This is a genomic window from Rahnella sp. PCH160 (assembly GCF_047784855.1).
GTDB lineage: Bacteria > Pseudomonadota > Gammaproteobacteria > Enterobacterales > Enterobacteriaceae > Rahnella.
In genome coordinates this window covers 2,245,847-2,707,219 of sequence record NZ_JBLOGT010000001.1, presented here as the reverse complement: position 1 = coordinate 2,707,219, position 461,373 = coordinate 2,245,847, and the positions used below count along the sequence as shown (strand labels likewise).

At 52.9% G+C, this 461,373-nt stretch carries 369 protein-coding genes, 1 tRNA gene and 16 pseudogenes (2 of these 386 only partly in view); 154 read left to right on the top strand and 232 right to left on the bottom strand.

The window, feature by feature from the left end; all coding sequences use genetic code 11:
* On the top strand, window positions 1–265 hold the 3' portion of the coding sequence (locus ACM5QY_RS12455) for an MT-A70 family methyltransferase (protein ID WP_416120911.1). 419 nt of this gene lie to the left of the window's left edge; 265 of the gene's 684 nt are visible here — the last part of the coding sequence; the start codon falls outside the window, past its left edge; it ends in the stop codon at window positions 263–265.
* Window positions 262–903 (top strand): adenylosuccinate synthase, encoded by a 642-nt coding sequence (locus ACM5QY_RS12450; RefSeq protein ID WP_416120909.1) that lies wholly within the window; start codon window positions 262–264, stop codon window positions 901–903. The genes ACM5QY_RS12455 and ACM5QY_RS12450 overlap by 4 nt, the downstream gene beginning before the upstream one ends.
* Window positions 904–908: 5 nt before the next feature.
* Here ACM5QY_RS12450 and ACM5QY_RS12445 read toward each other — a convergent pair whose 3' ends face one another.
* Window positions 909–2,105: a tyrosine-type recombinase/integrase gene (locus tag ACM5QY_RS12445; protein WP_416120907.1), complete on the bottom strand. Its 1,197-nt coding sequence runs from the start codon at window positions 2,103–2,105 to the stop codon at window positions 909–911.
* A gap of 368 nt (window positions 2,106–2,473) precedes the next feature.
* Here ACM5QY_RS12445 and ACM5QY_RS12440 point away from each other — a divergent pair, with 368 nt between their 5' ends.
* Together ACM5QY_RS12440 and yccS are read left to right on the top strand one after the other, a co-directional pair.
* A complete protein-coding gene (locus tag ACM5QY_RS12440; RefSeq protein WP_416120905.1) occupies window positions 2,474–2,935 on the top strand; it encodes a YccF domain-containing protein in 462 nt (153 codons plus the stop codon).
* Between the two features lie 36 nt (window positions 2,936–2,971).
* Window positions 2,972–5,113 carry a YccS family putative transporter gene (gene yccS / locus ACM5QY_RS12435; RefSeq protein ID WP_416120903.1) on the top strand — a complete coding sequence of 714 codons (2,142 nt, stop codon included), beginning with the start codon at window positions 2,972–2,974 and terminating at the stop codon, window positions 5,111–5,113.
* 24 nt (window positions 5,114–5,137) lie between these two features.
* Here the strand turns inward: yccS and ACM5QY_RS12430 are convergent, their stop codons facing one another.
* The gene (locus ACM5QY_RS12430; RefSeq protein ID WP_416120901.1) at window positions 5,138–5,770 is read right to left on the bottom strand and encodes a TfoX/Sxy family protein; all 633 of its coding nucleotides are present in this window, start codon (window positions 5,768–5,770) and stop codon (window positions 5,138–5,140) included.
* A gap of 216 nt (window positions 5,771–5,986) precedes the next feature.
* On the opposite strand from ACM5QY_RS12430, the gene sulA reads away from it, so the two are divergent.
* Window positions 5,987–6,493 (top strand): SOS-induced cell division inhibitor SulA, encoded by a 507-nt coding sequence (gene sulA / locus ACM5QY_RS12425; RefSeq protein WP_416120899.1) that lies wholly within the window; start codon window positions 5,987–5,989, stop codon window positions 6,491–6,493.
* A 356-nt stretch (window positions 6,494–6,849) separates the two neighbouring features.
* A complete protein-coding gene (ompA, locus tag ACM5QY_RS12420; RefSeq protein ID WP_416120897.1) occupies window positions 6,850–7,926 on the top strand; it encodes a porin OmpA in 1,077 nt (358 codons plus the stop codon).
* Window positions 7,927–8,046: 120 nt separating this feature from the next.
* On the opposite strand, the gene matP is transcribed toward ompA, so the two are convergent.
* Window positions 8,047–8,505: a macrodomain Ter protein MatP gene (gene matP, locus ACM5QY_RS12415; protein ID WP_416122877.1), complete on the bottom strand. Its 459-nt coding sequence runs from the start codon at window positions 8,503–8,505 to the stop codon at window positions 8,047–8,049.
* A 210-nt stretch (window positions 8,506–8,715) separates the two neighbouring features.
* On the opposite strand from matP, the gene ACM5QY_RS12410 reads away from it, so the two are divergent.
* Both ACM5QY_RS12410 and fabA read left to right on the top strand, forming a co-directional pair.
* Entirely contained in the window at window positions 8,716–10,482 is a 1,767-nt protein-coding gene (locus ACM5QY_RS12410) for an AAA family ATPase (RefSeq protein ID WP_416120895.1), read from the top strand.
* A 68-nt stretch (window positions 10,483–10,550) separates the two neighbouring features.
* Window positions 10,551–11,069, top strand: a complete 519-nt coding sequence (fabA, locus tag ACM5QY_RS12405; RefSeq protein WP_119261438.1) for a bifunctional 3-hydroxydecanoyl-ACP dehydratase/trans-2-decenoyl-ACP isomerase — start codon at window positions 10,551–10,553, stop codon at window positions 11,067–11,069.
* Window positions 11,070–11,214: 145 nt separating this feature from the next.
* Here the strand turns inward: fabA and rmf are convergent, their stop codons facing one another.
* From rmf to rlmKL, 6 genes are all read right to left on the bottom strand, one after another.
* A complete protein-coding gene (rmf, locus tag ACM5QY_RS12400) occupies window positions 11,215–11,382 on the bottom strand; it encodes a ribosome modulation factor (protein WP_104921488.1) in 168 nt (55 codons plus the stop codon).
* 275 nt (window positions 11,383–11,657) lie between these two features.
* Window positions 11,658–12,227 (bottom strand): membrane integrity-associated transporter subunit PqiC, encoded by a 570-nt coding sequence (gene pqiC, locus ACM5QY_RS12395; protein ID WP_416120893.1) that lies wholly within the window; start codon window positions 12,225–12,227, stop codon window positions 11,658–11,660.
* Window positions 12,227–13,879 carry an intermembrane transport protein PqiB gene (gene pqiB / locus ACM5QY_RS12390; RefSeq protein WP_416120891.1) on the bottom strand — a complete coding sequence of 551 codons (1,653 nt, stop codon included), beginning with the start codon at window positions 13,877–13,879 and terminating at the stop codon, window positions 12,227–12,229. Before pqiB ends, pqiC begins: the two co-directional genes overlap by 1 nt.
* On the bottom strand, window positions 13,866–15,140 hold the full coding sequence (gene pqiA / locus ACM5QY_RS12385) for a membrane integrity-associated transporter subunit PqiA (protein WP_416122876.1): 1,275 nt from the start codon (window positions 15,138–15,140) through the stop codon (window positions 13,866–13,868). The genes pqiB and pqiA overlap by 14 nt, the downstream gene beginning before the upstream one ends.
* 78 nt (window positions 15,141–15,218) lie before the next feature.
* Window positions 15,219–17,123 (bottom strand): ABC transporter ATP-binding protein, encoded by a 1,905-nt coding sequence (locus ACM5QY_RS12380; RefSeq protein ID WP_416120889.1) that lies wholly within the window; start codon window positions 17,121–17,123, stop codon window positions 15,219–15,221.
* 5 nt (window positions 17,124–17,128) lie between these two features.
* Window positions 17,129–19,249, bottom strand: a complete 2,121-nt coding sequence (gene rlmKL / locus ACM5QY_RS12375) for a bifunctional 23S rRNA (guanine(2069)-N(7))-methyltransferase RlmK/23S rRNA (guanine(2445)-N(2))-methyltransferase RlmL (RefSeq protein ID WP_416120887.1) — start codon at window positions 19,247–19,249, stop codon at window positions 17,129–17,131.
* Between the two features lie 110 nt (window positions 19,250–19,359).
* On the opposite strand from rlmKL, the gene ACM5QY_RS12370 reads away from it, so the two are divergent.
* The gene (locus ACM5QY_RS12370; RefSeq protein WP_416120885.1) at window positions 19,360–20,463 is read left to right on the top strand and encodes a YcbX family protein; all 1,104 of its coding nucleotides are present in this window, start codon (window positions 19,360–19,362) and stop codon (window positions 20,461–20,463) included.
* Window positions 20,464–20,517: 54 nt separating this feature from the next.
* On the opposite strand, the gene ACM5QY_RS12365 is transcribed toward ACM5QY_RS12370, so the two are convergent.
* Window positions 20,518–21,063 (bottom strand): cell division protein ZapC, encoded by a 546-nt coding sequence (locus ACM5QY_RS12365; protein WP_416120883.1) that lies wholly within the window; start codon window positions 21,061–21,063, stop codon window positions 20,518–20,520.
* A 196-nt stretch (window positions 21,064–21,259) separates the two neighbouring features.
* Window positions 21,260–22,270, bottom strand: a complete 1,011-nt coding sequence (gene pyrD, locus ACM5QY_RS12360; RefSeq protein WP_416120881.1) for a quinone-dependent dihydroorotate dehydrogenase — start codon at window positions 22,268–22,270, stop codon at window positions 21,260–21,262.
* A gap of 297 nt (window positions 22,271–22,567) precedes the next feature.
* Between pyrD and ssuE the strand changes: the two genes are divergently transcribed.
* From ssuE to ssuB, 5 genes and pseudogenes are all read left to right on the top strand, one after another.
* Window positions 22,568–23,149 (top strand): NADPH-dependent FMN reductase, encoded by a 582-nt coding sequence (gene ssuE / locus ACM5QY_RS12355; protein ID WP_416120879.1) that lies wholly within the window; start codon window positions 22,568–22,570, stop codon window positions 23,147–23,149.
* Window positions 23,150–23,167: 18 nt separating this feature from the next.
* Entirely contained in the window at window positions 23,168–24,142 is a 975-nt protein-coding gene (locus ACM5QY_RS12350; protein ID WP_416120877.1) for a sulfonate ABC transporter substrate-binding protein, read from the top strand.
* Between the two features lie 58 nt (window positions 24,143–24,200).
* Window positions 24,201–25,355 carry an FMNH2-dependent alkanesulfonate monooxygenase gene (gene ssuD / locus ACM5QY_RS12345; protein ID WP_416120875.1) on the top strand — a complete coding sequence of 385 codons (1,155 nt, stop codon included), beginning with the start codon at window positions 24,201–24,203 and terminating at the stop codon, window positions 25,353–25,355.
* A gap of 11 nt (window positions 25,356–25,366) precedes the next feature.
* Entirely contained in the window at window positions 25,367–26,158 is a 792-nt protein-coding gene (ssuC, locus tag ACM5QY_RS12340; RefSeq protein WP_416120873.1) for an aliphatic sulfonate ABC transporter permease SsuC, read from the top strand.
* Window positions 26,155–26,936: pseudogene (gene ssuB, locus ACM5QY_RS12335) on the top strand (aliphatic sulfonates ABC transporter ATP-binding protein). The gene ssuC and the pseudogene ssuB overlap by 4 nt, the downstream one beginning before the upstream one ends.
* A gap of 92 nt (window positions 26,937–27,028) precedes the next feature.
* On the opposite strand, the gene pepN reads toward ssuB, so the two are convergent.
* Window positions 27,029–29,644 carry an aminopeptidase N gene (gene pepN, locus ACM5QY_RS12330; protein WP_416120871.1) on the bottom strand — a complete coding sequence of 872 codons (2,616 nt, stop codon included), beginning with the start codon at window positions 29,642–29,644 and terminating at the stop codon, window positions 27,029–27,031.
* 609 nt (window positions 29,645–30,253) lie between these two features.
* Here pepN and pncB point away from each other — a divergent pair.
* The 4 genes from pncB (at window position 30,254) to ACM5QY_RS12310 (ending at window position 35,992) form a co-directional block, all read left to right on the top strand.
* Window positions 30,254–31,459 (top strand): nicotinate phosphoribosyltransferase, encoded by a 1,206-nt coding sequence (gene pncB, locus ACM5QY_RS12325; RefSeq protein ID WP_416120870.1) that lies wholly within the window; start codon window positions 30,254–30,256, stop codon window positions 31,457–31,459.
* Between the two features lie 286 nt (window positions 31,460–31,745).
* Window positions 31,746–33,146 (top strand): asparagine--tRNA ligase, encoded by a 1,401-nt coding sequence (asnS, locus tag ACM5QY_RS12320; RefSeq protein WP_416120869.1) that lies wholly within the window; start codon window positions 31,746–31,748, stop codon window positions 33,144–33,146.
* A 300-nt stretch (window positions 33,147–33,446) separates the two neighbouring features.
* Entirely contained in the window at window positions 33,447–34,559 is a 1,113-nt protein-coding gene (ompC, locus tag ACM5QY_RS12315; RefSeq protein ID WP_416120868.1) for a porin OmpC, read from the top strand.
* A gap of 242 nt (window positions 34,560–34,801) precedes the next feature.
* Entirely contained in the window at window positions 34,802–35,992 is a 1,191-nt protein-coding gene (locus ACM5QY_RS12310; RefSeq protein WP_416120867.1) for an amino acid aminotransferase, read from the top strand.
* A 77-nt stretch (window positions 35,993–36,069) separates the two neighbouring features.
* Here ACM5QY_RS12310 and ACM5QY_RS12305 read toward each other — a convergent pair whose 3' ends face one another.
* From ACM5QY_RS12305 to cmoM, 7 genes are all read right to left on the bottom strand, one after another.
* Window positions 36,070–36,717, bottom strand: coding sequence for an MBL fold metallo-hydrolase (locus ACM5QY_RS12305; protein ID WP_416120866.1), 648 nt, complete (start codon window positions 36,715–36,717; stop codon window positions 36,070–36,072).
* A 51-nt stretch (window positions 36,718–36,768) separates the two neighbouring features.
* Window positions 36,769–37,320 (bottom strand): YcbK family protein, encoded by a 552-nt coding sequence (locus ACM5QY_RS12300; protein WP_104921469.1) that lies wholly within the window; start codon window positions 37,318–37,320, stop codon window positions 36,769–36,771.
* A gap of 178 nt (window positions 37,321–37,498) precedes the next feature.
* The gene (gene ldtD, locus ACM5QY_RS12295; RefSeq protein WP_416120865.1) at window positions 37,499–39,349 is read right to left on the bottom strand and encodes a L,D-transpeptidase; all 1,851 of its coding nucleotides are present in this window, start codon (window positions 39,347–39,349) and stop codon (window positions 37,499–37,501) included.
* Between the two features lie 408 nt (window positions 39,350–39,757).
* Window positions 39,758–44,206 carry a chromosome partition protein MukB gene (mukB, locus tag ACM5QY_RS12290; RefSeq protein ID WP_416120864.1) on the bottom strand — a complete coding sequence of 1,483 codons (4,449 nt, stop codon included), beginning with the start codon at window positions 44,204–44,206 and terminating at the stop codon, window positions 39,758–39,760.
* Window positions 44,203–44,934 (bottom strand): chromosome partition protein MukE, encoded by a 732-nt coding sequence (mukE, locus tag ACM5QY_RS12285; protein ID WP_416120863.1) that lies wholly within the window; start codon window positions 44,932–44,934, stop codon window positions 44,203–44,205. Before mukE ends, mukB begins: the two co-directional genes overlap by 4 nt.
* Window positions 44,915–46,237 (bottom strand): chromosome partition protein MukF, encoded by a 1,323-nt coding sequence (gene mukF, locus ACM5QY_RS12280; protein WP_416120862.1) that lies wholly within the window; start codon window positions 46,235–46,237, stop codon window positions 44,915–44,917. Before mukF ends, mukE begins: the two co-directional genes overlap by 20 nt.
* On the bottom strand, window positions 46,234–47,019 hold the full coding sequence (gene cmoM / locus ACM5QY_RS12275; protein ID WP_416120861.1) for a tRNA uridine 5-oxyacetic acid(34) methyltransferase CmoM: 786 nt from the start codon (window positions 47,017–47,019) through the stop codon (window positions 46,234–46,236). Before cmoM ends, mukF begins: the two co-directional genes overlap by 4 nt.
* Before the next feature lie 156 nt (window positions 47,020–47,175).
* Here cmoM and elyC point away from each other — a divergent pair, with 156 nt between their 5' ends.
* On the top strand, window positions 47,176–47,964 hold the full coding sequence (elyC, locus tag ACM5QY_RS12270) for an envelope biogenesis factor ElyC (RefSeq protein WP_416120859.1): 789 nt from the start codon (window positions 47,176–47,178) through the stop codon (window positions 47,962–47,964).
* Here elyC and ACM5QY_RS12265 read toward each other — a convergent pair.
* The 14 genes and pseudogenes from ACM5QY_RS12265 to serC all read right to left on the bottom strand — a co-directional run bounded on the left by ACM5QY_RS12265 (window position 47,957) and on the right by serC (window position 63,535).
* A complete protein-coding gene (locus ACM5QY_RS12265; RefSeq protein ID WP_416120858.1) occupies window positions 47,957–48,850 on the bottom strand; it encodes a YcbJ family phosphotransferase in 894 nt (297 codons plus the stop codon). The two genes, elyC and ACM5QY_RS12265, sit on opposite strands and share 8 nt — an antisense overlap.
* 182 nt (window positions 48,851–49,032) lie before the next feature.
* Window positions 49,033–49,791, bottom strand: a complete 759-nt coding sequence (gene kdsB / locus ACM5QY_RS12260) for a 3-deoxy-manno-octulosonate cytidylyltransferase (protein WP_416120857.1) — start codon at window positions 49,789–49,791, stop codon at window positions 49,033–49,035.
* The gene (locus ACM5QY_RS12255) at window positions 49,788–49,970 is read right to left on the bottom strand and encodes a Trm112 family protein (protein ID WP_104921460.1); all 183 of its coding nucleotides are present in this window, start codon (window positions 49,968–49,970) and stop codon (window positions 49,788–49,790) included. Before ACM5QY_RS12255 ends, kdsB begins: the two co-directional genes overlap by 4 nt.
* Before the next feature lie 381 nt (window positions 49,971–50,351).
* On the bottom strand, window positions 50,352–51,575 hold the full coding sequence (locus tag ACM5QY_RS12250; RefSeq protein WP_416120856.1) for a winged helix-turn-helix domain-containing protein: 1,224 nt from the start codon (window positions 51,573–51,575) through the stop codon (window positions 50,352–50,354).
* Between the two features lie 95 nt (window positions 51,576–51,670).
* The gene (locus tag ACM5QY_RS12245) at window positions 51,671–51,883 is read right to left on the bottom strand and encodes a cold-shock protein (RefSeq protein WP_104921458.1); all 213 of its coding nucleotides are present in this window, start codon (window positions 51,881–51,883) and stop codon (window positions 51,671–51,673) included.
* Between the two features lie 249 nt (window positions 51,884–52,132).
* Window positions 52,133–52,342, bottom strand: a complete 210-nt coding sequence (cspE, locus tag ACM5QY_RS12240) for a transcription antiterminator/RNA stability regulator CspE (RefSeq protein WP_104921457.1) — start codon at window positions 52,340–52,342, stop codon at window positions 52,133–52,135.
* A gap of 349 nt (window positions 52,343–52,691) precedes the next feature.
* Window positions 52,692–53,681 carry a tetraacyldisaccharide 4'-kinase gene (gene lpxK / locus ACM5QY_RS12235; RefSeq protein ID WP_416120855.1) on the bottom strand — a complete coding sequence of 330 codons (990 nt, stop codon included), beginning with the start codon at window positions 53,679–53,681 and terminating at the stop codon, window positions 52,692–52,694.
* Window positions 53,678–55,426 (bottom strand): lipid A ABC transporter ATP-binding protein/permease MsbA, encoded by a 1,749-nt coding sequence (gene msbA / locus ACM5QY_RS12230; protein ID WP_416120854.1) that lies wholly within the window; start codon window positions 55,424–55,426, stop codon window positions 53,678–53,680. The genes lpxK and msbA overlap by 4 nt, the downstream gene beginning before the upstream one ends.
* 38 nt (window positions 55,427–55,464) lie before the next feature.
* Window positions 55,465–57,738, bottom strand: a complete 2,274-nt coding sequence (locus ACM5QY_RS12225; protein ID WP_416120852.1) for a ComEC family protein — start codon at window positions 57,736–57,738, stop codon at window positions 55,465–55,467.
* A gap of 252 nt (window positions 57,739–57,990) precedes the next feature.
* Window positions 57,991–58,275: an integration host factor subunit beta gene (gene ihfB / locus ACM5QY_RS12220; protein ID WP_013574835.1), complete on the bottom strand. Its 285-nt coding sequence runs from the start codon at window positions 58,273–58,275 to the stop codon at window positions 57,991–57,993.
* A 60-nt stretch (window positions 58,276–58,335) separates the two neighbouring features.
* The gene (rpsA, locus tag ACM5QY_RS12215; protein ID WP_416120851.1) at window positions 58,336–60,012 is read right to left on the bottom strand and encodes a 30S ribosomal protein S1; all 1,677 of its coding nucleotides are present in this window, start codon (window positions 60,010–60,012) and stop codon (window positions 58,336–58,338) included.
* A gap of 156 nt (window positions 60,013–60,168) precedes the next feature.
* On the bottom strand, window positions 60,169–60,867 hold the full coding sequence (gene cmk / locus ACM5QY_RS12210; protein ID WP_416120850.1) for a (d)CMP kinase: 699 nt from the start codon (window positions 60,865–60,867) through the stop codon (window positions 60,169–60,171).
* Between the two features lie 195 nt (window positions 60,868–61,062).
* On the bottom strand, window positions 61,063–62,346 hold the full coding sequence (aroA, locus tag ACM5QY_RS12205; RefSeq protein ID WP_416120849.1) for a 3-phosphoshikimate 1-carboxyvinyltransferase: 1,284 nt from the start codon (window positions 62,344–62,346) through the stop codon (window positions 61,063–61,065).
* A 104-nt stretch (window positions 62,347–62,450) separates the two neighbouring features.
* Window positions 62,451–63,535: pseudogene (serC, locus tag ACM5QY_RS12200) on the bottom strand (3-phosphoserine/phosphohydroxythreonine transaminase).
* A gap of 351 nt (window positions 63,536–63,886) precedes the next feature.
* Here serC and ycaO point away from each other — a divergent pair.
* The 4 genes from ycaO (at window position 63,887) to pflA (ending at window position 70,353) form a co-directional block, all read left to right on the top strand.
* On the top strand, window positions 63,887–65,650 hold the full coding sequence (ycaO, locus tag ACM5QY_RS12195) for a 30S ribosomal protein S12 methylthiotransferase accessory factor YcaO (RefSeq protein ID WP_416120848.1): 1,764 nt from the start codon (window positions 63,887–63,889) through the stop codon (window positions 65,648–65,650).
* A 477-nt stretch (window positions 65,651–66,127) separates the two neighbouring features.
* Window positions 66,128–66,985, top strand: a complete 858-nt coding sequence (gene focA, locus ACM5QY_RS12190; protein WP_416120847.1) for a formate transporter FocA — start codon at window positions 66,128–66,130, stop codon at window positions 66,983–66,985.
* 75 nt (window positions 66,986–67,060) lie between these two features.
* Window positions 67,061–69,343: a formate C-acetyltransferase gene (pflB, locus tag ACM5QY_RS12185; RefSeq protein ID WP_416120846.1), complete on the top strand. Its 2,283-nt coding sequence runs from the start codon at window positions 67,061–67,063 to the stop codon at window positions 69,341–69,343.
* A gap of 269 nt (window positions 69,344–69,612) precedes the next feature.
* The gene (gene pflA, locus ACM5QY_RS12180; RefSeq protein WP_416120844.1) at window positions 69,613–70,353 is read left to right on the top strand and encodes a pyruvate formate lyase 1-activating protein; all 741 of its coding nucleotides are present in this window, start codon (window positions 69,613–69,615) and stop codon (window positions 70,351–70,353) included.
* Between the two features lie 92 nt (window positions 70,354–70,445).
* On the opposite strand, the gene ACM5QY_RS12175 is transcribed toward pflA, so the two are convergent.
* The 13 genes and pseudogenes from ACM5QY_RS12175 to lrp all read right to left on the bottom strand — a co-directional run bounded on the left by ACM5QY_RS12175 (window position 70,446) and on the right by lrp (window position 87,389).
* Window positions 70,446–71,591, bottom strand: a complete 1,146-nt coding sequence (locus ACM5QY_RS12175) for an MFS transporter (RefSeq protein WP_416120843.1) — start codon at window positions 71,589–71,591, stop codon at window positions 70,446–70,448.
* A gap of 133 nt (window positions 71,592–71,724) precedes the next feature.
* A complete protein-coding gene (locus ACM5QY_RS12170; protein WP_416122875.1) occupies window positions 71,725–72,126 on the bottom strand; it encodes a 4Fe-4S binding protein in 402 nt (133 codons plus the stop codon).
* 29 nt (window positions 72,127–72,155) lie between these two features.
* On the bottom strand, window positions 72,156–72,290 hold the full coding sequence (locus ACM5QY_RS12165; RefSeq protein WP_416120842.1) for a hypothetical protein: 135 nt from the start codon (window positions 72,288–72,290) through the stop codon (window positions 72,156–72,158).
* Window positions 72,290–72,901, bottom strand: a complete 612-nt coding sequence (gene dmsD, locus ACM5QY_RS12160; RefSeq protein ID WP_416120841.1) for a Tat proofreading chaperone DmsD — start codon at window positions 72,899–72,901, stop codon at window positions 72,290–72,292. Before dmsD ends, ACM5QY_RS12165 begins: the two co-directional genes overlap by 1 nt.
* 61 nt (window positions 72,902–72,962) lie before the next feature.
* Window positions 72,963–73,820 carry a dimethyl sulfoxide reductase anchor subunit family protein gene (locus ACM5QY_RS12155; RefSeq protein WP_416120840.1) on the bottom strand — a complete coding sequence of 286 codons (858 nt, stop codon included), beginning with the start codon at window positions 73,818–73,820 and terminating at the stop codon, window positions 72,963–72,965.
* A 1-nt stretch (window position 73,821) separates the two neighbouring features.
* Window positions 73,822–74,439, bottom strand: a complete 618-nt coding sequence (locus ACM5QY_RS12150; RefSeq protein ID WP_104921445.1) for a DMSO/selenate family reductase complex B subunit — start codon at window positions 74,437–74,439, stop codon at window positions 73,822–73,824.
* Window positions 74,440–74,450: 11 nt separating this feature from the next.
* Window positions 74,451–76,897: pseudogene (gene dmsA, locus ACM5QY_RS12145) on the bottom strand (dimethylsulfoxide reductase subunit A).
* 83 nt (window positions 76,898–76,980) lie between these two features.
* Window positions 76,981–79,437 carry a selenate/tellurate reductase subunit YnfE gene (ynfE, locus tag ACM5QY_RS12140; RefSeq protein ID WP_416120838.1) on the bottom strand — a complete coding sequence of 819 codons (2,457 nt, stop codon included), beginning with the start codon at window positions 79,435–79,437 and terminating at the stop codon, window positions 76,981–76,983.
* A 290-nt stretch (window positions 79,438–79,727) separates the two neighbouring features.
* A complete protein-coding gene (serS, locus tag ACM5QY_RS12135) occupies window positions 79,728–81,020 on the bottom strand; it encodes a serine--tRNA ligase (protein WP_195812807.1) in 1,293 nt (430 codons plus the stop codon).
* Between the two features lie 107 nt (window positions 81,021–81,127).
* Window positions 81,128–82,471: a replication-associated recombination protein A gene (locus tag ACM5QY_RS12130; RefSeq protein WP_416120837.1), complete on the bottom strand. Its 1,344-nt coding sequence runs from the start codon at window positions 82,469–82,471 to the stop codon at window positions 81,128–81,130.
* A 7-nt stretch (window positions 82,472–82,478) separates the two neighbouring features.
* Complete coding sequence (gene lolA / locus ACM5QY_RS12125; RefSeq protein WP_416120836.1) at window positions 82,479–83,090, bottom strand: outer membrane lipoprotein periplasmic chaperone LolA; 612 nt, start codon at window positions 83,088–83,090, stop codon at window positions 82,479–82,481.
* Window positions 83,091–83,285: 195 nt separating this feature from the next.
* Window positions 83,286–86,771, bottom strand: coding sequence for a DNA translocase FtsK 4TM domain-containing protein (locus ACM5QY_RS12120; protein WP_416120835.1), 3,486 nt, complete (start codon window positions 86,769–86,771; stop codon window positions 83,286–83,288).
* 123 nt (window positions 86,772–86,894) lie between these two features.
* The gene (gene lrp, locus ACM5QY_RS12115) at window positions 86,895–87,389 is read right to left on the bottom strand and encodes a leucine-responsive transcriptional regulator Lrp (RefSeq protein ID WP_013574775.1); all 495 of its coding nucleotides are present in this window, start codon (window positions 87,387–87,389) and stop codon (window positions 86,895–86,897) included.
* Window positions 87,390–88,109: 720 nt separating this feature from the next.
* Between lrp and trxB the strand changes: the two genes are divergently transcribed.
* The 5 genes from trxB (at window position 88,110) to infA (ending at window position 93,915) form a co-directional block, all read left to right on the top strand.
* Window positions 88,110–89,078: a thioredoxin-disulfide reductase gene (gene trxB / locus ACM5QY_RS12110; RefSeq protein WP_416120834.1), complete on the top strand. Its 969-nt coding sequence runs from the start codon at window positions 88,110–88,112 to the stop codon at window positions 89,076–89,078.
* Between the two features lie 246 nt (window positions 89,079–89,324).
* Window positions 89,325–91,091 (top strand): heme ABC transporter permease/ATP-binding protein CydD, encoded by a 1,767-nt coding sequence (gene cydD / locus ACM5QY_RS12105; RefSeq protein WP_416120833.1) that lies wholly within the window; start codon window positions 89,325–89,327, stop codon window positions 91,089–91,091.
* A 2-nt stretch (window positions 91,092–91,093) separates the two neighbouring features.
* Window positions 91,094–92,815: a heme ABC transporter ATP-binding protein/permease CydC gene (gene cydC / locus ACM5QY_RS12100; protein ID WP_416120832.1), complete on the top strand. Its 1,722-nt coding sequence runs from the start codon at window positions 91,094–91,096 to the stop codon at window positions 92,813–92,815.
* Between the two features lie 53 nt (window positions 92,816–92,868).
* Window positions 92,869–93,603 carry a leucyl/phenylalanyl-tRNA--protein transferase gene (aat, locus tag ACM5QY_RS12095; protein ID WP_416120831.1) on the top strand — a complete coding sequence of 245 codons (735 nt, stop codon included), beginning with the start codon at window positions 92,869–92,871 and terminating at the stop codon, window positions 93,601–93,603.
* Window positions 93,604–93,696: 93 nt separating this feature from the next.
* The gene (gene infA, locus ACM5QY_RS12090; RefSeq protein ID WP_002211347.1) at window positions 93,697–93,915 is read left to right on the top strand and encodes a translation initiation factor IF-1; all 219 of its coding nucleotides are present in this window, start codon (window positions 93,697–93,699) and stop codon (window positions 93,913–93,915) included.
* A gap of 219 nt (window positions 93,916–94,134) precedes the next feature.
* On the opposite strand, the gene clpA is transcribed toward infA, so the two are convergent.
* Together clpA and clpS are read right to left on the bottom strand one after the other, a co-directional pair.
* Entirely contained in the window at window positions 94,135–96,417 is a 2,283-nt protein-coding gene (gene clpA, locus ACM5QY_RS12085; protein WP_416120830.1) for an ATP-dependent Clp protease ATP-binding subunit ClpA, read from the bottom strand.
* Window positions 96,418–96,444: 27 nt separating this feature from the next.
* Window positions 96,445–96,765, bottom strand: a complete 321-nt coding sequence (clpS, locus tag ACM5QY_RS12080) for an ATP-dependent Clp protease adapter ClpS (RefSeq protein ID WP_416122874.1) — start codon at window positions 96,763–96,765, stop codon at window positions 96,445–96,447.
* 382 nt (window positions 96,766–97,147) lie between these two features.
* On the opposite strand from clpS, the gene cspD reads away from it, so the two are divergent.
* Entirely contained in the window at window positions 97,148–97,369 is a 222-nt protein-coding gene (cspD, locus tag ACM5QY_RS12075) for a cold shock-like protein CspD (RefSeq protein ID WP_416120829.1), read from the top strand.
* A gap of 320 nt (window positions 97,370–97,689) precedes the next feature.
* On the top strand, window positions 97,690–98,679 hold the full coding sequence (locus tag ACM5QY_RS12070; protein WP_416120828.1) for a VirK/YbjX family protein: 990 nt from the start codon (window positions 97,690–97,692) through the stop codon (window positions 98,677–98,679).
* On the opposite strand, the gene ACM5QY_RS12065 is transcribed toward ACM5QY_RS12070, so the two are convergent.
* Window positions 98,676–100,409, bottom strand: coding sequence for a DUF2813 domain-containing protein (locus tag ACM5QY_RS12065; RefSeq protein WP_416120827.1), 1,734 nt, complete (start codon window positions 100,407–100,409; stop codon window positions 98,676–98,678). The genes ACM5QY_RS12070 and ACM5QY_RS12065 overlap by 4 nt on opposite strands.
* Before the next feature lie 189 nt (window positions 100,410–100,598).
* On the opposite strand from ACM5QY_RS12065, the gene ACM5QY_RS12060 reads away from it, so the two are divergent.
* The 7 genes from ACM5QY_RS12060 (at window position 100,599) to ACM5QY_RS12030 (ending at window position 110,201) form a co-directional block, all read left to right on the top strand.
* Window positions 100,599–101,498, top strand: coding sequence for a LysO family transporter (locus ACM5QY_RS12060; RefSeq protein ID WP_416120826.1), 900 nt, complete (start codon window positions 100,599–100,601; stop codon window positions 101,496–101,498).
* A gap of 168 nt (window positions 101,499–101,666) precedes the next feature.
* Window positions 101,667–103,319 (top strand): hydroxylamine reductase, encoded by a 1,653-nt coding sequence (gene hcp / locus ACM5QY_RS12055; protein ID WP_416122873.1) that lies wholly within the window; start codon window positions 101,667–101,669, stop codon window positions 103,317–103,319.
* A 7-nt stretch (window positions 103,320–103,326) separates the two neighbouring features.
* Window positions 103,327–104,340 carry an NADH oxidoreductase gene (gene hcr / locus ACM5QY_RS12050; RefSeq protein ID WP_416120825.1) on the top strand — a complete coding sequence of 338 codons (1,014 nt, stop codon included), beginning with the start codon at window positions 103,327–103,329 and terminating at the stop codon, window positions 104,338–104,340.
* Between the two features lie 215 nt (window positions 104,341–104,555).
* Window positions 104,556–106,277 carry a ubiquinone-dependent pyruvate dehydrogenase gene (poxB, locus tag ACM5QY_RS12045; protein ID WP_416120824.1) on the top strand — a complete coding sequence of 574 codons (1,722 nt, stop codon included), beginning with the start codon at window positions 104,556–104,558 and terminating at the stop codon, window positions 106,275–106,277.
* A 90-nt stretch (window positions 106,278–106,367) separates the two neighbouring features.
* On the top strand, window positions 106,368–107,381 hold the full coding sequence (gene ltaE / locus ACM5QY_RS12040; protein ID WP_416120823.1) for a low-specificity L-threonine aldolase: 1,014 nt from the start codon (window positions 106,368–106,370) through the stop codon (window positions 107,379–107,381).
* 81 nt (window positions 107,382–107,462) lie between these two features.
* A complete protein-coding gene (locus tag ACM5QY_RS12035) occupies window positions 107,463–108,899 on the top strand; it encodes a DUF2867 domain-containing protein (RefSeq protein ID WP_416120822.1) in 1,437 nt (478 codons plus the stop codon).
* A 267-nt stretch (window positions 108,900–109,166) separates the two neighbouring features.
* Entirely contained in the window at window positions 109,167–110,201 is a 1,035-nt protein-coding gene (locus ACM5QY_RS12030; protein WP_416120821.1) for an NAD-dependent epimerase/dehydratase family protein, read from the top strand.
* Between the two features lie 20 nt (window positions 110,202–110,221).
* Here the strand turns inward: ACM5QY_RS12030 and ACM5QY_RS12025 are convergent.
* Together ACM5QY_RS12025 and ACM5QY_RS12020 are read right to left on the bottom strand one after the other, a co-directional pair.
* Window positions 110,222–111,066 (bottom strand): annotated as a pseudogene (locus ACM5QY_RS12025) (N-acetylmuramoyl-L-alanine amidase).
* A complete protein-coding gene (locus ACM5QY_RS12020; protein ID WP_013574757.1) occupies window positions 111,063–111,389 on the bottom strand; it encodes a heavy metal-binding domain-containing protein in 327 nt (108 codons plus the stop codon). The pseudogene ACM5QY_RS12025 and the gene ACM5QY_RS12020 overlap by 4 nt, the downstream one beginning before the upstream one ends.
* A gap of 176 nt (window positions 111,390–111,565) precedes the next feature.
* Between ACM5QY_RS12020 and ACM5QY_RS12015 the strand changes: the two genes are divergently transcribed.
* The 9 genes and pseudogenes from ACM5QY_RS12015 (at window position 111,566) to sanA (ending at window position 120,308) form a co-directional block, all read left to right on the top strand.
* Window positions 111,566–112,147, top strand: coding sequence for a lipoprotein (locus ACM5QY_RS12015; protein WP_416120820.1), 582 nt, complete (start codon window positions 111,566–111,568; stop codon window positions 112,145–112,147).
* Window positions 112,148–112,377: 230 nt separating this feature from the next.
* Window positions 112,378–113,106: an arginine ABC transporter ATP-binding protein ArtP gene (artP, locus tag ACM5QY_RS12010; protein ID WP_416122872.1), complete on the top strand. Its 729-nt coding sequence runs from the start codon at window positions 112,378–112,380 to the stop codon at window positions 113,104–113,106.
* Between the two features lie 47 nt (window positions 113,107–113,153).
* On the top strand, window positions 113,154–113,885 hold the full coding sequence (artJ, locus tag ACM5QY_RS12005; protein ID WP_416120819.1) for an arginine ABC transporter substrate-binding protein: 732 nt from the start codon (window positions 113,154–113,156) through the stop codon (window positions 113,883–113,885).
* A 12-nt stretch (window positions 113,886–113,897) separates the two neighbouring features.
* Window positions 113,898–114,614 (top strand): arginine ABC transporter permease ArtQ, encoded by a 717-nt coding sequence (artQ, locus tag ACM5QY_RS12000; RefSeq protein WP_104921423.1) that lies wholly within the window; start codon window positions 113,898–113,900, stop codon window positions 114,612–114,614.
* Complete coding sequence (gene artM / locus ACM5QY_RS11995) at window positions 114,614–115,282, top strand: arginine ABC transporter permease ArtM (protein WP_120506961.1); 669 nt, start codon at window positions 114,614–114,616, stop codon at window positions 115,280–115,282. Before artQ ends, artM begins: the two co-directional genes overlap by 1 nt.
* 223 nt (window positions 115,283–115,505) lie before the next feature.
* Window positions 115,506–116,240, top strand: coding sequence for an arginine ABC transporter substrate-binding protein (locus ACM5QY_RS11990; protein ID WP_416120818.1), 735 nt, complete (start codon window positions 115,506–115,508; stop codon window positions 116,238–116,240).
* 174 nt (window positions 116,241–116,414) lie between these two features.
* Window positions 116,415–117,299: a cytidine deaminase gene (cdd, locus tag ACM5QY_RS11985; protein WP_416120817.1), complete on the top strand. Its 885-nt coding sequence runs from the start codon at window positions 116,415–116,417 to the stop codon at window positions 117,297–117,299.
* A gap of 158 nt (window positions 117,300–117,457) precedes the next feature.
* A pseudogene (locus ACM5QY_RS11980) lies at window positions 117,458–119,154 on the top strand (NAD-dependent malic enzyme).
* Between the two features lie 230 nt (window positions 119,155–119,384).
* The gene (gene sanA, locus ACM5QY_RS11975) at window positions 119,385–120,308 is read left to right on the top strand and encodes an outer membrane permeability protein SanA (protein WP_416120816.1); all 924 of its coding nucleotides are present in this window, start codon (window positions 119,385–119,387) and stop codon (window positions 120,306–120,308) included.
* Window positions 120,309–120,375: 67 nt separating this feature from the next.
* Here sanA and mglC read toward each other — a convergent pair whose 3' ends face one another.
* From mglC to ACM5QY_RS11940, 7 genes are all read right to left on the bottom strand, one after another.
* On the bottom strand, window positions 120,376–121,386 hold the full coding sequence (gene mglC / locus ACM5QY_RS11970; RefSeq protein ID WP_416120815.1) for a galactose/methyl galactoside ABC transporter permease MglC: 1,011 nt from the start codon (window positions 121,384–121,386) through the stop codon (window positions 120,376–120,378).
* 18 nt (window positions 121,387–121,404) lie between these two features.
* Window positions 121,405–122,937 carry a galactose/methyl galactoside ABC transporter ATP-binding protein MglA gene (mglA, locus tag ACM5QY_RS11965; protein WP_416120814.1) on the bottom strand — a complete coding sequence of 511 codons (1,533 nt, stop codon included), beginning with the start codon at window positions 122,935–122,937 and terminating at the stop codon, window positions 121,405–121,407.
* A gap of 225 nt (window positions 122,938–123,162) precedes the next feature.
* Complete coding sequence (gene mglB, locus ACM5QY_RS11960; protein WP_416120813.1) at window positions 123,163–124,161, bottom strand: galactose/glucose ABC transporter substrate-binding protein MglB; 999 nt, start codon at window positions 124,159–124,161, stop codon at window positions 123,163–123,165.
* Window positions 124,162–124,410: 249 nt separating this feature from the next.
* Window positions 124,411–125,442 carry an HTH-type transcriptional regulator GalS gene (gene galS / locus ACM5QY_RS11955; RefSeq protein WP_416120812.1) on the bottom strand — a complete coding sequence of 344 codons (1,032 nt, stop codon included), beginning with the start codon at window positions 125,440–125,442 and terminating at the stop codon, window positions 124,411–124,413.
* Window positions 125,443–125,709: 267 nt separating this feature from the next.
* Complete coding sequence (gene yeiB, locus ACM5QY_RS11950; RefSeq protein ID WP_416120811.1) at window positions 125,710–126,867, bottom strand: DUF418 domain-containing protein YeiB; 1,158 nt, start codon at window positions 126,865–126,867, stop codon at window positions 125,710–125,712.
* A 162-nt stretch (window positions 126,868–127,029) separates the two neighbouring features.
* Window positions 127,030–127,701 carry a GTP cyclohydrolase I FolE gene (gene folE, locus ACM5QY_RS11945; RefSeq protein ID WP_416120810.1) on the bottom strand — a complete coding sequence of 224 codons (672 nt, stop codon included), beginning with the start codon at window positions 127,699–127,701 and terminating at the stop codon, window positions 127,030–127,032.
* A 142-nt stretch (window positions 127,702–127,843) separates the two neighbouring features.
* Window positions 127,844–128,971 carry a YbfB/YjiJ family MFS transporter gene (locus ACM5QY_RS11940; RefSeq protein WP_416120809.1) on the bottom strand — a complete coding sequence of 376 codons (1,128 nt, stop codon included), beginning with the start codon at window positions 128,969–128,971 and terminating at the stop codon, window positions 127,844–127,846.
* A gap of 200 nt (window positions 128,972–129,171) precedes the next feature.
* On the opposite strand from ACM5QY_RS11940, the gene ptrR reads away from it, so the two are divergent.
* The 3 genes from ptrR to fghA are packed head-to-tail and all read left to right on the top strand — an operon-like array spanning window position 129,172 to window position 132,140.
* Window positions 129,172–130,098: a putrescine utilization regulator PtrR gene (gene ptrR, locus ACM5QY_RS11935; protein ID WP_416120808.1), complete on the top strand. Its 927-nt coding sequence runs from the start codon at window positions 129,172–129,174 to the stop codon at window positions 130,096–130,098.
* Between the two features lie 47 nt (window positions 130,099–130,145).
* Window positions 130,146–131,270, top strand: a complete 1,125-nt coding sequence (locus ACM5QY_RS11930; RefSeq protein WP_416120807.1) for an S-(hydroxymethyl)glutathione dehydrogenase/class III alcohol dehydrogenase — start codon at window positions 130,146–130,148, stop codon at window positions 131,268–131,270.
* Between the two features lie 12 nt (window positions 131,271–131,282).
* Window positions 131,283–132,140 carry an S-formylglutathione hydrolase gene (gene fghA / locus ACM5QY_RS11925; RefSeq protein ID WP_416120806.1) on the top strand — a complete coding sequence of 286 codons (858 nt, stop codon included), beginning with the start codon at window positions 131,283–131,285 and terminating at the stop codon, window positions 132,138–132,140.
* A 483-nt stretch (window positions 132,141–132,623) separates the two neighbouring features.
* Here fghA and ACM5QY_RS11920 read toward each other — a convergent pair whose 3' ends face one another.
* The 6 genes and pseudogenes from ACM5QY_RS11920 to ACM5QY_RS11895 all read right to left on the bottom strand — a co-directional run bounded on the left by ACM5QY_RS11920 (window position 132,624) and on the right by ACM5QY_RS11895 (window position 140,006).
* Window positions 132,624–133,076, bottom strand: coding sequence for a type II toxin-antitoxin system PemK/MazF family toxin (locus ACM5QY_RS11920; RefSeq protein ID WP_416120805.1), 453 nt, complete (start codon window positions 133,074–133,076; stop codon window positions 132,624–132,626).
* Window positions 133,077–133,550: 474 nt separating this feature from the next.
* A pseudogene (gsiD, locus tag ACM5QY_RS11915) lies at window positions 133,551–134,464 on the bottom strand (glutathione ABC transporter permease GsiD).
* Between the two features lie 8 nt (window positions 134,465–134,472).
* On the bottom strand, window positions 134,473–135,393 hold the full coding sequence (gene gsiC, locus ACM5QY_RS11910; RefSeq protein ID WP_416120804.1) for a glutathione ABC transporter permease GsiC: 921 nt from the start codon (window positions 135,391–135,393) through the stop codon (window positions 134,473–134,475).
* Window positions 135,394–135,502: 109 nt separating this feature from the next.
* Window positions 135,503–137,059, bottom strand: a complete 1,557-nt coding sequence (gene gsiB, locus ACM5QY_RS11905) for a glutathione ABC transporter substrate-binding protein GsiB (protein ID WP_416120803.1) — start codon at window positions 137,057–137,059, stop codon at window positions 135,503–135,505.
* A gap of 83 nt (window positions 137,060–137,142) precedes the next feature.
* Entirely contained in the window at window positions 137,143–138,999 is a 1,857-nt protein-coding gene (gene gsiA / locus ACM5QY_RS11900; RefSeq protein ID WP_416120802.1) for a glutathione ABC transporter ATP-binding protein GsiA, read from the bottom strand.
* Window positions 138,996–140,006 carry an isoaspartyl peptidase/L-asparaginase family protein gene (locus tag ACM5QY_RS11895; RefSeq protein ID WP_416120801.1) on the bottom strand — a complete coding sequence of 337 codons (1,011 nt, stop codon included), beginning with the start codon at window positions 140,004–140,006 and terminating at the stop codon, window positions 138,996–138,998. The genes gsiA and ACM5QY_RS11895 overlap by 4 nt, the downstream gene beginning before the upstream one ends.
* Before the next feature lie 281 nt (window positions 140,007–140,287).
* Here ACM5QY_RS11895 and tsgA (ACM5QY_RS11890) point away from each other — a divergent pair, with 281 nt between their 5' ends.
* Complete coding sequence (gene tsgA, locus ACM5QY_RS11890) at window positions 140,288–141,487, top strand: MFS transporter TsgA (RefSeq protein WP_416120800.1); 1,200 nt, start codon at window positions 140,288–140,290, stop codon at window positions 141,485–141,487.
* Between the two features lie 81 nt (window positions 141,488–141,568).
* Here tsgA (ACM5QY_RS11890) and ACM5QY_RS11885 read toward each other — a convergent pair whose 3' ends face one another.
* Entirely contained in the window at window positions 141,569–142,477 is a 909-nt protein-coding gene (locus ACM5QY_RS11885) for a LysR family transcriptional regulator (protein ID WP_416120799.1), read from the bottom strand.
* Window positions 142,478–142,636: 159 nt separating this feature from the next.
* On the opposite strand from ACM5QY_RS11885, the gene xapA reads away from it, so the two are divergent.
* Window positions 142,637–143,470 carry a xanthosine phosphorylase gene (xapA, locus tag ACM5QY_RS11880; RefSeq protein ID WP_416120798.1) on the top strand — a complete coding sequence of 278 codons (834 nt, stop codon included), beginning with the start codon at window positions 142,637–142,639 and terminating at the stop codon, window positions 143,468–143,470.
* A 9-nt stretch (window positions 143,471–143,479) separates the two neighbouring features.
* Window positions 143,480–144,676 (top strand): MFS transporter TsgA, encoded by a 1,197-nt coding sequence (gene tsgA / locus ACM5QY_RS11875; RefSeq protein WP_416120797.1) that lies wholly within the window; start codon window positions 143,480–143,482, stop codon window positions 144,674–144,676.
* Window positions 144,677–144,749: 73 nt separating this feature from the next.
* On the opposite strand, the gene ACM5QY_RS11870 is transcribed toward tsgA (ACM5QY_RS11875), so the two are convergent.
* Window positions 144,750–144,983 (bottom strand): DeoR family transcriptional regulator, encoded by a 234-nt coding sequence (locus ACM5QY_RS11870; protein WP_101075987.1) that lies wholly within the window; start codon window positions 144,981–144,983, stop codon window positions 144,750–144,752.
* Between the two features lie 245 nt (window positions 144,984–145,228).
* On the opposite strand from ACM5QY_RS11870, the gene moeA reads away from it, so the two are divergent.
* From moeA to ACM5QY_RS11855, 3 genes and pseudogenes are all read left to right on the top strand, one after another.
* The gene (moeA, locus tag ACM5QY_RS11865) at window positions 145,229–146,470 is read left to right on the top strand and encodes a molybdopterin molybdotransferase MoeA (RefSeq protein ID WP_416120796.1); all 1,242 of its coding nucleotides are present in this window, start codon (window positions 145,229–145,231) and stop codon (window positions 146,468–146,470) included.
* A gap of 2 nt (window positions 146,471–146,472) precedes the next feature.
* Window positions 146,473–147,234, top strand: coding sequence for a molybdopterin-synthase adenylyltransferase MoeB (gene moeB / locus ACM5QY_RS11860; RefSeq protein ID WP_416120795.1), 762 nt, complete (start codon window positions 146,473–146,475; stop codon window positions 147,232–147,234).
* 123 nt (window positions 147,235–147,357) lie between these two features.
* A pseudogene (locus ACM5QY_RS11855) lies at window positions 147,358–148,685 on the top strand (IS4 family transposase).
* Window positions 148,686–148,851: 166 nt separating this feature from the next.
* Here ACM5QY_RS11855 and ACM5QY_RS11850 read toward each other — a convergent pair.
* Complete coding sequence (locus tag ACM5QY_RS11850; RefSeq protein ID WP_416120794.1) at window positions 148,852–150,444, bottom strand: ABC-F family ATPase; 1,593 nt, start codon at window positions 150,442–150,444, stop codon at window positions 148,852–148,854.
* 187 nt (window positions 150,445–150,631) lie between these two features.
* Window positions 150,632–151,519: a nucleoside-specific channel-forming protein Tsx gene (locus tag ACM5QY_RS11845; protein ID WP_416120793.1), complete on the bottom strand. Its 888-nt coding sequence runs from the start codon at window positions 151,517–151,519 to the stop codon at window positions 150,632–150,634.
* Window positions 151,520–151,870: 351 nt separating this feature from the next.
* Here ACM5QY_RS11845 and parS point away from each other — a divergent pair, with 351 nt between their 5' ends.
* Together parS and ACM5QY_RS11835 are read left to right on the top strand one after the other, a co-directional pair.
* Window positions 151,871–152,332 (top strand): type II RES/Xre toxin-antitoxin system antitoxin, encoded by a 462-nt coding sequence (gene parS / locus ACM5QY_RS11840; RefSeq protein WP_416120792.1) that lies wholly within the window; start codon window positions 151,871–151,873, stop codon window positions 152,330–152,332.
* Window positions 152,329–152,787 carry an RES family NAD+ phosphorylase gene (locus ACM5QY_RS11835; protein ID WP_416120791.1) on the top strand — a complete coding sequence of 153 codons (459 nt, stop codon included), beginning with the start codon at window positions 152,329–152,331 and terminating at the stop codon, window positions 152,785–152,787. Before parS ends, ACM5QY_RS11835 begins: the two co-directional genes overlap by 4 nt.
* 44 nt (window positions 152,788–152,831) lie before the next feature.
* On the opposite strand, the gene ACM5QY_RS11830 is transcribed toward ACM5QY_RS11835, so the two are convergent.
* Window positions 152,832–153,284, bottom strand: coding sequence for a DMT family transporter (locus ACM5QY_RS11830; protein WP_416120790.1), 453 nt, complete (start codon window positions 153,282–153,284; stop codon window positions 152,832–152,834).
* Between the two features lie 3 nt (window positions 153,285–153,287).
* Window positions 153,288–153,722, bottom strand: a complete 435-nt coding sequence (locus ACM5QY_RS11825) for a DMT family transporter (protein WP_416122871.1) — start codon at window positions 153,720–153,722, stop codon at window positions 153,288–153,290.
* A gap of 117 nt (window positions 153,723–153,839) precedes the next feature.
* On the opposite strand from ACM5QY_RS11825, the pseudogene ACM5QY_RS11820 reads away from it, so the two are divergent.
* Window positions 153,840–154,768, top strand: a pseudogene (locus ACM5QY_RS11820) (LysR family transcriptional regulator).
* A 64-nt stretch (window positions 154,769–154,832) separates the two neighbouring features.
* Here ACM5QY_RS11820 and ACM5QY_RS11815 read toward each other — a convergent pair.
* Window positions 154,833–155,291, bottom strand: a complete 459-nt coding sequence (locus ACM5QY_RS11815; RefSeq protein ID WP_416120789.1) for a GNAT family N-acetyltransferase — start codon at window positions 155,289–155,291, stop codon at window positions 154,833–154,835.
* Window positions 155,292–155,536: 245 nt separating this feature from the next.
* On the bottom strand, window positions 155,537–156,427 hold the full coding sequence (locus ACM5QY_RS11810; RefSeq protein WP_416120788.1) for an alpha/beta fold hydrolase: 891 nt from the start codon (window positions 156,425–156,427) through the stop codon (window positions 155,537–155,539).
* 171 nt (window positions 156,428–156,598) lie between these two features.
* Between ACM5QY_RS11810 and leuC the strand changes: the two genes are divergently transcribed.
* Both leuC and leuD read left to right on the top strand, forming a co-directional pair.
* Window positions 156,599–158,005: a 3-isopropylmalate dehydratase large subunit gene (gene leuC, locus ACM5QY_RS11805; protein WP_416120787.1), complete on the top strand. Its 1,407-nt coding sequence runs from the start codon at window positions 156,599–156,601 to the stop codon at window positions 158,003–158,005.
* Window positions 158,006–158,015: 10 nt separating this feature from the next.
* Window positions 158,016–158,623 (top strand): annotated as a pseudogene (leuD, locus tag ACM5QY_RS11800) (3-isopropylmalate dehydratase small subunit).
* Window positions 158,624–158,628: 5 nt separating this feature from the next.
* Here the strand turns inward: leuD and ACM5QY_RS11795 are convergent.
* From ACM5QY_RS11795 to ACM5QY_RS11775, 5 genes are all read right to left on the bottom strand, one after another.
* On the bottom strand, window positions 158,629–159,543 hold the full coding sequence (locus tag ACM5QY_RS11795) for a LysR substrate-binding domain-containing protein (protein WP_416120786.1): 915 nt from the start codon (window positions 159,541–159,543) through the stop codon (window positions 158,629–158,631).
* A gap of 24 nt (window positions 159,544–159,567) precedes the next feature.
* Entirely contained in the window at window positions 159,568–160,659 is a 1,092-nt protein-coding gene (locus ACM5QY_RS11790; RefSeq protein WP_416120785.1) for an endonuclease/exonuclease/phosphatase family protein, read from the bottom strand.
* 129 nt (window positions 160,660–160,788) lie between these two features.
* Complete coding sequence (gene eptB / locus ACM5QY_RS11785; RefSeq protein ID WP_416120784.1) at window positions 160,789–162,465, bottom strand: kdo(2)-lipid A phosphoethanolamine 7''-transferase; 1,677 nt, start codon at window positions 162,463–162,465, stop codon at window positions 160,789–160,791.
* Between the two features lie 235 nt (window positions 162,466–162,700).
* Window positions 162,701–164,158: a heavy metal sensor histidine kinase gene (locus ACM5QY_RS11780; RefSeq protein ID WP_416120783.1), complete on the bottom strand. Its 1,458-nt coding sequence runs from the start codon at window positions 164,156–164,158 to the stop codon at window positions 162,701–162,703.
* Entirely contained in the window at window positions 164,151–164,825 is a 675-nt protein-coding gene (locus ACM5QY_RS11775) for a heavy metal response regulator transcription factor (RefSeq protein ID WP_416120782.1), read from the bottom strand. The genes ACM5QY_RS11780 and ACM5QY_RS11775 overlap by 8 nt, the downstream gene beginning before the upstream one ends.
* 212 nt (window positions 164,826–165,037) lie before the next feature.
* Here ACM5QY_RS11775 and ACM5QY_RS11770 point away from each other — a divergent pair, with 212 nt between their 5' ends.
* From ACM5QY_RS11770 to ACM5QY_RS11760, 3 genes are read left to right on the top strand one after another with little or no spacing between them, the layout of a single operon-like run.
* Window positions 165,038–165,661 (top strand): hypothetical protein, encoded by a 624-nt coding sequence (locus ACM5QY_RS11770; RefSeq protein WP_416120781.1) that lies wholly within the window; start codon window positions 165,038–165,040, stop codon window positions 165,659–165,661.
* 26 nt (window positions 165,662–165,687) lie between these two features.
* On the top strand, window positions 165,688–166,329 hold the full coding sequence (locus tag ACM5QY_RS11765) for a cytochrome b/b6 domain-containing protein (protein WP_416120780.1): 642 nt from the start codon (window positions 165,688–165,690) through the stop codon (window positions 166,327–166,329).
* Window positions 166,322–167,086, top strand: coding sequence for a molybdopterin-dependent oxidoreductase (locus tag ACM5QY_RS11760; RefSeq protein ID WP_416120779.1), 765 nt, complete (start codon window positions 166,322–166,324; stop codon window positions 167,084–167,086). The genes ACM5QY_RS11765 and ACM5QY_RS11760 overlap by 8 nt, the downstream gene beginning before the upstream one ends.
* Window positions 167,087–167,193: 107 nt before the next feature.
* Here the strand turns inward: ACM5QY_RS11760 and ompX are convergent, their stop codons facing one another.
* Complete coding sequence (ompX, locus tag ACM5QY_RS11755; protein WP_195812882.1) at window positions 167,194–167,727, bottom strand: outer membrane protein OmpX; 534 nt, start codon at window positions 167,725–167,727, stop codon at window positions 167,194–167,196.
* A 398-nt stretch (window positions 167,728–168,125) separates the two neighbouring features.
* Between ompX and rhtA the strand changes: the two genes are divergently transcribed.
* The 9 genes from rhtA (at window position 168,126) to ACM5QY_RS11710 (ending at window position 176,707) form a co-directional block, all read left to right on the top strand.
* Window positions 168,126–169,112 carry a threonine/homoserine exporter RhtA gene (rhtA, locus tag ACM5QY_RS11750; protein WP_416120778.1) on the top strand — a complete coding sequence of 329 codons (987 nt, stop codon included), beginning with the start codon at window positions 168,126–168,128 and terminating at the stop codon, window positions 169,110–169,112.
* Window positions 169,113–169,301: 189 nt separating this feature from the next.
* Complete coding sequence (locus ACM5QY_RS11745) at window positions 169,302–169,865, top strand: fasciclin domain-containing protein (RefSeq protein WP_104921370.1); 564 nt, start codon at window positions 169,302–169,304, stop codon at window positions 169,863–169,865.
* Between the two features lie 64 nt (window positions 169,866–169,929).
* The gene (locus ACM5QY_RS11740) at window positions 169,930–170,511 is read left to right on the top strand and encodes a sigma-70 family RNA polymerase sigma factor (protein ID WP_416120777.1); all 582 of its coding nucleotides are present in this window, start codon (window positions 169,930–169,932) and stop codon (window positions 170,509–170,511) included.
* The gene (locus tag ACM5QY_RS11735; RefSeq protein WP_416120776.1) at window positions 170,508–171,185 is read left to right on the top strand and encodes an anti-sigma factor; all 678 of its coding nucleotides are present in this window, start codon (window positions 170,508–170,510) and stop codon (window positions 171,183–171,185) included. The genes ACM5QY_RS11740 and ACM5QY_RS11735 overlap by 4 nt, the downstream gene beginning before the upstream one ends.
* 417 nt (window positions 171,186–171,602) lie before the next feature.
* Complete coding sequence (gene dps / locus ACM5QY_RS11730; protein ID WP_416120775.1) at window positions 171,603–172,106, top strand: DNA starvation/stationary phase protection protein Dps; 504 nt, start codon at window positions 171,603–171,605, stop codon at window positions 172,104–172,106.
* 635 nt (window positions 172,107–172,741) lie between these two features.
* Window positions 172,742–173,518, top strand: a complete 777-nt coding sequence (locus ACM5QY_RS11725) for an ABC transporter permease (RefSeq protein ID WP_416122870.1) — start codon at window positions 172,742–172,744, stop codon at window positions 173,516–173,518.
* Window positions 173,515–174,180, top strand: a complete 666-nt coding sequence (locus tag ACM5QY_RS11720; RefSeq protein WP_416120774.1) for an ABC transporter ATP-binding protein — start codon at window positions 173,515–173,517, stop codon at window positions 174,178–174,180. Before ACM5QY_RS11725 ends, ACM5QY_RS11720 begins: the two co-directional genes overlap by 4 nt.
* 30 nt (window positions 174,181–174,210) lie before the next feature.
* Window positions 174,211–175,203 (top strand): galactosyltransferase-related protein, encoded by a 993-nt coding sequence (locus ACM5QY_RS11715; protein WP_416120773.1) that lies wholly within the window; start codon window positions 174,211–174,213, stop codon window positions 175,201–175,203.
* A complete protein-coding gene (locus tag ACM5QY_RS11710; protein WP_416120772.1) occupies window positions 175,196–176,707 on the top strand; it encodes a stealth conserved region 3 domain-containing protein in 1,512 nt (503 codons plus the stop codon). Before ACM5QY_RS11715 ends, ACM5QY_RS11710 begins: the two co-directional genes overlap by 8 nt.
* 52 nt (window positions 176,708–176,759) lie before the next feature.
* Here the strand turns inward: ACM5QY_RS11710 and ACM5QY_RS11705 are convergent, their stop codons facing one another.
* The 7 genes from ACM5QY_RS11705 to ACM5QY_RS11675 all read right to left on the bottom strand — a co-directional run bounded on the left by ACM5QY_RS11705 (window position 176,760) and on the right by ACM5QY_RS11675 (window position 186,192).
* Window positions 176,760–177,869, bottom strand: a complete 1,110-nt coding sequence (locus ACM5QY_RS11705; protein WP_416120771.1) for a glycosyltransferase family 61 protein — start codon at window positions 177,867–177,869, stop codon at window positions 176,760–176,762.
* Window positions 177,870–177,923: 54 nt separating this feature from the next.
* Window positions 177,924–178,820 (bottom strand): CatB-related O-acetyltransferase, encoded by an 897-nt coding sequence (locus tag ACM5QY_RS11700; RefSeq protein WP_416120770.1) that lies wholly within the window; start codon window positions 178,818–178,820, stop codon window positions 177,924–177,926.
* Window positions 178,821–178,860: 40 nt separating this feature from the next.
* Window positions 178,861–180,108, bottom strand: coding sequence for a capsule biosynthesis protein (locus tag ACM5QY_RS11695; RefSeq protein ID WP_416120769.1), 1,248 nt, complete (start codon window positions 180,106–180,108; stop codon window positions 178,861–178,863).
* A gap of 48 nt (window positions 180,109–180,156) precedes the next feature.
* On the bottom strand, window positions 180,157–182,196 hold the full coding sequence (locus tag ACM5QY_RS11690; RefSeq protein WP_416120768.1) for a capsular polysaccharide biosynthesis protein: 2,040 nt from the start codon (window positions 182,194–182,196) through the stop codon (window positions 180,157–180,159).
* A complete protein-coding gene (locus ACM5QY_RS11685) occupies window positions 182,196–183,872 on the bottom strand; it encodes a polysaccharide biosynthesis/export family protein (protein ID WP_416120767.1) in 1,677 nt (558 codons plus the stop codon). Before ACM5QY_RS11685 ends, ACM5QY_RS11690 begins: the two co-directional genes overlap by 1 nt.
* Window positions 183,873–183,925: 53 nt before the next feature.
* Complete coding sequence (locus tag ACM5QY_RS11680) at window positions 183,926–185,014, bottom strand: capsule biosynthesis protein (RefSeq protein WP_416120766.1); 1,089 nt, start codon at window positions 185,012–185,014, stop codon at window positions 183,926–183,928.
* A gap of 191 nt (window positions 185,015–185,205) precedes the next feature.
* Window positions 185,206–186,192: a KpsF/GutQ family sugar-phosphate isomerase gene (locus tag ACM5QY_RS11675; protein WP_416120765.1), complete on the bottom strand. Its 987-nt coding sequence runs from the start codon at window positions 186,190–186,192 to the stop codon at window positions 185,206–185,208.
* A 485-nt stretch (window positions 186,193–186,677) separates the two neighbouring features.
* Here ACM5QY_RS11675 and ACM5QY_RS11670 point away from each other — a divergent pair, with 485 nt between their 5' ends.
* The 4 genes from ACM5QY_RS11670 (at window position 186,678) to glnQ (ending at window position 189,581) form a co-directional block, all read left to right on the top strand.
* A complete protein-coding gene (locus tag ACM5QY_RS11670) occupies window positions 186,678–186,944 on the top strand; it encodes a DksA/TraR family C4-type zinc finger protein (RefSeq protein WP_416120764.1) in 267 nt (88 codons plus the stop codon).
* Between the two features lie 402 nt (window positions 186,945–187,346).
* Complete coding sequence (gene glnH, locus ACM5QY_RS11665) at window positions 187,347–188,090, top strand: glutamine ABC transporter substrate-binding protein GlnH (protein WP_416120763.1); 744 nt, start codon at window positions 187,347–187,349, stop codon at window positions 188,088–188,090.
* 112 nt (window positions 188,091–188,202) lie between these two features.
* The gene (gene glnP / locus ACM5QY_RS11660) at window positions 188,203–188,862 is read left to right on the top strand and encodes a glutamine ABC transporter permease GlnP (RefSeq protein ID WP_152324286.1); all 660 of its coding nucleotides are present in this window, start codon (window positions 188,203–188,205) and stop codon (window positions 188,860–188,862) included.
* On the top strand, window positions 188,859–189,581 hold the full coding sequence (gene glnQ, locus ACM5QY_RS11655) for a glutamine ABC transporter ATP-binding protein GlnQ (protein ID WP_416120762.1): 723 nt from the start codon (window positions 188,859–188,861) through the stop codon (window positions 189,579–189,581). Before glnP ends, glnQ begins: the two co-directional genes overlap by 4 nt.
* Window positions 189,582–190,343: 762 nt before the next feature.
* On the opposite strand, the gene ACM5QY_RS11650 is transcribed toward glnQ, so the two are convergent.
* Together ACM5QY_RS11650 and rlmF are read right to left on the bottom strand one after the other, a co-directional pair.
* Window positions 190,344–191,654, bottom strand: a complete 1,311-nt coding sequence (locus tag ACM5QY_RS11650) for a methyl-accepting chemotaxis protein (protein WP_416120761.1) — start codon at window positions 191,652–191,654, stop codon at window positions 190,344–190,346.
* Between the two features lie 342 nt (window positions 191,655–191,996).
* The gene (rlmF, locus tag ACM5QY_RS11645) at window positions 191,997–192,965 is read right to left on the bottom strand and encodes a 23S rRNA (adenine(1618)-N(6))-methyltransferase RlmF (protein ID WP_416120760.1); all 969 of its coding nucleotides are present in this window, start codon (window positions 192,963–192,965) and stop codon (window positions 191,997–191,999) included.
* 196 nt (window positions 192,966–193,161) lie between these two features.
* On the opposite strand from rlmF, the gene ACM5QY_RS11640 reads away from it, so the two are divergent.
* Window positions 193,162–193,794 carry a flavin reductase family protein gene (locus ACM5QY_RS11640; RefSeq protein ID WP_416120759.1) on the top strand — a complete coding sequence of 211 codons (633 nt, stop codon included), beginning with the start codon at window positions 193,162–193,164 and terminating at the stop codon, window positions 193,792–193,794.
* A gap of 73 nt (window positions 193,795–193,867) precedes the next feature.
* Here the strand turns inward: ACM5QY_RS11640 and ACM5QY_RS11635 are convergent, their stop codons facing one another.
* The 4 genes from ACM5QY_RS11635 to dinG all read right to left on the bottom strand — a co-directional run bounded on the left by ACM5QY_RS11635 (window position 193,868) and on the right by dinG (window position 200,231).
* Complete coding sequence (locus ACM5QY_RS11635) at window positions 193,868–195,730, bottom strand: M3 family metallopeptidase (protein ID WP_416120758.1); 1,863 nt, start codon at window positions 195,728–195,730, stop codon at window positions 193,868–193,870.
* Between the two features lie 111 nt (window positions 195,731–195,841).
* Window positions 195,842–196,183, bottom strand: coding sequence for a zinc ribbon domain-containing protein YjdM (locus ACM5QY_RS11630; RefSeq protein ID WP_104921359.1), 342 nt, complete (start codon window positions 196,181–196,183; stop codon window positions 195,842–195,844).
* A gap of 849 nt (window positions 196,184–197,032) precedes the next feature.
* Window positions 197,033–197,995 (bottom strand): DNA-binding protein YbiB, encoded by a 963-nt coding sequence (gene ybiB, locus ACM5QY_RS11625; RefSeq protein ID WP_416120757.1) that lies wholly within the window; start codon window positions 197,993–197,995, stop codon window positions 197,033–197,035.
* A 61-nt stretch (window positions 197,996–198,056) separates the two neighbouring features.
* Window positions 198,057–200,231, bottom strand: coding sequence for an ATP-dependent DNA helicase DinG (gene dinG, locus ACM5QY_RS11620; protein WP_416120756.1), 2,175 nt, complete (start codon window positions 200,229–200,231; stop codon window positions 198,057–198,059).
* 313 nt (window positions 200,232–200,544) lie between these two features.
* Here dinG and ACM5QY_RS11615 point away from each other — a divergent pair, with 313 nt between their 5' ends.
* Window positions 200,545–201,654 carry a porin gene (locus ACM5QY_RS11615; RefSeq protein WP_416120755.1) on the top strand — a complete coding sequence of 370 codons (1,110 nt, stop codon included), beginning with the start codon at window positions 200,545–200,547 and terminating at the stop codon, window positions 201,652–201,654.
* 205 nt (window positions 201,655–201,859) lie between these two features.
* Window positions 201,860–202,666: a 5'-nucleotidase, lipoprotein e(P4) family gene (locus tag ACM5QY_RS11610; protein WP_416120754.1), complete on the top strand. Its 807-nt coding sequence runs from the start codon at window positions 201,860–201,862 to the stop codon at window positions 202,664–202,666.
* A gap of 838 nt (window positions 202,667–203,504) precedes the next feature.
* On the opposite strand, the gene cirA is transcribed toward ACM5QY_RS11610, so the two are convergent.
* From cirA to yieE, 6 genes are all read right to left on the bottom strand, one after another.
* On the bottom strand, window positions 203,505–205,478 hold the full coding sequence (cirA, locus tag ACM5QY_RS11605) for a catecholate siderophore receptor CirA (protein ID WP_416120753.1): 1,974 nt from the start codon (window positions 205,476–205,478) through the stop codon (window positions 203,505–203,507).
* A 186-nt stretch (window positions 205,479–205,664) separates the two neighbouring features.
* The gene (locus ACM5QY_RS11600) at window positions 205,665–206,501 is read right to left on the bottom strand and encodes an ABC transporter ATP-binding protein (protein WP_416120752.1); all 837 of its coding nucleotides are present in this window, start codon (window positions 206,499–206,501) and stop codon (window positions 205,665–205,667) included.
* Entirely contained in the window at window positions 206,501–207,583 is a 1,083-nt protein-coding gene (locus ACM5QY_RS11595; RefSeq protein ID WP_416120751.1) for a FecCD family ABC transporter permease, read from the bottom strand. Before ACM5QY_RS11595 ends, ACM5QY_RS11600 begins: the two co-directional genes overlap by 1 nt.
* A gap of 41 nt (window positions 207,584–207,624) precedes the next feature.
* Window positions 207,625–208,800 (bottom strand): ABC transporter substrate-binding protein, encoded by a 1,176-nt coding sequence (locus tag ACM5QY_RS11590; RefSeq protein WP_416120750.1) that lies wholly within the window; start codon window positions 208,798–208,800, stop codon window positions 207,625–207,627.
* Window positions 208,801–209,011: 211 nt separating this feature from the next.
* A complete protein-coding gene (locus ACM5QY_RS11585) occupies window positions 209,012–210,487 on the bottom strand; it encodes an amino acid permease (RefSeq protein ID WP_416120749.1) in 1,476 nt (491 codons plus the stop codon).
* A gap of 134 nt (window positions 210,488–210,621) precedes the next feature.
* Window positions 210,622–211,491, bottom strand: coding sequence for a DNA-binding transcriptional regulator YeiE (yieE, locus tag ACM5QY_RS11580; protein ID WP_416120748.1), 870 nt, complete (start codon window positions 211,489–211,491; stop codon window positions 210,622–210,624).
* A gap of 243 nt (window positions 211,492–211,734) precedes the next feature.
* Between yieE and ACM5QY_RS11575 the strand changes: the two genes are divergently transcribed.
* Together ACM5QY_RS11575 and nfo are read left to right on the top strand one after the other, a co-directional pair.
* Window positions 211,735–212,835, top strand: a complete 1,101-nt coding sequence (locus tag ACM5QY_RS11575; RefSeq protein WP_416120747.1) for a YeiH family protein — start codon at window positions 211,735–211,737, stop codon at window positions 212,833–212,835.
* Window positions 212,836–212,923: 88 nt separating this feature from the next.
* Window positions 212,924–213,781, top strand: a complete 858-nt coding sequence (nfo, locus tag ACM5QY_RS11570) for a deoxyribonuclease IV (protein ID WP_416120746.1) — start codon at window positions 212,924–212,926, stop codon at window positions 213,779–213,781.
* A 770-nt stretch (window positions 213,782–214,551) separates the two neighbouring features.
* Here the strand turns inward: nfo and fruA are convergent.
* Genes fruA through fruB form a run of 3 tightly spaced genes read right to left on the bottom strand, consistent with a single transcriptional unit; the run spans window position 214,552 to window position 218,333 of the window.
* On the bottom strand, window positions 214,552–216,255 hold the full coding sequence (fruA, locus tag ACM5QY_RS11565) for a PTS fructose transporter subunit IIBC (RefSeq protein WP_416120745.1): 1,704 nt from the start codon (window positions 216,253–216,255) through the stop codon (window positions 214,552–214,554).
* 15 nt (window positions 216,256–216,270) lie between these two features.
* Window positions 216,271–217,206 carry a 1-phosphofructokinase gene (gene fruK, locus ACM5QY_RS11560; RefSeq protein WP_056778537.1) on the bottom strand — a complete coding sequence of 312 codons (936 nt, stop codon included), beginning with the start codon at window positions 217,204–217,206 and terminating at the stop codon, window positions 216,271–216,273.
* Window positions 217,203–218,333 (bottom strand): fused PTS fructose transporter subunit IIA/HPr protein, encoded by a 1,131-nt coding sequence (gene fruB / locus ACM5QY_RS11555; protein WP_416120744.1) that lies wholly within the window; start codon window positions 218,331–218,333, stop codon window positions 217,203–217,205. Before fruB ends, fruK begins: the two co-directional genes overlap by 4 nt.
* A gap of 472 nt (window positions 218,334–218,805) precedes the next feature.
* Between fruB and ACM5QY_RS11550 the strand changes: the two genes are divergently transcribed.
* The gene (locus ACM5QY_RS11550; protein ID WP_416120743.1) at window positions 218,806–220,020 is read left to right on the top strand and encodes a sugar efflux transporter; all 1,215 of its coding nucleotides are present in this window, start codon (window positions 218,806–218,808) and stop codon (window positions 220,018–220,020) included.
* Here the strand turns inward: ACM5QY_RS11550 and ACM5QY_RS11545 are convergent.
* Together ACM5QY_RS11545 and ACM5QY_RS11540 are read right to left on the bottom strand one after the other, a co-directional pair.
* Entirely contained in the window at window positions 220,017–220,271 is a 255-nt protein-coding gene (locus ACM5QY_RS11545; protein WP_416120742.1) for a YkgJ family cysteine cluster protein, read from the bottom strand. The two genes, ACM5QY_RS11550 and ACM5QY_RS11545, sit on opposite strands and share 4 nt — an antisense overlap.
* The gene (locus ACM5QY_RS11540) at window positions 220,255–220,485 is read right to left on the bottom strand and encodes a hypothetical protein (RefSeq protein WP_416120741.1); all 231 of its coding nucleotides are present in this window, start codon (window positions 220,483–220,485) and stop codon (window positions 220,255–220,257) included. Before ACM5QY_RS11540 ends, ACM5QY_RS11545 begins: the two co-directional genes overlap by 17 nt.
* A 30-nt stretch (window positions 220,486–220,515) precedes the next feature.
* Between ACM5QY_RS11540 and yeiP the strand changes: the two genes are divergently transcribed.
* Complete coding sequence (gene yeiP, locus ACM5QY_RS11535; protein ID WP_416120740.1) at window positions 220,516–221,088, top strand: elongation factor P-like protein YeiP; 573 nt, start codon at window positions 220,516–220,518, stop codon at window positions 221,086–221,088.
* A 271-nt stretch (window positions 221,089–221,359) separates the two neighbouring features.
* A complete protein-coding gene (locus ACM5QY_RS11530) occupies window positions 221,360–222,829 on the top strand; it encodes a mannitol dehydrogenase family protein (protein WP_416120739.1) in 1,470 nt (489 codons plus the stop codon).
* 59 nt (window positions 222,830–222,888) lie between these two features.
* On the opposite strand, the gene ACM5QY_RS11525 is transcribed toward ACM5QY_RS11530, so the two are convergent.
* Window positions 222,889–223,620 (bottom strand): FCD domain-containing protein, encoded by a 732-nt coding sequence (locus ACM5QY_RS11525; protein WP_416120738.1) that lies wholly within the window; start codon window positions 223,618–223,620, stop codon window positions 222,889–222,891.
* Between the two features lie 257 nt (window positions 223,621–223,877).
* Window positions 223,878–224,186 (bottom strand): hypothetical protein, encoded by a 309-nt coding sequence (locus tag ACM5QY_RS11520; protein WP_416120737.1) that lies wholly within the window; start codon window positions 224,184–224,186, stop codon window positions 223,878–223,880.
* Window positions 224,187–224,398: 212 nt separating this feature from the next.
* On the opposite strand from ACM5QY_RS11520, the gene ACM5QY_RS11515 reads away from it, so the two are divergent.
* The 8 genes from ACM5QY_RS11515 to yejF all read left to right on the top strand — a co-directional run bounded on the left by ACM5QY_RS11515 (window position 224,399) and on the right by yejF (window position 234,674).
* The gene (locus ACM5QY_RS11515; protein ID WP_416120736.1) at window positions 224,399–225,373 is read left to right on the top strand and encodes a CobW family GTP-binding protein; all 975 of its coding nucleotides are present in this window, start codon (window positions 224,399–224,401) and stop codon (window positions 225,371–225,373) included.
* 61 nt (window positions 225,374–225,434) lie between these two features.
* A complete protein-coding gene (locus ACM5QY_RS11510) occupies window positions 225,435–226,148 on the top strand; it encodes a phosphatase PAP2 family protein (RefSeq protein WP_416120735.1) in 714 nt (237 codons plus the stop codon).
* Between the two features lie 428 nt (window positions 226,149–226,576).
* Window positions 226,577–227,152 carry a bifunctional murein DD-endopeptidase/murein LD-carboxypeptidase gene (gene mepS, locus ACM5QY_RS11505; protein ID WP_416120734.1) on the top strand — a complete coding sequence of 192 codons (576 nt, stop codon included), beginning with the start codon at window positions 226,577–226,579 and terminating at the stop codon, window positions 227,150–227,152.
* Window positions 227,153–227,315: 163 nt separating this feature from the next.
* On the top strand, window positions 227,316–228,899 hold the full coding sequence (locus ACM5QY_RS11500; RefSeq protein ID WP_416120733.1) for a cyclic di-GMP phosphodiesterase: 1,584 nt from the start codon (window positions 227,316–227,318) through the stop codon (window positions 228,897–228,899).
* Window positions 228,900–229,099: 200 nt separating this feature from the next.
* A complete protein-coding gene (locus ACM5QY_RS11495) occupies window positions 229,100–230,905 on the top strand; it encodes an extracellular solute-binding protein (RefSeq protein WP_416120732.1) in 1,806 nt (601 codons plus the stop codon).
* 10 nt (window positions 230,906–230,915) lie between these two features.
* Window positions 230,916–232,010 (top strand): microcin C ABC transporter permease YejB, encoded by a 1,095-nt coding sequence (gene yejB, locus ACM5QY_RS11490; RefSeq protein ID WP_416120731.1) that lies wholly within the window; start codon window positions 230,916–230,918, stop codon window positions 232,008–232,010.
* A complete protein-coding gene (locus tag ACM5QY_RS11485; protein ID WP_416120730.1) occupies window positions 232,010–233,059 on the top strand; it encodes an ABC transporter permease in 1,050 nt (349 codons plus the stop codon). The genes yejB and ACM5QY_RS11485 overlap by 1 nt, the downstream gene beginning before the upstream one ends.
* Window position 233,060: 1 nt before the next feature.
* Window positions 233,061–234,674 (top strand): microcin C ABC transporter ATP-binding protein YejF, encoded by a 1,614-nt coding sequence (gene yejF / locus ACM5QY_RS11480; RefSeq protein ID WP_416120729.1) that lies wholly within the window; start codon window positions 233,061–233,063, stop codon window positions 234,672–234,674.
* Window positions 234,675–234,691: 17 nt separating this feature from the next.
* Here the strand turns inward: yejF and ACM5QY_RS11475 are convergent, their stop codons facing one another.
* The gene (locus ACM5QY_RS11475; RefSeq protein ID WP_104921332.1) at window positions 234,692–235,036 is read right to left on the bottom strand and encodes a YejG family protein; all 345 of its coding nucleotides are present in this window, start codon (window positions 235,034–235,036) and stop codon (window positions 234,692–234,694) included.
* Window positions 235,037–235,717: 681 nt separating this feature from the next.
* Between ACM5QY_RS11475 and ACM5QY_RS11470 the strand changes: the two genes are divergently transcribed.
* The 3 genes from ACM5QY_RS11470 to ACM5QY_RS11460 are packed head-to-tail and all read left to right on the top strand — an operon-like array spanning window position 235,718 to window position 239,387.
* A complete protein-coding gene (locus ACM5QY_RS11470) occupies window positions 235,718–236,332 on the top strand; it encodes a sorbitol dehydrogenase family protein (RefSeq protein ID WP_416120728.1) in 615 nt (204 codons plus the stop codon).
* Window positions 236,332–237,987 carry a GMC family oxidoreductase gene (locus ACM5QY_RS11465; protein ID WP_416120727.1) on the top strand — a complete coding sequence of 552 codons (1,656 nt, stop codon included), beginning with the start codon at window positions 236,332–236,334 and terminating at the stop codon, window positions 237,985–237,987. The genes ACM5QY_RS11470 and ACM5QY_RS11465 overlap by 1 nt, the downstream gene beginning before the upstream one ends.
* Entirely contained in the window at window positions 237,984–239,387 is a 1,404-nt protein-coding gene (locus tag ACM5QY_RS11460; protein ID WP_416120726.1) for a c-type cytochrome, read from the top strand. The genes ACM5QY_RS11465 and ACM5QY_RS11460 overlap by 4 nt, the downstream gene beginning before the upstream one ends.
* A gap of 26 nt (window positions 239,388–239,413) precedes the next feature.
* Here the strand turns inward: ACM5QY_RS11460 and ACM5QY_RS11455 are convergent, their stop codons facing one another.
* Complete coding sequence (locus ACM5QY_RS11455; protein ID WP_416120725.1) at window positions 239,414–240,157, bottom strand: SDR family oxidoreductase; 744 nt, start codon at window positions 240,155–240,157, stop codon at window positions 239,414–239,416.
* A 50-nt stretch (window positions 240,158–240,207) separates the two neighbouring features.
* Entirely contained in the window at window positions 240,208–240,972 is a 765-nt protein-coding gene (gene idnO / locus ACM5QY_RS11450) for a gluconate 5-dehydrogenase (protein ID WP_416120724.1), read from the bottom strand.
* Window positions 240,973–241,180: 208 nt separating this feature from the next.
* On the opposite strand from idnO, the gene ACM5QY_RS11445 reads away from it, so the two are divergent.
* Window positions 241,181–242,164, top strand: coding sequence for a LacI family DNA-binding transcriptional regulator (locus ACM5QY_RS11445; protein ID WP_416120723.1), 984 nt, complete (start codon window positions 241,181–241,183; stop codon window positions 242,162–242,164).
* A 175-nt stretch (window positions 242,165–242,339) separates the two neighbouring features.
* Window positions 242,340–243,694: pseudogene (locus ACM5QY_RS11440) on the top strand (MFS transporter).
* A gap of 33 nt (window positions 243,695–243,727) precedes the next feature.
* Here ACM5QY_RS11440 and ACM5QY_RS11435 read toward each other — a convergent pair.
* Window positions 243,728–244,933 (bottom strand): Bcr/CflA family multidrug efflux MFS transporter, encoded by a 1,206-nt coding sequence (locus tag ACM5QY_RS11435; protein WP_416120722.1) that lies wholly within the window; start codon window positions 244,931–244,933, stop codon window positions 243,728–243,730.
* A 28-nt stretch (window positions 244,934–244,961) separates the two neighbouring features.
* On the bottom strand, window positions 244,962–245,669 hold the full coding sequence (rsuA, locus tag ACM5QY_RS11430) for a 16S rRNA pseudouridine(516) synthase RsuA (RefSeq protein ID WP_416120721.1): 708 nt from the start codon (window positions 245,667–245,669) through the stop codon (window positions 244,962–244,964).
* A 361-nt stretch (window positions 245,670–246,030) separates the two neighbouring features.
* On the opposite strand from rsuA, the gene ACM5QY_RS11425 reads away from it, so the two are divergent.
* Together ACM5QY_RS11425 and rplY are read left to right on the top strand one after the other, a co-directional pair.
* Window positions 246,031–247,794 (top strand): DEAD/DEAH box helicase, encoded by a 1,764-nt coding sequence (locus tag ACM5QY_RS11425; protein WP_416120720.1) that lies wholly within the window; start codon window positions 246,031–246,033, stop codon window positions 247,792–247,794.
* Window positions 247,795–247,963: 169 nt separating this feature from the next.
* Window positions 247,964–248,254 (top strand): 50S ribosomal protein L25, encoded by a 291-nt coding sequence (gene rplY, locus ACM5QY_RS11420; RefSeq protein WP_101076066.1) that lies wholly within the window; start codon window positions 247,964–247,966, stop codon window positions 248,252–248,254.
* A 258-nt stretch (window positions 248,255–248,512) separates the two neighbouring features.
* On the opposite strand, the gene yejK is transcribed toward rplY, so the two are convergent.
* Window positions 248,513–249,514, bottom strand: a complete 1,002-nt coding sequence (gene yejK, locus ACM5QY_RS11415) for a nucleoid-associated protein YejK (RefSeq protein ID WP_416120719.1) — start codon at window positions 249,512–249,514, stop codon at window positions 248,513–248,515.
* Between the two features lie 222 nt (window positions 249,515–249,736).
* Between yejK and ACM5QY_RS11410 the strand changes: the two genes are divergently transcribed.
* The 6 genes from ACM5QY_RS11410 to ACM5QY_RS11385 all read left to right on the top strand — a co-directional run bounded on the left by ACM5QY_RS11410 (window position 249,737) and on the right by ACM5QY_RS11385 (window position 256,144).
* Window positions 249,737–249,964, top strand: a complete 228-nt coding sequence (locus tag ACM5QY_RS11410; RefSeq protein WP_104921319.1) for a YejL family protein — start codon at window positions 249,737–249,739, stop codon at window positions 249,962–249,964.
* A gap of 24 nt (window positions 249,965–249,988) precedes the next feature.
* Window positions 249,989–251,770: an LPS biosynthesis-modulating metalloenzyme YejM gene (yejM, locus tag ACM5QY_RS11405; RefSeq protein ID WP_416120718.1), complete on the top strand. Its 1,782-nt coding sequence runs from the start codon at window positions 249,989–249,991 to the stop codon at window positions 251,768–251,770.
* 205 nt (window positions 251,771–251,975) lie between these two features.
* Complete coding sequence (locus ACM5QY_RS11400; protein ID WP_416120717.1) at window positions 251,976–252,941, top strand: glutathione S-transferase family protein; 966 nt, start codon at window positions 251,976–251,978, stop codon at window positions 252,939–252,941.
* Window positions 252,942–253,018: 77 nt separating this feature from the next.
* Window positions 253,019–253,261 carry a DinI family protein gene (locus ACM5QY_RS11395; RefSeq protein WP_104921316.1) on the top strand — a complete coding sequence of 81 codons (243 nt, stop codon included), beginning with the start codon at window positions 253,019–253,021 and terminating at the stop codon, window positions 253,259–253,261.
* A 222-nt stretch (window positions 253,262–253,483) separates the two neighbouring features.
* Window positions 253,484–255,256 carry a penicillin-binding transpeptidase domain-containing protein gene (locus ACM5QY_RS11390; protein ID WP_416120716.1) on the top strand — a complete coding sequence of 591 codons (1,773 nt, stop codon included), beginning with the start codon at window positions 253,484–253,486 and terminating at the stop codon, window positions 255,254–255,256.
* A 501-nt stretch (window positions 255,257–255,757) separates the two neighbouring features.
* On the top strand, window positions 255,758–256,144 hold the full coding sequence (locus ACM5QY_RS11385; RefSeq protein ID WP_416120715.1) for a helix-turn-helix domain-containing protein: 387 nt from the start codon (window positions 255,758–255,760) through the stop codon (window positions 256,142–256,144).
* 119 nt (window positions 256,145–256,263) lie between these two features.
* Here the strand turns inward: ACM5QY_RS11385 and ompC (ACM5QY_RS11380) are convergent, their stop codons facing one another.
* A complete protein-coding gene (ompC, locus tag ACM5QY_RS11380) occupies window positions 256,264–257,385 on the bottom strand; it encodes a porin OmpC (protein WP_416120714.1) in 1,122 nt (373 codons plus the stop codon).
* A gap of 770 nt (window positions 257,386–258,155) precedes the next feature.
* On the opposite strand from ompC (ACM5QY_RS11380), the gene ACM5QY_RS11375 reads away from it, so the two are divergent.
* From ACM5QY_RS11375 to ACM5QY_RS11360, 4 genes are all read left to right on the top strand, one after another.
* On the top strand, window positions 258,156–260,186 hold the full coding sequence (locus tag ACM5QY_RS11375) for a DUF4034 domain-containing protein (RefSeq protein ID WP_416120713.1): 2,031 nt from the start codon (window positions 258,156–258,158) through the stop codon (window positions 260,184–260,186).
* Between the two features lie 97 nt (window positions 260,187–260,283).
* Window positions 260,284–260,595 (top strand): type II toxin-antitoxin system HigB family toxin, encoded by a 312-nt coding sequence (locus ACM5QY_RS11370; RefSeq protein ID WP_416120712.1) that lies wholly within the window; start codon window positions 260,284–260,286, stop codon window positions 260,593–260,595.
* A complete protein-coding gene (locus ACM5QY_RS11365; RefSeq protein WP_416120711.1) occupies window positions 260,592–261,005 on the top strand; it encodes a helix-turn-helix domain-containing protein in 414 nt (137 codons plus the stop codon). The genes ACM5QY_RS11370 and ACM5QY_RS11365 overlap by 4 nt, the downstream gene beginning before the upstream one ends.
* A gap of 193 nt (window positions 261,006–261,198) precedes the next feature.
* On the top strand, window positions 261,199–261,327 hold the full coding sequence (locus ACM5QY_RS11360) for a hypothetical protein (RefSeq protein WP_416120710.1): 129 nt from the start codon (window positions 261,199–261,201) through the stop codon (window positions 261,325–261,327).
* 387 nt (window positions 261,328–261,714) lie between these two features.
* On the opposite strand, the gene ACM5QY_RS11355 is transcribed toward ACM5QY_RS11360, so the two are convergent.
* The 6 genes and pseudogenes from ACM5QY_RS11355 to ACM5QY_RS11330 all read right to left on the bottom strand — a co-directional run.
* Window positions 261,715–262,884 carry an HlyD family efflux transporter periplasmic adaptor subunit gene (locus ACM5QY_RS11355; RefSeq protein WP_104921308.1) on the bottom strand — a complete coding sequence of 390 codons (1,170 nt, stop codon included), beginning with the start codon at window positions 262,882–262,884 and terminating at the stop codon, window positions 261,715–261,717.
* Between the two features lie 17 nt (window positions 262,885–262,901).
* Window positions 262,902–265,079, bottom strand: a complete 2,178-nt coding sequence (locus ACM5QY_RS11350) for a type I secretion system permease/ATPase (RefSeq protein ID WP_416120709.1) — start codon at window positions 265,077–265,079, stop codon at window positions 262,902–262,904.
* A gap of 69 nt (window positions 265,080–265,148) precedes the next feature.
* Window positions 265,149–266,525, bottom strand: a complete 1,377-nt coding sequence (locus ACM5QY_RS11345) for a TolC family outer membrane protein (protein WP_416120708.1) — start codon at window positions 266,523–266,525, stop codon at window positions 265,149–265,151.
* A gap of 163 nt (window positions 266,526–266,688) precedes the next feature.
* Window positions 266,689–266,847 carry a hypothetical protein gene (locus ACM5QY_RS11340; RefSeq protein WP_416120707.1) on the bottom strand — a complete coding sequence of 53 codons (159 nt, stop codon included), beginning with the start codon at window positions 266,845–266,847 and terminating at the stop codon, window positions 266,689–266,691.
* Window positions 266,844–269,513: a beta strand repeat-containing protein gene (locus ACM5QY_RS11335; protein WP_416120706.1), complete on the bottom strand. Its 2,670-nt coding sequence runs from the start codon at window positions 269,511–269,513 to the stop codon at window positions 266,844–266,846. The genes ACM5QY_RS11340 and ACM5QY_RS11335 overlap by 4 nt, the downstream gene beginning before the upstream one ends.
* Before the next feature lie 110 nt (window positions 269,514–269,623).
* A pseudogene (locus ACM5QY_RS11330) lies at window positions 269,624–280,549 on the bottom strand (Ig-like domain-containing protein); the annotation flags it as partial.
* A gap of 810 nt (window positions 280,550–281,359) precedes the next feature.
* On the opposite strand from ACM5QY_RS11330, the gene rcsD reads away from it, so the two are divergent.
* Both rcsD and rcsB read left to right on the top strand, forming a co-directional pair.
* Entirely contained in the window at window positions 281,360–284,050 is a 2,691-nt protein-coding gene (gene rcsD, locus ACM5QY_RS11325) for a phosphotransferase RcsD (protein WP_416120705.1), read from the top strand.
* 4 nt (window positions 284,051–284,054) lie between these two features.
* Window positions 284,055–284,705 (top strand): response regulator transcription factor RcsB, encoded by a 651-nt coding sequence (rcsB, locus tag ACM5QY_RS11320; RefSeq protein WP_416120704.1) that lies wholly within the window; start codon window positions 284,055–284,057, stop codon window positions 284,703–284,705.
* A gap of 72 nt (window positions 284,706–284,777) precedes the next feature.
* Here rcsB and rcsC read toward each other — a convergent pair whose 3' ends face one another.
* The 7 genes and pseudogenes from rcsC to gyrA form a co-directional block, all read right to left on the bottom strand.
* A complete protein-coding gene (gene rcsC, locus ACM5QY_RS11315) occupies window positions 284,778–287,648 on the bottom strand; it encodes a two-component system sensor histidine kinase RcsC (protein ID WP_416120703.1) in 2,871 nt (956 codons plus the stop codon).
* 458 nt (window positions 287,649–288,106) lie between these two features.
* Window positions 288,107–288,436 carry an Imm45 family immunity protein gene (gene imm45 / locus ACM5QY_RS11310; RefSeq protein WP_416120702.1) on the bottom strand — a complete coding sequence of 110 codons (330 nt, stop codon included), beginning with the start codon at window positions 288,434–288,436 and terminating at the stop codon, window positions 288,107–288,109.
* A gap of 320 nt (window positions 288,437–288,756) precedes the next feature.
* Window positions 288,757–289,587: pseudogene (locus ACM5QY_RS11305) on the bottom strand (RHS repeat domain-containing protein); the annotation flags it as partial.
* Window positions 289,588–289,835: 248 nt separating this feature from the next.
* The gene (locus ACM5QY_RS11300) at window positions 289,836–290,231 is read right to left on the bottom strand and encodes an Imm50 family immunity protein (RefSeq protein ID WP_416120701.1); all 396 of its coding nucleotides are present in this window, start codon (window positions 290,229–290,231) and stop codon (window positions 289,836–289,838) included.
* Between the two features lie 8 nt (window positions 290,232–290,239).
* Complete coding sequence (locus ACM5QY_RS11295; RefSeq protein WP_416120700.1) at window positions 290,240–294,541, bottom strand: PAAR-like domain-containing protein; 4,302 nt, start codon at window positions 294,539–294,541, stop codon at window positions 290,240–290,242.
* A complete protein-coding gene (locus ACM5QY_RS11290; RefSeq protein WP_416120699.1) occupies window positions 294,534–295,784 on the bottom strand; it encodes a DUF2169 family type VI secretion system accessory protein in 1,251 nt (416 codons plus the stop codon). The genes ACM5QY_RS11295 and ACM5QY_RS11290 overlap by 8 nt, the downstream gene beginning before the upstream one ends.
* Window positions 295,785–296,067: 283 nt before the next feature.
* Window positions 296,068–298,719 carry a DNA topoisomerase (ATP-hydrolyzing) subunit A gene (gyrA, locus tag ACM5QY_RS11285; protein WP_416120698.1) on the bottom strand — a complete coding sequence of 884 codons (2,652 nt, stop codon included), beginning with the start codon at window positions 298,717–298,719 and terminating at the stop codon, window positions 296,068–296,070.
* A 260-nt stretch (window positions 298,720–298,979) separates the two neighbouring features.
* Between gyrA and ubiG the strand changes: the two genes are divergently transcribed.
* From ubiG to yfaE, 4 genes are all read left to right on the top strand, one after another.
* Window positions 298,980–299,717, top strand: a complete 738-nt coding sequence (gene ubiG / locus ACM5QY_RS11280; RefSeq protein ID WP_416120697.1) for a bifunctional 2-polyprenyl-6-hydroxyphenol methylase/3-demethylubiquinol 3-O-methyltransferase UbiG — start codon at window positions 298,980–298,982, stop codon at window positions 299,715–299,717.
* 500 nt (window positions 299,718–300,217) lie between these two features.
* Window positions 300,218–302,500, top strand: a complete 2,283-nt coding sequence (gene nrdA / locus ACM5QY_RS11275; RefSeq protein WP_416120696.1) for a class 1a ribonucleoside-diphosphate reductase subunit alpha — start codon at window positions 300,218–300,220, stop codon at window positions 302,498–302,500.
* A 77-nt stretch (window positions 302,501–302,577) separates the two neighbouring features.
* Complete coding sequence (nrdB, locus tag ACM5QY_RS11270; protein WP_413529315.1) at window positions 302,578–303,708, top strand: class Ia ribonucleoside-diphosphate reductase subunit beta; 1,131 nt, start codon at window positions 302,578–302,580, stop codon at window positions 303,706–303,708.
* The gene (gene yfaE / locus ACM5QY_RS11265) at window positions 303,709–303,969 is read left to right on the top strand and encodes a class I ribonucleotide reductase maintenance protein YfaE (protein WP_416120695.1); all 261 of its coding nucleotides are present in this window, start codon (window positions 303,709–303,711) and stop codon (window positions 303,967–303,969) included.
* 226 nt (window positions 303,970–304,195) lie between these two features.
* On the opposite strand, the gene ACM5QY_RS11260 is transcribed toward yfaE, so the two are convergent.
* Together ACM5QY_RS11260 and ACM5QY_RS11255 are read right to left on the bottom strand one after the other, a co-directional pair.
* Complete coding sequence (locus ACM5QY_RS11260) at window positions 304,196–305,404, bottom strand: nicotinamide mononucleotide deamidase-related protein YfaY (protein ID WP_416120694.1); 1,209 nt, start codon at window positions 305,402–305,404, stop codon at window positions 304,196–304,198.
* A gap of 143 nt (window positions 305,405–305,547) precedes the next feature.
* A complete protein-coding gene (locus ACM5QY_RS11255) occupies window positions 305,548–306,102 on the bottom strand; it encodes a YfaZ family outer membrane protein (protein WP_416120693.1) in 555 nt (184 codons plus the stop codon).
* A 319-nt stretch (window positions 306,103–306,421) separates the two neighbouring features.
* Here ACM5QY_RS11255 and ACM5QY_RS11250 point away from each other — a divergent pair, with 319 nt between their 5' ends.
* Window positions 306,422–306,574: a catalase-related domain-containing protein gene (locus tag ACM5QY_RS11250; protein WP_416120692.1), complete on the top strand. Its 153-nt coding sequence runs from the start codon at window positions 306,422–306,424 to the stop codon at window positions 306,572–306,574.
* A 63-nt stretch (window positions 306,575–306,637) separates the two neighbouring features.
* On the opposite strand, the gene ACM5QY_RS11245 is transcribed toward ACM5QY_RS11250, so the two are convergent.
* The 12 genes from ACM5QY_RS11245 to ACM5QY_RS11190 form a co-directional block, all read right to left on the bottom strand.
* Window positions 306,638–307,804 carry a fimbrial protein gene (locus tag ACM5QY_RS11245; protein WP_416120691.1) on the bottom strand — a complete coding sequence of 389 codons (1,167 nt, stop codon included), beginning with the start codon at window positions 307,802–307,804 and terminating at the stop codon, window positions 306,638–306,640.
* A gap of 12 nt (window positions 307,805–307,816) precedes the next feature.
* A complete protein-coding gene (locus tag ACM5QY_RS11240; RefSeq protein ID WP_416120690.1) occupies window positions 307,817–308,551 on the bottom strand; it encodes a fimbrial biogenesis chaperone in 735 nt (244 codons plus the stop codon).
* 10 nt (window positions 308,552–308,561) lie between these two features.
* A complete protein-coding gene (locus ACM5QY_RS11235; RefSeq protein WP_416120689.1) occupies window positions 308,562–311,084 on the bottom strand; it encodes a fimbria/pilus outer membrane usher protein in 2,523 nt (840 codons plus the stop codon).
* A gap of 107 nt (window positions 311,085–311,191) precedes the next feature.
* Window positions 311,192–311,737 (bottom strand): fimbrial protein, encoded by a 546-nt coding sequence (locus ACM5QY_RS11230; protein WP_416120688.1) that lies wholly within the window; start codon window positions 311,735–311,737, stop codon window positions 311,192–311,194.
* Between the two features lie 245 nt (window positions 311,738–311,982).
* Complete coding sequence (gene menE, locus ACM5QY_RS11225; protein ID WP_416120687.1) at window positions 311,983–313,353, bottom strand: o-succinylbenzoate--CoA ligase; 1,371 nt, start codon at window positions 313,351–313,353, stop codon at window positions 311,983–311,985.
* A complete protein-coding gene (gene menC, locus ACM5QY_RS11220; RefSeq protein ID WP_416120686.1) occupies window positions 313,338–314,339 on the bottom strand; it encodes an o-succinylbenzoate synthase in 1,002 nt (333 codons plus the stop codon). Before menC ends, menE begins: the two co-directional genes overlap by 16 nt.
* Window positions 314,339–315,196: a 1,4-dihydroxy-2-naphthoyl-CoA synthase gene (menB, locus tag ACM5QY_RS11215; protein ID WP_416120685.1), complete on the bottom strand. Its 858-nt coding sequence runs from the start codon at window positions 315,194–315,196 to the stop codon at window positions 314,339–314,341. The genes menC and menB overlap by 1 nt, the downstream gene beginning before the upstream one ends.
* The gene (gene menH / locus ACM5QY_RS11210; RefSeq protein ID WP_416120684.1) at window positions 315,183–315,980 is read right to left on the bottom strand and encodes a 2-succinyl-6-hydroxy-2,4-cyclohexadiene-1-carboxylate synthase; all 798 of its coding nucleotides are present in this window, start codon (window positions 315,978–315,980) and stop codon (window positions 315,183–315,185) included. The genes menB and menH overlap by 14 nt, the downstream gene beginning before the upstream one ends.
* Window positions 315,977–317,650: a 2-succinyl-5-enolpyruvyl-6-hydroxy-3-cyclohexene-1-carboxylic-acid synthase gene (gene menD / locus ACM5QY_RS11205; RefSeq protein ID WP_416120683.1), complete on the bottom strand. Its 1,674-nt coding sequence runs from the start codon at window positions 317,648–317,650 to the stop codon at window positions 315,977–315,979. The genes menH and menD overlap by 4 nt, the downstream gene beginning before the upstream one ends.
* A gap of 23 nt (window positions 317,651–317,673) precedes the next feature.
* The gene (gene menF / locus ACM5QY_RS11200; protein ID WP_416120682.1) at window positions 317,674–319,014 is read right to left on the bottom strand and encodes an isochorismate synthase MenF; all 1,341 of its coding nucleotides are present in this window, start codon (window positions 319,012–319,014) and stop codon (window positions 317,674–317,676) included.
* Window positions 319,015–319,244: 230 nt separating this feature from the next.
* Window positions 319,245–319,553 carry a DUF883 family protein gene (locus ACM5QY_RS11195; RefSeq protein ID WP_416120681.1) on the bottom strand — a complete coding sequence of 103 codons (309 nt, stop codon included), beginning with the start codon at window positions 319,551–319,553 and terminating at the stop codon, window positions 319,245–319,247.
* A 103-nt stretch (window positions 319,554–319,656) separates the two neighbouring features.
* The gene (locus ACM5QY_RS11190) at window positions 319,657–320,172 is read right to left on the bottom strand and encodes a DUF1097 domain-containing protein (protein ID WP_416120680.1); all 516 of its coding nucleotides are present in this window, start codon (window positions 320,170–320,172) and stop codon (window positions 319,657–319,659) included.
* Window positions 320,173–320,580: 408 nt separating this feature from the next.
* On the opposite strand from ACM5QY_RS11190, the gene ACM5QY_RS11185 reads away from it, so the two are divergent.
* Window positions 320,581–322,968 carry a putative mucin/carbohydrate-binding domain-containing protein gene (locus tag ACM5QY_RS11185; protein ID WP_416120679.1) on the top strand — a complete coding sequence of 796 codons (2,388 nt, stop codon included), beginning with the start codon at window positions 320,581–320,583 and terminating at the stop codon, window positions 322,966–322,968.
* A gap of 82 nt (window positions 322,969–323,050) precedes the next feature.
* Here ACM5QY_RS11185 and nuoN read toward each other — a convergent pair whose 3' ends face one another.
* The 14 genes and pseudogenes from nuoN to lrhA form a co-directional block, all read right to left on the bottom strand.
* Window positions 323,051–324,511 (bottom strand): NADH-quinone oxidoreductase subunit NuoN, encoded by a 1,461-nt coding sequence (gene nuoN / locus ACM5QY_RS11180; protein ID WP_416120678.1) that lies wholly within the window; start codon window positions 324,509–324,511, stop codon window positions 323,051–323,053.
* A gap of 6 nt (window positions 324,512–324,517) precedes the next feature.
* Complete coding sequence (nuoM, locus tag ACM5QY_RS11175) at window positions 324,518–326,047, bottom strand: NADH-quinone oxidoreductase subunit M (RefSeq protein ID WP_416120677.1); 1,530 nt, start codon at window positions 326,045–326,047, stop codon at window positions 324,518–324,520.
* A 97-nt stretch (window positions 326,048–326,144) separates the two neighbouring features.
* Window positions 326,145–327,991: pseudogene (gene nuoL, locus ACM5QY_RS11170) on the bottom strand (NADH-quinone oxidoreductase subunit L).
* Window positions 327,988–328,290: an NADH-quinone oxidoreductase subunit NuoK gene (gene nuoK / locus ACM5QY_RS11165; RefSeq protein ID WP_004936014.1), complete on the bottom strand. Its 303-nt coding sequence runs from the start codon at window positions 328,288–328,290 to the stop codon at window positions 327,988–327,990. Before nuoK ends, nuoL begins: the two are co-directional and overlap by 4 nt.
* Window positions 328,287–328,844: an NADH-quinone oxidoreductase subunit J gene (gene nuoJ, locus ACM5QY_RS11160; protein WP_416120676.1), complete on the bottom strand. Its 558-nt coding sequence runs from the start codon at window positions 328,842–328,844 to the stop codon at window positions 328,287–328,289. Before nuoJ ends, nuoK begins: the two co-directional genes overlap by 4 nt.
* Before the next feature lie 12 nt (window positions 328,845–328,856).
* Window positions 328,857–329,399 (bottom strand): NADH-quinone oxidoreductase subunit NuoI, encoded by a 543-nt coding sequence (nuoI, locus tag ACM5QY_RS11155; RefSeq protein ID WP_104921276.1) that lies wholly within the window; start codon window positions 329,397–329,399, stop codon window positions 328,857–328,859.
* Window positions 329,400–329,413: 14 nt separating this feature from the next.
* Entirely contained in the window at window positions 329,414–330,391 is a 978-nt protein-coding gene (nuoH, locus tag ACM5QY_RS11150; protein WP_416120675.1) for an NADH-quinone oxidoreductase subunit NuoH, read from the bottom strand.
* On the bottom strand, window positions 330,388–333,114 hold the full coding sequence (gene nuoG, locus ACM5QY_RS11145) for an NADH-quinone oxidoreductase subunit NuoG (protein WP_416120674.1): 2,727 nt from the start codon (window positions 333,112–333,114) through the stop codon (window positions 330,388–330,390). The genes nuoH and nuoG overlap by 4 nt, the downstream gene beginning before the upstream one ends.
* A 144-nt stretch (window positions 333,115–333,258) precedes the next feature.
* Window positions 333,259–334,620 carry an NADH-quinone oxidoreductase subunit NuoF gene (gene nuoF / locus ACM5QY_RS11140; RefSeq protein ID WP_416120673.1) on the bottom strand — a complete coding sequence of 454 codons (1,362 nt, stop codon included), beginning with the start codon at window positions 334,618–334,620 and terminating at the stop codon, window positions 333,259–333,261.
* Window positions 334,617–335,153, bottom strand: a complete 537-nt coding sequence (gene nuoE, locus ACM5QY_RS11135) for an NADH-quinone oxidoreductase subunit NuoE (RefSeq protein ID WP_226790007.1) — start codon at window positions 335,151–335,153, stop codon at window positions 334,617–334,619. Before nuoE ends, nuoF begins: the two co-directional genes overlap by 4 nt.
* Before the next feature lie 2 nt (window positions 335,154–335,155).
* Window positions 335,156–336,955, bottom strand: coding sequence for an NADH-quinone oxidoreductase subunit C/D (gene nuoC / locus ACM5QY_RS11130; protein ID WP_104921272.1), 1,800 nt, complete (start codon window positions 336,953–336,955; stop codon window positions 335,156–335,158).
* Between the two features lie 81 nt (window positions 336,956–337,036).
* A complete protein-coding gene (locus tag ACM5QY_RS11125) occupies window positions 337,037–337,711 on the bottom strand; it encodes a NuoB/complex I 20 kDa subunit family protein (protein ID WP_013574590.1) in 675 nt (224 codons plus the stop codon).
* A 22-nt stretch (window positions 337,712–337,733) separates the two neighbouring features.
* Window positions 337,734–338,177: an NADH-quinone oxidoreductase subunit A gene (locus ACM5QY_RS11120; RefSeq protein ID WP_104921271.1), complete on the bottom strand. Its 444-nt coding sequence runs from the start codon at window positions 338,175–338,177 to the stop codon at window positions 337,734–337,736.
* A 702-nt stretch (window positions 338,178–338,879) separates the two neighbouring features.
* On the bottom strand, window positions 338,880–339,824 hold the full coding sequence (gene lrhA, locus ACM5QY_RS11115; protein WP_152324369.1) for a transcriptional regulator LrhA: 945 nt from the start codon (window positions 339,822–339,824) through the stop codon (window positions 338,880–338,882).
* A 984-nt stretch (window positions 339,825–340,808) separates the two neighbouring features.
* Between lrhA and ACM5QY_RS11110 the strand changes: the two genes are divergently transcribed.
* Window positions 340,809–342,023 carry a pyridoxal phosphate-dependent aminotransferase gene (locus ACM5QY_RS11110; protein WP_416120672.1) on the top strand — a complete coding sequence of 405 codons (1,215 nt, stop codon included), beginning with the start codon at window positions 340,809–340,811 and terminating at the stop codon, window positions 342,021–342,023.
* 114 nt (window positions 342,024–342,137) lie between these two features.
* Window positions 342,138–342,737, top strand: a complete 600-nt coding sequence (gene yfbR / locus ACM5QY_RS11105) for a 5'-deoxynucleotidase (protein WP_416120671.1) — start codon at window positions 342,138–342,140, stop codon at window positions 342,735–342,737.
* Window positions 342,738–342,751: 14 nt separating this feature from the next.
* Here the strand turns inward: yfbR and ACM5QY_RS11100 are convergent, their stop codons facing one another.
* From ACM5QY_RS11100 to ACM5QY_RS11080, 5 genes are all read right to left on the bottom strand, one after another.
* Window positions 342,752–344,584 (bottom strand): SLC13 family permease, encoded by a 1,833-nt coding sequence (locus ACM5QY_RS11100; protein WP_416120670.1) that lies wholly within the window; start codon window positions 344,582–344,584, stop codon window positions 342,752–342,754.
* A 243-nt stretch (window positions 344,585–344,827) separates the two neighbouring features.
* The gene (locus tag ACM5QY_RS11095) at window positions 344,828–345,481 is read right to left on the bottom strand and encodes a sugar phosphatase (protein WP_416120669.1); all 654 of its coding nucleotides are present in this window, start codon (window positions 345,479–345,481) and stop codon (window positions 344,828–344,830) included.
* A gap of 27 nt (window positions 345,482–345,508) precedes the next feature.
* Complete coding sequence (locus tag ACM5QY_RS11090) at window positions 345,509–346,003, bottom strand: YfbU family protein (RefSeq protein ID WP_416120668.1); 495 nt, start codon at window positions 346,001–346,003, stop codon at window positions 345,509–345,511.
* A 178-nt stretch (window positions 346,004–346,181) separates the two neighbouring features.
* A complete protein-coding gene (yfbV, locus tag ACM5QY_RS11085) occupies window positions 346,182–346,637 on the bottom strand; it encodes a terminus macrodomain insulation protein YfbV (RefSeq protein ID WP_104921265.1) in 456 nt (151 codons plus the stop codon).
* A 263-nt stretch (window positions 346,638–346,900) separates the two neighbouring features.
* Window positions 346,901–347,053 (bottom strand): hypothetical protein, encoded by a 153-nt coding sequence (locus ACM5QY_RS11080; protein WP_416120667.1) that lies wholly within the window; start codon window positions 347,051–347,053, stop codon window positions 346,901–346,903.
* Window positions 347,054–347,156: 103 nt separating this feature from the next.
* Here ACM5QY_RS11080 and ackA point away from each other — a divergent pair, with 103 nt between their 5' ends.
* Window positions 347,157–348,359 (top strand): acetate kinase, encoded by a 1,203-nt coding sequence (ackA, locus tag ACM5QY_RS11075; protein WP_416120666.1) that lies wholly within the window; start codon window positions 347,157–347,159, stop codon window positions 348,357–348,359.
* 189 nt (window positions 348,360–348,548) lie between these two features.
* Window positions 348,549–350,693, top strand: coding sequence for a phosphate acetyltransferase (gene pta / locus ACM5QY_RS11070; RefSeq protein WP_416122869.1), 2,145 nt, complete (start codon window positions 348,549–348,551; stop codon window positions 350,691–350,693).
* A 64-nt stretch (window positions 350,694–350,757) separates the two neighbouring features.
* On the opposite strand, the gene ACM5QY_RS11065 is transcribed toward pta, so the two are convergent.
* The 5 genes from ACM5QY_RS11065 to ACM5QY_RS11045 all read right to left on the bottom strand — a co-directional run bounded on the left by ACM5QY_RS11065 (window position 350,758) and on the right by ACM5QY_RS11045 (window position 355,059).
* Complete coding sequence (locus ACM5QY_RS11065) at window positions 350,758–351,711, bottom strand: transketolase family protein (protein WP_416120665.1); 954 nt, start codon at window positions 351,709–351,711, stop codon at window positions 350,758–350,760.
* Window positions 351,704–352,537, bottom strand: a complete 834-nt coding sequence (locus ACM5QY_RS11060) for a transketolase (RefSeq protein WP_416120664.1) — start codon at window positions 352,535–352,537, stop codon at window positions 351,704–351,706. The genes ACM5QY_RS11065 and ACM5QY_RS11060 overlap by 8 nt, the downstream gene beginning before the upstream one ends.
* 105 nt (window positions 352,538–352,642) lie before the next feature.
* Window positions 352,643–354,019 (bottom strand): PTS ascorbate transporter subunit IIC, encoded by a 1,377-nt coding sequence (locus tag ACM5QY_RS11055; protein ID WP_416122868.1) that lies wholly within the window; start codon window positions 354,017–354,019, stop codon window positions 352,643–352,645.
* 173 nt (window positions 354,020–354,192) lie between these two features.
* Window positions 354,193–354,474 carry a PTS sugar transporter subunit IIB gene (locus ACM5QY_RS11050; protein WP_104921260.1) on the bottom strand — a complete coding sequence of 94 codons (282 nt, stop codon included), beginning with the start codon at window positions 354,472–354,474 and terminating at the stop codon, window positions 354,193–354,195.
* 141 nt (window positions 354,475–354,615) lie between these two features.
* A complete protein-coding gene (locus ACM5QY_RS11045) occupies window positions 354,616–355,059 on the bottom strand; it encodes a PTS sugar transporter subunit IIA (RefSeq protein WP_416120663.1) in 444 nt (147 codons plus the stop codon).
* 351 nt (window positions 355,060–355,410) lie between these two features.
* Here ACM5QY_RS11045 and ACM5QY_RS11040 point away from each other — a divergent pair, with 351 nt between their 5' ends.
* Window positions 355,411–356,427, top strand: a complete 1,017-nt coding sequence (locus ACM5QY_RS11040; protein WP_416120662.1) for a LacI family DNA-binding transcriptional regulator — start codon at window positions 355,411–355,413, stop codon at window positions 356,425–356,427.
* Window positions 356,428–356,465: 38 nt separating this feature from the next.
* Here the strand turns inward: ACM5QY_RS11040 and yfcD are convergent, their stop codons facing one another.
* Window positions 356,466–357,083 (bottom strand): NUDIX hydrolase YfcD, encoded by a 618-nt coding sequence (yfcD, locus tag ACM5QY_RS11035; protein WP_416120661.1) that lies wholly within the window; start codon window positions 357,081–357,083, stop codon window positions 356,466–356,468.
* Between the two features lie 315 nt (window positions 357,084–357,398).
* On the opposite strand from yfcD, the gene yfcG reads away from it, so the two are divergent.
* Both yfcG and ACM5QY_RS11025 read left to right on the top strand, forming a co-directional pair.
* Entirely contained in the window at window positions 357,399–358,028 is a 630-nt protein-coding gene (yfcG, locus tag ACM5QY_RS11030; RefSeq protein ID WP_416120660.1) for a GSH-dependent disulfide bond oxidoreductase, read from the top strand.
* A 150-nt stretch (window positions 358,029–358,178) separates the two neighbouring features.
* A complete protein-coding gene (locus ACM5QY_RS11025) occupies window positions 358,179–359,075 on the top strand; it encodes a TIGR01777 family oxidoreductase (RefSeq protein ID WP_416120659.1) in 897 nt (298 codons plus the stop codon).
* 713 nt (window positions 359,076–359,788) lie between these two features.
* Here the strand turns inward: ACM5QY_RS11025 and ACM5QY_RS11020 are convergent.
* Window positions 359,789–361,384: an ABC transporter substrate-binding protein gene (locus ACM5QY_RS11020; RefSeq protein ID WP_416120658.1), complete on the bottom strand. Its 1,596-nt coding sequence runs from the start codon at window positions 361,382–361,384 to the stop codon at window positions 359,789–359,791.
* A gap of 159 nt (window positions 361,385–361,543) precedes the next feature.
* On the opposite strand from ACM5QY_RS11020, the gene pepT reads away from it, so the two are divergent.
* On the top strand, window positions 361,544–362,776 hold the full coding sequence (gene pepT / locus ACM5QY_RS11015) for a peptidase T (protein WP_416120657.1): 1,233 nt from the start codon (window positions 361,544–361,546) through the stop codon (window positions 362,774–362,776).
* Window positions 362,777–362,828: 52 nt separating this feature from the next.
* On the opposite strand, the gene hisP is transcribed toward pepT, so the two are convergent.
* The 15 genes from hisP to ACM5QY_RS10940 all read right to left on the bottom strand — a co-directional run bounded on the left by hisP (window position 362,829) and on the right by ACM5QY_RS10940 (window position 377,518).
* Window positions 362,829–363,602: a histidine ABC transporter ATP-binding protein HisP gene (hisP, locus tag ACM5QY_RS11010; protein WP_101076125.1), complete on the bottom strand. Its 774-nt coding sequence runs from the start codon at window positions 363,600–363,602 to the stop codon at window positions 362,829–362,831.
* A 29-nt stretch (window positions 363,603–363,631) separates the two neighbouring features.
* Window positions 363,632–364,348: an ABC transporter permease gene (locus ACM5QY_RS11005; protein ID WP_416120656.1), complete on the bottom strand. Its 717-nt coding sequence runs from the start codon at window positions 364,346–364,348 to the stop codon at window positions 363,632–363,634.
* The gene (locus ACM5QY_RS11000; RefSeq protein WP_416120655.1) at window positions 364,345–365,031 is read right to left on the bottom strand and encodes a histidine ABC transporter permease HisQ; all 687 of its coding nucleotides are present in this window, start codon (window positions 365,029–365,031) and stop codon (window positions 364,345–364,347) included. Before ACM5QY_RS11000 ends, ACM5QY_RS11005 begins: the two co-directional genes overlap by 4 nt.
* A gap of 106 nt (window positions 365,032–365,137) precedes the next feature.
* Window positions 365,138–365,920, bottom strand: coding sequence for a lysine/arginine/ornithine ABC transporter substrate-binding protein ArgT (gene argT, locus ACM5QY_RS10995; protein ID WP_416120654.1), 783 nt, complete (start codon window positions 365,918–365,920; stop codon window positions 365,138–365,140).
* Window positions 365,921–366,243: 323 nt separating this feature from the next.
* A complete protein-coding gene (locus tag ACM5QY_RS10990; RefSeq protein ID WP_416120653.1) occupies window positions 366,244–366,816 on the bottom strand; it encodes a UbiX family flavin prenyltransferase in 573 nt (190 codons plus the stop codon).
* A gap of 198 nt (window positions 366,817–367,014) precedes the next feature.
* The gene (gene purF / locus ACM5QY_RS10985) at window positions 367,015–368,532 is read right to left on the bottom strand and encodes an amidophosphoribosyltransferase (protein ID WP_104921250.1); all 1,518 of its coding nucleotides are present in this window, start codon (window positions 368,530–368,532) and stop codon (window positions 367,015–367,017) included.
* Between the two features lie 30 nt (window positions 368,533–368,562).
* Window positions 368,563–369,054: a colicin V production protein gene (cvpA, locus tag ACM5QY_RS10980; RefSeq protein ID WP_104921249.1), complete on the bottom strand. Its 492-nt coding sequence runs from the start codon at window positions 369,052–369,054 to the stop codon at window positions 368,563–368,565.
* A 305-nt stretch (window positions 369,055–369,359) separates the two neighbouring features.
* Window positions 369,360–370,166: a cell division protein DedD gene (gene dedD / locus ACM5QY_RS10975; protein ID WP_416120652.1), complete on the bottom strand. Its 807-nt coding sequence runs from the start codon at window positions 370,164–370,166 to the stop codon at window positions 369,360–369,362.
* Entirely contained in the window at window positions 370,159–371,442 is a 1,284-nt protein-coding gene (folC, locus tag ACM5QY_RS10970) for a bifunctional tetrahydrofolate synthase/dihydrofolate synthase (RefSeq protein WP_416120651.1), read from the bottom strand. Before folC ends, dedD begins: the two co-directional genes overlap by 8 nt.
* A 172-nt stretch (window positions 371,443–371,614) precedes the next feature.
* Window positions 371,615–372,532, bottom strand: a complete 918-nt coding sequence (accD, locus tag ACM5QY_RS10965; protein ID WP_416120650.1) for an acetyl-CoA carboxylase, carboxyltransferase subunit beta — start codon at window positions 372,530–372,532, stop codon at window positions 371,615–371,617.
* Between the two features lie 263 nt (window positions 372,533–372,795).
* Complete coding sequence (locus tag ACM5QY_RS10960; RefSeq protein WP_416120649.1) at window positions 372,796–373,464, bottom strand: DedA family protein; 669 nt, start codon at window positions 373,462–373,464, stop codon at window positions 372,796–372,798.
* Between the two features lie 59 nt (window positions 373,465–373,523).
* Entirely contained in the window at window positions 373,524–374,354 is an 831-nt protein-coding gene (truA, locus tag ACM5QY_RS10955; protein WP_416120648.1) for a tRNA pseudouridine(38-40) synthase TruA, read from the bottom strand.
* A gap of 2 nt (window positions 374,355–374,356) precedes the next feature.
* Window positions 374,357–375,367: an aspartate-semialdehyde dehydrogenase gene (locus ACM5QY_RS10950; RefSeq protein ID WP_416120647.1), complete on the bottom strand. Its 1,011-nt coding sequence runs from the start codon at window positions 375,365–375,367 to the stop codon at window positions 374,357–374,359.
* Window positions 375,368–375,494: 127 nt separating this feature from the next.
* A complete protein-coding gene (gene pdxB / locus ACM5QY_RS10945) occupies window positions 375,495–376,622 on the bottom strand; it encodes a 4-phosphoerythronate dehydrogenase PdxB (RefSeq protein ID WP_416120646.1) in 1,128 nt (375 codons plus the stop codon).
* A gap of 89 nt (window positions 376,623–376,711) precedes the next feature.
* Window positions 376,712–377,518: an AraC family transcriptional regulator gene (locus ACM5QY_RS10940; RefSeq protein WP_416120645.1), complete on the bottom strand. Its 807-nt coding sequence runs from the start codon at window positions 377,516–377,518 to the stop codon at window positions 376,712–376,714.
* A gap of 128 nt (window positions 377,519–377,646) precedes the next feature.
* Here ACM5QY_RS10940 and ACM5QY_RS10935 point away from each other — a divergent pair, with 128 nt between their 5' ends.
* Both ACM5QY_RS10935 and flk read left to right on the top strand, forming a co-directional pair.
* Window positions 377,647–378,552 (top strand): DMT family transporter, encoded by a 906-nt coding sequence (locus ACM5QY_RS10935; RefSeq protein ID WP_416120644.1) that lies wholly within the window; start codon window positions 377,647–377,649, stop codon window positions 378,550–378,552.
* Window positions 378,553–378,782: 230 nt separating this feature from the next.
* Window positions 378,783–379,832, top strand: a complete 1,050-nt coding sequence (gene flk, locus ACM5QY_RS10930) for a flagella biosynthesis regulator Flk (RefSeq protein WP_416120643.1) — start codon at window positions 378,783–378,785, stop codon at window positions 379,830–379,832.
* A gap of 7 nt (window positions 379,833–379,839) precedes the next feature.
* Here flk and ACM5QY_RS10925 read toward each other — a convergent pair whose 3' ends face one another.
* Window positions 379,840–380,295: a rhodanese-like domain-containing protein gene (locus tag ACM5QY_RS10925; RefSeq protein WP_416120642.1), complete on the bottom strand. Its 456-nt coding sequence runs from the start codon at window positions 380,293–380,295 to the stop codon at window positions 379,840–379,842.
* A gap of 100 nt (window positions 380,296–380,395) precedes the next feature.
* Here ACM5QY_RS10925 and pdxR point away from each other — a divergent pair, with 100 nt between their 5' ends.
* The gene (gene pdxR, locus ACM5QY_RS10920) at window positions 380,396–381,871 is read left to right on the top strand and encodes a MocR-like pyridoxine biosynthesis transcription factor PdxR (protein ID WP_416120641.1); all 1,476 of its coding nucleotides are present in this window, start codon (window positions 380,396–380,398) and stop codon (window positions 381,869–381,871) included.
* On the opposite strand, the gene ACM5QY_RS10915 is transcribed toward pdxR, so the two are convergent.
* From ACM5QY_RS10915 to fabB, 6 genes and pseudogenes are all read right to left on the bottom strand, one after another.
* Window positions 381,864–382,988 carry an SLC13 family permease gene (locus tag ACM5QY_RS10915; protein ID WP_416120640.1) on the bottom strand — a complete coding sequence of 375 codons (1,125 nt, stop codon included), beginning with the start codon at window positions 382,986–382,988 and terminating at the stop codon, window positions 381,864–381,866. The two genes, pdxR and ACM5QY_RS10915, sit on opposite strands and share 8 nt — an antisense overlap.
* 214 nt (window positions 382,989–383,202) lie before the next feature.
* Window positions 383,203–385,509, bottom strand: a pseudogene (locus ACM5QY_RS10910) (Orn/Lys/Arg family decarboxylase).
* Window positions 385,510–385,555: 46 nt separating this feature from the next.
* Window positions 385,556–386,893: an arginine/agmatine antiporter gene (gene adiC, locus ACM5QY_RS10905; protein ID WP_416120639.1), complete on the bottom strand. Its 1,338-nt coding sequence runs from the start codon at window positions 386,891–386,893 to the stop codon at window positions 385,556–385,558.
* 307 nt (window positions 386,894–387,200) lie between these two features.
* Window positions 387,201–388,658, bottom strand: a complete 1,458-nt coding sequence (locus ACM5QY_RS10900; RefSeq protein ID WP_416120638.1) for a PepSY-associated TM helix domain-containing protein — start codon at window positions 388,656–388,658, stop codon at window positions 387,201–387,203.
* Between the two features lie 88 nt (window positions 388,659–388,746).
* Window positions 388,747–389,220: a DUF2946 domain-containing protein gene (locus tag ACM5QY_RS10895; RefSeq protein WP_416120637.1), complete on the bottom strand. Its 474-nt coding sequence runs from the start codon at window positions 389,218–389,220 to the stop codon at window positions 388,747–388,749.
* Between the two features lie 132 nt (window positions 389,221–389,352).
* Window positions 389,353–390,573 (bottom strand): beta-ketoacyl-ACP synthase I, encoded by a 1,221-nt coding sequence (gene fabB, locus ACM5QY_RS10890; protein ID WP_104921231.1) that lies wholly within the window; start codon window positions 390,571–390,573, stop codon window positions 389,353–389,355.
* Window positions 390,574–390,743: 170 nt separating this feature from the next.
* Between fabB and mnmC the strand changes: the two genes are divergently transcribed.
* Window positions 390,744–392,774: a bifunctional tRNA (5-methylaminomethyl-2-thiouridine)(34)-methyltransferase MnmC2/FAD-dependent 5-carboxymethylaminomethyl-2-thiouridine(34) oxidoreductase MnmC1 gene (gene mnmC, locus ACM5QY_RS10885; RefSeq protein ID WP_416120636.1), complete on the top strand. Its 2,031-nt coding sequence runs from the start codon at window positions 390,744–390,746 to the stop codon at window positions 392,772–392,774.
* 71 nt (window positions 392,775–392,845) lie between these two features.
* On the opposite strand, the gene ACM5QY_RS10880 is transcribed toward mnmC, so the two are convergent.
* The 6 genes from ACM5QY_RS10880 to prmB all read right to left on the bottom strand — a co-directional run bounded on the left by ACM5QY_RS10880 (window position 392,846) and on the right by prmB (window position 397,606).
* Entirely contained in the window at window positions 392,846–393,124 is a 279-nt protein-coding gene (locus ACM5QY_RS10880) for a YfcL family protein (protein WP_416120635.1), read from the bottom strand.
* Window positions 393,125–393,154: 30 nt separating this feature from the next.
* Window positions 393,155–393,712, bottom strand: coding sequence for an elongation factor P hydroxylase (locus ACM5QY_RS10875; protein WP_416120634.1), 558 nt, complete (start codon window positions 393,710–393,712; stop codon window positions 393,155–393,157).
* Window positions 393,713–393,806: 94 nt separating this feature from the next.
* Window positions 393,807–394,607 (bottom strand): sulfite exporter TauE/SafE family protein, encoded by an 801-nt coding sequence (locus tag ACM5QY_RS10870; protein ID WP_416120633.1) that lies wholly within the window; start codon window positions 394,605–394,607, stop codon window positions 393,807–393,809.
* Window positions 394,608–394,654: 47 nt separating this feature from the next.
* Window positions 394,655–395,428, bottom strand: a complete 774-nt coding sequence (gene mepA, locus ACM5QY_RS10865) for a penicillin-insensitive murein endopeptidase (protein ID WP_416122867.1) — start codon at window positions 395,426–395,428, stop codon at window positions 394,655–394,657.
* Between the two features lie 85 nt (window positions 395,429–395,513).
* Window positions 395,514–396,599 carry a chorismate synthase gene (aroC, locus tag ACM5QY_RS10860; protein WP_416120632.1) on the bottom strand — a complete coding sequence of 362 codons (1,086 nt, stop codon included), beginning with the start codon at window positions 396,597–396,599 and terminating at the stop codon, window positions 395,514–395,516.
* Between the two features lie 74 nt (window positions 396,600–396,673).
* Window positions 396,674–397,606, bottom strand: a complete 933-nt coding sequence (gene prmB, locus ACM5QY_RS10855) for a 50S ribosomal protein L3 N(5)-glutamine methyltransferase (RefSeq protein WP_416120631.1) — start codon at window positions 397,604–397,606, stop codon at window positions 396,674–396,676.
* 201 nt (window positions 397,607–397,807) lie between these two features.
* On the opposite strand from prmB, the gene smrB reads away from it, so the two are divergent.
* Window positions 397,808–398,347, top strand: a complete 540-nt coding sequence (smrB, locus tag ACM5QY_RS10850; RefSeq protein ID WP_416120630.1) for an endonuclease SmrB — start codon at window positions 397,808–397,810, stop codon at window positions 398,345–398,347.
* Window positions 398,348–398,555: 208 nt separating this feature from the next.
* On the opposite strand, the gene sixA is transcribed toward smrB, so the two are convergent.
* The 4 genes from sixA to ACM5QY_RS10830 all read right to left on the bottom strand — a co-directional run bounded on the left by sixA (window position 398,556) and on the right by ACM5QY_RS10830 (window position 403,507).
* Window positions 398,556–399,044 carry a phosphohistidine phosphatase SixA gene (gene sixA / locus ACM5QY_RS10845; protein ID WP_416120629.1) on the bottom strand — a complete coding sequence of 163 codons (489 nt, stop codon included), beginning with the start codon at window positions 399,042–399,044 and terminating at the stop codon, window positions 398,556–398,558.
* A gap of 398 nt (window positions 399,045–399,442) precedes the next feature.
* Window positions 399,443–401,659, bottom strand: a complete 2,217-nt coding sequence (fadJ, locus tag ACM5QY_RS10840; RefSeq protein ID WP_416120628.1) for a fatty acid oxidation complex subunit alpha FadJ — start codon at window positions 401,657–401,659, stop codon at window positions 399,443–399,445.
* Complete coding sequence (gene fadI / locus ACM5QY_RS10835) at window positions 401,656–402,969, bottom strand: acetyl-CoA C-acyltransferase FadI (protein WP_416120627.1); 1,314 nt, start codon at window positions 402,967–402,969, stop codon at window positions 401,656–401,658. Before fadI ends, fadJ begins: the two co-directional genes overlap by 4 nt.
* Before the next feature lie 205 nt (window positions 402,970–403,174).
* Entirely contained in the window at window positions 403,175–403,507 is a 333-nt protein-coding gene (locus tag ACM5QY_RS10830; RefSeq protein WP_104921220.1) for a YfcZ/YiiS family protein, read from the bottom strand.
* A 416-nt stretch (window positions 403,508–403,923) separates the two neighbouring features.
* On the opposite strand from ACM5QY_RS10830, the gene fadL reads away from it, so the two are divergent.
* A complete protein-coding gene (gene fadL / locus ACM5QY_RS10825; RefSeq protein ID WP_416120626.1) occupies window positions 403,924–405,201 on the top strand; it encodes a long-chain fatty acid transporter FadL in 1,278 nt (425 codons plus the stop codon).
* Between the two features lie 76 nt (window positions 405,202–405,277).
* On the opposite strand, the gene mlaA is transcribed toward fadL, so the two are convergent.
* From mlaA to ccmA, 10 genes and pseudogenes are all read right to left on the bottom strand, one after another.
* The gene (gene mlaA / locus ACM5QY_RS10820) at window positions 405,278–406,045 is read right to left on the bottom strand and encodes a phospholipid-binding lipoprotein MlaA (RefSeq protein ID WP_416120625.1); all 768 of its coding nucleotides are present in this window, start codon (window positions 406,043–406,045) and stop codon (window positions 405,278–405,280) included.
* A gap of 34 nt (window positions 406,046–406,079) precedes the next feature.
* Window positions 406,080–407,294, bottom strand: a complete 1,215-nt coding sequence (gene ccmI, locus ACM5QY_RS10815) for a c-type cytochrome biogenesis protein CcmI (RefSeq protein WP_416120624.1) — start codon at window positions 407,292–407,294, stop codon at window positions 406,080–406,082.
* The gene (locus tag ACM5QY_RS10810; protein WP_416120623.1) at window positions 407,291–407,776 is read right to left on the bottom strand and encodes a cytochrome c-type biogenesis protein; all 486 of its coding nucleotides are present in this window, start codon (window positions 407,774–407,776) and stop codon (window positions 407,291–407,293) included. The genes ccmI and ACM5QY_RS10810 overlap by 4 nt, the downstream gene beginning before the upstream one ends.
* Window positions 407,773–408,324 (bottom strand): DsbE family thiol:disulfide interchange protein, encoded by a 552-nt coding sequence (locus ACM5QY_RS10805; RefSeq protein WP_416120622.1) that lies wholly within the window; start codon window positions 408,322–408,324, stop codon window positions 407,773–407,775. Before ACM5QY_RS10805 ends, ACM5QY_RS10810 begins: the two co-directional genes overlap by 4 nt.
* Window positions 408,321–410,290 (bottom strand): annotated as a pseudogene (locus ACM5QY_RS10800) (heme lyase CcmF/NrfE family subunit). The gene ACM5QY_RS10805 and the pseudogene ACM5QY_RS10800 overlap by 4 nt, the downstream one beginning before the upstream one ends.
* A complete protein-coding gene (gene ccmE / locus ACM5QY_RS10795; RefSeq protein WP_416120621.1) occupies window positions 410,287–410,781 on the bottom strand; it encodes a cytochrome c maturation protein CcmE in 495 nt (164 codons plus the stop codon). Before ccmE ends, ACM5QY_RS10800 begins: the two are co-directional and overlap by 4 nt.
* Complete coding sequence (gene ccmD, locus ACM5QY_RS10790) at window positions 410,778–411,038, bottom strand: heme exporter protein CcmD (RefSeq protein WP_416120620.1); 261 nt, start codon at window positions 411,036–411,038, stop codon at window positions 410,778–410,780. The genes ccmE and ccmD overlap by 4 nt, the downstream gene beginning before the upstream one ends.
* Window positions 411,035–411,772 carry a heme ABC transporter permease gene (locus ACM5QY_RS10785; protein ID WP_416120619.1) on the bottom strand — a complete coding sequence of 246 codons (738 nt, stop codon included), beginning with the start codon at window positions 411,770–411,772 and terminating at the stop codon, window positions 411,035–411,037. Before ACM5QY_RS10785 ends, ccmD begins: the two co-directional genes overlap by 4 nt.
* Window positions 411,773–411,988: 216 nt before the next feature.
* Window positions 411,989–412,648 carry a heme exporter protein CcmB gene (gene ccmB, locus ACM5QY_RS10780; protein WP_416120618.1) on the bottom strand — a complete coding sequence of 220 codons (660 nt, stop codon included), beginning with the start codon at window positions 412,646–412,648 and terminating at the stop codon, window positions 411,989–411,991.
* Between the two features lie 21 nt (window positions 412,649–412,669).
* On the bottom strand, window positions 412,670–413,311 hold the full coding sequence (gene ccmA, locus ACM5QY_RS10775; RefSeq protein ID WP_416120617.1) for a cytochrome c biogenesis heme-transporting ATPase CcmA: 642 nt from the start codon (window positions 413,309–413,311) through the stop codon (window positions 412,670–412,672).
* Window positions 413,312–413,571: 260 nt separating this feature from the next.
* Between ccmA and ACM5QY_RS10770 the strand changes: the two genes are divergently transcribed.
* From ACM5QY_RS10770 to ACM5QY_RS10760, 3 genes are all read left to right on the top strand, one after another.
* Window positions 413,572–414,489: a formate/nitrite transporter family protein gene (locus tag ACM5QY_RS10770; RefSeq protein WP_416120616.1), complete on the top strand. Its 918-nt coding sequence runs from the start codon at window positions 413,572–413,574 to the stop codon at window positions 414,487–414,489.
* 110 nt (window positions 414,490–414,599) lie between these two features.
* Window positions 414,600–414,674, top strand: a tRNA-Arg gene (locus ACM5QY_RS10765).
* Window positions 414,675–414,834: 160 nt separating this feature from the next.
* Window positions 414,835–416,007, top strand: coding sequence for a tyrosine-type recombinase/integrase (locus ACM5QY_RS10760; RefSeq protein WP_416120615.1), 1,173 nt, complete (start codon window positions 414,835–414,837; stop codon window positions 416,005–416,007).
* Here the strand turns inward: ACM5QY_RS10760 and ACM5QY_RS10755 are convergent.
* The 10 genes from ACM5QY_RS10755 to ACM5QY_RS10705 all read right to left on the bottom strand — a co-directional run bounded on the left by ACM5QY_RS10755 (window position 416,004) and on the right by ACM5QY_RS10705 (window position 425,865).
* On the bottom strand, window positions 416,004–416,720 hold the full coding sequence (locus tag ACM5QY_RS10755) for a retron Ec48 family effector membrane protein (protein WP_416120614.1): 717 nt from the start codon (window positions 416,718–416,720) through the stop codon (window positions 416,004–416,006). The two genes, ACM5QY_RS10760 and ACM5QY_RS10755, sit on opposite strands and share 4 nt — an antisense overlap.
* A complete protein-coding gene (locus ACM5QY_RS10750; RefSeq protein ID WP_416120613.1) occupies window positions 416,717–417,901 on the bottom strand; it encodes a reverse transcriptase family protein in 1,185 nt (394 codons plus the stop codon). Before ACM5QY_RS10750 ends, ACM5QY_RS10755 begins: the two co-directional genes overlap by 4 nt.
* A gap of 711 nt (window positions 417,902–418,612) precedes the next feature.
* Window positions 418,613–418,939 (bottom strand): Ogr/Delta-like zinc finger protein, encoded by a 327-nt coding sequence (locus ACM5QY_RS10745; protein WP_416120612.1) that lies wholly within the window; start codon window positions 418,937–418,939, stop codon window positions 418,613–418,615.
* Between the two features lie 297 nt (window positions 418,940–419,236).
* Complete coding sequence (locus ACM5QY_RS10740; RefSeq protein WP_416120611.1) at window positions 419,237–421,921, bottom strand: DUF927 domain-containing protein; 2,685 nt, start codon at window positions 421,919–421,921, stop codon at window positions 419,237–419,239.
* A complete protein-coding gene (locus ACM5QY_RS10735; RefSeq protein WP_416120610.1) occupies window positions 421,918–422,331 on the bottom strand; it encodes a hypothetical protein in 414 nt (137 codons plus the stop codon). The genes ACM5QY_RS10740 and ACM5QY_RS10735 overlap by 4 nt, the downstream gene beginning before the upstream one ends.
* On the bottom strand, window positions 422,318–423,166 hold the full coding sequence (locus ACM5QY_RS26500) for an ash family protein (protein ID WP_463366389.1): 849 nt from the start codon (window positions 423,164–423,166) through the stop codon (window positions 422,318–422,320). Before ACM5QY_RS26500 ends, ACM5QY_RS10735 begins: the two co-directional genes overlap by 14 nt.
* A gap of 70 nt (window positions 423,167–423,236) precedes the next feature.
* Window positions 423,237–423,758: a GPO family capsid scaffolding protein gene (locus ACM5QY_RS10720; protein ID WP_416120609.1), complete on the bottom strand. Its 522-nt coding sequence runs from the start codon at window positions 423,756–423,758 to the stop codon at window positions 423,237–423,239.
* 9 nt (window positions 423,759–423,767) lie between these two features.
* The gene (locus ACM5QY_RS10715; RefSeq protein WP_416120608.1) at window positions 423,768–424,769 is read right to left on the bottom strand and encodes a P2 family phage major capsid protein; all 1,002 of its coding nucleotides are present in this window, start codon (window positions 424,767–424,769) and stop codon (window positions 423,768–423,770) included.
* A 17-nt stretch (window positions 424,770–424,786) separates the two neighbouring features.
* Window positions 424,787–425,641: a hypothetical protein gene (locus ACM5QY_RS10710; RefSeq protein ID WP_416120607.1), complete on the bottom strand. Its 855-nt coding sequence runs from the start codon at window positions 425,639–425,641 to the stop codon at window positions 424,787–424,789.
* Window positions 425,642–425,646: 5 nt separating this feature from the next.
* The gene (locus ACM5QY_RS10705) at window positions 425,647–425,865 is read right to left on the bottom strand and encodes an AlpA family transcriptional regulator (protein WP_416120606.1); all 219 of its coding nucleotides are present in this window, start codon (window positions 425,863–425,865) and stop codon (window positions 425,647–425,649) included.
* An 830-nt stretch (window positions 425,866–426,695) separates the two neighbouring features.
* Between ACM5QY_RS10705 and ACM5QY_RS10700 the strand changes: the two genes are divergently transcribed.
* Entirely contained in the window at window positions 426,696–427,652 is a 957-nt protein-coding gene (locus ACM5QY_RS10700; protein WP_416120605.1) for a LysR family transcriptional regulator, read from the top strand.
* Between the two features lie 167 nt (window positions 427,653–427,819).
* Here ACM5QY_RS10700 and ACM5QY_RS10695 read toward each other — a convergent pair whose 3' ends face one another.
* The 7 genes from ACM5QY_RS10695 to ACM5QY_RS10665 form a co-directional block, all read right to left on the bottom strand.
* Window positions 427,820–428,365, bottom strand: coding sequence for a fimbrial protein (locus ACM5QY_RS10695; protein ID WP_416120604.1), 546 nt, complete (start codon window positions 428,363–428,365; stop codon window positions 427,820–427,822).
* A gap of 36 nt (window positions 428,366–428,401) precedes the next feature.
* On the bottom strand, window positions 428,402–428,947 hold the full coding sequence (locus ACM5QY_RS10690; RefSeq protein WP_416120603.1) for a fimbrial protein: 546 nt from the start codon (window positions 428,945–428,947) through the stop codon (window positions 428,402–428,404).
* Window positions 428,947–429,525: a fimbrial protein gene (locus tag ACM5QY_RS10685; RefSeq protein ID WP_416120602.1), complete on the bottom strand. Its 579-nt coding sequence runs from the start codon at window positions 429,523–429,525 to the stop codon at window positions 428,947–428,949. The genes ACM5QY_RS10690 and ACM5QY_RS10685 overlap by 1 nt, the downstream gene beginning before the upstream one ends.
* Entirely contained in the window at window positions 429,522–430,502 is a 981-nt protein-coding gene (locus ACM5QY_RS10680; protein ID WP_416120601.1) for a fimbrial protein, read from the bottom strand. The genes ACM5QY_RS10685 and ACM5QY_RS10680 overlap by 4 nt, the downstream gene beginning before the upstream one ends.
* 10 nt (window positions 430,503–430,512) lie before the next feature.
* Window positions 430,513–433,137, bottom strand: coding sequence for a fimbria/pilus outer membrane usher protein (locus ACM5QY_RS10675; protein ID WP_416120600.1), 2,625 nt, complete (start codon window positions 433,135–433,137; stop codon window positions 430,513–430,515).
* A gap of 73 nt (window positions 433,138–433,210) precedes the next feature.
* Window positions 433,211–433,900: a fimbrial biogenesis chaperone gene (locus ACM5QY_RS10670; RefSeq protein ID WP_416120599.1), complete on the bottom strand. Its 690-nt coding sequence runs from the start codon at window positions 433,898–433,900 to the stop codon at window positions 433,211–433,213.
* A gap of 106 nt (window positions 433,901–434,006) precedes the next feature.
* Window positions 434,007–434,570, bottom strand: a complete 564-nt coding sequence (locus ACM5QY_RS10665) for a fimbrial protein (RefSeq protein ID WP_416120598.1) — start codon at window positions 434,568–434,570, stop codon at window positions 434,007–434,009.
* Window positions 434,571–435,162: 592 nt separating this feature from the next.
* Between ACM5QY_RS10665 and phoC the strand changes: the two genes are divergently transcribed.
* Window positions 435,163–435,903 (top strand): acid phosphatase PhoC, encoded by a 741-nt coding sequence (gene phoC, locus ACM5QY_RS10660; protein WP_416120597.1) that lies wholly within the window; start codon window positions 435,163–435,165, stop codon window positions 435,901–435,903.
* Window positions 435,904–436,001: 98 nt separating this feature from the next.
* Here phoC and ACM5QY_RS10655 read toward each other — a convergent pair.
* A pseudogene (locus ACM5QY_RS10655) lies at window positions 436,002–436,346 on the bottom strand (MetQ/NlpA family ABC transporter substrate-binding protein); the annotation flags it as partial.
* 50 nt (window positions 436,347–436,396) lie between these two features.
* Between ACM5QY_RS10655 and ACM5QY_RS10650 the strand changes: the two are divergent.
* Window positions 436,397–436,915, top strand: coding sequence for a GNAT family N-acetyltransferase (locus tag ACM5QY_RS10650; protein WP_416120596.1), 519 nt, complete (start codon window positions 436,397–436,399; stop codon window positions 436,913–436,915).
* Window positions 436,916–437,123: 208 nt separating this feature from the next.
* Complete coding sequence (gene yghU / locus ACM5QY_RS10645) at window positions 437,124–437,975, top strand: glutathione-dependent disulfide-bond oxidoreductase (protein WP_416120595.1); 852 nt, start codon at window positions 437,124–437,126, stop codon at window positions 437,973–437,975.
* Between the two features lie 58 nt (window positions 437,976–438,033).
* On the opposite strand, the gene yghX is transcribed toward yghU, so the two are convergent.
* Complete coding sequence (gene yghX, locus ACM5QY_RS10640; RefSeq protein WP_416122865.1) at window positions 438,034–438,939, bottom strand: YghX family hydrolase; 906 nt, start codon at window positions 438,937–438,939, stop codon at window positions 438,034–438,036.
* A gap of 154 nt (window positions 438,940–439,093) precedes the next feature.
* Here yghX and ACM5QY_RS10635 point away from each other — a divergent pair, with 154 nt between their 5' ends.
* On the top strand, window positions 439,094–439,294 hold the full coding sequence (locus tag ACM5QY_RS10635) for a DNA polymerase III subunit theta (RefSeq protein WP_416120594.1): 201 nt from the start codon (window positions 439,094–439,096) through the stop codon (window positions 439,292–439,294).
* A 6-nt stretch (window positions 439,295–439,300) separates the two neighbouring features.
* Here the strand turns inward: ACM5QY_RS10635 and ACM5QY_RS10630 are convergent, their stop codons facing one another.
* Complete coding sequence (locus tag ACM5QY_RS10630) at window positions 439,301–440,182, bottom strand: LysR substrate-binding domain-containing protein (RefSeq protein WP_416120593.1); 882 nt, start codon at window positions 440,180–440,182, stop codon at window positions 439,301–439,303.
* 105 nt (window positions 440,183–440,287) lie between these two features.
* On the opposite strand from ACM5QY_RS10630, the gene ACM5QY_RS10625 reads away from it, so the two are divergent.
* The 3 genes from ACM5QY_RS10625 to ACM5QY_RS10615 are packed head-to-tail and all read left to right on the top strand — an operon-like array spanning window position 440,288 to window position 441,594.
* The gene (locus ACM5QY_RS10625; RefSeq protein ID WP_416120592.1) at window positions 440,288–440,614 is read left to right on the top strand and encodes a carboxymuconolactone decarboxylase family protein; all 327 of its coding nucleotides are present in this window, start codon (window positions 440,288–440,290) and stop codon (window positions 440,612–440,614) included.
* 15 nt (window positions 440,615–440,629) lie between these two features.
* Window positions 440,630–441,049: a tautomerase family protein gene (locus tag ACM5QY_RS10620; protein WP_416120591.1), complete on the top strand. Its 420-nt coding sequence runs from the start codon at window positions 440,630–440,632 to the stop codon at window positions 441,047–441,049.
* Window positions 441,046–441,594: a DUF4865 family protein gene (locus tag ACM5QY_RS10615; RefSeq protein ID WP_416120590.1), complete on the top strand. Its 549-nt coding sequence runs from the start codon at window positions 441,046–441,048 to the stop codon at window positions 441,592–441,594. The genes ACM5QY_RS10620 and ACM5QY_RS10615 overlap by 4 nt, the downstream gene beginning before the upstream one ends.
* Before the next feature lie 62 nt (window positions 441,595–441,656).
* On the opposite strand, the gene flhA is transcribed toward ACM5QY_RS10615, so the two are convergent.
* From flhA to hypA, 6 genes are all read right to left on the bottom strand, one after another.
* Window positions 441,657–443,735, bottom strand: a complete 2,079-nt coding sequence (flhA, locus tag ACM5QY_RS10610; protein WP_416120589.1) for a formate hydrogenlyase transcriptional activator FlhA — start codon at window positions 443,733–443,735, stop codon at window positions 441,657–441,659.
* 102 nt (window positions 443,736–443,837) lie between these two features.
* A complete protein-coding gene (hypE, locus tag ACM5QY_RS10605) occupies window positions 443,838–444,860 on the bottom strand; it encodes a hydrogenase expression/formation protein HypE (RefSeq protein ID WP_416120588.1) in 1,023 nt (340 codons plus the stop codon).
* Window positions 444,857–446,011, bottom strand: coding sequence for a hydrogenase formation protein HypD (hypD, locus tag ACM5QY_RS10600; protein ID WP_416120587.1), 1,155 nt, complete (start codon window positions 446,009–446,011; stop codon window positions 444,857–444,859). Before hypD ends, hypE begins: the two co-directional genes overlap by 4 nt.
* Complete coding sequence (locus tag ACM5QY_RS10595; protein ID WP_416120586.1) at window positions 445,998–446,300, bottom strand: HypC/HybG/HupF family hydrogenase formation chaperone; 303 nt, start codon at window positions 446,298–446,300, stop codon at window positions 445,998–446,000. The genes hypD and ACM5QY_RS10595 overlap by 14 nt, the downstream gene beginning before the upstream one ends.
* A complete protein-coding gene (gene hypB, locus ACM5QY_RS10590; RefSeq protein ID WP_416120585.1) occupies window positions 446,291–447,082 on the bottom strand; it encodes a hydrogenase nickel incorporation protein HypB in 792 nt (263 codons plus the stop codon). Before hypB ends, ACM5QY_RS10595 begins: the two co-directional genes overlap by 10 nt.
* A gap of 29 nt (window positions 447,083–447,111) precedes the next feature.
* Entirely contained in the window at window positions 447,112–447,456 is a 345-nt protein-coding gene (hypA, locus tag ACM5QY_RS10585; protein WP_416120584.1) for a hydrogenase maturation nickel metallochaperone HypA, read from the bottom strand.
* 326 nt (window positions 447,457–447,782) lie between these two features.
* On the opposite strand from hypA, the gene hycA reads away from it, so the two are divergent.
* The 12 genes from hycA to hypF form a co-directional block, all read left to right on the top strand.
* The gene (gene hycA / locus ACM5QY_RS10580) at window positions 447,783–448,250 is read left to right on the top strand and encodes a formate hydrogenlyase regulator HycA (protein ID WP_416120583.1); all 468 of its coding nucleotides are present in this window, start codon (window positions 447,783–447,785) and stop codon (window positions 448,248–448,250) included.
* Between the two features lie 175 nt (window positions 448,251–448,425).
* Window positions 448,426–449,037: a 4Fe-4S dicluster domain-containing protein gene (locus ACM5QY_RS10575; RefSeq protein WP_416122864.1), complete on the top strand. Its 612-nt coding sequence runs from the start codon at window positions 448,426–448,428 to the stop codon at window positions 449,035–449,037.
* Window positions 449,034–450,941, top strand: coding sequence for a proton-conducting transporter transmembrane domain-containing protein (locus tag ACM5QY_RS10570; protein ID WP_416120582.1), 1,908 nt, complete (start codon window positions 449,034–449,036; stop codon window positions 450,939–450,941). The genes ACM5QY_RS10575 and ACM5QY_RS10570 overlap by 4 nt, the downstream gene beginning before the upstream one ends.
* 10 nt (window positions 450,942–450,951) lie before the next feature.
* Window positions 450,952–451,905, top strand: coding sequence for a respiratory chain complex I subunit 1 family protein (locus tag ACM5QY_RS10565; RefSeq protein ID WP_416120581.1), 954 nt, complete (start codon window positions 450,952–450,954; stop codon window positions 451,903–451,905).
* Window positions 451,906–451,949: 44 nt separating this feature from the next.
* Entirely contained in the window at window positions 451,950–453,674 is a 1,725-nt protein-coding gene (locus ACM5QY_RS10560; RefSeq protein ID WP_416120580.1) for a hydrogenase large subunit, read from the top strand.
* 15 nt (window positions 453,675–453,689) lie between these two features.
* Window positions 453,690–454,247 carry a formate hydrogenlyase complex iron-sulfur subunit gene (locus ACM5QY_RS10555; protein ID WP_416120579.1) on the top strand — a complete coding sequence of 186 codons (558 nt, stop codon included), beginning with the start codon at window positions 453,690–453,692 and terminating at the stop codon, window positions 454,245–454,247.
* Window positions 454,244–455,041, top strand: coding sequence for an NADH-quinone oxidoreductase subunit B family protein (locus ACM5QY_RS10550; protein WP_416120578.1), 798 nt, complete (start codon window positions 454,244–454,246; stop codon window positions 455,039–455,041). Before ACM5QY_RS10555 ends, ACM5QY_RS10550 begins: the two co-directional genes overlap by 4 nt.
* Window positions 455,041–455,520, top strand: coding sequence for a formate hydrogenlyase maturation HycH family protein (locus tag ACM5QY_RS10545; protein ID WP_416122863.1), 480 nt, complete (start codon window positions 455,041–455,043; stop codon window positions 455,518–455,520). The genes ACM5QY_RS10550 and ACM5QY_RS10545 overlap by 1 nt, the downstream gene beginning before the upstream one ends.
* On the top strand, window positions 455,513–455,998 hold the full coding sequence (hycI, locus tag ACM5QY_RS10540) for a hydrogenase maturation peptidase HycI (RefSeq protein ID WP_416120577.1): 486 nt from the start codon (window positions 455,513–455,515) through the stop codon (window positions 455,996–455,998). The genes ACM5QY_RS10545 and hycI overlap by 8 nt, the downstream gene beginning before the upstream one ends.
* Before the next feature lie 211 nt (window positions 455,999–456,209).
* Entirely contained in the window at window positions 456,210–456,755 is a 546-nt protein-coding gene (gene hydN / locus ACM5QY_RS10535) for an electron transport protein HydN (RefSeq protein ID WP_416120576.1), read from the top strand.
* A gap of 23 nt (window positions 456,756–456,778) precedes the next feature.
* Complete coding sequence (gene fdhF, locus ACM5QY_RS10530; protein ID WP_416120575.1) at window positions 456,779–458,950, top strand: formate dehydrogenase subunit alpha; 2,172 nt, start codon at window positions 456,779–456,781, stop codon at window positions 458,948–458,950.
* Between the two features lie 185 nt (window positions 458,951–459,135).
* Window positions 459,136–461,373: the 5' portion of a carbamoyltransferase HypF gene (hypF, locus tag ACM5QY_RS10525; RefSeq protein ID WP_416120574.1), read on the top strand. 90 nt of this gene lie beyond the right edge of the window; the window shows 2,238 of its 2,328 coding nt (coding positions 1–2,238); the start codon lies at window positions 459,136–459,138; the stop codon falls past the right edge of the window.

Sequence of the window (461,373 nt, the reverse complement as noted above, 5' to 3'; positions counted from 1 at the left end):
ACGTCTCAGCGCCAGCGTGAAACAGGTGATCCACTCGCCGCTCGGTGAGCACAGTGCGAAGCCGTGGGAAGCGCGTCACCGCCTCGAGTTGCTATACGGTGACGTGCCACGCATTGAACTCTTTGCACGACAGGAAATACCAAACTGGGATACATGGGGGAATGAATCACCAGTCAGCAGCATTGAAATAGCACCTGCGCAGTTCCAGCAACAAAATCAACCGCAAAATATTCCGGAAATTATTCCACGGGAGGACGCAGCGTGACACATAACGAATTGAACGCGCTCGCGGTGAAGTGGCTTAAGCGGCCATCCAGCGGGAACGGCCCCGGCTGTCAGTTGGCCTTGACTGAGGTCGGTGGGCTGTACGGTGGAGAGCGTGCCGATGCTTTTGGTTACCGCTGGGGATTTGACGGCGGTTCAGTGGTTGTCGAATCAAAGGTTAGTCGGTCCGATTTTCTGGCAGACAGGGCGAAGCCACACCGTAACGGTGATAAAGCAGGCATGGGCACCTACCGGTATTACATCTGCCCCGAGGGCTTGATCAGCCTCGATGACCTTCCAGAACGCTGGGGCTTGCTGTGGGTGAACAAACGCGGGCACATCAAACTGAAAGCCGGTCACGTATGCGCCTACCTCGCTTGCGGCTATCGGGGCCACGAACTCGCGCCGTTCTGGCAGCATCCGGCAGACCAGCGTTTCGAGCTGGACATGCTGGCGCACGCTCTGGTGCGGTTTGGGGATCCAGAGGAAAGCAAGCAGCTGGTTCGCGGCGCTCATCGAGAGCGTTCCCGCCTGGCTGCCGAGGTTGACCGGCTCAACGCCGAGATAAAGCAGTACCAGCTCGACCGCTGGAAGTTGCATACCTACGAAATGAAATACGGCGAGTTAAGCCGGACTTGAAAAAATCACTTCTCCTTCTCGATCCACCCATCCACCATATCCGCCCACTGCTGCAACATGTCCCGGCGCTGCTCCGCGTATTCTGCTTTGTTGTAGACTGCGCGGACGCCGCGCTGCTCATGCGCCAGACACTTCTCAATCCAGTCAGTATTAAATCCCGCCTCATGAAGTAGCGTTGACGCCGTCCGGCGCAAGTCGTGGACGGTGAAATGCTCAAAACTCCCTCCCTGCTTTTCTATTCCATGTATCGTTTTATTGATCATCGTATTCAACGCTGGCGCTGACAGAGTTTTGTCATCGCCGAATCTGCCCGGATGAATATAAGCGGCGTTCCCGTATATAACATTCAACCCGACGAGGATGTCATATGCCTGATTGGATAGGTAAACGATGTGCGGCCGTGACATCTTCATTAGTGAAGCCGGAACGGTCAGAGTTCTTTTCTGGAAATCGACCATTCCCCATGTCGCAGACTGTAATTCATTTTTCCTGAGCATCGTGAGAAAGAGTAATTTCAATAGCATCCTCATCGACGGCGCGTTTGCTGTGTTGTTGAGGGCATTAAAAAACACACCTATCTCTTCTTCACTGAGTGACCGGTCACGTGGTTTGAAGGTTGCAATGCTGCTGGAAGGAACTTTTTCAGCTGGGTTATCACCTTCGTAACCGCGAGCCTGCGCGAACCTGAAAACTTTAGACACGATATCCCTCACCAGAACAGCTGTTGCCGGCGCACCATTGTCGCGGATCTTCTCGCAATGTTCGCGCAGCATTGTAGGGGTGATTTCATTCATTATCATCCGGCCATACTTCTGAGTGATGTGATTATCAATTGTGGCCTGCCTCATTGCCAAAGTTGACGGAGCACCCTCCCACATCGCCTTCCATAAAAGAACGAAATCAGTGAATCGACTGGCGTTCCTGACAACTGATTTTCCCTCTCTCTTTTTGGCAGCCGGAGACTGACCGGCATCCAGCATTTTTTTAGCAGTTCCAAGCCGGTCTCGGGCTTCGGCCAAAGTTATACCGCCGGAGCCGTACTTCCCGATCGTCAGTGTTTCGCGTCGCCCATTGATACGGTAGTCGTAACGGAAGCTGACGGTACCGCCTGGCGATACCGCGACGTACAACCCGTCTCTGTCTGAAACCTTATACAGCTTGGCCTGCGGCTTGAGGCTCTTTAATTTTGTGTCGGTCAGCATTGTGATTACTCGGAGGTGATACCGTCATTTGATACCAAAATGGTGACGGTAAAAGATGAATAAACCTACCTCGAAAATCTCATACCGTCAAAATAACCGACGGTAAAATCATGCTCTCTGAAATGGTGGTCAATCGTTAAAAAGAAAAGAGGCGTCAGAATCACTGAGCGCCTCTTATAGATTTGAATCGCAGCCAATCGTTAAAATGCCTTGGTTTATAATGGTTATTTTACATGCAAGTCGTTTTAAGAGTTTACCTTTGATATGCGCAGGCGATCCACATTCCAAAACAGGGTAGAATGAGACGGTGTTTCTTTTTAGTTAACCTGAAATTTTTCAACTCATTAATAGCTTCGGGAAGAGTCGATATGCGCACTGTACTCAATATTCTTAACTTTGTTTTGGGCGGCTTCTTCACGACACTGGCCTGGTTATTCGCCACTCTGGTCAGCATTGTGCTGATTTTCACCCTGCCGCTGACCCGCTCTTGCTGGGAGATTACCCGTCTTTCGCTGATGCCCTTTGGCAACGAAGCAGTGCATGTAGACGAACTATATCCGGAAAAACGTAACGCGCTGATGTCCGGTGGCGGAACCTTATTGAATATCTTCTGGTTTATTTTTTTCGGCTGGTGGTTATGCTTGTCACACATTCTGGCCGGCATCGCTCAATGTATCAGCATAATCGGTATACCGGTGGGTATCGCGAACTTTAAAATCGCTGCCATCGCACTCTGGCCAGTGGGACGCAGAGTTGTCTCTGTCGAACTGGCAAAACAAGTCCGTGAAGCCAATGCCAACCGTCAGTTAAAAAACGGACGCATTCGCTGATTTTTCATTTTTTGATATTAACCGTGGGGTTTTTCCGTGCTTTCTATTGCACCGGGTTTGAGGCGTTATGCCTATAACAGCAATGTGCTTTACCACATCCGGATTTTCATTGCGCTGGCGGGTGCCGCCGCGATGCCCTGGTGGCTGGGTCAGATAACGCTGACGATTCCTCTCACGCTCGGCGTCGTGGCCGCAGCGCTGGCCGATTTGGACGATCGTCTGGCAGGCCGGTTGCGCAATTTGCTCATCACGCTGGTGTGCTTCTTTATCGCGTCAGCGTCCATTGAGTTGCTGTTCCCCTACCCCTGGTTATTCGCGCCGGGGCTGATGATTTCTACCTGTGGTTTTATCCTGCTGGGCGCGCTGGGGCAACGCTACGCAACGATTGCGTTCGGAGCCTTGCTCATCGCAATTTACACGATGCTCGGCACCAGCATGTATCACATCTGGTATCAGCAGCCGCTGATCCTGCTGGCCGGCGCGATCTGGTATAACCTGCTGACGCTGGCCGGACATATTATTTTCCCAATCCGCCCGTTGCAGGATCAGATTTCCCGCTGTTTCAGTCAACTGGCGGCTTATCTGGAAGCCAAAGCGACGCTTTTTGACCCCGATCAGGAAGACAACAATCAGCAACTGGTGGAGCTGGCCATGGCCAACGGCCAGCTGGTTTCTACGCTGAATCTGACAAAAAACACGCTGCAAACCCGTCTGAAAGGAGACCGCGGGCAAAAAGGCACCCGGCGTACACTGCACTATTATTTTGTCGTGCAGGACATTCATGAGCGTGCCAGTTCATCGCATGTGAAATACCTCAAACTCAGCGAGCAGTTTCATCACAGCGATATCCTTTTCCGCTTCCAGCGACTGATGAGCATGCAGGCCCGCGCCTGTTTGCAGCTTTCTCAGTGCATTCTTTATCGCCAGCAATATACGCATAACAGCCAGTTTGAGCGGGCGTTTTCCCGTCTTGAGGAAGCGCTGAAACGGCTGGAAACGCAGGGTGAACATCGGGAAATGCTGCAGGCTTTACGCCATCTGCTGCGCAACCTGCACGCGATTGACGCGCAGCTGGCGAATCTCGAATCCGAACAATCATTGCCCGAAAATCAGACCGGTAAGAGCCCGTTTGTCGACGATAAACTCACCGGGCTGGATGATATCTGGTTGCGGATCTCGCGCCATTTCACCCCACAATCCGTGTTATTCCGCCATGCGGTGCGTATGTCTGTGGTGTTATTCGTCGGCTACGTTTTCATTCAGGTCAGCGGCCTGAGTCACGGCTACTGGATTTTGCTGACCAGTCTGTTTGTGTGTCAGCCTAACTACAGCGCAACCCGCCGACGGCTGGCCTTGAGAATTATTGGTACGCTTGCTGGCATTGCGATCGGTATTCCGATCTTGTACTTCGTGCCGTCGGTTGAAGGGCAAATGATCCTGATTGTGATCAGCGGATTATTGTTCTTTGCCTTCCGCACCGTGCAATACGCGCAGGCGACCATGTTCATCACCTTGCTGGTATTGCTGTGCTTCAACCTGCTGGGTGAAGGTTTTGAGATCGCCATACCTCGCATCATCGATACGCTGATTGGTTGTGCGATTGCCTGGGCCGCCGTGACGTTCATCTGGCCTGACTGGAAATTCAGGCAGATTGATAAAGTCGTCAGTAAGACGTTCGACGCCAACTGCCGGTATCTGGATGCCATTCTGGTGCAATACCATCAGGGTAAAGACAACAGCCTCGATTATCGTCTGGCACGCCGTGACGCGCATAACTGCGATGCGGAACTGGCATCCGTTGTGTCGAATATGAGCTCAGAAAAGAATAACAACCCCGCAACGCTGGAAGCGGCGTTTCGCTTACTGTGCCTGAACCACACGATGCTAAGTTATATTTCGGCGCTGGGCGCGCATCGTGAAAAACTCAGCGATGCCGAAACCCTGAGCCTGCTCGATGACACCGCTTGTTGTGTTGACGGAGCATTGCACCATCTGCCTTCAGAAGCCGGAAGGATACAAAAAGCCCTTGAGCACCTGACGGCAAGGATACAAATGCGCACAACGGATTCCGACAGTAAAGAACAGCTCGTTTTGCAGCAAATCGGATTGCTGGTGGCTCATCTTCCTGAGCTCACCAGTCTTAACAATAAAATTCTGCCCGCTCAGAGCCAGGACTGACAGCCTGTCCGGGTGCCGGTAAAATTAGTGCATCGTGTCTGTAAACTGCTCTTGCTGATGATTAAACCAGTGAGTCAATGTTTCTCTGGAAGCCATCGGCAAAGCAGCCTCATGAAATCCCAAAATGGCACCTTCCAATGCCATTAATAAGTTGAGGCCCAGGTTCTTCTTTTTCATCGCACAGAGCTTGAGGTAGGTCTTGCATGCCCCCTGCGTGCGAAGATCTCCCGAGTTTGCTATCCCCACCTGCCAGAGCAGCCTTTCCAGAGCCAGAGAGAGATTCGGTAAATCTTTGAGTCGCCCGGCTTCATTGTTTTTGCGCACTTCGATTTCTCGCAACATCCCTCTCAGTGAGTATTTACCCAGTTTTCGCACAACCTCAGGGTCTTCCCACTGCGTCAGGTTCACCTTGAAATAACGTAACTTCACATCCATTCCGCGCTTACGATAAATCAGTCTTTCCATTTTCTTGCGACAAAAATGTGCCTCCGTTTCAGCACTGGCGCGCAGATACAAATCTCCGTCGGAGACCAGTGCAAACATGGCCCCATCGGCAGATAAACTAAAGCCACCGAACTGGGTACGAGTACGGATTTTGCCCAAAGGAGCAAAAATTGCCATACACTCAAGCACTCTTTTTTTTGACTGATTTATCATTGCGTTATCCTTTTCATGTTCATTCCTTACATCCCATTTAAATTACCCGTACAGCTAAAAGCAAAATACTCAATGTCGGGATGTGCAACAAACATAAAATGCAGCCGGAGGTTATTCCCTTCAAAATTTGCGAGACGTCTTGGAAAAATTGGGTTGATCTTTGCTCACCGCCAGAGTACTGTACATTCATACAGTAACCTACTGGGGTATAACACTATGCGCACTCAACATCTTACAAATCATCATTTTAGTCAGCCCGCTTTGCCCGTCGCTCACACACAGGTAAATTCGTCTGCGTCCTTGAATAATGGTCTGATCACTGAGTTCGTTTATAGTGCGAGCCAGCCAGCATTTGCGCAGTTACTTCTGCCTTTACTGCAGCATTTGGGTATGCAATCGCGCTGGCTGTTATGGCTGACACCGCAGCAGAAACTGAGCCGCCACTGGTTATCCCAGTCGGGTTTACCGGTTGATAAAATGGTGCAGGTTAATCAGATCACCGCGATGTCGACAGCTGATGCCATGGAAAAAGCACTACTGACCGGTAACTACAGTGTCGTGCTTGGGTGGTTACCCGATTTAAATGATTCAGAAAGAGAAAGACTGCAAATTGCAGCGCGTCAGGGAGGGTCTTACGGGTTCATTATGAAGCCAACAAATGAGCAGAATTCAGTGAGTGGACACCACTCCACAGTAAAAATTCACTCCTCAATCTACCATTAGTTCAAAATAGGAATGTTCCTATGAAAATACTGCGGAACTTAGTGATTTGTGCTGAAACGAGCACTAAACCCAGTAAAAACGGGTATTCCGGCCTCTGATTTTCTGCAAGTTTTGTCAACAAATAGTCAAAGCCGTTAAAAAATGTGTACGTTTTTCCCTTTTTTTCCACGGTGTTAACACTTCAAGCTTGTAAGTTTCGCGCCACGTTGTAGACTTTACAACGCCAAGGTTGCTCTATAATGCCAACGTAAAGTGGCAAGTTCTTCACTGAAGCAAGAACCTTGGCGTAAGGATTTTAACCAAGGGCTTAAAGCTTAAAGCTCAATTGCCTATTTGGATGATAACGAGGCGCAAAAATGAAAAAGACAGCTATCGCATTAGCAGTGGCACTGGCAGGTTTCGCTACCGTAGCGCAAGCCGCCCCTAAAGATAACACCTGGTATACCGGTGGTAAATTGGGCTGGTCCCAATACCATGACACTGGTTTCGCAAACGCTTACAAAGGTATCGGCAACGGCCCTACCCACGACAGCCAACTGGGTGCAGGTGCGTTCTTGGGTTACCAAGCAAACCAATACCTGGGCTTTGAAATGGGATATGACTGGCTTGGCCGTATGCCTTACAAAGGCAGCGTGAGCAATGGCGCGTTCAAAGCACAAGGCGTTCAGCTGGCTGCTAAACTGAGCTACCCACTGACTGACGATCTGGACATCTACACCCGTCTGGGTGGTATGGTTTGGCGTGCAGATTCAAAAGGTTACCACGGTGACACCGGTCTGCGCGTAAGCGACCACGACACTGGTGTTTCTCCACTGGCAGCAGTGGGTGTTGAATACGCTGTAACCAAAAACTGGGCAACCCGTTTGGATTACCAGTGGGTTAACAACATCGGCGACGCTCAAACTGTTGGCGCGCGTCCAGACAACGGCATGCTGTCTGTAGGTGTTTCTTACCGTTTCGGTCAGGATGATGTTGCACCAGTTGTTGCTCCGGCACCAACTCCAGCACCAGCTCCAGTTGTGGAAACTAAGAAATTCACTCTGAAATCTGACGTTCTGTTCAACTTCAACAAAGCGACTCTGAAACCAGAAGGCCAACAGGCCCTGGATCAGCTGTACAGCCAGTTGAGTTCAATCGATCCTAAAGACGGTTCAGTTATCGTTCTGGGTTATACCGACCGTATCGGTTCAGAACAATACAACCAGAAACTGTCTGAGCAACGTGCACAGAGCGTAGTGGATTACCTGGTATCTAAAGGTATCCCTTCCAACAAGATCTCTGCACAAGGTCAAGGTAAATCTAACCCAGTTACTGGTTCTACCTGTAACTCCGTTAAAGGCCGTGCTGCTCTGATCGACTGCCTGGCACCAGACCGTCGTGTTGAAATCGAAGTTAAAGGCTACAAAGACACTGTTACTCAGCCACAGGCTTAATAACACTCTTTTGCTTTAACGACAGATATTAAAAACCCCGCTTCGGCGGGGTTTTTTTATGCTTTGGATTGAGCAATCGTAGATAAAAGGCGCGGATTTCAGCCGATGAAAGAAGAACGATCAGAGATCTTGGTTACCAAGGATTTGCTGCAGGTCTTCTTTCAATGAAGACATCTGATTGGCGTATTTTTCTTTTCGTTCTGCATCTTCGAGCAACTGAATGATGGTATCAGACAGGGTCACTTCCCGACGTTGTGCAAGCGCAGCCAGGCGCTGCCAGACAAGGAATTCTAAATCGATGGATTTCTTACGGGTGTGCTGATGTTCGGCATTGAAATGACGTTTTCTGCGTGCGCGAATGGTTTGTTTGAGACGATTTTCCAGCGCTGGATTCATGTTATTAACTATCCAGTCAGCAACCTTCACGGGCTCATTTTCCAAACTGAGAAGTTGATTCACGGATTCCTGTGCGGCACTGTTTTCGAGATGTCGGGTGATCCGCTCACCTTCCCGGTGTTTTTTCACCAGATACTTCCATTTCCAACCGCTTTCAAGATTTTCCAGTTGCTGATATTTCATCATGAACTCTTCGGTGACCCCGTAACTTTACTAAGCATAACAGCTTTATTTCAATTTTCACCCCAAAAAACTCTGCCTATACTGTCCATTTTTTGCGCACCTGTTCAGCAATGTGCACTCACACCTATTCAGTTGCGACTCTCATTGTATGCAGCCGGATTTATTCTTGTATAATCGCTCTTTCCCTTTTTATAGAAAACAGCTAACACATTGACCAATAACCGACTTGACTGGCAGCTTTTACTGCCTGACTCCGCGCCTTATGAGGCAATATTTGCAACGGCAGCCCAGTTAGCCCCTGTCGATTTCGCTGGAACACAGCCCCGGCTGGAAAATGGTTTAACGCTGTTTTGTCACCCTCGCTCGCGCCCTCGCTTTATGACACTAAAAGCGCAGGAAAACCGTGAGTACCTGTCGCGCATTGCCCAGGCCGTCAGCGATCTGTTACCTGAAGTCACTGAGGTAACCGGCAACCGCTACCATGTTGAAGGCAACAAGGTGACCCTGCTCGCGGCAAAATCAACAGAAGATGCCTTTGCCGCGAAGTACACCTGTCAGTATCGCGAATGGCTTGAGCCGGAGCAGCTGTTTGGCTGTGTCCGCGTGCATAAAGATGTCATCCAGCTTGAACCCGGCCTGGTTCATCAGGTCAACGGCGGTGTGCTGGTGCTCTCTATCCGTACACTCATCGCTCAACCGCTGATGTGGTTACGCCTGAAACAGATGATCACCGAAAGCATGTATCACTGGGTTTCCCCGGATGAGACGAAGCCGTTGCCAGTCACTATTCCGCCAATGCCGCTGGATATTCGTCTGATTCTTGTTGGTGACCGTCTCTCGTTGGGCGATTTGAATGACATGGAACCGGAGCTGATGGATTCGGCTATTTATGGCGAATTTGAAGCCGACCTGCCGCTGACAGAAGAAAGCGACATGGAAACCTGGTGTGGTTACGTCAATACGCTGGCCGATGAGCTGGAAATTCCCCGTCTGGCCGCAGATGCCTGGCCTGAATTTTTAAAGCTGGCAATTCGCCAGAGCACCGATCAGGGCAGCCTGACGCTCGATCCGGTCTGGCTGAATACGCAACTCAGTGAAGCGGCGCTCTATAATGAAGATGATCTGCTCAGCGCCAAAGCGCTTGATGCAGCATCCAGCGCACGTGCCTGGCGTGAGAGTTACCTGCAGGAACGCATGCAGGATGAAATCGAGCTGGGCCAGATTCGCATTGAAACGGAAGGCGAAGTGGTCGGGCAAATTAACGGGCTGTCAGTCCTGGAATACCCGGGGCACCCGCGCGCGCTGGGTGAACCTTCGCGCATTAGTTGTGTCGTACACACCGGCGACGGTGAATTTACTGACGTTGAGCGCAAAGCAGAATTAGGCGGCAATCTTCATGCTAAAGGCATGATGATTATGCAGGCCTTCCTGATATCCGAGTTAGAACTCGACCAGCCTCTGCCCTTCTCCGCGTCGATTGTTTTTGAGCAATCTTACGGTGAAGTGGACGGCGACAGCGCTTCCCTTGCTGAACTCTGCGCACTGATCAGCGCGCTGTCGATGCAGCCGATCAACCAGCAAATTGCGGTGACCGGTTCTGTCGATCAGTTTGGGAATGTGCAACCTATTGGTGGCGTGAACGAAAAAATCGAAGGATTCTTCGAGGTTTGTCAGCGTCGCGGTTTGACCGGTAAACAAGGGGTCATTCTGCCAACCAGCAACGTGCGTAATCTGTGTCTGCATCCGCAGGTTATTGACGCCGTTCGCGAAGGCCAGTTTCACTTATGGGCAGTAGATAGCGCAGACGAAGCGCTGCCTATCCTGACCGGACTGATTTACTCCAACGAAGGAGAAGCTGAAGAAGAGCGTCCGAGCCTGCTGGGATTAATTCAGCAGCGTATTGCGCTGGTGACGTCTCAGGGCGGCCCGCGTTATCCGTGGCCTCTTCGCTGGTTGAACTGGTTCAACCACAGCTGATCGGAGTTGTTCAGCTTACAGCTGTTCGCTAATCTTCGCCCTTCAATAAAATAAGGCTTACATAGAACATGGTAGATAAACGCGATTCCTATACGAAAGAAGACCTCATCGCTTCTGGCCGCAGTGAACTGTTTGGCGCTGGCGGTCCTCCATTACCATCAGGCAACATGCTGATGATGGATCGCATCGTTAAGATGCAGGAAGATGGTGGCACCCATGGCAAAGGCTATGTTGAAGCTGAATTAGATATCAATCCAGACCTGTGGTTCTTTGGCTGCCACTTTATCGGTGATCCGGTCATGCCTGGCTGTCTGGGTCTGGATGCAATGTGGCAACTGGTCGGTTTCTATCTGGGCTGGCTCGGTGGCGAAGGCAAAGGCCGCGCACTGGGTGTAGGTGAAGTGAAATTCACCGGTCAGGTATTACCGACCGCGAAGCTGGTTACTTACCGCCTGAACTTCAAACGCGTGATCAACCGTAAACTGATCATGGGCGTTGCAGACGGTGAAGTTCTGGTTGACGGTGTGGTTATCTATACCGCGACGGATCTGAAAGTCGGTCTGTTTAAAGACGCTGCGGCGTTCTAAAGAACTTTTAGTCCTTATCCAGACAAACGGTGAGCCTCATAGGCTCGCCGTTTTTTTATGGCTTTTATGATCTAAACAAAGAGAGCCATAAACAAAAACCTCCGCGCGCAGCGGAGGTCGTTCCTTATTCTGACAGGGGAGCCGCTTAAGCGGTAACGGCCCTGTCCTCCATGGCTTGTCGCCAACCCCCGAGCCAGTGTGATCGGGCATCTAATGATTGGTACGGACAAATCTCCTTAGAGCGTCCGCCAATACCTGCTTGATATCCACGTGATAGTGCCCGTTCCAGGCGATCGCGTTTTTGTCTCTTCATGCCATGTATCCCTCATTATTCAGGTCAGATGGAAAGAAAAAAGTGGTACGTTTGCGCGTCCACACCTAACAAATAGCTGTAATCGCGGGAGAGGTCAATGCGCAAAATTCACGCCAATGTCATATTCGTGAGCTAAATTATTGGATTGCGCACAAATTAATCGTGTCTGTGAAAATTTCATCTGGCTGATCGCCATAAAAAAATCCCGGTGTCTGGAAAGTCAGAAACCGGGATTTTTTGTCTTTAACTTAAAAAATATTAAGCTTAAAAAATTGTTATCTTATCTGCGACGCAATCTGGCCTGCTTCTTGCTGCCAACCTGTCGCCAGCGTTCTGACCAGCGCATCATAACCGTCTTCGTTCTGCTTCAGATTCAGCGCGAAATCACGCTGAACAGTCTGCCCGCCGTGAGTCAGCGTCCAGCTTCCGCTGACCACCACGATACCATCGTAGCGGCCATGGAAGCCGGTGACATTCACGCTCAGCACGTCCTGCTCGTCAGTGCTCGCAGCCTGTGAAGAGACCAGAAAGCCCGGTAAATCACGGCGCAAATATGTCACCAGTGATTGCTGAAGCTGCTGATCTAACGGGCTGGCCCAGAGATTATTCTGCGTCAGAGTGTACTGCACGTCGTTGGTCTGATAGACCAGCCCTGTACCCGCAAGATAATCGGCCACGCTCACCCGCTCAACCCACAAATGACGCTGTACCGTTGACCCCAATGCCATCGAACTGCCCGCTACAGGCGTGCTGCTGAGAACCGGCAACTGATAATACGTTTTGTGGTCACTGCTGCTGCACGCAGACAGGAATAATGCTAAGACGACAGGTATCCATTTCATCATTATTTGGCCTTCTTCGGCTGAGGATCATCTTGCCCTGGGGCGGCGAAAATCAATGCATTACTTTTCTGATTCAACGTTTTCAATACCGGCTGAAGCTCACGCAGCGTTTTATCCAGACTCTGCATATCGCCGACCAGATTGCCGTAAGCCGGTGAACCAGGCTGGAAGCCTTTCAGGCTACGGTTAAGCTGAATGAGCGTCTGCTGCATATCTGCTGGCAGATTTTTCATTTCTTTGCTCGAGACAATCGCGTTCAGAGATTCAATGGTTTTCTGCGTAGATTTCATTGTTCTCTGGCTTTCGGCCAGCGTGCTGGTGGCTTCGCGTATCATTGGCTCAATCGGAAGATTGTTGATTTTATCCAGAGTGGTCATCAGTTTCTGCTGGATTTGCGCGAATCCGCCACTCACTGTCGGCAGCAGTTTATGCCCGGCAATTTCCAGCGGCCCTTTCCACGGTTTCTCGTTCGGATAGAAATCCAGATCGATGTACATCGCCCCTGTGAGCAGGTTGGCTGATTTCATTGACGCGCGCAGACCATGTGCAATACCGTCACGAACGTGCTCTTCAATATTAAAATCTTTGCCCATCAGTTGAGCAAAACGGTCAGGCTCAATACGGATTAATACCGGTATACGATATTCTTCCGACATCTGCTGATTGAGCACATTCATCGGATAAGGCACTTCTGCCACGGTACCCAGACGGATGCCACGGAATTCCACTGGCGCACCCGGCTGGAGGCCGCGCACGGAATCAGAGAAGAACATCACGTAATCCATATGTCGGGTATACAGGGATTCCTGAATGCTTTTCTGATCGTCAAATAGCTGATAGTTATCGCCATTCTTCGCTTCCAGCCCCTGCGACCAGCCGTTCGGAATATCAAAGCTTACGCCGCCGCTAAACAGCGTGGTCAGGGATCCCATTTCGACGCGCATACCGGCGGCGGACATATCAAAGTTCACGCCGCTGTCTTTCCAGAAACGAACATTATCCGTTACCAGCGTGTCGTAAGGCGCGCGAATGAAGAGCTGATATTTGATATTGCGCGCCTGAGGATCAAAGTGGCTGGTTTCCACCGTCCCCACCTGATAGCCGCGGAACAGTACCGGGTCGCCCGGATTAAGCTGTCCGGACCGCTCGCTTTCCAGAATGACGCGCACACCTTTCGCATCCGGTGACGCCAGCGGTGGCGAATCATCCAGTTTATATTCCGCCTTCTCATCCCCTTTATTACCAGGTTGCAGCTGGATGTAGGCGCCGGACAATAAAGTACTCAGGCCGGAAACGCCTTCACGTCCGATTTGCGGTTTCACCACCCAGAATACTGAATCGCCCCGCAGCATTTTTTCCATGCCTGTATTAAGCCGGGCTTTGATAATAACCTGCTGGAGATCATCACTGAGCGTGACAGTTTCCACTTTGCCTACATCTACGTTACGGCTTTTGATGGTGGTTTTTCCGCCTTCAATACCTTCCGCTGTGGTCGTGATTAATGTGACTTCCGGGCCCTGATGGCTGTAGTGATAAAACAGGATCCAGGCTCCGATCAGTGCAGTGACAATCGGCACGATCCACACCGGGGACCAGCGTTTAATTTTTTCGACTTTGGCAGTTCCGTCGTGCTCTGCCATATTATTTCCTGCCATCTTGTGGCTCCTTTGCAGACTTCATTCCAGCGCGATCCCAAATGAGCCTTGGGTCAAACGTCATGGCGGCGAACATCGTGAGGATGACAACGCCCGCAAACAGCAGCGCGCCGATATCCGGATAAATACTCATCAGTTGCCCCATTCGGACCAGGGCAGACAGCACCGCAATGACAAACACGTCAATCATTGACCAGCGACCAACAAATTCAACAACTTCATAAATGACATGCAACCTTTCCCTGTCGATTTGCTTATTACTGTTGGCATCCCAGCACAACCAGGCAATGGCGATCATTTTTAATGTTGGCACCATAATACTGGCGATGAAAATCACCATAGCCACGGGATAAGAACCGTCGCTCCACAGCAGCACAACACCGGCCATGATTGTCGAAGGCATCGGATTTCCCAGTACCTGCGTGATCATAATCGGCAGCAGGTTGGCAGGAAGATATAACAGAATCGAGGTGATCAGTAACGCCATCGTCCATTGCAGGCTGTTTTTACGTCGGGCGTGGCCTTTGCTTTTGCAGCGTCCGCACACTTCCTGTTCCGCAGGCAAAATCGCCATGCAGCAATGGCAGGAACGTAGCCCCTGGCGTAAACCGCTCTCACCCACGCGTAACGGCTGAACCAATTCCGGCGCAGGCTCAATGTGTTCCCACATCCAGAAGCGGTCGGTGCACTGAAAAGCACGCAACTGCAACAGACAAAACAGGACATAAGGGATAAAGCTGGTGCCGATCCCGACATCACCATACGCCATCAGTTTGACGAAACTCACCAGCACGCCGGCAAGAAAAATCTCCACCATGCACCAGCTTTTCAGCCGAAATAGCGTACGCGCGATGCTGACTTTCCAGTGAAGCGGGATTTTGGTGCCATAGCAAAGAAGGATAATCGACAGCATGCAAATCGCCGGAAGCAACTGCACTACGATCATAAACAACGACGCCATGCTGGCGTAATCTTCAGAAACCAGAACCTGTGGGATCTGCACCAGTGTGACTTCACTGCTCAGCCCGGCAACATTCATATTGACGAAAGGGAAAAGGTTGGCCAGCAACAGCATGAACAATGCGCTGATTGCATAACCGACAGGACGTCTGCGTGGCTCATTCCAGCGGGTTGTCAGCGTCGAATGGCAACGGGGACAAACGGCTTTCTGCCCTATTTTCAGACCTGGTATGGCCACCAGAATGTCGCATTGGGGGCACAGGATGTGCGGGTCATTGTCATGGGCGTCAGAACACACTATCGACTCCTCAACAGCGGAAAGACTATGAATATTGGCAACCGGTCTTCCCTTAATCCGGTTGCCAATCATGGTGCAGTGTTAGCCGTTTTTCTGCGCTTCCAGCGCTTCCCAACGTTCAAACGCCTGCTCTAATTCCTGCTCTGCAGCAGCGAAAGCGGTGAGCACTTGCTGAGTTTCTTCATGAGGAAGCGTGAAGAAATTCGCATCGCTCATCTGCTGTTGCAGTGCTTCAATTTTTTCTTCCAGCGTGCTGATTTGCAGAGGCAATTGTTCCAGCTCGCGTTGTTGATTATAGCTGAGCTTATTCGCCGTGCGTTTGGCCTGTTCTGCTTTCGGTTCTGCAGCCGGTTTATTTTCTGCGACAACAGCCTGACGGATTGGCTTCTGGTTACGACGCTGATGCTGTGCGTCAAAGTAACCGCCCACATAGCTGTTGATCACGCCGTTACCTTCATAAATCCAGCATTCGGTTGCTGAGTTATCAACAAATTCACGGTCATGGCTTACCAGCATCACGGTGCCCTGATAGCTGTCGATCATCTCTTCCAGCAGCTCCAGCGTTTCCACATCCAGGTCGTTAGTCGGTTCATCGAGGATCAACAGGTTGCTTGGGCGCAGGAACAATTTTGCCAGGAGCAGGCGGTTACGTTCGCCGCCGGACAGCGCTTTGACTGGCGTCATCGCACGTTTAGGGTGGAACAGGAAGTCCTGCAAGTAACCCAGCACGTGACGTGCGCGACCGTTGACCATCACTTCCTGCTTACCTTCGGCGAGGTTGTCCATCACGGTACGTTCCGGGTCAAGCTCGGCGCGGTGCTGGTCAAAGTACGCGACTTCCAGCTTGGTGCCGCAGTGAACGCGTCCGCTGTCTGCCTGAATCTGGCTTAGCATCAGTTTAAGCAGCGTGGTTTTACCACAACCGTTCGGACCCACCAGCGCAATTTTATCGCCACGCATCACCTGCGCAGAGAAGTTGCTCACCAGTTGTTTACCAGCAATCGCATAGCTGACATCTTCCATTTCGAAGACAATTTTGCCTGAAGTCGAGGCTTCAACGACCTGCATCTTGGCGGTACCCATCACTTCGCGACGGTCAGAACGCTCTTTACGCAAGGCTTTCAGTGCGCGAACGCGGCCTTCGTTACGGGTACGACGTGCCTTGATGCCCTGACGGATCCAGACTTCTTCCTGTGCCAGTTTTTTGTCGAATTCTGCGTTCTGCAATTCTTCAACGCGCAGCGCTTCTTCTTTCGCCAGCAGATATGCTTCGTAGTTCCCCGGATAAGAAACCAGTTTGCCGCGATCAAGATCGACAATGCGGGTCGCCATGTTACGGATGAAAGAACGGTCATGGGAAATGAAGATAATGCTGCCCTGGAACTCTTTCAGGAAATCTTCCAGCCAGGCAATACTTTCGATATCCAGGTGGTTAGTCGGTTCGTCGAGCAGCAAAATATGCGGCGCGCTGACCAGCGCACGGCCCAGCGCGGCTTTACGCAACCAGCCGCCGGACAGGGATTTCAGTTCGGTATCAGCGTCCAGACCCAGTTTCAGCAGCACTTCATTAATGCGGCTGTCGAGCTGCCACAGGCCCTGGTGATCAAGAATTTCCATCACCTGCGCCAGTTTGTTCAGGTTCTTTTCGCTCGGGTCGGTTTCAACCAGATGCGAAATCGCGTGATACGCTTTGAGGTGTTCCGCCTGCTCGAAGACGCCTTCTGAGACGAAATCAAACACGGTGCCCGCCACGTTGCGCGGGGGATCCTGTTGCAGACGCGCCACAATCAGATCCTGCTCATAAACGATGCGCCCGTCATCGAGCGGCACTTCGCGGTTCAGAATTTTCATCAGCGTCGATTTACCGGCGCCATTACGGCCAACCAGACAGACGCGTTCGTTCGGCTCGATGTGTAATTCGGTGTTATCCAACAGCGGCGAGTCACTGAATGACAGCCAGGCACCTGACATACTAATTAACGACATAAACTTTATTTTTCCTCGCCAGCATGGGACAGCAGCCAGCAGTTATGAATCTGACGATTACGGGCGAAATCCTGTGACAGGGTTTGGCTGGTGATTTCTTTGGCGGTCAGCCCCAGTTTGCTCAGTCCGTCGAGATCCATCTGGAAGCCGCGCTTGTTATTGGAGAACATGATGGTGCCGTTGCGACGTAAAATGCGTTTCAGATCTTTCATTAAAGCCAGATGATCGCGCTGAACGTCAAAACTGTCAGCCATACGTTTCGAGTTGGAGAACGTCGGTGGATCGATAAAGATCACATCGAATTGTTCGTCACACATGCCCAGATAAGACAGGCAATCTGCCTGAATCAGGCGGTGCTGACGGCCCGTCAGGCCATTCGCACGCAAGTTTTTCTCTGCCCATTCCAGATAGGTACGGGACATATCTACCGTGGTCGTGCTGCGCGCACCGCCCAGACCGGCGTGAACGCTCGCTGTGCCGGTGTACGCAAACAGGTTCAGGAAGTCTTTTCCTTTACTCATTTCGCCCAGCATCTTGCGGGCAATACGGTGGTCCAGGAACAAACCGGTATCGAGATAATCCGTCAGGTTAACCCACAGTTTAGCGTCGAATTCTTCGACCAGCAGGAATTCGCCCTTCTGCGCCAGTTTCTCGTACTGGCTGGTGCCTTTCTGGCGTTCACGGGTTTTCAGGATCAATTGGTTGGAAGAAATATCCAGCACCGACATCGTGGCGTTGATCACGTCAAACAAGCGCTGACGCGCTTTCTGCGCATCAACGGTTTTCGGTGGCGCATATTCCTGCACCACGACTTTACTGCCGTAGCGGTCAACCGCCACGTTGTAGTCTGGCAAATCGGCGTCATACAGGCGATAGCATTCGATGCCCTGCTCTTTGGCCCATTTTTCCAGCTTTTTAACATTTTTACGCAGACGGTTGGCGTAGTCTTCCGCCATTTGCGTACCTGCCGCGCCAGTCGGGTTTTCCGCCAGCTGGTAGTTTTTTTGCACACATTCCAGCGGGCCGTTTTTCGCTTTAAATTGGCGTTCAGCGCGCAGTTGCAGGCAACTTAACAGCTCAGGCGAAGCACTGAACAGGGAGAGCTGCCAGCCGCCAAACTGGGTTTTCATGATGCGGCCCAGCATGTTATGCAGCGCAATCAGAGCCGGTTCGCTTTCCAGACGCTCGCCGTATGGCGGGTTGCTTATCACCGTACCCGCCGGGCCTTCCGGCAGCGGATTCACCAGTTTGCCGACTTCGGCGGCTTCAAAGCTGATCAGTTCTGCTACGCCCGCGCGACGGGCGTTGGCACGCGCCATCTCGATAACGCGACGGTCGATATCAGAACCGAAGAAACGGGATGTGGTTTCCTGCACACCACGGCGGGTACGAACCTGCGCTTCTGCGGTCAGTTCACGCCACAGTTCAGTGTCAAATTTGTTCCAGCCTGTAAAGCCCCAGTGCTGACGATGCAAGCCCGGTGCGCGATCGGCGGCAATCATGGCCGCTTCAATCAACAACGTCCCGGAACCGCACATCGGGTCAACCATCGGAGTACCGGCCTGCCAGCCGGAACGCATCACGATAGCCGCTGCAAGGTTTTCTTTCAGCGGAGCCTGACCGGCCAAATCACGGTAGCCGCGCTGATGCAGACCTTCGCCGCTGAGATCCAGCGCAACGCTGGCGGTATCACGTTGCAGGAACACGTTAACGCGGATGTCCGGCTGTTGCTTCGCGACGTTCGGACGCTCGTCCAATTTGCGGGTAAAGCTGTCGACGATGGCGTCTTTCACTTTCAGCGCGCCGTACTGGCTGTTACGGATTTCATCGTTCAGGCCGCTGAAATGCACTGCGAACGTTTTTTCCACACCAAACACGGACGGCCAGTCAATCGCCATCACGCCGAGATAAAGATCCAGATCGCTGTGAACTTTGAATTCGTTCAGCGGCAACAGGATGCGCGAAGCCAGACGGCTCCACAATAAGCTCCGATACATCAGGCGATCGTCACCTTCAAAATGCACCCCTCCCTGCACAATTTTGCAGGCTTGCGCACCCAGCGTTTCCAGTTCGCTTTTTAACAGTTCTTCCAGTCCACGCGCCGTGCTGGCAAACAAAGAGTTCATATCGACATATCACCAAAAATAAAATTGTTGCGCATTATAGCTAATCCCCACCGCTTGTCATAAAGTCTCTGGTTATCTTTAAGACTTTATATACAGAGAGGCGGCGTTCAGTGCCCATTCTTTCACGTTTATTCGTACACCCGGTCAAATCCATGCGTGGTTTACAGGTTTCACACGCACTGGTCACAGCAACAGGACTGGCATTCGACCGCCAGTTCATGATTACCGATACGCAAGGCACTTTTATTACTGCCCGCCAGTATCCCAACCTTGTCCTGTTCACACCGGTGCTCCTGCCCGATGGCCTGATGATTTCCGCGCCCGAAGGCGACAGCATCCGCGTAAAATTCCGTGAATTCGCCGGAGAAAACTCACCGACAGAAGTCTGGGGCAACCAGTTTACCTCACTCATCGCGCCGGAACCGGTAAATCGCTGGTTAAGTGCTTATTTAAAGCGTGACGTCCAGCTTCGCTGGGTGGGTGAAGAGCCGACCCGCCGTGTGAAACAGCATCCGGAAGTTCCGCTGTCGTTTGCCGACGGTTTCCCGTATCTGCTGATCAACGAAGCGTCGATGCAGGATTTACAGCGCCGCTGCCCGGGCGGTGTCCGTGTTGAGCAGTTCCGCCCGAATATTGTGGTCAGCGGTGCCGAAGCTTACGCCGAAGATACCTGGCAAACGATCCGCATCGGCGACGTCATTTTCGATCTGGTAAAACCGTGCAGCCGATGTATTTTCACCACCGTCAGTATTGAACGCGGGCGTAAACATCCGCGTGGCGAGCCGCTGAAAACCTTGCAGGGCTACCGCACAGCCAGCGATGGCGACGTTGATTTCGGCCAGAATATGATTGCACGAAATACCGGTGTTATCCGCGCAGGCGACAGTGTTCAGGTGCTGACCACCAAACCATCGCGGCCTTACGGCAAAGGTGAAGTGGTTGAAAACGTCGACGCGCCGGAAAGTACCGCGCAGGCCGTGACCATCAATTATCAGGGCACGCAGTTTACCGGGAATAATCAGCAGATTTTACTCGAACAGCTGGAATTGCAGGGATTACGTATTCCTTATTCGTGTCGTGCAGGAATATGTGGGGCTTGCAAAATGACATTACAAGAAGGAAAAGTTTCGCCGCTGAAAGAAAGTGCCGTGGGCAAAGACGGAATGATATTGTCGTGCAGCTGTATTCCGGCTTCAGATATTGTGATTGGCTAAAAAGCGTAGTTAACTGAAAACAGAGGGTCAGGCGGTTTTATTCGATATTAAATATCAAACCGCCTGATCGTAAACATCACTGTCAACTCTGAACGCCGCCGGCATCAGGCGGTCATGCATCACTTTAATTGCATCGCCTAACACCATACCGCGCCCTGCCACTGTGAGGCGTTCCTGCGCCAGCAAGCACAGGCTGGCATTATCGCCTGACTCCACAATCAGTAACGTCGCCTGTTCACCCGTTTCTATCACCTGCACCTGCGCAAGCTGGCCGTTTGCGGGCTGGAAAGGACGATGCTGTTGACTGAAATGCCAGCTTTTTGGCATCAGCGGTTTTAAAAAGCGAAACGCCACTAAGGCATTTAAGACTAATTCGGCGCGCTGCTCGGTGGTCAGACGAATATGTTTGCACTGTTCTTCGAAATCAAAATACAGCGCCGCATCATCGACACAAAATGACATATCCCCGAACGCATCCGGCGTTAACATTTTAGCAGGGAAACGGGAACGGAAAATCATGCCATTGGCGAGATCCAACATAAGCCGGTCGTGTTCAGTATCAAAGTACCAACGCCAATTATCATCTGGTTTGATTTTCATTTCATCATCCTGTTTGCGTGATGCCCTCTGTCTGTTTGTTCGTAATGTTCTATTGTTACCCGATCGGATAAGAGTAGATCTTTTTATTACGAACGTATATCAGACAAATCCTGAGCCAGAATAATGGCCGGTGGACAAAATATAGACGAGCCGGGTTAATAAATAAACCCCTGACCCGCCTTAAGGATGAAAAATATCAGAGGTGGGTAACAATATCTTTGATGAGTCCCGGACCCCGGAAGATAAATCCGGAATAGATTTGAATTAATGAGGCACCGGCTGCCATTTTTTCACGCGCTGCCGTCAGTGAATCAATGCCGCCTACGCCAATAATAGGCAGGCGTCCTTGTAATTCATTCGACAACATGCGGATAATTTCTGTGCTGCGCAGTTGCAGCGGACGGCCGCTCAGCCCGCCGACCTGATCACAATGATTCAGGCCCTGGATCAATTTACGATCCAGCGTGGTGTTAGTGGCAATCACACCATCCATATTATGACGCACTAAACTGTCGGCTATTTGGATCAATTCTTCTTCAGAAAGATCCGGCGCGATCTTCACAGCAACCGGCACATATTTCTGATGGCGCTGCTGAAGTTCAAGCTGCTTATTTTTAATCGCCGCCAGCAAATCATCCAGCGCGTCACCGTATTGCAGTGAACGTAATCCCGGCGTGTTCGGTGATGAAATATTCACCGCAATATACCCCGCGTACGGATATACCTTTTCCATACAGGTCAAATAATCATCTTTACCCTGCTCAACCGGCGTGTCTTTATTCTTGCCGATATTAATCCCCAGAATGCCGCCAAAATGGGATTTTTTGACGTTATTCACCAGATTATCCACGCCGTGGTTATTAAAACCCATGCGGTTAATCAGGCCTTCTGCTTCAACGATGCGGAATAAACGTGGCTTATCATTACCCGCCTGCGCGCGCGGCGTAACGGTTCCCACTTCCACAAAACCAAATCCCATTGCGCCGAGTGCATCGATACATTCCCCGTCTTTATCCAGGCCAGCGGCCAGCCCCAGCGGATTCTTAAAAGTTAATCCCATGCAGGTCACCGGTTTTTCCGGAACAGACTGACGAATAATAAACTCAAGAGGGGTGCCGGAGATACGGCTTAACTGACGGAAGGTTAACTCGTGGGCGCGCTCTGGATCGAGCTGAAACAGTGCTTTCCTGACAAAAGGATAATACATGGAGACTCCTGGATTCCCGGTGGCTAGACGGGGCGGTATTATCGACTAACCGCCAGGCAATTGGAAACGATAACCGGCGGATTGGCACAATAATTGTTTCTATACGCAAACGATTACTTTTTATTTACCTTAATTTCACTTTTATCCCCCCACGCCCGCTTCATCCCTGCTTTATCCGTTTTCAAACTATTTATAGCCAAAATTGAGATTTCCGGTACGTCGCGTCCGCCTGTTACGTTGACTTCACTTTGTTAAATAAAATAATGGTTCTATAATTTTTTGTTATAAGGAAGAGAGATGCGCGTTATAACCATCGCAGGCAGCCCGCGACAACCTTCACGTTCTTCCTCCCTGCTGGCGCTCAGCCATCAGTGGCTGGCAAGCCGTGGTGTCGAGGTTTTTACCTATACGATTCAGGATTTTTCCGCTGACGACCTGTTGTTCGCCAATTTCGCCAGCCCGCAGCTCAAACAGCTGAATGCAGAACTGGCAAGCGCCGATGGGTTGATTGTGGCGACGCCGGTCTATAAAGCCTCTTTTTCCGGTGCGCTGAAAACATTGCTGGATTTACTGCCGGAACGCGCACTCGACCATAAAGTCGTGCTGCCGCTGGCGACCGCGGGTTCGATCGGCCACATGCTCGCCGTGGATTACGCGCTCAAACCGGTGCTGGCTTCGCTCAAGGCGCAGGAAGTTTTACAGGGCGTTTTCGCCGATGACAGCCTGATCACTGATTACCAGACTTACCCGGCGAAGCTCGATCCTGCGCTGGAAGAGCGTCTGAACGAATCACTGGAAAACTTCTATCTGGCACTCAGCCGCCGTCGTCCGCTGGCGCCGTCTGTCGCGTCCCTTTCTGCTCAGGCACTGCGCGTTTAACTTTAAAAGGAATTAACCATGCACGCATCTTTCTCTCTATTACGTCGCCTGCCGGTTATCGCCGGTTTACTGGCCAGCCTGACGCTGAGCGGTACGGCCCTTGCGCAGGAAAAAGATCCCGCGCAGTTACGCATTGCCTACCAGAAAGGATCCGTCGGTCTGGTGCTGGCGAAATCCCATCAGTTGCTGGAAAAACGTTTTCCGGACACCAAAATCACCTGGGTAGAATTCCCTGCCGGGCCGCAAATTCTCGAAGCGCTGAACGTCGGCAGCATTGATCTGGGCGGTACCGGTGATTTGCCACCGCTGTTCGCGCAGGCAGCAGGCGCAGACCTGCTGTACATCGGTTCTGAACCGCCGAAGCCCAAAGCTGAAGTGATTCTGGTCGGCAGCAACAGCCCGATCAAAACCGTCGCTGACCTGAAAGGCCATAAAGTGGCTTTCCAGAAAGGCTCCAGTTCACACAATTTACTGCTTCGCGCGCTGCAACAGGCCGGGCTGAAATTCACGGATATTCAGCCGGTTTATCTGACCCCCGCCGACGCCCGAGCGGCTTTCCAGCAGCATGACGTCGATGCCTGGGCCATCTGGGATCCGTACTATTCCGCCGCGCTGGTTCAGGGTGATGTTCGCGTGCTGACCGACGGTTCGACCTTACACCAGACCGGTTCTTTCTACCTGGCACCGAAAAAATATACCGAAGCGAATCCGCAATTTATCAGCGCTGTTCTGGACGTGTTAACGCAGGCGAATGCGCTGACGAAAACCGACCGCGCGCAAAGCATCACACTGCTTTCGCAGTCGATGGGGCTGCCGGATAAAGTCGTGGCCTCTTATCTGGATCATCTGCCGGACCTGCCTATCACGCCGGTGAGCGCAGAAACAGAAAAGCGCCAGCAACAAACCGCCGATTTGTTTTATGAAAGCCATATTTTGCCCAAACCGGTTGAGATTAAAGATCGCATCTGGAAACCCGAAGTACAGGCCAACTAAACATTCATTGAGCCGCCCCCTGAGCGGCGCCTTATGACGATTTGAGAGGAGCAACAACATGAGTCTGAACGTATTCTGGTTCTTACCTACCCACGGCGATGGCCGTTATTTAGGCACGGAAGAAGGCGCACGCGTGGTCGATCACGGCTATCTTCAGCAGATCGCACAGGCAGCGGACCGGTTAGGTTTTGGCGGCGTCTTGCTGCCAACGGGCCGTTCGTGTGAAGACTCATGGCTGGTGGCTGCCTCGCTGATCTCGGTGACTCAGCGTCTGAAATTTCTGGTGGCACTGCGTCCGGGGATTATTTCTCCGACACTGGCTGCGCGTCAGGCCGCCACGCTTGACCGCCTTTCCGGCGGTCGCGCACTGTTTAATCTGGTGACAGGTGGTGATCCGACCGAACTGGCTGCCGAAGGTTTGCATCTCAATCACAAGGAACGCTACGAAGCGTCCGCAGAATTTACCCGCATCTGGCGTCGTGTGCTGGAAGGGGAAACGGTGGATTACGAAGGCAAACACATTCAGGTGAAAGGCGCGAGCCTGATGCATCCGCCGGTTCAGTACCCTCGCCCGCCGCTGTATTTTGGCGGTTCTTCTGACGAAGCGCAGGATCTGGCCGCTGAACAGGTTGAGCTTTATCTGACCTGGGGCGAACCGCCGGCGCTGGTGAAGGAAAAAATCGGGCAGGTTCGTGCGAAAGCCGCCGCGAAAGGACGCACCGTTCGTTTCGGTATCCGTCTGCACGTTATTGTCCGCGAAACCAACGAAGAAGCCTGGCGCGCCGCAGACAAGCTGATCGCCAACGTGGATGATGAAACTATTCAGCGCGCGCAGGCGGCGTTTGCGAAAACCGATTCCGTCGGTCAGCACCGCATGGCTGCCCTGCACGGCGGTGACCGCAACAAGCTGGAAATCTATCCGAACCTGTGGGCGGGCATTGGTCTGGTGCGCACGGGAGCCGGAACGGCGCTGGTCGGAGACGGCCCGACCGTTGCAGCCCGCATGCAGGAATACGCCGATCTGGGTATTGATACCTTTATTTTCTCCGGTTACCCCCATCTGGAAGAAGCCTATCGCGTCAGCGAACTGCTGTTCCCGCATCTGGATCTTGCAAAACCGGAAGACGACCAAACCGTAAAAAAAGCCATTTTGCCGCGCGGTGAACTGGTGGCTCACGATTTTGCGAATAAACGTGCCGCCAGCCAGCATTGAGGATAACAAAGATGACGAGATCACAACGCTGGCTTAACCGCGCCGCGCCCTGGGTCGTTCCTGTCGTCCTGATCGGCGGCTGGCAACTGGCCGTTGAAGCAGGCTGGATGTCAAACCGTATTCTTCCTGCGCCGAGCGCGGTGGTCGAAGCCTTCTGGACGCTGGCGAAAAGCGGCGATCTCTGGCAGAACCTGAAAATCAGTACCTTCCGTGCGCTGACGGGATTTGCCATTGGCGGCAGTCTCGGGTTACTGCTCGGCTTTATCACCGGGCTTTCACGCTGGGGCGAACGTCTGCTCGACAGCTCGCTCCAGATGTTGCGTAACATTCCGCATCTGGCGCTGATCCCGCTGGTGATCTTGTGGTTCGGCATCGATGAGTCCGCCAAGATTTTCCTGGTGGCGCTGGGCACACTGTTCCCGATTTATCTCAATACTTATCACGGTATTCGCAACATTGACCGAGGCCTGCTGGAGATGTCGCGCAGCTACGGTTTGTCCGGTTTCCCGCTGTTTATTCAGGTGGTGTTACCGGGTGCACTGCCATCCATTATGGTCGGCGTGCGTTTTGCGCTGGGCTTTATGTGGCTGACGCTGATCGTCGCGGAAACCATTTCTGCCAATTCCGGCATCGGGTATCTGGCGATGAACGCCCGCGAGTTTTTACAAACTGACGTCGTGGTCGTGGCTATCGTGCTGTACGCCATCCTCGGCAAACTGGCTGATGTGCTGGCCCGCCTGCTGGAAAGTGTCTGGCTGCGATGGCACCCGGCCTATCAGAAAAAACAAGGAGACGCTGCATGAGCGTACCTGCACGTATCGGGCAAGGCACGCCGGTGACGTTATCCGGCATCACAAAAAAATACGGCAACCGCATCGTCCTCAACGACATTAATTTACGCATTCCCCCTGGCCAGTTTGTGGCCGTTGTCGGCCGCAGTGGTTGCGGTAAAAGTACCTTGCTGCGCCTGCTCGCCGGGCTGGAAAAAACCACGCAAGGCGAGTTGCTCAGCGCCAGTGCCCCGCTCAGTCAGGTGCGCGAAGATACCCGCCTGATGTTTCAGGATGACCGCCTGCTGCCGTGGAAAAAGGTGATTGATAACGTCGGACTGGGTCTGAAAGGCCAGTGGCGTGAAGCCGCGCGGGCTGCGCTGGAAGAAGTCGGGCTGGCCGATCGCGCCGATGAATGGCCGTCGGCGTTATCTGGCGGACAAAAACAGCGTGTGGCGCTGGCACGGGCACTGATCCACCGCCCGCGTCTGCTGTTACTGGATGAACCGCTGGGGCACTCGATGCGCTGACGCGGATTGAAATGCAAAGCCTGATCGAGCGTGTGTGGCAGCAACATGATTTCACCGTTCTGCTGGTGACGCATGATGTCAGTGAAGCGGTGACGGTCGCGGATCGCGTGATCCTTATCGATCAGGGGCAAATTGGCATGGACTTAACCATCGATTTGCCGCGCCCGCGCCGTAAAGGATCCGCACGTCTGGCAGAACTGGAAGCCGAAGTGCTGGAGCGCGTTCTGACGCCACAGCCGTCGCAGACGGTTTCGCAGGAAGCAAAACGCGCGCAGAGTTAATTCAAAATACCGTCATCTCAACATGACAAAAGGGCGATGTTTCCATCGCCCTTTTGTCTGTCTGCGTTTCTGCGATGCGTTTCTGCGACTAATTACGCATCTAACGCTTTGGTGATTTTCTCGAACAAATCACCGGACAGATTTTCCAGCCCTTTAAGCTGCTCAAGCGCCTGGCGCATCAGCGCCTGACGGCCGGCATCGTAACGTTTCAGGCGGATCAGCGGCTCGATCATACGCGCGGCAACCTGCGGGTTACGCGTGTTCAGGTCAGTCAGCATTTCGGTCAGGAACTGATAACCACTGCCGTCTGCGGCGTGGAACGCAGAAGGGTTAGCCGAGGCGAACGCACCGACCAGTGAACGGACACGGTTCGGGTTGCCCATGCTGAATGAACGGTGATTGAGCAGTGAACGGACTTTCTGCAACACATCGGCCGCGGGGCTGGTCGCCTGCTGGATAAACCATTTATCCATGACCAGACCATCGTGATGCCAGCGCTCGTCGTAAGCCGCCAGCAACACTTCACGGCAAGGCAACTGCGCAGAAACGGCGGCGGCCATCGCAGCCAGCGAGTCAGTCATGTTATCCGCCTGCTCAAACTGGGTTTTAACCAACTGATCCGCCAGCGTGACATCTGCGAAGGCCAGATAATGCAGACAGGTATTGCGCAATGAACGTTTACCGATATCTTCGTGAAGCACACGGTATGACGGCAGACAGTTAGCGTTATAAACCGCCAGGAATTCATCTGCCATTTCGGTTGCGAGACAACGGGTAATCGCCTCATGTACGGCACCGATCGCATCCGGATCGATGATATCGAACAGTTCAGCAATTTCATTTTCTGACGGCAGCGTCAGGATCTGCGCCGCCAGCGCCGGATCAATATGTTCATCCAGCAGCACCGCCCGGAAGGCATCCGCCACATGCAACGGCAGTGACAGAGGCTGTTTCTGCTGATGACGTGCGACGTTCAGTTTGATGTAAATAGCCAGCAGGCTCTGCGCCGCATCCCAACGGGCGAAATCGTTACGTGCAAATTTCATCAGGAAAGTCAGCTGATGATCGCCCCACTTGTAATCGAGTTTCACCGGTGCGGAGAATTCACGTAATAAAGAAGGCACCGGCGGAGTTTCCACATCATCAAAGATGAAAGTCTGCACGGCTTCGGTCACATTCAGCACATGGCTGACAGTCTGGCCGTTTTGTTTCAGCGCAATCACGTTGCCCTGCGGATCGTAGAGTTCGATATCCAGCGGAATATGCAGCGGCAGCTTTTCAGTTTGATCAGGCGTCGGCGGCGTTTTCTGACTGACGGTCAGGGTGTACTGCTGTTTTTCCACGTCGTAGTCGTCGCGCACAGTCAGCACCGGCGTACCGGACTGGCTGTACCAGCGACGGAACAGCGACAGGTCAACATTTGAGGCATCTTCCATCGCCTGCACGAAATCATCGCAGGTTGCAGCGCTGCCGTCGTGACGTTCGAAATACAGTTGCATACCGGCCTGGAATTTCTCTTCGCCCAGCAGGGTGTGCAGCATACGAATAACTTCTGAGCCTTTCTCATACACCGTCAGGGTGTAGAAGTTATTCATTTCGATCACTTTTTCAGGACGAATCGGATGCGCCATCGGGCTGGCATCTTCAGAGAACTGAGCGCCACGCATAACGCGGACGTTATCGATACGGTTGACGGAACGGGAGCCCAGATCAGAGCTGAATTCCTGATCGCGGAAAACGGTCAGACCTTCTTTCAGGCTCAGCTGGAACCAGTCGCGACAGGTCACGCGGTTACCGGTCCAGTTATGGAAATATTCGTGGCCAATGACCGCTTCGATACCGAGGTAATCTTTGTCGGTGGCGGTTTCCGCTTTGGCCAGCACGTATTTGGAGTTAAAGACGTTCAGGCCTTTGTTTTCCATTGCGCCCATGTTGAAGAAATCAACGGCAACAATCATGAAGATGTCGAGATCATATTCCAGATTAAAACGGGTTTCGTCCCATTTCATCGACTGTTTCAGGGATTCCATTGCCCAGCCCGCACGATCCAGATTACCGCGGTCAACGAACAGTTCAAGCGCCACATCACGGCCTGAACGGGTTTTGAAAGAATCACGCAGAACGTCGAAATCACCGGCAACCAGCGCAAACAGGTAGCAAGGTTTCGGGAACGGATCCTGCCATTTGATCCAGTGCTTACCGCCTTCCAGTTCGCCAGAATCGACACGGTTACCGTTTGACAGCAGGTACGGATAGCGGGCTTTGTCCGCCACGATGCGGGTGGTAAAACGCGCCAGCACATCTGGACGATCCAGATAATAGGTAATATGACGGAAACCTTCCGCTTCACACTGGGTACACAGCGCTTCGCCGGACAGGTACAGCCCTTCCAGCGCGGTGTTTTTCGCCGGGTGAATTTCATTAACAATCGCCAGTTCGAACGCTTCGGGCACGCCGGTGATTTCCAGCACACCTTCTTTAAACTGATATTGCGGCCAGTCCTGACCATTAATTTTCAGGCTGACAAGGGTCAGATTTTCGCCGTTGAGCACCAGCGGAGCGCCTTCAGCGCCTTGTCGTTTGATCTGACTGACGGCGGTCACAAGGGTCTTCTGTGCATCAAGCTCGAAATTCAGGTCGATATCCGTGATGGTGTAGTCCGGCGCACGATAGTCGTGGCGGAACTTGGCTTGTGGCAGTTGAGTCATAAAAAACCTTTTGGCGTTTTCATTGTTTAGGGTGATGACGATTTATGGAAGATGAAGCCGACGCATGTCGCCAGCGATTGGCTGGGCAGCCCTGACAGCCTTCAATCTTTTTATCTCTAAACTCTACCACAGGCATCAGGAAATCCCAGATTGTTGCCATTTTGTGAGTGCGTTAGCCCACGATTTGTTCAAAACGGAATGTCCCGGCGCTGACGAAGAGTCACCGCGAAGAAAACACGCAAGAACCGGGGGATTAAACAGTCAGGCGGCAGAACGTTTATTATCATGAACAATTGCAGGGGATTACACCGCGGAAAATGCGTGCAGAAACGAGCCAGTGAGTCTTTTCAGAACGTCAGTTTGATTAAATTTATGTAATCAATTTGTGCTTTTTTTAATCTCAATAATCCCCTATTTGCCTGTAGTGCCTGCGTTTAAGCACATTTAAGCCTCGACCAATCACGGACAATTATGATGTGATGAGGGTTCTTTAGCGGGATAATACGGTATACTTCACAGACTTTGCTGTTTTATCCAGAACGTTTTTTTTACGGAACGGTTGTTTGTGTTCAAACACTCAGTTTCTGACGAGGATGCTGTAAGCGCGCTATGACTCCATACGCCTCCCCGATTTTGACTTCGCTGTTAGATACCGATGCCTACAAGCTTCACATGCAGCAAGCGGTTTACCATCGCTATCGCACTATTAACGTCGTGGCCGAATTCCGCTGCCGTGGTGATGAACTGTTGGGCGAATACGCCAGCGAAATTCGTCAGCAGATCCAGATGATGAGTCAGCTGGCGCTGAGCGACGACGAATTCACCTACCTTTCCGGGCTACCCTTCTTCACGCAGGATTATCTGAACTGGCTGAAAGCGTTCCGCTACAATCCTGAGCATGTCACCGTCTCCGATCGCAACGGGCATTTGCACGTTCGCATCGAAGGCCCGTGGCGTGAAGTGATCATGTGGGAAGTACCGCTGCTGGCAGTTATCAGTGAAGTTGTCCATCGCCAGCGCTCACCGGATGTTACCGCGCAAATGGCGGTGGATCAGCTGCGTAAAAACCTTGCCGGTTTCAAAGAACAGGCCGCTGATATCGATCTCTCCGCTTTCCGCCTGATGGATTTCGGCACACGTCGCCGTTTCTCCGGGGAAGTTCAGGAAGCGATTGTCACCACGCTCAAAAACGAATTCCCGTATCTGGTTGGCACCAGCAACTACGATTTAGCGCATAAATTGCAGCTGACGCCGGTCGGAACACAGGCGCACGAGTGGTTCCAGGCACATCAGCAGATCAGCCCGGTTCTGGCAAACAGCCAGCGCGCCGCCTTGCAGGCCTGGCTGGATGAATATCCCGATCAACTGGGCATTGCCCTCACCGATTGCATCACCATGGATGCTTTCCTGCGTGATTTCGGAACAAAATTCGCCAACGCTTATCAGGGCTTACGCCACGACTCGGGGGACCCGGTTGAATGGGGTGAAAAAGCCATCGCACATTATCAGGCGCTCGGTATCGACCCGATGGCTAAAACGCTGGTGTTTTCCGACAATCTGGATCTGGATAAAGCGCTGCATTTATACCGGCATTTCCATCAGCGGGTGAATCTGGTCTTTGGTATCGGCACGCGTCTCACCTGTAATATTCCGGACGTCAAACCGCTGAACATCGTGATTAAGCTGGTTCAGTGTAATGGCAAGCCGGTGGCAAAACTTTCGGATAGCCCCGGAAAAACAATATGCCAGGATAAAGCGTTCGTGAAAGCCTTGCGCAAAGCATTCGATCTGCCGCTGGTTAAAAAAGCATCCTGATGAATAAACACTGTGCCGGAAAATGAACTCCGGCACATGACTGTATTTCCCCCGAATTAACGCCTCCTCTTTTCTTCCTTTATATACATACGATTTAATTCGCTCGGCTTTCATTCGTTCAGCCAATAATTTCAGTCAATCCATCCTTCTGCCTGAGAATTCTTGGCTGCCGATGACGATTTCTGCTTGTGTCCTGAGAAAGGCTAAGTAACATAGCAAAATCCCTTTTTACAGGGTGTCCATTATTTCTTAGCCAACATCTGTATATAAAGAAAGAGAGAAATCTATGAGCGTTGTGCCTGTAGTCGACGTACTGCAAGGCCGTGCTGCGGTTGACAGTGAAGTCACCGTACGCGGTTGGGTACGTACCCGGAGAGATTCTAAAGCGGGTATCTCATTCGTCGCCGTTTATGACGGCTCCTGCTTTAATCCATTACAGGCCGTCGTCAATAATTCTCTGCCCAATTATCAGGAAGACGTATTGCGTCTGACGACAGGTTGCTCAGTCGAAGTGACGGGTACTGTTGTGGCTTCACCCGGCGAAGGCCAGAGTTTTGAACTGCAGGCGACCGCCGTTAAAGTGGTTGGCTGGGTGGATGATCCGGATACTTACCCGATGGCAGCGAAGCGCCACAGCATCGAATATTTACGCGAAGTGGCTCACCTGCGCCCGCGCACTAACCTGATTGGTGCGGTTGCTCGTGTACGCAACACCCTTTCTCAGGCGATTCACCGTTTCTATCACGAAAACGGCTACTTCTGGGTATCAACTCCGCTGATCACAGCGTCTGATACTGAAGGCGCAGGCGAGATGTTCCGCGTGTCCACGCTGGATCTGCAAAACCTGCCGCGTACGGATAAAGGCGAAATTGATTTCAGCGAAGACTTCTTTGGTAAAGAATCTTTCCTGACCGTTTCCGGCCAGCTAAACGGCGAAGCTTATGCGTGTGCGCTGTCCAAGGTATATACCTTCGGCCCGACTTTCCGCGCAGAAAACTCCAACACCAGCCGCCACCTCGCTGAGTTCTGGATGGTTGAACCGGAAGTCGCTTTTGCCACGCTTGACGATATCGCATCACTGGCTGAAAACATGTTGAAGTATGTTTTCCAGGCCGTTTTGAACGAACGTGCAGACGATATGGCCTTTTTCGCTGAACGCGTAGACAAAGATGCTGTTGCCCGCCTGGAGCGTTTTGTAACCTCCGATTTCGCGCAGGTGGATTACACCGATGCAGTAGAAATCTTAATGAATTGCGGTCAGAAATTTGAGAACCCAGTTTCATGGGGTGTGGATCTTTCGTCAGAACACGAACGTTATCTTGCAGAGCAGCACTTCAAAGCGCCGGTCGTTGTGAAAAATTATCCTAAAGATATCAAATCTTTCTATATGCGTCTGAACGATGACGGCAAAACAGTTGCTGCGATGGATGTTCTGGCACCGGGCATTGGCGAGATTATCGGGGGTTCTCAGCGTGAAGAACGTCTGGATGTACTGGACGCCCGTATGGCCGAAATGGGCCTGAAACAGGAAGATTATTGGTGGTATCGCGATCTTCGTCGTTACGGCACGGTGCCGCACTCTGGTTTCGGGTTAGGATTCGAACGTTTAGTGGCTTATGTCACCGGTGTTCAAAACGTACGTGACGTAATCCCGTTCCCTCGCACACCACGTAATGCAACCTTCTAATTAAATAACGTATTTGTATTTTACAAAATTGCCACAATTCGGAGGCCAGCTAAGCTGGCCTTCGCCATTTTTAAAGATAGATCCCCGTCACAAAGTTCCGCAAAATACACATTTTGAAATACATTCTTTCCCACTGAAACATATTTAGTAATTTAGTAGCATTTTCGCTATGGATTAAGCGAACCTCGGATGGAATAGTGCGTTCAGACACAGGAGACACCAAACTCTCACGAATAGTTCCGTAAAGAATTGTTTAGGGCAGTGGCAGGTGTCCGAATAAAACCAATGAGGGTAATAATAATGATGAAGCGCAACATTCTTGCAGTGGTAATCCCAGCTCTGTTAGTTGCTGGTGCAGCTAATGCAGCAGAAATCTATAACAAAGACGGCAACAAACTGGATCTGTACGGTAAAGTTGATGCACGCCACACCTTCTCTGACAATGCTAGCGATGACGGCGACCAGACTTATGTTCGTTTCGGCTTCAAAGGCGAAACTCAAATTACTGACCAACTGACCGGTTACGGCCAGTGGGAATACAACGTTCAGGCTAACCACGCAGAAAGCGCTGGCGACGAAGGCAACAAAACTCGTCTGGGCTTCGCAGGTCTGAAATTCGGTGATGCAGGTTCATTCGACTACGGTCGTAACTACGGCGTGATCTACGACGTAATGTCCTACACCGACCAATTGCCAATCTTTGGCGATGACACCATGTACCAGAATAACGACAACTTCATGGTTGGTCGTGCAAATGGTCTGGCAACTTACCGTAACAGCAACTTCTTCGGTCTGGTTGATGGCCTGAGCTTCGCTGTACAGTACCAGGGTAAAAACGACGAAGGTCGTGACAGCCGTGGTGCAGTTGATTCCAATGGCGACGGCTGGGGTACTTCTACCGCTTATGCTATCGGCAACTCAGGTGTTAGCCTGACAGGTGCTTACTTCTCTTCTAACCGTACTACTCTGCAAAAACAAGATGGTACTGGTGACAAAGCAGACGCATACGCATTCGGCGCTAAATACGATGCGAACAATTTATACCTGGCAACCTTCTACGGTGAATCACGCAACACCACCGATTACGGTAACCCGGCTGCGATTGCTAACAAAACTCAGAACTTTGAAGTTGTAGCTCAATACCAATTCGACTTCGGTCTGCGTCCATCTATCGCATACCTGCAGTCTAAAGGTAAGGACCTGGATGGCTTCACCAAAAACGGTTCAACCTACACTGGCGGCGATGCAGACTTGGTTAAATACATCGAAGTTGGTACTTACTACTACTTCAACAAAAACATGTCTACCTACGTTGACTACAAAATCAACCTGCTGGACGACAACGACTACACCAAAGCAGCGGGTCGCACCACAGACGACACCGTTGGTGTTGGCCTGCAATACCAGTTCTAATATCGCTTAACGATGCGCTTACGGGCACATCAAAGTGGATATCAAGGCAGGGCTTCGGCTCTGCCTTTTGCATTTATGCGTTTGCCGAAAAACCGCTTTGCCACCTCATCTCATAAATTATTTTAATCTCGCACGCTTTCTCACAACTCTGCTTTCTTTTTGCCGCAAACGGTTGGCAAAAAGGGGCTCCGGCGTTACCCTGATGCCCTCTTTCGAAATATCAGGCTATGGAAGTTTCCAACATGTTTGAAAAAATCACTGCAGCACCTGCCGACCCGATTCTGGGTCTTTCCGATCTTTTCCGCGCTGACGACCGCTCAAATAAAATCAATCTGGGGATTGGTGTTTATAAAGATGAAACCGGTAAAACGCCGGTTCTGACCAGTGTGAAGAAAGCCGAACAATTCCTGTTGGAAAATGAAACGACAAAAACCTATCTGAGCATCGACGGGTTACCTGATTTCGCACGTTGCACGCAGGAATTGCTGTTTGGTAAAGGCAACCCTGTTATTGCCGACAAACGTGCCCGCACTGCACAAACGCCTGGCGGGACCGGCGCGCTGCGTATTGCCGCTGATTTTATCGCCACGCAGACCAGTGCCAAACGCGTGTGGGTCAGCAACCCAAGCTGGCCGAACCATAAAGGCGTTTTCTCGGCCGCAGGTCTGGACGTTGCAGAATACAATTATTACGACGCTGCCAATCACAGCCTCGACTTTGACGGCATGCTTAAGAGCCTGAGTGAAGCACAGGCAGGTGACGTGGTGTTATTCCATGGTTGCTGCCACAACCCGACAGGTATCGATCCGACACAAGCGCAGTGGGCTCAGCTGGCTGAATTGTCTGTTGCCAAGGGCTGGTTGCCGTTGTTTGATTTCGCCTATCAGGGTTTCGCTAAAGGTCTGGAAGAAGACGCTGCCGGGCTGCGTTTGTTCGTGGCTAACCATAAAGAATTGCTGGTCGCGAGCTCTTACTCAAAAAATTTCGGCTTATACAATGAGCGCGTCGGTGCCTGTACGTTAGTGGCTGCCGATGCCGAAACCGCAGACCGCGCATTCAGCCAGGTGAAATCCGTTATCCGCGCAAACTACTCCAACCCGCCAGCACACGGCGCAGCGGTTGTTGCCACTATTCTGGGTAACGAAGCATTGCGCACGCTGTGGGAGCAGGAACTGAGTGATATGCGTCAGCGCATTCACCGTATGCGTCAGCTGTTTGTCAGCACGTTGCAGGAAAAAGGCGCGCAGCAGGATTTCAGCTTCATTATTAATCAGAACGGAATGTTCTCGTTCAGCGGCCTGACCAAAGATCAGGTACTGCGTCTGCGGGATGAATTCGGCGTTTACGCGGTAAACTCTGGTCGTATTAATGTCGCCGGTATTACGTTCGACAACATGGCACCGTTGTGTGAAGCCATCGTTGCCGTGCTGTAAGAAATTGAGGTTCTGAGTTCCATTAAAAAGCCCGTCAGGTAACTGACGGGCTTTTTGTATTCTGGCAACCGGAAAAATCACCAGACCGGCTGTTCATCCTGCAGGAACGGGTTATTTTTACGTTCGTACCCAAAATCGGACATTGGCCCGTGTCCTGGAATAAAGACGATATCATCCCCGAGCGGCAATAATTTTGCCTTGATCGAATGAATCAGCGCCTGATGATCCCCGTGCGGGAAATCACTGCGCCCTACTCCGCCTTTAAAAATTACATCACCGGAAACCGCCAGCCGCGCTTTATCATTGATGAAAACAATGTGTCCCGGCGTATGTCCCGGGCAATGCAATACCGAAAGGACTTCTTCGCCCACGTTCACGGTATCCCCTTCTTCCAGCCAGGTATCTGGCGTCAGCGGGTCACAATGGTCAAGGCCGAACATCTGGCTTTGCGTCGGCAAGGCATCGAGCAGGAACTGATCTTCTTTTTGTGGCCCGATAACCGGAACCTGATAATGCGCAGCCAGTTCTGCTGCGGCACCGACGTGATCAAGATGGCCGTGTGTCAGCAAAATTTGCGTGACCAGCACACCTTTGTCAGAAACTTCGCGAATTATTTTGGCTGCTTCACCGCCCGGATCGACAAGCGCGGCCTGATTGGTTTTCGTACACCAAATCAGTGAGCAATTCTGGCTGAACGCCGTGACTGTAATAAGATGGAATTTCATAGGGCTCCACAAAATGGCCTGTCCGTTTGGGCAGGCCATTAATTACGCACACTACCAGGTTCGTGCTGGCCCGGTATCAATGTGCACAAAGTTACTTCGTGGATAATATCCTACACCACCCATCCGCATTTTTAATGCTGCTTTGCGGATATTACTCAGTTCGATGCCCTGAATATGGAAATCCATGGCCTGCCCGAGCGTGTGGTAACTGTGTTTTGCTACGCCGCTTCCCGGTTCGCGCATGCTGTTATTGGTTGCCAGAGAGCGGTAGCCGGAAATCAGCTGAACCGGTTTATTCGCCCCACCGAGCATAACCTGCAAACGGTAAAGGTGATCGAAAAGCGCGGGATCGATACTTTTTACTTTTTCCGCACGATAGTCCCTGAACAGATGATTCAACCGGGCCAACTCATCCTTGTTATAACGCTTTCCATCAAAAAACTCAGTTTTGAGGGTTTCGCCGGTATTCAGATTGTTAACCACTAAAATACGCGGACGAGGTGTGGAAAGAGTGGCAAATGCACGACTCGGAAGCAATGCAATCCCCATAGCGGCACTGCCTAATGCCAGCCATTTACGGCGATGTTTGTCGATTTCATTCATGAACAGTTTACTATCCGGTAAGAGAGTCAAAAATAAGCCCCATTCGGAACCGTTTTGAACCTTAACCGCCAAATTTCTGCGAGTCAAGGGACCCCGTAAAGCAAAACGAGCGTGCCGGTGGCTCACGCTCGTTGTCAGGCCAAATACTCAGACCCTTATCAGATTAGTTTTACTGCATTTATTGGAGCAAAATTTCTGCCTGAGGCAAAATTTGTGCACCCGATCGCACTGTCGCATCGTAATTGTAAATATCTGTGCGGAATTGCGGCTTACCATCGTCAGCCACCCACGCCGTCAGATAGAACAGTTTTACCGGTATATGATGGCGGATCGCCACATAGGTCGTATTGCCGCCCTGAAGCGCTGAAGAAATTCGGGTATCGTTCCAGCCCGCATCCTGCAACAGCATATTGGCCAGCTCAGAAGCTTTATTCACCCTCACACACCCGGAGCTCAGCGCGCGAATATCTTTGCTGAACAGATTGTGGTTAGGCGTGTCATGCAGATAAATGGCATCGGAACTTGGCATGTTAAATTTATAGCGACCCAGGGAGTTGCTTGCCCCAGGCGCCTGACGGATGCGATACGGGAAATGGCTTGGTGAAACCATGGCCCAGTCAATCATCGACGGATCAATCACTTCCGCATCATTGCTCCAGCCTGACAAGACCTGATAACCGTGCTGCTGGAAGTACGTCGGATTGTTCATGGCTTTCGGCACAATATCTTCGCGTACTAACGTTGTCGGCACGTTCCACGGCGGGTTTACCACCACGTTATTGAGCGCACTGCTCATCAGCGGGGTTTTGCGGCTCGGACGACCGACAATGACCCGCGAGGACAACACTTCGCTACCGTTGAGATAATAGGTGAGCTGGTAGTTTGGAATATTCACCATAATGCCCGTATTCACATTACCCGGCAGAATACGTAAACGTTGAATATTGAGCGCCAGCAATGTGGCACGCAATTGCGGAGACGCATTCAGCCACTGGCGGGTACGTCCGCCAATAATGCCGTCCGCTTCCAGCGCCTGCCATTTCTGGAAGCGTTTAACCGCTTCGACCAGATCCGGCGTGTACTGATTGTTCGACACAGCGACCGGCACGGCAGGCGCAGGCGTTCCACCGGCCTGGACCGTTGGCAACACATCCTGAACCGACGTCGCCGAAGGGCTGACCGCTGGCGTCGCAGGTTGCGCTTTATCGGCGGCCTCATCGACCGATAAATCATCATTCGCCGCACTTCCCGGCACGTTAGGCGCAATGGTCTCATCGGTCGGCTTCGGCGATTTGGCCTCTTCCGGCGACGCAACCATCATTCCCGTACGGGTCAGAATTTCGCGCAACGCAGGCACATCATCACTGATTTGATCCGGACGCAAACTCGCCGCGCCACGCATCACTGGCCACGGACGATTGTCCGCAAGCATCAGCTTCAGTGCATCGTGCATTTTGGCATAGTAAGGGTGTTGTGGCGTCAGCGTTGACAGATAGCGCGTCGTATCGCCCTGACGGACGGCCAGTTGCCACTGGTTAATCACCGTCAGCGGCGGCGTTGTCATTTTGTACGGCACATTGCTGTAAAGCCAGGTGTCACCATTGGCTTCAATGCTGCTGGTAAATTGCAAATATCCCAGCATCGCATCGGACAGGACAACATCGCGCGCCATGCCTTTGACCTCAGGATCCGTCAGCCATCTTACCCATTGCGTGAATTGCGGCTGAATACCTGAAATCGCCAGTTCAGCTAACTGCTGCTGGAAAATCTGGATGGATTCTCTGTCCTTCCACATAGGCTGCATATGATTGGCAGCATACAGTGAGGACAAAGAGGATAAATACAGCGGACGAATGCCGCGTGGCGCCAGTTCTGCCTGCAACTGACTCATGCTCTGAACGCTTGAAAGCGTCGTCTTTCCTACCGGCATAGTGGGTACTGTGGCCCAGGCTGAAAACCAGGGTGACAGACCGCTTGCCAGCAGACAGCTGGCGACTAAAAACTTGAGAGACCTTTGATTCATTAACATTTTCCCTTGCCTCCCGATAAATTGCCCAATCTGATCCCCAAAAATTAAGCCAGCAGCTCTTGGATTAAGTATATAAACAGATTTCTTTTTTTGCGCAGGAACTCAATGCAATAGAGTCCGCCTCTCACGTAAAGACTCTAAGCCAGCCGTCAGCCGAAATAAAGACTTCATTGTGTACTTTCCATTGGCCTGCAAGGCATTAGCTCATTAATCACACAGTCGCTTATAAAAATCTTAATTGTTATTTATAGCTGAGAAGTATTTCTAAGAAAGCATTAGAGAAATGAATAAGTAATTATCTGAGGGTAAAAGAATATTTAAGAAAAGAAGTATGAAGAAAATAAGGAACTGCAAACAATAAAAAAACGCCCCGGTATAATACCAGGGCGTCAGGACTTCAGAAACGCATCAGGAAGCGTCGGCTTCCGTCGCGGCGAGTACCGGAAGTTCCGGCGCAAAGCCACGCAAACCCACCACATGTACGTGTTCATTATTGCCAAACACTTTACGCACCAGTTTGTAAGTCGTGCCTTTTTCCGGGCTGATATTTTCGGGTGCAGCGATAATAAGCTGCATTTCCAACCGGTCGCAAAGCTCAAACAGCGTGGCGATGGATTTAGCATCCAGACGCGCCGCTTCGTCGAGGAACAACAGTCGGCAAGGCGAAATATCTTTACCGCGCATACGGCTCGATTCGTCTTCCCAGCTCTGAACCACCATCACCAGAATCGACATACCGGTACCGATCGCTTCACCGGTAGACAACGCGCCACTTTCTGCACGCAGCCAGCCATCTGAACCACGGTTAACTTCTACCTCCATTTCGAGGTAATTACGGTAATCCAGAAGCTCTTCACCGATCGTTTGCGGCGTGCGTTGCCCCATATCAATTTGCGGATTGAGTCGCTGATACAGTTTTGCCAGCGCTTCGGAGAAGGTCAGACGGTTGCTGCTGAACAAATCCTGATGCTGTTCCTGTTGCTCAGAAAGCACATCCAGCAAACCGGCGTGGGCTTCGCGCACATTGACATTCAGACGCACACTTTTAACCTGTCCAAATGCCACGGCTTGCAGGCCCTGGTTAAGCTGGCGAATACGGTTTTGCTCACGCTGAATCGTTTTGCGAATAATGTTCGCCACACTCTTCGAGCTGATCGCCAGTTGCTGTTCACGCGCGGTCAGTTCTTCGGTCAGACGTCCCAGCTCGATTTCCATCTGTTCGATGGCTTCAACCGGATCGTCGGTGCGGATAATATCCTGACGGATACGCTCGCGCAGATGCTGATAAACCGCAATGTAGAACTGAATTTTACGCTCAGGACGTTTTGGATCTTCGGAAAGACGCAGCACATCACGCAGATGTTCGTTGTCAGACACCGCCAGACGCAGCGCACCGAGCGATTTATCCGACATGGAGCGCAGTTCGTCGCCGCCCATGTAGGCCAGCTCGCGGCGGTGAAGACGGCGCTCAACGCCATTATCCTTCACTAAACGCATGACTGCACACCATCCGGCTTTCGACGTCACTACCTGTTCACGGCTCTGATGGTAATCGCGTTCCAGCTTGCGTAGTTTCTTCTGCAAATTGTCCATCTCGGCTTCGCAGAATGTAATCTGTTTTTCGAGCTGGTTGCAGCGGGTGCGGTTTGTGCTCAGGGCGGTGTGCAGTTCATCGCGACGTGTTTTGGCGCGCGCTTCGGCGTTCGGATCGGCCTGAACCCCGATATCCTGTAATTCCTGACTCAGCTCTTTGAGCATGTCGCGTTTAGCATCAAACGAACTTTTCAGTGATGCCAGAACCTGACTGTACTGCGTATATTGTGTCTGATGCTGACGCATCTGCTCACGGGCGCGGGTACGTTCCGCCTCCGCATGTTCAAGACGCTGACGCAGTTTGTCATTCAGATCACTGTTTTCATTCAGCATACCGGCAGAGTCGGTATAGCCGAAGTGAGCGCGACGCTGAACCACCTCGGTCAGCGCAAACGCCTGTTGTTTTGCCAGACGTTGTGCGTGCTGAGCCTGCGCATAATCTTCTTTCAGTTGCTCATGCTGTTCCGGGTCACTTTGTAATACCGAGACCAGCGGTTCAAGTTTACCCAGTGAAACACCGTGCTGCTGGATGAAGCGGGCAGAATCCTGCGCTTCATCCATTTCTTCACGGATTTCTTCAACACGGTCGATGAGCGTTTCATCGCATAACAATCCGACGCGGGGTTGCAATTTATTCAGCATCGCGACAGCTTCTTTCGCCTGTTCGTATTGCTGACGTTGTTGCTGGTTCTGGCTTTCGTGTGCATTCAGTGCGCGCTCAAGCTCACCCCGACGTCCGCTCAGCGTGCGGATATCTGCTTCTGGGTCAGCATCAAAAGCAACGGCCAAATGGCTGCCGATGAAACGGCTGAATGCCTGATGCGCGCGCTGGATTTTCTGGACGTCAAAGGACAGTGTCGCGTAACGCTCGGATAAACTTTCGCGTTCTTTATGCAGCGTTTCAAGACGGTTTTCACGCGCGGCACGGCCAAACAGCGGCACCTGCGGGAAGTGGGAGTAACGCCACTGGCGGTCGCCGGTTTTGACCAGCACCGCGCCCTGCATCTCATCCACTTCAAAGACGTTATCGTCAAATGAATGCGGATCCCCTTCAATCAGATAGAGATCTTCCGGGCAATCGTCGAGACCATCGAGTTGATCTCGGATCAAAGACAAATCAGGCACGACGATCGCGTGGCGCGAAGGGCCATACAATGCGGAGAAGTACGGCGCATCATCGATGGTGACGTCATCATAAATTTCAGATAACAGTACGCCACCGAAACGCTCTGCCAGTGCAATCATGCGGGAGTCTTCTGCACCGCTTGGCTGGCTCAGACGGGTAATCTGGCCTTCAATGCGGCGTTTACGCGCAGCGACTTCGTCACGCTCGACCGTTGTTTCGCGTTCACTTTCCAGCAACTGCTGCATGTACTCAGTCACCTGCTGGCTGTTCTCCAGCGGTTCCTTACTTTGCTCGCTCAACTGACTCAGTGCTTCCTGAGCGGCGAGCCAGACAGGTGCGCGGGCAGTCAGTTCACGAATACGCGACTGAACCTGCTCCAGCTCCTGCCGCATTTCCATGCGGCGCTCACCGGCCTGCGAAACCACGCCCTGCAACTCTTCAATCTGCACTTCCAGCTCGCGCTGCATTTCGTCCAGATCTTCCGGCTGCACATCCTGGCCGGTGCGTTTACAGAATTCCTGCAACTGACGCTCAGCGTCCTGCTGCTCACGAAGGCGGTTTTCAAGCTCGGACAAACGCATGCGCAGCGGTTCGACGCGCTCCGCCTGATGTTGCTGAGAAGACCAGTCACGTAATAATTCGCGCGCCGTCTGCCAGGCCTGACTGCGGCTGACTTCACCGGCGATTTTCACCACCAGCTGATAGGCGGTTTCGAACTGATTGTGCGCCGCTGACGCCACACTCATTTTCTGTTCCAGCTGGAGCAGGATTTCAGTGGCTTCCTGTTCTTTGCTCTGGAACGTTTCCAGCCACGCTTCGCTGTTTTGGGTGCTCAGATCCGGGATCTGACACAGGTCGCGCGCACGTTCAATGGCCTGCAACGCCTGCTGGTATTGAATAGCACGGGTTTGCTGAACGTCCAGCGCCTGCTGGTAATCGGCAAGCTGGCTTTTCAGCTCATCGACTTCAAGCTCGGCGGCCTCGGCTCGCGCTTCATGTTCAGCATGCAGTTCGCTGGCTTCCGCCACGACTTCATTCTGTTCTTCCAAACGGTACGTAAGCTCTTCGAGATCACCTTCATAACGCTCGATTTTTTCCTGCTGACGCATCGCGGTCTGCACCAGACTGAGATGATCGCTGGCTGCCTGATAATCGGTTTCCAGATCACTTTGCGAACCGCTCTGCTCGGCCAGTTCACGCGCCATTTCGACATGACGGTATTGCTCGCCGGACAGCTGTTTGCGGCTGGTGAGCAAATCGTTCCGAAATACCAGCGCGCCATCGAGATGAATACGACGTTCATTGGCGTGGCGCATATAGTCGGCCGCCACGTAGGATGTCGCTTCAGAAATCAGATGCTTGAACAGGTCACGGTCAGATTGCGTTACGCGAATGGCTTCCAGCGTCATGCGGTTTTCACGCAGCGCGGCTTCCATATCCTGGAAGGCCTTACGCACACCGCTGTTTTCCGGCAACAGATAGTCGCGCAGGGAACGGGTGATGGCGCTGGAGATCCCGCCGTACAGCGAGGCTTCAATCAGACGATAGAACTTGCTGCGATCAGACGCTGAACGTAAACGACGCGGGATGACACCCAGATCGAACATCAGCGCATGGTAATCCGTGATCGAGTTAAACTGCTTAAACTGGACACCTTCCATGGCTTCGACGCGATCTTTCAGTTCCTGCAAAGACAGCACGCGAGCCTGACGTTCTCCCACCGTTTCGGTCAGCATTTCCGTCGGATTAACCGCAACCGGCAAGCCCTGAATGGTGAAAGGTTTGATGTCCACCTTGCGGTCACGGCCTGCGACCTGTTGAAGACGCACGCCAACCACAATGCGCTGATGGCGCGAGTTCACGACATCCAGCACCGAGTAACAGACGCCCGCACGCAATTTACCGTGCAGACCTTTGTCGCGGGAACCTGACGTCGCGCCAGCTTCCGTGGTATTACGGAAATGCAGCAGCGTCAGATCGGGGATCAGCGCCGTCACAAAGGCGGCCATCGTGGTGGATTTACCCGCACCGTTACCGCCGGAAAGTGTGGTGACCAGTGAATCGAGGTCAAAAGTCCGGGCAAAGAACCCGTTCCAGTTAACCAGCGTCAGTGAGCGAAATTTACCGCGTTCAATCATTCCTGTTCATCCTCTGCGCTCTCGTGCCCTTGCAGCCCGGCCTGCGATTCGCCCTCTTCGCTTTCATCGTTCAATGACAACGCACTGTCGACAGGCATCGCTTCGCCATCACGGATCATCCGTAACTGTGCTTCACGTACATCATCGCCGCTACGAACATCCGCGCCAAAACGGAACACCGCTTCGGTGATACGGAATTTGCTGCTGTCGGCACCCATGAAATACACCATGCCCAGACGGCGCAGACGGTTCAGTGAAGTACGGACTTTATCCTGTAATTTCTGGCGGTCTAAATCTGAGCCGGTAGAGCGCTGGTTGACGTATTTCAACAGCTTGTTTTCATCGGCCAGGCTCAGCAATTCGTCGTACAATTCCTGCTGGGTGAAAATCCCTTCATGCGCAAGGCGCTCCGGGCTGAGGTACAGATAGCAGAGAATTTTCCCGACCATCATATCGAGCTCGGAAAGCACCGAACGGGGGATCAGCGTCGTCGAGCGCGGGCGAAGATAGAAGAAACCTTCAGGTGCCCGGATCAGTTCTACGCTGTAGCGGCTGTAAAACAGCTCCATTTCTTCCTGATAATCCATCAGGAAAGCGTGGTTATCGAGTTCGTCGATGCCGATATGGCGGCCAGAACGCAGCTGGCTGTCGAGGGCAGGAAACACTGAATTTGCCAGTGCCTGCGCCAGCTTAGCTGGCATTATGTGTTCAATATTTGTCGATGACATGGGCCTGCACCTTGGCTCCGTAATCATTGATTGCCTGCCATTCGGCATGCAACCCTGAAAAATCTGCTTCAGCCACACCAAGGCGAACTGCCTGGTCGACCACAATTCGCGCGACATCAAAGTGTCGGGCACGCGGATACTGTTTGAGGTATTCGCGCATTACCATGCCCAGATTGAGCGGCGTTTTCTGTTCTTGATAAACCTGCAATGCCTGTTCAATCAATGCCGCAAGTTGTTCGCGGATTTCGTTAAATTCTTCAAATTCGAGGTCCGGCGGTAACTCACCGGTGACTTCTTCGCTGCGCAAGGCCAGTTCTTCATCTCGCATATCCAGTAAGCGGTCGGCATTGGCAAATGTCAGCGTCCAGGGTTGATCAAAATAGTTCTGAACCGACTGCAGCAGACGCTGCGCAAATACGCGGTTTTTATCCATGTCGATGGCCGTACGGATAAATTTATGCACGTGACGGTCGTAGCCAATCCACAGGTCGATAGCCTGCTGGCCCCAACTGGTGATACGGTCAAGTTTGTTCTGTAAATCGAACACCAGTTTGTCGACGAAGCTCAGATCCATTTCCACCATCGTGGCATCCTGAATACGCATAAGATGCGCCTGCAAGAGGTCGCCCGCGGCTTCCAGCGTATCCTGCAACTCACGTAGCGTGCCCGAGGTTTCTGACAAAAGCATTTCACAGCTGGAAATGGCCGCACGCCAGTCTTTATTGAGCAGCCCGGCGATATCATCTTTTACGCCCTGCTGCTGCTCATCCATGATCCGCTGGGTCATATCGATGCTGTCAAAAATTTCAGCGACGGAATATTTCAGCGGCGCATAGACGTTACGGTGCCAGTGAAAGTCATCGCCACCCTCTTCGGCGGCATCGGCCGCACGCTTGAGTTCCTGTGCAACAATCGACAACTGCATAGACAACCGCAGGGTAGAAAATTCACGCTGACGGATGTAGTAATCTGAAATACCGATGGCCAGCGGCGTCAGACGATAAATGGCATTGCCATCCGCCAGTTCACTGACAAAACGGTTGAGCAGGCGCTGACGCACCATATCATTGATGGCGTTATTAGCACGTACGGTGACTGTTTCGTTTGTCTGCTCGAAGCCTTTACTGACGTGGCGAAACGCGTCGACCAGCTCACCTTCACTCATTTCCCCATCAAGGCGCTCGCTGTTTAACGTGGCAATTGCCAGAAGAAAAGCCAGCCGCTCCGTTGGCAGCGAAATTGAGAAATCATTTTTCCGTGCCCAGGCGACCAGTTCGGGTACAGTCTGGGAAAATTCACTCATAATTCGTCCTTCAGAATGGGTTTGTGCGCCATCACATGGATGTAACGTCCCAAACTAACAAAAGGTTCCTGGCGGCAATAACGCTGTTCAAGCGCAAGAAGCGCGTCAAAATCCTGCTTATGTTGTTGTCTGTTTCGCAAATAATCGTGGAATACTCTAACACCGGTCTTGCCGCTTATCTGCATCCCAAGCTCTTCGAGCCACTGATAGACCTGCGCAGGTTCCAGCGGATGATCGGGCAACAGGGAGCTTTTTTTGATTTTTGGCACACCGGCTTCAACATGACCGAAATTGCCCAGGATCATGTGTCGCATAACCAGACCGTGGATATTGTAAAACATCAGCGAGATTGCGCCACCTGGCACCAGACAGTCGGTCAGTGCGGCCAGCGCCTGCCGGGGTTCCGCGAGCCATTCTATGACCGCGTGAAACAATATCAGATCAACCGGTTCTTCCAAATGTTCTGCAATGTGCTGAGCGGGACAATGTACAAATTGCATGTTGTCGCTCACACCTTTTTCAATCGCCGCAGCCTGCGCGCGACGGATCATCTCACCGGAGAGATCGCACAACAAGACCTGATGTCCTAAAGCGGCAAGTTCACAGGCCATTTGCCCTTCGCCGCCGCCCGCATCAAGAATGCGCAATGGCCGTTGGGGCAAAGTCTTCATCAACTCCTGCAGATCCTGACCCAGCACAGCCTGACGGATACGTCCTTTCGTTGTGCCGTAAATATTGCGCGAAAACTTCTCGGCCATATCGTCAAAATTTCGATCCTGCATGAATTGAGCCTTGTTCCTGAAAACGTTTTGCCGGGTTATCTCTGTGCGGCATCGCCGCGTGAAGTGCTATTTTGGCACAGGCTGACGTAGAATAAATCATCCTGACGCTGATTCACGCCCGGATGTCGTTTTTTCACCCAAAAGGACCGGTTTCTGATGCTATTTATCCTAAAAAAAACTGTCGGCGGTCTGTTATTGCCTCTGCCTTTTATCCTGCTGATGATGGCGATCGCGCTGGTGTTGTTGTGGATGACTCGCTGGCAAAAAACCGGAAAAGTGTTTTTTTCACTGAGTTGGCTGCTGTTGCTCTTACTGAGCCTTCAGCCGGTTGCTGATCATTTGCTTCGTCCCGTCGAATCCGGCTATCCGACTTATCAACCTCAGGCACATCCGCCGGTGAAATACGTCGTCGTTCTGGGCGGTGGCTATACCTATAATCCGGACTGGGCACCCAGCTCCAACTTAATCAGTAACAGCCTGCCCCGCGTGGCGGAAGGGATCCGTATTTATCGCGCAAATCCCGGGTCGAAAATCGTTTTTACCGGCGCGCAGGCTATGACCAATCCGGTGAGCAGTGCGGCGGTAGCGGGGAAAGTGGCGGAGAGTTTAGGTGTGCCGGAGAGCGATATCATTTTGCTCGATAAACCACGGGATACACATCAGGAAGCACAGCAGGTAAAAATTCTGGCCGGGGATCAGCCTTTCGTCCTGGTGACCTCTGCCAACCATCTGCCGCGCGCGTTAGTTTTCTTCCGGCAGGAGGGATTAAATCCGATCCCGGCACCGGCCAATCAGCTGGCGATTGATTCCCCACTCAATCCGTGGGAAAGAGCCCTTCCGCAGGCACTTTTCTTATCTCACAGTGAACGGGCGTGGTACGAAACGTTGGGGCGCATCTGGCAATGGATGACGTTGCCGTCATCCGAAACAAAACCCGTCAGTTAAGCCACGGCAACAGTTGCTGTCGCGCATAATCAAACTGGCGGCGATCGAGTTTTCCTGTGTGGATCAGGTGCGCGACAGATTCCCACAGCAAATAGAACCAACGGCGTTCGAGAAAGGTCTCTGAGACGGGCGCTTTTTGCAGGTAACTGAACAGCAGTTGCTCGCTCATGCCTTTTTCCCAAAGCCGGAATAAATCAAATTCACGCGGTGCCCATAATACGGTGCCCGGATTAATCATCGCCAGAAGCTGATCGCTGCGGGGATCTTTGAGCAGACTGCGCAATGAGAGATTACCGTGAACCAGAACCGGTGTGTCATCGAATTCCCGGAATAAGGTCGGAATGCTGGATCGGGAACGGAAAAGCACCGTGCGATCTTCCGGCGTGAGTTCCGGCGCCTGTAAATTTGATAAGGTTGACCACAGCACTTCAACCCGTTGCGGATACCAGTTTTCCCAGCGGTTTTCCTGGGTGCTGTCGACTGAACCGACGCAACCGTGGCTGTCAATACGGTGCCAGGCCAGCATCGCCTCAACAATTTGCTCCTGCAATATTTGCCAGCGTTCCGGCGTCCGGGTTGGGGCTTCCGCGGAGACACCGCGCAGGCGCTCAATCAGCAAAATTTCCTGATAAGGTTTTTGATGTGTTGTCACCATGCCGTAAACCGTCGGCACACGCACGACACCTTCTCTGGCCAGCATGGAGAGTTTGTACGCTTCCTGCCCGGCAATCCCCTCGCAGACAAAACTTTTCGCCATTAGCGGCATTGCGTAGCCCTGCTCATCATAAAGAGAAAAAAGATGGGCATAGGGCTGCTCACTGACACATTCAAGGCGGGATAAACGCTCGCCCAAAACAATACTTAACTCGGCTTTTAGCTGTTCCATAACGTATTCGCAGTGACGAAAAGACTAGCGTTTATGATGAAAGCTTCGATAAATGAATGCCCCGTTTCAGATCAAACAAAAACCGGATAATTACTTCAGGAGAGAAAGGATATTGAGGAAACGGGAAGTAACGTCAGATAAGAAGGGACGGAATGTGGCACATTCCGTCCGCTAAATGGGGATCAGGAATGCGGGTGGCCCAGAATCTTACGCACGCGTTCCAGATCTTCCGGAGTATCTACCCCTACTGAAGGAATAGCTTTCGCGACATCAACGTGGATTTTTTCACCATACCACAGCACCCGGAGTTGTTCGAGCAACTCGATGTGCTCCAGTTTGCTCGGCTCCCACTGAACGTACTGACGGATAAAACCGGCACGGTAAGCGTAAATACCGATATGGCGCAGGAAGACGTCCCCAATCGTGTCTTTAGAAACGGCAAAACGCTCACGTTCCCACGGAATGGCCGCTCGGGAGAAGTACATGGCGTAGCCATTGACATCGCGAACCACTTTTACCGCGTTAGGATTGAAAGCTTCTTCAGCCGATTCGATCGGTACCGCCAGCGTTGCCATGCCCGCAATACTGTTAGCCAGATTCTCAGCAACCTGACGGACAATCACCGGTGGGATCAGCGGCTCATCGCCCTGTACGTTAACGATAATTTCATCATCAGCAAACTGACAAATTTGGATAACTTCTGCCAGACGCTCGGTGCCTGACTGATGATCGGGGCGGGTCAGGCAGACTTCACCACCAGCGGCTTCTACCGCGGCGACAACGTCCGGATGGTCGGTTGCCACAATCACGCGCTTCGCACCGGATTCCAGCGCACGTTCCATCACATGCACGACCATTGGTTTACCGTTGATGTCGGCTAAAGGCTTACCCGGCAGGCGGCTGGACCCAAAACGAGCGGGGATAATTGCAATAAAACTCATGGATGTGTCTCATCAACAGAAAGCGGGCGGGCTTCGTTTTCTAATAATACTGGAATGCCATCCCGAACCGGATAAGCCAGACTGTCAGCTTTACACACTAATTCCTGCGCTTCTTTATTGAAGTACAGCTTCCCGTTACACACAGGGCACGCAACGATTTCAAGTAAACGATGGTCCATTAATTCCTCCCGGAGGCGACTACACCGCATTTCAGCTGGATGTAACGCAAAAATGCATTGAAAAACACAACACAACGGCTCCAGAGAATAGCATAACGCCCCTTCTCCGTTAATCCTCACGTCACCTTCTGTTGCGCCAGCAGAAAGTTAAATTATTGTGATTAAAAAATATCGTGTTTGAAGGATTGCGTTGAGGATTTCGTGGGAGTACAATTTTTTTTGTGATGAACATCACATTATCAACTTCAAATATGAGCAGAAATATGAAAACCATTAACAAAATCATCGCAATGTTCGCTAACTTCAGCCACTAATGCTGAGTAACACCTGCAATCATCGTGAATAAACGGCTGCCTGATGCAGCCGTTTTGCTTTAGAAAATCAGATCTGCCAGCCTGTCTTCCATAACTCGCCAAACTCTTCCGGCCCTTTCGTCAGCAGCACATTTTCTGCGCCCTGCCATGCAGCAAATCGCGTAATTGCACCATGAATGTCCTGCGTACGCCGGGATGTCACGCTAACATCAGGCTCGAGATGCAGACTTTTCACTTCCAGAATTTTTTCCTTCCGGTGCATTTTAGCGTCTACCCGCCCGATGAGCTCACCACGATGTAAAATCGGTAACGTGAAATACCCGTACTGCCGTTTTGCTTCCGGCGTATAGCATTCAATCCGGTAATCAAAATTAAAGAGCGTTGAGGCGCGCTTGCGATCCCACACCACCGGGTCGAACGGCGAAAGTAACGTCGTGACTGTTGAGGTAATTCGCGACTCAAGCGCTTTTTTCAGCAAAGGAAATTGTTGCCGGTGGACATAATAACTCCCCTCCAGCCCGGTGACCTCTACCCGTTTAATTTCTCCACTTGCCAGCAGAACTTCAATCACCTTCCGGGTATCCACACGTTTAAGGCGATAGTAATCCGCCAGCCATTCCGATTTGAATAACCCCAGATATAGCGCCGAACGTCGCATCATTTGGTATTCCGCCGCTTCCTGACTCAATGCCTGGGTGGCGTCATCCCATCCGGGCATCACGCGTTCAGCCAGGTCATAGACACGGTGAAAATTACGCCGTTCGGACACCATCAGCTTTCCGGAGGTGAACAGCGTTTCCAGATGTTTTTTATGCGGTTTCCAGTCCCACCAGCCGCTGTTTGATTTCTTCTCTGCGCTAAAATCGGCGGAGCGTACCGGGCCATTTTGGGCGATATGACTGAGCAAATCATGGATATCCTCATGGTGCTCATCAAACCAGTCCTGAGAAAACTTCCACCCCATTGCCTGCGGGTTCAGCATTTTGTGCCGCAACAGCCCATAATCCTCACGGGGAATAAAGCAGGCTTCGTGTGCCCAGTATTCAAAAACTTTCCCTGCAGATAATGCCTCTTCAAGCCATTGCGGTGAATAGTTGCCGAGGCGGCTGAACAACACGAGATAAGGGCTTCTGGCGACGACGCTGATCGTATCGATTTGCAGCAATCCCATTTTTTGAATGGAATCGACAACATCATCGGCAGACGGTTTTCGGGTCAGAGGTTTGAGAAGATTTTGTGCAGATAAATGCAGGGTGCGGGCCGAACTGAGAGATATAACCGGGTGAGACATATCGGTATCCGTGGCAGCGATAAACTGTGGATACCGATAGCATGTTTTTGCCGGGGCGTAAAATTCAGCTCAACGGCAGATAACAAAAACCAGACTCAGAACGCAATAACATCAGCCGCTGAAGGGCCATGTGCTACGCTGCGGTACGTGGTGAACTCCACACGTTGACCGGCGCTCAGTGATTTATTGCCTGTATTGGCAATGGAGGTACGCTGAACATAAATTTCAGAAGAACCATCGAGAGGGCAAATAAAACCGTAGCCTTTAGCCTGGTTATACCATTTAACTAAACCCATTTTTAACATCATAATTTCTATCCTTTCTTTTGGGCATCCATGAACACACTTTTTTATTATTGTTCGGATGCGTTTGCCCATATCTAAGTTATTTTTTTATAAAAAACCTCTAATGAGCGAATTTGTTTAACGATTATTTTTACTGCAGACTTCTTAAAGCCAATTTCTTTACTGACACTAAAAACCCGCCGTTGGGCGGGCTTTATTCTGCTGATATGAAAGACAATTCGCGTTGTTTCATATCATCACATTATTCTCTGATTACAGAGCGATAACGTTAGCAGCAGCCGGACCGCGCGGGCTGTCCTGAATGGTGTATTCTACACGCTGGCCTTCAGCCAGAGTTTTGAAACCATCCGTTGCGATTGCGGAGAAATGTACAAAGACATCTTTGCCGCCGTCAGCTTGCTCAATAAAACCAAAACCTTTGCTTTCATTGAACCACTTAACCTGACCCATTTTCTTAGACATATTTAAAACCTTTTCACTTAATAAAATCCTGCCATTCGGCAATGTTGGCCAATAGTTCACACAATTACTTATGGGAGGGACTTTAGAAGGTTCGTCTTGGAAGCGGAATCATCGGGAAAGAGATAACGTCTGGGAGGAACTGCTTTACTCTACACTCATACATAAATAGCGCTGCAACACAGGCTGCACACATTTACTCATAACCCGAAAAAAATAGCAAGTCACGTTGTGTAATAATCTTCAGAAGAAATAAAATTCATTTAAATACATCTTTAAAATCAGATGGTTAGTGATTTTAAATTTACGTAAATTTATAATAATTGCAATGAATTCCGGTGGTTCAGCCACCTTAAAGATGGGTTTTCAAAATAAGATCAGCTATTTTTTGCAGTAATTTTTCAGCCTGTAAGCCCTGAATTTTGGCTTCGACAGGCAAATACCACCAGGCCGCCTGAGCAAAAGAACGGCACTTCACGGCATCTTTTTCCGTCATCAGCAGTTGCTGATCGGGTTGTATCGCACCAGAAATCTGTTCAGGAGAATAAGCCTGATGATCAGCAAAGGCGATTTCCTTTTGCAGAACCAGCCCCAGTTGTTTGAGTGTCGCAAAAAAGCGTGGCGGATGACCAATACCCGCCATAGCTACCACATTCTTTAGCGTGGCCGCATCGCGCTGTTCACCGGTCACCAGGTTCACCGCTTTGCCCGGCTGTAAAACCATAGTCAGCTCACCGGCAAGCGCTGTGCCACCGTTGGTAATCACCGCATCCACAGTACGCAGACGAGCCTGACGTTCGCGCATCGGCCCGGCAGGCAGCCACTGACCATTACCAAAGCGCCGCACTCCATCGATAACCACAATCTCAACATCACGCTGGAGCGCGTAATGCTGCAAGCCATCATCCGTGATGATGACATCCAGCTCATGCGCGGCAAGTAACGCTTTTACCGCCTCTGATCGCACCGGGGACACCGCAACGGCGGCCCCGGTTCTTTGAAATATCAGTACCGGTTCATCACCCGCCTGTGCAGCAAGAGTCTCCTCCGTTAATACCAGCGGATAACTTTCAGCCTTGCCGCCGTAACCGCGTGATACGACACCCACGCGGAAACCATGCTGTTGCAACGTTTCGACCAGCCAGATAACCACCGGTGTTTTGCCATTGCCTCCGGCAGTGAGATTCCCCACGACCACCACGGGCACAGGTGCTCGCCAGCTTTTTCTAAGCCCGGATTTATAGCTGTAACGGATTAAATTCGAGATTAACCCGTACAGCCAGGATAAAGGCAAAAGCAACAGATAGAGCGGTGATTTACCTGACCAGATACGTTCAATCATTGGCCAAACTGCATCCGGTAAAGTTGCGAATAAACACCACGTTCTTCCAGCAGCTGAGCGTGTGAGCCGCGTTCGACAATGCAGCCATCCTCAATCACCAGAATTTCATCAGCTTTTTCGATTGTCGACAAACGGTGCGCAATCACCAGAGACGTACGGTTTTTCTGCAGCTCATCAAGAGCGGCCTGAATAGCGCGTTCGGACTCGGTATCCAGCGCAGAAGTCGCTTCATCGAGGATCAGAATGGGTGAGTCACGCAGCAATGCACGCGCAATCGCGATACGCTGGCGCTGGCCACCAGAAAGCAGAACGCCATTCTCACCGATCACCGTGTCCAGACCTTTTTCCATCTTACCGATGAAGTCCATCGCATACGCCATCCTCGCAGCTTTCTCGATTTCTTCACGGGAATAGAGATCGGTGCGGGCATACGCAATGTTGTTGGCGATTGTGTCGTTAAACAAATGAACGTTCTGCGATACCAGCGCCACCTGATCACGCAGTGATGACAGGGTATATTCCCGCAAATCATGACCATCCATCAGGATTTTGCCTTCCTGAATGTCATAGAAACGCGTCAGCAGGTTTGCAATAGTGGATTTACCGGAGCCGGAACGACCTACCAGCGCGACTGTTTTCCCTTCAGGCAGCGCGAAAGAAATATCGCGTAATGCTGGAATATCGCGGCCAGGATAGGAGAAGGTCACGTTCTTGAACTCAACCTCGCCCTTAACGCGTTTGACTTCCAGTTTCCCTTCGTCCTTTTCCTGTTCCATGTCCAGAATAGAGAACAGCGTCTGGCATGCTGCCATACCGCGCTGGAATTGAGAGTTGACGTTAGTCAGGGATTTCAGCGGGCGCATCAACGCAATCATCGAGGAGAAGACCACGGTAATCGTACCGGCGCTCAGCGTTTCCATAACAGACGGGAAGCTTGCCGCATACAGCACGAAAGCCAGTGCCAGAGAAGCAATCAGCTGAATGATCGGGTCAGATATTGAGGCAGCAGAAACCATGCGCATACCTTGCTGGCGCATACGGTTACTGACTTTGTCAAAACGCTCAGTTTCCACTTTCTGGCCACCAAAGATTAAGACTTCTTTGTGCCCTTTCAGCATCTGTTCTGCGCTTGTTGTCACTTGCCCCATCGTATTTTGCATCGTTTTACTGATGTTACGGAAACGTTTGGACACCACGCGGATAACAATAGAAACGATCGGTGCAATCACCAGCAGAATCACGGAAAGCTGCCAGCTGTAGTAAAACATCATGATAAACAGGCCAATGATCGAGGCCCCTTCACGCACAACGGTCACCAGAGCGCTGGAAGACGATGAAGCCACCTGTTCTGAATCATAGGTAATTCGGGAAAGCAACGTACCTGTGGATTGCTGGTCAAAAAATGCAACCGGCATTCTCATCATGTGGCCAAACAGACGGCGACGCATATGCATGACCACCTTGCCCGATACCCATGAGATGCAGTAACTCGAAATGTATCCACTCACACCACGGACAATCATCAGGCCGATGACGACCAATGGCATCCAAAGTAAAATTGAGCGGTCTGCTTTTCCAAATCCGTCATCTAAGAGCGGTTTCAGTAAAGACAGCATGAAGGTGTCACTGGCGGCGTTGGCAACCAGCGCAATAGCCGCAGCGACCAGCCCAGCTTTAAAAGGTGTGATCATCGGCCACAGGCGACGGAATGTCTGCCACGTGGAGAGATCTTTATCGTTCATCATGCAATATCAACCAGCATTGAAAGAAATAGCGGTCTATTCTACTCATTATCTGCTGATACTCCAAACCGGCGGTGATACCAACGTGGGTTTAATTGCTCTCGTAAGCCTTTAATTGCCCAATAATCACCGTAAATGAACAGACTGATCTGACCGGAATCCGAAGTGGAGTGCCAGTCATAGCGGGCTTTGTTGTATCTGCTAACAACTTTGTGCGCAGGCAAATGCCATTTATTGAAACGTGCTGCCGAAGCCAGTGCCGTTTCCGGCGCAACGGTGCGCAAAAACGGCGGTGAAGAAGACGTATTACTCCCATGATGAGGAACCTGAAGCACAGTTGAGTGCAATTTTTCCCGCCATTTTCTGATTAAGGCTTTTTCCGTGCCAGCTTCAATATCGCCGGTGAGTAGCACGCTGAACGAGCCATCATCGATTCGGATGACACAGCTGTCATCATTTCGGGCATCGGCAGTTTTTGCCTCCGGCCATAAAACGTTGAAATTCAGCCCCTGCCACTGCCAGTGCTCCCCTGCCACACAGGCAAGGTTATCATCCGACATTGAACTGTCCCGCAAACTTGCCTGAGGATATCGCGACTGCAGGAATGACAAACCACCACGGTGATCCATATCGTTGTGACTGATAATTATCTGTTCTAAATCGATATTTCGCCAATTTAAAAATGGCACAATATTCTGCTCAGCCGCAGAACCACCTTCCCATTTATTCCCTGTATCGTAGAGAATGCCTTTCCCATTGCGGCTAATCAGCACGGACAAACCATGCCCGACATCCAGCATATCAACGCGCCAGCGCTCGGCGGGAACTCGCCCGTACCACACAACGGATACCGCGCAAAACGACAGCAATATCGAAAGCCATTGTTTCACATGCCCGGTACGACAAAAGATAATGGTCAGCCATCCCAATAAACTGATTGCCAGACAATTTTCCCCGAGAGAATACCATGCGCCGGTAAACGGCCTGACACCCCACAGAGCCACACTCAGCGTGTAATCGGCTCCTTGCCAGAGTAATGACTGAATTCCTGTCAGCCAGCCTGCGGGAAAGAGATTTAAAAGAAGGACGACCAGGACGCAGGGAACCGTGAGCAGTGACACAACCGGCACAGCCCATATATTGGCGAGGAAAGACGCCATATTGATCCCGTGAAAAATCCCTATTTGCAGTGGCAGTAAAAGCAACGTGATCCCAGCCTGTAAATGTCCCCAGCGCACGAAATACCAGTACCCGCGGTGCTGAAACCTTGCCGGTAATGGCACCCATTGAAACCAGAAAACCAGCGAAGCCACCGCAAGGCATGACAGCCAAAAACTGTCCGACAGTAAATTCATCGGATCTGTCACCAGTAAAAGCGCCACGCCCCACAGCCATATCTGCCAGGGATGACAGCGAACCCGAAAGTAGCGCAGTAAAATCCATAATGAAAAAGCCATTGCGGTTCGTAAAGCAGGTGCGTTGCAACCGGCAAGCCAGGTATAAGTCAGCAGGAAAACTTCGCTGATCAGCAGTGGAAAGCGGTAATCGATAAATCTGACGGGCATAAACAATTGGCACATACGCGCCAGCCAGCCGCCAAACAGCGCGGCAATACCAATATGCAGGCCGGATATCGCGACCAGATGCGCAATTCCGGTACGCTGCAACACCTGCATTTCCGGCTTTTGTATCAGCCCTTTCTCACCAAATGCCAAAGCGATCAGCACCGGTGTATTCACAAGTTCTGGCATTGTTTGCCGGACGCGTTGAATAAATTGCTGGCGCCAGCTTGCTTTCGCGTCGAGAGGCTCCCCGCTGTAGATTGTACCGGTCAGCGGTGCGTGCTGAGACAACGCCCAGCGCTGTGCGTCAAAACCGCCTTCATTGAGCAGGCTATGAACAGGTCGCAAGCTGACAAGCATTTTCCATCGCTGTCCTGCCATTAACGGCTCATTCTCCCCTTCCCACTTAGCCCGGAATAAGGCTGGAGGAAAAACGCGCTTGCCGTCCACCTTTTCTATCTTGAAGAAGCGGGAAGAACCTTCTGTGCCCAGATTCACTGTCTGTACCTCAGCGATAACTTCACGTCTAGCACCTTTCAGAACAGAAATCTGCTGAAGCTGCATCTGCCCCTGAAACGCGGCCCAGCAAAAACTCAGTAATGCGATGGCAATCAGTCTGAGTGTTTTGCGGTCAGGAGAGAACAGCAGGCAGCCTGTCAGTAACAAAGCTACAAGCAGAGCAGTCGGGGGGATTGTGGCAAGAAAAATTAACGGCACCATTCCTGTGATTATGGCAATTGCGACCTCGTCCAATGAGATTTTGATGTTTTCACCCTCAGCGTTAAACGGTCTGAAATTCAGAGCAATGTCAGGGCCGGAGTATGGTTTTTGAGCTGGGAAGGGGCAAGTGTCAGAAGGAATGGATGCGAGGCGTTACGCAAATTATTTGCAGAACAGTCGAAATGAAGAGGGCCATCAGCCCGAAAAATGGCAAAAAAAACGGCGCCGTTAAAGGCACCGTTTTACATTCGCTATAGGCAGTCATTTATGTTTCAGGCATAAACCTTAGCCATAAATGTTCGCGCGATCACGCAACTCTTTACCTGGCTTGAAGTGCGGAACGTACTTGCCGTCCAGCTCAACTTTATCGCCCGTTTTAGGGTTGCGCCCCACACGCGGAGCACGGTAGTGAAGAGAAAAACTGCCAAACCCACGGATTTCGATGCGTTCACCATCAGCCAAGGTTGCAGCCATATGCTCAAGCATCTCTTTCACTGCATCCTCAACAGCTTTCGCCGGGATATGAGAGTGCTGGCCAGCAAGTCTTTCAATAAGTTCAGACTTGGTCATAGTACCTCCAAGCTTTGCAGCTAAACTACCGTTTCGGGGCGACAGAGCCGCCCCCCGTCATTACTCGCCTTTTGCCGCTTTGAATGCTTCAGCCATAGCGTTAGAGAAGTTGGTTTCTTCTGCTGGTTTGTTGTTAACAACAGCGATTGCATCTTTCTCGTCTGCTTCGTCCTTAGCACGGACTGACAGGCTGACTACACGGTTCTTACGATCAACACCGGTGAATTTAGCTTCAACTTCATCACCAACGCTCAGAACCAGAGTTGCATCTTCAATACGGTCGCGAGAAGCTTCTGAAGCGCGCAGGTAACCTTCTACGCCACCAGCTAATTCAACTGTAGCACCTTTGGCGTCAACTGCTGTGACTTTACCAGTAACAATAGTACCTTTCTTGTTAACAGACAGGTAGTTATTGAATGGATCTTCAGCCAGTTGCTTCACGCCCAGGGAGATACGTTCACGTTCTGCGTCAACTTGCAGAACCACAGCTGCGATTTCGTCGCCTTTCTTGTATTCACGAACTGCTTCTTCGCCTGCAACGTTCCAGGAGATGTCAGACAGGTGAACCAGACCGTCGATGCCGCCGTCCAGACCAATGAAGATACCGAAGTCAGTGATTGACTTGATTTTACCTTCAACACGGTCGTTCTTGTTGTGGGTTTCTGCGAATTGCTGCCATGGGTTGTTTTTGCATTGTTTCAGGCCCAGGGAAATACGACGACGTTCTTCATCGATATCCAGAACCATAACTTCAACAACATCGCCCACGTTAACAACTTTAGATGGGTGGATGTTTTTGTTAGTCCAATCCATTTCAGAAACGTGAACCAGACCTTCAACGCCTTCTTCGATTTCTACGAAGCAGCCGTAATCAGTCAGGTTGGTAACGCGACCCGTCAGTTTAGTACCTTCTGGGTAACGTTTAGCGATAGCGACCCAAGGATCTTCGCCCAGTTGTTTCAGACCCAGTGACACACGGGTACGTTCACGGTCAAATTTAAGAACTTTAACAGTGATTTCATCGCCAACATTGACGATTTCGCTTGGATGTTTAACACGTTTCCAAGCCATGTCAGTGATGTGCAGCAGGCCGTCAACGCCGCCCAGATCAACGAATGCACCGTAGTCAGTGAGGTTCTTAACGATACCTTTAACTTCCATGCCTTCCTGCAGGTTTTCCAGCAGTTGATCGCGCTCTGCGCTGTTCTCAGACTCAATTACTGCACGACGGGAAACAACAACGTTGTTGCGTTTCTGGTCCAGTTTGATGACTTTGAACTCAAGATCTTTGCCTTCGAGATGCAGCGTGTCGCGAACAGGACGAACGTCTACCAGTGAACCTGGCAGGAACGCACGAATACCGTTCAGCTCAACGGTGAAACCGCCTTTAACTTTACCGTTGATAACACCGGTAACAGTTGCAGATTCTTCGTAAGCTTTTTCCAGCGTGATCCAAGCTTCATGACGTTTAGCTTTTTCACGGGACAGCAGAGTTTCACCGAAGCCGTCTTCAACAGCGTCCAGCGCAACATCAACTTCGTCGCCAACCTGGATTTCCAGTTCGCCCTGTGCGTTTTTGAATTGTTCTGCCGGGATTGCAGACTCAGATTTCAGACCGGCGTCAACCAGTACGATATCTTTGTCGATAGACACAACAACACCACGAACGATGGAACCAGGACGGGTTTCGATTGTTTTTAAGGATTCTTCAAAGAGTTGAGCAAAAGATTCAGTCATGTTGATAATCTTTAGGTTCTTAAGTTTAACGTCCATCTGGCATCCTGCTGGATGGGGTTGTTTCAAATGCCCCGCTACAGATCCTTGCGGCGAGGTTAAAAAAAACTATAGCCAAAACTGGCACTGAATATTCTTCAGCGCCAGATTACGGCTCGATTACCGGGTTTGTTTTTGCGGCAATCCTAGAATTTCTGTGGCATAAGCCAATGCTTTTTCGATAACTTCCTCGATGGACATACTGGTTGAATCCAGCAATAACGCATCGGGAGCAGCCACTAAGGGCGCGATAGGCCTGTTGCGATCTCGGTCATCACGTTCTTTGATCTCGGCCAAAAGCCGTTCAAAGTTAACACTAAAGCCTTTTTCCTGCAACTGTAGCATTCTTCTGTTTGCGCGTTCTTCTGAACTCGCGTCCAGAAAAATCTTCACAGGTGCATCCGGGAAAACCACTGTACCCATATCGCGACCATCAGCAATCAGGCCAGGCGCTTCACGGAAAGCACGTTGGCGACGCAACAAGGCTTCACGAACGCGGGGGAATGCCGCTGCCTGAGAGGCAGTATTCCCGACTGTTTCGGTGCGGATTTCATTACTGACATCCTCACCTTCTAAAATCACTCGTAACTGCCCATCCTGAGCGACAAAACGAACGTCGAGATGTGCGGCCAGCGGCACTAACGCCTCTTCTGAGACAATATCAACCTGGTGATGCAAAGCCGCCAGCGCTAAAACGCGGTAAATGGCACCGGAATCCAGTAAGTGCCAGTTAAAGGCTTCGGCCAGAGCTTTACACAAAGTACCTTTACCTGCACCACTTGGCCCATCAACGGTGATTACCGGGGCTAAAGCCGTCATTTTTGTCTCCTTTCGGTGGGGAATACCCGCTTCATTAGCCTCAGAGGACTAATTCAGGAGCGGCATTATACGCTGCCTTTGCGGCAACTGTTACCCCGCAATTTTCAGTTGCCTAAAAAGCGGACGTTTCTGACACCTTTAAAGCAAAAAGCGGACATCACTGATGCCCGCCGTCTTTACCCGTACCGCATGAGTTTATGACAGAGTGCTGATCGCAGCCAGTTGATCAAAATAATCCGGGAAGGTTTTCGCCGTACATTTCGGATCAAGGATAGTCACCGGCGTATCAGACAACGCGACGAGCGAGAAACACATCGCCATACGATGATCATTATAAGTGCCGATTTCGGCAAACTTCAGCGCTTCAGGTGGCTCAACGCGGATATAATCTTCGCCCTCTTCAACCGTCGCGCCGACTTTACGCAGCTCGGTGGCCATCGCAGCCAGACGATCGGTTTCTTTTACGCGCCAGTTATAGATGTTGCGCAGCGTGGTCGGGCCTTCGGCAAACAGTGCCGCAGTGGCGATGGTCATCGCCGCATCCGGGATATGATTCATGTCCATATCGATGCCTTTCAGCTCACCACGCGTACATTCAATGTAATCATCAGCCCAATGGATGGTTGCGCCCATTTTTTCCAGCACGTCTGCAAAACGAATATCGCCCTGCATGCTGTTTTTACCGATGCCGGTCACTCGCACAGTGCCGCCTTTGATGGCCGCCGCTGCGAGGAAATAGGAAGCGGAAGACGCGTCACCTTCTACCAGATAAGCACCCGGTGAAACGTATTGCTGTTTCCCTTTGATGTGGAATTGCTGGTACTGGCTGTTCTCTACTTCAATGCCAAACGTTTTCATCAGGTTCAGCGTGATATCGATGTACGGCTTCGACACCAAATCACCTTTAATCTGAATCGTGGTATCGTTTTCGGCCAGCGGCGCGGTCATTAATAATGCCGTCAGAAACTGGCTGGAAACACTGCCATCCACGCTGACATCGCCGCCACGGAAACCCCCGCGAAGACGCAGAGGCGGATAATTCTCCTGTTCGAGATATTCTATCTGCGCGCCACCTTGACGCAGGGCATCGACCAGATGTCCGATCGGACGCTCTTTCATGCGCGGTTCACCCGTCAGCACGACATCCTGCTCACCCAGGCACAGCGCAGCCGCCAGCGGACGCATGGCCGTTCCCGCATTCCCGAGGAACAGTTCAATCCCTTTAGCATTGGAAAAAGCGTTGCCAAGACCGTCAATTTCGCACTCAGTGCGGGACGCCGATAAACGATGTGTTACGCCGAGTGCAGACAGCGCATTCAGCATGTGGCGCACATCGTCACTGTCGAGCAGATTAGTCAGGCGTGTAGTGCCCTGTGCAAAAGCAGCCAGTAAAAGTGCACGGTTAGAAACACTTTTTGAGCCGGGTAAGTTGATGCTGCCGTTAACCAATGCAACGGGTTGTAATGTCAGGGATTCCACACTTTCTCCAATTCTTCATTTCATAAAATGACCCCGGACAGTGAGCCGGGGTCATTTTTAAGGCTTCTTACTAAAGCACTGTACTGGCCCGAAAGCCAGCGCGCTTAACCATGACGTTTTTCGAATTCCGCCATAAAGTCAGTCAGCGCTTTCACACCTTCAATCGGCATTGCATTATAAATGGATGCGCGCATCCCACCGGCCACACGATGGCCTTTTAGCGCATGCAGGCCCGCTTCCTGAGCCTGATCCAGGAACAGTTTATCCAGTAACGCATCGGCCATCTGGAAAGGAACGTTCATCCACGAACGGTTCGCAGCGGCAACCGGGTTACGGTAGAAACCAGTGCGATCAATTGAGCCGTACAGCAGTTCAGCTTTGGCCTGATTGCGTTTTTCCATTTCACGCAACCCCCCTGCTCTTTCAGCCATTTGAAGACCATACCTGACAGATACCAGGCGAAAGTTGGCGGGGTGTTGAACATAGAATCGTTCTCGGCCAGCACGGTGTAATCAAGGATTGAAGGCAGTTCAGTGCGCGCTTTGCCCAATAAATCTTCACGTACGATAACCAGCGTCAGGCCAGCCGGGCCGATGTTTTTCTGCGCCCCGGCATAAATCACGCCAAAGCGGCTGACATCAATTGGGCGCGAAAGAATGCAGGATGAATAGTCAGCAACAACAATTTTGTCGCCGAAATCCGGCATTTCATCGATAGCAACTCCATCGATGGTTTCATTCGGACAATAATGTACGTAAGCAGAGTCTGCACTCAGTTTCCACTCGCTCATTGGCAGAATACCGCGTTTGCCATCAAGAGTCGTGGTGACGTCAATGACGTTTGGCGTGCAGTATTTTTGTGCTTCTTTGACCGCGCTGTGCGCCCAGTAACCGCCATCGATATAATCAGCAGACGCTTTCTCGCCCAGCAAATTCATCGGCACTGCGGCAAATTGCGCACGCGCGCCACCGTGACAGAACAGCACTTTGTAGTTCGGGGGAATATTGAGCAGGTCACGAATATCCTTTTCGGATTCTTCGGCTACCTGGATAAATTCCTTACTCCGGTGACTGATTTCCATCACCGATGTACCCAGTCCGTGCCAGTTACACAATTCCTGTTCTGCACGACGCAATACTTCAGCCGGGATCATTGCCGGACCTGCACTAAAATTATAAACCTGAGTCATTTCCCCTCACCACTTCTTCTGAGACAGCCACAAAGTAACAACTAATTTACCGGTTTTATCATCCCAGACAAGCAGTCTGCAACGGTTATTCATCACGACCTGATAAACAGCGATGAGAGGCTGAACGCAAGGTTCTTTCCTCCTTTTAATACTGATTTTACGAGATTATGTTTGCATGAACAGATAACGCACAAATTGTGATTATTCCCTGACATCATCGCTGCGCTTACACCCGTTTATCTGCAAACCTTTGAGTTCACAACGCGATTACATTGTTAACACGAATACATGGAGGTAATGTGCAAAACCCCGTATCATTGCGCGTTTTTAGCACGCTCAAAAGTGAACTCAATGACGCAAACTTTTATTCCTGGTAAAGACGCGGCGCTGGAAGACTCCATTTCCCGCTTCCAACAAAAACTCACCGATCTTGGCTTTAATATCGAAGAAGCTTCCTGGCTGAATCCGGTTCCCCACGTCTGGTCAGTGCATATTCGCGACCGCGACTGCCCGCTGTGCTTCACCAACGGTAAAGGCGCCAGCAAGAAAGCCGCTCTGGCTTCTGCTTTGGGTGAGTATTTTGAGCGTCTGTCGACTAACTATTTCTTCGCCGATTTCTATCTGGGTAAAGAAATTGCTAACAGCGATTTCGTGCATTATCCGAATGAAAAATGGTTCCCGCTGCCAGAAGACAACCTTCTGCCTGAAGGAATTCTGGATGAGCGCCTGCACGCATTTTACGATGCAGATAAAGAACTGGTCGCCAGCGATCTGATTGATCTGCAATCCGGCAACCCGGATCGCGGGATCTGCGCTTTGCCGTTTACCCGTCAGTCTGACCTGCAAACCGTCTATATTCCGATGAACATCATCGGTAACCTGTACGTGTCTAACGGCATGTCTGCAGGCAATACCGCAAATGAAGCGCGTGTTCAGGGTCTGTCAGAAGTCTTCGAGCGCTATGTCAAAAACCGTATCATCGCCGAATCTATCAGCCTGCCTGAAATCCCTGCGGACGTACTGACGCGCTATCCGGGTGTGGTTGAAGCCATCGCCAAACTCGAAGAAGAAGGTTTCCCGATCCTGTCTTACGATGCTTCCCTGGGCGGCAACTATCCGGTCATTTGTGTGGTGTTGTTCAACCCGGCAAACGGAACATGTTTCGCTTCCTTCGGCGCACACCCGGACTTCGGTGTTGCCCTGGAGCGTACGGTCACTGAATTACTGCAAGGCCGCAGCCTGAAAGATCTGGACGTTTTCACCGCACCCACCTTCGATGATGAAGAAGTGGCTGAGCACGCCAATCTGGAAACTCACTTCATCGATTCCAGCGGTCTGATTTCCTGGGATATGTTTAAACAGGATGCCGACTATCCGTTTGCAGACTGGAGCTTCAGCGGCACGACCGAAGAAGAGTTCGCCACGCTGATGGCCATCTTCAATAAAGAAGACGCCGAAGTTTACATCGCGGATTACGAGCATCTTGACGTGTACGCCTGCCGTATCATCGTTCCGGGTATGTCAGATATTTATCCTGCTGAAGATTTGCTGCTGGCCAATAACACCATGGGCGCACATCTTCGCGATCAGTTGCTGGCTCTGCCAGACAGCGATCTGCCAAAAGAAGCTTATCTGGAAATGATCACCCAGCTTGATGATGAAGGTCTGGATGACTTCACGCGTGTTCGTGAACTTTTAGGCATCGCGAGTGGCAAAGACAACGGCTGGTATACCCTGCGCGTGGGCGAGCTGAAATCTATGCTGGCACTGGCAGGCGGCGATTTGGATCAGGCTCTCACGTGGGCGGAATGGGCGCACGAATTTAATGCGTCGGTTTACAGCGATGAACGCAACAACTATTACCGTTGTCTGCAAACCCTACTGCAGCTTTCCCTGGAAGAAGATCGCGATCCGGCTCAGTACTACACGGCATTCGTGAAAATGTATGGTCAGAAAGCGGTGGATGATGCTTCAGCGACAATCAGTGGCGAAGTGCGTTTCCACGGTCTGTTTGCCGTAGACGCCGACCTCAAAGCGTTGCCTGCGCATCAGGCACTGCTGGGCGCTTACGAGAAACTTCAGGCGGCAAAACGCCGTTACTGGTCAAAAGCCTGATTTTCAGGCGTAAATAAAATTGTCAGACCGGCGGAATTTTCTGCCGGTTTTTTATTTCCCTGAGACATTCCTTGTAGAGGTTTATTCCCCGCCAAATGTTTGACTCTATCGTGAAAATGACGTGTAATTCGCCGCGAAATAAAGGCAAGCTGTCATTTTTTTGACATAAGCACGACGAACTTCTTAATAAGTTAATTATCTGTAAAAATGACAAAGTCAAATTGATGAAATCTATTAACAATGGGTTATTTTTATTTACGCGAAAATAAAAATAAATTGAGCATTCATCAACTTTATTTGTAAAAATTAAAATGTTTTTATTCTTTTATTTTCATTAAGTTAACATCAAATCCCCCTCTTCGGTAGTACATCAAAAAGCACCAAAAACCGCCTCGTATGATCCACGTCAATTTTTACGTTATACTGCTTTGCTAGTATCTCGTTGCGCAGTGCATAGCCTTGAATAAGAGAGTTAATGTGAAAGCTGACAACCCCTTCGATCTAATATTACCCGCCGCTACAGCGAAAGTTGCTGAAGATGCCGGCGTTTATAAAGCCACCAAACAGCCGTTAAAAACATTCTTTTTAGCCATTACTGCTGGCGTCTTTATTTCTATCGCCTTTGCTTTTTATATCACTGCCACTACAGGCACGGGTACCGTTCCTTTCGGCCTCGCAAAACTCGTTGGGGGCATCTGCTTCTCACTGGGTTTAATGCTGGTCGTTGTCTGCGGCGCTGACCTGTTTACGTCCACTGTACTTATCGTGATTGCGAAAGCCAGCGGGCGTATCACCTGGGGGCAATTGGCACGTAACTGGGTCAATGTCTATATTGGTAACCTGATCGGCTGTCTGTTCTTTGTCGCTCTGATTTGGTTCTCAGGTGAGTATATGGTCGATAATGGTTTGTGGGGACTTAACGTTCTGCAAACTGCTGACCACAAAATGCATCACACTTTTATTGAAGCCGTTTGTCTGGGGATTTTGGCTAACCTGATGGTTTGCCTGGCGGTATGGATGAGTTACTCCGGCCGCAGTCTGATGGATAAAATGTTCGCAATGATTCTCCCCGTCGGCATGTTTGTCGCCAGCGGTTTCGAGCACAGCATTGCTAACATGTTCATGATCCCTTTAGGCATCGTAGTGAAGAACTTTGCGACACCAGAATTCTGGCAGGCTGTCGGTACAACCCCGGCGCAATTCGCAGAACTGAACATCACTAACTTTATCATCGACAATCTCATTCCTGTGACCATCGGTAACATCATCGGGGGCGGTTTGCTGGTAGGGTTAACGTATTGGGTTATATATCTTCGCGATGAGAAGCACCACTGATAGAACGTGGCACTCTTGTTACGACAGTTTTACACGCGATTTTTAAAGAAATCCAAATTAGAAGGTAGGTGCAAAATGTCCAAGCTCAATGAAAAATTGATCAACGCATGGGAAGGTTTTAGTGCTGGTGAATGGCAGAACGGCGTAAACGTCCGTGACTTCATTCAGAAAAACTACACACCCTATGAAGGCGATGAATCCTTCCTGGCAGGCGCGACCCAAGCGACTACCACCTTGTGGGATAAAGTCATGGAAGGTATCAAACTGGAGAACCGTACTAAGGCTCCTGTTGATTTTGATACTGACGTTGCGGCTACCATCACTTCTCATGACGCTGGCTACATCAACAAATCTCTGGAAACTATCGTTGGTCTGCAAACTGACGCGCCATTGAAACGTGCCTTGATCCCATTCGGCGGCATTAAAATGGTCGAAGGTTCATGTAAAGTTTATGGCCGTGAACTGGATCCAGCGCTGAAAAAAGTTTTCACCGACTACCGCAAAACCCATAACCAGGGTGTTTTCGACGTTTACACCAAAGACATTCTGAACTGCCGTAAATCTGGCGTTCTGACCGGTCTGCCAGATGCTTATGGCCGTGGCCGTATCATTGGTGACTACCGTCGCGTTGCACTTTACGGGATTGACTTCCTGTTGGCGGATAAATTCGCGCAATTCCAGTCCTTGCAAAACGATCTGGAAAACGGCGTGAATCTGGAAATGACCATCCAGTTGCGTGAAGAAATCTCTGAACAACACCGTGCACTGGGTCAGATTAAAGAAATGGCAGCCAAATATGGTTGCGACATTTCTGGTCCTGCGACCAACGCACAAGAAGCTGTTCAGTGGACTTACTTCGGCTACCTGGCTGCGGTTAAATCCCAGAACGGTGCTGCAATGTCCTTCGGCCGCGTATCTACCTTCCTTGATGCCTTCATCGAACGTGATATTAAAGCAGGCAAACTGAACGAAGAACAAGCTCAGGAACTGATTGACCATCTGGTTATGAAACTGCGTATGGTGCGTTTCCTGCGTACTCCTGAGTATGATGAATTGTTCTCTGGTGACCCAATCTGGGCGACTGAATCCCTGGCAGGTATGGGTGTTGACGGTCGTACTCTGGTAACCAAAAACAGCTTCCGCTTCCTGAATACCCTTTACACCATGGGGCCTTCACCAGAGCCGAACATGACCATCCTGTGGTCTGAAAAGCTGCCAATGAACTTCAAAAAGTACGCAGCGAAAGTGTCTATCGATACCTCATCTGTACAGTATGAGAACGATGACCTGATGCGTCCTGACTTCAACAACGATGACTACGCTATCGCATGTTGTGTGAGCCCAATGGTTGTGGGTAAACAAATGCAGTTCTTCGGTGCTCGTGCAAACCTGGCGAAAACCATGCTGTATGCAATCAACGGCGGTGTTGATGAAAAAATGAAAATCCAGGTTGGCCCTAAAGAAGCGCCAATGATGGATACCGTGCTGGACTATGACAAAGTCATGGATCGCATGGATCACTTCATGGACTGGCTGGCAAAACAGTACGTCACAGCACTGAACATCATTCACTACATGCACGACAAATACAGCTACGAAGCTGCGTTGATGGCTCTGCATGACCGTGATGTTTATCGCACAATGGCATGTGGTATCGCAGGTCTGTCTGTTGCTGCTGACTCCCTGTCCGCTATCAAATATGCAAAAGTTAGCACCATCCGTGACGAAGACGGCCTGGCTGTAGACTTCAAAATTGAAGGCGAATACCCACAGTTCGGTAACAACGATTCTCGCGTAGATGACATCGCTTGTGACCTGGTAGAACGTTTCATGAAGAAAATTCAGAAACTGCGTACCTACCGTGGCGCTGTAGCAACTCAGTCTGTACTGACCATCACCTCTAACGTGGTTTATGGTAAGAAAACAGGTAACACCCCAGACGGTCGTCGTGCTGGTGCTCCATTTGGCCCGGGCGCTAACCCAATGCACGGTCGTGACCAGAAAGGTGCGGTTGCCTCTCTGACTTCTGTTGCTAAACTGCCGTTTGCTTACGCAAAAGATGGTATTTCTTATACCTTCTCTATCGTTCCAAACGCACTGGGTAAAGATGATGATGTTCGTAAAGCGAACCTCGCGGGTCTGATGGATGGTTACTTCCACCACGAAGCGTCCATTGAAGGTGGTCAACACCTGAACGTGAACGTCATGAACCGCGAAATGCTGTTAGACGCGATGGAACATCCTGAAAACTATCCTCAGCTGACCATCCGTGTTTCTGGTTATGCCGTACGCTTCAACTCACTGACTAAAGAACAGCAACAAGACGTTATTACCCGTACTTTCACTAAGTCCCTGTAATAATCTGCTGATGATTTAGCGTGATATAAAAAGGCTCCACAACGTGGAGCCTTTGTTTCATCCTTCCTGCCCGCACTGTCTTCGTGACAGTCTGTTTTGCCAGAGCGCTATACGATGTGGACCTCTGGCAAAGCAGTACCGCCATTGCTGACAATCAACCTTATTGATTGTCTGGTATCATAAACACGTGGTTTCCAGTTTATCTCTGCCAGGCCAGCATCCGCACACGTAGACTGCTATTCATTGGTCAATAAGGAGAATAACCCGCAATGTCAGTTCAAGGTCGCATCCACTCATATGAATCCTGTGGCACCGTTGATGGCCCAGGTATCCGTTTCATTGTATTTTTCCAGGGTTGCCTGATGCGTTGCATGTATTGCCACAATCGCGATACCTGGGACACTCATGGCGGGAAAGAGATCAATGTCGATGACTTAATGAAAGAAGTGGTGACATATCGCCATTTTATGAATGCTTCCGGCGGCGGCGTTACGGCTTCTGGCGGTGAGGCAATCCTTCAGGCTGAATTCGTGCGTGACTGGTTCCGCGCGTGTCAGAAAGAAGGCATTAATACCTGTCTGGACACCAACGGTTTTGTTCGTCGTTATGATCCGGTTATCGACGAATTGCTGGATGTCTCAGATCTGGTGATGCTCGATTTGAAACAGATGAACGACGATATCCACCAGAATCTGGTCGGCGTGTCTAATCACCGTACACTGGATTTCGCCCATTATCTGGCTAAACGCAATCAGCGTACCTGGATCCGTTATGTCGTTGTACCTGGCTGGTCAGATGATGATGATTCCGTGCACAAACTCGGTGAATTCACCAAAGACATGACGAACATCGAGAAGATCGAACTGTTGCCTTATCACGAACTGGGCAAACACAAATGGACGGCGATGGGTGAAAAATATGATCTCGATGGCGTGAATCCACCGACCAAAGAAATCATGGAACGTGTGAAAAACATTCTTGCCAGCTACGGGCATAAAGTTATTTATTAATGGTCTGATTGTTTCCCATTAAATTGTTGCTCATAAAAAAGACGCCAGATGGCGTCTTTTTGCTTTTAAAACATCGTGCTGAATAGTTCCAGTCAGGCAGTCGCCACCGGATTATGATGATGATCGGCTTTACGCATCAGCATCACCAGATAGACCAGTGAAACGACAGCAATCATCACAAACAGTAAACGGTCTGAATAACTTTGCATCAGTAGCGCGGTCATCGTTGGCCCCGCGAGGCTACCGATCGTGTAGCTCATCAGTAACGCCTGATTCATCGCAACCAGCTCTTCAGAATTTACTTTTTCACACGCCCAGGACATCGCGACCGGGTATAACGTAAAGCCCGCGCAGCCAAGAATGAACAACGTCGGTGCCATCGCATAACCGCTCAACATAGCGATACTGCCGAGAATAACCGCGAAAATCTGGATACGCAGCACCATGAGACGCCCGTAACGATCAGCCAGACGCCCAACCGGCCATTGCCCGATAATCCCGGCACTGACCAGAAGCGCCATCCAGTACCCGACATCCGCATCGCTCATGCCCTGATGCGAAAGGAACAGAGGCATCAGGCCATACAGAGACCCCAGCACAATACCGGAAATGATACAGCCATTAATTCCAAGGCGGGCATTGCGACGTCTGAACATCGGCATAACCGCGTGTCGCGGCTGATCGCTGTCCTGATTCTCAATATGCGTCAGCAAAAGCGGCAACATCGCGATAACGATCAACGTCGTCACCCACGGCAACACACTCATCAACGCCGTTGGAACCGTGCCAACCAGCAATTGTCCGACAACGGTTCCGATGTAATACATGATCATATAAGCCGCCAACAGCTGACCACGGTTATTTACCGTCCCGCTGCGCAGCAAGGCACTCTCCACCACAACCCAGACCAGCGCGCAACCCACACCGGCGACAAAACGAGCCGTAATCCAGCTCCAGAAGTCCATTGAAAGCGCCAGACCCGCAGTTGCGACAGCAAACATGATGCACGAAAGATAATAGCTGCGGTTAAAACCAATACGTTTGATCAGGCTACCGGCAACCAGCGTTCCCAGCAGATTCCCCGTAAAATACGATGAACTGACCAGCCCGACCTGCCAGGTTGGCAGTTGTTCGTGACTGAGCCACAGCGGTACCAGCGTGTTTAAAACGGCGATAGAAATCGTCAGCAGAAGAAGTCCGCACAGCAGCAGAGTGACGGGTCGGGAATAGGCGGACATAGGATGTTGATGACCAGCAAATCGGGGAAATTGCGCGCATCATGCCACCGGCCAACAAAAAGTCAATCTGGCAAAGGAAAGCCTGCGCACAAACTGCGGGGTGATGATTGAAATCGCTAATCAAGCCAGGAGATCAGGAATCATGACGCTTCAGTGACAATTGAATATCACCATGATAACAAACAAGTTTACATTTCCCGCAGCCATCACACTTCTGATTATCTACGGAAGGTTGATTCTGTTGATTAAAAAATATTGCCGTGCGCGGACACGCAATTTCGCACATCCTGCACAAATCCCCCATACGCCCCAAACACTGCGGCAGAATCACCGGACGCAGGCACGTATCCGGCGGAATACTCTGGTCGAGAGCACCGCGGTCGCAGGCCTGAGTACAGGCACCACAAAAATCGCATTCCGCGTAATCAATACGGAGTACGGCTTTCCCGGACTCAAGGCTGAGTAAACCCACCGGGCACGCGTCAGCGCAATGCCCGCACCCATTGCATTGCTGCTGGAAAAGCGGCTCTGCCACCGCCTGCGGTGGATGCGGAACAGGGCTCTTCAGCAAATTCCCGGCACTAATTTGTCCGGCAGCTTGCTTGCCTGACGCCAGTAAACCACGGAATAACCCCGGCGACTGACATCCCGGCGGCTCATCCAGGCATGGTAAAAGCGCGCATCCCGTGGGTCACTCATCAGAAATACAATTCCCTCGCCGCAGGCATTTCCAGCGCCAGCGCTTGTCTCCATCCGTTAAGCGTTGATTCTGCCAGAACGGCCACACCCTCATACCACGGATGTTCGGCTTTTATTCCCAGCAATTCGAAATAGCGCCCCGCCCACGGCAGTAAATGTGCCGTCAAAAATTCACCGAGCTGTTGCGGCGCATTTTCGGCCAGCCATGCGGACATCATCAGCATTAACCCGATATGATCTTCCGGTTCAGCCTGCGTCAGATGCGGTTCGATATGGTTCACACGCATCCACTGGCGTAATGCCAGTGTAGAATCGCCAAAGATGACTGATTCTTTATCGAGATATACCGAGCCCCACGGCGGGGCTGGTAAAGCGTAAGGCCCGACGAACAGGCGCTGCCATGCGTCATTTAAATCTTCCGCAGAAGCATCAAGCTGAGCGAACAATTCAGCGGCACGGGCTTTCGCCTCCGGCGTCGCACAGGGCCACATCGGCATCCAGTCGCTGTCTTGCAACAATGCAATTACAGGCTGAACTTGTTCTGAATGCGGGGGATAAAACAGCATCGCGCCTAATATCTTCCCGGTTAAACTTATTGATTCTGCTGACATAGTTAACTCTTTCTTTCGGGGACACATCGTTAAAGCCGATGTGTCCCCTGATAAACTGAAATTAGCCGCTGACGGCCATACCCACGGTCATGTGCAAACCATAGAAAATCGCACGTCCGATCAACTCACCGGAAAAGACCAGCACGAAAGCTATGACCATTGAAACGATCGCAGGACTTTTGCGCTGTATCAGTGGGCAAATCCAGCAGCCCAGCCCCAAAACAACCAATACCAAGCGCGAGACTGACAACATGCCATATTGCGGGATCAGCGCAGAAGCCGCCTGCACGGAGCTATTGATGGAAGCCAGACTGGCACTTTGCATCACGACTACGGACATACTGACGAGCAGCGCAGCGACGCTGATAACCGGCAACATGCGGAGTGCACAGCCTTTGATATCAGCACCACGCAGCAACAGATAACCCATAACCGGGCCACCCATCAGTACCGTCAGCCCGAAGTGGAACGCGGTGTAAGCATTATCCCAGGTCGGCACCGTATTAATTTCGTAAACACGGCACATGGCATAAACAAAACCCACACCGGCCAGCATGGTCGCGATCAACCAGACTTTACCCAATGCGCGGGGCATTTTGTTGAGCATCGCCAGCAGCCAGTAGATCCCACCTAAAGCAAAGAAGAGTGAGCCACTGCCAATTTCATTACTGAGCGGTGAAGCGCCCAGACGATTGAGAGAATTAAAGGCCCGCAGCGGGGAACCCAGATGCAGGACTGAAGCGATGAAGGCCACCGCCATCAGTACCCAGAGGAAAAACATCGACAGGTGGATACGGCGATATTCTTCTGCGCTACGCTGCGTCAGCAACGCAATCGCCAGCACGATAAATGCGCCCACCACACATTGCCCGAGAACCGTAAAGACCATTAAAGGCCATTCATGCCATCCGTTTCCCATCTCAAACCTCCTTCGGGTTAGCCAGGTAACCCGTGGTATCGCCTACAGGACGGCAATTCGCATTGGGTTTGATGACGATATTAGGGTGAGTAAAATGTGCAGCAGGCAATGGGGCAACTTCAGCCAGTTCGCCGTATTTCGCGCGCAGCTCTTCGATTGGTGCCATATCCAGCGCACGTAGCGGGCAGGATTCGACACAAATCGGTTTCTTGCCTTCGGCGATCCGCTCGTAACAGCCATCACATTTGGTCATATGACCTTTGGCTTCGTTGTACTGCGGCGCACCGTACGGACACGCCATATGGCAGTAACGGCAACCGATGCACACGTCTTCGTTGACCACCACAAAACCATCTTCCCGTTTATGCATAGCGCCGCTTGGGCAAACTTTGGTACAGGCCGGATCAGCACAATGGTTGCAGGAAATCGACAGATAATAGGCGAAGACGTTCTGATGCCAGCCATCCCCGTCCTGCTGCCAGTCGCCACCGGCATATTCATATACCCGGCGAAAACTGACGTCCGGCGTCAGATTTTTGAAATCCTTACAGGCCAGTTCGCAGGTTTTACAGCCTGTGCAGCGGCTTGAATCAATATAAAATCCATATTGAGTTGTCATGTTTTGCTCCATTAAACCTTAGCCACTTGCACAAGGTTGGTGTGAGAGGGGTTACCTTTCGCCAGCGGTGAAGGCCTTTGAGACGTCAGTACGTTGATGCTGCCCGCGCGGTCGATTTTTTTATTGTCGGGGGAATACCAGGCACCTTCGCTGAGTGCGACAACGCCCGGCATCATGCGTGGCGTCACTTTGGCAGCAATGCGAACTTCGCCGCGATCGTTATAAATGCGGATCATGTCGCCGTTCGCGATACCGCGCTGCGAGGCATCCATCGGGTTGATCCACATTTCCTGCCGACAGGCGGCTTTCAGCACGTCGACGTTGCCGTAGGTCGAATGGGTGCGCGCTTTATAATGGAAGCCGGTCAGTTGCAGGGGATACTTGCTGGCCAGCGGATCGTCATAATTCTCGAAACCTGCAGCATAAACGGGCAGCGGATCAATCACATCGTCTTTAGCGAGTTCCCATTCAGCAGCAATTTTTGCCAGTTCCGCCGAGTAGATTTCGATTTTGCCGGAAGGCGTATCCAGCGGGTTGGCTGCGGGATTTTCCCGGAAGGCTTTATACGCGACGTGATGCTGTTCAGGATCGCGTTTCTTGAACATGCCTTGTTTACGGAAAGTATCAAAATCAGGCAGTTCCGGCAGTGCTTCGCGGGATTGCTGATACAGATGACGTAGCCATTCTTCCTGGGTGCGCCCTTCCGTAAATTTCTGCTCAACGCCCATTCGGCGTGCCAGCTCGGAAGTCATCTCATAAATATTTTTGCACTGGAAGCGTGGCTTTATCGCCTGATCGGCAAAAATGATGTAATCCATGTTGCCGCTTGAAGCATCCAGACAAAAATCCATCTGCTCAGACGCCGTGCAGTCCGGCAAAATGATATCTGCATATTTCGCTGATGACGTCATGTGGTTATCAATCACCACAATCATTTCGCACTGCGTATCATCCTGGAGAATGTCATGCGTACGATTGATATCAGAATGCTGATTGATCAGGCAGTTACCGGCGTAGTTCCAGATAAACTTAATCGGCACATCCAGTTTAGCTTTTCCGCGAACGCCGTCTTTCGTGGCCGTCATTTCAGGACCGCGGACGATAGCGTCGGTCCAGAGGAACATGGAAATGCTGGTCTGAATTGGGTTTTCAAACGTCGGCATCCGCACAAAAGGGATTTCATACGACCCTTCGCGCGCGCCGGAATTCCCGCCGTGAACGCCCACGTTGCCGGTCAGAATCGCCAGCATCGCAATGGCGCGGGTTGCAATTTCGCCATTTGCATGGCGCTGCGGCCCCCAGCCCTGAGTAATAAACGCCGGTTTTGCCTGACCGATTTCACGTCCCAGCTTCACGATTTTATCGACAGAAACGCCGGTGATTTTTGCGGCCCAGGCAGGCGTTTTCGCGATCCCATCCGGGCCATCGCCGAGAATATAGGCTTTATAATGCGCATTCTGCGGGACACCGGCTGGTAAGGTTTTCTCATCGTAACCGACGCAGTATTTGTCCAGGAACGGCTGATCGACCAGATTTTCGGTAATCATTACGTGAGCCAGCGCTGCCGCCAGCGCCCCGTCGGTGCCCGGGCGAATCGGAACCCATTCGTCCTCACGACCCGCACCGGTATCGGTATACGCGGATCGACGATGATCATTCGGGCATTAGATTTCTGTCGGGCCTGCTCAAGGTAGTACGTCACACCACCGCCACTCATGCGGGTTTCGCCAGGATTATTCCCGAACAGCACCACCAGCTTACTGTTTTCAATATCTGAAGGGCTGTTGCCGTCCGCCCAGCCGCCGTAGGTATAATTCAGACCGGCGGCAATCTGTGCGGAACTGTAATCACCATAGTGATTGAGATAACCGCCGCAGCAGTTCATCAGACGCGCAATCAGAGTTTTACCCGGCGGCCACGAGCGGGTCATGGTACCGCCGAGCGTACCGGTGCCGTAGTTCAGGTAAATGGCTTCATTGCCAAAACGCTGAATAATGTCTTTCAGGCTGCCCGCCAGCGTGTCGAACGCTTCATCCCAGCTGATTGGCTTAAATTGGCCTTCACCACGTTTGCCGACTCGCTTCATCGGGTATTTCAGACGATCAGGATTGTAGACACGGCGGCGCATTGAACGCCCGCGCAAACAGGCGCGCACCTGATGCAACGCTTCATAATCATCGTCGCCGGTATTGTCGGTTTCGACGTAACGAATTTCGTCGTCCACAACGTGCATTCTGAGCGGACAACGGCTGCCGCAGTTTACAGTACATGCGCTCCAGACGACTTTCTCTTCGGTCACTTTTGCCGTCGCGGGGGCTGAATCTGCGCGCACAGATTTGAACGGCAGCGATATTCCCCCTACTGCGGCGGCCATTCCGGCCAGCGTGGTGCCTTTGACCAGTTCACGACGGCTGATCCCGCCGCCTGAACCGGATTTATTTCTGTTTTGATCCGACATTATATACTCCACATACGCCCCGGCTTACGGGGCGAAAAATGAACAACGGTGTCACTGCGCCAGGTTCTTTGTCCTGCGCTTCTTTAGACTTTTTCTATTTGAATCAGATTGGTATGTTGAGGATTACCCTTCGCCAGGGGCGATGGCCGCTGAGTCGTCAGCGTGTTCATGCAGGCACCATGGTCAATACGGTCACCACGCATATTGGCCTGATGCCATGCGCCCTGCCCCATGGCGACAACGCCAGGCATGATGCGGGGCGTGACTTTCGCCGCCACACGTACTTCTCCCCGATCATTGAAGACTTTCACTTTGTCACCGTTTTGGATGCCTCGGGTTTGGGCGTCCATCGGGTTGATCCAGACTTCCTGACGGCACGCGGCCTGCAAGACATCAATATTGCCGTAGGTTGAATGGGTACGCGCTTTGTAGTGGAAACCAAACATCTGCAACGGGAACTGGCTGCGTTTCGGGTCATCCCAGCCTTCGAAGGTTGAGGCATAAACCGGTAACGGGCTGATGGTTTCGTCTTTTTGCAGCTCCCATTCACCGGCAATTTTTGCCAGCGCAGAGGAGTAAATTTCGATTTTCCCGGAGGGCGTTTTCAGCGGATTGGCCTGAGGATCCTGACGGAATTTTTTGTAGGCAACGAAATGCCCGGCCGGGTCTTTGCGCTTATAAATCCCCATTTCGCGCAGCTCTTCATAGGCCGGTAATGCCGGGTCTTTTGCCAGCATTTTCGCGTAGAGCGCTTGCAGCCACTGCCGTTGTGTACGGCCTTCGGTAAATTTCTGATAAACATCCGGGCCAAGCCGCCGTGCGACTTCGCTCATCATTTCATAGATGCCTTTTCGTTCAAATTTGGCGGATGTTGCGGGCTGAATGAAAATCAGATACCCCATATTCCCCGCGTAATCGTTAGGAATAATGTCTTCCTGCTCAACAGTCATTAAGTCCGGAAGCAGGATATCGGCGTATTTCGCCGAGGAGGTCATGAAATTTTCGAGCACGACGATCATTTCGCACTTCGAGTCGTCCTGCAAAATATCGTGGGTTTTATTGATGTCTGAATGCTGATTGGTGATGGTGTTACCGGCATAGTTCCAGATGAACTTGATCGGCACGTCCAGCTTGTCCTTGCCGCGAACGCCGTCAGCTTTAGCCGTCATTTCAGGTCCACGCGAAATTGCATCGGTCCAGCTGAAACAGGAAATCTGGGTTTGAACCGGATTTTCCAGCACCGGCATACGTTCAATGGTGATGGTATACGTGGATTCCCTCGCCCCGCTGTTACCGCCGTTAATCCCGACATTACCGGTCAGGATCGGCAGCATGGCGATCGCGCGCGACGTCAGTTCGCCGTTGGCCTGACGTTGTGGCCCCCAGCCCTGAGAAATATAGGCGGGTTTCGCCTGGCCGATTTCCCGTGCAAGTTTCACGATTTTGTCTGCCGGAATACCGGTGATACGTGAAGCCCATTCCGGCGTTTTAGCCGTACTGTCCGCGCCTTGCCCGAGAATATAAGCTTTGTAATGACTGTTGGCGGGCGCATCAGCCGGTAAGGTTTTTTCGTCGTAACCTACACAATATTTATCGAGAAAAGCCTGATCGACCCTATTTTCTGTGATCAGTACATGCGCAAGTCCGGCCACCAACGCAGCGTCGGTGCCGGGGCGGATCGGGATCCATTCATCCTCACGCCCTGCGGCTGTGTCGGTATAACGCGGGTCGATCACGATCATTCTGGCGTTTGAGCGCTGACGTGCCTGTTCGAGGTAGTAGGTAATCCCGCCGCCGCTCATGCGTGTTTCAGCCGGATTGTTGCCGAACAGAACCATCAGTTTGCTGTTTTCGATGTCGGATGTGCTGTTGCCGTCATTGCTGCCGTAGGTGTAAGGCATGGCGCAGGCAATTTGCGCGGTGCTGTAAGTCCCATAATGGCTGAGGAAACCGCCGTAGCAGTTCATCAGACGGGCGACCAGCGAGGCGTAAGGTGATGACCGGGTAATGTTGCCGCCAACAACGCCGGAGGTGTAATTGATATACACCGCTTCATTGCCGTATCTGGCGACGATACGCTTCAGGTTATTGGCGATTTCGTCAAAGGCTTCTTCCCAGCTGATCCGTTTGAATTTACCTTCACCGCGCTCGCCGACGCGCTTCATCGGGTAATTCAGACGCTCCGGGTGATTCATGCGGCGGCGGATAGAACGCCCGCGCAGACAGGCACGAACCTGATGGTCACCGTAAATATCGTTGCCGGTATTGTCAGTTTCGACCCAGTACACTTCGTCATCGCGGACGTGCAGACGCAGCGCACACCGGCTGCCACAGTTAACGGAGCACGCACCCCATACCACTTTATCTTCGGGCGTTGAAACTGTTTTAGCACCGGTCACGTCGGCTAAAACCTTGCGGCTGAAAGGAAGTGAAACACCCCCTGCCGCGATAGCTAAACCGGCCAGCGTAGATGTTTTCATCAGCGTACGGCGGCTGATACCGTTCTTTTCTGTGATTCTATCTGATTTGACTACCGACATTTTCGCGCTCCGCTGAGTTGCCTCGCCATAGCGCACCGGTTATAAAATCCGGCGTCTAAAACCCTGGCAAGAAAATGAGCGGGTTGTGAAGTTTATATTCTCAGATTAGAAAGATACCCACTCAGATAGCGTGGATATTACTTATTAAGGGTTAGTAAACTTTGTCTGCTATCAAAAAAGGCCCGGTTGACCCAGACGAAATACGGGTTATTTAACGCAGCGCACGATTTTATCCATAAAAAAAGCGCCCTGAGGCGCTTTTTCGCTATATCATTCAGTACATAACGGGGTTAGCCGATATATTCTAAACCGCCCATGTAAGGACGTAATACTTCCGGCACTTCAATGCGGCCATCGGCTTGCTGGTAGTTTTCCAGCACAGCCACCAGCGTACGACCGACTGCCAGACCCGAACCGTTCAGGGTATGAACGAGACGTGGTTTTTTGTCGGTTTTGTTGCGGAAGCGAGCCTGCATACGACGCGCCTGGAAATCCCACATGTTTGAACATGAGGAGATTTCGCGGTAAGTGTCCTGCGCGGGCAGCCACACTTCCAGATCGTAAGTTTTGCTTGAACCGAAGCCCATGTCGCCGGTACACAGCAACATTTTACGGTAGGGCAGATTCAGTAACTGAAGCACTTTTTCCGCATGACCGGTCAGTTCTTCCAGCGCCTGCATGGAATCTTCCGGACGAACAATCTGAACCATTTCGACTTTATCGAACTGGTGCATACGGATCAGGCCACGGGTATCACGACCATAAGAACCGGCTTCTGAACGGAAGCACGGCGTATGGGCGGTCATTTTCAGTGGCAGAGATTCTTCTTCCAGAATTTCGTCACGAACCAGGTTCGTCAGCGGCACTTCTGCGGTTGGGATCAGTGCATAGTTGCTGCTGCCGGCTTCTTCATCCAGAGGCTTGGTGTGGAACAGGTCTTCGCCAAATTTCGGCAACTGGCCTGTACCGTACAGCGTCTCGTGGTTAACAAGATACGGCACGTAGGCTTCCAGATAACCGTGTTGCTCGGTGTGCAGATCCAGCATGAACTGGGACAGCGCGCGGTGCATGCGGGCGATTTGACCTTTCATGACCACAAAACGAGCGCCGGTCAGTTTCACTGCGGCAGCGAAATCCAGACCGCCTGCCATTTCACCCAGCGATACGTGATCACGGACGGCGAAATCGTACTGGCGCGGCGTGCCCCAGCGGCTGACTTCCTGGTTATCGTTCTCATCTTTACCGGCAGGTACGGAATCATCTGGCAGGTTTGGAATAGCGGAAGCGATATCACGGATATCGTTCTGCAATGCATCCAGCTCAGCTTTCGCAGCGTCCAGCTTCTCACCCAGCGTATTCACTTCCAGACGCAGGGGTTCGATGTCTTCGCCACGGGCTTTTGCCTGACCGATAGATTTCGATCGTGCGTTACGTTCAGCCTGGAGAGTTTCCGTTTCTACCTGCAAGACTTTGCGGCGCTCTTCCTGAGAACGCAGCTTTTCCACATCGAGTTTAAAACCTCTGCGAGCGAGTTTTTCTGCAACTGCGTCTAGCTCATTACGCAGCAGATTGGGATCCAGCATGCTAATCCTGTACGTGTCGTTATTGAATGTTAATTTGACGATGCACGCCGCCTGAAACAACAGCGTGTCAAAGAGTTATCACCGGTAACCTTACCGCAACGATAAAATTAGCGGTAGCGTTTTGTCGGGCTATTTTGATCTTGTTCAGCGAGCCATGCCAGCTTTTCACCGATCTTGCCTTCAAGCCCGCGTGAAGTCGGGTAATAATACTGCGTGCGGGCCATTTCTGGCGGGAAATAATCTTCCCCGGCGGCGTAAGCATTAGGCTCGTCATGTGCATAACGGTATTCCGCGCCCAGCCCCATCTCTTTCATTAGCTTGGTCGGTGCATTACGCAGATGTTCCGGCACATCATAATCAGCCATTTCACGCGCATCGCGCATCGCCGATTTGAAAGCGGTATAGACTGCGTTACTTTTCGGCGCGCACGCCAGATAAACAATCGCCTGCGCAATCGCGCGCTCACCTTCTGCCGGTCCAACGCGGGTAAAGCAATCCCAGGCGGAAATAGCCACCTGCATACCGCGCGGATCGGCATTGCCCACGTCTTCAGAAGCAATAGCCAGTAGGCGTCGCGCGACATACAGCGGATCACCGCCAGCCGTAATAATGCGGGCGTACCAGTAAAGCGCCGCATCCGGCGAAGAACCGCGCACAGATTTATGTAACGCAGAAATCAGATCGTAAAAACGGTCACCCTTGTTATCGAAACGCGCGCTGCGCTCACCGGCAATCTCGGTCAGCAGTTCCGGCGTCAGCGTGCGATAGCCTTTGGCGTCAATCTCCGCCATATCCGCCATCATCTCGATACTGTTCAGCGCACGACGTGCGTCACCATTAACCAGCTCAGAAAGCATGCGCCGTGTTTCCGGCGGGACACGAATTTTTTCGTTGGCATAACCGCGCTCAGCGTTCGTCAGCGCCTGATCGATAACTTTTTCGATATCTTCAGCCGTCAGCGATTTAAGGAGATACACACGGGCGCGCGATAATAAGGCGGAATTGAGTTCAAAAGACGGGTTTTCTGTCGTCGCACCGATAAACGTAATCGTACCGTCTTCGATATGCGGCAGAAAGGCATCCTGCTGACTTTTGTTGAAGCGGTGGACTTCGTCAACAAACAGAATGGTTCGACGCCCGGCATCGCGGTTTTGCCGGGCACGTTCGATAGCCTCACGGATATCTTTCACCCCTGAGGTGACAGCTGAAATGCGCTCAACATCGGCATTTGCATAGCGGCCAATGAGTTCTGCCAGCGTCGTTTTCCCGGTTCCCGGCGGCCCCCACAAAATCATCGAATGCAACTGACCCGCCTCAATCGCCCGCGGCAAAGGTTTACCCGGCGCGAGAAGATGCTGCTGACCCACGTATTCTGCAAGTGTTACTGGCCGCATTCTGGCGGCCAGTGGCTGGAATTCATTCTGGGAAAAATCGAGTGACAGATTACTCAAGCTTACCTCACTGACGCTGGTCGTCCACCGTCACACCTTTCGGCGGAGTAAATTTAAACTTCGCGTCATCAACGGACGCGTTTTGCTCACCCTTCAGGGTATAAGCGCTCTTTTGGCCATCCTGCTCAACCGCAGTAAAGCTTTTGATGGTGCCTGTTGGCGTAACGGTGATAGCAAATTCCTTCAGATTTCCGGTAGACGCTTTTGGCGTCAGCTTGAAGTCATCGCCCTGCTGTTTCACGTTATATTTCGACCAGTCACTGCTGTCGTTACGGGTAATCAGCATAAACGGCGTGTTGCCGGTGGCATTTTTCAGCCAGGTTGCTGTCACTTGCTCTACAAACGGGTTGTAGAACCAAAGTGTTTTGCCATCGGAAACCAGAATACTTTCATCCGGTGTCGTCATATGCCAGTTGAACAGGTTTGGACGTTTAACCCACAGTTCGCCTTCGCCCTGCTGAACGGCTGAACCATCATCGCTGGTGACCGTCTGGGTGAAGCTGGCGTGGAAAGTATTCAGTTTACCCAGTCGGGATTTGAGATCACTGCTGGCATCTGCCAAAACGGAAGCGGAGGTAAATGCAGTCAGTAAACACCCTACCAATAACAATTTTTTCATTCTTATAGTTACCTCAAAAATCCTTAAACTTCAGACGATGCCTTTCACAAAGACAAAAGACGTATGGTGCGAACTCTATCCGAGCCAACGCCCCGGTGATAGCTCAATCATCTGAAAAGCCGTCATTTTACGCATCTTTGCACAAGGGCCGCATTCGCGACCCTTCTTAACAAAAACCCGTTAAACCCAAATATTTTATTCGTGTGATGGCGGAGCCAGTACTTCACGGTTACCGTTATGGCCCGGCGCACTGACAATGCCCTGCGCTTCCATCTGTTCAACGATTCGCGCCGCACGGTTATAACCGATACGGAACTGACGCTGAACGCCTGAAATTGACGCACGGCGCTTGTCGACGACGAACGCAACGGCCTGATCAAACAGGGCATCGAGTTCTTCATCCCCGTCCAGCCCCAGACCTCCGCCTTCGCCATCGTCGCCACCGGAAACAATGTTTTCGATGTATTTGGGACGACCGCGCGCTTTCCAGTCCTGAACCACAGCATGAACTTCCTGATCACGGACAAATGCGCCGTGAACACGAACCGGAATCGACGAGTTGGGTGCCATATAAAGCATGTCGCCCATACCCAGCAGAGATTCTGCGCCGCCCTGATCAAGGATGGTGCGGGAGTCAATTTTGCTCGACACCGTGAAGGCAATACGCGTCGGGATGTTCGCCTTGATAAGACCGGTAATAACGTCGACGGAAGGACGCTGCGTTGCCAGCACCAGATGGATACCGGCCGCACGGGCTTTCTGTGCCAGACGCGCAATCAGTTCTTCCACTTTTTTACCGACGGTCATCATCAGGTCTGCAAATTCGTCGACCAACACCACGATAAACGGTTCTTTTTGCAGGTACGGCGGTTCTGCAGCCATACCGTCGCCCGGTTTCCAGAAAGGATCCGGAATCGGCCTGCCCATTGCTTCAGCTTCAAGAATACGTTCGTTGTAACCCGCCAGATTACGTACACCCAGCGCGGACATCAGTTTATAGCGACGTTCCATTTCACCGACACACCAGCGCAGCGCATTGGCCGCATCTTTCATGTCGGTAACCACTTCAGTCAGCAAATGCGGAATCCCTTCATACACGGATAACTCGAGCATTTTCGGGTCAATCATGATGAAACGCACATCTTCCGGTGTGGATTTGTAGAGCATGCTAAGGATCATGGCGTTAACACCCACAGACTTACCGGAACCGGTAGTACCGGCCACCAGCAAGTGCGGCATTTTCGCCAGATCGGCAATCACCGGCTCGCCTGAAATATCTTTACCCAGCACAATGGTCAGTGGAGACGTACTTTCTTTGAATTTCGCGCAGTCCAGCACTTCACGCAGATACACGGTCTGGCGCTTTTTATTCGGCAATTCCAGACCGACGTAAGGCTTGCCGGGGATCACTTCCACGACACGCACGGCGACGGCGGACAATGAACGCGCAAGGTCACGCGACAAGTTCGAAATACGCGCCGCTTTCACGCCCGGTGCCAGATCCAGTTCGAAACGGGTGATAACCGGCCCAGGCAACTTCCCGACGACGTCCGCTTTGATGCGGTAATCATTCAGGCGCGCTTCAATCAGATTCCCCATCTGCTCGAGTGCAAACTCGTCAACAGGTTCAGCTTCAGCCGGTGGCGACGTCAGCAAATCCAGAGACGGCAACGGCGTGGTTGGCTTGACCAGCGGCTGCTCATTGCGCATCAGGAACGGATGGATCAGGCTTTCCATATCCGGCTGAGGCGACGGAGATGACTGACGTGGCGCTTCATATTCCTGCGCATGTTGCACAGGCTCTGAAGTAGCCTGACGCTGATAAGGCGCTTGCTGTGCAAAGGTAGTGGGCTGCGGTTCTTCCTCTGCCTGAGCGGACAACGTGAATAATGGTTCTGACGGTGTGTCATCGACCAGATCCGCCATTGGCGAGAAGCTGAACGCATCGTGCTGGCTCAGTTTCATCGCAGCCGCAGCAAAATCATCCGCAACGGTGTTTGCAGCATCCGGTGGCAGATTCTGGGAGTGATGGTGCTGAACCACGCCACTTTGCGGTTCGACGTCCTGCTCATAACGGGCATTTTCACGCGCAGCAAAAGCATTACGTAGTTCTGCTTCCTGCAATGCCGCTTCGTCGTCAGGTGCAACTTCAGTGACTGAATCACCGTAGCGTTCCTGCTGTTGAGCAGCAAAAGCTTCCTGTAACACCGCTTCCTGCCGGGCTTGCTCATCGGCCTGAGCCAGTGGATCGTTATGCCAGTCAGGTTGATCGACATTTTTTTGCGCGGCCGCCTGTGCATGTTCCTGCTGTTCGGCCATGCGCTGCGACGGCAATTTAATGCCGTAAGAAGCCAGTTCGCGGCGCGTAGGGATACGCACCGGATTTGGACGCGGCAGTTCCGGTCCAAAACCTTTTTTCATCTGAGGATTTTCATCACTCACGGCGCTGAACGCTGGCATAAATGTATTGCCGACAGACGTTGCCGCAGACTGCCCTGCCTGCGCCAGGCCGGTAGCCAGCGCTGCGGTGGCCGCGACGCTGGCAATCTGGGCGGCATCAGGTGCTGCTGAGCTGAAATCAAACGGAGAGCGCGAGTGCTCAACCGCAGTCTGCCAGTTGCCCATGCTCGGGCCATCGTCATCGCGGCGCTGAACCGGTGCCGGAGAAGGTGACTGCTGTACCGGTTGCGGGTGACGCGGCACCGGTGTTTCTTCCGGAATTTCGAAATTATATAACGGCGGAGCGGCAGACTGAGGCGCTTGTGGTGGCGGAGCGATGTCTGCCACTGGCGGTTCTGCGGCGTAAGGGTTCACCGTTTCTGCCGCTGCAACCGGTTCGGGTGCAACCACAGGCGTAACCTGAGGCGCTTGCCCTGCCGGGTCTGTCACGGAAGGCGCAGAGAAAAGAACGTCATCTTCATCGACCTCAGAAGCGGCAGCAGTAGCAGGCACAGCGGCCGCTGTAGCAGCAACGGCGGCGGGCACCACTTTCGCTGCCGGCTTTTCATCGTTTTCTTCCAGTAACGCATCGTCCTGCTCGTCGTAATCATAATCATCATCACGACGTGAACGGTTTGTCACAATATTGGTCACGCCAAGAATAGCGCCGCCGATTTTTTCGGCGATCGTCAGCCATGACCAGCCGGTGAACAGCGTCAGCCCGGCAGCCCAGACGCAAAGCAGAACCAGCGTCGCCCCGACGTTATTGAAGTACGGTGTCATCGCCGTGCTTAGCAAACTGCCGATCACACCGCCCGAAGCGAAGTAGTAGAGGTCATCCACGTTGACGGATGCCAGACCACAAGACGTGACGATCAGCGCCAGCGTACCAATGAGACGCAGCGACAGAGCAAAATAATCGACGAAATCCTGATTATCGCGCTGACGGAAAGCCGCCCAGCAAAGACACAGGATAATAGGGGGGATCGCGTAACCAAATACGCCAAAGATGAAGAACAGCGTGTCGGCCATCCAGGCACCCACACCACCGCCCCAGTTATGAATAGGCCCATGCCACGCGGTCTGCGACCAGCTTGGATCAGAGGGGTTAAAACTCACCAGTGCTGCCATCAAGTAAGCAGCAAAAATCGCGACCACAACCAGCAAAGCCTCCAGAATGCGGCGGCCATTGCTCAGTTTTTTCAAGGTAACGTCTTTATCTTCTGTATATTCCTGGCTCAAGAAAGGCTCTCCAGGTTCCTGTGAACTGAGAAAAAGCAACAGCGCCGAGAGTTGACCCCGGCGCCATAGCTGTATAGATACACAGGAGTGTAGCTAAAAATGCAAGGTTTTGCACCTGAACAATTACCGGGTCTTAATGACCAGGCGATTTGTCTGCTTCACTTCTTCCATTACCACATAGGTACGGGTGTCGTTAACACCCGGCAGACGAAGCAAAGTCTCACCTAACAACTTACGGTAAGCCGACATATCAGGTACGCGGGTTTTCAACAGGTAGTCGAAATCCCCAGAAACCAGATGACACTCCTGAATATCTTCGAGTTTTTGCACTGCCGCATTGAACTGTTCAAACACATCTGGCGCGCCACGGTTGAGAGTGATCTCAACAAATACCAGCAACGAAGCATCCAGATAATGCGGGTTGAGCAGTGCGGTATAACCATTAATGAAGCCCTGACGTTCCAGACGACGAACGCGCTCCAGACATGGCGTTGGAGATAATCCCACACGTTTGGAAAGCTCGACGTTTGAAATCCGGCCATCCTTTTGCAGTTCGTTGAGGATGTTACGGTCAATACGGTCGAGATCTTTTCCCGGACGTTTTTTGTTGTCTACCATTATTATTGTCTCTCTGCTGTCCTTCCCTGTACCTGCCATACCCCAGCCAACTTCAATGTCTAAGGGTTGTCCCAAGCGAAGACCCGATTGTTAAGGTTTACGCATCCAAAAGCTGTGTTGATCCCCTGTCAAAAGGAACACGGCCATACAAGCGGATACTCAAAAGAAATAACCTTGCGAAATTAATAGGTTGTAAACAGCCAACCTGATTCACTAAACCCTGCTGTAACCAAAAGCCAAAAAGCAAGACCAGAACGGATCCGGTAGCAGCCAATCGCATAATTTCAAGTCACAGACAGGCAGTTAATTTCTTCTTACCCTGATGTTTTCGCAAATGCACAGCGGATTGTCAAAGTAAAAGAAGCAAAATCAGAAGAACGTGCCAGATTGAAAAGCCAGCGCCCCCTTTTTAGCTGTGTTTTATCTTTGAACAATAACAATTCAGTTCACACCTTATTTCTGTCAAATCCACATAAACTGCCGTGATTTGTATCCAAAAGGCCGCGTACTGGTAAACAACACACCAACGCGTTAATACTTTTACGCTGGTTTTTTACCCTACCCATCAAACAGTTACCGACGGCAAAATCCTTTCTACGCGGGTTGAGCAGTAAAAACTATCAGACAAATCGTTAACAACATCTGAGTTTACTTTTTTTAACGCGCTATTTTCCCTACAATCGGTTTATCGCTAGTCGCCATCGCGGAGATGAATTACGCATGAGTACGGTTAAACACAGTAAATTATTGATTCTGGGCTCCGGCCCGGCGGGTTATACCGCTGCGGTTTATGCAGCACGCGCTAACCTGAACCCGGTTTTAATCACCGGTGTGGAAAAAGGCGGTCAGCTAACCACTACCACGGAAGTGGAAAACTGGCCGGGTGATCCGGAAGGTCTGACAGGTCCGGGGTTAATGGAACGCATGCACGAGCACGCGACCAAATTTAATACCGAAATCATTTTTGACCACATCAACAACGTTGATTTGCAGAACCGTCCGTTCCGCCTGACCGGTGACAGCGGCGAATACACCTGTGACGCGCTGATTATCGCCACCGGCGCATCCGCACGTTATATTGGCCTGCCTTCTGAAGAAGCGTTTAAAGGGCGTGGCGTTTCTGCCTGTGCCACCTGCGACGGTTTCTTCTATCGTAATCAGAAAGTTGCGGTTGTCGGCGGCGGCAACACGGCGGTGGAAGAAGCCCTTTATCTGGCAAACATCGCCTCTGAAGTTCACCTCATCCACCGTCGTGACAATTTCCGCGCCGAAAAAATCCTGGTTGATCGCCTGAACGCTAAAGTGGCCAGCGGCAACATCATTCTGCACACGCACAAAACGCTGAACGAAGTGGTTGGCGATCAGATGGGCGTGACCGGCGCGAGTCTGCTTGATGTCCGCACTGATGAAAAAACGCAGGTTGACGTCGCGGGCGTGTTCATTGCTATCGGCCACAGCCCGAACACCGGCATTTTCGAAGGTCAGCTGGAACTGAAAGATGGCTACATCAAAGTGCAGTCGGGTTCACATGGCAACGCCACGCAGACCAGCATTCCGGGCGTTTTCGCCGCAGGCGACGTGATGGACCACATCTATCGTCAGGCGATTACCTCTGCGGGAACCGGTTGTATGGCGGCACTCGACGCCGAGCGTTATCTGGACGGTTTATCGCAAGCGTCAGATTTATAATTCACGCTGCTGAACTTTCTCTCAAATTACCCTAAATAATTCGGATTGCAGTAAGGCGGCAAGTAAACGAATCCCCGGCAGCATAGATAACGATATGACCGGGGTGAGTGAGCGAAGCCAACACATCTGCAATCTGAAGAATGACGGGTAAAGGCGGCTTAATTGCCGCCTTCTTGTTTTCAGTACTAACTCAAGCATGTAACATGAGCGGCCTCCCACCCGGATTGCTGCGCAGACTGATGCCTGATGAATAAAACACGACAACAAGAACTTATCCGCTGGTTAAAACAACAAAGCTCACGCGCAAAAGGCTGGATCCGTCTGTCCATGATGCTGGGTTTGTTATCTGGTTTACTGATCCTCGCACAGGCCTGGCTGATGGCAGGACTTTTACACGGTCTGATCATCGAACATGCGCCGCGTGAAACCCTTTTAAAAAGCTTCCTGCTGATGGCCCTGACTTTCATTCTGCGCGCCGTCGTGACCTGGCTGCGTGAACAGGTGGGTTTCATCTGCGGACGGATAATTCGTCATGAAATGCGCAAACTGGTTCTGGATCGTCTGGAAAAATTAGGCCCCGCGTGGATCCAGGGCAAACCGGCCGGTAGCTGGGCCAGCATCATTCTTGAACAAATCGAAGATATGCAGGATTACTATGCCCGCTACCTTCCGCAAATAGCGCTGGCAGGGATTATTCCCCTGCTGATACTGGTGAGCGTGTTCCCGATTAACTGGGCCGCCGGATTAATTCTGCTGTTCACCGCCCCGCTGATCCCGCTGTTTATGGCGCTGGTCGGCATGGGTGCTGCGGATGCAAACCGCCGTAACTTTGTCGCGCTGGCGCGTCTGAGCGGTAATTTCCTCGACAGCCTGCGCGGTCTGGATACCCTGCGCCTTTTCAACCGTGGCAACGCCGAAGTGGAGAAAATCAAACGCTCCACTGAAAACTTCCGCGCACGAACGATGGACGTTTTACGTCTGGCCTTTTTATCCTCCGCCGTGCTGGAGTTTTTTGCGTCGATATCCATCGCCGTGGTCGCCGTTTATTTTGGTTTCTCTTATCTTGGCGAGCTGAATTTTGGCAGCTACGGCACACCAGTGACGCTTTTCGCCGGTTTCCTCGTGCTCATCCTCGCCCCTGAATTCTTCCAGCCGCTGCGTGATTTAGGCGCGTTCTATCACGCCAAAGCGCAGGCAGTCGGTGCGGCAGAAAGCCTGCTGACGTTCCTGAGCGCCGAAGAAGCGGAGATGGGTGATGGCGACAAGATCTGGCCACAAGGTCAGAACGTTTCACTTGAGGCGTGTGACCTGCTTGTTCAGTCACCGCAGGGGAAAACGCTGGCGGGTCCGCTGACGTTTACCGTTCCGGCCGGACAACGTATTGCGATTGTCGGTCTGAGCGGCGCGGGCAAAAGCTCCCTGCTCAATGCGATCCTCGGTTTCCTGCCCTACCAGGGTTCCCTGAACGCCAGCGGCATAGAGCTGAAAACGTTACGTAATGATGAATGGCGTAAACAACTTAGCTGGGTCGGCCAAAATCCACATCTGCCGGAACAAACTCTTCGCGCAAATATTGTTCTGAATCAGCCGGATATTAGCGAAGCGCAGTTGCAAAGCGCCATTGACCGGGCGTATGTGAATGAATTTCTGCCGCTGCTGCCTGAGGGGCTGGAAACTGAGCTGGGCGACAGCGCGGCGCGACTTTCTGTGGGTCAGGCACAACGTGTTGCCGTCGCACGCGCCCTGCTTTCTCCCTGCCAGTTATTACTGCTCGATGAACCGACGGCTAGCCTTGACGCGCACAGTGAAAAACGCGTCATGAGTGCTTTAAACGGGGCGTCTAAATCGCAGACCGCATTACTGGTCACGCATCAGCTGGAAGACACGCGCGACTACGACGAAATCTGGGTCATGGATAAAGGACAAATCGCCGAGCGCGGCACATTCACGCAGTTGGTTGCTCAGGGCGGGCTGTTCGCCAGTCTGTTATCTCAGCGCAGTAAGGAGCTGTAATCATGAGAATTCTTCTGCCTTATCTCGCGTTATATCGCCGCCACGGGTTCCGCCTGTCGCTGGGTGTCATTCTTGCGATTGTCACGTTGATGGCCAGCATCGGGCTGCTGACGCTCTCCGGCTGGTTTCTGGCGGCATCTGCCGTTGCCGGTCTGGCCGGGCTTTACACGTTTAACTACATGCTGCCTGCGGCGGGTGTGCGCGGTGCGGCCATTGCCCGGACAGCGGGACGCTACGCCGAACGGCTGGTCAGCCATGATGCGACCTTCCGCGTGCTGGCTCACCTTCGCGTATTCACATTCACTAAAATCATGCCCCTGACGCCGGGCGGTATTGCGCGTTTTCGTCAGGGGGATCTGCTCAACCGCCTCGTTGCCGACGTTGATACGCTGGATCACCTTTATCTGCGCGTCATATCGCCGCTCCTCAGTGCGCTGGTGGTGATTGTTCTGGTAACTTTCGGGCTGAGTTTCCTCGATGTCACGCTGGCACTGATACTCGGTGCCATTATGCTGGCGCTGATGGTGCTTTTGCCGGTGATTTTCTACCGCGCCGGAAAACCTGCGGGACGCGAACTGACGGCGTTGCGCAGCGATTATCGTACGCAGCTGACTGCATGGTTGCAGGGGCAAGGCGAGCTGGTGGTTTTTGGCGCACAGTCGCAATTCCGCCAGCAACTGGATGATATTGAACGCCGCTGGATGTTGCGCCAGCAACAGCAGGCAAAGCTTACCGGTCTGTCGCAGGCGATGATTATTGCCGCCGCCGGGTTGACCGTCACGCTGATGTTGTGGCTGGCGGCGGGCGGGCTCAGTGCCTTCCCACAACCCGGCGCGCTGATTGCGCTGTTTGTCTTTACGCCGTTAGCGGCGTTTGAAGCGCTCGGGCCCGTTGCTGCGGCTTTCCAGCATCTCGGTCAGGTTATCGCGTCGGCACAGCGCGTAACCCAGATCATCAGCCAGCCTGCCGACGTGGCTTTTCCGCAGCAAGGCCCGTCAGCCGGTGTACAGATCAGCGTTTCGCTTAAAGACGTTAATTTCACCTATCCGGGCCAGCCGTTGCCGGTACTGAAAAATATCACTCTGGATATTCGCGCCGGTGAACATATCGCCCTGCTCGGCCAGACAGGTTGTGGTAAATCCACGCTCTTACAGTTGCTCACGCGTGGATGGAACATCAGCAGTGGTTCACTGATACTTAACGGCCATGACATCACGGAATACGATGAAACGACGTTGCGCCGGATGATCACTGTGGTCAGCCAGCGCGTACACGTATTCAATACCACGCTGCGTGATAACCTGCGGATGGCCTCACCGAAATGTTCAGATGAACAGATTACTGACGTACTGAAACAGGTTGATTTGCATGTACTTCTGGAAAACGAAGGGCTGAACGCGTGGCTGGGTGAAGGTGGCCGTCAGCTTTCCGGTGGCGAACAGCGTCGTTTAGGCCTCGCCCGCAGCCTATTGCACGATGCGCCGCTGTGGTTGCTCGACGAACCGACCGAAGGGCTGGACGCCGAGACGGAACAACATATTTTGGCACTGCTGCACAAGCATTGTCAGAATAAGACGCTACTCTTAGTGACGCACCGTCTCAACGGTCTGGAAACTCTCGACAGAATTTGTGTCATGGAAGAGGGTCAGATTGTGGAACAAGGTGATCATCAGACACTGGCCGCCGCACAGGGACGTTACGCACGCTTTCTGTCGCGAGGCTGATGTGAGGTTCCGGGTATTAGCGGCGGCCCGCAGGTCGCCGGATAAGGAGATCTATGCGGTTAGTTAAGCTTGAAGCCAATTCTGTTCATTTTCCGGATCCTGACACTGCCCTGGAGGAGCCGAACGGCCTGCTGGCTATCGGCGGCGATCTCACTGCGCCGCGCCTGCTTTCAGCTTATCAGCACGGGATTTTTCCCTGGTTCGAACCCGGCGAGATGATCCTCTGGTGGTCGCCCGACCCACGCGCCATTCTGGTTCCGGGAGAACGCCACGCCAGCCGCAGCCTGCAACGTTTTATGCGCAAAAAACCTTATCGCTATACGCTCAACCAGCGTTTTGAACAGGTGATCCACGCCTGCGCGCTGCAGCGTGAAGACGGCACCTGGATTGGCCCTCTGGTTCAGCGCGGTTATCAGGAATTGCATGAAGCAGGCCGCGCGCATTCAGTTGAGGTCTGGGAAGGTGACGAACTGGTGGGCGGTTTATACGGCGTATCCGTTGGCGGATTATTTTGCGGTGAGTCGATGTTTAGCCGCCGTGAAAATGCCTCCAAGTGCGCGTTGATGGTTTTTTGCCAACATTTTTCCCGCAATGGAGGAGAACTGATTGACTGTCAGGTGCTCAACCCTCACACTGCGTCGCTGGGTGCGAGAGAGATCCCCCGCCGCCAATTTTTGCAGCAGTTATCCGAACTTGCGCAACGTGCGTTAACACCGGATTGCTGGTTGCCACAAGACTTATCCCCACATGACGAAGACCTGCCGGTGTTCCCGAAGGATAGGGAATAGGTGCGGTCATGAACCATACTTCTTTACATAATGTGGGTTTTTCGGCATTATCTTGCCGGTTAAAAACTATGGTAGTTAGACCTAGAGGATTCGATGGCCAAAGAAGACAACATTGAAATGCAAGGCACCGTACTTGATACGCTGCCCAACACTATGTTCCGCGTAGAATTAGAAAACGGACACGTAGTTACCGCTCACATCTCCGGTAAAATGCGTAAGAACTACATCCGCATCCTGACGGGCGACAAAGTCACTGTAGAGCTGACCCCGTACGACCTGAGCAAAGGCCGCATTGTCTTCCGTAGCCGTTAATAAGCGGCTCACTCATCGCTGAGTTTCCGGCGATACCTGAGGATACCCTTTTCGCCCTTCCTGCTTTTGCAAGGGCGTTTTGTGGTATCCGCAATCCGGCATTTGTTTCATTAACCTTTCAGAAATCCCTCACTAATTCCTGCAATTAAATAAAGAATTTCGGAAAGAAAAAAGGCGATGTTTTCACATCGCCTTTTGTTTTTTTATCGCTGATGAAAATCAGTGCACCGCACCTTCCGGTTTTTTCTTCTGCGCACTCATGAAGTGATATGTCAGCTTGTCAGCCTCTTTATCCAGTGCCACAGAGACGGAACCGCCATCCACCAGTGAACCAAACAGCAGTTCGTTGGCGAGAGGTTTTTTCAGGTTTTCCTGAACGGTACGGGTCATCGGACGCGCGCCCATTGCACGGTCATAACCTTTCACCGTCAGCCAGTCGCGGGCTTCATCACTGACTTCCAGTGAGACACCTTTCGCATCCAGTTGCGCCTGCAACTCAACAATAAACTTATCAACAACCTGCTGGATAACATCCGTAGACAGATGGTTGAACCAGATTACGTTGTCCAGACGGTTACGGAATTCCGGCGTAAAGGTACGTTTGATCTCTTCCATGGCATCAGGGCTGTTATCCTGATGAACCAGACCAATCGATTTACGTTCCGTTTCACGCACACCGGCGTTGGTGGTCATCACCAGGATGATGTTACGGAAGTCCGCTTTACGACCGTTGTTGTCGGTCAGCGTCCCGTTGTCCATCACCTGCAACAGCAGATTGAAGACGTCCGGGTGGGCTTTCTCGATTTCATCGAGCAGCACCACGGCGTGAGGATGCTTAAGGACTGCATCCGTCAGCAAACCGCCCTGATCAAAACCTACATATCCCGGAGGCGCACCAATCAGACGACTGACCGTGTGGCGTTCCATGTATTCCGACATATCAAAGCGCAGCAGTTCGATATCCAGCGCTTTTGCCAGCTGAACCGTGACCTCTGTTTTACCGACACCCGTAGGCCCGGCGAAGAGGAATGAACCAACAGGCTTATGATCCTGACCCAAACCGGCGCGGCTCATTTTGATCGCTTCGGTCAGGGCTTCGATGGCAGGATCCTGCCCGAAGACTAACATCTTCAGGCGATCGCCCAGGTTCTTCAGCACATCGCGGTCTGTTGCCGAAACGGTTTTTTCCGGGATACGGGCAATACGTGCGACCACGCTTTCGATGTCGCTGACGTTAACGGTTTTCTTGCGTTTGCTGACCGGCATTAACCGGCTGCGTGCGCCCGCTTCGTCAATAACGTCGATGGCTTTGTCCGGCAGATGACGGTCATTGATGTATTTAACCGACAGCTCAACCGCTGCACGCACCGCTTTCGCCGTATAACGCACATCGTGATGCGCTTCGTATTTGGTTTTCAGGCCATTAATAATCTGAACGGTCTCTTCAACGGTGGGCTCAGTAATATCAATTTTCTGGAAACGACGCGCCAGAGCACGGTCTTTCTCGAAGATATTGCTGAATTCCTGATAGGTCGTTGAGCCGATCACTCTGATCTTGCCGCTCGACAGCAACGGTTTAATCAGGTTAGCCGCATCAACCTGGCCACCCGACGCCGCACCTGCACCGATGATCGTGTGGATTTCATCAATAAACAGAATACTGTTCTTATCCTGTTCGAGCTGTTTCAGCAGGGATTTGAAACGTTTTTCAAAATCACCGCGGTATTTGGTGCCCGCCAGCAGAGAACCGATATCCAGCGAATACAGGGTGCACTCGGCGATGACTTCCGGCACATCGCCCTGCTCAATTCTCCATGCCAGACCTTCAGCAATGGCGGTTTTACCGACACCAGACTCGCCCACCAGCAGCGGGTTGTTTTTACGGCGACGGCAGAGCACCTGAATAGCGCGCTCCAGTTCTTTCTCACGGCCAATCAGCGGATCAATGCCACCTACGCGCGCTAACTGGTTAAGATTAGTGGTGAAGTTCTCCATACGATCTTCCCCCGCCGACTGTTCTTCGTTAACTGGGTTTTCCGCATTGTTTTGCGCCTGGCCACCCGTTTCATCTTTACGGGTACCGTGCGAAATAAAGTTCACCACATCAAGGCGGCTGACATCATGTTTGCGCAGAAGGTAGGCGGCCTGTGATTCCTGTTCGCTGAAAATCGCGACCAGCACATTGGCGCCAGACACTTCGCTGCGACCGGAAGATTGAACGTGGAATACCGCACGTTGCAAAACGCGCTGGAAACTCAGCGTTGGCTGGGTATCACGTTCCTCTTCACTGGCAGGTAAGGTGGGTGTGGTTTGCTCGATGAAGGCTTCCAGTTCCTGGCGCAAGGCCACGAGATCTACTGTACAAGCTTCAAGCGCTTCACGGGCAGCAGGGTTGCTGAGCAACGCCAGCAACAGGTGCTCCACGGTCATAAACTCATGCCGGTGCTCACGGGCTCTAGCGAAAGCCATGTTGAGACTGAGTTCAAGTTCTTGATTGAGCATAGGCACCTCCCAAATAGATTGCCTTAATCAGGCTTTTTCCAGCGTACACAGCAACGGATGCTCGTTCTCCTTGGCGTACTCATTCACATGTGCGACTTTGGTTTCCGCGACTTCGGCGGTGTAAACACCGCAGATCGCTTTGCCTCTATAGTGCACCTGGAGCATCAGTTGCGTTGCACGTTCAATATCATAAGAAAAGAACTTTTGCAGAACGTCAATCACAAATTCCATTGGAGTGTAATCGTCGTTGTTTAATATAACTTTATACATAGATGGCGGTTTTACCTCATCCTTTTGTTTATTCGCCGTCAAATGTTCAAAGTTTAGCCAGTCTTGATTATTGCCCATTGCCTGTTCATCACCTGTGAAGATCGTATTGGAAGCCAAATACACCAACATGAACACTTTCTGCGGAGCCTCACGTTGTTATTCCGGTATTTTACCATCTCTGGCCTCACCTTGCCGCTGCACAAAATGTCTTCCCTGCGCCCGGCTTCGCTATCGATATTTTAACAAAATATGTCAATAGCGTTACCTGCCTCAAACTTTGGTTATCTGCTCCCTTAGGACAAATGCCCTTTCCTTGACGTCCAACTCTATTCCACTAGAGTGTAAATTCGTGAGCTGAACGGATCGAACAGATATTTTTCTGCTGCGTTCTGGCCTTCGTGCTCACTCAACTGGCTTTATCTATTTACTACCAGACTAGTCATGAGAGGGATGTAGCAGCATGCAGACGGGTACTGTTAAATGGTTCAATAATGCTAAAGGCTTTGGCTTCATTTGCCCGCAAAATGGCGGTGAAGACATCTTCGCTCACTACTCCACAATCCAGATGGAGGGTTACCGGACACTCAAGGCCGGACAGCCGGTCAATTTTGACGTTCATGAAGGCCCAAAGGGGAATCATGCCAGCCTCATTATCCCGGTGGAAAGCGAAGCGGTCGCCTGACCGGTTCAGTTCACAGACTCGAATCACGCTCAGCGTGAGGTTATTAACAAATCAAATTAACAAATCAAATGCCGGTCACTCACTGACTGGCATTTTTATTTATGGGGGAGAATGCTTCTGGCTTCAAGCCCCGAATGCAAAAAAAAGGTCATTTTTTAGACACCGATTGCTAAGACAGGACATAAAACAAATTAAGTCTAAACACAATCTCAACAAATCACGTTCAATTTCTCCATAATTTCCCCCGTTGCACACCTGTTTATTGTCCCCCTGTTGAAATAACGGCTACCGATATCCGGTTCACTTTGACAGGTAATTCCATGACCACTTTCAGCTACCCTTCCGCAGAAAAGGCTCCGCTTTCCGGCCTGCAGTTGATGACGGCATTACTCTCTTGCCGCACGGTACCGGGCCCGTCATGGAAATTACCGCGTTACCGGTTTAAATTTCTTTTCCGCGCGTTGATGCACCCGCGCCGGACATTCGGGATGCTGGATTATCTTGCCCGTCATCCGCAGCGTGATGAAATCCTGGCGGCGATGCCAAGCCTGCCGTGCAAACTGCACCGCGCTTATCAGGCGGCCAATATCACGCCGGAACAAGCCATGAAACGCATCACCGATCACTACGACATGATCGGCCATTGTCTGCCGGATGGGATTAATCACGGTTACCTGAGCAAAAAAAGTATGGCGATCGCCACACTGACCGGCAAAGAAGAGCAACATTACGCTATCACCTTTAACGCCATCGCCCGTCTGGATAAAGAAGGCGAAGCCACGCTGACCTTCCACAATACCGGAGGCGTTTCTATTGCCATCGTGACGTTCTCGTTTATTGAATATCAGGGAAAACCGACGCTGTTTATTGGCGCATTACAGGGGCCGAAGGCGAACGTAGATCATCAGGAAATTCAGCGGGCGACCAAAGCCTGCCACGGTTTATTTCCAAAACGTCTTGTGATTGAAGCACTGACAACTCTCGCGGATGTCACCGGCATGACGCAGATTGTGGCCGTCGGAAAACAGACGCACATCTATGAAAATCCGCGTTATAAAAAACGTAAAGGCAGGGTGTTTGCCGATTACGACAGCTTCTGGGAAACGATGGATGCCAGACAGGGCGAAGACGGATATTTCCATCTGCCCCGCCAGATTGCCCACCGGCCGCTGGAGGAAATCGCCAGCAAACGCCGCTCCGAATACCGCCGCCGTTATCAGTTGCTCGATGAACTGGAAAGCCAGATCCGCCAGACTTTCACCCGCGGACACGGCCATCCGGCCGTCCTGCAGGAAACAAGGGCAGCTTAATCCGCCCTGCCGCGCGCCAGCCAGGCAACGCGGGAAAACATTTGCCGCAGCAGCGGAGGAATCGACGCGGTTCCCCGCAGAGACGCCGCCATCGCCACATCGATGGCCAGATCGGGTTTTGAGCTGCGGTGAATCGCTTTATCAATAATTCTTCTCGGTGCCATCGGCACGTTCGCCGGTATCGCCGAATTTTTGCGATACACATCCTCAAAACCTTCGCGATACAGAAAATACTCAATGTCCTGTGCCGGTAAGGCCGTGAGCCGGTAACGCAGCGTATCGTCGTGAGCTTCCACGTTAGCAATCACCGTCGCTGCGTATTTGCGCCCGGCTTCGTCGCCGTCGACCAGCGCGTGCCATTCGATACCCATTTGCCGGGCAAAACGCAGCAACGGCTTCAGGCCGCACTGCGCAAACTCAATCACTTTGATGCCTTCAGACTCGAAATGGTAACCGCACTGGCGCGCCAGCTGATTGAGCAGCCACACTTCCGTTTCGCCTTCTACCAGCAACCAGCAGCGCGCGAATAACGACGAGGGCCGGTTAAAGCGGATATGGAAAGCTATGCGCCGGCTGTCTTCCATACTCAGCCCTTCCGGCCCGATGCCGTAAGCTGCGACGCGACCGGATTCGCGCACCAGCCGGCAAATCTGCTCGACCGGCACCAGAGAAAGTAGATCACCGGAATTGGTGGTGGTGATGCGCTGTAACGGCAACTGATCCAGCAATCCCCACGCAACCGACAGCATGATCGGATGCAGGCGGGTTTCGGGGTCTTCAATCAGCAGCAAAGGCCGTGCGTCCGGATGTAACACCACTGAACCTTTGGCCTGCAATAACGTGGAAAACATTCCCAGCAGCATCACCCGCATACTGCGGCTGTTTGGTTCGGCAATCATGCGGTTGATATTATCCAGCGATCGCCATGCCCTGCGGCTCTCGGCGCGGCCATGACGTTTTTGCTGCCACGGCGCACTGTTCGATGTGCCCTGCTCGGCAAAATAATGCTCCAGCAACTGCTGCATTGCCGACAACCCGCTGCGCAGTTCGCTGTTGGTGAGCGTTTGCGGATTATGCACCAGCCCGCGCGTCAGCTCGTCGAGCTGTTTCGCCAGTTCTTCGTTATTGACCGCCAGGCGCGGGGCCAGCGTTTCGCTGCGCAAACGCCGGATAAAGCGCGCATCGCGCAGGCGAAGCACCGGATTCAGGCGGATCAGTGCCTGCGCCAGCGGGTCTATCGTCGTCAGATTTAACATCTGGCCGTTGGATGACAGAAAACTGCGCAGCGTCATCACACTGCCGTCATCGTCCAGTTCCCCTTCCAGCCGGTAGTAAATACGGTTCAGCTTATCGGGACATTTTACCCACAGAGGGGATAGCGGATTAAATCGCGGTGACGTATGGTGCCCGGCCTGATTTTCACAAAACGTAAACACGACGTGCAGATACTGTGATTTAGATTCCTGTTCTCCGGCAGGAAAATAGAAATCCTCCTCTTTGAAACAGTAAAGTTTGGGTTCCGGCGAAAGCAGCAGTGTCAGGGCGTCCAGCAGGCTGGATTTACCCCAGGCATTTTCACCAATCAGTACCGTATTAGTCATGAAGGACTCGGCCTGCCCCTGATGCGCAAAGCCGGTAATTGAAGCGCCCCGCTGCGCGGGCTGGGTCAGTGTCAAAGACAGCCGGTTGATACCCCGAAAACCCACAATATCAATACGTTCCAGATACATCAGACGCCTCCTGTGCGCTCAGTGCTTGCCTGAGCATGGCGTTAAAAAAGGGTTCAGGTCAAGCCCGGAGAACACGCTCTGCGTGCCGAAGCTGCTTTACAGTCTGATTACTTTTCGTTAGCGTGTCGGGCGGCATTTTCTGTGTCCCGCTCCATTCATGGAACCTCACTTTTCAGGGATTTTTGCATTATGTATTCCGGGCTGTTAATTATTCTTTTGCCACTGATTGTCGGTTATCTCATTCCGCTCAAAAACCGGTCCCTGTTGCATCTGGTTAACCAACTACTGAGCTGGATGGTGTATGTCATTCTTTTCATTATGGGCATCAGTCTGGCTTTCCTCGACAATCTCAGTGAGAATTTATTGCTGATTTTCAAATATGCCGCCGTCTGTTTCCTGTGCATTTTCGTGATGAACTACGCCGCGCTGTGGCTGCTCGAACGCCGCCGTCCGTGGAAAACGCAGCATAAGCAGGAAACGCTGCCTTCACGCCTTCACATGGCGCTGGAATCCCTGAAGCTGTGCGGCGTTGTGATCGGCGGTTTTGTGCTCGGGCTGACGCAGTGGCACTGGCTGACCTTCGCCTCCCAGGCCAGTGAACTCGCCCTGTTATTCCTGCTGGCGCTGGTCGGTTTGCAACTGCGCAACAGCAGCATGACGCTGCGACAAATTATCCTGAACCGTCGCGGCATGATGGTGGCGATGGTGGTAGCATTCAGCGCGTTAATCGGAGGGGCGATTGCCGCATTACTGCTCGGCTTGCCGCTGAAAACCGGTCTGGCGCTGGCCTCGGGTTACGGCTGGTATTCCCTTTCCGGTATCGTTCTGACGGATTCATTCGGGCCGGTGATTGGCAGTGCGGCGTTCTTTAACGACCTGGCGCGTGAGCTTTGCGCCATCATGTTGATCCCGACGCTGGTGCGCAGCAGCCGTTCGACCGCACTCGGCCTGTGCGGCGCCACCTCCATGGACTTCACCCTGCCGGTTCTTCAACGCAGCGGCGGGCTGGATATGGTACCGCCGGCGGTGGTTCACGGTTTCGTGTTAAGCCTGATCGCCCCCGTGCTGATGGCCTTTTTCTCCGCATGACACCTGCCCTTCCCGCTGTTTTCTGACAGCGGGAACTCCCCTGCAAAAATTGCTTTAAATCAACTCAGCGTCACTTTGTCTCAAAAACTCCTTCATTTCTTTTCGCCCCGGTCTTAGGCTTGCATTAAAACAAGCATTTCAAATGCAACTTTAAAAAAGGACCGAATGATGTTTTGTGTGCAATGTGAACAAACAGTCCGTACCCCGGCGGGCAATGGCTGCGCTTATGCGCAGGGTATGTGCGGTAAAACGTCTGAAACGTCAGATTTACAGGACTTGCTGGTTGCCGTTTTGCAGGGCTTATCCGCCTGGGCTCTGGCGGCGCGCGGTTATGGTATTGTCGATGAAGACATTGACAGCTTCGCGCCACGGGCATTTTTCTCCACACTCACCAACGTTAACTTCGATTCCGACCGTATCGTCGGTTACGCGCGCGAAGCGATTATTCATCGTGAAGCGCTGGCGGTTCGCTGCCGTCTGATGGATCCGGAAATCACCGTCGATCACCCGCTGGCGGCGCTGGAACTGGTCAGCGATAACCTGAATGACCTGCAACAACAGGCGCAGCAATTTGCGCTTAACGGCGACAAAGCGCAGATCGGCGATGACATTCACGGGCTGCGCATGTTGTGCCTGTACGGCCTGAAAGGCGCAGCGGCTTATATGGAACACGCGCACGTTCTCGGCCAGTCGGATACCGCGATTTATGCCGAATATCACCGCCTGATGGCGTGGCTGGGCACGCAACCGTCCGACATGGGCGTACTGCTCGAAAACGCGATGGCGATCGGCAAAATGAACTTCGGCGTGATGGCGATTCTGGATAAAGGCGAAACAGACGCTTACGGCCATCCGCGCCCGACGTCCGTCAATGTGCGTCCGCTGGCAGGGAAAGCCATCCTGATTTCAGGGCATGATCTGAAAGATTTACAGATGCTGCTCGAACAGACCGCCGGCACCGGCATTAATATTTATACCCACGGCGAAATGCTGCCTGCGCACGGTTATCCGGAACTGAAAAAATTCCCGCATCTGGCCGGTAACTACGGCAGCGGCTGGCAGAATCAGCAGGTTGAGTTTGCCCGATTCCCCGGCCCGGTGGTGATGACCTCCAACTGCATTATTGACCCTAACGTCGGCAACTACGGCGACCGCATCTGGACCCGCAGCATTGTCGGCTGGCCGGGCGTACAGCATCTGGAAGGCGAAGATTTTGCGCCGGTGATCAGCCAGGCGCTGCAACTTTCCGGTTTCCCGTACAGTGAAATTGAACAGGAAATTACCGTCGGCTTTGGCCGTCAGACGCTGCTCAGCGCGGCCGATACTGTGATTGATTTAGTTGCCGCCAAAAAATTGCGTCATATCTTCCTGATCGGCGGGTGTGACGGCAGCCGCGGCGAGCGCAGCTACTTCACCGATCTGGCACGCAGCGTGCCACAGGATTGCGCGATCATGACGCTGGCCTGCGGGAAATACCGCTTCAACAAACTGGACTTCGGCAACATCGAAGGGCTGCCGCGCCTGCTGGACGTCGGCCAGTGCAACGATGCTTACGCCGCGATTATTCTGGCGGTCAATCTGGCCGAGAAACTCGGTTGTGGCGTGAATGATTTACCGCTGAGTCTGGTGCTTTCGTGGTTCGAGCAGAAAGCGATTGTGATCCTGCTGACGCTGTTGTCGCTGGGCGTGAAAAATATCGTCACCGGCCCGACGGCTCCGGCCTTCCTGACCGATAATCTGCTGGCGGTGCTCAACGAACAGTTCGGCCTGCGTTCGATTACGTCGGTTGAGCAGGATCTGAAAACCATGCTGGCGGAGTAAATCTGAGATGAACTTTCCTTTATTTCCTGACCAGCCGACGGCGCTGTGCCAGAACCGCATGCAGGTGTATTCCGTCACGCAGGAAACGCCCGATGTCTGGACGCTGTCGCTGATTAATCACGACGTTTATCCGTATCAGCCGGGCCAGTTTGCGGGGGTGAATATCGGCCAGAGCGGTGACATACAGCGCGTGTATACGCTCTCTTCCACGCCGGGCGTGAGCCGTTTTATCCAGCTGACGGTGCGCCGGATTGAGGGCGGTGAAGGCTCCGGCTGGCTGACGCAGCAGGTTAAACCGGGCGATTACCTGTGGCTTTCGGACGCTCAGGGCGAATTCACCTGTGCAACGCAGCAGCCTTTATTATTGCTGGCTGCCGGTTGCGGCGTAACGCCGGTGATGTCCATCGCACGCCGCGTTCTGGCGCATTCTCCGGCGCAAAGCGTACAGGTGTTTTACAGCGTCCGCAGCCCGCAGGACGTCATTTTTGCACAGGAATGGCAGCACATGGCCGCGCAATATCCGCAACTTCGTCTGACCATTCTGGCAGAAAATGACGCGGCGCCGGGCCAGATTGCAGGTCGTCTCAGTCAGGATTTGCTGCAAAGCCAGGTGGCGGATATCGCTACGCGCCGGGTGATGATTTGCGGGCCTGCGCCATATATGGCACTGGCCGGGAAATGGACGGCCGAACTGGGTGTTCCGCCACAAAATATCGTTAAGGAACAGTTTCAGGCCACCGAAGCAGTTGTTTCGGCAGATCAGCAACTGACGCTGACCCGCCTGACGCCGCTTGAAAACTACCGCGTGCCGGTAGGCTCAACGTTGCTGGCGGCCATGGAACAGCACAAACTGCCGGTCACAGCAGCCTGCCGCGCGGGCGTTTGCGGCAGTTGCAAAACCCGCGTTCTGTCCGGTGATTACACGACCACCAGCCGCATGACGCTCACCGACGAAGACGTCGCGCAGGGCTACGTTCTGGCGTGCAGCTGTCAGCTTCAGGGCGACGTCACGCTCGCTTGATCTCCGCCCCCTCCCACTGCCCGCTCATGACTTTTTACAGTCTGTGCGGGCAGATTTACAAAACTTCACCTCCCCTCCCCGCGTAATTTTGTATGGTTTAAGGCTGTGCATTCGTGGATGTAATCAGTGGACTATGCTTAATCCACTTATTTAAAACCCGCCCGAAGATTTCATGCATAACGAAAGATCACGGGCACACCGGAGGGAATCAGTTAATGAAACAGAGCGTAGCGTCATATCTGGCGAAAACTCTTGAAGCAGCAGGCGTAAAACGAATCTGGGGCGTGACCGGCGATTCGCTCAACGGGCTGAGCGACAGCCTGAACCGCATGGGCACCATCGAATGGCTCGGCACGCGTCATGAGGAAGTCGCCGCATTTGCCGCCGGTGCCGAAGCACAAATCACCGGTGAGCTGGCGGTCTGCGCCGGTTCCTGCGGTCCCGGTAACTTGCATCTGATCAACGGCCTGTTCGACTGCCATCGCAACCACGTTCCGGTGCTCGCCATCGCCGCGCATATTCCTTCCAGCGAAATCGGCAGCGGCTATTTTCAGGAAACCCATCCGACCGAATTATTCCGTGAATGCAGCCACTATTGCGAATTAGTCACCAACCCGGAGCAGCTCCCGCAGGTACTGGCTATTGCCATGCGCAAGGCGATCCTGAACCGTGGCGTTTCCGTGATTGTCCTGCCCGGTGACGTCGCGCTGAAACCGGCACCGGAAGACGCCAAAGTCAGCTGGTATCCGCCGCAGTTGCCGAAAGTGCAGCCTCAGCAGACTGAGCTGGATAAGCTGGCCGAACTGCTCAATGGCGCGACCAACATAACCCTGATGTGCGGCAGCGGTTGTGCCGGTGCGCACGATGAAGTGATTAAGCTGGCGGAAACCCTGAAAGCCCCGGTGGTTCACGCGCTGCGCGGCAAAGAACATATGGAATGGGATAACCCGTACAGCGTCGGAATGACCGGGCTGATCGGCTTCTCCTCAGGTTTCCACGCCATGATGAATGCCGACACGCTGATCCTGCTCGGCACGCAATTCCCGTACCGCGCGTTTTACCCGACGGACGCGAAAATCATTCAGATAGATATCAATCCGGGCAGTATCGGTGCGCACTGTCACGTCGATATGGCGCTGGTCGGCGACATCAAATCCACCCTGACCGCCGTTCTGCCGCAATTGCAGGTGAAAACTGAGCGTAAGTTCCTCGACAAAGCCCTGAAGCATTATGAAGAAGCGCGCAAAGATCTCGATGCGCTGGCAACGCCGAACGACAAACAGGCGATTCATCCGCAATATCTGGCGCAGCAAATCAGCCGTTTCGCCGCCGCAGACGCCATCTTTACGTGCGATGTCGGGACGCCAACGGTCTGGGCGTGCCGTTATCTGCAAATGAACGGCCAGCGCCGTCTGCTCGGTTCGTTTAACCACGGTTCGATGGCCAACGCCATGCCGCAGGCCATCGGTGCACAGGCCATTGACCGCTCGCGGCAAGTCGTGGCGCTGTGCGGCGACGGCGGTTTTGCCATGCTGATGGGGGATTTTCTGACGCTCGCGCAGCAAAAACTGCCGGTGAAAATCATCATTTTCAACAACAGCGTGCTGGGGTTTGTGGCGATGGAGATGAAAGCCGGTGGCTATCTGACCGACGGCACCGAGCTGAAAAATCCGGATTTCGCAGCCATTGCCGAAGCGGCAGGGATTAAAGGGATCCGCGTGGAAAAAGCCTCGGACATCGACGCCGCGTTGCAGGATGCGTTTGCCTATGAAGGTCCGGTGCTGGTGGATGTCATCACCGCCACCGAAGAACTGGCGATGCCGCCACAGATTAAATTTGAGCAGGCAAAAGGCTTCAGCCTTTACATGCTGCGTGCGGTGATCAGTGGCCGGGGTGACGAAGTCATCGAACTGGCAAAAACCAACTGGCTGCGGTAACCCCGACAGGGATATAGTGGAGGGTCAGGCGGGCACGCGTTGCCCGCGTTTTCCTCCCCTTAACATTCACCTGGTAGAAGGATTATTACGTTGATCGATTTACGCAGTGATACCGTAACCCGCCCCAGCGAAGCTATGCGTCAGGCGATGGCCAGCGCTGAAGTCGGCGATGATGTCTACGGCGATGACCCAACGGTAAATGCTCTGCAGGATATGGCCGCGAAACTGTGTGGCAAAGAAGCCGCGCTGTTTTTACCGACCGGTACACAGGCTAATCTGGTTGCGCTGCTGACACACTGTCAGCGCGGAGAAGAGTATATTGTCGGCCAGAAAGCCCACAACTATATGTACGAAGCCGGCGGTGCCGCAGTTCTCGGCAGCATTCAGCCGCAGCCGCTCGACATGGCCGCCGACGGTTCCATTCCGCTGGATAAAATCGCCGCCGCCATCAAACCCGATGACATTCACTTCGCCCGCACCCGTCTGCTGAGCCTGGAAAATACGCACAGCGGCAAAGTGCTTCCGCTCGATTATCTGCAAAAAGCGTTCGCGTTTACCCGTGAAAAAGGGCTGGCGCTGCACATCGACGGCGCGCGAATCATGAACGCCGCCGTCGCGCTGAATGTTGAGCTGAGCGAAATCACCCAATATTGCGACACCCTGACCATTTGCCTGTCAAAAGGTCTGGGCGCGCCGATTGGTTCCCTGCTGGTCGGCAGCAAAGAGTATATTCATCGCGCGAATCGCTGGCGCAAGATGACCGGCGGCGGCATGCGCCAGTCCGGCATTCTGGCCGCGGCGGCCATTTATGCGCTGGAAAACAACGTGGCGCGCCTCAAAGATGACCATGACAATGCGCAGTGGCTGGCTGAACAGCTGAGCAATATCGGCGTGGAAATCGCCGGGCCCGGCCCGCAGACCAATGTTCTGTACATCAAACAGAGCGCTGAGCTGGCCGAAAAAATGGGCCCGTGGATGCGTGAGCGCGGCGTCATCATCAGCGCCGGACCGCTGACCCGCGTGCTGACGCACATCAATATCAGCCGTGAAGACCTGCAAAAAGTCGTCGCCCTGTGGCAGGAATTCCTGCACCAGCACGCCTGACCGTCAGCCTTTCTGCGGCGGCACGCCCACAGGCTGTCGCCGCATGTTCATGATTTCCCCTACTCTCAGAGCAAACGGATTATGCCAAGAATTGTCGTCCTCGGTGCCAGTGGATATATCGGACAACATCTGACTGCACACCTGAGCCAGCATGGTTTTCAGGTCACTGCGGCCGCGCGGCGCATCGAATGGCTGCAACAACAAAAATGGCCTCACGTCCGTTACTGTTTTGCGGATGTCTACCAGAGTAAAACGCTGACCAGCGCCTTCGAAGGCGCCGACGTGCTGGTGTATCTGGTTCACGCGATGACCGAAGAGGATGACCTGCTGGAAAAAGAGCGTCAGGCCGCTCAACACACCCTGCTGGCGCTGCGCGATTCCTCCATCAGACACATTGTTTATCTCGGTTCCATGCAGCCGGAAGGCAACCATTCCCCCCATTTGCAGGCGCGCAAACTGACGGGCGATTTACTGCGGATGAGCAATATACCGGTGACAGAACTGCGCACCGGCATTGTGATCGGCGCGGGGTCAGCGGCGTTCGAAGTCATGCGCGATATGGTCTACAACCTGCCGGTCCTCACGCCGCCGCAGTGGGTTCGCTCGAAATCCTCGCCGGTAGCGCTGGAAAACCTGCTCAATTATTTGCAGGGTCTCGTGACCTTGCCCGCCAGCGGAAACCGTATTTTTGACGCCGCCGGGCCGGAGTACATCAGCTATCAGACGCTGTTCGAACGCTTTATTGCCCTGAGCGGGAAACGCCGCTGGCTGATCCCCGTTCCCCTGCCGACCTCTTTTGTTTCGGTGTATTTCCTCAGCCTGATTACCTCGGTGCCGACGTCGCTCGCCAAGGCGCTGATCCAGGGGCTCAATCACGATTTACCCGCCGACAGCGAAGCACTTCAGGCGATGATCCCGCAGGAGCTGATTTCTATTGATGAGGCGATTCGCCGCACGCTGGAAAGAGAACAACAGCAGGTCATGGATTCACCCGACTGGGGCTATGACCCGGACGCCCGTGCGCGCTGGCGGCCCGGCTACGGTTATTACCCGAAACAGGCGGGCTTCACGCTGGAAACGTCAGCGTCAAAAGCGTCGCTGTGGAAAGTGGTGCAGAAACTCGGTGGCGTGGAAGGTTATTTCTATGCCAACGGGTTGTGGAAGACGCGGGCACGCATCGACGATCTTCTCGGCGGCGGCGTAAAGTATGGCCGCCCTGACCGGGACTTCCTGAAAATCGGCGATAAAATTGACGGATGGAAAGTGATCAGCCTGAAACCGCAGCGTGAACTGGCGCTGTTATTCGGAATGAAAGCGCCGGGGCTCGGACGGCTGACGTTCACGATCACCGATCACGGCGAGAGCCGCAGTCTGGACGTTCGTGCATGGTGGCATCCGGCCGGGTTCAGCGGTTTGCTCTACTGGTTCAGTATGATGCCCGCTCATCAGTTTATTTTTCGAGGCATGGCGAAACGCATCGCCAGTCTGGCCCGTCAGAAAGACCGCTGCGGAAGCTGAAAGGGTTTATTTAAAGCGCAATCGCACAGTTTCAGACATTGCTGCCTCCCTTTTCCATTGCAACCCGCACAATTTCACGAAAGAATGGCGCGCTTATTGCTGAGAGGCGCCCCAGCCTCAGTAATTTCACTCATTGGGATGTACTCAAAATCATTCGGGTTGCAGCAAGGCAGCAAACGAATGAATCCCGATGAGCTGACTGGAGTCAGTGATTCGGGTGAATGAGAGCAGCGAACACCGCTGCAACGTGAAGGATGAAGAGTAGTTATGAGAGTTTTGGTTACCGGCGCTAGCAGCGGTTTAGGGCGCAATGCGGTCGAGTTTTTGCGAAATAAGGGGATTAAAGTCCGGGCGACGGGTCGCAATGCCGCCATGGGTTCACTTTTGCAAAAAATGGGCGCGGAATTTATTCATGCCGATCTCACCACACTGGTGTCGGCGCAGGCCAAAGCCTTGCTCGCCGATGTGGATACCGTCTGGCACTGCTCCGGGCTGATGTCGCCGTGGGGCAGCGAACAGGAATTCGAACTGGCGAACGTCCGCGCGACGCGCCGTCTGGGCGAATGGTCCACCGCGTATGGCGTGGAAAATTTTGTGCACATTTCCTCACCGGCAATTTATTTCGATTTTCATCATCACCGCGACATTCCGGAAGACTTCCGCCCTCACCGTTTCGCCAACTCCTTCGCCCGCAGCAAAGCCGCCGGTGAACAGGTGATCCACACCCTGGCGATGTCCAATCCGCAAACGCATTTCACGATTTTACGCCCGCAGGGTTTGTTCGGGCCGCACGATAACGTGCTACTGCCCCGTCTTATGCAAATGCTGAAATATGGCGGCACGCTGATGCTGCCACGCGGGGGCGAAGCGCTGGTCGACATGACCTACGTGGAGAACGCGGTTCACGCGATGTGGCTGGCAACGCAGTCTGAATCCACAGAATCCGGACGCGCGTTTAACATCACCAATCAGCAACCGCGTCCGCTGCGCACGCTGGTGAAGCAGTTGATGGAAAATCTGGACATCAAATACCGCATCCGCTCGGTGCCTTATCCGCTGCTGGACATGATGGCACGCGGCATGGAACGCATCAGCAAAAGCTCACACAAAGAGCCGGTGCTGACCCATTACAGTGTCGCGAAGCTGAATTTCGATCTCACGCTCGACACGCAGCGCGCACAGAAAGAGCTGGGATATGTGCCGGTGATTTCGCTGGATCAGGGGATTATCCGCACCGCCGCCTGGCTGCGCGACCACGGTAAACTTCAGGGCCTGCACGGCATTGGCCCGAAACGCGACTGACCGTAAGGTCAGCCGCTTTCTCAGTTATTCGAATCCGGGAACTGCTGTAACAGCGCCAGAACAATGGCTTCTGACTGCGCATCGGCATTCCCGCGATAATCACTCTGCCTGAAATGCATCTGGAACGCCGCAATCACACGGCGAGCCTGCTCCGGCGTCATGTTTTCTGTCACGGTATAACCGTACTGTTTCAGCAAGGTCAGCAGATGCGCCTGACCGACCGGTTGCTGCGGATTTCTGCCCGCCAGAAAATGGCTGACCCGCGCCGCATCGGGCCATGCGCCAATGCCCCGCGCCGCCATCTGCTGCCACGGGAATAATGGCCCGGATCGTCTTTACGCTGCGGCGCAATATCGCTGTGTGCGACCACGTTACGCGGATCAATCTGATAGCGCGCGACAATGCTCTTGCTCAGGTCAGCCAGCAAATCGATTTGCGCGGGTGGGAACGGATAGAATTTTTTGCCCAGCAGCGTCGTGCTGTAACCCTTATTTTCCAGCTCAATACCGATGGACGTATCATTCAGATTAGTGCGTCCGCGCCAGCCGCTGGCTCCCGCATGCCACGCGCGCATGTTTTCCGGCACCAGTTGCCACGCGACGGGTTTCCCGTTTTCGCGCGGCGGTTGCGCCGGGATCAGGTAATGCGCACTGACGTGCTCATCGGTAAGCGTATTTAATGCGTTGTGAAAATCTTCTGCGGTGTAGTGGATAACCAGAAAACGGATCCGCTGATCCATGCCCTGCGCCTGCCGCGTGGTTTCCAGCCGGTAAGGTAAATTTTTCGCCTGATCACTGCTCTGACACCCCGTCAGGGCCAGAAAAAGCGCGGCAATTACGCCGCTCCTGATGCCCAAACGCCTCATTTACGATGCACGATAACAGCGGTACCGGAGACGCTGACCATCAGCATGCTGCTGTCTTTGCCCACGGTTTCATAATCGATATCAATGCCGACAACGGCGTTAGCACCGCGTTCTTTCGCCTGTTCTTCCAGTTCGCGAAAAGCGATTTCACGCGCTTTGCGCAGTTCTTTTTCATACGCGCCTGAACGGCCGCCGACGATATCGCGCACGCCCGCAAAGAAATCACGAAAAATGTTCGCACCTAAAATCGCTTCGCCCGTGACCACACCGCAATATTCCGCGATGGTAAAACCTTCCAGGGTCGGAGTGGTTGAAATTTGCATGAGTATTCCTTATCAGTTGTCGTCCACATGTCGGAGAAATGCACCCGGATAGCATAAACGATGTATCCGGCCTGAACGTATCATTTCTCTGCGCCATGCATTAAGCCAAATCGGTTTTATACTGTAGGATTAAGAAAGTCATGGTGAAAACGTTCAATCTTTCAGTAAGGAATACGATGAAAAAGAAAATTCTAGTCGCCGCAATCCCTCTGGTATTGATGTTAAATGCCTGTACGACGGTAGACCCGGCTTATAAGGATATTGGTAGCCGCAGCGCGCCATGTATCGACGGTGGCCCCGACAGCGTCGCCCAGCAATTCTATGATTTTCGTATCAAGCAAGGCGGCAGCGGGATCCCGAACTCAGGCCAGCTCGCCGCTTACCGGCCTTATCTGAGCACCGCACTTTACGCGGCCCTGCTCAAAGCGCAGTCGCAGCCGAAAGTGGATATCGCGGCTTCGCCAAATGAGAAAACCGGTGCAGGTTCAGGCGATGGCGACATTTTCTCCAGCCTGTTTGATGGCCCGACGTCCGCCTCCGTGGACAGCGCCTCTACTATCCCTAACACCGACGCCCGCAACATTCCGCTGCGCGTCACGTTCACCCGCGAGAAAGACAAAGGCGCAACCACGCACTGGAAAGATGAAATCCTGATGGTGCGCGAAGGCAAATGCTGGACCGTAGATGACGTGCGTTATATGGCCAATCTGGACTTCGTCTCTAACGGAACGCTGCGCCAGGTATTGGAAAACCAGTAACCGCACTTTCTTAAAAAAGCCGCCTGACGTGACGCTGTTAAGTGACTGCATAACAGGGGTTAATACTGAATATCGTCATTAACCAACATTTGCATCACAGTGATGCAACAATATCTTGTGCTACACTTTGCCACCTGGGCGGCGACACATAATTTTTAAGCCGTGATCGTTGCATAACTATGCTGTGGAAGTTACCATCTGCGGCATCAATGGCTATTCACTATTTGCGCATGAGTATTCAACTTAATAGCATCAACTGCTTCTATGGCGTGCATCAGGCGCTTTTTGACATTCAGCTCGACTGCCCTGCCGGTGAAACCCTCGTTTTACTGGGTCCAAGTGGTGCAGGTAAAAGCTCTCTGTTACGTGTTCTGAACCTGCTGGAAATGCCCCGTTCAGGCACACTGCAAATCGCCGGTAATACCTTCGATTTCACCCGCAAACCTGATGAGAAAGCGGTCCGCGAACTGCGTCAGAACGTCGGGATGGTTTTCCAGCAATACAATCTGTGGCCGCACCGCACCGTGCTCGACAACTTACTGGAAGCCCCGATGCGTGTTCTGGGTCTGACAAAAGATGTCGCGATGCAACGTGCCCAGAAATTGCTGACCCGTCTGCGCCTGACCGATTACGCCGATCGTTTTCCGCTGCACCTTTCCGGTGGCCAGCAGCAGCGTGTGGCGATTGCCCGTGCGCTGATGATGGAACCGCAGGTTTTGCTGTTTGACGAACCGACCGCCGCGCTTGACCCGGAAATTACCGCCCAGATCGTCAGCATTATCCGCGAACTGGCAGGCACCGGAATTACTCAGGTAATTGTGACCCACGAAGTGGAAGTGGCACGTAAAACCGCCAGCCGCGTGGTGTACATGGAAAATGGTCGCATTGTCGAACAGGGTGACACGTCAATTTTCGCTCAGCCGAAAACCAAAGAGTTTGCGAGCTACCTTTCTCACTAAAACTTTTCCTATCAACATATTGATTGATGTTTTCTACGGAGTAAGCGATGAAAAAATTAGTAATTGCCGCGGTTCTGGCGACCGTCAGTTTGTCTGCCAGCGCTGCTGATACCATCCGTTTCGCGATGGAAGCGTCTTATCCTCCGTTTGAGTTTGTAGACGCCAGCAATCAGATTCAGGGCTTCGACGTCGATCTGGCCAACGCCATGTGTAAAGAGATGCAGGCCACCTGCACATTCACAAACCAGGCCTTCGACAGTCTGATCCCAAGCCTGAAATTCCGTCGTTTTGATGCGGTCATTTCCGGTATGGACATCACGCCTGAGCGTGAAAAACAAGTTTCCTTCACTAACGCTTACTACGATAACTCCGCCATTTTCATCGCTCACACTGGCCAGTTCGCTGACGTTTCGGCGCTGAAAGGCAAACGCGTTGGTATGCAAAACGGCACCACTCACCAGAAATTCCTGATGGATAAACATCCGGAAATCACCGCCGTGCCTTACGACAGCTATCAGAATGCCGTACTGGATCTGAAAAATGGTCGTCTGGACGCTGTTTTCGGTGACACCGCTGTGGTCAACGAATGGCTGAAGCAGAACAAAAATCTGGCGTCCGTGGGTGACAAAATCACTGATCCTACTTACTTCGGTACCGGTCTGGGTGTAGCCGTTCGTCAGAACAACACCGAACTGCTGACTAAACTGAACGATGCTCTGGCAAAAGTGAAAGCAGACGGTACCTACAAGACGCTGTATTCCAAATGGTTCCAGCAATAAGTTTGCCTATCAATGACTGAATTCCAACCTTTAGCAAGCGCCGCCGGGATGACCGTCGGCCTTGCCGTGTGTGCGCTGGTCCTCGGCCTGATTCTGGCGATGATCTTCGCAGTCTGGGAATCTGCGCCGTGGAAGCCACTCAGCTGGCTCGGTACGGCGTGGGTCACTGTGCTGCGCGGTCTGCCAGAAATTCTGGTCGTGCTTTTCATTTACTTCGGGTCATCACAGTTGCTGATGGTGCTGGCGGATGGCTTTAGCATTAATCTCGGGCTGTTCTCCGTGCCTATAAAGCTGCCCATCGAAAACTTCGAAGTCAGCCCGTTTGTCTGCGGTGTCATTGCGCTTTCGCTGCTGTATTCGGCCTACGCTTCGCAGACATTGCGTGGCGCTCTGAAAGCCGTTCCGCAAGGCCAGTGGGAATCGGGTCAGGTGCTGGGCATGAAAAAATCGGCGATTTTCTTTCGCCTGATCATGCCGCAAATGTGGCGTCACGCGCTGCCTGGCCTGAGCAATCAGTGGCTGGTGCTGCTGAAAGACACCGCGCTGGTGTCGCTGATCAGCGTGAATGATTTGATGCTGCAAACCAAAAGTATCGCCACGCGGACACAGGAACCTTTTACCTGGTACGTGATTGCGGCCTGCATTTATCTGATTGTCACCCTGTTCAGCCAGTTCGTGATTAAACGCATCGAACTGCGTACCACCCGCTTTGAACGGAGTGCTTCCTGATGTGGGAATATTTGCCTGAAGTCCTGAAAGGATTGCACACCAGCCTGACACTGACGGTCGCAGCGCTGATTGTTGCGCTGCTGCTGGCGATGATTTTCACCGTGATCCTGACGCTGAAAGTGCCCGTTGCAAGCCAGATCGTGAAAGGCTATATCACGCTGTTTACCGGTACGCCGCTGCTGGTGCAAATCTTCCTGATTTACTACGGTCCGGGCCAGTTTCCGTCTATTCGCGAAATCCCGTGGCTGTGGGAAGTGCTGTCGCAACCGTGGCTGTGCGCGATGTTTGCGCTGGCACTCAACAGCGCCGCCTACACCACACAACTGTTTACCGGTGCGGTACGTGCTATTCCGTCCGGCCAGTGGCAGTCCTGCGAGGCGCTGGGCATGTCGAAACCGCAAACCCTGCGAATTCTGCTGCCGTATGCGTTTAAACGCGCGCTGTCGTCCTACTCCAATGAAGTGGTGCTGGTCTTTAAAAGTACCTCTCTGGCGTACACCATTACGCTCATGGACGTCATGGGGCACAGCCAGCTCATGTATGGCCGCACCTACGACGTGATGGTATTTGGCGCCGCCGGTTTGGTTTATCTGTGCGTGAACGGGTTACTGACCCTGATGATGCGTCTGATAGAGCGCCGCGCGCTGGCGTTTGAACGCCGTAATTAATGGACACCGGACGCCTGAAGGGACGAGAAATCGTCCCTTTTTTTGCCTTCGAAATAGCCCGCCACTCTTCACTTTAATTTTTTAATCAAATTTATTGCATATAAATTCATTTAATGGCAACTTAATCGCAGGTTTCACTTCCTGCCAGTTACCCGATTATATTAATAAAATCAGTAAACTGAACCATGAAGGGAATGTCATTTTTTGAACAGGAATGTATTGCATGAAAAAGCTCATCCTCGCTGCTGTTTTGTCTGCCACTGCTTTCGCCGCTACCGCTGCTGAGACTATTCGTTTCGGGACTTCCGCGACCTATCCGCCGTTCGAATCCATAGACGCCAACAACCAGATCGTCGGGTTTGATATGGATCTGGCGAAGGCCGTTTGTCAGCAGATGCAGGAAACCTGCACGTTCACCAACCAGCCGTTTGACGGCCTGATCCCGGCGCTGAAATTCCGTCGTTTTGACGTCATTATTTCCGGTATGGACATTACCGAAGAGCGCAGCAAGCAGGTTACTTTTACCCAACCTTACTACGCCAATACCGCCATGATCATCGGGCCGAAGGGTAAATTCTCTTCTATCGCCGATCTCAAAGGTAAACGTGTTGGCCTCGAAAACGGCACCACGCATCAGAAATACCTGATGGAAAAACACCCTGAAATCACCACCGTCGGTTATGACAGCTATCAGAATGCGATTCTGGATCTGAAAAATGGTCGCCTGGACGGGCTGCTCGGCGATACCGCCGTGCTGAATGGCTGGCTGAAATCTAACCCGAATCTGGGTGAAGTGGGCGAACTGATTAAAGATCCGCAATACTTTGGTACCGGTGTCGGGATGGCCGTGCGTCCTGAGAATAAAGAATTGCTGGCGAAACTGAATGCGGCACTCGACGGCATTAAAGCCAACGGCGAATTCAAAAAGATTAATGACAAGTGGTTCCCGGCTCAGTAAACCCGCTCGTCCTTCAAACAGTAAGCCGCCTGTCATGGCGGTTTTCTGCGTAACATCTCTCAAAACTGCAACTTCATATCGTCCGTTTCATCAAAAAAGTGACTTCCGTCACACTTAGTTCACGTAATGACTTTTACACTGTTCAACCGTAATCACAGTCGAGATCGAATGTTTATGCACGCACGTTTTCACACCGCCTTTATGGCACTCCCTGAAAATTTATCCTCCGCGCTTGAGCCGTTTCTGCGACATGATGACTTCCCGGCAATGTTCACGGCAGCCGAAGTTGCGCAGGTAAAACAGGCAACCGGTCTGGACGACGACGCGCTGGCATTCGCCCTGTTACCGCTGGCAGCAGCCTGTTCTGTGACGCCAATTTCGCATTTCAACGTGGGCGCGATTGCCCGCGGAACCTCCGGTAATCTGTATTTCGGTGCCAACATGGAATTTGCCGGTGCGCCGATGCAGCAAACCGTTCATGCCGAACAATCTGCGGTCACACACGCCTGGCTGCGTGGCGAAACGCGTCTGGCCTCTATCACCGTCAATTACACGCCTTGCGGCCATTGCCGTCAGTTTATGAACGAACTGACCAGCGGTACGGCGCTGGATATCCATCTGCCGGATCGCGATGTCGCTACGCTCGGCGACTATCTGCCGCATTCCTTCGGGCCGAAGGATCTGGATATCACCACGCTGCTGATGGATAAAGTCGATCACAGTTACACACTGAAAACCACTGACGCACTGGCAACACTTGCGCTGGATGCCTGCAACCAAAGCCATGCGCCGTACAGCAAATCGCACAGCGGTGTGGCGCTGGAAACGCATAACGGCAAACAGTTTGCCGGGCGGTACGCGGAAAATGCCGCTTTCAATCCGAGCCTGCCTCCCTTACAGGCGGCATTAATTCTGCTGAACCTGTCCGGTGAAGACTGCCTGAAAGTCCGTCGCGCCGTGCTGGTCGAACAGGAAGGCGCGCTGATCACCCAAAATGACGCCACCCGCGCCACGCTGAAAGCCATCGGTTGCGAAGACGTCACCACGCTGAACTGCTGAAACCGCCGGGTTTCGTGATCCACCTAACACTAATGACTACGTTCCTGTAGTCATTAGTTACATAACATTGTCTGATTTGAATTCCCCGTTTCGTCTCTGTTACCCTTTCGTCTCTAAACTATAAAAATTAACATTCTGAGCACCGGAAGAGCATAACGATGGAACTTGAATACGAAAGCAAACGTCCCTGTACATCCCTCACGCTGGCCCAATCCTGTTAGAATTCCCTTTACTGAACAAAGGCAGTGCGTTTACCGAAGAAGAACGCAGCAATTTTAACCTTCACGGCCTGCTGCCTGAAGCCGTTGAAACAATCGAAGAACAGGCCGACCGCGCCTACCGCCAGTTCCAGAATTTCAAAACGGACATCGATAAACACATCTATCTGCGCAACATTCAGGACACCAATGAGACGCTGTTTTACCGTCTTCTGGACAGCCATCTCAGCGAAATGATGCCGGTAATTTATACCCCGACCGTCGGCGAAGCCTGCGAGCATTTCTCTGATATCTACCGCCGTGCCCGTGGCCTGTTTATCTCCTACCCTAACCGCGAGCACATCGACGACATGCTGCAAAACGCCACCAAACAACACGTCAAAGTGGTGGTGGTGACTGACGGCGAGCGCATTCTGGGTCTGGGCGATCAGGGCATCGGCGGCATGGGTATCCCTATCGGCAAATTGTCTTTGTATACTGCGTGCGGCGGCATCAGCCCGGCGTATACCCTGCCGGTGGTGCTGGATGCGGGCACCAATAATCCGCAACTGCTCAACGACCCGCTGTACATGGGCTGGCGTCATCCGCGTATCACCGGCGAAGAGTACGAAGCGTTTGTCGATCAGTTCATTCAGGCGGTAAAAATCCGCTGGCCGAACGTGCTGTTGCAGTTCGAAGATTTCGCGCAAAAGAACGCCATGCCGATCCTCGAACGTTACCGCGACGAGTTGTGCTGCTTTAACGATGATATTCAGGGCACCGCGTCCGTGGCGCTGGGCAGCCTGATTGCCGCCAGCAAAGCCGCCGGTGGCAAACTGAGTGACCAGACGGTTGCCTTCCTCGGTGCCGGTTCTGCGGGTTGCGGTATCGCAGAACAGATCGTCGCGCAGATGAAATCCGAAGGCCTGAGCGACGAAGAAGCGCGCGCGAAAGTCTTCATGGTTGACCGCTTTGGCCTGCTGACCGACAAACTGCCGAACCTGCTCGATTTCCAGAGCCGTCTGGTGCAGAAAAGCAGTGCGCTGACCGGCTGGGGCATGACCAGCGACAGCATTTCCCTGCTGGATGTGGTGCGCAACGCCAAACCAACGGTTCTGATCGGCGTTTCCGGCCAGCCGGGTCTGTTCACGGAAGAAATCATCCGTGAAATGCATAAACACTGCGCCCGTCCGGTGGTCTTGCCGCTGAGCAACCCGACATCCCGCGTGGAAGCGACACCGGCTGATATCCTGAACTGGACGGACGGCGCGGCGCTGGTCGCCACCGGCAGCCCGTTTGCACCGGTAAGCCATAAAGGCACGCTCTACCCTATCGCGCAATGCAACAACTCCTTTATCTTCCCGGGTATCGGGCTGGGTGTGATTGCCTCTGGCGCCACCCGCGTCACGGACGGTATGCTGATGGCCGCCAGCCGGACACTGGCTGAATGTTCGCCGCTGGCAACGGAAGGTAAAGGTTCGCTGCTGCCGGATGTGAATGACATTCAGGGCGTCTCGAAATGCATCGCGATGGAAGTGGGTAAAGCGGCTCAGTTGCAGGGCGTGGCGATGGTGACGTCTGAAGATTCGTTGTCCAAAGCGATTGAGCATAACTTCTGGGCACCGCAGTACCGTTCCTACAGACGCACATCATTCTGATCCTGCAATATTGAGAGAAATCAGACTGACCATGATCCAGACCAATGCCCGTGCATTGGTCTTTTTTTTCACTTAAATTGCAGCCCTTCGCGCAAATTCGGCAGTAATTCACTGAAAAGTGCTGAAAAAACCGGCGATATCGGTGGATACGGACTGCAACGTATTGCGTCCCCTAAACAGGTAAAGTAGCCTTGAATCCGATTTCAATTCGATCATAAACAGGGATACCTATGATTAAGCGACTTATAGCTGGCGTTACCGGCATCGTTATTCTGATGCTGGCAGTCGCTATCGGGCTTGATCAGTGGATCAGTCTGCGCACTCAGCCATACATCTATGACGAAGTGCAGACCCTGCCTCACCGTCAGGTTGGCGTCGTGTTGGGGACCTCCAAATATTACCGCACCGGCGTAATCAACCAGTATTACCTGTACCGCATTCAGGGCGCGATTAACGCCTATAACAGCGGCAAGGTGAAATACCTGCTGCTGAGCGGCGACAATGCGCAGCAAAGCTACAACGAACCGAGCACCATGCGTCGTGATCTTATCGCCGCCGGCATTCCGGCCAGTGATATCGTGCTCGATTATGCTGGTTTCCGTACGCTGGATTCCATCGTGCGAACCCGTAAGGTTTTCGACACCAACGATTTCATCATCATCACCCAGCGTTTCCACTGCGAACGCGCGCTGTTTATCGCGCTGCACATGGGCATTCAGGCGCAGTGTTTCGCGGTGCCATCACCGAAAAATATGCTCAGCGTGCGTGGCCGTGAGATCTTCGCCCGTCTCGGCGCACTGACGGATTTGTACCTGCTCAAACGCGAACCACGCTTTCTTGGCCCGCTGATCCCTATCCCGGCCATTCATAACATTCCTGATGATGCACAGGGTTATCCGGCTGTCACGCCTGAACAGCTTCTGGCATTACAACAACAGCTGGAAGCCGAGAAAAAAGCCGCTATTGCCAAAGCCGCCGCCGATAAAGCAGCCGCAGAAAAAGCCGCAGCGGATAAAGCGGCTGCCGACGAAACCGCCAGAATCAAAGCTGAGCAGGAAGCCAACGAAGCTGCTCAGGCCGAAACCGAAGATGCCGAACCGGCACCTAAACCTGAACCGGTGAAACCGGTGGGCCGAAATCCGTTCCAGCAGTGATTTTTACCTGAATAACAAATGCAAAAAAAGGGCGCCGAAGCGCCCTTTTCATTCACTGCTGCCGACATTACTTCTTCTTAGCGTATTTCAAAGAGTCCAGCGCCACCGCGAAGATGATGATGCTGCCTTTGATGATGTACTGCCAGTAAGGGTTCACGCCGATGTAGGTCAGGCCGTAGTTGATGACGGTGAAAATCAGTACACCGGTCACCACGCCTGCCACAGAACCCACGCCACCGGCGAATGACACGCCGCCGACCACGCAGGCCGCGATGGCATCAAGCTCGTACATAAAGCCAAGGTTGTTCGTCGCACTACCGATACGCCCTGCTTCCAGCAAACCACCGAATGCGTAGAACACACCGGACAACGCGTAAATCATGATCAGGTTTAACGGAACGTTTACGCCTGAAACTTTTGCCGCTTCCGGGTTACCACCGATAGCAAAGATGTTTTTGCCGAAACGGGTTTTATTCCACAGTACCCAGACAAAAGCGATAGCAATCAGCGCGTAGAAGGTGATGTAGGAGAGCTTCAGGCCGCCTAAATGGATAAAGCCTTGTGCAAACTGCGAGAATCCAGGATCAAAGCCCGCGACCGGTGATGAGCCGACATAGTCGTAATACAGGGAGTTAATCCCGTAAACAATAATCATCGTGCCCAGCGTGGTAATAAATGGCGTCACATTCAGGTACGCAATGATAATCCCGTTGAGCAAACCAATCAGCGCGCCAACAATACACACGGTCAGAATAACCAGTGGAATTGGCACCACATCCAGATGCGGGAAGACTTTGTTGACGTTATCCATCGCCTGCAACATGGTGGCCGCAACAACCGCCGCTAAGCCCACCTGACGCCCGGCTGACAGGTCGGTACCCTGCGTGACGATAAGCCCTGCGACGCCCAGTGCAATAATTACGCGCACAGAGGATTGCGTAAGAATATTACCTAAGTTAACCAGACTGAGGAAACTCGGATCCTGGATGATGATAATGGCCAGCAAGACCAGCAATACCACATAAATCCCGCCCTCTTTTAAATAAGTGAGCACACTTTTCTTATTTAATGCTTTCATAATAAGAACCCTTAAAAATTAAAGATGCAAGGAAGCCAGGCGTAAAATTTCGTTCTGCGAAGTATTTTTTGTTTCAACAATACCCGCAACCTGCCCATTACTCATAACCAAAATTCTGTCAGTAATACCCAGCAACTCAGGCATTTCAGAGGAGATAATGATGATCCCCTTCTCTTTTTTAGCCAACTCGGTGATTAACTGGTAAATCTCAAACTTAGCGCCAACGTCGATGCCGCGCGTCGGTTCATCCAGCATTAATATTTCAGGATTGGTTAATAACCAGCGCCCGATAATAACTTTTTGCTGATTCCCGCCGGACAAAGAACCAATACTGGTTTTATGCCCCGGCGTTTTCACCCGCATAGAATCGATAACCCACTGGGTATCACTTTTCATTCGGTTGGTATCGAGCAAACCGACTCTGTTTTTATATTGCCGGATATTTGAAATCAGCGAGTTAAAACCAATATCCAGATAAGCATAAATACCGGTTGAACGACGCTCTTCTGTCACCAGTGCAAAACCGTGGTTAATGGCTTCGTTTGCACTGTGATTATTAATTTTTTTGCCATGCAGCTTAATGGTTCCTGCGACTTTCTCGCGGATCCCAAACAGCGTTTCGACAATGTCGGTACGCTTCGCGCCGACCAGACCGGCGATCCCGAGGATTTCCCCTTTGTGCAAATCGAAGGAGATATCGCGGATAGAAGGCTGACGCAGCGAAGTCAGGTTACGCACTTCGAGGATGACTTCACCCGGTACGTTCTGGCGGTCAGGGAAACGCTGGCTCAGCGAACGGCCCACCATCATGGAGATAATTTTATCCATGTCGAGGCCTTCGAGCGGCTGCGTGATAATCCACTGGCCGTCACGCAGAATGGTTATCTCGTCGCACAGCTGGAAAATTTCTTCCATTTTATGAGAGATATACACAATTCCGCAGCCGCGATCTTTCAGCTTACGGATGATAGTGAACAGGTGGTTCACTTCCTTTTCCGTCAGGGAAGATGTCGGTTCGTCCATAATCACGATTTTGGCATTGTAGGAAAACGCCTTGGCGATTTCGATCATCTGCATCTGCGAAACCGACAATTTACCCACCTTGTCGCGCGGGTCAATATCAATGTCCAGCTCGTCAAAAATCGCTTTGGTGTCTTTGTACATTTTGTCCTGATCGACAAAAATGCCTTTGGTCGGATAACGCCCCAGCCACATGTTATCCATGACGGTACGTTGTAATACCAGGTTTAATTCCTGATGAACCATCGACACGCCCTTTTCGAGCGCTTCTTTAGAACTTTTAAAATTGACTTCCTGTCCCTGAAAAAGAATCGTACCGGAATCTTTACTGTATATCCCGAAAAGGCATTTTAATAATGTGGATTTACCGGCGCCATTTTCACCCATCAACGCGTGAATGGAATGAGGACGCACTTTTAAATTCACATTATCCAACGCCCTGACGCCAGGAAATGATTTATTGATACCACTCATTTCCAGCAGGAATTCGTCCGGCTTTGGTGTTGTGTCAGATAACAAATTATCGGCCATAGTTATACCTGGCTAAAGATAAAAATAAACGGGTGTATTAATACCTGATGTCAGCCCTGGCTGTAGTCAGTAAACTCACTACAGTCAGGGCGACATGACGTCCTGTCAGATAAGCATTAACGTCTAATCACACTTAATATTTGTTACGGCTTAACCGCAATTATTTTTGCCACTGCTTAGCTTTGTTTTGTATTGCTGTCTGTCTTGACTGCTTTTGCCGTACGCTTATTTCACGAAAGTAGACAGGTTGTCTTTATCGACCGCGACGTAAGGAATACGAACCACTTTATTTTCAATTTTCCAGCTGGTGCCATCGGCGGCTGGTTTACCCGCTGCCAGATTTCTTGCCAGATCAAAGGTCGCTTTAGCCTGGTTGTTGGCATCGTTCAGCACGGTACCGGCCATTGCGCCAGATTTCACCAGCGCCAGCGCCTCTGCCAGGGCATCCACACCAAATACCGGAATGCTGGTTTTGTTGTGAGATTTCAGTGCTTCTACCGCGCCCATTGCCATTGCATCGTTGTTGGCAATAACCACTTCGATTTTGTTCGCGTTAGGGCCGGACAGCCAGGCATCCATCTTGTCTTTCGCCTGTGCGGTATCCCACATAGCGGTATCAAGTTGCAGTTGCTCAGTTTTCAGGCCTTCTTTGCCATTCAGGGTGCTGATGACGTATTTAGTACGCGCTTCAGCATCCGGGTGGCCCGGTTCGCCTTTGATCAGCACGTACTGGATCACGCCGTCTTTATTCAGATCCCAGGCGGGTGTCGATTTCCAATGTTTAGCAATCAGCTCGCCCTGGATAATGCCAGATTCTTTAGAGTCAGTCCCGACGTAATAGGCTTTGTCGTAGCTGTCCAGATCTTTGCGGGAAGGCTCTTTGTTATAGAAAACGACAGGAATGCCAGCACCGCGGGCTTTCTCAATGATGACCGGAGCAGCAGCCGGGTCAACCAGGTTGATGGCCAGCGCTTTAACGCCCTTCGCCAGCATAACGTCTACCTGATCATTCTGGGTGGACTGGCTGTTTTGCGAGTCATTCATCAGCAGTTGCACGTCCGGCGTCGCTTTAGCATCTTTCTCGATGGCTTTGCGCACTTCAGACATGAAGTTATCGTCATATTTGTAGATGGTAACGCCGATTTTAGTGTCAGCAGCGTGCGCAGCAAAACCAAACATCATGCTTGCAGCCAGAGTAGCCAGTGTGAAGACCTTCTTATTCATTTGTATCTCCGGTTATGTAGGGTGTTACAGAATTTGGCACCGGTATCCATGTGGGTGCAGTACAGCGCCACATCATGTTCGTGGGTGCCTGCCATCCTTGACCTATAACGTCCTGTCTCGCTGTGAAACCAGTCCGGTAAGCCGGACACAAACTGAATCATGTTGAAAACGAATGCATCATAAAGGCGGCGATGTTAATAAACTGTGAAAGTTCTCACAGATTGAAAACGGTTACATCGCGTTATTTGATCAATAAGTGACGGGTGCCACATTTTGCCACGGTGCGACAGAATGGCGCCTGACCAGCGTCGGCATAAAGCAATGCGAAACGCCCATAGCTAACTGTTCTGCCGCGCCTTTTAATGCCAGCTCAGTGGCAAGCGTCGCCATTGAAACAATCGGGTAACGCACCGTCGTCATTTTCGGGCTGGTGTAGCGGGCAATCGGAATATCGTCAAAACCCACCAGAGAGAAATCGTCAGGAATGTTAATTCCGTTTTCTTTCAACACGGCCATCGCCCCGGCGGCCATCGAATCGTTGTACGTGAAGACCGCGCTGAGGTGCAGATTACGCCCCAGAAGCTCTACCATCGCCGCTTCACCGCCCTGCAAATCCGGAGAGCTTTGCGCACGCCAGGCGGCAGGTGGCGCACCGGCAGAATGATGTGCCTGCGTCATGGCCTGTAAATACCCCTGATAACGCTGCACATCATCCTCTATGCCATGGCTCGAGCCGATATAACCGATGCGCTGATGTCCCTGAGACAGCAGTAAACGCGTAGCCATTTCAGCGCCGCTGACGTTATTGAGCCATACACAGCGATGCTCGTAGCCCGGGATCACCCGGTTAATCAGCACCATGCCGGAAACCTGATCCATAAAGTGCGAAAGCTCGTCATCACCGAGGGCTTTGGAATGCACAATCAGGGCGTTACAGCGCTGGCGAATCAATACTTCAATAGCGTGCCTTTCTTTTTCGGCAATATGATAGCTGTTGCCTATCAATACGTATTTATGATGCTGCTGGGCGACGGTATCCACCGCTTTGACCAGCGCGCCGAAAAAGGGGTCTGAAACGTCCATCACCACCACGCCGATAGTGTCGCTGCTTTGTGTTGCCAGCGCCTGCGCGTTGGCATTGGGCCGATATCCCAGCGTCGCGACGGCCTGCAAGACCTGCTCGCGGGCGTCTTTACTGGCGATAGACGGATTGTTCAGAACGCGGGAAACCGTGGCGACAGACACGCCGGCCAGACGGGCGACATCACGAATTGTGACCATTTGTCGCCCCGTGATCAGCCAGAGAGTGGTACGGAGGAATACGGAAATGATTAACCCAGGACGTGAAAAATGCAGACAAAGAGAAGCGAGGTGAAGTGCTCATGGCGTTTCCTTTTTTAGTGTAGTGGTCGTCAGACTGGCACGACCGCTATCCTAAACATTTTGTGAAACCGCCTGCGTGAATCACGTCACAGGAAAGAAAACGTTTACATACAATTCTGCAACGTCCATCCCAAATCTATAATTTAGGGTGATGTATCAGTGCGCCTACGACGCCGTTTTCACCTCAACACCGGACGCTTTGATGGTCAGTTTTCGCCATAACCACTCCAGCGGCCCCTGACGGAAATAGCGCAGCCACAGCAGCGTCACCAGCAGGTTACACGCCCAAACCAGCGGCACCAGCGCCAGCAGTTGCAGCCGGTCGAAGTGCAGGAAGAAGCCGAAGAAGTTGAAGAACGTGGTGCAGATCAGCGTCTGTAGCAGGTAATTGGTCAGCGCCATCCGCCCGACCTGAGAAATCCAGTGAACCGGCCGCCAGCGGGAAATCACTGACCAGAAGCCATAACACATTGCCAGATAGCTGATTGCCTGCATCAGGGAGCCCATCTCACGCGGAACCTGCAACAAAAAACCGCTCCAGCGGTAGTCCCAGCCAGTCTTCCATTGCAGATAAATTGCCGGAATTTGTATCAGCAATGAAAGCGGTAACAGCACCGCCGCCACTTTGCGATAATGCCGCTCGCTGAATTCGCCTTTTAGCCAGCCGCTGCGCATCAGCCCCGAACCGATGAGCATTGCGCCCGCCAGTTCCCAGCCATATTGCGCGCCAATCGCCAGCAGACTGGACGACAAGAGATCCAGCCGGTTTTGAATGGCTTCCCAGCCACCTCTCAGCCGCCAGTATTGCTCATACTGAATTTCAGCCGGTCCCGGTAGCCAGAAACTGCCCGGTTCAGGCGAGGAAATCACGCCCAAAATCGCCAGCACCGCCACGCCGATGAGATACAAAATAATCCCCGTCGAGACCAGCGACTGACTGCTGCGCCCTTCCCTCACCATCCGCCAGCACACCAGACCAATCAGGCCGTAAGACAGCAGAATATCCCCATCCCAAAACAGCGTGGCGTGGATCAGGCCGCACAATAATAAAATCGAAAGACGCGACTGGATCCAGTGTTTGCCACGCGGCAGCAGTAAATACAAACCACCGCCAAACAGCATGGCGAACATCATCAGGAATTTACCCTGCGCCACGGCGTCGAGCACCGCCCAGGTCCAGGCATCAGAAAAAGAAGGAAGACCGGCGTAGGCCGGGTTCATATAGGCGGCTTTCGGTAAGCCGAACGCGCTGATGTTGAGCAGAAGAATGCCAAAAATGGCCAGGCCACGGGCAAAATCGAGTGTGGCAATACGTGAGCGCACCCGGAGATTCCTTTTGAGGATTATTTGGATTTTAAGAATAAGTGAAGAGAATGACAGAGGCCACTATTCAGGTAAATGAAGTTGTCGCGAGGAGAGCCCGATGAGCTGACACAAGTCAGTGATTCGGGTCTCCGGACGCGGTGAACGCACTTGCAGCTTTATTTACGAAGAATGGCGGACGGTGCGCAGGAATTCCTGACGTGTATTCTGGCTGGACTTGAACAAACCGCCCAGAGACGTGGTGGTCGTTGCGCTGGTCGCATCACGCACGCCGCGGGCTTTCACGCAGTAATGCACGGCATCAATCGACACCGCCACGTTTGGCGTGCCGAGCAGCGTTTGTAACGCCACCAGAATCTGCTGGGTCAGACGTTCCTGAACCTGCGGGCGCTGCGAGAAGAACTGCACGATGCGGTTGATTTTCGACAAACCGATCACGGTATCTTTTGGCAGATACGCCACGGTCGCTTTCCCGTCGATAGTGACAAAATGGTGTTCGCAGGTGCTGGTCAGGGTGATATCCCGCACCGTCACCATTTCATCCACTTTCATCTTGTTTTCGATGACGGTGATTTTCGGGAAGTTCGCGTAATCCAGCCCCGAGAAAATTTCATCAACGTACATCTTCGCGATTCGACGCGGCGTTTCCACCAGACTGTCATCGGAGAGATCCAGATTGAGCAATTGCATGATGCCAGTCATATGTTCCTGGATCCGCTGCTTGCGCGTTTCGTTGTCGATCGGCAGCGCTTCACGCAAAGGGGTTTCCAGACCACGGGTTAATAACGCCTCATGGACCAAAATGGCTTCTTTACTCAGGATTGGGTTTGGCATTCATTCTTCTCCGGCAGGTGTAATCACTTTGACGCAGATCACGCCAAAGTGAGGTGGCTTACTGTAGTGGAGAGCGGATTCAGAATCCAGTGATTGCTTTCCTGAAGGATGAAAAAGCCATGATGGATGAAATAGCGTTAAGTTATCGGTTATCCCGAACCACCAGCGCACCCGCAATCACAAAACCGGCCAGCGCGACATACAGCGCCGGTTCCAGATGATGCGTCAGCGCGGTCGATATCGCCGACAACACCGGCCCGAACAGTTGCCCCACCGCATACCCGGTGGTCAGCAACCCTGCCATATACCGGCTGTGGTTGGGTGCCAGCTCACGGCTGTACTGCAACGCCAGCTGAACTACGCTGAGAAAACCGCCGCCCGTGAGCAGCGCCCCGAGTACCAGGCCGGAGACGCCCGGCACCACTTCAGCACATAAAATACCGAGGCCCTGGATCCACAACGTCAGCGCCATACGTGTGTGCGTGGTCAGACAATGACGGGTCAGAATCCCAATAACGATACCGATGACTGCCGCGCCGCCGAACACCGGCCAGACAAACTGCGCGAACAGGCTGTCTGGAAAACGCGCCGTCGCCATCTGCGATAAAAACGTGGCAGGCAGAATGTAGCCGAAGCCCGCCAGACTGTAGCTCCACACCAGACGTTTCAGCGCAGGCGTCATCACCAGCGGTTCTGTCGCCACATGCGAGCGGTGCAAATCGCCTTTGCGCGGCAAATTCGGCGTGATAAGCGCCACGAAAATCAGCGCCAGCACGCCGTAAACGCTCCAGGCCTGCGCGGACGTGAGCTGTAAACTGTGGATCCCCACCGCCAGCATTCCGCTGAGGAAAATCCCGACGCCCGGCCCGGCAAACACCGCTGCGCTCAGCGCCGGACGGCCAAAATGCGCCAAACGTTCGTTACACCACGCCGACACCATCACCATCGCCCAGCCGCTGGTCCAGCCAATCATAAAGCGCACAATACTGTGCAACACTTCACCGGAAATCACCGCCGACAGCAGTGTCAGTACGACGCCGCCCCACACGCCCAGCCACAACCGGCGTTCCAGATGTTTCGTTGCACGCATACCATCAAACGCGCCACACAGATAACCGAGATAGTTGAAGGCGGCGACCAAACCCGCGCCGGTCAGCGTGAACTGATGTTCAGCTATCATTAAAGGAACCTGCGGCGTAAAAGCGAAGCGCCCGATCCCCATCGCGACGACAAATGCCAGAAAACCACTTAGCGCAATACGAAAAGCCATAACTGCTCCGCTGTAAGAAACCACAATGCAACATATTAGAAACAATGAGTAAACATACTCAAAGCCTGATACTGAAAACAGAGGATTTCTGAAAAGAAAATGAATTGAACGTTGTCAGCTAGGATGCCTTGCGGATACAATCACGAAAACTGAATAATACAAACGAAGTTGTTTACGATAAGAGAACACAGGAACCCATTATGGATCTCACTCAGTTACGGATGTTTTGCTGTGTGGCGGAAACCGGCTCGCTGGCGCGTGCAGCAGAACAGCTGCATCGTGTGCCGTCGAACCTCACAACCCGCCTGCGACAGCTCGAACTCGAACTGGGCACGGATTTGTTTATCCGCGAAAAGCAGCGCATTCGCCTTTCGGCGATGGGCCATAACTTTCTCAATTACGCCGAACGTATTCTGGCGCTGAGCGACGAAGCGATGAGCATTACCCACGCCGGTGAACCCGCCGGGAATTTCGCGCTGGGTTCGATGGAAAGCACCGCAGCCACACGCCTGCCCTCGCTGCTGGCGGCCTATCACCAGAAATTTCCGCAGGTGGCACTTTCGCTGGTCACGGCAACGTCCGGTGAAACCATCGACAACGTGCGGGCTGGCCGTCTGGCCGCCGCACTGGTGGACGGCCCGATTGATTTTGACGATCTGAACGGTTGCATCTCTTTCCGCGAGCGCATGGTGGTGATTTCTCCGCCTGGAGAATCGCCGCTTGAATTGCCCGCAGGCCGCAGCGGGCATACCGTTTTCGCGTTCCGCCCGAGCTGCTCCTACCGCCAGCGTTTACAGGCGTGGATCAAAGAGATGAATGTGCCGGTGGCGAACACCCTGGAAATCCAGTCCTATCATTCGATGATGGCCTGCGTCGCCAGCGGCGCGGGGATTGCGATGATCCCGCGTTCCGTACTGGAACAATTACCCGGCCATGAACGGGTACAAATTCACGAAATCCCCGATGAATTCGCCGATACCGCCACCTGGCTTATCTGGCGGCGGGATGCGTTCAGCCCCAATGTGCGGGCGCTGAAAGAACTGATCATTGAACAAAACGACGGGGTGATCCCGTTACTGAAACATCCTCTTGCCGGCGAAAATGACCCGGTGATGGATCCGGCGTAAGCCAGCCCTTTTAACTAAAAAACACCTGACGAGAATGGAGCAATACCATGGAAATGATTAAAACACGCGCCGCCGTAGCCTGGGGCCCGAATCAACCGCTGTCCATCGAAGAAGTGGATTTGATGCCACCACAAAAAGGCGAAGTGCTGGTGCGTATCGTCGCGACCGGTGTTTGCCATACCGATGCTTACACCTTGTCCGGCAAAGATCCGGAAGGCGTGTTCCCGGCAATCCTCGGCCATGAAGGCGGCGGCGTCGTGGAGGCCGTCGGCGAAGGCGTCACCAGCGTTGCCGTGGGCGACCATGTGATCCCGCTGTACACACCCGAGTGTGGCGAATGTAAGTTCTGTAAATCCGGCAAAACCAACCTGTGTCAGGCTATCCGCACCACGCAGGGTAAAGGCCTGATGCCGGACGGCACCACGCGTTTCTTCAAAGACGGCCAGCCGATTTTCCATTACATGGGCACCTCGACCTTCTCCGAATACACCGTGGTTCCTGAAATTTCACTGGCGAAAATCAACAAAGAAGCGCCGCTGGAAGAAGTGTGTCTGCTCGGTTGCGGCGTGACTACCGGGATGGGCGCGGTGATTAACACCGCCAAAGTGAAAAAAGGCGATACCGTGGCAATCTTCGGCCTCGGCGGCATTGGTCTTTCTGCCATTATCGGCGCCGTGATGGCCGGCGCTGGCCGTATCATCGGTATCGATCTGAACACCAGCAAGTTCGATCTGGCCCGTAAACTCGGCGCAACCGATCTGATTAACCCGAAAGATTTTGATAAGCCGATTCAGGATGTGATCGTCGAAATGACCGATGGCGGCGTGGATTTCTCCTTCGAATGTATCGGTAACGTGAACGTGATGCGTTCCGCGCTGGAATGCTGCCATAAAGGCTGGGGCGAATCCGTCATTATCGGCGTTGCCGGTGCTGGCGAAGAAATCTCCACCCGTCCGTTCCAGCTGGTGACAGGCCGCGTATGGCGTGGTTCCGCCTTCGGTGGCGTCAAAGGCCGCAGCCAGTTGCCAGGCATTGTGGAGCGTTATCTGGACGGCGAATTCGCACTGAACGATTTCATCACCCACACCATGCCGCTGGAACAAATCAACGAAGCCTTTGATTTGATGCACGAAGGTAAGTCTATCCGTACGGTTATTCATTTTAACAAGTAAGGAAAGTTTTCGATGAGCAGCTCGATTGAACTACTCGAAGAACACCGGATGTTTGGCGGCTGGCAGCAGCGCTACCGCCATACGTCGGCCAGCCTGAATTGCGCCATGACGTTCAGCATCTATCTGCCACCGGCGAAAGATGACACGCCGCCGCCGGTGCTGTACTGGCTGTCAGGCCTGACCTGTAATGACGAAAACTTCACGCTGAAAGCCGGGGCGCAGCGCGTCGCGGCAGAACTGGGCCTGATTCTGGTGATGCCGGATACCAGCCCGCGCGGTAAGGATGTCGCCAATGACGACGGTTACGATCTCGGTCAGGGCGCAGGGTTTTACCTGAACGCCACGCAGTCGCCGTGGGCAACGCATTACCGGATGTACGATTATCTGCTGGATGAGCTGCCTGCGTTAATCAGCGGACATTTCAGGGTCAGCGAACGTCAGTCGATCTTTGGTCACTCGATGGGCGGCCACGGCGCACTGATGCTGGCACTGCGCAATCCGCAGCGCTTCCACTCCGTTTCCGCGTTCGCACCGATTGTGAATCCGGCGCAGGTTCCGTGGGGACGTAAAGCGTTCAGCGCTTATCTGGGTGATGACGAAAGCCAGTGGTTGCAGTACGACAGCTGCCACCTGCTGAGTTCACTGCCTGCGGATCAGGTACCATTCCCGATTTTAGTCGATCAGGGTGATGGCGATCAGTTCCTCGCGGATCAGCTGCAACCCGCAAAACTGGCCGAAATCGCCCGTCAGCGCGGCTGGCCGTTACAGCTGCGCGTGCAGCCGGGGTACGATCACAGCTACTTTACGATTGCCTCGTTTGTAGAAGATCACCTGCGGTTTCATGCGGGGTATTTGCACCCGAAGGCATGAGTGCAGGAATGCCGTCTGCTCGAGACAGTTTCGGTTTTTCAATAGCGGTTATCGCTCTGGCATTTGCGCCGAAACCGACCAAAGGAGGGAAGTGCTTTCCCTCCTTTGGAATCCTCCCCGCTTTTTTACTGCGCGCTATCGCTGGGACGAGGGACATATTCTGTTGCTACAGCGTATGGCGCAAAAGCTTGCCGCTGCGCGGTACCTTCTCTCGGTGCTGGAGCCTCAGGTCTCCAGCCCGCTTCGTTCAGCAAACTTTCTGATTGCGCCTTACAGGCATTCTAAAATAAGCGTTTTCGTTTTATATCGCTTACAGATTAATAGATAAAATATATATTCTGGAATATTAAAAATGGCAGAAGCCTGAGTATTACTAATCAGGCTTCGCGGTCCCACGAAGGGAAAGGGTGAATCTTAAAGGCCTCAATGGGCAACACGAGGATATTATCAAAAATAATGCGTTAATCAAGCCAAGAATGATTATTAAACTAAAAAGTTTGTCGCATTGATAGAACGAATAATTGCAATCTGGATTAATGTAACTATTTGATTAGGAATTCGCTGAGTTAATCTTCCTCGTTCAACTAACAGAGGTCTGTTCAGCCGGTTATTACTGACCGTTTGCACCAGGTCGCATTTCGCCCAGCATGTTTTTGGGTGAAAGTGTTTGAGATCGGCAATCACGCCTGAGTCCAGCTGAATATGTATTCCCTTACTGATTTTCAATTCATTCTTCGTTGTTGATAAAGGAACAACGATTGAGGAATTATCGTTAAGCTTGCCATTAAGAACGATCACCAACCTGTGCTTAATCATTTCCGGCGGCATATGCGCATCCACTCTATCAGGAATAATACCTCCCTGAAGATCTCTTGGATAATGTCCGTAATTACAGTCAAGAACCTGCCCGACTTTGGGTTTAAAATTAATCGACATCACAGTTCCTTTGTTTACATTCACAAACAAAGAACATACTGCACACCGAAACGCATTCCAATTACGCGTTCTGTTTATTACGAGACGTATTCCAGTAAAAAAATTACATCGAATTTGCATTCAATAAAAAAACAATAGAGATAATGAAAATTCCGAAACTAAATATCTTTAAAAACCCAATGTGGCGCAATCAGAAAGTTTGCTGAACGGAGCGGCTTCGAGACCTAGGGCTCGAAGACCGAGTGAAGGTACCGCGCAGCGGCAAGCTTTTGCGCCATACGCTGTAGCAACAGAATATGTCCCTCGTCCCAGCGATAGCGCGCAGTAAAAAAGCGGGGAGGATTCCAAAGGAGGGAAAGCACTTCCCTCCTTTGGTCGGTTTCGGCGTAAATGCCAGAGCGATAACCGCTATTGAGAAACCGAAATATTCTCGATCAGCGAAAAGGGGCCTTTGGGGATACCCCCCAAAAAACACTAATTTTTCAATTTCGGATCCAGTGCATCTCTCAACCCATCTCCCAGCAGATTAAACGCCAGCACCGTCAGGAATATCGCCAGACTCGGGAATATCGCGACGTGCGGTGCCATCACCATATCGGCACGGGCTTCGTTGAGCATCGCGCCCCACTCAGGCGTCGGGGCTGCGCACCCATGCCGAGGAACGACAGACTTGCGGCGGTGATAATCGACGTGCCTATGCGCATGGTGAAATACACCACGATGGAAGACAGCGTGCCCGGCAGAATGTGGCGGAACAAAATGGTCGCGTCCGAAGCGCCGATGCTGCGCGCTGATTCAATGTAGGTCTGCTGTTTCAGCACCAGCGTGTTGCCGCGCACCAGACGGGCGAACGCCGGAATGCTGAATATCGCCACGGCAATAATGACATTCGACATGCCGTTGCCCATCACGGCGACCACCGCAATCGCCAGCAGAATGCCGGGGAAAGCGAAGAGCACGTCGCAAACGCGCATGGTGATGCTGTCCCACGCACCTTCGTAATAGCCGGCCAGCAAACCGAAAAAGGTGCCGATCGTCGCGCCCAGCACCACGGAAAGCACACCGGCGGCCAGTGAAATACGTGCGCCCATCAGAATACGGCTGAAAATATCCCGCCCCAGGGAATCCACGCCGAGCCAGTGCATCACCGACGGGCCTTCGTTCAGCCGGTCATAATCGAAGTAATTTTCCGGATCAAACGGCACCAGCCACGGCGCAAATATCGCAGCGGCAATCAGTAAAAGAATAAAAACGCCCGCAATCATCGCGATATGTTGCCGGCGAAAACGCCGCCAGAACGCTTTCCACGGCGTTCTTACCGCCTGCGGGGTTTCGGATGTGATTATCGGCAAGCTCGCCAGTACGGCATTTCTCCGCCAGTTTTTCATGCGCTTGCTCACTTGTATCGGATAGAAGGGTTAATCACGGCGTACAGCATGTCCACCAGCAGATTGATCAGGATGAATTCGAGCGAGAACAACAGCACTTCGGCCTGAATCACCGGATAATCACGCATCTCCACGGAATCCACCAGCAACCGCCCTAACCCCGGCCAGTTGAAAACTTTCTCGACCACAATCGAGCCGCCCAGCAGGAACCCAAACTGTAATCCCATCATGGTCACAACCGGGATCATGGCATTGCGTAGCCCGTGCTTCACCACCACGACCGCTTCATGAACGCCCTTCGCCCGCGCCGTGCGCATGTAATCTTCCTGCATCACGTCGACAAAAGACGCCCGGGTAAAGCGCGCCATGATGGCCGCCACCGCCGCGCCCAGCGTGATCGACGGCAGAATATAGTGCTGCCAGCCGTCAGCGCCGACGGTCGGCAACCAGCCCAGCTCAACGGAGAAAACCTGCATCAGTAACATGCCCAGCGCAAAGGCCGGGAAGGAGATACCGGAAACGGCGAGCGCCATGCCCAGACGGTCCGGCCAGCGGTTACGCCAGACGGCGGACACCACGCCAATGATCAGCCCGATAACCACCGACCACAGCATACTGGTCAGCGTGAGCCAGAACGTCGGCATAAAGCGGGAGCTGATTTCGTCGATGACCGGACGCTTCGACACCATCGAATGCCCGAAATCACCGGTCAGCGCGTTGCCGAAAAAGGTGAAGAATTGCTGATAGAGCGGCTTATCCAGCCCTAAATCCTGACGAACCAGCGCCACGACGCTGGCGTCTGCGTCCTGTCCGGCCATCAGCCGCGCCGGATCGCCCGGTAAAAGATGTACAAAGAGAAAGACCAGCACCGCCACAATCAGCAGTGTCGGTATCAGTCCCAGTAATCGTTTCAGAAAATAATTAAGCATGAGTCGCTGTCTGTGAATTCACGAAATGACATCCCTGTTCCGTCTGCGGAACACGTATGTTCAGGGCGCGGAGTCTTTGAACCCCGCGCCCTGAAAGCTTCACTGCCTATTATTTCACATCGGCATCATCAAAGCTGAATGCCGTATCCGGCATCACGTAGAAACCGGTCAGACGTTTGTTTTTGGCAGAAACCAGACGCTCAGTCACCAGGAATGCCCACGGTGCATCGGTCCAGATTTGTTTCTGGGCGTCGGCGTACAGTTTGGCTTTCTCGGCTTTGTCGGTGGTTTTCAGCGCGTCGGTCAGATCTTTATCCACCTGCGCATTGCTGTAAAAGGCCGTGCCGAACTGTTTCGGTGGCGCAGCCTGCGTGGAGAACAGCGGCGACAGCGCCCAGTCAGCTTCGCCCGTTGATGCCGACCAGCCGGTGTAGAACATGCGCACACCAGCTTCTTTCTGCCCGACGTTTTCGACCTGTGCCGCACGCTGCGCGGCATCCATCGCGGTCACAGTGACTTTAATGCCGACCTGCGCCAGTTGCTGTTGCGTGAACTGCAACACTTTCTGCGCGGTGCTGTTGTTGTGTGAAGACCACAGCGTGGTGGTGAAACCGTCCGGATAGCCCGCTTCTTTCAGCAGTTGTTTTGCTTTTGCCGGATCGTATGGCCACGGTTTGAATTTCGCGGCGTACTCAATTCCCTGCGGCAATGGCCCTTCGGAAGGGACGGCGTAACCGGCAAACGCGACTTTAATCAGCGCCTGCTTGTTGATGGCGTAGTTGATTGCCTCGCGCACTTTCACGTTATCGAACGGTTTTTGCGTCACGTTAAGGCTGATGTAACGATGCAAAATTGACGGTGCAGACACCAGATCCAGTTTCGGGTTTTTCTCCAGCAGCGCGGCCTGCTCATAAGGCACCGGGAACGCCAGATCGGCTTCACCGGTTTGCAGCATCGCGGCGCGGGTGTTGTTGTCTACCACCGGACGCCAGGTGATGGTGTCGAGTTTAGGCTCGCCTTTTTTCCAGTAACCGTCGAATTTCTTCACTTTCACGAAATCGGTCTGGTTCCACTGATCCAGCGTATACGGGCCGGTGCCCACCGGATGGAAACCGATATCTTTGCCGTATTTGGTCAGCGCCGCCGGGGAAATAATCACCGCCGACGGGTGCGCCAGAATATTGATGAACGCCGAGAACGGTTCTTTCAGCGTGATTTTCACGGTGGTGTCATCCACCGCTTCTGTGCTGGCGATATTTTTAAACAGGTTGTAGCGCTTCAGATGATTGTCAGGATTGCTGGCGCGGTCAAAGTTAACTTTTACCGCCGCCGCATTGAACTCGGTGCCGTCCTGGAATTTCACGCCCGGATGCAGCTTGATGGTATAAACCAGACCGTCTTTGCTGACCGTGTAGCTGTCCGCCAGCACATTTTCCAACTTCATATTTTTATCGAAGCCAAAGAGTCCCTGATAGAAGGATTTTGCCACCGCCTGCGACAGGGTGTCGTTCGCATCATACGGATCAAGCGAGGTGAAGTTAGAGCCTACGGCGATCACAACGTCTTTGGCAGCCCATGCTGAAGCTGAAGCCAGAGAACCGAAAATTGCGGCAGCGAGCACCGCCTGGCGGATCACGTTCTTACCTTTACGTTTCTGCTGATTCATGTCAGTTCCTTTTCCTGTCTTACCCGTTTGTCTTACAGAGAATTGGCGTCTTGCTCGTAGCCAAAAACAAGCCGCCACAAAAATCAGTAAAGCCCCGCGATAGCGTGCCGCGCGACAAAATGCCCTTCGCCCACCTGCACCAGCGGGGCGACCAGCGGCTCGTCGTTGAGCACGCGGATCGGGCTGGGGATTTCATCCACCAGCAAGGCCTGTTCTTTTCTTTTATGCGCCGGATCGGCCACCGGCACTGCTGCCATCAGTTTGCGGGTGTACGCATGCTGCGGATTTTCAAACACCGCGCGCCGCGTGCCGATTTCAACAATTTGCCCGAGATACATCACCGCCACGCGATGACTGATACGTTCGACGACCGCCATGTCATGGGAAATAAACAGAAACGCCAGCCCGAACTCTTTCTGTAAATCCATCAGCAAATTAATGATTTGCGCGCGGACAGACACATCGAGGGCGGAAACGGATTCATCCGCAATCACCACTTTCGGATTGAGTGCCAGCGCGCGCGCAATACAAATCCGCTGACGCTGTCCGCCGGAAAATTCGTGAGGATAGCGCTGCGCGTGTTCCGGCAGCAGCCCGACTTTATCCAGCAGCCAGGCGACGCGCGCCTCGGCCTCTGCGCCTTTCATCAGGTTGTGCACCAGCAGTGGTTCCATAATGGAATAGCCGACGGTGAGACGCGGATCGAGCGAGGCGTAAGGATCCTGAAAAATAAACTGAATATCGCGACGCAGATGTTGCAGCACACTGCCGCTCACATCGGTCAGCACCTGGCCGTTAAACGTAATCGTGCCGCCCTGACTTTTCACCAGTTTCAGCAGCGAGCGGCCAGTGGTGGATTTCCCGCAACCGGATTCGCCCACCAGCGCCAGCGTTTCGCCCGGATGCAAATCAAAACTGACTTTTTCCACGGCATGAACGCGGCGCGTCACGCGGTTGAAAATACCGCTGCGTATATCAAAACGGGTGACGAGATCGCGAACCTGTAAAACCGGCGGCGCGCCCGGCGTCAGGGTATCCTGCACCAGTTCGGGGTCACTTTCTTTTTGCTCAGGTACCGGAAAACGCGCGGGCAACGGCTTACCGGCCATTGACCCCAGTTTCGGCACCGCCGCCAGCAGCGAGCGGGTATAAGGCTGTTGCGGCGCACGGAAAATCGCGCCCACATCGCCGGTTTCCACGCTGTTGCCCTGATGCATCACCAGCACGCGGTCGGCAATCTCAGCCACTACACCCATATCATGCGTAATGAAAATCACGCCCATCTGCATCTCTTTTTGCAGCACGCGGATGAGCTGTAAAATCTGCGCCTGAATGGTGACATCCAGCGCAGTGGTCGGTTCGTCGGCAATCAGCAGCGCCGGTTTACACGACAGCGCCATCGCAATCATCACCCGCTGGCGCATTCCGCCGGAAAGCTGATGCGGATAACTGTCGAGAATATTTTTAGCTTCGGGAATGCGCACCAGATCCAGCATCCGCAGCGCTTCAGCGCGGGCAGCACGGCTGTCTTTATTCTGATGCAGGCGGATGGATTCCGCGATTTGCTCGCCGACCGGAAATACCGGATTGAGCGAGGTCATAGGTTCCTGAAATATCATCGCAATATCAGCACCGCGCAGGCTGCGCATGGACGATTGCGACGCCGCCATTAAATCCACCACTTCGGCGTTACGGCGGCGAAAAAGCATATCACCTTGCGAAATCTGTCCGCCGCCCTGCTCCACCAGACGCATCAGCGCCAGCGACGTCACCGACTTACCGGAACCGGATTCGCCGACAATCGCCAGCGTTTCGCCGCGCCTGACCTGAAAACTGAGATCGTTAACAGCCGGAATAATTTGCCCCTCATGCGAAAACTGCACGCTGAGCTGGCTGACGGCCAGAACGTGGTCAGGTGGCAAAACAATCGGGCTGCTCATCGGTAAATACTGACGACGGGCGCGTCACCCACGCGGGCAAATCCGCGGTACATGCCTTCGCTGTTAAACGGCAAAACCACGTTGCCAAAGCGGTCGATGGCGATCATTCCGCCGATCCCGCCCAGCGGCAGCAGCTTTTCCTGCACCACTTTGTGCGTGGCTTCTTCGAGCGTTAATCCGGCGTATTCGATCAGCGCCGCCACATCATAGGCCGCGACCGTGCGCATAAAGACTTCGCCGGTGCCGGTGCTGGAAATCGCCACAGTGTTATTGCTGGCGTAGCAGCCTGCGCCAATAATCGGGCTGTCGCCGACGCGTCCGGCCTGTTTGTTGGTCATGCCGCCGGTGGAGGTCGCCGCCGCCAGATTGCCCTGCGCGTCCATCGCCACCGCGCCGACGGTGCCAAATTTATGCTCCGGATCAATAGGGTCGTCCGATGTCGCAGCATTCAGGGACGCCCCGTCGTGATCGAGCATCACGCCGCCGTCAGCCGCAATGGCGCGCTGCAACTGTTCGAAACGTTCCTGCGTATAGAAGAATTCCGGCTCAACCATTTCCTGCCCATGATCGCGGGCAAACGCTTCCGCACCTGCGCCGGTAAACATGACGTGGGGGCTGTTTTCCAGCACCTTGCGCGCAGTCAGAATCGGGTTACGGATATGATTGACGCAGCTGATTGCGCCGGCATCCAGCGTTCGGCCATCCATGATGCAGGCATCCAGCTCATGCGTGCCCTGGTGCGTGAAAACGGCCCCGTTTCCGGCATTGAATAACGGGCATTCTTCCAGTAAACGTACCGCTTCAGTGACCGCATCCAGTGCGCTGCCGCCCGCAGCCAGAATGGCCTGCCCGCTGGCAACAATACGTTCCAGCTCGGCTAAATAATGGTGTTCTTTTTCACGACTCATTGCTGCGCGGGTAATCGCCCCGGCACCACCGTGAATGGCAATGACCGGACGCTTCTTGTCCGAAACGGAACTCGCTGAATTATCAGTAGAAGAACTCATTAGAACTGCACCCTGAGTTGTTGTATTTATGTATACAGAAAGTGATGTTGCCCTGTTTTTTGACTATATTTAGCCCGCTACAGTATGTAAAGCAGAAATGTAAAACTACAAAAACGCGCTAATTGCTTAGATTGTTTAAGAAAATCAAATACGAAGATTGAATAAACGACCAAGACAAACCGTCAAAGAACAGGAATAATAAACATCCTAACCGCAGATTAAAGCCCTCTGGCAACGCTTACTGTGGCCTTCTTATATTTTTAATTTTTAGGAAATCAGTTATGGAAACTGTTTATAACCGCCGTCGGATCAACGTGATCTCGTGGCTCAGTTACTTCTTTACCGGTGGGCTGGTTTCCACTTTAGGGATTGTTATCGGCCCGGTGGCCACCGCTTTTAATAAAGAGCCCGCCTTTATCGGCCTGATGTTCTCGCTGATGAACATCGGTTTGTTCCTGCCGATTATGATAAGCGGCATCCTGATGCGCAAATTCGATCTGGGTAAACAGCTGATTACCGGATCAGTTATCACTATTCTGACCTGTATCGCGCTGTTTATTATGCCGTCGATCACGCTGTTCGGCGTCGGGGTGTTCCTGATTGGCGCCACTGCAGGCCTGATGATGTCTATCGGCAGCTATCTGGTGGTGCGCATCAACGATGACCCGAAAAAGCGTTCTGCGAACCTGATCTTCACCGACTTCTTCTTTGCGCTTTCCGGCATGACGCTGTCGCTGGTACTCGGTTTCCTGTTCAAACACGGCGCAAGCTGGCTGGCGATGTACGGCATCATGGGCACCCTGAGCGTGCTGATGATTTTGCTGTGTGTGGGCCAGAAATTCCCGGTGGTTGCCAAGCCGGAAGCCGTGGCAAAACATGACCGTGAAGCGAAAGAACCCTGGGGTTTTGCCGCGTATGTGCTGTGTTTTGCGCTGTTTGCCTTCGTCTTCAGCGAACTGGTTTTCACCCTGTGGATGCCAAGCTGGCTGCATGAACACTTCGGTTTAGATACTGACCGCGCCGCGATTTACATCACCACGTACTGGATGGTGAAAGCGATTGGCCTGTTCCTCAACCAGTTCACCGTGCGTTTCGTCAAACTGCGCACGTTCCTGTTTGTCTCTGCGGTCGTCGGTTTGATCAGCCTGTGCGTAGTGACTCACAGCGAAAGTGCTGCGCTGGTGATGGTTGCGGTGGGCGTGTTCGGGTTCTGTAACTCCGGGATGTTCTCTGGCCTGATGAGCTACGGCAGTCTGCAGGTGAAAAACTCACCGCCAACGCTGACCTCTGCACTGCTGACCACCGCGTCAGTCGGCACCCTGATTTTCGCATCATTCTCTTCATTCATTTACCGCGAATTCGGCCTGTTCTGGGCGCTGAATATCGCCACCGTGGCTTACGTACTTCTGGTGCTCGCGGTGATCATTGCCGGTATTCGCAGTAAAGCAGAAAAAATTCATCACGAAATGTCTGTCGGCTGATCGCCAGATTTGTGAGTCCAAAGCCGCAGGTTAATTCCTGCGGCTTTTTTATTGAGGAACGTTTATCCGAATTGAAATGGATCAGAGCAAATCGAGGAAGCGTGCCGCAGCCGGTGTGACAGAGTCTGCCTGATAAACGGCGTACACATCGGCGGGCAGCATCTCCGCCAGTGCGCAAAATCGCACACCCGGCCAGTGGATCCGCGCATAGCTTTCCGGCAACAACGTAATTCCGTAACCGTTGGCCACCAGCGCCAGTGCGGTCTGCGGCTCATTCACCTGCTGTTTCACCTGCGGCAGAAAACCGTGCTGACGGCACATCGAATACACATAACTGCCCAGACTCGACGTGTTCATCGGCATCAGAATAAAATCTTCATTCGCCAGTTCGCTGAGCGCCACGCTGTTTTTGACCGCCAGCGGATGATTTTCTGACAACGCCACGGCCACATTCTCACGCCCCATCAGCTTGCTCGATAACCCCTGCGGCAGCGCGATCTTCGCCTCGCGCCAGATACCGATATCAATCCTTTGCAGTTGCAACGCGTCGATTTGCTGGACCGGCGTCAGTTCGGTCATCGTCCAGCTGATTTCCGGCGCATGTTTGCCAAAATTATTCAGCACCGGCATCAGCGGCCCCCAGGCGGCGGTACCCACCGTACCGAACTGAATATGCCCGATTTCTCCCCCGCCAATTTTGCGCACCTGATGCAAGGAACGGTTGATGCTGTCGAGCATCAGCCCCGCTTCACGCATCAGCGCCGCGCCCGCCGGTGTCAGCGACACCGAACGCGTAGTGCGCAGAAACAGCGGCGTACCCAGCATCACTTCCAGCTCTTTAATATGCAGGCTCAGCGGCGGCTGCGACATATTGAGGCGAACCGCCGCTTTGCTGAAACTCAGTTCCTCGGCCACGACGCGAAAATAATGCAACAGGCGGAGGTTAATCTGGCCGAGATCGAAAACCGAATCGGTGAATGGTCGGGTCACATTTTCTCCAGTAGCATTTATTTTTCCTTAAATATTAGCGTATTAGATTTATAGGTTTTGACTATAAATCCCCGCGGCGAACGGTATTAGACACCACAGGCAGCTCACCCTAGCATTGCCTTCAACTCAACCCTACTGTCAATAATGAGAGAAGTGATCATGCTCAATAACAACGCGTTTGACTGTGCAGCTATTATCCGCCAGCGTGCTCCGGGCTTTATCCCACGTGCCGCGCTCATCTTAGGTTCCGGCCTCGGCACGCTGTGTGACGATATGTCCGGTGCGATTACCATCCCTTATGCTGACCTGCCGGGTTTCCCGCAAAGCAGCGTCGTCGGCCACGCCGGTGAACTGGTTCTGGGTCATCTCGAAGGTGTACCGGTAATGTGCATGAAAGGCCGCGGCCACATGTACGAAGGCCACGGTATGTCAGTGATGACCAGCGCCGTGCGCACTTTCAAACTGCTCGGCTGTGAATTCCTGCTGGCGACCAACGCCGCCGGTTCCATGCGTAAAGAGGTCGCGCCGGGCCGTTTGGTGGCACTCACTGACCACGTCAGCTTTATGCCGGAATCCCCGCTGGCTGGCCCGAACGACGACCGTTTCGGCCCGCGCTTCTTCAGCCTGGCGAACGCCTATGACAAAGATCTGCGCGTACAGCTTCACGTTGTTGCGGGCAAACTGGGCATCGACGTGGCAGAAGGCGTATTCGCCGCCTACACCGGCCCGAACTTCGAAACGCAGGCTGAAATCCGCATGATGCAAACCCTCGGCTGCGACGTCGTCGGCATGTCCATCGTGCCGGAAGTAATTTCCGCGCGTCACTGCGGCCTCAAAGTGCTGGCGGTATCTGCCATGACTAACTTTGCCGAAGGGTTATCCGACACTCCACTTTCCCACGAACAAACCCTGAGCTGCGCAAAACTGGCGGTGGGCGATTTCACCCGACTGATCCGTGCCTTCTTCGCTGACCTTTCAGCGGTTGGGAAATAAGGAACGTCTATGGAACAGGCATTCAACCGCCAGCGGATCAATATGATTTCCTGGCTGAGTTACTTCTTCACCGGCGCGCTGGTTTCAACGCTGGGTATCGTGATCGGCCCGGTATCGCAGGCGTTTGGCAAAGATCCGGCATTTATCGGACAGATGTTTACGCTGATGAACATCGGCCTGTTCCTGCCGATCATGATAAGCGGCGTGCTGATGCGCAGGTTTAATCTGGGCAAACAGCTGATCACCGGCTCAACGGTGTCGGTGCTGACGTGCATCGCATTGTTCCTGATGCCGACGATCACGATGTTCGGCATCGGCGTTTTCCTGATTGGCGCGGCGTCCGGCATCATGATGTCCATCGGCAGCTATCTGGTGGTGCGCATCAATGAAGATCCGAAGAAACGCTCGGCGAATTTGATTCTTACCGATTTCTTCTTTGCGCTGGCGGGAGTGATTTTGTCCCTGCTGCTGGGATATTTATTCCAGCACGGCGCAAGCTGGCTGGCGATGTACGGCGTCATGGCGGTGCTGAGCCTGATGATGATCGTGCTGTGCGTCGGGCAGAAATTCCCGTCGATTCCACAAGCGGTTGAGAAAAAATCATCCGCCAGCCAGCAGCACGATCGCTGGGGCGTTTCGGTCTGGGTATTGTGCTTCGCGCTGTTTGCTTTCCTGCTGGCTGAACCGGTGTTCACCATGTGGTTGCCAAGCTGGTTGAAGGACCACTTCGGGATGGCGGCTGACCGCGCGGCGTTCTACATCACGACCTACTGGACGGTGAAATCTATCGGCCTGTTCGTGAACCAGTTCACCGTTCGCTTCGTGAAACTGCGCACGTATCTGCTAATTTCAGCGGGTGTCGGGCTGGTGAGCCTGGCCGTTGCGGCCAACAGCGCGAACCCGATGCTTATTCTGATTTGTGCCGGTCTGTTTGGCTTCTGCAATTCCGGCCTGTTCTCCGGCATCATGAGCTACGGCAGTTTGCAGGTCAGAAATTCTCCGCCAACGCTGACGTCTGCCCTGCTGACTATCGGCACCATCGGAACGCTGATCTTCTCCACGTTATCGTCGCTGGTGTACAGCCAGTACGGGTTATTCTGGGCGCTGAATACCGCGACCATCGCTTACGTCTTCCTGCTGGCGGCGCTGATTTTTGCCTCGTTCAACAGCAAAGCCGAAGCGCTGGAACAGCAACCGGCGCACTGATTCCTGTCAGTTTTAAGCATAAAAAAGGGAAGACTCTGCGGAGCCTTCCCTTTTCTTATTTCACTGCCAGTGATTAAAGCTGCGGGCAGCGCTGCAAACTGTTTAGCCAGGATGTTTCAGGCTGGGCAACCAGACGACGGGCTCGGCCGTGACGACGCAGAATCAACCCTTTATCCTGCATTTCACTCAGGTCCCGACGAATGGTTTCAAGACTCACATCCAGCGATTGTGCCAGTTCGCTAACCTGTAACACTTCATGCTGTTCTACCAACTGAAGGATGGCCTGATGGCGATTTTTTTTAAGCACCGGTTATTCCTGTATTTTTGACAGTTGTGTGACACGAGTCACAAATAACGGAAACTATAATACCTTCGTTACATTGTTAATTTTGGGATCGATCTCAATTTTTCAGGAATCCCCACGAAGTTTTTACGCCTTCGGCAATTTTTGGTTCACCGCATTTCTCTGTCATACTGTGCGTATGCTGCAATTCCCCGTCCGGTTCCGGTGAAAACACACGTTCGGCCGGGGTGAACCTCAAAGGAATTTTCATGGAATTCAATACTGCCGGTCTGATCTCGCTGGAAGAAGCGCTGGAAAAAATGCGCGCTTATGTTCCGTCCAAAAGTACGACAGATACCGAATCTCTCCCGCTGGCTTCCGCTGCTGGCCGAATTACCGCCACGCCGGTGAAATCTCCGATTTTCGTTCCACCTTTTGATAATTCCGCGATGGACGGTTACGCCGTGCGCTGTGCTGATTTGCACGCGGATGCCGTTCTGCCTGTAGCAGGAAAAGCCTTTGCCGGTGCGCCTTTCCACGGTGAATGGCCTGCCGGAACCTGCATCCGTATTATGACCGGCGCACCGGTTCCGCAGGGTGCTGACGCGGTGATCATGCAGGAACAGGCCGAAGTGTCAGAAGCGGGCGTGCGTTTTACCGCCGAAGTGAACAAAGGCCAGAATATCCGCCTGACCGGCGACGACATCAAACAAGGCGACAGCGTGCTGCCTGCCGGTGTGCGTCTCGGCGCAGCTGAATTGCCGCTGCTGGCTTCTCTGGGTGTGACGGAAGTTAACGTCTGGAAAGCGCTGAAAGTTGCGGTGTTTTCGACCGGCGACGAACTGCAACCCGTCGGCACGCCGTTAGAGGAAGGCCAGATTTACGACACCAACCGTTTCGCGGTGCGTCTGATGCTCGAACAACTCGGCTGCACGGTGCTGGATTTGGGGATTATCCGCGACGATCCCCTGGCGCTGCGCAAAGCCTTTGAAGAAGCCAACGCGTTTGCCGATCTGGTAATTTCGAGCGGCGGCGTTTCTGTTGGCGAAGCCGATTACACCAAACAAATGCTCGATGAACTGGGTGAAATTGGTTTCTGGAAACTGGCGATGAAACCGGGCAAACCTTTCGCCTTCGGCAAATTGCAGGACAGCTGGTTCTGCGGCCTGCCGGGCAATCCGGTTTCTGCTGCACTGACGTTTTATCAGCTCGTGCAGCCGTTTATTGCCCAACTTTCCGGTCACACCGCCTGGCAGTTCCCGCCGCGTCTGAAAGCTAAAACCGTGACACCGATGAAGAAATCCGCAGGGCGTCTTGATTTCCAGCGCGGTATTTTCAGCACGAACACCGAAGGGCAGCTTGAAGTACGCACCACGGGACATCAGGGCTCGCATGTCTTCAGCTCATTCAGCCTGGCGAACTGCTTTGTGGTGCTCGAACGTGATCGTGAAAACGTCGCTGCGGGCGAAATCGTGGAAATCGAACCTTTCAACGCCCTGCTTCGGAGCTGATCATGGCGACGTTGCCGGAACTGACGGACACTGAAACCCTGCGTTATAACCGCCAGATCGTACTGAAAGGGTTTGATTTTGATGCACAGGAAAAACTGAAAGCCAGCCATGCGCTGATTGTCGGTCTGGGCGGTCTGGGCTGTGCGGCGGCGCAATATCTGGCGGCTGCAGGAACGGGTACGCTGACACTGCTGGATTTCGACACCGTTTCGCTGTCCAATTTGCAGCGCCAGACACTGCATACCGACGCCAGAATCGGCATGTCAAAAGTGGAATCTGCCGCGCTGGCGCTGGCGGCAATTAATCCGCATATTCATCTGAATCAGATTGATGCGCAGGCGGATGACGAAATGCTGGGCGAACTGATTGCCGCCTGCGACATCGTCGTCGATTGCACCGACAACGTCACGACGAGAAATCAGCTCAATCAGCAATGTTTTACACAGAAAAAACCGCTGGTGTCCGGCGCTGCCATCCGCATGGAGGGACAGCTCAGCGTGTTTACCTTTCAGCCCGACGAGCCCTGCTACCGCTGCCTGAGCCGTCTGTTTGGCGAAAATGCGCTGACCTGCGTCGAAGCCGGCGTAATGTCCCCGCTGGTCGGCACCATCGGCAGCTTACAGGCCATGGAAACCATCAAGCTGCTGACTCAATTCGGTGAAACGCCGCGCGGAAAACTGCTGATGTACGACGCCATGACGCTGCAATTTCGCCAGATGAACCTGATGAAAGACCCGGGTTGCGAGGTATGCGGTAATCACTGATTCTCAGATTTAAGACACAAAAAAACCGCCGGATAATGGTAATGCCGATCAGTTAAGGATCAGTTGAACGATCCAGTGGCTGTGTAAAAATCCAGAAACGTTCTTCGTTTCTGGATTTTTTTTATGCGCATTGCTCAGGCTCTTGAGCTCGTTTCCTGCTACGACTCTACCCGTAACCCTCTGACTTCTCTCGGTGATGTTCTGGATCCCGACCTTGTCTCCCGCTGTCTGGCCGAGTCAGGTTCCGTCACGCTGCGTAAACGCCGTCTCCCGTTGGAAATGATGGTCTGGTGCATCATTGGCATGGCGCTCGAACGCGAAGAACCCCTCCACCAAATCGTGAACCGTCTGGATATTATGCTCCCCGGCAACCGGCCCTTCGTTGCCCCAAGCGCCGTTATCCAGGCCCGCCAGCGCCTGGGAAGTGATGCCGTTCGCCGCGTGTTTACCCAAACGGCACAGGTGTGGCACAACTCCGTCACCCATCCACACTGGTGTGGTCTGACATTACTGGCGGTGGACGGTGTCGTCTGGCGAACCCAGGATACACCAGAAAATGATGTGGCTTTCCCGCGACAGACCTATGCCGGGCAACCGGGGCTTTATCCGCAGGTGAAAATGGTCTGCCAGATGGAACTGACCAGCCACCTGCTTACGGCTGCCGCCTTCGGTACGATGAAAGAAAGCGAATATACGCTGGCAGAAAAACTGATAGAACAAACAGGCGATAACACACTGACTTTACTCGATAAAGGTTATTATTCTCTGGGGCTGCTGAATGCCTGGCATCAGGCGGGAGAGAGCCGTCACTGGATGATCCCGTTGAAAAAAGGAGCGCAGTACGAAGAGGTGCGAAAACTCGGTAAAGGCGATCATCTGATAAGGATGAAAACCAGTCCTCAGGCCCGGAAAAAGTGGCCTGATCTGGGGGAGGAAATGACGGCTCGCCTTCTGACGTTTACCCGTAAAGGCAAAGTCTGCCATCTGCTGACCTCAATGACAGATGCCATGCGGTACCCGGGGGGGAAATGGCCGATCTCTACGGCCACCGTTGGGAAATCGAACTGGGTTATCGTGAAATTAAGCAGACGATGTTACTGAGTCGGTTAACGCTGAGAAGTAAAAAACCAGAACTTGTCGAGCAGGAGTTATGGGGGGTATTACTAGCCTATAATCTTGTTCGTTATCAGATGATTAAGATGTCTAAAACCCTAAAGGGTTACTGGCCGAATCAGCTAAGCTTCTCAGACTCGTGCAGTCTGGTGATGAGGATGTTAATGACGCTTCAGGGCGCATCTCCGGGCCGGATCCCCGAACTGTTGCGTAATCTGGAGAGTATGGCGCAGATGGTGAAGCTGCCGATAAGAAGAGAAAGGGCCTTTCCGAGAGTGGTGAAGGAAAGACCCCGGAAGTATCCAAAAGCACAGGAAAAAAGCCAGTCAGTTGCTTAACTGACTGGCATTACCGGATAATGGCGGTTTTTTAATGATACCAACCTCTAAATCATTCGAGTTGCATCAAGGCGGCAACTGAGTGAATCCCCGGGAGCATACATCAGTATGTGACCGGGGTTCGCGAAGGCAGCCAACGCAGAGGCAGCTTGAAGGATGACGAGGTTTAGTTGATGCCCTGGCTACGCAGGTAGTCTTCGTAGTTACCGGAGAAGTCGATGATACGGGTCGGCGTCATTTCCAGAATACGCGTCGCCAGCGAGCTTACGAATTCACGGTCATGGGAAACGAAGATCAGCGTACCTTCGTACATTTCCAGCGCCATGTTCAGTGACTCGATGGATTCCATATCCAGGTGGTTAGTTGGTTCATCCATTATCAGGATGTTTGGACGCTGCATCATCAGTTTCCCGAATAACATACGACCTTTCTCACCACCGGAAAGCACTTTCACTTTCTTCTTGATGTCGTCCTGACCGAACAGCAGACGCCCAAGCACACCGCGAACGGCCTGCTCGTCGTCTTTTTCAGATTTCCACTGACTCATCCAGTCGAAAACGTTCAGGGTATCGTCGAATTCGTATTCGTGATCCTGCGCGTAGTAACCGATTTTTGAGTTTTCAGACCATTTAACTGAACCGCTTTCCGGCTCATGCTCGCCCACCAGCGTTTTCAGCAGGGTGGATTTACCGATACCGTTGGCGCCCAGAATCGCGACTTTCTCGCCGACTTCCAGCATCAGGCCCAGGTTTTTAAACAACGGACCGTTGTCGAAACCTTTGGTGATTTTTTCCACTTCCAGCGCATTACGGAACAATTTCTTGTCCTGTTCGAAACGCATGTAAGGGTTCTGGCGGCTGGACGCTTTGATTTCGTCGAGCTGAATTTTATCAATCTGACGGGCACGCGAGGTCGCCTGTTTAGATTTGGAGGCGTTGGCGCTGAAGCGGCTGACGAAGGATTGCAGTTCAGCAATTTGCGCTTTTTTCTTGGCGTTATTGGCACTCAGAAGTTCACGAGCCTGCGTTGCCGCCGTCATGTATTCGTCGTAGTTGCCCGGATAAACGCGCAGTTCGCCGTAGTCCAGATCCGCCATGTGCGTACACACCATGTTCAGGAAGTGACGGTCATGCGAAATGATGATCATTGTGCTGTTACGCTCGTTCAGCACCTGCTCCAGCCAGCGAATAGTATCGATGTCCAGGTTGTTCGTCGGTTCGTCGAGCAGCAGAATTTCCGGGTCAGAGAACAGCGCCTGCGCCAGTAATACGCGAAGTTTAAAGCCCGGTGCGATTTCGCTCATCGGGCCATAATGTTGCTCAACAGGAATACCCACGCCCAGCAGCAGTTCACCGGCGCGGGATTCGGCGCTGTAGCCGTCCATCTCGCCGTAAGCGACTTCCAGATCAGCCACTTTGTAGCCGTCTGCTTCGCTCATTTCTGCCATGGCATAAATGCGGTCGCGCTCTTCCTTCACTTCCCACAATTCGGTGTGGCCCATGATCACGGTGTCCAGCACGCTGAACTGTTCGAATGCGAACTGATCCTGGCGCAGTTTACCCAGACGCTCGTTCGGGTCGAGGACCACGTTACCGCCTGATGGCACTAAATCGCCACCGAGGATTTTCATGAAAGTGGATTTACCACAACCGTTCGCGCCAATCAGGCCATAGCGGTTACCGCCGCCAAATTTGACGTTAATGTTTTCAAATAACGGCTTGCTGCCGAATTGCATGGTGATGTTGTAAGTACTTAGCACAACGCTCGCTCTTCATTGGGAAATGTGATTTGGCGCGCATTATGCCACAACGGCGCGGCGGGATCGCCTGTAGTTGTGTTCATTTTTCACTCAATAGATAAAAAAATGTGTCATGCGCAGGATTATCAGAGGGTCAGAAACGCAAAAAACCCGGCCTCAGCCGGGTTTTCATGGTTAACAACTGAAATCAGAAGTTGTAACCAATCACGCCGTAGTAACCCCAGCCGGTCGATTTCACGTCGAAATTACCGTTACCGAAGTTCAGCTCAGCGCCGTCAGCCCACTGGCCACCGTTGTGGAAGTAACGCGCCACGAACGAGTAATGCCAGTGTGTGTAGTTCAGCGAGAGGATATGGCTGGACGCGATAGAGTTGTTAGAACGCGCTTTGTTGCCGTTCAGGTCACGGAAATCGTCATCGCCCAGTGTTGAGCCCCAGTCAAAGTTGGTGAACCCGATGTAGCTCAGGTTGCCGCCCCACAGCTGCGTCAGAGGAACGAAGTATTTCACTTTGAAACGGTAGCCGTCCCAGCTGTTTTCGTTCGCTGCGCTGTAGTTTTCCCACTGGTATTTCGCATACACGTTCAGAGACAGGCTCATCGGCAGATGGGTATCGATATCGGTACCCAGACCCATATACCAGGTGTTCTGACGGTTATTGCTGTCCGGGCCCATATCGTAGATATAGTTGTTCGCGAAGTACCACTCTTTGAACGGACCAAAGCTCAGGTCAGTGCCGGTCAGCTTATCGATAGAAAAACGCGGTTCGATTTCCATAAACAGCGGAGAACCGTTTTTGTCCCAGATACCGGTATCATTGCCGTTACCCGCACCGAAGGTTTTTGGAATATCGATATAGCCGTAGAAATCAAACCAGTCTTTGTGCGCAAACGCTTCATATTCAAGATAAACATCGTTACGCAGAGTCGGTCCGAAACGGGTGTCGGCGCTGCCTACAATGTTGACACTCTGGTGCCACCAGTCAGAAACAAATTCGCCCTTGCTATCATCAGCGAGCACGGTCGCGCTGTAGGACAAAGCCATCAAAGCGCCTGCTGCAATAATTTTATTTTTCATATTTTCACCAGAAGCGGGGGTGGGACAACGCCTTGCCACTTTCAGACGTTGCATAAATAAAACCCTAAAACTGTGATCCGCAACCGATTGCTGCACATAGTGCATAAAATCTGCAATATCCAGTTACTTCCTACAAGAGTTAACTTTTCTTAGCTAATAAATAGATTTGGTCAAGGTTTGTCAATTTCTGTTTCATTCTGATACATGATCAATGTGACATTGATCACACTTATGTTTCAGGGCGATTTCATTCAGGCGTCTTTGTTGAGAAACAAAGGGTGTTTACAAAACCTCCACACCGTTAATTGTCATGCTATAATTATGACAATTAACGGTGTGGAGACCGACATCATGAATTCAAAAATTACCGGGCTGTCTTCCAGCCAAATGAAAGAGCCTGTAACGCCGCTCTGGCAATCTGCGGGGCTTCCCGCAGGCAGCGGAGTCAATTTACTAAATGCCATACAGAAAGGTTTTCCTGTTGATAGTATCAATCGCCTGAACACTGAGCTGGGGTGGCCGAAAATGGTTTTGCTGGAAATAATGGGGATCAACGAGCGCAATTATGCGCGGCGTAAAGCCGGAAACGGCTTGCTGAAAAGCGATGAAAGCGAGCGTGTGGCTCGCCTTGTGCGCACGATTGATGCGGCTACGGATCTGTTTGAGGGTGATCGCGTTTCGGCGCTGGAATGGATAACCCGCCCGGCACCGGCGCTGGCAGGGTCAAGGCCGCTGGAGCTGTTATCGTCTGAAGCGGGCGCGGTTGAAGTGAACCGGTTGATTGGCCGTCTTCAGCACGGGGTATTCAGTTGAAGCTGTTTCGCATTGTTCAGACACAACATTTAGCCACTGCCTGGTCGGGGGCCGGAGCCCAGATTTACGGTGGGCGCTGGAACCCGCCCGGCAGGCCGGTAGTTTATCTGACAACGAGTATTTCGCTGGCGATTCTGGAAATTCTGGTGCACTTGCAAAACAGCATGATGCTTCGCTCATACCAGCTCCTCAGTATTGAGGTGCCGGATGCGCTGCTGGATACTCTCGCAGTGAATGAACTGGCGGCGGACTGGCGCAGCCCTTCCCCGCCGGACAGCACACAGCGTCAGGGCGAAGCGTGGCTGGCAGAAGGGGAACACGTCGGGCTGAGGGTTCCGTCGGTGATTGTCCCGACGGAATATAATGTGCTGCTCAATCCGCAGCATCCTGATTTCGCGCAGTTGCTCGATTCCGTAGAACGCGAGCCCATGATGTTTGACCCGCGTCTGCAATAGTTTGTCCGTAATCCGGCATGAGGCAAATCGCCCCACCCCCGCTCTTATGCTGCTTTCCGGTTACTGCGGTAAATCAGCGCCAGCGCGATAATCAGACAAGGGATCGCCGCCACACGGTGCCAGGACAGCGCGATTTGCGGGTTATCCAGCCAGCCGAAATTGTCGATGAGCATTCCCATCGCCAGTTGCCCCAAAATCACCGCCACCGTCGCCACCGCTGTACCGACGCGCGGCACCGCAGTGACCATCACAATGATATAAGGCACACCAAATAATGCGCCCATCAGTTGCCATTTGGGTACTGTCAACAACGTTGCCTGTTGCGGCGTTTGCAGAAACAGAATCAGCACTGCCGTAATAGCCGCCCCGACGCTGAAGGTCAGAAAAGCACTTTTCAGTACGCCAACCTTTTCGCCGAGTTGCCCGTTTACCGCCGCCTGCATACTCAGCGCCGCACCGGCCACGATAGCCAGAACAATCATAATCAGTTCAGTCATTGGTTAACCCCAGGCAATCAGTACAAGTGCAGCAACAATAAACAGCAGCGCCAGCAGGCGTTCGCCACCCACTTTTTTATGCGGCGTGCCAAACCAGCCGTAATGGTCGATCAGGACACTTTTCGCCACCTGCCCGGACAAAATCGCGATCATCGTCATCCCGATACCAATCACCGGCGTTGCAAGAGTCAGCACCACGACATACACCGGCCCCAGCACGCCGCCGAGCAGTTGCCAGCCGGGTTGCTGCGTAAAAGACGGTGCGTTACGCGGGCTGAAAAACAGCACCAGCAAACCGGTCAGCACCGCGCCGACGCCAAAAATACTCAGCGTCGCCCACAAATGCCCGACCTCCGTGCCCAGCGGGCCGATCAGCCCCGCCTCCAGTGAAAGCCCCATCCCCGCCAGAACGACCAGCGGAATTAACATCAGATTCATCATTGCCCTGTTCTCATTATTTTAACTGCCCGCTATTTCAGAAGCGGCGACTATAGCGTGACAACGTTATGCGAAAAACCGCACAATCAGGAAAATACCTATGCAGGAATCGCACAGATGAAAAGTTTCAATCAGATTAACATTCAGTCTTTGCGCCTGTTTGTGGCGGTGCTCGATCAGGGAAATTTCTCCGAAGTGGCGCGGCGTGAAGCGATGTCTCCTTCAACGGTTTCACGGGTCATTGCCCAGTTAGAGCAGGCATTACAGACGCAGTTGCTGTACCGCAACACGCGTGCGGTCAGCCCGACAGAATCCGGAAAATTGCTGGCGGAACACGCGCGTCAGGTGCTGACACAATTAGATCTCGCGGAGCAGGATTTGCAGGAACAAAGCAGCGAACCGGGCGGACTGGTACGCATTAATGCGCCAGTGGTTTTCGGCCAGCGCCATATTGCCCCTGGCTGCCGGAACTGAGCACGCGTTTTCCACGGCTGAACATTGAACTGATGCAGACGGATGATTTCATCGACCCGTTGCAGGACAGCGTGGATCTGCTGATCCGGATTGGCGTCATGGCCGATTCCACCCTTCAGGCACGAACGCTCGGCCATCAGAATTTTCGTCTCGCCGCCAGCCCGGCGTATTTGGCCCGCGCGGGTATTCCGGCCACACCGGATGATCTTTCAAACCACAGTTGCCTGGTTTTTAAAGGATTCGCCGGTGCCCAGCGGTGGTACTTCCGCCAGCCGGAAAAGGAATGGCGCTCCTGGAACCTGCGCGGCGTTCTGACCAGCAATAATGCTGAAACCCTGAGGCAGGCAGCCATCGGCGGAATGGGATTAGTGGTTTTCCCGACATGGCTGATTGGCGATGCGCTCCGCGCAGGAACGCTGGTGAGCGTGTTGCCTGAGTACCAGGTTTCAACGTCGCCGGAACCGCAGACTATCTCGGCATTGTACCCGAATGCCCGGCGGGCGTCGGTTAAGGTACGGGTGGTGATTGATTATCTGGTGGAGAAGTTTGGCGAGCCAGCTTATTGGGAGTGAGGCGGCTGCACCGGGTCTTTGGTCGGTGTGGGCCGACGCCCACGGTTTTGACCTTAAATTGAAACTAAACCTTCAATTCCATCCCTACATGCGCGATCCCATCTTCATCATAAACCTCCGTATACGCCACAAACCCCAGCCTGCCGTAAAACTGTTGTAAGTGCGCCTGCGCCGAAATCGCAATCCGCTCACCCGGCCAGTGTTTCTGACATGCGGCCAGCGCCTGTTCCATCAGCTGATAACCCAGTTTCAGGCCGCGTGCGGAAGGCGCGACGATCACCCGTCCGATGGCGACTTCGCCGGCATGGCGCAAAATACGCGCGTAGGCCGCAGGTTTCCCGTCAAGCCACGCGACGATATGACGGTTTTCACCAACCAGATCCTGTCCGTCGATATCCTGATAAACACAGGTTTGCTCGACCACAAACACTTCACTACGCAAGGCCAGAATGGCGTAAATCTGCGCCGCGTTAAGTTCGCTGTGGTGATAATCCTGCCAGTGGAGAGATGAAGATTCGCTCATGAATAGGTGCCCCGCCCTTACCTGAATTCGCCGTTTTCTGGCTGCAAAAAAAAAGAGATATCCCGAAGAATATCTCTTTGTATCATGCCTTAAAGACTATTTGTAACCGGCCTGTAAAAACATTCAGGCAGATTTTTACCGGTCCGGTGCGTACCGGTTTGGCAAACACAGATAACCGACGTGCGTCAGGAAACACAACGCTCTCACGCGTGAATTCCGTTGTAATGTGTCGTCAGCGGCATCCTTCATTTTTCCAAGACATCGCGTAAGAACGGCAACACCTTCTCCAGCAACAGTTCCGGTTGTTCTTCGGCAATATAATGGCCGCAAGGCAGCGCTTCGCCCTTCACGTCTTCGGCGACTTTTCGCCACTCTTCCAGCGGCGCAAAACACTGACCGACCGTGCCTTTTTCGCCCCAAAGCACCAGTAACGGACAGCTCAGTTTGCGGGATGCATTCAGATCTTCTTTGTCGTGTTGCAGGTCGATACTTGCCGATGCCCGATAGTCCTCGCAAATCCCGCGCGCGGTTCCATTTTGTTGCAGACAGCGTAAATAATCTGCGTAAGCTTCTTCGGTGAAAGGCTGCATCCCGGCGCTGCGGCTGCCCATGACGCTGCGCAGATACTGATCCGGATCGGTGGTGATCAGCGTTTCCGGTAGCGGAGCCGGGCGGATCAGGAAAAACCAGTGCCAGTAAGCACGGGCAAAAGCTTCATTGGTTTGCTGATACATCGAAAGTGTCGGCGCGATGTCCATCAGCACCAGGCGTTTAACGGCCTGCGGATGATCCAGCGCCAGCCGGTGTGCGACACGGGCACCCCGGTCATGGGCAATAACGCTGAACCGGTTGAAGCCGAGCGCGGCCATTAACTCCCGCTGGTCTTGCGCCATTTCGCGTTTGCTGTAGCGCAGATGTTCGTCATCAGGTTCGGGTTTACCACTGTCGCCGTAGCCACGCAAATCGGCCAGAACAACGGTGAACTTAGCAGTCAGAAACGGCGCGACCTTATGCCAGATGGCCTGTGTTTGCGGGTGTCCGTGCAGTAACAGCAGAGGCTCGCCCTGCCCGGCAATCCGGTAGGCGATCTCCGTGCCGCTGACCTGCATCCGACCTTGGGTAAAATGTTCAAACATGGGTTTTCTCCTTTTTAACCCATCTTAGTCGCTGGTTTTTCAGCAACAAGGTCACAAATGAAGATTGCCGCTTCACGATCTGTGTTTTGAGACACCACACTCAGGCCGTTGCCTGATAACGGGTAAGTTTGCGACGCTGGCATTATCCAATACGTTCATCAGGGCAATGCAATGAAGCCAAAAACGCTGTATGAAAAGCATATCGACAGCCACACCGTCCGCACGCTGGACGACAAAGGGCATGTGTTGCTGTACATCGACCGGCAGGTGATTAATGAGTACACCAGCCCGCAGGCTTTCAGCGGTTTGCGTGACGCCGGCCGTCGCGTATGGCGGCCGGAAACCTCACTGGCGGTGGTCGATCACGTCAACCCGACAACGCCTTTGCGCACACGCCAGATGCCCGATGCCGGTGGCGCGCGTCAGGTGTCATATCTGGCCGAGAACTGCACAGAATTTGGCATCGAGCTGTTTGATATTCTCGATTCCCGTCAGGGTATTGAACACGTTGTCGCACCGGAACAGGGCTTTATCTTGCCGGGTATGGTGATTGCCGCCGGTGACAGCCACACCACCACGTATGGCGCATTGGGCGCATTCGGGTTTGGTATCGGCACATCGGAAATTGAGCATTTGCTGGCGACCCAGACGCTGGTCTACAAACGCCTGAAAACCCTGCGCGTGACGGTGAATGGCACGCTGCATAACGGCATTACCGCCAAAGATGTGGTAATGGCGCTGGTGGCGAAAATCGGGGCTTCGGGAGCAACGGGTTACGCCATCGAATTCTGCGGTCAGGGTATCGACATGCTGAGCGTCGAAGGCCGCATGACCATCTGCAATATGGCAGTGGAAGCCGGTGCGCGCGGTGCGTTTATGGCGCCTGATGACAAAGTATTTACTTATCTGAAAAACAAACCGCGTGCGCCAAAAGGCCAGCAATGGCAGGAGGCGGTAGAAGTCTGGCGCACGCTGCGCAGCGACCCGGACGCCGTTTTCGACCGCGAAGTGGAACTGCGCGCCGGAGACATCGCCCCGATGGTCAGTTGGGGTACCAGCCCGGATCAGGCACTGGGGATTAGCGGGCGCGTTCCCGATCCGGAATCTGAACCGGATGCCTCACGGCGCAAAGACCTGCAACGTGCGCTCAGTTATATGGGGTTACGTGCCGGTCAGCCGCTGAACAGTATCGGCATCAGCCACGCCTTTATCGGCTCCTGCACCAATGCGCGCATTGAAGATTTGCGTGCCGCTGCCGACGTTGTGCGCGGCAAAAAAGTGGCCTACGCGGTGCGGGCGATGATCGTTCCCGGCTCCAGTCAGGTGCGTGCGCAGGCCGAAGCCGAAGGGCTGGCGGAGGTATTTATTCAGGCGGGGTTTGAATGGCGGCAGTCTGGCTGTTCGATGTGTCTGGCGATGAACGACGACGTGCTGTCGCCGGGCGACCGGTGTGCGTCGAGCACCAACCGTAACTTCGAAGGCCGTCAGGGTGCAGGTGCGCGAACCCATCTGATGAGCCCTGCGATGGTTGCCGCCGCCGCAATTTGCGGTCATCTGACCGATGTTCGCGACCTGTGAGGAGAAAATCATGCAAGCATTTAACGTCTTAACCGGCGCAGCCGCGCCTTTACCTGCGGCTAACGTCGATACCGATGTGATTATGCCGAAGCAATTTCTGAAAGGCATCGACCGCAACGGGCTGGATCAAGGCGTGTTTTTCGACCTGCGCTTTCTGGCTGACGGCTCGCCCGATCCGACGTTTATCCTCAATCAGTCTGCGTGGCAGGAAGCAAAATTCCTGCTGGTCGGCCCGAACTTTGGCTGTGGGTCAAGCCGTGAACACGCGGTGTGGGGGCTGAAACAGCTGGGAATACGGGCGCTGATCGGCACCACGTTTGCGGGGATCTTTTTTGATAACTGCCAGCGTAACGGCGTGCTCACCGTGCAGCTCTCCCGGAGCAGTGGGCGCAGCTGGCTGAACAGGTTACGCAGGCGGATAGCAACAAAATTACCGTCGATTTACCGGCGCAAACAATAAGTTTGCATGATGGCAAAGAGATCGCTTTCAACATCGACGAGCTGAGCAAAATGTCACTGCTCAACGGTCTGGATTCGGTGGGCAATACGCTGCGCCACAGCGATGAAATCCGTGAATTTCAGCAGGCGCATTTGCAGCGTAACCCGTGGCTGGCGTGAAAACGTTATTGCAGTAACTGGCTAAAGCGCTGATGCAGGAATTCAACGCAAACCCGCAGTTTTGCGGAATCTGCCAGCCGTGTGGGATAGACCGCCCAGACGCTGGCAGGCTGGGAAAACTGCGGTAATACCTGTACCAGTTCGCCCCGGTCGATATAAGGCCGGACATCCCACTCAGAGCGCAGAATAATCCCGTGGTGTTTGAGCGCCCATTGCAATACCACTTCGCCGCTGTTAGAGGACAGCACGCCTTTTACACGGATACGCTGCTCTTCACCCACGCCCGTCAGCGACCACACCCCAAACGGGTTATCGCGCTCTTTGAGAACCAGACACTGGTGTTGCGTCAGGGCGTCGGGTGAATCGGGTTCGCCGTGCGCGGCCAAATATTGCGGTGAGGCACAAAGAATGCGCTGGTGCTGCGCCAGCTTTTTACCGATGTGTTGTTCGGGAATGTCATCACCGACTAGAATTTCGAGATCAATGCCTTCAGCGACCAGATCAACCACACGGTCAAACAGATCGAGGCGCAGGTTTAAGTGCGGATAACGTTCTGCCAGTTCGGCGACGGCGGGCGCGACGTGACAGCGCCCGAAGCCGAACGAACTGCAAATATGCACGTTGCCGCGAACCTCACTGCGGGAGTCTGAAACATCACCGATGAACTGATCGAAGGTATCGAGAATTTGCAGCGCCCAGCGTTGCGCGCGTTCGCCGTCGTCTGTCAGGCGAACGCCACGGGTCGAGCGATGCAGTAAACGGGTGTTCAGCGCCTCTTCGAGGATCTGAATGCGCTTACTGATATAGGCCGGAGACTGCCCTAATTCGGTCGCCGCGGCGGCGAAACTTTGCTTGTTCACGACCGCCAGAAAAACCCGTAAATCTTCAGCCAGCGGCAAACGATCGCGTTCAGTGGTCATGGTTAGCGCCCGTTAATCCTCACGTTACTTTTTATTCGCCGGATAAATGTCCGTAATCTTTACGCCAGCAAGTTCAAGTTTTTCCTGCGCTTCCTGAAGGTCGTCGCTTTCGATTTCCAGCGGTTCCTGATCTTTACCCAGACAAGGCGTCAGTGCCAGTTCAACCAGGATCGGGAAGTGATCGGAGCCCATGAAATCGAGCCGTTTCAGGTCAATCAGCGTGAAATCTCTGCTGTGGAAAACATGGTCCAGTGGCCAGCGCAAAAACGGATAGCTGGCGTGAAAAGTATTGTACATACCCCGGCCACGGCGCGGGTCGAGCAATCCGCTGATTTTCATGAATAAACGGGTGGTACGCGACCACGCCACATCGTTAAGGTCGCCGGTCACAATGGTCGGGAAATGCGCTTTCGCGGCGGTATGCCCGACGGCGATCAGCTCGCCATCGCGTGCGGTCGATTCATCGGCTTCGGTCGGGCTTGGCGGCCTCGGATGCAGACAGTGCAGTACCACCTGTTCCCCCGATGGCAACTCAGCACGGAAATGCATCGAAGGGATGTCTTTCGCCACCAGAAACTGGATCTGCTCGCCGTGCATCGGCAAACGGGAATAGACATGCATGCCGTACAGATTATCCAGCGGACAACGCAGGCTGTGCGGGTAATCAGCCTCCAGCGGAGACATCTGGTCTTCCCACCACTGATCCGTTTCCAGCAGCACAATAATGTCTGGTTTGTGTTCCTGAATCTGACTGAGCAACTGCTTGGTCTGTCGGTTGGTGGTGAGTACATTACTGTTGAGAATTTTGATGCGTGAATGGCCGTCGGAAGCCGTTTTTTTCACCTGCACGCGGTATAAACGGGTATACGGCAAAATCCACCAACCCTGATATGCCATGCAGGCGACCGTCAGGATAATCACGACGCCGGTCAGCACGCCGTCAAACGGCAAGATCAGCAGTTCAGTCAGCAGAAAAAGCAGGCACAGGGAAACCATTTGCAGGCGCGGAAAATCCCACACTCGCACCCACCAGCGCTGATTTTTGGAAAGAGGAAGCAGCGTCAATAAGGTCATGATGACCGTCAGAACGCAGACGATAATTCGGAGTGCTTGCATCGGTTATCAGCCCTGATAAAAAACAAAATTTAAAATTACTCACCGATTGTGGCTTAAAAACGAGGCACCGACCAGAAGGATGTCGCCGCCTTTTTCATTCATCAGAAAAAGGCGGTGATTTTGAGGATTTTACTTCGCAGGTACTGCCGGATCAGGCTTATGGCACCAGTTGTGCTGCTCGACAATTCCACCGTTTGGCGAGGTGTAGCCGATACAGCCGAGAATGCTGTCGTACAGCTTTTCATGGAAAGCCGGTTTCTTTTCAGCCGCCATTTTTTGCAGCTGTTCAAAACTCGCCTTGTTCTGATCGTTAGACAGGAATTTGTCTGACGCCCACACCATGATCGGGACAGTCCGTTGCTCAACCGGCGCATGGTCACGCGGCGTACCGTGGAAATGCATACTTTTGGAAATAGATTCGCCGTGATCGGAGGCGTAGAAAACAATCGCATTTTTATCGCGCAACTGATCAAACACCTGCGACAGGAAGTAGTCGGTGTACAGCAGCGTGTTGTCGTAGGCGTTGATCATTTCCTGCGTTGAACAGGAATCATCGATGCCCATGCATTCCGGCTGATATTTGGCAAATGAGCGCGGATAACGGTCTGAATACAAGTAATGCGAGCCTTTAGTATGCAGAATAATCAGGTGCTTGCCCTGCGGATGATTGGCCATCGAATCTTTCATTTCATCGACCAGCAACATGTCATCAACCGGCTTGCCGGCATTGCGTTTTTCAGAGGCGATGTTTTCACGTAACGAATAATCATCGGCGCGGGTTTTATTGTAGAACCAGGCTTCACTTTGCATGGAATACAACTCCGCGCTCCAGCCGTTGCTTTTCAGCACGGAGAAGACGTTCATCTCTTTTAACGTGCGCTGTGGCGCTTCGGAGGCTCCGCCTTCGCGCACAAACATGCAGCGCAGGGAAAGCTTAGTGGCGGTATCACAGGAATAGCCCTGAAGCGCGACCAGATTTTTCTCTTTATCGAGATTTGGCGTGTTGTCACGGTCGTAACCGTAAATACCCATATGATCGCGACGCGCACTTTCACCAATAATGAATACCACATACATATCTTTGGCATCCGCCGGTGCGGTATAGGTGAAATGTTTCGCCGGGTCATAAAGATTTTTGGTGTCTTCCGCCTGGCTGTAGCTGCTGTAAGAGTAAAGCCCCAGCGCGGACAGCCAGTTGGACGGAGAGTAAGTGCCCGCCACAACGCCGCCGTAACTCGCCATCATGCGGTTGTTCACTTTGTCATGGCTGTCCTGCACTTTCCCCATCAGGCGAAGCGGCATGTAGCAAAGCAAGCCAGAAAGCACCAGCAGGCCGGTTTTCACCGCCACTTTTTTGAAGGTGGTATGCCTGAACGCCGCGCCAGGCATTGTGCTGAACCACAGCAACAAAACCGGTAACAGGCTGACCAGCGCAGTCCAGGCGACAAAATGCGTGCCGATGGACTCTTTGGATAAATCAATGGAGTCAGAAGCCAGCGCCGCAGCCAAAATCCCGTAACCGATATCAACGTTGAACAGGATCATGTAATAGCTGGCTGCAGCCGAGGAAATCACAATAGCGGTCATCAGCACACGGAAAACCGTTTTGCCGGTATAGGAGAGCAGCATACAAAGGAAGTAAACCAGAGCAAAACACGCCACCATTTCGACCGTTATCGACAACAGGTTGTCATAATGCAGCTGCTGATAACGACGGAGGAAAATCGGAAGGTTTAACAAGATCCCAAGATAGAGTGCTATGAACAAAGAAATGCTTTGCAGCGAAAGTGTACGTATTTTATGCATTAGTAATAAATGGCTCTTTTGTGAGTCTGTTTAGGTCGTACTGACCGTTCGAACCGGAGGATAAAACCCACTCCTTAGGACTATTCAGACCCCGGGACGAGCATTTTTGTTCAACTGCAAACCCTTCTGCTAATGTGATAATGTAACTAAATTAACGAAAGCCTTACTTTTCAATAAGTAAAAATTGTTTTCACACTTACCTTTTCTGAACATTTTTGGAGCCGTTGAAGGATTATTAAGAAAGCCTGTGATCCGGATCAGATACTGGCCCGGGGAATGACAGCGTGAATCTCGTCTCACCTTGCGCAGAACTCGTGACCCCGACACTTCCCTGATGCAGCGCCATAATGGCCTGAACGATCGATAATCCGAGACCGCTGGAACTGCCGCCTTCGCTGCGCGATGCGTCAGCCCGGTAGAAGCGGTCGAACAGTTTGCCCAGTTTTTCAGGTGAAATAGGATTGCCCTGACTGGTTACATGGATCTCCATCCCTTTCGCCAGCGGCTGTGCGCTTATCGTGATGGTGCTGCCTTCGTGCCCATAGCGCACGGCGTTGGCGACCAGATTGCTTATCGCGCGCTGAAACAAAATGGCATCGGCGTACAAAATTCCCTGCCCTTCGCCGACCAGCACCATTTCCCGTTCTTCTGCCAGACCTTCGAAATATTCCTGAATACGGATAATTTCGGATGAAACATCAATACTGGTGATTGTTAAAACGGACCGCGCATCGGTTGCACGGGCAAGAAACAGGATGTTTTCCACCATGCGGGAAATACGTTCCAGCGCTTCCATGTTGTTCGCCAGCAGCGTTTCGTACTCTTCCACAGAGCGCGGCTGATAAAGCGCAACCTGACAATGCCCCATCAGCGCGCCCACCGGTGTACGGATTTCATGCGCCAGATCGGCTGAAAACTGCGTCAGACGCTGATAGCCTTCTGCCAGCCTTTCCAGCATGTCGTTGAAAGAATGGATAAGTTGCTGCAATTCCTGCGGCGCGTTTCCCGTGCTCAGCCGGGTAGACAGGCTGGAGGGATGAATTTTCGTGGCCTCCTGCGCCATGTTTCGCAAAGGTTTTAACCCTTTGCGGATCACGACATAGCCGAAGGCGGCGACCAGCAAATATGCAAACAGCACAGCGCCAATGATTTCCCAGCGGAATGTTTCCAGCAGGCGGGACTCTTCCGTCATGAAATGCGCACCGGTAATTTCGACCGTTCTGCCATCCTCGATCCGCACGTCTGCGCGGGCAAAGCGCACCGGCGTACCGTCCGGTGCATTCAGGTGATGCACGGTTTCCAGGGTCAGCGGCTGGCACTCAGGCACAGGCGCAACCGGCGGTAATATCAATTGCGAAGGGTTGACGTTAATCAGCGGCGGCTGGCCTTCGAGACGAAAAGTCAGAATATCGCGCTCGTTACCAAGCATGTTTTCAAATAAACCGGGATTCCGGCTCAGTTGCGACAAAGGGAATTCATTTGCCAGCAGATGACGGAAATATTGAACACGCCCGCTGACCTGATAATCCGCGCGGCGTTCCAGTTCTTTATCAATCGAATAATAAAGATAAAAACCGACGGCACTGACCACCAGCGAAGCAATCAGCGCGAACAACAATGTGGCCCGCAAGGTCAGCGACATCGCCCGTTTTGACGCCGACGGGCGGGCAGTTTCTTTCATCACGTTAGTCATTGCGCACTTCACACACGTAGCCAATTCCACGCACGGTATGGATCAGTTTCGCCTCAAAGGCGCGATCCACTTTGGCGCGCAGACGTTTAATCGCGACATCCACGACGTTGGTATCGCTGTCAAAATTCATGTCCCAAACCTGCGAGGCGATCATGGTGCGCGACAACACTTCGCCTTCACGACGCATCAGCAACTCCAGCAACATGAACTCTTTATTGGTCAGCGCGATGGTCTGATCCTGACGGGTTACACGGCGGCGCAGCACGTCCAGATTCAGGTCCGCGACAGAAAACGTATCCGGCTCGCGTGCCGCCGGACGGCGCAGTAAGGTGCGGATGCGCAGCACCAGTTCGGTGAAGGAAAACGGTTTGATCAGATAATCATCGGCGCCAAGTTCCAGCCCGTGAATGCGATCCTGCACTTCGTCACGCGCGGTCAGGAACAATACCGGCACATCACTTTTTTTACGCAGGACTTCCATCACCTGCCAGCCATCAAGGCCGGGCAGCATGACGTCGAGGATCACGGTGTCATAGCCCTCTTCCAGCGCCAGAAACAGGCCGTCGGCACCGTTACGCGCCAGATCTACGCTGTAACCCGCCTCCGTCAGCCCTTTCTTCAGGTAGTCGCCTGTGCTGACATCATCTTCTATCACCAGTATCCGCATTCAGGCCCTCGGCGCCTCAAGACCATTCTCCCAAAGAATGATTCAGAGGAAGTTTATCAGTTTCATCAGACACCTTTGATGACAATTTTGTCATCAATTTGTCATCAACCGATCCCGGTTTATCGTCCACTCTTAAAGAAGTTACACATCACTGGCATGTTCAGTGATTCATCTAACAGAATGAAATCACGCTAGAAAATGGAGAGTTGATAATGAACACACCTACACGCCTTGCAGGTTTATTACTGGGTTCCCTGCTGATGTGCAGCGGAATGACGTCGGCTTTTGCGGCCGATAACGTGATTAAGCCTACACGCGGAACCATTGATTCAGTTAATGATTCATCTGTGCAAATCACCACCCGTCAGGGTGAAAAGCTCGACGTGAAACTGACCGATCAGACCAAGATCAACGCGGTCACCAAAGGGCAGATCAGCGACATCAAACCCGACAGTTTCATCGGTACGGCAGCGGTTCCACAGTCTGACGGCACGCTGAAAGCGCTGGAAGTGCATGTCTTTGCGCCAAGTCTGCGCGGCAGCGGTGAAGGCTTCAACCCGTTTGAATCCGCTGACGGCAAAATCAACACCATGACCAACGGCACCGTCGGCAAACTGGTCAACAGCAATGGCCGCACGCTCACCGTGAAATATCACGATGCAGAAAAAACCGTTGTCGTACCTGACGATGTACCGGTCGTTCTGCTGGCACCGGGCGATCGCAGCCTGCTGAAGCCGGGCACTAAAATCGTGCTGTTCGCCATGAAAGATGACAAAGGCGCGTTGGTTGCCCGTGGAATTGCTGCCGGTAAAGATGGCATCGCGCCACCGATGTAATCAGTCAAATCATCAGGATATTTATCGTGAAACCTCAGCCCTCTTCAGTTCGAAAACGCAGGATCCATTCCTGGCCGGTGCGCATCAGCCACTGGATTAATCTTCTGGCAATGATCGGCATGGTGATGAGCGGCTGGGGGATTTATAACGCAGACCCCCTGTTCACCTTTACATTTCCGCAAAGCACCACGCTCGGCGGCTGGCTGGGCGGTAATATCGCCTGGCATCTCGCCGTGATGTGGTTGCTGGCGGCTAATGCCCTGTTTTATCTGCTGTGGGGCGTTTTCAGCGGCCATTTCAAACGGGACTTTTTCCCGTTTTCACCCCGCACCGTCTGGCGCGATACCGTTAGCGCCCTGACCTTTCATCTGCCTCATAAACTGGGCCAGTACAACGCCGTGCAAAAACTCATGTACAGCGGTGTTCTGGTGCTCGGCCTTCTGCTGGTGTTATCCGGTTTATCCATCTGGAAACCGGTGCAGTTCAGCGGGCTGGTGTGGCTGTTCGGCGGTTTCGATATTGCCCGCTATGTACACTTTTTTGCAATGAGTGGCGTGATGCTGTTTGTGGTCATTCATGTCCTGATGGTGCTGCTGGTGCCCAAAACATTTGTGGCGATGATTACCGGTGGCAAGGCAATGAATAAAGAGGAAAGTGCCGATGAGTGAAAAATCACAACGGCCAAAAATCATTGTGGAGCCCGATCAGCGTAAGCAACTGGTGAATATCCAGCGCCGTTTACTGCTGCGCTCCGGATTAACGCTGGGTGCCGTTTCTATGCTGACCGGCTGTAATTTGCAGGACGGCGACGAAGTCGACAAAGTCCTGTGGGCGATGTCGCGCTGGAATGACCGCGTTCAGGGCTGGTTATTCGGCGGGCAAAAACTGGCGCAAACTTACCGCGCCGATCAGATTACGACACCCTTCCGTTTCAACGCGTATTACCCCGAATATAATGTCCCGGAAATCGACATCCCGAATTACCGGCTGGAAGTGTCTGGACGGGTGCAAAAGAAAGCGTCCTGGACGCTGGAACAACTGCAACGTCTGCCGCAGGAAAGCCAGATCACCCGGCTGATTTGTATTGAAGGCTGGAGCGCCATCGGGCAGTGGAAAGGCGTGCCGCTCAAGACGTTTCTTCAGCACGTCGGGGCCGACCTGACGGCGAAATATGTCGGATTCAAATGCGATGACCGGTATTACTCGGGCATTGATATGGCGACCGCGCTGCATCCGCAAACCATTCTGGCACTGGATTTCGGCGGCAAGCCGCTACCTCCGGATTTAGGGTATCCGCTGCGCCTGAGAATGCCCACAAAGTTAGGTTTCAAAAACGCCAAACATATCGGCGCGATTTTCGTCACCAACACCAATCCGGGCGGCTACTGGGAAGATCAGGGGTATAACTGGTTTAGCGGAATTTGATTACTGCCGTTGATACATCGCTGAAATACAGACATAAAAAAACCGCTCTTTCGAGCGGTTTTTGTTTTCGCATGAGGGTAGCGGCAAGCGCTACACAGGGCGAAGAATTAGAAGCTGTAACCCACGCCTGCGATCCAGGTACCCACATCAACACTGCGGATGCGAGACTGTTCGTAGGAAACGTCCAGAGCAACGTTCTGGATTGGGTTGAACTGCAGACCAGCACCGTAAGAGAAACCATAATCGCTGGTGTCTGATTTTTCACGGTTAGCGGTAGAAGCCACGTTCTCGTTGTACTGGAATTTACCGTAGCCCAGACCGATTACGCCGTAAGCAGAAACCCAGTCGTTGATACGGTAAGCAGGACCTGCAGTGATGCCGTAGTATTGTGCTTTACGGTAATCACCGGAAGTTGGGTTGCTGTCATCCTGAATGTAGGTGAAAGAGCCGATAACGCCCAGTGGGTTGTTATCTTGCTCGTAACGGTACTTCAGGTTGAAGCCGTTTGCTTTGTTTACAACGCCTTGTGCGTCACCCTGTGCGTAGCCAGCAGAAACGGTGCTGGTACCAGCGAATGCGCTAGAGGAAACACCCAGTGCTACGACGCAAGCTAATGCGGAAAGACATGCAATTTTTTTCATAAACCACCTCAAAAAGAGAAACCAAAGTAACCTTCACGTTCGAAAATATACCAAAAACCAGTGTGAAACTCTGCCCCAATTAAGATGTCCAAAGCATCATATGGTGTAACAGGAAGTTTCCAGCACTTGATATCTCTTTCATTTTATTGGGATTTTAGTCACTAAAACTATAAGATAAACTTATTGAACTTTTTGGAATTAGCAGATAATTCCTAAATTTTTGGGCAAAAAAACGACAGTTTTCGGCAATTTTTTAAGAAATGGATTCTGAAAAAACATTTTTTTGAGGATTTTTTATCGTGTGATTTCCCACTACACTGACTGCTCTTTACCTTTCTTTTCAAAACTATAAATCTGAAGATTCTGGATTAATGGGATCACCTCAAAAGGCGCTATGGATGACACAGTCAGAACAAAATCAGCCGCAGAAAACGCAGATCGCTCTGCAAGGTGCGGCGCAAAATAATGGCCCGCCACTTCCTGCCTTACACCGGAAATCTTCTCCGCTGGTCGCCATCCTGTTATTACTCGTCGCGATGCTCTCATTACAGGGCGGCGCGTCACTGGCCAAAACGCTGTTCCCGATCGTCGGTCCGCAGGGTGTGACTGCACTGCGTCTGGGCATCGGCTCCATTTTGTTACTTCTCTATTTCCGACCGTGGCGGCTGAAAATGCGCGGCGGTAATTTCCGTTCGCTGCTGATGTACGGCCTGGCGCTCGGTTGCATGAATTACACCTTTTATCTGGCACTTCGCACAGTACCGCTGGGGATCGCCGTTGCGCTGGAATTCACCGGGCCGCTGGCCGTTGCGATGTTTTCCTCGCGCCGCCCTGTCGATTTCATCTGGGTTGTGCTGGCCGTCGTCGGTTTATTGTTCCTGCTGCCGCTCGGGCAAAGCGCGGGGGGCGTGGATCTTAAAGGTGCCTGTTTTGCGTTAATCGCGGGTGCGTGCTGGGCCGTGTATATACTTGCCGGTCAGAAAGCGGGCAGCAGCTATGGCCCCGGCACGGCGGCAATGGGTTCACTGATTGCCGCACTGATTTTCTTCCCGATTGGCGCGATTCAGGCGCATAGCTCTATTTTTAGCTGGGAAATTTTGCCGTTAGGCCTGCTGATCGCCCTGCTGACTTCCGCTATTCCGTATTCGCTGGAAATGATGGCGCTGACCAAACTCCCGGCGAAAACGTTCGGCACGCTGATGAGTATGGAACCCGCCATGGCGGCGCTTTCCGGGATTATTTTCCTGGGCGAGTTCCTGACGGCCTCGCAATGGCTGGGGCTGGCCGCGATTATTGCGGCGTCTGCCGGTTCTACGTTAACGCTGCAACGTAAAGCTAAAATAGAAACGGTCGATATTCCGGGCAATAATCCTTCCGGGAAGTAAATCCGTGCGGAATCTGCAGAAAAGCCACATCATCGCGCTGTGTTTTTTTTATTGACTATCAATACATTAGAAATTACTTTCGCATTTTTCACTTTATTTCATCTTTTCCTGCATCCAAAAGCAGGGGGTCATTCGTATGTATAGATGTGAGGCAAGACCTTACCTACTCAACTTACGAAGGACACCATCATGAAAACATTACTCCGTACCGCTATCTGCGCTTCTATCCTGCTGAGCACTGCGTCAATGGCTGCAATGATGTCTCAAGACACCACCATGGTCGGTGGCGCTGAAATGTATCCGTCTAAAAATATCGTAGAAAATGCCCTGAATTCGAAAGATCACACCACGCTGGTGGCCGCGGTTAAAGCTGCCGGTCTGGTGGATACCCTGCAAACCAAAGGTCCGTTTACCGTGTTCGCACCGACTAACGCCGCGTTTGCCAAATTGCCTGCCGGCACTGTGGAAAATCTGGTGAAACCGGAAAACAAAGCCACCCTGACCAGCATCCTCACGTATCACGTGGTTGCAGGTAAATATGAAATGAAAGATCTCGAAAAACTGCTGAAAAAAGGCAACGGCACCGCAGAACTGAAAACCGTGAACGGCGAACCCCTGTGGATCCTCAATAACGGCCCGCACAATATTCAGCTGAAAGATGGCAAAGGTAATATCGCCAATATCAGCACTTATGACGTGCAGCAGAAGAACGGTGTGATCGACGTCATTGATACTGTGCTGTTGCCTAAATAATACCGACTATACTGAGAGCTGGATTCCCTTATGAAACAGTATCTCAGAGCATCGGGACGGACGAATGCATGACAATTTAGTCAGTAAGCCAACACCAGAGAAAGCGCCTGAAGTACAGCGCGAATTAATGAGCGCCATGGCTGTTGGCGATCGTCAGGCATTTGAGCAGTTATACCGACTGACGTCCCCCCGGCTGTTCGCCGTTGCATTACGCATGTTGCGGCGACACGCCTGGGCAGAAGAAGTTTTGCACGACAGCTATATCACCGCGTGGAACCGCGCCGCGTCTTACAACCCGGCGCTGAGTTCCCCGATGACCTGGCTTACGCACATTGTCCGAAACCGCGCTATCGACTGGATGCGCGGGAGCGACAACCAATTGGATGAGCTGGATGACGATGTCATACACAGCGACGCCAGCGACGATGATGAACCCTTGCAACGGCTGCAACAGGACAGCGATGCCAAAATACTGGCGGCCTGCCTGGCGCACCTTCCCGCAGAACAACGACAGAGCCTGATCCTTGCCTATTATCAGGGGCTGTCTCACGGCGAGGTTTCCTCACATTTACAACAACCCCTGGGGACGATAAAAAGCTGGATCCGTCGCGCCCTGGATCACCTTAAGAGCTGCGTCGGACTATGAAAAGCAGAAGCCATTATCAGGCTGCCCTCGCAGCCGAATATGCACTCGGCACTTTGCGCGGCGCGGCGCGGATTCAGTTCGAGCGGAAAATGCAAAATGACACGGCTTTAGCGGCTGAAGTGGCCCGCTGGCAGGAGGCGTTCACCCAGCTCGATAATCAGATTATCCCGGTGATCCCACCCGCGTCGGTCTGGAAACGCATTCAGCACAATCTGGCCTTACAACCCGAGAAACGCCCTGCTCCGGCTAAAAGACCGGTGCGTGGTTACATCGGCTGGGCGCTGGCCGCGGGGCTGGCGGCATTATTACTGATCCCTCATCTTCTGGTGCAGCCAGCCGCACCGACGCCGGTCGCCATTCTGGGCAGCAGCGCCGGGCCGCAAAACGGGGAATGGGTTGTGAGCGTGGACATGAGTACGCGCAGTTTATTGCTGACACCGCTCAGCGCGCCTGAGCTGGCCGCAGACCGTAGCCTGGAACTGTGGGCCATTCCACCGGGTGGCAAACCGCGTTCACTTGGGTTACTCAATACCCAGCAAACGACACAATTGACGCTGGCCGCCAAAATGCCAGACCCCGGTTATACACTGGCAATCAGCCTCGAACCTCACGGCGGTTCTCCCACCGGACAACCCACCGGCGCGGTGCTTTACAGCGGAACACTGGCGCTGTAATTCTCGCCAAACGCCTGTCTGAAGCGGCAGATATTTTTCTGCCGTTTTTCATTATTCCGTTCAAAATAAATAATTACCCGATCTGACCATTATTTTTCACAACAGGACATGAATAACCGGAATATATATTCACATCGTCAGTTACATTCTAAAATATTTATCGTACTTAAATGAAAATAATTATCACTATTAATGATTAATATGGTAGTGAAGAAGAATGCTATTACGGATGAATCCTATCCACCTGATAAATCAATGTGATAGGTTAGAGATGAAGCAGCGACAGGCTTTATTAGCCACACACTATCAGAACGATAGGAATGACTGCCCTGCAAAATTGTGATTTATAGCTATACTGTATGCAGTTACGAAATACATTATTTAGTGTTTAATTTAATGAAACAAGGAGATATGAATATGAGTACCGCTAAACTGGTCAAAACGAAATCTTCTGAACTTATCTACACACGCAACGATTTAGATGAAAGCGTCAAACTCAGTACGATCAAAGTGCTTAACCGTCTGGTGACTGAATATATCGATCTTTCGCTGATCACCAAACAAGCACACTGGAACATGCGTGGCGCAAACTTCATCGCTGTCCATGAAATGCTCGACGGTTTCCGCACTGCGATTATCGATCACCAGGACACCATCGCGGAACGTGTTGTACAGTTAGGCGGCGTAGCGCTGGGTACCGTGCAGGTTGTTAATGATAAAACTCCGCTGAAAAGCTACCCGACCAATATCCACACCGTTCAGGAACACCTGAAAGCGCTGGCGGAACGTTATGCTGTTGTGGCTAACGATACACGCAAAGCCATCAGTGAAGTGGAAGATGAAGATACCGCAGATATCTTCACCGCGGCATCCCGCGATCTGGATAAATTCCTGTGGTTTATCGAGTCCAATATCGAGTAATCATTATCGGATGCAGCAGAATACAGGCTGCGAGAATCTGAGTAATTAATGCTTAAAAGCCGGTGACGAGAGTCGCTGGCTTTTTTTTGTTCAATAACAAACGCCTGCCCCTCCCTTTGTAAAAAATTTCACTTAAAACACCCCATTCCTGTAACTTTTAATCAGAGTTAAATAATGACGCCAATGAATAGTTACAAATTAAACTATATTTGCAACTTTCGTCTATGGAACCGGTTTCACTATCATATTGATTAATCAGATCTTTAATTTCATCCTAAGAGAAATCTTAAACCAATAGGCGTGGTGAATGATTTAATGCAAATTAATAGTTCAAAGCAATTTTACATAGTTGTGATGACCCTTGAAACTTGATGAAATATTTTTTCGCAACCTTTACATTTTTGTGAAAAAGCTACACCACGCTAACTCATTAAAAAATGGAAGATAGTTATCAGGGAAGGTACCCGGCATTAACCCCCCGACACGAAACTTACGGAAAAGTGACTCCCCCCTGCGGCAGCATCACTGAAGTGTAATGCACTGCTGTTTCTCACCATCCGCCCAGCATTTAAGCGCATTGGCTGCTGTAAGCCAGGGGCGGTAGCGTGGAAAAACGTAAATACTGGAATAATCTGATGGCACGTAGTGGCTTGGAAGTACAAAAAGCGGCCGTTAAAGCGCTTTTTCTGCGGGAGATTAAAACCCGTTTTGGTAAATACCGGCTTGGATACTTGTGGGCAGCCTTAGAGCCGTCTGCGCATGTTTTGGTTATGCTTGCTATTTTTGGTTATATTATGCACCGAACAATGCCTGATATTTCATTTCCTGTGTTTCTCATTAATGGGATAATTCCATTTTTCATTTTTAGTAGTATAAGTAACAGATCTATTGGCGCTATTGAAGCAAATCAGGGACTATTTAATTACCGTCCTGTTAAACCAATTGATACAATCATTGCCCGAGCAATACTAGAGAGTATTATTTATGCGTTTGTTTATGCATTATTAATGAGTGCCGTAGGGTTAATGGGTGAGCATTTCAAAATAAACCAATTAATAACACTTGTGTGCGTATGGATTTTATTAGTCATTTTTTCATGCGGCATAGGTTTAATATTTATGGTAATTGGAAAAACCTTCCCTGAGACTGAAAAATTTTTACCCATTATAATCAAACCATTATATTTTATTTCTTGCATTATGTTTCCTCTTCATAATGTCCCAAAGGACTATTGGCATTATTTATTATGGAATCCCCTCGTCCATGTAGTCGAACTATGCCGTAGCTCAGTTTTTCCTGGCTATGTGAGTGAAGGTGTTAGCCTAAGCTATCTAGCATTTTGCAGCTTAATAACATTATTCATTGGTCTTGCAGTATATAGAACTCGTGAAAAGGCGATGTTGACATCATGATAAAAATTGAAGATCTGACAAAATCATATAAAACTCCTAAGGGGCGACATTATGTATTTAAAAATTTTAATGTTGAGCTGCCAGAGAATAAAAGTGTAGCTCTGATTGGCCGTAACGGTGCAGGAAAATCGACCCTCCTAAGAGTCATTGGTGGTATTGACCGACCAGATTCTGGAAAAGTTATCACACATAAAACTATATCCTGGCCAGTGGGGCTTTCAGGAGGATTCCAAGGAAGCCTGACAGGAAGAGAGAATGTAAAATTCGTTGCCAGATTATTTTCAAAACCAAATGAATTGCGTGACAAAGTAAGTTTTGTTGAAGATTTTGCAGAATTAGGAAAATACTTCGATATGCCAATAAAAACTTATTCATCAGGCATGAAATCACGATTAGGTTTTGGTCTAAGTATGGCATTTCCCTTCGACTATTACTTAGTTGATGAAGTAACAGCTGTCGGCGACGCAAGATTTAAATATAAATGCGCTGATTTATTTAAATCTCGTCACAAAGAGTCTAGTTTTCTTATGGTCTCCCACAGTCTGGGTTCTTTGAAAGAATTTTGCGATGTTGCACTTTTTATTGGGCGAGACAATAAAATACAGTTTTTCGACTCAATTGATGACGCTATAGCAACATATAAAGAAGACGAGAACCTTTGAAAATATAGTGAATGATTTGGATATTAATTTATGCTGACAATAATTATCCCGATAGATCTTCACTACAGAGCTAGTGATATTATAAAAAAATGTAAATTACTTTTTATCAATTCTGAAGGAAAAAACATTAATTTTGTTTTTGGCCATAATAATAGAAATACTAAGGCAGATAAAACATTTATAAAACTATTTAAAAACGTCTCGAATTCAAAATTAATTTCTTCGCAATTTTACTCCGGTGACGTCAACTCCTCATTACTAAGAAATCGTGCAGCTGAAGTAGTTGATACGGAGTATATTTGTCTACTGGATGTAGATATATGGTTTGATTTTTCTATTTTAGAAAAATACCATAATAGACTAGTCAATAATTGTGAGCCTTTCTATATCATCCCATGTCTTTATCTTACTAAACTTGGCTCAGATTTATTAACAAAGGAGAAGATATCCAGCAGTAAATTAATAGAAAGATACTTTTCCTACAGTAGAAAAGAGTTTCTTCATTTAGCTAGTCCATCTTCTATAACCTTAATGAGTATAAATGATTATAATTCATTAGGCGGTTTTGATGAAAAATACTCGGGTCATGGATATGAAGATTTTGACTTTTTGATACGTTTATTAAAATTGTACAATAAACTTGAAGATAAGAATGATTTTCTTTCTAATAATCAAGCTCGGTCTCCATTATTTGCCACCGGATTTCGCCGATATATTGGGGAATTTTGTCTAAAAATACTATTAGAAAAAGATATTGCACTTCATTTACATCATAAGAAGCCAACAATACTAAACTATACTAATGCACGAAAGTTAAACTATGATTTGTTCAGCAACAAACATTCTTCTCATTGCACAGATAAAGTAGATTATGATACTTCACTTATAACAACATTTATAAAGATATGTAATGAAAAAAGTTATGATCTAATTGATTATTCTATTTTATTTGATAATAAACCGGGTCATATTGACAGATTTGATACATTAAAAAGACGCATAAGGTTTCTCATAAATGGCTAATAGCACATACAAAAAAATATCTAAATTATTCCGTGACCCGAATATGTTCTTCTATGACATGTTCCGTAAAAGAGCATTCAAAGATGCTCCTCCGAAAACAAAAAAAATAACTTCGCAAAACAACGTATCAACCTTTCCAACTATCAATGCCTTAGAAGTGCAAAATCTAGGACTTGTGAACTACCTAAGGAAAAATCTTAAAGCAGGATTAGGTCCTAAAGATGGTTCCGACTGTAATAGCCTTTTGCTGTGGTCTGGTTATTTAGGTGCTTTGGTAAATTTTATTAGTGGATTAAAATCCGCGATGACTATGAATATTACTATTTATACGCTCGGGGGAGGATTCAGCTACACATCTAAAAACAGTGAGGTATTTGATAGTAACCAGATCTCTAAGAATCTAAATTCAAAACCGGATTTCGTTGTTGAGTTAAGTAATGATCTGGGTGACCTTTATATCCTTCACTTCTATCTTTTTGACTTGGATGTTACAGGACTTGCAACTGTACGCTCAAACAAATCTTGGGTCAGAAAATTTCCATTAGAAGAATTAGAAAACATATACTCACCTGAAAAAAATACAAAAGAAAGAAAAATTGATGCTGTATATACATGGGTAAATCACACAGATTTAGCTTGGCAAGAACAATGGAAGAATTCATTTCCTGATAGCGATTTTGATCCTGACAGATACACGAGTAATGATGAATTAAAATACTCTTTAAGATCATTAAATAAATATGCCCCTTGGTTGAATAATATTTATATAGTATCAAATTGTTCAAAACCAAGTTGGCTAACCAATCATCATAAAATTATTTGGGTTGACCATAATGAAATTTTCCCGGATAGTAAATCTTTACCAACATTCAACTCACACGCCATAGAAAGTTGCTTACATCATATAAAAGAATTATCTGAATATTTTATCTATTTGAATGATGACTTTATTTTAGGTCAACCCTGCTTGCCTTCAGACTTCTTTGACGAGGCAGGTAGATCCCTGGCCTATTTTGAACCATATGGCATGGTATATTCATCTATCGACAAAGAAGGTGTTCCAGATTATCTTTTAGCTGCTATGAACTCCAACAAGCTAATAAAAGAACAGCATCCTGAGTATGATTCTAAATATCTCCATCGTCATGTTCCATATGCTTTAAAAAAATCAGTACTTATGGAAATAGAGCGGACCTATCCTGAATCATTTTCTGTAACAAGAAATTCCAAACTTAGATCTCATCTCGATATAAATCTGACTTCATTTTTATATCATCATTATTCGTACATTAATGGTTCTAGTGTTAAGTCAGAATTATCAAGCTTAATAGTGCGCCCCAACAACATTAATTCAATACTATCGAAGGATTCTTATAAATATAAAATATTGTGTTTTAATGATGGAAACGGTAGTGCCGATGACATGACATATAAGAAAAATACTCAGCAATATCTTAATAAAAGATTATCTGAAAAAGCACCGTGGGAAATTACTGTAGCATGATAATTATTTGAATCCTAAAAATTGGAGAGAGACCTCTCCAATTTTTTTAATACTATAAACCGAAATGTTCCCTGATGGCATCTTTAACTTCAGATATGTTAACCGTCCAATCTTTTTGGGTTCGGTGCGTATTATCAGGCATTATATCCGGCGCACCAAAAACATATGCCAGTTGGTCTGGAACTTGGCAAATTAATGAGTCTGCAACTACTACCCAACCAATAGAAGATATAATTAGCACTTTACACTCTTCATTTGAAAAAAGTGTATTGTGCATTGCTGAGCCACCAGAACCTGCGATGAATTTTGCTTCTGAAAAAAGTTTTACTTGATCATAAATACTTAATTCTTGTGGATGAATAATCTCGAATCCTAAGGAATAAAACAAATCTTCCACAAGTTTTTCATTCAATAGTTTCCGTCCATTAACTTTTGACCTGGAGATATATATTCTCTCATAAGGAATCATTCTAGACTTATAAGAAAGATTGTTTTTTACACGATCAAAGATGTTGCGAGCTAACGGATTTATAAAACGACGCCGTTGTATTATTTTACTTGGTAAAAAAACAGTTGGGCTATACGTTGGGCCTACTATTCTTTCTATTCTTTCAGGCTTAACTCCTAGGGCATCAAACATTGCCAAATAACCAGGAGATAACTTTATAGACGTTGCGATTTTCATGCCTTTATTTGTAATAAGATCTTGAGCCCAGAGATTTGGAATTACTTCAAGTAAAACATGGCCATAAACATCAGGATGATCAGTGTCAGCGTGATATAACGGATAGTCAACTTTAACGATGTCTTTATCTTTCAAATGAAATTTACTTTCATAACTTCCATCTTTATTTAAAGCCAATCCGCCATGGTGATGTAATCTGTTACGCATGAAAGTATAGGGGAGAATAGAACTATCACTGCTATTTAATACTATGTGATTTGGTAAGATAACAATATTGTTTATTTTTTCCACAGTGAGTTCGGAATAAACAATATCACCAACAGGATATGCTGTATCGGCCAAAGGAAAAGCAATGCTGCCATATTTTTTCGGCGGAACAAATTTTGAAATTTCCGCAGATTCTATTTTAACCACCGATGTTGATTCAATAGTGTAATCACTAAAAAGTAGCTTTGAATAATTTTCTTCTAAATGCATGAAGACTCCAAAAAATTATAAGTTTGTTCTTATAGAAAATGTGTATGTTTATAATCAACTATATTTTTCTATAAATAACTGTATATCTTTCATCATATAGGGAAGTGCTTCATCTATCTTTTCATCTTCCCAATCCCACCATTCAATCAACATGAGTTGATTCACTACTTCCTCATTAAACCGATACCTAATAATCTTTGCAGGGGTTCCTCCCACCATACCGTAGTCAGGTATATTCTTTGTAACAACACTATTGGCAGCAATAACAACACCATTTCCAATAGTCACTCCTGACATTATCTTTACAGAATGACCAATCCAAACATCGTTCCCTATAGTAACGTCACCATTGCTATAATGATCATTTAGATTTAAAGACTTCATTGAAGGCCAGAATTTTTTTAAGGTTGCAAAAGGATATGTCGTAACCAAATCTACTTTATGATTTGCCAAAATAATAATAACATCATCTGCAATTGAGCAGAATTTTCCAATTGTTAAACTTGCATATTTAGCTTCAAGTATTTTCGGATTACCATATGTATGGTCGCCGATTTTCCAGTTTAATTTTTTTATTTGCTCTTTAAGGAGATTTTTAGTTAAATTTTTATGCCTCGGTCTTTTCTCCCAATCATAGGAAATTTCTTCTAATTTGTGGGTTATGTTCAAATGTGGTTTAATAAGAAAACTGCCACACATGATCAGTCGATTTTGTTCTAAAGATATCCTGTCAAACAACGTACTCACATCTCCCGATTTATTTAGAAAAGCGATAACCCCTTCAATAATTGTCCAACTTGCTTCATTATAATGACTGTAGCCATATATCGAGCCATCTTTATTAAGTTTAATTGGTTCATGGAGATAGGACCCATCCAGTCGGGAGAATTTGAAATACTTATCGCATAGGGACTCTGGATTTAAGTCTGTACAATTTGAAAAGTTAATCATTAATATCCTCAGATAATGTACTTATAAAAAGGAGCAGTCGTTAATCAAGTACTTTTACTAAACCATTTATATAAATAAATCTATCCGCATTAACTGTTTTTCTTGTCAATCTAACATTTGTGTAATACACCGCATTAATCTGTGTATTTTGCAGCAAGTATAGACGGAATTGTTTGAACAGTTTCATATCCGGGGTAAATCCGGATCGCCAGAACTGATTCAGATGTCCCTGATAGGTAATGCCTTTAATGTCATACAGCGCATTGCCCATGACCTTCAGCGGCTTGTTATGGATAAGCGCGGAGATCCCGGCCGTGCTGTTAATGGTCACCACCGCTTTAGAGTGCGTCAGCAATTCAGGCATCGGCAGGTCATGCACGTAAATGACACGGCTGGTGATGCCGTATTTTTTGCCCAACTGGCGTATCAGCGGCCCGTATAAACGATGACCGCGATCCATCGGGTGATGCTTAATCACCAGGAATTCTGATGGCGGCGCTTTTTTAGCAAAGGAATGCATCACTTCGTTCACGTAATCACGAACGTCATTATACGGGCTGTGATTACGGATCTGGCTGTCGTTATAGACCTGCAAAATCGCCAGGTAGTAACGTTGATCCAGCGTGGTTTGCAGCTGCTGTAACACATTACGCTGGTTGAAAGCGTAGAGTTTTTTACGCCATGCCGCACGTATCCAGCAACGGGCTTCGTACCACGGTGAGAAGGATTTGTGGTGGCGATATTTCGGGAATTCATGCCGGTGACGCCAGCCTGCCAGGTAATACGTCATCGCATGCCGGACGCGCGAACAGCCTGAAGGCTTAAGCTGTTCAATCTCCGGCATCGTCATTTTTGGCAGGCTGCGGTAGAACTCCGCATCGCGTGGCAGGTTGGAATACGCGTTTACGCCATCCTGTTCAAGGGTGATGTAATGAGGACGCAGGTAACCCTCCTCGAAGGCGAGGAATCTCACGCCCTTGGCCTGCGCCCAGCGTTTTGCCGCCTGATGCAACGGACGACAATCTCCGAAACACACGATGGTGTCGAAGTCGTATTCCTGCCAGGTCTCTTTCAGCCAGGTCGGAAATTCCTGAGGCGTCTGCTGGTACAAACGGTATTCACGCTTACGCGAATACAATCTGTCGCCGCCGTTGAAAACGACGTTCACCGCTTCACGCCCCAGTGACTCCAGCCACTGTGCTAAATCACTGAAGAAAGGTCCCATCGGCCCCTGCAACAGCAGATATTTTTTACCAGAAAGTAATGTCGTAAGCGCCTTACTGTCCATTTCTGTCCGTGTCCATTCATGCAAAAAAGTTTTAAGTAAGAGGCTGGTTCAGGTGGTCAACGTCACCCGGACCAGCATGAGCAGTTTCCTGTAATAGCGAACTATCCTGCCCGCCTTAATCTTTGAGAATTGCATTTGCGCCCGTGGCGTCGCAGCAAGAAGTTCTACCGCCTGCTCCGCTAAAATGGGCTCCCGGCTTTGCGGGTTGATATACGACGGGTAGGCAATCAGCGCCTGATAAACCACATCGTCTAACGTGAGGCTGCGCGTTCTGCGTGAGCAGGTATGTTCATCGTGCGTCAGTCCCCAACCGGCGTAAAACGGCATGCCGTAACACACCACTTTTTTGCCGTGTAACAACGCTTCAAATCCTGACAATGACGTCAGGGTGTGAAGTTCATCAGCCGCCTGAATGCACTGGATAATGTCTGCATCCAGCGCCTGACTGTCTGCCCACCGGCTGACATGTTCAGCAGGAATGTTTCCCTGCCGGTTCCCCACCAGAACATCCGGGTGCGGCTTATAAATAATGTAGGCGTCCGGGTGGCGTTCACGCACTGTGCGCAACAGCTCGCCGTTGGTGCGCAATCCTATCGTCCCGGTCAGGATCGACGCGTCGTCTTCCACCTGCCCCGGCACCAGAATCACGGTCTTTCCGCTGGCTTCGGCTGGTAGCGTAAACGCCGCGCCGAGGTTGTATTTACTGACTTTACTGGCCACCAGTTTCATACGTAGCTGTGCCGCGCGTTGTTGCTGGAAACCGGTCAGGCGGCTCGCGCTGAGCAATGTTTCGAGATCGCTTGGCCGCGTGGCGTCGTAGTAAATACCGGTTTTATCCAGCACCAGAGAAAGCGGCGGATGCAAATCAGAACCCAGCCCGGCCGAACGCAAAAAACCATCTTCCATTCGCCATTGCGGGAGTCTTTTTCTTTGCGCATCAGCGTGCCAGCGGCGTTCGCCTTTGGTGCCCCATACCACGCAGGCGGATTCACCGGCATGACGTTTACTGAAATTCACTTTGTTCGTTTTGGTCCGCAGGAATGGCGCCAGAATGCTGCGCTTCCAGAGCGTCAGGCCGGGCGACCACAAGCGCCCTGCCCGCTGCTGGTGATGCTGACGCTGCATCAGCAACCAGTTCAGCACGTCAAACAGTGTTCCCGCCTGACCGTTTACCGGGTTGAGGTATCTGCTGTAACGCAAACAGGCCGCCCCGAATAAATCCTCTATGCAGGCATTACCGCGTCGCGCGTGGAGTTCGGTCGCAAGCGCATGACGGTCATCCGTCAAACCCCAGCCTGCGTACCATGGCTGACCAAACACGCTGACCGGCTTACCGGCGATCAGCGCTTCAAAACCGTAATTCGACGTCACCACATACACTCGGCTGACGCGTTGCAATAACGACTGCGGGCTGACGTCCTGCGCAATCAGTTTTAAGCGCGGATCCTGTTTCGCCTGCTCCCCAAGCTGTGTGAAGTAACCGGCTTTTTTCCCGGATAACACGTCAGGATGCACCTTCACCCAAATCTCAGACTGCGGATTCTCAGCCAGCGCCGCGTGCAGCATGTTGCCGAACTGCTCTTTTCCGGCGTTGCCGTACACCACGGCCATATCGCCAAAGGTCTGATCGACCACCAGCACCGCGCCCTGTTCCGGTTGCGTCAGCGTACATACCGGTGCCTGGTTATATTTCGACAGGTCGCCGTCGACGATCATCTGCATCGCCTGACGGGCATCGTCGTGCAGCAAGCGGTTCTCTTCGTGCTGATGGATCAGCGTTTCCAGCGTGCCCGGCTTCGAGGCGTCGTAATACATGCTCTGCGTGTCCAGCACCATGGACAGCGGCGGACACCCTGAAACACCCAGTCCGAGAGAGCGGATAAAACCGTCCTCAAGGCGCAGTACCGGCAGGCCAGATTTTTCGGCCAGCGCGATGGCTTTTGCGCCCGTTGGCCGGTAGCCCCAAACGGCGATCCGCGTGATGTCTTCCGGCACCGGCCGCAGCAATGAAAGCTTGCGGCACGGTTCACCCAGAAACTGTTCAAGATGCGGGATGCGCTGAATGCCCGCAGAAAAGATCCCGATCATTAAATTGTCAGCACCACTTTCGCGGCAACGGCCAGCTGATACAGGATCGTCGAGATACCGCGCGTGACTTCGATGTTCTTCGATTCGTACTTCGGCAGAACCATCAGCTCGTCGCCCGGTTGCAGTGTTTTCACGTCTTCCGCGTTAATGGCTTCGCCGTTTTGTTTAATCAGGATGACTTTCGAGTTACCCGATTTCTGCGTGAAGCCACCGACTTTCCCGATGTAATCTTCCGGGCTCAGGCCTTTCTGCCAGCTCACCGCATTCGGGAACAGCACTTCGCCGTGGATCATGACCAGCGAGGTTTTTTCAGGAATGTTAATCACGTCGCCGTCTTCCAGAATCACCTGGTTCAGGTTGTCTTCGTTCAGCACCACTTCGCCTTTCGGCACCACCTGACGCGCTTTATTGACGAAGCGGCTGACCAGCTGCGCTTCCTGCGCACGCAGACGCCCTTCTTCCTGCGTGGAAGATTGGGCAGAAAGCGACGCCTCTTCGAGTTTCTGTAACGTCAGATCCAGCATCTCTTTCTGGCGGATCGCCACAGAACGGCGGTACAGCTGGATGGCATTAATCTGCGACATGGAGTTGGTGCGGATTTTCGGCAACAGCTGGCTCATGGTCGCGCCATACGGCAACACCACGGCGTGTTCACCAGAATGCGCGCCTTCGATGCGCACCTGAATGGTTCCGGCGTAACGGTCAGAGCTGATGATCAGCTTATCGCCATCCTGCAATGAACGGCCCGGCGCAGAGCTCAGCGGATAATATTCGCTGCGTTTCATGGTGCCCTGCTGGCGGATAATGGTCATGTGCGTCGCGCCCGGTTTCGGACGTGCCCAGCTCAGGGCTTCGCTGACAGGAATGGTGCTGTCGCGGAATTCAAAGTCGTAGCTGTTGAAGACGTCGCCTTCCACGCTGAACGTGTGCTGACGTGGTCCGACAACGATGGTGTCGCCGTCAGAGAATTGCGAAAGACGCAAATCGCCGTTCAGCAGGAAATCGTAGAGGTTGATCCGTGAACGCACGCGGTCGTTGTGTTTCACCACGATATCGACATAGCTGCCGCGTTCGGTGTCAACGCCGCCCGCTTTGCTCAGATAGGAGAGTAAAGAGTCAGACGCCACGCCGCCGTATAAACCGGGATTGGTCACGTAACCGGTCACGAATACTTTTACCGGCTGCGCCTGTAACAGCGAGGCGTAGACGTTCACGTTTGCCTGATAAACCTGTTTCACTTTGGTGGTGATCACGCTGTTGAGCTGGCTGTTAGAAATACCGGCGACTTTCAACGGGCCGACATTCGGCAGGAAGATATTCCCTTTCGGATCAACCGTCAGCGCGCCATCAAAGTTGAACGCGCCCCAGAGGCGGATCTGCACCTGATCACCTAACCCGACAATATAGTTCGGGTTAAAACCAATGCTCGCCGCGTTATCCGCCGCCGCACCGCCGGTAAATAACTGCGCACCAAACATGCGGCTCATCACCGATGGCGTTGCCGGCCGTGGCGTATCATCAAACCCGGTATCCGAAGATGTTTGCTGCGTCTGGCCGGTCAAAAATGTCGGCAACGGTGCCGCGCCGGTCATGTTCGGATCGGCATTAATCCCCACGGCATTTGCCTGGGTCAGCTGGCAGGCCAGCAAAATCAAAACGGACTTCAATAATTTCATAACAAGCTCTGTGTACGATTCTTCAGGCGAAAAGGGCAGCGGAACAAACTGCATTAATCTTTGTGGTCATCGATGACCGCCAGCAATAATTTGATGGTGCCGAACAGCAGGCAGCAGACCAGCAGCCAGCTGGCAATCATGTAAGGCACATTCGGGAAGCTGGATTCCTGCGGCAGTTGCGGCGAGCTGATCACCGAAAGCACTTTCAGTTTGCGGGCGGCTTCAACACGGGTCTTTTCAATCGACGTCAGCGTGAGCTTGTACAGGTCGGTGTCGAACTGAACTTTTGCCTTAATTTCTTCGAAATCAACAGCCATGCTGTTCAGCTGCCGGCCATCCGGTGCGGTGATTTTGCTTTTTTCCTGGTCAATCTGTTTGCCCAGCGACGTAATCGCATTTTGCGCACTGATGACCTGCGGCGCATCTTCGCGCAGGTAGGTCAGCAAGTTGCGTAACTCGGCTTCCATCTGGATTTTCTGCCCGACCATCGTATTCACCAGCGAGGTGGCGGCTACGGCCTGAGCTTCAGGATCAAGGATGTTGTTCTGGTTCTGATAGGCCAGTAATTGCGTTTTGCTGACGTTCAGACGCGCACGCGCGTCGATCATTTCCTTCTCGGCAAACGCCTGCTGGTCACGCGCAATCTTGTGGGAAATTTCGTTAATGAAACGTTCAGATTCTTTCAGCACCGCATTGTTAAACTGTTTGGCGAACTCAGGGGAGAAGCCCTGCGTGCCGATGGTTAACAGACCGGTTTTATCGTCATAGGTGACGGAAATACGGTCGCGGTAATAGTTGAGAAACCGCTCGCGGGTTGCGTCTTTTGGCAGGTGATAGAAGAAGTCCAGACCGCTTTTTGCAAAGGCAGAATGGAAGTCGAGTTGCTTATCGAGCGCCATCATCATGTCAGGCGAGTTAATGTATTCTTTTAAATACATGGCATCCTGAGCGGTGCTCGGATTTGCCGCGCCCAGCAATAAGCCGACATTCAGGCTTGAGCCACTGATGTCGTTTGAGCTTTTAATTGCGACCGTCGATTCGCTGAGATAGCGCGGGTGGCTGAAAATCACCAGATAGATAATCAGCAACGCCATCGGCAGACCAACAACAATTTTGCCCAAATTGCGGCTCAGCGTAGCCATACTAAAATGCGGAGATCGACGAACCCGGGCAATATGTTCCCCGGGCCAGGCAGACTTCATTTTTTCAATAAACATTTATTATCATCATGACAAATAGCACGTTTTTAGCCCCGTGCTTTATTAAAAGTCCCGTGAACCGGCCTTGTTTCCCCTGCGGAATATTCACGGTGCGTAATTATTTCAAATATTATTTAATCGAAAATACGGACCAGACCGGCCACGTTTTTCTCTTCATTCGTCACCAGCAATACGGAAACGCGGTGTTTCTGCATCAGCGTTTCAGCATCGGTAATCATCATGTCCGCCGGTAATGTCAGCGGCGAACGGGTCATCATATCTGCGGCGCAGGCGCTGTCGAGCTGGTCATTTTTTTCCATATAACGGCGTAAATCGCCGTCAGTAATAATGCCGACCAGTTGCTGCTGTGCATTATTAACGGCCACCATGCCCTGACACCCGCAGGTAATCGCCGAAATCACCTGACGGAACAACGTGTTTTCCTGAATGGTCGGCACATTCGTCTGCATGACATCCGAAACGCGGGTCAGCAACCGGCGGCCCAAAGAACCACCCGGGTGATAACGCGCAAAATCTGTCGGCAGGAATTTACGCTGGTGGATCAGCGCGACGGCCAGCGCATCGCCAATCGCCATCGTCAGCGTGGTGGATGTCGTCGGCGCCAGATTGTTCGGGCAGCTTTCGCTTTCCATCATCAGCTCAAGCGTGACGTCAGCATGTTTTGCCAGCGTCGAGGTGCTGTTATTGGTAATCGCAATAATGCGGTTACCAAACTGACGTAAAGAAGGAATGAGCTTGAGAATTTCGTCCGTTTCGCCGCTGGCGGAAATCAGGATCAGCAGGTCATACGGTGTGATCATCCCCAGATCGCCATGAAAGGCTTCTGCGGGGTGAATAAAGAAACTTGGGGTGCCTGTTGAGGCCAGAGTCGCAGAAATTTTGCGCCCGACATGGCCTGACTTACCCATGCCAGAAAGAATGACGTGACCTTTGCATTCCATAATCAGTTTTAATGCTTTCTGATACTGGACGCTGTCAAGCTGAGAAGAAAGGCGTTGCAACGCATCAGCATGCTCAGAAAGTGTGCTACGAACCGACTCGATCAGACCCGGCTGTAAAGATGCACCTGCCGCCCCGCCAATTACCTGATTATCTGCCACTTTAATACCCTGCCTGGGATTAAACTCACTCTCTGACTACAATAAAGAGTGGGTACTTATAATGGTTAGCCGATCAAGCAAATGTGTCCTGATGAATTCCATTTCTTAGTCTGGCCAGTTGCAGCTGCCGTGCAGCAGAAGGGAATTGAATGAGGAGTTAGCGCAAAACGGACTGAATAAGGTGCCCATTGAGAGAATACCCGTCACACGTGCGCACATATTCACACGAACAATTGATAACTGAAATGCATTCATTCAATTCATGCGTTTTTTTAACATATGACACGAAATAACACAAATCTTATCAGAAAACTCTTAGTCATTCTGGGACTATAATTGAGTCATGTTGTGCAAAACCTAATAAATTAACTTATTGTTAAATAAGAAATATAAATTAGTGCGCGAGGGTTTCATCTGAAAAAGACGTTTCAGATTATTACTGAGATTACTTTCCATTAAATCTGATAAACACTCCGGAGGTCACCATGGCAAGCGGATGGGCGAAAGACGGCGCCGTTCAGGATCAAATTGACTCGACAATTAATGATGCAGTTGACCGTGCGCGTCAGTCGCTCGGGCACGGTGAAAGCGCGCACTTTTGCCAGGAATGCGGAGAACCTATTCCGGAAGCTCGCCGGCAAGCGCTTCAGGGCGTTCAGTATTGCGTAAATTGTCAGGCTGAGCTGGATAAAAAGCAGCAGGATCACGCCGGATATAATCGTCGGGGAAGCAAAGACAGCCAGCTGCGCTAGATTTTTTTCGTATGACCCGTTGCACCAGATTGGTTCAACATATCTCATTTTTTCCTCTACTTTTCCCCTTCCCTGCTTTACATCTGCTTCAATATTGAGCACTCGTTTTACTGCCGTTTTGAAAAAGTTAGAGCGAGTTATCATTTACGCGGTGCAATTGTTAATTAATGATTGTTTAAAATACAACATCTGGTTAATGATGACGCGATGCACCATGAGAGAACATTGCAAGATGTAACAATGCACCACCATCGTGCATTTCCGGATTAATCCGCAGCTTGAACGGTTCAGCAAGACGATAAGCCATTGAATTTAAATACAGATGAATTGTGGCATGAATTTTGCAGTTAAGCGTCGTAACATAAGGTCGTCCCCATAATATGTACAAAGGAAATTCCATCGATGAAGTCACTCTTAAAAGTTTCCCTGGCCGCGCTGACCCTGGCCTTTGCCGTTAGCTCACACGCAGCAGAAAAAAAATTGATCGTAGCTACCGACACTGCGTTTGTACCGTTTGAATTCAAACAAGGCGACAAGTATGTCGGCTTCGATATCGACCTGTGGGACGCGGTCGCGAAAGAGATGAAAGTCTCTTATGAACTGAAACCAATGGATTTCGGCGGCATCATCCCGGCTCTGCAAACTCACAACATCGATCTGGCGCTGGCGGGTATCACCATCACGCCTGAGCGCAAAAAAGCGATCGACTTCTCTGACGGCTATTACAACAGCGGCCTGATGGTGATGGTCAAGAGCAACAATGACGCCGTCAAAAGTGTTAACGACCTGAAAGGCAAAGTGGTTGCTGTGAAAAGCGGCACCAGCTCCGTTGACTACATGAAAGCCAACGTGCAGACCAAAGATCTGCGTCAGTTCCCGAACATCGACAGCGCTTACATGGAACTGGGTACAGGCCGTGCTGATGCTGTGATGCACGACACCCCGAACATTCTGTACTTCATCAAAACTGCCGGTAAAGGCCAGTTCAAAGCCGTCGGTGATTCACTGGCCGGCCAGCAATACGGTATCGCCTTCCCGCAAGGCAGTGACCTGCGCGTGAAAGCCAACGCAGCGCTGAAAACCATCAAAGAGAATGGTACTTACGCGGCAATCTACAAAAAATGGTTCGACACTGAACCTAAATAAGTTTTTTGTTCATTTAAGTCGTTCCTCTTTGTAGAAATCTGACTTGATAAGAAGCGCCTGACGGAGAATCTTCCGGTCAGGCGCAGTTTGTTGTTTTACCAGGAGATTATCCATGCAGTTTGACTGGAGCGTAATTTGGCCCGCTCTGCCTATCCTGCTCGAAGGCGCCAAGATGACATTGTGGATTTCGGTCCTCGGTCTGGTTGGCGGTCTGATTATTGGTGTGATTGCGGGTTTTGCCCGCGCGTTTGGTGGCTGGTTTAGCAGCAACATCGCACTGGTCTTTATCGAGCTGATTCGCGGTACGCCTATTGTCGTACAGGTAATGTTCATTTATTTCGCACTGCCGATGATGGTTCCCGATCTGCGTATCGACCCTTTCAGCGCGGCGGTGGTGACGATCATGATCAACTCAGGTGCCTACATCGCTGAAATTACGCGCGGTGCCGTATTGTCTATCCATAACGGTTTCCGCGAAGCGGGCCTGGCGCTGGGTCTGTCGCGTCGTGCGACCCTGCGTTACATCATCATGCCGCTGGCGTTGCGCCGCATGCTGCCACCGCTGGGCAACCAGTGGATTGTGAGTATCAAAGATACCTCACTGTTTATCGTCATCGGTGTCGCCGAGCTGACCCGTCAGGGCCAGGAAATCATCGCCGGTAACTTCCGCGCCATGGAAATCTGGAGTGCGGTTGCCGTTATCTATCTGATCATCACGCTGGCTCTGAGCTTTGTTCTGCGCCGCTTAGAACGCAAACTGAAAATTATATGATTGAATTTAAGAACGTCTCAAAACACTTTGGTAAAACCCAGGTGCTCCACGACATCGATCTGAACATTTCTCAGGGTGAAGTCGTGGTGATTATCGGGCCATCCGGTTCCGGTAAATCCACTTTGCTGCGTTGCATCAACAAGCTGGAAGAAATCACGTCCGGCGAGCTGATTGTCGATGGCCTGAAAGTGAACGATCCGAAAGTGGACGAACGTCTGATCCGCCAGGAAGCCGGTATGGTGTTCCAGCAGTTCTATCTGTTCCCGCACATGACCGCACTGGAAAACGTGGCTTTTGGCCCGATCCGCGTTCGTGGTGCGTCGAAGGATGAAGCCAATAAGCTGGCGAAGGAGTTGCTGGCGAAAGTGGGCCTGTCGGAACGTGCGCATCACTATCCGTCTGAGCTTTCCGGCGGACAGCAGCAGCGCGTGGCGATTGCCCGTGCGCTGGCGGTAAAACCTAAACTGATGCTGTTTGATGAGCCGACCTCTGCGCTGGATCCGGAACTGCGTCATGAAGTGCTGACCGTCATGAAGCAGCTGGCCGAAGAAGGCATGACGATGGTTATCGTGACGCACGAAGTCGGCTTCGCCGAGAAAGTGGCATCACGTTTAATCTTCATCGATAAAGGGTGTATTGCGGAAGACGGTAAACCGGCGGATCTGGTGAATAACCCACCGAGTGAGCGTCTGCGCGAGTTCCTGCAACACGTTTCCTGATTTGCAGGGAGGCCGCCTGCAAATTGGCGGCTTTAAAGCCTTCAATCGAGAATATTTCGGTTTCTCAATAGCGGTGATCGCTTAACTCGCTGCGCCGAAACCGACCAAAGGAGGGAAGTGCTTTCCCTCCTTTGGATTCCTCCCCGCTTTTTCAACAAGCGCTTCGCTTGCTGGCTATGTTTCAGAAACTCTCCTTATTGCCGCGAAAACTTGCCGCTCCGCGGTACCTTCGTTTCGGTCTTCGAGCCTCACGTCTCGAAACACTCACTCAGCAAATTTTCTGAAAGCGGCCACTAGCTATGTAATTCGAAAGATTAATGCGGTTAATTCACTGAATTCGAATAAAAAAAAATTATCCGGTTTGCTCCTCCCCCGCGAAGGAGGCGGAGTAAAAGCACCTGTACGTATCTTCCGAAGTACAGAGTCATTGGCCGCTTTCAAAACGACGTCGAATGAACGGTGAGAAACGGCGAGAGTCTTTTTTCGAGCTGGTTTGAACCTGAAATGAGAGCACCGCGCAGCGGCGGCGTTTGCGGCACTAGCCGGAGTTCCTGAAACATAGCCTGCCAGCGATAGCGCGCAGTAAAAAAGCGAGGAGAGTGCAGAGAGGAAAAGCACTTTCCTCTCTGCTCGGTTTTGGCACCACCCGCTGAGCGATCACCGCCCTTGAAAAACCGAAACTTTCACCTGACGGGTATCGGCCGCTTTAGGTGCCACCCGAAGGTTTTAACACCGCCTGATGCCCCGTATGGCATCAAAAAATTAATGCCTCGTTTGCCCCTGTTCACCGGCGATAGTCGAAAACTCCGCCATCATCCGGACCAGATCCTGCATCCCCAGATTCACCTGGTTAATCACATCTCCCGCATTGCGGCTCAGCGCGACACCACCGCCTGCACGGTTAACGCAATTACCCATGCCATCTATTGCCGCCATCACGCCGTCGCGGATGTTTTGAGTCAGCTGGTCAATTTCCACGGCGGCTTTCCGGGACTGATCCGCCAGCGAACGCACTTCACCGGCGACCACGGCAAATCCCCTGCCCTGTTCGCCCGCGTGCGCGGCTTCGATGGTGGCGTTAATCGCCAGTAAATTTGTCTGCGACGAAATGCGTCGGATGGTATCCACCATCTCGCCAATCCGTTCAGAAGTTTGCCCGAGCTGGCCGATGATGTCAGAGGTGCGGCGTGCCAGCGCCTCAACCTCCTGCATATCTTCCACGGCTTTCTGGACGATGGTGACCCCTTCCGCCGCCGTTTTGTCCGTGGTCAGCGACAGCTCATGGACGTGCGTCATCATACTTTCCTGCTGACGCTGCTGAGCCATCTGGCTGGTAATGTCCTGTGCGATTTTGACGATTTTCAGCACGTTGCCATCATCGTCCATTACCGGGTTATAGCTGGCTTCCAGCCAGATTGCTTGCCCGCGGCCGTTCATCCGTTCGAAACGCCCGAGGATAAATTCGCCGTTACGCAGGCGCTGCCAGTGATTTCTGTATTCATGGGAATCGCCGAACTTTGGCAGACAAAACATGGCGTGGGGATGGCCTTTAATTTGTTGCAGAGAATAACCCATAACTTTCAAAAAGTTATTATTTGCAGAGATTACATGGCCGTCAGGCGTAAAGGTAATGAGTGCCATTGAACGTTCAAGCGCTTGTAAAACACCCTGATGCTCGTGCGATTCTGTAATTCTCTCAGAGACATCACTGGCAATTTTAATTATTTCAGTCACTTTACCTTGTTTATTTTTGACCGGGACATACGTGGCTTCGAGCCAGATTAAGTTTCCGTTTTTGTGCACACGTTTAATATTCCCGCTGACAGACTTTCCCTGCCGTAAACCTTCCCAATGCAAACGATAGGCGTCACTGGTCACGAACTCCGGCGTGCAGAAAATCCGGTGTGGCTGGCCGACGACTTCCTGCCTGCTGTAGCCCATGCCTTTAAGGAACAGGTCATTGACCTCAAGCACCACGCCATCTGGCGTGAAAACAATCATCGGAACAGCGTCCTGAAGCGCTGCAAATTTATCACGCCATGCCGTACTAAACTGATGAGAAAATAATTGCATAGGACAGACACCCTGTGGCTGATAACGTGAATTAATGCGTGGTCGCAATAATTTAAAAAAGACACACGTGCTAATACCTGTGGGTTATTCGTCAAACGACTTATAACTCTCAGAACATTAGTCTGACCCCTGGGCGGGTTTTAGGAAGGTTTGCTGAAACTGAACAAAACGCGATGAAAAATAAATCACGCGCTAAATCATTACTACGATAATTAATCAACTTTCTTATAGTGAATTAAGCATAATTTAATCCAATGAAAAAGAAAGGTCGGGCAGGAATATTTTTTTCCAGCCTGTATATCGTCAGAATAACAGGCTGGAATAACGTTATTTACAACGTAATCAAACTGACCAGCGTTTGATTGCCCAACTTTTTTGCTGGGATGGCGTCAGGAAAGTCCAGGCGACGAAGCGGCTGATTTTGTTCCCCTGCGTCATCTCGATGGTGCGGATATCTGTCACACCCTCTTCGTTGAGCGCGTCATACAGTAGCGGAAGTGTTGTTTTTTTAGACACCAGCACCGTGTACCAGAAACAGTTCTGTGCTTTACCGGCGCTTTCTTCCGCCATGCGCACGACGAAAGCCTCTTCGCCCCCTTCGCACCACAGTTCATTGTGCTGACCACCGAAGTTCAGTTCCGCGTTGCCTGTGCGGCGATCCAGCCCCAGATTCTGACGTTTACGCTGGCTGCCCGAAGCGGCATCGGCAGCCGACGCATGAAACGGCGGGTTGCACAGCACGGCATCGTAACGTTCATCGTTGCGAATAATGGTGTCGAGAATGCGCGGCGGTTTCGCCTGCAAACGGAAACGGACCTGATTGGTCAGCTGCGGGTTAGTCGCGACAATTTTCTTCGCAGCAGCCATCGAAACCGGGTCAATCTCACTGGCGGTAAAACGCCAGCCGTATTCACGCAGACCGATAATCGGATAAATACAGTTCGCGCCCACGCCAATATCCAGCACAGAAATGTCTTTACCCTGCGGGATATTGCCGTTGTTGCTGCTGGCCAGCAAATCGGCCAGATGGTGAACATAATCGGCACGTCCCGGAATGGGCGGGCAAAGATAATCCGCCGGAATATCCCAGTTTTCAATCTGATAGCAGTCACGCAGCAAAGCACGGTTCAGGGCTTTCACGGCCTGATGATTGGCGAAATCAACAGACAAATCGCCCCATTTATTCTCGGTGACAAACGGTGCCAGTTCCGGGCTGCTGGCAATCAGGGCCGGGAAATCATAGCGGGTGCGATGACGATTTCGCGGGTGAAGACCGCTTTTTTCCTGAGGGAAGACTTTCTTTTTTTCCACCTGATTGACTCTCCGAAAGGTGTGCGCGACGCATAAAACATGCGATGTGGCGTTGATATTCATGAATGGCGCACAAGATAACACAAACCGGAGCAGCCTGCCGCGCGCATCCGGGCACATAAAAACGTTCAGCACCAGATTAAAACGGGTAATGTACGAATCAGAGTTTTAATCAATCTTTTAACTGAGGAATATCATGAGCGTTGATGATCGTTATTACTACGAACCTGCAAGCGGTCACGGCCTGCCGCATGACCCGCTAAACGCCATTGTCGGCCCGCGTCCGATTGGCTGGATCTCCTCGCGCAATGCCGCCGGTCAGCGAAATCTGGCGCCTTACAGTTTCTTCAATTGTTTCAATTATCGTCCTCCGATCATTGGTTTCGCCAGCAGCGGCTGGAAAGACAGCGTGGCAAATATCGTCGAAACCGGTGAGTTTGTCTGGAATCTGACCACGCGCCCGCTGGCGGTCAGAATGAATGAAAGCTCCGCCACGCTGGAGCGCGGTGAAGACGAATTTGCGTTTGCCGGCCTGACGCCTCAGCCGGGCAGGATTGTGGCGGCGGATCGCGTCCTGGAAAGCCCGGTAAACTTTGAATGCAAACTGACGCAATGCATCCAGCTGGAAACCGCCGCAGGCGGCAAAATTGATACCTGGCTGGTGCTGGGCGAAGTGGTGGCCGTGCACATCGCGCCGCATCTGCTGGTTGACGGCGTTTATCAGACCGCCCTCGCCGAGCCGGTTTTGCGCGCCGGTGGCCCTTCTGCTTACTACGGTATTTCCGAAGATTTGCGTTTTGATCTTACGCGCCCCGACGCCCGCAAATAATCACTGATTAACGCCACAAAAAAACCGCCACCGGTTCAGCGCCGGATGGCGGTTTTTTTACGTTATGAGGAGGTTATTTCGACCCGTAATTCTGATCTACAAAATCCGCGAAATCCTGACACATTGCATCATCGCCGTCGGCGCTGTCCGCCAGAATACGTTTCCCGTCTACCACACGGATATGCACGTTGAGATCGAAATCCGCTTCCGGCTGTTCGCGCTCAGATGCACCTGCAATTGTGCGCTGCGCATCTTCCCACGCGGCATCCACCGTCTGATTACACGCCTGTGCCAGATAATCCGGGTTAAAGCCTTCACCGGTCAGGCTGCGCAAGGTATCGTCGTGGCTGACGCTGTTCCCCGGCGTCCAGTAATGCGTCGCCAGATCCGGGCCAATCGCTGGGTTATCGGTCAGATAGCCGTCACGTTTGAGGAAGAACGCGCGCGTTTGTTCAACGGCCATCAGCGCCAGCAGGTAGCCCTGATAAGAACAGGCGGATTCCATCGACAATAAATGCGGGATCGCCAGCGTCGGACGCGGGCTGCCGGTCACACCGAGAATATGCGTTTCGACGTCACGCGCCAGCGCAATCATGGCTTCCGGCGTGCGTTTTTCATCCGGCCACTGATAAAGCTGCCATTCGAAATACGGCACCAGAAGAATGTGCCGCTCATTGAAAGACCGCATCGGCTGGCGGGCTTCGATACTGGCGTGGATCAGTTCGTCCGGCACCGGCTCTCCGGCGGAGTTTTTCGCATAACGTTTCAGCCAGTCCGCATCTTCCAGCAGGCTGTCGCAGAACATCGACTGCGTTTCGGCGTAAGCCATCGACGTCGGCGGGAATTCCTGTGAGAAGCATGGCGCATTCTGGCGGATATTGGCAAAGTGCGCCGCGTGGCCGCCTTCGTGGAACAGCGTATTCAGCCCGCTCGCACCGCTGCCGATCTGATCCGGCTTTGCCAGACTGGTAAAGTTAATTACCGCAGGGATCCATATGCCGTTGTCATAAAAAGGCGGTACCGGCCCGTGCATAAAACCATTCTCGTATTTGCCTTCGCGTACCAGCAAATCCAGCTGCATTTCGGCGCCGTTGAAACCGATGTTCAGGCGCTTAAAGCTGTCAATCCAGCGACGCAGGGAATCGGCAAACGGGAAATACGGATCCAGCTGACGGGTCACGTCACCAGCGCTGGCGAAGCGGATGTTCCACGGCAGCAATGCGGCGTCACCTTCACGGGCAACCAGCTCATTCAGGCTGCGCGTGTTGCTCTCTCGCGTCTGCTCTTCGAACCGGTCGAGGATGGCGAATAACTGTTCCGGCGACATGCGCTCGGTTTTATTCACTTTGTAATCAAAGTAATTGCGATAGCCGAGCTGACGCGCAAAGCGGTTACGCAGGCTTACCAGTTGCGGCAAACCGTTATGCAGCAGCCACTCTTCCAGCTCACGCAAAGCGTTTTGCGAACTGCGGCGGTACGCTTCATTTTCGTTGTTCACCTGATTGGTCAGCAGCTCGCCCAGCGAAGCATTCACGCGCTCGCCTTTGCTGTTGATGTGCGTCATGCGGTACTGCTTACGTTTACCAAACAGAACGGATTCCGCCTGAATGATTTCATCGAGCAGCGCCAGCGCTTCAGGGTCTTCGATAACGTTGCAGTCAAAGAAACTCAGCCAGCCGCGCAGGCCATGCAGCAGCGCATCACGTTCTTCATCCGGCGTTTGTTTTTCGAGACGTGCGACGACCTCACGCAGCTGCGCAGGACGGGCTGGTTCGGAGATAAAGCGTTTATAAGCCGTTTCGGCAGCGGAGAAAGCACGGGAGACATTTTCATCGCCGGTGCCCATATAGTTTTGCCAGAACAGGTTTTCTTTGTTCCGGTGGACGTCGAGGTAGTCGTGATTGAGGGCGTTAAAATAGTCCTGAGCCTGTTTCATGTAATCTTCTCTGCTGAATGTTAACGAGATTTTACATTGAGTGTATGTTCACACAGCGATTCTGTCGATATGGCAAAACCGCTGAATGAAGGCAGGCTTCAGAATTTGAGATTAGTTTTTCTTAACGAACTCAGATTTGAGTTTCATCTGTCCAAAACCGTCAATTTTGCAGTCGATATTGTGGTCGCCTTCGACCAGACGGATGCCTTTCACTTTGGTGCCGATCTTCAGCATGGAAGAGCTGCCTTTCACTTTCAGGTCTTTGATTACCGTGACGGAATCCCCGTCCGCCAGCAGATTGCCGTTGGCATCGACGACCTTCAGCGTATCGTCATCACCCGCCGCATCACCGGCCAGCGCCCAGACATGTCCACATTCGGGGCAATTAAGCATTTCACCGTCCTGCCAGGTGAATTCAGATTTGCATGTCGGGCAACTTGGTAACGTTTCCATAACTAAAACCTCAGGTTATGCTTTTAAAAAAGCCATTAAAATCATGAAATAAATTTCACACATACCCTATTTTAGCTTTTAACCACACATTTGAACAGGGTAAGAGGAGTTTCCGGGTATTAAACCGAATACCCTGTTCGGTTTTTGGCGCTTACAGCGGAACGAGAAAATTTCGGTTTTCTTGCTTGCGGCACGCTTTCTAAGAACGAGTAAATTTCGGTTTCTCAATGGCGGTGATCACTTAACGTGCTGCGCCGAAACCGACCAAAGAGGCCCAGGACGGGGCCTCTTTGGAATCTCCGCGTCTTTCTAACTGCGCGCTACCGCTCGCTGGCTATGTTTCAGACACAATAGTGATTGCCGCGAAAACTTGCCGCTACGCGGTTCCCTTACTCGGTTTCGAGCCATTGGTCTCGAAACACTTCGCTCGGCAAGCGTTCTGAAAGCGGCCAAAAGATTTTAGGTCAAAAACTAAATAAGCATGGTTTTTAACCTTTTATTCTAAGGCGGTGAGGTTGTGAATTAGAAAGTTATTGGCCGCTTTCAAAAATCACGCTGAAAGGAGAGGTGGAAAACCGCGTATCTTTTCGCGCGGTTTGTAATCCGACTGGAAGGAACCGCGCAGCGGCGGGATTTTGCGGCAATAGCCGGTGTGGCTGGAACATAGCCAGCCAGCGATAGCGCGCAGTTTAAGAGTCCGGGATTCTCAAGGGGCGCGGCGACAGGCGCTCCTTGAGGCCGGTTTGGGTGGCAACCCAAGGTTTTGACCTGAGCTGAGCGATCACCGCGCATGAAAAACCCAAACTTTCTCGGTCAGTATGAACCGCATTGATGCCCGGTCTGGCATCATCAAAACACCTGTTCTATGATCATCAGCGCTTCCACTAAATCCCCCGACACGCCAGTGCCAACAAGGCAACACGCCAGCTGAGTCAGGATCGCCTGCGGGATATCACGCTCGCCGTTCAGGCATCCCTGAATAAACGCCACCGTCGCTGCGACGTCCTTTGAAGCCGGAATATCGGCATCCGTAAATTCCTGCTTTTCTGCCAGAACGCTTTGGTCGCCACCGGCGATAAAGTGCGTCTGCGGGAAGCGTTGCGGGTTAGCGTACACTTCGCCTTCGGTGCCTTGCGTCAGCAGACCACGGCCATCGATCTGGCGGAAAAATGAGGAAACACGCTGCACATATTCCGGGTGAGAAACGCTGGATAAGCGCAGTGAATCCTGCCCGATAAATGGCGTAATGAGTTTTGCCAGCGTATGGCTGCTGTTTCGCACGCCCATCTGCCAGCGCAGAGCCAGCTGTTTTTCAATGGGCGGACACAGAACGGAAACCGGCACAAACACCGGCGCATTGCCTGCGTCGAGTTGCTGCTGCGCCTGTTCCTGAGACCGGGCGGCTTCGATACCCAGCGCGCGGAAAATCTCGGCGCTGGTGATACGTGTCGGATCTTCGTCTACGCCGTGAACCAGCACCGGCAAACCTAGACGGCTGAGCAAAATCGCCAGCAGCGGCGTGAGATTCGCCTGTTTGCGTGCGCCGTTATAGGTCGGGACCACCACCGGAAGCGGACGATTCTCCGGTGCCTGAAGGCGCATCACGCACTCTTCCATCGCGCTATAAAAACCGAGCATTTCTTCCTCGGCTTCGCCTTTGATGCGGAACGCAATCAGCAACGCGCCAAGTTGTAAATCCGGTACGTCACCGGCGAGGATTTCACGATACAGCGCGTGCGACTGCTCCCGGTCCAGATCACGGGCATGGTTTTTACCGCGTCCGACTTCTTTGATGAGTTTGGTGTAATCCATCGTACCGTTACCTTATCAGTTCAACTGCTTATTCAGGGTAAACAAGACTCTGCGAGAAAAATCACCGGCGGCGCGTACGGCGACGAGCGGGCTCTTTTTTCGCAGTTTTAAGGAGATCCGGACGTTTCACCGACCCCGGCGCGGGCATTTCAGGTTGTTCAATCGGGAACACCGGTAATGCGGCCAGCAGGCGCGAACCGTAGCTTTTGGTCAGCAGACGCCGGTCATAAATCACGATTTCGCCAGTGCATTCATGGCTGCGGATCAAGCGTCCGACCTGCTGGATCAGGTTAAAAGACGCGCTCGGCAGACTTTGCACTTCAAACGGGTAGCGCTTCAGCGTTTTCAACCATTCGCCTTCCGTCAGGATCACCGGGCTGTCCACCGGCGGGAACGCAATTTTATGAATATGCACCTGCGTCAGCAATTCGCCTTTCAGATCCAGCCCTTCGGCAAAAGATTGCAGGCCAATCAGCACGCTGGGGGTGCCTGCGGTGACGCGTTTGCGGTGTTCCTCGACCAGACGATAGCGCGGCTGATCGCCCTGCACCAGCAGCATCAGGCGCAGATCCGGCAGCAGTGAGACGAATTGTTGCAAGGCGCGGTTGCTGGCGAACAACACAAGCTGACCGGTATGCTTCCCTTTCGCCAGTTCCGTGCGAAAGAAATCCGCCATTTCCTGCAAATGCGCCGCTTCGTTCGCCAGAATTGGCTCAAGCGTCATTTGCGGGATCACCAGTTTACCTTGCGTCACGTGGTTAAACGGCGAATCCAGGCTGACAAAACGGTCGCCCGCTTTTTCGCTCAGCCCGCTCATTTCCTGAATACGCGAGAAAGTGTTAAGCGAACGCAGCGTCGCGGAGGTAACGACGACGTGCGGCACTTTGCGCCACAGCATTTTCTCCAGCTGTTCGCTCACGCGGATACCCGCGCAGTGAAATACCAGATGCGTCTGGTTATCAAAATACTTGCGAGTCACCCATTTGCCGATCGGCGCATTCGACGCTTTATCCAGCGCCGCCAGCCGCCACAGCTTGCTCATGGTTTCGAGATAACCCTGCATGCGGCTCATGTGCAAGATTGCCCGATGCAGACGCATGATGTCATGCTTGCCCGTTTTTTCGCTCAGATCGTTCACCATGAATTCCGCCAGACTGCGCAGCCCGTCGGTCAGCTTAAACAGGCGGCTGCATTGTTCGGTCAGCTCCGGCGGCAACGTCCCCAGCTCAAAACGGTACTCCGCTTCCGGTTCGTCCGCCGGTAAATACTGGCTCACCGATTGTTCAATCAGCAGCAGCAGTTCACGCATCTCCGCGCAGTGGTTTTGCAGGCGCTCGGGATTGGTCAGCGGTGGCGGATTTTTCGGGGTGAACAGCGCCAGACATTGTTCAATCTGACGCACAAAATTGTCCAGTTGCAGGTGATTCCAGACGGCGGTGATTTCCGCCTCCACTTCCAGCGCATCGCGCGCCACTTCCGGCAGATGGTGGCCTTCATCGAGCACCAGCAGCAAATCTTTGGCGGGCGGAAGCACGGATTCAGATTCCAGCGCCGCCATCACCAGCGCGTGGTTGGTGACAACCACATCGGCGCTCTCAATCTCTTTACGCGCCACGAAATACGGGCATTCACGAAAATAATGACAGTTACGGCTCAGGCAGTTGGCTTTGTCGGTGCTGATTTTTATCCATAACGGATCGTCGATGGTTTTCTGGTAGTGATCGCGTAAACCGTCCCACTCGTAGCGCGAGAGCGCGGTTTCCAGCGTTTTACACAGTTTCTGTTCTTCACCGCTGGAAGGCGCCAGTTCGTCGCCGAGAAATAACCCCAGATCGCCCTGCGCATTTTCATTGCTCATCGCCGCCAGATTGCGCGGACACACATAACGCCCGCGCCCGAAAGCACCGGTAAATTTCAGGTCGGGAATGATTTTTTTCAGCAGCGGTAAATCTTTACTGAAAATCTGATCCTGCAACGCCACGTTAGCCGTACTGACAATCAGCGGTTTTTCTTCTTCACGACTGACGGCGATGCCGGGAATGAGATAAGACAGTGTTTTCCCGACGCCTGTGGGCGCCTCAATGGCCAGATGCCGTCCAGAATCCCCGGAAAACACTTTCGCCACCTCTGCAATCATCTCGCGTTGCGGAGCACGGGGAATGAAATCCGGGATTTGCTGTTGCAGGGCTTTATACCACTGGCTTATCTGATTTTTTACTGCGGGGGAAAGCGCCATGCATCTCTTTTTTTGTACGTCGGGACAGGAATGTTGGGGCCTATTGTCACACAGACCCGCGTCTGACGCAGCCCGAAATCGCGACGAAATCTACCTTCAAATTGGGCATAAAAAGTGGAGGACTTGTAAAAAAAAGAAAAGTTCATTTCAGATTGTCATAAATTGATCACAAATCTGCGGTAAAAAATCCTCGCTAAGAAAATTCCCCACCAGCACGGAATGAATAGCAAAAGTGATGATTAGCGTCTTTCCACAAGACTTCATATAAAGCTTTCACGAAAAGCTTTTAATAAAAAATGCAGGGTACAAATTCATGAAACGTAATATTCTGGCACTTTTAATTCCTGGTTTACTGATTGCATCAGGAGCTCACGCAGCAGAAGTTTATAATAAAGACGGCAATAAACTGGATCTGTACGGTAAAGTTAAAGGGCTGCATTATTTCTCTGACGCACCCGGCAGTGATGGTGACCAGAGTTACGTTCGTTTCGGTTTTAAAGGCCAGACACAAATTAATGATTTGATCACCGGTTACGGCCAGTGGGAATACAACGTGATGGCTAACCACGCGGAATCCGACAGCAAAACCCCAAGCACCACCGGCACTAAAACCCGTCTGGGCTTTGCCGGTTTGAAATTCGGCAAATACGGCTCTGTCGACTATGGCCGTAACTACGGCGCACTGTACGACGTTGAAGCCTGGACTGATATGTTCCCTGAATTCGGTGGCGACGGTTACACCAAAGCTGACCGCTTCATGACGGGCCGTACCAACGGCGTGGCAACCTACCGTAACCGTGGCTTCTTTGGTATGGTCGATGGTCTGAACGTTGCCGTTCAGTACCAGGGTAAAAACGAAAATGACAGCCGCAGCAGCAGCACCGCGAACGGTGACGGTTATGCCCTGTCGACCACTTACGCACTGGGTGATACCGGCGTGAGCTTCGGCGGTGCATTCGCCTCTTCTGACCGCACAACCGGCCAGAGCAATTCAACCTACGGTAAAGGCGATAAAGCTGACGCCTGGACTGGCGGCATGAAATACGATGCAAACGGTGTTTATTTAGCCGCTATGTATGCTGAAACCCGTAATATGATCGCCATTACCGTTCCTGGTGGTATTACCGGTGCGACGGCTGGCAGCGGTTTTGCGAATAAAACACAAACCTTCGAAGCCGTTGCACAATATCAGTTTGAAAATGGCCTGCGTCCGTCACTGGGTTATGTTCAGACCAAAGCGAAAGATATTGAAAACGTCGGTGATGCAGACCTGGTTAAATATGTTGACGTCGGAGCAACCTATTATTTCAACAAAAACATGTCTGCGTATGTTGATTATAAAATCAACCAACTGTCTGATGACAACAAATTGGCTCTGAATAACGACGACGTAACGGCTGTCGGCCTGGTTTATCAGTTCTGATTTAAGTCAAATACCCTCCCTCATTGTTATTTCTCTGTCTTTGATTTTTTTCGGCCGGACTCACCCTCCGGCTTTTTTCATTTCTGCAATTCCTCTGCATATCTCGCGTAATTCATCATTTATCCTTTCACACCCCGCTGAATCTGCTACAGTTTTAACGATTTTCATAAATGCGAATCTTTCTTAACAAGCATAGGGATGACAAATGAACAAAATTTCGCTTTGCACCACCAGTGCGTTGATCATGCTGGCACTCAGTGGCTGCGCGCAGCAAAAACCGGATGCCCAGCAGAAGCTGAATGATCAATCGGTGATGGCACTGAACTGGTTCCAGCAATCCGGTGAATATCAGGCACTGGCTTATCAGGCATTCAATACGGCCAAAATGGCGTTTGACAGTGCACAACCGCTGGCAGGACAGAAGAAAGCCGTTATCGTCGATCTTGATGAAACTATGCTTGATAACAGCGCTTACAGTGCGTGGCAGGTCAAAGCGAACAAACCGTTCGACAGTAAAACCTGGTCACAATGGACGGCAGCCCGTCAGGCCGCAGCGGTTCCGGGTGCTGTTGAATTCGCCAACTACGTGAATACCCACGGCGGCACGATGTTCTACGTGTCTAACCGTAAAACCAGCGAATACGCCGCGACCGTCGATAACATGAACCGCCTGGGGTTCTCCGGTGCGAATGACAAAACCGTGTTGCTGAGCTCCGACACCTCCAACAAACAAGTGCGTTTTGACGCTGTTAAAGCCGCCGGTTACCACGTTGTCTTGTACGTGGGCGATAATCTGAATGACTTCGGTTCCGCCACTTATCATCAGAATAACGAACAGCGCCGCGCCTTCGTAAACCAGAACCATCAGCAGTTCGGCACCCAATATATCGTTCTGCCGAACCCGCTGTACGGTGACTGGGAGAGCGGTCTGGCGAAGGATTACAATAAGTTGTCGCCGGAAGCGAAATTGTCAGTCAGAGAGCAGAATCTGAAGGCGTGGAGTGGGAAGTGATCGCTTTTAGAAAGCGGGCAAATATTTGCTTTGCTATCTGATCGAGAATATTTCGGTTTCTCACGTACGGTGATCACTTAATTCGCTGCGCCGAAACCGCCAAAGAGGGAGGAAAGCGCCTCCCTCTTTGATCTCCCACGCTTTTTTCACTACGCGCTATCGCTCGCTGGCTCTGTTTCAGCAACTCCGGCTAGTGCCGCAAACGCCGCCGCTGCGCGGTCCTTTCGCTTCGGGTTCGAACCTGCTCGGAAAAAGACTCTCGCTGTTTCTCACCTCTCACTCAACGTCGTTTTGAAAGCGGCCTATGGCTATGTCATTCAAAAGATTCATGCTGGCTGATTTTGATTTGCTCCTTCACCTCTCACGAGGGGAAGGTCGGGATGGGGTGTTGGTTTTCGCAACTCAGTTGCCTGCTAAACCCCCTCCCGGCCTCCCCCTTCGCAGGGGGAGGAGCAAACCAATCCACAGTTATATAGTGAAAAAGTTTCCAGCCGCTTTCAGAAATCTTGCCGAACGAAGCGTTTCGAGACCTATGGCTCGAAACCAAGTGAGGGAACCGCGCAGCGGCAAGTTTTCGCGGCAATAACTGTGGCACCTGAAACAGTGCCAGCCAGCGAAAGCGCTTGTTTTAAAAAGACGCGGAGAGTCCAGAGAGGGGCCGTCCTGGCCCTCTCTGGTCGGTTTCGGCGCGAGCCGCTGAGCGATCACTACAATTGAAAAACCGAAACCTTTTCGGTCAGAGCCTCAGAGTCTTCGCGGCCAGCGACAAACCGAAATTATCCCGATTAACCTTCGCTGCAAGCGAGAAAAAAGCCGCTTTTGCAGCGGCCTCCTGCCATCAGAAACTATAGTCGATAGCCGCGAAATACCGCCGTCCATCCTCGTTGTAACTGTAGTCATCCCGGTTCAGATCTTTATCCGTCAGATTCAGCACCCCTGCCCGCAGTTTCACGGCTTTATTCACCTGATACGAACCGCCGGTGTTCCAGACCGTGTATCCGCCCGGCGTGGCATTTCCGTCGGTGACGGTACGGCTTTTACCTTTGTAATTGGCAGAAACGTAAAAACTCCAGGCATCCCACGGTTTCCAGTCCAGCGTGGCGTTACTGGTGTGGAACGGCAGTTCGGACAACGGTTTGTTTCCGCCGTTGCTCAGGTCGCGAGCGTCGTTGTAGGTGTAGTTCAGTTTCAGATTCAGCACGTCGGTGACCGGCACGCTGACTTCTGTTTCCAGGCCACGGATGCGGGCTTTATTGACGTTGTAATAACGGAAGATCGGATTACCGCTGGCGTCAAAACCGACAAAGTTCGCGTAGGTCGGCGCCAGATTACGGTTGGCGGTGCGGATAACTGTGATCATGTCGTCGATGTCGTTCTGGAAGACCGTGGCGCTTGCGCTGACATCCTCCAGCCAGCCTTCCTGACCGGCATAGTACATGCCGAATTCCACGCTTTCGCTGGTTTCTGCTTTCAGGTCTTTACTGCCCACGACATTACAGCTGCCACGGCAGGAGGCACTTTGCCAGTCGGGGCTGAGCTGTAACAGGGATGGCGCTTTAAAGGCCGATGCCCAGCCGCCTTTCAGTGTAACGGTGTCGGTGGCGTTGTAGACCAGATACGCACGCGGGCTCCAGTTGACGCCGTAGTTTTCATGGTCGTCCATGCGCACGCCGCCGGTCAGCGCGAGGCTTTCGAAAATCCGCCATTCGTCTTCAAGGAACAGCGCGTACTGGTTGGCCTGCGTGCTGCCGCCGTTTTTCATGTTCACGCCATCTTCGAGCTTATCGTTACGGTATTCGCCGCCAAACGTCAGAAACTGGTTGTAATTCCCCAGCGGGATCACGACTTTGCCGTCGAGAGAATTGTTCTTCGAGGTGATGGTTTCGGCGTTTTTGTTCTCGATGTTCTCACCGTAGAAACGCAGTTCAGTATTCGCCAGCCCCCAGCGCCCGTTGTGGCCCAGCGAGTAGTTTTCGCGCTCGATACGGTTTTTATCCAGCGTGTCGGAATCCCTGTCCTGACGATCCATACCGTAACCGAACGTCATGTCCTGATCTTCGGTTGGCGTCAGTGAGAATTCCACATTGGCGTTGCGCGACGTGTAGCCTTCGATGCGTGGCTGGCCGGTGCTGCCGCTGGCGGCGCTGGCCTGATCTTTCTCACGTTTCCCCAGCGCGCCGTAGACTTTCACGCCGAGCAGGTCGTCAACCAGCGGGCCGCTGGCGAAGAAATTCCCGTTGCCACTGTCGCCGCGATCACGGTGTTCCTGAACCGTGGTGTCCGCGCTCACTGTGCCGTGCCACGCGGTGCCGACTTTGCGGGTGATGATATTCACCACGCCGCCCAGCGCATCGGAACCATAAAGTGAGGACATCGGCCCGCGTACCACTTCGATACGTTCAATTGATTCCGCCGGGATCCAGCTCAGGTCGAAATCGTTATGGCGGAATACGGCGTTGCGGGAATTCACGCGTTTGCCATCAACCAGAATCAGGGTGTAGCCGCTGCCCAGCCCGCGGATACTGACGCCCTGACGGTTGTCGCTTTCATTGGTGATTTGCACGCCCGGCACATCTTTCAGGACATCTTTCAGGTTCTGAACCGGTTTTTTTTGCAGGTCTTCGCGGGTGATGACGCTGATACTGGCTGGCGCATCTTTGAGGTTTTGCTGGATGGCGGAAGCCGTCACCACCATCTGGTCTTCTTTTTCTTTGACGTCTGAAACGTCTTCCGCCATCGCAGGACATGCGGCGGCGAACAGCTGAGCGAGCAACCCGGCTTTGATAGCCGGTGTAAATTTGACCTTAACCATTTCTTCTCTCCATGAGATAAAACAACCCCGGCGATACGGGACGTTGTCATTAAATTCCGTCAAACCGGTAAACGCGGCGCGAACAAACCCGCCCGGTTTATCAGGATGCTTTTCTTAGTTTCAGGCTCACAATGTGAAAGGCGGACGCCGCTGCTTTGGCGGCGTCCGTTTTTATTTCGTCAGAACTTAAATCGAAGGGTCGCTGACCAGTCCGTCGATGAGGATCTGCGGCGTTCCCTGCGAGCAGCGTTCAATTCTCCCGCGCACGCCGTAAACGCGCGCCAGGCTTTCCGGCGTGATCACCGCTTCCGGCTCGCCGTCAGCAATCAGATTACCGTCCTTGAGCATCAGCACGCGGTCGCCGTGGCGCAGCGCGATATTGATGTCATGCACCACCACCACAGTCACGATATGGCGTTTTTGCGTTTCCTTGCGCACCAGATCCATCACGTGGAACTGGTAGTTGAGATCGAGCGCGCTGAGCGGTTCGTCGAGCAGCAAAAGCGATGGCTGGCGGATCAGCGATTGCGCCAGCCCGACCAGCTGTTTCTGCCCGCCTGAAAGCTGATCCAGATAACTCAGCGCCAGATGTTCAATACCGAGCTGACGCAGCAACGCCATCACGCTGTCCGTGCCTTCGGCGGCTTTTCCTTTACCGCCGGACGCACGCTGCGCCACGATTATGGATTCCAGCACATGCAGATGCACGCCGGCTGGCAGCGTCTGCGGCAGATAAACCACCTGCTCAGCGCGACGGGCAAACGGCATCGGCATTAAATCGTGGCCGTCGAGCAGCAACTGCCCTTCCGCCCGGTTCAGCCCGGCCAGTGAACGTAGCAGTGTCGATTTCCCGCTGCCGTTCGGCCCGAGCAGCACGGTGATTTTCCCGCGCGGCAGCATCGGCACGTTCAGGTTGCGGATCACAGGTCGCTTCGGATAACCCGCGTTGAAATCGCGGATTTGCAGCCCCTGCGTGGCGGCATTGAGCCACGTTTGCGGATCAGTTTCGGGCATCGCAGACATCAGACGTTCCCCCTGTGACGAAGAATAATGCTGAGGAAGAACGGCACGCCGACCAGCGAGGTGACGATACCGACCGGAATGATAACGCCCGGCACCAGATTTTTAGACGCCACCGACGCCATCGACAGCACCAGCGCGCCAATCAGCGCACTCGCCGGCAGATAGAAACGGTGATCTTCACCAAACATCAGGCGCGCAATGTGCGGCGCGACCAGCCCGATAAAACCAATCGGCCCGACAAACGCCACCGCCAGCGCGGAGAGAATACTGATACGCAGCAGCGTGCCCAGGCGTAAACGGCGCACGTCGATACCAAAACTGACCGCGCGATCTTCACCCAGACGCAGCGCGGTCAGTTTCCACGCGCTCATCATCGACCACGGCAGTAATATCAGAAACGCCAGCAGCATCACCCCCAGTTTCACCCACGACGCACGCGCCAGGCTGCCCATCGTCCAGAAAACTAAGCCCTGCAAGGTGTCTTCGGTGGCGATGAACTGCATCAGGGAAACCAGTGCGTTGAAGGTAAAGACCAGCGCGATACCAAACAGCACCACGCCGGAGCTGGCGACGCGCGTCCAGCGGGTGATGCCGTCAAGCATCAGCGCGGCGAGCAGCGCAAAGATAAAGGCGTTCGCAGAGATAAACCATTGATCCGGGATCCCCGGAATGCCGATACCCAGCACGATAGCCAGTGCCGCGCCGAACGCCGCCGCAGAAGAAACCCCGAGCGTAAACGGGCTGGCCAGCGGGTTGTTCAGGATGGTTTGCATTTCTGCACCCGCCAGCCCGAGAGACATCCCCACCGCCACCGCCATCAGCGCGTAAGGCATGCGGATATCCCACACAATCACCCGCGTGCCCGCATCCGCCGACGCCGCGTCAAACAGCGTTTTCCACAGCGTACCGAGTGACAACCCCGACGGCCCCATAATGAAATCAATCACCAGTGAGACGATAATCGCCAGCACCAGGATCAGCATGATGAACAGACGGCGGCGGACGATATTCTGGTATCGCCCCATCACGCTGTCGTCGGTATTGCCTTTCACCGCCAGCGCGGGTTCGGTCGTTGTACTCATGATTCGCTTCTGTCTCTTTAACGTAAAAACTGACGGCGGAATTACTTCCCGCTTTCCGGTTTAGCCGCATCCGTCCAGTAAGTGCCGGTCGGTTCCACGGCAAGGAACTGCTTATAGAGTTGTTTCTGCGTTTCCTGCGGATCCAAATCCGCAAACTTCGCCGGATAAAATGCTTTGGCAAAGACCTGCACAGCCAGCACGTTATACGGCGAATTGTAATAATTGTGCCAGATGCCAAAACTGCGGCCATTTTCCACGGCTTTCAGCGTGCTGATGCCTTTACGCTGTAACAGTGGCGTCAGGCTGGCACGCGCTTCATCCGGCGTGGTCTGTGCGCCGAGCACTAAACCGGTTGGCGCCGGATCACCCGCTTTAGCCGGTTTCCCGCCGCCGCTGACCAGATAAACATCCGGCTGCGCCGCAATCACTTTTTCGAGATTGACCAGACCCAGCGGCCCCGGCAGCAACGGTTTGGCAATATTAACCCCGCCCGCCTGATCGATGAAATCACCCATGTTGCCTTTACCGGCAGAACGGCAACATTCATCCGCGGTTGAGGCGCGTAATTCGATAAAGACTTTCGGTTTATCCTGCTCAGGAATGTCTTTCGTCACATCCGTGACGCGTTTGATGTTGTCCTGATAAAACGTAATGTAGTCCTGCGCCTGTTTCTCGCGGTTCAGCACTTTGCCCAGCAATTCCATGCTCGGCAGGGTATTTTTCAGCGGTGACGTGCGGAAATCCACAAAGACCACCGGCACACCGGCTTTCTGCAACTGTGTTACCAGTGCGCTTTCTTTGCCCGGCCCGTGGCCCGACAAACCAAAAATCGCTAACTGCGGGTTCAGCGTCAGCACTTTCTCCGGGCTGATGCTGTCGGCGCTGGTGTTACCAATCAGCGGGATTTTGTCGATCTGCGGGAATTTAGCCTGATACGTCGCATACGTTTGCGGATCGAGCTTCCGGAAGTCGCCCTGCCAGCCCACAATGCGGTCGAACGGCTTCTGGCCTTCGAGCAGGGAAACGGCAAAGAACAACCGCCCTTCTCCCAGGACCACGCGCTGAACATCGTCCGGCACCGTGACCGTTCTTCCTGCAATATCCGTGACCGTCACCGCCTGAGCATTCAGGCTCAACATGCCAAGTGCGCATCCTGCTAATCCGCCAGCAATTCGTTTGCTGAGCAGCGTACTGATAAAATTCTGCTGATAATTCATCTTCTTCCGATTCCTTTACGTTTCCCTGAAGTGGGGCTAACAATAAAAGAAATGATAACGATTATCAATGCAGTTTACAGAACCTATCAAGGTTACAGAGAGATCGGGCGCGGGGAAACAGGGCTGAAGTAACAAAGCATTACGCAAAGGCAGGAATAAAAAAAGCGGAGCCTGCGCTCCGCCTTTGAAACAAAATGGCCGTTCCGGTCAGTTATTTATCAACGTGTTCCGGGAATTCCATTTCGCTGTATTTCACCACTTTGGTGCCTTTGGTCAGCTTGTAACCAAACCAGATAATCAGGAACAGCGGCAAACCGATGTACGTCGCCGCCACACCGCCCCAGTCAATGGTGTCTTTCAGGAACGCCTGATAGTTTTGGCCCAGCGTAATAACCAGACACAGCACAAACGCGAAGACCGGACCGAACGGGAAGAAACCGGACAGATACGGCAGCGCTTTCAGATCAAGACCTTGTGACACATAGCCGCGACGGAAACGGTAATGGCTCACCGCAATACCCAGCCAGGCGATAAAGCCCGTCATACCGGACGTGTTCAGCAGCCACAGGTAAACGGTCTTATTACCAAACATCGAGCTCAGGAAGCACAGCGCAGCCACAATGGTGGTGGCGTAGAGTGCGTTGCGCGGCACACCGCCTTTCGACAGTTTGGCGAACATGCGCGGCGCTTTGCCTTCGCTGGCCAGCGTAAAGAGCATACGGGTTGAGGCGTACATGCCGGAGTTACCGGCAGACAACACGGCGGTCAGGATCACGGCATTCATCACCGCAGCAGCAGACAGCAGACCGGCATTACGGAACACCAGCGTGAACGGGCTGACGGCGATATCGCCCACTTCGTTACGCAGCAAGCTTGGATCGGTGTAAGGAATGATCAGGCTGATCACCAGAATGGCCAGAATATAGAACAGCAGGATACGCCAGAATACCTGACGCACCGCGCGCGGGATGTTCTTGCCCGGATTTTCAGATTCACCGGCAGCCACGCCAATCAGTTCGGTTCCCTGGAAGGAGAAGCCGACGATCATCGCCACGCCTATCATCGAGGCGAATCCGCCTGCAAACGGCGCATCGCCGATCGTCCAGTTGTGCCAGCCCGCCGTTTCTGCACCGCGCATAATGCCGGTGATCATCAGGACGCCCACGGCGATAAAGATAATGACGGTAACCACTTTGATCAGCGAGAACCAGTATTCCGCTTCGCCGAAACCGCGTACGGAAATGTAGTTAAGCAGGAAGATCAGGCCAAGGAACAGGGCGCTCCAGATCCAGCCCGGCGTGTCCGGGAACCAGTAATTCATTACCAGCTGTGAAGCCACGAGGTCAACGGCGATGGTCACCGCCCAGTTGTACCAATAGTTCCAGCCCAGTGCGAAACCGAAACCTTCTTCTACATAGCGCGAACCGTAGGTTGAGAATGAACCGGAAACCGGCATGAACGCCGCGAGTTCACCGAGACTGGTCATCAGGAAGTAAACCATGATGCCGATCAGTGCGTAGGACAGCAGAGCGCCGCCCGGGCCCGCCTGTGAAACTGTCGCGCCGGAGGCGACGAATAAACCCGTACCAATTGAACCGCCAATGGCGATCATCGTTAAGTGACGTGCCTTGAGCTCGCGACGCAGTGTGGGGGCCACCTGCGTATTTTTTGTAGGTTGTTGAGCCATTTTTACCCTATATCCGCTCGTTATTATAAAATTTAAGCGCGGATTGTAGCAAAACCTGCCGCTCTGAATAGCAGGAACGACCTGTTATAAGACAGCTTCATAACAGGCCGTGGATCATTAGTGAAAGACCGTAATCAGGATTCGCGACAGTAGGTTAAAAACCGTGATAACGCATTGGAGATATGTTTCTGCCGGTGATGAATGAGGTAAAGCTTACGCACCAGGGGCGCAACCGGCAGCCGGATTTCGACCAAAGAACCGCTGCTCAGCTGCTCGGCAATCACCCGGCGGGACAGGCAGCTGATGCCAATTCCGTGACGCACCGCGTGCTTGATGGCCTCAGAATTTCCCAGTTCCATGATCAGGTTAAAATCGGGTAACTGCGGCAACAGCATATGATCCAGCACTTCACGCGTGCCCGAACCCCGTTCACGCAGGATCCACGGTTCGCGCGCCAGCGCCTCCAGCGAAACCGTCTGCCCTGCCAGCGGATTTTCCGGCGCGACAAACACCACCAGTTCGTCATCCAGCCACGGCTGTGTGATCAGCTCCGGCAGCTGGCATGGTCCTTCGATCAGCCCCAAATCCACACGAAAATCAGAGACGGCGTTAATCACGTCGTTGGTGTTGCCCACGTTGAGTTCCAGCGGCGTATGCGGGAAATCCAGCCGGTATTCCGCAATCATCGCCGGCAACATGTAGTTGCCGATGGTGCTGCTGGCACCGATGCGCAGCGAACCGTTATCATGGTTGAATAGCCGCTCGATTTCCCCCGCCTGTTCCAGCAACGCCAGCGCTTTGGGGTATAACAGACGCCCATGCTCATTAATTACCAGCCGCTTACCCACACGGTCGAATAACTGCACGCCAAGTTGCCCTTCGATATCGGCCAGTGCGGCACTCACAGCGGATTGTGATAATGAAAGCACAACCGACGCCTGCGTGGTCGACCCGCTTTTCAGCACCTCGGCGAAAACTTCAAGTTGTCGCAATGTTATGTGCATAAATGTCCCGCTATCCTCACGCGCCTTACGGCGTCAAGAAATTGGTTCAGAAGAAAAACCGCCGTTAACGCACGCTTTCTCTTTTTTAAGTATAGACACGGAGATCGGAGCGACCATTCTGGCCCCGCTTTTCAGCGCATTCTATACCAGTTTTTCAGATAGGTTATAAAGTTATAATCAATTTCATTTTTATATAAGCGCAGCGTAGCCTTATTGCATCACTCCTGAGATGAGGAAACGACAATGAATACATTGCCGCTCAATAAACGCGACGCGCTCAAAAATACCGTTCCGCAACCGCTGCGGATTAGCCGTGTCATTCCCGGCCTGGCGCTGACCGGCGTCATTACTGCTCTGGCTATCTGGCTGAGTGATTTTCCAACGCTGAGCCAGCTCGGGCTGAGCGCGCTGACGCTGGCGATTGTGATCGGCATGGTCATCGGCAATACGTTTTATCCTGCCGCCCGGCCGTGGTGTGAGGAAGGCGTCACGCTGGCCAAACAGCGACTGTTACGGCTCGGTATCATCCTTTACGGCCTGCGCCTGACGTTCGCGCAAATCGCCGATGTCGGCGCAACCGGTATTCTGATTGACGCCATGATGCTGTGTTCCACCTTTGCGCTGGCCTGCTGGCTCGGACAACGCGTGTTTAAATTAGACCGCGACACTTCGATGCTCATCGGCGCAGGCAGCAGCATTTGTGGCGCAGCCGCCGTGATGGCGACGGAACCGGTGCTCAACGCCAAAGCCGAAAAAGTGACCGTCGCCGTGGCTACGGTGGTGATTTTCGGCACGGCTGCCATCTTCCTGTATCCGTGGCTGTGGCAGCTTAATGCGCATTATCACTGGGTGAACTTCACGGCTGCACAGTTCGGTATTTATACCGGTTCGACGGTGCATGAAGTGGCGCAGGTGGTAGCCGCCGGTCAGGGTGTCAGCCCGGACGCCGAAAACGCGGCGGTAATCGCCAAGATGATCCGCGTCATGATGCTGGCGCCGTTCCTGCTGCTTTTATCCGGCTGGATTGCACGCGGTAAAGGTGTGAAAGAAGCCGGTGAGAAATCAGGTTTACGTAACATCACCATTCCGTGGTTCGCGCTGATGTTCATTCTGGTGGCAGCGTTTAACTCGCTGGATATTCTGCCGCACAGCTGGATCCCACCGCTCATCACGCTCGACACGGTACTGCTCGCCATGGCGATGGCGGCGCTTGGCCTGACAACGCACATCAGCGCGCTGCGTCAGGCCGGGCTGAAACCGATGCTGCTGGCGGCGATATTGTTTGTCTGGCTGATTGCCGGCGGCGCGGGCATCAACGAGCTGGTTCAGCATCTTTTTGGCTAATGTTGCGGGTTTTAACACTTCTCTGCTGCGCCTGCCCTGTGCAGGCGCTATCATTCCTCCTTAGATGAAGAATAAATGAGGAGCGGAAATGAAGTTTATAGGAGCACACGTGAGTGCTGCGGGCGGCGTCGATCAGGCCGTTTTGCGGGCACACGAGCTGGAAGCTACGGCTTTTGCGCTTTTCACCAAGAACCAGCGTCAGTGGAAAGCCGCACCGTTGCCGGAAGACGTCATCGAAAAATTCAAAATAGCCTGTGAAAAATATGGCTATCAGAGCAACCAGATTTTGCCGCATGACAGCTATCTGATTAACCTCGGCCACCCGGTCACTGAAGCGCTGGAAAAATCCCGCGAGGCCTTTCTTGATGAACTGCAACGTTGCGAGCAACTCGGCCTTTCGCTGCTGAATTTCCATCCGGGCAGCCATCTGATGCAAATCGACGAAGACAAATGTCTCGAACGAATTTCGGAATCCCTGAACATCGCGCTGGCACAGACGCAAGGCGTCACCGCCGTCATCGAAAATACCGCCGGTCAGGGCAGCAATCTGGGCTTCCGCTTCGAACATCTGGCGAAAATCATTGATGGCGTCGAAGACAAAAGCCGCGTCGGTGTCTGCATAGACACCTGCCACGCCTTCGCCGCCGGTTACGATCTGCGAACCGTTGAAGGGTGTGAGAATACCTTCAAACATTTTGGAGACGTTGTCGGGTTTAAATACCTGCGCGGTATGCATCTCAATGATGCAAAAAGCGAATTCAACAGCCGCGTCGACCGCCATCACAGCCTCGGTCAGGGGAACATTGGCAACACGGTGTTCAGCTGGATGATGCGCGACGTTAGGTTTGACGGTATCCCGATGATCCTTGAGACGGTCAATCCGGAGATCTGGAAAGATGAGATCGCGTGGTTAAAAGGGGAAGCGGCGGCTGAAGTCGCGGCCTGAATTTGCAGATAGCCGCTGCAATTTGCGGCCTTGACGGCTGACCGAGATGATTTCGGTTTCTCAATGTCGGTGATCACTTGGCGCGCTGCGCCGAAACCGACAAAGAGGGAGGAAAAGCGCCTCCCTCTTTGATCTCCCACGCTTTTTTAACTGCGCGCTACCGCTCGCTGGCTATGTTTCAGGTGCCACAGCTATTGCCGCGAAAACTTGCCGCTGCGCGGTGCCTTCATTTCGGCCTTCGAGCCTTTCGGTCTCGAAACACTCATTCAGCAAGCTTTCTGAAAGCGGCCAAGGCTATGTAATTCAGCATGCTTTCTGAAAGCGGCCAGAGGCTTATTTAAATTCAAAATCAGGCTGGTTCTAATCTTTTAGAAAAGGCAATTTGGCGCGCTCAGAAATTTTGCTGACCGAGGGTTCGAGACCGCAGGCTCGAAGCCCTCGAGGAAGGCACCGCGCAGCGGCAAGATTTCGCGCCACACGCCGGAGTAACAGAACACGTCCGTCGACCTAGCGATAGCGCGCAGTGAAAAAGCGAGGAGAGTGCAGAGAGGAAAAGCACTTTCCTCTCTGCTCGGTTTCGGCGCCAGCCGCTGACCGATCACCGCCATTGAGAAACCGAAATTTTCTCGATCCAGCCTTCACTGCAAGTGAAAAACCGAAACTTTCTCGATCCAAGCCTTCAAGGCCGTAACTTGCAGCGGCCATCTGCAAAAAAAAAGCGCGACTCATTTTTAAGTCGCGCTTCTGTCACCTGCTGAACAGCAATATTATCAGGCTACTTTAGCCGCCAGCTCTGCATCTGAACGTTTCAGAATCGCATAACCGCCACCGGCCAGAACCGTACCGGCAATAATCGCCACCAGGTAACCGAGTACCGGTGTGATTGCGCCAGGGATCAACAGAACAAACAGACCACCGTGTGGTGCCATCAGTTGTGCATGGAAGGCCATGGACAGTGCACCGGTCAGCGCACCACCGGCAATACAGCACGGCAGAACACGCATCGGGTCACGGGCGGCAAACGGAATCGCACCTTCGGAGATGAAGCACAGGCCCAGAACCAGCGCCGCTTTACCGCCTTCGCGTTCACTCTCCTCGAACTTGTTACGCGCCAGCAAGGTCGCCAGACCCATCGCCAGTGGTGGCACCATACCGGCAGCCATGATGGCAGCCATCGGTGCGTACACGGAAGAACTCAGCAACGCGACGCCGAAGGCGTAAGCCGCTTTGTTTACCGGGCCACCCATATCGGTACACATCATCGCACCGAGGATTGCGCCGAGCAGTACAGCGTTCGCAGTACCCAGAGATTGCAGCCATGCGGTCAGACCTGCCATGATTTTTGCCACTGGCGTACCGACAACATAAATCATCACCAGACCCGTAATCAGGCTCGCGACCAGCGGGATGATCAGGATAGGTTTCAGGGCTTCCATACTTTGCGGTAACTTCAGCTTGCCGCTGATGGCTTTCGCCACGTAACCCGCGAGGAAACCGGCGATGATACCGCCAAGGAAACCGGCACCGGTGCTCACGGCTAACATACCGCCGATAAGACCCGGCGTCAGGCCAGGACGGTCAGCGATGGAGAAGGCAATGAAGCCCGCCAGAACCGGAACCATCAGCGCGAAGGCGGAAGCCCCACCGATTTGCATCAGGGCAGCAGCCAGCGTGCCTTTCACTTCAAACGCTTTGATACCGAAGACGAAGGACAGCGCGATACACAACCCGCCCGCCACCACCATCGGCAACATGTAAGACACGCCGGTCAGCAGGTGACGGTATGGGCCTGTGCCGCCCGCTTCTTTTTTCTTCGTACCCGTTGCCGAACCCTGTGCATTAGGTGCAAAGACTTCCGCTTCAACCAATGCTTTATCCAGTTCCTGCTTGGTCTTTTTCAATGCCAGACCGGTAGAGGTGCGATACATCGGCTTACCGGCAAACTTCGCCAGATCCACTTCGATGTCAGCCGCAACGATCACCAGATCAGCCGCCGCCACTTCTTCAGGCGTGATGGCGTTACCGGCACCCACGGAACCGCGGGTTTCCACTTTCACCCACCAGCCACGTTTTTTCGCTTCACTTTCAATGGCTTCAGCCGCCATGAAAGTATGCGCAACACCCGTCGGACAGGCGGTGATGGCAACAATACGTTTTGGACCGGCCACAGCAGCAGGTGCAGACACCGCAACAGCCGGTGCCACGTAAGGTTTCGCTTCTGCCAGTGCGCGCTCCAGGAATGCCTGAGGATCGCGAACAGCATCCGCCACATCACCGGTATAAACGTTTTTACCTGTCAGCGTCGCGTCATTGGGTACGGTTTCACCGGCCACGATCACGACGTCAGCGTCAGCGTCAGCGGCCTGTCCGACCATCTGATGCCCTGCTTTCTCAGCAGCAGCAGCGAGCAAATTTTTCGCCAGATGGCTGCGAGCCTGTCCCAGCGAACTGTCTATCATCAGCAGCGTTTTCATTCTGCCTCCTGCGGATTAAAAGGGTTTCAGGTCAACACGGGCCATCATCGCCGCGAGCTGCGGACGATCGGTGACACCGACATTACTCTGGCTGACAGCCAGTGCGGCAACAGCCGTTGCCAGGCGTAGCGTATGTTCACTGGATTCACGCATCAGCAAGCCGTAGATCAGGCCACCGACCATGGAATCACCGGCACCGACGGTGCTGACGACTTCACAGGCTGGCGGTTTGGCGATCCACGCGCCGGAGGCGTTCACCCACAATGCGCCTTCTGCACCCAGAGAAATCACCACATGGGCAATCCCCTGATCACGCAAGGCGTGCGCGGCTTCTACCACGTCACTCAGTTCTGGCAATTTACGGCCAGCCCAGATTTCCAGTTCGCGGCGGTTAGGTTTAACCAGCCACGGTGCGGCTTTCAGACCCGCAACCAGTGCTTCACGGCTGCTGTCAAAGATGATGCACGGACACTGCGCGCGCAGGCGTTTCATCCAGTCGGTGAATGCGTCAGGGTCAACGCCTGCTGGCAGACTGCCGCTCACGGCGACCATATCGAACTGGCCCAGCCATGAAAGGGAATCTGTCACGAAACGTTCCCAGTCGGCCGGCGTCACATTGAAGCCAGAGAAGTTGAAGTCGCTGACTTCGCCATCTTTTTCGGTCAGTTTGACGTTAATACGGGTACGGCCATTCACGACCTGAAAACGGTTAGCGATGCCCAGATCGCTGAACAGCAACTGGAAGCCGTCCTGATTCTCTTTGCCCAGGAAACCACCCACAGTGACGTCGATGCCGAGATCTTTCAGCACTTTCGCAACGTTGATGCCTTTACCTGCGGCGTGAAGACCGGTGGTTTGCACCAGATTGACTTCACCGCGTTCGATTTCAGGCACATAGCCCACTAAATCGTACGCCGGGTTTAAGGTAATTGTGGCGACTCGACGGCTCATGCGCCCTCCCCAAGACCTTCGGCAATCGCTTCGCCGATGGTTTTTAATGCCAGTTCGGCATCTTCACCGCTGGCAGTAAAGCGCAGGTGGTGACCTTTTTTCACGCCCAGCGCCACGACTTTCATCAGGCTACGGCCGTTGGCAGGTTTACCGCTGCCATCAAGGTTGGTCACGGTGATTTCACTGCTGAACTGTTTGATCACGTTCACTAACGCCGTACCCGGACGTGCATGCAGACCATGCTCGTTACGGATGACGAATTCAGCGGTGAGCACGTTGGCTTGTTCTTCGACTTCACGGGTCAGCAAGGCCAGAACACCCACCGCATCTGCCGTCAGCAAGCGTTCAGCTTTATTGGCAATCAGCAGGTCACTCAGGTAGTTCAGCACGTCCAGCGGCTGGTCGTCTGCAACGGAAATCGTCAGCAGCATAGAGACCTTTTCGCCAGCCAGATCAAATGCCTGCTGCGCGCGGCTGACGGTGGCAGCACTTTTCAGGTTGCCCTCCGAGCTGTCGCTCAGCCAGATACCGTGGCCCAGATTCAGCGGTTTGCGGCTGATCACATCGCTGACGAAAGTGTTATCAACGGCACCAATCTGTTGTAAACGTCCTGCGTTCAGCGCCTGTAATGTGATCAGGTTTTCCGCCGCCACATCCACTGCAATCAGTTGAGTATCAAACAGGAATTCAGCGGCATTTTTCTCGCCCATCAGCACGCTGCGCAGTTCTTCAGCAGAATCTGTTTTTGCCAGACGCTCAGCTACGCTGTCGTCACTCAAGACATGCGTCAGCTGACGCAGCAAACCGAGGTGTTCATCAGAGCGCGCTGCAATGCCGATCACGACATACGCCGTCTGACCTTCACCCCAGGCAATGCCCTGCGGGAACTGGAAAACCTGTACGCCGGTGTCGAGCACCAGATCACGGGTATCGGTGGTGCCGTGCGGAATAGCAATGCCGTTGCCAAGGTAAGTCGACGTTTGCAGCTCACGCGCTAACATGCCGTCTACATAGCCTTCGCTGACGCGGCCTGCCTGAGTCAGTGCTGCCGCGACCTGGCGAATGGCTTCCTGCTTATCGCTGGCGGCCGCACCGAGATGAATATCTTGCTGTGACAGTTGGAACATAATTCTCCTCTCCTGCTGAAATTGAATCGTTTCAGCTTTACTGAGAAAAAAGGAGCGCCACCGAATTTCAGGAGAGAAACCGACAACGCTGAAACGTTTCAAGGAGTCTTAATCCGGCCTGTTTTTAAATCAAGCTTTCCCTGATTTGGCGTAACAATTTTTTGATGCCACGCACAGTTTCCTTTTTTAAGACCCTCTGAAGCCCATAACTTAACGCAAATGCTGAAGTCAGGCTGAAGCAGCCAGAAAGAGAATAGCTGAAGTCAGCTGACGTGTTTAGGCTGATGATCTCCTGTTACCAGACACAGGCCGCTTTGGGTTGTTTTTAACACAATGTGCGGTTTTATTACTCAGTATGGCAAATACACTCAGGTTTACCTTTTTGATGATCAAAACCTGTTTTTGTTTTTTTTAAACTGTCGTAACATTCGCGCAAATTTCGTCCCCCTCTTCACTCTGGTTCTGCTATCTCATGCGAATTTCTACAACGTCAGCCCGCCGCTTACCCGACATGACGTCGACTGCTTTTTTGATCATCGCCTTTCTCACGGGTATTGCCGGTGCCCTGCAGACACCAACGCTCAGCCTGTTTCTGACCTCTCAGGTACAGGTCAGCCCGTTGATGGTTGGCATCTTCTTTACCGGCAGCGCGGTGATTGGCATTTTCGTCAGCCAGTTGCTGGCGACCTGGTCAGACAAACGCGGTGACCGCAAAACGCTGATCCTGTATTGCTGCATTCTGGGCGCGCTGGCCTGTGTTCTTTTCGCCTTCAACCGCAACTACTTTATTTTGCTGTTTGTCGGCGTTTTATTGTCGAGTTTCGGTTCAACCGCCAACCCGCAAATGTTTGCCCTCGCGCGCGAGCATTCTGAAAAAACCGGGCGCGAAGCCGTGATGTTCAGCTCCATTTTACGCGCACAGGTTTCTCTGGCCTGGGTTGTCGGGCCGCCGCTGGCTTTCGCCCTGTCGATGGGATTCGGATTTACGTTTATGTATTGCGCCGCCACGCTGGCCTTTTTGCTGTGCGGCGTGATGGTCTGGATGTTCCTGCCTTCCATGCCGAAAGCGCGCATCAAAACGACTGCGACGCTGGAAGCCCCGCGCCGCAACCGCCGCGATACGCTGATGCTGTTTATCGCCTGTTCCCTGATGTGGGCGGCCAACAGTATTTATCTGATCAATATGCCGCTGTACGTGGTGCGCGAGCTGGGCTTGCCTGAGAAACTGGCGGGCGTGCTGATGGGCAGCGCCGCCTGTCTGGAAATCCCGACCATGCTGATTGCCGGGTATCTGGCTAAACAGTTAGGCAAGCGTTTCCTGATGCGGTTTGCCGTGCTGGCTGGGGTGATTTTCTACACCTGTATTTTGTTTACGACCGGCGCGGCTGCCATGATTGCTTTACAGCTGCTGAACGCCATTTTCATCGGCATTCTGGCCGGTATCGGCATGCTGTATTTTCAGGATTTAATGCCTGGTCAGGCGGGAGCCGCGACAACGCTCTTCACCAATTCCACACGTGCGGGCTGGATCCTCGCCGGTTCACTGGCCGGCGTGATTGCGCAGTTCTGGACGTATCACGCAGTGTTTTACGCAGCACTGTTGATGGTGGTGGGCGCGGTTGCCTGTATCTGGAATGTGAAAAACGTCGATAAACCGGCGGAAGAAACACCGGAAGCCGTGGCTTAAGGCGCAGTATCTGCTTCGAGTTTGATGAGATAAGTCAGTGCCTGGTCGCGGTGTGTGAAACACATTTCGCGACTGGCCTGCAGGCTGCCGCAGACTTTTGGGCGCAACGGCGAGGTGAAAATCTTGCACAGGAAGTTATCGGCCAGTTGAACGCAGCGGGTGTTCGCAGGTTTGCCGTTGGGCATTCCGGGGATCGGGCTGGAAATTGAAGGCGCTATGCAACAGGCTCCGCAATCAGTACGACAGTCCATCAACAGCCTCCTCAGGCCTCATTTTGAGGCGCGACAATAGCAGGCGCGCAACACCGCCACCAGCGAAATATTTACGACTCTTTAACACGGTATATTGAACATTTTTACGACCGGCGGACAGACCGCAAAAAATGCGGGATAAAGCGGGTTTTCGCCACTCTTTTTGCGCTATCTGCTTGCCTGAATTCAGCGGCGCGGGTAACGTGTCGCACATTATTACTCTCTCTGCTGACAGGTTATTTATATGGCACGTGCTAACGAAATTAAACGCGGCTTCGTCGTGAACTACGACGGCAAATTGCTGCTGGTAAAAGACATTGATGTTCAAAGCCCAAGCGCCCGTGGTGCCAGCACCTTGTACAAAATGCGTTTCGCCGATGTACGTACTGGCGGCAAAGTGGAAGAACGCTTCAAGGGTGACGACATTCTCGACACCGTGACCCTGACCCGCCGTAAGGTGAATTTCTCCTACGTTGACGGTGACGAGTACATTTTTATGGATGACGAAGACTTTACGCCTTACACCTTCAACAAAGCGCAGATTGAAGACGAACTGCTGTTCATCCCGGAAGAAGGTTTGCAAGGTATGCAGGTTCTGACGCTGGACAGCCAGCTGCTGGCGCTGGAAATGCCGCAGACGGTGGATCTGGAAATTGTTGAAACAGCACCAGGTATCAAAGGTGCGTCTGCCAGTTCACGGACTAAACCGGCTGTGATGGCTACCGGCCTGAATATTCAGGTGCCAGAATACCTGAGCGCCGGCGACAAAATCCGCATTCATGTTGCTGAACGTCGTTATATGGGCCGCGCTGACTAACGTCATCCGCCCTGCTTTATAAAGGAACGCCTCGGCGTTCTTTTTTTTTGCCCGGCATTTCTCATCACAAATATCTTCGACACTCGATCTGCATCACAAAATGAGTGGCTATCTGGACTTACCAATTCCCCTTTCTATCATATGACTTTACACTCTAAGGCCTGATTTCGGCTTAAATCGTCGCTTTATCCAGCATAATTTTCAGCTTACGGGTAAACAGCCCCAATTTGGCCTGACCAATTTCACTATTTCTGATTGCCTGGAGTATTGCATGAAAACTATTGCCACAGCGTCTCTGCCAGCAGCAGTGTCATTACCTGGTTATGATCGTGACGCATTGAAAAGCCGCATTGTTCATCTCGGATTTGGCGCTTTCCATCGCGCCCATCAGGCATTACTAACTAACCGGGTGCTAAACCAGCAAGGTGGCGACTGGGGTATTTGTGAAGTCAGCCTGTTTGGCAATGAGTCGTTAATCAAAAGTTTACGCGGGCAAGATCATCTTTTTACCGTGCTGGAAAAAGGTGCCGAAGGGAATCAGGCCATTATCGTCGGCTCAGCGCATGAATCAGTCCACGGCGGGATCGACGGGCTGGATGCCGTACTGGAAAAACTCACCGAGCCGCAGGTGGCGATCGTCTCGCTGACCATTACCGAAAAAGGGTATTGCATTGAACCCGGCTCCGGCGAGCTGGATCTGCAAAACCCGAAAATTCAGCAGGATCTGGCCGGTGGTCAGGCGCCTTGCACCGCACCCGGCGTATTAGTTGAAGCGCTGCGCCTGCGCCATGAACGCGGCCTGCCAGGCTTTACCGTGCTGTGTTGCGACAACATTCCTGAAAATGGTCTTGTGGTCAAAAATGCCGTTCTGGGCATGGCGAAAGCCCGTTCGGCCGACCTGGCAAAATGGATCACTGAGAACGTTTCTTTCCCAAGCACCATGGTTGACCGCATTGTTCCGGCAGCGACCGACACAACGCTGGAAGAAATATCTGAGGCGCTGGGCGGCGTTTCTGACCCGTGCGGCATCGCCTGCGAACCCTTCATCCAGTGGGTGGTGGAAGATCATTTTGTCGCAGGCCGTCCTGACTGGGAAAAAGCCGGTGCGCAGATGGTTTCTGACGTACTCCCTTTTGAACAAATGAAACTGCGGATGCTGAACGGCAGCCATTCATTCCTGGCGTATCTGGGTTATCTGGCCGGATATCAGCACATCAACGACTGCATGGAAGATGCGAATTATAAAACAGCGGCCCATCGTCTGATGTTACACGAACAGGCACCGACGCTGAGTGTTGAGGGCGTTGATCTGAGCGCTTACGCTGACAGCCTGGTTGCCCGTTACTGCAATCCGGCACTGAAGCACCGCACCTGGCAAATCGCCATGGACGGAACGATGAAGCTACCGCAGCGTATGCTCGATTCTATCCGCTGGCATGTGAAAAACGGCGGTTCGTATGCGCTTCTGGCGTTGGGTGTTGCAGGCTGGATGCGCTACGTTGGCGGCACTGATGATGCGGGTCAGCCTATCGAGATTAAAGATCCAATGGCTGAAACGGTGGCTGAAATTATCGCGTCTACCGAAGATGGCGAACCACGTGTCAGAGCGTTACTGGCGCTGACGGGTGTATTTGGCGACCAATTGCCGCAGGAAGAAAAAGTGGTGCAGGCTATTCTGAATGCTTATGCCGATCTGCAAAGAATTGGCGCGAAGAAAACCGTGGCGAAATACGTCGGGTAAGTTTGCATAATCAGCACAATGCGGCTGCCCTGGCAGCCGTTTTTATTTGCCCGGAAGGATCAGTCGTTCAGTTCCGACGGCACGGATGAAAACAGGAAGCCGTCAAAGGAAGGGTCATCAGCATCTGAGACTTTCAGCAGCATATCTTTTACGTTCTCCAGATGCTGCCACATCGCCTGTTTCGCGGCTTTAGCGTCGCGCCGCAATACCGCCTGCAAAATCGCCTGATGATCCAGAATCCATATCTGGCTGTAGTTTTTATCCCCAACGTGCTGATGAATACCCTCCCACATCGCGCTGCGCTGACGGATTTGCCACAAATCATCCACCAGTTTTACCAGTACGCTGTTCTGCGATGCTTGTGCCAGCAGGGCGTGAAAACGCTGATCTTCAACATCGTCCGAAACGCCGCGCGCAATACAGCTTCGCTGCGCTTCAATCGCATCACGCATTTGCAGAATATCGGTTTTGGTGGCCTGCATGGCCGCAAACGCCGCCACTTCACTTTCCAGCAACTGCCGCGCCTGCAACAGTTCAAACGGGCCATAACCACGGTCGGCGTCTTCCGGCGGCAAAACGTCAGGCTGATGCAAGACGTAAACGCCGGAACCTTTGCGGACTTCAACGACCTTTTCAAGCTCAAGCATGATCAGCGCTTCACGCACCACACTGCGGCTCACCGAGCAGGATTCAGCGATATCACGCTCCGGAGGCAGACGGTCGCCAGGAGCATATTTTCCGTCATGGATATCACGGCGCAGATAACCGCCGATCTCCTGATAAAGTCGCATAATGTCGCCCCGCTGGTGATGCTATAAAATTGGTCCTACACCTGAATCGGTTTTTTAACCGCTCAGAATGCCTGATACAGGAGAGAAAATTATAACATGTGGGCACAAAGAGGAAGAACCGGAGGGGAAAACTGACGACCCGATCAAAATTGGGTCAGCCAGTTTTCAAAGTTGTCGGGCCACTTTGACCTTGCTCAACACACAAGGGAGAATGTCCGGCAATGAACTAATAAGTAGTACTCATCATTTATTCGGTTTCAATTGTATGACACCGTCATAATTGCCAGATGAGGATTGTTGTTGACCTGCTGCGTCGTGACGTGTCCTAAAGACAGCGGAAGATTAAAAGAAAGCGGGTTCGTGGTACTGATTCGACGCGCCTCTGTGACCTGCGCACCGCCCCGCTCACATTTGCTGACCAGCTGGTTTCCGCCGGTTTTAAAGTTACAACCGCCTTCAACAATTGCGCCATAAAAATGGATAGTCCCGGTCGATCCTGCGCTGGCATACTGCATCATCCCTGAGGCCAAAACTCCCAAAAACAGCATCCATTTGATTCTGCTCATGGTGACACCTCATTTGAATTTACATTTTTAAAATTCACGAAACATCCATTTAACATTAATACATCTAAACAAATTCACACCTTTTGGCGCACAATAATTGGGTGCCGCGACGTCAAAACTAAGCAATCCATGTTATTCATCGGCAGAACGCTGGATTTTCTTAAATCGAAATTGCACATTGGCGTGTAAATTTATTTAAAGGACGCCTGAAAATGACCAAAACCAACCTGATCACCGGTTTTCTGGGCAGCGGGAAAACGACAACGCTGCGCCATTTGCTGGCTCAGAAGCCTGAGGGAGAAAAGTGGGCTGTATTGGTAAATGAATTTGGGGAAGTCGGGATTGACGGAGCGTTGCTTGCCGACAGCGGCGCGGTGCTCAAAGAAATTCCCGGCGGATGCATGTGTTGCGTGAACGGCCTGCCGATGCAGGTTGGCCTCAATATGTTATTGCTGCAGGCAAAACCGGATCGTCTGCTGATTGAACCCACCGGGCTGGGCCATCCGAAACAGATCCTTTCTTTATTAACGTCTGACGTTTACAAAAACTGGCTGACGCTCAACGCAACCTTATGCCTGATGGATCCCCGTCAGTTAAGCGATCAGCGCGTCATCGCTAATGAAAACTTCCGAGATCAGCTCGCCTCTGCGGATGTTATTGTCGCCAACAAATCCGATGTGGCGCAGGCGAAAGACAATCAGGCGCTGGAAGGCTGGTTCAGCCAGAATGGCGGCGGACGTCAGCTGGTGATTGCCTCTCAGGGAGAAATTGACCCCGCACTGCTCGATTTACCCCGTCTCAATCACGCCGAATTGCCCAATAGCAAGCATCATCATGCTCACGTCCCTGCGCGCGGGCTGGCGGCTTTGAGCCTGCCGGAAACCCAGCGCTGGCGGCGTGCGTTGAATGAAGCCGACGGTTATAGCAGTTGCGGGTGGATTTTCGACGCGGACACCGTATTTGATACCGCAGGAATTCTCGACTGGGCGCGTCTGGCACCGGTTGAACGCGTAAAAGGTATTCTGCGTATTAATGAGGGCACATTGCTGGTAAATCGTCAGGGAGAAGACCTGTGGATTGAAACCAAACCGGGGGCGCCGTCTGACAGCAGAATTGAGCTAATTACACGGGGGATAGCACAATGGAACACATTACAATCCACCTTGTTGAAGATTCGTTTAAGTTGATCGGATTAAGTTAACGCCGACAAAATTAATACTTATCCTGCTAACAATAGGTCTTCCTGATATGTGGCGCCGAAATATTCCCGCAATACTGATACTCAACGTACTGGGTATTGCTCTTTTCTTATCTTTCTATTTACCTGCAAACCACGGTGTCTGGTTCCCGATTGATAAGTCGATTTTTTTCTTCTTCAACCGTCACCTGGCGACAGACGACGGGTTTCTGCACCTGGTTGCGGTGACCAATAACCGTGCTTTCGACGTGATTTCCCTGCTGGCAATGGGGCTGCTCTATCTGAGCTATTTCCTGAAGCAAGACACCGCGGGTCGTCGTCGTTACATTATTATCGGTTTCGTTATGCTGTTTACTGCCGTTGTGCTCAACCAGCTTGGGCATTTGCTGCCGGTCAGCCATAAAAGCCCGTCGCTGAGTTTCGAAGGCGTCAACCGCGTCAGCCAGCTGACCGGGATCCCGACCAAAGATTCTTCCGCGGACAGTTTCCCTGGCGACCACGGCATGATGCTGATTATTTTTAGCTGCTTTATGCTGCGGTATCTGAGCAAAACGGCATTTGGGGTTGCGCTGGTGATCACAATCATCTTCTCACTGCCACGCGTGATGATTGGGGCGCACTGGTTTACGGATATCGCGGTAGGTTCGCTGTCTGTGGTGCTGGTCGGCGCAAGCTGGTGGCTAATGACGCCCGCCAGTGATGTATTAATTCACTGGCTGGAGAGAAAACTCCCCGTTAAAAAAAATCCTAATGCGTCGGCGTAATTCTCGAAGACATATAATTTAGTTATGGTCAGGCAAATCATTTTGATCTGCCTGATCTTTATGACAGACAAATTTCACCGTTACTTTGCTGAAATATTGCTTGAAAACCCGCTTTCGATGCGGATTTAACCCAAATTAGCATAAAAAAACACACATCATTTCTAACATCTTTACTTACATCATCTTACATCACAATTTCTTATAAAAAATCCCGTAAAACCTCTCGCAATCCCCTATTCATTACGGTAACCTCCAAAACGCTGCACAGAAATGTGGCAAAAACACCCTGTTTGAATGAAAAAGCGTGCTCTGACGCACATTTTCCCGGTTAGGTGTTTGTCCCATCTGATCGTGGCAGGTAGTCTCGCTTGGTTTGGTAATTTTAATAACGATTTCATCGTTAAGGACAGCAAGGGATAACAACAATAATGGTCAAGTCTCAACCGTTTCTGAGATATATCACGCGGCTGATACCCGCGATTGGCGCAGCAATTATTCTTTCTGCGTGTAGTGGTATGCATTCTTCGAACACAGAAAACGCACAAACTGATATGCGTGCAGTAAATGACAAAGACGGTCTTCTACTGCAAGCCTCTCAGGATGAATTCGAAGCAATGGTTCGTAACGTCAACGTTAAATCCAAAATCATGGATCAGTACGCTGGCTGGAAAGGCGTTCGTTATCGGTTAGGCGGTGACAGCAAGCGTGGTATCGATTGCTCAGCGTTCGTACAGGTAACATTCCGCGAACAATTTGGTATGGACCTTCCACGTTCAACGTATGAACAGGAAGAAAAAGGTAAGAAAATCCAGCGTTCTAAACTGCGCCCGGGTGATCTGGTATTGTTCGGCGCGGGCTCAACAGGGCGACACGTCGGGATTTATTTAGGTAATGATCAGTTCGTTCATGCATCCACCAGCGCGGGTGTAATGATTTCAAATCTGAACGAAACTTACTGGAATAAACGATACCGCGAAGCAAGAAGAGTTCTGGCTAACGGCTGATTCCGTTACCTCATGATTTAGTTCTTGTTGTCCTGTACCAAGCGAATAAAAAACGTCATCTTCGGATGGCGTTTTTTTATGCCTGTAATAAAGTGTATTTAGCCTCTGGTGATTTTTAACTACGTTATACTTTTACTTCCTCAGCGAGAAAAAGGACAAACACATGGGTTTAAAAACGGCGCTTACACACACCGTATTGCCCAAACGCCGTTATTTAATACGAAGCCTCCTTTTTTCAGTGCTGTTCTTCATTTTCTTCATTATTTTCACCCTGACGGTAATCAAAGCTAATAATGCCAGCGAGCAGGAGCAAATCGTTGAAAGAGCGTCAGAATACAGCACGCGCTATTTTCATCAGTTAACGGACACGATGCGCAGGATTGGTCTGCTGACATCCGAATCCTGCCCTTCCATTGCCAGTGAAATTAACCGCGATGCGGCGTTCAGTATTGGCGTGCGTGACTTTCAGCTGGTTCGCAATGGCATGGTTTTTTGTTCTTCCGCTTCCGGCAACCAGAACGTTCCAGCCACCCGCTCACTGCATGATATTGATTTCGATAAAATGATGAGTATTGATTTGCAAATGGGCACACCGGCGGTACCGAATCGCCCGGTGATCATTGTCTGGCAGCGTAACCCCGGCGCATCGAACGATGGCGTAATTGCTACCCTGGAACTGACCCTGTCACCCTATATGCTTTTTGCGCTGCCCGGTGACGGTTATCGCGGTTTTGCACTTCTGATCGGCGACAGCGCGCTCACTTCTTCTGAAGATGCACTTATCCCTGTCAGTAAATTGCCTGCAGACCACTTTACGGAAACCAAACCCGACAACCTGCCTTTTACGTTGCGACTTTATACCCCTTCCCTGACTACCGACAACATCCGTTTCACCCTGCTTGGCGGGTTGTTACTCAGCCTGTTGGTGTGTGCGCTGACCTATTTCAGCCTGCTCAGCTGGCATAGCGCCGAAAGGGAAATTCTGCGCGGCCTTAAAAACAAAGAGTTTTTTGTCGAATACCAGCCGGTGATTGATGCTAAGACCCTGAAAATCACCGGTCTGGAAGCCCTGCTGCGCTGGCAACATCCGATTGAAGGACGTATTTCGCCGGAAATTTTCATTGGTTACGCCGAAACGCAGGGCCTGATTGTTGAGCTGACGCAGCATATGATGTCGATGGTGGCCGCCGACGCGCATCAGCTGCAACATGCGTTCCCTGAGAAATCTAAACTGAGCATCAACATTTCCCCGCATCATATGAACCGGGTCAGCTTCCACGACGACGTTTTGAATTTTATCGAAGCACTGCCGGAAAACGCGTTTCAGGTCATTTTCGAAATTACAGAACGTGGAATGATTGATACCGAAGGCGCGCTGCGGGAATTCAACTGGCTGCGCCATCACAATATTGAGATTGCTATCGATGATTTCGGGACAGGCCACAGCGCACTGATTTATCTGGAAAAATTTACGCTCGATTATTTAAAAATTGACCGCGGATTCGTGATGTCGATTGACCAGAAAACGCTGATCGCCCCGGTGCTGGATACCGTCCTCAAACTCACCGAAGAGCTGAAACTTAAGACCGTGGCCGAAGGCGTGGAAACTGAGTTGCAGTCACAATATCTGCGCAATCACGGCGTGACTTATCTCCAGGGTTATCTGTACAGCAAGCCCCTGGGCATCAGCGAGCTGATGAATTTCATCCGCGATTTCAATGAGAAAGAAGCGACTTACCAGATTTAATCTGTATCAGCCTGGCACCATTTGTTCCATTTTTCTCTTCGCCGTCTGCCCCTGTGTGTGATAAAAAGGCCGGAATCACGGATGAAACCTGAGGCTGATGTGTTACAAGGTCTTAGCGATCAATTGATTACCACTGAACAATAGCCTGCGGCAATCGTGTCCGCACCATGCTGTCGTCATCACAGGAGTGCAGATCCAGGATGTTTTCTCGCGTGTTTGCCGTTGCGCTGTGCCTGCTGAGTCTCAGCGCACAGGCCGAGGTCATACAGGACAGCTACGCGTTCGCGATTTTAGGCGAACCGAAATATGTCTCAAACTTCACCAGTTTTGACTACGTGAATCCTGCCGCGCCGAAGGGAGGGCAGATCACGCTGGCGGCTATCGGCACCTATGACAATTTCAACCGTTTCGCCTCACGCGGTAATCCGGCCATGCGCAGCGGATCGCTGTACGACCCGCTTTTCACAACGTCGAGTGATGAAATCGGCAGCTACTATCCGCTGATTGCCGATTCCGCCCGTTATGACAGCCAGTACCGCTGGGTGGAAGTCGATATCAATCCCCGCGCCCGTTTCAATGACAACACGCCAATCACCGCCAGCGACGTCGAATTCACGTTTAAGAAATTCATGACCGAAGGCGTTCCACAATTTCGTGTGGTGTATAAAGGGGTGGAGGTCAAAGCCATCTCACGGCTGACAGTGCGCATGGTGCTGCCAAAAGCCGATAAAGACATGATGCTGGGGCTGCTCGGCCTGCCAATTCTGCCGAAAGTATTTTGGGAAAAACATAAGTTCAATGAGCCATTGAGTGCGCCGCCGCCGGGCAGCGGCCCCTACCGCATTAGCGATTACAAGCTCGGCCAGTTCATCACGTATTCGCGCGTGCCCGATTACTGGGCCGCCAATCTGCCGGTTAACCGTGGTCGCTATAATTTCGATACGATCCGCTACGATTACTATCTCGACGACAACGTCGCTCTCGAAGCTTTCAAATCCGGTGCCTTTGATTTCCGCATGGAAACCTCGCCAAAGCACTGGTCAACGCAATATCAGGGCGGCAATTTCAGCAAAAACTTTATCGTGAAGGCCGACGAGGAAAATCAGGCCGCGCAGGATACGCGCTGGCTGGCGTTCAATATTCACCGCCCACAGTTTGCCGACCGCAAGGTGCGCGAAGCCCTGACGCTGGCCTTTGATTTTGACTGGATGAACCGGGCGCTTTACTTCGATGCCTATCAGCGCGTTGACAGCTATTTCCAGAACACTGAATACGCCGCGAAAGATTATCCGAACGTGGCTGAACTGGCGTGGCTCGGGCCGCTGAAAAGTCAGGTTCCGCCTGAAGTGTTCAGCACGTTGTATAAACCGCCGCGCACGGACGGCACCGGCAATGACCGGGCAAATCTGCTGAAGGCGACTGCGCTGCTGAAAGAAGCCGGCTGGGAAGTCAGAAATCAGGTGCTGGTCAACAGCAAAACCGGCAAACCTTTTACCTTTGAGCTGCTGCTGCCCAGCGGCGGTAACTCGCAGTATGTGCTGCCGTTCCAGCATAATTTGCAGCGTCTGGGCATCAGCATGTCGATTCGTGAAGTCGACAATTCTCAGTTTGTCCGCCGAATGCGCCAGCGCGATTACGACATGATCCCGACGGTTTATCCGGCGATGTCTTACCCGAGCAGCGATTTACAGATTTACTGGAACAGCAAATATCTGGATTCCACTTACAACAAACCGGGCGTCAGCGATCCGGCCATCGATAAACTCACCGATGAAATCGCCGCCAATCAGGGTAAACCGGACGCGCTGCTCTCACTCGGCCATGCGCTGGATCGGGTGCTGACCTGGAATATGTACATGATCCCGATGTGGTACACCCATCACGAACGCTATGCCTATTGGGATAAATTCTCGATGCCTTCTGTCACTCCGGCTAACGGTATGGAGCTGGATACCTGGTGGTATGACATGAACCGCGCAGCACGTCTGCCTGAGCAACGCCGTTGAGGAGCACACTGTGGCCGCTTATCTTTTAAGACGACTGCTTCTGGTGATCCCGACGCTTTGGGCCATCATCACCATTAACTTTTTTATTGTGCAGATTGCGCCCGGTGGCCCGGTTGATCAGGCCATTGCAGCCATCGAAATGGGGCAATCCAGCGGCCTGCCGAATTCAGCCGGTAACAGCGGTAACGGAAAAGCCTCACCCGGCGTCGCGCAGTTTGGCGAAGGTCAGTATCGCGGCGCGCGGGGGCTGGATCCTGAAGTTATCGCAGAAATTACCCATCGCTTTGGTTTTGATAAACCGCTGCACGTTCGCTATTTCGAAATGCTTTCCAGCTATGTGCGCTTTGATTTCGGCGACAGCCTGTTTCGCGGCTCAACCGTCATGGGGCTGGTGAAAAGTGCGTTGCCGGTGTCGGTCAGCATCGGCCTGTGGAGCACGCTGATCATTTATCTGGTGTCCATACCGCTGGGTATCCGCAAAGCGGTGCGTAACGGCTCGCGGTTTGATACCTGGAGCAGTTCGGTCATTATCATCGGCTACGCCGTGCCTTCGTTTTTGTTTGCCATCCTGCTGATTGTTCTGTTTACCGGCGGCAGTTATCTCGACTGGTTCCCGCTGCGCGGCCTGACGTCGCCCAACTTCGACACGCTGCCGTGGTACGGGAAAATCACCGACTATCTCTGGCATGTCACATTACCGGTGCTGGCGACGGTGATTGGTGGCTTTGCGACGCTGACCATGCTGACCAAAAACTCCTTCATGGATGAAGTGAGCAAACAGTACGTCGTGACCGCGCGGGCGAAAGGGCTGAACGAAAAGCAGATCTTGTACCGCCATGTCTTTCGCAACGCCATGCTGCTGGTGATTGCCGGTTTCCCGGCCACGTTTATCAGCATGTTCTTCACCGGTTCCCTGCTGATTGAAGTCATGTTTTCCCTGCAAGGCTTAGGATTGCTGGGCTATGACGCCATCGTCCAGCGCGACTTCCCGGTGATTTTCGGCACGCTTTACGTTTTCACGCTGATTGGCTTACTGCTCAATATCGTCAGCGATATCACTTACACGCTGGTTGACCCGCGTATCGACTTCGAGGGCCGTCACTGATGACCGTGAGACGCCTTAAATTCAGCACTGTCACACAGGCGCGCTGGACGCGTTTTTGCCAAAACCGTCGGGGTTTCTGGTCGCTGTGGATCTTTATGGTTCTGCTGGTTCTGGTGCTGCTGTCCAACGTTCTTGCCAACGATAAGCCGCTGCTGGCACGTTATCAGGGGCACTGGTATGTGCCTTTTATGGTGAATTACAGCGAAACCACGTTCGGCGGTGAGCTGGAAACGCCCGCCGATTACCAGGATCCGTTTGTGCTCAAACAGCTGGAAGCCAACGGCTGGGCCATCTGGGCACCGGTGCGCAGCAGCTATAACTCGATTAATTTCTCAACCACACAGCCCTTCCCTTCGCCGCCCTCAGCGCAGAACTGGCTGGGTACCGACAGCAACGGGCACGACGTGCTGGCGCAGATCCTTTATGGTTTACGCATCTCGCTGTTCTTCGGCATTTTCCTCACCGTACTGACGTCGGTCATCGGCATTATTGCCGGTGCCACGCAGGGTTATTACGGTGGCCTTATCGATTTGCTCGGACAGCGTTTTATCGAAGTGTGGTCCAGCATTCCGACGCTGTTCCTGATCATTATTCTGGCCAGCGTGGTCCAACCCAACTTCTGGTGGCTGCTGCTGATTACCGTGCTTTCGGGCTGGATGACCCTGGTCAGCGTCGTGCGCGCCGAATTCCTGCGCACCCGCAATTTTGATTACATCCGCGCAGCGCAGGCGATGGGCGTCAGCGACCGGGCCATTATGTGGCGTCATATGCTGCCCAATGCGATGGTCGCCACGCTGACCTATCTGCCGTTTATTCTTTGCGGTTCGATTACCACGCTGACGTCGCTGGATTTCCTCGGTTTCGGGCTGCCGCTGGGTTCGCCTTCGCTGGGCACATTACTGATGGAAGGCAAAAACAATTTGCAGGCACCGTGGCTGGGTATCAGCGCATTCGTCGTGCTGGCGTCCCTGCTGTCGTTGCTGATTTTCATCGGTGAAGCAGTCCGCGACGCCTTTAACCCTTCAGCACACCACGATGAGGCGCTCTGAAATGACGGAACCCTTACTGCAAATCCGTAACCTGAGCGTGGCTTTCCGTCAGGGCAATCAGCAACGAGAAGTGGTCAGCGATGTGTCCCTGAATATTCACGCGGGCGAAACGCTGGCGCTGGTGGGGGAATCCGGTTCCGGCAAAAGTGTAACCGCGCTGTCCGTGTTGCGCCTGCTGCCTTCTGTCGCCGTGTATCCGCAAGGGGATATTCTCTTTGAAGGCCGGTCGCTGCTCAAAGCCGACGGCATCGCCCTGCGCCAGATCCGCGGTAACCAGATTTCGATGATTTTTCAGGAGCCGATGGTTTCGCTTAACCCGCTGCATAGTATTGAAAAACAACTGACTGAAGTGCTGACGCTGCACCGTGGCCTGCGGGGTGACGCGGCACGGAGCGAAATTCTGCGTTGTCTTGATCGCGTAGGTATCCGCCAGGCGGCTTCCCGCCTGCGGGATTTCCCACATCAGCTTTCCGGCGGCGAACGCCAGCGCGTCATGATCGCCATGGCGGTGCTGACTAAGCCAAAACTGCTGATTGCCGATGAACCGACAACCGCACTGGACGTGTCCGTTCAGGCGCAGATTCTGTCCCTGCTCGACGAGCTGAAGCAGGAAATGGGCATGGCGATGCTGTTTATCACGCATAACCTGCGTATTGTGCGGCGTCTGGCGGATAACGTGGCCGTGATGCAGCAAGGGCGTCTGGTCGAGCAGCAGCCGCGCGCCACGCTTTTCAGCCAGCCTCAGCATCCTTACACGCAACACTTGTTGCAGGCGGAACCTCAGGGGCGTCCGCAACCGCTGAAAGGCGAACCTGCCGTTTTGCTGGACGTGAAAAACCTTGATGTGGGTTTTCCCATCAGGCGCGGCCTGCTGCGGCGTACCGTCGGCGTCAAACACGCCGTGAATCAGGTGAGTTTTCAGTTGCGCCGTGGCGAAAGTCTGGGCGTAGTGGGCGAATCAGGATCCGGAAAAAGTACGACAGGGCTGGCCCTTTTACGACTGATGAAATCTCAGGGCGAAATCTGGTTTGACGGCCAGCCGCTGCACACCTTCTCGCGTAAGCAAATGCTGCCTTTTCGCAGCCGGATACAGGTGGTGTTTCAGGATCCTTTCTCGGCGCTGAATCCACGATTTACCGTGGAACAGATTATTGCCGAAGGGTTACTGGTTCACCGGAAAGTGAGTGCGCAGGAGCGCGAACAGGACGTGATCCGTGCGATGCAGGAAGTCGGGCTGGATCCGCAGAGCCGTCACCGTTATCCGGCTGAATTCTCCGGCGGTCAGCGCCAGCGTATTGCCATCGCCCGTGCGCTGATTTTACAGCCCGAAATGCTGATTCTGGATGAACCGACATCGTCTCTGGATAAATCCGTACAGGCGCAGATTCTGGCGATTCTGAGCGAACTTCAGCAACGCCACGGCCTGACCTATCTGTTTATCAGCCATGATTTGCATGTCGTCCGGTCTTTGTGTCATCAGTTGCTGGTGCTCAGAAACGGGGAAGTGGTCGAACAGGGAGATTGTGAGCAGATTTTTACCGCGCCGCAGCAGGCCTACACCCGCGAATTACTGAGCGCGTCAGATGCGTTTGATTCGCAGGAGCAAATCGCCTGACCGTGATATCAGGCGATTCAGAAAGGATAAAGTGCGGTGACCGATTCCGCGATCGCCGCGCCGATATTTTTCAGGCAGCAAAGGGTGGCGCTTTCATCTTCACGATGTACGAACAAGCAAGGCTCTCCGTCGATTTCAACAATCGCCGCTTTGACCTGAATATCTTCTAAGGCATCGGTTAACTGGTGCATCACCTGCCAGGCGAATTCGCCCTCATGGCTGAGCAGTTTCAGGCCGATCAGATTGTTATCTTCCTCGTTACCAGGCAGCGGAATCGGTTCAACTTTGATACCGGCAAAACCTGACAACCAGCGATAACTTTGCGGTAAACGATGTACTACCGAAAGTTGGGTATTATTCACGTGGTTCCCCAGACAATGATGCTAACCAATTATCTACACGATATTTTTACAAAAAAGCTACACCAGTACTGATTAAGTTATAGCCGACAGACGGTGCTTTGCCCACTTCTTGCTCAAATAATTAACATTAAATTAACGTCATTCAAGTGCAAGATCACAGGCCTGATTATTTTTTATGTCTGCTCCCGATGAATCTGAGAGACAGATCTCATTTTGGCCTATTTGTAACCTTTTCCGTCTTGATTCACAACCATTTTAATCAAATGACGCTACTTTTTATTGCATATTTATTTACATTTAATATACAAATTAAGGCTATTCACAACATCAGAAACAGCAGTAAAAATTGAAAAATCAAAAAGTTAAAACCCATCCTCGCTTTTTACACCGAGCGACATAGTGTTAATTTCATTTTGAAATGAACCAGCTGGTTACATATTTTGCGGCGTCGCATCATACGTTAAATTCTGGATCTGATGTTAATAAATCCGCACAATTTGTTTGCACAATTTATTCTTCTTTGGCTTATCATCCGCATCGTTATTACTGGTATACCCTATCGCAGAGACAACAGGCCATCATCAACCTGCTGATAAATATGCGCATTAGCGACACATAATAAGAATCAGATAAGCAAATCCTGAGTTATTTAGCTCACACCCAATCCCAGCGAGAAATGAGATGGAAAACGATCCTTCAATCATGGCAAGCAATAACAGCGAAAATGGAACCGGTTTCAGTCGTCGCGAACTGCTTAAAGGGCTGACCTCCGCAATGGTCGCCACGACCCTTCTCGGCTTTCCCTTCCTGAGCCAGGCGGAGAAAGAAACCGCCACGCAGTCACCGGTGATCTTCGGTCAGTTCTATCTGGTATCACAGGCCATCACAGGGCACAGGAATATCAGCGAAGGAACGTCGGCTCAGATTTTCAACGCCTTCTTTCGCTCACAGCCTGACTTCCCGGCTCAGGTCAGCAAACTCCACGCACTGGTTAAACCGGGGCAGGCCGCGAAAGATTTGCAGAAAGCCGCACAGCAAAACGGTCTGGGCGAACTGGTGACGAGCATCGTCACCGCCTGGTATACCGGCACGGTTGGACATGGAACCGATTCCATTTTGATCACCTATAAAGATGCGCTGATGTATCGCCCGGTGAGCGACGGCCTGATTGTGCCGACCTACTGCGGCAACGGCCCGCTGTACTTCACCGCCGCGCCGCCTGATGCCGCCATGCCTGAATCCATGAATGCCGATCGTTTTAACCGTTCTTCTGAATCTGATGTGAGCAAAGCCTGATGAAAAAACCCGAATTTACCGCAGACGGCGATGCGTCTGCTGATGTGATTGTTGTCGGTTCCGGCGTCGTCGGCGGCATGATTGCCGATCAACTGGTTAGCGAAGGCTATTCCGTTCTGGTGCTGGAAGCGGGTTTACGCATCGAGCGCGCGCAGGCCGTCGAAAACTGGCGCAACATGCCTTTTGATAACCGTGCGGGCTCTGATTTCCAGGGGCTGTATCCGCAGTCCGAAAAAGCCCCGGCGCCGCTGTACTTCCCGGAAAATAACTACGTGCATCTGACCGGGCCCAGCGCGGGCAGCTTCAAGCAAGGTTATCTTCGCACCGTCGGCGGTACCACCTGGCACTGGGCGGCGTCCTGCTGGCGGCACGTTCCTAACGATTTCAAAATGAAAACGCTGTACGGCGTGGGCCGCGATTGGCCGATTTCGTATGACGAACTGGAGCCCTATTACTGCCGCGCAGAAGAAGAGATCGGCGTAGCAGGCCCGAACGATCCTGAGCTGCAATCCCCTTCCGAACGCAGCAAGCCTTACCCGATGGAACAGGTTCCTTATGGTTATGGCGATATGCGTTTTGCCGAGATTGTGAACCCGCACGGTTACCGCTCAGTGCCAATCCCGCAAGGACGCAGCACCCGTCCGTGGAACGGCCGCCCGACCTGTTGCGGCAATAACAACTGCCAGCCTATCTGCCCGATTGGCGCGATGTATAACGGCATCGCACACGTCGAACGTGCCGAAAACAAAGGCGCCGTGGTGCTGGCCGAAGCCGTGGTATACAAGATTGATACCGACGAAAACAACAATGTGACGGCGGTTCACTGGCTGGATAACCAGAAAAAATCCCATAAAGCGACCGGCAAAGTGTTCGCGCTGGCCTGTAACGGCATCGAGACGCCGCGTCTGCTGCTGATGGCGGCCAACGATAAGAACCCGAACGGTATCGCCAACTCGTCTGATCACGTGGGACGTAACATGATGGACCACTCCGGTTTCCACTGTACGTTCATCGCCAAAGAGCCGTTGTGGATTGGCCGTGGTCCTGCGCAGAGCAGCTGTCTGGTTGGCCCGCGCGACGGTGATTTCCGTAAAGATTATTCTGCCAACAAGATGATCCTCAACAACATCAGCCGTGTGATCCCGGCGACGACCAAAGCGTTGCAGATGGGGCTGGTGGGTCAGGAGCTGGACGAAGAAATCCGTCGCCGTTCTATTTTCGGCGTGGACTTGTCCATCAGCCTGGAGCCGTTGCCGGATCCGGATAACCGCCTGACGCTGAGCAAAACCCGTAAAGATCCGCACGGTCTGCCGTGCCCGGACATTCATTACGACGTTGGTGATTACGTGCGTAAAGGTGCGGAAGCGGCGCATAAACAACTTGAGCACATCGGCTCGCTGTTTATGGCGGAAGAATTCAATATCACCACCAGCCTGAACGCCAATAACCACATCATGGGCGGCACGATTATGGGCAACGACCCGAAGGATTCCGTGGTGAACGGCGATTGCCGGACGCACGACCATGCCAACCTGTGGTTACCGGGCGGCGGCGCGATCCCGTCTTCCAGCGTGGTGAACAGTACGCTGACCATGGCCGCGCTGGCGCTGAAAGCCGCCGATGATATGTCAAAAAAACTGGCAGGTGCAGCATGAAAAAACTTCTCACCGCCTGCCTGTTAAGTGCGTCCCTGAGCGGTTTTGCCGCCGCGCAGGACAATCAGGCTGCACTTGTCCGTCAGGGCCAGGAAGTGGCCACCGCCGCAGACTGTCAGGCTTGCCATACGGCACCCGAAGGGGGAAAACCCTTTGCGGGCGGGTATGAAATCCATTCGCCGATGGGCACGATTTACACCACCAATATCACGCCATCAAAACAGTTTGGTATCGGGAATTACACCGAAGAACAGTTCACCCGCGCCGTGCGCGAGGGTGTGCGTCCGGACGGTGCGAATCTGTATCCGGCCATGCCGTACACCTCTTACAGTCATATGAGCGATGCCGATATGCACGCGCTGTATGCCTATTTCAAAGAGGGCGTGAAGCCGGTCGAACAGCCAAATACCGAAACTGCCCTGCCATTCCCGTTTAACATGCGTATTGCGATGGCCGGCTGGAACCTGATGTATCTCGACAGCACGCTGTTTAAGCCGGATCCGACCAAAAGCGAGCAATGGAACCGTGGCGCGTATCTGGTGAACGGTGCCGGACACTGCGATACGTGCCATACGCCGCGTAATCTGATGATGGGTTCGGTGACGGATAAACCGCTGGCGGGCGGCATGGTCGGCCCGTGGTATGCGCCGAACATCAGCTCGGATCCGGTCAGTGGCATCGGTAACTGGTCGCAGGCACAACTGGTGGAATACCTGAAAACAGGCCGGACAGCCGGGAAAAATCAGGCCGCAGGCGGCATGGCGGAAGCAGTGCAAAACAGCCTGCAATATATGTCTGACACCGATCTGAACGCGATTGCCTTCTACCTGAAAAACAGCACGCCAGTTCGCGATCCGCGCGATACTCAGGCGGCAGATACCTTCGGTAAGCCGGTGAATGTGGAAGATGGCCTGCGCGGCGCGCACCCGTTTAACGCGAACAAAACCATCGACAACGGCGCGGCATTGTTCAGCGGATATTGCGCCAGCTGCCACCAGCCGGACGGTTCAGGCAGCAAGAATCAGGCCTATCCGTCACTGTTTAACAACACCGCGACCGGTCTCGGGAATGCGTCGAACCTGATTTCCGCCATTCTTTACGGCGTCGATCGTCAGGTGGGCGACCATCACGTGCTGATGCCGAAATTTGGCGTGGGTTCGTATGTCGGTCAGCTCGACGATCAGCAGATTGCGGATATCTCCAACTACGTGTTGAAGAACTACGGCAACGCAGGCGTTCAGGTCAGCGCGCAGGATGTGGCGGTGTTACGCGCAGGCGGTCCGGTTACGCTTCTGGCGAAACTGCAACCGTTCATGGCACCGGCGATGGTCATCGGCGTGATCATTCTGCTGGTGCTGATTTTCTGGCTCGGCAGAAAGCGCAAAGTCAGAAAAGCATAATCACGGAAGATGAAATGCAAAAAGCGTTACCCCCGCCCGACCAGCGGCATGGCGCTGGCCATAACGGTCATGGTCAGAACGTTGGTGCCCGGCGGTAATCCGGCCATAAAAGCCACGGCTTCACCGACGCGTTCCACCGCAATCACCGGCTCTTCGGCGATATGTCCGTCGGCCTGCATCCTGCCTGCCAGCGCTTTGTTGCCCATATCCGTGGCGGCGTTGCCGACATCAATCTGCCCGCACGCGATGTTGAATGCGCGGCCATCGAGCGCCGTGGATTTAGTCAGGCCGGTAATCGCATGTTTGCTGGCGGTGTAAGGCGCGGAATTCGGACGCGGCGACTGCGCCGAAACCGAACCGTTATTGATAATGCGACCGCCCTGCGGAGATTGCTGTTTCATCAGTCTGACCGCCGCCTGCGTACACAAAAATGCGCCGGTCAGATTGGTGTTGATCACCGAAAGCCAGTCTTCCACCGCAAGCTCATCGATGGGCACATCCTTCACGTTATTTCCGGCGTTATTAAACAGTAAATCCAGCCGCCCGAAGGTTTCCTGAATATCCGCAAACAGCGCGGCGACCGACTGCGGGCGGGTCACATCCAGCTCACGCGCCACCGCTTGTCCCGGCGCAAACTGTGCCACGGCCTGCGCCAGTTTTTCTGTATTGCGCCCCGCCAGAATGACCGTAAATCCAATACCCGCCAGCGACTTCGCGGCGCTCAGCCCGATACCGCTGCCACCGCCGGTGACCAGTGCGATTTTGCTCATAGTTTTATTTCCCCTATCCGGAAGCGGCTTACTTAAAAGGATAACGGGGATCAAACTGCGGCCAGCATGCCGCCGTCTATAAATAACAGATGCCCGTTAACAAAGTCAGACGCCCTGGATGACAGATAAACCGCGCCGCCGACCAGCTCTTCCGGATTGCCCCAGCGCGCGGCGGGGGTGCGTTTGCACAGCCATTCGGAGAACTCTTTGTTATCGACCAGCGCCTGCGTCATGTCGGTTTTGAAATAGCCCGGCGCAATGCCGTTCACCTGAATATTGTAGCGCGCCAGTTCGACACACATACCGCGTGTCAGCATTTTCACCGCGCCTTTGGAGGCGGCGTACGGCGTGATGGTGTCACGGCCCAGTTCGCTTTGCATCGAACCGATATTGATAATTTTGCCGCGCTCGCGCGTGATCATGTAACGCGCAACGGCTTGTGACACCAGAAAAACGGATTTCTGATTCACCGCAATCACATCGTCCCAGTCTTTTTCCGGGAAATCGGTAAATTTGTGGCGGCGCTGGATCCCCGCGTTGTTCACCAGCACATCAATCGGGCCGAGGGTCTTTTCGATATGGTCAATCGCCTGATTCACCGCCTGGCTGTTTGTGACATCAAACGAGACGGCGTGTGCGATAAACCCTTCTGCGCGCAGCGCTTCAGCCGCCTTTTGGGTTGATTCCTGCTGCGTGCCGTTGACGATAATTTCCGCCCCGTGCTGCGCCAGCCCTTTCGCCAGCAGGAAACCCAGACCGCGCGTGGAACCGGTGACCAGAATCCTTTTGTTATCCAGTGAGAAGAGATTTGTCATGACGTTGGCCCTATTAAAAAGCTGCTTATGAAAAGTTAGCCCCACTACAACGGTTTACCCGCCGCCAAACTGTGATGCAGATCACTTTGAAGAATGTTAAAAAACCCTGTTACTCCCGATGTGATCATCATCATTTTGATAACAATCTCCGGCGCTTTCTGTTTCAATAATCAGGTATATTTTGGGGAAATGATCAGGGAAAACCCGCATGAGAAACCAGCGCGTGACATTACAGGACATCGCCCAACTGGCGGATGTGACCAAGATGACGGTCAGCCGTTTTCTGCGCACGCCGGAAAAGGTCTCTCCTGAAACCCGCGAGCGTATCACCAAGGTCATGGAAGAAGTCGGTTATCCGCTGGAAGAAGCCCGCGGACCGGCCAAAGCGCCGCGTATCGGCATTCTGGTGCCCTCTTTTAACAATCAGATTTTCTCCGATTTGCTGGCAGGTATTGAGTCCGTGACGTCCGCCCAGGGCTACCAGACGCTGGTGGTCAATTACGATTACAGCAAAGACCGCGAAGAAGAACACATTATCAACCTGCTCGGTTATCAGCTCGCCGGGCTGATTCTCACAGATTCCGTGCATACGCTGAAAGCAGATAAGTATCTGAATGCGGCTGAAATTCCGGTCGCACAAGTGATGGATCTCGACGATCAGAATGGCCGCATTGCAGTGGGTTTTGATAATCAGCAGGCCGGATATGATATGGCCACGACGCTGCTGGCCAGCGGCAAAGAGTATGTGGTGTATTTCGGTTCGATGTCTGACGCGCGTGACCAGAAACGTTATCAGGGTTACAGCCGGGCGATGACTGAACGCGGGCTGACGCCGGTGCATATCACGCCAAACAAAGTTTCATCGGTGTCCATCGGCGCCGGTATGCTGTCGATGGCGCGCCAGCTTTATCCGCACACCAATGCGATTTTGTGTACCAACGACGATATTGCCGTCGGTGTGTTACAGGAATGTCTGAAACTGGGCATCCGCGTACCGCAAGACATGGCGATTTCAGGTTTTCACGGACTGGATATCGGGCTGGCGACCACGCCGTTGCTGGCCAGCGTTATTACGCCGCGCTTTGAAATGGGCAAGGTTGTCGCCGAGATATTGCTGAAGAAAATCAAAAACCTGCCGACCATCGAGCGTGTCGATTTGCACTACCGGATTTCCCTCGGCGGCACGATTTAACGCACCCTTTTCCGCAATTCACCGCCTTTCATCCTGCACGCTAACTGCGGTGCAGGATCACGTTGCAGGTAACACCTTTTCTTAACATAATTCAACGTGACGCCTGTCACGAAATACTTTCCTCAAAATGCTTTTATTAGGTCATCGCCGGATTCAAGCACACAGAGGAAAGACTATGAATAATAAAATTCCTAAGGCCCGCTGGTTACGTGTCATCACCCCCATTCTTATCGCCTGTATTATTTCCTTCATGGACAGGGTCAATATTAGTTTTGCCATGCCTGGGGGAATGGACGCCGAATTAGGCATCACCGCATCAATGGCCGGACTGGCGGCCGGTATTTTCTTTATCGGTTATTTGTTTTTGCAGGTGCCCGGCGGAAGCCTGGCGGTTCACGGCAGCGGACGTAAATTCATCGCCTGCTCGCTGATTGCCTGGGCGGTGATTTCCATTCTGACCGGTTTTATCACGAACCAGTATCAGTTGCTTTTCCTGCGTTTTGCGCTCGGTGTGGCGGAAGGCGGGATGTTGCCGGTGGTGCTGACGATGGTCAGTAACTGGTTCCCGGATAAAGAACGAGGCCGCGCGAACGCCTATGTCCTGATGTTTGCCCCCTCGGCGGGATGATTACCGCACCGCTGTCCGGTCTGATCCTGGATACGCTCGACTGGCGCTGGTTATTCATCATCGAAGGGGCATTATCGTTCGTGGTGATGCTGTTCTGGTGGTTCACCATCAGCGACCGTCCGGAAGAAGCGAAATGGCTGTCTGAGCGCGAACGCGATTATCTGGTCACCGAATTAAACCGTGAACGCGAAGCCCTGCGGGCTCTGGCACCGGTGAATAACGCGCCGCTCAAAGAGGTTTTTCGCAATAAATCTATCGTCAAACTGATCGTCATTAACTTCTTCTACCAGACCGGGATTTACGGCTACACGCTGTGGCTGCCGACTATCCTGAAAAATCTCACCGGCGGCGACATGAGTTCAGTCGGTATGCTGGCGATTATCCCTTACGTGGGCACAATGCTGGGGATTCTGGCGATGTCCGTGCTGTCCGATAAAACCGGCAAACGCCGCCTGTTTATCGCCCTGCCGTTGTGTGGTTTCGCCGCCTGTCTGGCCGCATCGGTCACGTTTGGTCATAACATTATGGCGGCCTACGGGTTTCTGGTCGGTGCCGGGTTCTTCCTGCAAGCCGCGACCAGCGCCTTCTGGACCATTCCGGGCAAAGTGACCACGCCGGAAGTGGCAGGCAGCGCCCGCGGTGTGATTAACGGGCTGGGGAATCTGGGCGGCTTCTGCGGCCCGTATCTGGTCGGCGTGTTAGTCAGCCTGTACGGCCAGAGTACGGCGATTTATGCGCTGGTCGCGTCCCTGCTGATTGCCGCGCTGGTGACGACGCTGTTGCCGAAAGAGTGCGATATGGCGCTGATCCCCGGCGCAAAAGCCAAAGCGATGGCAGATGAATATGCCCGCGCCAAAGCGGCACGCCGGGTTCAGGGGATAAAAGCGGAGATCGTGGGATAGAAGAATAAACTCCCCTTCACCGGGGAGTTTACATCAGGTGGCTGATGCCGCCCCTTTCGCCGGACGGCTGGCGTAGAGATACAGCAATGTGGCAGCAATCACGCAAAACGCCATCGAACCGACCATCGGCCAGGCGCTTTTGGCGGTAAACAGTGAAAGCACTGAGCCAATCGCCGCGCCGGTGCCAAATCGAATCGTTCCCGCCAGAGAAGCCGCCGTGCCCGCCATATGCGGAAAGTCATCCATGATGACGGCCATCGCGTTGGAGGTGACCATCGCTATCACCCCGACATAACCCGCCACGCCGATCACCATTGCCCAGAACGGCAGCCCGAACGCGCACACCACCAGCAGCCAGATGCCCATTGCCAACTGAACAAACAAGCCGAAGCGGAACATCTTCACCGCGCCCGCACGGCGCACGTTGCGGCTGTTGATCAGCGTCAGGATCACCAGCGCCACAATGTTCAGCGCAAAGTAGAAACCGAAATGCTGCGGCGAAACGTGATTGAGTTCGATGTAAACGAACGGCCCGGCGCTGAGGAATGAGAACATGCCGGCAAACGAGAAACCGCTCGCCAGCATATAGCTCAGCACGCGCTTGTGGCGGAACAGGGAGACGAAATTGCCGACGGTGGTGCGCAGATGGAATTTTTGCCGCCGCTCTTTGGGCAGCGTTTCCTTGATGTAAACGCCCACCAACGTGGCAGCGATCAACGCGGCAATCGCCATCGCCCAGAAAATCGCGTGCCAGCTGAAAATCGCCATCAGCAGGCCGCCGAGCATCGGCGCGAGCAGCGGCGCAACGGTCATGACCAGCACCACAAAAGACATCATTCGCGAGAATTCGTCTTTGGTGAACATGTCGCGCATCAGCGCGTTAATGACCACGCTGGCCGCCGCCGCCGCTAAACCGTGCAAGAAACGCATCCACACCAGCTGTTCGACCGACTGCGCAAGCGCACAGGCTCCGGCCGCCACAGCAAAAACCAGTACGCCCCAAAATATCACCGGCTTACGCCCGAGACTGTCAGCCATCGGTCCGTAAAACAGCTGCCCTATCGCAAAACCCAGCACATAGGCGCTGAGGGTCATTTGCACGCTGCCCGCCGCCACACCATATTCCTCGGCGATAACGGGCATACTTGGCAGATACATATCGATAGCCAACGGCATCAGCATCGATATCAATCCCAGGATGAAAATCAGTCCGATGTGGGATACCGGTTTTTCTTGCACTTTCAGCTGCTCCAGTTAAGAGAAAAAACTAGCGCGAGGGAACGCCAACGCTGGCAATTTCCTGCTCAGTTAACGGCCGGTACTGGCCCGGTTCTAAATCTTCATCCATCACGATTTCGCCGATCCGCTCACGGTGCAGCGCGACCACGCGGTTACCGACCGCCGCAAACATGCGTTTCACCTGATGGTAGCGCCCTTCGCTGATGGTCAGACGCACCAGGTTCTCTTCGATTTGCTCGAGTGTCGCCGGTTTGGTCAGGGAATCTTCATTGTGCAACTGCACGCCCGCTTCAAACTGCGCGGCAGTATCGTCAGCCAGAGGGTTTTCGAGCGTGACCAGATAGGTTTTCTCGCAATGATGACGCGGTGAGGTGATGCGGTGCGACCACTGGCCGTCGTCGGTCATTAACACCAGACCGGTGGTGTCGATATCCAGACGCCCTGCGGCATGCAGCTTGTACGCCACCGGTTCTTCGAGGAAATACAGCACGGTCGGATGATCCGGATCATCGGTGGAACACACGTAACCCTGCGGTTTGTTAAGCATGAAATAACGCGGGCCGGTGATTTGATCCAGCACATTGCCGTCGAACTCGACGCGCTGTTCAGGGCTGATTTTCATCGAGCCGGTTTTGACGATTTCGCCGTCAACAGTGACACGTTTGTTGCGCAGCTCACGTAAAACGAGCGCGCGGCTTACACCTAATTGCTGAGATAGAAACTTGTCCAGACGCATTGGATAGTCTTGCCTTCGTGGCGATCTGAGTGATCGCGTTACTGATAAAACACAAGACCCCGCCGCTGCAACAAGGCAACTGACAGGGTTCAGGGTTGTTCGATTCGTAATACTTTCAGTTCGTCTGGCTGCAACGAGTGATGATTACTTCGAGGGGGCAGATTGACTGCCGCATTGAGCGAGAGAGTATAGCCGTGCTTGGCTCCGCATCCTAGGAGGAAGAGGAAAATAAGCAGGCTAAACATTAACAGCAGGTGATTTTATTGCTCATCGCCATTCGGCAGATTTCTTGGCATACTCCACCACTGTAGTTATTAACAGTAAAAGTTATTAACAGTAAACTGAAAGGTGATCTTCGCCCGTGACCGCTTTTACCCTTCGTCCCTATCAGCAGGATGCCGTTGACGCCACGCTGCGTCATTTCCGCCAGCACGATGAACCGGCGGTGATCGTGCTGCCCACCGGTGCCGGAAAAAGTCTGGTGATTGCCGAGCTGGCAAGGGTTGCGCGTGGGCGCGTGCTGGTTCTGGCACACGTCAAAGAGCTGGTGGCGCAGAATCACGGTAAATATCTCTCCTACGGGCTGGAAGCGGATATCTTTGCGGCGGGTCTGAATCTCAAACAAAGCAGCGGAAAAGTGGTGTTTGGCAGCGTGCAATCCGTCGCGCCCAATCTGGCGGCGTTCAGCGGTGAGTTTTCCCTGCTGATTGTCGACGAATGCCACCGCATTTCCGACGACGATAACAGTCAGTACCAGCAAATCATCAGCCATCTTAAAGCGCAAAACCCGCGTCTGCGGCTGCTCGGGCTGACGGCGACACCTTACCGTCTGGGCAAAGGCTGGATTTATCAGTATCACCATCAGGGCATTGTGCGCGGCGATTCCAATAGCCTGTTCCGCGATTGTATTTACGAACTGCCGCTGCGTTACATGATTAAAAACGGCTTTCTGGTGCCGCCGGAACGGCTCGATATGCCGGTGGTCAGCTATGATTTCAGCCGCCTACAACCCAACAGCAACGGGCTGTTCAGCGAGGCGGATCTTAACGATGAGCTGCGCCAGCAAAAACGTATTACCCCGCACATCATCAGTCAGATTATTGAGTTCGCGCAGGATCGCAAAGGCGTGATGATTTTTGCCTCGACGGTGGAACACGCCGGTGAAATTTTCGGTCTGCTGCCCAAAGGCGAAGCGGCGCTGATCAGCGCACAAACGCACGCCATCGAGCGTGACCGGCTGATCACGGCCTTTAAGCAACAGGAACTGCGCTATCTGGTGAACGTTTCGGTACTGACCACCGGCTTTGACGCGCCACATGTGGATCTCATTGCCATTTTGCGCCCCACCGAATCGGTCAGCCTTTATCAGCAAATTGTCGGGCGCGGGCTGCGCCTGTCACCGGGCAAAACGGATTGCCTGATCCTCGATTACGCCGGAAATCCGCATGACCTGTTTACGCCGGAAGTGGGCAGTCACAAACCGGCGGGCGACAACAAACCGGTGCAGGTCTTCTGCCCGGCCTGCGGTTTCGCCAATATCTTCTGGGGGAAGACCACCGAGGACGGCACGATCATCGAGCATTTTGGCCGCCGCTGTCAGGGCGTGCTGGAAGATGACGACGGCAACCGCGAGCAGTGTGATTTTCGTTTTCGCTTCAAAAGCTGCCCGCACTGCGGCGCGGAAAATGATATTGCCGCACGGCGCTGTCATCAGTGTCAGGAAATTCTGGTCGACCCGGACGATATGTTGAAAGCCGCATTACGCCTGAAAGATGCGCTGGTGTTGCGCTGCGGCGGCATGAACCTTGAACACGGGCGCGACGACAAAGGCGAATGGCTGAAAATCACCTATTACGATGAGGACGGCGCGGACGTTTCCGAGCGTTTCCGCCTGCAAACGCCTGCTCAGCGGATGGCGTTTTTGCATAACTTCCTACGTCCGCACCAGCGCGCGCCGGGCGTACCGCTGGAATGGAAGTCCGCCGCGGATATCGTGGCGCAGCAGGTTTTACTGCGTCATCCCGATTTTGTTGTCGCACGCATGAAAGGTCAGTTCTGGCAGGTGCGCGAGAAGATGTTCGATTATGAAGGACGTTACCGTCGCGCCAATGAGCTGCGCGGGTGAGAAAACAACCTGAACCCGGCTATTTATATTGCTGCAACTGCCCTGCTCCGGTATCATACCGCCCGCTTTCGCCTTGTGTGGAAGCGTGCAGTACTCAACTCGTCACTCGGTCGCAGGTGGCGGGGCTCTTGTTTTAAAACAAACAGTATTTATATATAGAGAAACATACATGTTCACTATCAATGTAGAAGTACGTCCACAGGACGAGCAGGGCAAGGGTGCGAGCCGCCGCCTGCGTTTAGAAAACAAATTCCCAGCTATCGTTTACGGTGGCTCAGCTGCTCCAGTTTCTATCAAACTGGACCATGATTCTGTTAAGAACATGGAAGTTAAAGCGGAGTTCTACTCTGAAGCTATTACTCTGGTTATCGACGGTAAAGAAACCAAAGTTAAAGTTCAGGCTGTACAGCGTCACCCGTTCAAGCCAAAACTGGCTCACATCGACTTCGTTCGCGTTTAATCGCTGACTGAGTTGTTGCGCATCGGGACGCCGTGCGGGAACAAATAAAAAACGCCGCCATAGCAATATAGGCGGCGTTTTTTATTGTCTGCGATTTACCGGTTTCCTGCTCCTCCCCCTGCGAAGGGGGAGGCTGGGAGGGGGTTTTAAGGGCAAACACTCCGTTAAAGTAAACTTAACGTAATGATTCTGCTTTAATACCCCACCCCAGCCCTCCCCTTCGCAGGGGAGGGAGCGGATCGCGCTATCTTCAGGTATTTATTTGCCCGCTTTGCGCTGTAACTGATCCCGCAAATTCGGCGGCGTGCCTTTAATGGTCAGCGTATCGGTCGCCGGATCCCAGAAAATACGCTCGCCCATCAGCATGGCATCAAAATTAATGCTGATGCCGCCGCCGCTGCCGGCAAATTTGGTCAACTGGCGCAACGTGCTGCGATCGGCCGGGAACGTTTCTTCCAGCTGATAACCTTGTTCCTGCGTGAATTCTTTGAATTTCTTGTCATTCCACGGCGGCAGTTCTTCGGATAAATCATCCAGCGCAATCTCTTCGCCGGCCTGCAACTGCTCGTTGCAGTAGGTATATACCTGCTGGCGATAGTTCTGACGCTCGTTTTTATCGAGCTGCGCTTCGGTACAGAAATCATCAACCGCCTGCAATAGGCCCCGGTTTTGCGCTTTGGTATCCAGACCGACGGCGGCGCCCAGGAAATCCATAAAGAAGTCAGAGACTTTGCGCCCCACGCGGCCTTTCAGGAATGTCAGGTAGCGGGTGGATTCCGGATTGGTTTCCCATTCGGTCAGGTCAATGCGTGCCACGATATCGGCGTGGTTGATGTCCAGATAATGAATGCTGCTGACGTCCAGTTGTTCGTTGACGCGCATACTGCTGCGGCTGCTAAGCACGGCCACCAGCAAATATTCCACGGCCAGGAAGCGGTAATGGCAAAACAGCACCACGCCGCCTTCTGCGAACGGGTATTTTGCCAGCTCATCACGAAGACGCCCGGTCGCGGCGCGGCTGAATGACAGGAAATCGTCGTCCCCTTTACGGCAACCGCGCAACGCAACGGCCAGTTCGCTGTCCTCGTTGAACAGACCGTACGCTTTGCTTTTCGCGCTGTAGACACGATGCAGCTCAGCCATCATTTCATCAACGGCGGCATTCGGGGTCAAAAGCGTATCGCGCAGCACAACATCCAGCGTTTGCTCATCACGTTTATTCAACTGGTGCAGAGCGATCTGCTCAATATCCAGACTCATGGGGACTTTCTCCTGTAAGAATTGCAGCCGTGTAAGAAGGGTTTGCCTGCGGGGCGTATTCAAACACCGAAGCGTCAAAGCCGCAACCTGTTCCAGCCCGTGAAATACTGATTCATAGATGCGATCACTACCCCGACACGACCCCCGTTATAAAAATGCGGAAAGTGACGCTGTGATCGGCTAAGATATTGGACTTTGTCAGATCAAGAAGCACATTACTCTATGGCACAATCATCCCGTTACAGTGACGAACACGTTGAACAGATCCTTTCCGAGCTGGCAACTGTTCTGGAAAAACACCGCGCCCCGACCGACCTTTCTTTGATGGTTTTGGGCAATATGGTGACGAACCTTATTAATACCAGCGTCGCTCCTGCACAGCGCAAAGCATTGTCCCAATCTTTTGCTAAAGCGTTGCAAGCGTCGATAAGAGAAGATAAAGCCCATTAATTCACTCATTGCCCAGACCCTCTCATGGTGACAAATAGTCAGCGCTATCGCGAAAAAGTTTCCCAGATGATCAGCTGGGGTCACTGGTTCGCCCTGTTTAATATCCTGTTGATCCTTGGGCTCGGCAGCCGCTACCTGTTTGTTTCTGACTGGCCTTCTTCTCTGGAAGGACGTATTTACGCGCTGGTCAGCTGGATTGGGCATTTCAGCTTTATCGGTTTTGCCGCGTATTTACTGATTATCTTCCCGCTGACGTTCGTGGTGATGTCGCAACGGCTGTTGCGTTTCTTATCTGCGATCCTCGCGACGGCGGGTCTGACACTGATTCTGGTCGACACCGAAGTGTTCACCCGTTTCCACCTGCACATTAACCCGGTGGTCTGGGAACTGGTCGTCAACCCAGGTCAGGGCGAAATGGCCCGCGACTGGCAACTGATGTTTATTGCCGTGCCGGTCATTTTCCTGCTCGAAATGCTGTTCGGCACCTGGGCGTGGCAGAAGCTGCGCAGCCTGAATCGCCGTAATTTCGCCAAGCCCATCGTCGTGCTGTTTATCGTGAGCTTCTTTGCGTCGCACCTGATGTACATCTGGGCGGATGCTAATTTCTACCGCCCGATTACCATGCAGCGCGCGAATCTCCCGCTGTCGTATCCGATGACGGCGCGTAAATTCCTCGAAAAACACGGCCTGTTGAATGCCGAGGAATACCAGAAACGGCTGATTGAACAGGGGAATCCGGAAGCGCTGGCGGTGGAATATCCGCTGAACAGCATCAGTTTCGCCAAAACCGGCTCGAAATATAATCTGCTGATGGTTGTGCTCGACGGCGTGCATGAAGCGACGCTGAATCAGGACATGCCTGCGCTGGCTGATTTTGCCAAACAGAATATCCGTTTTGACCAGCATTTCAGTTCCGGTAACCGTAACGATACCGGCCAGTTTGGCCTGTTTTACGGAATTTCACCGAGCTATATGCAGGGCATTCTCGCCGCACGCAAGCCTTCTGCGCTGGTGACATCACTGGAGCAGCAGGGATATGAATTTGGTCTGTTTGCCTCCGATGGCTTTGACAGCCCGCTGTACCGTCAGGCGCTGCTGACCGATTTCACGTTACCGCCGCCGGTAAAACAGTCTGATGCACAGACAGTTTCTCAGTGGCAGCAATGGCTGAATGTGCGGGGCAATGGCCCGTGGTTCTCGTACGTCAATCTGAATAGCATCAGTAATACATTGCGTCAGGACGGTGACAGCGTACCGGTCGGAAATACCTTTATTCATCGCTATCAGCGCGGTGCGCAAAGCGTTGATCAGCAAATTGCTGTCATGCTGCAATCGCTGAAAGAGCGCGGCGAGCTGGATAAAACCGTGGTGGTGATTACCGCGTCACACGGCATTGAGTTTAACGAGAACGGCACATGGGGTTCGGGGAATGCGATGAACCGACGTCAGTTGCAGGTTCCGCTGATTATTCACTGGCCCGGCACGCCGGCGCAGAGCATCAGCAAACTGACCGATCACGCGGATGTCATGACGACCCTCATGCAGCGCCTGTTGCACGTTACCACTTCACCGTCTGATTATTCGCAGGGCGAGGATTTGTTTGCGGCGAAACGTCGTCATAACTGGGTCACCACCAGCGACGACGGAACGCTGGTGATCACCACGCCAGACCAGACGCTGGAGCTGGAAAGCGACGGGGATTACCGCGCCTTCGACAATAACGGCAAACGGATTAAAGATCAGAAACCGGAGCTTGGTCTTCTGTTGCAGGTACTGACCGATGAAAAACGTTTCCTGGCAAACTAACCGTTGCTGCTGAATGCCTGAAAAACCAACCTTAACCGGTTGGTTTTTTTATGGATCAGCGTCTCCGCCTGCTCCCTCACGTCTGTCTCAAAATCCCCTTCAAATAATTTGACCTTCTTTTTGAAAATTATGTCGTTTATGAGCCGGTACAAAACCGCTACGGTAGGATCATCAACAATAATAACGTTATCGGAGTACAGCCATCGTGTCAGGACTGGTCAACGGAAAATGGGTCAGCGGCGACGTCGCAAAAGAAGAAATTAAAAACGGTGCGTTTCATCGTGAAGAAACCGCGTTTCGTGAAACACACATTGAGCCACAGGCGGGCCGCTACCAGCTTTTCGTTTCGTACCTGTGCCCGTGGGCCTCGCGTACGCTGATCTTTCGCCATCTGAAAGGGCTGGAAAAATTCATTTCTGTTTCTATTGCCCAGCCGGTCATTGGCGAAAATGGCTGGACGTTCGATGAACCGCAGGACGCCGGTGACAAAATTCCGGCCATCCGCCACGTTCATGAGCTGTATACCGCCAGCGATGCACATTACACAGGCAAAGTTTCCGTGCCCGTTTTGTGGGATCGCCAGGAAGGACGCATCGTGAATAACGAATCCGCCGATATCATCCGTATCCTTAACCACGCCTTCGATGCGCTGAACGGCAATCAGGATGACTTCTACCCTGCCCTGCTGCGTGAGGAGATCGACCGCTGGAACGAGGTTATCTATCACGACGTGAATAACGGCGTGTACAAAACAGGTTTTGCAAAAACGCAGGAAAGCTACAACGCCGCCGTCACCCAACTTTTCAGCACGCTTGATACGCTGGAAACCCATTTAGACAGCCACCGTTATATCGCCGGGGAGTATCTCACCGAGGCCGACTGGCGTTTATTCGTCACGCTGGTGCGGTTCGACAGCGCGTATCACGGCGCTTTCAAGTGCAATATCCGGCGTATTGAAGACTATCCAAATCTTTCAAATTATTTGCGTGAACTTTACCAATGGTCGGGGATCAGCGACACCGTCAATCTGACGCATATCAAGCAAGGCTATTACGGAATTTTGTGGCTGAATCCGACCGGAATTGTCCCGGCGGGCCCGGAACTGGATTTGCGACGCGCCCACGACCGTGAAAGGCTGAACGGCCTGGGGATCCTTCAGAACCTGCGCTAAAAATTGCTTGGACCCGCGAGGATAACACTGTATATTTCAACAGTTATTTTTCTCCCAGCCAGAAAACGAGGAAAGCTATGCGGGTCGAACTGATTTTTGACAAACGGAATGTCGCAAGGATCCCTAATGCCAGTGAAAAAATTGAAGCAGAACTGGTTAAGCGGGTACATCGCATGTTCCCTGACGCTGAAGTTAAAGTGAAACCGATGCAGGCCAACGGGCTGAATACGCACGGTGCCAGCAAGCAGGAACGTTCGCAATTAAACCAAATGCTGGAAGAAATGTTTGAAGAAGCGGATGAGTGGCTCTCTGTGGAGTAAAAAAGACATTTTTCCGTTGCACTTGGTTACAAAGGGCAATTGAAATAAACAATCCATTGGTATGGCTTAATATAAGATGTGCGTGTTATACAAAATTCATTATCTATCAGAGCGATGAACCGCCGTTTTATCGGGCACAGCCAGGATTAATTTCATCCAGACCATGGCCTGACGCGACATCGCTTTTCGCTTCACACGCGTCAACGACTTTGCGAAACTGCCATGCCACCGAGCCATAAAAAAAACAGCGCCCAACCTCATTTTTACGCCAAGCGCTTTGCGCTGATTTGTCTCGGGATTGTCTGCTGTCTGGGGCTGCTGCTTGGCCGCGTCGGCTATCTTCAGTTGCTCAACCAGCCCATGCTGGAGAAAGAAGCGGATTCGCGTTCACTGCGCTCCAGTATTATCCCCGCCGGGCGTGGCACCATTGCAGACCGCAACGGGCATCCTCTGGCACTGAGCGTGGCCTCGAAAGACATCATCGCCGACCCGTTCCGCATTCTGGAACTGCACAGTGATCTCAATAGCCCGAAATGGCAATATCTGGCCTCTGCGCTGAACGTTCCACTTTCACAGTTACAGCAAACCATTAACAGTGACCCGCAGCGTCGTTTCGTCTATCTCGGCCGCAAAATCGAAGAAGGTATTGCCGCCGACATCGGTCAGTTGCACCTCGGCGGCGTCTCCAGCCAGAACGATGACAGCCGCTATTACCCGATGAGTGAAGCCGCCGCCAATCTGGTCGGCGTGGTCGGGACAGATAACGAAGGCCTGAACGGCATCGAAAAAGGGTTTAATGCGCTGCTGCAGGGCAAACCCGGCATGCGCCAATACCGTCAGGATCGCCACGGCAACGTGATCGGGATTTTGAAAGAAGTCGCGCCGCAGCAACCGCCGACCATTAACCTGAGCATCGACAGTTTTATGCAGTACGTGTTGTATTCGCGGCTGCGCGAAGGCGTGTTAGTTAACCAGGCAGAATCCGGCGCGGCCGTGCTGGTCGACGTGAATACGGGTGAGATTCTGGGCATGGCTTCGTTCCCGTCTTACAACCCGAATAATTACGCGGGCGTTCAGCCCAAAGATATGCGTAACGTGGCCATCAGCGACAGTTTTGAACCCGGTTCGACGGTGAAACCTCTGGTGGTCATGGCCGGTCTGGCCCGCCGGATGATCCGCCCGGATTCCGTACTCGATACTCATCCGTACACCGTTAACGGTCACCTGATTAAAGACGTGGGCCACTGGCCCGCGCTGACCATCACCGGCATCTTGCAAAAATCCAGCGACATTGCGGTCTCCCATATCGCACTGGCGATGCCTGCCAACGTGCTGGTTCAGCTTTATCAGTCGTTCGGGCTGGGTAAAGCCACAGATCTGGGCATTGGCGGCGAAAGCAGCGGTTATTTCCCGGCGCACCGTGACCGCTGGGCAGATATCGAACGCGCCACATTCTCCTTCGGCTACGGCCTGCGCGTTACGCCGCTGCAAATTGCCCGTGAATACGCCACTATCGGCGCGGAAGGGATTTACCGTCCGCTGTCGATCACCAAAGTGACCCCTCCGGTGCTCGGCACCCGCGTGATGTCCGCCGATGTGGTCAGAACCGTCATTCATATGATGGAAAGTGACGCCCTGCCCGGCGGCTCCGGCCTCAGTGCGGCGGTGCCCGGCTATCGTTTAGCGATTAAAACCGGTACCGCCGAAAAAATGGGGGCCAGCGGCAAGTACGATGGCGGTTACATCAACTACACCGCGGGTGTGGCACCGGCCAGTAATCCGCGTGTCGCGCTGGTGGTTATGGTCAACAATCCGCAGGCCGGTAAACACTTCGGTGGCTCGGTAGCTGGCCCAATTTTCGGGCATATCATGGGTGAAGTACTTAATCATATGAACATTGCGCCGGATGCGCTGGTGCCGGAAACACCGCCAACCACGGTTATCAATGGCGGTCAGAAAACGGATCTGGTGCGTCGCCCGGCGACTGATGGTTAAACGAAGCGTAGAAAAATTGCGAAAAAAAGCTGACCCGCTGGATCTCACCGACATAAGGGGTTAACGTGCGGATGTTTTGTCAGTTGAAGTCCACGCGGAGGAAGAGCTACGCGCTCTGTCAGAAATAAATGAAACGGCTTCTTATCGTTTTTATCGTTTTTGTCGCGGTTTGTCTGGGCGTTATTGCGCTCAATATGCAGGGTAGCGGCCCCTGGTAAACAGCGTTCATGAGGGAGAAATCACTGTGCCAACCGGTAAGAACTTCGTCATTATGATCGTTCTTATTCTCGTCGGGATTGTTGTGGTTAACGATGGCATAGCACGGTTCATTCACTGGATCCTGCTACGATAACATGATGGCCCGCCAGACGACGCCCGTCGTTCTGCCCACCGGGCCATTTCTGCACATTGACCGCTACGCCATCAACTGAGCAACACCTGCCACGCCATCATGGCGAAGTCGTGTATAATAGCGATATTCAACCTTAATACAGACTGGTTATGGCTCAAGACATTCATATCGCTATCGTCTGCGCACTCAGCAAATGGATTGAAGGCCACCTGGGTCGCGTCATCCATCTTGAAGAACTGGCTGAGTATTCAGGCTATTCGCTTTGGCACATGCAAAAAATATTCAAAGAATCGACAGGCATTTCTCTGGGGAAGTACATCAGGGAACGCCGTCTGGCGAGTGCTGTCTATCAGCTGAGCAGCAGTGAAACACCGATTTTCGATATCGCGATGGATTTCGGATTTGGCTCGCAGTCGCATTTCACCTACATGTTCCGTAAGCGTTTCAACATCACACCGCATGAATTCCGCCAGAACCCGAACATCGAACTCGACGTTTCTCCCCCGCTTCATCTGATCCACCAGAAATCAGCCTGAGAATCGCAGTATTCGAACCACAAAAGCTTTAGCTACAAAAAACGCGGCCATCAGAGGCCGCGTTCTTTTACTGCTGATACTCAATATTGAGCGCTATTCTGTGTCTGAGAAAGGCACGCTTAGAACTGATACACCAGACCTACCGCAGTTACGTCATCGGTGTTGATACCGGCGTTTTCTGTGAAGGTACTGCTGTCGATCAGGTTGATTTTATAGTCAACGTAGGCCGACATATTTTTGTTGAAGTAGTAAGTCGCACCCAGATCGACGAATTTAACCAGATCCTGATCCTGGTAATCGTTGCCCAGACGGTCGGTACCCAAATCTTTACCACGGGTTTGGTTATATGCCACGAACGGGCGAAGCCCGAAGTCGAACTGGTAGCTTGCGTAAGCTTCAAAGGCCTGAGACTGGTTAGCATAGCCGTAAGCTTCTGAATCGGTAGAACCGAAGCGTGAAGCGTTATAAGCCTGAGTAAACATGGCTGCCAGATAGACATTGTTGGCGTCATATTTCAGACCACCGGTGTAACCTTCGGCTTTTTTACCGTCGCCCATAATGCCGGCTGCTGAGTTTTGCTCGTCGGTACGGTCAGAGTTGAAGAATGCACCCGCCACGCTGACGCCTGCACCAATATCGTAGCTCAGGGACATACCGTAACCGTCGCCGTTTTGCGTCAGCACATTTCGGGTGCCAGGCTCAGAACCGCCGCTGTCATTTTTGCCCTGATACTGCAGAGCGAAATGCAGGCCGTCGACCAGTCCGAAGAAGTTGTCGTTACGGTAAGTCGCCACGCCGTTGGTACGCTGATACAGGAACTGGTCAGCGCCGTAGGTGGAACCATCGAACTCAGGCTGCATGTCGGTCCATGCGGCAACGTCGTACATTACGCCGTTGTTACGACCATAGTCGAAAGAACCCATGTCACCGAATTTCAGACCCGCGAAGCCATAACGGGTAAATGCGGTGTTGTCGGAGCTTTCGGCCTGATTGGCCTGAACCTGATATTCCCACTGACCGTAACCGGTCAGCTGGTCGGTGATCTGCGTTTCACCTTTGAAGCCCAGACGGATGTAGCTCTGATCGCCGTCGTTGCCCGCGTTGTTTGAGAAGTAATGCAAGCCATCAACTAAACCGTACAGGTCCAGTTTATTACCATCTTTATTATAAACTTCTGCCGCACTTGCTGAACCTGCAACAATCAACGCAGGGATCATGAGTGAAAGAACACGGAGTTTCATTTTTCTGTCCTCGATAGGTGTCGGACCGTGCCACTGAATGTAAAGTACACGTTTTTTGACTGCTTTAGATATTGCATAACGCTTGTATGAATTTTGGCCCGACATGGCAAATCCATTCTCTGGATATAATTACTATTAATCCAGAAAGAAAATGATACGAGGTTAGTTAAGATATTTCCTATTCATTAGAATGTGTAACAATTTATTATTGTTGGTCATTTTCAGACCTTGTCACAGTTGTTAAAATAAAGCACGCAAAGCTAATTTAATAAACAAAGCAATTAAAAACAACAAGATAAAAAATATAGTTACCGCACTAAGTGATAAATCATTCCCCTGAGAATAATATATACTTCACCTCGCTATCATCATTATTTGTTATTCTATTACCCTCATTCCCCGTTTTGTGTAAACAACAGCCGACCCTTAGTGGTCGGTTTTTTTTTGATTTTTACAAGAAATAATAACTTCATGTGATATTCATCACTTAATTATATCGCGCTCAATAAGTACTTTTCTCCATAATTACCTCACAGTTTCTCCATTATTCCCAACACGATTTTCTTAATAGTTGATATCTAATCCTCGGAATTAATAAGGAATTTTTGGAATATTATTAATGAACATTGTGGAGAGGGTTTATTGGTCAGCGGAGGTTCAGATCCGTTACTATAGATAAAGTCAGACCAATCCCGCTGATCGCTTCAGTGGAGACAGGTAGACTACCGGTGCCACGCAAGACCTTATTTTTCAACTGTTCAGGGAACCCCATGCCACAACAGGACCAGCCAGATAACATTTCCAAAGCCAGAATGCTTCTGGCAACCCGCCGTTTTCTCAAACTCGACGAGTGGCTGTTGTCACATATGCGTAGCTGGCAGAATCAGGGCGAAAGCCACAGCGATTACGGATTATTAATGCATCCGTCCACGCTGTTTGGCGGCACGGAATCCCAGACGCTAAATCCGCTGGAAATCCTCAGCGACTGGGCGCAACAGTGCCCGCAGAGCTATCACGCGCATGTTTTGCTGGGCATGGTCTGGCACGAAAATGCCTGGATGATCCGTCAGGCACCCAATGAAGAAGACATCGAAGATCACCAGTGGCTCGGCGCTCAGTTGTGCTGCGATTACGCGGTGCTGGCCTTTCTGAAAGCCATTGAACTGCATCCCCGCCCGACGCACGCTTTCCGCCATATGATGAACCTGAGCGGGGGTTTTGGTGAACCTTACTGGCTTAAATCTCTGTTCGCCGGTGAAATCCCTAAACCGCTGCATGAAAAATTTTCGATTCAGGGCAGCGAAGTCTGGCAGGCGGGCATCGCGCATATTCATGCGCTGGGTTTTGAACCCGCGACGCACTGGCCGCAGTCTTTACCCGCCGCCCTGCAACAAACCCGCAAAGCGGACGAAGAGGCGCTCAATTACTGGCTGCGCATGGCGATGTCGGTACGCCATGCGGACGTCGGCACGATGGAATCCTATCTTTTATTCCATTCCGCATTCTGGGGCGGCAGCGACGAGCAGCAGATGCTGATTATCGACAGCCCGCTGTGTGCGGAATTCAGCGACGATGAACGCAATCAGTTCCGCGCAAATGCGCTGTGCGATGCGTTATCCGGCGAAATCGCGGACCGGGAATCCCCGCGCGCCGCGCAATTACAGCAGCATCTGGCAGATTTGCTCGCCCAACCGCTGGAGCCCGCTACCCGCATCCGTTTGCTGGATCTGGCCGGAATTTGCATGGCGTACTGGCAGGATGACGATCAGGCAGGTCTCGCGGTTTATCAGGATCTCTTCGCGGTTTCCCCGCAGGCGATGCCCGGCCATTTTGCCGCCCTGTTTATCTCCCGTGCCGTACTGGCAAACGGCCATCAGGAAGGCTTGCCCATTCTGACGCAGCTTCTGACCCGTGCGCTGAGCCAGGCCACCGATCCGGTGCTGGTCAGCTTTGCCGCCGCCGCGTTGCAATATGGCTTATACGGATTGCCCGCCAGACGGGAGCTGAGCAGCGGATTAATGGAACACGCCTGGTCTTTGATGCAGCAATCCGGCGACGAACAGCCGGTGAAGGATCTGGTCACGCTGGCGCACGACATGGCGATCAACGACGATCTGGACGCCGCGCATTTCCTGATGACCGAAATGGCGCGTCATGGCAGCGCCATTCATTGTTACGAGCTGTATTTTTTCTACCGCAACGGCTGGCATCAGGATGTGCCGGAGCAATATCATAACGACAGCAACGCGATGGATTGCGTGCTCAGCGCCGCACGCTCCGGGCTGGTTCCGGCCATGTTTACCTGCGCCAACGCCCTGCGCGAAGGCCTCGGCGCAGAGCCGGATTACGAACAAGCCATGCACTGGTATCAGCGCGCCGCCGACGCCGGACATCTTTCCGCCGCCTACTTCCGCGCCAGCTGTGCGCTGGATAACGGTACAGAAGCGGAAAAACGTCTCGCCACCGACCAGTGGTTGCCAGAAATTCTGCATAACGCCACGCATCCCGATCGCGCCGAAGCCGCCTACACGCTGGGCATGGCATGGCTGACGGGCACCGGCACGAAGAAAAACCGTTACACCGCCGGCAAGTTCATTGAGTTTGCTCTCGAACTGAATCCCGAATCCGAAGCCGCCAGACAGGTGCATCAGGATCTCAACGGCTCACTGCGGGCACGCATGAATTTATGGCAGGATAAACGGAAAGCTGAAGTGGAAGATCCGATCGCGCAATTCCGTCAAATCCATGAAAACTTCCCTGAAAATTCTTTGGAACCCGTCCCGCAATCTGACAACAGCTAAAGCGCTATTCCTCCTGAATAAGATTATTGTGGTTTACAACTTGTAAACCACAATATTACCCCTTATATTGTTCACAGGATGTGAACTCAGGAGCGCTATGCATGTTATTGCAAAGGAAGCATTCGACCAGGCTGTACGGCTGCATCCAAACGACAAAACGGCTTTACTGGCAACTTATCGCGGGCTTAAAGAGAGTGACTATCCCACGCCAGAGCATTTGAAATCCGTTTTCCCCAGTCTCGATAACTTCCGCTACAGGCCGAAATGGTGGGTCATTAACGTCGGCGGCAATAACCTTCGCCTCATTGCCTATATCAATTTCGTGAACAAGCGGGTGTATATCAAACACATCGTCACACACGGGGTTTACGATCAATTGGACAAACACTACAGGACTTACACACAATGATCGCTGAAGCCATTGAAGCCAGTAAAGCGCTGATGGAAGCAGTGCCGTTGCTTGGCGGAAGTACCAGCACGGCCGATTATAGAAGTGCGCTCGAGCTGATTGATTACCTGATTGAACACGATGATGAAAACCCGCTTATCGAATTTCTGAGCGCAAAAATTGAAAGTTATGAGCGCCTTCATGCCGATTTTGTGCCGTTCAATACCGCACTGGAAAATCTGCCCCGCGGCGTGGAAGCCTTGCGCCAGCTAATGAAGGACTACGGACTGAAGCAAAGTGATTTGCGTGAAGAAATCGGTGGTAAATCGCTGGTCAGTCAGATACTGAGCGGTAAACGCTCGCTGACCGTAGAGCATATCCGCGCGCTTGCGGTACGGTTTAATGTTCCGACAAGTGTGTTCATCGGGTAGAGGATTTGCATGGGCCGATGCATGTGATACCTTTTGGAAAGGTGCAAATTTAGGTTTTTCACTTGCAGTCATGCTTAAAACACAGGTCAAGACCTTGGGCTCGCCGCCCAAACTGGCCTCAAGGAGCGCCTATCGCCGCGCCCCTTGAGAATCCCGGGCTCTTAAACTGCGCGCTATCGCTGGGTCGATGGACATGTTCTGGAACATCGGCGTGTGGCGCGAAATCTTGCCGCTGCGCGGTGCCTTCCTCGAGGGCTTCGAGCCTTGCGGTCTCGAACCCTCGGTCAGCAAAATTTCTGAGTGCGCCAGATTGCCTTTGTAAAAGATTAAAACCAGCCTGATTTTGAATTTAGATAAGCCCCCAGCCGCTTTCAAAAAGCATGCTGAATTACATAGCCAGTGGCCGCTTTCAGAAAGCTTGCCGAGCGAAGTGTTTCGAGACCAATGGCTCGAAACCGAGTTAGGGAACCGCGCAGCGGCAAGTTTTCGCGGCAATAGCTGTAGCGCCTGAAACGTAGCCAGCCAGCGATAGCGCGCAGTTAAAAAGCGCGGGTGTCCAGAGGGCGCGCGCGTTAACGCGCCCTTTGGGCCAGTTTGGGCGGCGAGCCCAAGGTGTTGACCTTAAAGCACGTTTGGATGGCACCCCAAGGCTTTAATCTAAAATTTTAGGCTTTTAAAAGCCGAAAAAACAGGCGGCTTACCTGTTAACTTACCGCTCTCTGAGCGACTCCTTCACTTTATTCAGTGGTTTAATCAGATAATCCAGCACGCTTTTCTGCCCGGTTTTGATATCCACGTTCGCCACCATGCCGGGAACGATCGGGAACTGGCGTCCGGCTTTGTTGGTCAGGAACGCTTTGTCCGTCCGGACGTAAACCCGGTAGTAATACTGGTCGCGCTTCACTTCATCCTGCAAGGTGTCCGGCGATACACCTTCGACTTTGCCTTCGAGATCGCCATAAATCGACGAGTCATAGGCCGAGATTTTGACCGTTGCCGGCAATCCTGGCCGGATGTAGGCGATGTCACGCGGGTTGATGCGCGTTTCGATCAGCAACTGGTCTTCAATCGGGACGATTTCCATCAGCTTGCCGCCCGGCTGGAGCACGCCGCCGACGGTGGAAACCTGGATGTCTTTTACAATGCCGTGGACCGGCGAATACAGCTCGGAACGGGTGACCTGATCCTCTTTACCCGCCATCACCTGCAACTCCGCATCCAGATCGGCGTTGTTTTTCACCTGCTCTTCACGCGCACGCACCGCGTACTGGTTGGTCGCATCGTCGATTTTGCCGCGCAGTTCGCTGGCCTGACGTTTCAGGCGGATGACTTCCACCTGCCCCGCCGCGCCTTTGGCGACCAGCGGCTGGGTCATGTTGATTTCGTCGTTCACCAGTTTGAGGGACTGATTCAGGTTGGTGACCGTTTCGTCACGGTTCTGTTTCCGCGATAAATAAAGCTGACGTTCGCGCGCCACCAGCTCCGGGGATTTCATGGTTTCCGGACTGAATTTCAGCGGTGCGCCGGTCAGCTCTGCGCTCAGGCGCTCAGAAGAAGCGCGAAGGGTTCTGACGCGTGACGCGGCTTCACCGTAGTTCGATTGCGAACGGGTCGGGTCAAGCTGCGCCAGAAGCTGTCCGCGGCTGACCACCGAACCTTCCTGTACCATCAGCTTTAAAATCACGCCGCCGTCCAGAGAATCAATCTGCTGCGCTTTGCTCGACGGCGTCACTTTGCCGGTGCCGACCGTCACTTCGTCCAGCACGGCGAAACGCGCCCAGACGAAGAAGACCAGCAGGCTGCCGAGCGTCACCCAGATAATCCACGACACTTTCCGGCTTTCGGCTTCGAACTCATCATTCAATGTTACGTGTGCCATACGGATCCCTTAGCAGCTCAGGCTGCGCCCTGTTTGGTTTCAGCCACCACCGCCGCGGCCGGAGCCGGTGTGTTGGTGGCGGCAGTTGCCAGAATGTGATCCCGTGGCCCGTCGGCCACCACCCGTCCGTTATCCATCACCACAACTCTGTCGACCAGTTTGAGCAGCGCCGGACGGTGCGTGACCACAATCAGCGTGCGGCCAACCAGCCACGCGTGAAGCTGGCAGATCACGTAATCCTCAAGCTGTTCATCCATCGACGCGGTCGGTTCATCGAGCAACACCACCTGCGGATTGCGCAAAATCATGCGGCTGAGCATCACCATCTGGCGCTGACCGCCGGACAATCCGCGCCCGCCTTCGTTGATGATTTTGTCGAGGCTGGAGGCGTCGGCCTGCACCATCGACAACGCGCCGCTGATGCGCAGCGCCTGTAACATTTCCTGATCGGTGGCATGCGGATAACCGAGCATCAGGTTCTGGCGCAATGTGCCGAAGAACAGCCGCGAATCCTGCGACAGATAACCAATCTGACGGCGGATATCGGCCGGTTCGACTTTGGTCATGTCGACGCCATCAATCAGGATTTTGCCCTGCGACGGGCTAGCCTGGCCGGACAGCAATTTCAGCAGCGTCGATTTACCCGCCCCGACTTTGCCCAAAATCGCCACCCGTTCGCCGGGTTTGATTTCCAGCTGACCAATACCGAGCACGTTCGGCGAATTCTCTTTGTCGTAGGTGTATTGCAGATTGCGCACGTTGAAATGGCCGCTCAGCGTCGGGCAATGCGACAGCTCCGCATCGGCAGGCCGGTCGATGGGCTTTTTCAGCAATTCATCCAGCCCGCGCATGGCGCTTTTCGCATGCTGCCAGCGGGAAAAAACCATCGTCAGCTGCATTAACGGCGCGATGGTGCGCGAGGAAAGCATGCTGCTGGCGACCAGCGTACCGGTGGTGATATCGCCGTTCAGCACCAGATACACCCCGAACACCAGCATCCCGCCGTAGGTCAGTTGCTGAACCGTTGACGCCCAGCCGGTGAGGCGTGCGCCCCACAAGCGTTGTTTCATGCCGACGGCGGCGCTGACTTCATGGGTCTGTTCCCACTGACGCTGAAAATACGCTTCCGCCTGCAACGCTTTGATGTCTTCAATCCCTTCGATGGTTTCCACCAGCACGGCATTGCGCAGGGCACTTTCGCGCATGCCTTCTTTCGCCAGTTTTGCCATTGGCCACTGGATCAGAATACCGGGGATAACAATCAGCGGGATCGCCAGCATCGGGATGATCACCAGCGGGCCGCCGATGAAGAACATGATGCCGAGAAACAGCAGGACGAACGGCATGTCGGCAGCAGCACTGACGGTCGTTGACGTCAGAAGTTCGCGCACCTGATCGATTTCACGCAACTGGGAAATAAAGGAACCAGTTGATTTTGGCCGGTCGTCATTTTTGATGCTCATCGCCCGCACAAAAAACAGCGATGACACTTTGAGGTCAATCTTTTTGCCCATGAGATCGGAGACCAGCGTGCGCATCAGGCGGATGACGTATTCCATCCCCGCCGCCAGCACCACGCCGAAGAACAGCACCCACAGCGTCGGGAAAGATTGCGCGGGGATGACGCGGTCGTACACCTGCATGGAGAACAAGATCCCCGCCAGCGCCAGCACGTTCCCCAAAATGGAAGCCAGCGAGATTTCTGCGATTTTTCTTCCGGAACCGCGAAAGTTTTCCCAGAACCAGTGCTTTTTATGCGGCTGAACAAACTGGTCAATGCGCTCGTCGCGTCCGCGCGGTGCCACGCCAACCAGAAAGACCGGGCCGGTGCTTTGCTCAAGCAAGGTCACCAGTTCCGCCGAACGCAGTAAATCGCCGCCGTCACTCAGCCAGTAATCGACATTGCCGTCGTCATGCAGGTGCTCCAGAACCGCGATACCGCCCTGTTCGAGCGTGATCACTGCGGGCAAAACTTCCTGCCGCCAGCGCACCTGATTCCAGCTGACCATGCCGATTTGTAATCCCATCAGGCCGCTGAGGCGGTCAAGCTGACGGCGTAAAGGCTGATGCTCAAACCAGCGCATTTGCTGGCGAAGAAATAGCGGATCGGCTGGCTTACCGAATGTTTCGGCCACGCGCCCCATGGCGCTTATCCAGACGTCGATCGACAAAGGTGTTGCTGCTTCATTGCTCATTTCAACCTCGTTATCGAATGCTTCTGGCGGTTTCCTGTTCTACAGTTTTCTGTTCTACAGTTTTCCGTTCTACAGATTGGGGATAGTGTCACCGGTCTGTTTCTGGCGGTCGATGCCCAGCATGTCGACCAGATTGTCGACGGCGGCGGCGTAGCGCACCGTGGCGTCCCAGCCGTCATACAGCGCACCAATACGCATGGTGTCGGCCTGAAAAACGTCCTGCTCGACGCTGAGTAAATCATTCAGGCTGCGCTTGCTGAGTTTGTATTCGTCCTGATACACGCTGCGGGTGTGCGTGGCGCTGGAATATTGCTCCTCGCCCGCCACCTGCCGCTGCTGTCCGCCGATCATGTCGGCATAGGCGGTGGAGGCTTTCTGATTGATATCCAGCTTGGCTTTTTCAACATCCGCCTGCGCCGCCTGACGCTGACCTTCCGCCGCCCGGACTTTGGCGCTGACCGCGCCGCCCTGATACACCGGCGCATCGACCACCAGCTGGAGCTGATCGTCCCAGTACGCACCGCTGCCGCCGTTATTGTCATAACGCGTGCGACCCGCCTGGACTCTCACCGTCGGCCAGTGCTGGGCTTCGGCCTGATTGACCTGTTCGATCGCTGCCTGTTGCTTGGCCTGTGCCGCGCGAACCAGCGTACTGTTTTCATAAGGGATTTTGTCGAGGGTGACTTTCTGATTGAGCAGGCTCTCAGGCAGATCCGGCAGATCACTGGAGACCACGCCGGTCAGTACGATCAGTTGCGCCTGTGAGGACCGCGCCTGCGCGCGGTATTGTTCGACGGTCGCCCGCATACCCGCAATGCGGGTTTCTGCCTGCAAGACGTCAGACTGAGAACTCAGCCCGGCGTCGGCGCGCAGTTTGGCGGTATCCCTGACGCGGGTCAGCGATTCGATATTGTCCTGCGACGCCAGAACCAGCGCCTGATAACGTTTGACCGACAGATAGGCCTGCATGGTGCTGAGCGCCACGTCGGTCATCGTGCTGTAAAGTGAGAAACGATAAGAGTCAGAGAGATACTCCTGCTCGCTAATACTGCCGTTGGTTTTCCCGAAATCCCACAACAGCTGGCTGAGCTGAATGCCCGCCGACCCGTTGCTGCTCTGGTCTCCCGAGGCATACGTCTGACGGGATTTCCCGCCCGCCCCTTGTAATGAAACCTGCGGATACCACGCACTTTTCGCCGCATCCAGATTCCCGCCGCCCACGCGAATTTGCGCCGCGGCTTCTGCGATTTGTGGATTTCGCGCAAACGCCCGCAAGATGGCATCCCGTAATGTCAGGCTGGCACGCATCTCTTCCGTCGGTGCCGCCTGCCAGTTAAATTCCGGCTGTTTAACCGCCGCCAGTACCACGCTGTTCCCTGTTAACCCCGTCAGGCACAAAGTGCCCAAGATGACGGCCATCGACCGTATCACTTTCTTATTTTTCATTACCGACACCACTTAATTACGCCGATAGGTTTCGGCTTGCTCCTTCCCTCTCACGAGGGGAAAGTGGGGAGTGGGTTTGGCTGGCAACGCCTGAGTCGCCATTAATACCCCACCCCAACCCTCCCCTCGCAGGGGAGGGAGCAGACCGCGATCCGATTTACAACTAGTTTTGCTGAACGTGTAACCCGTGCTGCACCAGTACGTCTCCCAGCGTATTGGATGTATCGAGTGAGGCATTGTGGTAAACGTCGAAAGTCAGGCCATCCACCGTGCGTTGTCCGGTTTCCGCCCACGCGCCGTCGGTGCCCATTTGCAGATTCACCAGGCTGCCCTCGCCCCTTTGATGATCACTTCGTCCGTCGGGTTGTCCTTCACGCTCAGCGCCTCGTGCAGATTGAGCGAGATGCTGTTGGTGCCGGAAGTGCCCAAATCGAAGATGTCGATGTGTTCAACTTTCAGCCCGAGCAGGGTCAGATCAAGATGCTGATTGGTCCCCGCCAGCAGCAGGGTATCGACACCGGTTCCGCCGTCGATTTGCGAGAAATCGAGTGTGTGAACCGAGATGGTGTCGTTACCGGAGCCGCCGATCGCCACGCCGTCCGTGGCCGTCAGATCAATGGTGACGCCGCCAATTGAGAACGCCGTGTCCGCATGAGATGTGGTGTCCGACGTTGTACTGGTCGAGGTGCTGGTGCTGGACGAACTGGTGTCCGCCGTGACCAGCGGATCGGTCAGCGTGCTGGTGGTGTGCGTGGTGGTGTCTGTGGATGAGGTACTGGTATCGGTGGTGTGAACCGCCGCCAGCGTGTGGGTATCTTCCACCGCCAGAGACTGAACGGCGAGCGCGTTGGTGTCCGGCGGCAGCGTTGAACCGGCAGCCAGACCGACGTGGACGTCAAAGCCATTACCCGCCGCATCGACCGCTTTCAGTTCAACAATGTTGCCGGTCAGCGCGGCCAGCAGAGTGAAAATGCTGTAGGCACTGAACACGGAGCTACTGAATTTCACCTGCCATGAACCGTCGGCCTGCACCACGCCCTGCAAGGTGTTGCCCAGCAAGGTAACGCTGACTAACCCGCCCTGTGCAATGTTGCGGCTGGTGCCGGAGAGCGACAAGCCACCCGTGAGGATCCCACCCAGCAATCCGGTAAGGGATCCCACTGCGTTGAGTGCCGCCAGCGGCAGTTCGTGGGTCAGAACGGTCAGCGGATTCGAGGAAGTCGCAATGTTGCCCACGGAGTCCGTGACCACCACGGAAACCTGTGTCGAACCGTCGGCCAGCCCTTTCAGCTCTGCGGAGGTAAACGGCACACTCCAGACGCCGTTGGTGATGGTGCCGGTATGCGTCACCGTCCCCACGGTCACGCTCACCGTGCCGTTCGTCAGGTTGGACGTGCCGGTAATGTTGGTGTTTGCGCCCGCTTCTGCCGCGTTCAGATAATGGTCGCCGCCAAACAGCGTATTGACCACCAGCGTTGGCAGTGTATGAATGCCCACCGTTGCGGAGGCGTTGCCACTCACCGCATGACCTGCGGCGTTAGTGACGGAAGCCGCCACGTTCAGCGTGCCGTCGAGCAGGCTCGAGAGCGTGAGTTGCGGAATGGCAACGCTGAAGGTGCCGTCGGCTTTCACCAGCGCGGTCAGGATGTTACCGCCGACGTTGATGCTGACCGTCGAACCCTGCGCGTTGGTGGTGGTGCCGCTGATAGTCTGGGTAAGCAGCGCATCGGCGGCGTTGAGCAGGCCATCTCCAAACAGCGGATTGAGGGTGATGGTTGGCAGAGACTGCGCGACCACGCTCAGCGCACTGGTGACAGACGCCGGGTTACCGGTGACGTCCGTCAGGCTGGCGACCACGTTTGGCGTGCCGTTAAGAATGGCCTTCAGATCCACCACCGGAACGGTGACGCTGAATACGCCGCCGGTGCCGGTTGTCGCCACGTAGTTTTTACCGTTGAGGCTAATCTGTACCTGGGTTCCCACCGCCACGTTGCTGGCGACACCGCTGATGGTCTGGCCGGACAGCAGGTCAACGACATTCAGCACGCCATCACCAAAGATTGGGTTAAGAACAATCGATGGCAGGGTGTGGATACCGACGTTGATGCCGACAGTATTCGATGCGGTGTTGCCCACCGGATCGGTCACCGAAGTGACGATCGTCAGGCTGCCGTCAAGCAATCCGGCCAGTTGCAGCGGCGAAAGTGACGCGGAGAATTTGCCGTCACTGCCCACGGCCGCCGTCAGATTCAGCAAGCCGTTACCGATGTTGATGTTGACCGTTTCACCGACGCGTCCGTTGGTCACCGTACCGCTGAGGGTCTGGGTGAGCAGCGCTTCAGCGGCGTTGAGAATTCCGTCACCGCCGAAGATCGGATCCAGCACGATTTTCGGTACTGCGTTGACGATGGAGGTTAGCGAGCCGTTGACAGTGCTGGTATTGCCGCTGCTGTCTGTGACCGAAACGCCCACCACAAAGGTGCCATCGCCCAGCGCTTTCAGGTCACCCGGTTGCAGGGTGATGCTGAAGGCACCGGCGTTGTCGGTCACGCCGAGGAAGGTTTTGCCGCCGAGCGTCACCTGAACCTGCGTGCCCGTCGCCACACCACCGATCGTCCCGCCAATCACCTGCGTGGTCAGGGCATCAGCGGCGCTGAGCAGCCCGTCACCCAGCACGGAGGTCAGGTTAATCACCGGCCTGACGAGGTCGAGTACGGCATTGGCCGCCGCAGTGCCGACGTTACCCGCCGCATCCACCACGCTGACGCTCACCGCCGCCGTTGTACCGGCCAGCGTGCTGAGAATATCCGGCGTGACCGTGACCAGGAAATGCCCCGTCGCATCCACCACGCCATTAATCGTCTGCGTACCAACCTGCACCGCGATCGCCGTCCCCGCTGCCACGTTCGACACGGTTCCGCTGATGGTCTGATTAACCAGCAAATCGGCAATATTGAGCACGCCATCGCCAAACACCGTGTTGAGCACGACGGTTGGCAGGTTATGGATTGCAATCCCACCGGAATATTGGTGCTGGTGGAGTTGCCCGCAGGATCTGTCAGCGTAATGCCAATGTTCAGATTGCCGTCGAGCAGCGTCGCCAGATCGCCCGGCTGGATGCTGATATTCCAGGTTCCCGCCGTCACTGTGGTGTTATAGGTTTTACCGCCCAGCGTGACGGTTACCTGCGTGCCATTGACTGCCGTTGCCGCCCCGCCGATGGTTTGCGCGGTCAGCGCTTCGACCGCATTCAGCAGGCCATTGCCGCCAAAAATCGGATCCAGCGCGCCGAGTACCGGCAGCGTTTTCAAGACGTTGATGTTCAGCGGTTCAACTTTAACGTTACCGGCAGCATCGGTGATGGTCAGATTCAGAACCTGCGCGCCATCCCCTAATGCACCGAGCAACGTTGCCGGAATGGTGAAGGCCCACGCCCCGTTGGCCCCGACGATGGCAGAGAGCGGCGTCCCGTTAATGACGGTAGACACCACTGAGCCCACACCAGCGCCAATCGCCGTGCCGCTGAGGATTTGCGCAACCTGAGATTCCGCCAGATTGAGGTATCCGTCGGTCAGCCCTAACCCGCTGGCCACGCTGACATCGAGCAATTTGTTGAAGAAGATATCCAGACCGGCCGAGACGCTGGTGGTGTTGCCCGCCGCGTCCGTTACCGTCGCCGCGAGGGTCAGGGAACCGTCGTTGAGCAGCAACATTTGCGCCGGCGTCAGGTTCAGCGACCAGGCACCGCCCGGCTGGATGAGTGCCGTCCCGATGGTCGCGCCACCGAGTGTCACCGTCACCGTCTGACCATCCGCACCGGAGGACGTCCCGCCAAGCACGACGTTCACCAGCGATTCAGCCAGATTAATGACGTTGTTTCCGGCTACGACGTTAAGACCCAGCAACGGCGCGGAGGTATCGACAGTGATCGGATGTGGCGTCGCAGTACCGAGGTTACCGGCGGCATCAGTGACCGTGGCCGTGATGGTGTTCGCCGTCCCCTGTGGCAGCGCCTGCAAATCGGCCGCCGGTACGCTGACCGACCAGACACCGCCGGTCAATACGGCCGTGGTGTAGGTTTTTCCGTTCAGCGTGACGGTGACTATGCTACCCACGTCATTGTTGTTGTTATCAACCACCGTCCCCGAAATGGTTTGCGCCGATTTCGATTCAAGGTTGTTGATGGTGTTATCGGCGGTAAAGTCGTTAATGGTCACCACCGGCGCGCTGGTATCCACCAGCACGTTTTGTGTGGCGTTCGTCGGAGGAATAAGTGTGGTCGCAGTGACCGTCGTGGTCGCGCCGTTGGTAAATTCAGTCGCCGCCACAGAGACTGACCAGACACCGCCAACCACCACGGCGGCATGCGGGTTCAGACCTACCGTCACATTGACCAGTGTGCCGTCCGGCACATTGAGGACTTTACCGGACACCGTGATGTTGGTCGGGTTGCCATCCGCCACGTTGATGACGTTATCGCCGGTGACCGGATCAATCGTCAGCGTTGGCGTCACCGGAGCCGTCAGATCCACGGTAACCGGCAGGGAAATGCCGTTAGCCAGGTTACCGGCCAGATCCTGAACCTGTGCGGTGATAATTTCACCATCGGACAGCGTAGCCAGCTCTGCCGGTGTCAGCGTCAGGCTCCAGGAACCATTCGCCTGTACGGTCGCCTGATGCGTAATGCCACCCAGTGTCACGGTCACCTGTTGCCCGGCCTGCACATTCACGGTAGTCCCGGTAATGGTCTGCGGGTTCTGGCTTTCGGCGTAGGTCAGGTCGAAGCCCGTACCGGCGAACGACGTCACAGCAACCGTTGGCAACTGGGTCACCGCAATGCCGGCTTCCGTGGTCGCCGTGCCGCTGTTGCCGCCACCGTCAGTCACGGTTACAACAATCGCCTGCTCCCCTTGCGCCAGCAGCGACATTTCAGCAACGGTTAACGTGGCGGTCCAGTTGCCGTTGATATCAACCGTCACATTCGCCACGGCCTGGCCGCCGATGGTGACGGTCACCACCTGTCCGAGTTCAGCCGCGCCCGACAAACCGGTGGTTCCGGTCAGCGGTTGCGGTGTCAGCGCTTCGCTGGCGTTCAGGTAGCCATCGCCGAATGGTGTGTTAATGGTGACATCCGGTGGCGTCAGGTAACTGGTAAACGGATGCGCCACAGACGTGCTGTTACCGGCCGCATCGGTGACGGTGACATTAATGTTATGCGTGCCGTTGACCAGCGAGTTGAGTACGCCCGCAGGCAGCACCACCGACCAGTCACCGCTCGCCGGATCCACCGTGCCGGTGTATGTCGTGCCGCCAACATCAATGGTCAGTTTCACGTTCTGGTTATTGCCGGTGATACCGGTTGTCCCGGTGATCGTGTTGATGGCCGCCGCTTCGGCGATATTCAAAATGTCGTTACCAAACGCCAGGTCAATACCCGGCGCCGGAGCAGAAAGATGCGACGTAAAGCTCAGTGTGGCATCCGTATGGTTACCGACGGAATCCGTCGCGGTCACCGTGATGGCGTGCGTTGCCGTCGCCAGCCCGAGCGTTGCCAGCTGGGCAGGCGTCAGGTCCAGACTCCAGTGTCCGGTCGCAGGATCAACCGTTGCCGTAAACGGACTGCCCGAGATGCCCGCAATGGCGACGCTGACGGTTTGCCCTGCGCCGGTCACTCCGGTGGTGCCGGTAATCGTCTGTCCGCCAACGGCTGTGGATTCCGCAATGTTCAGCGTACCGTCACCAAATGGCAGGTCAATGGTCGGGGCTGGCAGATTATGAATCTGCACGCCTACAGAGACTGGCAGCACAGACGAGTTCCCGGCGCTGTCGGTCACGGTCACGACGACCGGCCAGGTGCCGTCCTGCAAAGCCAGCAGTTGGGTGGACGTCAGTGAAACACTCCAGGTTCCGTTCGCTGCATCAACCACAACCGGCACGGCGTTACCGTTGATGACCACGGTGACGGTCTGGCCCGGACTGGTGATCCCGGTGGTACCGGTGATGACCTGACCCAGAGGGTCAGACGCTTCGTCGAAGTTCAGAATGCCGTCGGTAAATGGCGTATTGATGCCAGCGACCGGCAGCGTGTGCGTGAGTGCGGTGAAATCAAGGGTTCCGGCAGTGCTGACGTTGCCCGCACTGTCGGTGGTGGTCACGCTGATGGTGTGCGTCGCATCCGTCAGCCCTTGCAACAGACCGGAAGGCACGGTGGCCGTCCAGACGCCGTTATTGCCGACCGTTGCCAGCACCGGTGTGCCGTCAATGGTCACCAGCACGGTCTGGCCTGCGCCGGTAATGCCGGAAGTGCCGGTAATCAGCTGAGTGGCTGCCGCTTCGGCGACATTCAGAATGCCGTCTGTAAATGGAATATTGATGGTCGGCACCGGCGGTGCGCTCAGTTCAATATCCAGACTGGCGCTGGAAGACGCCGGGTTACCGGCCACATCCTGCGCGGTCACGGTGACCTGTACCACGCCGCCTGGCAGCGCGCTGAGAACGCCTGCGCCAACAGTCGCGGTCCAGCCAAGTCCGTCCGGATTAACCGTCCCCGATACCGGCGTCACCAGCCCCGGAATGGTCACCAGAACAGTCGTGCCTGGTAACAACCCGCTGCTGGTGCCGGTGAGTGTGATCCCGGCAGCCGCTTCACTGATATTGAGCACGCCGTCACCGGCCACAACGCCCAGCGTCAGCACCGGCAGCGCATGAATTGCCAGCGTGAAATCAGCAGAGTTACTGGCGGTATTACCCGCCGCATCGCTGACGCTGACGCTGACCGTTTTGTTGCCGTCCGTGGTGATGGCCTGAAGATCCACGCCCGGTATATTCAGCGTCCACACGCCGGATCCGTTGGCCGTGCTGAAGTAATCCTTACCGTTAAGCGTGATTTTGACGACCAGATTCGGGTCAGTCAGACCGGTAAGCGGAAGCCCTGCGACGGCTTCAGCCAGATTGATGTAGCCATCAACGCCGGTATTGACCGTGACGCTCAGCGTCGGTGCAATCAGATCTACCGTGACGTTTTGCGTCGCGGTCGCCACGTTTTGCGCCACATCGTCCGCCGTGACGGTGAAGGTGTTATTGCCTGCTGGCAGTTCCTGAACCTGCGCCGCCGTCAGCGGAATGCTCCAGCTGCCATTGGCCTGCACGGTCGCGGTATAGGTGTGGGTGTAGCCTTCACCGGTGATAACCAGTGTGATAATCCCGCCCGCTGGAACACGGGCAGACGTCCCGGTAATGGTCGTCGCCTGATTGTGTTCGATGATATTGATGTTGCTGTCGCCGGACACCGCGTTAATGGTCACCGTTGGCAAATCACCCGGCTGGGCAATCACGGTGGCATTATGCGACGCCGTTGCCGGGTTCAGGGCAACGTCGGTGACGGACGCGGTGACCGTCAGCGGCCCGTCGGACAACCCGACCAGATCTGCCGCCGGTACGGTCGCCGTCCAGCTTCCGTTCGGCTGCACAATGGCGGTGTAGGTCTGGCCGTTAAACACAACCGTCACAACCTGATTTGCTTCTACATGCGTCGTGGTACCGGTAATCGGGACATCACTCCCTTTCTCGATGGCGTTGATGTAGTCATCGGTGGAAACCGCGGTAATGGTCAGCGTTGGCAAATCAGCCGCCGCGGCATCAACGCTGAAGGTGTGGCTTCCGGTGGTGACGTTCCCCGCCGCATCAGTGATGGTGGCTGTCAGCGTATAGGTAGTATCCGTCAGTGACTGCACCACATCACTTGGCAGCGCGAAGCTCCAGCTACCGTCCGGTTGTACAACCGCGTTGTAAGTCACGCCGTTGAAGCTCAGCACCACAGACACCGTCTGACCGGCATCCGGCAGATCAGACGTTCCGCTGATCACCACCGTTTGCAGCGTTTCAGCGGCATTGATGATGTCGTCGGACGCCACCGGATTAAAGCTCAGCGTTGGCGGCGTGAAATCGACGGTGATCGCGCTGCTGGTGCTGCCTGCGTTACCGGCGCTGTCTGTGGCGGTGACCAGAATAGTCTGCCCGCCTTCCCCCAGCCCCTGCAAGGTCAGCGCGTCAAGACTGACGCTCCAGTTGCCGTTCGCATCAACAATCGCCGGGTGATCGACACCCTGAATATTCACTACCACCGTCTGACCTGCGCCCAGAACGCCCGTTGTGCCGCTCAGGGTTTGCGCAGAATCCGCTTCATTCTGGTTGAGGAAGGTATTGCCAAACGGCGTGTTGATGCTCGGGATCGGCGGATGCGCGGCAACCACGGTGTACGTTTCCGTCGTCGTCGTGGTATTCCCGGCCAGATCTTTGAGCGTGGCGGTTAAGGTGTAGCTGCCATCCGCCGTCCCGGTCAGTGCGCCCGCCGGAACGTCGAAACTCCACGCACCGCCAGATTGCACGACGGCCTGATAAGTCTGACCACCAAATTGCAATGTCACCGTCTGTCCGGCATCGGCTGCATCTGCCTGCCCGGACAGGGTAATCACACCGGCCAGTTCCAGCGCATTAATGACGTTATCGCCCGCAACGTTGCCGAGCGTCAGCGTTGGTGGCGTGAAGTCGATATTCACCGAACCGGTCGTGGTGCCGGTGTTGCCAGCGGCATCCGTCACATTGACCTGAACCGGCGTTGACCCTTCGGTCGCGCCGGTCAGGGTGCCCGCTGGCACGGTGACCGTCCAGGTGCCATTGCTGGCAACGGTGCCGGTCAGGGTATGTCCGTCGATAACCACCTGGACCGTCTGCCCGTCGCCGGTCAGACCGGTGGTGCCGGTTAATGTCTGTGCGGCAGCCGCTTCGGTGGCGCCCAGCTGGCCATCACCGAACGGTACATTAATCGTTGGAACCGGCGGATGCGTATAAATGCCGATATCGACCGTGCTGGTCACGGTAAGTGCATCGATGGTAACGGTGGTCGCAATCACATGGCTGGTGCCATCCGCCAGCCCCGCAAAGGCGGTTGACGGAATATTCACTGACCAGTGACCGGCGGCATCAATGACTATTGTCGGGTAATTCTGCCCGCCCAGCGATACGGTGACGACGGTGCCAATCGGTACATTGCTGGTGGTTCCGCTGACGGTAACCCCGGCCGCGGCCTCTGCCACGTTGACGTTATTGTCACCGGCGATGGTGTCGATGGAAATGCCGCCCAGCGTGGAATTCACAGTGATCGGATCACTGCCGGTCGCCGGGTTACCCACTTTATCGCTGACGGTCACATTGATAGACGCCGGGCCGTTGTCCAGTTCCTGCAAGTCGGTAGCCGGAACAGAAACGCTCCACGCGCCGCTGGCCAGCACGGTGGCGTTATACGTATGTGCGCCCAGCGTGACGAGCACGGTCTGACCGGCTTCCACATGCGTCGTTGTCCCGCTGATGACCTGCGCGGTCTGGCGTTCTGCGCCGTCGAGCGTATTGTCACCGGCAAAGGTGTTAATGGTAATGGCAGGAAGCAACGCAGGATCCGCCACGAGACTCACCGGCGTACTGCTGCTTCCGGTATTGCCTGCCGCATCGGTAATGCTTGCGGTCAGGGTGTACTGACCGTTGGCAACGCTGTCCAGGGCGTCAGCCGGAATATTCACCGTCCACGCGCCACCCGCAGCCACTACACCGGTATAAGTGTGCCCGCCGATGGAAACCGTCACCGTGCGCCCGACTTCGGCCACGCCGGTGGTGCCGGTGACCGCAATCACCGCGCCCGCTTCTGCCGCATTAATGATGCCGTCACCGGCGACCGGGTTGATCGACACGGTCGGCGCGACGGTATCGACCGTGACCGGAACCGTGATATTGCTGGTATTGCCTGCGGCATCGGAGGCGGCGACCTGAACGGCCGTCGAACCCTGCCCCAGCGCGGAAAGTGCCGCTGACGGAACGGTGACGGCAAATGAGCCGTCTCCGGCAACCGTCGCAGTGTAAGTTTCGCCGCCCAGCGTGACGGTGACCGTCTGGCCATTGCCGGACGCGCCGGTGTTCCCGGTGAGGGTCTGGCTGGTGGCGGTTTCAGCCGCATTCAGAATGCCATCGCCAAATGGCGGATTGAGGGTCACGGCAGGCAGGTTATGAATGATGACGTTCAGCACATCGGTGCTGGTGACCGGATTACCGGTCGCATCGGTCGCACTGACGCGGATTGTGTTCGGGCCATCGCTGAGTGTTGCCAGATCGCTGGCGGAAACCACTGCACTCCAGGCACCGCCCGCGCCAACAGTGGCGGTGTACGTTTTACCATTGAGCGTAATAGTGACCACGCCGTTCACCGGCACGTTGACCGAGGTTCCGCTTATTGAAATACCGGCCGCCGCTTCAGACGCATTGAGCTGGTTATCGCCGGTCACCGGATTGACGGACAGACCGCTTTGCAGATTATTAACGGTGATCTCTTCGGTACCGTTGGCCAGATTCCCGGCTTTGTCGAGCACGGTCGCGCTGATTTGCAGCGTTCCGTTAGTCAGTGCCGTCAGTGCTGAAGAAGGGATGCTGGTGCTCCAGCTGCCATTGGCCTGCACGGTCGCGGTGTAAACAATACCGTTGAGTAAAAGAGAAACCACCTGACCGGCTTCCACATGTGTGGTTGTACCGCTCAGGGTCTGCGCTGCTCTTTGCTCTGCGCCATCAACAATGTTGTCACCGGCAAAAGCATTGAGGGTAATAGTCGGTGCATTGGCCGGATCAGCCACCAGTTGAACATTCGAGGCGACAGTCGTGCTGTTACCGGCGGCGTCTGAAAGCTGCGCGGTCAGCGGATATTGCCCGTCAGCAACGCCCGCCAGCGCCCCGGCTGGCACCGTCACGCTCCACTGCCCGTTGACGCCGACAACGCCGGTGTATGACTGGCCGTTAAGCGTCACCGTGATCGTGCGACCCGCATCCGCAATCGAAGCTGTCCCGGTGATTGCAACATCGGCCGCCGCTTCACTGATATTGACGTAACCGTCGCCGGAAACCGGATTAATCGTCAGCGTAGGTGCGGTCAGGTCAACCGTCGCGATGCCGTTCAGCGTCGCGGTATTTCCCGCAACATCCGTGGCAAGAACCACAATCGCGTTCGCGCCTGCTGGCAGCGCCTGCAAATCAGCGGAAGGCACGTTAACGGTCCATACCCCCGTGTTACCGTCCACAGTTGCCGTATACGTATGCCCGCCCAGCGTGACGGTCACCGTCTGACCATCACCGGCTTTGCCAGTCGTACCGTGCAGGCTGCCAGCGGCTGAGGCTTCGGCAATATTGAGATATCCGTCGCCAAACGGCGTATCCAGTGTCGGAACCGGCGCGACATTATCAACACCCACGGCAACGCTGTTGCTCAGCGTAGTGCCGTTGATCGCCAGAACGCTCGCCGTAAAAATCAGCGTGGTCGGATCCAACGATTGTAAATCGGTGTGTGACAGCGCCATCGACCAGCGGCCATCAGGCTCAACGATAGCCAGACGGATCAGGCCGCCGAAAGTCACGGTCACCAGTGCAAACGGTGCGACACCCAGCGTCGTCCCCGTCACAAAAATACCGTCGGCAGTTTCCACGGCGTTGATCACGTTATCGCCGCCGACAGGATCGATGGCAATCCCGCTCTGGCCGGAATCCACCGTGAAGGTGTCAGAGCCCGGTGTCGCGACGTTGCCCGCTTTATCAGAAACAGTGGCGGTAATGGTTTGCTGACCATTTGCCAGTACAACCACGTCCGCCGCCGGGATGATCACATTCCAGTTGCCGCTGGCACCCACTGCTGCGGTGTACGTGTGGCCATTCAGGGTAATCGTGACGATCTGCCCTTCTTCAACGCGTGTCGTTGTACCGCTGATCGTTTGCGCGGTCTGGCGCTCTGCCCCGTCAACAATGTTGTCAGACGCGAACACATTTACGCTGATTTCAGGTGGCTGGAGCGGGTCGGAAGCAACGTGAATCGTACTGGTATTGGTGGTGGAGTTACCGGCGGCATCCGTCAGCGTCGCCGTAACGGTGACATCCTGATTGAGATTACTCAGAGAACCTGCCGGAATATTCAGGCTCCAGGTGCCGTTCGGCTGGACCACTGCGCCGTCGTAATTCACGCCATTAATCGTGATAACCACCGGACGACCGGCTTCAGTCACCGACGCCGTCCCGGTCAGGGTCATGACGCCTTCTGCTTCTGCCACGCTGATGTAACCGTCGCCTTCCAGCGGGTTAACCGTCAGTGTCGGTGCAAGGGTATCGACGTTAAACGGCGTGGTGATGGCATTATGGTTGCCCGCCGTGTCCGTCACGGTCACCGTAATGTTGTTCGTGCCTTGCGGCAGATTGCCGAGCAACGAAGGCGGCACGCTGACCGTGAAACCGCCATTGCTGTCCACTGTGCCGGTCAGTTGCTGCCCGCCAATCGTGATGGTGACTGTTTGTCCGTCGCCTTTCAGACCGGTGTTACCGGTCAGTGTCTGCGTCGTGGTGGATTCGGTAGCATCGAGGGTATTGTCATCACCAAACGGAGAGTTCAGCGTCGGCGGCACACCGTGAATAGCCACATTCAGATCTGCGGTCTGGCTGATGGTATTGCCCTGGGCATCCACCAGGCTGATGGTCAGGCTGGTTTCACCGTCGGTCAGTGCCTGTAACGCTGAGGAAGGGACATTCAGGCTCCAGCCGCCGTCGGCGTTGGTGGTGGTGTGATACGTCACGCCGCCGAGGACAACGGTAATTTGTGTACCGGCCGCGACATGCAATGTTGTCCCGGTGATCACCAGCGTCGACTGCGCTTCGGTGGCATTGAGCTGACCGTCGCCGGAGATCGGGTTGACGGTCAGAATGCCCGCGTTGTCATTGATGACAAAGCTTTCCGGCGTAGTGGTGGCGTTACCGGCGGCATCGGTCAGCGAAGTCGTCAGGGTATAATTCCCTTCCGCCAGCGCGGACACCACGTTGGCCGGAATGGTCACCGACCAGGTGCCTTCTGCGGTCACGGTCGCGCTGTAATGGACGCCATTAAGAACGACATCTACGGTGCGCCCGGCTTCAGAAGCCGAGGCGGTTCCGCTCAGCACCAGAGGCTGCTGGTGTTCAACGGCGTCAATGACGTTATCACCATCCACCGGATTCACCGTCAGCACCGGTGGCGTCGTGTCGACCACCACGGTGACGCTTTTGGTCACGCTTTCGCCGGTGGTGTTGGTCACGGTCACGCTGACCACGTAGGTACCGTCAGCCAGCGTATGCAATTGTTCCGCCGTCAGCGGAACGCTCCAGTTACCACTGCCGTCAACGGTCGTCGTATACGTTTTTCCATTGATGGTCAGCACGATGGTGCTGCCTGCGGCGGCGTGGGTGGTGGTGCCTGTGAAATTCTGTGTACTTTCTGCTGCAACTTTATTGAGTACGTTGCCATTGGCAAAGGTCGCCAGCGTCAGCGTCGGGGGCTCATTGGTATTTCCGCCCGTATTCCCGCCGGTGTTGCCGCCAGTATTTCCGCCGGTGTTCCCTCCGGTGTTCCCACCTGTATTTCCACCTGTATTTCCGCCGGTATTCCCACCTGTATTTCCGCCGGTATTTCCTCCGGTGCTCCCACCGTTATTACTGCTGCTGCCCCCGCCGCCACCGCCGCCACCGGCGGCAATCGCGATGCCCGCACCGAGCGCAACAACGCCCAGAACCGCGGCTAACACACCAGGGCTAAAGTTGGAGGAATCTTCGAGTAAAACACCGATATCCGGGATGGTTTGATAAGCGGGAACAATCGGAACGGCACCGGCTGTGGCACCGGTATCAACGAACGCGGCGTGTTCTATTGGGTGAACGCCGTCATCAAACACCAGTACGCTGTCTTCGGCACCTTCTGTGTTGAAGAAGCTGTGGTAGCGGACGGTGCTGCCGTCTTTCATGTGGATAACGAGATCATTGCCCACGCGCTCATAGCTGGAAACGGCATCACGGGTGGCGTGAACGCGGATTATGCTGGCCTGATTGAGGGTAACATCCTGACTGGCGCTGGAAACCTGAGAGATCACTGCACCATTTTTACGAGAGAGAACATCAATAACAACGCTACCGTTCTGAGCCATGTTGTACCCCTATAACATCCAGTTGAGACTCACACGCGCATGGCCCACGCTTTCCGGTTCCGGAGAAGGGAGGTTCAGCAGGTATGAAGACCATTACGAAAATGGGTTAACTTCCAACTGGTGTTTAGGAATGCCATAGACTACAAATCGAGCAATTAACAACTGACTGAAGGCTAAAATGTTCTTTTTATGTAAACGTTACGGTAACTTTTTGTCCGAAACTCCATAAGTTATATGCATGATTTAAGTTAAATGCATAAAAAAAAGATAATCTTTAAGATAAAAAATATTAATCGTTTGGAGCGGAAATATAAGTTTGACGAGGCGTATTTCCTGTTCTAGCTCAAAGCGTGAAAAATCAACACCCTGAAAAAAAACAAGTTTGTGACAATCACTTAATGAATGAGGGGGATCATTATTAATAAAATCAAGTGTCAGGCGCTCAAAAAACCCATCATAATGACTTACCAATTGTGTGATCCTCCCTTAGATTTTCTGGCACTAATGTATTACCCCGGTAAATAATTAAGACTATGCGCAATCACAGTGGCTTATGCTTTCTGATAAAATGCCCGGCGAGTACGTCTGTATGTCAGCGATGCCTCCCAGCATGGCTATCGCCTCCGTGACAACGCCGGGTTATACAGGTATTTTGGCGGGTTCCGCGCGGATGGGTTTGATCGCGTAACTGAGCAGTTTATCCGTCGCATTGGGCTTCGTGAACGCCATGATGTTATGTGTCACGGCCTGCGCAAAAGCCGTGCTCCGATCACAGAGTAATAACAAGAATGAAGGAAAATACTCATCATCATGGCTGGTAAATTTTTATCGCTGACATCAACCAACATCACGCGTTTCTTCTGGTTGTTCATTCTGCTGCTGGTGGTGGGGCTGGGTCTTTACGGTTACAACTACACCAATGCGTACATGAACGACAAGCTGCACACAACGCAGACCCTCGCCGATCAGTTGCAAAAGCGTATCGATAAATACCGATACATGACCTATCAGATTTACGACAACTTCACCGGCCAGCCGCTCACGCCCGATGCGGTGAATGCGCAGGAAATCCGACTGCGCCAGGATATGTTCTTCGTTTCCAAGCCGCACAAGAAAACCGATGCCCTGATCTTCGGGACGCACGACAGCTCAACGCTGGATCTCACCCTGAAAGTGTCGGCATTTCTCGACGACCAGTGGGGCTCAGCCACCCTGCCTTACTCGCTGTATTACCTGAACGGTCAGGATAACAGCATGATGCTGATCACCACCGTGCCGCTTCAGCAGCAGGATGCACGTCTGAAAGAAAATTATTTCACCAGCACGCTGCAATCGCGCCGCGCTGAAATGCTCCAGCAGGCCAATACGCTGGACGAACGTGAAAGTTATTCCCCGCTGCGCAAATCCCGTCAGAGCAATGATTATTCATTCTCACTGCGCACAACGTTCAATAATCCGGGCCATCTGGCGACGGTGATCGCCTTCGATTTGCCGATGAGCGACCTGATCCCGATCAGCATGGCGCGGGACAATTTCCAGCTCAACGGCAACACCACTGACGTTAACGAGGGTGATCCAAACGACGACAGCGCTGCGAGTACCATTACGCTGCAAGGCTGGTCGCTGGTCTTCACCGTGCCGCTGAATAACTCCCCGCTGTCGCTGACCTATCGTGTGCCGCTGTTGAGTCTGGTGGTCGATCTCTCGCGCAATAACTTCTGGCTGATCCTCATCAATCTGTTCCTGATGGGGCTGGCGATGGCGAGCATCTATTTCATCCGCCATCTGTACATCCGCCCGAGCGAAAATATGGCGGCGCAGTTGCAGATGCAGCAGGCGCTGAATCAGGAAATTATCTCCGGCCTGCCGCTCGGTTTGCTGGTCTATAATTTCAGTAACCACAGCGTGATCCTGAGCAACAAGATTGCCGATCAGCTGTTGCCGCACCTGAGTCTGAATAAAATCGCCAATATGGCTGAGCAGCATCACGGCACTATTCAGGCCACCGTCAATAATGAAGTGTATGAAATTCGCATGATCCGCAGCCAGATTTCCCCGGAAACTTACCTGTTTATGCTGCACGATCAGGATAAAGAAGTGATGGTGAACCGGACGCTGCAACAGGCCAAACGCGAATTCGAAAAGAATCTGCAGGCACGCAAACTGATGCTGCATAATCTGGGTATTGAGCTTAATCAGCCGCTACAGGAGCTGAACGGGCTGGCGCTGGCACTGGCCGAAGAACCGCAGCCAGAAGAGCGCCAGATGCTGGAAGCCAAACTGCTGAATGAATCGCGTAACGCGCTGACGCTGGTGGATAACATTACCCTGCTGACGCGACTGGAAACGCAGGACTGGCAGCCTTCCAGCGAGAGCTATGTTTTGTCGGCGTTGGTCGATGAACTGTTGCTCGACGCCCTGCCCCGCCTCAGCCAGAAAGGGCTCGGGTTGCTCAATCATTTCCAGATTGCGCCGGAAACCACGTTCGTGGGGGACATACAGGCGGTGAAGAAAATTCTGTCGCTGCTGCTTGATTACGCCATCGTCACAACGTCGTTGGGTAAAATCACGCTGACCAGCGAACAGGACGAAGATCGTCCGGATCAGCTGATCTTCCACATTAACGACACCGGCAGCGGAATATCGAAGGAAGAGTTGAGCAATCTGAATTATCCTTTCCTGAGCCAGACGTTAGTCGATCGCTTTAATCACGGGTCAGGACTGACGTTCTTCCTGTGCAATCAGTTGTGTAAAAAACTCGGCGGTCAGCTCGAAATCCGCAGCAAGCTGAATATCGGTACCCGTTACACCGTCCGCGTAAAACAACGCCCGCAAGCGCAGGAAGTGGAAGCCGGACACGAGAAGCTGCTCAATGATGTCACCGTTTTACTCGACATCACCTCTGAGGAAGTTCGCGGAATTGTCACACGGACCATGAATGCCTATGGCGCGGTGTGCATCGTGGCCGATGAGCGCCAGGTGGCGCGTGATTACGATGTTTTGCTGACCGATAATGCGCAAAACAGCGACAAATATACGCTGCTGCTGACCGACGATGAAGCCGGTTTCCAGCCGCTTGAAAAGCATTATATCCGCGTCAATTACAACATCAGCAGTGCGCTGATCGACGCAACCTTACTGTTAATCGAACAGCAATTTTCTGTTTCTGATGACAGTGTTTCACCCGAAGAACCCGGAGAAGACTCTCCCGACCATTATGAAAAGCAGTTAAAATCAAGCGATTACTATCAGCTTTTTGTCGAGACAGTACCGGAAGATCTTGAGAAACTGTATAATGAAAACCAACGTCGTGATTTCACATCACTGTCCCAAACAGCACATCGCCTCAAGGGGGTATTCGCTATGCTGAACCTGACTCCCGGCAAGCAAATGTGCGAAGCGTTAGAGCAATGCATCGCAGATGGCGATGCATTACAGATTACTGAAACCATCAATCACATTGATTCTTTTGTCTCCAGACTGCTCCAGCAAGGTAGCTAATCACATGAATACTATGAACGTAATTATTGCTGATGACCATCCTATCGTCCTGTTTGGTATTCGTAAGTCCCTTGAACAAATTGAATGGGTGAACGTTGTCGGTGAGTTCGAAGACTCAACAGCACTGGTTAACAGCTTAAGTAAACTTGACGCCCATGTTCTGATTACCGACCTTTCTATGCCGGGCGACAAATTCGGCGATGGCATTACGCTGATCAAGTACATCAAACGTCACTATCCGCAGTTGTCCATTATTGTTCTGACCATGAACAATAATCCGGCAATCCTGAGCTCTGTTTTGGATCTGGATATTGAAGGGATTGTCCTGAAACAAGGCGCGCCAACCGATTTACCTAAAGCGCTGGCCGCGTTGCAGAAAGGCAAGAAGTTCACGCCTGACAGCGTCGCCAAACTGCTGGAAAAAATCAGCGCTAACGGTTATGGCGACAAGCGTCTGTCTCCGAAAGAAAGCGAAGTTCTGCGTCTCTTTGCAGAAGGTTTCCTGGTGACTGAGATTGCGAAAAAGCTGAACCGCAGCATCAAAACTATCAGCAGCCAGAAGAAATCTGCGATGCTGAAACTGGGGGTGGAAAATGACATCGCCCTGCTTAACTATCTGTCTTCCGTCAGCTCTCAGCCGGTAGATAGAGACTAACATTTCAACAGGTTAACCTGGTTGTTAAACGTTAAGATATGAAAAAGGCACCCTCGGGTGCCTTTTGTTTTTCTAATCCTGCTCACTTTCCCGCGTCTTGCGGACCAGCGCGCTGTAGTAACTCAGCGTACCGCGTAGCGTATCCAGCGTAACCGGTTTCGACAAACAGTTATCCATGCCTGCCTCCAGACAGCGCTGACGCTGTTCCGCCAGCGCGTTAGCGGTCACGCCAATGACCGGCAGCGTATGGCCCAGCTCGCGCAGTTTTTGCGTCAGACCATAACCATCCAGACGCGGCATGTTAACGTCACTGAGAACGATATCAATATCATGGGAACGCATGGCGTCCAGCGCGTCCATCCCGTCATTTGCAGTCACCACGATGTAACCCATCGTGCCCAACTGATCGGCCAGCAGACGCCGGTTGATCGGATGGTCATCCACCACCAGCAACGTGATATCGCTGTAATCGTGCACCACAGCCACTTCAGGTGCCGGCAAGCCGCCCTCTTCCGCTGATGATTCCAGCTGATAAATCCGGTTAAGGAGCGCAGTGATTTCCAGCGGCGTCGAGGTGCTGTGAACCCAGTATCCCGGACGCGTCTCGACCGGCAGCCCGATGTGCGCGATAGAAAACTCAATTTGCGCCGCCAGATCACCTTTGTGGATGAGCGGCGTGTCAGTGATCAGCACATCTTCACGCTGACTTTGCAATCCCGCCTCACAGCGCTGGATCTTCGCACCATGGTAGCGCAGGAGCTGCATCAGATAGCTTTCCAGATAGGCGTTCCGCACATCCAGCCAGACCGTTTTGTCCTGCCAGTTATCCAGCGGCTCTTCTGACGGGAACGTAGCGTTATACAGCGGAATACGCACGGTAAACGAACTGCCCAGCCCCGGCTCGGATTCGACGTCAATATCGCCATCCATCAGGTTGATCAGCTTTTCACAAATCGCCAGCCCCAGCCCGGTGCCCTGGAAGTGCCGCTGCACGCCAGTTCCGACCTGGAAGAACGGATCAAACAGGCGCGTAATTTCCCGCTCAGGGATCCCCACGCCGGTATCGCGCACCTGGAATTCGAGATAATTGCCGCACGTTCTGACGTTCAGGACGATACAGCCGGTATCGGTGAATTTGATCGCATTATTCAGGATGTTGGAAATGACTTGCTGCAAACGCACCGGATCACCGTTAAACGACAGCGGGACGTTGTGCTCAATAAAGCAGTACAGCCCAAGACGTTTCTTCACCACCAGCGGCAGATAGTTGCCCGCAATGTGGGTAATCACTTCGCGGCATGAGAATTCCTGCGGCTCGATTTTCAGCTGCTCAGATTCAATCTTTGAGAAGTCGAGAATATCGCTGATAATTTTCAGCAAAAGCGCGGAGGAGTTATTCATCGCCGTCACCAGACGGTCAACGCCCTGCGGCAAGCCCTGCGTTTGCAGCAGATCCAGGTTACCGATAATCCCGTAGAGCGGCGTTCGCAATTCATGGCTGACCGTTGCCAGGAACATGGATTTCGACTGGCTGGCCTGTTCCGCCGCATTGGCCATTTCCTGAAGCGATTCTTCCATTTTTACCCGCGAGCTGACGTCAATCAGCACGCAAATCGCCACGTCTTCGTTACGGTAGCGTGAGTGAACGAAACTCAGCTGAATGTTATTGTTATTCTTGGTAATCACATCGACGAAATTGACCTGCTGATCGCAGATTATCCGCGTAATACGCTGGCGGTCTTCCTGCGTCAGCATACTGATATAGTTATGAGCCAGTTCGTTGCTCAGAATATTCACGCCATCGCTGATACGCAGTATCGAGATCCCCACCGGCGCGGAGGCGACAATTTTATGATTGAACTGCTCATGCTCTTCCAGACGGAAAGCGTTTTCTTCCGCCGGTAAAAACATCTTGCGCTCAAATACCCAGGCGAGGATAAACAAGAGCAGGCCGGAGAATATGTTCAGCAATATGGCGTTGAAAATCAGTATCTTGAACCGTTCCAGCAGCATATTGAATGGCATAGAATAGACCACGCTCAGCGTGGAAGGTGCCAGAGGCTTTTTATAGATGAGATCTTTATAGCCATTCGTGTAGCCAAAATAAGAGCTTTCCTGCGGATAATTCCCCAGTGTCGCAGTGTAACCCTCATCTTCAGAGATACTCAGCAACGGCTGATCGTCTTCGTCCAGCAGCGTCACGCCGGTATGCTGCGCGTTCGGGTTAAGCAAATCTTCCAGACGCAGATTTTGCTGGATCCCCATCAGGGCTTCCAGTTTGTTACCGACATAAATAGGCGTTAATACATACAGATAGCCGGAATCTTTATTGGCGGATTGCGACACCCAGTACAGGCTGTTGGCTTTGTCCTGATTTTTGCCGTTGCGATATTGCAGAATTTTTTCGTGCAGGGATTTCAGCTGTTCCTGACTTTCACGCTCCAGCGGTTCGCTGCTGATCCCAAAATCCACCAGACACAGATTCTCGCCGCTGATAAAGAACACGCGGTTCAGATCGTAGGCATCCGAGAAATTATCTTTCCAGTAATGGATCGTGTTACCGAGCGAGGCCAGCGAATTGCGGTAACTGTCACTTATCTGGGTACAGTCGGACTCAGGAAACAGCGAAAGATACGTCGGCGGCGTAGTTTTGGTGCTGATCATGCCATTGATGATATCCAGCCCGTTCATGGAATCGCTGAGCCGTTTTTCGGCCATAAACTTTATGCTGTGCATGACGTCATTGGAATTTTTGACATAGCTCTGCGCCAGATCGTAGTTGAGGTTATCCTCATCGCGGATCTCGGATTCTTTGTTGTGGAAGATATTCAGCACATAAAAGGTGGTCAGTAACACACCCAGTGTCCACAGCATAAGCGCCAGTACCCGGAAAAGGTAACGGGAGATTCTCAGCGTTGTACGAAACGAAGCAAGATATTTCAAGGATTAACCATTGGTGTAACGGCTCGGTGAGCGGAATGTGGATCAGAATACACTATTGATCGGCTTTCTAAAAAGCGTTGGGAGAATCGCTTTGTGTAAACAGAAGGTTACCCATGTGATCGCTGACCACATAAAGCAGCTGACCTTTTTCACGGCGTGCGAGAGGCGTTAATGCACCCGTTTCATACAGCCAGTGAATGCTTTCTTCATAAGCTGCGGTGCCGTCGGCGCAGACCGGCGTTTCTTCGGCAGTGCCAGCACTAATTAAAAACTATTTAATATTTTACAAAATAAAAGGTTGTACGGCCGTCCAGTACTACTACTGGATAAGGATGATGTGCGCGGCCTGAAAAATGGACAGGCCAATCTGAATATTCAAAGTGAATTTCAGGGATTGCTGAATTAAACAACAGTATAAACAAACAGCCGGAATTATTTCTGGCTGTTCGTTTAACGATTTATTTTGCAGGATACCGTGGCTCTTCGTAATGTTGAAGAATAAAAACATCCTCAACATTACAATCTGGATATATCCATTTCCCCCAGTTTTCTAAAACCCATTGATATCTAATAGATCTGCTACTTGTCGATTCACATTCTCTAGGTAACCTGACTAAAATAAGTCCTGCTTTATGCCCAGTTGATACAACTAAAGCATGTTCGGAGTCCTCATCAGGCATGCTCACCACAAGCAAATCTACAAATTTCTCGTAAGGCCAAACCGACGGGAATCTGAACACACTGCCTCTCGATATGACTTTTGATTTATAATTAGTAAGTCTGATCATTATTTAATCACCACATCATGCCCACCACTTTTGTCAATGCTATCTTGAATAGGATTCTGCCCCATATCAATTTCGCCCATATGCTTGCCAGTCTTTTTACCTAATTTTTCAAATCTTGCATGTTGCGTATCAACAGAATAATAATATTTATCATCCTGATAAATTGTACGGCCTCTATTTTTATTTTCTATATTCCTAGCACGCGTCCAATCATTATTTTTAGCCACGTTTTCAGCCATATTTCTAACAACTGGTACTCTTTCATTTGCAGGTAATTTGACGAGGCTCTGTTCAAAACTCTCAACACTTTGGCCATTAGGTAATGAACAACAAGCCAGCCCCAGCGGATCAACCCAACTCAGCGGATTATGCACATATCCGTAAGGATTAAACCCACCCGCTAACCCTATCGGATCCGGACTCAGATATTGCCCCGTTTCACTATCATAGTAACGGTGCCGGTTGTAATGCAACCCGGATTCTTCATCGGCGTACTGCCCGGCGAAGCGCAGGTTGCAGGTCGGGCCGTCATCATTTGCTGCCAGGCGGTAGCGGGTTTCTTTACCCCACGTACTTAACCGGTTTGCCCATGCGACATCGCCTTTTTCGGTCAACAGCTCGCGTGGCGTGCCCAGGTGATCGCTGACCACATAATGCAGCTGACCTTTTTCACGGCGTGCAAGAGGCGTTAATGCACCCGTTTCATACAGCCAGTGAATGCTTTCTTCATAAGCCGGGGTGCCGTCGGCGCAGACCGGCGTTTCTTCAATAAGCTGGTCGCCGCTCCACAAATAGTCGTAACCCGCAGGTTTGTTGTGGCTGCCACCTTCACGACGTTTACTGATCCGGCGGCCGAAAGCATCATAGGCGTACTGCCACCGTTCGCCATTGGGAGTGTTCAGTCCGCACATCTGGTTCTGAGCGTCCCACCGGTAGCGCCAGAGCTGCGGGCGGAAGCCGGGTATTTCTATCTTTTTCTCTTCCAGCCGTCCGGCGGTATCGTAACGGTATTCACAATTTCCCCGCCGTACCACTCGCCCGGCGTGCTGCATCTGACTGACCCGTTCAGGGATACCGTCATTTTCTCCTGTACGCCACCCGTTGCTGGCAAGGTTCAGGTTGTTGTCGTAACTGAAAAGCTCCAGCAGCGGCTGCGTGAGTCGAGATTTGAGGCGGGCGCATACCTCACCGTGAAAATATCAGACTGCTGTATTGTACTTATTCGTGACAGCGATGAAGTGAACGACCTGAAGTATGAGCAGGAGTTGCTTCGCCAGCAGTTGCGCGATATTAAGCATGCTAATCAGAATGTTAAGAATATGCTGTATGGCATGACTAATTAAGTAATTACCAGATATAAAATAGCCGGAAAGATCTGATGACCATTCCGGCTATTTTATTATTTCCGCGTATAAGCTGCTACAGATTCAATATCCATAAAACTTGATTTTATTACTAATTTAAGGCTGGCATTACTCACATTCATGCATATCTTTCCATTTACTTGTTCAATGGTAATGTTCGCAATGTAGTTAGTATCAACCCACCCTGACATGCTTACATCTCCGATATCAACAAGGGTCAATATAATCTGAACTGTATTGAATTTTTGTGCAACCCACTTTGGGGGCGGGCTGGTTGGGAATTCATTCAGATTCATTCGAATAGAAATCTTTGGGCCATCTCTATGAAAAATAACCTCATGAATATCTACATTATTTAAACTCGGTTTATCTTTATGATAAATAGAATCAATATGTCTCGCGTTAACAAGATAATCAGTCCATGGTTTCATGGCTTCTCCTAAAATGGGTAGTGTTCAAGCGTATCATCTATTTGACCATTTCTAGTGTCGCTCTTCGGCCTTACATTAATATGAGGGCCTTGATTACCAGGTGTACCATCCTGGCCATAAGTATGGCCAGAGGAATGATCCTGAATGACAATATCTTCTTTCCCTGGTCTCGTGAATGTATATTCTCTGGTTTTAATTGGTTTATAATCTTTACCAAGAATATTGTGCCCATTACGATCGGTTAAATTAACCATTTCAACCTTTGAAGGTTGTTGCCCCATAGGTATTCCCGCATCTCTTTTCGCCGCTCTGAACGCCTCATTTCTTGATCCATATTTGGGAGGACAACAAGCCAGCCCCAGCGGATCAACCCAACTAAGCGGGTTATGCACATATCCGTAAGGGTTCAACCCGCCCGCCAACCCTATCGGATCCGGACTCAGGTATTGCCCCGTTTCACTATCATAGTAACGGTGCCGGTTGTAATGCAACCCGGATTCTTCATCGGCGTACTGCCCGGTAAACCGCAGGTTGCAGGTCGGGCGGTCATCATTGGCGGCCAGGCGGTAGCGGGTTTCTTTACCCCACGTACTTAACCGGTTTGCCCATGCGACATCGCCTTTTTCGGTCAACAGCTCGCGTGGCGTGCCCATGTGGTCGCTGACCACATAATGCAGCTGACCTTTTTCGCTGCGTGCGAGAGGCGTGAATGCACCCGTTTCATACAGCCAGTGAATGCTTTCTTCATAAGCTGCGGTGCCGTCGGCATAGACCGGCGTTTCTTCGATAAGCTGGTCGCCGCTCCACAAATAGTCGTAGCCTGCGGGTTTGTTGCGGTTACCACCTTCACGCCGTTTACTGATCCGCCGTCCGAAGGCATCGTAGGCGTACTGCCAGCGTTCACCTTCGGGCGTAATAAGTCCGCGTATCTGGTTCTGAGCGTCCCACCGGTAGCGCCAGAGCTGCGGGCGGAAACCGGGTATTTCTGTCTTTTTCTCTTCCAGCCGTCCGGCCGTATCGTAACGGTATTCACAATTTCCCCGCCGTACCACTCGCCCGGCGTGTTGCACCTGACTGACCCGTTCAGGGATACCGTCGTTGCCTCCTGTACGCCATCCGGTGCCGGTAATGTTCAGGTTGCTGTCGTAACTGAACAGCTCCAGCAGCGGCTGCACACCGGTTTGCTCCGCGTGGATTATCTGGTCGTTGCTGTTGTAGTGATAATGCGACGTTCCCCAGCGGGCGTCGTCGATGCGCCGCACGTTGTACGCGCCGTCGTACGCCCAGCGGCGGTTCACGGCCGACTCACGCCCTGCGGTCTGCTCCAGCAGCATCCCCGTCGGTGAAAAACCTTGCGCCTGCGCAAATCCGGCGGCGCTGTGCCGCTGGTTTTCACGCCCCAGCCTGTCGTATTCCATTCTCAGCGGGCTGAAATCATCTGCCTGCATTTGTGCCAGTCTGCCGCAGACGTCGTAATTAAACGACAACGTCTGCGTGCCGTTTTTGCGGGACATTGCCCTGCGAGACTGTTCATCCCACCCGTAAACCACGTCGCGGCCATTGATACGTTCGCGCACCAGATGCCCGCTGGCGTCGTATTCAAACTCCACCACGGCGTCGTCGTTTTGCGCCCGCGTCATCCTTCCCTGAGCGTCGTATTCATAGACCGTTGCGGCAAGCAGCGTGCACTGCGTCGCGTCTTTCTGCCAGACCTTCTCACGCAGCAACTCATCACGAACCGACCAGTGCCAGCGGACTTCACGGTGGTCAGCATACCGCGCCAGAATCCGCCTTCCGGCGGCGTCGTAGTCGTACTGCGTGACGCGGCCGGTGAAATCCGTTTCACTGATCACCTGCCCGGCAGCATCACGCGCGTACTGATAGGTTTCGCCACCGGCATTCGTGACCTGATTCAGCCGGGTCAGCGAATCGTAGCCGAAATGAAGTGTCTGACCATCGGGCCGTGTTTGCGCCTTTAGCAGGTCGAACGCACCGTAGGTGTAACCGGTGGTTTTCCCCTCGCCGTCGGTCAGGGTCGCCGGGCGTTTTTCACTGTCGTAGCGCATCTTTTGCGTGATGCCGTCGGGCCGATGGATGGCCGTGACGCTGCCTTGTTGCCCGGCGTGCTGTTCACTTTGCGTATAACGGGTTGTCTGCCCCAGCGGATCGGTCACGCTTTGCAGGCGACCAAAGCGGTCCTGGGTGAAGTGTGTCGCGGCCTCATCCGGCGCAATCATCTGACTCAGCCGGTAATACGCATTCCAGACGTAGCGATGCTCAGCGCCATCCGGCCGGATATCGGCGGTCAGCTGCCCCTGCGGGCTGTATTCAAACCGCTGAACCCGCCCCTGCGGATCGGTCTGGCTGAGCATTTTCCCCTGGCCGTTGCGGGTAAACAGCCATTCGCCGCCGTCGGGTTGGATCAGTTTAACGACCTGTCCGTGCTCATCGTACTGATAGCGCGTCGCGTCGCCGCCCGCGCTTTCCACGCGGGTGACTTGCCCGTGAGGGTTATAGCCGTAGCGGGTTTCCCGCCCGAGGGGATCGGTGTGTGACACTTTGTTGCCACGGTCCCAGCGCGTCAGCGTGATGCGGCCAAGCGGATCCGTTTCCCGTGTCACCAGCCCGAAAACGTTGTATTCGCAAACCGTCCGGCCGCCTTCGCCATCGATACAGGTCGTCACGCGGTTAACATCGTCATAGGCAAAACTGTCGCGATAGTAACCGCCTGCGGCCCGCGTGCCCGTCACGCGACCTTTGGCGTCATAGCGGATGCTGACGTCCGTTTTATCCGTGTCCTTCCAGCGGGTCATGAAGCCGCTGGCGTCGTATTCGTGATAAAGATGTGTGAACTGGAAGGTTTTACACTCAGCTAATCTGCCGTTGTCGTTGTAAGTGCATTGCGCTAACTCCTGACGTTGTTGCGCATCGGTACGCGCAATAGCAATCAGTTGCCCCTCCTGCCAGCCAAGCTCAACGCGGTAACCGTCGCTGTGTTTCAGCGCAATCAGACGGTCGTTCTGATAAACAAAGTCGATATGGTTACCGGCACGGTCGCGCAGGGAACTCAGCCGGCGGTGTGAGCCGGATTGCGCGTCAAAGCACAGCGTTTGCTGGGTATGATGATTGAAGATATAAAGCGTGCCGCGGCGGCTGCCGTGTAAATGAAGGTGTGCCTGATGCAGGTTAATCCCGTCCACGTTGTCTTTATCAGCGGCGGAATAGTAGCTGAGGGTGGAACCTTCCTCTGTGGTGAAATGGATTTCATGGTCATCAAGCCGTAAAGACTGCGACCAGTTATCGGCCCATTTATGGCCGAAAATACCTGATGCCGTGGAACGGGAACGGTAGGTGCGGTTGAGCGTCAGCGGCAGCGTACCGGGCAGGTCGATGACTTGCAGGTTTTGCAGGAAATCGCCGGTCGCGATGTCAACGGGATCACCTTTTACGCTGCAGGTGCCGCCGAAGTTGCCTTCTTTATTATCGGAAACAGTTGGCTCGCCATGCTTGCGGGTGGACGCTTTACCGTTGCCTTCGCTGCGGAATTTGACTTTTCCGCCGCCTCCCAAATTAGCAGGCCGTGGAGGATAGGAGTTGGCGGAAGGCATTGAATCTTCCCTGGGTATGATTGAACCTTTTCCCTGCTGCTTCTTTTGCTTTTCAGTGATTGCACCACCGATAACGATGCCAGCAGCCATGAAAACATACTGGTTCTCCATCGCCGTACGAAATCCACGCAACGCATCCGGGCCCGCTGATCCGGCAATGACTTCGTACGATTCAGGGCTACCATTTCGCATAGCACCTGCAGCCAGAAATGCGCCATACCACGCACTGTCGGGCAGTTTCCCGTCAGGTTCATTCTCTTCACCGGTTTCAGGGCTGGCCGCTGAGCTGATTTCCGTCAAAGAAATATTCATCTCCGGCGGCTGCCCGACAATGACCCCGGTGGTATTTTTTTCGTTCATCCAGAACTTGTCGCCGTGGCGCAATATGGGTTTCCCGCCCACACGCACGGTTTTACTGTGTTCCATCGGCTCGCATTTCGCGCCGACCGTCCCGCTTTGCACGCCTTTGGCAACGCCAGGCTCATCGCCTTGGGTATTCGGGATAAAACTTTGATTGAGCACCACCACCGGGCAACCGTTCACTTTCACCTTTTTAACTTCCTGCACCGCATTACCGAGGTTTGCCGTCACCTGATAGGGCACCGGCGGCGTGGCAGGCCCCATCGGGGTTTTACAGACGTCGGGCGACAGACAAACGACTGTCCACAGACCGTCTTTGCGTGCCATGTAGTTCTCAGCCATGAGCGTGTTCCTCCGTTTTTGTTAAGGATTCAGGCATAGAAAAACCGAACAGTTTTTCCAGCAGTTTCTCTGGCTCCGTTTCATAGCGGGCTTCGACCACCCGAACCGGCACGGTGGCGGGAAGAAGAAAACGCCAGCAGGCGGTAACGTCAAGGCTGTCGGCATCAATATGCAACGTATCGAGGTTCATTTCGCGGGGCATAATCAGGCCGTCGTCCATACGCAACAGCACGAACGCTTCATGGGCAGGCAGTGAAAACCGTATCTGACCATCCGGGGAAAAACCTTGCAACGCCACGGAGAGGGGAAGCTTTGGAAAGGGGATTTGCTGGTCTTCGGGGGCGGCATTCCAGTAGTTAAAATCAAAATCTTCAGGTAAGCCGGGATGCCGGGTGTTCAGCCATGCCTCATCATAGGTTCCTGCCTTCAGACGTCGCGGCAGCCAGGCGCGCCCGATAAAACCGAATCCGGCAGGCTGAAACTGTTTCGCCGTTAAGTCAGCGCTACCGGCGATCTGCGAGTCAAAATCCTCAACCGTAAAGGGATAACGCGGATCGGTAATCTGCGGTGCAGGATAACGGTCAGCGTGTGTAGCGCGTGCGTACCACGACGTGATAAATCCTTTACCCAGCGGGTTGTTCTCACAAACGGTGTGAGCGAGTGGTAAATTTTCTGAATCGGGATGACTGGCTTTCTGAATATCGGTCAGACGATCGGCTTTCGGGATAGAATCAGCCCCGTCATCCGGTTTATTTATCCGGCACTCACCGCCGAATGCCGCTTCCCAAATAACAGGCTGGCTAATAAAAGGTTCGGATTCTGTCAGTGACCATTGCTGTGTAATTTTATTTTTTAAGAAAAACTGTTTTCCATTAACAGTTAATTTCTTTTCTAAAATAGCCTCACCGGCTGCATTATTAATTACGGCACTGATGTTTTGTTTTAATACAGGGGAACAGTTTTCTGCACAGGCGCTCCCGGAAATAATGATATCGCAGGAGGGTTTAAACGGAGCAAGATCGCTTTCCTGAATAACCGATGACGTGTTTACCGAAGCCAGATACTCATCCCGGACGTTGAGTGCCACGGCATCATCGTCCCTGACCCTGACGCGGTAGCCTCCGCTTTCATCGGGTTCCAGCCGGTATCCCACTTTCATTACGATCACATAATTTTCATTATCTTCCCGATCGAGCATCTTGAACTGCATCGCCGCAAAGGGCGTAAGATTTCGGAATTCCATTTTAAAAACATCCTTATGTTCGCCTTGTTTTAAATGAGGCGTCATTAGCCTCATATTTGAGGGAGTTAATAATAAAAGGAATTAATATCTTTCACGAGTTTGATTATGCCGATTTTTTAATTAACAGCATTAATGATGAAAATTAAAAAAACGATGACAAAAGCGAGATATATACTTTGGGTTAGAGTTATTAATTAGGTAAATATAAAACCATGTTTATGAGCAATCCAATAAAAAAGGGCATAACCAAAGTTATGCCCTTCATTCAACCGACTAAGAAAACTTATTCTTCTTCGTCGTCACCTGGCTGATTGTCTTCACTTTCAGCTTCGTCTGGCAGATCGGCTGCTTGTGCCGCTTCCAGTTCGCCTTCTTCGGTGGCAACGCCATCCAGTTCTTCGTCTTCTACTGGTTCTGCAACACGTTGCAAGCCGACGACGTGTTCTTCTTCCGCTGTACGGATAAGCGTCACACCCTGGGTGTTACGGCCTACGGTACTCACTTCGGAAACACGGGTACGCACCAGCGTACCGGCGTCGGTGATCATCATGATCTGATCCGCTTCATCTACCTGAATCGCGCCAACAACCGGTCCGTTACGCTCGCTCACTTTGATCGAGATAACGCCCTGCGTTGCACGGGATTTGGTTGGATATTCGGTAGATTCAGTACGTTTACCGAAGCCGTTTTGCGTCACAGTCAGGATACAACCGTCGCCGCGTGGGATAATCAGGGACACCACGCTATCGCCTTCGCCCAGACGGATACCGCGAACACCTGTCGCTGTACGGCCCATTGAACGGACGGCTTCTTCGGAGAAGCGCACCACTTTACCGGCCGCAGAGAACAGCATGACTTCATCTTTACCGTCGGTCAGGTCAACACCAATCAGTTCATCACCCTCGTTGAGGTTGATGGCGATGATGCCGGCGCTGCGTGGGCGGCTGAAATCGGTCAGAGCGGTTTTCTTCACGGTACCGCTGGCGGTTGCCATGAACACATGACGGCCTTCTTCGTACTCGCGTACAGGCAGAATGGCGGTAATACGTTCGTTCGGTTCAAGCGGCAGTAAGTTGACGATCGGACGGCCACGAGCACCGCGACTGGCTTCCGGCAACTGATAAACTTTCATCCAGTACAGACGTCCGCGACTTGAGAACATCAGAATGGTGTCGTGGGTGTTGGCCACCAGCAGACGATCGATGAAATCTTCTTCTTTAATACGGGCGGCTGACTTGCCTTTACCACCACGACGCTGCGCTTCATAGTCAGTCAGAGGCTGATATTTCACATAACCCTGATGCGACAATGTCACCACAACGTCTTCCTGATTGATCAGGTCTTCGATGTTGATGTCAGAAGTGTTCGCGGTAATAACGGTACGACGCGGATCGTTATACTGATCGCGAATCGCTTCCAGCTCTTCACGGATGACTTCCATCAGACGATCAGGGTTGGAGAGGATGAACAGCAACTCGGCGATTTGCACCAACAGCTCTTTGTACTCATCCAGCAGCTTTTCATGCTCAAGGCCAGTCAGTTTCTGCAGACGCAGATCCAAAATCGCCTGTGCCTGCTGCTCAGTCAGGAAATATTTCCCGTCGTGAATACCAAACTCGGGCTCCAGCCATTCAGGACGTGCCGCATCATCACCGGCGCTTTCCAGCATCGCGGCTACGTTGCCCAGATCCCATGAACGCGCAATCAGGCCCGCTTTCGCTTCAGCCGGAGACTGTGCAGCACGGATCAGTTCGATGATAGGATCGATGTTTGCCAGGGCGATAGCCAGAGCTTCGAGGATATGCGCACGGTCACGGGCTTTACGGAGTTCAAAGATAGTACGACGGGTCACCACCTCACGACGGTGACGTACAAACGCGGACAGAATGTCTTTCAGTCCCAGTATCTTTGGCTGGCCCTGATGCAGAGCCACCATGTTGATACCGAACGTGGTCTGCAACTGGGTGAGGGAGTAGAGGTTGTTGAGAACCACTTCACCGACCGAATCGCGTTTGATTTCAATGACGATACGCATACCGTCTTTGTCAGACTCATCGCGCAGTGCGCTGATGCCTTCAACACGTTTCTCTTTGACCAGTTCGGCAATTTTTTCGATCAGACGGGCTTTGTTTACCTGATACGGGATCTCGTGAACGATGATAGTTTCACGACCGGTTTTGGCATCGGCTTCGACTTCAGCACGGGCGCGGATCAAAATCTTGCCACGGCCAGTACGGTAAGCTTCTTCAATCCCACGGCGGCCATTGATGATCGCGGCAGTCGGGAAATCAGGCCCCGGAATGTGTTCCATCAGCCCTTCAATGCTGATGTTTTCATCTTCGATGTACGCAAGACAGCCGTTAATCACCTCGGTGAGGTTATGCGGCGGAATGTTGGTCGCCATACCGACCGCAATACCTGACGAACCGTTAACCAGCAGGTTAGGAATTCGGGTAGGCATGACAGAAGGAATTTGTTCGGTGCCGTCGTAGTTAGGCACGAAATCGACAGTGTCTTTTTCTAAGTCTGCCAGCAATTCGTGTGCAATTTTTGACATACGGATTTCGGTATAACGCATGGCGGCGGCGGAGTCGCCATCCACCGAACCGAAGTTACCCTGCCCGTCCACCAGCATATAGCGAAGTGAGAAAGGCTGAGCCATACGAACGATAGTGTCATAAACTGCGGTATCACCGTGTGGGTGATATTTACCGATAACGTCACCGACCACACGGGCCGATTTTTTGTAGGCTTTATTCCAGTCGTTACCGAGGACATTCATTGCGAAAAGTACGCGGCGGTGCACCGGTTTCAAACCATCGCGCACATCGGGCAACGCACGTCCGACAATAACGGACATCGCATAATCCAAATAAGAGTTTTTTAGCTCTTCTTCGATGTTAATCGGTGTGATTTCTCTGGCAAGGTCGCTCATGGAGCTGCTATCCCTCTACTGATTATTCATGGCCGCTGCCCACGTAGGCATATATAGCGCAAAGGTGTAAAACTATACCACAAACCAGCCAGACGTGGAAAACAACCGCCCCCTTTTGCGCAGTATTATCCAACATGTTTCAAACCTTTGCGCAAACTGCGTCATTTCGTACAAACATTAACCAGGCGCGACAAAACTGAACCAAAGCAGGCGGAATATGTATAATCCGATCATCAGGACTTAAGGAGTTCATCACGCTTATGACAACCACACCGGCCCCTAAAGCACAGAATATTGACCACGAAGAGATCGCCAAATTCGAGGCCGTCGCCTCACGCTGGTGGGATCTGGAAGGCGAATTCAAACCGCTTCATCGTATTAATCCGCTGCGTCTGAATTACATTCTTGAGCGCGCCGATGGCCTGTTCGGGAAGAAGGTTCTCGACGTCGGTTGCGGCGGCGGAATTTTAAGTGAAAGCATGGCCGTGGCGGGCGCGGAAGTGACCGGTCTGGACATGGGCGGTGAGCCGTTGCAGGTTGCGCGTTTACACGCACTGGAAAGCGGCGTGAAAGTCGGTTATGTGCAGGAAACGGTTGAAGCGCACGCCGAAGCCCATCCGCTGCAATACGATGTCGTCACCTGTATGGAGATGCTGGAACACGTACCAGACCCGGCGTCTGTGGTGGCAGCCTGCGCCCGTCTGGTGAAGCCCGGTGGCCACGTCTTCTTCTCTACCATCAACCGCAACAACAAAGCGTGGCTGATGGCGATATTCGGCGCGGAATATGTGCTCAAGATGGTGCCGAAGGGGACGCATGACATCAAAAAGTTCATCAAGCCGTCAGAGCTGCTGAGCATGGTTGACCGAACGTCGCTGTTTGAACGTCACATTATGGGTCTGCATTACAATCCGCTCACCGACCATTTTAAGCTTGGGCCGAACGTGGACGTCAATTACATGATCCACACGCAGGCAGAAAATAACGCTTCGGCCTGATTGCAAATTTAAGCCTGCGTCAAGCCCGGAAAATGCGCTCCGGGCTGAAATACTCAGACTTTACGCAGGCTGCCCTCTTCTGAATTTTACTTAAACCTTAGTTTTTAGGGCGTTGGTGTTCCCGGCGGCGGCAACATGTTTTTTTAGAATAGTTATCCAGATCAATATAGCGTTTTTTTCTAACGTTTAATAAACCGGCAGTCGATCACCTTTAGCAAAAATATAAGAAAATCGTATCTGAGATATTGACAGGTTTGTCGCGCCAGCAATGACGGACTCCTCAGGCTTGGCGTAAAAATTTCTCCCCAACTTATCCACAAAACTGGCCATTTTGTTCACTTGCCAAAGGGCCATTCAGTCACTATCTTGTCATCAGAAAATAACAAACCCACAATATATTGTGTTTATATCCTGACCAGCACACAAGGGGCCCTTTGTGCTGCCGTGCGTGTTTTCACGGCCCGGTCAGTCCCTTATAAACCTTTGAGGTATCGCCCCGAATGAACCAAAGTCTACTTGTTACTAAACGTGATGGCCGCACAGAACGCATCAACCTTGATAAAATCCACCGTGTCATTGACTGGGCAGCGGAAGGTCTTCAAAACGTATCAGTTTCTCAAGTAGAACTTCGTTCACACATCCAGTTCTATGACGGGATCAAAACCGCTGATATTCATGAAACCATTATTAAAGCGGCCGCCGATCTGATCTCCAAAGACGCCCCGGATTACCAATATCTGGCTGCACGTCTGGCGATCTTCCACCTGCGCAAAAAAGCCTACGGCCAGTTTGAACCACCCAAACTGATCGACCAGGTGACCCGCATGGTTGATATGGGTAAATACGACAAACATCTGCTGGAAGACTACACGGCTGAAGAGTTCGAGCAGATGGACAGTTATATTGACCACTGGCGCGATATGAATTTCTCCTACGCCGCGGTAAAACAGCTGGAAGGGAAATACCTGGCGCAGAACCGTGTGACCGGCGATATCTACGAGAGTGCGCAGTTCCTGTACATTCTGGTCGCCGCCTGCCTGTTCTCCGGCTATCCGCGTGAAACCCGTCTGGACTACATCAAACGTTTCTACGACGCGATTTCTACGTTCAAAATTTCTCTGCCTACGCCGATCATGTCTGGCGTGCGTACCCCAACGCGTCAGTTCAGTTCCTGCGTTCTTATTGAATGTGGCGACAGCCTGGATTCCATTAACGCGACGTCCAGCGCCATTGTGAAATACGTTTCCCAACGTGCCGGTATCGGCATCAACGCCGGCCGCATCCGTGCGCTGGGCAGCCCGATCCGTGGCGGCGAAGCGTTCCACACCGGGTGTATCCCGTTCTACAAGCACTTCCAGACCGCAGTGAAATCCTGCTCTCAGGGCGGCGTTCGTGGCGGCGCAGCCACGCTGTTCTACCCGATGTGGCACCTGGAAGTGGAAAGCCTGCTGGTGCTGAAAAACAACCGTGGGGTTGAAGGCAACCGCGTCCGTCATATGGACTACGGCGTGCAGATCAACAAACTGATGTATCAGCGTCTGGTTAAGGGTGGCGATATCACGCTGTTCAGCCCGTCCGACGTGCCTGGCCTGTACGATGCGTTCTTCGCCGATCAGGACGAGTTCGAGCGTCTGTATGAAAAATACGAGCAAGATCCGGCAATCCGTAAGCAGAAAGTGAAAGCGGTCGAACTGTTCTCACTGATGATGCAGGAACGCGCATCCACTGGCCGTATCTACATTCAGCACGTTGACCACTGCAACACCCACAGCCCGTTTGATCCGGCTATCGCGCCCGTTCGCCAGTCCAACCTGTGTCTGGAAATCGCGCTGCCAACCAAGCCGCTGGATGACGTTAACGACGAAAACGGCGAGATTGCGCTGTGTACGCTGTCTGCCTTTAACCTTGGCGCGATTGAAAGCCTTGATGATCTGGAAGAGCTGGCCGTTCTGGCCGTTCGTGCGCTCGACGCCCTGCTCGATTATCAGGATTACCCGATCAAGGCCGCAAAACGCGGTGCGATGGGCCGTCGTACTCTGGGTATTGGCGTCATTAACTACGCTTATTATCTGGCGAAAAACGGCGTGCGTTATTCCGACGGCAGCGCTAACAACCTGACGCACAGGACGTTCGAAGCCATTCAGTATTACCTGCTGAAAGCCTCCAACGAACTGGCGAAAGAACAAGGCGCGTGTCAGTGGTTCAACGAAACCACGTATTCACAAGGCATCATGCCGGTCGACACATACAAGAAAGATCTGGATGCGATTTGCAACGAACCGCTGCATCTGGACTGGAATTCCCTGCGTGAAAGCATCAAAACCCACGGCCTGCGTAACTCCACGCTGTCCGCGCTGATGCCTTCCGAAACGTCTTCGCAGATCTCCAATGCCACCAACGGCATCGAGCCACCACGCGGCCACATCAGCATCAAAGCATCAAAAGACGGGATCCTGCGTCAGGTAGTGCCAGAATATGAGCGTCTGAAAGATCAGTACGAACTGCTGTGGGACATGCCGAACAACGACGGTTACCTGCAACTGGTTGGCGTGATGCAAAAATTCATCGATCAGGCGATTTCGTCGAACACCAACTACGACCCGTCGCGCTTCCCGAACAGCAAAGTGCCGATGAAACAGTTGTTGAAAGACCTGCTGACGGCCTACAAATTCGGCGTGAAAACCTTGTACTATCAGAACACCCGAGACGGTGCTGACGATGTGCAAGAAGACATGAAAGCAGAAGTGGCTGACGACTGCGAAAGCGGTGCCTGCAAAATCTAATCGTCTGTTTTAATTAAAAAAATTACATAAAACCCCCGTCAGGGGGTTTTTGCCGAGTATTCAGAGGAAAAGCAGTTATGGCTTACAGTACTTTTTCGCAAAACAAAAATAATCAGCTCCTCGAGCCAATGTTCTTTGGTCAGTCAGTCAACGTTGCCCGTTTCGACCAGCAGAAACATGAGATCTTTGAGAAGCTGATCGAAAAGCAGCTGTCCTTCTTCTGGCGTCCTGAAGAGATTGATGTTTCCCGCGACCGTATCGATTTCCAGGCCCTGCCGGATCACGAAAAACACATCTTCCTGAGCAACCTGAAATACCAGACGCTGCTCGATTCCATTCAGGGCCGCAGCCCGAACGTGGCGCTGTTACCGCTGATCTCCATTCCTGAGCTGGAAACCTGGGTCGAAACCTGGGCGTTTTCAGAAACGATTCACTCCCGCTCTTACACGCACATTATCCGCAACATCGTGAACGATCCGGCGATTGTGTTTGACGATATCGTGACCAACGAAGAAATCCTCAAGCGCGCGAAAGACATTTCCGGCTATTACGACACGCTGATCGAAATGACCAGCTATTACCACCTGCTGGGCGAAGGCACGCACACCGTCAACGGTAAAACTGTCGTGGTAAACCTGCGTGAACTGAAGAAAAAACTCTACATCTGCCTGATGAGCGTGAATGCACTGGAAGCCGTGCGTTTCTACGTCAGCTTCGCCTGCTCATTCGCCTTTGCTGAACGCGAACTGATGGAAGGGAATGCGAAAATCATCAAGATGATTGCCCGCGACGAAGCACTGCATCTGACCGGCACTCAGCACGCGCTGAACTTGTTGCGTTCAGGTCAGGACGACCCGGAAATGGTGGAAATCGCCAAAGAGTGTGAGCAGGAATGCCACGACCTGTTCGTACTGGCAGCACAACAGGAAAAAGACTGGGCAGAATACCTGTTCAAAGACGGTTCCATGATTGGCCTGAACAAAGATATTCTGTGCCAGTACGTGGAATACATCACCAACATCCGTATGCAAGCCGTGGGCCTGACCGCACCCTTCAAAACCCGCTCGAATCCGATCCCGTGGATCAACGCATGGCTGGTTTCTGACAACGTGCAGGTTGCGCCGCAGGAAGTGGAAGTCAGCTCTTATCTGGTCGGTCAGATTGACTCTGAAGTTCACGCCGACGATTTGAGTGATTTCGAGCTTTAAATGACGGACAGAACGATCACACTTTCAGCAAGCGGCCAGCAACTGGCCTGCAAATCCGGACACCGTAATTTGCTGGAAGTGTTTGAACATCATCAGGTTGAAGTAGAATACCAGTGCCGGGAAGGTTATTGCGGATCATGTCGCATGAAGCTGGTCAGCGGTGAGGTCAGATATAGTGAGAAACCCCTTGCGTTTGTGGCGGAAGGAGAGATTTTACCGTGTTGTTGCATGCCAGTGGCACACATAGAAATTTCATTCTGATGGTGAGCAGGGTGTGGCAAAAAACCTAATCAGGTGCACCCTTCCCCACCTTGAGTTTGCTTTGATACCCCACCCCAACCCTCCCCTTCGCAGGGGAGGGAGCCGATCGAGTCTTTGCTCCTCCCCCTGCGAAGGGGGAGGCCGGGAGGGGGTTTAGCAGGCAAAAACTTTGCCTATTCTGATCCAGTTAAAGCTAATCTCTCTTCTCTGTGCAAGAAACCTGAAATCATTGCACCTTCGCAACCCGATCCAACCACGGATAATCCGCCACCACTTCCCACCCGTTCAGATAGCGCCTCAGCATATCCATCGCGACCATCGCTATTGTCTCCTGCCGTAACGTCAGGCCGTGCCGCGTGGCGGTATAACGAATCGTTAATCCGCAGGTGCCGGATGGCGTATGCAGTGTCAGGCTGAGCCGATCGCCCGATAACGCCCCGACGGCCAGCGCGAGTTGTGCGCCGGTTTTTTCCGCCAGATCCTGTGCACGCGCCAGCAGGCATTCGAGGGTTTTCTCCGGCGACGCTTCTTCGGTGTGCGCCAGTAATTCGCCTCCGGCCAGCGGGACGCCTGCGCTTTGCAGCCGCCAGTTCAGCAGACCGCCGGTAAAACTTTCACTCACCGCGAGACGCAGGTTTTGTGCCAGCAGACGCTCCGCCAGACGATCCGGTAAACTCCCCAGACCTTCGAAAATAGTACTCTCGCCCGCCACTTCACGGACGCGTTCGAAAGCTTTTTGCATCGCCGCTTCCTGCGAACGCGGGCCGGTCACTTTCAGCTCGATAATCGGCGACGAAGAACGGTAACCCATCACCACGCCTTCAGGCAGTTCGAGTTTATCCAGTTCGGTGGCGAGATCACTTTCGCCACGTCCGAACGTGGTCAGACGCAAACACAATGGTGCTTCGAGTGCGGGGAATTGTTTGTGAAGACGCGGAACAATTTGCTGTTCAACCATCACTTTGAATTCGGAAGGTACGCCCGGCGTGAAGAAAATCTGGCAGCGGTTGAGCTTCACGCTGAATCCGCAGGCGGTGCCGACCGGATTATCCAGCAGCTCGGCATTGGCCGGGATCTGCGCCTGTTTACGGTTGGATTCGGCCATCGGGCGGCCACGTTCGTTAAAGAATGCCTGCATGGTTTTAATCCATCCGGCATCCTCCACCAGTTCAACGCCACAGGCCAGGGCAGCAGCTTGCGCGCTCAGGTCATCTGTCGTCGGCCCTAAACCACCGTTGACGATTAACACATCTGCGATATGACTGCGCTCTTTCATAACGCTAACCAGTTCGTCCAGACTGTCGCCCACCGTTTCACGACTGGTCATCGGAAGGCCTTGATCGAACAGATAGCTGGCCAACCAGGCGGCATTTGAATCCACTATTTGACCGTGAAGAACTTCCTCGCCGGTACTGAGCATCTCAACCCTAAGCATCACTTTCTCCTCTCGTTTTGTCCTTCTACTGTAGAAAGGCTGACGCCGAAACACAATCGCACAGGCACAAAGTGAAAGTACAGATGAAAAAAAAGCCTGCTGAGCAGGCCTGAACACATTATTCCTCTAAAGATGATGAGGAATTAGAAATTAACAGCGCCGCCGAGATATGCGCCATCGGCTACGATGTTGTCGCGGTTGCCGTCTTTGCCGTCTTTGCCGTCCAGCGCCATGTAGCGGTAACCTACGCTCACGGTCACTAACGGAATCGCCGTCAGACGCACGCCTGCGTTGGCTTCTTTATAATTACCAATGCCGCTGGACAGTGAATCCGGAGAATAATAATAATCACCGTACAAGGTGAACAGTTTAGCGATTGGCAATTGCAGGCCGCCGCCGACTGCCGCTGCGTAACCTTCGTCGCCGTCTTTTGGATTGGTGTAAAGCCCTTTACCGCCAACGGTTGCCATGAACGGACCCAACGGGATGTTGTAGCCCAGACCCAGACCCGCGACATCACCGTCGTCGTCGTTATGCGTCCAGTCACCGCTCAACGCCAGGCCCGGAGAAGTGGTGCCCATGCCCACGCCTAAGTGAGTGTAATGCTCGCCAACTTCACCATTCACGCTGATTGCATTGGCAGAAGCCGCCGTGAACATCAGGCTGGCAGCAATACCAGCGACAAGAAACTTTTTCATTATTTATCCTAAATAATTGCTAAACGACAATGATTCTTCCGCCTGAAGTCTAAAGCAATTCACTCTGCTGTAACAACTTTTTGGAACTTTAAAACATTCGCGGAGAGGCAGTAAATTGTAAGAAACATCGATTTCATTGATGAAACGAAGATTTCTAATCGGAATGATAACTCCAGCCTATTTTCCCCTGATCAATATAGGGTTTATTCCTTGTGGGTGAGTGAATTTTGCTTAGGAAAGCAACCCTCAGATAAGGAATGTAAAAAGGCTACCCCAGACCCTTTTACCCCCCACCCGCTTCAAACTGGAAGGAAATGTCATGACCAAGAAAGGATTAACAACAGCCGCTGGCGCGCCCGTTGCCGGGGAGTTGAAACATGCGTCGCCTGAAACGCAAAAACGCCAGCTCGACCTTTTCTATAGAGTCGATCCGGCGTATGGAGCAGGTGTTGAGCAAGCACTGAAAGCCTGATTTTGAGTGCATAACAAACATGAAGGGCCGCATTGCGCGACCCTGAGTGTTCATCTGTCAGTATCAATAGTAGGTAATAGTCAGATTGGTTTTTGCCGTGAATGCACCGGTAAAGCTATCAGATTTCGAGTCCGTAATTTTTGCGGCAGTCTGAATAATCGCCGCCTGAAAATGCGCAGTATTTTTGCCTTTTTGCGCAATCCCCAGACTTTGCTTCACTCCCATTCTCACCGCCTTCCCTTCGCTGTCATAAACGCCGACCGCCAGTCCGGTCAGTGCTTTACCATCTGCGACACTGTGCGTAACCAATGTGTCACGGCCAATCAGCGAGGAGTTTGCATCAGTAAACGTCAGCTCGACATTGTTGGTGTAGGTGCTACAGGTAAAATCAACGCCAAAACGGGTCAGTGGTCCTTCAACAGGAAAAGTACCTGTGCTTTGTTTGTTAATAGTACCGATATCCACCACCTGATGCTGAGTATCCAGTTTGCATGATGGCGCAGCGATGAAAACGCCGGAACCCAGTGGCACATTGATCGTAGTGATTCCGGCAAAACCATCAATGCTGAACGTTAAGTGCGTACCTGCCGGAACAACCTGTTGCGTGTCGTATTCCATCCAGCCGTATTTAACCAGCTCAACCCGCATAGCTTCGATGGCGTAGTTGTGCACGGCGTCGTATTTATACAGTGACTTGGTCGCATTATGCTGCGCACCAAGCTCGATCAGCGAAGTGTCCGCGCTGCCATCCATGATCTTGTATTCGGCACCAAGCTGCTTTCCTGGTGCCATTCTGGCAGGCGAATAACTGTCCGCTAAAGTCTCCTGGTTGTAAGACACGGCCTTGATGTAAAACTTCATCTTGATACCGTTATTCGCGGTTTGCGCTTCACCATCCCAGTTCAGGGCAGCGTCATTCACCGTACTCAGGCTCACCGTGACATAACCATCGAATGCAGCCGGTGCAGAAAAGTCCTGCCCGTCGGAGCTGCACGTCAGGCGCATATTTGGCAGAAACTGAGCGTAATCCAGCGATAAAATCACTGTATAGTCGGGCGTGTCCTGATCCACCGCTATCGGGTTTTCGCGGGTATAAGGCGCAAAAGGTAAAACCCCGCCGGTATCAATATCGCAGTGTAAAGCCGCCGCCCGGCTGAGGCTGGGAAACAGGCAGGCCAGTAGCAATGCTGTGCAGCAAAATCCCGTTCTGACCACCGAGTGTCGTCTCATTTCGGTTTCCCGTTAAAAGGTCATCGACTGATGTTGCACCGGCGTATCGCCACCAAAATCATTAATGACTGAGTAATTAAGAGTACCGGATTGACCGGAAACAGCCGCAGGCAGGGCGTAACGGGTTTCACTTTTCGCTGGCACCATCGCGTTTTTGCCTTGTATTGGTAAGGATTTCCCCGCCACTGTTACAGCTAACTCAGAGAAACTGGCGTAATACGGCGTTGGGTTTTTCGCTATCAGCCAATTGTTACCTCCTTCATGACTCACCTGCCAGGTGAGTTTCCCGACAGTTTCAGCAGATTGTTCTTTCAGCGTAGACGGACGGACAAATACTTTCAGCCGCGTGCGGACGGCTAACTGCAACTGATTGCCCGTCACTTTACTGACCGGTGGAATTTCCTGAATCCACAACCAATATACCGATTCGCGATCCTGAGGCATTTTCCCCGGCAGGATCACCATGCGCAGCTTCCCTTCGCGTCCGGCACCGATTTTAAAGAGCGGGGGCGTCAGAATAAGCGGCATATTTTTATCATTGCCTCTGAGATCTTCGATCCAGGACTGCACCAGGTAATCATGATTTTTATCGTCATTCAGCAATTTGATTGACGTTTCTTTATCACTTTCCAGCGCAATCACGCGTGTCAGTGCTGGACGAACTGCGGCCTGAGCCACAGAGCTAACAATGTTAGTTAACAGCACCACGCTCATCAAAACAGCAACGGCTAATTTGTTAAATTTCATTTCTCTCTACTCAGCGACATACCGCATTAATTTGTTGGTACCAGGGCTCAGATGATCCCCTGGGAACCGGTAAAATAAACTGGCACGTGGCGTTATTTTCCAGCGTCACATGCAACGCTGTATCTCCGTCGGCCAGTACGCCGTTGAGATACAACAATCCGTTATCAGCGACCATGCCGACCTGCTCCTGTCCCTGCATTACGGTTGCACCAAAAGGTGCGGGTTTGCCGTCGGGAAGCGACAACATCACAATGGCCCGACGTCCGACTTTGGTCTGGAAACGACGCACGACAACCGCGCCATGCGTCGGGATGACGTTATTTCCGCTCTCGGCAAGTTCGACATTATCGTCTGCATGTCGCGTGTCTAAAGAGAGTGCGTTATCGCGATAAGGCGATATCGAAGGCACCACGGCGCGCCCCCAGCGGTTAGTCGATACGCCTGGCTGCCCCTCTACGCTGATACCTTTCGCATCCGGCGTTTCGATGATGGCGATGGTGTCACCCAATTGTTGAGAGAGCACCACACCTTGACTATAGGCCACGACGCCACCGGCAATCCCCGCAGAGTACTGGCGACTACTTTGCCCCGCGCTGACGCTGGCGTTCATATTCGCCATGCTGTTGCGATACCCCATTGAGGCCGAAGGTGAATATCCCTGATTGTCATGCTGCGCGGAGAGCGAATAATTTAAGGCACTTTCAAGCCCGGTTCCCGTCACCGTCGCCACTTGCGAGTCGCCAGAACGGCTGCTGCTGTTGTTACTCAATGAAACGTTCCCGCTACGCTTCTCACCCATATTCAGTGGCACGGAGAAATTGAGCGACAGCTGACGGTCAGGGGCATTATCCTCGTCTGAATCTGAGCTGGAATTGGCCTGATAACTATAGCTAATACCCACGTTTACAGAGTGAATCATGAAGGTATAGCCCATCGTCAAAGACGTGTCTGTGGTGTCAGAATCGTAGTAGTTATCCCGCTCAAGCGTCAGATAACCGTTTCCAAACTCCCCCAGCCCCTGATTCACCGTGGCCTGGAACTGGTTCTTACGGTGATTACGTGTGTCATCACTGCCCCACCGCCAGCCTGCATACTCGGGGAAATCCATAAAATCTCGCGTCTGATAACGGTAGCCCATGACCTGAAGCGACGTGTCACTGCTGTCAAAACGGCGTGCATATAACAGACGTACCGCGCGCCCGGCGTCGCTGGTTTCATCAGCGACGCCCAGATTATCACGATGAGAATTGAGATCATCCGCAGACACTTGCTGATGGTGCTCCAGTGCCCAGTCGAGGGAAATGCTGCCAAGAGATCCAAGATTGAACGCACTGCTCAGCGCCATCGACTGATAGCCTTCACCCGCCACCACCAGGTCGCTCAGCGTCAATTTATCGAAACCATATTGCAAACTGCCCTGCCCCACGACCGGCTGATAAAAAAGAGAATTATCACGGTAGCGGCCACCGCTGACGCTGTAACGCCAGGTGCCCGGACGCAGCATGTTTGGCAACGCAGTATAAGGCACGATGAACTGCTGCTGGCTGCCGTCACTTTCTTCGACAGTCACGTCCAGATCTGCGCCAATTTGGCCGTTGGTGAAATCAGTGATAGCAAAACTGCCCGGCGCGACGGTCGTGCTATAAATAATATTTCCGCGTTGGCGAATCACTACTCGCGCATTCATGCGCGCCACGCCACGAATAACGGGTGCATAACTGAACGTGTCTGCGGGCAACATCTGCCCGTTAGTTTCAAGCGTCATCCCCCGAACCGGCAAAATTCCCAGCACGTCGCTTGAGGTACTGGCATAAACATCACCGACGGTCATGCGGGACACCAGTGAGGCGATGTCACGCTCGGCATAGGCGCGGTCATGATTGGTTTCCCATCCCAACTGCGATTTATTGAACGTATCAAAACTGTAGAAACGCCAGCTACCCAGATTCACGCCAGAGTTCAGGCTCATGTAGGCGGTGTCGCTGGTATCGGCGTCGGAACCACTGTCGTGATTTTCAGTGTGATAAACGTAGCCAGAATAACTTAAACGCAGCGCATTGACGCCACTGTCCCAGAGGGACGGGTCGATCATCTCACTCTGTGAAGCCATATTGGTGGCAGCCTGTGGCGCGGTGACAATAAGCTGCTGCATGGATTCATCGTATTTGATACTGGCATCAGGCCATTTCGCCAGCAGGTCATAGCAAATTTCATTGCCACTTTTACCCACTTCGTTCAGATGATGATCCAGCCCCATCTGGTGAAGTAACGGCTGCGTCAGACATGGCATGGCGTTTGGAGAGCCTTTAACATTAATAAACTCTATTTTTGTTTTAAAAAGCGTGCGGCTATTTAAAACAACATCTGCCGTTTTTATGCCTGCTGAAACCTGGTCAGGATGATAAAATTGCTGAGGGATTTCCTGCGTATCTTTGCGCAAAAAATCCGCATCAAAAGCGGAATCATTATTATTAGTACCTGAGGGCGTTTCCTCTGCGGCTAATAAAGGTAAAGAGCAAAAAGCAGACGCCATGATGAAAACTCTCATTAATAATGAAAATTTTAAATTATCCACAACGACCTGCTTTAATTATAGGATGAAAACTTGCTAAGAATTATATTTAATAAAATATATATCGGTTATTGGTAGGTAATATCAATAAAGGATTTAGCACTGACATCACCGGCAGTCACATTGGGTGTTGAGGTATTCGCTTTATATGCAACTTTAAATTTCAACGAAGTATCGCCTACAGATAAAAGTTGCTTCTGAGACGGTGTACCACCGTTAATGCTTACTGGAGTACTGCCGTCATTTTCTAAAATGGCAATACCGACACCGAGTGCTGGCGCAGTAGCTACATTATTTTTTAGAATACTGCCATCAGCAGTATCCGGTGTACCGCTGAAAGACACGCTCGCATTTTTAACCGTTGTGATTTCACAATCTTTAAGATCGATACTGAAATCTTTCATACCCGCGTAACCGCCAGCGCCTGTGAATGAATTTGGGGTCACATCAGCTAAAGTCACAATTGCGCCGGTGGTTTGGGTTCCGCCATCAATGCCTTTTAAAGTACAGGCAGAGGCAACAACTTTACCATTGAAAGTAATATCACCATCAGATGCCATTACTGAAATTGGCATAGAGATTAATACGGACAATGCTAACAATTTACCTTTCATTTATTCCCACATCCTTATCAATTTAAATTAAACAGCATCCACACTGTGTGTGTAATTCATAAAACAATTCCAATGAATTATAAATGCAGCAGCTTTTTAGTAAAGACATCAGAATTACATGAATACTTAAGCATGAGTAAACTCACTAAAAAGGATCATTCATTCAGTGAGATACAAAACCCACCCCGCTGAATGAATCCATTTTTGGACATTTATATTGGAAGGAACACTTCACAGAATGTGATTCAGAGTCTGCTTATCCAAACAGCTAAGTCTTTGCGTGAGATTTTTATTCCACCATTTGACAGACTTTCAGGTAAAGCCAAATAATTTACAGGCTGTTGAAAACGCGTAAGTTTCCCCATAACCCAATCCTGTAACGTCGAAAAATCCAGTGATTTGGCAGCCGCAATGATGGCGACAGGACGCTGACCGTACTCAATGTCATTCACAGGAAGAATAAATGCCTGATGAATGCCGGGGTGTTGCAGCAAAATACGTTCAACCGCTTCGGGTTGAACATTCTCACCCCCGCAGAAAAAAACATTGTCCAGACGCCCCTGGATATACAGTTCGTCCTCATGCCAGCTACCACCGTCGCGCGTAGAGAACCAGCCATCAGCATCGGTAAGCGGCGTCAGACCGCCGTTTTTCCAGTAACCGGCCGCCAGACTGTCAGCGTGGATCAGGATTTCGTCGCCTGAAATACGGACTTTTTTACCCGCCAGTGGCTGGCCGACACCCGCCGACGCATCTGCGCGCTTCGCCGTTACGGTTGACGCGGTTTCCGTCATTCCGTAACCGCACCAGCACTGAACGCCTGCCAGTTCGGCCTGCGTAGTAAGTTCCAGCGGGATCTGCGCGCCGCCGAGCAAAACATGCCGTAAGGATGTCGGGAATGTCTGCTGTTTCAGCAATCGCCAGAGCTGCGTGGGCACCAGCGACGCATGGCTGCATTCTGCCAGCGCGGCCTCAATATTTTTATCTCCGGCCAGCACCAGCGTGGCACCGGCGGTAAGCCACCGCCAGATAATCCCCTGCCCCGAAACATGAAACTGCGGCAATGAATGCAGCCAGCTGTCGTTGTGTGCGAACGGAATCAAACCCAGAACGCCGCGTGCGCTGGCAAGATGAGCGGAAAGGGTATGCGCAGCGGCTTTCGGCAGCCCGCTGGAGCCGGAAGTGAGCGTCATTGTGGCAATGCGCTCCGGCTGCCATGAAACACAGTTGACGGAAAACGCGTTACGCAAATGCAGCGGCGTCTGGCTCAGGGAAAGCGGTTGTCCTGTCAGATCCAGAACAAAACTGATATCCAGCTGTGGCAATAATTCTTCGCAAAGACTCTGCGGCAACTGCGGATTCAGCGGCAGTAAACGCGCGCCAGCCTGCAACAGCGCCAGATAGCTGAGCAGCGCATCCAGACTGTTTTTACTGCGCAGCACAACACCCGCGCCTTCACTGACGCCCTGCTGAATAAATCCGGCGGCCAGCGAATCGACACGATGCTGCAAATCTCGCCAGCACCAGGTGATATCACCGGCTTTCAGCGCCACAGCAAACGGCGAGCGGTTTGCCCGTTCACGCCACGGCCAGTCATTGATCATTTGCTCTGCCATGCGATTTCCAGTTGAGAAACATCCGTCAGCGGCAATGTGGAACCCGGCCATTGCCGGACCAGCTGTGCCTGCATCAAATCCAGCGTATCGAGCCCCGGCACGGCGTCGGGCGTCAGCCATTGCGCGATACGCGACAGTTGCGTCAGCCCGAGACTGGATTCTATAGACGAACTGATCACCGCTTCCAGCCCCGCCGAATGTGCCTGTGCGATCAGCTGGCGGCAGCGCAACAGGCTTCCCGTCAGCGTAGGTTTGATGATGATCGCCGCCAGACCCGGTTCGGCCTGAACGGTAAAACCGGGCTCGCGCACGCTTTCGTCCCAGGCAATCCTGATGCCGGTGGTGCGGGAAAAATCGCGGGATTGTTCACGCGTCAGGCAGGGTTCTTCGATGAAAGCGATCCGCGAACGCAGTTCTGGCGCAACGTGACGGGCAAACCCTTCGGCTTTAACCGGCGTCCAGCTGCGGTTGGCGTCGAGGCGTAAACGCAGTTCCGGCAACGCTTCCAGCAACATGCTGACATTGAGCCCGTCGCCTACCGATTCGTACAAACCGACTTTTACTTTGGCGACTTTTTTGCCAAACAAATCACCCGGCAGTTCGCCCAGACGCGCATACAGTTCGTTCGGATCGCCATGACACAGCGGCGCACAGCGCAAGCTCATCACTTCTGGCAATTCACCGCGCAATTCCGCATCGGCGCAGCTCAGGCCGAACGCCACGGAAGGTAAACTGCTAAAGGCCGAGGCGACGGCCGTCAGCGATGCGCCCTGCACCCACTGACTCAGCCCGTGCCGGGCGGCATCCTGCGCCTGCGGCAATGCTTCCTGACTAAAACCGGGCAGCGGCGCGATTTCACCCCAGCCGGTTTTATCGTCCTGCCACAGTGATACCAGCAATCCGTCGCGCGTTTTCAGACGCTGATTGCGCAGCACCACGCCCGCCTCCATCGGCAGGCTATACCGGTACACCGTGGCGCGGCGCATTATGGATTCCGCTTAAATTTGCTGAAGTCCGGCTGGCGTTTTTCATTAAACGCGTTGCGGCCTTCCTGACCTTCGTCGGTCATGTAGAACAGCATGGTGGCGTTACCCGCCAGTTCCTGCAATCCGGCCTGACCGTCGCAGTCCGCATTCAGTGCGGCTTTCAGGCAACGCAGCGCCATCGGGCTGTTTTCCAGCATTTCACGACACCAGCGCACGGTTTCTTTTTCCAGATCGGCCAGCGGAACCACGGTGTTGACCAGGCCCATTTCCAGCGCGGCTTTCGCGTCGTACTGGCGGCACAGGAACCAGATTTCGCGGGCTTTTTTCTGGCCGACGATGCGCGCCATGTAAGAAGCACCCCAGCCGCCGTCGAAGGAACCCACTTTCGGGCCGGTCTGGCCGAAGATGGCGTTATCGGCAGCAATCGTCAGGTCGCACATCATATGCAGAACGTGTCCACCGCCGATGGAATAACCGGCCACCATCGCCACAACCGGTTTCGGGCAGGTACGGATCTGACGCTGGAAATCCAGCACGTTCAGATGGTGAACGCCGCTGGCATCCTGATAGCCGCCGTAATCGCCGCGGACTTTCTGGTCGCCGCCTGCGCAGAAAGCTTTTTCGCCTTCGCCGGTCAGCACAATCACGCCAATGCCTTCGTCGTTACGGGCATCGTCGAGCGCACGGATCATTTCTTTGACGGTCAGCGGGCGAAACGCATTGCGCACCTGCGGGCGGTTGATGGTGATTTTAGCGATGCCATCGAGAGATTTGTGATAACGGATATCTTCGAATTCGCCGGTACAGTCACGCCATTCAACCGGCGCATACAGCTCTTTTTCATCAGGATAAATCATGCTCAACTTCCTTTAAGACAGGTGAATTAATGAACGCCAGCGCCTGGCGGGCAAATTCCGCCGGATTGTCACGATGGGCGTTATGCCCGGCACTGGCGACGGTGCGCAGTTCGAAACCGGACTGCTGCGCGAGATGGATAAATTTGGTGTCGGCGCTGCCACACAACCATGCCAGCGGGCAGGAAAGCAGGTGCAATTCCGGACGTAAATCCGGCTGCACCGACAGCGATGTGGAGGCCAGCATCGCGGCAACGGCGCGGGGGTTATTGCCCTCACGCAATAAAACCAGTTCCGCGCGCTGTTCGTCCGTCAGGCTGGAAAACACCGGCTGCTGATACCAGTTGGCGAGCGTTTGCGGCCAGGACTGCTGCGTGAAACGGGCGGCCCATTGCTGATCGTGATGACGGCGCTGCGCACGTTCGGCCTGACAGGTCAGCCCCGGATGTGCGCCTTCCACCAGCACGCCCTGTAAGCCGGACGTGTCGCCGTGACAGGCGTGATACAGGCTGATGCGCCCGCCCAGCGAGTAGCCAATCAGCCAGTATGACGTAATGCCCTGCCCGTTCAGCGTGTCAGTCAGCAACTGGCTGACGTCGGCAAAACCGGCGGCGGTAATATCAGAGGAACGTCCGTGCCCCGGCAAATCCACCCGCAAACACGGCCAGCCGGTCAGTGAAGGCAACAGCGGTTGCCAGTCTTCAGCGCTGCCTAACAGGCCGTGGAGAAAGACCAGCCATGGACGCCCTTCGGCTCCGCCGCTGAGCCGCGTGCAAGCCAGCGTCATGAAGCGCTGACCTCGCTGACTAAATCACGCAGACACTCTGCGCCTTCCGTTTCACTGACTTTCAGCTCGATAAGTTTTACGCTACCGTGCTGCCAGCATTCTCTGACGGCTTCACGCAACGCGCTCATGGAATCCGGGCAGGCGTAATCCAGACCAAACATCGCGGCCGCATGGCTGAATTCAACGTTCTGTGGCATGCAGTAAAAACGCTGACGCTCGGCCTCCGGCGTCGGCAACAGTGAGAAAATCTGCCCGCCATTGTTGTTCACCACGATGATGACCGTCGGGGCGGAACACTGACGCATCAGCGCCAGCGCGTTTAAGTCGTAAAGGGCCGAAATATCGCCGAGAAGTACCAGCGTGGGTTTGCAGGTTGCGCGCTGTACACCGGCGGCGGTCGAGAGCAGGCCGTCAATTCCGCTGGCGCCACGGTTGGCGAACACCGGGTAACCGGCGGGCAACTGCGCGAAAGCGTCCACAAGGCGGACAATCAGGCTGTTGCCGAGGAAAAGCTGGCCGTGCTCCGGCAGTAATGCCGGCAGCAGCCACGCCGCAGCGGCTTCGCCAAAGGTGCCTGTAAGACGATTTTCCACGGCGTTTAACGCACGCTGGGAACACTGTTCCAGCTCTTCTGCCCAGTCAGGCTGAGTCTGCGCAGGGTGCACCCGGAGCCAGTCAGACACATCGGCCTGAATACGGCGGCCACGGTGCTGCGCCGGATCCTGCCTGCCCGGCAAGGTGTCGACCAGCCAGTATTCCTCCGGCTGGCACGCGGCCTGCCATTGCAGTAACCGTTTCCCCGTCAGCCCGCCGCCAAACTGAATCACCAGTTGCGCCCGCGCCAGCACAGACTGCGCCTGCGGTGACGCCAGCCACAAGTCTGCGCACGGCAGCGGATTGCCGGTTGAAGCCTGCACGTCGCTGATCAGCGGCCAGCCGAGTTGTTCCGCCCATTGCGCCAGCAGCTCGCTTTCGCGGGCAGAAATGCGCCCGGCGATAATCACGCCACGCTTTTGCCGCCATGAAAACCAGTCGGTCTGCGCCGCCGTATGCTGCACCGGCGAATACGTCAGCCACGGCTGATTTCCCTGCCACCAGTCCCCCAGCGTTTGCAGCCAGTCCTGATGCTCACCGTTATCTTCGCCGTAAAGCGGTTCGGCAAACGGGCAATTTACATGTACGGCGCCGTGCGTCTGCTGCGCCAGCGCGTTATCGAGCGCCGAGACCAGCCAGCGGGCGCTGATTTCCGGCGTCGGGCGCGGTAAATCCAGCGTTTCGACGGGATGGCTGGCAAACATGCCGGTCTGGCGGATTGCCTGATTCGCACCGCAATCGATGAGTTCTGCCGGACGATCGGCGGTGAGCAACACCAGTTTTTCACCGGTCAGCCCGGCTTCAATCAGCGCCGGATAGAGATTTGCGACGGCGGTGCCGGACGTCACAATCACCGCCACACGTTGCCCGCTGGCTTTTGCCAGACCGAGCGCCAGATGGCCGAGACCGCGTTCATCAAAATGGGTGTGGCAGATCAGGTGAGGATGCGCGGCGGCCGCAAGGGTCAGCGGCGTGGAACGGGAGCCGGGAGCGATACAGACATGCTGCACCTGATGGCGGGTCAGTGCTTCAAGGATCAGCGTCGCCCAGCGACGGTTAAAGACGGCAACAGACATGGTCAACTCACTCCGGCAAAAGATTATCCGGCCTGAACGGCAGGCGTGTAATGCTCTTCCAACAAAGTACGCAAACCTGCGGCTTTGTTTTCGATTTCCTGCCATTCCTGTGCAGCGTCTGAACCGGCGACAATCCCCGCCCCGGCGTAAAGTTCCAGATGATGCCCTTTCACCGCCGCAGAGCGCAGCGCTACGGTAAATTCACTTTGTTCGGTACTGAGATATCCGGCTGAACCGGCATACCACCCGCGGTCAAAAGGCTCATAACCGGCGATAAATTCACGCGCCGCCTGACGCGGTAATCCGGCCACTGCCGCCGTGGGTTGCAGACGTTGCAGGCATCCGGCGTCATCAGCTTCGGCGAGTTCGCCGTGAATGCTGCGGCGCAGATGCTGCACTTTACGCAACCGCAAAATTTCCGCGGGCATGACATCCAGAGAATGCGCCCCGCCCTGTAAACGCTGGCAAATGTCATCAACCACCAGCAAATTTTCGCGCTGATTTTTGCCATCATTGAGCAGCCATTCCCCCAGCGTCTGCGCTTCATCATCATCGGGATGATTGGCGACAGTGCCCGCCAGCGCTTCGGTGAATAATTCGGTATGGTCGCGCAGAAACAGACGTTCCGGGCTGGAGCCCAGAAAAGCCTGCTGCGGCGTAAACGCCAGCATGAAGTGATAGCAGTGATGATTCACTTCGCGGCTGGCGGCAAGAAAAGCGCAGGCATTCAGCGGCTGGCTGAGCGTTAAGGTGGTTTTGCGGGCGAGAACAACTTTGTCGAATTGCTGCTGTTCAATGCAGGTCAGCGCCTGTGAAATCAGTTCGTTCCACTGCGGCTGAGCGGGCAGATGCTGGTGCTGTATGACGCGGGAAGTGATCGGCGGCAGATCGCGACTGGCGACCAGCGAACGCAGGAACAGACGGGTGCGGCGCGCTTCATCACGCAATGAACGGATACTGAAAACGGTACAACGCAGCCAGTAGGTCGTCCCTTTACGGCAGAGTTCAATGCGTGGCAGGAAGAGTGCGTTGGCGGAAAAGTCGGCGTCATCGTTGTCGGCGTTGAAAGCGTTTAGCCCCCAGAGATGCAAATCGGGAACATCCTGATGCTCGCGAATAAAATCCTGCGCCTGCGACATGTTGCCAAACGCGCAGGCATCGCCACACACGGCGGCTTCTTCATCGCCATCACGCTGCTGCCAGTAGAATTTCGGGTAGCACGGTTGTGCGGATAACCATTCAAGCAGGCCGGTATCAGGCTGTTTTTGCAGGGAATAACTCAACTGCCGGATGCCCGCAGTATCAGGCCATTCGCCTGCGAGCGCTGTATCAAGCTGTTCAATGATGGCTGATATTTGTTTCACCGCTACCTCGGGCCATACCGGATGTTTTGTGACGGGCAGAAATACCCTTCTGGATCAAAAAACGGGTTGGATCAATTACGGATGAATTATGCGGCGATACGAAAAATGAAAATATGCGACAGATCAAGCTGAAGTGAGTGATGTTAGCTAAGAAGGAGTATAGGAGGAGAGAAAGGAGTAATCAAACGTAAGGCAGCAGGAGCAGCGAAAACCGCTCCTGCTCAGCGGGATTAGCGACGCAGAAGCAGGCCAACCACCAGACCGACGGCCGCGCCAACACCGACGCCGTGCCATGGGTTTTCGCGCACATAGCTGTCAGTTTGTTCTGCAACCTGACGGGCTTTTTTGCAGTAAGAACGAGCCTGCGGATCGATGCGTGATTTGATATCTTTCAGTGCATTTTCCGCACGGGCTTTGATTTGAACATACTTCTCATCAGCTTTATCACCGGAAGATTTCAGCACTTCTTCCAGCGTTTCAGTCAGCATACGCAAATCGTCATCTAACGAGTTCTGCTGTGTCTCAAATTGGTCAGCCATGGTTATCTCCTTATGAGGTGAACGTTCATACTGCCTATAACCCTAGCGCAGAACGGGATGGAATGCCCGCAGGATCCGCATAAACCGCCGTAAATTCGGGGTTTTAAGAACCTTCTGACCCTTTAGCTTTCACAAAAACAGCCCGTTTTTCCGGCTGCGCACGCGGTTTTTCACGCTTTTTTGCCAGCCATAATCCGCTGTTTTTCATCGCATAACCAAATACCAGCCCCACCAGCAGTGACACCACCACCTGACGCCAGTCGCCCTGCGCGGCAAAGGTCGCACACGCGCCGATAAAGGTACCCGGCACAAAAGCCAGCCATTGCTGCCAGGCCTGAATACACATCAGGAAGGCCACAACGCCGGTCAGCATATAGCCGAGGATGCTCAGTTCCGGGCGCATCGCGCTGCCCGCAATAATGACAACCGCCCAGAAAACGCCGCTCATGCAGGTCAGCGTGCTGATCACGAGTCCGCGTAACCCGCCCTGCGGACAGGCGAAATATGCCGTGCAGCCCAGGAAACCTGCCCAGCTGATCAGACCCAGACTGACCGCCACCCAACCCCACAGACCGGAGAGGATCCCGGTGGTGATTGCGATCATCACTAAAATATTCATGTTTAAAACCTGCACAAATTTGAACAAGCGCGCAGTTTACGCATTGATGGGAAGAATGGAATGGGTAAGATCACAAATTTGATGTAATGACTTGCTGAACGTACATATAAACGTGACCCGCATCACATAAAACGCTCTTTTCAGGCTCAAACCTTCCCCTGACTGCTGCGGGAGCGTTTTCAAAGATCACGGCTAAAAAAAGCCAATCATAACGTTATATTTTATGAGTCATCTTTTTTATCTTTCCATTTTTATTTGTGATGGCTTATTAGTCGTTATTATTATCAGACGCAGAAAACCATTCCTATAGTGGCTCCGTAGCTAATTAAAACCGTTCAAATGAAATTCAATGAGCAGAATTTTCAGCTCTCTGTTTCATTCAGACAATAACCCCACGGAGTCGCCAGCATGAGCAATATTACACTGACTAAAACACTTTATACGTTGCAGGATCCCACCTGGTTAAAAAAAGCGGGAATCGATAAAGGTATCAATCACGATAAGCAGCGCCTCGACCTGATTCTCGCCGCAGGACAAACTCTCACAATCAAACAAACCAACCCTAAATTCACGGCGCCGCTGACGCTCTGGCTGCTGAACGCCGACAGTGCGACAGAGAAGTCGTTTACCGTGACCAGTACTTCAACGGACATCAGCTTCACGACGACCTCCGTGCCGTTCATCACGACCCCTTACACCACCGAAGCACCGGTTATCGAATATAGCTTCCCAAGCGATGCAAAACCGCTGCCGGTATATCAAGAAAATGCTGATGAATTTCCTTTTTTCCAACTCTGGGATTCCATAGATGCTGAATTCGCAGTGATATTTTCACCGTTCATTCAGATTCTGGTACCTAAAATTGATAAAGCAAAAGTGAAAAACACCGGAATACAAAACAATTTAAAGGGTGTCATTGCAAACTATAAAAAAATATTCGAATTCTATAATAATCTGATGGGTATCAGCTTTAATCCGGACGTCGCTACCGATAAAAACATTCCCAATCGTTATTTTGCCAAAGCCGATTTGCACGGCGCGGGCGCGGCTTACTACAGTTCATTATGGGTGGCTGCAACCAGTTCCAAAATTTCGGATTGCTGGTTGGGAACGATTGACAACTGGGCTGCCCTGCATGAAATTGGCCACGGGTATCAGGGCGCGTTTATGTCCGATCCGGTGTTTACCACCGCTGAAGTGTGGAACAATATTTTTGCCGCCAGTTTTCAGAATCTGGTGTTAGGTGATCAGGTTTATGCCAAGGGCTGGTTATACAACTACGGCAAAGTCGATTCCACTCTGTCTGTTATTAACAAAAACCTGGCCGACAATAAGCCAGTCAGCAGCTGGGATTTGCGTTCAAAGCTGTTTTTTATGATGCAGCTTAAAGATAGCGGTGGCGATCCTGCTTTCACGGCTTTTTATAAACATTATCGCGTTCTCGCCAACACCGCAGGCTTTGCCGCCTCCGATTACTTGCTGCTGGATTTACTTTCCGACAGTTATCTCAAAATTGGCAGGGTTGATGTCACGCCCTATATTTACCGGGCAGGCACCACGTTGTCGGACAAACAACGTGAGATTAATCTCTTCAGCAACGGGGAACCTGCTTACCCGCTTTCAGAGTTAGTCAGTACTGAGCAGGCCAGTGCGCTGAAAACCAGTCTCCATCTGCCTTCGGTACTGTCTCTGGTCACTTCTACGCAGCTTGCTTCAGCGGCGTTAAAGGGTGACCTGACCCTCACCTTTACTATCGATGATATGGCTCAGATTAAGGGAGAGAAAACTTTCCTGCGGCTGAATGATGCCAGTCAGCCGGTACAAACCGGCACGCCCGATGGCAACTCACTGACGTTTTCTCAAATCCCGGTTGGCGCTTATAAACTGCAAACGCCGACCGGCAAGAGCGTGAAATACTTCCAGGATAATCATTACGCTATCGTAAAAAGCGGCGTAAACACACAGACGATAAACTATGTGGCAAAAGCCGGTGCGGTGCTGGCCAGCCAGTCATTCAGCTTTTTAGGTTTAGGTAATGTTCCGTTTTGTAATCTGAAAGTCGATCAGGTCAAGCAAACTGTGGTTATCGATGTCACTCACATATCCCCGCACTCGTACTTCCCGGGCGAAGCCTATGCCAAAATTGAGATTTACGATCTCAGCGGTAACATTATCTTCACCCGCACGATGAATGGCGATAAAACCACGCTTTCGCACGACGAGGTTCCTTTCAGCGCCAATTACCGCATTGATATTTTCCATGCGGAAACACCGAGCCGCCTGAAATTATCACCGTCGTTTGCTGGCGTGATAAATACGAAGTCCAATAACAACAGCTTTACAGTGACGCCTGCAGGGCTTATCAATGTTTCGCTGCAAAACGATCCTTTTGCTCCGCTGGCGGTCAGTATCGCTAAGCAGGCAGAAGTGGTCCGGGCGAATCCGGCCATACTGGCCGCTGAATATGCGTCGTCGAAAGATGATATTTATATGGCGATTTCGCTGTTCAGCAGCCCGCAGAAAGAACAATTGCTCGAAGACTATCGCGACGTTATTTCCACTCATAACAGCCTGAAACTGGATCCGGTCATCCTGCCAAACAGTTTTACACTGGACCTCCGGGCTGCGGCAGACGGTGAAGAATTCACTTACGAAGCCACTGTTACCACCGGCGGTTGTGAAGCTTCAGCGGGTAAAATACTTGCTGCCAGCAAGAGTGAAAAACCGTCCCTGAACGTCATCATTACCGACCAGAAAGGGATCGTCTTGTTCAGATATCTGCATCAAAACCCGTGAAACTTTTGTCGCCTTTATTCAGGAAAATCCCTAATAAAAAAGCCGCTCATGTGAGCGGCTTCGTCATGTATTTCACAGGCTGTCAGAGCAGCGGTTGAGCCATCTGCACCAGCGAAATCAGCGGTTGCGGGAAGATACCCAGCAACAGCACCAGAATCGCGGAAATCAGCACCACCACGCCGCCTGCCGTTAACGCCCAGTTGTTCGGGGTGTCACGGACCAGCGTTTCCGGCGCGCTGAGATACAGGCTCACGGTCACGCGCAGGTAGTAGTAAAGACCAATCGCTGAACCAACCACCACAGCACCGGTCAGCCACCACAGATGTGCTGTCACACCGGTCGCAATCACGTAGAACTTACCGATAAAGCCGAGCGTCATCGGGATACCGGCCAGTGACAGCATCATCACGGTCATCACCGCTGACAAAATCGGTTTGTGCCAGAACAGACCTCGGTAGGAGAACAGCGATTCTGCGTCCGGGCCTTTGTACGGGCTGGACATCAGGCTGACCACACCAAACGCGCCGAGGCTGCTGAACAGGTAACCGGCCAGATACACACCGACGGTTTCCATCGACAGCTGATGCGTTTGCACCGCAATCAGTGCCACCAGCAGGTAACCCAGGTGAGCGATTGACGAGTAACCGAGCAGACGTTTGATGTTGCTCTGGCTGATCGCCATCAGGTTACCGACCAGAATCGAACAGAAGGCGATAATGCCCAGAACGATACGGATGGCTTCGCTGTCAGCCACCGGTGCGTACAGGAACAAACGCATAACCACGGCAAAGATAGCGATCTTGCTGGCGGTGGCCAGGAAGGTCGACACCGGTGCCGGTGCGCCCTGATACACATCCGGCGTCCACAGGTGGAACGGAACCAGTGACAGTTTGAAGCCCAGCCCCACAATCATCATACCCAGACCGGCCATCAGCAGTGGCTGGTGCAGCATCTGTCCGTCGCCCAGATTTTTGCCCAATGACGCGAAGGACAAATCACCGGACTGTGCGTACAGCAACGCCATACCAAACAGCAGGAATGAAGAGGCAGCCGCGGACAGCAGCATGTATTTGATAGCGGCTTCGAGCGAACGCTTCTGGCGATAGGCGTAACCGATCAGGCCGAACAATGGCAGGGAAATCAGTTCGATCCCCAGGAACATTGACGCCAGATGGTTAGAACAGGCCAGCAGAATGCCGCCCATGGCCGCGATTAGCACTAACAGATAGAACTCTTCGCGGTTGTCCGGATAACCGGCCAGCCACGGGTAAGCAAACGTACTGGTTGCCAGACTCGCCAGCAACACCAGCCCGGTGTAGAACATCGAATAACCGTCGACACGCAGCAGCGGTGTGACGTCCTGCGGCCCGACCTGCCCGACGTAGTAAAGGGAAAGTAAGGCAACGTTCAGCCCGATGACTGTCAGTGTGGCATTGAGAAAATGGTCGCGTCGCCACGCAATGGACAGCATCACCACCACCACCGTCAATCCGACGATCATCAGCGGTAACAGTGCGATCAGATTTTGAAGTGTAAATGTCATGGCGAGTTACGGCCTTGTCGTTGAAATAGTGGAAACTGATGACCCGTACCAGTGCTGAATGTTGCTCATCGCTGCACTTGATGTATCCAGAATGGGCTGAGGGAACAGGCCCAGCGCCACCAGTAATACCACCAGCAACAGGATGATCGACAGTTCGCGTGAGGTCATGCCCGGCAGCGGTTCGTCAGATTTTGCCTTGCCGTAGTAAGCGCGCTGCATCATCGCCAGAGAGTACACCGAGGCGAACACCAGGCCGAAGGTCGAGATGACAGTGATCACCGGCACAACCGGGAAGCTGCCGAACAGGATCTGGATTTCGCCGACGAAGTTACCGGTACCCGGCATCCCTAAGGTTGCCACGGCAAAGAACAGTGACAACACGGGCAGGTATTTAATGCGCCCCCACAATCCGCCCATCTGGCGCATATCGCGGGTATGCAAACGTTCGTACAACTGACCGCAGATGATGAACATGCCGGCTGCGGACAGACCGTGTGCAATCATCTGAATCACTGCGCCCTGGTACGCCAGCTGGCTGCCGGTGTAAATCGCAATCAGCACGAAGCCCATGTGCGAAACCGAGGTGTAAGCAATCAGACGCTTGATGTCGGTCTGGCAGAACGCCATCCACGCACCGTAGAAGATACCAATCACACCCAGCCACATGGCAATCGGCGCGAACTGATGAGAGGCTTCCGGGAACAGTGGCAGACAGAAACGCAACATCCCGTAGGCCGCGGTTTTCAGCAAGATACCGGCTAAGTCAACGGAACCGGCTGTCGGTGCCTGACTGTGCGCATCCGGTAACCAGCCGTGCAATGGCACAACCGGCATTTTCACCGCGAAGGCGATGAAGAAGCCCAGCATCAGCAGATATTCAACGTTATGCGACATCGGCGTTTTCAGCAGGTCGGCATAGTTGAATGTCCACACACCGGTGGCGTTGTAGTGCACGAACACCAGTCCGAGGATGGCAATCAACATCACCAGACCACTGGACTGCGTATAGATGAAGAATTTGGTTGCTGCGCTGATACGCGTTTTACCGTCTGATGCTTTGTGACCCCACAAGGCAATCAGGAAGTACATCGGCACCAGCATCATTTCCCAGAAGAAGAAGAACAGGAAAAGGTCGATGGCCAGGAACACGCCGATAACGCCGCCGAGGATCCACAGCAGGTTCAGGTGGAAGAAGCCCTGATATTTCTGGATTTCACGCCACGAACAGAGGATCGCCAGCACGCCAAGCAGGCCGGTCAGCACCACCATCAGCAGGGACAAACCGTCCAGTGCCAGATGGAAGCTGATGCCAAAACGTGGGATCCACGGCACCGAGAATTCGGACTGCCACTGTGGAATGCCCGCAGGCGTCGTTAATGAATATCCTCCCTGCAACCACAATTGCACGGAAAGAGCCAGCGTCAGCCCCATCGCAATTAACGCGATCCAGCGCGGAACTTTGCTCCCAAAACGCTCAGTCTGCCAGCACAGCAGCCCGCCGATAAAGGGGATAAATATTAGCCAAGGTAATAGCATGGCGTGTCGTTCCCTTCTTTTATGCCCGAAGGCTATTTCACTTGCCGGCCCGTTACACCAACGGGCCGGCATTGACAATTACACCCGTAATGCAGGCTTAAATCACCAGCAGCAGCGCCAGAACAACCACTGCACCGAGCCCCATTGACGCGACATACCAACGCACCTGACCATTTTCACTCAATGTCAGACCACGGTTACCCAGACGGGCAAAGATCGCAGGCAGATTCATCATTGAGTTCAGCGGGTCACGTTGCAGAAGTTTCGCCACTAGCAGATACGGTTTGACGAAAATCATGTCGTACAGCCAGTCGAAGCCCCAGGCATGGAACCACCAGGTCGTGAAGAAACGGCCCGGTGCGCTTTTCGCGATGCTGTTAACCAGTGAGCGTTTACCCAGATACAGGGCAGCCGCCAGCAGGATACCGGCAATCGCAATCACGCCAGAGGTGATTTCCAGGGTCAGCACGCTGCCATGCGCCAGCTCAGTAGTTTCCGGCAGAACGCCTTTCAGTGGCGGAACAATCATCGCGCCAATGAAGGTGGACAGAACCAGTAACACCAGCAGCGGCAGGTGGTGAGTGATGCCTTTACCCGCATGTGCTTTAATTTTCTCTTCGCCGTGGAACACGATGAAGATCATGCGGAAGGTGTACAGCGAGGTCATAAATGCACCGACCAGACCGGCAACCATCAGGTTCAGGTGGCCGTTAGCCAGCGCACCCGCGAGGATTTCATCTTTACTGAAGAAGCCCGCAGTGATGATTGGCAAGGCGGAAAGCGCTGCGCCACCGACCAGGAAGCAGATATAAACAAGTGGAATGGATTTACGTAATCCCCCATCTTGAAGATATTTTGCTCGTGGTGGCAGGCGAGAATGACCGAACCGGAAGAAAGGAACAGTAAGGCTTTGAAGAATGCGTGCGTCATCAGGTGGAAGATGGCGGCATCCCACGCCTGAACGCCCAGCGCCAGGAACATGTAACCAATCTGGCTCATGGTCGAGTAAGCAAGAACGCGTTTGATATCGGTTTGCACCAGCGCCGCAAAACCTGCGAGCACCAGCGTCACCGCACCAATAATACCGACCAGATGCAGAATCTCCGGCGCCATCAGGAACAGGCCGTGAGTACGTGCAATCAGGTAAACACCGGCGGTCACCATGGTCGCGGCGTGGATCAGCGCGGAAACCGGTGTCGGACCGGCCATGGCGTCTGCCAGCCAGGTCTGCAACGGAAGCTGTGCAGATTTACCCACTGCGCCACCCAGTAACATCAGGGTTGCCCAGGTAATTGCCGTGTCGCCAATCGCCAGTTTCTGCGGTGCCAGCACCATCAGTTCACGGAAGTTCAGCGTACCCAGTTCGCGGTAAAGGATGAACAGTGCGAAAGCCAGGAACACGTCACCGACGCGGGTCACAATGAAGGCTTTCATCGCCGCTGCGCCGTTTGCCGGAGTGGAGTAGTAGAAACCGATCAGCAGGTAACTGCACAGGCCCACGCCTTCCCAACCGAGGTACATCAGCAACAGGTTGTCTGCCAGGACCAGGATCACCATGCTGGCGATAAACAGGTTGGTGTAGGCGAAGAAGCGTGAGTAGCCTTCTTCACCGCGCATGTACCAGGACGCGAACATGTGGATGAAGAAACCGACGCCCGTGACCACGGACAACATGGTCATCGACAAACCGTCGAGCGTCAGCGTAGCGGAGATATTGAAATCCCCGACCTGCATCCAGTTCCACAATGTCTGATTGAAGATTTCAACGCCCGCCGCTTTTTGGCTGAGGAAGTTGATGCCGACATAAATGGTGGTCAGTGCAGCCAGACCAATGGAACCTACGCCCACCGTGGCTGACGTATTTTCAGACCAGCGACCGCGTGAGAAGGCCAGTAAAACAAAGCCGATCAGCGGGAACAGAATTGTTAAATAGAGTAAGTTCATCCGCGCATCTCACTGACAGTATCAATATTCAGGGTATGGCGACGGCGATACAGTTGCAGCAGCAACGCCAGACCAATACTGGCCTCCGCCGCCGCCAGACTGATGGCCAGAATGTACATCACCTGCCCGTCCGCCTGACCCCAGTAGCTTCCCGCCACGATAAACGCCAGCGCTGCCGCGTTGATCATCACTTCCAGACTGATCAGCATAAACAGCAGATTACGGCGAACCAGCAGGCCGGTCAGCCCCAGAACAAAGAGAATTGCAGCCAGAATCAGGCCATGTTGTAGAGGGATCATGCTCTCTCCTCCGTTTTTCTTTTCGCCATTTCCGTCGTGGCCGGCGCGTCACCAAAGACTTCGCCCGCTTTATGCTCACGACCAATGTGGAACGCTACGACCAGACCGGCCAGTAGCAACATGGACGCCAGTTCAACCGCCAGAACGTAAGGCCCGAACAGCGCGATACCGACAGCTTTCGCGTCAATCATGTCGCCTTTGATGCCGTGTTCATGCAATCCGAGAATCGACATGATCATGACTACCAGAAGGATGACCGACAAAATTGAAGGCCCGATCCAGGTCGCGGGTTTCAGCCACGCACGTTCCTGTTCCTCGACGTTGCCAAGGTTCAGCATCATCACCACGAACACGAACAAGACCATGATGGCCCCGGCGTAAACGATAATCTCCAGAGCACCGGCAAAGTAGGCACCGAGCGAGAAGAAGACCGCAGCAATCGCCAGCAAAGAGACGATCAGATACAGCAATGCATGTACCGGATTGGTGTGCGTGATAACACGCAATGTCGCCAATACGGCCACCAGGGCTGCAATATAAAATGCAAATTCCATGCTTGCGGCTCCTTAAGGCAACAGACCTTTGACGTTGATCGGTTTGGCTTCGTTTTCAGCTTCGCCTTTCGGCTTACCGTCAACGGCCATACCGGACATCCGGTAGAAGTTATATTCCGGATATTTACCCGGCCCAGAAATCAGCAGATCTTCTTTTTCGTACACCAGATCCTGGCGCTTGAATTCACCCATTTCGAAGTCAGGCGTCAGCTGAATCGCCGTTGTCGGGCACGCCTCTTCACACAGGCCGCAGAAGATACAGCGTGAGAAGTTGATACGGAAGAATTCCGGGTACCAGCGGCCATCTTTATGCTCTGCTTTTTGCAGAGAAATACAGCCTACCGGACACGCTACCGCACACAGGTTACAGGCAACACAGCGCTCTTCACCGTCGGGATCGCGGGTCAGCACGATACGGCCACGGTAACGCGGAGGTGGATTGACCGGAACTTCAGGGTACATCTGGGTTTCGCGCTTGGCGAAGGCGTGTAAGCCTATCATCCACAAGCTGCGAACCTGGGTACCGAACCCGACCACTATGTCTTTCAATGTCATGGTTTCATCACCCCTTATTGCGCGTTGTACAAGATGACCGCAGCGGTCGCCAGCAGATTAAGCAAGGTCAATGGCAGGCAAACTTTCCAGCCAAATGACATTACCTGGTCGTAGCGGGGACGCGGTAAAGCCGCACGGATCAAAATGAACATCACCATGAAGAACGCTGTTTTCAATGCAAACCAGATAACCGGATACAGGAACGGCCCCTGCCAGCCACCGAAGAACAAGGTGACGATCAGCGCAGAAACAGTCACGATACCGATGTATTCCCCCACGAAGAACAGACCGAATTTCATACCGGAATATTCAATGTGGTAACCGTCGGCCAGTTCCTGCTCGGCTTCCGGCTGGTCAAACGGGTGACGGTGACACACAGCCACACCGGCAATCGCAAAGGTCAAGAAACCAAAGAACTGCGGAATGATGTTCCAGAGGTGTTCCTGCGAATTGACGATGTCTTGCAGGTTGAACGAACCCGCCTGCGCCACAACACCCATCAGCGATAAGCCGAGAAACACTTCGTAGCTCAGGGTCTGGGCCGATGCACGCATCGCCCCCAGCAGCGAGTATTTGTTGTTACTGGACCAGCCAGCAAACAACACCGCATAGACGGTCAGACCGGCCATCATCAGGAAGAACAAAATACCGATGTTCAGGTCTGCGGCGAACCAGGTCGGGCTGACCGGCACGATCGCAAAGGAGATTAACAGGGACGTAAAAGCAATCATCGGTGCCAGCGTAAAAATGGCTTTGTCGGTGAATTTAGGAACCCAGTCTTCCTTGAAGAACATCTTGATCATGTCGGCAACGAGTTGCAGGGAACCGCCCCAGCCGACACGGTTTGGTCCGTATCGGTTCTGGAACAGCCCCAGCAAGCGGCGCTCGCCGAAACTCATGAAGGCACCGCAGGTCACGACGACCAGCAGGATCACAACGGCTTTCAGGATAGCGATCAACGAATCGATCACAACAGGTGTAAACCAGCTCATTGTGCTGCCTCCCGCAGATTTTCAATCGTTGCGCCAACCAGCACCGGCGGAATACCCGGTAAGCCCAGCGGCAGGCCAAGCTGGCCCTGACTGAGGGTTTCACTCAGACGAACCGGCAGTTTAAGCTGCTGACCGGCGCAGGTGAACTCCACCTGAGAACCGGCATTTACGCCTAACTGAGCGGCATCGGCCGGGTTAACCATCACATAAGGTTGTGGCATACGCTGCTGAATAACGGCAGAACGCTGCGTCATTTCTTCACTGCCGAACAGGTGATAGTAAGGCGCAACACGCCAGTTATCGCTCTGCGCAGTAAAGGCCGCCGGAATACCGGTGAAGTAGTCGAGGTTACCCTCCCCTGCTTCAATCAGACGCACACCCGGATCACCGTGGCGCAGACTGCCGCCGACTTCACTCTGGAATTTGTTCCAGGCTTGCGGTGAGTTCCAGCCCGGCGCCCAGGCGAATGGCACCTGATTGCGGTTGGCTGTCGGGCTGTTGTTCCCTTCCATCGAGAAGGCAAACATGGTGTCTTTATCCTGCGGCTGACGCGGTTCGTGCACGCTGATGTTGGCGCGCATTGCGGTACGGCCACTCGAACGGTGCGGAGAACGTGCCAGTTTCTGACCACGAATACGGAAGCTGGCGTTTGGCGCGGCTTCCACCATGCCTTTCAGCTGTGGAAGTGCTTCAACGCAGGCGTCGATAACGTGATCAAGCTGAGTCCAGTCCACATGACGGCTGTTGATGGTGGAATGCAGCGAGTGCATCCAGCGCCAGCTTTCCAGCATGGAAACGGTGGTGTCGTAGTAAGCCGGGTCATAAACCTGGAAGAAGCGCTGTGCGCGGCCTTCCTGATTCACCAGCGTACCGTCGCTTTCGGCAAAACTTGCCGCAGGCAGGATCAGGCTGGCTTTATCCATGATGCGGGTACGCTGATGGTCAACGACCAGCAGGTTCTCCACTTTCGCTAATGCCGCGTCCACATTCGCTGCCGGAGCCTGACGGTAAAGGTCATTCTCCATCACGATGGCGCTGTCAGCGTCGCCGCTTGTCAAAAGCTCAAGCGCGTCATCCAGCGTGCCGCCACCAATCATCGACAAACCGATGCTGTTGGCCGCAGAAGCCACGAAGGTAATGCCGACATTGCTGCCCGCCACTTTCAGTGCTTTCGCGATGTTGGCTGCTGCTTCGATAATCGCATCAGAACCGGCGTTAGAACCGGTGATGATCAGTGGCTTGCGGGCACCGGTCAGCGCCTGCACGATCACGTCGATTTTTTTGTTCAGGCCTTCAGCCAGATCAGTGACCGCCGGAGCTGAATTATCCAGCGCATGGGCGATGGCAAAGCCGAAACGTGCCTGCTCATCGACCGGCGCGCGGTAATTGTAAGCCGCGATATCATCAAGCTTGGTGTTGTCCACGTTCGTGATGAACAGCGGATGCTTGGCGTGCTGACCAATGTTTTGCACCGCCGCAATTTGCCAGTCGGCAACACGTTGTGCCGCCGCCATCGCGCGCGCTTTACCTTTCACCGCCTGACGGACAGACAGCGCGATACGTGCGCTGGTCTGGGTCAAATCTTCGCCCAGCACCAGAACTGCATCATATTCTTCAATTTCACGCAGCGCTGGCGTGTGAACGCCGCTGTTGCGCAGAACGTTGAGCATCAGTTGCAGGCGCCCTTGTTCTGCCGCGTTAATGCCGGTGTAGAAGTTTTCTGCCCCGACCAGTTCACGCAGCGCAAAGTTGCTTTCCAGGCTGGCACGCGGAGAACCGATACCGATGGTTTTCTTCGCCTGACGGATGATATCCGCCGCGCCCTGCATCGCCTGTTCAGCGTTCAGTTCGATCCAGTCGTTGCCACGCAATTGCAGGGGTTTCTTCGGACGATCTTTCAGGTTCACATAGCCATAACCGAAACGACCACGGTCACACAGGAAGTAGTGGTTTACCGTACCGTTGTAGCGGTTTTCGATACGACGCAGTTCGCCATAACGCTCGCCAGGGCTGGTGTTACAGCCAACAGAACATTGCTGGCAGATGCTTGGCGCAAACTGCATGTCCCATTTACGGTTGTAGCGTTCGGAGTGCGTTTTGTCGGTGAACACGCCTGTCGGACAGACTTCTACCAGGTTACCGGAGAACTCGCTTTCCAGCGGGCCATCTTCCGGGCGACCAAAGTAGACATTGTCGTGCGCGCCATAGACACCCAGATCGGTGCCGTCCGCGTAGTCCTTGTAATAACGGACGCAACGGTAGCAGGCGATACAGCGGTTCATTTCGTGAGAGATGAACGGACCGAGATCCTGGTTGTTATGGGTTCGTTTGGTAAAGCGGTAACGGCGCATACTGTGGCCGGTCATCACCGTCATATCCTGAAGGTGACAGTTACCGCCTTCCTCACACACCGGACAGTCGTGCGGGTGGTTGGTCATCAGCCATTCCACGACGCTTTCACGGAATTCTTTCGCTTCTCCGTCGTCGATGGAAATGAAGGTGCCATCAGACGCTGGTGTCATACATGACATCACCAGACGACCGCGCGTGTCTTCCGCATTTTGGTATTGCTTAACCGCACATTGGCGGCAAGCGCCGACGCTTCCCAGCGCCGGATGCCAGCAAAAATAAGGAATATCGAGGCCGAGAGAGAGGCAAGCCTGTAACAGGTTGTCCGCTCCGTCTACATCGTATTCTTTGCCGTCTACATGAATCGTAGCCATAGTCAGCATGCTTCCACGTGGCCCACCTGACGGCGGGCGTTAATCAAAAATTCTTGCCGGGTTGGCGTCTGTCCTGTTGGCAGCGCGTCCCTTGTTCCGGGAATTCGCGCACAGCGGGCTCACGTCCGCCGTCTGTTGCCTTCACTACCAGCGTTGCTTGAGCAGGTTATTTGGCTGAATACCGCCAATCGCCCGCGCATTGTTGTAATGCTGTTTGGCGATACCCGCCTCGAACTCTTCCCGGAAATATTTAATCGCACTCTGCAATGGCTCCACGGCACCCGGCGCGTGTGCGCAGAAGGTTTTGCCCGGACCCAGCTGGCGGCAAAGCTGCTCAAGGGTTTCGATATCCCCTGGCTGACCTTCACCACGTTCCAGCGCGCGCAGAATTTTCACACTCCACGGCAAACCGTCGCGGCACGGTGTACACCAGCCACAGGATTCACGGGCGAAGAACTCTTCGAGGTTACGCACCAGCGGAACCATGCCGATTTCGTTATCCACCGCCATCGCCAGCGCCGTACCCAGACGGCTTCCGGCTTTACCAATGCTGGCAAAATCCATCGGCAGGTCGAGATGGTCAGCGGTCAGGAAGTCAGTCCCTGCCCCGCCCGGCTGCCAGGCTTTGAAGGTCAAACCCTCGCGCATGCCACCGGCATACTCTTCGAGGATTTCACGCGCCGTCGTACCAAACGGCAGTTCCCATACGCCCGGATTTTTCACCCGGCCAGAGAAGCCCATCAGTTTGGTCCCGGCATCTTCACTTTTGCCGGCAGAAATACCTTTGTACCAGTCCACGCCGTGCTCAAGAATTGCAGGCACGTTACACAGGGTTTCGACGTTGTTGACGCACGTCGGTTTACCCCAGGCACCGGCAGAAGCCGGGAACGGTGGCTTGGAACGCGGGTTGGCACGGCGGCCTTCCAGCGAGTTAATCAGCGCGGTTTCTTCACCACAGATGTAACGACCCGCACCGGTGTGAACAATCAGTTCGAAATCAAAACCGGTGCCGAGGATATTTTTACCCAGCAGGCCCGCCGCTGTGGCTTCTTCGATCGCACGTCGCAGATTCACGGCGGCTTCAATGTATTCGCCACGCAGGAAGATGTAGCCACGGTAAGATTTCAGCGCGAACGCGGAGATCAACATGCCTTCCACCAGAAGGTGCGGCATTTGCTCCATCAGCATGCGGTCTTTGTAAGTACCCGGTTCCATCTCATCGGCGTTACACAGCAAATAGCGGATGTTCATGCTTTCGTCTTTTGGCATCAGGCTCCACTTCAGACCCGTGGAGAAACCTGCACCGCCGCGCCCTTTCAGGCCTGCGTCTTTCACCAGATTGACGATTTCTTCCTGCGCCATGCCTTTCAGCGCTTTTTCTGCACCGACGTAACCGTTTTTGCTGCGGTATTCGTCAATCCAGACAGGCTGCTTGTCATCGCGCATACGCCAGGTCAGCGGATGCATCTCTGGTGTGCGTTCGATATGTCGGGGTGTATAGGTCATGCGTAGCGCTCCAGTAGCGAGCCGATCGCTTCTGGCGTCAGGTGGCTGTGCGTGTCCTCGTCAATCATCATTGACGGGCCTTTGTCACAGTTCCCGAGGCAGCAGGTCGGCAGCAGGGTGAAGCGCCCGTCTTCGGTCGTTTCGCCCGGCTTGATGTGCAACTGTTGTTCAAGAGCAGCCTGGATCCCCTGATAACCGGTGATGTGGCACACCACGCTGTCACAGTAACGGATCACATGGCGGCCAACCGGCTGGCGGAAGATCTGGCTGTAGAATGTCGCCACACCTTCAACGTCGCTGGCGGGAATGCCCAGAACATCGGAGATCGCGTAGATAGCGCCGTCCGGCACCCAACCACGCGCTTTCTGCACGATTTTCAACGCTTCGATAGAGGCCGCGCGGGCATCTTCGTAGTGATGTTTCTCGTGTTCAATCGCTTCACGTTCAGCATCGCTCAGCACGAACACCGGCGGCGCAACAGGCTCGCTGACGTTGATGTACTGAACTTCTGAGTCTTTATTGATATCTGTCATCGTTAGCGGTCCACATCTGACATTACAAAATCGATACTGCCCAGATACACGATCAGGTCGGATACCAGGCTGCCACGGATTACGGACGGGATCTGCTGCAAATGCGGGAAGCTCGGCGTACGGACGCGCGTGCGGTAGCTCATGGTGCTGCCGTCGCTGGTCAGGTAGTAGCTGTTGATCCCTTTGGTGGCTTCAACCATCTGGAAAGATTCTTGCGCAGGCATGACCGGCCCCCACGACACTTGCAGGAAGTGCGTGATGAGGGTTTCGATGTGTTGCAGCGTGCGCTCTTTCGGTGGTGGCGTGGTCAGCGGGTGATCCGCCTTGAACGGGCCTTCCGGCATGTTTTTGTAGCACTGTTCCAGAATGCGCAGGCTCTGACGAAGCTCTTCCACTTTGAGCATCACGCGGGAATAGCAGTCGCTGACGCCATCGCCGGTCGGGATTTCAAAATCGAAGTTTTCGTAGCCAGAGTATGGACGCCATTTACGCACGTCGAACGGAATACCCGTTGCGCGCAGGCCAGCACCGGTGGTGCCCCAGGCCAGAGCGTCGTCAGCGTTATACGCCGCCACGCCTTTGGAACGGCCAATCAGAATGGTGTTTTTCAGTGCCGCTTTGACGTAGGAATCCAGACGCGCTGGCATCCAGTCAAGGAACTCACGCAGCAGACGATCCCAGCCTTTCGGCAGATCATGTGCAACGCCACCAATACGGAACCAGGCCGGGTGCATACGGAAACCGGTGATCGCTTCCACCAGATCGTAAATTTTCTGACGATCGGTAAAGGCGAAGAACACGGGCGTCATCGCGCCCACGTCCTGAATAAACGTAGAGATGTACAGCAGGTGGCTGTTGATACGGAACAGTTCAGACAGCATCACGCGGATGGTGTTAACGCGATCAGGCGTTACGATACCGGCCAGCTTCTCAACCGCCAGAACATAAGGCATTTCGTTAACACAGCCGCCAAGATATTCGATACGGTCGGTATACGGGATGTAGCTGTGCCAGGACTGACGTTCGCCCATCTTTTCAGCACCACGGTGGTGGTAACCGACGTCCGGAACGCAGTCGACAATCTCTTCACCGTCAAGCTGCAATACGATACGGAACGCACCGTGCGCAGACGGGTGGTTTGGCCCGAGGTTGAGGAACATGAAGTCCTCGTTGTCGGTGCCGCGCTTCATGCCCCAGTCTTCCGGCTTGAAGGTCAGCGATTCCATCTCGAGTTCTTCTTTTTGCTTGGTCAGCTCATAAGGGTCGAACTCGGTGGCGCGCGCCGGATAATCTTTACGCAGCGGGTGACCTTCCCAGGTCTGCGGCATCATGATGCGCGTCAGGTGCGGGTGGCCATCGAAGGTAATGCCGAACATTTCCCAGGTTTCGCGCTCGTACCAGTTGGCGTTCGGGAACACTTTGGTAACAGTCGGAACATGGAGATCGTTTTCTGACAACGCCACTTTGATCATAATGTCGCGGTTACGCTCGACAGAAATCAGGTGGTAGAAAACGGAAAAATCCGCAGCCGGTAAACCGTCGCGGTGTGTACGTAAACGCTCATCAAAGCCATGCAGGTCGAACAGCATGACATAAGGTTTTGGCTGTTTTCGTAAAAAGGTAATCGCTTCCAGTACCTGTTCGCGCTTGAACCATACCACGGGAATTCCGGTACGGGTTGCCTGAACAGTAAAGGCCTCTGGCCCAAAACGGTTACGCAATTCGCCGATAACCGGATCATCGAGATGATCACGGGTATGCCATGCTGGCAGGGCTGAATCTTGCGTCGTCAAATCTGTCATATTTTTTTCACCACACTAAATGGTCATTTATGCCGTAAGGGGGACACCTCACCCCTCAGGGTTGACTCTCAGACCGCAGTGTTAAATCTCGTCCGGCGAACGCAGATTTGTCACGGCAATACGCTCAGCACGTTTACGCTCTTTTTCAGACTGCATATTCGCGCGGTAAACACCCTGATCGCCGACAACCCATGACAATGGGCGACGTTCTTTACCGATAGATTCCTGCAGCAGCAGTAATGCCTGCATATACGCTTCCGGCCGCGGCGGGCAACCCGGGATATACACGTCGACAGGCAAGAATTTATCCACGCCCTGCACCACAGAATAAATATCGTACATGCCGCCGGAATTCGCACAGGCACCCATCGAAATCACCCATTTGGGTTCCAGCATCTGGTCATACAGGCGCTGAATAACCGGGGCCATTTTGGTGAAGCAGGTACCTGCAACCACCATGAAGTCAGCCTGACGGGGTGATGCACGCAGAACTTCTGCCCCAAAACGCGCAACGTCATGCACCGCAGTGAATGACGTCACCATTTCGACGTAGCAGCAGGAAAGGCCGAAGTTATAGGGCCAGAGGGAGTTTTTGCGTCCCCAGTTCACCATGCCGTGCAGTGATTCCTGGAGATTTCCCATGAAAACGCTGCGCTTAACCTGCTCCTGAAGAGGATCGCCGACGACCTCCTGAGACTGCAGAGGGTAACGGTCGTTCTCACCGTCCGGGTCTATGCGGGTGAGCGTATAGTCCATCTTAATGCCTCGCTATGACTGCTTACTGAGGGTGATTGTTGGTATTAATTGCCGGGCTCGGTTTCACAGGTCCTTTCGAACGAGTTGGGGTCCAGTCGAGTGCGCCAATTCGCACCAGATAGAACAAACCGGCCAGCAGTACCAAAATGAAAATGGTGGCTTCAACGAATCCCGTCCAGCCGCTTTCGCGGATTGACGTTGACCATGCATAGAGATACAGGGCTTCAACGTCGAAGATGACGAAAAACATTGCAACAAGATAGAACTTGGCGGAAAGGCGCAGACGGGCAGTGCCCACCGAGGCGATACCTGATTCAAAAGGCGTGTTTTTGTAGCGTGCTCTGGCTCTCCCGCCAAGGAACGCGGCGCCCAGTAACATCAGGCAGCACAGCCCAACGGCAACGATAAGAAAAACGGCGAACGCCCAGTGTTGAGCGATGACTTCAGTGGCTGTTGACATACTCATTGCTTACTCATCAAAAGTGGCACTTTGGCATCTGCTCTTAGGGTCGGCAGTTTGCGCACCACATCGATTCAAGGGAAGGATTAATAACCACACAGTTCACGGCTCAACAAGGCATTAAGCCAGTGATTTGTTGTGGGCTTTTTACCCTTTTCTATAACCTTTTGTCAACTTTGACAAAGGTATCTCCACATTAGTTTACATGCTTATCATTTAATTAACATATCATGCGACGGTACATAAGCTAAATCGTGTCAGTTAAATACCGTGATAAAGCATAAGCCTGGGATGGGAGTTATGACATCTTTCGGACTTTCCTATTGTCGCAGGAATACTCAGCGCTTCCACTCTCTTAATGGGGGTATTTTTTTGATCCATGTCAGAGTTCTGTCAATTTTGAGAGAAAAAAGGCCACACTTTTAACAAGTTTTGTGGGTTTTCAAAAAACGACAAGCGATTTGCGGAAAAAATTGATGCATTTTTTTAACCTAAAAAAATTCAGGATATTGCGTCATTTAGTGAAGTGATAGTCAACGAAGATGACAGTCATAGCGGGAAAGGAAAGGCGTTAATACAGGAAAAATAAGGTTTGAGGGATGTTATTAAAGTAAAGCGCTAAAAATATGACTTTACCACCTCTAAAGAGGTAGAAGCTTTTACCCCCGCCCCAATGATCGGAGGCGGAAGGTAAAGCCGGGGTTATTTTTAACTTTGAGAGTCTGCCAGGAACTCATGATCGTCATCCACAACGGGACGGGGACCATAGGCACTGAGAGAATAAGGATCATTCCCTTGCTCAACGGCGTTGAAAATCGCCATCGCCAGTTCATTTTCGCAACGGGCGTTTTTGTACAACACGTACTGAGTATCCGGCAGCCGTGGCAAACCATCCTGCTCGCCCAAAACACGCAGTTCCGGGCTCATCATTTCAATCGGTCGTGCGGTCACGCCTAACCCGGCACGAACGGCGGCACGGATTGCAGACAATGTTGATGCCACATACGCAATGCGCCACGGGATCCCAGCCTGGTTAAGATGCTCTATCGCCATCATACGATACGGGCTGGGCTCATCAAGCACCACCAGCGGCACGCTGTCCCCTGACGGATAGGCAAAATCAGCCGAGCAGTACCATAATGTTGGCGAAGTCCGCAGGACAATGTGCGGATGATCGGTATTGGTCATCGTCGTGATGGCCAAATCGACTTCCTCACTTTCCAGCATCGACAACATAAACGGGCTGCGTTTCACGCGAACATCAATAGACAGCTTTGGATAGACCGAGGTCACGCGGCTAAGCAGGAACGGTAGGATGGTGTCAGCCGTATCGTCTGACGCACCAATCGTTATCCCGCCCTGAACATTGCTGTACATCAAAGAGGTGCACGCTTCGTCGTTGAAACGAAGAATTTTCCTGGCGTACCCCAATAACTGAATACCGTGTTCAGTTAATAATTTATTGCGTCCATGTCTGGCAAACAGTTCTTTTCCAACGAGTTGTTCTAGACGTTGCATTTGTTGGCTGACTGCCGACTGAGTACGACACACGGCAGCAGCAGCCGCAGCGAACGTATTTAAATCAGCAACAGCTACAAATGTCCTCAACAGGTCAAGGTCGAGATTGAGGATTGGACGATTTGCAATTGTCATAGTTTTTCTTCACTTTATAGAATCTAATAACAAGCTACCCTGATGGTGCGTCAAAGTACCCGCAAAAAGCAGAATACCAGATATGGCAGATACTCACGCATTTGATAAGTGAAATTGAGAAATATTTGTGCATGAAAGTTTTCCACTTTGTGAGTATCGAACCATTAAAAGCACGCACAATAATTTCGCATAAAGCATGAATCATTAGAGCATCTTATTTAATATAGTCTGTCCCTGCAAAGCGTTCCACAGTCCTCCCGCGCCCGCCCGTCATTGACAAAGGCCTGACAATCCCGAGGCTTTCGCCGACAAAACATAAGCTAAATTAACTAATGAAACTGGGCTCCAGAAATATAATCCAATAAATTCATCATGTCATGTGAATAAGCTTTACATGCTTCACGTCATTCGTTGAATGAACATTAAGATTTTTCTTGTTTTATCAAATATTGTTTATAGGGATTTTTATTAAATATATGTCAGAAAGCATTCACTTATTCTAAAAAGAATAGGATTCAGATATTGCCATGACATGATCATTTATCCAGCACTTACTATTAATCATTAGATAAATAAAACTAATTCTCGTTAAGCTTTTTTCACTGACAATCATGCAGCTGCATTTTTTTTCAGAATTAGTCGAGCTTTGGTAAGTTTTCATGATGTTCTGTTCAAAAAAAAGGCAACTGCAACTTTTGAGGGGCGATCACAGTGCAGCAAAAACAGTGAGTTTATCGGTTACAAATCGATCATTTGCAAAATAAAAAATCAATAAACCACAAACCATAAGAATTAAAAACCATTTACTGTCCTGCAAGCCAAGGTAAAAACCCACAGCAGACTACATTACTGCTGTTTTTCACCAAAACGGTGCGAAGCCCTTCTCACACCCGCTCCGGGGGAGTAAATTGAGCCCTTCGCACTGTTCTACGGTCGCTACGCGCCAGGGAAGAACAGGCTTTACTGCAAAAGGCTCCCATTTACATGTCCCCGATTGAAAAATCCCACAAACTGGACAACGTCTGTTATGACATTCGCGGCCCGGTGCTTAAAGAAGCAAAACGTCTTGAAGAAGAAGGCAACAAAGTCCTCAAACTTAACATCGGCAACCCCGCCCCGTTCGGTTTCGACGCGCCTGATGAAATCCTGATCGACGTTATCCGCAACTTACCGACCTCACAGGGGTACTGTGATTCAAAAGGCCTGTTTTCTGCACGTAAAGCGATCATGCAGCATTATCAGGCGCGCGACATGCGTGACATCACGGTTGAAGACATTTACATCGGTAACGGTGTTTCTGAGCTGATCGTTCAGTCGATGCAGGCGCTGCTGAATACAGGCGACGAAATGCTGGTGCCTGCACCCGATTATCCGCTGTGGACCGCTGCTGTTTCCCTCTCCGGCGGTAACGCGGTGCATTACCTGTGTGATGAAGGGGCCGACTGGTTCCCGGATATTGCCGATATTCGTGACAAAATCACGCCGCGCACCCGTGGCATTGTGATCATCAACCCGAACAATCCGACCGGTGCGGTTTACAGCAAGGAATTGCTGATGCAGATCGTCGAGATTGCGCGTGAACATAACCTGATCATCTTTGCCGACGAAATTTACGACAAGATCCTCTACGACGAAGCCCAACACATCTCCATTGCAGCGCTGGCACCGGATCTACTGACCGTGACGTTCAATGGTCTGTCTAAAACCTACCGCGTGGCGGGTTTCCGTCAGGGCTGGATGGTGCTGAACGGCCCGAAAAAGCACGCGAAAGGCTATATAGAGGGTCTGGAAATGCTGGCTTCTATGCGGTTGTGCGCCAACGTGCCGATGCAACACGCCATTCAGACGGCATTGGGCGGTTACCAGAGTATCAGCGAATTCATTCAGCCGGGCGGGCGTCTGGTCGAACAGCGTGACCGCGCGTGGGAACTGATTAACCAGATCCCAGGTGTGTCCTGCGTGAAACCGAAAGGTGCGTTGTACATGTTCCCACGTATTGATGCCAAGCGTTTCAATATTCATGACGATCAGAAAATGGTGCTTGATTTGCTGTTACAGCAAAAAGTGCTGCTGGTTCAGGGTTCTGCCTTTAACTGGCCTTACCCGGATCACGTCCGTATCGTCACGCTGCCACGCGTGGACGAACTGGAAATGGCGGTGAACAAGTTTGGCCGTTTCCTCGAAACCTACCGTCAGTAATGATCAGGGCGCAGACATCTGCGCCCTTTTTACTTTCTGCGCATTTCCGCATTTGCATAACGGTTTCGCACTGCTCACAATGGACTCTCATTCACCGTTGTTATTGAGAGTGCTATGAGTCAGAGCCATTTCTTCGCCCACCTTTCCCGTCTTAAACTGATCAGCCGCTGGCCGCTGATGCGCAACGTCCGCACGGAGAATGTGTCCGAGCACAGCCTGCAGGTCGCCTTTGTGGCGCATGCTTTAGCCGTGATCAAAAACCGCAAATTTAATGGCAATCTCAGCGCCGAACGCGTTTCCCTGCTTGCGATGTATCACGATGCCAGCGAAGTGCTGACCGGCGACATGCCGACGCCCATCAAGTATTACAATCCGCAAATTGCCCATGAATACAAAAAAATCGAGAAAATTGCTCAGCAAAAGCTGATTGAAATGCTGCCTAAAGAATTGCAGGAAGATTTCCGTCCGCTGATTGACGAGCACTATTACACGGAAGAAGAAAAACTGACGGTAAAACAGGCTGATGCCCTGTGTGCTTACCTGAAATGTCTGGAAGAACTGTCTGCGGGAAATAACGAATTTACGCTGGCAAAAGCGCGTCTGGAGAAAACACTGGCCGACAGAAAAAGCCCGGAAATGGACTACTTCATGGAAGTCTTTGTCCCGAGCTTCAGTCTGTCACTGGATGAAATCAGCCTCGATTCCCCGCTCTGATCGCCTTCTATAGGTCAGAAAGGGAAAAGTACCGGCACCAGAAAAATGCTGACGGCCATCACCAGCAGCGTAAACGGCACGCCTATGCGGATGAAATCGCCGAACTTGTAGTTGCCGGGCACCATCACCAGTGTATTCACCGGTGATGAAACCGGCGTCATGAACGCCGCCGAGGCCGCAATCGCGATAATCATGGTAAACGGATAAGGCGAAACGCCCATCTGATGCGCCGCCGCAATGGCGATCGGTGCCATCAGTACGGCCGTTGCAGTATTGGAAATAAACAGCCCGATAGCGGCGCAGAGCACAAACAAACTCAGCAGCATCATGTACGGGCCATATCCCCCGCTCACCTCCATCAAACCTTTCACAATCAGCGCCACACCGCCGGTTTTTTGCAGCGCCAGCGCGAAAGGCATCATCCCGACAATGAGTAACAGGCTGGGCCAGTGAATGGCTTTATACGCGCCCTCCATCGTGATGCAACGGAACTTGCCCATCAACATACAGGCAATAATGGCCGCGATGGCGTTCGGTACGTCGTCGGTGAGCATTAACGCCACCATCAGCGCCAGACAAAACAGCGCATGTGGCGCCTGGCTGAGCGCGGGCGCGACTTCATCCACTTCTGCGGGCAGATTCAGCACGATGAAATCATGCATTTGCTGTTGTAGCTGGCGGATGAGTTTCCAGTCGCCAATCACCAGCAGCATATCGCCCAGTTGTAATTCTTCATCAACCAGTTTACCGTCCAGCGCTTCGCCCTGCCTGCGGATACCGACCACGTTCAGGCCATAAGTCGAGCGGAACGCCACGTCGCGCAGCGTTTTGCCCAGCAGCTCAGAATCGGGAATAAGCGAAACTTCCGCCATTCCGACATCCCGCGACTGCTCGGAAAAATACTCGCCACGTAACACCATCGGTTCAAGCATTTCATCGGTACAGAACTGGCGAACAGAAACCTCGGGGTCGGCCATGTCCAGCAACAACACATCGCGGGCAAACAGTTCGGTGTTACCGGTCGCGCTGATCATGACGCGGCGAAACTTACGCCAGCGCTCAATGCCTACCACATTTGCGCCGTAGCGGGAACGCAGGTGCAAATCGTCCAGCGTGCGTCCAACCAGCGGGGAACCGGGACGAACCGTCATGCGGCGCGCACGCCCGGTCAGATGATAATCACGAATAAGATCACGGAAAGTACGGCGTTTCCAGCGCTGTTTATTCTGCGAGGCATCATCGGATGACAACCACCGGCGGGCAACCAGCATATATCCTACGCCCATCACCAGTACCACCAGCCCCACGGGCGTCACGCCAAAGAAACCAAAACCGTCAAACCCTTCGCGCAGTAATTCGCTGTTAACCACCATGTTGGGCGGCGTGGCGACCAGCGTCATCATTCCGCTGATCAGCCCGGCAAAACTTAGCGGCATCATCAGGCGTGCGGGGGAGATTTTCATACGGGCAGAAACGCTGATAACGACGGGAATAAAAATCGCCACCACGCCGGTCGAGCTCATGAACGCGCCCAACCCGGCGACGGTCAGCATCAGTAAAACCAGCATCCGGGTTTCGCTGTTACCCGCGACTTTCATCAGCCAGTCGCCCACCTGGTAAGCCACGCCGGTTCTCACCAGACCGTGCCCGACGACAAACAGTGCTGCGATCAGAATCACGTTCGGGTCACTGAATCCGGCCAGCGCTTCATTGATGGTCAGCGTTCCGCTCAGCACGAAAGCAATGATGACAAGTAACGCCACGATATCCATCCGCAACGTATTGCGCGCGAACAACACCATGGCGATCACAAGCAGTATCACTACCCAGATTAATTCACCGGTCAAAACAAACTCCTTTTGCGTTGAGATGGCAGGCATAAACTCAGTGAATACCCCAAATAATTCAAATTGCATCAAGGCGGCAATGGAATAAATCTCGGGAGCTTACAAGAGTAAGTGACCGGGATTTGTGAAGGCGGCCAACGCAGAGGCAGTTTGAAGTATGACGGGTATTAGGATGGCATAAAAAAACCCCGCTGCTGCGGGGTTCATATCAATTAAAAGGCGTAAATTGTATTTTTTCTGCGCTTAGCGAAGGCTCACGGTCACACCGTGCTCGGAGGGATTAAGCAGCAGAATTTCCAGCGAGGAAAGATCGAAATCTACGTCTTCGATTCCCGGCGTGTCTGACGGCGCATTAACCGCGATCACTTTACAACCGGCAGCCAGACCGGCCATCACGCCTGCCGCGGCATCTTCCACCACGACGCAATCTTCCGGCGCCAGCCCCAGACGCTCAGCGCCCAGCAGATAGGCATCGGGCTTAGGCTTACCGTGTTTAACCTGCTCCGCCGTGATGAACACTTCAGGCTCGGGCAAATTTGCCGCTTTGTGGCGCGCGCTGGCCACAGGCATAGAACCTGAGGTCACAATCGCCCACGGGATGTTCATGCGGTTGAGTTCGCTCAGAATAAGATGAGCGCCCGGCAGAGCGGTAACCCCTTCGGTGTCCGTGGCTTCAATTTTTTCCAGTTTATCGAACTCTTCCTGAATCTTGTCTTCGCTTGCGCCTTCCATAAAATGACGTAAAGAAGTGATTGCCTGTTTGCCGTGAATAAATGCCAGCACATCCCGCGGGTTAGCCCCCCAGCTGAGTGCCCAGTTAATCCAGGAACGCTCTACAGCGGGCAGTGAATCCACTAACGTTCCATCAAGGTCGAATAAGAAACCTTTGCACTCCACAGGCAATTCCTCTTTAGTTATCTCAATTTAGGCATTGATAATTTGCGCTATCTCTACGGCGCTCAAATGGTACTGACGGGGACAAGATTGCCATACCGCCAGCATCCGCTGGTATTTATCCCACATTTTGGTCTGTGCGTTAAAGCCGTGCGTCCCCGCATCAAAATCAGTGTAACGCCCTTCGGTATTCACCATAAAGCGGACATAGCTTAAATAGCGGGATTCCGTTGCGGCATCAAAACCGAGGAAATCAATACGGCGGCGGTCTAAATCCTGCGTGTCTTTCAGGTTAGTCCATGAAACCTGCATCGCATGATGCATTTCCATAATGTTAATAACGGTGCGGCAGGTTTCTTCCGGCAATTCGCCAAAGTCCCTGTCCAGCTCGCGCATTTGCAAACCAAAACCTCGTTCGATCACGGTTTGTAACCGGCGATAGCGCTCCGTATTATCGGGATCCAGCATGGTCATCATTTTATATTGATTCGACAAAATCAGGCGTTGAGCGTTCGTCATTTCCATCGTGAAAATCCTCATGTCTGCATAATGCGCAAAGCATGGCATAGCGCAAAGTTCTGCGAAATCGCAAGCACACCATTCTTTGATTTGGGTCTGGATCTCATCTGAAATAATCACCGGAGGAGACGTTCCTCCGGTCAAAATGCGGCGTAAAACGATGTTAATGACGGGACAGGCAGAATTACAGATCGTCTAAAAAGGTTTTATCGAGTTGCTTGAAAGCTCGTTTAAGCACATCGGCCAGCGACTGATACGTCGGCGTGCCTTCGATAGGCGCTAATGCCTGCCCGGCTTCGACGAGTTTATTGCGCACATCGTGAAACCAGCTCATCAGCGTCGGCGGCAGTGGCGTCAGGGAACGGCGGCCAAGCCACCACAGCCCTTGCATCGGCAGGCTACAGGCAAAAATGGCGGTTGCTACAGCCGGGCCCAGTTGTCCGCCCATGGCAATTTGCCAGCTCAGCGTAAAAACAGCGACGGCGGGCATAACGCGAACGGCAAATCGGGTGGCACTGGAAATCCGGTTCTCTGGGAACACCGGAGCCAGGCGCTTATCTGACGGCCATGTTTTCATATAGTGCTGTCCGCGCTGGAAAACCTGGAACCAGCCTACGGAGCCTGTTGGCTTACTCGTCATAGATGCACCTCAACTTCACGTATAAAATTTAAAATTTATTTGTAAAACACAAACTGGAGTTTACCACGATAAAATATATTTTGTTTTTGCTGGCACCTGTCGGTATTCTATCGCAGCCTTGCATACCTCTCAGCCGGCAAGGTTAATATAAAGTTGGGGCGGGAACACGAAATTGCAATGTTCTCTCCCTACATTAAGCATAGTGCCTTGCGGCGGGTGGTTTTGTAATTAGTTATTGTATTTTTTGTTAGTGTTTTTACTTATTAGTAACATTCTGAAGGTGCATAACTGAAACGTTTGGGTCTATCGGCCTGACGTTTGCCGGTTATCCGGGTGATTAAAAAATCCAGGCCCGGCGATTCTTCAGCTTTTTCATCGTCATGCCTGTTATGGCTCTCTGGCATGATGTTAATCATAATTGTCGCCGCCATTATGCGCTACGCTTGATGTCAGACTGACGATTTATTAACCACGTGTATTGTTTTTTTTAAACAGCACCAACAATAAATAGGTACTTCCATGTCGAGTAAGCTTGTACTGGTTCTTAACTGTGGTAGTTCTTCTCTTAAGTTTGCCATCATTGATGCAGCAAACGGTGAAGAACACATTTCAGGTTTAGCCGAATGTTTCCATCTGCCAGAAGCACGCATTAAATGGAAAATGGACGGTGGCAAAGAAGAAGCCGCTTTAGGTGCGGGTGCCGCACACAGCGAAGCGCTGAAATACATCGTTAACAACATTCTGAGCCAAAAACCTGAGCTGTCTGCAGAGCTGGTAGCAATCGGCCACCGCATCGTTCATGGCGGCGAAAAGCTGACGAAATCCATGCTGATCACCGACGCTGTCATCGAGGGTATCAAAGAATCTATCCCGTTTGCACCGTTGCACAACCCGGCTCACCTGATCGGTATCGATGAAGCACTGAAATCTTTCCCTAAACTGGCTGACAAAAACGTTGCTGTCTTCGACACCGCGTTCCATCAGACCATGCCTGAAGAATCTTACCTCTACGCGCTGCCGTACAGCCTGTATAAAGATCATCACATCCGTCGTTACGGCGCGCACGGCACCAGCCACTTCTATGTGACGCAGGAAGCCGCAAAAATGCTGAACAAACCAGTGGAAGAAGTGAACCTGATCACTTGCCACCTGGGTAACGGCGGTTCTGTCAGCGCAATCCGTAACGGTAAATGCGTGGATACTTCCATGGGTCTGACCCCGCTCGAAGGTCTGGTCATGGGCACCCGCAGCGGTGACATCGACCCGGCAATCATCTTCCATCTGCATGATTCTCTGGGCATGAGCGTTGATCAAATCAACAAAATGCTGACTAAAGAATCCGGCCTGCTGGGCCTGACCGAAGTTACCAGCGACTGCCGTTATGTTGAAGACAACTACACCACCAAAGCTGACGCTAAACGTGCAATGGACGTGTTCTGCCACCGTCTGGCGAAATACATCGGTGCGTATACTTCACTGATGGAAGGCCGTCTGGACGCTATCGTGTTCACCGGCGGTATCGGCGAAAACGCGGCAATGGTTCGCGAATTGTCACTGGATAAACTGGGCCTGCTGGGCTTTGAAGTTGACCACGAGCGCAATCTGGCTGCACGCTTTGGCAAATCCGGTGCAATCAACAAAGAAGGCACCCGTGCCGCTCTGGTCATCCCAACCAACGAAGAGCTGGTGATTGCCCAAGACGCCGCGCGTCTGACCGCATAAAACGACCCTTAACTGCCAGCGAAAGCTGGCAGTCATTTTTTTACTATCATAAAAGGCAAACGCCGCCCGTTTGGACGCACCGCGCAGGATGATCATCGCGCTTATGCTGATCATTATCCCCTCTGCACAAACCTGCGAATGTTCTTGCCTGGCAACCGTCAAAGAGGTTTAGCCGTGTCTCGTACAATTATGTTGATCCCAACAGGCACCAGCGTAGGTCTGACCAGCGTCAGCCTGGGTGTGATCCGTGCAATGGAACAAAAAGGCGTCAGCCTGAGCATCTTCAAGCCTATCGCGCAACCGCGTACCGGCGGCGATGCTCCTGACCAAACCACCACCATCATTCGTGCTAACTCCACCGTGACCGCAGCTGAACCGCTGAAAATGAGCCACGTTGAAGCCTTGCTGAGTTCAAACCAGCAAGACGTGCTGATGGAAGAAATCATCGCGCGTTACCATGAAAACACCAAAGACGCTGAAGTCGTTCTGGTGGAAGGTCTGGTTCCAACGCGTAAACACCAGTTCGCGAATGCCCTGAACTATGAAATCGCCAAAACCCTGAACGCAGAAATCGTCTTCGTTCTGGCGCTGGGTAACGATTCTCCGGCACAACTGAAAGAGCGTATCGAACTGGCCAGCAGCAGCTTCGGCGGCAGCAAAAACAAAAACATCACCGGCGTTATCATCAATAAGCTGAACGCACCGGTTGACGATCAGGGTCGTACACGTCCTGACCTGTCTGAAATCTTTGATGATTCCACCAAAGCCAGCGTCGCTAACATTGACCCGACTCAGCTGTTCGCCAACAGCCCGCTGCCGGTTCTGGGCTGCATTCCGTGGAGTTTCGAGCTGATTGCCACCCGCGCAATCGACATGGCGAAACACCTGAATGCCCGCATCATCAACGAAGGTGATGTCAAAACCCGCCGCGTGAAGTCTGTGACTTTCTGCGCACGCAGCATTCCTCATATGCTGGAACATTTCCGTCCGGGTTCACTGCTGGTGACCTCCGCAGACCGTCCGGACGTGCTGGTTTCAGCCTGTCTGGCCGCGATGAACGGCGTTGAAATCGGCGCTATCCTGCTGACCGGCGGCTACGAAATTGATGACCGCATCAACCAGCTGTGCGAACGTGCTTTCCAGACTGGCCTGCCGGTCTTCATGGTAGAAACCAACACCTGGCAGACTTCCCTGAGCCTGCAAAGCTTCAATCTGGAAGTGCCTGCGGACGACCATCAGCGCGTTGAGAAACTGCAACAATACGTGGCTTCTCACATCAACGCTGACTGGATCAACTCGCTGAGCGCGCACTCCGAGCGTTCTCGTCGTCTGTCTCCTCCGGCCTTCCGTTATCAGCTGACCGAACTGGCCCGCAAAGCCGGCAAACGCATCGTTCTGCCTGAAGGCGACGAGCCACGTACCGTGAAAGCGGCTGCGCTGTGTGCTGAACGTGGTATCGCAGAATGCGTTCTGTTGGGTAACCCTGACGAAATTAAACGTGTTGCGGCGGCTCAGGGCGTGACGCTGGGTAAAGGCATCGAAATCGTAGATCCGGTGGCTGTGCGTGAAGAATACGTTGCGCGTCTGGTTGAGCTGCGTAAAAGCAAAGGGATGACCGAAGTGGTTGCCCGCGAACAACTGGAAGACAACGTGGTTCTGGGCACGCTGATGCTGGAACAGGGTAACGTTGACGGTCTGGTTTCCGGTGCTGTTCACACCACCGCAAACACCATTCGTCCTCCGTTGCAGCTGATCAAAACCGCGCCGGGCAGCTCGCTGGTGTCTTCCGTATTCTTCATGCTGCTGCCTGACCAGGTTCTGGTTTACGGCGACTGTGCGATCAACCCGGACCCAACCGCTGAACAACTGTCAGAAATCGCAATCCAGTCTGCGGATTCTGCGGCTGCCTTCGGTATCGAACCACGTGTTGCCATGATCTCCTACTCAACCGGTGACTCCGGTGCTGGCAGCGACGTTGAGAAAGTGCGTGAAGCGACCCGTCTGGCGCAGGAAAAACGTCCTGACCTGATCATCGATGGTCCGCTGCAATACGACGCCGCTATTATGGCTGACGTAGCGAAATCCAAAGCACCAAACTCACCGGTTGCCGGTAAAGCTACCGTGTTCATCTTCCCTGATCTGAACACCGGTAACACCACGTATAAAGCGGTACAGCGTTCTGCGGATCTGGTCTCTATCGGGCCGATGCTGCAAGGCATGCGTAAACCGGTTAACGACCTGTCACGTGGCGCGCTGGTTGACGATATCGTCTACACCGTTGCCCTGACTGCGATTCAGTCTGCTCAGGCAGATGCGGCGGCTGAAGCTAAATAAGCTTAACCCTCTGAACGCCAAACGCCGGTCTTTTTGACCGGCGTTTTTTTTGGCGCAATAGAAATCACAGCAGCGCTTTGGCGGCTTCCAGAATATGTTCAGCCGTCAGGCCGTATTCCTGCTGTAAAAACTCCTGCGTTCCCACCTGGCCGTAACGCTCTTTCACGCCGACACGACGCATCGGCACGGGGTGATTTTCTACCAGCACTTCTGCCACCGCCGATCCCAGACCGTTATGAATACTGTGGTTCTCACAGGTTACGATTTTGCCCGTTTTCGCTGCGTACTGAATAATGATGTCTTTATCGATGGGTTTGAGTGTAAACATGTCGATCACGGCAGCGCTGACGCCTTCGCGCTCCAGCATTTCTGCCGCCTTCAGCGCTTCCGCCACCATAATGCCATTGGCAATCAGCGTCACATCGCTGCCGTCACGCAGCAGATTTGCCTTGCCGATGGTGAAAGTCGAACCGTCCTTGTAAACCTGCGTGGCCTGTTTGCGGATGGTCCGCACCCAGTAAAAGCCTTTCAGATCCATCAGCTGCAACAGGATATTGCGGAACATCACCGCATCGGTCACTTCCATCACCACCGAATTCGCCAGCCCGCGCACAATCCCCATATCTTCAAACGACATGTGTGTGCCACCGTTGTGGCAGGCGCTGACGCCCGCATCAGAGGCGATGATTTTGACGTTATTCTTCTGGTAATCCAGCGACATAAACAGCTGATCGAAACAACGGCGGCTGGCGAAGGCGGTAAACGTATGCACAAACGGCACACGGCCGGTCAGCGATAAACCTGCCGCCACCCCAATCACGTTGGCTTCCATGATGCCGCAGTTAATCACGTGATCCGGGTGATCTTTGTGCACGCTGTCCATTGCCATCGAGCTCATCAGGTCGGCTTCCAGCGCGATAATCGGCGTGTTCTCAACAATCTTCTCGCGCACGGTATTGGCGTAAACTTTGCGCATTTCAACCGCATCTTTCTGCAATTCCAGAGTGACTTCAAACATGGGCGGCCTCCAGCTCGGCAATAGCGTTTTCAATTTCCAGTTTTACATCAGGCGTTAAGCGCAGGTGATGGGAGTTCGCCAGTTGCTCGAGATACTTCACGCCCTGCCCTTTTATGCTGTCGAGGATCACCACCAGCGGACGTTGTTCGGCATGGCGCACCGGCGTAACGGCTTCGCTGATTGCCATTACGTCATCGCCTTTAAGGGTTTGTACATCAAACCCGAATGCACTGAATTTTCCCGCCAGATCAAAAGGCTTAATCACTTCATCCAGCGTGCCGTCGAGTTGTTGTTTGTTGTAATCGATGAACAGTATCAGGTTGTGCAAATTGTGGTGAGCGATGAACTGGAAGGCTTCCCAGCACTGCCCTTCATTGAGTTCACCGTCGCCAAGGATGCAGAAAACGCGGTTGGAACGGCCAGCCAGCTTATGCGAAAGCGCCATACCCGCCGCGATGGAAACACCCTGCCCGAGTGAACCGGTTGTGGCGTCCACACCCGTGGTGCGCAGACGGTCCGGATGGCTCGGCAAACGGGTGCCGTTTTGGTTCAGCGTTTGCAACTCGCTGACCGGGAAATACCCCTTCAGCGCCAGCGTGGCGTACAACGCCGGGCCCGCATGGCCTTTGGAAAGCACGAAATAATCGCGCTCCTGCCAGTCCGGTTTACTCGGGTCGATACGCATCACATCGCCGTACAGGACGGCCAGCGTTTCCACCACAGACATGCTGCCGCCGTAGTGCCCGAACCCCAGACCGGTCAGCATTTTCAGCGTCTCGATGCGGATATGGCGGGCCAGTTCACGAACCTCCTGGACATCTTTCATCTTGATGGGTCCTTATTTTAGTGAGCACTTATCCTGGCCTGTTATTGCTAACAGGCAGGATGAGTGTTTTCCGGTTAGATTGAAGAAACGTATTGATGCAGGGAATTACTTCTCAGTGACTTCTTTATCAGCCACCGGTTTTTTGCCGAGATAGTTCCAGGCAACCAGTGCCGCGAAGATGCCGACAATCAGCGCCATGATGCCTTCCTTCGACATGAAGCGGGCCAGATTACCCAGCAGAATACCGATAACGCCGAAGTCCGCATCAGAGAAGGTTGCGTTGGCAAAGCCCAGCGCGCCGAGCACCGGTAACAACAGAACAGGCAGGAAAGTAATCAGCACGCCGTTGGCAAAAGCACCGACCATCGCGCCACGGCGGCCACCGGTTGCATTACCAAACACGCCCGCCGTTGCACCGGTGAAGAAGTGCGGCACGACGCCCGGCAGGATCAGCACCAGATGCATCTGCCCTAACAGGAACAGACCGACCAGACCGCCGAGGAAGCTGAACAGGAAGCCAATCAGCACGGCATTTGGAGCGTACGGATACACCACCGGGCAATCCAGCGCCGGACGGGCATTGGGTACCAGTTTTTCGGAGAAGCCGACGAACGCCGGAACGATTTCCGCCAGAATCAGGCGCACACCTTGCAGGATGATGAACACACCCGCCGCGAAGGTAATCGCCATGATGATGGAGTACACCAGATAGTTCTGGCCTGAGCTGTAGGTTTGCTCGACAAAAATCTGCCCGGCAAACACCGCCATGATCAGGTAAATGATGATCATGGTCAGCGAGATGGAAATTGAGCTGTCGCGCAGGAAACTGAGGTTTTTAGGCAGGTTCATTTCTTCGGTTGAGCGTGAGCCCTTCCCGACTTTGCTGCCGATCCAGCCCGATAACACATAACCGATGGTGCCGAAATGGCCGAATGCCACATCGTCGCTGCCGGTGATTTTGCGCATATAACGCTGCGCCAGTGCCGGGAAGAATGCCATGATCAGGCCCAGCGTCAGGGAACCGGTGAAGACCAGTGCAACCCCTTCAAAACCGGCAACGGTCAGGATAACGCTGATCATACAGGCCATATAAAACGTGTGATGCCCGGTCAGGAACACATATTTCAGACGGGTAAAGCGCGCCACGATCAGGTTTGCCACCATACCGAACGCCATGATTAAGGCCGTCGGTGCACCGAATTTCTCAAGTGCGATGGAAACAATAGCTTCGTTGTTTGGAATAATACCCTGGATATTAAAGGCGTGTTCAAACATGCCGCCGAGTGGATTTAATGCGCCCACCAATACGGTGGCACCGCCCGCCAATACTAAAAAGCCCAGTATTGTTTTAACGGTTCCCTTAACCACATCTGAAAAGTTTTTCTTTTGCGCAACCAGGCCAATTAATGCAATAAGCCCGACCAGCACAGAAGGTACTTTTAATATATCAACCACAAACTTGAGCGTTTCCTGGATAAACATATCCACCTCGTTATTCCCTGTCATACTTCGAACTGCAGATGGGTTGGCTGCGTTCACTCACCCGAATCACTTACAGTAGTAAGCTCATCGGGGTTCCTTCACTTGCCGCCTTCCTGCAATTCGAATTATTTTGGGAAAATATTGATTTTATTTGTAGGGTTATTCAGTGACGATCAGGACACTGGGTGTTTTTCAAAATGCGCAATCAGTTTGGTTTCAAGTTCATTAATATCAATAATGTTCGTAATGACCACGAGCTGGTTTTCCGGAATACTGGCGCTGGCGGCAATGTCCTTCGCCATGACAAACAGATCCGCTTCGCCAGGGATAGCCGATGACAAATCTGAGTGCTGAACATCGGCCTGAATGTTTAATTTCTTCAGGACTTTCTTGATATTGATTTCGACCATAAAGCTGCTGCCTAAACCGGAACCGCAAATCGCCATAATCTTCATAAATTCACCTGATCTTTATCTGTTTTTTAACGCGTAGGGCATACGTACCCGCTACGCAGGATAATGCATATGAAAAACACTTTTTTTCTGAGAGTGAAATCGCCGTCCTGTTTAAATTAACGGTATAGCACTTAACCAAAATTAATAACGGGCGATGACTTCCTGTATTTCATGTAATGCTTTGGCCTGGAATATTTTCTGCATATCTTCTTCGCTGGAAAACAATTCTGCCAGTTCGGAAATAAGTTCAATATGACTGTGCTTATCCGGTGCAGATAACATCACCACCGTATACACCGGGTCGTTATCTTCCGAATTAAACTTCACCCCGTGTGGCAATGTCAGCAATGACAACCCTAATCCGTTAGCGCCTTCTTCCGGCCTGGCGTGTGGCATCGCAATGCCGGGTGCCAGAACAAAATACGGGCCCAGTTTTTCCCGCTGAGCAAAAATTGCCGTCAGGTAATCGGGTGTAATCGTCCCTTCCTTCAGCAACGGTTCAGCGCTCACTTGCACAGCTTCTCGCCAGTCCGTGATATCTGTTCTGATCTGAATCCTCTCAGAAGTCAGCCACTCATTCAGCATAGTTATGGCTCCGGTTTATTTTTTTAAGATGGCGTGTCGAATTTCCCCCAGACACCACCCACGATCCAGACTCTACTTCAGCGATAGCGTTAACATCTGTGATACAACTCACAAAGATAGCGCTACCAAGCTTCTATCATTGAGAACTGTGATAGCGCTATCAAAAATAGTTCCGCGACGGAACCATCAGCCCTCCGGCCACAGAAATAACGGTATACTTTGTCTGGAAATTGCCGATAATTTACCGAATTCTGCCGTGGTTCCTGTTCGACACCGGTCCTGCTGCGGCCTGTTTTTTTCGCTATGCCTGCGGGTATAATTTTTGCGCAAGATGCGCAGCCAGGATCGTGAATGTCCATCAACAAAAAAAGACGCAGTACCGGAAGAGTGACGCTGGCCGATGTCGCGCAGCTTGCGGGCGTGGGAAGCATGACCGTTTCCCGTGCGCTGCGAACACCGGAACAGGTCTCCGATAAGCTGCGGGAAAAAATCGAAGAAGCGGTCAGCCAGCTGGGATATCTGCCCAATCAGGCTGCCAGTTCGCTGGCCTCCGCCTCTTCCAATACCATTGCGATGATTGTGCCGAGCCTGTCCGAATCAGGCTGCGCCGAGATGTTTGCTGGTCTGCAAAAAGTGCTGCAACCCGCCGGATATCAGATCATGCTGGCGGAATCCCAGCACCGGATCGAGCGCGAAGAGAAGCTGCTGGAAACCCTGCTCTCCTATAATCTGGCGGCCGCCATTTTGCTGTCGGTCGAGCACTCCGCCAACGTGCGCCAGTGGCTGGATAACCTGACCATTCCGGTTCTTGAAATCGGTGCGCTGACCGATTCCCCGATAGACATGAACATTGGTATTGATTACGTCGAAGCCATGTTTCTGCTCACGCAAACCGTGGTCGCGAAGGGCTATCAGAATATTGGTATGCTGTGCGCCAATCAGGAACAGTGGATTTTCCAGCAGCATCTGCAAGGCTGGCGTAAGGCGATGCTGAAGGCGCATATGTCGCCGCATCGCGTGATAAACGCCGCTGAACCCGCCTGCTTCTCAACCGGCGCACAGCAGTTGCCGGAGTTCCTGCTCGCCTGGCCGGAAATTGACGCACTGGTTTGCGTTTCCGACGAGATGGCGTGCGGTGCGCTGTACGAATGCCAGCGCCGGCGCATCAAAGTGCCGGACGACCTGGCCGTCGTCGGGTTTGGTAATGCAGATGTGAGCAAAGTCTGCCAGCCGCCGCTGACCACGATTGCCATTCCGCACAAAGAAATTGGGATACGCGCCGCGCAGGCACTGCTGGCGAGAATTCATGACGAAGAATGGGAAGAAGTGACGATCGCGTCGTCATTGTGTAAGCGGGACAGTTGCTAGAAAAGCCGCGGACGACTCAGCATCGCCCGCCAGCTGCCTTACTCCGCGTCACCTTCGGAGTGCGCGCTGTTATCATCCTGCGCACTTTCCGGGGCTAACGCAGCCGGTTCACGTGTCAGCGGTTTACCGTGTTCTTTTTCATTGTTACGCGTCATCCACAGAGACAATGCCTTCAGGGAATCCGGGGTAAATTCATCACAGCGCGCCGTGATTTCTTCCGGCGTCATCCAGCGAACCGCATCAATCTCTTCTTCCTGCAAAGCGAAAGGCCCGTGTGAAACGCAGCTGAACAGCGCGCCCCAAACGCGGCATTTATTTTCTTCTTCAAAGTAGAATTGCCCGTGATCTGCAAAGGGAACACCGGCAATACCCAGCTCTTCTTCTGCTTCACGGCGGGCAGAATCAAGAATATTTTCACCGCTTTGCACCACCCCACCGGCGGTGGCATCGAGCCAGCCCGGATAGAAGTCTTTGGTTTCAGTACGACGCTGAACCAAAATATTGCCCATGCCGTCATGAACCACAATATAGCTGGCACGGTGACGCAGGACCTGAGCGCGCATTTGTTGTCGGCTGGCCTGGGCAATGACCTCGTTTTCTTCATTGACGATATCTACCCATTCATCCGTACTGATGTTTTGCTCTTGTTCTGACATCCGATGAACCTTCTCTTTTAAGCGCGGGTCTGTGCGCAATAAGTCTGTGCGCAGTCATTTTGCAACACGTCGATAATGTTCGGAGATTCTATCTGGGTCTGCAGGGTGGCTTCAATAGCTATGGGTGCGTTGATGCAAGCTAAAAGCTAAGTTATCACGCAAAGTTTGCCATCAGACAACTCCGACTTAGACTTCTATTCACTCACGTTATGATACCCTATTAACTCAGATAAAAAGCTTGTGATTAGCAGTAACACATAGGCGCATTTCGCCCCGCAAATCGCCAAGAGTGATTAAAACAACGCAGGAGGCAATATGATTGATCTTTATTACGCACCAACACCTAATGGCCATAAAATTTCTCTTTTTCTTGAAGAGAGTGGCCTGCAATACCGGCTCCATCGCATGGATATCAGCGCCGGAGACCAGTTCAAGCCTGAATTCCTCACGATATCCCCGAACAACAAAATCCCGGCCATTGTCGACAGCCAGCCTGTTGATGGCGGTGAGCCCGTCAACGTCTTTGAATCCGGTGCCATTTTGCAGTATCTGGCAGAAAAAACCGGCAAATTCCTGAGCAAAGAGCTGCGCGAACGCACTGCGACGCTGGAATGGTTGTACTGGCAGGTTGCCGGGTTTGGTCCTATGCTTGGCCAGAACCATCACTTTACACATTACGCCCCGCAGCCGGTGCCTTACGCCATCGAACGTTTCCTTCAGGAAACGCGGCGTCTGTACGGCGTTCTGAACCGCCAGCTGGAGAAAAACGCGTATATCGCCGGTGATCATTACAGCATCGCGGATATTGCCACGTACCCGTGGGTGGTGGCGCACGAGCGTCAGCGTATTGATCTGGCGCAATACCCGGCCATCCGCAACTGGTTCGAGCGTGTCAAAGCGCGTCCCGCAACTCAAAAAGCTTACGCGCTGGTTTCAGTGCAATAATCTCTTTCGCCTCCGGTGTCTGCCGGAGGCGTTCTGAATTCCGCAGAAAAAATAATTCCTAATTGTGCTCCATATCGCGAGTTAATGGCGATGACTCATCTATGATTAGAGACAGTTCATCCGCGTATTCAGACAGTTAAGGATCACGATATGAAGATCTTGATTACCGGCGCTACCGGGCTCATTGGCCGTAAACTGACGGAACGGCTTCTCGAGCAATCTCATCAGATTACCGCGTTAAGCCGTGCGCCTGAACGTGCGGCAAAACTGCTGGGGCCAAAGGTTCCGATCTGGGAAACCCTCGGCGGCAAAACAACGCTGGACGGTTTTGACGCGGTGATTAATCTGGCGGGCGAACCGATTGCCGACAAGCGCTGGACAAAAGAACATAAAGCCTTGTTGTGCGAAAGCCGCTGGCAGTTAACAGAAAAACTGGCGACGTTGATCAATGCCAGCCAGACGCCGCCTTCGGTCTTTATTTCCGGCTCCGCCGTCGGTTATTACGGCGACCAGGGTCAGGCGCTGGTGCCTGAGGATGAACCGCCGAATAAGCAGTTTACCTGGCAACTGTGCGCACGCTGGGAAGCACTGGCGCTGGCAGCCGAAAGCCCGCGCACCCGCGTTTGCCTGTTGCGTACCGGCATTGTTCTGGCGAAAAAAGGCGGTGCACTGGCCAAAATGGTGTTGCCTTTCCGCGCCGGGCTGGGCGGCCCACTGGGCGATGGTCAGCAATATATGCCGTGGATCCACATTGATGACATGATTGATGGGATTATTTTCCTGCTGACGCACGAAACGCTCTCCGGCCCGTTCAATATGGTTTCGCCTTATCCAGCCCGTAATGAGCAGTTCAGCGCCTTGCTCGGTGAAGTCCTGCACCGCCCGGCGTTTATGCGCGCGCCCGCGCCGGTGATACGTTTGCTGATGGGGGAATCAGCGGTGCTGGTTCTTGGCGGGCAGCGGGCGTTGCCGAAACAACTCGAAGCCGCGGGATTTACCTACCGACATAAGGAGTTGAAGGAAGCACTCGAGGATTTGCTTAAGTGAAGGGCCGGCAGCCCTTCGACCCGCTCGAGCGGATTTTTCACTTGCAGTGAGGCGCGCTAAAAGCTGATCGAGGTGGTTTCGGTTTCTCAATTGCGGTGATCGCTTAACTCACCGCGCCGAAACCGCCCAAAAGAGGCCAGGACGGGCCTCTCTTGGATCTCTCGCGTCTTTTCACTGCGCGCTACCGCTCGCTGGCTATGTTTCAGATGCCACAGTTATAGCCGCGAAATCTTGCCGCTGCGCGGTTACCTTTCTCGGTTTCGAGCCATGGGTCTCGAAACTCTTCGCGCGGCAAGCTTTCTGAAAGCGGCTGGAGGCTTATCTAAATTCAACGGCATTTTTAAGTAGCAATCCGCAGTGAGGTTGCGAATTAGAAAGTTTGTGGCCGCTTTCAAAACGACGTTGAGTGAGAGGTGAGAAACGGCGAGAGTCTTTTCCGAGCAGGTTCGAACCCGAAGCGAAAGTACCGCGCAGCGGCGGCGTTTGCGGCACTAGCCGGAGTTGCTGAAACATAGCCAGCAAGCGGCAGCGCGCAGTTGAAAAGCGCGGGTGTCCAGAGGGCGCGCGCGTTAACGCGCCCTTTGGGCCAGTTTGGGCGGCGAGCCCAAGGTCTTGCCGGTTTGGGTGGCAACCCAAGGTTTTGACCTGAGTTAAGCGAACACCGCTATTGAAAAACCGAAATATTCTCGATCTAGTACTCGCCGCCGCAGGCCCTACTCCTTTATATCCGTCTGATAAAAGACATGTTTCCCAAACGGGTCAATCTCATATCCACTCACTTCCTTACGAACCGGTTCGAAAATCGTCGAGTGCGCGATCATCACCGCCGGAGCCTGATCATGCATCATCTGCTGCGCCTGCTCGTAGAGCGCGACACGCTTCGCATGATCGGTGGTTTCCTTGGCTTCGGTAATCAGCTGGTCGAACGGCGGGTAGCACCATTTCGCGGAGTTTGAACCGCCCTTCGCCGCATTACAGGTAAACAGCGGGCCGAAGAAGTTATCCGGGTCACCGTTGGCGGTTGTCCAGCCCATCAGCGCGGCCATGTGTTCGCCGTTACGGATACGCGTCTGATACTCACCCCACTCAAAACTGATGATGTGCGCCTTCACACCAATCTTCGCCCAGTCGGCCTGAATCATCTCCGCCATGCGGCGCGCATTCGGGTTGTAAGGACGCTGAACCGGCATCGCCCACAGATCGATATCAAAACCGTTCGGCATGCCGGCTTCTGCCAGCAACGCTTTGGCTTTCTCCGGCGAATAATCGTAGTCGGCAACCTTATCGTTATAACCCCAGACACCCGTTGGCAGCAGCGTTTTGGCTGCGGTGCCTGTACCGCGGAACACCGCTTCAATGATTTGTGGCTTATTGATCGCCATGCTCAGCGCCTGACGCACTTTCACGTTATCCAGCGGCGGCTTCTGGGTATTAAACGACAGGAAACCGGTATTCAGGCCGGACTTGCTCATCAGGTTAATGTCTTTATTGGCGCGCAACCGGTCGAGATCGGCCGGGTTCGGGAACGGCATCACCTGACACTCGTTTTTCTCAAGCTTGGCGAGACGCATCGCGGCATCCGGCGTGATGGTATACACCAGACGGTCAATTTTAGATTTGCCCTGCCAGTAATCCGGGAACGCCTTGTACAGCAGACGCGTGTCTTTCTGATATTGCACCAGCTCAAACGGGCCTGTGCCGACCGGGTTCTGATCCAACTTCTCAGGCGTACCGGCTTTCAGCATCTGATCGGCATATTCTGCCGAGAGGATCGACGCGAAATACCAGGCCAGATCCGCCACGAAAGGCGCTTCCGGGCGGGTCAGATTGAAGCGTACGGTGTAATCATCCACCTTGTCGATACTGCCAATCAGATCACCCAGTTTCAGGCTGTCGAAGTTCAGATACGTGCCGCCGGAAATTTTATGGTAAGGATTATTTTCGTCTTTCTGGCGCATGAACGAGAAGATAACGTCGTCAGCATTAAAATCGCGGGTCGGCGTAAACAGCTTACTGCTCTGGAACTTCACGCCTTTGCGCAGATGGAACGTGTAGGTTTTGCCATCCGGGCTGACATCCCAGCTTTCCGCCAGGCTCGGCACCAGCTCCGTCGTGCCGGTTTTGAAATCCACCAGACGGTTGTAAATCGGCACGGCGCTGGCATCCACCGAGGTGCCCGAGGTGTAGAGTTGCGGGTTGAATTGCTCCGGCGAACCCTCAGAGCAGTAAACCAGCGTTTTCGCCGAGACGCCGCCGGTGATGGCTAATGCCAGTAAACCTGTGCTTATTTTTAAGATGTTGTGTTTCATTCTTTTCCCTATTTTCCCTGTCCGGAGAGTGTTTAGATCTTCTTCATCGTGGAACATAAAGCAAAAACAGATTAACATCTGAATAACACCTAGTAATGCTTTGTTATATATGAAAATCTTATAACAACACACCTTATTGGCGATCATTCAGAGGTCAAGATGTCGACACCAATCGCAAAACAGCTTACCGAACGTTTCTACCGCTATCTCTCCGTGACGTCACAAAGTGACGCCAGCGCGACCACACTCCCCAGTACGCCGGGGCAGCATGATATGGCGCGTTTACTGGCCGATGAGCTGCATCAGCTCGGTCTGGAAAACATTCAGATTGACGAGCATGCGACCGTCACAGCGGTCAAGCCGGGCACAAAAAAAGGCGGCCCGCGCATCGGTTTCATTACGCATATTGATACCGTGGATGTCGGGCTGCGCCCGGACATTCACCCGCAAACACTGCGTTTTACCGGCGAGGATTTGTGTCTCAACAAAGAACAGAATATCTGGCTGCGTCCTGCGGAAAGGCCGGAAATTTTACCGTATCAGGGCGAAGAAATTATTTTCAGCGACGGCACCAGCGTGCTCGGCGCGGATAATAAAGCGGCCGTTACCGTGGTGATGACATTGCTGGAAAACCTCGGTCCGGATCAGGAATACGGCGATATCGTGGTGGCCTTTGTGCCTGACGAAGAGATTGGCCTGCGCGGTGCAAAAGCGCTGGATCTCGCCCGTTTTGATGTGGATTTCGCTTACACCATCGACTGCTGCGAGCTCGGCGAAGTGGTATACGAAAACTTCAACGCTGCTGCCGCTGAAATTACCTTTACCGGTGTCACCGCGCACCCGATGTCAGCCAAAGGCGTGCTGGTGAACCCGCTGCTGATGGCGCAGGATTTCATCAGCCATTTCGACCGGGCCGAGACGCCGGAAAACACCGAAGGCCGCGAAGGTTATGTGTGGTTCAACGGCATGAGCGCCTCGCAGCAAGGGGCTACGCTGAACGCGTCCATCCGTGATTTCGACAGCGCCAGTTTTGCCGCCCGTAAGCAGAAGATTCAGGATGTCGCGAAAGACATTGCCGCGCAATATCCGACGGCAAAAGTGTCGGTTGAAATCAGCGACACCTACAGCAATATCAGCAGCGCCATCGGTGAAGACCGGCGTGCGATTGATTTGATTTTTGCGGGTCTGAAAGAGATTGGCGTTGATCCAAAAGTGATCCCGATGCGCGGCGGCACTGACGGTGCAGCGCTCTCAGCGAAAGGGTTACTGACGCCAAACTACTTCACTGGTGCGCATAATTTCCATTCGAAATATGAGTTTCTGCCGGTGAATTCGTTTGTGAAATCCTATGAACTGACCGAACAGCTTTGCCTGCTGGCCGCGAAAGGCTGATTCGACTCGCCTTTTGTCTTGCTCCTCCCCTTCGCAGGGGAGGGCGTTTTTATTACTTCAACGCACCGGACAGGAACTGCTGTAAACGGGCGCTTTTCGGATTACCAAAGACTTCACCCGGATCGCCCTGCTCTTCGATAACGCCCTGATGCAGGAAAATCACATGGCTGGAAACGTGACGGGCAAATTCCATTTCGTGTGTGACCACCACCATGGTTTTCCCCTCTTCTGCCAGTTTTTGCATGATACGCAATACTTCGCCCACCAGCTCCGGGTCCAGCGCTGACGTCGGTTCATCAAACAACAACACTTCCGGCTCCATCGCCAGCGCTCGTGCAATAGATACACGTTGCTGCTGACCGCCTGACAGGTTCACAGGATATTTTCCCTGCGCACGGGCGTCGATGCCCACTTTATCGAGGTATTTCACCGCACGTTCACGCGCTTCGGCTTTGCTTAATCCCAGCACCTGAACCGGCGCTTCCATGACGTTTTCCAGTACCGTCATGTGGCTCCACAGGTTGAAATGCTGGAAGACCATCGTCAGTTTGGTGCGCAGCAGTTGCAGCTGTTTTTTGTCGAAAACTTTCAGTTGTCCGTCGGTGTCACGCACCATACGGATATCCTGATTATTTACGCTGATCGAACCTTCGCTGGGTTTTTCCAGGAAGTTAATGCAGCGCAAAAAGGTACTTTTCCCGGAACCTGATGAACCGATGATGCTGATGACATCGCCCGCATTGGCAGACAAAGACACGCCTTTCAGCACTTCGTGGTCACCGTAGCGTTTGTGTAAGTCGAGAACCGCTAATTTGTTTTCTGGCATAATATTTATATCCGCAATGGTTATTTTTATCAGTGGCTTGACTGAGGCTTAACGTGCGCCAGCCAGCGTTTTTCCGCCTTGCGGAACAGACCAATCAGGACAAAAGAAACACAAAGATAAATCACCGCCGCAATCCCGAATGCGTAGAAAGGCTGATAGGTCGCGGAGTTAATATCACGGGCGATTTTCAGCACATCCGGCACCGTCGCGGTGAAGGCCAGCGCGGTGGAATGGAGCATAAGAATCACTTCGTTGCTGTACGCGGGCAGCGCCGTGCGCAGAGCCGACGGCAAAATAATGCAGGTATACAGTTTAAAGCGCGAGAAACCGTAGGCATTGGCCGCTTCTATTTCACCATGCGGAACTGAACGGATCGCCCCGGCAAAAATCTCGGTGGTATAAGCACAGGTGTTCAGCGTCAGCGCGAGGATCGTACAGTTCAGGCCGCTGCGGAAGAACGCATTGAGAAAATCAGTGCCGCGCACGATTTCCAGGCTGTACATCCCGGAGTAAAACACCAGCAACTGAACATACAGCGGCGTGCCGCGAAAAATATAGGTATACAGCCAGATCGGATAACGGATGAATTTGTTGGAGGAAACGCGGCCCACAGCCATCGGCACCGCCAGCAACCCGCCTATCACCACGGAACTGATCAACAGCCACAACGTGATTGCCAGGCCGGTAAATCGGTAGCCGTCGCTGTACAGCAAGGACATGCCGTATTGTTGTAAAATTTCGATCATAGATCCGCCCTCTTCACACCCAGCGAATAGCGGCGATCAAGCCAAACCAGTACGCCGTTCGACAACGTCGTAAAAATCAGATAAACCACACCCGCGACAATCGCGAAGTAGAAAGGCTGGTACGTGCCTTTACCTGCCAGCTGCGTCGCCTTCACCACATCATTCAGGCCGAGCAAGGACACCAGCGCGGTGGCTTTCAAAATAACCTGCCAGTTATTGGCAATTCCGGGCAGTGCAAAACGCATCATGGCCGGGAATAAGATACGACGAAAAATTTGCGAACCGCTAAACCCAAACGCCGTCGCGGCTTCAATCTGGCCGCGAGGAACCGCCATAAAAGCACCACGAAACGTCTCGGTAAAATAGGCACCGTAAATAAAGCCGAGGGTAATAATACCCGCACTCATAGGATCGATATTAATCTGAGAAAAGCCGAGGGATTCAGTCAGGCTGTTAAGCGCAATCTGCAATCCGTAGAAAATGAGCAACATCAACACCAGGTCAGGGACGCCGCGAATAAGCGTGGTGTAACAGCCAAAAAAACCCGAAATAACCCGACTCTTTGACAGTTTCCCGCCAGCCCCGATAAGCCCGATCACCAACGCTAAAATCACTGACGAAATCGCCAGCTCCAGTGTCACCAATGTGCCCTGGATAATTACCTGGGAATACCCATACAGCATGTAGTTTTCCTGTCTTCAGTGGATCCCGGCGCAGGCCAGATTAAAGCCTGCGTCAGAACCGCAGGGAGCGGCGAACCGCTCCCTTTGGCACATCTCACAGCGCAAATCAGCCGCCGTAAACGTCAAAGTCGAAGTATTTTTTGGCCAGTTTGTCGTAAGTCCCATCTTTACGCATGCTGTCGAACGCTTTGTTCAGCGCAGCTTGCAGATCGGTTTCGTTCTTACGCAGCCCCATACCTGTCCCTACACCGAAGAATTTATCGTCTTTCACGGAAGGACCGGCGAACGCGTAATCTTTACCGGCGGCTTGTTTCAGGAAGCCTTCGCTGCCTGCCACTTCATCCTGGAAAGCCACATCCAGACGACCCGAAGCCAGATCGGCGTAGATCAGGTCCTGGTTCTGGTAAGCCACCACGTTGATGCCTTTTGGCTGCCACAATGCGTTGGCATACGCTTCCTGAGTAGAACCCTGCAACACACCGACGTTTTTGCCTTTCAGCGCATCCAGCGTTGGCAGAATTTTAGAGCCTTTTGGCGCGATCAGACGGGCATTAGCGGCGTACAGTTTTTCTGTGAAATCAATTTCCTGCTGACGTTTTTCAGTGATCGACAGGGACGAGATGATCGCATCAATTTTCTTCGCTTTCAGGGAAGGGATCAGCGCATCGAAATCACTTTCAACGTAAGTACATTTGATGGCAGCGCGTTTACACATCTCGTTTGCCAGATCGATATCAAAACCTACCAGCTTGCCGCTGGAGTCTTTTGACTCGAAGGGCGCGTAAGTCGGATCAGTACCGATATTAATTGCTTTAGGCACGGCAGCAAATGCACTACCTGCACTGGCTAAGACCAGAACCAGCGGAAGAACCTTGAACAACTTTTTCATACAGTAGCCTCAGTGATTATTCATCTGTTGTGATTGTGTGTGCGTGAATGAACGTCTTTTTATAGTTTGCTGAACGGCGCAAATGGCTTTTTGGCCAGGTTTTCTCATGCACGTTCCGTGCCGTTTCTCCGTAAGGTGATTTTCAACTCATGAAGAACGAAAACCGTTCAAAAAAGCATCGGGATAATGAAAGTTTTCAAAGGTCTGAAGGAAGAATAGCTGAAGCGCTCGCGAACATTGCACCTGAATGAATCAAATTGTGATCATCATTGGTGCAATGTAACGGAATTGCGCGAAAGAGGTGCGTATCGCGGTGGGAAAGTTTAGTGGCTGCCCTGCCATCGAACAAATAAGTCTTCAGGAAGCTCAATATCAAACTGGTCGATCACCCGGTTGACGGTCTGATCGATGATATCTTCCACGGTTGCTGGGCGATGATAAAAGGCCGGAACCGGCGGCATGATAATCGCGCCCAGTTCGGCGGCCTGCGTCATCAACCGTAAATGCCCTAAATGCAGCGGGGTTTCGCGAACGCACAACACCAGACGACGCCTTTCTTTCAGCACCACGTCAGCCGCGCGCGTCAGTAAGCCGTCGGTGTAGCTGTTCACAATGCCGGAAAGGGTTTTGATTGAGCAGGGCAAAATCACCATGCCCATCGTTTTAAATGAACCGGAGGAAATACTGGCGGCGATATCGCGGGAATCATGCACCACATCGGCCAGCGCCTGAACATCACGCAGTGTCAGATCCGTTTCCAGCGTCAGTGTCTGGCGGGCGGCATTGCTCATCACCAGATGGGTTTCGATATCAGGCACGCTTTGCAGCACCTGCAATAACCGGACGCCATAAATCGCGCCACTCGCGCCGGAAATACCGACAATAAGTCGTTTCATAAACACTGCCTCAGGAAATTCGCGCGAAACAATCAGTATGAAGAAGTATACACGCCGGAGAATGGGTCTGACTTTGCCGGAATGCCGGAGAATTGGCAACCTTAAGGCACGGGAATTTGAACGGGGAAGACAGGCGGAGGGAACAACAATAACGCGCCCGCCCGGCCTTTCAGCCTGAGCGGGCGCATTTCAAAGGCTTCAGCCTTCGTTATGCATTTCGAGGTTTTCAGCTTCCTGCTGGCCACGTAATGCCTGAGCATCATCGTTGCGCAGCGCTTCGAGGTATTCCAGATAGTCCTGGTCAACGTCTTTGGTGACGTAAATACCGTCGAATACGGAACACTCAAATTTCTCGATATCAGTGTTGTCTTCTTTCACTGCAGCGATAAGGTCGCTGAGATCCTGGAAGATTAACGCATCAGCACCAATGATCTGATTGATTTCGCTGACTTCTCGACCATGTGCAATCAGTTCGTTAGCGCTCGGCATATCGATACCGTAGACGTTCGGGAAACGAATTTCCGGCGCGGCTGAGGCCAGATAGACGCGTCGTGCACCGGCTTCACGTGCCATCTCAACAATTTGCTGAGAGGTGGTGCCGCGCACGATAGAGTCATCGACCAGCAGAACGTTTTTGCCACGGAACTCAGCACGGTTAGCGTTCAGTTTACGACGTACAGACTTACGGCGTTCCTGCTGACCCGGCATGATAAAGGTACGGCCTACGTAGCGGTTTTTCACAAAACCCTGACGGTACGGTTTATCCAAGATACGTGCGATTTCCAGTGCGATATCGCAGGAGGTTTCCGGAATCGGAATGACCACATCGATATCCAGATCTTCCCATTCACGGGCAATTTTCGCGCCCAGCTTTTCACCCATACGAACACGAGCGCTGTAGACGGAAATTTTGTCGATAAACGAGTCGGGACGGGCAAAATACACGTATTCGAACAGGCACGGGTTGTACTGCGGATCATCAGCACACATGCGGGTAAACAGCTGGCCTTTTTCGGTAATGTACACCGCTTCGCCCGGCGCAACATCACGCAGGAACTCAAAGCCCAGCGTATCAAGCGCCACGCTCTCAGAGGCCACCATATACTCATTGCGGCCATCTTCCAGCGTGCGTTTACCGATAACCAGCGGACGAATACCGTGCGGATCGCGGAACGCCAGCATACCGTGGCCGATGATCATCGCCACACAGGCATAAGCGCCACGAATTTTCAGGTTCACGGCAGCCACGGCGGCGAAAATGTTGTCAGCTTCCAGCGGGTAATGCTGGAAACGGTCCAGTTCACTCGCCAGGATATTGAGCAGGATTTCAGAATCGGAAGTGGTGTTCACATGACGGCGCTGGCCTTCGAACAGGTTGCTTCTCAATTCGTGAGCATTGGTCAGGTTACCGTTGTGGGCCAGTGTAATGCCGAACGGAGAGTTGACGTAGAAAGGTTGAGCTTCTGAGGCACTGGAACTGCCAGCCGTTGGGTAGCGAACATGGCCGATACCCATGTTGCCTTGTAAGCGTTGCATATGGCGGGCTTCAAAAACATCTTTCACCAGGCCATTGGCTTTCCGTAAACGGAAATTGTTATTGGCATCGATGGTGGTGATGCCAGCAGCATCCTGCCCACGGTGCTGTAACACCGTTAACGCGTCATAAATCGACTGGTTTACCGGCATGAAACCGGCGATACCGACAATACCGCACATGTTGTCTTTTCCTCTTCAGCGCTGCCAGAACTAAATATGTTTTGGCAAGAAACTCGACGTGCTCTGCAGGTAGTCAAAGAACCACCTGATGATATAACTGAACTGTGGGATCAACTGGGATTGTTTCCAGTCGTCACTTTGCGAAAAACTGGTGAAGGTATCCAGGAAGAACAGCATCGCGGAGACAATAAGCACACCGCGCAGTGCGCCGAAGCACACACCTAACACCCTGTCAGTGCCGGACAACCCGGTTTTTTCAACCAGTGAACTGATCACATAGTTGACAATTGCACCTACGATCAACGTCGCGATGAACAAGATGGCAATTGCGATCCCGTTTCGAACTAACTCATCTTCGAAACGCGTGAAGTAGATGGCGAGATACGGGTAATAATGACTGGCAACAAAGAAGGCGCAAGCCCAGGTAACCAGTGATAAAGCCTCGCGAACAAAGCCACGGATTAAACTGACTAAGGCAGAAAATCCGATAACCGCAATGATGACGTAATCAATCCAGACCATTAACAATTCCAGTGTCTAATCTAGTCGCGTCTACCCCGGCATCCAAATCGCTGCGAATTCTAACAGAAAAAGAAAACGTTTGCGTAGCGGAAATCAGCCGGTCAGACAAATTAATAATAGCGATTAAAAAAACCTCAACCGCAGCATAAACCTATAAAAACCCAACCCGGCGATCTTATAGAAAAAGGGCACAAATCGCTTGTGCCCTCCCTGGTATTTTTTGTGTTTTTATCACGCCTGTCGCCTTCCTTTTCAGGGGAGACGCGATCGGCGCCTACCCCCCCTTCGCAGGGGAGGGAGTTTAGTTAGCGCGCCGAATAAGAACGCACCTGTCCGCCTAACCCGCTCAGCTGTTGCAACTGAGGGAGTGAAGCTTCGAGTTTTTGTTTTGACGCATCCGGGCCGACATAAAGCCGCGTGATTTGCCCCTGCACCGGTGTCGCCGGAACGGAATAAGCGCGGAACCCCGACAGCCGCAAAGTCGCGACAATCTCAGTGGCTTTCGCCGCATTCTTCAATGCACCGAGCTGAACGACATAAGACTGACCTGCCGGCGCTTTCTCTTCCGGCACAGGCTTAGGCTGTTCAACCGCTTTCGGTTGTTCGACCGGCTTAGGCTGCTCAGCAACAACTTTAGGTTGTTCAACAGGCTTCGGCTGTTCGACCGGTTTCGGTTTCGCCACCGGTTTAGCTTCAGCCAGCGGTTTCGGTTCGATCACTTTGGGTTTCTGAGGCGCCGGTTTCACTGGCGCAGCTTGCACCGGTTTCTTCTGTTCAGGCAGCGTCGTGACCGGCGGTGCTTCGACCGTCGTATTCCCCGGCGCTACGTTGCCATGATTGGCGGCATTGGTATTGGTCGCCGCATTGTCGATGTCCTGCGCCCCGTTCATGGCCTGATTTGCGCCTTCCGGCGGTTGAGCCGGCAATGATTGGGTCACAGGCGGTATGGCATCCTGCTCCTCAACATCACCCGCTTTTGGCACCAATGGGATGGACGCAAATTCGTCTTCGTAATGCTTTTTCTTGCCGTCGAGTAAACCGGGCAAAATGATCACGCCCAGCGCCACCAGAATGACCGTCCCGACCAGACGATTTTGAAACTTACTAGCCACTGGTTTTCCCCGTATCTATAGCATCCATAACGTGCGCTACGGTGTGGAACGAACCGCAGACAATCACAATATCCTGAGGAGCCGCCTCCTGCATTGCCTGTCTCCAGGCAGACTCCACATCATCAAACCGGCGCGCCTGAGGCAGGTGGGAGGCCAGTTCTTCAACGCTGGCTCCACGCGGCCCTTCCAGCGGTGCGCAATACCATTCATCTACCTGAGGCGACAGACAAGCCAGCGTACCGGCAATATCTTTGTCTTTCAACATTCCCACCACCGCACGCACTTTCCCGCCATTACGCGGCTGTTCAGCCAGGCGTCCGGCCAGATAAGCTGCGGCGTGCGGGTTGTGTGCCACGTCAAGAATAAGGCGCGGCGATTCACTCACTGTCTGGAAACGTCCCGGCAGTGCTGCACGCTGCAAGCCATTGCGTAAGGCCTCTTCAGGAATATCGAGCGTCGAATAATGAAGCGCGGCCAGCGCCGTGGCAGCATTCGGCAGCGGAACGTTGGGCAGCGGCAATTCGTCCAGTATGGTGACTTCTTCGCCATCCTGCAAAGCAGTCCAGCGCCAGTTTGCGGCACTTGCCGCGAAATTCCAGTTTTCACCGCGGCGGAACAACTCTGCGTGTTTCTCTTTTGCCACATCAGCAATGGATTGCGGCATATCCGGTTCACCGACCACGGCAGGCGTGCCCGCGCGGAAAATACCGGCTTTCTCGCGGCCAATGCTCTCGCGATCGGAACCCAGCCAGTCAGTATGATCCAGCGCGATGCTGGTGACGACCGACACATTCGCATCGACAATATTGGTGGCATCCAGACGCCCGCCGAGCCCGACTTCGAGGATAACAATATCCAGCTTCGCCTGTTTGAACAGCTGTAACGCCGACAGCGTGCCGTACTCGAAATAGGTCAGGGAGATATCGCCCCGCCCGGCTTCCAGCAGCGCAAAAGAGGCGCAGTGTGCAGATTCAGGCAATTCTTCGCCCTGAATACGAACGCGCTCGGTATAGCGGACAAGGTGCGGGGAACTGTAGACGCCCACACGGTAGCCCGCGGCCATCAGAATGGCTTCCAGTGTCGCACAGGTAGTGCCTTTGCCGTTGGTCCCTGCGACGGTGAAAACACGTGGCGCAGGTGTCAGCAAATCGAGTTTTGTCGCCACCGCTTTGACCCGGTCAAGGCCAAGCTCGATAGCCTGAGAATGGAGGTTTTCGAGATAATAAAGCCACGTGGCCAAAGGCGACGTGGCTTGAGGGATACGTTGATTTTGCATGAGTCCCGTTCAACCTGAGTTAGGTTCACTTCGACACTACATCACCAGACTGTGATAGCAGGCAATGCCCTCGTTGTCAGAACTGACGAAGAGTAAAAGCACAGCCAGGAGGTGCCGGGCGGCATAAAACAGGTTACCGCCCGAAAAGCTGACCGGCTTTTACCTCATCCGATCAGGCATCCTGATGATGGTCAGCGGCAGAACCGTCGACAGCAGAATGGACGTCAGACACATTCGGCTCCGGTTGCCCGGTCAGTTTCGCCAGAACGCTGCCAAGTTTGGCGCGCATATCAGGACGACGCACGATCATATCGATCGCGCCTTTCTCAATCAGGAATTCACTGCGCTGGAAGCCCGGCGGCAGTTTTTCACGAACAGTTTGCTCGATAACGCGTGGACCGGCAAAACCGATCAGCGCTTTCGGCTCAGCGACATTGATGTCACCCAGCATGGCAAGGCTGGCCGAAACGCCGCCCATGGTCGGGTCAGTCAGTACAGAAATGTACGGCAGACCGCGTTCCTGCAATTTCGCCAGTGCTGCACTGGTTTTTGCCATCTGCATCAGCGACATCAGCGCTTCCTGCATACGCGCACCGCCACTGGCAGAGAAACACACCAGCGGGCAGTTATCTTCCATCGCCTGTTCAACGGCACGCACAAAGCGGGCGCCAACCACAGACGCCATTGAACCGCCCATGAAGGCAAATTCAAAAGAAGCCACCACGATTGGCATACCGAACAGGGTGCCTTTCATGACGATCAGCGCGTCTTTTTCGTTGGTTTCTTTTTGTGCAGCAACCAGACGATCTTTGTATTTTTTGGAATCTCTAAACTTCAGAACATCTTTAGGCTCAAGCTCGCTGCCTAATTCAACCTCACTACCCTCGTCCATGAAAGTGGACAGACGCATACGCGCGGTAAGACGCATATGGTGATCACACTTAGGGCAAACCATGAGGTTGCGCTCAAGCTCGGCGCGGTAAAGAACCTGCCCGCAGCTGTCACATTTAGTCCAGACGCCCTCAGGAATACTTGCCTTACGGGTTTGCGAGTCAGTGCTCTTACTAAGAATTCGTTCAATCCAGCTCATCGATAACCTTTCTGTTTGAACCCGGCCGAAGCCAGTCCGCTGTTCATGCAGTAACAAGTCCCCTGAAACCGACCCAAATACGCCTGCGCGCGGGGTGACAAAAAACCTCACACACCGCATCGCAGAAGGGTTGTTCGCAGGAACAGACCATAAATTGTCGCTCATTAAACCATAACGGCCAGACACTGTGGATAAAAAACTGGTCCACCCTCTGGTTTAATGCCTTAAATTTTAACGCGCCTGCGCAAAAAATTCGCCGCAGATTAATCCTGCTGACGCTTTTCTTTCGCCGCTGCACGTTTGTGACGCCAGATTTCTACCACCCCCGGCAGAATCGAAACCACGATGATCGCGACGATCAGTAGTTTCAGATTTTCCTGAACAATCGGCAGATCGCCAAAAAGGTAGCCAGCATAGGTAAATAGCAGCACCCAAACCAGCGCACCAATCACGTTATACGCCGCAAAATGACGGTAGGACATATGCCCCATACCGGCCACAAACGGTGCAAACGTGCGGACGATCGGCACGAAGCGCGCAAGAATAATCGTTTTGCCGCCATGTTTCTCGTAAAACTTGTGCGTCTTGTCTAAATAACTGCGGCGGAAAATTTTCGAATCCGGGTTGCTGAACAGCCGTTCACCAAATACCCGTCCGATCGTGTAGTTCACGGCATCACCCACGATCGCCGCAATGGCCATCAGCAGCACCATCACATGCACGTTAATGTCATTGCTCGGCAACGCCGCCAGCGCGCCCGCCACAAACAGCAGGGAATCGCCTGGTAAAAACGGCGTCACCACCAGGCCCGTTTCGCAAAATAGGATCAGGAACAAAATCCCGTAAACCCAGATGCCATACTGCGCAACCAGCTCCGCTAAATGCACATCAATATGAAGAATAAAATCAATAATAAAGTGGATAAAACTCATTTGATTTACCGTCCCATGTGTTCTTTAAAACGTGCCGTTAAATTCACGTATGCTGTTCCTTAATCTTCCAGGAACAAGGGGCCCATATTGACCTGAGGTAATGCAAATTTCTCAGGGTAATCAACAGATACCAGATACAACCCTTCCGCTTTACCGGTCGCTGCCGCCAGATTACGGTCTTTCGCTGCCAGCAGTTCAGCCATCCAGCCCACGGGCTGATTTCCGGCACCGATTTCGACCAGGCTGCCGACAATATTTCTCACCATATGATGCACAAAGGCGTTCGCCTTGATATCCACCACCACATAATGACCGTGGCGGCTGACATTCAGGTGCATCATGTAACGCCACGGCGTGCGCGACTGGCACTGGGACGCACGAAACGACGTAAAATCGTTTTCCCCGAGCAAGGCCTGCCCGGCGATCTGCATTTTTTCGACGTCAAGCGGCATGTGGACGTGCGTGACGCCGGTATGCAAAATCGCCGAACGGTAGCGATTATTGTAAATCACGTAACGATAACGGCGTGCCGTGGCGCTAAAACGTGCATGAAAATCTTCAGGAACACTGGCACACCAGCGCACGGCAATATCTTTCGGCAGATGGGTATTCACACCCATCGTCCACGCGGCGTCTTTGCGCAAAACCGGCGTATCGAAATGCACCACCTGTCCTGTGGCACTGACACCCGCGTCGGTACGCCCGGCGCAGAGCACCACAATCGGCGCATCCGCCACGCGGCTCAGGGCTTTTTCCAGACACTCCTGAACACTCGCCGCGCCCTGCTGTTTCTGCCAGCCATAATATTCACTGCCGTTGTACTCAATGCCTAACGCCACGCGCCCCGCAACAACCGGAGCCGCGACGTCAGCAATTACATCATCGGACATTATCAGTACCAGTATTCGTTAATCAGTTTTTCTGCGGTCTCAACCGCCATCAGGGCACCGCCGAAACGCACGTTGTCAGCCACTGACCAGAATTGCAGTAATTCAGGCACGCCATAGTCATTGCGGATACAACCAATGCTCAGGTTCGCGTTACCGGAGGCGTCGCTGACCTGCGTCGGGAAATCATCTTCTTCGCTGAGATTGATGTCATCGATGCGTTCGAGTTCAGTACGCGCTTCTTCCGCAGAGAGCGGACGCAGACCTTCGAGATGTACAACCTGCGCATGGCCGTAAAATACCGGTGACTGCACGCAGCTGACGGAAATTGGCAAGCCGTCATTTTGCAGAACTTTTCGAACCTGATCGACCAGACGACGCTCCTGAAGGACGCTGCCTTCTTCGTCGCTCACCAGCGGCAACAGGTTAAACGCCAGCTGCTTAGTGAAAATGCCTTCTTCTGCCGGAATACCGTTGAGCAGGCGGGCACTTTGTCCGGCCAGATCGTCTACGGCGGCTTTGCCCAGCGCAGAAACGGAGAGCAGCGAAGTGACATGAAGACGGGCAAGCCCGGCCTGTTCGGTCAGCGGCTTGATCGCGGTCAGCAACTGGCTGGTCAGGCTGTCGGCGACGGCCACGATATTACGGTTACGGTAATGAGACAGCGCGTCCGGGTTAACGCCCGGCACCACCAGCGGAATATCGTGTTCAAGCGAGAACAGACCGCTGCTGTCGATCACCAGACAACCCTGATTTGCCGCTTCTTCGGCATACAGCGCAGAGGCTTCGTGACCGGCGACAAAGAACGCCAGCTGAACCTGCGACCAGTCAAACTCAGACGCCAGCTGCACGCGCAGGCTTTTGCCATTAAAACGCACAGTCTGCCCCGCACTGCGGTCACTGGCCAGCGGGAAGAGCTCACCAACCGGGAACTGACGATCAGCCAATAATTCCAGTAACGCATCACCGACTGCGCCCGTCGCGCCAAGCAGCGCAATATTCCAGCCATCAGACATGTTGGTTTTCTCCAGAAAATAAAAGTGCAAATACAAGGGGCGGTGAAGGATCACCGCCCGGCTTTCAAATAGTTATCGCATCACTGTAGGCTAAAAAGCTTAAGGCCGTGTTAAGACGGGGTTTAAATCAGCCAGGCTGGCTGTTAAAACCGAGCTTTTTCAGGACGTCTGCCGTCGCTGCATCATCGCAAATAACACGTAAAGACGACCACTCGCGGCGTTCTTCATAGAACTTACGCAGCTTATCGAATTCGCCCGGTTTCCCGGCAACACGGCGTAAAGGCCGGTCATCGCGGCGCACATCATACACTAAGTGGATAAGCCGCAGCAGTTTGGCTTCGCTGAGCGCGCCACGTAAGGTCACTTCGGCAAATTCCGGCGCAGGCAGCAGGGATTCCAGCGGCACCGTTTGCGGCTGGCCGATAAACTGGCTGAACGCTTCGAAAACCTGCGTGGTGCCACGCGCTTTGCCTTCCAGACTGTAACCGGCAATGTGTGCGGTTCCGATGGCGACTTTATCCAGCAATGCCAGCGACAAATCAGGTTCCGGTTCCCAGACATCCAGCACGGCGGTCAGCTTTTTGCTGCCGTTCAGCGCATCAAGCAGCGCAGCGTTATCCACGACTTCACCACGACAGGCGTTGATCAGAATGCGGTCAGCAGGCAGACGCGCCAGTAAATCCGCATCCACCAGATGATGAGTGGCATACGGGCCGGACATGTTCAGCGGGGTGTGGAAAGTCAAAATATCGGCTTCGGCGACCAGTTTTTCCAGCGGCCAGAATTCACCGGCATCGCCACGATCGGCACGCGGCGGATCGCAAAGCAAAGTACGGATGCCCAGCGCCTCCAGACGGGCGTTCAGGCGCGAACCGACGTTACCGACGCCAATGATCCCAACCGTTTTATCGCGCAGTTGAAAACCATCGCGCTGCGCAATAATCAGGAGTGAAGAAAAGACATATTCCACCACCGCAATCGCATTGCAGCCTGGCGCCGCCGAGAAACCGATACCTTGCGTGGCCAGCCATGCGTCATCAACGTGATCGGTACCCGCTGTTGCGGTACCCACAAATTTCACCGGTTTTCCCGCCAGCAAACTTTCGTTCACTTTCGTCACGGACCGCACCATCAGTGCATCAGCATCATTGAGCGCATCTTGTGGAATTGGGCGGCCAGGCACGGCCTGCACGTTCCCCAACCGGCTAAAAAGCTCGACGGCATACGGCATATTTTCATCAACCAGGATTTTCACGTTTGTCTCCGGCAGCAAGGCCTAAGAAAGAATAGAAAATAAAGAGGACACTGATTTTGCCACGATATGAAATGAGATCCCAACCGGGTTTACCTGTCGTTACGAAAACGTTGTGGCGTGGTGCCGGAAATGTGCTGGAACATGGCGATAAACGCTGAGGCCGAACTGTATCCCACATCCAGGGCAATCTCGTGTACGGTTTTGCCCTGCTCTAACAACGAGATGGCATGCAGAAAGCGCAGCCGCTGACGCCATTCGGCAAACCCCATGCCCAACGCCTGCTGGCAACGGCGTGAAAGAGTGCGTTCAGTGGAGTAAACCTGCGTCGCCCATTGCGCCAGCGACGTATTATCCGCCGGATTTCTCTCCAGCGCACTCAGCACCGGCGACAGTAATTTATCTTCGGATGTCGGCAGATACGTATTCTGACGCGGCGCGAGGCTGATTTGATCCAGCAACACGCGGCACATGCGCAGATCGGCTTCGGTTTTTGGCTCCGTCATGTTGCGCGAAAAACAGTCATCGGCAATCGCATTGAAAATGGCCGTCGGCGTCAGCAAACACGGCGTCGAAGGCAAGTCTTCATCCAGTGCCGGGGCGATATCAATCGCACAAAACCGCGTTGTTTTGCGGTTATAGCTCGAATGCTCAATACCGGCGGGCACCCAGATCGCAAACTCGCGCGGTGCCAGATAGCGCTTTCCGGCCACCAGCATCGCCAGAACGCCGGATTTCACGCAGATAATCTGGCTCCACGGATGTGAATGCTGCACATACTCGGAATTCCCTTCGACAATCTCGCCGCGAAACAACAGTGTCACCGGCATTTTTTCCGGCAACGGCGGATAATACCGGGGAGAGGAAGGATGCTGAGAGGAAACGCGTGAAGATGACATACAATCCTTTTGTCCGTGAGCGATGAGGCGATTGTCTTAATTGCGGGAACAGTTGTCTGATTATCGTTATATCTAACAAATAAGACAATCGTACACTTGCGTTACGATTTACTCAGGGACAATTTCTAATGAATGTACTTTTTCCGCTGCTGGCCGTGCTGATCTGGTCACTGAATGCGGTCGTCAGCAAGGCCGCGTCGAGTGCGATAGATCCGGCCGCTATCTCCTTCTACCGCTGGCTTCTGGCGCTGGTGACGCTCACCCCTTTTATTCTGCCCGGCCTGCTGCGCAACCTGCAGGCCGTCAGACAATACTGGTGGAAACTGCTGATCCTCGGCCTGCTCGGAATGGTGCTTTATCAGAGCCTGGCATACTACGCGGCGCACAGCGTCAGCGCGCTGTTTATGGGGATTCTGAACTCCCTGATCCCGCTGCTGACGGTGCTGATTGGCCTGTTTGTGCTGAGCGTGGTGCCCACGGTCGGCGTGGCGGTCGGCAGTATTGTTTCTCTTGGCGGATTAATCTGGCTGGTAAGCGCCGGTGCCCCGGCACAATTGCTGCAACACGGTATCGGCACCGGTGAGCTGATGATGTTTGCCGCATCCGCGTCCTACGCGCTGTATGGCGTGCTGACCAAGCGCTGGGCGATCCCGCTTCCTAACTGGCAGTCGTTGTATGTGCAGATCATTTTCGGCGTTTTACTGCTGCTGCCTAACTTCCTGATGGCAAAAGATGTCAGCCTGACCGTACACAATATTCCGCTGGTGCTTTTCGCAGGGATCCCGGCGTCAATCATTGCGCCTTATTTGTGGATCCAGGGCGTAATCCGCCTTGGCGCAAACAAAGCTTCTATTTTCATGAACCTGTCACCGATTTTCACAGCAATCATCGCCGTATTATTCCTGCATGAACATCTGCAAAGCTACCACCTGATCGGCGGCGGTATCACGCTGGTAGGGGTTATCCTCGCGCAGCGTCTGCGCAAACCGTTGTTCGGCCGCAAACCGGGCGATCTGCAGAAAGAAACGCGCTAAACCCGGTTGCCATCCCCGCTCAGGAGTATGGCACCTTCCCCTTTTACGCTTTTGCGCGCAGCCAGATGTTTTTACCCGGCGTTTTCAGAAACAATATCCTCATGAATGTTCACCGGACAGCTATTCACGGTGTCGGTTAATACACTTTGCAGGTATGATGAGGCGCTTCTGCGCTCTGCGCCGCGCTTTCTCATCAAGCGACGTTTACATTTCCAGCGAAGGACGGTGATATGCAACCTTTGAGCGGCCCGGGCATGCCGGTTGGCGACAACAGAACACAGCCCCAGGGTCAGACCGTTCCGGTTAAACCGGGAGGCGAATTACCGCTGACACCGGCACAGCGCACTACGCTGGAAAAGCTGATTGTGAAACTGATGGCGCTGACGCCCATCAAATCTGCGGAGATCTGGGCTAATTTACGCCACGATCTTTCATTGCCTCATGATGCAGAAATCACCGCTTCACAATTTCCTCAGGCACAGACGTTGTTGCAGGGGAAACTGACTCAGGCGCAGGACAGCCATGCTTCCCGCCAGTTGATGTTGCAACTGACCGAGCTGTTGCCGCTGGGCAATAACCGTCAGGCCGTCAGCGATTTTATTCGCCAGAACTTTGGTCACACCGTTCTGAGCCAGCTGACACATCCGCAGCTTCAGCAAGTGCTGGATCTGATTCAGACGCGCCAGATGAATATTCCGCAACCTCAGCAAACACCGGTCACCGATCGTCCGCTGCTTCCGGCGGAACATAACAGCTTGCAACAACTGGTCACACGCCTCAGCGCGGCGACCGGAGAAGCGCCGGTCAAAGTCTGGCAGCAACTGTTCAATCTGGTGGGCGTAAAAGTCGGCGAGCCGATCCCGGCGAAACACTTTCAGTTGTTGAGCCAGTTCATGCAGGTGAAAGCGTCACTCAGCCAGCAGACGACCGCACCGACGCTGACCACGTTGCTGAGCGTACTGAAACAACCGGCCAGCACGCATGAGATTCATCAACTGACCGAATATGCGGATAACCGCTTCAGCGCAACCTTATCGACACCGCTGACTCAGGTTCAGGTCAGTGATCTGATTGGCGTATTGTTCAGCCAGCGCGTTGACCGTTCGGCGCGGGCAGAAAACATCGATGACGGCTTTACCACCGTGTCACGCACCGATCCGCAGCCGATCATGAATCCTTTCGTGGCCATGTTGCCGCCTTCCATGCAGGCGCTCGGTGGCAAACCGTTATTGTTTATCGCTTTCGTGGTCGTTGTACTGCTGCTGTGGGCGCTTTTCTAAAACCCCTCTACGCACAACCGCAGTCTTCGGGGGCAAGGTTCGCCGGATAATTTCCGCGCGCTTCCCCCGTCGCCACCGGGTGCTGATCGCGTATCCAGAAATCCAGCCCGCCGATCATTTCCTTTACGCGGAACCCCAGTTTCGCCAGTTTGTACGCGCCCTGCGTAGAACCGTTACAACCAATCCCATCACAATACGTCACATACACCACGTCTTTACTAAGGTCACGGGTGCTTTCTGCCGTCATATTCTTATGCGGAAAACTGACAGCACCGGGTACATGACCGCGCGCATAATGTTCAGCAGAACGGGTATCAATAACCGCAATGCCGGGCACGCCATTTTGTAAATCTGCGGCCACATCAGCGGCATCGGTATAAAAGTTCAGTTTTGACAACAAACAGGCTGCGCTGACTTCGGGAGAAGGCGGTTCGTAAGCCAGAACATAAGACATCTGTGACATAAAATTTTCCTCTGAAATTCACTCTGTTGAAAACAGGTTCATCATCCCTGTTTTTGGCCTTATGATTAATACCAATTCTCGCCCATCAATAAGACCCATTATGGCTACACTGTCTCAACCATCAGCACTGATTACGCTTTTTGAAAACGCGGGAGAAACAACCGGCCTGCGCGACCGGCTTTGTTCGGTTCTGCGGCAAGCCATTAACACCGGTGCGCTGGCTGTCGGGCAACGGCTTCCCTCCTCGCGAATGCTGGCCGCCGATTTAAAACTCTCACGCATCACGGTGGAAGCGGCCTATGCGCAAATAGAAGCCGAAGGGTATTTGCAGCGACAGACCGGAAAAGGCACATTCGTCAGCCAGTCGCTTCCCCGCCCATCTGCCTCACGAGCAAAAGGAAATGCGTCCGCGACGCTTTCCACACTTTCGGTGCGGGGCCGCAACATTGTGGCAACCGGAGGTTGCAATGACCCGCAATTTCCCACGGCTTTTGCTGCGGGCTCCCCCGATTTACGTGCGTTTCCACTTAAAATCTGGAAACAAATCACTGGCAAACAGTTGCGTACTCACGGCGAACGTTTGCTCGGGTATGGCGATCCGCAAGGATATTTGCCTTTGCGTCAGGCGATCGCCGGTTATCTGCAACAATCGCGTGGCGTAATGTGCTCCGCTGAGCAAATCATGATCACCACCAGTTCCCAGCAGGCGCTGCAACTGCTATCGATGCTGCTGATTGACCCCAATGATACGGTCTGGCTTGAAGAACCCGGTTATCCCGGAGCGCGCAATGCCTTTACCAGTGCCGGAGCGCGTCTTTGTGCGATTCCGGTTGATGAACAAGGTATCAATCCTGCAGGCGGTTTCCCTGCCCCGCGCCTGATCTATCTGACGCCTTCTCACCATTACCCGACAGGCGTTAGCCTGAATTTGCCCCGCCGCCTGCATCTGCTGGATTACGCGAAACGTCAGGGAAGCTGGATCATTGAAGACGATTACGACAGCGAACTGCATTACGACGGACGCCCGCTCCCGGCCATGCAGGGGCTGGACAAGCACCAGCAGGTTATTTATCTGGGCACCTTCTCGAAGGTTTTATTCCCGTCGCTACGCCTGGCTTATATCGTGCTGCCGCCGTCGCTGGTTGCACCGATGGTGACGCTGAGAACCGTCAGTGACGGTCATTCTTCACAACTCATGCAGGCGGTGACCGCTGAATTTATGCAAAGCGGCCATTTCGCCTCGCACCTGCGGCTTTCCCGCCAGCTCTACCACAGCCGTCGTGACCATCTGCTGGATCAAATCCGGCAAAAAATTGACTGGCTGACACCGCAGGTTGCCGCCGGAGGCTTGCAGCTCGCCGCGCATCTGCCTGCCGGGCAGGAGCAACGGCTCAGCGCACTGGCCGCTAAATCGGGGGTTGAAACACCGCGCCTTTCGCCGCTGTTTCTCAATCAAAGTGAGCCTCGCGTTCAGCATCGTGATGGCTGGCTGCTGGGCTTTTCTGCCCTCACGCCCGCAGAAATCACTTCCGCCGTTAACCGGCTGGCCACTATTGATGCCGGTGCAGTCAGCTAATTAGCTGGAGCAGGAACCAGCCTGCAAGACCGCTGAACACCAGGAACGGGAAAGAGTAAAAGTGGAATTTCAGCCAGATCGTTTTGTCATTCGCCATACGTAATGCAATCAGGTTAGCCAGCGATCCCATTGCCAGACCAAAGCCACCGGCGTTCACGGCGTAGGCGAGTAACGGGCCGGAAGGCAGATAGTTGATCATCAGGATCGTCGCCGGAACGTTGCTGATCACCTGAGATAACCCGATGCTCAGCAAATAATGTCCGTAGTCCGGCAACCCCTGAATACGTGCAAACACCGGCTGTAAAATGTCTAACCCGACTATCAGACGCACATCGATAAACATCACGATAAACACCAGGATCAGCGGCCAGTCGATCCGCAACAGAACTTTTCGCGCCAGCAGCAGAAAACACAAGATCACCGCGAGTAATCCGTACAACGCCAACCCCAGATCCACGCAGGCTATAAAGACGACGTACAGCACGCCACAGCTGACTAAAAGGATTTTCTGAAACGGATAGCCCTGATTGTTTGCCGTTTTTTTAAGGCTGCGCGACGGGAAACAAAAACCGGTGACAATCAGCAATGCAGCCAGCGTCACCAGCGCCAGCGGTGCCATCTGCCCGATAAAATGCAGGAAGGACAGGCCGGATTTATTCCATAAAAGGATATTTTGCGGATTCCCAATCGGTGTCAGCAATGATCCGGCGTTCACTGCCAGCGCTTCGAAAATGATCAGCCGCGTGACCGGCAGTGACGTCAGCTTTTTCAGCGTAATCGTCAGCGGGATCACGATAAAAAGTGCGACGTCATTGGTCATAAAGGTGGAAAGCACGGCGGCGGCGGTTACCAGAAACAGCGCCAGCCTGCGTTCGTTGTCGATGGCGTTAATCATCTTGCGGCCAACAAAATCAAAGTAGCCGCTGACTTCAACGCCTTTGGTCAGCATCAGTAAGCCGAGCAAAGTAATGATGGTGTCCCAGTCAACAAACTGCGGAAAATTCACGATTTTCTTAGTCTGGAATAGCGTCAGGATGACGCCCAGCAACACCAGAAGATGCAAAAACCTGTCACGTAAGAAAGGTTTAAACACTGTGCCAAAAGCCGTTGTAAGCATGGTTTTTCTTAATCAAAAAAGCCGGTTATCCGATGCGCTGACGTTACCCGAAGAAATTCATTGCTGCCACTCCAAAAGTGATTTCCCCGAGGCATCGCACAAATAAAAAGGGGCGCATACAGAGCCCCGGCAGCCGTTTGCGGGATATCCCGCAATCACTTCAATTGCCGTCATTTTCACCTTGCTGTTGCAAAACTGACGGGTAGACTCTCGATTATTCTTTCAGCACCCAGATGTGGTACTGACCGTCTTTAAACTCTGCGCCTTCGAGTTCTTTTTCGAAGCCGGGGAATTTTTCCCCCCACTGCGCAATACTGCGGATATAACTGAGCCACGGATCGTTTTTTGCCCCAAAACTTTCGCCAGGCATAACGATCGGAATACCCGGTGGATAAGGAATAACACCCACCGCAGAGACGCGCCCGGCAAGCTTATCCAGCGTCAGGTGTTCACAACGTCCGGCCATATGATCCTGAAAAGCGGCGCGCGGCAACCGGACAGGAACCGGGATTTTCCCGAAAGCCTCGGACTGGAGTTTGTCCATCTGGCTGGTTTTCATGTAGGCAAACATTTCATCACAAAGATCCTTCAGCCCGATGCCGGAATAACGTGCCGCATGGGAGGAAGCCAGATCGGGCAGGCAAAGCGTCAGCGGGCTGTTGTCATCGTAATGTTGTTTGAACTCCAGCAGAACGTTGATCAACGTCCCCCATTTTCCTTTAGTGACGCCAACTGAAAACAGACAAAGCACCATAAAATCAGTGGTTCGCGAGGGGACAATACCGTGCTGAGAAAGAAAAGCTGTCACCATTGCGGCGGGGATCCCGGTTGCCAGCATTTTGCCGTCATCGCCCATCCCCGGCGACAGGATACCGGCTTTAATCGGATCCAACATGCACCAGTCATCATCAAGCTGGTCAAAACCGTGCCAGCTTTCTCCCGGTCTGAGCACCCAACAGGCCGGGTCAGTTGTCAGTTGTTCTTTGGAGGCATTAATGAACGGAATTTTTTTGCCGGTTTTCACATCGATGACATCCGGCGCATTCCACGGCGAGAAGAACCATTCGCCTTGTGCGGCAAAGGCGGCATGAACTTTTGCCAGCGCCATGCGGAAATCAACAGCTTCGTTGATGACTTCCTGGGTCAGCGATTCCCCCTGTTTACCGTCCATCATTGCTGCCCCGACTTCATTGGCGGCAATGATGGCTTAAAGCGGCGACGTGGTTGCCTGCAACATGTAGGACTCATTGAAGCGTGAGTGCTCGACAGGTTTTTTACCGTTTCGGATATGGATGTAGGACGCCTGGGAAAGCGCCGCCAGCAACTTATGGGTGGAGTGTGTGGCGAATACGGTCGGGCCATCGGGATCATGGTCAGCGGGGTTTCCGCGCATAGCATATCTGTCGCGATAGAAAGGATTGAAGCGGGCATAGGCATACCAGGCTTCGTCAAAATGAATGTTATCAACGCTTTTCGCCAGCAAGTCCTGTGCCTGTTTGGCGTTATAACACATGCCATCGTAGGTACAGTTGGTGACAACGGCGTAAATGGGCTTAGGGTCGGAGGCCAGCTTTTTAAGCGGATGTTCGTCGATTTTCTGCTGAATGGACTCCGCCAAAAACTGCGATTTTGGGATCGGGCCGATGATGCCAAAACGGTTACGTGTCGGGATAAAAAAGACCGGGATCCCGCCGGTCATCACTAATCCCTGCTCGATAGACTTATGGCAATTGCGATCACACAACGCAAACTGACCGTCGCCCACCACGGCAGTCATAATTGCGCGGTTAGACCCCGAAGTACCGTTAAGCACCGAGTAAGACTGATGCGAGCCAAAAACCCGTGCAGCGTAGGTTTCGGATTCTTTAATCGGACCGCTGTGATCCAACAAAGACCCCAGCGCACCGCGTTCAATACCGGTGTCGGTACGGAATAAGTTCTCACCGAAGAAATCGAGAAATTCGCGGCCTACCGCCGTTTTAGTAAACGCGACGCCGCCCTGATGGCCAGGAGCGGCCCACGAATATTCCGGTGAATGCTGGGTGTAGTTGAACAATGCTTTGGTAAATGGCGGGAGAAGCTGATCATAATATTTTTCGATCAGAGCAACTGAGCGCGCGGCGATGAATTCAGCGGTGTCCTCGTGCATCCAGACAAACTCATTGACCATTTTCATGGTGTCGAGCGTCAGCGTGTCAATACAAGAATGTTCAGCCATCAGTAACACCGGCACGCCTTTATTGCGGCGGCGAATTTCCTGCAACAGCGCAAAGGCCTGACTGTGCGAAGCGTCGTCGTTACCGCCGGATGTCCAGTCAACAAACACACAGCAAATTGATGCATCTGATGCAACAGTGGCGATGCCATCTTCAAAAGTCACCGCCGGGATGACGTTCAGATTATTGTCTTCAAGTGCTTCAATTAACTCGCGTACAGCACGTCCGTTCGCGGTATTCACATCCGTAATATTACTGTCGACTACCAGCACTTTACGTTTTTTATGGCGACTTAATTCTATCATTTACCTCTCCTTATCATCCTGAATTCAGCATTAACCGGGGAGTCAATCAGTCCAGTTCGAGGGTTTTGCCCAGCGGGTAGGCGTTTTTATGGCGGCGGTTATAGTTGAAACTGTACATGGCCGTGATCACCATGAGCGCCACAAATGACCACATCACCTCCTCGGCACCTGAACCGACGACCGCCCATACGCAATACAAAAACGCGATTAAGGTAATGAAGCCATACGTTCCCGCACGGCTACCCAGATGCCCGTGCCCGACCAGCATTAACGCGGCACAGGTATAGAGATAAGGGACTAAAGTGAAAATAACGGAAACCGATGAGACCAAAGCAAACTGCGCTGTAGCATCTGGCGAAATGGTTGAAATCTGGAAGATGGTCATCAGAATACCGAGAACGATAAGCCCTTTAACCGGCACACCTTTTTCGTTGACCTTGGCAAAAATAGGTGGGAAAAGCCCGTCGTCGGCGGCCGCTTTCGCCGTCTGACTGGCCAGTAGTGTCCAGCCGCCCAGGGAACCGAGGCAACCGGCAGCGGCGCAAAATGTCACGATGGCCCCTGCCGTGTCCCCCATCGCCATGCGTGCCGCATCACCAAACGGGGAGGTTGAGAGCTGCAATGCGGCGTTAGGGATCATCCCCATAATCGCCGTGGTTGAAAGCACATAACAGACCGCAGCGATAAGCACCCCGCCAACGGTGGCAATCGGCACATTGCGTTTGGGGTTTTTAACCACTGCCGCCGCGACCGAAGCACTTTCAACACCGATAAACGACCAAAGCGTGACGCTTAACGTGCTTTGAATGGCCCCAAAAGTGCTCTTGCCGCTGACGTTCCACGCTTCCATGTAGGTATCGCTTTTAAACCAGAACCAGCCAAAGATAGCGATAGCCAGAATCGGGATGAGCGCCAGAACGGTCGCCACAGCCTGAACCCGGGTAATCATCTTCGCCCCGACAATATTCAGGATGACGAAAAGCCACAGCACGGCGACGCAGGTGAATGTCAGAACCAGAGGCTCTTTTAAAATTGGGAAGAAATAACTGAGATATCCGACGCCGATAACCACCATCGCGATATTGCCCACCCAGCAGGCCAGCCAGTAAAGCAGGTTAGTTTGATAGCCAAGATAAGGGCCAAATGCCCGGCGTGCATAAGCGTATGACCCCCCTGGGCTGTCATCAAGAGAAGACATTTTGGCGTACACCATGGATAACGCCAGTGCCCCGATGATAGTCACCAGCCAGCCATAAATTGCCACACCACCGGTAGAAGCCAGATTGGCAGGCAAGAGAAATACCCCTGACCCCATGATGTTGCCCGAAACCATCAGAGTGACCGGGATTAAACCGACTTTTTGAGCCTCTGAATCAGTTGCCATAAATTACCCCTACTAAAAGTAATAGATTAATTTTCAAGGGAATAGCGAATGAGAACGAGAAAGACTTAAGACTTTTCTGACACAGGGGTAAGACTAGTTGAGATTTATGCAGTCCGTGATAAATAGCGAAGTAATTTAAATCAATGATTATAAATGCTGAATATAATCAACATAATGATCAGCCTGAGGTCGGAAATACAGAAAGTGCGGGGCCATCGTCGGGGAATAAAAAACCGGCGATGCAAATGTGCACCGCCGGAAGAATATTCAACTAAATAAGCCGTTTTCAGCTCATAGCTGAGGCCGTTTACAGCGCCTTTTTCTGCCGCTGCCAGCGCAGAGTATCAATGAGCAGGAAGATAACCAGGCTGCCACCCATGACCGGTAATGAAACTGCTAACCCCAACGTGACCAGTGCTATCGGACATTGCAGGGCAAAAGGCACCCGTTTCCAGGTTTGCAGCAGGGTAATGGCCGGGTTTCTGCTGCCGATATCACCCTGACGGCGCAGCCACCACAGCCGGTATCCCCAGGCAATCATCGCGCAAAGCCCGGAGCCAAAGATCACCAGAATGGCCTGATTCCACACGCCAAACAGAATCCCCATGTGAGCATCAACACCCCAGCGTGTGAGTTTCGCCAGCAGCGGGAAGTCCGCAAAACGGACGTGATCGGTGATTTGCAGTGAAGCCGGATCGACAGAAACGGCATCAACCCGTGTCGGCCAGCGACGGTCCACTTCCGTTACCGTCCACGCTTTATCCGCAGAATAAGTCGGGCGGATTTCAATCCGGCTGGCCTCAATGCCTGACGCCCTGGCGGCCTGAACAACACCATCGAACGTTGACGCAGAAACCGCCACGGCGGCAGGTTCGGCGGGTATCGCATCAGAAGACATCTCCATGCCCGGCATATCGGGCATGGCAGCCATTGGCGCATGATGTTCCGCGTGTTCATCCGTCGGAGAAACTACCGGCTCAGGGGATAAACGGGTTTTTACGGCCGGTGTCATCCAGCCCATGTACGCACGCAAAACACCGATATTGTCCCCTGCCCACTGCGACCATGTCAGCCCTGTCGCGGAGAAGAACAACAACCCGGCCAGCAGGATCACGCCAAGCGTGCTGTGCCAGTGGCGACTGCGTTGCTGCTTTTCAATTTTTTCGCTCAGCTTGCGTGGCGTGCGGTTTTTACTGCGCCCGGTGATCCAGAGCACGACGCCACCCAGCGCAGCGACCCATAACCAGGAGGCGGCCAGTTCGCTGTACACGCGGCCAATATCGCCCAGTAAAAGCCCGCGATGTAAATCATCCAGCCAGGTGCGGAACGGCAAAATGCCGCTGGTGCCGTACACCGTCAGATCGCCTTTTACCGCGAGCGTCACCGGGTCGATAAATATTGCCCGACTTTTGGAGGCGCCCAGTTGCGGATTCGAGAACATCACTCTTGTGGTACCACCGTGTTCCGGCGCGGGTCTGACGGCATAAATCTTTGGATTCGCCCCCGCCACTTTTATCGCCGCATCGATCTGGCGCGAAAGTGGCTGCGACGCGCCCTGTGAATCGGTAAATAACGCCTGCGCGTAAAGGTAATTTTCAAACTGCGGCGTCAGCACATACAGCGTCCCGGTCAGCGCGGCGACGAAAATAAACGGCCCGACAAACAGACCAATATAAAAATGCAGACGCCGCAACAGGGCAAGAAACGCGGTTTGCGCAGACAGTTCTTCCCCCGCGTTTACACGCAGGTTTGCAGGCTGGTTCATAAATCTGACTTCCTGAATTTCAAATAGCACATCGCTAACGGCGAAAAGTCGTCGTTAACCTGAAAAGGAATAATTGAGAAACGGGTTATCAGAAAACAGGCGGGGCGCGGGGCTGTGAATCGGTGAAGAACAGCGATGGAACAAGGCGTTGTTTCAGAGAACGCGGAGGCGCACGGCTGGAAAGCTCCAGCGACCAGAGCATCGGCATGGCCTGCAAATCGAGCAGAGGTAAATGCGCCAGCAGCACACAATATCCACAGGCTGCATCACTCATGTCGCCGGAAAGCAGCCCTTTCACGGTGTCATGTTGTGCCGGTTGACAGGCTTGCGGATGGCAATGATCACCTGATGTTTGAGTGCCTGACATGTTCATGTCAGCCATTTCCCCGTCCGGCATGTCCATAGCGGACATCACCATTCCGGGCATCATCATGTGCTGCGCACCCTCAGCCACCCGTGATTTAGAAATCACCGGTGCGATAAACAACATCAATATCGCCACAATACCCAGCCAGGCCGGGAAGTGCCGATGTCGGTGATGAAGGCGTTGGAGTGAGAGCATTATGTCAACAAGGTGAAAATAATAAGCGGCGAAATTGTACCTGAAATGTTGAGATATAACAGAAAGGATATAGAACAGACGTAAAAAAGCCCGCTCGAGAGCAGGCTTTAATTTATGGCTTAACGACAGGAATTATTTGTCGTTTTTCAGCTTACGCATCACCAGCGTGGCGTTGGTGCCGCCGAAGCCGAAGCTGTTGGACATCACAGTCGTCAGCTCGCGCTGAGTCGGTTTAGTGATGATGTCCATGCCTTCAGCCTGCTCATCGAGGTTTTCGATGTTGATGCTTGGCGCGATGAAACCGTACTCAGCCATCAGCAAGGTGTAGATGGCTTCCTGCACGCCCGCAGCACCCAGTGAGTGACCGGTCATGGCTTTGGTAGAAGACAACGCCGGTGTTGTAGAACCGAACACTTCACGGATTGCACCCAGTTCTTTTACGTCGCCGACCGGGGTAGAAGTCCCGTGAACGTTAACGTAGTCGATTGGGGTATCCACGCCGTTCATTGCCATTTTCATGCAACGTACGGCGCCTTCGCCAGATGGAGCCACCATGTCTGCGCCGTCAGACGTTGCGCCGTAGCCAACGATTTCTGCGTAGATGTGTGCGCCACGTGCCAGAGCGTGTTCCAGCTCTTCAACCACAACCATACCGCCGCCGCCTGCAATGACGAAACCGTCACGCGCTTTGTCGTAAGTACGGGAGGCTTTTTCAGGAGTTTCGTTGTAGCTGGTGGACAATGCGCCCATCGCGTCGAATTCACACGCCATTTCCCAGCACAGTTCTTCACCGCCACCGGCAAAGACAACGTCCTGTTTGCCGAGCTGAATCATTTCTACCGCGTTACCGATGCAGTGAGCAGAGGTTGCGCAGGCAGAGCTGATGGAATAGTTAACACCACGAATTTTGAACGGGGTGGCGAGGCAGGCGGAAACGCCGGAAGCCATCGCTTTGGTCACCATATAAGGGCCAACGCCGCGCAGGCCTTTGGCACGCATACCGTCGGAACCCGCAACCTGATTGCGTGGAGAACCGCCGCCGGAACCTGCAATCAGGCCGGTACGTTCGTTAGACACCATTTCAGGGGTCAGACCGGAGTCTTCAATCGCCTGTTGCATGGAAAGATAAGCGTAGATCGAGGCATCACTCATGAAACGCACAATCTTACGATCGATAAGGCCTGCGGTGTCTAATTTGACATCACCCCAGACGTGACTACGCATCCCGGCATCTTTCAGCTCTTGCGAGAAGGTGATCCCAGAGCGACCTTCCTGCAGAGATGCAAGAACTTCCTGCTTATTGTTACCGATGCTCGAGATGATACCCAGGCCAGTAATCACTGCACGTTTCATTTAAATACCTCTTGTACTATTCACCATTTGGGATTTCGTCACGCACTCTAGCGTACAGTTGTACGCCGAACAAGTCCGATCAGCAATTCCTTGTGTAAATCGCGGTAAATTTGCGCGAGGTCAAACGCAGCGTTAAACTCCGGCATCGCCTTGAACTGAGAGAGTTTCACGTGAGCCACAACCCGATCACGCCGGCTGAATTAAGCTGGAACGAACAGGGTACACCTGTTTCCCGACATTTTGATGACGTCTATTTTTCCAATCAGGACGGCTTGTTGGAAACACGTCATGTCTTTCTGAATGGCAACCATTTTCCGGCGCGTTTTTCCGCCCACCCTCGCCCGCTTTGCATCATTGCCGAAACCGGTTTTGGCACCGGGCTGAATTTCCTGACGCTCTGGCAGGCGTTCGATGCCTTCCGCGCTGAAAGCCCCGACGCCACGCTGCAACGCCTGCATTTCATCAGCTACGAAAAATTTCCGTTATCCGCCCGCGATCTGGCCGCAGCCCATGCGCAATGGCCTGAACTGGCCGCGTATTCCGCCGGGCTTTGCGAACAATGGCCGATGCCGTTGGCTGGTTGTCACCGCCTTTTACTGGCGGACGGACGCATCACGCTCGACCTGTGGTTTGGCGATGTGACTACCCTGCTGCCCGCATGTGACACCAGTATGAATCAGCAGGTCGATGCCTGGTTCCTGGACGGATTTGCGCCATCAAAAAACCCGGACATGTGGACGGAAGACCTTTTCCGTTCGATGGCCAAAATGACCCGCCCGCAGGGAACGTTCGCCACTTTCACCGTCGCCGGTTTGGTGCGTCGCGGCTTGCAGGACGCGGGTTTTGACATCGCGAAAGTGCCCGGATTCGGTGAAAAGCGCCATATGTTATCGGGCGTTCTGCCCGCAGGAACAGATATTCCTCATCCTGCGCCGTGGTATTTTCGTCCACCGGCTAAAAATGCCACTGAATTTGCGATTCTGGGCGGCGGCGTCGCCAGTGCTGTACTTTCACTGGCGCTGTTGCGCCGTGGTTATGCCGTAACGCTGTACTGCGCCGATGAAAAACCGGCACTTGGCGCATCCGGTAACCGTCAGGGCGCGGTCTATCCGCTGCTTAATGGCCGGGGCGACACGCTGGAACAGTTCTTTGCGCACGCCTTTACATTCGCCCGCCGCCAGTATTTTCAGCTTGAAAAACTGGGCGTGCCTTTTGATCACGGCTGGAGCGGCGTTACCCAGCTGGGATACGACGAGAAAAGTCAGGGAAAAATTGACGGGATTCTGGGCGGCAGCTGGCCGGAAGGGCTGGCGAAAGGCCTGAGTGAAGCCGAGGTTGAAACGTTATGCGGGTTGCCTTGCGGCAGCGGCGGCATCACCTATCCGCTCGGCGCATGGTTGTGCCCGGCGGAGCTGACCGCATCGCTGATCGCCCTGGCGCAAACGCAGGGATTGGCGGTGCATTATCGTCAGCGGGTTACGGCGTTAAGCCACGATACAAATGAACACTGGACGCTGAAGTTTGCCGACGAACATGAAACCCGTCATCAGGCCGTGGTGCTGGCGAACGGTGCAGATATCACTGATTTCGCCCAGAGTGAAAAGCTGCCGGTTTACGCGGTCAGCGGTCAGGTTTCGCATATTCCGACCACGCCAGAATTGAGCAAGCTCAAACAGGTCCTATGCTATGACGGCTATCTGACGCCCGTTAATCCGCTTAATCAGCATCACTGCATCGGTGCCAGCTATCATCGTGCCGATAAATGTACGGATTACCGCGAAGACGATCAGCAGGAAAACCGTCAGCGTTTGCTGAACTGTCTGCCGGAGCAGCAATGGCCGAAAGACGTGGATGTCAGTGACGCCCAGGCGCGGAACGGCGTGCGTTGCGCCACACGCGATCACCTGCCGATGATCGGTTCTGTTTCTGATTACGATGCCCTTTTGGAAAGTTACCGGAAGCTAGATCTCGACGTTCAGCGACATCGTCCTGTCGCCAATGCGCCGGTGTATGAGAATCTGTTCCTGTTTGGCGCACTCGGCTCGCGTGGCCTGAGCTCTGCGCCGCTGGGTGCCGAAGTGCTGGCCGCGCAGATTGCCGGTGAGCCGTTGCCGCTGGACAGTGAAACGCTGGCCGCACTGAATCCGAACCGGATGTGGGTGAGAAAGTTACTCAAAGGCCGCCCGGTCGAATCCCGCTGATCACCCATTTTCAGGCAACAAAAAAGCGCAGCCGGAACACCGTGCTGCGCTTTTTTTTACAGAAATTCCGGCTAGCCAGGAAGAGAAGCCTGATAGAGAGTTTCCCACATCCCCTGAACCAGAGCCTGATCGCGCGGTGATAATTCACCGGCGTTGATGGCTTTATCCAGGCCATCCTGAACACGGACTTTCAGCGCTTCGGCGGTATGTTCGCCATTTTCTTCCGCCTCGGCAACCGCAACGGTCAGATGGCCTCGCAGATAGCCACTGGCAAATAACTCATCGTCGCTGGCGCTTTCGACCATATCGTCGATGAGCGTTAAAATCCGCGTTTCAAATTCTGCGATCATTACTCTTCCTCGTATCCGGACTCTGTTTTTTTATTTAATCGGCTGCAAAGCAGGGAAATCTGCAGGCGTCAAAGGGGCGGTATTGTAAAACGATTGTAACGCTTTAATAAAGCGCGCCGGTCTTTCAGGGATGCCCTGATCCAGCATGCGGAGCACTTCTTCACGCACTTTGTTCTGGAAGCCCACGCGGTCTGGCTCGCAATCGCCACTCAGGTTGTCACAGCTCACGTTGAAACTAAAGCCTGCTGCGGCACAGAACAACCATTCATAGGACTGAGGTTTGATTTCGACTTTTTCGAACTCGCTTTGCGTTTGCGCATCGCGGCCATCCGGGCAATACCAGTATCCAAAATCCACCAATTTACGGCGTTCAGCACCTGCAACGCACCAGTGGGAAATCTCGTGCATTCCGCTGGCGTAATAGCCGTGTGCAAACACAATGCGGTTAAACGGTTCCTGCTCATCGGCGGGCAGATAGATGGGTTCGTCGTCGCCTTTCACCAGGCGCACGTTGAATTCCTCAAAGAAACAGGAATCAAAAATGTCCATCAATTGATGATAGTTATGTGTTGCAGTCGAATCAGACATATTTGCTGTGAAACTCTGTAAGTAAGATCAGGGGCGACAATATACCCTTGTTATAACGCTCGATTTCATGACCTCAGGCAAGCATTAGGCAGCTTCAAAGGTGAAGGCTAAGCCATTGGTGGATTTGCTCACCGTGATTGTCATAAATCAGTTTGCAGCTCATCACGACAGAAACCGCGACTACCATCGGGCGGATCAGCTTCTGGCCTTTGCTGAGCACCATCCGTGCACCAAGACGTGCGCCGATAAACTGCCCCGCCATCATCACAAAACCTAAAACCCACACCACTTTGCCGCCCAGAATAAAGAACAGCAGGCCACCAAAATTCGAAGTGAAGTTCAGGACTTTCGCGTGTGCCGTGGCTTTTGCAAGGTTATAACCACATAACGTGACGAAAGCTAGCGCGTAGAAAGAACCGGCACCGGGGCCGAAAAAACCATCGTAGAACCCGACACAGCCACCAGCCACCAGCGCATAGGGTAAAGCGTTTAACCGGCGCGCACGATCGCTTTCCCCCAGACGCGGCGTCAGCAGGAAGTACAAACCGATGCAAATGATCAGCAAAGGAAGGATCTGACGGAGCATCTCGGCGTGCAGATGCTGGATCAAAATCGCGCCGACCACCGAGCCGGCAAAAGTACACGCGATGTTCAGCTTTTGATCGTTCAGATCGACTGCGCCACGGCGGATGAAATACAGGCTGGCCGAAAAGGAGCCGCCTATCGATGACAGCTTATTGGTCGCAATAGCCTGCGCCGGAGAAACCCCCGCCGCCAGCAGCGCAGGGAGGCTGATTAATCCGCCCCCTCCGGCAATCGAATCAATGAAACCAGCAAACAGTGCTACGAAAAATAATACGACTAACACCCAGGGGGCAACAATCAACCAGTCCATTTCTCTGTCAGTCCTGCTCTACGTGGCGAAGAATTATCAAAATGTTATTAAAGAACGTGTTTATCCAGCATCGCCTGACAGGTCGGCGGCAACGGAGGCGGTTCAGATTTCGCCGGGTTACCGGTAGACGGTTTCGGTGGCAGGAACCAGCTTTGCAGCTCGGCACCACATCCGTCACCCGCTGGCGGCGGAGCCTGATTCTCGCATTCTGTACTGCCCACCGGACAACGCAGACGAACGTGCATATGCGCACGATGGCCAAACCACGGACGCACTTTGTGCAGCCATTCACGATCCATTCCCGCATCCTGACAAAGCTGTTGTTTGATTGCCGCATTCACAAAAATGCGTACCACGTCTTTATCCTGCGCCGCCAGTTTGATCAGCGTTTCGATACGCGGCTGCCACTGACTTGGCACGATTGATTTACCGTTAGCACTGACCAGATCGATGGGCTGTGGTTTCAGCAACATCTGCTCGCTCCAGCGCTGGCGCGGCAGTTGCAGCCAGATATCCACATCCAGCCCGGACTGATGGCTGGCATGGCCGCTGCTGAAACGCCCACCCGCTGGCATCGCCATATCGCCGACCAGCATGGTACCCAGCCCTTTTTGCTGCGCCTGAGTGCCGAGTCGCGTGATGAACGCCAGTAAATCCGGCTGACCGAAATAACGGCGCTGATCGGTACGCATCACCTGATAATCCGGGGAGTTCAGGGGCAAAGGCTGTGCGCCAATCTGACACCCGTTGGCGTAGCTTCCCACGGCCTGCGGTGCGCCGGAAATCGGCTGAGTAATTTTCTGCCACGGCGTTGCCGCCATAGCCGGTGCGCAAAGCGCCAGTGCCAGAAGACTGGCGCAGGCGGTTTTAAACGCAGGAACGTTGCGTAAGAATTTCATCGGAGGCTTACCAGCGTGGCACGGTGGAATGAACGTCGCCGTTCTGGGCACGCTGACGCAGCAGATGATCCATCAGCACAATCGCCATCATCGCTTCGGCGATCGGCACTGCGCGGATCCCTACACAAGGATCGTGACGGCCTTTGGTGATCATCTCGACCTGCTCGCCTTCCCGGTTAATGGTGCGCCCCGGAACGGTGATGCTGGACGTTGGTTTCAGCGCCAGATGCGCGACGACCGGCTGACCGCTGCTGATACCGCCGAGAATGCCACCCGCGTGGTTGCTTTCGAAACCGTTTGGCGTAATTTCATCGCGGTTTTCACTGCCACGTTTGCTGACCACGGCAAAACCATCACCAATTTCGACGCCTTTCACGGCATTAATGCTCATCAGCGCATGCGCCAGATCCGCATCGAGACGGTCAAATACCGGCTCGCCGAGGCCAACCGGCACATGTTCAGCGATAACGGTAATTTTGGCACCAATCGAATCGCCTTCCTTTTTCAGGCTGCGCATCAGTTCGTCCAGCGCGTCGAGCTTGCTTTCATCCGGGCAGAAGAACGGGTTGGTTTCGACAAGATCCCAGTCTTTCAGCTCGCAGCTAATGTCGCCCATCTGGGACATATAGCCGCGCACTGTTACGCCGAATTTATCAAGCAGGTATTTCTTCGCCACGGCGCCTGCGGCAACGCGCATAGCGGTTTCACGGGCAGAAGAACGGCCACCGCCGCGATAGTCGCGCACACCGTATTTTTGTTCGTAGGTGTAATCTGCATGGCCCGGGCGGAATACGTCTTTGATCGCGCTGTAATCCTGCGAGCGCTGGTCGGTATTCTGGATAATCAGGCCGATGCTGGTGCCCGTGGTCACACCTTCAAACACGCCGGACAGGATTTTCACTTCGTCCGCTTCACGGCGCTGCGTGGTGTAACGCGAGGTTCCCGGACGACGACGGTCGAGGTCATGTTGCAGGTCTGCTTCTGTCAGCGAGATGCCCGGCGGTACGCCGTCAATAATGCAGCCAAGTGCCACACCGTGAGATTCGCCGAAGGTGGTGACGCGGAAAAACTGCCCAATACTGTTCCCTGCCATCACGGCTCCTTAACCATTAATAAGTTGTTTATTTGCAAAATGACCGGCTGATAAGCAGCCGGTCAACAGGGTATTTAGTCGCGGTAAGCGCGGAACTCTTCTGCACAATCAATCAGTTGCTGTTTAGTCAGCATGAAGACACCGTCACCGCCGTTTTCAAATTCCAGCCAGGTGAACGGGATCTCAGGATATTGATCCATCAGATGTACCATGCTGTTGCCCACTTCACAAATCAGCACGCCGTCATCGGTCAGGTAATCCGGCGCACAGGCCAGAATGCGGCGGGTCAGTTTCAGGCCATCGCTGCCGGAGGCCAGACCGAGCACCGGTTCGTGGCGGTATTCCTGCGGTAAATCGGACATGTCTTCTTCGTCAACGTACGGCGGATTCGTGACGATCAGGTCGTATTGCAGCGGCGGCAGTTCACGGAACAGGTCAGAACGGATTGGCGTAACCCAGTTCTCGATGCCGTGCGTGTCGATATTGCGCTCAGCCACGGCCAGCGCGTCCGCAGAGATATCCACTGCATCCACTTCCGTTTCCGGGAAAGCATAAGCACAGGCAATCGCAATGCAGCCGCTGCCGGTACACATGTCGAGGATGTGCTGAGGTTTGTCGTGCAGAATGCCGGAGAAGCGGTTACTAATCAGTTCACCAATCGGCGAACGCGGCACCAGTACGCGCTCATCGACATAAAACTCCATGTCGCAGAACCAGGCTTTGTTGGTGAGATAGGCGACCGGTACGCGTTCATTAACGCGGCGGATAACGCGCTCAACGATACGGTGACGCTCACTGGAGGTCAGACGCGCCGTGTGCATATCTTCAGGAATATCCAGCGGCAAAAACACGCTTGGCAAAACCAGTTGCACGGCTTCGTCCCACGGATTATCGGTGCCATGACCGTAATAAACACCGGCCGCGTTCAGGCGGCTGACGGTCCAGCGCAACATATCCTGAATGGTATGCAGTTCACTGACAGCTTCGTCGACGAAAATTTTGTCCAATTTTTTTCTCCAGGCAGTACAGGGTTTTTAACAGACGTTTAACCCGTAATTTCCGCATAGTTTGCCACGAAGCCCGCCACAAATCAGCAGCTAGTCAACGCACTTGCGCGATGCCTCGAAGAATTTAACCCTGACTTTCCTTTAAACCGCAGGGTGACGAAAGGTACACTGTCGGTATTGAGCGAAAATGACGATAAAAAAATGAAGAAAAAACACCGGCTGAGCCCGGAGGAGACGGCTCTGTTTCGTGAAGCCGTGCCGGGCGTCAAGCGCCTGAAAAACGACACAATTACTCACCGTCCGCTGCGAAAAAAAGTGTCAGAACTGTCGCCGAAAAAGCTGATTCAGGAGCAGGTGGATGCCAGTTATTATTTTTCTGATGAATTCCAGCCGATGTTGCAGGAAGAAGGCCCGGTGCGACACGTCCGGCCCGACGTCAGCCATTTTGAATTGAAGAAATTGCGTCGCGGAGATTATTCCCCCGAGTTGTTTCTGGATTTGCACGGTTTAACGCAGAAAGAAGCCAAGCAGGAATTAGGGGCGCTGATCGCCGCCTGCCGCCGCGAGCACGTTCACTGCGCCTGTGTCATGCACGGCCACGGCAAACATGTTCTCAAGCAGCAAACCCCGCTATGGCTGGCCCAGCATCCTGACGTCGAAGCATTCCACCAGGCACCGAAAGAGTTAGGCGGCACCGCCGCGCTGCTGGTGCTGGTCGAACTGGATGACAAAATCAGCTGATCCCGTTGGCGAATAACAGAAAGCAGAAAGGCACAGCGCGTTTATACGGCTGTGCCTTTCTTTTGTCTGATATCCGATATCAGAATACCCTGGATAATTCGGGTCGCAGCAAGGCGGCAAGCGAGATTATCCCGATGAACTTACTCCAGTAAGTGATTCGGGTAATTGAACGCGGCCCACGCATCTGCGGCTCGAGGTAAGACAGGTATTAAACCTTTGCCATCACCTGGCACGGACTAAACTGCCAGTCAAAGCTGCCCTGCCCGGTTTGCGCATTCAGCTCCACGCTTGCCATAGCAGAGGTGGCGAACATCGGCGGGCAAACTCCCGGGCACAGTTCTGCGACCAGATAACCGACCAGCGGCAGGTGGGAAACCACCAGTACCGCATTGACGCCCGTCTGCGCCAGATGTTGCAGTTCGCTGGCGACCAGAGCAGGATCACCGCCCGGCGTCAGTTCTTTCAGAATATCAATTTCAACATTTTCAGGCAGAGCCAGACACTGACGAACTTTTTCAAGTGTCTGCTGCGCACGCAGGTACGGACTGACCAGAACGCGGTCAATAGTGATACCCCGGCCATTCAGCCACGCCGCCATATGTACTGATTCGTCACATCCACATTCGCTTAACGGGCGAACCGAATCGCTGGCAGCTTCAAGAACCGCATCACCGTGACGCATGATTACAACTTGCATATTGCACCGCTTTTGTTAACAAAAATAGCGCTATACAGAAACGCCTTGCGTGCTGTATTACCCATTGCCCAGCCTTTTTGATCGCCGTTCGGACGACCCTTCTCATTACAAGATAACTGTTAGGCAGTACACCCACTTAACACGCCGTGCCCACAGATTCTGTCTGTACAGCAACAGCGGTCGGGCATTCTGCCTGAAAGTTCGCGTAAAGAAAACGCTGTTTTTTACACCAACCCTGATAGCTTGTAAACTGTTCAGGCGAAAATTTAACCACTCGGGTTGTAGATCAACCGCTTGGAATTGTTCTTGTACAAATTCAGTCTCACCATAAAAAAGATCCCGCGCGCTGTCGTCAGGCTGCAAGCAGGATCTGTTCCAGATTGTCGCGAAACTCGGCATTAAGCAGTGACGCGGGTCACACTCTGCCGACCTTTTCGCGTGCCACTCTCAGGCACAGAAACGCTCCCCCGTTCTGCCCGATGCCGTAAACCTTCGCACGGCGTGAAATGTTCGCCATAGCGTTGCGCCAGTTGTTCCAGCGTTTTCACCACACTGGCGGCACCTAAGGTGTCGATATAGCAGAACGGCCCGCCGCGGAATGGCGGGAAACCAATGCCAAATACCGCGCCCAAATCGCCATCGCGCGCGCTGCGGATCACATTTTCATCCAGGCAACGAACGGCTTCGTTCAGCATCAGCATGACGCAGCGTTGTGCGATCTCTTCGCCCGACTGCTGCGCTTTTGGCGTCACGTTCAGCAAGCGATAGACCGACGAGTCGACCTGTTTTTTCTTCGCTCCGCGCCCTTTCTGACCGTAGAGATAAAAACCTTTGCCATTTTTACGGCCTTTGCGGTCGTCTTGCAAAACGGCGTCAAAGCCGGACGGTGCGGCAAAACGCTCGCCAAACGCCGCCACCAGAATCGGCCCGATTTTAGTGCCGACATCAATGCCCACTTCGTCGAGAAGCTGAACGGGCCCGACCGGGAAACCAAATTTAACCAGCGCATTATCGATATGATCGACTGGTTCACCGGCCAGCAGACAGCGCGCCGCCTCGTTGATATACGGGGCAAGAATGCGGTTTACATAGAACCCGGCGCTGTCTCCGACCACAATGGCCGTTTTCCCCTGTTTCCTGGCCAGCGATACGGTGGTCGAAATGGTCTGTGCGCTGGTTCCCGCATGGGGGATAACCTCCACCAGCGGCATTTTGTCTACCGGGCTGAAATAATGAAGACCGATAACCTGCTCAGGCCTTGTGGCCTTTTCCGCAATCTGATGAATCGGCAGAGAAGAGGTATTTGAAGCAAATATGGTGTGCGATGCCGCATTTTTCTCGATTTCCGCCACCATGGATTGCTTGAGCGCCAGGTCTTCAAATACCGCTTCCACCACAATATCAATTTGCGAAAAACCGCTATATTCCGTGGTGCCGGAAATCAGCATCATCTGACGCTGCTGCTCGTTACGGGTAAGCCTGCGGCTGCGGACTTTTTTCTCCAGCAGATCCCAGCTGTATTTCAGCGCATGGCGGATGCCTTCGTGGTTGATGTCTTTGATGCGTACCGGCAGCCCGGCGCGGGTGGCAGTCACATTCGCAATGCCGCCGCCCATCAGCCCGCCACCGAGGATCCCAACGCGGCGAACCGGTAACGCCTCAGCGTCGGCGCCTTTTTCTTTTTTCAGCGCCGTCGAGGCAAAGAATAAACCGCGAAGTGCGGCAGATTGCGGCGTCATCACCAGCTCACCAAAAGCGTTGGCTTCGGCCTGATAGCCATTTCCGCTGCCCTGATCGAGGCCGGTTTTCACCACATCAATAATTTTTTCCGTGGCCGGATAATTACCGTGCGTTTTTGCGCGGGTTTGTTTACGCACAAAATAGAACAGCAGGCTTTTCCCCAAAGGACCGCCCGCCAGCCGCGCCTGCCACGGTAAAGGTGGACGTGATTTACGGCCTTTCGCGACGCGTTCCAGCGCGGTTTTCAGCAAAATCGAATATGGCACGGCGTCATCCACCAGCCCCATTCTCAGCGCCTGTTTCGCGCGAAGGCTGCGCCCGGTGAGCATCATATCCAGCGCTTTAGGGGCGCCAATTAATCGCGGTAAACGCTGCGTGCCACCGGAACCGGGTAACAGGCCCAACTGAACTTCCGGCAGGCCAAGCTGCGTTTTGTCATCCAGCGAGCAGACCCGCGAATGGCACGCCAGCGCCAGTTCAAGCCCGCCGCCGAGACAGGCACCGTGAATGGCCGCCACGACCGGCACGGAAAACGACGCAATTTGCGACATCACCGTCTGGCCTTTTTGCGCCAGCTGGCTGGCTTCAACCGCCGTTTTACAACCGGATATCATCGTAATATCAGCCCCGGCAATAAACGAGTCGGTTTTGCCGGAAACCAGCACCAGACCTTTCAGATTCGGATATTGCTGCGCTTTTTGCAAAATGTCGCAGGTTTGCTGAGCAAATTCAGCCTTCAGGGTATTCACTTTTTCGCCGGGAACGTCAATGGTGATGATGCCGACATGTTCTGCGGTAAACATCAGCGAGAAAGCGGAAACCGGCTCTGCCACTGACGGTTCTGTCAGTTCGGTGTTTTCCATATTGTCCCTCATTGCGCTGCCTCCAGAATCATTGCCGCGCCCAGACCACCGGCGGCGCAGGCCGTCGTCAGCCCGTATTTTCCGCCGCGACGGCGTAATTCATGCAGCGTCTGTGTGATCATGCGCGCACCAGTTGCAGCAAACGGATGGCCGTATGCCAGCGAACCGCCTAAAACATTGAATTTATCCCAGTCGATTTCACCAACTGCCTGACTGCGCCCCAGTTTATTGCGGGCGAATTCGTCACTGGCCAGCATTTTGATATTGGCCAGCGTCTGCGCCGCAAAGGCTTCGTGCATATCAATCAGATCCAGATCCGCCAGCGTCAGTCCGGCACGATCGAGTGCCAGCGGTGTGGCGTATGCCGGGCCGAGAAGCATATCTTCCCAGACATCGATGGCAGAAAACGCAAAGCTTTTCAGGTATCCCAGCGGTTCAAGCCCCAGTTCACGGGCGCGGGATTCGCTCATCATCAGAACGGCAGCAGCGCCGTCCGTCAGTGGTGTGCTGGTTGCCGCCGTGACGGTACCGTGTTTACGGTCAAACGCCGGACGCAGTTTTGCATATTGCCCGATCTCTGAATTCAGGCGGATGTTGTTGTCTTTTTGCAGGACTTCACGATAAGGCGGAACCTGCGCGGCCATGACCTGATCATTGAGATAGCCCTGTTCCCACGCCAGCGCGGCCAGCGTATGCGAACGGTGCGCCAGCTCATCCTGCTGTTCGCGGGTAATCCCGTGGCTTTTTGCCATCTGTTCGGCGGTATCGCCCATCCGCAGGCCGGTGGAATATTCCGCCACCGCCGGGGGAACCGGCAGCAGATCGCGTAATTTCAGTTTGCTGAAAATCGAAAGACGCTGTGACAGCGTGCGCGCTTTGTTGACGTCAACCAGTGCTCTGGCGAGGCGTTTGCTTACGCCAACCGGTAACACCGAGGAAGAATCGGCCCCGCCGGCAATCCCGACGCGCACCGTGCCGCTCATAATACTTTCGGCAACGTTCGCCACTGCCTGAAAACTGGTCGCACAGGCGCGGGACACGCTGTAAGCATCCGTCGAAACGTTCATTCCGGTGCCGAGCACGATTTCGCGCGCAATGTTCGGCGCTTCCGGCATCTGGACGACCTGCCCGAATACCAGCTGATCAATGTCTTTCGGATCGATTCCACTTTTCGCCAGCAGCTCGCTGACCACCATTTTTCCCAAATCCACAGCGGGGATCCCGTGATAGGCGGTGGCCTGCTTGGCAAACGGCGTGCGCAAACCGTCAACAATCGCGATGCGATCGCCTTCGCGCGTAACCAGTGGAATGACGTTGTTCATACAAGCTCCTGGGTAAATAGGGTCTTAAGAGGTCAGACCTGATAACTCAGTGTTAACTATGTATTTACATTTGGCAAAGTGAAAGGGTTTGAAGTGCGAGCAACTGCAAATTTTTCTGAAACGAGAGTGAGAAGAAAAGAACGGAAGAAATGGCAGACAAAAAAATACCGCTGGAGATCAGCGGTATTTTAGAGAACCGGAATAATTATCTTAAAGCTAACTGGAAGATCATGGTCTCAGCCTGGCAGGAGAAAGTGAAATCCACTTTCAGCTCAACGCCACCGTCAACTTTTTCAATCTTGCTGTTAATTTCGCAAGGTTCCGATTCAACGCCACGCGCGCGTGCGGTCAGCGTTTGCAGCATTTCTTTGGCCTGCGCTTCGGTTTCGAAGACGTGCAGGTAAGAAGCGGTGCAGTCGGTGTTATCCATAATAGTACCCACATCAACACAGCAGCAGGCGGCGGTTTCTTCCGCGCCACACTTGTTGATGGAATGCAGAGGTTGGGTGGATTTAGAGGACATGGTTACGTCAGACATCATTTTCTCCCCGGCATCAGCGGCAACGTCCACCGTCTGGCCTGATTGCGAATTAAAGATTTATTTTAGGCTGTATTTTACGCCAGCGGTTGGACTACAGCTAGCACTTACTTTTTATGTGCCTTTGAAGTGATCCAGATCACGCAAATGTAACTATCAGATTAAATTTAAGTCACCACTCTCACTTTAACGTTTCTTAATTGAACTTTTATTGTTTGTTTTTTGTTAAGTAGATCCAATTTCTTGCATCAAATAAGAAATATCAATGAAACAATATTGCAACCACACCACAGGTCAGACCTATACTTCGCTCACTGGTCTGATTTGTCAGACTGATAACGAACCCTACAATCCCGCGCTCATTGTTACTTGATGTAACATTGTTTGATAAAAAACATAAAATTGAGGTTTTGGTCATGAACCAGAAAAACCTGTTAAAAAAATCAGCTCTGGCAGCTGCAGTGGCAATTGTTTCCTCCAACGTATATGCGGCAGGTTTTCAGCTCAATGAATATACCGCTGCGGGTTTAGGCCGTTCTTTCTCGGGTGAAGGCGCTATCGCTGATACCGCAGCATCCGGCAGCCGTAACCCGGCAACCATGACAATGTTTAATCGTCCGGCATTTTCCATCGGCGCAATCTATGTCGACCCGAATGTCGATGTCACCGGCAAATCCCCGGTCACGGGTGCAGATACCAGTGCCAGTAACATTGCACCAAACCAGTGGATCCCAAATATCCACTTTATTATGCCCCTGAATGAACAATGGGCCCTCGGCGCATCGGCGACCTCAAACTACGGTTTGGCGACAGAATTTAGCGATAACTATCCCGCGGGCCCGATTGGTGGCGAAACCGATCTGACCACCATCAACAATAACTTAAGCGTCGCTTACCGTTTGAACGAGCATTTCAGCTTCGGTCTGGGCTTTGATGCGGTCTACGCGAAAGCGAAAATCCGCCGTACTGCGGGCGAACTGGTTCCGCTTAAAACCGGCGGATTGCTGCCTGCTGATACCGAAGCCGCTAAGCTGAAAGGCAACGAATGGGGCTACGGCTGGAACGCCGGTGTCCTGTATGAAGTGGATGACAATAACCGTTACGGCTTCACTTACCGCTCAGAAGTGAAAATCGATTTCGACGGCGAATACCGCAACGGCATTCCGCAGGCATTGGGTGGCACAGGCGGCCACACCGTTCCGGGCTCACTGACCCTGAATCTGCCTGAAATGTGGGAGCTGTCAGGTTATAACCGCGTCGCACCCAAATGGGCCATTCACTACAGCCTGGCATACACCAGCTGGAGCCAGTTTCAGGAGCTGAAAGCCACCGGCTCTCAGGGCCAGACGCTGTTCGATAAAAACGAAGGCTATCATGATGCTTACCGCATCGCGCTGGGTACCACCTATTACTACGACGACAACTGGACATTCCGTACCGGTATCGCGTTTGATGATAGCCCGGTTCCGGCGGACAACCGCACCATTTCTATCCCGGATCAGGATCGTTTCTGGATTTCAGCGGGTACCACGTACGCCTTTACCAAAGATGCTTCTGTGGACGTCGGTGTTTCCTATATGCACGGCCAGACGGTGAATATCAGCGAGAAAGTGGCTGATGGCGTGCCAAATTATGAGTTCCAGGCGAAAGGTACCGCGATGCTGTACGGCGCGAACTTTAACTACAGCTTCTGACCGGTATTCACGACAGAGCATATAAATGAAAAAAGCGCCGAAAGGCGCTTTTTTTGTACTCAATCGGCACAGACCGTTATTCCGAATCGATATCCTTCAGATCACCCTGAATCAGTGCCGCATTCGGGTTCACTTGTGGCGTCAGCTGACCGCCTTTCGCCAGGAAATCATGACGCTGGAAATACGCTTCACGAAGCATCAGGTAAGGATCGGAGGAGTTTCTGATCAGGCCATCAGAATCAAGCAATTCAGCACGGGTTTCTACGCCTTCCAGCACCCATTTACCGGCTGACATCCAGAACGTCAGATAACTCAGCATCGGATAGAGTGTATCGACAAAATCGCCGCCCTCATCACGCACGGTAAAGCTGCCGTAAGCCGGTAACTGAACATACGGGCCATAACCGACACCGTAATGTCCCAGCGTGCTACCGAAGCCCTGCGCTTCTTCGCGCGCCAGTTTCGGGTTCGCCATCGACGCCACGTCAATCAGACCGCCCATCCCCAGAAGGGTATTAAGGAAGAAACGGTTGAAGTGGATCGCTGCACGGTACGGATCGCCTTTCAGCAAGGAGTTCACCATACTGGCCGGTTCATCGAGGTTACTCAGGAAATTACTGGTGCCATTTCGCGCCGGTTGCGGCACGTAATCACGCCAGGCAACAGCCACAGGCCGCAATACATACGGGTCCACGTAGTTGAAGTTGAAGTTAAACATCGTGCGGTTGAAACCTTCGAGCGGATCAGAACGTCCTTGCTGTTCGCTGTCAGATGATCCGGCCGTGCCGGCACAACCGACCAGCAAAACTGTCGCAAACGCCAGCCCAGTCAGGCGTAAGTTCATGGATATCTCCCTGTTTTGGATCTTCGGCTCGTGATTAAGGAACCTGCTGATTAATTTCAATGCTGACCTGGCCGTTACCGGCAAAATCGGTCAGCGAACTGTCGCCGTACCAGTCACCCGAAGCTGGCGTCGCCAGACCATTCTGTGAAATACGAACGCGTACTTTTAATTGATGTAACGAAGAAAGCAAGCGTTCCGGCATCATCGCGTTACTGTCATCCACCGTAATGGCCAGCGGAAAGCGGCTCAGCGGAAGCTTTTTAACGGCTACCGGCACCGGGCTACTGCCATCGGTCACAGAAATAAAGACCGTGCCATCTCTCGGAAGTTTCTGCTGAACATCCGCAGAAAGCGTTACGTTCACCGCCAGTTTAACCTGATCAAGACCGGCCTTCTGTTTTGCCTGCTCAATGCTTACCTGAACCATCTCAAGACGTTTATCACCCGCAGGCAGAATTTTCAGCATAACTTCCCACGCACCAATGGCTTGCGGATAGTGTCCCTGCTCATATTCATTATAGGCCAGCAGACTTAATACGCGCAGATCACCCTGAGATTTTTCCAGCATACTGCGTAAAAGATTTCCGCCGGTAAGGTTATCCTGCGGATCCGAAGAACGGGTTAACACTTCGGCATAACCGAGTTTTACAGCCATGTCGTTCGGGGCCAGTTCATACGCATGGGCGTAAGCCTGGGTGGCGGTGGCGGCATTATTGAGCGCCATGCCCACGCGACCGAGCATTACCCAGTCCTGCACATTATCCGGATTTGCCTGCAAATCGGTACGCAATCCGAGCCCTAAATCCTGCACATCCCTGGCGGTCAGCGGCGTGCCGTGGTCGTCTGCGATACGGTGACGCAAATCGGGCATGTGCTGCATCACCTGATTCCACGCGCTCACCTGCGCCAGCCCGCCCGCATATAAATAGAGGCCCAGCGTAATGATCACCAGTAAAATTGCGCCCGGCACCAGCGTCCAGCGGCCTATCGGTTGTATTGCCGCCGGTGCATGGCCGTCAGGAATATCGGTCAGCAGATTTTCCTGCAATTCCTGAATATGCGCCGGACGTTCATCCACCACGCCCTGCGCTTCATCCTGTTCCAGCTCGCTTAAACGGTGGTGGTAAAACGCTTTGTTGAGCGCATCACGCGACGTGTATTCCGCGCGATCGCCACGCATCACCGGCACGATAAACAGCGCCAGCGCGATCGCCAGCATCACTACAATACACAGCCAAAAAATACTCATGATCCTGTCCTGTCGCTGTCTTTAAGTAACTGCGCCAGGCGCTGTTTCTCTTGTTCAGACATTTCTTCTGAACCGTTTTCGCGCACAACGACACGGCGTCGGGAACGCATGAAAATCATTCCGGCACCGATAATCACCACTAAAACCGGGCCAAGCCACAGGATGAGGGTTGAAGGCGTCACCGGCGGTTCGTAGGTCACGAAGTTGCCGTAACGCGCCACCATATAAGCCACGATTTGCTGGCGATCCTGCCCTTCATTCAGCAGCTGAAATACCTTAGTGCGCATGTCGGCGGCGATAATTGAATCGGACGCCGCAATATTGGTGTTCTGACATTTCGGGCAGCGCAGTTGCGCGGTGATCTCGCGGTAATCCTGCTCCTGCTGTGGCGACGTAAACTGATAAGTGTCGATAGCCGCGAAAGCGCTGAAACTCAGCGCCATACCGAGCATAAGCGCAGGCAATGCACGTAAGATTTTCATGCATTGCCTCCGTATTTTTTGTACAGCGGCAACACTTCGGTTTGCCAGACTTTCTCATTCAAATCGCCCGCATGGCGATAACGGATAATGCCCTGCCCGTCGATCAGGAACGTTTCCGGCGCGCCGTACACGCCCAAATCTAACCCGAGCATTCCGTCGCCGTCATACAGGCTCATCATGTACGGATTGCCCAGCGTATTCAGCCAGTTCACCGCTTTCTGGCGGTCGTCTTTATAATTGAGCCCGACCACGCGCACGCCGGTGGCGGCGAGCCGGTTCAGGTAATCATGTTCAGCACGGCACGTCGGGCACCACGTCGCCCAGACGTTGAGCAACATCGGTTTGCCGTCGCGCAGCACCGACTGATCGTAAGTCTTTCCGGCCTGCGCCAGCGATTCCAGCTTAAACACCGGCACCGGTTTGCCGATCAGGGCGGATTCCAGCAACGTCGGGTCATCGCCGTTGGCGTTGCGCGTCAGCTGGAGTAACAAGGCCGCCGCCAGCGCCAGAAACAGAACCAGCGGAATAAAGAGAAGTTTACGGTTCATGCTTCAGCCTCCGCATTGCCCTGTTTCTTCGCCTTTTTACTCATGCGGTAACGCGGGTCGAGAATACACAACACGCCACCCGCCGCCATAAATAGCCCGCCCAGCCAGATCCAGCGGACAAACGGTTTGTAGTACAAACGCACTGCCCACGAACCGTCATCCAGCTCTTCGCCCAGCGCGGCGTACAAATCTCGCGCCAGATTACCGTCGATGGCGGCTTCGGTCATCATGCTGCGCGCCACGCTGTAGAAGCGTTTTTCGGCGTGCAGCGTGGTGATTTTTTTGCCGTTCTGGGTGACGTCGATATTCGCTTCACCGCCGGTGTAGTTCGGGCCGGTAATATCGCGAACGTCGCGGAAGACAAAGTGATAATCATGGATATCCACGGTATCACCGGCTTTCATGCGCACGTCGCGTTCAACGCTGTAATTCTGGCTGAACGCAATACCGATCACCGTGACCGCCACGCCCAGATGACCGAGCACCATGCCCCAGTGGCTGCGGGAAAGCTTGGTCAGACCGCGCCAGAACGAATGACGGTGCGTGGCGCGTTCGTGCAGCTCCATCAGCGTCAGCACAATCACCCACACCGACATCAGCAGGCCGACGACGGTCATACCCACAATTTTGTCCTGCAACAGCCATGGCAGAAGAATCGACAGAACCAGCGTCACCACCAGCGCAACGCCCAGACGACGCCACAGCTTGCTTGGCTCGTCACGACGCCAGCGCACCAGCGGACCGATGCCTAACAATAGCGCCAGCGGCGCCATCAGCCAGGTAAACATCGTGTTAAAGAACGGTTCGCCGATGGAAATACTGCCCAGTCCGAGCTGCTTATGAATCAGCGGTAACAGCGTGCCGAGAAGCACCACCAGCATCGCGGCGACCAGCAGGACGTTATTGCCGAGCAGATAACTTTCGCGCGAATGCAGTTCATGACGGCTCGGCGCGCGCACCGAGTTGCCTTTAAAGGCGTACAACAGCAAGGAGCCGCCGATCACAATCACTAAATACGCGAGGATAAACATGCCGCGCGCCGGATCGGAGGCGAACGAGTGAACCGAGACCAGCACACCGGAACGCACCAGGAAAGTCCCGAGCAGACACAGCGAGAACGCGGTGATCGCCAGCAGAACGGTCCAGGCTTTGAATGTCCCGCGTTTTTCGGTCACGGCGAGCGAATGGATAAGCGCGGTTCCCGCCAGCCAAGGCATAAATGACGCGTTCTCGACCGGATCCCAGAACCACCAGCCGCCCCAGCCTAATTCGTAATACGCCCATGCAGAACCGAGCACGATGCCGATGGTCAGAAACACCCACGCCGCCGTGGTCCACGGACGCGACCAGCGCGCCCACGCGGTATCAAGCCGTCCGGCCATCAGCGAAGCAATCGCAAACGCGAACGCCACCGAGAAACCGACGTAACCCATGTACAGCAATGGCGGATGGAAAATCAGGCCGATGTCCTGAAGCACCGGATTCAGATCGCTGCCGTCCACCGGGAAATTCGGCAAAGAGCGGATAAACGGATTCGACGTCAGCAGAATAAACAGCAGGAAACCGCTGGTGATCATGCCCATCACGGCGAGTACTCGCGCCACGGCATCCTGCGGCATCTGACGGCTGAACAGCGCAACGGCCAGCGTCCAGCAACTCAGCAGCAACACCCACAACAACAGCGAACCTTCGTGCGCCCCCAGGTGGCCGCTACGCGGTAATACACCGGCAAATGCGTATTGGAGTTATTGACGACATACGCGACGGTGAAATCATTCACCACGAATGCGTGAACCAGAATCGCAAAGGCCAGCACGATGCAGGCAAACATGCCGTACGACAACGGACGCGCCATCGCCATCATGCGGTTATCCTGTCTTGCCGCGCCCCATTGCGGATAAATACTCAGTAAAACCGCCAGACCTAACGCCAGACAGAGTGCAAATGTTCCGAGTTCCGGCATCATGAGCGGTTGCTTCCTTTATCGTTACCCACATAAGCCGAAGCCGGCCCTTTGTGGTTTTCTTTCATGGCGTCGGCCACTTCCGGCGGCACATATTTTTCATCGTGTTTGGCCAGAACCTGAATCGCATTCACGACATTTCCCGGTTCCATTACGCCCTGCGCCACCACGCCCTGCCCTTCACGGAACAGGTCCGGCAGAATGCCGGTGTAGGTCACCGCAATCGCGCCGCGCGCATCATAAATCTTGAAACTCACCTGCAAACTTTTCGGATCCCGCTTTACCGAACCGGGCATCACCATGCCGCCGATGCGCAGTCGCTGACCGACTTCCGGCATTTCGTGGTTTTCGCCTTTGCCCTGCAAAATTTCACCCGGGGTGTAGAACAAATCAATGTTAGAGCGCAACGCATACATCACCAGCGTGATGCTCAGGCCGAGGCCGATCAGCACCACCAGCGCCAGCGACAGGCGCTTCTTACGACGTGGATTCACAATAACTTCTCCCCGGATGTGTCCGGTTCCAGCGGTGACGTCTGTGCGCCTTGCTGTTTTTTAGACGTGGACTGATGAATGCGTTTTTCGCGTGCCTGACGTCGTTTCACGTCGTCCAGAACCTGGCGATGCTGCACGAGGGTATGCGCCACCAGCGCAATCAGGGAAATCAGGGTTGCCGCCACCGACAGCCAGACATAAAAGGCATAGCCGCCCATGGCAAAAAAATCGTGCCAGCTTGAGAATGCAGGGCTCATCCGCGACGCTCCTTATTCAGCAGGCCAGCCACCCACGGACGCAGACGCTCCTGATGCAAAATCAGGTTACGCAAACGCATCAGCGTGAGCGTAATAAAGAAGAACAAATAACCGAAAATCGCCCAACGCAGCGGATAGCGCATACTCGGGTCGATGGATTGCTGCATGTTGGTGGAACCCTGATGGAGCGTGTTCCACCACTGAACGGAGTAATGAATAATAGGAATGTTGACCACGCCGACCAGCACCAGAATCCCCGCAGCGCGGCCCGCCAGACGGCGGTCGTCGAAGGCGTTATACAGCGCAATCACCCCGAGATACAGGAACAGCAGCACCAGTTCGGATGTCAGACGCGCATCCCAAACCCACCAGGTGCCCCACATCGGTTTGCCCCAGGCCGAGCCGGTCACCAGTGCGATAAACGTGAAAACAGCACCGACCGGTGCCATCGCGGCAACGGCCAGATCGGACATTTTCATCTGCCACACCAGGCCAATGAATGCCGCGATAGCCATCGTGCTGTAAATCCCCATCGACCAGATCGCCGCAGGGACGTGAATATACATTATCCGGTAACTGTTACCTTGCTGGTAGTCGGGCGGCGCATAGCCAAAACCCCAGACCCAGCCGATCACCAGACAGGCGATACCGGTAAGCCCGAGCCACGGAATGAACCGCCCACAGACGTGGTAAAGCCGTTCGGGCCGCGCGAGTTGATGTAACCATTTCCACATTGTTATCGTTGCTCACTCTAAAATGTCACTGTGTGGGTTGCCGTGGAGCCTCGGTGGACTCTTGTGCGGTCAGATATCAATTCCCCGCACTTATTGTTGGCCTGTCTATTGTTCACTATAGAGAAGTGTGATGTTAGTCAAAGGTTGCGTTTTTTCTTCTCTATTGTAACGGCACGTAAAATAAATCCGTGACAGCGCGCTCACAGACATAAACGGTTAGTGGACGCTGACTCGCAGGGCGGCCGCTGTCGCGAACGGCGCTAACGTCGCACTGCCCGCTAACATCGCGCCGAGTATCGCCAGATACCCGCCGATCGGCATCGACATCGACGCGGCATCAATAGCGCCGGTGGCGAAAATCAGCACCGGAATATACAGCGGCAAGACCAGCAGACTCAGCAACACGCCGCCCTTGCGCAGCCCGACGGTCAGCGCCACGCCGATTGCGCCGATAAAACTCAGCGTCGGCGTCCCCAGTAAAATCGTCAGCGCGACGGCTTTCCAGGTTTCAAAATCGAGTGAAAGTAACAGGGCAATCAGCGGAGAGAGGAGCAGTAGCGGCAAACCGGTCACCACCCAGTGAGCACACACTTTTCCCAGAACCGTGAGTGCCAGCGGTGAGGGTAATAACAATAGCTGTTCGAGCGTACCATCGAGATAGTCATCGCGGAACAACCTTTCCAGCGCCAGCAAAGAGGATAACAGCGCCGCAACCCAGACAATACCGGGCGCAATCCGCGCCAGCAGTTTCGGCTCCGGGCCAATTCCTAACGGGAACAGCGTAATAACAATCAGGAAAAACCACAGCGGGTTAATAATTTCAGCGCTTTTTCTAAAAGCGATTTTCAGTTCGCGGCTCAGAACCTGAGTAAACATTCTGTCTTTTTCCCTTTCACGTCACGCCAGTTGTGCGCCGGTCAGACGAATTTTCCGCACATCGCGGCCAACGCCCTGCAAATCCTGATGCGTGGTCAGCAGCACCATTCCGCCCTGCTCCGCATGATGTTCAAACAGCGCAATCAGCGTCGCAACGCCCTGCTTATCAATGGCCGTCAGCGGCTCATCGAGTATCCACAACGGCGCGTTACTCAGCCATAAACGCGCCAGCGCCACGCGCCGTTGCTGCCCGGCGGACATCTGCGCGACCGTGACATCTTCGTAACCGAGCAGGCCGACATTTTCCAGCGCCTGATAAATAGCGTCCGCTGCAGCGTCACCGCGGGCAGACCCGTTGTTAACAGACAGATAGAAGGCAAGGTTTTCAAACGCAGTAAGCACTGACTTTATGCCGGGCTGATGGCCGAGATACAGTAGTTCCTGATGAAAGACATCACGCTGACGGCGGGTATTGACGCCCTGCCAGCGGACTTCACCGGCGTCCGGGGAGGACAGCCCGGCCAGAATACGCAGCAAACTGGTTTTACCGGCACCGTTCCGGCCCTCAATCTGCACCATTTCGCCCGGTGCAACCGTGAAATTCAAGCCGCTAAACAAGGTCCGCTCATCGCGAACGCAGCTCAGGTTAAGGGCTTCAAACATGGAAATGTCTCTTATTTTTCACAAGTCCGCATCATATCACAGGCGTCCGGCACGACGCAGCTTAGGGAGCGGTACGTTATTACATATAAACGTCCGCCAGAAAAGTCTGAAATAGCGGGCACTCCTCCAAAAATGACCCATACGGTTCATGGGTTAACGGTTTGTAACTTTTTTGTATACATGCTCATAATTCCCCTGCCTCGCCTATGCTTACTGATGACGAATTTTTCTATCATTTTGATGTCTTCCGGGGGAGAACGATGAGCGACGATCAAAAGCACGAAAAAAGTACCAACGTCGACAGTGACGAACATTCGCAAGGTAAGGAAATCGAAACCGGGGAAGAGAATTTGCCTTCTAAAGCGGCCGCCGTGCATGAAGTTATCCGCATGGAAGGCGAGAAAGAGCTGGAACGTGATGGCCAGGCGCTGCTGTGGTCAGCGATTGCCGCAGGGCTTTCTATCAGTGCCTCGCTGATGGCGAAAGGCATTCTCCACGCGCGCCTTCCCGACTCGCCGGAACGGTTCTTTATTGAAAACATCGGTTATACCGTCGGGTTCATTATCGTCATCATGGCGCGCCAGCAGCTGTTCACGGAAAACACTGTCACCGCTGTTTTGCCCGTCATGCAAAAACCGACCGGAAAAAACGTTCTGCTTCTGCTGCGTTTGTGGGGGCTGGTGCTGGCCGGTAACATTATCGGTGGCGGCTTTGCGGCGCTGGCGTTTCATTTGGTGCCGTTTTTTGACCCGGAGACCGACAAAGCGTTTCACAGCATCAGTATGGAAATTATGGAAAAGGGACCTGGGGCGATGTTTGTCGGCGGCATGGTTTCCGGCTGGCTGATTGCCACCATGGTCTGGATGATCCCTTCCGCAGGCACCGCCAAACTGTGGGTGATTATGCTGATGACTTACATGGTGGCGATCGGCGACCTGACGCACATCGTGGTCGGCTCGGTGGAAGTTCTCTATCTGGTCTTCTCCGGCGCAATCCCGTGGACTGATTTTATCTGGCCTTTTGCCCTGCCGACGCTGGCCGGAAACATCGCGGGCGGCACCTTTATCTTCGCGCTGATCAGCCACGCGCAAATCCGTAACGACATGAGTAATCAGAAGAAAGCCAACGTTAAAAAAGCAGAACAGGAGGCCGCGAAGAAGGAAGCCGCGACACCGTGAAGAGGGATAAAAACGCAGAACTGGCGACGAAACGACCAAACGGCAGGCTAACGTCTTATTATTGAGAGAAAAACGGGTATACTACGCGGGCGCTTTCCACTGGCGCCCGTGTCTCCTTAGTTAAACGGATATAACAAGCCCCTCCTAAGGGCTAGTTACAGGTTCGATTCCTGTAGGGGACACCATTTTCACTTCTCATTACATCTCTTAAAGTCTAAAAATCTATATATTTCAAATCAGTAAACTAAAAACACGTCTCAACACATCTAAGAAAATGCAGTAAAAGCTCGAACAATTGTGTATATAATTGCGTATAACTCAGGTTCGATGTAGAGAGCTATACACATGCCACTCAGTGATATCCAAATAAAACGCGCCAAACCAGCCGAAAAACCCTTCACCCTCAATGATGGTAATGGGCTTTCTTTGCTCGTCGAAACCTCCGGTGCGAAGGGCTGGCGGTTCAGATATCGCTTTGCAGGTAAGCCAAAAATGATTTCTTTTGGTGTGTATCCCGCAGTTTCTTTGGCAGATGCGCGTGCCAGACGTGAAGAAGCCAAATCCCAACTGGCCAAAGGTATTAATCCTAGTGAAGCCCGCAAAGCCGATAAACTTGCTCAGATGTCCGCTGCTGGCAATACCTTCAAATCTATTGCTCTGGAATGGCATGCCGCTAAGAAAGCATCCTGGACAGAGAATTACGCTCAGTCAGTGATCCGCCTTCTTGAGCTGAATGTATTTCCTTTCCTGGGTGAAAGAGCAATTGATGGGATCCAGCCTTTAGAGTTGCTCCTTGTACTTCAGAAAATTGAAGGCCGGGGAGCGGTCGAATTAGCCAGTAAAGTACGCCAACGCTGTGGAGAGGTATTCCGGTACGCTGTTATTACTGGCCGCGCCACGTATAACCCAGCTCCAGATCTGGCCAGTGCCTTACAGACACCAAAAAGAAACCACTACCCCTTTCTGATGGCGGATGAACTCCCTGCTTTTATAAAGGCTCTGGATTCCTATTCAGGCAGCATCATCACTAAATTGGCCACGCTGCTGCTGATGCTAACCGGCACCCGAACAATCGAATTAAGGGCAGCAAGATGGGAGGAGTTTGATTTAGAAAATGCTATATGGGAGATCCCTGCGGAACGCATGAAAATGAAGCGTCCTCACCTGGTTCCATTATTCACTCACGCAGTGGATATCCTACGCCAGTTAGAGACCCTTACAGGGCGTTATCAGCTTGTTTTCCCTGGTCGCAATGATGCCAGTAAGCCGATGAGTGAAGGTAGCATTAATAAGGTGCTTAAGCTGATTGGATATCATGGAAAAGCAACGGGGCATGGATTCAGGCATACCATGAGTACTATTTTGCACGAACAAGGATTTGATAGTGCATGGATTGAGTTGCAGCTTGCGCATGTTGATAAGAATTCTATTAGAGGAACTTATAATCATGCGCAATATTTGGAATCCAGAAAGATCATGTTGCAGTGGTATGCTCATAAAATATCAGCTATGGGTTAGGTATATTTTCTTTCTAGTTTAGTTAATTCAATACTTACATCAGTAAATGTCATATTCACACAATCAATTAGATCAAAAACCTGTAATTCAACTGCAATAAATTCATTTTTTGCGCCATTGCTTATTTTTATTCCTATTTCACTCAAAGAGGCAATCATCTTAAATTGATGTGTGCGATAGTCATATTTACCGGTCGCCTCAGAAATCTTTTCATTAGCAACATTAACAATACTTTTAATATCAGATATAGAATTATCATAGTTTCGAGAAACTTTCACATCGCCATACTTGGAGTCTGGAAAAATCAACACATACCATTGATATATATTTATTCGTTCAGGCGTTAGATATTTCCTCTTCAAAATCTCTGCATTTATAAAATCTCGAAACATATTTAGATGTGAAATATGATTACTTAAATTACTATTTCTAATACCTGTCCTATAAGTCATTAATGCTACAAACATACCACCAATAGTAGCTATGATGGTCAATAACCAAGCAGTTACTTCAAAAATCTTTATGACACCTTCAGTTTTTTCAGCGAAGGCGACAAGACATTTACTAGCCAAACAGAACTCTTTTTGACTCAAATTTTCAATTTTGTAAGTTTCATGAAACGAGTAAATGCCCAAAACGGCTCCACTAATTGCAACTAAAGAAATCACTACACCTAATACTAGAATGCTATTTATTTTTTGTGTTGTCTTCATATTTTAATCACTTGCAATCTATTTTTTATCCATTGAGAAAATGGTCTGTAACTTTTTGTTCGGTTAATTACAATCAGTTTAAAAATAGCAAGATCATACTTTTTCTTATAGTTAAATTTATTGATATTGCCTTGTGCATGCAATGACTCTAACTCTCTCACTAATCTATGTACTGAATGTAGATCCAATAGTGAAGCTTGGGGCTTGATTTTTTTGAGGGTTGCTAGAAGTAGTTTATACTTATTATGGCCAACTCTTCCTAACTTATTTACTCTCCCCATGCATCTGTTATATTCAATACGATAAGCTTCCGATGTTTTTGAGTTATTTTTTTGCGATAAACTAACGATATTGTGAACTGATGCTTTAATTCTTTTTACTTCATTTGACGCTAAGCGAGGCTCATTAAAAGAGACTCTTAGTCCATGAACAGTTAAAGCTTCGGTGGATATATTATGCACTTCTGTCTTTTTAAAATTAATTGGAAGATCTTTCTCGTTTAACATACCTTCAACATGTGACTTAATCTGAGTCATGTCGTAGTTTATAATTTTTGAAGAAATGGTAATGTCATCTACAAGCCTAGTATAAACCAATCCTTTGCGTTCAGCCCTTCGAACTACATCGTATTCAACATCAAATAAGCACAATGAAGCAATATAACTTGATGTTAAAGCGCCTTGTACGACATGATCGTCATAACAACAAATTTCAACAAGGTAATTTAAAGCATCACCTTTGTATTTAAAGACATTTGCAAATATAGATACAACGATATCTCGATGTATATTTTCAAAAAAATTTTTAATATCGAGTTTTAATATTGTTTTAGCTTTGCAATGTTTTGCTGCACAGGCGATATAATGGCGCTCTATTTTATTATCTCTATCGTGTTTATTAGTTGGTATTGAACCAAATAAATATTCCGGCCACAGAATTAACTCCTTAAATATTCTTTTATTAATTCTGCGTTGAATTTTCCTAACACGATGATCCGGGTCAAAAACAACTCGCTTGTCACCATCGACCTTAGGTAATTCTAGCCTATTGTATCGATCCTTAACTGGGATATTAATTGCTTCATTTAGATCTGAGAGGCTTATATCAAGTGCATCACTTAAGGACTGAAGCGAACGAAGTGATTTTGCTCCACTCTTTTTTATTGGGTAATTAATGATCATGCTGAAATGTCCATTTAGCAAAATTACATCACGGTCTTCCCCATAACCCTAGGGGTTCAAGAATAGAGATGCTTCGATCAACACCCACTTAGCAACAGCCTCTATTCTTTTGACCGGATGTAATGCCGACGGCTACTGTCCCACGTCGCCGGCCAGGCTAGGTGGGGGTCTCCGGTCGAGCCTAATAAATCAGGCGCTCTTTAATTCAAAGAGCTAAGACTAAGTGATTAAAAAATTGATTGTAGCATGCAGGACGGAACGTCTGCGCAAGTGCATCTTATCAACGCTATCATTGATTAAGCAAGAAACAAAAAGCAAGTTAGACGAAATTTGCACTACACCGCACCCGCCTGCGGTTTTTGCAATGCATAATTTTTTCAGTTTTCATTTTCTACAAACTGATACGCCAGACCGCGCCACGCATGGGGTTCTCTCGTAAATCCCAAACTGAAAAGATTGAAATGAATTTCAGTATTTTTCAGTTTTAGAGTTCTGCCCATCTTGCTGAATGCTTTTTAACCTCATGTTTGGAAAGAACTTTTCTATTTTACGTGAAAATGAGAAGACAAAAAGGGAAGGGGTTTTAGGTGGGGTAAAACGTGAGAACCCTTGCGCCACGTGGCCTGGCAGCACAAGGGATGAAAATCAAAACTGAAAAAAATGTAAGACTAAAAATCTGTCAGTCCGCGTTTGAGCATTGCGCTCACCGGATTAACTTCGGCGTACAACCGTACTTTTTGCCTCACTGTTACTTCGCTCTCCTTCCCTCGCTTCATTTGCCGAATTCGTCAGAAAAGCCGCTATTTCTTCTCGCTGCGCGGGCGCAATGTTGTCCGCAATATCCTTTACTATTCGGCTGTACGTTCTGCCGCTTGGGCTTAGGGTATGCGAGAAGGTCATATTCATCACAAAGGTGTGACCACACTCCGGATCCGAACAGGAACAGTAGATGTCAGCAAAATGCTTATGCTTACGGTGCGTCTTTTTTATTACGGCCGCAGCATCACACTCCGGGCATATCACTTTGAATACTCGCATCCTGTTTTATCCTTCTTAACCCCAGCCCGCCAGAAAGAAGCCTCAAGCCGGGTTTCATGTTTGCTTTATCGTTTTAGACTGGTAACAGAGGTAACACTGGTTACACCCTTGTTTTATATATGAATACTCTGTTACCTCGTCCTATTTATTACTGGTAACCACTGGTAACGCTCTGCACTTTGTTACCAGTGTTACCAGTGACCCCTTTTTACTGGTAACAGGCCGAGGCCTTGCTATGAGTGGCTGTAACCAGTGTTACCTCTGTTACCAGTTATAAATAAGACTCGTGCGAGAGTATTACCCTAAGACGGTGCTGTTGAGCTGATAAACCCGTTTAACCCCCATCTCTGGCAGGCGGAGGCTTTTCTGGGTTCTGGCTTCATCCTCCGGCACGTCGAGATAACCCGCCGTCGCGCACAGCCTGGCCACCTTCTTGGCGTCAAAGCCTTTGGTAACCTCCTTCCAGCCGGTAGGCAGCACGTAGAAGGTGGTCACCGTTTCCTCCTGACCGCTGCCCTTCTCTACGCGGCGAAAGCCCACCATGTTAGCCGGGCGGCTGTGTGAGTCGTGCCAGTCGGCAAAGCGGCTGTACTGGTTGCGCGTCATGAAGTCCCTGACCTGCTCCAGCGCGGCGGCGTCTTCCTGGTTCGCCGTGTGGCCACGGTCATACATCCACGCATCCAGACAGCTTTTGGCCGCGTTGTATGCCTCTCCGGGTTGCCAGCCGGTGATCCCCGCCTCGGTGGCCAACTCGCCCGCCATCGCCACCAGCGCAAAACGCGTCACCGCGCGTCCGACCTGGTTCCCGGCGTTGTCGGGCGTCAGCCTGCGGGTAAACTCTTTCAGCATGGCCTTGGCCTTGCTGGTCATGCCCGGAAGATCGGCGGTTAGGCAGCGCAGCCACTCCCTGAACGGCGCACCGTGGCTCAGCATCACGGACTGCTCAAGGTGTTCGGCCAGCGCCTTACCGCCTGCAAAACCGTGCAACTCCTCAAACACGCCGTGCTTGCCAGTGTCGCTGGGGATTTGGATCATCCGCACCTCAACCCCGGCGTAGGTCTTTTCCCCCACGTTGGCGGCGTGTTCGACCAGGGAAAGCTCACCGGTGGACAGAAACAGCAGGCACCAGCGGTTAGTTTCTCGCACGCTGCCGTCCGTTCTCGCCCGCGCTTTACCCTGGCCGTTTGCCAGCATGTAGGCAATGTTCCCTGCCTCTCTGCCGTCTACTTCCCGAATTTCATCCAACATCAGCGTGGCGTCGTTTCGGCGGCTGGCAGTGCCTTCCAGCGCATTGCCGGTGGCACGCCAGGTGTGCCAGAAGTCAGCCCCGCCGCACACCGACGCAGCCACCTTCATGGTAGTGGTTTTGCCGTCCGTAGATTCACCCTTGAGGTGATACCCACCCCCGCCAACGCCCACCAGTTTAAGCAGCGGCGCGGCAAACGCCAGGCTCACGGCAAAAGCCACCCGCCCGTTGCCGACGCAGTAGCGGGAAACCTGCTCCCGCCAGTCTTCCAGCGTGCCCGCCGTTCTAAAATCCCGTCCCTGAACGCTTGATGTCTGCAAAATAACGGACTCCGAACCGACGCCGATCACTTCATCCTGGAGAACGTACACCGAACCGTGCCACCCTGTTTTAGTCACGCAGGTAACTTTTCGCTCTGGCTTGCACAGAGAGATGTATTCCATCAGGTGCGCACGCGCCTGGCCGTTAATATTGATGTACGACAGCCCGTTAACCAGCAGCGTGCGGCGCAGCTCTTCCCCGGCACTGGCCAGCATTTCCATCGGCATTGCCCATTTTCGGCTGATCCCGTTGGTATCCTCCCACTCCAGCAGGCGGCCATAGTTGCTGCCGTCTTCGTCGCAGGTGATGGCCGTGACGCGCACCGGGCTGCACAGCTTGATGTTGCGGATTTCCGTGTCACCGTCGGACTTCTGCACCTGTTTGTCGTACCAGAGATATTCCTGCGTCAGGCGGAACCCCTGGGGGAGTTTGGTTTTCCCTTTGCCAAACAGCACGAGTTCCTCTTTAAACGCCTCTTTAGCGCGATCCTGTCCGTGCTCCTGGCGGAAATCGTCCCAGTCGGCCTTATGCCGGGTAGGTGGCACCGTCACCCAGCCGTTCACCGCCTTAGCCGCCTTTTGTGCGCACAGCTTGCCGGTGTTTTCCTTGCCGTCGTCAAAATCGTTGTCCCCGGCAATGATGATCCTCGCCTCCGGCCACTTTTCACGCACGGCCTGCGCCACATTAAGCAGGTTGTTTGCCGAGACGGCCGCCACGCAAACCCCGTCCGTCAGACTGGACACGGTGAGCGCCGTCGCAAACCCTTCGGTGATCGTCACCTGCTCCGGCGCGATATCGCCCGGTTCAACCACGCTGATGAATGAGCCTGCCAGCGAGGAATGGGGTAAGAGCCGTTTATCACCGTTGGGGTGAATAAGCTGCGCGCCGGTTTGCACCCCCTGCGCATCGGTTAAGGGAAGCAAAAGAGAGCCGGGGATAAACTCCACGCCCCCGAACGGCTTCATGACCTGCGTCAGCATTCCCTCGGTGTTGTCTAATCCCTTCCCTTTCAGATATTCACTTTCGCCCCGAATGCACTGACCCAGCAGCGCACGATACGCTTTCAGGCACGTCGCCCGCTTTTGCTCCGGGGAGGCTTCTTTCCTGGCGGGCGTATTTGTCGATAATGACGCTGAGGCCATCGCCAACGCCGCCGCCACTTCTTTGGCGGCTTCCGCCGCAGTCGTCCCGCTGACCAGGCGCACTAAGTCCAGCCCGTCGCCGTGTTCACACTGCGAGCAAATCCAGGTGCCGCGCCCGCCCTTATCATCAAAGCGAAAGCGATCTTTCCCGCCGCATTTCGGACAGGCTCCGTGCTGGCCGTTGGCGGGAACGGTGATACCCAGCGCGGGAAGTATGTGTGGCCAGCGGCCTTTCGCGGCGCTGATCGCCTCTGATACCGGCTTGTGGCTCATAGCGTTGCCTCCCCGTCCTGTTCATCCATGATGCAGCTGCCTGCGGGAAATTCACCGTCCGGCGCACCGTAAATAATGTCCTGATAAACGCGGCTCAGGCACATCGTGCCGTAAGAAGAAAGCTGCATGGCTTCGCTCATAAATCCCGGCTTGAGCATCTTATTTAATTCCTGCGCGGCTAAACGCCCGCCTTCAATTGCGCCCAGCCTTTGGATAAAGGGATGCTCAATGTGATAAATAATATTAGCCGCGACCTTATCCAGGCTAAGAGGAATGCTTTCATCGTCGGCAATAAATACCGCGTCGCCATGTTTAGAGACCATCAGGGAAATAAACGCCTGAGAAATATAATGCCGCAATAAGGCCGCACGAAATTCAGCCGAGGTTAACTGCGTTTTATTCAGCATCATTTTCCCCCATCTTGACTTCACCCTGGAACATTTCGCTGCATCCGATCGCCCCGTCCAACTGATCCGCCAGGCTCTCAAAAAGGGCGGCCATACCTTGCAAAGAAATGCTCGACTGCGTGTTACTGGCGGCCAGTGCCAACAGCTCGGCCAGACAGGCGGATGCCTGATGTGCTCTAAGAATTTTGTCATGACCTTCATTTGAGAAAGCATAGGGAAAGACGTTTTGGGCTTTATTGCTCATGACGCGCCTCCTGTGTTGTGCAAGGCAGGCGACCAGCAAAGGCCAGCACAAAGTCTTTGGCCAGAGTACGCCGGGCATACTTTTCGGAAGATGCTGTGATTTTGAGGCGGCAAGGTACGGCGCAAAGGTCTGCGCGGCGAACGGCCAGGAATAGATAGGTGAATTGCGGACAGACAAACTGATGGGCAGAAGCCATAAGGCAACCTCCAATAAGTATTGGTTGTTGCTACCACCTAAGTTCCTACACTTACTGGTGGTAGCCCAAACGGGGGTAGGAATACCGGCCTTATTGGAAACCGGCCAGCCCGAAGGCTGCCCCGCCTGAGCTACCATTACTCGATATGCACAAAGGCTCAAAAACCACTGTGCTAAAGACAGGTGCGCAAAGGCAACGACATAAAAAAACACGCTAGGCGCGTGTCGTGTCGCCAATAAGTGACTCGGGTTCCTACGCCCGACTGTCGATTTTGCGACAGCAGGAAAACTATAACTTGAGATGTTCTCAGTGGGCAATCTCTTTTTTTTGAGAATGGGTTTATCGCAAGCGCGGCCATTATTATTAATAAACGAATTTTTACGCATAAATATATCCATTTTCCACATCCGGGAAATAGTTATCCAACCCGGTTTTATTCAACCGGGTGACAGGATATTTAAAAATGAATTAATTGCCTGAGATGGCGGAAACCCAGCCTTTACCGGCCATAGAAAGACTGTCAGCCAAAGAAAAAGCAATAGGGTTGCTGATGCGCGTCTTTGAACCTTTTCGGGCAAAATAGCGTTTGTTCACGCTAAACTTAAGGCGGTCCGTCCCAATACTTGCGGGGCTATCAGTGACGGCAAGCCCACCAAGATAAAAGCGTCCGCTGTCTCGAAAATCATCTTCTACTTCGATAGAGCAAAACAGCTTTTGCCCGCGCTCGTTGTAACTCATAAGCTTAGACGTAGGACGAAGGCGAACATAAAGCTTCATCAATCCCTCGGAGTTTTCACAACGCGCTTCAAGAACTTCGCCCAGGTTATCTAAATCACGATTGTGCTCTTCCCAAATAAGCGCGGTATACAATTTAGGATTATAGGTTTCGGCTAAATCGACGATCCAAAAGCGCTCAATTTTGCGCCCATCAATGGTGGTTCCCTCTGTTGCCACACATACCCAGCCCGTCGCAATTGGCGAATATTCCATGATTGGCTCCTACAGTAGCGTGACGGCATTTTCGTCCGCCGCCGCATACAAGAACCCATTTCCCAGCGCATAGCCTTCATTGCGTAAATAGGCGTGCTGATACTCTCCCGCATCATCCACAAATTCAGCGCGGAACCGACGTGATCCTTTCTGCGTGTAGATATGAAGATTTTCCAGCGTGGTAATGGCCAGACGTTTACCCGGCATGAATGGTGGAACAAATGCAAATCGGCCTGCAACAGAGCTGGTCAACAGCTGCGCCGCAGCAGTATCAGAAAGTGAACGGTCTGCGGCGTTAAATAAACGCAGGCGTTCGTGCGCTGCTAGTTCAGCGCCGACCAAAACAACCAGACGCGGATCTTCCCGGAAGGCTTCAGGGATTTTATCTTTGATAAGCTGATTGGCCAGAGCATCCAGATGCGGATAATCACCCCCTTCGCCCAGGCTGAATTTTTCAATGATGACCTGGGAACCTTTGTTAAATTCTCGTGCGATAGCATGCCAGCCGGTATTAATATCTTCCCCTTTCGGGTTCTCAATGGGATTAGTAGGCAGTCCGGCATATTCACCGTTAAACCCAACCCGCAGCATATCCAGAGATACTGCGCGGCCGAAAAAGTCAGAGATCAGAGCGACAAATTTATCAAAACCATTAATGTTAGCGAGTTGCCCCAGCTGTTCGTAAGATAATGAGGCACACGAATCTGTTTCAACCAATTCAAAAGACGTACCATTAACAAACAGTTTCTTTTTGAAACGTCCTGATAATTCCCGTCCAGTGTGCAGCGAATTATCACCAATTTCAATTGCCTGCCCGGAAGGTCTATCAATATCACGCAGGGTGATATTCCCCATCATCCAGCCTGATTCCAACATGGCTATTTGCAATGAGTTTTCAGCGGGATCCGAGATGGTGAAGTCGCCTTTTCTGTTACTACTAAAATAGTCTGCACCACGTGTAAAAAGCTGATGAAACTGTTTTGCCATTTCAGGAATAGCATGTGCTTTCATATATAATTCCTTTTAAATTAAATTGATGAATTCATCATTCTGATTTTAGTGCTAAAGCTTTGATCATGCTGATACTTATTGGATACATAATCAATAGCTGTCATTCTTTGGCGTAACTCAGAACCTTGAATACTGTAATATTCGCGATAATAGTGAGATTTCTTTTCACCTCCATTATTTAGTTCGTATTTATTTGTAGGTTTAGTACATAAAAAAACAATCCTTTGTATTGCTGCTTCAAGAGCATCAAGTTCTTTCCATGCAAAGAAAATCGGGCTAGCTGACTTATCAAAAAAAGTCTCTTTAATAGGGCACCCTGTAAGATACTCAGTGGGTATTCGCGTCAGAATAACCGGCATCAAACCAGGCACATTGCACGCGGATAATATCTCTGCCTGCTGGCGTAACATACCTAACAGCTCTCGACGCTCAGTTAAGAGTTTGTTGGCTGATGCAATATGCCCATCGACACGGTCTTTTCTGTATTCGAGATCCTGCAAATAAGCGCGTAGACTTTCATAGCCGCCAAATCCGCTACATTTACCTTTATGAGCTTGGGCAATGTCATCATCAACACTTTTTGCATCAGCCAAAGCATCTTTATACGCTTTATTAGCTGCGTAAATGACACTCACCCCATGCTCTACCAAGAGGTTCATTTCTGATGCGTTACACTCAGTATAAGGAACCTCATACCCGGTTAATTCTTTAAACTTCTCACATAGTAATTTTATTTTATTAAAGCGTTTAATCTCTATAGCGCGAATGGCATAACCACCATCAGAGTGTCCTTCACCGAAGGTGATAGATTTATAGTTAAGCACTTGATCAATGTTGCTATCTTTACAAAAGTTTAATTCTTCTCTACCCATTATTTCTAACTCCTTCTTTTAATATTCTCTTTAATCCAATCTTCAATTTCACTTTCAACCCACGCAACAGAGCGTTCACCAATCATTACGTTCTTAGGGAATTTTTCACACTTCATCATTTTGTAGAGTGTTGACCTTGGCAAACCTGTAGCACTGATCACAGAGGCGAGCCTAATTAATCTTAATGAGTTAGATTGAAATTCTTTTCCACTATTTATAGACATGACTCTCCCTAGTTAAAAGATAGATTAATATTGGACATTCTCAGATGTTGTCGGATGCGCTAAGACTGCCATTATAAGTTTGACTTGTAAATAAGGGGGGGTGTAAATGCAATACTGTGAATATTCAAAATTAAATAATGAGGAGTGATGGTGAACACTGGTGAATGGGGTTCAATAGTATTCCTTAATATTCCTTAGTATTCGTTAGTTGCTTTTAGTATTTCCTGATTGATGAGGAATGGTGGTGAGCGTTGATTAAAGAGGGGGATGATTTATGTAACAAATTGTAAAAATGGTAGAGCAACCTGAAATACCCCCTGTCTGAATACTTTTTTTTTCAAATCATAAGCTTTTAACGGAGCTTAACAAAAAGTGTATAGAAATGTGTATAACATAAAAAGAAATCCAAAGTAAATTCATATAAAAAACAGTATCTTATTATTAATAAAGTATTCCTGTAGGGACACCACTTTCACTTTTACGAAATTGTTATACCCTTCAGCCTGCACACTACTTTTCAAAAATCCATTATGGAAAAAAGTTAAAAAGTACAACACCCTCTTCTATATTAGCAATTAGCACCGTCAATTATTATGAATTAGCTTTTTTACTTCTTTTTTTAAACTTAATTCCTTCAAACTGCTAATTAAAAACAACCAATAACTCCCGCCGGAAGAAATTAATATTTACAAAATTTAATCATGAGCTATACTTGACCTGTATAATAACCTTTCACCTTATTAAACCAGTACACTATAAAATTCAGATACAAATTTCACTTACTCTTACGAACCGTTTATACGCATTACCCCTCAGGAATTACAGCTACCATGCCAAATAAAAAAAACCTATCAAACTTCGAGCGAATTCACACCTTCGATTTTAATTTATTATTAATTTTTGAAGTTATATTCGCTCACGGCAGTGTTAAAAAAGCAGCAGAAACGTTAAATTCAAGCGGCTCAGCAATCAGTCAGTCACTGAATAAATTACGCTTACACTTTTCAGATCCGTTATTTTTACGTGCGGGGCAGAAAATTGAGCCAACGACTATCGCAATAAAACTCCATGCTCATATTGGTAAAAATTTCGGGGATTTGATTGATTCTGTCATCAATTTTTCAGCACAAACTACGCCCTACCGTATTGTCGTCTACGCTTCCCCCTATCTTGCCTTGCGCATGCTGCCAGACCTTTGTACTTACATCGAGAAAAGCAACATTCTCTGTGAACTGGTTCATCTCTCCGCAGACGCTTTACAAAACAACGGGGAAGAAATCCTTACTTATCGTAAGGCCGATATTGTCCTGGACACTCAACCTTATTACAGTGCTTCCATAATATCCAAACTTTGCATGAAGGATCATGTTGTTCCGGTATGCAGGAAAGATCACCCTCGCCTTGAGCAGTCACTGACTATTGAAGAGATGAAAATTGAATCGACCACTTTTTTGAATGTAAACACGGAAGGATTGAAAAGAGTACAACGGGATCTTGATCTAAATTTTGAAACACGTCGCTTTGCCTTTAACAGCAGTTCGCTCATCGTAAATTCCGCAGTTTCTGCGAAAACCAACAATATCAGTTTTATTCCAAAATGGTTTGCTGAAAATTACGCTGATGCGATGGGATTAAAAATCCTTGAGGCGAATTTTAATATTGACCCGGCTGATTTGTATATTAATTACAACAAAAGCGCGATGAGTAACGAAAATTTTGTCAAAATCATTACTAAAATTGAAGAAAGTTTAATTTCTAAAATGGCTGAAGAAGAGAAGCAAAAATAACAATCTGCAGCTTCAGGAATGCGATGAGAGGGTGATAATCTTATCGCACTTCACTCTTTCAGCTTTCGGACTCACGACTTTAATAATGTCTTCTCGAAAAACTTATTTTATTAATTTCATAAGTCATTCATCCTGGCTAATTTTCCTCTGCATTGGCGTATCTCGCATTATTGATATTCTACAGTGAAATCGATATGCCCCGAAACTTTCCCTGCGGTAGCACGCCCGGAAGGCATAATCATTCTTGCCTGCACATTAAACACAGCCTGATGGGTGGCGCTGTTTACCGTTGTGACCATTTGTGTGCCGGTACTTAAATTGTTACCTTGCGGATACGGAGTGAATTCAATCGCGACGTTATCGGCGACAGCAACCCCTTCCGATGCTACCGCCGTATTTTTATAGTACAACGGATTCACCGGGTCCGGTTGACCACTAAAGGTGATAGTGGCTTTATTCATGCCGCTCGGGCAATGTTCGAGGCCTATCGGAAACGTTTTCCAGACCCAGGCTGAGCTAGAGGAATTGAGTATCGCCGGGCTGGCAACGCCTAAATCCACGGTCTGCGAAGGCCCGCCGACAACCGTACAGCCTGAACTGGCGACAGTGCCTTTCACGGTGACCTGTACATTGTTGGAATTCACCGCCAGTACCGCGCCCGAAGCAGTGAGCAAGGCCAGCGTCACGGGTATCAGTAATAGGTTTTTTGGCATAGCCTTGAAGCTTTTCATAGTTATCATCTCCAAAAACTATTTATAGGATAACGTCAGATTGATCACGGAATAGACGTCGCCGGCCATTACGTTCCCTTTCGCTGTGTACATGCGTGCCGCCAGTGGAATATCAACGGTGTGGTCAGCTTTAATATTTGTAGTAATCACATCATTGTTGTGCAGCATCTGCTCCCCGGATTTCAGCTGTACACTGACATTTTTCGCAGGGCTCTCAGCGGCACTCTGGTTTTTAAAACCGTCAGTGTCATCGTCATCCATCATGCCGCTCACGGTCGCATCCACGCTATGGGTTCCACCAAAGCAGTTAGATAATTTAATAACTTGTCCGGGCAACGCCTGCCAATCCGAACTGCTGCCTGCCGCTTCCAGATCGACGGCGTTCATATAAAGGTTAAATGTTAAGTTTTCTGTGTTAACAGTACAGGAGGAAAACGTTAAATTAGCCTTAATATTAAATTTATATTCATTGGCGTATACAGACAATGGGCATATTAGTGCCACACATATGACAGAATTAAAAAAACGCCGTAGTGTGATTTTATGAAGTGAGTTTTTCAACATTATTTGTACTCAACGACTATAGTATAGACACCCGTAATTCCCCCAGGTTGAGGTGCGACCCCGGTCAAATTCATGAAACTGAATTTTATTGGCAGGTTGTAACTTGTTGCGCTCTCTCCGAGACGCTGCATGGGTGTGATTACAATCCATCCACCAGTCGCATTGAACTTTGTATACATGTCTATATCCTTATCGGCTACGGTTGTCATCACCTTAAGGCCAATATTACTAAGTAACTTTGATTGGCTATCAAACACCCCAAAGGTATTAGAAGTATAACTCCATGTATTACCCATCGCCGAGCTACCCACAAGGATATTTGTCGAAACATCACAATGCGAAAACTTAATATTATAATTCAGCCAGGGACTGGTTGAATTTTTTTCTGAGAGAGTGGCGATATCCAGATCGCCCAAATCTAGCGTTGTGGTAGCCCCAATAGAGATGTCACAAGGCTGACTAACAATGGTTCCTGTATAATGAAGCAATACCTGATTAGGGATATCGGCAATGCTCAGGGAAGAAAACATTGATGATATTAACAGAGTTGAGCATAAAAGTGTTTTTCTCATCTTCATTCAAACTCTATATTCATGGTAACGGTAGTATCAAATTGCCCGGCCTGAAGCGCATCAGTCAACTTTGATAATTTGACCGGTTTTGCCATGACGGTATAATCTCCCACGCCAGACAAAGAACTGTGATTAACCTGATCTAATACCAGAGGAGGTAATGCCGGATTGGCCCAGGAGAGCTTTATACCCAGATTCTCCAGGTTTGTTTTCACAATGCCGTTGGCAGCATCAGCGAAACCATTAGTAGAGCTGAAGCTAATATTGATGGGCGATGGCGGAGCTGAAGCATCACCACAGATAAATGACAACCCATAAGGTTTTGATTCCGCCGTCCCATTAACGATTTCTGCCTTATATAAATTGGGCCAGTTAATGGTCGATCCTTGTTTTGCATTTATCCCACAGGATGTCACAACATAATTGACCGTCAGGCTATCAAGGTAAACACCAATATGTTCAACATTATAGTTTTCACTTCCAAACCATACATATCCAACGGGCTCTGAAATATTATAAACGACACTACTTGCACCATCAGGAGGTGAAAGGGCCGAAATTGACACCATATTAATTCCATACTGCGTTGTCAATTTCAAAAAATTACCTGTACTACCTTCGCCGTCTGCCCAAATAGTCGTCCCTGGCCCAATATAGTTAACAAAGGGTTCAATACCGAATGAAGAACCGGCTAATTCCCAGGCATCATTGCCCTGAGTATCAGAACTTTTAGTTAACGACTTAGGCCCTGTAAATCGAATGCCCCCTAAAGCACCTCCGCAATTTGTGACTACCTGAGAAGATGAATAAAATACAAACTCCCCTCTTGTTATAGGATAGTTCATACCATATTTTGAAATATGTACAGTTGTTACGCCCGAAACATGTGTAGGGGCAACAGTACAAGCAGCGTACGTTGTCTGAACAAACAGAATACCCAACGAGCCAAGGACAACGGCTATCCAATATTTTAATTTGGTCATGTTAGTTATTTCACTCCAGTCCCGGCAGGCATTTCGCCTGCAGAGTCATTAAGGCATTCTCTAATTTGGTGATATCCAGCTTGTAGGTCACCACACATTTCTGGCCATCTTGTTTCCCCCAGGACGCGATCAGTTTCCCTTCCTCAGGTAAACCACTCAGGTAGGTTTCGCCGCCGTCGCCGACAATCGCCGTATTTTCGCCTTCCTGGTCGCTGGCCAGCTGTGAAACCACGGCACCAAAGGGCACTGATTTACCGTCCGGGCGGATGAGCGTCATTAACACCCTGTAACCCACCTGAGTGTGGAATTTCGCGCGCACGATGGCCCCGCGTGTTGGGATCACATCTTTGATGTTGTCGCTGATATCTATGGTGCTGCCGAAGGTCGTGGTATCCAGCCCCACGGTAGTCCGACGATAAGGCGTCACATAGGGCAATAACGCGTAACCCCGAAAATCAGTTCCTACCGTGCTGTCGTTGGTGGTGCTCACACCGCCGGCACCCGGTGCTTCAACCAGAACCATCGTTTCACCCAAGGGCTGAGAAAGCGTGACGCCATGTGCATGAGCAATGACGCCGCCAGATAGCCCGTAGTTCCAGCGCTGTGAATCCTGTGTATAGCTGTAACCCAAATTGCTGTTACCGTGGTCGCCACGGTAATTCAGGCTGCCGCTTCCGCCAGTGCTGTCGCCCTGGTTACCGGTATTCGCATTTACGCTATAGTCGAGTCTCTCGTCCATTCCCTGGCCACTCAAACCCGCCTGCTGACTAATATGCCCATTGCTGTCGTGGTTTATGCTGTATGTGGCGTAAGCCCCTGGCAGAAACTTGCTCAGCGGAACCGAAATATTAAATGAGACCAGCGTATCGGTCGGTTCGTCAGGGTTAGTAGTCTGGCTGACCGCCACGTTATAACTGATGCTATTCCATGCGTTGTTGTAACCGGTCTGCAACGTTTTTTCTTTGCCGGTAACGCCCCAGTAATCCTGCAGGCTGGCAGAGAAGTAGAACGATCCCCAGTTATCAGGCAGCGTCTGGGTAACGGAGCCCTGAACCTGGCTGCGTTTATGGTGGCGACGGTTGTAATCCGTATCATCGGTATCCTGATTATTCATATCTACCGATTCCTGCATGGTATAGAACCCGCTTGTGGAGTAGCGATAACCCAAGAGGCGGAAGTCTGTTCCGGTATCCACAAATGATTTGGCGTACAGGAAACGATATGACTGCCCCTTGGACGTTTCACCTGCGGGCAAATCTGTTTTTGCCTGCGTCACATCAACGGACACCGCCCCCATATCGCCGAGGTTTTTACCAATCCCCAGAGCCGCAGAAATATAGTTTTTGCTTGCCTGAGAGCCGCCGTAGAACGTAAAACCATGAGAAAAACCACGAATCAGCGTAAATTGGGCAAAGTTCGGCTTATCGCCACCGCCATAGCCGCCACGGTATTGCCCAGCAGTCAGGCTGTATTTCATGTGCCCTTCACGCTGCAAAATAGGCACAGCAGAGTAAGGTTGAACGAAGTGCTGCGTACTGCCATCTTCTTCTTTTACGGTGACGTCCAGATCGCCACTGTCACCGCTGGCGTAAAGATCGTTAATCTCAAACGCACCGGGGGAAACGTAGCCCTGATAGATGGTATAGCCATTCTGCTTGATGGTGACCTGGGCATTGGTTTTAGCAATACCACGCACAACAGGGGCAAACCCCTGCTGGCTGTCTGGCAACATCTGATCGTCTGACGCAAGCTGCATTCCACGGTATTGGGAACTGTCAAAAACGTCACTGCCTGAATTGCCGTCACCCAGCGTAAGCTGGGATTTCAGTGAGATGATACTGCGCTGCAAATAGGTATTAATATTCTGCCATTCGCGAATACCGTTATAGTCATTCAGGGTCGAATAATTGCGCAGACGCCACGGCCCGAAATTAATGCCATTGCGCAGGCTCAGGTAATAGCTGTCATCGTGAGACTTCTCTGACCCGCTGTACTTACTAGTTCCGTTGGATCCACTGAAGTTATAATCCATCAGCAGAGCATTAATTCCTTCATCCCACAGCGAAGGATCCACGTAGCCGCGTGCCGACTGTGCAATCACTGCCTGAGGAAAGCTGAGGTTTAATGCCTGCTTATCAAATTCAAATGCCGCAGCGGAAGAAGGAATAATTTTGATAAAATTAATGCATTCGTCTGTTGCCGCAGATGCATTTTCGCCGGGCGTGTTCGCGGGTGACTCCGGTGATTCTTTTTGCTCACTGGCCTTTTTAGCCATAGCGGCTAATTCAGGTACAGCCTCAAGCTTGACCCCGTACTGTTTCAATTGTTCCAGCGTCAGGCACGGGATCAGTCCGCTGCCTTCCGGATTAATATTGTCTTTATCGGAATAAAAACTGACTTCTTTGTGGTCGACCGGAGCATTATTAACAAAAATATCAACGGTATATTTTCCGGGAGCCTGACTATCTCCTTTGGTAAAGACTGAAAGGTCAGAGACATCTCCGGCGCCGACATTTTCAAGCAGTGCGGGATTAAAACCTGCGTCAGCGAAACTCATCCCTGAATAGCCGATAAGTAACGCCAGAAGTTTGATTTTGAAATAACGTGGTAATGCAACCTCAGATAATAGGCGCAACTTTCCCGCATTACTTAATTTATGCTTATTTTCTGAGGCCATTATTTTTACCAAAAACTAAATATAAAACAGCTTAATTAACAGGATCGGATATTTCTTCTGTCAGACCACCGAAATCATTAATGCATCTGTACGTCACTTTACTGACATGTGCAGAATCAATTTTGTAATGTGTTTCACTTTGCGGAAGGACTAGTTTAGTGTCCTGCACTTCCTTTCCATCGACCTTAATATCATTAAAGGATGCAGAAAAGGCTGTTGGGTTTTTCACTATCAGTTCATTCCCCTGCTGATGCCACTCAAGTTTTTTAGGGGTTTCGGCCGCATTACCCGGCAAGCCTTTAGGTCGATAGAACATTTTAATCCGTGTTTTAACGGCCAGTTGCAGCGTATTTTGTCCGCCACCTTCTGGTGCAGGAGGAATAGCCTTCACGTTCACCCAATAAACGGACTCGCGATCCTGCGGCAACCCTTCACCGGTTTTAATAATACGCAACATGTTTTCTTTATTTGCGTTCAAACGGAAAAGCGGCGGTGTAATGGTGAATGGGACTTTTTTATTCCCGGTGCTGTCATCCACCCAGGACTGTATTAAATAATATTGTGCTCCGCTGTGGTTAATCACCGCAAGCGACGCTTCCCTGCTGTCAGCATTATATACAACGCGCGTTGCTCCTACGGCGATGCCTCCTGTTTCAGCTGCGAACACCGCAGGGGAAACGACCATAGCCAATAACACTGAAAGAAGAGTGAGCTTTTTCATAAAATTAAACCTTTAATTAACATCGAAAGAAGTAATCAGTTAAAAGACAACAGTGCTGTTTTTAACAGCACTGTTGTTTAGCTAATTAAAGTAACCAGAAAACTAATTACTCGTATGCCACGGTAAAGTCAGCATGGCCATTCGCCAGACCTGGGGTAACAGCATCAGCAATAGAAACATATTGAGCTGCATATTCCAGATGCATTTCTGGCTGGGTAATATCTACAGCGGTACCAAATTTATCCAATACAACTGGAGTAGTGCTGTTACCCTCAACAATTCTGATACCTACGCCAGTCGCTACAGGCTGACCGGAAGTATCCTGACCTGCACTGGTAGCCAAAGATGTTTTACCAACATCAGCACCCAAACCACCAAAGGATACGGTCGCTTTATATGGGGCAGCTAAAACTGTACAGTTGCTCAGAACGATAGTGAATTGCTTAGGACTTCCGCCGATATCCCCTTTTTTAGCGAAGTCAGCAGCAGGCACATTGCCTAAATCCACTTTCAGATTCTGATTGGCTGCAGTAATTGAACATGGGGTATTCACGATAGTACCGTTGAAATCAACGGTACCGGTGCTCACACCAAAATCTGCTGCCATGCTGACAGAAGAGAAAGCGAGAGTAGCGAAACCTAAACAAACTAAACTTTTCTTGAAAGACATATGTATATTTCCTTATAACACAGACTATGATTTACGTTGGGAATTAAGATAACTCAGTCACATTACCCATGAAAGAGTCAACGCTCATTGTTTATTAAAAACGGATGTGCAATTAAAAAGCAATACGGATATTCCGTGGAAATGACTATACCCCACGGGTTGGTTGTTTAAAAGAAGCTGTTAATTCAGTAAATATCCATTCACTTTCTAAAACAACAAGATACCTATTAATTATAAAAGCTTATTAATTAACTTATGAAATACAACCATTATCTTATCGTGTAATTTAACAATAATGTTTAATAATTTTAACGATACCTTACCTCTATTTTATTTCATCTTGAAAAGGCTTTTATTTAAGAGTTAAGCAATGGCGCGGGATGTTCCTGTAATCACAAGATCTAACCCCATGATTTAGGTGTATGTTTTTCAGGTACTTCCTCTTTCTTAACCCAACACCTAAACCCACAAATTCCCAATTTTGAGATCTCGCGCATTTTTTTTGGTGGGGAATTTGGTTTACTTACACATGTTAACAAATGTTACGAAAATGAGTCCGTAATGAAAATCAGCGGTCCGTAAGGAAACCTTCATGAAAATTGTTGCTACTTTTTGTCTCGCGGGACTTTTCTCTGTCAATGCCTTTGCCCTCACCGGCAACGATGCGACCACCAAACCAGACTTGTACTATCTGAAAAACGATCAGGCAATCAACAGCCTGGCGCTGCTTCCGCCGCCGCCGGCTGTGGGCAGTATTGCGTTTCTCAACGATCAGGCGATGTACGAACAAGGGCGGCTTTTGCGCTCGACTGAACGCGGTAAGCAGGCGGCTGAAGATGCCAACCTGAGCGCGGGCGGCGTCGCAAATGCGTTCTCCACAGCATTTGGTTCACCGATCACGGCGAAAGAGTCGCCGGAGCTGCATAAGCTGCTGACCAACATGATTGAAGATGCGGGCGATCTCGCGACCCGCTCAGCAAAAGAGAAGTACATGCGAATTCGTCCGTTTGCGTTCTACGGCGTTCCGACGTGCAACACGACCGAGCAGGATAAACTGTCTAAGAATGGATCTTATCCGTCGGGTCACACCTCCATCGGCTGGGCGACGGCGCTGGTGTTGACGGAAATTAACCCGCAGCGCCAGGATCAAATCCTTCAGCGCGGTTTCGATTTAGGCCAGAGCCGCGTGATTTGCGGATATCACTGGCAAAGCGATGTCGATGCGGCGCGTATTGTCGGCTCGGCGGTTGTCGCAACATTGCACACCAACACCGCTTTCCAGCAGCAATTGCAGAAAGCCAAAGACGAGTTTGCGAAACAGCATAAGTCGTAAAGCTGTCAGGACGTAAAAAGAAAAAAGCTTTTGCCTGACGACGTGCTGTCAGGCAAACGCGTCAATTCTGATTTATCCTTTCTATTAATAGAAAACAATCACCAACCAAGAACCGCACCACCGTTGAAGATTTTCTCGGCGGCTTTTGGCACTTCCGGCGACGGATAGAATTTAAGAAACTCTTTCACGTTTTCCGCTTCTTTATTGTCTTCGCGCGTCACCAACAGGTTCATGTAAGGCAAGTTTTTGTCTTCGATAAACACGCTTTCATGGACCGGCGATAACCCGGTTTTCTGAATGTAAGTGGTGCTGATGATCGCCACATCGACTTTCGGATCATCGAGCACACACGGTAACTGCGCGCCTTCCAGCTCCATAATGTTCAGATGATGCGGGTTCTCAACGATATCCGGTGCCGTCGGCAACACTCCACTGCCCGATTCTTTCTGAAACGTGTAGGCTGGATGAAAATGACTGACGAGAACCCGGAAGAATGGAAATTATTGAAGCGGATGAACAGCACGTTGCCGAAATGCAGAAAATTTATGCGTACCACGTTAAGCACGGCACCGCGTCCTTTGAAACAGAGCCGCCTTCTGTAGCTGAAATGGCCGCGCGTCTGAAGAAAATCAAAGACGCCGGTTTGCTCTGGCTGGTGGTTTTGCATGAAGGGGAAGTGAAAGGCTATTGCTACCTCGGGCGATATCGCGAGCGTTACGCCTACCGGCATACGCTGGAGGATTCTATTTATATCGCCCCCGGTTTTCAGAAACGCGGTGCGGGAAAAGCCTTACTGCGCCGGGCGGTGGACTGGGCAGAAATGCAGGGCTTTCGCCAGCTGATTGGTAACGTCGGCGACAGCCAGAATCAGGCGTCCATTCAGCTGCATCTTGCAGCCGGTTTTAGCGTCACCGGCACCCTGAAATCTGTCGGTTTTAAACACGGCCGCTGGCTGGATACCGTGTTTATGCAGCGCCCGTTAGGCGACGGCGACCAGACGCCGCCGGAATAACGCCGTTTACAGCCCCGCCGCTTCACCGGGCGCGGCGACAGGCGCCTCTTAAAGCCAGTTTGCGTGGCAACCCAAGGTTTTGGTTTTGACCTGAAGCCAAAGGCCAATGCCCGGCATCCCCGCAGGGCACATTCTCAGCGTCACGCCCGAGTTTCTCCTGCTAGACTTTTCAGTCTTAAACACCCTTAATTGCAGACGGAGCATCCTCATGTCAGAACAATACCAACCGCCTAAAGTCTGGACCTGGAATAAAGACGAAACCAGCAAATTCTCAAACATCAACCGCCCGGTTGCAGGCCCGACTCACGAGAAAACGCTGCCGGTCGGTAAACACCCGTTACAGTTATATTCTCTGGGCACGCCGAACGGTCAGAAAGTGACGATCCTTCTCGAAGAATTGCTGGCGCTGGGCGAAAGCGGTGCAGAATATGACGCGCATCTGATCCGCATTAACGAAGGCGATCAGTTCTCCAGCGGCTTTGTCGATGTGAACCCGAATTCGAAGATCCCGGCACTGCTGGACAACTCGGCCAAACCGCCCATCCGCGTGTTTGAATCGGGCAATATCCTGCTGTATCTGGCGGAGAAATTCGGTCAATTCCTGCCGGAAGATCTCGCGGGGCGCACGGAAACCCTGAACTGGCTGTTCTGGCTGCAGGGCTCCGCACCGTATCTGGGCGGCGGTTTCGGGCATTTCTATAATTACGCGCCGGTCAAAATCGAATACGCCATCAACCGTTTCACGATGGAAGCCAAGCGCCAGCTCGACGTGCTGGACAGGCAACTGGCCGATCACCGCTTTATTGCCGGTGAAGAATACACGATTGCCGATATCGCCATTTTCACCTGGTACGGCAGCCTCGCGCAGGGCGGTCTGTACGATTCCGCCGAGTTCCTGGATATCCAGTCCTACAAAAACTTCCAGCGTTGGGCGGCGGAAGTGGCAGATCGTCCGGCGGTCAAACGCGGCCGTATCGTCAACCGCACCTGGGGCGAGCCGGATCAGCAACTGGCAGAACGCCATGACGCGTCCGATTTCGATGACAAACTGAAATCCTGATCCATACCGGATTGAGTCAGAATGCAAAAAGGGCAGGGTTCGATCCTGCCCTTTTCATTTATGCCGTTTCCGTCTGCGGGTCGAGATACTTTTTAAACCAGGCGATGGTGCGCTCCCACGCCAGGTCGGCTGCCGCTTTGTCATAGCGCGGCGTCGAATCGTTGTGGAATCCGTGATTTACGCCGGGATAAACATACCCTTCATACACTTTATGGTTCGCGTTGAGTGCTTCCTCATAAGCTGGCCAGCCGTCGGTAATCGGCTTATCCAGTTCAGCGTAATGCAACAATAACGGCGCTTTGATGCGCGGCACATCTTCGGCTTTAGGCTGACGTCCGTAAAAGGGTACCGCCGCCGCCAGTTCCGGGTAGGCCACTGCGGCCGCATTCGCCACACCACCGCCATAACAAAAACCGGTAATACCCACTTTTCCGGTGCCCGTTTCGTGGTGCATGAGAAATTCCACGGCGGCAAAAAAGTCATTCATCAGTTTGGTGGGATCCACTTTTTGCTGTAGCTCGCGCCCTTTCTCATCGTTCCCCGGATAACCGCCGACAGAACTCAGGCCGTCCGGTGCAAGCGCCACAAATCCGGCTTTCGCCACGCGGCGCGCCACGTCTTCGATATACGGATTAAGGCCACGATTCTCATGCACCACCACCACGCCCGGCACTTTTCCGGCGGCTTTGGCCGGGCGCACCAGATAGGCTTTTACGCTGCCATGCCCCTGCGGCGACGGGTACTGGATGTATTGCGCCACAATATCCGGATCGGTGAATTGCACCTGTTCGGCGTAGGCATAGTTGGGTGTCATCAGCGTGGACAGTGCCGCCAGCGACAGGCCGCCCGCCACAAATTTTGCCGAGAGATCGAGAAACTCACGTTTGGTCATTTTGCCGTGAACATAAAAATCAAAGTACTCGAGCAGTTCAGGCGGAAAATCTTTGGCTGTCATTCGCGTCATCATCAGGCTCCGTTCCGGGAAATTGAAGACTAAATAATGGTCTGCTTTTGACGATTTTGTAAACTGATTGTGAAATTGGATTTCAATCTGCCGCCGCACCACCGCTTTTTGGCGGCGGACAGTGCTAAACTGCGTGCAGTCTAAAGGAGACGCTATGAACAACAATCTCGCAGGTCTTACCCACGAAGAAATGGAAAAAGTGAGTGCCGGGCTTGCAGCCGGAACCGTCGCCGTGCGCGAGCGCAATAACCTTCCCGTCAACGCACAAGAAGTTGAGATGGAACAGCCGGAACATCTGCGCGCTTACTTTCGCGAGCGGCTGGAACACTACCGCAGCCAGCCCGCTAAAAAGTAAACCCCGTTACTGTCCGGTGGCGAAAAAGCCGGTGATGGCCTCGGTCAGATACGTCGCCGGTTCGCCCGGCTGCATCTGGCTCTGATGAAGAGTGATGCCGATTTCACCCGGCGCGGGTAAATCCTCCAGAACCTTCAGGGTTGCCGGTCTGCCAAAGTCCGTCCGTAAAGTAATCCCCAAACCGGCGGACAGCGCCGCCCAAATCCCGCCCAGGCTGCGGCTGGTAAACGCAATCCGCCAAGGGATCCCTGCTTTATCCAGCGCCGCCGTCGCCGCACTTCGCATCAGGCACGGCGCTTCAAACACCAGCAAAGGCAGCGGTTCGCCGGTTTCCAGATAATGCGCCAGCGAGAAATTCTGCGGGCCAATCCAGCGCAGCGGAATGCGGCCCAGCGCCCGGCTGGTCGGGAAAAGCGGGACGTCATCCGCCTGCCAGCACACCGCCAGATCGAATTCGTTATGCCGGATCCCGTCGAGCAATTGCTGATTGCGCGTGATGCTGGCAGAAAGCTGCACCTGCGGATGTGCGCGGGTAAACGTACCGAGAATGGCCGGTAAAAGTGCCTCGCCAAAATCTTCCTGCATACCGAGATTAATGCTGCCGCTCAGCGTGCTGGCCGATAATGCCGCGCTGGCTTCGTCGTTGAGGCTTAAAATCCGCCGCGCATAACTGAGCATCACCTCGCCCTGCGCGGTCAGAATCAGATGCCTTCCCGCCTTTTGCACCAGCTCCGTGCCCGCCTGCTGCTCCAGCTTTTTCAGTTGCGCGCTGACCGCCGACGTCGAACGCCCTAAGCGGTCAGCCGCCAGCACAAAGCTCCCGAGCTCTATGCCGGAGACAAAACTGCGCAGCGCCTCTGCATCAAAAGTTACCGGTCGTTTAGCCACGTTTAACAATCCCGTTTTTATGGATTAATACTGCTGATATTTTCGATATTAAGGACAATCATAACGCCTTATGCTCCTTTTCACACCCGCTAAAAGGAGCCTGAAATGAGCACCACGACACCATCCCCGATGCTGCCGCCTGAAACCATGACGCGCCTGACGCCAAAACTCGCACAGGTGACTGAGCAGGTTTTGTTTGGTGACCTCTGGCAACGAAGCGAGCTGCCTGCGCGCGACCGCAGCCTGATTACCGTCGCCACGCTGATTGCACTGAACCGCACCGAACAGTTGCCTTTTCATCTGGAGCTGGCGGTTAACAATGGCGTCACGCACAGCGAACTGAGCGAAGTGATCACCCATCTGGCGTTTTATGCCGGATGGCCCGCCGCCGCTTCCGCGCTGACCCGTTTCGCAGCGCTCGACCCGCAATAACAGAGGAAAATCATCATGCCGTTTACCCGAATTTCAATACCGGAACACCGCCTCGAAGGCTGGCAAAACGCGATTTCCACTGTCTTGCAGGACGCTCTGGTCACGACGTTTTCCGTTCCCAAAGACGACTGTTTCCAGCTGTTTGAACCGGCAAGTCGCGGCCTGCGGGTGATCAACCCGACGTATCTGGCAGGCCCGGACAGCCGCCGTTCTGACGATTTTCTGCTGTTCCACATCACGGCGGGGAAACCCCGAAATACCGCACAGAAAAGCGCGCTGTATCATTATCTGAATGAAAGATTGCACACGGAAATCGGCATCAATCCGGCGGATATCATGGTTGTGGTGAATTTCACCCAGCCGGAAGACTGGTCATTCAGCCACGGTGACGTCTTTCACGTTGCCGGCATCAGCCGCTCAGAAGAGGAAAAATGATGATTGCGATGCAATACAGTTTCACGCTGCCTGCGGATTACGACATGGGGATTATTGAACGGCGGATTGCCGAGAACGGGCATTTGCTGGACGGCTTTCCGGGGCTGATTTTCAAAACCTATCTGTACGCACGACGGGACGATACCGCGACGGGCAGCGCGGAAAACCTCTACGCTCCGTTTTATCTGTGGCAGGACGCAGAAAGTATGCACCGTTTTCTGCTCAGCGCCGGTTTTCAGGGCGTGGCAAAAGCGTTCGGATGGCCGCAGGTCAGGGTTTATCCGGTGCTTTCCGCCCGCATCAGTGAGGATGTGACGGGCGTGGTTTTTGCCCGTCGCGAGATGACGGATATCCCACCGTATAGCGATCTCACGCCACTGAGTTCCGGAGAAGCCAGCAACGGTGCGCTTATAGACGTGACCGCGTGGGACACCACAAACTGGAAGAAGATACGTTTTACGGCGGGAAAAAATGTGCAGACAGGAACCGGTCAGCATTACCGTATCGGGCATATTTCATTGCCCGGTGGAACAGCGGCTGGCTGACGGAAATACAACTCCCCTTCCGGCAGAACAATGCGCCGGTAGGGGATTTTCAGAGAGAGACCTCAATGCGCCGCGATGCCCAGTTTTTTCATCCTCGAAAGCAATGTGGTGCGTTTTAAACCCAGACGCTGCGCGGCACCGCGAGGCCCGGCGACCACCCCGTTGGTTTCTTTTAATACCGTGATAATACGCTCGCGCTCGTCGTCTTCGCTCAGGTGAGGCGCAGGTTCAGAGAATACCGGTGGCGCAACCGGCGTCATTGGCAGCGGATAATTCAGCTCGGGAAGTTGCAGATCCAGCACCGTGCCGCGGGTCAGAAGTACGGCGCGTTCAATCACATTTTCCAGCTCACGGACATTGCCCGGCCACGGCATGCGGCTGAGCAAGCGCAGCGTCTCCGCCGGAATGCTGTCGATGGTACGCTTCATCCGTTTGGCGATTTTGTAGGTCAGAAATTTCACCAGTTGCGGAATATCTTCCGGGCGTTCACGCAGCGGCGGGATGACGATCGGGAACACATTGAGCCGGTAATACAGGTCACTGCGAAATTCTTTGTCGGCCACCATTTGCTGCAGATCGCGGTTGGTGGCGGCGATCATGCGCACATTCACCGAGATCAGTTTGTTGCCGCCCACCCTTTCAAATTCCCGTTCCTGCAAAATACGCAGCAATTTAGGTTGCAGCTCCAGCGGGATTTCCCCGACTTCATCGAGGAACAGCGTGCCCTTATCAGCCAGCTCAAAACGGCCCATACGCTGGGCGGTTGCGCCTGTAAACGAGCCTTTTTCATGACCAAACAGGTCGCTTTCCAGCAGCCCGGCAGGCATCGCCGCGCAGTTCATTTTGACCATCCGCTGGTCGCGGCGATCGCCGAGGTTATGAATCGCCCGGGCGATCAGTTCTTTGCCGGTGCCGGTTTCCCCGAGGATCAGCACAGAGCAGTCACTTTTCGCCACGATCTCGACCTGTTTGAGCACCGCAGACATACCGGCGCTGCGCCCGACAATGTCGCTGAAATCCGGGGTATTGCTGTTAATTTGCTCGGTCAGATACAGGTTTTCGTGTTGCAGTTTTTCCTTCAGGCTTTTGATTTCCTGATACGCCAGTGCGTTGTCCACCGCAATGGCAATACGCTCGGCGATTTGCTGCAAAACCCGCAGGTTGGCGGAATTGAAATTATCCGGCTGACACTGCGCCAGTTTGAGGACGCCCAGCGTTTTCTGGCCAAAACGCAGCGGCAGCATGCACAGCGTTTTGGTCTGGTCGCGCCACAGCAGCTGGAACAGCGTGCTCTCGTCGTCTTCCGGTTCTTCCGAAGGTCGCACGTTGGTCAGCAACATTTCGCCGTTTTTCATCACCTGCTGTTCCAGCGAGCCCGCCAGCGTCATGCGCGATTGTTCGCGTTCAGCGACATGCGTCTGCACATAATGCGTGGCGTAGACGCTGGCCTGTTCACTGTCTTTGTCGGCATCGCACAGCACAATGCTGATGGCGTTGATGTGGAAAAAATGATGAATGGTTTTGGCGATCTCGCCGGTCAGTTCGTCGAGATCAAGCTTGGAAAGTACGGCATTGGTGATGTCCACCAGAATGCGGAAATCATCGCGTTCGTGGCGCAACAGCGATTGCTGAAACAGCGCATTTTCGCGAAGCTGAATCTGCTCGACCGCAATTGCCGCCAGCATGCAGAGTTCATGCAACCCGCTTTTATCTTCCTCGCTGAACGGCGCAGCGCGCTGACGGGTAAACTCGCAGCCTCCGAGCAGGCCGGTAGATGCCAGCAACGGCACCAGGCAGTAGTCGGTAAACGCCGGATACAGGTTGAGCACGGCCAGTTGCGGGTAGCGCAAATGCAGCGCCTCGCTGCGCCAGACCTGCGTTTTCGGGTTGCTGAGCAGCGCATGTACCGGTCCGGTGGCGAGCAAGGTTTCGTCTTCATAACTCACTGGCTGATGATGCGGATCGATGCCATAAAAACTGACGCGTTCACTATTGCTGTCAAACAACACCAGCGTCACCGATTCTGCAATACCGACACTCTGCACCACCTGGGTCAGGGTTTCCAGCAGCGAGTTCATGGTCTGTTGCAGCAACAGTGTGCGCGTCAGTTCCAGCAATCCTTTGTGTTTTGTCGTGCTCATGGTTGCACTCTGCATAGCGTGGGCTCTGGATAACGTAGTTTCTGAAAAAAGGGCGATAGGGAAAAGTCTACCCCTTTCGTGGCACTCATCCCCCTGACGAGATCAACAAATGCGGGGTAAAGGTTCGGTATGTGGCAGCATGACCTGGCGGGAAACGCCGAGCGCGCCGCGCAGACAGACCTGAGGATTTTCGGTAACCTCGCCGATCGTCGCGGCATCGGCTCCCAGCGGATGGTTGCGCAATAGTTTCAGTACCGTTTCTTCCGCCTGTGCAGAAACCACCACCACCAGTTTGCCTTCATTGGCAAAATTCAGCGGTTCCAGCCCCAGCAGTTCGCAAATTCCCCGTACGGCAGGTTTGACCGGCAGGGCATTCTCATCAATACAAATGCCGAAACCGCTGGCCTCGCTGAATTCATGCAAAATCGCGTTAACGCCGCCGCGTGTCGCATCGCGCAGGGCGTGAACGCCGGAAACCACATGCAGTGGCGTCACCATCGGAGCCAGCACCGCGCAGTCGCTCCCGATTCCGAGATCCATCCCCAGTTGCTCGCGAAGATTCAGAATGGTGGCGCCGTGATCGCCCAGCGTACCGCTGACGATCACTTTGTCTCCGCACTGAATCTGCCCCGCGCCCCATGCCACACCGCCGGGGATCACGCCGATCCCGGCTGTGTTAATGAAAATCTTGTCGGCTGCACCGCGCTGCACGACTTTGGTGTCACCGGTGACAATGGCGATCCCCGCATCGCGTGCGGTTTGTGCCATCAGGCTGACTATTTTCTGCAAATCGTCCATCGGCAACCCTTCTTCCAGAATGAATCCGCAGGAAAGATACGCCGGTGTTGCACCGCTGACGGACAGGTCGTTTGCCGTGCCGCACACGGCCAGTTTGCCGATATTTCCGCCGGGAAAGAAAATCGGATCAATGACATAACTGTCAGTGGTGAATGCCAGACGGTCGCCCTGCTGGCTCAGCGCGGCCAGCGATAAACGTGCGCCGTCTTCGCGCTCGTTGAGCCACGGGTTATCAAACGCGCGGAGAAACATCCGTTCAATCATTTGCTGCATCGCGCGGCCACCGCTGCCGTGCGCCATCGTCACTACGTCATTGCGACCACTCATCCTGCCACCTTCTGTTTCATCTCTTGCTGCTCTGATTCATTTTCCTGATACCGGTACTGATACCAGGCGGCGCAGGCCCCTTCGGAGGAGACCATCAGTGCGCCAAACGCGTTATGCGGCGTGCAGCCGGTGCCAAACAACGGGCATTCATGCGGCTTGCAGCGCCCCGTCAGGACTTCGCCGCAGCGCGAACGCGGATCATCGGCCACCGATTGCGCCTGCGGGCTGAAACGGCGTTCGGCGTCAAATGCCGAATAAGTTTGCGTCAGGGAAATCCCCGACGCCTCGATAAGCCCCAGCCCGCGCCATTCGCTGCTGCCGGAAAGCTGAAAGACTTCGCGGATAGCGCTTTGTGCCAGCACATTACCCTCTTCCGGTACGATGCGTCGGTATTGGTTTTCCGTTTTACACGATGCCTCGCAAACTTGTTCCACCAGCATGATTACGCTTTGCAGCATATCCAGCGGTTCGAACCCGCTGACCACCAGGGGTTTGCCAAATTGCGTATTAATAAAATGATACGGCGCGGTGCCGATCACCATGCTGACGTGGCCCGGCGCGAGAAAAGCGTCGATGCGGACATCGTCTTGTTGCAGCAAACTGCGCAAGGTGGGGATCAGGCTGATATGCTGGCAAAAGACGCTGAAATTGGTCAGCCCTTCGCGCCGTGCCTGTTGCAGCGTGACCGCCGTCACCGGCAGCGTGGTTTCAAAACCGAGTGCGAAAAACACCACCTGCCGCTGCGGGTTTTCCCGCGCCAGTTTCAGTGCGTCGAGCGGCGAATAGACCACCCGCACGTCCGCGCCGCGTTCGCGCGCATTCAGCAGTGATCCTTGTTTCCCCGGCACCCGCAGCGCATCGCCAAAGGTGCAAAAAATCACGTCCGGGTGAGCAGCAATTTCACAACACGCGTCAATCCGCCCCATCGGCAACACGCACACCGGGCAGCCGGGCCCGTGGATAAATTCCAGCTGCGGCGGCAGGAGCTTATCCAGACCAAATTTGAAAATAGCATGCGTATGTCCGCCGCAGACTTCCATAATCTGCATCGGTTTTTCAGCGGTATAAGGCAGTTGTGCGGCCCGTTTATGCAGGCGTTCAATCAGCGTTTTCGCCAGTTTCGGGTCACGAAATTCATCAACAAAACGCATTATCTGGCCTCCCCGCGCCGAGAAACAGTGCGACGTCGGCTTCCACCTCTTCCATGGCGTGCAGCGCCGCCAGCGTTTCCTGCGCTTCGTGCTCGTCGAGTCTGCTCAGCGCAAAACCGACATGAATTAACACCCAGCCGCCGATAAGCTGTTCGCGTTCGCCATCGCTCTTGCAGTCACAGACCAGCGCGATATTCACTTCTCGCCGCAGGCCGCAAACTTCCGCCCAGGCGTGATCGGGCTGTTGCTCATGCAGCGCAACAATTTGCCCCGGAATGCCTATGCACATCGCTGCTCCTCCAGCCACGCCAGCCACGCGTCCATGCCTTCGCCGGTGGTGGCTGAAAGGCGGATCACTTCAATCTCCGGGTTCACCTGCCGCGCGTTGGCGATGCAGGTTTCGACATCAAAACTGACGTACGGCAGCAGGTCGATTTTATTGAGGATCATCAGGCGCGAGGCCGCAAACATATGCGGATACTTCAGCGGTTTGTCTTCGCCTTCGGTGACGGAAAGCACCGCAACTTTGTGCCGTTCGCCGAGATCAAAACTCGCCGGGCACACCAGATTGCCGACGTTTTCGATAAACAGCAGGCTGTTATTGTTCGGCGACAACTGATGTACCGCGTCATGCACCATTTGCGCATCGAGATGGCAACCTTTGCCGGTATTCACCTGAATCGCCGGTACGCCGGTCGCGCGGATACGATCCGCATCATTGGTGGTTTGCTGATCGCCTTCCACCACCGCGCAGTCGAAATACGGCGCAAGACGGGTCAGGGTGCTGGTCAGCAGCGTCGTTTTGCCGGAACCGGGGCTGGACACCAGATTCAGCGCCAGAATGGACGCCTGCGCAAAATGTTCACGGTTATGCGCGGCAATATGATTGTTCTTGGCCAGCACATCCATTTCGATATCCACCAGGCGGCGCGGCGCAAAGGGCAAACCGTGCGAATGGCGCTGTTCGTGGTCATGCGAATGATCGTGATGGGAATGGTCGTGGTGAGAATGTTCGCTGCTGACGCCTTCAATCCGAAGCTCGCCGCTGGCACAACCGCAGGTACTGCACATAGTTTTCTCCCCGGGTTTACGGATACCCGTTATTCGATTTCAATTCGTTTGATTTTCATGCCGTCGTCGGCAATCACCCGCACATTGCGGCCGCCACACTCAGGGCAAAGCAGCACGTCGGGGCGGAACAGACGGATGTCTTTCTGGCAATCGTGGCACCAGCTTTGCGCCGCGGGCGTATCGAGATGCAACGTGCAGCCTTCGGCCAGCGTTTCGCGACAGGCCAGTTCAAAACAAAATTGCAGCGCTTCCGGTTCGACGCAGGAAAACGCCCCAATTTCCATCCACACAGCGGTAATTCGCCGCGCATTATTTTGCTGGCCAAATTTTTGCATTATTTCCACGGCATTCTGGCACAGCGTAATTTCGTGCATTATTTCCCCTCCCGATGGAGTCAGATAAAAGCGCTGTTGCAATATTAATGCCAGATTGCATCTCACCTATTAAAGGAAGCGTGTTCCCCGGTGACGGAATTAATACGTCATAACTGTCGAAATAAGGTGTCATCGACACGTCATTAATTCCCCCGCCATAAGTCACCAGACAGTGAAAACTCTTTCAATACAATGATTTTAAAGTATTTAAAAAATAAATTTCGACACTGGCACGCTTTATGCCATTAGAGAGTTATGCACCCTATTTTGTCGTCACAGGGCGGGAAAAACGGGCACTCACGCACAACATAATAACGGGTAATGACATGAGCACTCTCAGCGAACTGACCACAAAGGCCGACTACATCGCCAGCAAAAACAGCCATCTAAAATCACAGTGGCGCACTTATCAGAACAGCCTGATTCAGGCGATAACCCATTCAAACAAAAAGATTAATCACGAGTTCTGCTGTGGTGAAGATCAGGATATCCGCTTCACGCTGTTCAACCATTTCACCGTCAGCATTCACCTGAGCGATGACTTCTACAGTCAGGACATCGTGTACAGTCTGAACATGGCGCACAGCGGTGAAGAACCTCATTTCAAAACCTTTGCCCACGCCACGCTAAGTGAAGAGGGTAAGATTGACGGCACCACAGACATTCATGATAAAAACGCCGTTCTGGAACATTATTTAAATAAAATCTCCGCTATCTATCAGTGTATTTACGACTCCCTGCATAGCAATCAGCCTATTCAGGCACAATTAGAAAAATTACTCAGCCACGCCTGATTCATAGTCAGAAATACATTATCAGTCCGGTCTGACGGAAATATTTTCCCGCGCAGCGTGATTGCCGGTTTTTACCGGGATTAATTCCGACATAAATGTCGAAATGTCAATTTAAGTGCCGATTTCGTCACCTTTGACGAAATGAAAAGGAGACTTCATGAGTCGCATCGCCGCCATGAATCAATATGTGATCGCCGATCCGAAACTGTGTATCGGCTGCAACACCTGTATGGCCAGCTGTTCGCAGGAACATCAGCTGCACAGCCTGCAGTCTGCGCCCCGTTTGCAGGTGATGCGCAACCGGCTGGATTCCGCGCCGGTCATGTGTCACCAGTGTGAAGATGCGCCGTGCGCGCAGGTGTGCCCGGTCAATGCCATCACCCGTCAGGACGATGCCATTCATCTCAATGAAAGCCTGTGCGTGAGTTGCAAGCTGTGCGGAATTGCCTGCCCGTTTGGCGCAATCACCTTTTCCGGCAGCACGCCGCTGGATATTCCCCGCAACTGTAATACCTCAAAAGCGTTACCCGCTCCGCGTGCGCCGCGTGCTGTCAGCCCGTTCCTGGATTGCGTGCCCGGTTTACGCGCCGTGGCGGTGAAATGCGATTTATGCAGCTTCAGCCCGGACGGCCCCGCGTGCGTCAAAACCTGCCCGACGCAGGCCATCACGCTGGTTACCGCCAGTCTGTCCGAGCACAGCAGCCAGCAAAAACGCCTGAATGCGATGAACGCATTCCCTGCCAGTTATTCCACTTTCACCACGCCTGACGCGGGGGCTAAATCATGACAGCTTTGTTTGCTTTAGAACCCGCCTCTTTGCTGGCGCTGGCACTGCTTATCTGGCTGGTGAGCGGCGTGGCGGGCTGGATGTTTTCTGCCGCCGCACGCCTCAGCAGCCTGATTTCTGGGCTGGGCGGCATGCTGGCATCTGCGGCGGTTATCGTCGCCGCGTTTGAGATGGTTCAAAGCGGCGGCGCGGTTCAGACGCTGGCGTTGCCCGTGTTGCCGTTTACCGCCGAATTCAGCCCGCTGAACGGATTGTTATTGCTGGCGATGTCGGTGACGGCGCTGTTCAGCAGCCTGTATGCCTGCGCCTGGCTGGCGGGGACGACGACACGTAAACGCGGCCGCACCGGCTTATTGTGCAATTTTCTGCTGGCGGCGCTGACTGCGGCAGCAGTCGCCAGTAACGCGGTCCAATTGCTCCTGATGATGGAACTGGCCGCGCTGTGCGCTTACTTCCTGATCGTACAAACCGATGATGTGAAAAGCCGCCGTGCCGGTCTGAATCAGTTTCTGTCGGGTCGCCTCGGCACGGTTTGCCTGATTCTGGCGTTTACTGTTTTGCATCACGTCAGCGGCAGTCTGGATTTTGACGTTCTGCGCCACACGGCCTTCCCGGCGGGCGCGAAATCGCTGGCCTTCCTGCTGGCGCTGGCGGGCTTCGGGCTTTACGCGGGGATTATTCCGCTGCACGCCTGGGTGCCGCAATCGCACTCCAGCGCACCGGCACATGCGGCTGCGCTGTTCTCTTCCGTGCTGATGAAAATCGGCATTATTGGCATCGTAAAAGTCGGTCTGGATTTGCTCGGCGCACCGCCACTCTGGTGGGGCCTGATGGTGTTGTTGCTGGCAATCCTGACCGCGTTTATTGGCGGGCTCTACGCGCTGATGGAACACGATATCCGCCGTCTGCTGGCCTATCACACGCTGGAAAACGTCGGGATTATTCTGCTCGGCGTCGGCGGTGCAATGACCGGTGTGGCGCTGAATCTGCCGGAACTGGCGGCGCTGGCGCTGCTGGCCGGATTGTTCCATCTGTTCAACCACGGTTTGTTTAAAACCGCACTGTTCCTCGGTGCCGGTGAAATTGAAATGCAGACCGGCATAAAGGATATGGAAAAGCTCGGCGGAATTGCCCGTCTGATGCCGTGGACCGCCGTCGCCATGTTAATTGCGCTGATGTCGATGGCCGCGCTGCCGCCGCTTAACGGCTTTGCCAGCGAATGGCTGCTGTATCAGTCGCTGTTACAGCTGAGCGCCGCGCCGCTGTTTATCGCCCGTCTGCTCGGCCCGTTGCTGGCGGTCGGTCTGGCGCTCACCGGCGCGCTGGCGCTGATGTGCGTGGCGAAAGTTTTCGGCGTCACGTTCCTTGGCGCACCACGCAGTAAGGCGGCAGAAGCAGCCACGCCTGCACCGCTGGCGATGACGCTGAGCAGCGTTTTGCTGGCGCTGTTGTGCATCGTTTTCGGGGTGGCCTCACCGTGGATTATTCCGCACTTCGCTGCTGTAGCCGCTTCCGTGCTGAACGCGCCGGTTCTCCAGACCGCACAGCACGGCGCGGTATTTTCAACGACCTCCGCCGTTTCCGCCCCGATGGTGGCGCTTCTGCTGCTGGCGATGCCCTTGCTGCCGTGGATTATTGCTGCCGTTCTGCGCGGTGCCCGCCTGCCAAACCGCCTGCGTGGCGATGCCTGGGCCTGTGGTTACGGGCATTCCGCTGACATGGTGGTCACCGCGACCGGTTTTACCCAGCCGCTGCGCGTGATGTTCGGGCCGCTGTACCGCCTGCGCCAGTACGTTATGCCCGCCAAACTGGTGAGCACGCTGCATCAGGGCTGGCTCGGGGCTTTCTGCCGTCGTCTGGCTTTCATCGAACTGGCCGTGTTGCTGGTCGTGGCTTTTGCCTGAGGAACTGACTATGAATTTTCCCTTTTTGCTGAACAGTTCTCTGTGGCCGCTGGCGCTGATTCAGGCCGTCGCGCTGCTGGCGGTGGCTCCGCTGTTTGCCGGATTCAGCCGCGTGATGCGCGCCCGGATGCACAACCGGCGCGGGCCGGGGGTATTACAGGAATACCGTGATATCGCCAAATTACTCAAACGCCAGAGTGTGGCACCGGCGGCGTCCGGCCCGGCGTTTCGCAGCATGCCGTATCTGCTGACCGGCGGCTTGCTGGTCATCGCCACCGCGTTACCGGTGGTCACGCTGGCCTCGCCGATGGGCGCGGCGGGCGACCTGATCACCGTGATTTATCTGTTCGCCGTGGTGCGTTTTGTGTTTGCCATCGCCGGGCTGGATACCGGCAGTACGTTCACCGGCATCGGTGCCAGCCGTGAAGCGGTGTTAGGCGTGCTGGTGGAACCGATTCTGTTGCTCGGCCTGTGGGTCGCCGCGCTGGTGGCGGGTTCCACCTCGCTGGGGGCGATTTCTACCCGCGTGCTGCACTGGCCGGTGTCGTCTTCCCTGACGCTCATTCTGGCCGGTCTGGCCTGTGCGTTTGCCACGTATATCGAAATGGGCAAATTACCGTTTGATATGGCCGAAGCCGAGCAGGAATTGCAGGAAGGTCCGCTGACCGAATATTCCGGTGCCGCGCTGGGCGTGCTGAAAATGGGTATCAGCCTGAAACAGCTGGTGGTGCTGCAGCTGTTTCTCGGCCTGTTCTTCCCGTTCGGACAGGTGGAACACATCACGCCGGTGGCATTGCTGATTGCCGTGGTGCTGAGTCTGGTGAAGCTGCTGATCGCCGTTTTTCTGGTGGCGCTTATCGAGAACAGCGTCGCCCGTCTGCGTTTTCTCAAAACGTCCCGCACCACTTGGGCGGGGTTCGGGCTGGCATTTCTGGCGCTGGTTTCCTGGCTGGTCGCAGGCTGACCTGACATTTTTCTTATCCCGCCACGGCGGGAAGAGGCTTTGCAATGAGTGAGTTCAATACCGCATTAAATCAAAACCCGGTCGGCAAACATTATCTTGCCGCGCTGGCGAAACAGTTCCCGTCTGCCATTTTAGGCAGCGAATGGCAGACCGATACGCAGGCGACGGTGACCATCAAACTGAACGCGCTGCCGGAAGTGGTCGAGTGGTTGTATTACCAGCAGGGAGGCTGGCTTTCTGTGTTATTTGGCAATGACGAGCGCACGCTGTGCGGCAACTATGCGCTGTATTACGTGCTGTCGATGGAAAAAGGCGTGAAGTGCTGGATCACCGTGCGCGCCGAAGTGGATCCGGTTTCACTGGAATTCCCGTCCGTGACGCCGCGCGTGCCCGCGGCAGTCTGGGGCGAACGCGAAGTCCGCGATATGTACGGTTTGCGCCCGGTCGGGTTGCCGGACGAACGCCGTCTGGTGCTGCCGGATGACTGGCCGGATGATCTCTATCCGCTGCGCAAAGATTCGATGGATTACCGTCAGCGCCCGGCACCGACCACCGACGACGAAACCTATCCGTTTATTTCGCAAGCCAAAGAAGGCAGCAAAATTGTGCCGATTGGCCCGCTGCACGTCACTTCTGACGAACCCGGACATTTTCGTCTGTTTGTCGATGGCGAAGACATTATCGACGCGGATTACCGTCTGTTTTACGTCCACCGGGGTATGGAAAAACTGGCGGAAACCCGCATGGGGTATAACGAGGTCACGTTCCTTTCCGACCGCGTGTGCGGCATCTGCGGCTTTACGCACAGCGTGGCGTACACCTCGTCGGTTGAAAATGCGATGGGAATTGTGGTGCCGGAACGCGCCCAGATGATCCGCTCAATTCTGCTGGAAGTGGAACGCCTGCACAGCCATTTGCTGAACCTCGGGCTGACCTGCCATTTCGTCGGTTTTGACTCAGGCTTTATGCAGTTTTTCCGCATCCGCGAACAGTCGATGAAGATGGCCGAAATCCTCACCGGCGCACGCAAAACCTATGGTATGAACCTGATCGGCGGGATGCGTCGCGACATCTTAAAAGACGACATGATCCAGACGATTGCGCTGGCGGGCAGTATGCGCCGTGACCTCAATGAGCTGGTGGATATCTTGCTCAGCACACCGAATACCGAACAGCGCAGCGTCGGCGTCGGCATTCTCGATCCGCAGGTGGCGCGTGATTTCAGTAACGTCGGCCCGATGGTGCGCGGCAGCGGTCACCGCCGCGATATGCGTCTGGATCATCCTTATGCCGGCTACGCCAAGCTGCCGTTTGAGATTTGCAGCGAAACCGGCAACGACGTGTATTCCCGCCTGAAAGTCCGCATCCACGAAGTCTACAACGCCCTGAACATGATTGAGTTTGGCCTGCAAAGCCTGCCGGGCGGCCCGCTGGCGGTGGAAGGGTTTACCTATATTCCGCACCGCTTTGCCCTCGGTTTTGCCGAAGCCCCGCGCGGCGACGATATCCACTGGAGCATGACCGGCGACAACCAGAAGCTGTTCCGCTGGCGCTGCCGTGCGGCGACGTACGCCAACTGGCCGACGCTGCGCTACATGCTGCGCGGCAATACGGTGTCCGACGCCCCGCTGATCATCGGCAGTCTCGATCCTTGCTATTCCTGCACCGACCGCATGACCGTGGTCGATGTGCGTAAGAAAACGACCATTGTCGTGCCTTACAAAGAGATCGAACGTTACGGCATCGAACGCAAAAATTCGCCGCTTTAAGGAATCGCTTAAATCATGCTGAAACTGATTAAAAAAGTGCTGAAAACGGGCACAGCCACCGTGGGTTATCCGTTTACGCCGCTGGATCTTGCGCCGAATTTTCGCGGCAAGCCGCTGTACACCGCGCAGCAGTGTATTGCCTGCGGAGCCTGCGCCAACGCCTGCCCGTCTAACGCGCTGACCATGACCACGGCGGAAGACGGCGAAACCCTGCGCTGGCAGCTGTTTTTAGGCCGCTGCATTTTCTGCGCCCGCTGCGAGGAAGTCTGCCCGACGGCGGCCATCAAACTGTCGCAGGAATTTGAACTGGCGGTATGGCGCAAAGAAGATCTGTACGAAACGGCGGATTTCCCCATTTGCCATTGCCGTGAATGCGGCAAACCTTACGCCGTGCAAAAGGAAATCGACTTCGCGCTCAGCCTGTTGCAGGAAAGCGCGGCGCTGAGCGACCGGCAAATCGCCGACCGCCGCGTGCAGTACGAAACCTGTCCGTCATGCAAGAAAATGCACAGTCTTTCTTCCACCGACCGTATTGATATCGGCCGCCATATGAACACGGAGGCCCGTTCATGAGTCATAACCCGATTGCACCGCGTGACGAAAATGGTCTGCCGGTGCCCGTCACGCTTGACGAAAGCATCGCAAAGCTGAAATCCACCCTGTTGCACAGCATCCGCCGCTCCGCCTACGTTTACCGCGTGGATTGCGGCGGTTGTAACGGCTGTGAGATTGAGATTTTCGCCGCGATTTCACCGCTGTTTGACGCCGAACGTTTTGGCATCAAAGTCGTGCCGTCACCGCGCCACGCCGATATTCTGCTGTTCACCGGCGCGGTCACCCGCGCCATGCGCATGCCCGCGCTGCGCGCCTGGGATTCCGCACCGGATCCAAAAATCTGCATTTCTTACGGTGCCTGCGGCAACAGCGGCGGGATTTTCCACGACCTTTACTGCGTCTGGGGCGGCACCGATAAAATCGTGCCGGTCGACGTGTATATTCCGGGTTGCCCGCCAACACCGGCGGCCACCATTTACGGCTTCGCGATGGCGCTTGGTTTGCTGGATCAGAAAATCAAAGGCCAGCAGCACGATGAGGCCGCTGCGACTCCGGCGGAATTACTGCATCCGGATCTGCCGCAGCCGTTGCGTGTTTTACTCGACCGCGAAGCGCGCCGTATGGCCGGTTACCGCTATGGTCGCCAGATTGCGGACGAGTTTATGAATATCGTGGCAGCGCCCGGTATTCAGCCGGTGGAGCAGCGCGTTTCAACCTACCTCAGTGAACGCGGCGACCTGCGTCTCACTGAAATTGTCGGCAACCTGCAACAGATTTATCAGCAAGTTCTGCGCGGGGAGGTACGCCTGTGATGACGTCAGGAAACGACCAGCGCTACGCGCAGCATCAGCCTTTTTCCGGCCATCAGGCCGAAAAGAACAAAGTCATTTTTTACTCGCTGAGCAGCAAATTTGTCGATGAAAAAAGTGCGCAAAAGCGCAGCTCGCAGAAAGTGCAGGAAGTGGTGTATTACAGCCTGGCCATCGGCCACCACCTCGGGGTGATCGACTGCCTGAAATCCCGCCTCGAATGCCCGCTCACCGGCTACCAGCAATGGGTCAGCTGCCTGCCCGAACAGGGCGAAGCCTACCGAAAACTGGCGGGCGTACAGCGTTTTGGCGAAATCAATATCGACAGCAGCCACACGCATTTACTGGCGCTGGCGCTGCGTGACGCCCGCCCGCAAATGAATGAAGAACAGCAGGGCTGGAGCGACCGGCTTATTGCCCTGCTCGGACAAATCGAAAGCGACCCCGCCATGTACCTGATGGTCAGGAGATACGATGCCTGATTCCGCTTCCCGGTACGCGCTGCTTTGCGTGGGCAACAGCATGATGGGTGATGACGGTGCCGGCCCCCGGTTGGCAGAACTGTGCGCGGAAAAACCACTCAGCGGCTGGACGGTCGTTGACGGCGGTGCCGCGCCAGAAAATGACATCAGCTATTTACGCGAGCTGCGCCCGGCGCATCTGGTGATCGTGGACGCCACTGACATGGGGCTGATGCCCGGCGAGATGCGCATTCTCGAAGAAAGCGACATCGGCGAAATGTTCATGATGACCACCCACAATTTACCGCTGACGTTTCTCATGCAACAGCTGCGTGAGGACATCCCGCAAATCACGTTTGTCGGCATTCAGCCGGACGTCGTCGCGTTTTATTACCCGATGAGCGACGCCGTGGAACAGGCCGTCGTCCGCCTGCATCAGTTATTACCGGCGCTGGAACAGGGCATGGGCATCGCGCCATTTCAGGCCGAAACCGCCTGACCGCGTTGTCGACAGAATTGTCGATTCGGTGACGACGCGGATATGACGTCAGTGACACGCGTCGTGACCGGCAGTCTTAAAATCATATAAGATATTGAATTACTTGAATAAAAATAAAACCATGAAACTGGCATGGTTTATGTATAGCAGTAGATGAAAACTTTTAACCACTTCATTTTAAGTACACAGAAATCCCCTAAGGGAGTCATACATGAACCGGTTCATCATCGCCGATCCTAAAAAATGCATCGGCTGCCGTACCTGTGAAATTGCCTGCGTCATGGCGCACAGCGATTCTCAGGATATCTCGCTGCTGAATGCCGCGACTTTCGCCCCGCGCCTGCACGTCATTAAAGGCGTGAATCTCAGCACCGCGGTGATGTGTCGCCAGTGCGAAGACGCGCCTTGCGCCAACGTCTGCCCGAACGGCGCGATTCTGCGTACCGGCGATCACGTTCAGGTGATGCAGGAACGCTGCATCGGCTGCAAAACCTGCGTCGTCGCCTGCCCGTACGGCGCGATGGAAGTGGTCACCAAACCGATTTTCCGCCAGAACGGCGCGGCAATGGTCGCCACGTCGGACAAAGCCGAAGCACATAAATGCGACCTGTGCCAGGGCATCGCAGGTGGCCCGGCCTGTATGGAGGTTTGCCCGACCAAGGCGCTTTTCGCCATCGACCGTAATCACTTACAGGAAATGAACGCAGAAAAACGCCGCCGCGCTGCGCTCGACAGCACATCTCCCCTGCTGTTTTAACTCCGGATAGAGGAAGTAATCACATGAAAAAAGTCACCACTGTCTGCCCGTATTGCGGGGCCGGATGTAAATTGAATCTGGTTGTGGATAACGGAAAAATCATTCGCGCCGAAGCCGCCAACGGCGTCACCAATCAGGGCGAACTCTGTCTGAAAGGCTATTACGGCTGGGATTTCCTGAACGATACTAAACTGCTAACCCCGCGCCTGACGCAGCCACTGATCCGCCGCCAGAAAGGCGGAAAATTCGAAGCCGTCACCTGGGATGAAGCCATCCGCTATACCGCGCAGCGCCTGAAAGAAATCAAACAAAAACACGGCCCGCGTTCAATTATGCACACCGGTTCTTCCCGGGGTACCGGCAACGAAACCAACTATGTGATGCAGAAATTTGCCCGTGCGGTCATCGGCACCAACAACGTCGACTGCTGCGCCCGCGTGTGTCACGGCCCGTCCGTTGCCGGTTTGCAGGCCACGCTCGGTAACGGCGCAATGAGTAACTCCATCGGCGATATCGAGAATTCAAAATGTTTGCTGGTGATCGGCTATAACTGCGCGGATTCTCACCCGATCGTCGCGCGTCGCGTGATTAAAGCCAAAGAGAAAGGCGCACAGATTATCGTCTGTGACCCGCGCCGTATCGAAACCGCACGCATTGCCGACCAACATCTGCAAATCAAAAACGGCTGCAACATGGCGCTGGTGAATGCGTTTGCCCATGTGCTGATCGAAGAAAATCTGTATGACCACGACTACGTGGCGAAATACACCGAAGGCTTCGAGGAATACCGCAAAAACGTTGCCGATTATTCACCGGAAGCGGTCGCTGAGCAGACCGGTGTTTCAGCGCAGCAAATCCGTCAGGCGATGCGCACCTACGCCGCTGCACCTTCTGCCACCATCATGTGGGGCATGGGCGTGACTCAGTTTGGGCAGGCCGTGGATGTGGTGAAAGGGCTGGCCGGGCTGGCATTGCTGACCGGTAATCTGGGCCGTGCCAACGTTGGCGTCGGCCCGGTGCGCGGACAAAATAACGTGCAAGGTGCCTGTGACATGGGCGTTCTGCCGAATGAATTCCCCGGCTATCAGTCGGTCACCGACCCGAAAGTTCGTGCGAAATTTGCCGATGCGTGGGGCATTGACGTTAACCAGATGGACACCGAAGTCGGCCACCGTATTACCGAAATCCCGCATCTGGCGATTGAAGGCCATGTGAAAGCCTATTACATCATGGGCGAAGATCCGTTGCAGACTGAGGCCGATTTAAGTCTGGTACGCAAAGGCTTCGAGGCGCTGGAATTTGTGGTGGTGCAGGATATTTTCATGACCAAAACAGCGGAACAGGCCGATGTGATCCTGCCTGCGACATCCTGGGGGGAACACGGCGGTGTCTTCTCCTGCGCCGACCGTGGCTTCCAGCGTTTCGAGAAAGCCATCGAACCGAAATACAACGTAAAACGCGACTGGGAAATCATCAGCCTGCTGGCGACAGAACTCGGTTATCCGATGCATTACAACGACAACCAGGAAATCTGGGACGAAATGCGCAGCCTGTGCCCGCTGTTTTATGGCGCAACCTACGAAAAAATGGGTGAACTCGGGCACATTCAGTGGCCTTGTACCACGCTGGAAAGCCCGGGGACGCAGTACCTTTACGCGGATAATCGCTTCGATACGCCGACCGGCAAAGGCCAGCTATTTGCCGCACCGTGGCGCGCACCGGCAGAAGTGCCGGATGAAAGTTACCCGCTGGTGCTGTGTACCGTCCGTGAAGTCGGCCACTATTCCTGCCGTTCAATGACCGGCAACTGCGCCGCCTTGCAAACGCTGGCCGACGAACCGGGTTTTGTGCAGATGCATCCGCAGGACGCCGAAGCGCTGGGCATCCGTGACCAGCAACTGGTCTGGGTCGCCTCGCGCCGTGGCAAAGTCATTTCACGCGCTAACTTCAATGAACGTATCAATATCGGCGCGGTGTACATGACTTACCAGTGGTGGATTGGTGCCTGTAACGAACTGACGCAGGAAAATCTGGATCCGATTTCCAAAACGCCGGAAACCAAGTATTGCGCCGTTAACGTTGAACAGATTGCCGATCAGCGCTGGGCAGAAAACTACGCACAGCAAACCTACAGCGACATGAAAGCACGCCTGCGCAGTGCCGTTGAGGATGTGATCCCGGTGGTGGAAGTCTAATTTTTTAGCGACTCCCCCTGCAAAGTGGGAGGTTTTTAAGCTCCTTCCCCTCTCACGAGGGGAAGGTTGGGATGGGGTGTGGGTCTGATCGGTCACAATCCCAGTTGCCTGCTAAACCCCCTCCCAACCTCCCCCTTCGCAGGGGGAGGAGCACACCCAAATCCCCCAAAATTCCATGAGGCTGTATGTTTGATTCTCACGTGATCCGTATCTGCGGCAAGGTTCAGGGCGTCGGTTTCCGGCCTTTTATCTGGCAACTGGCAGACAGGATGCAGCTTCGCGGCGAGGTGTGTAATGACAGCGCGGGCGTGGAAATAAGACTTTTTCAGCCCGCTGATATTGATACGTTTATCGCTCAGGTAAAACGTGAATGTCCGCCGCTGGCGCGCATTGACAGTGTCAGTGTCGGCCGTTTTAACTGGCAAATTCCTCCGCAAACTTTCTCCATTACAAACAGCCGTCGCCAGCAGATGAGCACGCAGGTGGTGCCCGACGCGGCGACCTGTCCGGAATGTCTGAAGGAAATCACCCGTCCCGGCGACCGCCGTTTCGGCTATGCCTTCACCAACTGCACGCATTGCGGCCCGAGATTCACGATCATCCGCGCGATGCCTTATGACCGCCCTGCCACCAGCATGGCGGAATTTGCGCTGTGCCCGGCATGTCAGCAGGAATATCAGGATCCCGCCGACCGGCGCTTTCACGCACAACCGGTCGCCTGCCCGGACTGCGGGCCACAAGTCCGCGCCACGCGGCAAAACGGTGAAACGCTGGCACAGGGAAATGCCGCGCTGAGATACGCCGTGAGCGCATTGCAGGCGGGTGAAATTGTCGCGATCAAAGGGTTGGGCGGTTTTCATCTGGCATGCGATGCCACGCAACAGAGCGCAGTAATGCGGCTGCGGGAACGCAAAAATCGCCCGTCAAAACCACTGGCGGTGATGCTGCCCGATATCCGCTGGCTGGCACAATGCAGCAGTGAAGACAGCCCGCAGTGTGCCTTGCGCGAAATGCTCAGTTCCCCTGCGGCGCCGATTGTGCTGACGGTGAAAAGCGCAACGTCACCTTTGTGCGCGGCGGTGGCGCCGGGGCTGGATGAGGTCGGCCTGATGCTGCCGTTTACGCCGTTGCATCACTTGCTGATGCAGGCCTGCGGCACGCCGCTGGTGATGACATCAGGTAACGCGGCCGGGCGCGCGCCGGTACTGAACAATGACGATGCACTTCGTCAGCTCGACAAAATTGCCGATGTCTGGCTTTTGCATAACCGCGATATCGTTCAGCGCGCCGATGATTCACTGGTTCGGCTGACGCCGCAGGGCACCGACGTTTTACGCCGTGCTCGGGGTTTTGTGCCCGACGCAATCCCCCTGCCCGCCGGTTTTGACACCCAGCCGCCTGTACTGGCGCTGGGCGGTGACCTCAAAAATACGTTCTGTCTGGTGCGCGGCAATCAGGCCATTCTCAGCGCCCATTTCGGTTCGCTGGCTGACGGTGATATTGCCCGGCAGCAACAGCAGGCGATTGAACATTTTCTGCATCTTTATGAATGCACGCCGGTGGCGATTGCCCGCGATGCACACCCCGCTTACGTCAGCCACGCTCAGGCTGAAAGCCACGGAATACGGGTGGTTGACGTACTTCACCATCACGCGCATCTCGCTGCCTGTCTGGCAGAAAACGGCTGGCCGCTGGACGGCGGCAACGTGATCGGGCTGGCACTGGACGGGCTGGGTTACGGCATTTTCGCAGGCAAAACGGGGGCGCTGTGGGGCGGTGAATGTTTGCAGGTGGATTATCTGCATTGCGAACATTTAGGCGGATTACCCGCCGTGGCGCTGCCCGGAGGCGACCGCGCGGCGCATGAACCGTGGCGTAATTTGCTGGCGCAGTGGCAGGCTTTCGTCCCCGGCTGGCAGTCACTTTCTGAAGCGTGCGTGCTGGATGGACACCCGTGGCTGCCGCTGTCGAAAGCCATCGCCGCCGGTGTGAATTCGCCGCTGGCGTCTTCGTGCGGGCGACTGTTTGATGCCGTCGCCGCCGCACTCGGCTGCGCCCCCGCGCAACTGAGCTGGGAAGGCGAAGCCGCCTGCCAGCTCGAAGCGCTGGCACACCGGGCGGAGGGTATTTCGCATCCGGTTACGTTCCCGCTGCACCCTACGCCCGACGGCACTTTTCTGGATTTAGCCACTTTCTGGCAGCAGTGGCTCGGCTGGCAGGCGTCACCTGCCGCGCGGGCTTTCGCCTTTCATGACGCACTGGCGCAGGGTTTTGCCGCCCTCGCCCGTTTTCATTGTGTCCGCACTGGCACCCGCACCGTCGCACTCGGTGGCGGCGTGTTGCATAACCGCCTGCTCCGCCAGCGTTTGCATCATCATCTGTCGCCTTTACAGGTGCTGATGCCGCAACGCATTCCGGCCGGC

Coding starts and splice junctions, on each gene's coding strand:
- ACM5QY_RS12445 (WP_416120907.1), bottom strand. CDS start 2,105: ATGCTGACCGACACAAAATTAAAGAGCCTCAAGCCGCAGGCCAAGCTG.
- ACM5QY_RS12440 (WP_416120905.1), top strand. CDS start 2,474: ATGCGCACTGTACTCAATATTCTTAACTTTGTTTTGGGCGGCTTCTTC.
- ACM5QY_RS12430 (WP_416120901.1), bottom strand. CDS start 5,770: ATGATAAATCAGTCAAAAAAAAGAGTGCTTGAGTGTATGGCAATTTTT.
- sulA (WP_416120899.1), top strand. CDS start 5,987: ATGCGCACTCAACATCTTACAAATCATCATTTTAGTCAGCCCGCTTTG.
- ompA (WP_416120897.1), top strand. CDS start 6,850: ATGAAAAAGACAGCTATCGCATTAGCAGTGGCACTGGCAGGTTTCGCT.
- matP (WP_416122877.1), bottom strand. CDS start 8,505: ATGAAATATCAGCAACTGGAAAATCTTGAAAGCGGTTGGAAATGGAAG.
- fabA (WP_119261438.1), top strand. CDS start 10,551: ATGGTAGATAAACGCGATTCCTATACGAAAGAAGACCTCATCGCTTCT.
- rmf (WP_104921488.1), bottom strand. CDS start 11,382: ATGAAGAGACAAAAACGCGATCGCCTGGAACGGGCACTATCACGTGGA.
- pqiC (WP_416120893.1), bottom strand. CDS start 12,227: ATGATGAAATGGATACCTGTCGTCTTAGCATTATTCCTGTCTGCGTGC.
- pqiB (WP_416120891.1), bottom strand. CDS start 13,879: ATGGCAGGAAATAATATGGCAGAGCACGACGGAACTGCCAAAGTCGAA.
- ACM5QY_RS12380 (WP_416120889.1), bottom strand. CDS start 17,123: ATGTCGTTAATTAGTATGTCAGGTGCCTGGCTGTCATTCAGTGACTCG.
- rlmKL (WP_416120887.1), bottom strand. CDS start 19,249: ATGAACTCTTTGTTTGCCAGCACGGCGCGTGGACTGGAAGAACTGTTA.
- ACM5QY_RS12365 (WP_416120883.1), bottom strand. CDS start 21,063: ATGAAAATCAAACCAGATGATAATTGGCGTTGGTACTTTGATACTGAA.
- pyrD (WP_416120881.1), bottom strand. CDS start 22,270: ATGTATTATCCTTTTGTCAGGAAAGCACTGTTTCAGCTCGATCCAGAG.
- ssuE (WP_416120879.1), top strand. CDS start 22,568: ATGCGCGTTATAACCATCGCAGGCAGCCCGCGACAACCTTCACGTTCT.
- ACM5QY_RS12350 (WP_416120877.1), top strand. CDS start 23,168: ATGCACGCATCTTTCTCTCTATTACGTCGCCTGCCGGTTATCGCCGGT.
- ssuD (WP_416120875.1), top strand. CDS start 24,201: ATGAGTCTGAACGTATTCTGGTTCTTACCTACCCACGGCGATGGCCGT.
- ssuC (WP_416120873.1), top strand. CDS start 25,367: ATGACGAGATCACAACGCTGGCTTAACCGCGCCGCGCCCTGGGTCGTT.
- pepN (WP_416120871.1), bottom strand. CDS start 29,644: ATGACTCAACTGCCACAAGCCAAGTTCCGCCACGACTATCGTGCGCCG.
- pncB (WP_416120870.1), top strand. CDS start 30,254: ATGACTCCATACGCCTCCCCGATTTTGACTTCGCTGTTAGATACCGAT.
- asnS (WP_416120869.1), top strand. CDS start 31,746: ATGAGCGTTGTGCCTGTAGTCGACGTACTGCAAGGCCGTGCTGCGGTT.
- ompC (WP_416120868.1), top strand. CDS start 33,447: ATGATGAAGCGCAACATTCTTGCAGTGGTAATCCCAGCTCTGTTAGTT.
- ACM5QY_RS12310 (WP_416120867.1), top strand. CDS start 34,802: ATGTTTGAAAAAATCACTGCAGCACCTGCCGACCCGATTCTGGGTCTT.
- ACM5QY_RS12305 (WP_416120866.1), bottom strand. CDS start 36,717: ATGAAATTCCATCTTATTACAGTCACGGCGTTCAGCCAGAATTGCTCA.
- ACM5QY_RS12300 (WP_104921469.1), bottom strand. CDS start 37,320: ATGAATGAAATCGACAAACATCGCCGTAAATGGCTGGCATTAGGCAGT.
- ldtD (WP_416120865.1), bottom strand. CDS start 39,349: ATGTTAATGAATCAAAGGTCTCTCAAGTTTTTAGTCGCCAGCTGTCTG.
- mukB (WP_416120864.1), bottom strand. CDS start 44,206: ATGATTGAACGCGGTAAATTTCGCTCACTGACGCTGGTTAACTGGAAC.
- mukE (WP_416120863.1), bottom strand. CDS start 44,934: ATGTCATCGACAAATATTGAACACATAATGCCAGCTAAGCTGGCGCAG.
- mukF (WP_416120862.1), bottom strand. CDS start 46,237: ATGAGTGAATTTTCCCAGACTGTACCCGAACTGGTCGCCTGGGCACGG.
- cmoM (WP_416120861.1), bottom strand. CDS start 47,019: ATGCAGGATCGAAATTTTGACGATATGGCCGAGAAGTTTTCGCGCAAT.
- elyC (WP_416120859.1), top strand. CDS start 47,176: ATGCTATTTATCCTAAAAAAAACTGTCGGCGGTCTGTTATTGCCTCTG.
- ACM5QY_RS12265 (WP_416120858.1), bottom strand. CDS start 48,850: ATGGAACAGCTAAAAGCCGAGTTAAGTATTGTTTTGGGCGAGCGTTTA.
- kdsB (WP_416120857.1), bottom strand. CDS start 49,791: ATGAGTTTTATTGCAATTATCCCCGCTCGTTTTGGGTCCAGCCGCCTG.
- ACM5QY_RS12255 (WP_104921460.1), bottom strand. CDS start 49,970: ATGGACCATCGTTTACTTGAAATCGTTGCGTGCCCTGTGTGTAACGGG.
- ACM5QY_RS12250 (WP_416120856.1), bottom strand. CDS start 51,575: ATGTCTCACCCGGTTATATCTCTCAGTTCGGCCCGCACCCTGCATTTA.
- ACM5QY_RS12245 (WP_104921458.1), bottom strand. CDS start 51,883: ATGATGTTAAAAATGGGTTTAGTTAAATGGTATAACCAGGCTAAAGGC.
- cspE (WP_104921457.1), bottom strand. CDS start 52,342: ATGTCTAAGAAAATGGGTCAGGTTAAGTGGTTCAATGAAAGCAAAGGT.
- lpxK (WP_416120855.1), bottom strand. CDS start 53,681: ATGATTGAACGTATCTGGTCAGGTAAATCACCGCTCTATCTGTTGCTT.
- msbA (WP_416120854.1), bottom strand. CDS start 55,426: ATGATGAACGATAAAGATCTCTCCACGTGGCAGACATTCCGTCGCCTG.
- ihfB (WP_013574835.1), bottom strand. CDS start 58,275: ATGACCAAGTCTGAACTTATTGAAAGACTTGCTGGCCAGCACTCTCAT.
- rpsA (WP_416120851.1), bottom strand. CDS start 60,012: ATGACTGAATCTTTTGCTCAACTCTTTGAAGAATCCTTAAAAACAATC.
- cmk (WP_416120850.1), bottom strand. CDS start 60,867: ATGACGGCTTTAGCCCCGGTAATCACCGTTGATGGGCCAAGTGGTGCA.
- ycaO (WP_416120848.1), top strand. CDS start 63,887: ATGACGCAAACTTTTATTCCTGGTAAAGACGCGGCGCTGGAAGACTCC.
- pflB (WP_416120846.1), top strand. CDS start 67,061: ATGTCCAAGCTCAATGAAAAATTGATCAACGCATGGGAAGGTTTTAGT.
- pflA (WP_416120844.1), top strand. CDS start 69,613: ATGTCAGTTCAAGGTCGCATCCACTCATATGAATCCTGTGGCACCGTT.
- ACM5QY_RS12175 (WP_416120843.1), bottom strand. CDS start 71,591: ATGTCCGCCTATTCCCGACCCGTCACTCTGCTGCTGTGCGGACTTCTT.
- ACM5QY_RS12165 (WP_416120842.1), bottom strand. CDS start 72,290: ATGAGTGACCCACGGGATGCGCGCTTTTACCATGCCTGGATGAGCCGC.
- dmsD (WP_416120841.1), bottom strand. CDS start 72,901: ATGTCAGCAGAATCAATAAGTTTAACCGGGAAGATATTAGGCGCGATG.
- ACM5QY_RS12155 (WP_416120840.1), bottom strand. CDS start 73,820: ATGGGAAACGGATGGCATGAATGGCCTTTAATGGTCTTTACGGTTCTC.
- ACM5QY_RS12150 (WP_104921445.1), bottom strand. CDS start 74,439: ATGACAACTCAATATGGATTTTATATTGATTCAAGCCGCTGCACAGGC.
- ynfE (WP_416120838.1), bottom strand. CDS start 79,437: ATGTCGGTAGTCAAATCAGATAGAATCACAGAAAAGAACGGTATCAGC.
- serS (WP_195812807.1), bottom strand. CDS start 81,020: ATGCTGGATCCCAATCTGCTGCGTAATGAGCTAGACGCAGTTGCAGAA.
- lolA (WP_416120836.1), bottom strand. CDS start 83,090: ATGAAAAAATTGTTATTGGTAGGGTGTTTACTGACTGCATTTACCTCC.
- lrp (WP_013574775.1), bottom strand. CDS start 87,389: ATGGTAGACAACAAAAAACGTCCGGGAAAAGATCTCGACCGTATTGAC.
- trxB (WP_416120834.1), top strand. CDS start 88,110: ATGAGTACGGTTAAACACAGTAAATTATTGATTCTGGGCTCCGGCCCG.
- cydD (WP_416120833.1), top strand. CDS start 89,325: ATGAATAAAACACGACAACAAGAACTTATCCGCTGGTTAAAACAACAA.
- cydC (WP_416120832.1), top strand. CDS start 91,094: ATGAGAATTCTTCTGCCTTATCTCGCGTTATATCGCCGCCACGGGTTC.
- aat (WP_416120831.1), top strand. CDS start 92,869: ATGCGGTTAGTTAAGCTTGAAGCCAATTCTGTTCATTTTCCGGATCCT.
- infA (WP_002211347.1), top strand. CDS start 93,697: ATGGCCAAAGAAGACAACATTGAAATGCAAGGCACCGTACTTGATACG.
- clpA (WP_416120830.1), bottom strand. CDS start 96,417: ATGCTCAATCAAGAACTTGAACTCAGTCTCAACATGGCTTTCGCTAGA.
- clpS (WP_416122874.1), bottom strand. CDS start 96,765: ATGGGCAATAATCAAGACTGGCTAAACTTTGAACATTTGACGGCGAAT.
- cspD (WP_416120829.1), top strand. CDS start 97,148: ATGCAGACGGGTACTGTTAAATGGTTCAATAATGCTAAAGGCTTTGGC.
- ACM5QY_RS12070 (WP_416120828.1), top strand. CDS start 97,690: ATGACCACTTTCAGCTACCCTTCCGCAGAAAAGGCTCCGCTTTCCGGC.
- ACM5QY_RS12065 (WP_416120827.1), bottom strand. CDS start 100,409: ATGTATCTGGAACGTATTGATATTGTGGGTTTTCGGGGTATCAACCGG.
- ACM5QY_RS12060 (WP_416120826.1), top strand. CDS start 100,599: ATGTATTCCGGGCTGTTAATTATTCTTTTGCCACTGATTGTCGGTTAT.
- hcp (WP_416122873.1), top strand. CDS start 101,667: ATGTTTTGTGTGCAATGTGAACAAACAGTCCGTACCCCGGCGGGCAAT.
- hcr (WP_416120825.1), top strand. CDS start 103,327: ATGAACTTTCCTTTATTTCCTGACCAGCCGACGGCGCTGTGCCAGAAC.
- poxB (WP_416120824.1), top strand. CDS start 104,556: ATGAAACAGAGCGTAGCGTCATATCTGGCGAAAACTCTTGAAGCAGCA.
- ACM5QY_RS12035 (WP_416120822.1), top strand. CDS start 107,463: ATGCCAAGAATTGTCGTCCTCGGTGCCAGTGGATATATCGGACAACAT.
- ACM5QY_RS12030 (WP_416120821.1), top strand. CDS start 109,167: ATGAGAGTTTTGGTTACCGGCGCTAGCAGCGGTTTAGGGCGCAATGCG.
- ACM5QY_RS12020 (WP_013574757.1), bottom strand. CDS start 111,389: ATGCAAATTTCAACCACTCCGACCCTGGAAGGTTTTACCATCGCGGAA.
- ACM5QY_RS12015 (WP_416120820.1), top strand. CDS start 111,566: ATGAAAAAGAAAATTCTAGTCGCCGCAATCCCTCTGGTATTGATGTTA.
- artP (WP_416122872.1), top strand. CDS start 112,378: ATGAGTATTCAACTTAATAGCATCAACTGCTTCTATGGCGTGCATCAG.
- artJ (WP_416120819.1), top strand. CDS start 113,154: ATGAAAAAATTAGTAATTGCCGCGGTTCTGGCGACCGTCAGTTTGTCT.
- artQ (WP_104921423.1), top strand. CDS start 113,898: ATGACTGAATTCCAACCTTTAGCAAGCGCCGCCGGGATGACCGTCGGC.
- artM (WP_120506961.1), top strand. CDS start 114,614: ATGTGGGAATATTTGCCTGAAGTCCTGAAAGGATTGCACACCAGCCTG.
- ACM5QY_RS11990 (WP_416120818.1), top strand. CDS start 115,506: ATGAAAAAGCTCATCCTCGCTGCTGTTTTGTCTGCCACTGCTTTCGCC.
- cdd (WP_416120817.1), top strand. CDS start 116,415: ATGCACGCACGTTTTCACACCGCCTTTATGGCACTCCCTGAAAATTTA.
- sanA (WP_416120816.1), top strand. CDS start 119,385: ATGATTAAGCGACTTATAGCTGGCGTTACCGGCATCGTTATTCTGATG.
- mglC (WP_416120815.1), bottom strand. CDS start 121,386: ATGAAAGCATTAAATAAGAAAAGTGTGCTCACTTATTTAAAAGAGGGC.
- mglA (WP_416120814.1), bottom strand. CDS start 122,937: ATGGCCGATAATTTGTTATCTGACACAACACCAAAGCCGGACGAATTC.
- mglB (WP_416120813.1), bottom strand. CDS start 124,161: ATGAATAAGAAGGTCTTCACACTGGCTACTCTGGCTGCAAGCATGATG.
- galS (WP_416120812.1), bottom strand. CDS start 125,442: ATGGTCACAATTCGTGATGTCGCCCGTCTGGCCGGCGTGTCTGTCGCC.
- folE (WP_416120810.1), bottom strand. CDS start 127,701: ATGCCAAACCCAATCCTGAGTAAAGAAGCCATTTTGGTCCATGAGGCG.
- ACM5QY_RS11940 (WP_416120809.1), bottom strand. CDS start 128,971: ATGGCTTTTCGTATTGCGCTAAGTGGTTTTCTGGCATTTGTCGTCGCG.
- ptrR (WP_416120808.1), top strand. CDS start 129,172: ATGGATCTCACTCAGTTACGGATGTTTTGCTGTGTGGCGGAAACCGGC.
- ACM5QY_RS11930 (WP_416120807.1), top strand. CDS start 130,146: ATGGAAATGATTAAAACACGCGCCGCCGTAGCCTGGGGCCCGAATCAA.
- fghA (WP_416120806.1), top strand. CDS start 131,283: ATGAGCAGCTCGATTGAACTACTCGAAGAACACCGGATGTTTGGCGGC.
- ACM5QY_RS11920 (WP_416120805.1), bottom strand. CDS start 133,076: ATGTCGATTAATTTTAAACCCAAAGTCGGGCAGGTTCTTGACTGTAAT.
- gsiC (WP_416120804.1), bottom strand. CDS start 135,393: ATGCTTAATTATTTTCTGAAACGATTACTGGGACTGATACCGACACTG.
- gsiB (WP_416120803.1), bottom strand. CDS start 137,059: ATGAATCAGCAGAAACGTAAAGGTAAGAACGTGATCCGCCAGGCGGTG.
- gsiA (WP_416120802.1), bottom strand. CDS start 138,999: ATGAGCAGCCCGATTGTTTTGCCACCTGACCACGTTCTGGCCGTCAGC.
- ACM5QY_RS11895 (WP_416120801.1), bottom strand. CDS start 140,006: ATGAGTTCTTCTACTGATAATTCAGCGAGTTCCGTTTCGGACAAGAAG.
- tsgA (WP_416120800.1), top strand. CDS start 140,288: ATGGAAACTGTTTATAACCGCCGTCGGATCAACGTGATCTCGTGGCTC.
- xapA (WP_416120798.1), top strand. CDS start 142,637: ATGCTCAATAACAACGCGTTTGACTGTGCAGCTATTATCCGCCAGCGT.
- tsgA (WP_416120797.1), top strand. CDS start 143,480: ATGGAACAGGCATTCAACCGCCAGCGGATCAATATGATTTCCTGGCTG.
- moeA (WP_416120796.1), top strand. CDS start 145,229: ATGGAATTCAATACTGCCGGTCTGATCTCGCTGGAAGAAGCGCTGGAA.
- moeB (WP_416120795.1), top strand. CDS start 146,473: ATGGCGACGTTGCCGGAACTGACGGACACTGAAACCCTGCGTTATAAC.
- ACM5QY_RS11845 (WP_416120793.1), bottom strand. CDS start 151,519: ATGAAAAATAAAATTATTGCAGCAGGCGCTTTGATGGCTTTGTCCTAC.
- parS (WP_416120792.1), top strand. CDS start 151,871: ATGAATTCAAAAATTACCGGGCTGTCTTCCAGCCAAATGAAAGAGCCT.
- ACM5QY_RS11830 (WP_416120790.1), bottom strand. CDS start 153,284: ATGACTGAACTGATTATGATTGTTCTGGCTATCGTGGCCGGTGCGGCG.
- ACM5QY_RS11825 (WP_416122871.1), bottom strand. CDS start 153,722: ATGAATCTGATGTTAATTCCGCTGGTCGTTCTGGCGGGGATGGGGCTT.
- ACM5QY_RS11815 (WP_416120789.1), bottom strand. CDS start 155,291: ATGAGCGAATCTTCATCTCTCCACTGGCAGGATTATCACCACAGCGAA.
- ACM5QY_RS11810 (WP_416120788.1), bottom strand. CDS start 156,427: ATGTTTGAACATTTTACCCAAGGTCGGATGCAGGTCAGCGGCACGGAG.
- leuC (WP_416120787.1), top strand. CDS start 156,599: ATGAAGCCAAAAACGCTGTATGAAAAGCATATCGACAGCCACACCGTC.
- ACM5QY_RS11795 (WP_416120786.1), bottom strand. CDS start 159,543: ATGACCACTGAACGCGATCGTTTGCCGCTGGCTGAAGATTTACGGGTT.
- ACM5QY_RS11790 (WP_416120785.1), bottom strand. CDS start 160,659: ATGCAAGCACTCCGAATTATCGTCTGCGTTCTGACGGTCATCATGACC.
- eptB (WP_416120784.1), bottom strand. CDS start 162,465: ATGCATAAAATACGTACACTTTCGCTGCAAAGCATTTCTTTGTTCATA.
- ACM5QY_RS11780 (WP_416120783.1), bottom strand. CDS start 164,158: ATGACTAACGTGATGAAAGAAACTGCCCGCCCGTCGGCGTCAAAACGG.
- ACM5QY_RS11775 (WP_416120782.1), bottom strand. CDS start 164,825: ATGCGGATACTGGTGATAGAAGATGATGTCAGCACAGGCGACTACCTG.
- ACM5QY_RS11770 (WP_416120781.1), top strand. CDS start 165,038: ATGAACACACCTACACGCCTTGCAGGTTTATTACTGGGTTCCCTGCTG.
- ACM5QY_RS11760 (WP_416120779.1), top strand. CDS start 166,322: ATGAGTGAAAAATCACAACGGCCAAAAATCATTGTGGAGCCCGATCAG.
- ompX (WP_195812882.1), bottom strand. CDS start 167,727: ATGAAAAAAATTGCATGTCTTTCCGCATTAGCTTGCGTCGTAGCACTG.
- rhtA (WP_416120778.1), top strand. CDS start 168,126: ATGACACAGTCAGAACAAAATCAGCCGCAGAAAACGCAGATCGCTCTG.
- ACM5QY_RS11745 (WP_104921370.1), top strand. CDS start 169,302: ATGAAAACATTACTCCGTACCGCTATCTGCGCTTCTATCCTGCTGAGC.
- ACM5QY_RS11740 (WP_416120777.1), top strand. CDS start 169,930: ATGCATGACAATTTAGTCAGTAAGCCAACACCAGAGAAAGCGCCTGAA.
- ACM5QY_RS11735 (WP_416120776.1), top strand. CDS start 170,508: ATGAAAAGCAGAAGCCATTATCAGGCTGCCCTCGCAGCCGAATATGCA.
- dps (WP_416120775.1), top strand. CDS start 171,603: ATGAGTACCGCTAAACTGGTCAAAACGAAATCTTCTGAACTTATCTAC.
- ACM5QY_RS11725 (WP_416122870.1), top strand. CDS start 172,742: ATGGCACGTAGTGGCTTGGAAGTACAAAAAGCGGCCGTTAAAGCGCTT.
- ACM5QY_RS11720 (WP_416120774.1), top strand. CDS start 173,515: ATGATAAAAATTGAAGATCTGACAAAATCATATAAAACTCCTAAGGGG.
- ACM5QY_RS11715 (WP_416120773.1), top strand. CDS start 174,211: ATGCTGACAATAATTATCCCGATAGATCTTCACTACAGAGCTAGTGAT.
- ACM5QY_RS11710 (WP_416120772.1), top strand. CDS start 175,196: ATGGCTAATAGCACATACAAAAAAATATCTAAATTATTCCGTGACCCG.
- ACM5QY_RS11705 (WP_416120771.1), bottom strand. CDS start 177,869: ATGCATTTAGAAGAAAATTATTCAAAGCTACTTTTTAGTGATTACACT.
- ACM5QY_RS11700 (WP_416120770.1), bottom strand. CDS start 178,820: ATGATTAACTTTTCAAATTGTACAGACTTAAATCCAGAGTCCCTATGC.
- ACM5QY_RS11695 (WP_416120769.1), bottom strand. CDS start 180,108: ATGGACAGTAAGGCGCTTACGACATTACTTTCTGGTAAAAAATATCTG.
- ACM5QY_RS11690 (WP_416120768.1), bottom strand. CDS start 182,196: ATGATCGGGATCTTTTCTGCGGGCATTCAGCGCATCCCGCATCTTGAA.
- ACM5QY_RS11685 (WP_416120767.1), bottom strand. CDS start 183,872: ATGAAATTATTGAAGTCCGTTTTGATTTTGCTGGCCTGCCAGCTGACC.
- ACM5QY_RS11680 (WP_416120766.1), bottom strand. CDS start 185,014: ATGGCTACGCTGAGCCGCAATTTGGGCAAAATTGTTGTTGGTCTGCCG.
- ACM5QY_RS11670 (WP_416120764.1), top strand. CDS start 186,678: ATGGCAAGCGGATGGGCGAAAGACGGCGCCGTTCAGGATCAAATTGAC.
- glnH (WP_416120763.1), top strand. CDS start 187,347: ATGAAGTCACTCTTAAAAGTTTCCCTGGCCGCGCTGACCCTGGCCTTT.
- glnP (WP_152324286.1), top strand. CDS start 188,203: ATGCAGTTTGACTGGAGCGTAATTTGGCCCGCTCTGCCTATCCTGCTC.
- glnQ (WP_416120762.1), top strand. CDS start 188,859: ATGATTGAATTTAAGAACGTCTCAAAACACTTTGGTAAAACCCAGGTG.
- ACM5QY_RS11650 (WP_416120761.1), bottom strand. CDS start 191,654: ATGCAATTATTTTCTCATCAGTTTAGTACGGCATGGCGTGATAAATTT.
- ACM5QY_RS11640 (WP_416120759.1), top strand. CDS start 193,162: ATGAGCGTTGATGATCGTTATTACTACGAACCTGCAAGCGGTCACGGC.
- ACM5QY_RS11635 (WP_416120758.1), bottom strand. CDS start 195,730: ATGAAACAGGCTCAGGACTATTTTAACGCCCTCAATCACGACTACCTC.
- ACM5QY_RS11630 (WP_104921359.1), bottom strand. CDS start 196,183: ATGGAAACGTTACCAAGTTGCCCGACATGCAAATCTGAATTCACCTGG.
- ybiB (WP_416120757.1), bottom strand. CDS start 197,995: ATGGATTACACCAAACTCATCAAAGAAGTCGGACGCGGTAAAAACCAT.
- dinG (WP_416120756.1), bottom strand. CDS start 200,231: ATGGCGCTTTCCCCCGCAGTAAAAAATCAGATAAGCCAGTGGTATAAA.
- ACM5QY_RS11615 (WP_416120755.1), top strand. CDS start 200,545: ATGAAACGTAATATTCTGGCACTTTTAATTCCTGGTTTACTGATTGCA.
- ACM5QY_RS11610 (WP_416120754.1), top strand. CDS start 201,860: ATGAACAAAATTTCGCTTTGCACCACCAGTGCGTTGATCATGCTGGCA.
- cirA (WP_416120753.1), bottom strand. CDS start 205,478: ATGGTTAAGGTCAAATTTACACCGGCTATCAAAGCCGGGTTGCTCGCT.
- ACM5QY_RS11600 (WP_416120752.1), bottom strand. CDS start 206,501: ATGTCTGCGATGCCCGAAACTGATCCGCAAACGTGGCTCAATGCCGCC.
- ACM5QY_RS11595 (WP_416120751.1), bottom strand. CDS start 207,583: ATGAGTACAACGACCGAACCCGCGCTGGCGGTGAAAGGCAATACCGAC.
- ACM5QY_RS11590 (WP_416120750.1), bottom strand. CDS start 208,800: ATGAATTATCAGCAGAATTTTATCAGTACGCTGCTCAGCAAACGAATT.
- ACM5QY_RS11585 (WP_416120749.1), bottom strand. CDS start 210,487: ATGGCTCAACAACCTACAAAAAATACGCAGGTGGCCCCCACACTGCGT.
- yieE (WP_416120748.1), bottom strand. CDS start 211,491: ATGCACATAACATTGCGACAACTTGAAGTTTTCGCCGAGGTGCTGAAA.
- ACM5QY_RS11575 (WP_416120747.1), top strand. CDS start 211,735: ATGAATACATTGCCGCTCAATAAACGCGACGCGCTCAAAAATACCGTT.
- nfo (WP_416120746.1), top strand. CDS start 212,924: ATGAAGTTTATAGGAGCACACGTGAGTGCTGCGGGCGGCGTCGATCAG.
- fruA (WP_416120745.1), bottom strand. CDS start 216,255: ATGAAAACGCTGCTGATGATAGACAGTTCGCTGGGACAGGCTCGCAGC.
- fruK (WP_056778537.1), bottom strand. CDS start 217,206: ATGAGCCGTCGAGTCGCCACAATTACCTTAAACCCGGCGTACGATTTA.
- fruB (WP_416120744.1), bottom strand. CDS start 218,333: ATGTTCCAACTGTCACAGCAAGATATTCATCTCGGTGCGGCCGCCAGC.
- ACM5QY_RS11550 (WP_416120743.1), top strand. CDS start 218,806: ATGCGAATTTCTACAACGTCAGCCCGCCGCTTACCCGACATGACGTCG.
- ACM5QY_RS11545 (WP_416120742.1), bottom strand. CDS start 220,271: ATGGACTGTCGTACTGATTGCGGAGCCTGTTGCATAGCGCCTTCAATT.
- ACM5QY_RS11540 (WP_416120741.1), bottom strand. CDS start 220,485: ATGTGCGACACGTTACCCGCGCCGCTGAATTCAGGCAAGCAGATAGCG.
- yeiP (WP_416120740.1), top strand. CDS start 220,516: ATGGCACGTGCTAACGAAATTAAACGCGGCTTCGTCGTGAACTACGAC.
- ACM5QY_RS11530 (WP_416120739.1), top strand. CDS start 221,360: ATGAAAACTATTGCCACAGCGTCTCTGCCAGCAGCAGTGTCATTACCT.
- ACM5QY_RS11525 (WP_416120738.1), bottom strand. CDS start 223,620: ATGCGACTTTATCAGGAGATCGGCGGTTATCTGCGCCGTGATATCCAT.
- ACM5QY_RS11520 (WP_416120737.1), bottom strand. CDS start 224,186: ATGAGCAGAATCAAATGGATGCTGTTTTTGGGAGTTTTGGCCTCAGGG.
- ACM5QY_RS11515 (WP_416120736.1), top strand. CDS start 224,399: ATGACCAAAACCAACCTGATCACCGGTTTTCTGGGCAGCGGGAAAACG.
- ACM5QY_RS11510 (WP_416120735.1), top strand. CDS start 225,435: ATGTGGCGCCGAAATATTCCCGCAATACTGATACTCAACGTACTGGGT.
- mepS (WP_416120734.1), top strand. CDS start 226,577: ATGGTCAAGTCTCAACCGTTTCTGAGATATATCACGCGGCTGATACCC.
- ACM5QY_RS11500 (WP_416120733.1), top strand. CDS start 227,316: ATGGGTTTAAAAACGGCGCTTACACACACCGTATTGCCCAAACGCCGT.
- ACM5QY_RS11495 (WP_416120732.1), top strand. CDS start 229,100: ATGTTTTCTCGCGTGTTTGCCGTTGCGCTGTGCCTGCTGAGTCTCAGC.
- ACM5QY_RS11485 (WP_416120730.1), top strand. CDS start 232,010: ATGACCGTGAGACGCCTTAAATTCAGCACTGTCACACAGGCGCGCTGG.
- yejF (WP_416120729.1), top strand. CDS start 233,061: ATGACGGAACCCTTACTGCAAATCCGTAACCTGAGCGTGGCTTTCCGT.
- ACM5QY_RS11470 (WP_416120728.1), top strand. CDS start 235,718: ATGGAAAACGATCCTTCAATCATGGCAAGCAATAACAGCGAAAATGGA.
- ACM5QY_RS11465 (WP_416120727.1), top strand. CDS start 236,332: ATGAAAAAACCCGAATTTACCGCAGACGGCGATGCGTCTGCTGATGTG.
- ACM5QY_RS11460 (WP_416120726.1), top strand. CDS start 237,984: ATGAAAAAACTTCTCACCGCCTGCCTGTTAAGTGCGTCCCTGAGCGGT.
- ACM5QY_RS11455 (WP_416120725.1), bottom strand. CDS start 240,157: ATGAGCAAAATCGCACTGGTCACCGGCGGTGGCAGCGGTATCGGGCTG.
- idnO (WP_416120724.1), bottom strand. CDS start 240,972: ATGACAAATCTCTTCTCACTGGATAACAAAAGGATTCTGGTCACCGGT.
- ACM5QY_RS11445 (WP_416120723.1), top strand. CDS start 241,181: ATGAGAAACCAGCGCGTGACATTACAGGACATCGCCCAACTGGCGGAT.
- rsuA (WP_416120721.1), bottom strand. CDS start 245,669: ATGCGTCTGGACAAGTTTCTATCTCAGCAATTAGGTGTAAGCCGCGCG.
- rplY (WP_101076066.1), top strand. CDS start 247,964: ATGTTCACTATCAATGTAGAAGTACGTCCACAGGACGAGCAGGGCAAG.
- yejK (WP_416120719.1), bottom strand. CDS start 249,514: ATGAGTCTGGATATTGAGCAGATCGCTCTGCACCAGTTGAATAAACGT.
- ACM5QY_RS11410 (WP_104921319.1), top strand. CDS start 249,737: ATGGCACAATCATCCCGTTACAGTGACGAACACGTTGAACAGATCCTT.
- yejM (WP_416120718.1), top strand. CDS start 249,989: ATGGTGACAAATAGTCAGCGCTATCGCGAAAAAGTTTCCCAGATGATC.
- ACM5QY_RS11395 (WP_104921316.1), top strand. CDS start 253,019: ATGCGGGTCGAACTGATTTTTGACAAACGGAATGTCGCAAGGATCCCT.
- ACM5QY_RS11390 (WP_416120716.1), top strand. CDS start 253,484: ATGCCACCGAGCCATAAAAAAAACAGCGCCCAACCTCATTTTTACGCC.
- ACM5QY_RS11385 (WP_416120715.1), top strand. CDS start 255,758: ATGGCTCAAGACATTCATATCGCTATCGTCTGCGCACTCAGCAAATGG.
- ompC (WP_416120714.1), bottom strand. CDS start 257,385: ATGAAACTCCGTGTTCTTTCACTCATGATCCCTGCGTTGATTGTTGCA.
- ACM5QY_RS11375 (WP_416120713.1), top strand. CDS start 258,156: ATGCCACAACAGGACCAGCCAGATAACATTTCCAAAGCCAGAATGCTT.
- ACM5QY_RS11370 (WP_416120712.1), top strand. CDS start 260,284: ATGCATGTTATTGCAAAGGAAGCATTCGACCAGGCTGTACGGCTGCAT.
- ACM5QY_RS11365 (WP_416120711.1), top strand. CDS start 260,592: ATGATCGCTGAAGCCATTGAAGCCAGTAAAGCGCTGATGGAAGCAGTG.
- ACM5QY_RS11360 (WP_416120710.1), top strand. CDS start 261,199: ATGTTCTGGAACATCGGCGTGTGGCGCGAAATCTTGCCGCTGCGCGGT.
- ACM5QY_RS11355 (WP_104921308.1), bottom strand. CDS start 262,884: ATGGCACACGTAACATTGAATGATGAGTTCGAAGCCGAAAGCCGGAAA.
- ACM5QY_RS11350 (WP_416120709.1), bottom strand. CDS start 265,079: ATGAGCAATGAAGCAGCAACACCTTTGTCGATCGACGTCTGGATAAGC.
- ACM5QY_RS11345 (WP_416120708.1), bottom strand. CDS start 266,525: ATGAAAAATAAGAAAGTGATACGGTCGATGGCCGTCATCTTGGGCACT.
- rcsD (WP_416120705.1), top strand. CDS start 281,360: ATGGCTGGTAAATTTTTATCGCTGACATCAACCAACATCACGCGTTTC.
- rcsB (WP_416120704.1), top strand. CDS start 284,055: ATGAATACTATGAACGTAATTATTGCTGATGACCATCCTATCGTCCTG.
- imm45 (WP_416120702.1), bottom strand. CDS start 288,436: ATGATCAGACTTACTAATTATAAATCAAAAGTCATATCGAGAGGCAGT.
- ACM5QY_RS11300 (WP_416120701.1), bottom strand. CDS start 290,231: ATGAAACCATGGACTGATTATCTTGTTAACGCGAGACATATTGATTCT.
- ACM5QY_RS11295 (WP_416120700.1), bottom strand. CDS start 294,541: ATGGCTGAGAACTACATGGCACGCAAAGACGGTCTGTGGACAGTCGTT.
- ACM5QY_RS11290 (WP_416120699.1), bottom strand. CDS start 295,784: ATGGAATTCCGAAATCTTACGCCCTTTGCGGCGATGCAGTTCAAGATG.
- gyrA (WP_416120698.1), bottom strand. CDS start 298,719: ATGAGCGACCTTGCCAGAGAAATCACACCGATTAACATCGAAGAAGAG.
- ubiG (WP_416120697.1), top strand. CDS start 298,980: ATGACAACCACACCGGCCCCTAAAGCACAGAATATTGACCACGAAGAG.
- nrdA (WP_416120696.1), top strand. CDS start 300,218: ATGAACCAAAGTCTACTTGTTACTAAACGTGATGGCCGCACAGAACGC.
- nrdB (WP_413529315.1), top strand. CDS start 302,578: ATGGCTTACAGTACTTTTTCGCAAAACAAAAATAATCAGCTCCTCGAG.
- yfaE (WP_416120695.1), top strand. CDS start 303,709: ATGACGGACAGAACGATCACACTTTCAGCAAGCGGCCAGCAACTGGCC.
- ACM5QY_RS11260 (WP_416120694.1), bottom strand. CDS start 305,404: ATGCTTAGGGTTGAGATGCTCAGTACCGGCGAGGAAGTTCTTCACGGT.
- ACM5QY_RS11255 (WP_416120693.1), bottom strand. CDS start 306,102: ATGAAAAAGTTTCTTGTCGCTGGTATTGCTGCCAGCCTGATGTTCACG.
- ACM5QY_RS11250 (WP_416120692.1), top strand. CDS start 306,422: ATGACCAAGAAAGGATTAACAACAGCCGCTGGCGCGCCCGTTGCCGGG.
- ACM5QY_RS11245 (WP_416120691.1), bottom strand. CDS start 307,804: ATGAGACGACACTCGGTGGTCAGAACGGGATTTTGCTGCACAGCATTG.
- ACM5QY_RS11240 (WP_416120690.1), bottom strand. CDS start 308,551: ATGAAATTTAACAAATTAGCCGTTGCTGTTTTGATGAGCGTGGTGCTG.
- ACM5QY_RS11235 (WP_416120689.1), bottom strand. CDS start 311,084: ATGGCGTCTGCTTTTTGCTCTTTACCTTTATTAGCCGCAGAGGAAACG.
- ACM5QY_RS11230 (WP_416120688.1), bottom strand. CDS start 311,737: ATGAAAGGTAAATTGTTAGCATTGTCCGTATTAATCTCTATGCCAATT.
- menE (WP_416120687.1), bottom strand. CDS start 313,353: ATGGCAGAGCAAATGATCAATGACTGGCCGTGGCGTGAACGGGCAAAC.
- menC (WP_416120686.1), bottom strand. CDS start 314,339: ATGCGCCGCGCCACGGTGTACCGGTATAGCCTGCCGATGGAGGCGGGC.
- menB (WP_416120685.1), bottom strand. CDS start 315,196: ATGATTTATCCTGATGAAAAAGAGCTGTATGCGCCGGTTGAATGGCGT.
- menH (WP_416120684.1), bottom strand. CDS start 315,980: ATGACGCTGGCTTGCACGCGGCTCAGCGGCGGAGCCGAAGGGCGTCCA.
- menD (WP_416120683.1), bottom strand. CDS start 317,650: ATGTCTGTTGCCGTCTTTAACCGTCGCTGGGCGACGCTGATCCTTGAA.
- ACM5QY_RS11195 (WP_416120681.1), bottom strand. CDS start 319,553: ATGGCTGACCAATTTGAGACACAGCAGAACTCGTTAGATGACGATTTG.
- ACM5QY_RS11190 (WP_416120680.1), bottom strand. CDS start 320,172: ATGAATATTTTAGTGATGATCGCAATCACCACCGGGATCCTCTCCGGT.
- ACM5QY_RS11185 (WP_416120679.1), top strand. CDS start 320,581: ATGAGCAATATTACACTGACTAAAACACTTTATACGTTGCAGGATCCC.
- nuoN (WP_416120678.1), bottom strand. CDS start 324,511: ATGACATTTACACTTCAAAATCTGATCGCACTGTTACCGCTGATGATC.
- nuoM (WP_416120677.1), bottom strand. CDS start 326,047: ATGCTATTACCTTGGCTAATATTTATCCCCTTTATCGGCGGGCTGCTG.
- nuoK (WP_004936014.1), bottom strand. CDS start 328,290: ATGATCCCTCTACAACATGGCCTGATTCTGGCTGCAATTCTCTTTGTT.
- nuoJ (WP_416120676.1), bottom strand. CDS start 328,844: ATGGAATTTGCATTTTATATTGCAGCCCTGGTGGCCGTATTGGCGACA.
- nuoI (WP_104921276.1), bottom strand. CDS start 329,399: ATGACATTGAAAGACATAGTGGTCGGGTTCGGTACCCAGGTTCGCAGC.
- nuoH (WP_416120675.1), bottom strand. CDS start 330,391: ATGAGCTGGTTTACACCTGTTGTGATCGATTCGTTGATCGCTATCCTG.
- nuoG (WP_416120674.1), bottom strand. CDS start 333,114: ATGGCTACGATTCATGTAGACGGCAAAGAATACGATGTAGACGGAGCG.
- nuoF (WP_416120673.1), bottom strand. CDS start 334,620: ATGACCTATACACCCCGACATATCGAACGCACACCAGAGATGCATCCG.
- nuoE (WP_226790007.1), bottom strand. CDS start 335,153: ATGACAGATATCAATAAAGACTCAGAAGTTCAGTACATCAACGTCAGC.
- nuoC (WP_104921272.1), bottom strand. CDS start 336,955: ATGACAGATTTGACGACGCAAGATTCAGCCCTGCCAGCATGGCATACC.
- ACM5QY_RS11125 (WP_013574590.1), bottom strand. CDS start 337,711: ATGGACTATACGCTCACCCGCATAGACCCGGACGGTGAGAACGACCGT.
- ACM5QY_RS11120 (WP_104921271.1), bottom strand. CDS start 338,177: ATGAGTATGTCAACAGCCACTGAAGTCATCGCTCAACACTGGGCGTTC.
- lrhA (WP_152324369.1), bottom strand. CDS start 339,824: ATGACAATTGCAAATCGTCCAATCCTCAATCTCGACCTTGACCTGTTG.
- ACM5QY_RS11110 (WP_416120672.1), top strand. CDS start 340,809: ATGTCCCCGATTGAAAAATCCCACAAACTGGACAACGTCTGTTATGAC.
- yfbR (WP_416120671.1), top strand. CDS start 342,138: ATGAGTCAGAGCCATTTCTTCGCCCACCTTTCCCGTCTTAAACTGATC.
- ACM5QY_RS11090 (WP_416120668.1), bottom strand. CDS start 346,003: ATGGAAATGACGAACGCTCAACGCCTGATTTTGTCGAATCAATATAAA.
- yfbV (WP_104921265.1), bottom strand. CDS start 346,637: ATGACGAGTAAGCCAACAGGCTCCGTAGGCTGGTTCCAGGTTTTCCAG.
- ACM5QY_RS11080 (WP_416120667.1), bottom strand. CDS start 347,053: ATGATTAACATCATGCCAGAGAGCCATAACAGGCATGACGATGAAAAA.
- ackA (WP_416120666.1), top strand. CDS start 347,157: ATGTCGAGTAAGCTTGTACTGGTTCTTAACTGTGGTAGTTCTTCTCTT.
- pta (WP_416122869.1), top strand. CDS start 348,549: ATGTTGATCCCAACAGGCACCAGCGTAGGTCTGACCAGCGTCAGCCTG.
- ACM5QY_RS11065 (WP_416120665.1), bottom strand. CDS start 351,711: ATGTTTGAAGTCACTCTGGAATTGCAGAAAGATGCGGTTGAAATGCGC.
- ACM5QY_RS11060 (WP_416120664.1), bottom strand. CDS start 352,537: ATGAAAGATGTCCAGGAGGTTCGTGAACTGGCCCGCCATATCCGCATC.
- ACM5QY_RS11055 (WP_416122868.1), bottom strand. CDS start 354,019: ATGTTTATCCAGGAAACGCTCAAGTTTGTGGTTGATATATTAAAAGTA.
- ACM5QY_RS11050 (WP_104921260.1), bottom strand. CDS start 354,474: ATGAAGATTATGGCGATTTGCGGTTCCGGTTTAGGCAGCAGCTTTATG.
- ACM5QY_RS11045 (WP_416120663.1), bottom strand. CDS start 355,059: ATGCTGAATGAGTGGCTGACTTCTGAGAGGATTCAGATCAGAACAGAT.
- ACM5QY_RS11040 (WP_416120662.1), top strand. CDS start 355,411: ATGTCCATCAACAAAAAAAGACGCAGTACCGGAAGAGTGACGCTGGCC.
- yfcD (WP_416120661.1), bottom strand. CDS start 357,083: ATGTCAGAACAAGAGCAAAACATCAGTACGGATGAATGGGTAGATATC.
- yfcG (WP_416120660.1), top strand. CDS start 357,399: ATGATTGATCTTTATTACGCACCAACACCTAATGGCCATAAAATTTCT.
- ACM5QY_RS11025 (WP_416120659.1), top strand. CDS start 358,179: ATGAAGATCTTGATTACCGGCGCTACCGGGCTCATTGGCCGTAAACTG.
- ACM5QY_RS11020 (WP_416120658.1), bottom strand. CDS start 361,384: ATGAAACACAACATCTTAAAAATAAGCACAGGTTTACTGGCATTAGCC.
- pepT (WP_416120657.1), top strand. CDS start 361,544: ATGTCGACACCAATCGCAAAACAGCTTACCGAACGTTTCTACCGCTAT.
- hisP (WP_101076125.1), bottom strand. CDS start 363,602: ATGCCAGAAAACAAATTAGCGGTTCTCGACTTACACAAACGCTACGGT.
- ACM5QY_RS11005 (WP_416120656.1), bottom strand. CDS start 364,348: ATGATCGAAATTTTACAACAATACGGCATGTCCTTGCTGTACAGCGAC.
- ACM5QY_RS11000 (WP_416120655.1), bottom strand. CDS start 365,031: ATGCTGTATGGGTATTCCCAGGTAATTATCCAGGGCACATTGGTGACA.
- argT (WP_416120654.1), bottom strand. CDS start 365,920: ATGAAAAAGTTGTTCAAGGTTCTTCCGCTGGTTCTGGTCTTAGCCAGT.
- ACM5QY_RS10990 (WP_416120653.1), bottom strand. CDS start 366,816: ATGAAACGACTTATTGTCGGTATTTCCGGCGCGAGTGGCGCGATTTAT.
- purF (WP_104921250.1), bottom strand. CDS start 368,532: ATGTGCGGTATTGTCGGTATCGCCGGTTTCATGCCGGTAAACCAGTCG.
- cvpA (WP_104921249.1), bottom strand. CDS start 369,054: ATGGTCTGGATTGATTACGTCATCATTGCGGTTATCGGATTTTCTGCC.
- folC (WP_416120651.1), bottom strand. CDS start 371,442: ATGCAAAATCAACGTATCCCTCAAGCCACGTCGCCTTTGGCCACGTGG.
- accD (WP_416120650.1), bottom strand. CDS start 372,532: ATGAGCTGGATTGAACGAATTCTTAGTAAGAGCACTGACTCGCAAACC.
- ACM5QY_RS10960 (WP_416120649.1), bottom strand. CDS start 373,464: ATGAGTTTTATCCACTTTATTATTGATTTTATTCTTCATATTGATGTG.
- truA (WP_416120648.1), bottom strand. CDS start 374,354: ATGTCCGATGATGTAATTGCTGACGTCGCGGCTCCGGTTGTTGCGGGG.
- ACM5QY_RS10950 (WP_416120647.1), bottom strand. CDS start 375,367: ATGTCTGATGGCTGGAATATTGCGCTGCTTGGCGCGACGGGCGCAGTC.
- ACM5QY_RS10940 (WP_416120645.1), bottom strand. CDS start 377,518: ATGTCATCTTCACGCGTTTCCTCTCAGCATCCTTCCTCTCCCCGGTAT.
- ACM5QY_RS10935 (WP_416120644.1), top strand. CDS start 377,647: ATGAATGTACTTTTTCCGCTGCTGGCCGTGCTGATCTGGTCACTGAAT.
- flk (WP_416120643.1), top strand. CDS start 378,783: ATGCAACCTTTGAGCGGCCCGGGCATGCCGGTTGGCGACAACAGAACA.
- ACM5QY_RS10925 (WP_416120642.1), bottom strand. CDS start 380,295: ATGTCACAGATGTCTTATGTTCTGGCTTACGAACCGCCTTCTCCCGAA.
- pdxR (WP_416120641.1), top strand. CDS start 380,396: ATGGCTACACTGTCTCAACCATCAGCACTGATTACGCTTTTTGAAAAC.
- ACM5QY_RS10915 (WP_416120640.1), bottom strand. CDS start 382,988: ATGCTTACAACGGCTTTTGGCACAGTGTTTAAACCTTTCTTACGTGAC.
- adiC (WP_416120639.1), bottom strand. CDS start 386,893: ATGGCAACTGATTCAGAGGCTCAAAAAGTCGGTTTAATCCCGGTCACT.
- ACM5QY_RS10900 (WP_416120638.1), bottom strand. CDS start 388,658: ATGAACCAGCCTGCAAACCTGCGTGTAAACGCGGGGGAAGAACTGTCT.
- ACM5QY_RS10895 (WP_416120637.1), bottom strand. CDS start 389,220: ATGCTCTCACTCCAACGCCTTCATCACCGACATCGGCACTTCCCGGCC.
- fabB (WP_104921231.1), bottom strand. CDS start 390,573: ATGAAACGTGCAGTGATTACTGGCCTGGGTATCATCTCGAGCATCGGT.
- ACM5QY_RS10880 (WP_416120635.1), bottom strand. CDS start 393,124: ATGATCGCAGAATTTGAAACGCGGATTTTAACGCTCATCGACGATATG.
- ACM5QY_RS10875 (WP_416120634.1), bottom strand. CDS start 393,712: ATGTCTGATTCGACTGCAACACATAACTATCATCAATTGATGGACATT.
- ACM5QY_RS10870 (WP_416120633.1), bottom strand. CDS start 394,607: ATGGACTGGTTGATTGTTGCCCCCTGGGTGTTAGTCGTATTATTTTTC.
- mepA (WP_416122867.1), bottom strand. CDS start 395,428: ATGGCGGCAACGCCGTGGCAGAAAATTACTCAGCCGATTTCCGGCGCA.
- aroC (WP_416120632.1), bottom strand. CDS start 396,599: ATGGCAGGGAACAGTATTGGGCAGTTTTTCCGCGTCACCACCTTCGGC.
- smrB (WP_416120630.1), top strand. CDS start 397,808: ATGAAGAAAAAACACCGGCTGAGCCCGGAGGAGACGGCTCTGTTTCGT.
- sixA (WP_416120629.1), bottom strand. CDS start 399,044: ATGCAAGTTGTAATCATGCGTCACGGTGATGCGGTTCTTGAAGCTGCC.
- fadJ (WP_416120628.1), bottom strand. CDS start 401,659: ATGAGGGACAATATGGAAAACACCGAACTGACAGAACCGTCAGTGGCA.
- fadI (WP_416120627.1), bottom strand. CDS start 402,969: ATGAACAACGTCATTCCACTGGTTACGCGCGAAGGCGATCGCATCGCG.
- ACM5QY_RS10830 (WP_104921220.1), bottom strand. CDS start 403,507: ATGTCTGACGTAACCATGTCCTCTAAATCCACCCAACCTCTGCATTCC.
- fadL (WP_416120626.1), top strand. CDS start 403,924: ATGAACCAGAAAAACCTGTTAAAAAAATCAGCTCTGGCAGCTGCAGTG.
- mlaA (WP_416120625.1), bottom strand. CDS start 406,045: ATGAACTTACGCCTGACTGGGCTGGCGTTTGCGACAGTTTTGCTGGTC.
- ccmI (WP_416120624.1), bottom strand. CDS start 407,294: ATGAGTATTTTTTGGCTGTGTATTGTAGTGATGCTGGCGATCGCGCTG.
- ACM5QY_RS10810 (WP_416120623.1), bottom strand. CDS start 407,776: ATGAAAATCTTACGTGCATTGCCTGCGCTTATGCTCGGTATGGCGCTG.
- ACM5QY_RS10805 (WP_416120622.1), bottom strand. CDS start 408,324: ATGAACCGTAAACTTCTCTTTATTCCGCTGGTTCTGTTTCTGGCGCTG.
- ccmD (WP_416120620.1), bottom strand. CDS start 411,038: ATGAGCCCTGCATTCTCAAGCTGGCACGATTTTTTTGCCATGGGCGGC.
- ACM5QY_RS10785 (WP_416120619.1), bottom strand. CDS start 411,772: ATGTGGAAATGGTTACATCAACTCGCGCGGCCCGAACGGCTTTACCAC.
- ccmB (WP_416120618.1), bottom strand. CDS start 412,648: ATGTTTACTCAGGTTCTGAGCCGCGAACTGAAAATCGCTTTTAGAAAA.
- ccmA (WP_416120617.1), bottom strand. CDS start 413,311: ATGTTTGAAGCCCTTAACCTGAGCTGCGTTCGCGATGAGCGGACCTTG.
- ACM5QY_RS10770 (WP_416120616.1), top strand. CDS start 413,572: ATGAGCGACGATCAAAAGCACGAAAAAAGTACCAACGTCGACAGTGAC.
- ACM5QY_RS10760 (WP_416120615.1), top strand. CDS start 414,835: ATGCCACTCAGTGATATCCAAATAAAACGCGCCAAACCAGCCGAAAAA.
- ACM5QY_RS10755 (WP_416120614.1), bottom strand. CDS start 416,720: ATGAAGACAACACAAAAAATAAATAGCATTCTAGTATTAGGTGTAGTG.
- ACM5QY_RS10750 (WP_416120613.1), bottom strand. CDS start 417,901: ATGATCATTAATTACCCAATAAAAAAGAGTGGAGCAAAATCACTTCGT.
- ACM5QY_RS10745 (WP_416120612.1), bottom strand. CDS start 418,939: ATGCGAGTATTCAAAGTGATATGCCCGGAGTGTGATGCTGCGGCCGTA.
- ACM5QY_RS10740 (WP_416120611.1), bottom strand. CDS start 421,921: ATGAGCCACAAGCCGGTATCAGAGGCGATCAGCGCCGCGAAAGGCCGC.
- ACM5QY_RS10735 (WP_416120610.1), bottom strand. CDS start 422,331: ATGATGCTGAATAAAACGCAGTTAACCTCGGCTGAATTTCGTGCGGCC.
- ACM5QY_RS26500 (WP_463366389.1), bottom strand. CDS start 423,166: ATGGATATATTTATGCGTAAAAATTCGTTTATTAATAATAATGGCCGC.
- ACM5QY_RS10720 (WP_416120609.1), bottom strand. CDS start 423,758: ATGGAATATTCGCCAATTGCGACGGGCTGGGTATGTGTGGCAACAGAG.
- ACM5QY_RS10715 (WP_416120608.1), bottom strand. CDS start 424,769: ATGAAAGCACATGCTATTCCTGAAATGGCAAAACAGTTTCATCAGCTT.
- ACM5QY_RS10710 (WP_416120607.1), bottom strand. CDS start 425,641: ATGGGTAGAGAAGAATTAAACTTTTGTAAAGATAGCAACATTGATCAA.
- ACM5QY_RS10705 (WP_416120606.1), bottom strand. CDS start 425,865: ATGTCTATAAATAGTGGAAAAGAATTTCAATCTAACTCATTAAGATTA.
- ACM5QY_RS10700 (WP_416120605.1), top strand. CDS start 426,696: ATGCCAAATAAAAAAAACCTATCAAACTTCGAGCGAATTCACACCTTC.
- ACM5QY_RS10695 (WP_416120604.1), bottom strand. CDS start 428,365: ATGCCAAAAAACCTATTACTGATACCCGTGACGCTGGCCTTGCTCACT.
- ACM5QY_RS10690 (WP_416120603.1), bottom strand. CDS start 428,947: ATGTTGAAAAACTCACTTCATAAAATCACACTACGGCGTTTTTTTAAT.
- ACM5QY_RS10685 (WP_416120602.1), bottom strand. CDS start 429,525: ATGAAGATGAGAAAAACACTTTTATGCTCAACTCTGTTAATATCATCA.
- ACM5QY_RS10680 (WP_416120601.1), bottom strand. CDS start 430,502: ATGACCAAATTAAAATATTGGATAGCCGTTGTCCTTGGCTCGTTGGGT.
- ACM5QY_RS10670 (WP_416120599.1), bottom strand. CDS start 433,900: ATGAAAAAGCTCACTCTTCTTTCAGTGTTATTGGCTATGGTCGTTTCC.
- ACM5QY_RS10665 (WP_416120598.1), bottom strand. CDS start 434,570: ATGTCTTTCAAGAAAAGTTTAGTTTGTTTAGGTTTCGCTACTCTCGCT.
- phoC (WP_416120597.1), top strand. CDS start 435,163: ATGAAAATTGTTGCTACTTTTTGTCTCGCGGGACTTTTCTCTGTCAAT.
- ACM5QY_RS10650 (WP_416120596.1), top strand. CDS start 436,397: ATGGAAATTATTGAAGCGGATGAACAGCACGTTGCCGAAATGCAGAAA.
- yghU (WP_416120595.1), top strand. CDS start 437,124: ATGTCAGAACAATACCAACCGCCTAAAGTCTGGACCTGGAATAAAGAC.
- yghX (WP_416122865.1), bottom strand. CDS start 438,939: ATGACGCGAATGACAGCCAAAGATTTTCCGCCTGAACTGCTCGAGTAC.
- ACM5QY_RS10635 (WP_416120594.1), top strand. CDS start 439,094: ATGAACAACAATCTCGCAGGTCTTACCCACGAAGAAATGGAAAAAGTG.
- ACM5QY_RS10625 (WP_416120592.1), top strand. CDS start 440,288: ATGAGCACCACGACACCATCCCCGATGCTGCCGCCTGAAACCATGACG.
- ACM5QY_RS10620 (WP_416120591.1), top strand. CDS start 440,630: ATGCCGTTTACCCGAATTTCAATACCGGAACACCGCCTCGAAGGCTGG.
- ACM5QY_RS10615 (WP_416120590.1), top strand. CDS start 441,046: ATGATGATTGCGATGCAATACAGTTTCACGCTGCCTGCGGATTACGAC.
- flhA (WP_416120589.1), bottom strand. CDS start 443,735: ATGAGCACGACAAAACACAAAGGATTGCTGGAACTGACGCGCACACTG.
- hypE (WP_416120588.1), bottom strand. CDS start 444,860: ATGAGTGGTCGCAATGACGTAGTGACGATGGCGCACGGCAGCGGTGGC.
- hypD (WP_416120587.1), bottom strand. CDS start 446,011: ATGCGTTTTGTTGATGAATTTCGTGACCCGAAACTGGCGAAAACGCTG.
- ACM5QY_RS10595 (WP_416120586.1), bottom strand. CDS start 446,300: ATGTGCATAGGCATTCCGGGGCAAATTGTTGCGCTGCATGAGCAACAG.
- hypB (WP_416120585.1), bottom strand. CDS start 447,082: ATGTGCAGTACCTGCGGTTGTGCCAGCGGCGAGCTTCGGATTGAAGGC.
- hypA (WP_416120584.1), bottom strand. CDS start 447,456: ATGCACGAAATTACGCTGTGCCAGAATGCCGTGGAAATAATGCAAAAA.
- hycA (WP_416120583.1), top strand. CDS start 447,783: ATGAGCACTCTCAGCGAACTGACCACAAAGGCCGACTACATCGCCAGC.
- ACM5QY_RS10575 (WP_416122864.1), top strand. CDS start 448,426: ATGAATCAATATGTGATCGCCGATCCGAAACTGTGTATCGGCTGCAAC.
- ACM5QY_RS10570 (WP_416120582.1), top strand. CDS start 449,034: ATGACAGCTTTGTTTGCTTTAGAACCCGCCTCTTTGCTGGCGCTGGCA.
- ACM5QY_RS10565 (WP_416120581.1), top strand. CDS start 450,952: ATGAATTTTCCCTTTTTGCTGAACAGTTCTCTGTGGCCGCTGGCGCTG.
- ACM5QY_RS10560 (WP_416120580.1), top strand. CDS start 451,950: ATGAGTGAGTTCAATACCGCATTAAATCAAAACCCGGTCGGCAAACAT.
- ACM5QY_RS10555 (WP_416120579.1), top strand. CDS start 453,690: ATGCTGAAACTGATTAAAAAAGTGCTGAAAACGGGCACAGCCACCGTG.
- ACM5QY_RS10550 (WP_416120578.1), top strand. CDS start 454,244: ATGAGTCATAACCCGATTGCACCGCGTGACGAAAATGGTCTGCCGGTG.
- ACM5QY_RS10545 (WP_416122863.1), top strand. CDS start 455,041: ATGACGTCAGGAAACGACCAGCGCTACGCGCAGCATCAGCCTTTTTCC.
- hycI (WP_416120577.1), top strand. CDS start 455,513: ATGCCTGATTCCGCTTCCCGGTACGCGCTGCTTTGCGTGGGCAACAGC.
- hydN (WP_416120576.1), top strand. CDS start 456,210: ATGAACCGGTTCATCATCGCCGATCCTAAAAAATGCATCGGCTGCCGT.
- fdhF (WP_416120575.1), top strand. CDS start 456,779: ATGAAAAAAGTCACCACTGTCTGCCCGTATTGCGGGGCCGGATGTAAA.